Raw genomic sequence first — 325881 nt, forward strand, 5'->3', positions numbered from 1 at the left:
AAAGGATGCGTAGCAGTATAAATGTGAACTCCAGGTGCAAACATACAATTATCACCGATTCGCACTTCACAAACGTCTAAAATCACACAATTAAAATTTGCGAAAAAGCTCTTTCCAACGTGAATATTGTAGCCGTAATCACAACGAAAATCAGGATTAATGTGAGTTTTCCCGTCAGCTGAAGAACCTAAAAGCTGGTTTAGTAACGTAAAACGCAACTCATCTCCTGTCTCCATCGCCTCGTTATAAAGGCGTGTTAACCGTTTTGCCTCCACCCTATCAGCCACTAATTCTTCGTCATCCGCAATATACATTTCTCCCGCTAACATCTTTTCTTTCTCTGTTTTCATACAATCCTCTCCTTTTCTACTATATGGGATACACTTATTAAACACCTTTAATAAGTGACTTTCATTATACTTATTAAACGAGTTTAATAAGTATCCCTATATTAGCATATTTTTTCATATATGCAACTAATAAGTTTAAAAAAGAAATGCAAACGCCTTACTTCACCTAATAATATTACTTAGTGGCATTTAACTAATATAATGCATTATACATTGTTTTTCATTAAAACCGTTGAGACTCATCATCACATAAAATCCCCTCCTTTAGGCGCTATTGGGCACACCAATATGCAAATCAATCGTTAATAAAAAAGAGGTTGACCCAAAAGTAGCTAAATAGCTACTTGGGTTAACCTCTTTTATTTATTATCTTTATTTAACTCTTCTACAATGTCCTTTTTTCCTATTCTATTAGCAAAAGGGATAAAAATAATAAGAACTATTCCGAACATCCCCGCTACTACCGTTACGATAAGTTTGAAATCAAAAAATAAAGGTGTACGATCTATTATACTTACCATATAGGTTAATAATATTCCTATAAAAGCCCCTAGTACGACTCCAATAAGTACATATAAATTAACTTGCGTCAAAATAATTTGTACAATCCCTTTTTTCTTAACTGTTATTGCTCGTAAAATAGCAAACTCTTTTCTTTTAGATTGAATATTATTTATAAGTGTATTACATACCCCTAATGTCACACTAAACAAAATTACTACAATAACAACAATGAAGATGGACCACCTTTGCTGAAACATTAAATTAGATTGCTTTAACGATTGAGTGTAACTACTTATTTTTAATTGTGGATATTGGCCTTTTACTTTCTTTAATTGCTCCATCGTCTCTTTCTCATTATTTGAACTAATAAATGCACGCTCAAAAACTGTATAATCTTGTTTATATGTTACATTACTCCAATCCATAAGCACCGAAGGCGAATTCGGTAGCTCATTAACAATTAATCCGATTTCTACCTTACTAGTTGGTCTAACCTTTTGTTCCTGTTCTGAAAATAGCCCTAATTGAACGATATCACCTTCATGAAGTTTATATCGCCCCGCTAACTCTTCTGTAACAATTATACTATTCTCCAAATTTGCAGGTACTTCTGGCAGTAATCCTTGCTTTTCCATTTCCTTTAAATCACCTAAATTATAGTCAAAAGTAATATATTTTTCACCTTGCTTTAATTCTGCCAGTGAGTTCGTACTAATTGTACTTGCTCCTTTTACACTACTTATTTCTTTAAATATATTTTGTATATGAGATGAGGTAATCGTTGAATCATTAGTCAAACGATTTTCCACAACAATATGTGTTGGAAATTCTCGTTTTAAATATCTTTCATTATTTTTTTGCATCGTTTTAAATATGGTGGAGCCGAAGACAACTATCACCATCATTGTACTTATCATTAAGATAACAAATGTATTTTTCCTTACTTGTGGAATTACATTTTTAATAGCAACAAATGTATTCCTTCCAAATATTTTTTTCATCATAGGTAGACTTACTATTAATATCGAAGAAAGATAAGTGGGAAATAAAATATACACTCCTAAAACAAGAAATATAGACCCTATTACTATCAATATCGCCTGCGTATCTCCCGTATTTGCTACAAAGCCACCTAAAATAGTTAAAAAGATACTACTAATTAAAAGGAATTTCCCCATCATACTGCGTGTTTTTTTATTAGAAAAATCGGATTCTTCATTTTCGTGCATAAGCTTTACTGGCAATATTTTCGAACTTCTGTATGAAGGATATAACATAAACAGTTCAATAAAAAAGATACTACAAATCATTGTTACAATTGCTACTTCATAGTCGAAACCCATTGAATTCATTTGAAAAGCAAATAAATGCTCTAGCCAACTTTGTAAAAAACGGTTACTTATTATAGCTAGTAACAAACCGAATACTCCACCAAAAAAATTAATTACACTACATTGAATAAATATAACTTTAAACATTTGTTTCGTCGTTGCTCCCATTGATCGCATAATAGCAAATTGACTTTTATATTTATATAAAAACACTTCAAAATTAGACATCAATAATAACGCAGTAATAATAAGTATTAATATAGATAAAACGATTATAAAAATATGTAATGACGCTAAGTTACTTTTTAAAAACTCGTCTTCCTCCGCAATATCGATCCTTAATTCTTTGTCTATTTTATGAATTTGACTGGATAACGCTAGTACATCCGCATTCGTTTTCGCTTTTATCAACACATAAGTAGCCTCATTGTGTTTACCTGTTTTTTCATATACGTGCTGTTTCACTGCACCTTCCGATAAAATGAGTATATCTGGAGCTGAACCTCCAGCTTCTATATCAGGTAACACTTCTTTTACTACATATGATTTATTTTCTATTTCAATCTTTCCCCCAACTTTCACTTGTAAAGTTTCCGCTAATCCATGATTTAATGTTACTTCCTCATTTGATAAATTTTTAGAAAAGTGATATCGACTTTTAGATAACGAATCATTTTGAACACCTACTGTATAAATAGCTGCATTCAATGTATTCACTTGCAAATGATTTACGAATACTTTTGACATATATTCAATATTTTCTTGTTTCTTAATATTTTGTAATAAAAATCTATCCATCAATTTATTTTGATCAGGGTTATATCCAACAGATAAATCCATATCTCCATATAATTTTTTAACTTCATTTATAACAGACTGCTTCGCATGACTCGAAAATACAATCATCGTAACAATTAGAGAAACAGCCAACATAACGCTAACTATAGAGGAAATAGCAGTATATTTATTTGTCTTAAAAAAGCGTAAACTTAATCCTCGTACTGATTTTATCATTTTGATTTCTCCATTAATTTTTTAAATTTATCTAAAATGATATTCATATCATTTACTCCATGGGAACACGTATAATCATCAACAATTTCTCCATCATGAAAAAAGAGAACCCGATCTGCATACGTAGCAATGTGAGGATCATGAGTAACAAGAATCATACTTTGATTGAATCTTTGTTTCATATCGACTAGTACTCGTAAAATATCATTAGACGTATTGAAATCTAAATTTCCAGTAGGTTCATCTGCAAGAACAATTGGAGGAGATGTTATTAACGCCCTACCAATTGCAACACGTTGTTGTTGTCCCCCAGAAAGCTGAACTGGTCGATGATTTCTCCAATTTACTAAACCAAGAACATCTAATATTTTATTTGTTTTTTCTCGTATCTCTTCTTCTGAATCGACTGATAATATGAGAGGTAATGCAATATTTTCTTCTACAGATAAATCCTTTAATAAATGAAATGACTGAAATATAAATCCTATGTTATCCCGCCTGTACTCCGTCGCATATGGTTCAACAAACATATTTTTAGTGACTTCACCATTTACATATACGACTCCCTCATCAGGTTTGTCTAAAGCACCAAGTATGTTAAGTAATGTACTCTTCCCAGACCCACTTGTTCCCATTACGGCAAGGAGTTCTCCTTTATTTAACTCCAAAGATACATTTTGTAAGGCTCTAACATTTGTATCTACACTCTCATAAGTCTTACTTAAACCTTGAACTGCTAACACAATTTCACTCATCTTTATTCACCTCAATATGATTAAATGTTATTTCCTCCATCAGATTAACTTGAATTAAAATTTTTTCTTTTAAATTACTAGGTGGTACAATTTCTGTTCCTAATTGAACTAGCAACATTTTTAATTCGAGAATTGTGACCATTTCTATCCCTCCCTCAATCTATATTGGTAACAAATTTAAATTTCGTTCGATTTTTTATAAAAAAATAAGGGAACGCTCAGCATTCCCTCTCAAATCCAATCCGTTTCTTTATTTCTGCTAAATTTACCTTCGCGATTTCTCTTGCCCTTCCAGCACCTCTTTCTAACGCTTCATATAATAAATTTGGCTCATTCATATACATAGCGTATTTCTCGCGCGGTCCGGCTAATTCGCGGTCTACAACGCGAAACAACTCTTTTTTCACATCGCCCCATCCAATGCCAGTTTCATATTTTTCACACATCGACTGTATTTCATCTTCCGTCGCAAATTCTTTATAAATCGTAAACAACGTTTCTAGTTCTTTCTGTTCATTCGGAAGTGAGGAGTCTGTTTTGATTTTAAATATTAACTTTCGTAGTTTTTCTTGTTCTGCAAATAATGGAATCACATTTCCGTAACTTTTACTCATCTTCCTTCCATCAAGACCAGGTAAAATGGCACCTTCTTCTTGTATGACATACTCCGGAAGCGTAAATGTCGTGCCGAATGTATGATTAAAATACGCCGCAATATCACGCGCGATTTCAATATGCTGAATTTGATCTTTCCCGACTGGTACATGAGTAGCTTGAAATAATAATATGTCAGCTGCCATTAAAATCGGGTACGTATATAATCCCATATTCACTCCCGCATCTACCTCTAAACCTGCTTCTTTATTTTGCTCCACCTTCGCTTTATACGCATGAGCACGGTTCATAAGACCTTTCGGAGTTAGGCAAGCTAATATCCAAGCTAGTTCTAGAATCTCTGGTACTTCTGTTTGCCGATAAAAAATAACATCTTTACTAAGTCCGAGCGATAACCAAGTAGCGGCTACCTCTTTCGTATAACTACTAAACTGACTTGGATCATGTACAGCATTTAACGCATGATAATCAGCTATGAAATACAATGCTTTTCCTTGATTCTTCTTTGACATTTGCAATGCTGGTTTAATCGCCCCAATATAATTCCCTAAATGCGGATAACCTGTCGGCTTAATCCCTGTTAACATTATTTTTTCACTCAACCTAACCCCTCCTTTCTCAAAATAAAAAGAGCCCCTCATCCTTAAAAAAGGACGAGAGACTCCCGCGGTACCACCTTAATTAGCTATCATTAATAGCTCACTTCAACTTCTTAACGTGAAGTAACCGTCTTTGCCTACTCATTTCAGCTAGAAGCTCCAGAGCCCATTCCATATTCATCCCTTACTGATTTCCACCACACATCAGCTCTCTAAAAAGTTTTGAATATGTACTCTTCTCTTTCATTGCTTTTGATTATTTTTTACAGTTTATCACATTTCTCTATTATCTAAAACTGAATTTTCTTTTTTTGTTAGGTTTTAACAATATTGATTACCAATTTATTACGAACGATATATAATCAATATATATAGAATCGATTTGCAATACAAAAACGAGGTGATGTTATGGGTTGGTTTACTAAAAAGAATGACGGAAAGATTGATACGTTTAATAACGATGATAAAACGCAAGATGATACTTTAGGGGTCATTATACATTTCACACCTGTCGCTATATATGTATACACTTGCGATGAGTACATTGAAACATTTGACGGTGCACTCACTTTTGAAAATGAACACGGAAATCAAGTAGAAATCGGGGGTACTTTCATTTCTCTTGAAGTAGATGCTAATTTTCACATGGACGATTTAATATTTGATTATAAACTAAAAGAAAGCAATCTACCTATTGTTGAATTAAAAGCCTACGCATAAGATAAATTTATTTACTATAACAAGAGTATAAATGAAAAAGAGCTAAAACAGTTTTATCTGTTTTAGCTCTTTTTTTACGTATTCAACTTAACAAATCTATAACTATGCGTTACTAACACTTTTAATATCGCATACCCTGGAATCGCTAAAATTATCCCCATAATTCCAAATAAATTTCCGGCAGTTAAAATGATAAATATAATTGTAATTGGATGAATATCTAACTTTTTCCCCATAACTTGCGGAGAAATAAATTTACCTTCTGCTAATTGTACGACCATCATTACAATAATTACTTTTAACACCATTGCTGGCGAGTCAATAAATGCGATAATTAATGCTGGTGTAATTGCAATAATTGGTCCTACGTACGGAACGATATTTACAATCATCGCTAAAATAGCAAGTAGTACCGCATATTTAATACCAATAATCAGGTAACCGATTAATAACATAATACCAATAAACAAGCTAACGATAATTTGCCCTCTAATATACGAGCTAATCGCATAATGCATATCATCTAGTATTCTCATCGCTGCTGGTTGTCTTTGTTCTGAAATAAACTTTAAGAAATGATTCGGTAATTGCTCACCATCTTTTAAAAGATAGAACAATATAAATGGAACCATTACAAACGTTAAAACGACCTCTGTAACAGTACTTAAAAATCCAGTCACATTTCCTGTTACTGATGATAACGACTTCGTAAAATCAACTGTGTAGTCTTTTACCATACTCGCTACATCGATATTTAAATTCTCCTGGATTTTGCTTAGTACATTACTTTCCCCAAATCTACGTGCCGCTCGTTCAATTTCATGACCGAAATACGGTAAGTTATCTATTAATGCATCAATTTGATCTTTAATAATCGGAATAACTGTTACGACTAAAAATACAAATAATCCCAGTACTATTATATATATAGAAGCTATTGATACGATTCTTGAAACACCTTTCTTTTCTAAAAGTGAAACGAATGGATGCAAAATATAAAATAGTACACCCGCTAATAATACGGGGAAGAAAATTGTTTTTAAAAAGACGATAAACGGAGTAAACACAAAAGAAATTTTCGTTAACAGTAATATGTTAATAAACAATAACGCAAAACCAAGTAACACCGCTAAATAATTGTGCTCTCTAAAAAACTTTTTCAACTTATCTCTTTTTCTTATATTTACTTTCTCCAATGAAACCACCTCTTCGAATGATGAAAAGCCCTTATTCAGGGCTTCTCATCATAATCTATATCTTTATTTCCTTGCAGCTTTCACTACAAATGATACAATAAGAATTAACACGATTGCCCCTAATAATGCTGGCACGACATGAATCCCACCAAATGACGGTCCAAAAGATCCAAATAATCTACCACCTAACGAAGCACCTAATAAACCTGCGATAATATTTCCAAACATACCACCTGGAAAATTTTTACCCGTTATAGAACCTGCAATTGCACCTATAATAGCACCAACTATTAATGTGATAATCCATCCCATTTTTAGTCCTCCATTTCTATTATGGTGTATTTCTTTTTAATACTAAATTGTTATGTAACTATTATAATTATTATATCCAATAAAGAAAAATCTTGTCAAATCTATGAAAATAATGCCTACAAGGAGGTTTTACCCTATGATTCAAAAATTAATAACAACATCTCACAACACTGCTATTTCTATTTTAAATATTCAAATACCCGCTTATGAAATTGAGGCGAAATATATAAATAGTACCGCTATCCCTCGCCTTTATGATACTGTAGCCGATATTCAATCATGTGATGAAATTTTCTACGGATATTTTTATGAAGATACACTTGCCGGTTTTATTTCTTTTAAAATAGATGAAGAGGAAGTTGATATTCATCGTTTAGTAGTATCCCCCGATCATTTTCATAAAGGAATTGCAACAAAACTACTACTATATGTATTTGACATGTTCTCTTCTTCTAAAACATATGTTGTACAAACAGGGAAAGAAAATACCCCCGCTCTGTCTTTATACAAAAAACATGGATTTATTGAAGTAAAGGATATCATATTACCCGATGGAGTGATTTTAACCTCACTTAAAAAATCAGAAAACAACAAATAGTTTGACTCATCATTTTATTTATGTTATCTTTTACTTTATAAAACCTTTTGCTGAGTCCAAATTTTGGAGCGGGGGAACCATTTTTGTAGCTATGCTACTTGGGGCGAATCTTATTTAAGTAGGGAAACTCTCACTTCCCGAGTCCGACAGCTAACCTCGTAAGCGTAATGGGAGAGGAAGGTGCTTTTTGCCTATGTTACACATTTTGCCTCCTTAATTGTAAATATGGGATCGATACCAAATAGTCACCTATATTTATAGAAAAGGAGAAATGTAAAATGTTACGTTTATCTGATCACGCAATAAAAATGATGGAGCAAAGACTTCGACTCGAACAACACCGCACATATCAAGCAAATAAAGTTGTAGATAATTTACATCACAAATACTTCTTTCAACATATTTTTCAACCGAAAAGATAAGGAAATGGTTCATTTAACATCAAAAACACAAGGTGTGTCTAAAAAGACATTCCTTGTGTTTTTTTATATTCCTTATAATATTCTCACTACATTTAAACTTGCCGTAATCGCACCTGCTATAGTGGTCACATGCCCTACACCTAATGGACCATTTTGTAATACTAACGTGGAATTAGCACTCGTTACATTCACAAGGAGTGTATTTGAAATGGCAGGTTCGATTACTACAGTTGATGTCGTTACGTTTTGTATAAAACTCCCTGTTAGTTGGGCTCCATTTAATAGTAATCTGACAGATACTGTCTCATTCCCCGCACTTGCATCTCCTTGAAAATAATAACTTACTAAATATATGCCTGGCGTAGATACGGTAACCGTTGTGGAACTAGTTAAAGATACACCTGTTCCATATACTGTAGATCCACTATTAATTGGAATATTGGCATTTGCTGCAATGGCACTCGTTGATGTAGAAAAGAAATAGCCGCCACCTGTTGATATTGCAGATGATCCAGTTGCACCTGTCAAACCTGTTGGACCCGTGGCACCGGTTGCTCCCGTTATTCCCGTTCCCCCTGTTGCTCCTGTTATTCCTTGGATTCCTTGGATTCCTGTCGGTCCTGTTGCACCTGTCACTCCCGTCGCTCCTGTTGCGCCGGTTGCTCCCGTCACACCTTGTGGTCCTTGGATTCCTTGTGGACCGGTTGGACCCGTCGCTCCCGTCGGGCCGGTTGCACCAGTTGGACCTGTTATCCCTTGTGGTCCTTGGATTCCTTGTGGACCTTGTGAGCCCGTTGCTCCTGTCTCTCCAGTTGCTCCCGTCTGTCCTGTTACTCCTTGTGGTCCTTGAATTCCTTGTGGACCTTGTGGACCCGTTACTCCCGCCTGCCCTGTTGCTCCAGCCTGCCCCGTTGGTCCCGTCGAACCGGTTATCCCTTGAATTCCTTGCGGTCCAGTTGGGCCGGTTGGACCAATAGGACCTTGGATTCCTTGGATTCCTTGAATGCCCTGTGGACCGGTTGGGCCTTGTAGACCTTGTATGCCTTGAATTCCTTGTGGTCCTGTTGCCCCTGTTGGACCAGTTGGACCCTCTGGACCTTGCACTCCTTGGATTCCAGTCGAACCGGTTGGACCTATATTTCCTTGAGGTCCCTGTATGCCTTGAATTCCTTGCGGTCCTGTTGGGCCTGTTATGCCGCTCATCCCTTGTACTCCTTGGATTCCTTGGGGTCCAGTTGGTCCCTGTATGCCTTGAATCCCTTGTAACCCCTGTAAACCAGTTGGACCCGTTGCTCCCCTTACGCCTTGCTCACCTTGTATGCCTTGAATTCCTTGTGGGCCTGCCTGCCCGATTGGCCCCTGTGCCCCTTGCACACCTTGCGGGCCGGTTGGGCCGGTTGCTCCTACCGGTCCCTGCACTCCTTGTAAACCTTGTAGACCAGTTGGACCTGTTACTCCCATTACACCTTGAGGTCCTTGAATACCTTGATCACCCGTTGGACCAGTTGCCCCCATTGGTCCCTGCACTCCTTGCAAACCTGTTAAACCTGTTGCTCCAGTTGGTCCCTGTACTCCTTGCACTCCTTGAATTCCAGTCGCTCCCGTTGCTCCGGTCGCCCCGGTTGCACCAGTTGCTCCCGTCGGACCGGTTGGACCTCCTGGTGATCCTGCTGGACCTGTTGGACCGGTCGGACCTCCTGGCGGGCCGGTTGGGCCGGTTGCACCAGTTGGACCTGTTGCAGATCCTGTTGGACCAGTTACTCCCGCCTGACCTGTCGAGCCTGTTGGACCTGGATCCCCTTGCAAGCCTGTTGGGCCAGTTGGCCCTATTACACCTTGCACTCCTTGAATTCCTTGAGATCCTGTTGGACCGGTTAGCCCCATCTCACCTTGTGGACCTTGTAAACCTTGGACGCCAGTTGCCCCTGTTGGTCCCATTGGCCCTTGTTCTCCTTGAATTCCTTGAGATCCTGTTGGACCAGTCGGGCCAATTGGTCCCTGAATACCTTGTATACCTGTTACACCTTGTAAACCACTATTCCCTAAATCCCCTTGAACACCTTGTATACCCGTATTTCCTGTTGGACCGGTTGGACCGATTTCTCCTTGCACTCCTTGTATACCTTGTATTCCTGTTGGGCCTGTTGGACCGATTTCTCCTTGCACTCCTTGTACGCCCTGTATTCCTGTTGGACCGATTGGACCGGTTGAGCCAGGAATTCCTTGTATTCCTTGAATACCTGTTGGACCAGTTGGACCTCTTTCGCCTTGTATTCCTTGAACACCTTGTATTCCTTGCGGACCTTGTTCCCCCATCGGCCCTTGACTACCTTGAGCACCCTGTGGTCCTGTTAAACCAATTGGACCTGTTGGACCAATCTCTCCCTGTACCCCTTGCACTCCTTGAATTCCTGTCGGACCGGTTGGACCAATTGGTCCTTGTACGCCTTGTATTCCTTGCGGGCCAGTCGGTCCACCTAAAGAACCTGTCGGACCCGTTGGACCAGTCGGCCCCGTAATACCTGACGCCGGAAAAGGAATAGGTGCTTGAAACTTACTACACTTATCTTGATCCCTCACAAGCATCTCCCCCGTTATAACTAACGTATCAAACTATTTTTAATACATTTAAACTAGCTGTTATCACACCAGATAATGTCGTTACATGCCCAATAGCTAATGGGCCATTTTGTAAAGATAAAGTAGCATTTGAAGAAGCAACATTAATGACCATCGTATTAGAAATCGCTGGTTCTAATACAAAAGTACCTCCTGTAACATAAAAAATAAAACTCCCTGCGACTTGCGTTCCATTTAAAGTAAGCCTCACGGAAATCGTTTCATTCCCCCCATTTGGATCACCTTGAAAATAATAGCTAACCAAATATATTCCCGGCGTACTTAACGTTACAGTTGTTGCATTTGTTAAACTGACACCAGAACCAAAAGTTGTAGACCCAGAATTAATAGATATTAATGCATTCGCTGCAACTGCACTCGTTGAAGTAGAAAAGAAATAACCACCCCCGCTAGGTAAGCCAGTCGCCCCTGTTGCACCTACTATTCCTAAGGAACCTATAGCCCCTATACTACCAGTTGCTCCGGCAGGTCCCGCAGCTCCAATCGGCCCTTGACTACCTTGCGCTCCGGCTGGCCCTACACTACCGCTTCCCCCTGTCGTTCCCCTTGCTCCAGTTGGGCCTTGTATACCTTGTATACCTTGAGTACCTTGTATTCCGGTTACTCCCGTTGCACCGGTAGGTCCTGTACTTCCTGTACTTCCTTGTATCCCCATAATCCCTTGAATGCCTTGTATCCCCTGTGCTCCGGTCGCACCGGTTGCTCCGGTCGCTCCTGTTTCTCCAGTTACGCCCGTAACCCCAATATTTCCTTGTGGTCCCTCGGGTCCCTGACTACCTTGTGCACCTTGCACTCCTTGAGGACCTGTTATCCCGTTTTCTCCTAGATTCCCTTGGGGACCTCTAATTCCTTGCGCACCTGTCGGACCTGTTATTCCTTGTATGCCTTGCATTCCTTGAGAGCCTTGTGCTCCTGTTGGGCCTACTATACCTTGTATTCCTTGAGGTCCTTGCAAACCAATAGCTCCAGTCGGCCCTATTATTCCTTGCACTCCTTGAGGACCTTGTGCGCCTTGAGGACCTGTCAATCCCGTTATCCCTTGTATCCCTTGAACTCCTTGGATTCCTTGTACTCCAGCTGCCCCTGTTTCTCCTCGGATTCCTTGTGCACCTTGTATGCCTTCTGCTCCAGCTGGCCCGGTTGCACCTTGTATGCCTTGTGCACCTTGAGCTCCTGCAGCTCCTACCACTCCTGTTGGACCTTGTATACCTTGTAACCCTTGCATTCCTTGTGCTCCTGTTGGACCTGTTACTCCTTGTATTCCTTGCACTCCTTTAGGACCTTCTGCACCCGTTGGACCGATTTCTCCCTGCGGACCTTGTATTCCTTGTGGACCTTCTACACCGGTTGCTCCTGTTATTCCTTGGTTACCTTGAGAACCCTGTGCACCTTGTAATCCAACTGCTCCCACTACACCTTGAGCTCCTTGTGCGCCTCTTACACCTTGAGGACCAGTTGGACCAGTTATTCCTTGTAACCCTTGTGCTCCTATCGCACCAGTTCCCCCCGTTATACCCCGCGCACCAGTTTCGCCCGTTGGACCTGTTGGTCCCCCAGGTGGACCGGGTGGACCAGATGGACCAGTCACTCCACTAGACGGACCAATTGGACCGGTTGTTCCTGTTGGTCCACCAGGCGGACCTACTGGACCTTGTGTACCAGTAGGTCCGGTTGCTCCTGTTATCCCTCGTACTCCTTTTGCTCCTTGAAAACCTGTGGATCCGCTTCCCCCTTGTATTCCTTGAATACCTTGTGGACCTTGAGGGCCTGTTACACCTGTTATCCCCTTTATTCCGCTTATACCTTGGGGACCTTGTATGCCAGTAGAACCAGTTGGACCTACTACACCTTGTATCCCTTGATCACCTTGATGTCCTTGCTCTCCAGTAATTCCTTGTATTCCTTGTGGCCCTTCTTCTCCTTGTATACCTGTAGTTCCGTCCTCCCCTTGTATTCCTTGTGCTCCTTGAGAACCTTGAGGACCTGTTACACCTGTTATCCCCGTTATACCTATTTCTCCCTGCACTCCTTGCGCGCCCGTTTGTCCCCTCTCACCTATTTCTCCTTGTATTCCTTGGGCGCCTTGTACACCTTGACTACCAGCGGGGCCTGTAATTCCTTGTATTCCTTCCAGTCCTTGTAATCCAATATCACCAACAGGACCTTGCTCTCCAATTAATCCTTGAGGACCTTGTAAACCAACCGGACCTGTAATTCCCTGCTCTCCAGTATCACCAACGGCTCCTTGTATTCCTTGAGCCCCTATTGTCCCCCGTGGTCCTTGTATCCCCCTGATACCTTGAGGGCCTTGTGGGCCAGTTGCTCCTGTAGGCCCAGTAATTCCCAGAGGCCCAACCGGACCTTCATGCCCTCCAGTTGGACCGATTGGGCCGCTATTACCAGTGGGACCAGTCGATCCTATAAGCGGAAGAGGCAGTGCCACTCCAAATTTTTTGCACTTTCTATGATGACGCACAACAATCCCCCTTCCTAAAAATAATTACACCTTTTATATGAAATGCATTTTTATAAGAAAAGTACACCTCTGACCTTATTTTTTTAAAAATAAAGAAGCCTATCATTTCAAATAATTGAAATGATAGGCTTCTTTTTATAAAAACACTTTACTTTCTCGCCTTAATAATAAAGGTAGTTGGTACAATTCTAGCTTTATGTAAAGAATAATATTTCGTAGACGGCTCAGCTAGTTCTTCATCAAACGAGCTCGATGGTTCAGGCTCTTCTATTCTCTCAATTGTAAATCCCGCTCTATTTAACTCATTTATGTATGTACTTATTTTTCTCTTATATAATGTCGCTTGTACATTCTCCCCTTTAAATGTTTCAAACGTAATAGGCGTTTCCTCATGGTAAGAAGACTTTAAAGCAATTTCTTCTGTACCATACTGTAAATTTGAATATACTGGGTGCTCCCAGCTAAAAATAAAACTGCCTCCTGGCTTTACATATGAATAAATCAGTTCCAACGTTTTACGTAAATTCGAAGTCCAACCTAATGCGTAAATGGAATATACAATATCAAAATATCCTTTCGGAATATCTCCTTCTTCTTCCATTGCTCCACATATTAACGTTGGATTCCAACACTTTAACGTTTCATTTGCTGTTTTAATTTGTTTACTTGAAAAATCAAGACCCCATACTTCCTCGGCCCCATGTTCTGCCATATATTGTAGCGAATGGCCACTTCCACATCCAATATCAAGAACCTTTTTATTTCTAATTGAATCGAACAAATGAATCTCATCTTCAGACGCTGTATACGGTCCGTATTTCGGTAAACAATCTACTTGAAAAAAATATGGTGCAACTGTATCCCAACACTTTTTATTTAAAGCTAACATTTGTGTACCCTTCATATTCTACATTCCCCCATCCCATTTTCTTCCCCTAATATAAATTACACATTATAATCCGATCTTCCTTTTCTCTTCGCACGGTAATTTTTCACTTTGGCGATTGTCCCGCACGCTCTTCCTCCTTCTTCTCCAGCATACATACCGCACCATCTTTTACTTCCATTTCGCGAATGATCATAAAATACCCAGCGACAATCTGGACATGCTTTTAACCTTCCCCAAAAATTTTCTTGAATTGACATTAAAACAATGCTTAATAATTTGGTATATACATTCTCTTCATACACAGGCACATATGTAATACCTTTCATATCTTCCTTTACCTGTACATGAAATGGGTATTTCTCTAACCACTTTTGCAATGATTTTACACCTTCAATTGCCACCCGGATATCTTCTCGAAAACTTTTTAATTCCTCTATCGTATGAAATGGAAGATCTTCATGAAAATATTCTTTCATAAAAAGCTTTATATCCACTTCTGTTTGCAGCATATCAATTGGCTCTCTCGTATCGTTTGGTATTTTCCATGTATTTAAAAATCCCCGAATATATTCTAGTTCATTTGGTGCATTTTGATTCAATTCCATCCACCTTCTTCTTAAAATTTACTTTTTTCTGACTTTATGTATAATTATAATATAAATTAGTTAACCATCAAATAATTTTACTGGTTACATAGTTAGGAGGAGTTATATGAAAAATTTCTCAATACCAATACGTTTCATGCTTATTTCTTCATTTTTTATGTCTTTCGGGTATTTTGCGGTATACGCATTTTTAGCTATTTATCTATTAACCTTTCTTCATTTTTCAGCTGTTCAAGTAGGAACAGTATTGACGGTTATGACAATCACATCACGAGTTATCCCTTTATTCTCAGGATTAATTGCTGACAAAATAGGCTATATCATTATGATGATAGCTGGATTATTTTTAAGAGGAATCGGATTTATCGCTTTAGGAATATGCTCTGATTTCTATACAATTTCTATTTCTTCTGCACTTATTGGCTTCGGAACTGCATTCTACGAACCTGCTGCTCGCGCCATATTCGGCTCACAACCAGCTCATATGAGAAAAAATTTATTTACATATTTAAACCTTAGTTTTAATTGTGGTGCAATAATCGGACCAATTGCAGGAGGGTTCTTACTCTTACTTGATCCAATCTATGCCTTCTCTCTAACAGGATCACTTATGCTATTATTCGCTTTTATCTTTTACTTACTTAAAAATCACTTCCAAGTCACTACTGAAAACACGTCTATTACATTAGGAATACAGGCTATCTTACAAAACAAGTCTTTTCTTCTGTTTTCATTTATCATGATTTTCTTCTATATTATGTTTACTCAGCTTACTGTCGCACTTCCACTTCATATGAAAAACATTATTAATAGCAATCAGCTTGCTACACTCGTTATTACGATAAATGCAATAACAGGCGTCATATTTATGGTGTTATTTCGAAAGCTCTTTCACAAATACAACACACTTTCGATTATTAAATACGGTGTTTTATTAATGAGCATTTCCTTTTTACTCATTCCTTTATTTCAACACCCCTACTGGCTATTTATTTGTGTAATTTTATTTACAATCGGTGAAACACTCGTATTACCTAACGCTGATATCGCTATTGCAAATTACAGTAACGAATCGTATACAGCTACTTACTTCGGATTCTATCAACTATCACTTGCATTTGGTTTTATCATCGGTAATTATACGGGTACATCTTTTACATCCAACTTAAACGGAATGTATACACCATGGCTTATTTTCGGCGGAATAGGACTTATTGGTTTTATTTCACTACATATTTTAAATATAAAAAAGGATTCCCTAAGGAGGATACATACCTATGTAATGATACGAAACATCTTTAACAAAATTAAGTCGAGATGGTATCTTTAGACAAACGACCTATAATAAAAAGATTCGACCATCATATTTGACAGTCGAATTTTTTTATTCTTCATATTCAAGATGATTATGTCTTTTACAACCAAATAAATAACAACCCCCTATATAATCCGTTTCAAATTCCAATCCTGGAACATATCCAGATTTGATACGTTCTATCATTGTTTTATAACAATTATTCTCTTCTGTATATTCCTCAATTAACTCTTTCTTATCGTTTTCTGTCCAGTTTTCTTCTACTTCTTCATTCTGAACATCTTCTATTTCTGCTGTCTTCGCTTCAATAGATTCCCGTATAACTTCATTTATACGGGAGAAATTATTAGCTTTATATAAAGCATAAACAAATCTAGCAATCCAATTGGGGCTTTTCCAATCTTCTTTGTATCCCTTTTCAAAACACTCAATTGCTTCGTTATAACAATTCAATTCAACATATAAATCTGCTACATTAATTTCCCCTACAAAATCATCAGCTTTCCTGTTAAAAGCATCTAACTTCTCTTTCGCTTCTGTCGTTCGTCCTAAATCAATTAAACATTTTACATAGTTATACATGATATAGTCCGAATCCCCTGCAACTCGCAAGAAAAATTCCGAAGCTTGTTCCAGTTCTCCAAGATTATAATGAGCTACAGCTACATTGTGATATGCTTCATCCGATGGTTGAATCGAAATAGATTTTTGTAATGCTTCTTTCGCTTCTGCCCACTTTTCTTGTTTTATGTAAATGTCCCCTAAAATGTTATAAGGAAAGTATGAGGAAGGATTCAACTTAACAACTTCTTTTATTAATTCAAGAGCTTTATCATTATCCTCTTCCTCATAAAAGTACATCCAAGCAAGATTATTGAGGGATTGTACACCTCTAGATTCGTGTACCGCTCGTTGAAACAGTTCCATCGCTTCCTCATATTCATTTTGTTCAAACATTTCAATTGCCTTCTCGTTAATATTCAAATAAATACCTCCGAAGTGAATGAATTCATCTATTCCATATCTTTATTTTAATATTTTAAAATTGTAATTTCTATAAAAAACAAATTCATTATCCTACATTTGAACATCTAATTTATAATACCTTTAGCAACACCGCTTTCTAAAGAAAAAAATATACCTACTGTAAAAATACTAATTCTCAACAATAAGTAAACCTTTCATTTCTCCATAAATTGGATATATAACCTGTTTCACTTTACATATTATGGTACAATTAAAAAGAGTGCTAGCTAAACATTTACATAAAATACTACAAGCCTAGCAATACCAAAATCAAAAATCACTTGAAATTGGAGGATGTTATGAAACAGAAATTAGCTATACTTCTATTCACCACAATCATATTATCCGGATGTTCAACTATAGTAGAAAATTCTTTAGAAACCGGAAATGGCAGTATTGAATTATTAACACCGACGATTACAACAAAAGATAACGAATTAGAAATTAAGACTGAAGGTATTGATGAAAATAAAGTAACTTTTATTTATGTTGCCAATACAAAAGTATTCGAACAAAAAATAAAGAATGGGGAATCCTACAAGCTTGATATTACAGGTATCGAGGATGCTCATAGGACAGACTACAAACCACGAGTTCAGCTTTTACAGAATGAAGATGATGATAAAGATGGGGAAATGGTAACCTTTAAACAAGTTAGATATACAGTTAATAAAAACTAATTTTATAGTCATTTCATTATAAATGTAACGAACGAAAATATACTTTTAACAGAGGAGAAATGTAAGGGGTGTTAACATGAAAAAACGATGGATTTCTTGGTGGATCGGTAACATATTTTGGATTATCATTTTTGGAATATGGGCCGCTATTATTTGGTTACGCGACGTTGATGGCGCTGGTGTTATCCAAACACCCGAAATTAAATCCATATCACTTATCGTTTTATTAATCGCGTTTATCATACCGGTATTTTTTCAAGTTATATGGCTAATTATTAATTTGAGAATGAGTAGAAAAAATAATTATACGATTTAGTTTTTCAATTAACAGATAATTATTTTCATAAAAAAGAGAGGAATCTACATTAAAATAGATTCCTCTCTTTTACATATGAGCTTATACTGCACTTTTAATGCAGCACGACTCCCCTTTTTTACGATGCATGTTCATCTTTCTTCTTCATTAACGCTCTTTTCTTCATCGCCTTCGTTAAATATCCGCCTTTAAATGAACGAATTTCATAAGAAGACATAAACGCTTTCGGTGCAATTTCATTAATAATTTCTAACAGTTCTTTTTCTCTAGAACGCTTTGCAACGATATCTAAGCGATAACGGATTGAATTAATACCTTCCCCTTCAAATACTGTAACGCCAAATCCAGAGTGACGTAATTCATCTACTAACTCATTACAACGGTCTAGTAAACTAACTTGATACGTAATATAACCAATTGCTAATTTATTCTCTATATAACCGCCTAATAATAGACCAGCACTAAAGCCAATGACATAGGCAACGATGTTCATCCAATTTGATAAATCTTGAAACACAATACCTAAACTGACAATGTAAATAGCTCCTTCTAGCAATCCAACACCAGCAGCGGATCTTGTTTGATTCTTTACAAGCAAAATCGTACGGATTGTTAAAATGGGAACGTAAATAATTTGAAGCACAAAAATAAGTAACGCTTGTAACATTGGTATCCACCTCTTTCAAAAAGTCTTTTGTCATAATAACATACATAACCTTTAGAAATCGATGGGTTTTTTAAAAATTTTTTATTATTTTTTATACTATTGAAAAACGAAAAAAAGAAGCGTATTATATTTGTCGTTAATTTGATTCCTTTTATTAACTCGCTTAAACACAAAAAAGGAACCCCATTAGGCCCCTTTCATCATAGCTCTATGTTTTTCGAAGCATGTTCCCTTTGCTTCTCTTCCTCTTTCACTAATTGCATATTCGCATAAGCTAAATTTGCAATCATTAAAAAGTGACCACCTAAAATGCCTGTACCGAATGCCCACATTTCCATTTCATGCTCAATTTCATACATGATAATAGCTCCTAAAATGGCTGCAGCGAATCGGTTTAAAACTCCTAATCCCGGAGCCTTTTCTTTCATTACGATGCTTTTTCCGAGTTTCTCCACTCTGCGAGCTAATAACCAAAGACAATATGCACTTACAGCTAATCCGATACCAAATCCTGTTACTTGTTTTCCAAACGGAGTAATCGTCCACATAAGTAGTAAACCACTAAAGATCCCATACAATTGTAATCGATATACACGTAAGGCTGCTTGAATCAAAATATCCGCTCCTAATTTCTCATTTTTTATACGTTAGAAGAAAAGCAGCAACTTACACAGTTGCTGCTTTCTCTTCTTCTTGCTCTTGTTCCATCTTACGAATTTCAACACGTTTAATTTGGTAAGCGTCTTTTTCTAACACTTTAAATTCATAACCTTCCGCCTCAACGTGTTGTCCTTCTTCAATTTCATGATTTTGCATCATAATCCAGCCACCGATTGTATCCACATCGTCTTCTTCAATGTGTAATCCAAACAAATCTTTTACTTCTGAGATAAGCACTTTTCCATCAACGATTTTATGGTGCTCATTCACATGCTGAATTGGTGGTGCTTCATCTTCATCATATTCGTCACGAATTTCGCCGACGATTTCCTCCAATATGTCTTCAAGCGTTACAATCCCTGCTGTTCCTCCGTACTCATCATATAAAACAGCCATCGGAATTCGCTTCTTCTGCATTTGAAGTAATAAATCGTGAATTGGAGTCGTTTCCATCACTTCAATAATCGGACGCATATACGAGCGAATAGATGATAAATCTTTTTGATCCTCGGTCATATATCGAATAAAGAAATCTTTTACGTTGACCATACCGATAATATCATCTTTATCTTCTCCAAAAATTGGATAACGTGTGTATCGCTCATTTTGGATTACTTTCATGTGTTCTTCTACTGAATCTTCCAGGTAGAAACCAATGATTTCCGTTCGCGGCACCATAATCTCTTTTGCAATACGATTATCAAATTCAAAAATGTTATTTACATACTTGTATTCAGCTTGATTAATTTCGCCACTTTCATAGCTATCTGAAAGGATAAGGCGTAATTCTTCTTCTGTATGAGCTACTTCATGTTCTGAAGCTGGTTTTAAACCGAATAAACCAGTTATCACACGAGCTGAACCGTTCAATACCCAAATAAATGGATACATTACTTTATAGAACATCATTAATGGACCTGCCAATAATAACGTTACCCTTTCAGCCTTTTGAATTGCCATTGTTTTCGGAGCTAATTCCCCTACTACAACGTGTAAATACGTCATAATCATAAAAGCAAGACCAAATGTTAATACTGATGAAATAGAAGGATTTAAGTTCCATTTCTCAAATAGCGGGTGTAATAACTTTTCGATTGTCGGTTCACCTAACCAACCTAATCCCATAGCTGTAACTGTAATACCTAATTGACAAGCAGATAAATATTCATCTAAATTTGTTGTTACCTTTTTCGCTGCTAAAGCACCGCGTTTTCCTTCCGCAACAAGCTGATCGATACGGCTTGAACGTATCTTTACAATCGCAAACTCTGCTGCTACGAAAAATCCAGTAAATGCGATTAAAATCGCAACCATGACTAAATTAAATATTTCCAATGAATCCCCTTAGTTTAAAAAACTAAGGTGTCCACCTCCTGTATACTATAATGTTTTCTTATTTGTTTCTTAGAAAACATAGCCCGATACAAAAATTAAAGAGGTCGGATTTCACTTTTTTCTATAATAATAGAGCAAGTGTCTGTATTAAAGCTGTCGTTTGACCTGATAAAGACTTCGATATTTTTTCACGTTGTGAATCAGTCAATCCATCTAAAAGCGGCTTTAACTCTGTTAACTCTGCTTCTAATCTATGAATATGGTCTGTCACTTCATTCACATGTTTCGAAACGTGTTCATTGATACCGAGCAGCTTTTTCTTCTCCTCGATTTTCTCTTTAATCTCACAAAGCGGCATATGCATTTCTTTGCACTTCTCAATAAATTGTAATGTCTCAAATGCTGTTTCGTCGTAATAGCGATAATTAGATTGAGATCGCTCCGCTTTTAAGATACCTAGATTCGTATAATAATCAATCGTTCGTTTCGACACGTGAGCCATGAGAGCCAACTGTCCGATTCGATACACCTTCCCAACGATCTTCCCCCCTTGTTTATATTACTACCATCATACAATACATAAACTGTACAGTCAAACGTTACGGTTTATTATTCACAATTTATACAAAATTTTTCGTTTCATTTTATATAATCTAATCTATTATTTTAACTTTATAATCAAATATTTAAATAAAAAAACAAAAACGAACGAACCATAACCATGAAATTGCCCGTTCCTTTCTCATTTAAGTACATATCATAATAACATCGATATCAAATTCTGTTTATAAGTAGGAGGAAGAAATGAAAGCTGTTATTCTTGCAGGTGGATACGGAACAAGGATTGGGGAAGAAACGCATTTAAAACCAAAACCTATGATTGAAATTGGAACAAAACCTATTCTATGGCACATTATGAGCTTGTATAGCCATTACGGAATTACTGAGTTTATTATTTGCTTAGGCTATAAAGGATATGCAATTAAAGAATTCTTTCTAAATTACAACTTACACATGTCCGATTTCACGATACATTTAAGCGACAATACAATTACTAACCATTCTCATCGTATAGAACCGTGGAAAGTGACACTGATCGATACCGGTCTAAATACCGAAACAGGTGGACGAGTTAAAAAAATACAAAATTACATTGGGGACGAACCTTTCTGCCTCACTTATGGCGATGGATTAAGTAATGTAAATATAAAAGAACTCATTGCATTTCATAAAAAACACGGAAAAACGGCTACTGTTACAGCCGTACAACCTCCTGGCAGATTCGGTTCTCTCGTATTAGATAAACAGTCTGTCACATCCTTTCAAGAGAAGCCACTCGGGGATGGTGGATGGGTTAACGGTGGCTTTTTCATTTTAAATCCTGAAGTTTTCAATTACATTAGTGGAGATAAATCTGTATTTGAAACAGACACTTTAGTTCAGTTAGTAAACAAAAATGAACTAGCCGCATATCAACATACCGGCTTTTGGCATCCGATGGATACATTGCGCGATAAAAATAAATTAGTTGAGCTATGGGAAAATAATAACGCTCCGTGGAAGGTTTGGTAATATGGCTTCATCATCTGTTTGGAATAAGAAAAAAGTATTTATTACGGGACATACTGGCTTTAAAGGCTCCTGGCTCACCCTCTTTTTAACTTCCTTAGGTGCAGAAGTAATCGGCTACTCTTCTCACCCCCCATCTACCCCAAACCTTTTTGAACAAGGTAATGTAGCAAAAGAGTGCACATCAATTAATGGCGACATTACAGATTACGATGCTTTATTACATGCCCTAAAACAACATAACCCTGACATACTATTTCATTTAGCAGCCCAGCCGATTGTCACCATTTCATACAAAAATCCTATCGAAACATTTAAAACGAATGTTTTAGGTACTGTTCACGTATTAGAAGCAGCAAAACATATAGAAAGTATACGCGGCGTCATTAATGTTACAAGTGATAAATGCTATGAAAATGATGGGAGTGGTAACCGTGCATTCAAAGAAAGCGACCGGTTAGGAGGTTACGATCCTTATAGCGCTAGTAAAGCTTGTGCTGAACTAGTGGCAACATCCTATCAAAAATCATTCTTCCGCACGAACGCACTTCACCTTGCCTCAGTAAGAGCAGGGAACGTTATCGGCGGTGGTGATTGGGCAAAAGACCGATTATTCCCAGATGTCATTCGTGCATATTTAGAAGATGGTACGTTAAATATTAGAAACAAACACGCTATTCGCCCGTGGCAACACGTATTAGATCCTTTACATGGATATATCCTTTTAGCTGAAAAGCTTTGGAAAGACGCTGAATATGCAACAGCGTGGAATTTCGGTCCGATGAATGAACCTAACAGAACAGTTCATGATGTCATTCAATCTATAATGAAATTATGGAATCAACCACTAACAATCCTTTCTCCTCATACAAACACTCCTTATGAATCACCTATCTTAACACTCGACAGTACAAAAGCAATAAATAAACTCGGTTGGACTCCTAAGTTATCAACAGACCATTCTATCGCTTGGACCGTTGATTGGTACAAAAAATATGCATCTGGTGAAAATATGGAATCTTTCACACGACAACAAATCGATGCATTCAAAAATTTATAAGGGGGCTACAAAATGGACCAGAAAAAATGCCGTTTTTGCCACTCACTACTAATAAATACTTTTTTAGATTTAGGTGTTTCCCCTCTCGCTAACTCATTTGTCGCTCCAGAACACTCCTATAAAATGGAACCATTTTATCCGCTGCACACATTTGTTTGTCATTCTTGTTTACTTGTACAATTAGATGAATTTGAATCTCCGCACAATATTTTTCATGACTACTTATACTTCAGCTCATACTCATCAAGCTGGCTACTACACGCTAAGCAATACGTAGAAATGGCTATGAAACGTTTTAACTTAACAAACCATTCAAAAGTAATTGAAATCGCGAGTAACGATGGATACTTATTACAATACTTTCAAAAAGAACATATCGAGACGCTAGGAATTGAGCCGGCAAAAAATGTAGCAGAAATCGCTATCCAAAAAGGGATTCCTACTGAAGTGAATTTTTTCAGCAATGACTTAGCAAAAAGGTTACCTCAAGCAGATTTAATCGTCGCAAATAACGTATTAGCACACGTTCCGAACTTACATGATTTTGTTACCGGTTTAAAAACGTTATTAAAACAAGATGGCACAATAACAATTGAATTCCCTCACTTATTAAACCTCATATCCTTTAAACAGTTTGATACGATTTACCATGAACATTTCTCCTATTTCTCACTTATAAGTCTTCAAAAAGTTTTAGCTCACCATCATTTACAAATTGTCGATGTAGAAGAACTTGCAACGCACGGTGGTTCCTTACGTATTTTTGTAAAACATTACAGTAACAATTCCACTATCCATTCCAATGTTACAAACTTAATCCAAAAAGAAGTAGATCACGGGCTAGATACATTAGATTGCTATCTCATTTTTTCTAAACGCATCGAACAATTGAAAATAAATATTTTAAAATTTTTTATCGAAGCAAAAGCTTTAAATAAACAAATTATCGGCTACGGTGCTCCAGCTAAAGGAAACACCCTTTTAAATTATTGCGGGATAGGAAAAGAATTTCTAGCTTATACAGTAGATAAAAATCCTCACAAACAAAATCTCCTTCTACCAGGAACACGTATTCCAATACAATCTCCAGAAGAAATTAAGCGTACAAAACCTGATTACATCCTCATTCTCCCTTGGAATTTAAAAGATGAAATTATGAAAGAATGCTCTTTCATTCGCGAATGGGGCGGCAAATTTTTAGTAACGATACCAGAAGTTGAGGTAATTGAGCCATGAAAAAAGTCCTTGTAACAGGCGGTAGTGGGTGGATTGGTAAATATGTTGTAAATTCTCTTATACAAAAGGGTTATGAGGTGCACGCCACTTATCATACAAATAAGCCTTCTCACATCTCTTGCCACTGGCATAAAGTAAACTTATTTTGCGATGAAGAAGTAAAAAAACTCATTTACGATATGAAGCCTAGTCATCTCATTCATTTAGCTTGGGAAGCAGTGCCACCGGCGTGTTATGTATCTATCAATAATTACTATTGGCTTACATCCAGTATCTCGTTGATTCAACACTTCACAACTTGCGGCGGAAAGCGAGTCGTTGTTGCCGGTACTGGCGCAGAATATGAATGGTTTAATGGCGTACTATTTGAAGATTCACCGCTTCTTTCCTATAAAACACCGTATTCATTATGTAAAAACACACTGCACTCTTGGCTACAATCATATGCACAGCAAATAGGCCTCAGCATGTGTTGGGGCCGCATCTTTCATATGTATGGCCCTCACGAACAAGGGAACCGGCTCGTTTCTAACATTATTACTTCCTTATTAAAAAATGAGGAAGCACTATGTACACATGGAAAACAATCAAGAGATTTCCTCCATGTGGGCGACGTCGCTCATGCTCTTGTAACAATATTGGAACAGGGCGTTACAGGCACAATCAATATCGCTTCTGGTCAATCTGTACAAATTAAAGAATTGGCATCTATCATTGCTAAAAAGATAGGAAAAGAACATTTAATTAAACTAGGTGCAATCCCTTTCTCTACAGATGAACCTTTATTCGTCGGCGTTCATGTAGAGCGTTTAAAAACTGAAGTAAACTGGAAACCAACATACGATCTAAATACAGGAATTGAAGAAACCATTTTATGGTGGGAATCATTTATAAAAAAACATAACGATATGCATCACTAAAACGTAAATCCTTCGTCCCTCTTGCTAAATCCTTATACCATTCTTCTAATTTTTCAGGTGTAATAATATGATGCGTTCCCATCCCCCCTTGCTTACTAGCTTCTGAAAGTGTCGGTCCAATTTGTAATTTCCTCTTTCTCATCGCATCATTCCACGGACTAAATCCAAACCATAATATACAAGCAAGAGGCGGATAAATCATAGATTCATGTGCAGATAAATGTCTTCCAACCGTATAACTTCCGTGTTCATGATTATGAATAAATCTACCTCTCCTCCATAACGGCCAATCTTCTGGTAAATAACCGTGAAATCGCTGTTTCATTAAAGGTATTCCAAAGTTAAGGTCCGGATAATTATAGTTAAGATCATCGACCATAATAAGCCCTTCCAGCCAATACATCCTCTCTCCCAATTCATTCAGTGATTTCCAAAACTGATTTTTATCTTGCATACAAAGAAACTCAGTCGTATTTAAAATCATTTTCCATCCCTTTACTTCTTCTTCTACCCTCATCACTTCATGATCTGTCGCAAATGCATCAAACTCTGGATTTGCAGAATCTCGTACTTCCCAGTGTGGCGCGAATTTTTTACAAATTCCAACCGAACGATCTGTTGAACCTTTATTAATTAAAATACCATGATCAAACAGTTTCGTATGATGAGCAAGCCACCATGGTAATAAATACTCTTCATTATAAAAATGAGAAATAACGGTTGTAGTTATAACAATCTCCTCCTCGGTCTCTATTAATCTACTTTTTCATCCTACAACCAATATACTCATAAACTAAAAATATGTTTCCTATATTAATAACCAAATAGTATTACTAATATTTTGTAAGTTTTCCTTCGGTACCCAGCCATCCTCACCACCTGTTTTTTCACACCAAACCCATCCATTCAATTCTTCTAATCCAATCAATCTTTCTCCAATACTCACATTTAATTCTTTCGCAGTATATTGTTTCGTAATGATTCCTACACCAGTTGTATTTTTCATTATAATTTGCTCCGGAACCCATCCTTTCCGGTTATACTTCTCTTCGTGACAAAACATCCAGTTTTCCCAGTTTTCAGGACCAGCGTAACTCTCTATCATTTTCACTATATCCCCCTCTTCTAAGCGAATTGGATCAGGATAATTGCTAACATGTGATTTTATTACGATATATTCCATAACAACCTCCAATAATCAGAAAATTAAGTTATAATGTCATTATAACTTAAGAAGGAGGAATACACATGTACTACAACGCTTCATTCGAAAACGATCAACCTGTAGGCCGTCTATAAACTAAGACGGGCATTTATAAAACATATACACTTTGCCTCGTCTTAGGGAACTCATAAAACCCTAAAAATAGACGGAGGTACTTTACATGAAACAAACAATTTTAGGAGCTATATGTTTATCACTAGCAGCTAGTATATGGGGCGGTATGTATGTTGTTAGTAAATACGTACTCGACTTTATCCCACCACTAACACTCGTTTGGCTACGCTTTATCATTGCTTTTGTTGTTTTATATGGCTTTTTGAAAATAGCTGAGAAAAAGCAAAAGAAGAAAGTAACTATTCGCAAAAAAGATTGGCTTTTATTCGCTTGGATTGGATTTATCGGATATTTCATTTCGATTACATGTCAATTTATCGGAACAAAATTATCCGACGCTCATACAGGCTCTTTAGTAACATCAGCTACACCTGCATTTATGGTTCTATTTGCAGCGATCATTTTAAAAGAAAAACTAACCGCTCGTAGATTACTATCTACCATCATAGCGACAATCGGTGTCATTATCGTCATTGGATGGGATATTGAAATTGGCTCCTATTTTATCGGTACAATCATATTAGTTGGGGCAGCTATTACGTGGGCTTTACTATCTATTTATGTAAAAATTGCTTCAGCCAAATTTTCATCTTTAGTGATTACAACGTACGCCATATTCTTTTCACTCTTTTTTATTACACCTTTTATGATATGGGAATTTCAAACAAACCCGATTGAAGATTTGAACATGTATGTAGTATTAGGCGTACTTTATTTAGGAATCGTCTCAACAGCAGGTGCCTTTTTCCTTTGGAATAAAGGGTTAGAATTAATGGACGCTAGCATCGGCTCCTTATTTTTCTTCTTCCAACCTATCGTTGGATCATTGCTTGGTTGGCTGCTCTTAAATGAAACATTAAATAGTAACTTTTTTATTGGTGGTATTCTTATTATATGTAGTGTTTTCATTACTACTTTTGAAAAGAAATGAAAAACAGGCAGAGATTTTTAATCTCTGCCTGTTTGTATATACTCTTTACGCACTCCAATGCGATGGACGGGACAACATTTTCGGCAATTTCGTATGTTTGTCCCCTTTCGCTGCATTAATTTGAACTTGCGTCAGAAAAATACTATTTGTAAAATCAGCCCCACGAATATCTGCATCTCGTAAATCAGCTCCGATGAGATCTGCTCCTCTTAAGTCTGCACCATTTAAGTTAGCCGCAATTAAATAAGCTCCTCTTAAATTCGCCCCTTGCAAATTTTTCTTTTTCAAATTTGCTCCCATAAGGTCTGCTCCGCGGTGAATGATTCGTTTCTTACGCGCAGCATTCATTTCCTTCCATACTAGTTCGCTCGTTTCTAAAAGTAAAATATTCACTTCTGCACGATGTAATGGAATATTTACTTTCATTAACTCATCCGCATTTAAATTCGAAAGTCGCTCTGTCTCTTCAATCGCTTTACTTAACTCTTTATGAATCGATTGTGTCGCCTGTAAAAGAATAGCCTCATTCAAATACCAGAGCATTTCATGAAGCTGATGCATAACTGGAAAAGCATCATACATTTTTCTCGCATGCTTGGCATCTTTCCGCCAATCAATTCCGTTAAACGTAACTTGAGAAATTTTCTGTCCAGCGCCAAAACATTCAAATACTGTACAGCCTTTATAACCTTTTCCTCTAAGATTTTTATGTATACTGCATTTAAAATCTGATTGTAAATTGGAACATGGTTTACCACCATCTTTATTCACTGCAAAATCTACCGATGCTGCGAACGGTAATGCCACGCAACATAGACCGAAGCATTTTTCGCAGTTTGCTTTTAAATATTCGCTATGATTAGTCAAAATGTATACCCCCTGTTGTCTTTTGACTATTTCATAATATTCTAACTGCACAAAATAATCAATTTAAAAATAAAAGAGCTCCTTTCATTTCAAATCATAACTTTATCATTCGATTTCCTTTCAATTGAAAAGGACTAACTCTGCCTATTGAATTATAATTAAATTATAAATATTCAAACAAAAAGGAGATTTACTATGGCACTACAAATGAAAACAAACTGTCAAATTTGCGATCAATCGCTGGAACAAGATTCTGAGGCATACATTTGCGTATATGAATGTACATTTTGTGCACCATGTACAGAAGAAAGACACAACGTTTGCCCAAACTGCGGCGGCGAGTTAGTACGTAGACCGAAAAAGAAACAATAAAAGCAAAGCGATATCGCTTTGCTTTTTATTGTTTTCTGAGTATATGAAATTATATCGAACACAACTTAAATATTTAAAAACTTCACACAAACAGGCTCTGGCACAGCAACATCAGATTGTAAAAGTGTTAACTTACCTGTAGATTCATCTCTTGAAAATAACACAAGATTATGTGACTTTTCATTTGTAGCAACAAGGAACTTTTCAGTAGGATCTAATACAAAGTCCCTCGGCCAATTTCCTTCTGTATGTGTATGTTCAACAAATGTAAGCTGACCTGAGTTTTGATCCACGCTGAAAACAGCAATACTATTATGACCACGATTCGCTGCATACACAAACCGGCCGTCAGAAGAGATGTGTATGGCACTCCCTTGACTGTTCTCATCATCTTCTGGAACAGTAGAAATATACTGCAATTCTGTAAAGGATCCCCCTTCAGGATGATACGTTAATACAATGACTTCTGAACTAAGTTCCGTCATCACATAAGCGTACTTTCCATTTGGATGAAATGTAATATGTCTTGGACCACTCCCTGGTTTCACAGACAAGCTATTCACTTCTTTTAATGCACTATCTTTTATTTCATACGTAATTAATTTATCAATCCCTAAATCGACACCTATCACATATTTTTCATCAGGAGTATATCCCGCGTAATGTGCATGTGGTTTTTCTTGTCTTTCTTTATTCGGTCCTGTACCTTCATGTGTCATAATAGATAGAGCAGGACTTACCGTTCCATTTTCTTCATTTACTTCAAAAGACTCAATCGTTCCTTTATGATAATTCGCTGTAACTACTGTATGATTTCCACTATCAACACTAATATGACAAGGAGAAGCACCTTCTACTACTTGTCTATTTTTCGCTTTTAGTTCTCCAGTATGACTATCAATCCAATAAGCAGCTACACCACCAGATTCTCCTTCCTTAACAACAGAATAGAGATATTCATTATTTTTGTTAATTGTTACATATGTAGGGTTATCCTGCTTCGCCGCAAGTGTTACATTACTAATTTTTTTTGCTTCTACATCTAAAGTAAACCTATATATTCCTTCACTATTTTCTTTCGTGTATGTTCCAACATATCCAATAAAATCTTTGTTATCCTTCATTTTCATAACCCTCTCTCCCTATATTTTTCATTCATCTTACTTCTTAAAATATTTTATGTTGAAAGAGTATCCTAAAAAATCGGAGTACCTCTTTATACGTTACCATATTTTCCTGCTAAATAGCTTTTAAACCCACTTTTTTTGATAAGCTGCTATACTCTCATATTCTTCTTCCAATTGACGGGACAGACGAATATAGATTGGTGTTAAATCTTTATATTTTTCCACACTTTCCATGTTTGGTTCATGGTGGAAATTCGCACCTACCATTTCAGAAACTACATGCAACGTATCTACTTCACCTAAACTATATAAACCGAGGATTGCAGCTCCTAAGCAAGAGCTTTCGAAACTTTCCGGAACATATACGTCTTGATGGAAAATATCTGCCATCATCTGTCTCCAAAGTTCCGATCTTGCAAAACCGCCTGTCGCTTGAATTTTTTTCGGTTCGCCAATTAGCTCTTTTAAAGCAAGAAGAACTGTATACAAGTTATAAATGATTCCTTCTAAAACAGCACGAATAAGATGCTCTTTCTTATGATGTAGGCCAAGCCCAAAGAAAGATCCCCGTGCATTCGCATTCCATAAAGGAGCTCTTTCCCCTGCTAAATACGGATGAAATAATAAACCGTCAGATCCCGGATTCACTTTTGCTGCTATTTCCGTAAGTACTTCATAAGGATCTTTTCCTAAGCGCTTCGCATGCTCAACTTCTAACGTACATAATTGGTCGCGAACCCACCTAAAAATCATACCACCATTATTAACCGGTCCACCAATTACCCAAAGGTCCTCAGTTAAAGCGTAACAAAAAGTCCTCCCTTTCGGATCCGTTACAGACTGATTTGTTACAACTCGCACCGCGCCGCTCGTACCAATTGTAATAGCAACTACTCCAGGTTCTATTGCATTCACACCTAAATTCGATAGTACTCCATCACTCGCTCCTATTATAAAAGGAGTCGTAACAAGTACATCCATTTCTCTTGCAAGTTCTTCATTTATCCCTATTAAACTGTGCGTCGTTGGAACGAGTTTAGAAAGCTTTTCCTCTGAAATTCCTGCAACACGCAAGGCTTCTTCATCCCATTTTAAAGATTTCAAATTGAACATTCCTGTTGCTGATGCTATAGAATAATCAATTATATATTCTTTAAATAACTTATAAAAAACATACTCTTTAATTGAGATGAATTTATAGCTTTTCGCAAACAACTCAGCATGCTCATTTTTAAGCCAAACTAATTTTGAAAGTGGTGACATAGGATGAATTGGTGTTCCAGTACGAAGGTAAATTTCATGACCATTCATATCATTCTTTATTTTCTCTGCCCAGCGCGCGCTTCTATTATCTGCCCAAGTGATACATCTCGTTAACGGCTTTCCCTTCTCATCTACAGCAATGATACTATGCATGGCCGAACTAAAAGAAACACAAAGAATATCAACTGGCTGCACATTACTTGTTTGTATAGTTTCTTTAATCGTATGTATGACTGCTTGAAAAATCTCTTCTGGATCTTGTTCTGCTGTTTCTGGCGCAGGTGAATATAAAGGATATTCAATCCCATGACTTGCAATAACTGATCCATCGATCGAAAACAAAACTGCTTTTGTACTAGTTGTTCCAATATCTACACCAATCATATATTTCGCGCTCACTATGTAACCCCTTTCAAAACATTCCTATAACAAAATACCACTATTGTTTATACAAAAAAGACGCTCCCTTATGAGAGCTACGTTTTCATAAACTTCACTCTCATAAGGAGGTCCTTTTCCTAACTATAGTGCTATTTTGAAAAATAAAAGCCTCACTTCATTATAACTTAGGCGCTTTCGCCCAGTCCGCAGCAAACTTTTCAATACCTTGATCAGTTAATGGGTGCATAGCAAGTTGTTCAATTACTTTATAAGGGATTGTTGCAATGTGTGCACCTGCCATCGCTACACGAGTTACATGATCTGGATGTCTAACAGAAGCCGCAATAATTTGTGTATCTACTTGATGAACATCGAATAATTCAGCAATTTTAGCAACTAATAATACACCATCTTCAGAAATATCATCTAAACGTCCTAAAAATGGAGAAACGTACGTTGCACCTGCCCTGGCAGCTAAAAGAGCTTGGTTCACAGTGAAAATAAGTGTAACATTCGTTTTCACACCTTTTTCAGTAAGATAACGACAAGCTTCTAATCCTGCTAGTGTCATCGGAAGTTTTATTGTAACTTTTTCATCGCCACCGTTAATTTTAATCAGCTCTTCTGCTTGAGCGATCATTTCTTCAGCTGTAACAGCATCTGGCGTTACTTCTGCTGAAACAGATTCAACGTTAGGTACTGCCTGACAAATTTCCGCAATACGGTCTTCAAACTTAATGCCCTCTTTTGCTACTAAAGACGGGTTCGTTGTAACACCAGCTAAAACTCCAAGTTTATATGCTTTGTTTATGTCCTCAAGATTTGCAGTATCAATAAAAAACTTCATGATCCATTCCCTCCAATTTTTAAACGTTAATGAGTTATAATTTTAAGATGTTTATTTCTTTTCTACCGCATGTCCGCCAAATTCATTGCGCAGTGCTGCGACAACTTTTCCTGTAAACGTATCATTGTCTAATGAGCGGTAGCGCATTAATAACGACATTGCGATAACAGGAGTTGCTGTTTGAAGGTCTAATGCTGTTTCTACTGTCCATTTTCCTTCACCAGAAGAATGCATAACACCCTTAATTTCATCTAATTTTGCATCTTTAGAAAATGCATTTTCTGTTAATTCCATTAACCATGAACGGATTACTGAACCGTTGTTCCATACTCTTGATACTTTTTCATAATCGTAGTCAAATTCACTTTTCTCTAGAATCTCAAATCCTTCACCAATAGCAGCCATCATACCGTATTCAATTCCGTTGTGAACCATTTTTAAGAAGTGACCACTACCAGCTTTTCCAGCATATAAGTATCCATTTTCTACAGCAGTATCATGGAAGATAGGTTCAACGATGTCCCAAGCTTCTTGATCTCCTCCGATCATATAACAAGCACCATTACGAGCGCCTTCCATTCCGCCAGAAGTTCCTGCATCCATAAAGTGAATGCCATCTTTCTTTAGTTGTTCATATCGGCGAATGGACTCTTTATAATGTGAATTACCCGCTTCAATTAAAATATCTCCTTTTGATAAAAGTGGTGTAACTTCATCAATAACAGAATCAACAACAGCGTGTGGCACCATAACCCAAAGAATTCTTGGTGATTGTAATGACTGAACAAGATCACTTAAACTAGATACACCTGTAGCCCCGTACTCTTTCATTTCTTCCACTGCACTTGCATTTAAATCAAATGCTGCTACTTCATGTTTATGATCCATTAAATTCTTCCCTAAATTCAATCCCATTTTACCTAAACCAATTAATCCTACTCTCATAATATAATTCCTCCTTGAATTACCTTTCATCATAAATACATGTTAATAAAATGATGAATATCTTTTTGTCATATTGCTTTACTTGTAAGAATGTACTTACTTTTTCAATTCCTCATCTAACCACCATTTAAATTCACTTTCTTGTAATAGAGCATGAGCAGCATCCGGACCATACGAGCCAGACTCATATTTATGAAGAGGTAACAAATTCTCTTCGAACGCTTCAAGGATTGGCTGCACCCATTCCCATGACAATTCAACTTCTCTCCAGTGTGCAAAGAATGTAGAATCTCCGCATATAGCATCATAAATAAGCCTTTCGTAAGCTTCAGGTATTCCCACTCCTGTTTGCTCACAAGTGAAATGAATACGGATCGGTTCAAGCTCTCCATTGTTCAATGGATTTTTACTATTTAATTGGAGTGAAACATTTTCATTTGGACTAATTTCAATGATTAACAAATTAGGCGCTGCATTTGGATTACTATCTTGATACTGCTGTTTTAATGTATTTTTAAACTCAATTACAATACGAGTAGACTTTTCTTTCATTCTTTTTCCTGTTCGTATGTAAAAAGGAACATCAGTCCAAAATGGGTTATCAATCCATAAGCGAGCCGCAACAAATGTATCTGTTTGAGAAGAAGGATTAACTCCTGGCTCCTCTCTATACGCTATAACTTGTTGTCCTTTTATTTCACCTGAAGCATATTGCCCGCGAATGATATGGTTTTGAACGTCTTCTTTTTTCACTTTACGAAGAGTCTCCATCACTTTTCGTTTTTCCTCACGAATTTCACATGCATTTATCTTTTCCGGCAGATTCATTGCAGTCATCATTAATATTTGCAGCATATGATTTTGAACCATATCGCGAATGGCTCCTGCATGATCATAATATCCTGCCCTTTCTTCTACCCCAACCGTTTCACTAGCTGTTATTTGTACATTCGCAATATGTTCTTTATTCCAAATCGATTGGAGAACAGGGTTTGCAAATTCAAGCGCTTCAATGTTTTGAATCATCGGTTTACCTAAATAATGATCAATACGGTATATTTCGTCTTCTTCAAACGTTCGGCTAAGCTTATCATTCAGCTCTCGAGCAGATGGAAGATCATGACCAAACGGTTTCTCAATCATTAGGCGCTTCCATCCATCCGTTTTATCCAGTCCACTTTCTTTAATATTTAAAGCAATGGTCTCAAAGAAGTCAGGAGTAACTGAAAGGTAGAACATTCTATTCCCTTGTATATTTTGTTCTTCTTCCCTTTCAACAACTACTTGTAATAACCTTTTATAGTCTTCTGGCTTATTCACATCTAACGGACAATAACGAAAATACGCTAAAAAATCTTCTATGTTCGGAGTACCTTCTTCCTTGCGACGAGAAAAAGTTTCTATGGATTCTTTTACTCTTTTTTGAAAATCTAAATGAGATACTTCACGTCTTCCAAGCCCAATAACAGATATTTGCTTTGGAAGCTTTTGATCTCTATATAAGTTATATAGCGCGGGGTAAATTTTTCTTTTAGCTAAATCCCCTGTTGCTCCAAATAAAACAAAGGTCATTGATTCCAATTTCAGTCCCCCTCGTGATGTATAGTCATTTTCACTATAGTAAAAATGCATTGTACAGAAGCTACTATTATTGTTAATCCATTCTTACTTCTTAACTGCTAATTCTTTATATTTGTCGCTTTCTAATTGTCCCCAATATTAATAGTGGCAATTCAAAGCATTTTTACCACATACTACTTACCTGTAACTTATATAAAATAACTTAATTATTAAAAGTAATTAAGTTATTTTATGTCTATCATATTAACTACATAGATTATTATCGTCAAGAAAAGTGTCTCGAATTAAAGATTTTTCATCCTGTAACATCTTATTAGAAATATGTTCATGAACTGAATAGTAAAAAGGCAAAATCGAACATATTCTTGTTCGGTTTTGCCTTTTTACTATTCATTCAAATGATTTTTAACTGCCCTTACTACCAATTCGTGATCTTCTTCTGGTGGTAATCCTGAAACGGTTATCATCCCAATAACCCCTACATCTTTTATTTGGACCGGAAAACATCCACCAAACGCAGCATAATCCGACCTATCTAAAAGATACTTTTCATTATATGAAACGCCCGTTATTTCACTTTGTATTTGCATATAATACGAGCTATGATTATGCAAAGAAACAACTCGTTTTTTACGCTCAATCCATTGCGTATTTTCCGCAGTTGTCCCTGTCATCTTGAAATGAAATAGTTGCACGCCATTTTTCGCTATATCAACAGCAATCAATTTCCCTTCTTGCCTCGCCGTTTCAACGATAAATAAACCTATTTGCAGTGCATCTTCATTTGTAAAAGAGGAAAATTGAAGTGTTTCCTCCTCTATTAAAATTTGTTTACTGATTTCATTCAAATTTGAAGTACTCATATGTTTATCCCCCTTACTCACTTTATGCCACATTGATATTTTTGAAAGCAATATATCTAATACCTTAAAGCGTATACTCTTCTTCCTGGTGCTATTATGAATTATATTTAACGCATTAAAAATGTATGTCCTCTAATGCTAAACATTTCGCATAGAAGTTTCCTTCCTGATACTACTTGCAAGCATAAAAAAACAGTTGCTTAAGCAACTGGTTCACTAACAATTTCATATGGGATATGCATTCAACCATAGGAATGCTTGTTCATAATCATCGAAAAATTTTACAGATTCTTTTGTATTAGATTGTTGTAAATAATTCAATATCTCTCCTTCTTCAAGAAGAAAAGCAATTGCCTTACTGTGTTTCAAAATCGTTTCATTGAAAAACTTCTCTTTCCATGCTTTTTGAACAGAAAAATGATCTGGTATGTATCCTTTTCTATCGACCAACAATTTATATTTCCGCTCCTCGGAAATGAATTGCTGACAAACTTGCTCGAAACCATTAAACCATTCATACACATCATCTGTTTTAATCTTGCCAATTAGACGGGTAACAATTATATCTCCTGAAACTTTCGTGCTAATATTCAGTTTACTCAACTTGAAATCATCTCCCTTAGCTACAATTATGCGGAAATATCTCATAAAATCAACAAGATAAAACTGTAACGCATTAAAAAGGGACAGACCCTCCAAACGGAGAAGCCTGTCCCAAAATCGTTCTATTTAATATTAGAACTAACAATCGTGAATTAGAATAATGATTTAATACTTGCTAAAACAGTAAGGACACCTACAATAATAACAAATACGTTACTCATTTTCCCTTTGTATTTAGCTAGTACTGGTACTTTTTGAATCGCATACATCGGTAATAGACATAAGATAGCAGCAACTAATGGACCACTTAGAGAATCAATAAGTCCAAGAATACTTGGATTTGTATAAGCAACAAACCAGCATGATAATACAACAAAAGTAAGGACGATTGTCTTAATTGTTTTTTCTTCAATATCTTTTCCACGTGATTTACCGAACTTAATAATCATGTCACGCATTACTTCAAATGCTCCGATATAATGGCCAAGGAAAGATTTTGTAATAGCCACAAAAGCGATGATTGGAGCTGCAATCGTGATTACAGGTGAATTCAGTTCATTTGCAAGATATGAAAGAATTGATAAGTTTTGCTCTTTTGCCATTTTTAAATCCTCTGGAGTCAAGCTTAGTGCACTACTCCAAACGAAGAACATAACTACTACGAATGTCATGATATAACAAACTTTTTGTATCTGCGCACATTTAGCATCAGTAGCTTCTATTCCATACGTAGCTCTCTGTTTCACAACAAATGATGAAATCATAGGTGAATGATTAAATGAGAATACGATGATTGGTAGAATCATTAATATCGTTCCTAAATATCCTGTTCCTGTTGAAGCAGTAGAAACAGCTGAGAAGCTAAGCATTGACGTATTCCACTGTGGAATTAAAGATATTGCGATAAACAGTAGAGAAGCTATGAAAGGATACACTAGCATACTCATGATTTTCACAGTAATATCTTGACCAAAATTCAGTATAGCGATAAGACCAAGAACTAATACAAGTGATAAAATGGCTCTTGGAGGTTCTGGCATGTGCAATTGATGCACGATAAAACTACTTGCAGTGTTTGTAAGCGCAACCGAATACATTAGTACGATTGTATAAATTGAACCGAAATATACGATGTTAAAAATGATACTCGCTTTATTTCCGAAATACTCTCTAATTGTACCTGTGATCCCCTCATCAGCAGAATTAGAAGCGTATATCATTTTAGCAAGTGCCCTATGTGAGTAATACATAACTGGATATGCAAGCAATGTAATTAGTAGTAATGATAATAATCCACCTGAACCTGCATTAATCGGTAAAAAGAGCACCCCTGCTCCAATTGCAGTTCCAAATAGGCTCAATGCCCATGTAGTATCCTGCTTATGCCACTTTTTCGGATCTGCATATTGCTCATTTTTTAGTGCGGTATTTTCAGCTTGAACTTCTATTTTCTTTGCAGTATTCCCGTTCATATAATAACTCCCCCTTTTATCTATTCCTGCGTCTCCCTTTATAACTAACGAATATTCTTTCAGAAAATGAATTCCTTACAAGTTGCCCCACATTGCAAGTCCTTCATCATAATGAATCCAAATTAAAACAGTCGCTAGTTAGCGTCCTAATATAATTGTTAGCGTTCACAAAAAAGTTTACTCGTAATATCCGCTCCTTATATAAAGACCACTTAAGAGAACAATATTGAATAGATTTCATAAATACGTTGCAACATTTCTAATAACAATGTATTACTTTAATGGTTTCTCTACATTACTTGTAACAGTAATTTCAGTTAAACCAGCCTCTCTTCATTTATGAGGCATTTCTTTCTCAATTCTATACCATCACTTTAATAGCTTCGGCAGCATTTATGGTATTGATTACACAAGCCACTGAAGCACTTTACATACATTTCGCCTCTAACCACACACCCTTCTTACTAATAATCGCATTTTTTATATTTTCTCCAGAGATAATAAAATTTCTCTCGACGCACTCATTATAACGTGTATATTTATAAAATTAATATTTTTATATTTTCAGAAATATTAAATGGATATAATTTTACATGGATAATATTTTACAGTTAGCACACAACCCTTGTTTCTATCACTTACAACGGAATTAATTAGCATAAAATACAGTAAAATATTGTTTATTTTAGCTACTCATTTTAAAAATATTTATATTATTCTTTACCGAAAAATTTTATTTCAAACTAAAAAAGATATTCTAATAAATAATTAATGTGGTTAAAAAGAAATATCTTTTTAAATACATAAACCAATTTTTAGGATATATATTATAGATATTGCATTCATATACGTTTTTCAACTTGATGGCAACGAGAGAACCTCTAACATTTTGCTAAATGAAAAAATAAGCTGGCCCATATGGACAGCTTATTTACATCATTATTATTATTAGGAGTGAGCAAACAAATCACTTCAATGTCATCTTAAGTTTAGTTTTTTCAACTCTTCTTCAGGGATATTTCTATGTTTGTATTGAATTGGTTGTATTTCATTTCCTTTTATACGAAAAGTAATTGTGTCCTCTCCATATAATATAATACGTTAAACCCTCTCACTAACTAGCTCTTTTATCGAGTTTAATTTTGAAGAAAGCTCGATAAACCATTCTTCGTCCCCTGTTACTAATGCAAGGTCTATAAGATAAAGGATTTGCTCCTTATTTATTACCTTTGATTCAGGGAGTTTGTTAACATGTTTACTAAAGAGTAAAATAGCTTCGTTCATTGTGTACTTGTCGTCACGTTTCACAATACTAACTGTGACTACATCTTCCACTTCATCAAGTGATACAATGTAACCAACTATGAATTCACCCTCATTTGATATTCCACGAACCCAATCTCCTACTTTTAAAACTTGATTATTATTTGACATCATACTTTTTCACCTTCTTATAAATATTTTTTGTGGCGATAAAAAATAAAAACAAAATCAAACTGTAATATTTTCCATTACATTTAAATAGTAAGAACTTACGGCTCTATATAACAATTAAGCCGCTTAACGTTCTTGATTGATAAGATCAACAACTTCTTTCATTGTATAGTCCTTTAAATATTCACCTAGATGTTCTTCTGCACCTAAGAAAATAGTGAAAAGAACTTTTCGCATATTCGAACCCACAATACACTGACCATTTGATTCAGGACACTTAGGCTGCAATGCACCTTCAGAGGTTATTTGATAAATATGCCAAAGATTAACTTCATCTAAATCTCGGGCGAAAATAAAACCGCCACCAGTCCCCTCTTTTGATTGTATAAACTTATGTTTTTTTAACAAACTTAGCACTTTGCGAATGCGTACTGGGTGAACACCTGCACTTTCTGAAATAGCATTACTTGTTGACATCCGGTCTGGCTGTAAAGCTAAATAAGTTAAACTGTGTATGGCCAAGGTAAAGTCGCTGTTCATTGTTTTCCTCCTACGATCAAAACTATTGTTTCTCCTATATTAACATACTGTAGCCATAAATATTACAGATAGGTTAGTTGAACGTTACAATATAGAACCACACTTAGCATAAAGAAATAGATTCCATAATTTCATTTAGCTTTTAAGTTAAAAATACATTTAAAGACTCCATTGTTTCTTCACTTGTTCTTCTGCCAACTGTTTAATTTTTGTCCATATCGTATCTTTGCTTACAATAACATTTGTTTGATAATTTCTATCGTTATAATTGACTGTAACGCATACTTCTATCATTTCCTTCTTCCTCCTTTCAAACAAATTTCTTCTTATCTATATTTAAGGACTGAACAGTCTTGGGTTTAGTTATAATCTCTAACCTATAACTTCATTTTTTAAATAATCAAATTAAAAATCCCACTGTTTTTTGACTTGTTCTTCTGCCAATTGTTTAATTTTTGTCCACACCGTATCTTTGCTTACAATAACATTTGTTTGATAATTTCTATTATTATAATTGACTGTAACACATACTTCTATCACCTTCTGTTTCCTCCTTTCAAAAAATTCCCTTTCACACTATTACTTATTAATTAGCCAACTTTTGCAGTTCAATGTTCAAGAATGTTCGAACGCTACGTGGTAAAAATTTTCGAATTTCTTCCTCATTAAAACCAATTTGCAATCTTTTCTCGTCCAGCATAATCGGGCGACGCAACATTAGTGGATGCTCAATTATTAATTTATAAAATTCATTCAGCGAAAGCTCATCTATATTTATATTTAAGTCTTGAAAAGTTTTGGATCTAGTTGAAATAATTTCAGTAGCACCCTCTTCTGTTAAACGAAGAATGGATTTAAGTTCATCCACTGTCATAGAATTGGATACGATATTTTTTTCAGTATAATTAATTTGATTCTCTTCAAGCCATGCTTTTGCTTTTCGACATGAACCACAGCTTGCTGTCGTATATAAAACCACCATATTTCACTCACTCCTTTAATGTTCTTTATGAAACGTACATTTTAAATATCGATTATTGAAATGTATTAAAAAAAATTACAGTTTAGAATCAAATACACGTAATATTATTTATTCAGCAATGTTTCGTTTATTTCTACTATTCGTTTCTTTTCATGCTTCTTCTATAAAATGATTGAAACTACATTTTACCGTCGATGACAATTCACTTCTAAAAATCTTACTGTAATTCTAAACTTTACAGTTCAATTAATCAACTGTTAAGTCTTGGAGTAATTAATCATTTTTTTGTGTGAATTTCACCATAGCGTTATAACGAATCAATTTCCAATGCACTTCAAAATACATTTTATTCATTTCTTACTTACATGTGCTATTATGAAATATATTTAGCATAATAAAAAGTACGCACTTTAAAGTGTTATAGGTACTAAAAAGTAACGTATGCATTTTCAAGTGCCGTTCTACCTATTTCTCTCTTACATCGGTTATTATGACCGATATTTAGCACAATAAATAGTACGCACTTTAAAGTGTTATAGGTACTATAAAGAAATAATTTGAGTATGTACACCCAAAACTGTAATCTAAATTCATCAAAGGAGTTTTTTTATGAAGACATATAATATTCCTGTCGAAGCAACTTTAGAAGTTATTGGTGGAAAGTGGAAAGTCGTTATCCTTTGCCATTTAAAGAAAGGAACAAAAAGAACGAGCGAATTAAAACGTTTAATGCCTGGTATTACTCAAAAAATGTTAACACAACAATTACGTGAATTAGAAGAAGATGATGTAATTCAAAGAAAAGTATATGACCAAGTACCACCGAAAGTAGAGTATTCTTTAACTAATTACGGTTCGTCTTTAGGAGCCATACTCGATTCCCTCTGCACTTGGGGCGAAGTTCATCTTGAAAAAAACGGGAACACATCCATGCTTATTACAGCCGATGAATAATAACTGTTCCTATTATAACTATATTGAAGACAAAAAATAGGTCGAGGCAATACTTACCCCAACCTATTTTTTATACCTCTTTATAACTTTTTGCAGTAATAACTGTTTCAAATTCAAAGGTTTCTGGCAGATGATCGGCATAAGAGTACTCAAAAGTGCGTCCATCCGTTAAGTAGGCTACTTGTTCAACTCTCATTAGGAAATCTTGATTTGTTAAGTTCATAAACTGCTTTTCTTTATCATCCGGGCGAACACCTTTGACCCTAACAACGGATGTCCCCACTTCAAGACCTAGCTTATTTTGAATGTGCGAGTAGATCGATTCCTCTAAAACAGAAACCTCAACACCTGGGATGACCGAAATAGGCATCCATGTATGCTCCATAATCGTTGGGATACTGTGAATAATGCGGAGGCGGATGATTTTATATACAAAATCCCCGGCTGAAATGCCCAATTTTTCAGCAATTATTTCATCGGCACCGACAATCGTAAACTCGATAATTTCACTTTCTACCTCACTGCCGTAAACAGCTTTCGTACCTGTTAAAGTTTGAATCATTCGTGCCTTTTCCTGCTGCCGCCAATCTTGAACGACTGTTCCACTTCCGCGCCGGCGGATGATGTAGCCGTCTCTAACTAACAGATCCAGCGCTTTTTTTATGGTAAGGACTGAAACCCCAAATTCTTCAGCAAGGATGGGACTGCTTGGAATTTTTTCATTAATTTTATATTCACCGTCTAAAATTTGCTGTTTAATTTTTTGGTAAATGCCGAGGTATTTTACTTGTGTTGATCCGCTTGCCATTTCCATACCTCCTTTATACTGTATTCCCTCTTCTATTCATTCAAGTTTAAAGCCTCAAGTTTGTAAACGGAAGGTGATGGAGCAGCAAATCCGTTTTCTAAGATTTCAATATTCGTTACCGCTTCTTCATCTTTCACAAGTTTTGGTGCACCATTTACGATTGTTTCATACGCTGCATCATAGAAACGACCGTAATCACCAAGCGGCGTTTTAATTTGTTTTTCAATCCAATCACCGTTTGCATTTTGATATTTAGCAATTCCATAATACATCGGCGAATCTTCACCAAATCCTGCACTCTCAGGCATAATACCCGCTTTCAAATCATTTTCCTGCTGATCTTCACCATATTTAATAAACGATCCATTTGTTCCATGAACGATAAAGCGTGGATAATCTTTCGCTACAACATGGTTCGTTTTCAGTTTAATTTTTAACTTATTTCCGTAATGTAGACCAACATCAAAATAGTTATCAACCGCACCTTCCACTTCATTATTACGAATATCGTATGTCACCGTATCAGGACGGCCAAATAGTGAAATCATACGGTCCATCGTATGAATACCTAAACTATAAAATGAACCTTCTTCTTTTGGACCTTCGTGAGTAATTGAACCAGGACGGAAATAATCAATATGTGATTCAACCTCAACGATATCACCAAGGAATCCTTGTTCTATAACTTGCTTCACCGCTAAAAAATCACCATCAAAACGGCGGTTTTGATATGGCATAACTACTACACCTTTCTCTCGTCCTAAAGCTAATAATTCCTTCGCATGTTCTACTGTATCGCAAAATGGTTTTTCCACGATAACTGATTTTCCAGCAAGTATAACTTTTTTCGCTAATTCGTAATGCGTATGTGCTGGCGTACAGACCGTCACCACTTGAATGTCTTTATCATTCAACAATTCGTCCAAATTAGTAGTGAAACTAACACCTTTTTCCTTATATGGAGCCGCTAATACTTCATTAATTTGGCGAGCAAAAATCATTTTTACTTTTATATTTTTACGTGTATTTACATAAGGTAAATGATAGCGGTTAGCTGATTTTCCAAATCCAATAAAGCCCATTGTTAATGTCATATTCTTCAACTTCCTTGCTCATATATTTTTGTTTCTATACTTATTATATATTTTCATTATCAAAAGTATATAGTTTTAGTTTTAAAATTATATATCAAAAAAGTCGAGATGGAAATCATTTTCTGATTCCCATCTCGACTTTACGTTATAGACTTATGTCCTACCATCAGTTTTATTTACATTCGATGACTAGTAGATAGCTACTTGGTTACATACTCTTATTCATACATATAAGAACGTGTCATCGGAATTGTATCGTTAATACCTTTTGTAAATACAAATTGATGTAGATCAATATTACCTGTAAAGAACGAAGCTGCACATGCATTTAAATATAAGCGCCACATACGAATGAATCGCTCATCTTTCGTTTTGCGAACTTCCTCCAGTACGTTTTCAAAATTTTGAGCCCAATGTTGTAATGTTTTCCCGTAATGTCTACGTAAGCTTTCCACATCAACAATGTAAAATTGTTCGTTTGTCATGATCGTAATTAATTCGTTAACAGCAGGAACATATCCGCCAGGGAATATATATTTTTCAATCCAACCATTCGTAGCACCACCATTGGCCGGGGAAGTAATACAATGAAGTAGAGAAATCCCACCATCATTTAGTAGTGCATTCACTGTTTCAAAGTATTGCGTAATGTTGTCTTTTCCTACATGTTCAATCATACCTACACTAACAATTTTATCAAATTTATGATTCTTAATATCGCGGTAATCAAGTAAAGATACTTCAACTAAATCGGTAAGCCCCTCTTGTTTAATTCGCTCGGAAGTCTTAGCATATTGTTCCTCACTTAACGTTACTCCCATCGCCTTCACACCGTACTGCTTAGCGGCAGCTGTAATGAGTTCACCCCACCCGCAGCCAATATCTAATAACGTATCACCTTTTTTAAGGTTCAACTTTTTCAAAATATGATTCACTTTATTATGCTGAGCTGTCGTTAAAGAATCTTGCTCATTTCGGAAATACGCACAAGAATATGTCATTGTTTCATCAAGCCATAATTTATAGAAATCGTTCCCAATATCGTAATGATGAGCAATATCATCTTTATTTTTTTGTTTTGAGAAATTCCATTTACTTTTGAAATATTGCAACTTACTATCACCTAAAAAGCTATCCTGCCTTTTATAAATAGATTGAATTGCTTTTTCAAGATTCCCTTCTATTTCAAGGTCCCCATTCATATACGCTTCACCGAATGCAATAGAAGGATCCTTAGCAATCTCTTTTTTGGAAAGAGGCTTATGGAACGTTACATGAAATTGAGGTTCCCCTTCTCCATATTGTATTGTTTCTCCATTCCAAAGTGTAATTTGAACTGGATCTGAAAAAAGATTTTTAAGTATTTTTTTATAAAAAAGTTCTTCAACCATATAAACATCTCCTACTAAAGAAATTGAACAAAAAACTATACTAGTTAATAAGTCTTTTTGAGCATAGCTTAAAACCGTTATGACTTCTTGCTACGAGTGTCATTATAAAACGGTTATATTATGAAGCATAGTACGTACTTTAAAGTGATGAAGGCACTTTTAAGTACCTATGATGAATGATAAATTAAACATTCACCCTACTAAAACAGCTGCTGATATGGTATAGACCCTTACTTTTCACCATATTAACTTTCTAACGTTTTATACTGAAAAAACACCACCTCTTCATGGGGTGGTGTTTTCAATATTACATATATAGATTTCACTTAACTTTACCATTTTTTCTATCTATGCATCGTTCTCCCCATACTGTTAATTGGTTTAATACATTTTGTAAAGACCAACCATAATCAGTTAAGGAGTATTCTACCCGAGGTGGAATTTCTGTATAGATTTTACGTGTAATCACACCATCTTCTTCTAACTCACGTAATTGCTGCGTCAACATTCTAACAGAAATTTCAGGAATCAAACGTTGCAACTCACTCGTTCTCTTTGTCCCTTTCGTTAAGTGACATAAAATAACGACCTTCCACTTTCCCCCGATAATTTCTAAAGTCGCTTCTATCGGTATATTATATTGTTTCACGCGTACTCCTCTCCTTTTTTCTAAATTTCTTCTCTATTGTTGCGTAAAAACAAATAATTTTCTATACGGCACATTTTAGTTCCTACAGCACAAAAAAGTACCTATATTACTAAAAAGTAATTATGCTGCTTAAAAAATCTCCTTATATATACATGACAAAACAACAAGAAAAAAACGAACATATTGTTGTTCGTTTTTCCCTTGTTTATTCAGCTGCTGTTATGAGCATAGATGTGTTCCCATTCTTGTCGAGATGATTTTCTCCCCAGTGACAAAGAGAATCGAGTATAGAATCTAAAGAATGACCATAATCAGTTAAAGAATACTCTACTTTTGGCGGCACTTGGTTATATACTTTTCTTTCAATTACACCATCTTCTTCTAATTCACGTAATTGTTGTGTTAACATCTTTTGTGTAATACCAGACATTAATTGTTTTAATTCGCACGTTCTCTTTTTGTCTTTCTTTAAATGACAAAGGATAACGACTTTCCACTTCCCACCGATAACCTCTAAAGTCGCCTCTACAGGAATATTGTATGTTTTCATATAAAAATCTCCTTTAATAATGTTATAAGGCAAGTAAGCTAAAGATTTAAATATTACTTTTAAGTATCTATAGCACCTTAAAGTACGTACTTTTTATTGTATTAAACATGTTTCATAATAGCATACGTAAACAGTAAATGAGTAGTACGGCACCAAAAAGTACCTGTATTACTTTTTGGTATCTATATTACTTTAAAGTACGTACTTTTCATTATGTAAAATACATTTCATAATAGCATTTGTAAGAGTTGAGTGAGTCATGCAGTATTAGAAATTACATTTTAGTACCCGTACTTTAAAGTGAGTATTTTTATCATGCATTTTGTCAGACGATGAAATGCTATATATTGATTTTCAAAATCAGTAATCAATTTTCAAATACATTTTAGGAGGATATCTTTAATGAATAAATTACTAAAAGAAAAAATCGGTTTTGGTACAGCACCACTAGGAAATATGTACCGTAATATCCCAGAAGAAGAAGCAATCGCTACAGTGGATGCTGCTTGGGAGAATGGCGTTCGTTACTTTGATACAGCTCCCCTTTATGGATCTGGCTTAGCGGAGATTCGTCTTGGTGAAGCACTATCAAAAAGAAATCGTGATGATTACTTTTTAAGTACGAAAATAGGTCGAACGATTTCAGATGAACTAGAAGATCCATCTGCACGTGATTTAGGTGAAAAAGGCGGACTGTTCGAATTTGGTCGTAAAAATAAAATGATCAATGACTATAGCGCAGATGCGACACTTCGCTCTATCGAGCAAAGTTTGAAACGTTTAAAAACAAATCGTCTAGACTTTGTTTTCATTCATGATTTAGCACAAGACTTTTATGGCGATGAGTGGATTTCACAATTTGAAATTGCTCGAACAGGAGCATTCCGTGCGCTAACACGCTTACGTGAAGAAGGCGTCATTAAAGGCTGGGGACTTGGAGTAAACAAAGTAGAATCGATTGAACTTATGCTTGATTTAGAAGAAGCGAAGCCAAATATCTCCTTACTAGCTGGTCGTTATTCATTACTAGACCACGAGCGTGCATTGCAACGAGTAATGCCATCAGCTGTAAAGCATAATATGGATATTGTCGTTGGTGGCCCATATAGCTCAGGTATTCTTGCTGGAGGTGCTCACTTTGAATACCAAAAAGCATCACCAGAAATTATTGCAAAAGTTGAGAAAATCAAAGCTCTTGCAGATCGTCACGAAATCAGCATCAAAGCTGCTGCGTTACAATTTTCACTAGCAAATCCAGCAGTTGCTGCTGTTGTTCCTGGTGCAAGTAAACCGGAACGAATTGTAGAAGACCAAAACGCATTAAACACAGTAATTCCAGCAGCATTCTGGGAAGAAATGCGCGAACAAAAACTAGTAGCACCTAATGCACCACTACCAATCAACGTAAAATAAATTGAAATCTTAATCAGTGGGCCATCCCCCCACTGATTATTTGCTCGCAAATATCGAGATAAAAAGGAGCGTAATGAACATGGCACATACTACTACATCTATGGAAATTTTCGGTTCACCTGAACAAGTATGGCAATTAATCGGAGGTTTCAACTCCCTTCCAGACTGGTTACCTTATATACCTAGCAGTAAATTAACTGAAGGCGGTCGTGTACGTCACCTAGCTAATCCAGATGGTGATACGATTATAGAGCGCTTAGAAGTATTCAATGATAAGGAACGCTACTACACGTATTCAATCATGAATGCACCATTCCCAGTCACTAATTATCTATCTACAATCCGAGTTAAAGAAGGTACCGAAAGTAACACATCGTTAGTAGAATGGTCTGGTACTTTCACTCCTGTAGAGGTTAGTGATAAAGAGGCAATTAATCTGTTTCATGGCATCTATAGTGATGGGCTCAAAGCATTGCAGCATGCATTTCTAGATTAATCTACTAAAAACAATGAAAAGCAGAGCGATATCGCTTTGCTTTTCGTTGTTTTTAGGTATATGGAATTATATCGACGATTTTTCAATTATATCGATCACAACTTGAAATATATCAACGATTTTTTCAATATATCGACGTTTCGACAAAGGATATCGACTTACCGACAAATACCGACGTTTCAGCACTATAAAAACAGCAAAGCATCCAGTGCTTTGCCGCTTATCAAATTACTTTTTACGTATGAAACAACTTTCCTTCTACCGCCTTAATATATCTTTCAGCAGAACGTTCAACTGCCTCATTTGCATTTTCTTTTACTACTCGATGAAAAGCGTTGTATAAACGATTAAACTGTAACGGCTTCACTTGATTCACCATTTCTTCCACTTTTCTCGCTGGTAATGGAATTAAGTTTGGATAGCTGTACATGAAGCTTACCCATCGTTCATCCGCTACAACTTGAATAATATCACCTGTTAACAAAATTCCTTTTCCATCATTACCTTCTTCCCAATGTAAGACAGATCCTCCTTTAAAATGGCCACCTAAACGATGAATGACCAATCCATCAACTAATTGTAAAGACTCACCAGACCAATAAATAATACGACTACTCGGGCGCATTACCCATTCTTTATCATCTTCATGTATATAAATTGGTACATCGAATGTCTCAGCCCATTCTACTTGCGTTGAATAATAATGAGGATGAGACAATGCAATTGCATCTAAACCGCCAAGCTCTTTTATCTTCTCAATTGTCGTTTCATCTAAATAAGTAATACAGTCCCATAGTAAACGATATGACTCTGTTTTCACTACAAATGCCGTTTGCCCGATCGCAAACCCTGGTTTTGTCGTAATACTATAAAGCCCGTTTTCCTCTTCGATTATTTCATTTTTATATGTATCACTCGTTTGTAAGCTTTCTAGTGTCGTCCAAGACTGCCCTTTCGGATTCACATATTGCCTCTCTTCATCACAAATATGACAACTCACCGGTTCTTCTACACCCGCTGCATACTGCACACCACACGTTGTACAAACGAAATTTTTCATCATAATTCCCCCTATCCCTATATTTTTATTAAGCTGATTTTTGTTGATAATAATCTGCTTTTTTATTTTCAATTAGTAAACTTATAAAAGTGAGTAAATAGACACCTGTAACCGATAATGGAATTACAGTAAATCCTTTTTCTGCAAAAAGAATCCCGCAAACTGACGTTACAAATACAGTCCCTACTGACAATAAACCATAACTTCTACTTTCATAAATCCATACGTACGGGATAAAATGAACACCTATTAACATTGCTACTACAAAAGGTAACCATTCTGGAAATTGAAAATAGGCAAGTAATACAAGCGGAATATTCAATACATTTATCCCACCAATTAATCCTGCCAAAACCCCTAACGGATTTCCTTTCGCAAACATATCAATTTTCAATATAGCAGCTATCATTAAGCCAAAAGGAAATACACAACCCATACCGATTAAATATACCCATACCACTTGTTTTTCAGAAAGAACAAAACCCGTTATACTCATAACGACCCAAAATAAAACGCCAGCTAATATAATTGGCAAGCCTCTCTTCGTTTTTATTGCTAAATCCTTTTTCGCTTCTGAAACATTCATCTCACCATCTCCCCCAAAATATTTGTATTATAAAGTCACCTCAACCTCGCCCATCCAATAACGCCAAGCTACTAAATAATCTTCTAAATCTTTCGGGTGGTGTCTTAAACATGTATCTATACGCAAATATAAGCCAATAACTATTTCTTCATATAACTCTCTGTCTGTTTTATGAAATACACATTGTTTCATCACATAATTAATTGCTTCTTTCGTTAAATCTTCCGGAGTTGAACAGAACGCATAAATTAAATCGTATATAGGATCTCCTAACACCGGTAAAGGATCAATTACACCATGCAGCTTATTTTCTTGAAATATATAATTATGAAATCCAAGATCACCATGCAATAAAAATGGCTGATTTATTCCAGTCCCCTTACTTGGACTATTTGCTAACTTAAGAACCGTTCTATACTCTTCCTCACTTATGCACGGTCTTACATTTTCATAAGCTTCCATTACATTTGTCGTTAAAAATTCATTCCAAGATTGAACCGGACTTTCTTTCCATCCCCAACCATCTTTACCTGAAACTATTTCATACTTATTAATAACTTCTTTTACAAGGGTACTAAGCGTAATTCGTTTATGTCCCTGTTTGCACGAAGTACTACCTTCAAGGAAAGAATACACAATATATGTATGTAAAGGCTCCTTATACAAAAGCTTTGCAAACAAAGTATTTCCTTCATAAAAAGAAAGAAAATTAGCTTCTTCACATATCACTTCAGCTTTATTCAGCTTTACAACGTATTTTCCATCCAACAAATATACAGTACTTGTCGTTCCTCCGTTCAACACTTTTATGCTATTTGGATAACGTGAAATAACTTCCTCCTTAACTAGTTGTGTAGCGATTACTGAAATGTCCATTCCCTCACCCTTTAATTCCGAAGATTCCTTCAATTCAAAAGACAACTTTACTATTATTTGACAAACGAATAGGAAACCCCTTCCAAAATCATAATATAACAAAAATTCATTCACTTTTACATTTCAAAAATAAGGAAATACTAACAACAACGTTACATACATATAGGAGGACACTATGAAACCTGAATTTTTAAAAGCTGTACATGATGCCATCGGAAATGTCGAACACATTCATATAGAGGAAAGTGGTGCCGACAGCTTACTTATCCATCATGATGATGCACAGCAGTTACAACAAGTCGCTGAAACGTTAGAAAACAACAATTTCCGCTCTGCTTTAAGAACAACTGGAGATGCTTCGTATATTGAAGTATTGAACAGATAATGAAAGTCCGGATGTACTCTGGGCTTTCTTTTTATATTGAAACTTCAAACTCTTTCACATACACCGCTGTTCCCGCAATATCAATTTGTAACTTCTCATTTTCTACATCTTTCGTTACATATACCGTTACACGACCATCTTTATTCATTTCCTGTCCTTGTTCAACGATTAACTCCATTTCATGATTAAAATCTTTCTCCAAATACGTCGCATAATACGCTCCCATTACACCTGAAGCTGTTCCTGTCACTGGATCTTCAATCGTTCCAGCATAAGCTGATGAGAAATGACGCCCATGCATTTGCACCTGTTCATCATAAGTTTCTAAACAAACTGGATGAATAGAAGCATTAGGTATTTCTTTTAATACGGATGGGAATGCATCATTATGAGGTCTCATTCTCTCACATGCATCTAGATTTTTAATCGGTACAATTACAGTCCAGTTCCCCGTACTTCCATATACAATTGGTAAACTTACATCTAAATCATTTTCTTCTAAACCAATACTATGAGCTAATGCTTCTGTTGAACCTGCAAAATCTTTAAACTGAGGTGTTGCCTGCCCCATTTTAATAAAGGTTTCTTCATTTTCATTTACAACTATTTGTATCGGTAAAATCCCGGCCTTCGTTTCAATCGTAAGATTTGTTTTCTCTTCTAATAAACCTCTTTCACGCAAGGCATACATAGTCCCAACTGTCCCGTGTCCACATAAATCCATTTCATAACCAGGTGTAAAATAGCGCATTCTTATATCTGCTACTTCTGAAGAAAGAACGAAAGACGTTTCGTTAAATCCAACTTTTTCAGCAATACGTTGCATTTCCTCTTCCGTTAATCCATCCGCATCTAATACAATACCTGCTGGATTCCCCATATTCGGTTTATTCGTAAATGCGTCATAATGAAATATGTTTATAGTCTTCATTTTTTCTCCTAACCTTTTTTAAAAATTTTATAATAAAGCTCTAGCTTTCTAATATTAGCTCCGTCTTCTTTACGAAAAATGCCTAATACATACATCTCATCTCGATGTGCTGCTTCATCAAAACCTCTTATCCATTCCGTGAACCATTCTTTTGTTAATGATGCATAACTTGATAGCCATCGTCGTATTTATACTGCGATGGTAACCTCTTATTAAATCCACCTACCCAACTTTCATAATCATCATTTTGGAACGGACGGATCATAAGTCTCTCTGTCTCTACCTGTAATAGCGGCAGCTTCATTTACATCTCTTCCTTTGATAGTTAATTGAATATTCTTTATTATCTTACACAAAATAAAAAATCTAGTAAATTATTATGTCTTTAATAAACAAGTTCTATTAAAATACAAAAGGAAACCCTGTTCTGAAGGGTTCCCTTTTGTAATCATACTACCAATCTTATCTGTAATTTAAAACCTTGTATTCTGTCTTTAATATTCCATACACATCAACATCTTCATATGTATTTAATAAAAGTCTATTTTGTCTTAATGTACCTTCTTTACGTAAGCCCGACTTCTCTAACACTTTAATCGATGATCGGTTTCTAGAAATGGCAGATGCCCAAATTTTATTTAAACCTAATTCGATAAAGCCAAAATGAATCATTCTATTTACAGCCTCGGTTGCAAAACCCTTGCCCCAATAATTCTTACCAATCCAATAACCAAGCTCACCTCTATTGTTACCTTTGTCAATTCTTAGTGTAATTGTACCTACAATTTCTCTTGATTCTTTAGAAATGATTCCTAAAGGATATTCGATTCCTTGCCTTATAAGTTCTGGTTGTATATCAACCCAATCTTGCGCGAACTCCAATTTATATGGGTGTGGGAGCCCAAGAATATTGGCTAATTCCTTGTCATTAGCCAATTCTTTAATTCTACATACATCATCATTGGTAAAAGGTTCTATACATAAATGCTCAGTTTCTAATTTTATAGCCATATTTTCTCCCCCTTGTACGGAAATGAATGAACTTCCTTTATTTTCAATATTACACTAGAAATAAACAAAAAGTTTCAAATATTAACAATATCCGCTAACAGAATCATAAACAAAAAATCCAGTTATGCTTTGTACATAACTGGATTCCTCATCATCTAATCAATTTTTATTTTACAAGTACATTCTTCCCTTAATTCCCTTTTCAACACTTTCCCTAAAGCGTTTTTCGGTAACTCTTCTACGAATACCACTTCTGGTATTTTATAACTTGCTAATTTCTCCTTACAATACTGAATAATACTTTCTTCTGTTAATGTTCTTTCGCTATCCTTCACAATGTAAGCTTTTGGAACCTCTCCCCAAAAGTCATCTGGAACTCCAACTACTGCAACTTCTAAAACACCATGTATTTCATGAATAACATCTTCTACTTGGTCTGGATATACGTTGTCACCACCGCGTATGATAACGTCTTTATATCTTCCCATAATATGCAGGAATCCGTCGTCATCTATCATGCCAGCATCACCCATGTTAAACCAATTATCTTTTACTACCTTCTTTGTCGCCTTTTCATTATTCCAATATCCTTTAAACATGTATGGACTTCTTACGTGAATCTCCCCAACTTCATTAGTTGTTAGTTCATGTCCTGTTTCTGAATCAACAATTTTCACCTCTACATTTTTCAAGGTTTTTCCTACAGAAGACATCTTTTCTTTTCCCATCATTGGATGCCAAGAAGTGACCACCCAACCTTCTGTACTACCATAGCCTTGCACCATAGAGATTCCTTTTTCCATATATTTTTGGATGAGCGTTTCTGGCACTTTTGTCCCACCACTTTGTGCTAATTTAAAGGTTGAAATGTTACGTTCTTTTTTATTTAGTTCATCAAGCATGTAGCTATAAACAGCTGGAAACGCAAGCATCGTCGTAATTTTCTCTTCTTCAATTTTATCCCAAATGAAAGTAGGATTCGAATCAGCTAAGAAGACCATCGTAACGCCATGATAAATGCAATTTAAAATAGAAAGCACGCCACTCATGTGGAACAATGGATGCACGGATAAAAAGCGTTCCCCTGCTGGAATTTCTCTTTGGCCCGCAATTTCAGTAAAGTAATGATGTAAGTTTTTATGACCAATAACACACGCTTTCGCCTGTCCAGTCGTTCCTGAAGTAAATAAGTAAATCGCATCATCATCTTCATGAACTTCTACGCTCGGTTCTGTACTTGGCTGTTCTTGTAATGTTAATTCAAATAAACCAAAGCCTTCTTTTGTCGTTTTCATTACATAAGGAATTTCTTTAACAGCATCAATCTTTAATAAAACTTCACTAAATTCTTCATCAATAACTAATACTTTTAATTTTGCTTCTTTTACAATCGTTTCTAATTCATACGCAGTAAGCTGATGATTTAGCGGAATACATACCGCTCCAATTTTTAAACTCGCCATCATAATGCTTGGAAACGGATGATTATTTTTGCATAGTATTCCAATACGATCTCCTCTTTGCACACCGTTTTGTAACAAATAATGTGCAAGCTGATTTACTCGTTCATTATACTGCTGAAACGAATACCTTTTCTCTCCCCCTACAAGCGCTTCCAAATTTGGTGATTGCATTGCTCTTTTTTGTAATAATTTTTGCATCGTTCTCAAGTAAAACTCCCCTTTATATATGTTAGGTTTTTTATTTTACCATATTAACTATTAATTTACTAAAGATTACACTTAGTGAATATAAAACCAATAAAATAGCCACCTACTTAACAAGTAAATGGCTATTCCCTTTTATATATTAGAATACTGCTTATTCATCACATATCGTACATACTCAAGTGCACTTTTATCAATCTCTTCATCACTTAGTTTATATTCTGCACCATATAAATAAAACGAAGGTATAAATTTCATGTCTGTATATAAGCACGTAGCTTGAAATGGTTTCGTTAACTCATCCATTGTAATTCCGCTATTTTCATAATCTTTTTCTAATCCACCTATAGAAATAGCCACACCAAACTCTTTTCCCTTCACTTTATCCCCTTTTGATCCGTACGCAAATCCATATGTTAATACATCATCGAACCATTTTTTTAATAATGGTGGTGAACTATACCAGTATAGCGGGAATTGAAATATATATCTGTCATGTTCTACTAATAACTTTTGCTCTTCTTCAATATTAAATTCCCAATTTGGTGCCACTTTATATAATTCATGCACCGTAATTTCATCCGAATGTTTCTCAAGTTCTTCTATCCATCTTTTATTAATCTTTGATTTTTCAATATGAGGGTGTGCTACAATTACAAGTGTTCTCATCATTTTCCATCCCCTTTATAAATTAATCAATCCTTTACGTATTAGTATGAATGCGTTACATATAATTGAAAAGTACGTACTTTCAAGTGCTATAGGAACCTTGAGGTACCTTTGGAGGTGTTATATGAATCAAAATGATAACTGTCCAATTGCAACGACGCTCGATGTAATCGGCGGAAAATGGAAAGTTCATATTTTATGTGTTTTGATGGATGGAAAAATGCGAACAAATGAAATCCGGCGAGAAATCCCAAACATTACACAAAAAGTCCTTACACAACAACTTAGGCAACTTGAAGCTGATGGGATTATCCATCGTACTGTATATCAAGAAGTACCACCAAAGGTTGAGTATACAATAAGTGAATACGGAAAATCTTTAATGCAAATAATGAATGAACTATTTGAATGGGGAAAAGACCATCAAATGAAAAGATTACATGACTAACAGAACATTACCATCTTTATTAAATCTGATACATTCATATTAGTAGTTCAATATTTCTATTGAAACGTTATAGTAGCGGTACTCCAACAACTGGTAATTTAGAACCTCAAATCTTTCAGAAGTAAAAAACAATAACATTCATCTATAAATACTCTTTATAACAAAAGTATCCTATACTTTTTACCTTATATTTAACTCGGAAACTTTTTATTAATTGAACCGCATCCTAGTTGTTAGACATAGAGTCAACAATTTGAGATGTGGTTTTATTAGTCGGATAACAGCTCTCATCACCTTTAATAATCATGACTGCAGACAAAATACTTTGCAAGGAGTTCCTGTACAAAGCGTTTTTTTACATAGACTTACCAAATAGCGTTTTTATTAAAAAACTTCTCACATTTAAATTGGACAAGCATATTTTATTGTATGGGGACTCCCTACTCATAGAAAACTACCTTTCTATTCTAAGAGCACGCATATTTGTGTGCTCTTAAATTATTTACAATAAATATAAAGAGTTTATTAATTTTCTTTATTCACTATCGGAAAATTACCCATAATAATATCTTTATATTTATCTATTGTTTTTTGATTTTTATAAAACTATATTATTTTGGAGTTGGTTAATACGTTACACAAAACTGACCGTGTAATCATTATGGTCCCTCCATTTTCACAAGTGTTTGTTACATTTTACTCATCATCAGGAGAACTTCTTTCATCACAAGTCTTATCTAATACCTCTCCACATCCTGTATCAATGGATGCACTTAATGAAATGGAAAGCGAATTATTTGAAGTCGAGTTAAAACCACTACTACTTCATTAAAACTACGAATAGCGGAAAGGCCTTTACAACTCCCACATGGAACTACAGCAGTAGCATTTTTAGCAAAAATAGCACAAGCAAAAGAAGCTGCATCCTTTAATGCAAACACCATTACATATCAATGCTACCCAATGGCTACTGCTGCAGACACGCTATATAGCTTTAACTACACACTTACTATGTAGATTTCTCCATGGAACCAACACAACAACTACTGCTATATCAGTTGATGTTATTTTAGAAGATATACCAGATACTCCATTTTTATCTACTTCTAATATAAATGGGATATTAATGATGGTACCTATTGCCCCTGATGTATTTCGTTTTGCAATTGTTGATCCTAAGAATCAGACAATACCCGTTCATGTTGCTGTTACAGAAAAAGAGTTTATAGATAGTATTTATAGTATTACAGGTGAACATCTTCAAATTAAAAGCACAATATGGCTTTCTCGTTTTGGCAATGCAACCAAACTAGCAAATACCTATCAACATAAGCGTGTATTCTTAGCAGGGGATGCAGCACATATTCACTTCTCTGCTGGAGGACAAGGTTTGAATGTAGGTCTACAAGATGCTTTTAATATAGGCTGGTAATTAGGGCTCGCAATAAAACAAAAAAATATGAAAGCCTATTAGAAAGTTATCATATTGAAAGACATGTTGTAGGAAAACAATTTTTCAAGGAAGTACAAGCGCAAGAACAATTAATGATAAACTTTTCAAACGCAGGAATGGAATTAAGGGATTTATTTTCGCACCTACTTACATACCCCGAGATAAATCACGATTTATCTCGGGGTATGTAAGTGGCTTAGGGATAATGTATTCGTCGATGCACGATACAGCAAGGCATCCATTGATAGGAAAAAGATGTACAAATCTCACTATTTCTTCTCTAAATAAGAAAAGTTATAAACTCTTTGAATTAATGCAGGATGGTAAATTTATCTTATTAATACACCCTTCTTATATAGATAAGATAAATAAAATAAATCTTGATTCACACATAAAGGTGATAATAGGAGAAATACAAGATTCCAAGTTAAAAAATATAGATACCGTTTTGATTCGACCGGATGGTCACATAGCCGACATTGAATATAACAAGGTAGATAATTGCCAGTAGTCCAGAAAAATGAATATCAATTGTATTAGTGATACAAGATAAATTCACTTTTATAAAACGAAAAGAATCCTATTTATTTAGGACTCTCTTCGTTTTACCCATCTCACTATTTATAAGAACATATCTACAAGGGAAGAAACACTAAATTTACAGTTAACTATAAAATCCCTTTCCAAAGGACTACCCAAAACTCCCCACCTACATACTCCCATGATCAAAAATATTTGTCTCTATTTCATATAAATTATGATAAGCATCCATAAAGATAAAGCACAAAGGATAGCAAGCACTATACGAGTAGATAGTACCCTTACTTCAAAATCGGTTTTCTTGGATGGTTCAGGGTATGCAATTACATAAATCCCTTTTAATAGTGCAAGCCATGCAATAAGTGTAATGAGTCCCTGTCAATTAAGTGTCCAAACATTATGTAGGATTACAGTACCTAACCCGAGGAAAATTGATAGAAAGCCATACATAATTCCAAATCCTCTGTCTTCTACCACTAATTTTTTCAGTTCACGTAGTATAGATGGTCGCACAAAAAGTATTCCTGAGATGATAACCGTTATCCACCCCCAAAAAAAACCTAAAAAAAGGCTTACCTCCATTGTTACTCCACTCCTTTCAATTACATTTATATTTCAGTTATTTTCCCTTTAGTATTAGATCTATAGATAAAAAACTAAAAATGTAACTTTGGAGCAAAGTCGTACTCTTTATAAAATATTTCATGTGTACATAAATAATCCTTCACCTTACTAATTATTAATAAAATAATATTAAATTTAACAAGGTGAAGATCATACAATATTATTAAATAAATAAAATAATCTAGAAGTATAACAAATTAATAACCAGTCTACATACAACTTATGTTAATAAGAAAATCACATACACTTATACATATTACTTTTGTATAAAATCTTAAAAATTGTAGTCACAGAATTACTTTAGCATCCTCTTCTTAATGTCTAAACAATCAGCATTTAAACTAAACATGCTAATATTGATTTTGTACGCTTATCAGTTACCTCATAATAAATTTCTAACCCTTTCCGAGTACCTGTAACGACTTTCGTAGCTTTTAGTTTTGATAAATGTTGACTAATTGTGCTTTGAGGCATTTGTAACATTTCATACATTGTCGTTACGTTAATAGGACCTTTTGCAAGCATTATTTTTACTAATGATAAACGGACCGGATGTGCTAACACCTTTAATACTTCAGTGATTTCTTCATACATTTCTTTCATATTTTTCTCCCCTTTTATATAAATATTTATGTTATCCATATATATAATTCGAAGGTATATACAATTTTATGTCCGTCATTTAAAAAAAATATAAAAAAAAACTTTTTTCCGAAACTAAAGGAGTACCTTAACATACTGTCTCACTATCAGTAATCAATAAAAATCCCCTTATAGATACAGACGTATCTACTCTACACTCAACTTACTAAAACTAATGAAAAAGAGAGCAGATAACCTGCTCTCTTAAGATGCCTCCTTATGTTCTGTGGAATGCTGAACACTCCCCATTCTCTTTAATTTATTCCATCCTACCGCTACACCTCGAATAGATGAGAATATAGATTTAATGACAACATAAGTCATAAATTGACGATAAATAAAGCGTTGTAAAATTAACCACACTAACGGTTTAGGATCCTCTTTCTCTAATTTAAATGCAAAGAGAGATGCGAGAAGGTCCAATAAAAAGAATGCAAGGTAAAACCCTAACACTTTTAGCGGATTGCTACCAAACAGCCCCATAATCATTAAAATATCTGCAAAAGGAGCAATGAATTGCAGAACATATTGGAATAACCACATGTTAGGCAATGCAATAAATCCTAACGTTTTATGTTTTGTATGAAACACTGCTTTTCGATGTTTCCAAAGACATTGGAGTGTACCATATGACCAACGATATCGCTGTTTAATGAGACTTTTCACATCTTCAGGTGATTCCGTAAAAGCATAGGCCTTTTCTTCATATACAATTCTATATCCTTGACGTAAAAATGTAATAGTAAGATCCGTATCTTCTGCTAAAGTATCCTCACTTAAATATCCAGATTCAACTACATTCTTTTTACGCCATGCCCCAATTGCTCCTGGAACTACTGTAATACAATTTAACTCATCAAAAGCTCTACGTTCTAAATTAAACCCTGTAATATACTCAACATGTTGCCAAGTAGTTAACAAATTTCGTCTATTCCCCACTTTGACATTACCTGAAACTGCCGCTACATTCTGATCTTCAAGGTGTCTAATCATGAGAGAAATAGCGTCTTGCGCAATAATAGTATCCGCATCTAAAGTGACAATGATCTCTCCTCGCGATTGTTGAAACCCTAGGTTCATTGCCGATGATTTCCCGCCGTTTTCTTTCTGAATGAAACGAACTTTAGGGTGTTTATAAAATGTTTCTTGCATTACTTTTGACGTATCATCTGTCGATCCGTCATCCACAACAATAATTTCAAACTCACTATAATTACTATCCAAAATTGAGCGAATCGTCTTGGCTATCACCTTTTCTTCATTATATGCTGCTATGACAACACTAACAAAAGGTTGATAGGACGAATGAATAGAGCGAGATTGCGTTTTTCTTTTCTGCTTCCATGCAAAATAAATTAAGAATAAGAATCGGAAAATACCTAATCCAATAGCAATATAAAAAATAGTAGTTAATATATGCTTAAAATATCCCGCTCCTGAAAAGACAGCTTTATTATAAAGTAAATATTGCTTTCCCTCAGAAGAAACAGGGGGCATAATTTCATCTCGTTCTTTATTCATTAAATCTGAAATTGTTACAAAACTATATCCATTTTTTTTAAGTTCTTTAATGATAATCGGAAGCGCTTCTACCGTATGGGTACGATTCCCTCCAGCATCATGGAGAAGAACAATATTTCCCTCTCCCTTATAAATGGGAGTAAGAGCACGCTTTACTAATTCATTTGTTGATGGTGTTGCCCAGTCCTCAGGATCAACTTTTTCTGCTACCATTGTATAGTTCATATTTTGCGCACGCAAAATAGGCGATATTTCATTGGATGAATCCGGGTTAGCATCAGCTTCATATGGTGGTCTAAATAAAACCGTAGAATGTCCAGTTATTTCTTGAATTAAACGTTGTGTCGTATTAAGTTCTAATTTTGTTCGTAGTAAAGACGTATCAGCGACGTTAGGATGCTTGAAAGTATGATTGCCAATTTCATGCCCTTCATCGTATATTCTTTTCACAATACTAGGGTTGAGTTGCGCATTTTCACCAAGTACAAAAAAAGCAGCGTTTATTTTATTCTCTTTTAATATATCTAAAATTTCCGGCGTATATTTCGGATCTGGTCCATCATCAAATGTTAATACTACTTGTTTCCCCTTTGGTTTTCCATATCGTTGCACTTCGTATGCAGATGGTAAGGATCTATATACTTCATCTGTAAGATAACCATCGGTTCCTATTTTAAAATCTCTCAATCCATTTTTTCTTTCATTCTCAATCTGTAAAATTTCACCTTGTCCAGCATAATTCACTTCATCTAAACTAGTAATTGTATGTAATGCATCAAGATTTTTTTGTGCCTCAATCGGATTTTTTAAAACTTTCCATATTGTAGGATCTTCTGCTCCTAATCTCCATAACGCAAACCCCTTTGCATTGTTGTCCATTGCGATTTTCACTTGATTGTAGAGAGTAACACTGTCTAAGAACCAAGCAGTATGTTCTTTCTCTCCCGTTTTATATCTAAAATATGGATTTCCACTCATGTTATCCCATTGAATTTTCATATTGGAATCATGAGCCATTGTCATAACTTCTGAAAAAGTTAAAGACTTCGCAGGTTTTCTACTATTTACTTCCCAATCATATCCGTAGTTACCGAAAGCAACTATAAGCTTATTAGACAGAATATTCAGTTTGTTTAATGTGTGTTGGAACCACTTATTTGAAGCAATTGGTCCTGGTTCCCCCGCTCCATAGTGCTCATCGTACATCATTACTATCATACGATCTATTATTTTTGCTAATGCACCATAATCAAAAGCTTTATCATTAGCTGGAACATCTTGTGTAACGAGTAAATCATGTTTATGAAAGACCGTAGTAAGTTCTTTCATGAAATTTGTTAAGTACTCTCTATCGCTTTCAGGTACAGCCTCAAAGTCAATATTAATACCTGAAAACTGATTCTTTTCAACTTGGTTTACTAAATCATTAATAAATTTCGTCTTCACATCATTCGGCGAATTCAGTAACTTATGGATAAGCTCACTGTCAGGGCCAGAAGCTTTTTCTGTATAGTTAGTAAGTAACGGCATAATTTTCACATGATTTTTTTGCGCTAGTTTTACAATCTCAGGTTTTATCTCACTTCTAATCGTTAAATCTTCTTTTAAATGATACCATTCTGGTACTAACGTGGTTAATGAATTGATATTTTCTTTTAAAGACGCTGTACTATTTTCATCCCAATTTACATAAAAACCATACACTTCTTTACGTTGTTTACTATCGCTCGTCGGATTCACCAAATTTTTATTATCCTTCATTTCGGTATTCGGTTTGAATTCTTCCTTTTTTAACTGCTCGTCACTAAGCTTTTGATTAATTGGTACAAATTTCGTATCTTGTTTTACCGTAGGATTCATATTTGGAATTTCTGGTGTTGAAAAAATACTTTGAAAGAAAAAATAAAATACAATACTTACGCTAACTATTGAGATACATAGAAACGAGATAAAAGCTATGTTTCTCCTTCCTTTCGGATCATAAAAAACAGGTTTGGATTTATCTTTCTCTTGTTGAATGTTTTTCTCCATTATATTTTCCACATACTCCTTCTTAATAGAACTATAGAATAATAAAGTGAAACTTTAATTAGCCTCACCAATCGAACATTTATAAGCAGCCCAACTCCCATCTAACTTCTTTGCCTTAGCCACATTTTAAGATGGGAGTTTTACTGCCCACAATAGCGAGATGAATCCTTTTAGCTTTGAATTAAAGCTCTCACTTCCATATTCTATTGATTCTTCTTTTCATTGCCTTGTTGTTGGCCTCTATTTTCTTGTTGAGACCCCCTACCATTGTTCCCTTTCTCGTTCCCATTATTTTCTTTCTGGGACCCTCTTCCGTTGTTTCCTTGCTCATTTCCATTATTCTCTTGTTGAGGTCCTCTTCCGTTGTTCCCTTGCTCATTTCCATTATGCTCTTGTTGAGGTCCTCTTCCGTTGTTCCCTTGCTCGTTTCCATTATTCTCTTGTTGAGGTCCTCTTCCGTTGTTCCCTTGCTCGTTTCCATTATTCTCTTGTTGAGGTCCTCTTCCGTTGTTCCCTTGCTCGTTTCCATTATTTCCTTTTTGGGATCCTCTTCCGTTGTTCCCTTGCTCATTCCCATTATTTCCTTGTTGAGGCCCTCTTCCGTTGTTTCCTTGCTCATTTCCATTATTTCCTTTTTGGGATCCTCTATTTTCTTGCTGAGATCCTCTTCCGTTATTTCCTTGCTGTTGTCCATTATTTTCTTTTATTTGCCTAGATGGCTGTTCCTCTGTTTTCTTTTGTTCTTTATGTTCTGGCTGCTCATATTTTTTTTCTTCTACAGGAGACAAATCTGGTGATGCATCAGGAGATGACTGCGGCTGCGATTGCACCTCTTCTTCGTTTTCCACCTGATTAGACGGCGTGGCAGGAGGCGTAAGCGATTTATTCTTCTCATTCTCTTGCTTTATATAGACACCAGTGCCAATTCCAGCTTTTCTAGCATTCTCTCGTACTTGCATCGTGCTACTTTGATATTCAACTGTAATATGTTTTAGCTCATACTCTTTCTTTAATTCTTTCATTGCCTTTTCCAACTGTGGTTCTAGCGACTTATCCTTTGCAACAGCTGTTAGTATAACTTGCTTATCATTCGTTAAATACTTATCCTCTTGACTCTGCTTTATAATTGTACGTATTACGTCTTGCAATTGTTTGTTTTCCCATTGCTTCAATTCTTTTAAAATAAGCCTTCCATCATCATTACAAGCTTGCAAATCTATAACACGAAAATCTTTTGTTACACTCACCTCTAAACTTGGATTTATATCCACTGAGACGTAAGCAAATACTTTTTCTTCCGGTTGGTTGTAGAAAAATAAAAGCGCACATAGAAAACAAGCAACAAGTAATGATGCCGGCTTTAAGAAATAAGGGATTGAAAAACGCGATGCTCTTTGTTCTTGTTCTTCAAACGAGATTTCCTCTCCAATCACGCAAGAATCCCCTTTTCTATTACACGTAATAAACTCTCCATTTGGCGTTAAAACAACCACGCTATGTTTTTTTATATCCATCACAATTCCTTTATTCATCATGCTTCCCTCCCCTTATATAATCAAGAATGTATGTATAGTTATTTGCGAAGATAATGCACATTGCAATAATATATTTTCTATGTCGCTCCAACGTTTTACGACTTACTCTAACACGCGGTTCAATATGCTTAAGCGGTAATTTTTTCTTTCGGAACAGCTCTTCTATCATTTCCTCTTCTTTTATAATAATCTTCACAATTTCTATTAAGTGCTCACGCGTATCACGATGCTTAGGAGATTCTTTAGCAAGCTCTGAAAATGTGATTTTAAACTCGGCTAACACACTTTGAAAATGAAGAATTTCCTCTTTACGGTTACTATTTTCCATCTCTTTCATATACTCCGTAAGCGATACTTGCATTTCTAACATTTCCTCTTGCTCATCTTCTTTTAAAAAGACAAGGTTATGCTTAGACTCCTTGCGTATATAGTCAATTACATCTCTTTTTATAAGAAGATCAGCAAACGCTAGAAAAGATTTCCCTTTTTTATATGAGTATTGTTCAATTGCTTCATTAAACGCAAACAATCCAATACTATATTCATCATCCTGTTCTGTAATATATCTACGGCAGACAGACGAGGTTGATTTTCTAATAAATGGCTGATACTGTACGATAAAAGCTTCCTTATCTTCTCTGTTGTTTTGTATGTTATATACGATATCTTCTATTTTTGGTTTTTTTAAGATTTTCATTACTAAACTCAACACTTGTAATCTCCCAGCCTCCTTCACATAGCAAAATGGTCACTAAACAAGTGACCGTTTAACCACATTTTGTTAGTACTTTTCTTTGAGCTTATCTTTTTGCTGTTGCTCATATTTTTCGAGAACGACTTTTCCCACCGTTTTCTTAATGATTATTCTGTTTTATTTATACAAAAGCTAAATCTGCATTTTCATTTCTTATATTGTTTTGCTTGTTCTTTTTCTATTTTATCTGCAATCTTTAAATAACTCTTCTCTATATTGTTGGTAATTTCAGCCTTTTCTTTCGGCTTCCTCACTTAATCTAGCAATTTTATAAATACTTCAATGCTGTACCCGATATGTAATTTTTCTTTCATTTGTTTTCTGCACTATACATATTCGAAGGAACAACAAAATTTATGGGGGTCTAAAAAAATTTTTTATAAAATAAATATTTGTTTCAAAAATAAAAACCATCCATTTGAAAAAACTAATCAAATGGATGGTTTTCTTTTACTTTTTTTATAACTAACTTGAATCAGTTCAATAAGATCGTCAAAATGTTTAAGATAATCCTACTGTCGACGTTCAAAAGCAAGACGTACAGCAAGCCCCGTTAATACACTTGCCATAAGCCAACGCTGTACTCGTAGCCACGTTGGGCGTGTGCCAAACCATGTAGCAATTTTACTTGCTGTAAGCACAATTAGGAGGTTCACTATAAAGCTAACAGTGATTTGTGTAAGGCCCAAAACTGCACCTTGTAGGAGTAATGATCCCTTCTCAGGATCTTCAAATTGAGGTAAAAGTGACACATACAAAATAGCAATCTTTGGATTTAGAAGATTAGTCATTAGTCCCATCAAAAATAATTTCCGCGGTGGCTCATTAGAAATCGTACGAGCTTCCATAATAGAAGTAGCACCTGGTTTTATCGAATTCCAGGCGAGCCAAAGTAAGTAAGCGGCACCTGCCCACTTGACTGCTTCATAGACAGCTGGCACTGCAAGGAATAAAACTGTAAGTCCGAACATTGTTGCGATTATATAAATTACAAATCCGAGCATAATGCCCAAAAGAGAAATAAATCCTGCCATACGCCCTTGCGTAATAGAACGAGAAATGAGATAAATCATATTAGGCCCAGGTGAACAAACCATGCTAAGTGAAACAATTGCAAAGGCTAACAATGTACTAAAGCTAACCATAATCCTTCCCCCTTTATGTTACATAAAATTTCCTATTGTACATTTTATCATGATTAAGAAGAGAAAAGATTAATATAAGCCGATACAGCTAAGTAATATGATCGGATCGAATGTATGGTAATGACATACTTCTCCTTCTCTTAAAGAGAGATTTAAAAATAACCTATCCATAGAGCTACTAAAACTACTACTAACAAAGCAAAACAAAATGTGATATTTCGAATCCACTTTTGTATATCATCAAAATACTTTTCTATAAATGCAGTGTAAATAGAAAGCATAAGAAGTAGCACAATGAAAGTAAAGGATCCCAATTTATCGTTAAATTTTTCATTAGTAAATGTGCTTACATGAAGGAATAAAAAAACAAACACTACTATGAATAGCTCAAATATCCGTCTTTTATTCAACCTACCACCACCTTACATTAATTCCCTTTTATTCCATTTTATCAGAACATCATGTGTAGCAGCATATGAATATTATATTCATGTCAAAAAGGCTAACACTTCAAGATTGTTAGCCTCTACTTTCCGTATTCGTACCTTTTACCACTTTACTTCCTAACAACTGGAATCCACATTTCACCAAATACTAAACCATCTCTCTGCCCCATCGCAACCGTTGTATTCGGCCCACCAACATAGGCAAAATCTTTTGCATCTGGTAAAGCTTGACCGAATGCGATGCCAGTCAGCTTATTACTTAACTCTTCAGCCGTTTTGTCTTCTCCTTTCACTACTACGTATTCTCCCCTTGGAAACTGAATCACTCTAGACTCTTCTTCTATTTGTGCCTCTGTCATAACGCCGGCATAATACATCATCTTGTTATTCACCGCTTCGCTCACAGAAAAGATGTAATTATTTGTAGCTAAAGATTTTAAAGTGTCCAGCCTTCCATCTTCTTTAACAGCTGACCAAAAGTCTTCCTTTTCTTTATTTATTCCAGCAAAGTCTGTATAGTCGCTCTTAATTTCAGTTCCAATTCCTAACACGATAAAGCTATCTTTTTCTTCAATAGTGTAATTTTTCATTTTCAAAACCTTCCTCTTGTTTTAATTTAATCAAACGATTTATCTTTTCATCTGATGAGTTTATAATATCTTTAAATCATGTCAAAAAATGATACTGTTTAGGAGAATCAAATGAAAAAAGTTGAACGGATTAATACCATCATGCGATATATCAACAACCGCTCCCATTTTACAATTTCTGAAATCATACAAGAATTTAACATCTCACGTTCGACAGCTGTTAGAGACATTAGAGAAATTGAAGCTATGGGGATGCCACTTGTAGCTGAAGTCGGAAGAGCTGGGGGATATTCTGTTATGCATAATTCTATCTTACCCGTTGTTCGCTTTACTGATAATGAAGTGAAGGCTCTTTTTATTGCCTTTATGGCTACAAGAAATCAACAACTTCCCTATCTAAAGAGTCGTCAATCTTTAGCCGAAAAACTATTAGGACTTATTTCAGAAACCCAGCAAGATGACCTTGTTCTTTTAAATCAAATCTTGCTTTTTGAAGGAACTAACCCACATAACCCTGACCTACTTGAGCTTTCTGACCTCCCCCATCCTATGTTAGAAAAACTCATCCAAATCCTTCTTTCGGATAGACATTTATTGATTACTGTCAAAGAAGAAGAGAAAATCGAGTCTTATCCAATTTATCTATTACATCTTTATCAACAAAGAAGTCAATGGATTATTGAAGGGTTTGACCTAAATGAAGAAAAGAAGATGATGTTTCCCGTAGATGACCTCATCAATATCGAACCGTACACGACGAAAAAAAAGCTAAACAAGAAAAAAATTTTAGAAAAACTAAGTAAGAAAGACGAAATTATCAATTTGGCACTTGAACTTGGTCCGAAAGCAATTGCCCAGTTCAAAAAATACCACCCTTTCAAAGTTTCAATATCTTATACAAATCCTTACCAATCTACAGCCATTTTAAAAACATTTATCGATGTTAACAATTCCGATGAAGTGACGGAAATAACAAATTGGCTACTTTTTCTAGGGAAAGATATTACAATCAGGGAAATGCCTGAAGAAGTATTAGAAGGTTTACAAGCGCGATTATGTTTATATTCCCCATAAGCATGAATCAGTGAAACCTCAAAATATTGAGTTTAATTCATTACCAGTTGCCCATACTTTTTACCATAAGTACACAACAAATAATAAAAGCACGGAAAATCTTCCCGTGCTTTTATTATTTCAGATGACTAAATTTACTTACCCTAACTGACGTTTAAATGCTTTACTAGCGAAAAAGTAAGATATAATCATGATTCCCACGCACCAAGCAAGCGCAATCCAAATATCGTTACCAACAGTTCCTTCATATAATAGGGCGCGAATCGCATTCACGATTGAAGTTACAGGCTGGTTCTCAGCGAACGCACGAACAATTTTAGGCATCGTTTCAGTAGGTACGAAGGCCGAACTAATAAATGGAAGAAAAATTAGCGGGTACGAGTAAGCTGTCGCCCCTTCCATAGACTTCGCTTTCAGTCCTGGAATAATAGCTAGCCATGTTAGCGCTAACGTAAACATCCCCAGTATTCCCGCTATCGCAAGCCAATCTAGCATATTTGCACTAGAACGAAATCCCATTAAGAGCGCAACAAGAATAACCACCACGATAGTAAGCACATTAGCAACAAGAGAGGTTAAAACGTGAGCCCATAATATCGATGAGCGCTTAATAGGCATCGTAATGAAGCGTGCCATAAGTCCGCTCTTTACATCCGTAAATAATCGGACAGAAGTGTAAGCTACACCGGATGCGATAGCCATTAGCAAAATTCCCGGCAATAAATAATTAACGTAGTTATCCGTTCCTGTCTTTATAGCCCCGCCAAATACGTAAACAAATAATAGCATCATCATAATCGGTGTAATCGCTACTGTAATAATTGTATCTGGACTACGCATAATATTGCGCATTAAGCGCCCTAGTAATACCCCTGTTTTGCTTTTCATTTACATCTCCCCCTTTTTACCGATAATTGAAAGGAAAATTTCTTCCAATGTCGGCTGCTTCTCGATATACTCCACTTTTGCTGGCGGGAACATCTCTTTCAGTTCAGCAAGAGTACCTGTCGTAATAATTTTTCCGCCATGCAAAATAGCGATACGGTCAGCCAGTTGTTCTGCTTCCTCCAAGTATTGAGTTGTGAGCAAGATCGTTGTGCCGCTGCCGGCAAGTTCCTTGACAGTATCCCACACTTCAATCCGCGCTTCCGGATCAAGTCCAGTCGTTGGTTCGTCTAGAAAAATAACTGCTGGTGCCCCGATCAAACTCATCGCGATATCAAGCCGGCGCTTCATCCCGCCTGAATACTGATCTGCCCTTTGGTTTGCCGCATCTGTCAGGCTAAATTTTGCAAGTAGATTGTCAGCAACTTGTGCGGGACTGGAAACACCACGTAACTTGGCGATCATGATCAAGTTTTCCCTCCCAGTAAGCATGCCATCTAAAGCTGCGAACTGTCCTGTCAAACTGATGCTTTGACGAACATGATCTGGTTGACGCTGGATATCAAATCCGCAAATACTTACTTCACCATTATCTTGTTTCATTAGTGTTGAAAGGATATTGACCGTTGTCGTCTTTCCCGCTCCATTTGAGCCTAGCAGCGCGAAAATTTCACCACGCTGCACTTCAAAATCTACTCCCTTTAAGACTTCTTTATCTTTAAAAGATTTTTTTAACCCTTTTATAGAAATCGCTGCATTGGTCATACTTTTTCCCCCTTATTAAAATAGGTTACCTATACCCTCTATTTAGTATCACTGATAATCCGTATTACTTAGTAGTGGTTTAAAAATATAACTGAGTAGCGATGGCGGCAGTTCACATTTGTAACCAGCTAATCAGTCGATATTACGTATTACATTTATTTTTTTCTCAATTTCTTCATGATGCTTTCATTCAAATCTTCACGATACTTAGAGACATATGTTTTAGCGTTTGCTACTAGTTCATCAGCAAAGGATGCTACGTCCTCCCCAGTAATGTCAAGCACTTGTCTGCCTTCTGCTGCACCATTTTCAAACAAATCGATTAATTCATACTGTATGTGTAACATATCCATCCCGTTTCCAGCCGAAAAATTCCACATGTAGTTTTGGATTTTCTTAAACACAAACTGATAGTCTTCCGGTAGTGCTGCAACACGTGCCATCATCATTTTGTACTCTTTTTTATCACCAATTAATTTTTTAAATATTTCCAACATCTTATTTTCCTCCTTTTTTATAAAGCAGTACAAGAAACTCTCCAAATATGAGCCGGAACATTTTATATTATGAGGCTAGTTTGACTTCAAGACGTTAATTTTTGAAGATACAAAATCCCATTTTTTCCAAAACAGTTCAAGCTCCTGACGGCCATCCTCATTTAATGAATAAAACTTACGAGGCGGCCCCATATCTGATGGTTTCTTTTCAATATTCACAAGCTTTTTCTTTTCTAATCGTACGAGGATAGTATAAACCGTCCCTTCCACAACTTCGGTAAACCCAAGATCATTCAGGTGGCGGGTAATCTCATAGCCATACGTTTCTCGGCGGCTAATGATTTCCAGCACACACCCTTCCAGTGAACCTTTCAGCATTTCAGTTAAATTTTCCATGTTATGATCCTCCTTTACCCCCTATTCTGTCTGACTTATATTCAGTATCACAGAGTACTAAGGCGAATTTTTACTGAATAGCTTTTGATTAAAATCACACTATTCAGTATTACTTATTACAACTACATTGTATGACTAAGTAGCGGTGAATGTCAACTAATTTTCAAAATTTTTCTAAAATCCACTATTACCTATCGTTTACTGAAAATATTTTGAGAAACAACACTACTCAGTATTACCTATTACAACTACATTGTATGACTAAGTAGTTGTAAATGTCAACTCGATTTTTATATTTTTCTAAAATCCACTATTATCCACCCCGCTAAGAAAAGAAAATACCCCAAACAAAAATTCTACATTTTTGTTTTGAGGCACTATAGGCTAGCTCTTCTTCTGAATAAGACAGATCATTCTTTTGTTACGATAACATCATTTCCATATCTTCCGCTGCATTTGTAATCAGTTTTAAACCGAATGTTTCTTGTAAAACATCAAGTACGCCAGGTGAAATAAATTCAGGCGCCTTTGGACCGATACGAATATCTTGAATACCCAGACTAAATAGTCCAAGTAAAATGGCAACCGCTTTTTGTTCAAACCATGACAGGACAATACTAACTGGCAATTCGTTCACTTCACATTGAAAAGCATCTGCTAAAGCGGCTGCTATTTTCACTGTAGAAATTGAATTATTACATTGTCCTAAATCAATATAACGCGGAATCTCTGTACCAGGTACAACACCGTAATCCACATCATTAAAGCGGAATTTCCCGCAAGAAGTCGTTAAAATAACTGTTTCTGGCGGAAGTGACGTTGCTAATTCACGATAATATTCTCCGCCTTTTCCTGGTGCATCACAACCTGCGATGACAAAGAAACGCTTAATCTTTCCTTCTTTTACTGCCTCAATAATTTCTGGAGCTAATGATAATACTGTATTATGATGAAACCCTGTTACTAACTGTTCATCCGAATCCATATGTACTTCTGGAAGTTCTACCGCTTTTTCAATCAACGGCGTGAAATCATCATTTTCAATTTTTTGTACACCTTCTAAACCTGCAATATCATATGAAAAGAATCGATCAGAGTATGACCCTTTAATTGGCATAACACAGTTCGTTGTCGCTAATATGGCACCTGTAAATTTTTCGAAAAGACGTCGTTGATCATACCATGCCTTACCGATGTTTCCTTTTAAATGCTTATATTTTTTCAGCTGCGGATACCCGTGTGCTGGCAACATTTCAGAATGCGTATAAATATTAATTTCTTTTCCTTCTGTTTGTTTTAATAGTTCTTCTAACGCAAATAAATTATGACCAGTAACTACAATTGCTTTACCTTCTACATGGTTTTGTGTAATTTGAACAGGCTCTGGAACACCAAAGTGATTCGTATGCGCCTCATCTAACAACTCCATTACGCGTAAAGCCGATTTCCCTACTTTCATAGCCATATCAATATGTTCTTTTTCATTAAAGTTAGAATTGGTTAGTGTCATATACAGTGCTTCTTGCGTTGTAGCATCTACAAAAGCATCAGTGTACCCTAGCTGAGCAGCATGCGTACGATAAGCCGCAATTCCTTTTAACCCAAACACAATCGTATCTTGTAAACTTGCTATTGTTTCATTTTTACCGCAAACACCGATTACTTTACATCCGCCTGTTGGCGTTTGTTCACATTGATAACAAAACATGATTATCCCACCCTCTCCCAATCATTCCTTACAAACTAAGCATAATATCTGGTGAGATAAAAGGATGTGATATCAATCACAATAATATATATAAATTTGTGACAGTTCACATCGTTGACATAATATTTTTATTGACACTCAAAAAACATTACATAATCATATTGTTCAGGTTTTCAAATATCTGTACAATTACTGAATCACATATTTAACTTTCTAGTTTATAGTACGAAATGAAAATTTCTTACTATAAACTAGAAAGTTAACAGAAATAGACATACAAAAAAGCTATTCTTTCTTTTTATTATTCAACTGAAAGAATAGCTTTTTTTCATTTTGAAGAACTATCAATTTTTTGATTAAAGATTTTATGAAAAATCACTTTATTTACAATAAATTTACACTATCTTAACATTGTTTATATTATTTATATGATATATTTATATGGAATCTACTTAATATATTTCATGTACATTGTTATCTTTATGATCTCTTATCTGATTAATAAGAGATCATGTTATATTTTTATACCAGGGGTGAATTGGGATGACTGAAACTTTAAAAACACTTATAATGCTTGATGCTACTTACGTTGTTATAGCAATTATGACGGTACTGGTATTTGTATACTTGGAATTAAAATCTCAGTAACGTATGCTTACTTCGCATTTAAATATAGTTAGTAGAAAGCGAGGAGAAAATTGTTTCTCCTCGTTTTTTTAGTCCCATAATTTTTTATTTCAACAAATTCAATGTATGTAAAAGTAATCCTCTGTCCCCTAATCCCCCATGACCAGGCACTACTGAATTTATATTTCCATATCGCTTCAGCACATTTTCAATCGATGTGGACCATTCATTTACATAGGCATCAGCAACGTTTCCTAAATCTTTAGCTTCCGCAGATTTCACTAAACAGCCTCCAGCTAAAATGTTGTATTGAGGTAACCATACGACAATATTATCTTCTGTATGCCCTTTCCCTGGATAAAACGTTTCTACTTTCATATTTCCAAACTTCAAATTCGTAATGGTTTGTAAGTCTCCAAGCGGTTCTTCATATCCATTTTTCTTTGCTAGTTCTGCAGTCAATTCCGTACTATGCGCTTTTATGCCTCTTTCTTTCAGCGTTTTTATTCCGCCAATTCGATCAGCGTGCGCATGTGTAATAATGACATCTGTTACGTGTTTCTTAAATTTCTCTTCTACCAAATCTATTAATTCCTTCGTTAACTTATCATCCCAAGAAGAATCGACAAGTACTAACCCTTTAGAAGTAATAAGAACTAGTCCGTTCGAAGGAACTGCTTCTCCGTTAAAATAACCTAGCTCAGTATGAACCCATACATTTTTGTTTAACTTCGAAATTGAAATAGTTCCTGCCTCATTTTTTATTACTTTTTGCTCTAGCTTTTGTTCCGCTTGTACAGAAGAAATTGTACTACCAAATTGAGTTAATCCTAATAAACTTACACATACCCCTACTTTTAATAACGTACTCTTTTTCATTCTCTCAACCCTTTCTTTCAAACAAAATAGTTATTACCTATATTAGACAATTCATCTCAAATGTTTGTTCCATCTTTTCTTACATATTTTTCATAACATTATTAAAAAGCGCACAAATTTTGTACGCTTTAAAACTTAATCTTTTATCCCATAATTCTCAAACTCTTCCTCATTCCCATAAAATACATTCAAATCAATATACTTTTCTTTTCCATTATAACCATTTAATCTCCCGCGATTCGTGTATTGCCAAAACGTCCATTTTCTCTCATCAGATAAACTCGGTTTTGTAAAGACACTACGAATCCATATATCACATTGGGGATACGCATCCTTTATATACAAATCATATGCCTCTTGAGTTGCATACAATATTACTTTCTTACTGTAATGTTTTTCTAGCAATTCAACCATGACCGACAACTCTTTCACAACATCTTCACGCTTAGGCGGATTATCTTTTTTATTAGCGTAAAACTCCACATCAATTACTGGTGGTAATGCTTGTTTATATTTTGGAACAGTTCGTATATATTGCTCTGCTTGTGTTTCACCCTTACTATCAAAACTAAAAAAATGATACGCTCCGACGCGAATGCTTGTCTTATTCGCATTCGCCCAATTTTTCAAAAAGTATTTATCCACAAACGAGCTTCCTTCAGTAGCCTTTATAAACGCAAACTTCATATTTTGCTTTTCCAACTCTCTCCAATCTATATCCCCTTGATATGACGCAACATCTACACCTTTTATTTCATACTTATCCGCACTTATTTGATTCGGAATAAATATGCCGTGAAAAACTAAGTAAGCGACAACACTCATTACACTAATTAAGGTAAAGACTCCTCCTATAATAAGCTTCTTTTTCATTCGTATCCCCCATCTTTACACATTAATATTCCACTTACCATTCACGTTTTTTATTAATCATAATTTTTTCTTCAAATGCTTTCTCTAAATCAACTTCTAACTTGTTTGCTAAATCACATACATTCCAAATGACATCAAACATTTCTAAACCAATCTCTCTTTTCGAATCTTGTATTTTATCACGCTTTAGTATAACTTCCGCTAACTCACCTAATTCCGCCATCGCATACATCGTACGCTCTTCAATGGTTGTATCCTGAAATCCTTTTTCTTTACTGAAATTTGATACATATCTCTGGAATTCCACAATATTCATACTTAATCTCCCTTCATGATATATACTCCATTTTCTATTACACTTACATTTTGTTAAATTATAACATTCATACTATAATTTATTTATAACCCTTTAACGGAGGTGTTTTCAATGACTCTCTTTGCTTCCCCCTCATTATTCATACTAGCAATTATTTCATTTGCATTAGCTTATTTCATCGGAGTAAAACAATACACTTGGCTCTTATCAGGATACAATGAACGCCGTGTGCCAGATAAAGTTAGGTTATCAAAAATAGTTGGTCTTTATAATTTAACTGCTGGTATTATCGCCACAATTGGTAGTGTCTTCACTACTCCTAATGTCAAAATCTTATTTCCTATCATTATAATTGGCCACGTTATAATCGCTTCTTATGTAAATACACGCATGGTGCATTGAAAAAAGATCACCCCAATGGATGATCTTTTTTATAATTTATCAACATATTGCTTCGCTTCTAATAAGGAAAAACCAAAAGCCTCTCTTACTCTCTTAACTGCTGTAACTGTTTTTCCTTCTTCCATAAGCTGGCGCAACTCTTTATTAATTTCAGGTTCTCTATCTACAATTCCCATTTCTTTCGAAATTAGCTGTAATCTATCTTCCATCCGCTTTAAACGTGCATCCGTTTTCTTTTCGATTCTATTTAATTTTTCAACGATATAAATAAACCCAAAGATCGCTATCGGTATGATCATCCAAAATTCCATGACTATTCCTCCTCATTAGCTTTCATTTGTTTTATTTCACTAACTTATGTAAATTTTACCACGATAAACATTTAATGTATAATAGTATTATACAACATTGTAAATAAACCTTTTATTTTAGGGGCACTTTATGAAAAGATTTTTTAAGACGCTACTACAATTTGTAGTTCTTTCAATTGCACTACATTTATTATTTGATATCGTTGGTTGGCTTGTTTTCAATGCGCCAATTAAAAACAAACAAATCATTATTTCTCTAATAACAATCTCATGGGTTATGTATATGTACCGAGATAAATTTTTCAAAGCATTTATTTCGAATTAGCTAAAAAAACTTCATCAATAAAAGATGAAGTTTTTTCTTTTCTCTCATTCTCTCTATTAAATACTATATAATAGAACTAATATTCTGTCTCTTACAAGAAAGGAGTCACTATGAACTTAAAAAGTAACAATATACACGAGAAAATGAACCAATATTCCGTTACTGGTTTAAGTCTTGCTGTTATACGTGACGGCACACTAGACGAAGTCGCTACTTTCGGAACGCTTGAATCTGGAACAAATAGAACTGTCACTATGAATTCCATATTCAATTCTTGTTCTATTAGCAAATTCATCACTACAATGCTCGTACTAACGTTATCTGATCAAGAAATCGTGTATTTAGACGAAGACGTAAATGATAGGCTCACATCTTGGAATATTCCTACCAATCTATTTACTTCATAGAAAAAGGTCACGTTGCGAAATTTATTAAGTCACCAATCTGGAATTATTAATCCTCCTAATAGTTTTGAACATTATACACTTGCACAAGGGCGCCCATACATGTCTGAACTTCTTGCTGGTAAAACATCATATTGCCCCGTACCGATAGAAATAACTTATAAACCACAAAGCAAATTTCAATACTCTGATGCAAACTTTTGTATTATCGAACTACTACTTGAAGATATAACTGGAAAACCATTTAACCTTTTACTAGAAGAATATATATTTCAACCACTGCAAATGAAAAATAGTACAATCTTCTCTCCTGAAGACATAGATAAAACCGACGTTTTTGCTTGCGGGCATAATAAAGATGGCACCGTTACAAATGAGAAATATCCATTTTACCCATTCGCAGCTGCTTCAGGTATTTGGACAACACCAGCTGACTTATCAACTTTATTAATTGAAATTATTCATTCCTTACAAGGAAAGGGTAAACTAAAACTTTCTCAAAAAACAGTTCAAGATATGATTTCTCCTCAAGGTTGCTCAAAATGGACTGGACTAGGTGTTTTTCTAGATGATTCAAATGAAGACTTACAAATATATTCACTTGGATGGGGCGTTGGATTTCAATGTATGATGGTTTGTTATCCATACCGGGGTAATGGTGCTGTTATAATGACGAACACTGATTTAGGTGTTCATCAAATGGAAGGGATTATTGGTGACGTTTTAGAAACGTTATCCTTATAATGAAAAGAAAGAAGCTGCTCCTTTCAGCTTCTTTCTTATATAACATTTTTCGCAACAATTTTTATATGTTCCGGTGCGATAATCTCCGTTATACTTTCTTGGAAATCTTCCCGCAACATTTCTTCAATATGTTCCAGCTGCACTTCAACATGAGTGCATTCTAAAGTATGTATATTTAATAATGCATAATGATCTTTTTTCTTAATTACTAAATATTGATTTTCCTCTGTTACAAGTACAGAACCTAATCGTACTCCTAGTAGGCGTTGATCATCAAACTTCATAATTACTTCTCCCTCCTTCACATAGATGTAATTAACATTAATGCAATCACATTTATGGAAATACTTATCCTTTAGACTATATCATAATTTACTAAAATATAAATATCATTATTTTTTTAATAAAAATCCCTATTTTTTCATATATTTCGATACAAAAAACTTTCTCAACACAAAATTAGAATTTTCAGTTTTTTAATTCATGAAAATCTATTATAATAAAGTTAATAAATGTTTGACCTCTCCTAATTCATGTACATATGGATGATCAGTAGTCGCTGCTACTGATCTATTTTTTTGATTTCAGAAAGCAAATATGCTGCATCCTTTCCTACACCACAAATAAGTGCAGAACCCCTTTGAGATTGCCATGGCAAGCCGATATAATATAATCCTCTTACTGGACTTATTCCCTTTACATGATTAGGCAATCCATTCTCATTCACTGCCTTTTCTATTTCAATCCATTTATAGTTCTGAATAAAACCAGTTGACCATATAATGCTTCCTCCGCTATACGTACCACCATTTTGAAACATAATGCCATTTTCTGATGCACTAACTACTTTTCCATCTAGTTTAATTGCTCCATTACGAATGAGTTCCTTACCTTCAAAACCAAAAATGGGATCTTTTCTCTTCTGAAACCATTTTCCCCTCTTTGTATTTACTTCAGCGTACAATAAACCCAATTTTTTTAACCAACTAAAAATGCTTTTTCTAAAAATATGTAACGGTAAAAACGTTAAAGGATGACTAATAGACATTGTAACTTCATGAGTTTGTGCAAGTTCTACTGCAATTTGCATTCCTGAATTCCCGCCACCTACTACTAGTACTTTCCCCTTAGGAATTTGTGATGATGATTTATATTGTGATGAATGTATTTGAAAAACATGTGATGATAGATTTGCTGAAACTGAGGGAATAAATGGTTGCTGAAAACCACCTGTTGCGATAATAACTTTTTTCGTTTGTAGAATTTCTGTAGGAGTATGTAATTCAAATATATCTCTTTCTTTATTTATTTTAAAAACTTTGGTTTGCACTTGAACCGGTAATTGAAAGTGCCTTGCATATTCTTCTAAATAAGTTGCAATTTCATCTTTATATGGAAATTCATTTTTTTCACCTATTAACGCCATACCTGGCAAGCTACTGTAAGACCTTGGGGTAAAAAGCTGCAAAGAATCATATCGATTTCTCCATGAATCACCAACTCGGTTTCCTGCCTCGAGTAGTAAAAAATTATAGCCTTCTTGCTTCAAGTAGTATCCCATTGTTAATCCAGCTTGACCCGCCCCAATAATAATTAGATCTTTCACTCTAATCCCTCCTCCTCTTAAACATATGAATACTTGTTCATGTATTCATATGTTTCCATAATAATAACATTTTATTTTTATATCATTCAATATGTATTCAAAATAAAAAGAGCAGTTTACCATCAAGTAAACTCCCCTTCATTCTACCTTCCCAGTCTTTAGCGCTTGTGCCCAGTCATACCTTTCCTGTTGAACAGCTAATCCAGCAGCTTCTTCCCAATTATACGGAACTGAAATTTGTTCAATTATCCATTCTCCCAAAACCTCTTCTATCACTACATATTTTGCATGCGGAGTTCCTGATTCCATTTTATGCATAACAGGTAACTCATCTTTGTATGCTGGAAGTCCTACACTCCCTGGATTTATAATCATCTTTCCGTTAGATAAATAAACAACTCTAGGAATATGTGTATGACCGCATACTATTATTTTTTGCTCAATATTTTGGAGTTGATCCATTATATTTTTTTCATTCTTTAATATCGCACCATTCTCGTCCATCTCTTCTAGTAAATACACCTCATCTGAAGTTGGTGTACCATGACAACATAAAATATTGTCTACAATAAATTGAGAAGGATGTCGCTTTAACCAATCTATATGATTTTTTGTTAATTGGTTTTGGACAAAAGTTAGTGTAGCAGACTGCTCTTCTATAGGTTTCCAAAGCATGCGATCACAGTTTCCCTTAATATGTATCATTTCGTTCTTCATTAATATTTCAATTGTCCCTAAAGGATCTAACGGCCCATACACACTATCCCCTAAATTTATTATCATTTCGACCTTGCGACGTTCAATATCTTCTAATACCCCTTTTAATGCGTGACTGTTCCCATGAATGTCTGAAATTATAGCTATTTTCATCTAAACCCCCGCTTTACTATATTATTTATAAACATCCGCAGCCAATTCCCTCAAAACACCCACATTCACTACTTCAAAGCAACCATTGTTTTTCTTTATAATCTCTTTATCACAAAAAATATTTAATGTACGTAATAAGTGTCGATAACTCGTCCCTAACAATTCCGCTGTTTCCGTTAAATTCCCACTAAATACAATTCTATTTCCGTGCTGTACTGCTCGTTCTCCTGCTGCTAACATGTAACTCGCAAGTCTATTTTCAAGTGGATATAGTAAATTAATTGTACTATTTTTTGAAAGTCGATTTAATTTATGTGCTAACGATCCGCAAATACATCTTAAAAATTTCGCATCGTGAAATAGCTGGTTTCTCACTTTTCCTAATGGTAAAGCAACACAATATGAATCTGCCATTACTTGTACATTTGAAGTGATCCTTTGTGAATGAATTAACTCCACATCTCCAAGTAACTGCAAACTATCATAAAAACACAGTAATACAGATTTCCCGTTACTTAATGTGTTAAACGCTTTTGCTTTTCCTTCAACAAAAAAATATAAATAATCTATTTCTTCATTTTCTCTACAAATAAACTCATTCTTCTTAAAAAATATAAGTTCCATGTATGGTTTCATATCATTACTAAAAAATGAATCAATATTATTTTGTTTCATATACTCTGCTAATTTAATTGAATTACATACTTTCTTCATAGTTCCCCCGCCTTTACAACTACTCCCCATTGTAATCAAAATTTTCTCCTTCCACTATGACATATGTCATAGTAATTCACAATTTCAGCATGATACAGTCATTACAAATATGAAATACAAAGGGGATATTACATTGTATAACTTTCTTTCTGTCTTTATTGGTGTGCTCATCGCCGTTATGCTCCCATTGAATGGGATTTTATCTGAGTTAATCGGCAAGTATACAGCAAGTGTCGTCATTCACCTTGTCGGTTTAATTGCAGTTATCTTCATTTTAATCATAAACAAAAATAAAATTCGTTTCGATAAAGGTATTCCACTTTTTCTATATAGCGCTGGAGCGATTGGAGTATTCACTGTTCTTTTTAATAATATAAGTTTCTCCGTCCTCGGTGCTTCTATTACGATCGCATTAAGTTTACTCGGTCAATCTATTGCTTCCATCGTTATTGACCATTTCGGCTTATTAGGAATGAAAGTTGCAAAGTTTGAAAAGAAAAAACTAATTGGATTATGTTTCATCTCTTCCGGAATTATAATCATGACAATTTATTAATGGGGGCAAGAAAATGTTATATATTACGATCGCTATTTTAGCTGGTGTTTCTATCGTCGTTGCTAGAATTATTAATGCGAATTTAGCAAAAGAAATTGGCAATTGGGAAGGCACTTTTTTTAATTATATTACTGGATTATTTTTCTCTATATTATTTTTAATGTTCAGTTCAGATTCATTTTACATTCCAATGCATACGTTACAGTCCATTCCTATCGCTGTATATTTAGGCGGATTAGTAGGCGTTATTGTTATTTCATTATCAAACTATATCACTCCTAAAATATCAGCATTTTATTTAACGTTACTCATCTTTATCGGACAATTATTTGCAGGAACTATCATTGATTTCTTCCTAACAAATGAACTCTCAACTGGAAAGATTATCGGCGGTGTTTTCGTATTAATTGGGCTTACTTACAATTTACTCGTTGATCGCCCCCTTAAAACTGTTAAGAATAGCCACGTTCAACTATAATACTTTACGCTTACCTATCATATATTAATAGAAAAGCTCTTCATACGAAGTAATAGAGAGGAGAATATTCTATTAAGAAAATCATTTTACTGCTTTGTAGCACATTGATTATTTGTGGAATCATATGGTTTGTAAACTCTGGAAAATCTATTCAAGATCTCTATACAGCAAATAAACCAAAGAAGAAAGCTACTATCATTTCAAGCTCGCGAGATCCAAATGAGCCCCCTGTCTTTTTAGGAAAACAGGAAATAAAAGATATACATGTCGAGTCAATTAAAACAAAAAAGGATATCTTTCTCACAAAAACAGATGAATTAAAAACATTCATTAATAGTATGGATTCAGCAAAGAAAGGAAAATTAACATTAGATGAAGAAGGATCAGATTTAATAGACTGTGATATGTGGATTACTTTCCAAGATGGAACTTATAAAAAATATTTCATATGGGTAGTTGACCATCACAACAACGAAGTAATGATTGCTCAGCAAGATACTCCTGATGATGTAAACCTTACGTACTATCAATTAAATGAAGATAGTTCTAAAAAGGTTTATAACTTATTTAAAAAAATTATTTAAACGAAAAAGTCATGAGCAAATGAGCTCATGACTTTTTGCACTACATATAAGCTTTATTTACCCTTTTTCAATTTCCGAATAACAAAATATACGAAAGCAATCGAAATATAACACACAGCAATCCCTAAGAAACTAACGCTAAAACCATCTTTATGAATCGTCATAAGTTTTAAAATATCAATATTCAATACATGACCGATGAAAAGATACATAATAATAATTCCCGTTACTATAAAATAGTCGCTTCTTCTTAACTGCATTGTCATTAGCCATTCACCTCGCAATGTTTTCTACCTAAAATATACCATATATACTTAATATTTAAAATTTTCCCGAGTTCATGAAAATATTTTGAGTGTACTTTTTTACATACCAATCGTTCCCCCCTATAATAAAAGAGAAAAAGACTCTTACTTTAATGGAGGGAATAGAAATGAAAGCAATTGGTTTACATGAATACTTACCTATTGAAGAAGAAAACAGTTTAATTGATATGGAAGTTGAAAGACCTGTTGCTACAGGAAGAGATATACTCGTTAAAATTAACGCTATTTCCATTAATCCAGTTGATACAAAAGTCCGATCTCCGAAAGATAAAAAAGAAGATGTAGCGAAAATACTTGGCTGGGATGCCAGTGGAGTTGTTGTTCAAACTGGTGAAGGATGTACGTTATTTAAAGAAGGCGACGAAGTGTTTTACGCTGGAAGCATTACGAGACAAGGTACATATAGTGAATATCATTTAGTTGATGAAAGAATCGTTGGTAAGAAACCAAAAATGTTAAGTGATGCTGAATCTGCAGCACTTCCTTTAACAGCTATTACGGCTTGGGAAGGTTTATTTGAACGTTTAGGCATTGATTATAATAAAAGAGATGAGAATACATTTAAAAATATTTTAATTATCGGCGGAGCTGGTGGTGTAGGTTCAATTGCAATTCAACTGGCAAAATGGGCTGGACTGAATGTAATCACAACTGCATCTCGTAATGAAACGATACACTGGGTTGAAAAATTCGGTGCCGATTATATCGTTAACCATCACCAACCTTTACAAGATCAAATATTAGAGTTTGGGCTAAAAGATGTAGATTATATTTTCTGTTTAAACAATACAGATCAACATTGGCAAGCAATATGTGACCTCATTAAACCACAAGGAAAAATTTGCTCAATCGTAGAAAATGAACACCCTCTTGAGATGGGTATTTTAAAAAGTAAAAGTGCTACATTCGTTTGGGAGTTTATGTTTACAAAAGCGATGTATGAAACTGGCGATATGATTACGCAGCACGAACTATTAAATAAAGTAAGCGAACTATTAGATGAAGGTATTTTAAAGACTACATTAAATGAAACACTATCACCAATTAACGCTGAAAACGTAAAGAAAGCACATGCCCTGCTTGAAAGCGGAAGTACAATTGGGAAAATCGTTTTAGAAAAGTTTTAATAACAAAAAGTCCGATTTCTAAATGAGAAATCGGACTTTTTACTATCTTTATTTACTTGAAATCTCTTGATCATTTTGAATATCTAACGGAGGTCGTTTTCCTATTCCGAAAGCGTAGAAACTAATTGTTACGATAGCTAAGAAAACAATACCTACAACTAGTGAAATGCGCGTATCGTCGTTAAACCACATTCCGATTAATACCATAATTAAAAAGGCAATTGTTAAATAGTTTGTAACAGGAGCAAACGGCATTTTGAACGGATGATCTTTCATCTCTGCTCCCTTTTCTTTTCTAAAGTTAATTTGACTAATTAAAATGACGAACCATGGTACCATACCAGGAAGTACGCTCGCACTATATACATATACGAATAAGTTTTTCGGTGCAATATAGCTTAATACAACACCAACCGCTAAACCGATAATTACGCCAACTGTACCGAATAAAGGTACACCATTTCCAGAAAGTTTCGTGAAATATTTCGGCGCTTGTCCATTTACACCTAACGTATACAGCATACGACCAGCACTATAAATACCACTATTACAACCAGACATCGCTGCTGTAATAACAACGAAGTTAATCAGTCCAGCTGCTGCCGTAATACCAACCTTCGCAAAAGTTGCTACGAACGGACTACCAATTGTACTTAATTGATCCCATGGATACACAGTTACAATGACGAAAATAGCACCTATATAGAATATTAAAATACGCCAAATTGTACTTTGAATCGCTCTTGTAAGTGTCTTCTTCGGATTTTTCGCTTCACCAGCAGTAATCCCGATTAATTCCACACCTTGGTATGCGCCAACTACAAGTGATAATGCAAAGAAGAATCCTGAAAAACCACCTGTAAAGAAACCGCCATTTGACCAAAGATTAGATATGCCAATTGCTTCTCCACCGTTACCAATTCCAAAGAAAATAAGTCCAAATCCTGCAATAATCATTAATAGAATTGTAACGATCTTAATCATCGCAAACCAAAATTCAAATTCACCAAATGACTTAACAGAAATTAAGTTAGCTGCGCCAAGAATAACCATTGCGATTACGCCTGGTATCCACGCTGGTAATTCCGGGAACCAATATTTCATATATGCTCCAACCGCAATAATTTCTGACATCCCAACGATAACCCACTGGAACCAGTTACTCCACGCTGTCATATAACCAGCTAGCGGATGAATATACTTATGACCGAACGTCGCAAATGAACCTGTACTCGGCTCCATATACAACATTTCACCCATCGCACGCATAATGAAGAAGATAAAAATACCTGCAATTGCATACGCAAGCATTACTGACGGACCTGTCCATTTAATCGTGCTGGCTGACCCCATAAACAAGCCAACACCAATCGTTCCGCCTAAAGCGATCATTTGAATATGACGTGCTTCTAAACCTCTTTTCAATTCTTTGTTTGCCACTTCACTTCCCCCTCTTAGATGATTCATAGCCGCATTTTAAAACAAGATACTTTCCCCTAATTCCTTTCGGCCCTGAAAATGATGAAGCAAACGTCATTTCAGACTAACTTTAAAGCTATCCTAAAATCGTTTTTTGCCTCTTACAAAATTCTCAAAACCTTTCATCTTCCAATATTCTATAAATCTTAAAATTACTTACCTTATATTAATTCATTTATCTGAAAAATTCAATTATTTTTTCGATAAATCATTATACGTAAGTCTGATTAATTTTTAACTAAATTAACAATAAAATACATCTATTCAATATGATTCCAGAATGAATATTATTACAATATAAATAACCGAGGAAAGTATTTCTTCCTCGGCTTCACATCTCATGTACTTCAATCTTTATAGTTAATAACGTAATTTCCCACACGTCCAATTCATATACCAACCAGAAATTTAATATATTGATAAACTACTATTTTCTTTAGTCCAGTCCAATTTTGAAGCAGGAATCTTATTTCCTCAAAACAGCAGGATAAAATATAAAAGAGCCTCATTAAAAAATGAGACCCTTTTACCATTTCATATTTAAATTGTTTTTGAAGTTTGTTTACCTAAAATAAACACTCTAGTAAATACCATCATGATAAATACTAAAGCGAGAAAATAAAGCGGCATCACCAGTAACGAGCCCGTATGCAGCTGACTCATTCCCCAAATTGTCATCGTTACAATTGCATAATAGCCTAAGCTAAACAATGCTCCCGCTGTACCAATAACATCTTGAAAACCCACTAACGCTAAACTTAAACAGTTAGGCAACGCTATACCAATTCCTAATAGCAATATAAACATCGCTACTAAAAATCCAATCATATATATTACATTCGGATTTGATCCAACAAACGTAATTACAGATAAAAGGATAGCTCCCCCTGTCATTACGAGACAACCGATATATATAATTTTCTCTGGTTTATACGTAGCAAGCAATCGTTTTGAAACTTTCGCTCCAATAATAGAAGCAGAAGCAACAACGATTCCTAGAAGTCCATACATACTAGGCGATAACTGAAAGTATTCAATAAAGATAAACGGCGCTTCTGCATAATAGCTAAATAAAACACCATTCGCTCCTCCAATTAATAACCCATATGTTACTACTTTCGGATTTGTAATTAACCTCTTCAAGACTGAAAACACATTTATTTTATTCGTTACTGAGTCCGTCTTTGTTTCCGGAAGAGAAACAAACGTATACAGAAAAATCCCGATACTCATAACTACTAAACTTAAAAATACGATTTTAAATCCAAACATTTGATCAAGAAAGCCACCAATTAACGGTCCTATCGCTGGTGTAAAAGCAATGACTGCCGAGATTTGAGCAAACATAACATGCCTCTTATGCCCCTCTACACTTTCACGAAGAATCGTTTGTGTAACAACAGAGCCAGCACTTGCTCCAAACGCTTGAATAAAACGACTTAGCAATAAAACTTCAATGGAATTTGCAATAAAGCATAAGAAACTCCCTACACCATATACGACAATTCCAAGTAACATTGCTGGGCGACGGCCAATTATATCCGATAACCATCCAATAAAAAATACACCTAAAGCAAATCCAGCAAAATACACACTAAGCGTTAACTGTACCTCATTATTACTTACATGTAACGCCTTTGAAATGTCAGGTAAAGACGGTGTGTAAATCGTTTCACTAATTTGCGGAAATGCCACAAGAATAATCATTAACAAAATTGATGGTACTGAGACTTTTTTCATTTTTCATACCCTCCTATAACTTTGAAAATCTCAGAAATAAAAAGACTTTCCTAAGCTACGGAACAGGAGGGGCCATTATAGAAATGCGATCATAAAACAACAAAGAAAACACCTCAATTACGTATGTTAATACTTATAGGAGGGTAATATTAACATTGATTTTAAAATATACTTTTTCAATTATATTACATATTGCGATTCTTTTTCTAGTGTTTGGCCTTAGAGTATTAGTTAAAAAGATAACTTGATGCTACCACCTTTTTATGGAATAATTAGAAATAGTTTGAATTAATAGTTCTAATTATTAAACGATAGACTAGCATATTTCTAATTTCGCAAAGCTTACAAACAGGAGGATTTTTGTAATGATTGAAATTTTAAGGACAGTAATAAATTTCCTAATTGCTCTATTCTCAGGAGAATTACCAATTGTATATTATGTGTGGATTATTACCCTATTCCTAATTCAAATAAGCCAATCTACTCTGAATTATAAACTCTTTAACAAGAAAGATAATTTCAGCACTTATACATCGGAAGGATTACTTGCTTTTATTATTTTATTATTTGGAGGTATGTTAGTATCTAAGTTACTTGCTTACATAATAGACGATCCTACTATTAGTATGACAAATGTAACACATTATTTTATTTCTCTTATTATATTAACTATATTTGTCGTCATAAGCTGTCTTAAAGATTTTATAGAAACATCTATCAAAAATAAAAATGTGTCTCTTTTTAGCTTTTTAGTAGTTTCCTTAATAACAAGTATACTTTCATTCAAGTTTTTATCACCTTTAATCGAAGGTTCTTTTTCTCTTTCTAAATCTTTTATAACCACTTTAATCATTATTGTAACTATATCAATTCCTCTATTAATTGCCTTAGAGGAAAAGTATGCAGATGAAAAGTAATTCTTACATTCATAGTTTGAAATTGAGTGTCTATTCTTTTTTAATGGTGTTACCAAAAAATAACAGTCATTGAACCGAAAATTAAGTAGAAATGAGGAACTACAATTGAGCATTAAACAACAATTATATGATGCAGTGAAAAGTTTAATTGACCAAAGATACCCACATGGTTGGGGCGGAGCTGCAGCAATCCGTGTAGAAGATGGATCCATTTATACAAGTGTGGCCCCTGACGTAATAAACGCTTCAACAGAACTTTGTATGGAAACAGGTGCTATTTTAGAAGCACATAAATTTCATAAGAAAGTTACACATTCGATTTGTCTTGCAAGAGAAAATGAGCATTCTGAATTAAAAGTATTATCTCCTTGTGGTGTGTGCCAAGAACGTTTATTTTATTGGGGACCAGAAGTACTATGCGCTATTACAAATTCTAAACAAGATATTGTTTTCAAGCCTTTAAAAGAGTTGCAGCCATACCATTGGAGCGAAGTATATCATGATGAATTCGTAAAAGAATGGAGTACGAGATAAAGTGAATGCTACTCGCAAATAGCGGAGAATAAAAAGTATTCACTAAAAAAGCACCGTCACAAATGACGGTGCTTTTTCTATGTAAGAGCTACTAGAAGGTTCTCTTCTAGCCTACTCCCATTTATAAGTCCAAAATTGTTCAAGTTGCAACCATTTTAATGTTGCTGCATCTTTATTCTTTATTTTTGCATGCGTTTCTTCAAGCATCGCTTCTGTTTGCGAACGATGTGCACCTAGTGCAGCTAATTTATGTTCAAATACTTCACTAATATTATTTACAACATCCGGCTCACCTAGTACAGCTTCGCGATTTTTCGTAATCGCAACTGCATGAATGACTGGACGTTCTTCTTTTGATATACGTGATACAGCGCGAACGACAGCGCGGCCAAATGCATCATGATCTGGATGTACGCCGTGCTCTGGATAAAATGTAATAATTCGAGATGGATTTACTTCTTGAATGATTGCTTCAATTTTATCTGCAACGAAATCAACATCTTCAAATTCTAACGTTTTATCATGGAAACCAAGCATTCTTAAATCTTGAATCCCCATCGCTTCACATGCATCTTTTAATTCTTTTTCACGGATATTTGGAATCGTTTCACGGTTAGCGAATACGTTTTTCCCCATGTTACGTCCCATTTGTCCTAAAGTACCACACGCATACGTTACAGGTACTCCTTGATCTGTTAATAAGCGAATTGTTCCTCCCGCAGCAAATGCTTCATCATCTGGATGCGGAAATACAACAAGTACATGTCTCTCCATAAGTTTCCCTCCTTCTTACTTAAATGGTGTTAAGCTTAACTCAAGTGCAACTGCTAAGCGACCTTGATTATCATGCCCTGCAAGTAATAAACGCTCTTTATCGTCTACTTCCCAGTGCGTAATACCTTCTGCATATACCCAGCCATGATCCATCTTTAGACCAACTCGGTATGGATTCGTTCCAGTAATCTTCCCGCGCTCAAAGCGGATAATTGCATTTCGAATGAATGCTCCAACTGTCATCATCTTTTCGTTAAAGTGTGACGCATACGCTCCGTTCGTTGTTTCTAAATGAATATATACATCTTTATTTACAAAACGTTCAATTTCATTTTGAATAAGAGAACTATCTTTTACTATTTCCATCGGAATTCACCTCTTTAAACCATTTTACGCAAAAATAATGTAAATTGCTATCTCTATATTAGAGGACAGCGCCTACTTTTCCTAATAATTTGCACTGTGTTTCTTTATTTTTTTATATCATATGTAAAATCATCATCTTTTCCTTCACTTTGTTAAATAGTTTTCTTTCTTTTTTGAATTTGCTACAATATATTTTATCCCGTATTTATAAAGCGAGATACATTTTGACAATTGAATACATACTTTAAAGAAGGTGACATGATTGGAACAGTCAGCACATGAAGTAGCAAATTGGCAATATTATTTTGCAATTGCCGTATTTTTAGTCACGTACGGATTTATTATTTCTGAGAAATTGAATCGTGCTGTAATCGCACTATTCGGCGCTGCTATTATGATTATTTTTGGAGTTGTAGATTTACATACTGCTTTCACATCACATATTCAATGGGAAACGATTACCCTTTTAATTGGGATGATGATTCTCGTACATATTACGAGTCAATCAGGCGTATTTGAATTTGTCGCCATTAAAGCGGCAAAAGCAGCTGGCGGAAAACCGATTCGCATTTTATTATTGCTATCCCTATTAACCGCTGTCGGATCAGCATTTTTGGACAACGTAACAACTGTCTTATTAATCGTACCTGTTACACTGTCCATTACACGTATTTTAAAAGTAAACCCTGTTCCTTATTTGATTTCAGAAGTGCTATTTTCAAATATAGGCGGAACAGCAACATTAATCGGTGATCCACCGAACATTATGATCGGATCGGCAAATAAGCATTTAGATTTTAATGCCTTTTTACTGAACTTAGCTCCAATCGTAATTATTATTTCTATCGTAACACTTGGCATTATTTACTTTATGTATCGCAATAAACTAAAAACAACACCTGAACAAATTAAAATATTAATGGCATTGAATGAAAAAGATTATATTAAAGATCAGAGCCTCCTTTTAAAATCCATTTCAATTTTAGGACTAACTATTTTAGGCTTTGTACTTCATTCGATTATTCATGTAGACGCTGCCGTTATCGCGATGACAGGCGCTACACTTCTTATGCTAATAGGTGTGAAAGAACATGATATTGAAGATGTATTTGCCCACGTTGAATGGGTAACTATTTTCTTCTTCGCTGGACTATTCGTTCTCGTTGGCGGGTTAATTGATATCGGACTTATTTCTTCACTCGCAAAAGAAGTACTTGACGTAACAAATGGCGACATCGGTTTCGCTGCGTTACTTATCCTATGGGTATCCGGCATCGCATCTGCGACAATTGACAACATCCCATTTGTCGCGACAATGATACCACTTATTCAAGATTTAGCTACAGGACTCGGACTATCTGTCGATTCTCCGCAAATCGAAGTACTATGGTGGGCGTTATCTCTTGGAGCTTGCTTAGGAGGAAACGGTACGTTAATCGGAGCATCCGCAAACGTAGTCGTTGCAGGTATTGCAAAACGTGAAGGACATGCTTTCTCGTATATGGACTTCTTAAAAATTGGTTTACCGTTAACAATTATTGCGCTATTGCTATCACATGCTTACATATATTTACGTTATTTAATGTAAAAGCTATAGTACGTGAAATTATATTGACGATTTTTAAAATATATCGATCGTTTCTTCGAATATATCAACGATTCGACAAAGAATATCGACTTACCGACAAATAACGACAATAAAAAAGGTATGCAGCTCTAAATTGCATACCTTTTTTCGTTCACCAAAATATACCGATAATTGCTAACCCACCTAATATCATACCGCCAATTTGTCCGATGATTGTTGGTGATAATTGAACACCCTTTCGCACTTCAACAACCGGTCTTTCGTGCCTTAATTGCTGCACTTCGCTTTGAAGTTGATGTACACTTCCGTGTAATTCTTTAATTAGTTCCTTTAATTCAGCGACTTCTTCATTTACTGGTTTACTTTTTTCTAAATTCATTTTTCATAACTCCTTTTCTCTAATCGACACATTGTAAAAATTCTCCAACAAGTGTTCTTTTTCCTTTCTTCACACTCTCATTTCTAAATTATTCATATAATAGGTTTAAGAATTAAATTTAGAAAAACTTAAATTTGTAACTATACCTCTTTATAAGTCTGAATTTCCAGTTATAATTAATGATATAATTACATTTTATACCAATTCATTAAAGAGGAGGAATTCTAGTTGACTATTCTATCTATCAATAATTTATCCAAAAGTTACAAACATAAAAAAATATTAGATGGAATTAACCTCACAATTAATTCCCCAGGAATTTGGGCTTTAGTAGGTCCTAACGGTGTTGGTAAAACTACTTTTTTAAATGTAGTTACCAACCTTTTGCCCGCTACATCCGGAAATATTGAATTGATAGGAAAATCTAACAAAGATGTTTCAGTGTTTAAAGACGTTTCTTTTTTACAGGACAATTCTGTACTATATGACTATTTAAATGGCTACGACCATCTTACATTCATTTGTGATGTGCAAAAACTTTCAAAAGAACGCATGAATGAAGTTGTAAAATATGTAGGAATGGAAAGTTATGCGAAGAGGAAAGTTAAAGATTACTCCTTAGGTATGAAACAGCACCTTCTCTTAGCAATGGCAATCTTAAACAAACCAAAGCTTATGTTCCTTGATGAACCTCTGAATGGTTTGGATCCAACTAGTGCGATACTGATGAGAAATATTTTATTACGCTTAGTAGAAAAAGGTACAACAATCATTCTTTCTTCTCATAATTTATCAGAAATCGACCGTGTTACAAAGAAGGTTCTTTTTTTAAAAGACGGCAAATTAATAGAAGAGGATATGATAAAGTACAAAAAAATTTATTATCACTTCTTATTTTCAAATTTAAAACATGCACAACACATTTTATTACAAGAAAACGTACAAGCAGTATTAACTAAGAAAAGTCTTCGAATCCAATTAGAACACCACACTATCCAAGACCTTATTAATCTATTTTATTCTCATAACATTAATATTATTGATATTCAAAAAGAAGTTATCGGTTCTGAAAAAAGATATGAAGAAGTATTTCATGTATGTGGTGATACGACATGAAAATATTTCTATTTGAACTTAAAAAAATGCTCTACTCTAATATTCTCTTTACTTTAATCATTGCTACTATACTAATCATTTGCGGGTTATTTCTTCATAATGCGCTTAAACAAGAAGTAGTCCAAATGAAAAAAATTGAATTATTTTCTAAATACGAAACAGAAGTTTCTAATCAAGTTACAGGGGATCAAGAAACATTAAAAAAAGGACCTAACGCAAAAATTGAATCTCGATTAGAGATCGGACTTCCGCTATTAAAACATTTAAATCAACTTATACAAGAAGTAAAAGATAACAAGTGGAAAAATGAGTTACAGACTGAAATGAAAGTGTATGACTTAGCTATGCACTTTGAACAAGTAGAAGGGGGCTTCTCAGCTAGCGAAATAGATATGAAAAAAGCAATCCAACTGAATGAAAACTTATTACAACAAAGTTTGCCAAAAGAAGACCTTGACCTTTCCATTCAACCATCTCTATTTATGAAAAAAATAATTTCACTACTACTCAATGCCCCAGGATTTCTTATTTTACTACTCTTACTAGGTACAGTCATTACGAAAGAATTTGAAGACCATACAATTAAGCTAGCCTATACTTTACCTATTTCTCGTAGTCACTATGTCTTAATAAAATTTTTCAGTTTACTTGTTGTTAGTCTTCTATGGATTTTACTAGTATTTTCACTGTCTTATATACTACCGATAATATTCGGAAAATCTACCGGTAATATTTTTAATTACCCGCTTTTCACAAAAACAGAAACTATTATTAGTTCAGGTACATACTTAAAAACAGCCCTCACTTACAGTCTATGTTATTCCACTGTAGCTATTTCCTTATTAGTGCTCATTGGATTTTGGATAAGAAATACTCTTGTTACATATTTAATTCTCACCTTTATTTTGAGCAGTGGTTTCATTTTATCAAAAATCGGCTTTAATCCGTTTCTATCTCCCCTTTCCTATCAACAAATAGATCACGTCATTTTAGATAATAATGGATATTATCCATTAGGTGCAGTGGTGTTAATTGGAAGTACATTTTTGCTCTTACTATGTGCCATATGCATGAATCGAAAGCGGGATGTGTAATATGAAACAACTCTTCCAATTTGAATTCAAAAAATATTTCAAGAAAAAAACAACATGGATTGCAATACTAACTTCTATTCTTTTCATTAGTAGCTTATATTTCTTAAATTATTCTGTCGCGAAAGATATCCAGCGCGGGAATTTGTCATTTGCACAAAATAGTGTTAACATTTCGCAGCAGATTTTAAAAGAATTAGAATTACAAAAGATTGAAGCTGAAAAGAATGGCGATGTTGAAAAAATTACAGAAAATAAATTAGCTATTCAAGAAGCGCAGCAATCTCTTTCAAAAAAGAACAAATGGATTGCGAACTATTCTCAAGGTAATTGGCAAGAAATATATGAAGAAAATATAAGTGAATTACAATTTATATTCAAGAACTCAAAAGGCACTAACACATTCCATTACTCAATTGAGAAACAAAATATTTCCTTATTTACACCACGAGCAACGTTGGAAGAATTAGTATTACTGAAAAAAATTAAAGCTGAACCATTCATTCAAAATACGATTTATACCCCCTTCCTATTTACAATTTATGATCAATTTACAGGTAGTGCCTTAGAACAATGGGAAAAGAGTACTATGCGTTATGGCACAACTGGTTCTTTATTTTTATATCAAATAATCCAGTACTACTATATACCAGTACTCATTTTATTGGGATGCTTTATTTTTGGAAACAATATCTCTTCTGAAATGAATAATAAGAAGCGTGGTTTGCACTTTTACTATACTTTGCCTATTAAGCGAAAATCATTATTTATAACAAAGTATTTTAGTGGATTCCTTTCTACACTTGTTTTTGTTTTACTAATGCTACTTATTCCTTTGTTATGTAGCTATTTTACGAAAAAAGTCGGGAGCTTCAATTACCCAGTCCTTATATATGAAGGATCAGAGCCTAACCCATTTGGCAGTGAGTATAATAGTTTAAATCCCATTAAAGATCAATTTCACTTTATCACTTTGAAAAATTACTTTGGACAAGTATTATTACTAACTGTTTTACTAACATTTTTTCTATATTCTTTTTACTACATTTCATCACTTGTACTAAAAAGCCTAAGTATTACAACGTCTATTGTAGGTATTATAACTTTTATCGGAATGAAAAGTTTCTCTTCTCCTTACAACCCATTTACTTACGTGAATATTCACAGTGTTCTCACTTGCGAAACAGCGACTTTAGTTTTTAATCCTTCTATTAATCTTTCAAATGGGATTATGTTAACATTTGTCTTAGGCTGTACTCTTTTATTCGCAGGATACAAACTATTTATAAGAAAATATAATTAGAACTAAAAATAAAAAAGGAAAACTAATACCTACCTAGTTTTCCTTTTTAGTCCATTATTCATATCATCACTTTTATTTTTGCAACTCCATCCATTCCCCCCGCAATATCCCCATAATGATACGATCAAAACACTTCCCATCCCTTTGAACTGCTTCCCTCATACAGCCTTCCATCTGAAAACCTATCTTTTTATACAACCCAATAGCTGCTTTATTATAAGAAATAACATCCAGACTAACGCGGTTCAAATTCAATTCATAGAAAGCATATTTTAAGATAAGATGGATCGCTTCTCTTCCATATCCCTTCCCTCTATCATTTGCATCTCCTATACCAATGGCTAATAAACCCGTTCTGTTATTCCACTCTATGCCATGAATTGCAACAAAACCAATTAAGCGATCATCTTGAACTGTCCTTACCATGAAAGAAACACTATTCGATCTTCGCCCCTTTAATAGACCATCACTTGCTATTTCCTGTAAAGATTGCGGGTATGCTACATCTGTATCGACATTTCTTAAATACTCACTATCTTCTTGCCACATAGCCATTACTTCAGCGTCTGCTTCTCTCATAGCTGATAATTTAATCGTTTTATTTCGAAAAAGATTCATTGTCATTTCAAACTCCCCCCTTTATTAAATAACGGGGATAATTATTTCAGCCTATTTATCCCCTTGTTCCATAAACTGTTTTTTAAACGGGATACTTACAATAAGCGCTGACATTGGCACATCTCCTCTACATTAAGTTAACTTCATTTTACATTTTTTCACTTTTTCAAACAAACCAATTATTGTGTTCTATTATTTAGAACTATAGTATACTTAATTATTCTTCAGATTATTCGATTAAAACAAGAAATTATAGAAGGTGAAAACATGTTTTATATAAAACAACTACTCTATTTTACTTATGAACAAGCATTATCCTGTTTGTTCCCTGTCGTTATTTTTTTAACACTTGCTCTTTCAAAAATCATATCGATTCCAGGGTTGTATCGATATGATTTCATACTCATCGTATGTCTTCTTATGCAGTGGATTATGTATAAGACTGGACTTGAGACGAAAGACGAATTAAAAGTAATTACTGTTTTTCACCTTATCGGGCTTTTACTAGAAATATATAAAGTACATTTCGGTTCATGGAGTTATCCGGAAGAGGCATATTCAAAAGTTTTTGGAGTTCCGCTTTACAGTGGCTTTATGTATGCAAGTGTTGCCAGTTACATATGCCAAGCGTGGAGAAGATTACATTTACAAATGTACCATTGGCCGAGGGCTATTTTCACCATACCTCTAGGAGCAATGATTTACTTTAATTTTTTCACACATCATTTTCTATATGACTTTAGATGGGGATTAACTGTACTATTATTCATCGTTTTCTTTCGCACATTTGTGGAATTTTCATTACGAAGTGTTACATATAAAATGCCACTCGTTCTCTCCTTTTTCCTTATCGGGTTCTTTATTTGGATTGCAGAGAACATTGCAACTTTTTTCGGAGCATGGCAATATCCAAATCAACGTGAAGCGTGGAATCTCGTTCACTTAAGCAAAATTAGCTCATGGTTTTTACTCGTTGTTATTAGCATTATGATTGTTACACAACTCAAACATTTGAAGGAGTCGAAAAAATAATACTGATTATGTAATAATAGTTAGCCCATCACACATTAGAAAGTGATGGGCTTTTTTACCGTCCTTATCAAAGGAGTTATAAATTACAGGAGCATAAGCAGTTACACATTATGAACTACTACTAGCTGAAGAGGTTGCTGCAGATGAAGCGGCAATCGTTGCCATCATAGCTGCCTGTTGTGCTTGTATGAGGACTTCTATCATAGTTTGTAAACCTGTGTTGGTCGCTTTACTTTCCTCACCTTTCTGACTTACGAACAGTTGAATAGCAATAAGAACATTCGCATCTGTATGCCAACGGAATAATTTCTCCCCCTGCAATTTTTCAATCAATGCTTTAATAGCATGAATCTCTTTTTCTCCATCTTCAAGTAACGCTAGTAGCCCGATGGCTGGATAATGCATCTGTTTCACTTTTACCTTTTCTTGTTTTAACGAACTCCAAATTTTTGTACATGTTGCAACTAATATTTCTTCACGGACATCCTTCTTTAATGAAAGTATATGACTTAAAAACTGAAGATCATTCCCTTTACGCAAACCAGCTTTCGCTAGTTTCTGATAAAGACGTTCTACTCGCATAAGTGTTTCTATATTCTCTGATTGTCCTGCTAGTAAAACCGCGAGTGGATAATCATTTGTACCTGTAAGAAAAAGATGATCCTCTTTCATACGTTTATATACTTGCATCGAACGCTGAATGTGCGTGCCATGCTGTTCATTTTCTTCTGTTAAAAGCACAGCTGCTGCGAGATAAGTAAATATACTTCGGCTAAAACCACCAGCAACCAATTGTTCATATAAATCTAAAAACTCCCGAAAAGCTTTCTTATAATCTGTAAAGTGAATATGTAAAGTTGCGGCCACCACAAAGCGATGATAAGACTTCAAGTATGAAAACATCCCCACCTGATTCTTAATATAACTACTAATCTCTAAAAAACGTCCAAGATCAAACAATTTATCACTACTTGTATACATAGCAGCAATCATCATTCCTGTTCGAGAATCACTCGTTTTCCATTTTAGTTCTCCCTTTAACTGTGAATATGTATGTATATATTGCTCTAGCTTTTGTTCTAATGTAATCATAGTATTCACCCCTATTTCTAGTTCCTCTCTATTATTATACGCATATTCCATATTTAGGAATACTATAATTAATAATCCATCATAAAAATAATATTTTTTTATCCTTATATATTGTTTTTTCGCCCTTCTTCATCAGCATCACGATGATAATCCCTAATCCTTCAAGAAGTTATACAAAAAAGGTAGATAATAATTTATCTACCTTTTTTGTATATATTATTTAACATTACACCTGTATTGCTCGTTATATGCAATTAAGACTAAAGAGCTTTAATAATACGTTCCATCGCCTTCATCTGACCAATATGATCTGCTTCATGATAAAGCATCATACCGTAAAGCTCACCAACTGTTTCTAGTCCTAGGAACGGCTCTGGCAGTTTATTTTCAAATGCTTCTGCTGGAATTTCTTTAATACGTTTTGCTTGTTCTTTTAATTGAACCGTTAACACTTCTAACGATGGTCCTGCTGTTGTCCATTTAGATGGTCTTGATCCATATCCAAACATACCTGGATATTCCGTTGGTAATTGTTTGAATTCTTTTCCAAACATGAAAACTTCTGCTGCCGTTAACACATGACCGATATGCCAGCGAATTGTATTGTTAAAACCCTCTGGCTGCGTATCTGCAGTTTTATCATCTAGCGTCTCCATAAATGTAAGTAATGCACCGCGCGTTATTTCAAATTGTTTTAAGCCAACTAGTCTATTCATTTTATCGTTCCCCTTCTTCATGTACAATTTATTATGAACTAAGAATGTTCAACTTATTAAAGTTTCACCTTGTTTAATCTATCAGAAACAAATAAGAAATACATCTAATATGCTTATTAAAAATAATAAAAAGGTTCACTCCTCGTAAATATAGAATTACTTACTATGTAAATAAAAGAGGAGTGTACTTGCATGTTACATATTTTAAAACAACAATATAATCTTATTAGCTCTACAAGAGAAACTCTATTTTCGTTTTTGGAAGAAATCCCACTAAAAAAATTACATAGCACTATTCCGAATTTCGGGAGCGGTAGCATTATAAAGACACATATTCATGTAGCCGATTGCTACAGATACTGGCTTGGATCATTCGCATTCAAGCAAAAACGGGCAGATTTTTCATTTGCTAGCGATTATGAAATTGAGCATGCAGATGTCACGAAAGTCCGTGCTAGATTTAAGTTAGTAGATGAAACTGTACAACGTTTTTTAGATGAATACAATGACCGTTGGCTCGAAAATATTGCAAATGAAGTGAAATGGCAAAAAGAACCTTGGAGCACAACACCTCTATGGCTTTTAACTCATACAGAAACACATGAGTTTCATCATAAAGGACAAATTGCATCCATGGCTCGTCACCTTGGATACAATCCTCCTGATACAGATCTTATTTAATTCGATCATTAAAAAACTTGTTGATACATTTTGTCGTGTATAAAACTTTTATCATTTGTTTTAGGTATACCATATCATTATAAAATTCATGTAACATAAAAGTAAGAATCATACTTTTCAAACAATACAAAAAACAAAACTCTTCTTCCATGTAGAGCAATAATATTTATATACTCTATCACCAACCTTAAGGAGAACATTATAATGAGATTAGAAAGGGAAAGAATTTATTTAAGGCCACTTTGTCAGCTAGATGCGCCTATTATATTAGAAAGTACAATGGATGATGAAATAAGATATATGACTGGAACCAAGTCTACTTTTTCATTGGAGCAAATTAAAACACATATAGATCATATAAATAATGATTCAAGTCGCTATGATTTTGCTATTTGTTTAACAAGCACTGACGAAATGATTGGAGAATTGTCGATTTTAGATATTAATGAAGAGAATAAAAGAGCAGGGTTCAGAATATCAATGCTTTCAATAGCAGTAACAGGACAAGGCTATGGAACTGAAGCTATTAAAATAATTTTAAGATTTGTTTTTGAACAACTATCATTAAATCGTTTACAGTTAGAAGTATTTAGCCATAATTTACGCGGAATTAAAGCTTATGAAAAAGTTGGTTTTATAAAAGAAGGAACTTTACGTCAATCTTTATTTTATAACGATGCATACTCGGATGAAATTATTATGGCAATACTTAAAAATGATTATAAAAATATGCCATTTTAAATGAATGTCTTAAGCTATTAAACAACTTTAAAGAACCTTACCACAGTAAAATGCAGTAAGGCTCTTTCATTTTCATATCAAATAACAGCTCTTAACGCATTTATAATCTTATTAATACCAAATAGTCTCCGCATAATTATATGCATCACTATTCGGAATAGCATGTTTCCCTTGCGCCTGTGCCTTTCTTGGATCTAAATCATATACCATTGGCGTATAGCATGATGTTTGCCCTTTATTCACAACTCCATTTCCTCCAGCACTCCCGCAAGTATATGCCTTTCCATCTGTTTTTCTTACAATTCTTGCATCAGCTTCGTTATTATAAATTGCTGCACGAGTTACTGTAACTTTTGCCCACGCTGTCTTACACGTTGTGCTAAATTTTAATTCCACATAAGAATTGGAATCAATCCACTTCTTTTCTTTCGTTACTGCTGATTGATCACAGCTATTGTAATACGGACTTTTCCCATCATACGAATGATTTTCTGCATATACTTTATCGCTATTAGTCATGCTAAACATACTAGTTACAACGAGTAAAGATAGCAATAAACATGCACTCACCTTTTTTAATAGCTTCATATAATTTCACTCCTTTATTAATAACGTGCTGTTTTCCCGTAACCGTTATTAAACGTAACTGCTTCAGCATCTGCTGTGTATCCGAAATCAGCAGTTAAATCAAATACCATTCCTGTATACGTGCTCGTTTGACCTGTTTTTATTGTGCCGTTTCCCTGATTAGAAGTGACTGATTTTTGAAATACACCATTTTTGTATTTATTCACAACAGCGTACGCATACACTCCTCCAGAAACAGCTGGTGCTGGTTGATCTAATACAAACTTAGCCCATGCTGCATGACATTTATTGCTGTAACGTAAATACACTGTCCCAACTTTTTTACTCCCTTCGTACACGGCTGTAGACTTTGCATTAAATCCATCTGCATCACATGTTGTACTACCTCCGTATACTTTCGTTGTTGCTGGATTTTTCCCGTCATAATAACTACTTAAATCAGTAGCCGCAAATGTACTTCCTTGGAAACTAAATAATACCCCTACACTCGCTACACTTAACACACATGCTTTCATTAACTTTTTAAACATTGTAAATCTCCCCCTTCAAAATAAGTACGTATAATAAAGACAATCTATCCCCTATGTACGCCCCTCCTTTCATGCTTCCTAGAGGCATCTTACAGAAACGACTAAACGTTGTAAATTTCCTTATGATTATTGGAATATACGAAAAAATTTACGTATCCGTCTAAGAAAAAAAGTTGAGAAATACACATGTTATAGCATTCTTCATTTAAAACATAAAAGAACCGATACTTGTTACATGCAAGCATCGATTCTTTATACAAATTTGCCATTTTTGCTTTTATATAAAATAAATATTTCTCCACTTAATCTGTTGTAAAAAACTCCCTCGTCACATCAATGAATTGCTGCAGTGGCGCTGTCATCCATTTATCTTTATGCCAAGCAATTTGTGTATAAATCGGTGAGATTTCATTTTCTAAATGTAACTCTTTTATCGTCCCTTCTCTTATATCTTTTTCTACTACTATTGCTGGTAACACAGCTATTCCTAAATCTGCAATCACACATTGTTTAATTGCTTCGACACTAACGAACTCAATTTTATTTGCTGGATACACATCTTTTGTACGAAGTAGCTCTTCAAATAAAGTTCGGTACGAGCACCCTAGCTCTGTTAGCAACAGCGTCTCACTTTCTAAATCTTTTATAGAAACGGAAGCTTTCTCGAGTAAGTGATGTCCTGAAGCAGCTACTACTTTCAATTCTTCTTTCATAAGCGGCTCCACATGTAAAGCATCTTCTGTTTTACATTCATCCAAAATAAATGCAAGATCGACTTTTCCCTCCATCAATTGTTCCTTCGCATCTTTATTGGAATGCGCTGGTTTAAATATAAGCTTTATTTGAGGAAATTGTGCCTTAAACCTCTTTAATATGGAAGGAAGCCTATATGTACACTGACTTTCTTGCGCACCAATTATTAACGTACCTGCTATTTCTTCATCATCTTTCACAGCCATTTTCGCTTCGTTACTGAGTGCAATCATCTTGTCGGCATATAATTGAAACTTTCTTCCTGCTTCAGTTAAGAAAAGGCGTTTTCCTAATCTTTCAAATAACGGCGTACCTAGCTCAGCTTCTAACGTTTTAATTTGCGCTGTTACGCTCGATTGAGCAAAGTTTAATTTCTTCGCAGTTTGTGTAAAATTCAAAGTGTCCGCGGCTATTTTAAATGTAATTAATTGTTTTATCTCCATTTATCATCCCTCTTTTCAATCGTAATTTCCGATTGATTTCATCGAAATAATCCTCTTTGTCTATCGATATTTGTATTGTATGATAAAGAGCATCGACAAACAATAAAAATGGAGGTATTCCATATGAAGGCACTTTGTTTCGAACAGTTCGGAAATCCGGATGTACTACAATATAAAGAAATACATGATCCAATAATAAATTCAAATGAAATTCTTGTACGCACAAAAGCAATCGGTTTAAATTTTGCTGATATTTATAGACGCCGCGGTGATTATCATCTCGCTGGCAATCCGCCTTATATATTAGGTTATGAAGGGGCTGGTATTGTTGAAGAAGTAGGAGCTGACGTTACAAATATTAATCCTGGAGACCGTATTGCATTTGCTGATGTCCCATTTGCAAATGCAAAGCTAGTTGCTGTTCCGTCTGAGAAAGCAATTAAGCTTCCAGATTCTATCTCTTTTGAAACAGCCGCTTCTGTCTTATTACAAGGTCTAACAGCACATTATTTAACGAAAGATAGCTATGAAATAAAACGAGGTGATATAGCTTTAGTACACGCAGCAGCTGGCGGTGTTGGGCAACTTCTTATTCAAATAATTAAACTACTAGGCGGAAAAGTAATCGGCCTAACGTCATCTAAAGAAAAAGCAAAGATAGCTACATTAGCTGGTGCTGATCACGTTTTTTTATATACGGAAGCATGGCATACAAAAGTAGTTGCAATAACAAATGGTGATGGAGTAAATGTTGTATATGAATCAGTAGGTTCTACATTAGAGGAAAGTTTTAATGCTACTAAAACTGGTGGTACTGTCGTATTTTACGGAATGGCCGGCGGTAATCCTGCGCCCGTTGATCCGCGTATGCTTATGGATACTTCAAAAACTTTAACTGGCGGAGACCTTTGGAACGTGCTTACTACGTATGAAGAACGTAAAAAGCGATCTACTCAATTATTTGATTGGATTGCTACTGGCAAATTAAACATTGCGAGCCCTACTACATTCTCCTTACAAGATGGCGCTCTTGCACATAAATTATTAGAGAGCAGAAAAAGCACAGGGAAGATTTTATTAATCCCATAATCGTTCCAATTAAAAAAGGAAGCTAGATTTCTCTATCTTCCTTTTCTTATTTTTATATTTCCACACTTTCTTTCCCTTTTGCAACATAACTCATATCTCCAACCGACTCAACTGTGTATGTTCCGTCTTTATATACAATCTTCGTCACACTAGCATTTTCCACTCCGAGTTTTGTTTTACTACTGTCTAGCATTTCAATTAATGCAGTAATCAAAAGCCCATGAACAACAACTAAAACGTTGCCGCCTCCATTTGCAGCAGCTTCTTCACTAATTTTATCAATCTCTACTTTTATACGAGTAGAAAATAATTCCCAATCTTCCGCCTGTTTCGTTGGATCTGCTGCTCTAATCAGATTAATCACTTCTTGAATAGAAAACTTCATGAGTTCTTCTGGTGATGTAACGCCCGCAGCTTTTCCAACCACATCCCACATATTTTCAAGCTTTTCACCTTCAAAAATACCAAAATTTAATTCTCGTAAATTTTTCCTTTGCTCTAGTTTCAATTTTGATTGCTCACTATATTTTAATACTAAATTAGCAGTTTCAATCGCTCGGCCACTATCACTACTATACGCATTCGCAAACTGAACATCTTTTAATCCTGTTCCTAAATTCGAGGCAACTTCCACACCTTTTGCTACTAATGGAGAGTCTGCCCAACCTTGCGCGCGATGATTCGTATTTAATATCGTTTTACCATGTCTCGTAACATATAACGTAACTACATTCTCATTGCTAACAGTTTCTCGATTCTTCATCATATTCTCTCCCTTTACATTTCTATATCAATTTTACCACCTTAATTATTCATTGAGCAAAATATACGTAAGTGAATTTGCTTAATAAAAAAGCTATCTTTCTGTATACCTCTACAAAAAAATAGCATCTTTTATGATTACATTGCTTAGCTGATATTCCTACTCAGAAAACGCACTCGAATACTGAACAACTCCTTCTACACCTTCAAGAGCATTCTCTCTTAATTCCACTACCATAAATACCTCTTCAGGCACTTCAAATGGTGCTTTTATATTCCACTCACTTGCTTTCTTAAAACCAAATTTCGGATAATACTCTGGATGTCCTAACACTACAACCGATCCGTATCCTAGTTCTTTCGCTTTTTCTAACGCAGCTACAATAAGCTTCCCGCCGATTCCTTTTTTCTGATGACCCCTAGCAACTGAAACCGGTGCAAGTGCTAACGATTCTACAGAAGTTCCATCCTGTTCAATCGTAATTTTGGATAACATAATGTGACCAACGATTTCCTCATCTACTGCAACGATTGATAATTCAGGAATAAACGCGTCACATTCTCTAATACGTTTTACAAGTGCATGTTCTGTTTTATCACTAAATTCTTCATGTAAAAATGCTTGTTGTACCACTTCTTCTGTTTTTCTATAATCGTTTTGTTGCTCTTGTCTAATCGTTACCATTCTATATTATCCTCTATTCTTTCTTATTTCTTTTTGGATTTTACGAAGCGCTTTTTTCGATCCGCGCTCTATATCATGTTGCATTTTTCTTTCTTTATAATCGACAAATAGTGTATTTACATCGTATCCCTCTGGGTATAATTCTTTCGCCGCTACCTCTAACGTAATACGTTTTACGTTTACTTCAACGAATTCACCGTTATAATATACAACGACGTTATAGAAATTATCTATTTCCTTATAGATAATACCAAAATCATCATAATCTAATAAATTTACACGATCGCCGATTTTGTACTCGTAATGGTTTTCTCTTTTTTCCTGCACAAATTTTGGTTTTCTAATTTTACTTTCATTCACTTTTTCTAGAGCATATTCTTTATTTTCCATGTACTCTTTCGCTCTTTGAAGTACACGTTCTCTTACGTTCATTTTATTCGCAATCCAAAGTGCATTGCTTTCACCTGATTTACCAATCACTAATTTATAAAGCGGTTCTAGTGTCTCACTATTAAATTGCATTGCTGCGTTCATAAAATCATCGTGCATTTCTGAGAAGCGTTTAATTTCACCATAATGCGTACTCGCAACTGTAATACATCCCGCAAGATAAAACTCCTCTAAAATAGAAATTGCAAGTGCTGCCCCTTCATTCGGTTCAGTCCCGCTTCCTATTTCATCAAATAGTAGCAACGTATTATTATTTGAAATCCTCATAATTTCAGATAGATTTTTCATATGAGATGAAAATGTACTTAGTGCGTTTTCAATACTTTGATTATCTCCAATATCTACAAATACATTTTCAAAAATAGCAATTTCTGTTTCTTTATCTCCAGCAATATGCAATCCTGACATTGTCGCTAAAGTTAACAATCCGATTGTTTTTAATACAATTGTTTTCCCGCCCGCATTTGGTCCTGTAATAATTAAACTACGGTAGTTTTGACCGATTTCAAAGTGTAACGGTACTACTTTTCCACTTAAAAGCGGATGCTTACAATTTACTAAATGGATGTAGCCATGATCATTTAACTTCGGCTCTATTCCATCGATTGATTTACTAAACTTCGCTTTCGCAAATACCATATCATATTGACTAATCAATTCCATGTTAATCTTTATATGATAAATATTTTCTACTACCATGCCTGATAAAGTCGCTAAAATTTGATACTCTTCCATCGCTTCTTCTGCTTTCAAACTTGCGAGTTCCGCATTTAACTTTGTAACTGTGTGCGGTTCTATAAATACAGTAGAACCTTTAGCTGACGCTTCCACTATACTTCCCGCAACTTGATTTTTATAAGAAGATTTAATTGGAATTGTATACCTATCATCCTTCTTACTAATAAAGAATTCTTGAATATACTTCTTATTCGTACTACTATTTAAAAACTTCGTTAAACGTTCTTTTATTTTTCCATCTACCGAACCAATGTTATTTCGAATTCTTTTTAGCTCTTTACTAGCAGCTGCATCAATGCTATTTCCTTTAATGGAAAAATTAATTTCCTCTTCAATACTTTTAAATTCAGTCATTGAATTTGCATAAGAAGCTAATACTGGCGCAAAAAATTCTTTATCTAACATAAACTTTTTAATCTTTCTACAACCGCGTAAAAAGTCTGAAACACTTACTAACTCTTCAGGATCTAAAATTATCCCTTTTTCTAATTTTTGAATTGTACTAGCAATATTTGAAATGCCGAAGAAAGGAACATGCCCTTCTGCATCTACTATAGCTCGTGCTTCCGTCGTTTCATTCAAGCGATTCCTCACTACTTTTATACTCGTACTCGGTTCTAATTTATTTAATAATTCCTTACCTAATCCACTTACACAATAAGATTTCACTATATCCTTTAATTCGTTATATTGTAACTTTTCAAAAGTCATCTTATTCATTTTGTTTCTCCTCACTATGATTGATTTTTATCATAAATGAAGATACCTACCCATTAGATTCCAATGAGCCCTACATGATTCAATTACCATTTTTATACATTAAAAATATATACAAAAAAGCTGCGGGGATACCGCAGCTTTTACATTTACAAGGCATAAGTAATAACATATGAGGAAATAAGCCATTAAAAACAGCTGGCAATCCCCTTATTACACGCTTTATAAAGTATTGTAGGTATCTTCATAGGTATCGAAATAAATCCATGACAAAATTAGGGGTATGGTATACATAAAAATCCCCTGTTCTTATCCGATTTATTTCATTAAATTTTTCCTATTTAGTACCTACCGCACTCACAAAAAGCACCTCTCATTAATTTATATTATAGTCATTGAAATCTAATTTACTGAAATCATCATACTATATGTTTTGTGAGAAGTAAAGGTGTCAGACTATTACCTTTCACACCTTACTAAGGAAATTTTTTCTAATAATACGCTTTTACTTGATGGATTGCAAAATCTTTATATACTCATTTCTTTTCTCAAAGGTATTTTTCGCATCTTCAGCCGTTACTAAATGCTCTACCGCAATATGTTGTAACACATCCTCATTAATATTGGGTAACTGGATCGTTATCTCTCCCACACTACTCTTACTATTTTCAATCGTTTTATTGAATTCCCTTACACTTCTTGCAGCCTCCGCTACTGTTTCCATATGTACAGGATTGTTTACATCTAAAACAGTATTACTTCTAAAAACTACTGTATAATACTGCTTCAAATTTTTCTTCGCTATTTCTTTCTCTTCATTTTTATCGAAAACAGTATCCCCCACCTGTATTCGATTGAAAATAATCATAGTATTATTCTCTCTTTTTTCATAATATGTATTGAATCTTTCTTGTAAATTATTTGCTTCTTTTTTTATTTTATAGTTATCATTATTTACTTTTGGAGAGATTTGTCCCTCGAAAGAAATTTGAAATCGCAAATACGGTTCATCGACTTGCTGTACAGTAACTATCCGCCACTTCGGACCAAGGAAATCTTTTCCATTATCCAGTGTTTCAACACTATTTAATTTAACAGACATACCATACTCAGCTTTTGTATAACTTTGTGCTGTTTGTTCAATTTCTTCATCCGATATATCACATGATGTTAATAGTAGTAAACTAAACATTATGCTATATTTCATTATTGTTCTTTTCATATTGCCTCTCCTTTTGCTACTACTTCCTATATAGAAGTGTCCTTATCGATTTTAAATTACGGTTTATATAAAGTGCTTCTTTTAATAACCACAAGTATAAAAACACCCATTTATTATCATTTTACACTTAAAGTGTAATTTTACACTAAATTCATTTTATCGTAAAGCAAATATAATCTCTATTAAAATCCGTTAAAAACATACTAATATTTAACTCTATAGCAATCACAATACGTTTTTTTATTGTCTCCAACCTTAAAATAACCACTTTAATTTCACTGCGAAAAAATTTAATAAACGCCTCCGCTATTGCGAATGTCATTTACTTTCCCTAATACATTTAATAATTATGACAAGCAATCATAGGAGGTTACTATATGAACGAACAATATATTATTTTACATGGACCTGCTCTTGAACCAGATTTAATTGGCCCCACACTACCACCAATTCCACCATTTACATTCCCTACCGGACCTACCGGACCTACTGGAATCACAGGACCTACCGGTGCGACAGGTTTTACCGGAATTGGAATAACTGGTCCCACCGGGGGGACCGGACCTACTGGAATTGGAACAACTGGTCCCACCGGGGGGACAGGTCCTACTGGAATTGGAATAACTGGTCCCACTGGAGCAACCGGTTTAGTGACCTTGCCCATATTTGGAACAATAACTTCTGAAATAGGTATCGGTTTTTCAGCAGTAGTTAATACAAATGTTAATTTCACCATTCCAGGACCTGTTAGTGGAACTACTCTAAACCCAGTAGGCAACTCCATTACAATTAATACCACTGGTGTATATTCTGTATCCTTTTCAATCGTATTTGCGATACAAGCTATTTCGTCCGGTATATTAAATCTTACAATAAACGATTCCATTCAATTCACAATTGAAACACGAGTTGGTGGTGGTTCTGGGGTAAGAGCTACATCCGCCAGAACTGATTTATTACCTTTAACCCAAGGAGACGTTCTTCGAGTACGAATAAGAGAAGCCACGGGTGATATTATTTATTCCAACGCATCTCTCGTTGTTTTAAAAGTCGACTAATTCATTTATGAAAATAAAAATTTAGGAATGATAACAATATAAAAAGAAGAGGAAGACTTATATTTCAGTCTTCCTCTTCTTTTTTATCACCAATTCACTGCTGAACATATATGGAAACTGATCCTCCACTTACATGGAACTGCCCCCATCCGTCCTTATTAATTGTTACAGCATTTGTTTGATTACCCGTCATATCGTACCATACTTCCCCTGCGTTATTCTTTCCAACTTCCATCCACTTTGATCCTCCTGGCCCATCTGAGATTAATGTTGCTAGACCAGAATCCGCATGTACACTATCACCTTCTCTTGTCCATCCAATTACATCTGGATGGTCTAAATAATCACGCTGCGTACCATATGCAAAGTTTTTTCGTGCGGTCAAAATCGGATCAATTTTATCTTTTAACGCTGGAATTTCATAACTACTATTTCCGTTTGTCCCATAGTAATCACCATAGAAAACTGAAGGATAGCCCTCTGCACGAGTTAAAATAAATGCATATGCCAACGGTTTAAACCACGGACTTACTACAGATTCCAATGATTGTCCAGGCTGAGAATCATGATTCTCGACGAGAGTAACTGCAAGTGCAGGATGATTTTGCATTACTGTTCCATTTAAAATATTTCTCATATCATAATTCCCATTTCCTTTTGAAGCATAATGAAAATTGTAATGCAGTGGTGCATCAAATACAGATTGATTATAATTGACTTTCGCTAAATAATTATTTAAAGTCTGGATATCATTTTGCCAATATTCAGCCACCGTAAACATTTCTTTTCCTGTTTGCTGCCTGACATGATTTACCCAATCACGTAAATATTCATGATCAATATGTTTAACAGCATCTAAACGAAAGCCATCTAAATTTAATTCATTCGCATACCACGTCCCCCAATTTTTCATCTCATTCGCAACATCTGGATGATCAAAATCAAGATCTGCATACATCAAATAATCATAATTTCCATTCTCGTTAGACACTTCCCAGTCCCATGCTTTACCTATCCCCCTAAATTTATAAATTCGATTTAATTTCCTTCCTTCATCCCAATCCGTTCCGTCAAAATGATACCATTTCCATTTGAAATTAGAATAAGCATCTCCACGCCCTGGAAAGTTAAACCCTGTCCATGCATTAATTTCATAATCACCTGATACTTCAATATTTCGATTGTTACGGTCTACCTCAACAGCTGTTACAGTTTCAGTATAATCTGCTCCACCTTTATGATTCATAACTACATCACCGTATACATCAATGTTTTGCTTATGTAAAGCTTCAATTGCAGATTTCAACTGTGCTTTTGTCCCATATTTCGTCCGCACTGTTCCTTTTTGATTGAATTCTCCTAAATCATATAAATCATACGCTCCATATCCTACGTCATTTTGCGTAGTTCCTTTATATGCAGGCGGTATCCAGACAGATGTAATTCCTTTCTGTGCTAAATTTCCAGCATCCAAATGCAAACGGTTCCAATGATTCCCATCATTCGGTGCATACCACTCAAAATACTGCATTAACGTTCCATTGTTAACAGTATCTGCATACGTTTTACTCCCCCCATATATACTAGGTAAAAACAAAACAACCGACAAACCGACTACCATTATTCTTTTCAACATATTTACACCATCCCCTTTCAAGAAAACGTTTGCATAGTTTATCGAAATTATTATAATATTCGTTCTACAATTAGTAAAGTAGCAATCTCTCACTCTCCCATATTATTTTTTGTCTAACTTCACATATTCAACAAATACTTCAAAGTAGTTTTCATTTCACATCTAATTCAAGATTGTTTACAATTTATCTATAAAAGCATAACGGAGGGATTTCTATGACGGACTTTCAAAAACAATTTTTTGCGAGATTACATATAGAAGAAAAAGACAAAGTTTCATTTGAAGATTTACCTAACATTATGTACGCGATGGCACAAACCATCCCTTTTGAAAACTTAAATATTCTCCAAAACAACTTTACAGAAATATCAAAAGAAAATCTAAAAGAAAAAATTTTAGTAAACAACCGTGGCGGTCTTTGTTATGAGCTCAATCCTACTATATATTACTTCCTTAAAGACGCCGGATTTGATGTTCATCTCGTTTCAGGAACAGTGTACAATGCAGCAAATTCTACATGGGCTGTTGATTCTGGACACATCGCAACTGTTTTAACACATCATAATGAACTTTATTTAATTGAAGTAGGATTCGGATCATACTTACCTCTTGCACCTGTCCCTTTCTCAGGTGAAGTCACTCACTCCGTCACAGGCGATTATCGTATTCGTAAAGAAATAACCGAAAAGGGAAACTATATTTTAGAGATGCGTAAAAACAATGCGTTTTTGGATCAATCTTCAGCTGATGATTGGACTTTAGGTTATACATTTTATATAGAAGAAGTGAATGAAGAAAAAGCAAATGCGGCACAAAAAATTATCGTTGAACATAAGGGCTCACCATTTAACAAAGTACCTCTTATTGTAAAACTAACTGAAGATGGGCATGCATCTTTAACAAAGGATAGTCTGACAATAGCGACCAACGGTAAAAAAACGAAAGAACACGTTACAGATGTACAGTATAAAAATCTTTTACATTCTAAATTCGGAATTACGTTATAAATTTTTAAGCCTTGCCATTTTAAGCAAGGCTTTTCATTTTCCAGCAGGGATTTTTTGCAATTTGTTGTATTTCATAGTTATATAGGAATATAACTACATATTTAGAAAGGAAATGATTATGACTGAACTTAAAGATCGACTACAAGTAGATGATAAAGAAAAATGGGATTTAACGGATATCTACCATAGCATTGAAGACTGGGAAAGCGATTTTCATAAAATTAAAGTATTAACGAAAGAATTACACGAGTTTAATGGAAATATTTACGATGGCAATAGCTTATTAGCTTATTTAACAAAGAGTGAAGAAATATCTAGCATAATATCTTTAATGTTCGCTTATGCACGATTACAATCTGACCTTGATACGCGCGATACTGCCGCTCAATCTCTTGTCGATAAAGTGTCACAATTACATGTGAAAGTAAGTGCGGCTAAATCTTTCTTTTCTCCATTCTTACTTAGCATAGATGAAGACACATTACATTCTTACATAGAAGAAGCAGAAGGCTTACAATATTATAAAGAAGACTTATTTGAATTATACCGTTATAAAAAACACGTATTGAATAAGGACCAAGAAGAGATTTTATCACAAATGGGCGAAGCACTTTCCTCTCCTCAGCATACATACGGCATGTTAAATAATGCAGATATTCTATTTGGTGAAATTACGACTGATGATGGAGAGAAAGTAAATTTAACACGCGGAATGTATGCAAAGTTAATAGAAGATGAAAATCGCGAAAAACGTAAGGAAGCCTATAAAGCTTATTACAAACCATACGTTCAATTAAAAAATTCTATCGCTTCTACTTTATCTGCTGCTATTAAAAATAATGTTACTGTTTCAAAGATAAGAAACTATCCATCAGCTTTAGAAAAATCATTATTTGGCGACATGGTTCCGAAAGAAGTATATGAAAATTTAATTGATACGACGAAAAAAAACATTCAATCACTACATACTTATAATGAACTTCGAAAAGAAAAATTACATGTAGATGAACTACGCCAGTACGATTTGAGCGTTGATTTAGTAACAGGTGTAAAACAAGACATTCCATATGACAAAGCGTTTGACATCATGATTGAATCACTAGCTCCATTAGGTGAAGAATATATTGAAACATTAAAAAGCTTTAAAGATAAACGTTATATTGACGTGAGAGAAACGCCAGGAAAACGTTCCGGCGCTTATAACTTTGGTGTATACGGTGTTCATCCTTTCATTCTTTTAAATCATCACGATGATTTAAATAGCCTTTTCACTCTTACTCATGAATGTGGACACGGTATGCATACGCACTACTCACACGGATACCAACCAAGAATTTCTGCACACTATACTATTTTTGTTGCAGAAGTCGCTTCTACAGTAAATGAAGTGCTACTAATTCATCATTTATTAAAAGAAGCAAAAGATTCTAATGTACGTAACCATTTAGTAAACCATTTTATCGACAAATTTAAAGGCACTTTCTTTACACAAATTATGTTCGCTGAGTTTGAAAAAATCACACATGAAATGGCGCAGCAAGGTAAACCATTAAATGCTCAAGTCTTTAGCGAAGTTTATGAAAACTTGTTTAGAGAGTATAATGGTGAATCCCTCGTATTTGACGAAGAAGTAAAATACGGCTGGGCTAGAATACCGCATTTCTATCGTCCATTTTATGTGTACAAATATGCAACTGGATTCGCTTCTGCAATCCAAATTGCTGATAAGTTATTAAGCGGCGATCCAAATGCTCAAAAACATTATATTGAATTCCTTAAAGGTGGAAGTTCTGACTATCCATTAAATCTACTAAAAAAAGCTGGAGTTGATTTAACTACGCCAGAACCAATTGAAAGTGCATTAAACCGTTTTAGCTCACTTGTTGAAGAGTTTTCAGCATTATAAAAAGCAAGCAGAGTATATACTCTGCTTGCTTTTATCATTTGAATTACTTTATCCTCATTCTATTCTCACAACTACAAAACAAATTTGTGTCACATACTCCTCTACTAAACAATCACATTCAGGTCCCTTTACGTAAACCTCATATGGCGAATCTTCTATTACATAACCATTTCTTTCAATCCATTTTTCTAATGCTATATAAGCGTAACCTATATAGTCATAACTTCCATAATGCATAGTAGTAACGATTTGATGCGGATTTAGTTTTTTTATTTCATATTCTTGTACTACATCTTTATTGTTCCTATACATGACCGGAATTCTTAATTCAATATCACTTTTATTTGGAATATACTCTTCATCATAAAAGACTGTAGAGGGCGAACCGGCTATTTGAAAGTTACTCTTTTGTACTTTTTCATATAAGTCATAATAATAATCATCCATATCATCTATATTTATTTGCAATCTTTGAGCAATTACTGTTATTTCATTTCTCATTCCAATTAATATATCGTAATTTCTATGGCGAGCGATACTTAAACCATTATTCATACTTACCATTTCATTCATTTCTGAAATAACCTGTAAATTTTGTTTCACCTCATGAGATAACTCTATAATTTGTGCTTGCATATGTTTCACAAACGACTCTTGATCTGACGACTGCAAAATGATTTTAATTTTCGGTAGCGGGAACTTATACTCCCTTAACTTTTTTATTTTCAACGCTATATCTAACTGCCCTTGCTCATAATATCTATACCCATTTTCCGGCTTCACATATGCTGGTTTTAATATATCCTCTTTGTCATAATGCCTTAGCATCCGTGTACTCATTTTACAAATCCGCGAAAACTCAGTAATTGTATACATATACTTACCCCTTGAATACATTTTCTTATACTCTTATTTTAAAACCAATCAAAAATTTTCCTAACTGAAAATTCTTCATTCTGATTGTTCAATCTTTTCATTTTTGAAGGTAACAAATGATGAGGACAATACCACGTTAAACAATTTATTGCGCCTCCCATTGTCGATATTTCTCCTACATGAATTTGAATAGCTTGTTTCTCCGTATACTGTTGAATATGTCGTAAAACTTCCCTATCTTTAGCTAATCCAAACTTAGGAACGTAAATCGTATCACATGTTTCAAACATATTTATATACAACCCTTTTGCCGATGCTATTTCTTCATCATATTGTCCCTTTTCTGTATATGACGATGGAACAACTATAAATTTAGCTTCTGGCATTTGCTCTTGAATAATCTCTTGAACATTATATCTAAATTCATGATCCCCTAAAAAATCACTAATAAACATCGTATGTGCATCAATAAATTTAACCATTCCATCTGCATGTGCAAGTACGTCCCCTTCTTCAGCAGGAATAATAATAACTCGGCTCACATCTAAATCCCATTCTAGTTGCTCTATAATTTCTTCTTCCGTCCAATCATCATTATCATCAAATATGCGTTCCGTTAATATAACAGTATCTTTTTTATTCCAAATAAGATTTCCACCGTCTAATATCAATGGAGATTTCACATATTCAAAGTCGTTCTTTTTCAACCATTTATTAAACTGTTGGTCTAAATATCGCCCTTGATCATCTGGCAAATAATTTGGTCGATATTTAAATTTAACAAGATGATTCGTTACAACTGGCGCTACATCTCTTAGCCAAATATCATCATACTCAAAAAAGCTTGTATGAAAGTCTTGTTCTTCAACAGATAAAGAAATAAATTGATCTGTAGCTCCCTTTTTTTTATTTAAATTTTCATTAAAATAAATAAGTTCTTCATAAAACGGTTCATAATATTCATTTGATTCATCTGGTATCGCAGTAAAAATAATTCCCTTTTGTTTGTGTTCCATTTTCTTTCCCTCACTTTTTTATAATAATTAAGTAGCCAGCTCTTCCTCAATACTTTTCACTTTTCATTACAATTTTTAAAACGTGCACATTTCTTGAATGGATTATAGCACGGAGAAATATTATATATTTATATAAAAAATATAAAGCCGTCGTTAAGCCTTAAATTGGCTATTGACAAAGATTTAATATATACATATTTAATAATTGTAATGAACCCTATTTTCAAAAACCTCTTCCTTTTTAATCTATAAAATTATGAAAGTATACAGTTAAATGCTAAAATCATAAATCCAATCATTATGAAGCTAATTAAGATAATTTCTTTCAACACCTTTACTCCCTTTTATACAAATAAAAAAGAATGTCACCTAGCCAAAAGTTCGACTATGGGACATCCCTGCCGATAGTTATATTTCCACTTACTACTTCAAACTAACGGGTTGTTGTTGCGTCACACAATGAATCATACCGCCATTTTTATAAAGCTCTCTCACATCAATACCAACTACTTTACGATCTGGGTATAATTTCTGAATCGTATCGTTTGCGATTTTATCATTTGGATCATTATAATTAGGCACCAATACCACTGTATTCCCAATATAATAATTGATATATGCCCCCTTATAATCGAGAGTTTTTCCATTTTCTAATACAACTTTTTCTTTACTAAGCGGTAAGTATTCATACTTATATTTCTTTCCTGAAGCATTTTTTGCATCTAACAATGTATCCATATCTTTATTAGATAAACCCCATTCGGCTAGGTCATCTTCTTTCATCGTTACAATGGTAGATTTATTATGGAATTTAGCAAATCCATCAATATGAAAATCCGTGATATCTAAATTAGGTACTCCATCTAACCAAATAAAGTTTGACACCCCAAGATCACTTATATATTTTTCAATTTCTTTTTCCGATAAATCAGGATTTCTATTTTTATTCGTTACAGCACTCCGGGTTAATAAAGCAGTCCCGTTGCTGTCTAATTCAATTGCGCCACCTTCAAGGACAAATTTCCCCCAATCAATTCTTTCAATCCCTGCTTGTTTACTCACATTTTCACGTATACGAGCATCATTTTTGTACGGCGTTTTCTTTCCCCATCCATTAAATGCCGGGTCTAATATTTTTAAATTTTTATTCTTGTCATAAACAAAAATTGGTCCACTATCTCGTGCCCACACATCATCAGTAGGAGCGATAAAGAAATCAATTTTATCCATATTCAGTCCTTTGTCTGTTAAAAGCTTATTGATTCGCTCTTTCTCCTCCTCATCGTATGCAACAATGTGGACTTTCTCACCTTCAGTTAAGGCACTTGCCATCTTAACCCAAATCGGTTCAACCTCCCGCTTATACTCTTCACCATACGTGTATTCATGAGGCCATTGCAGCCATGTACCTTCATGTTTATCTGTTTCATCTGGCATCATATATTTCCCGGCGGTTTTCTGTACCTCTACTTTCTCCTCCTCTTTCCCTTTAGCATTTTCATTGTTCCCTTCAAAAGAACATCCACTAATAATCGCTGTAGATAATGTAGCTATTAAACAAAACTTTACTGCTTTTTTCATTTTTCTAACCTCCTGTTCGTTACTTCAATAATGTAAAGCTTCACATAGTGTGAAGCTCAAGTTTTTTATCGATGTAAAATTTCCCAATTGATTTTCCACATAAATTCAATACAAATAGATGAACTTCACGCAGCAACTTTCCTATATTTAACATCCATATCATTTAAATTCCTATACAAAATTATTCTAATATCACCCTTTCATAATTACTTCTTCAGCAAGCATAACTTTACGAAATAAAAAAATCGGTATTGATAATTACATATCAATACCGATTTTAAAATTATTATTTTCCTTCTATTAAATCATTCGCCATTTTCCTAAACTCTTGATTAAATGTATCATTCATACCATTTTGAACGTTAGAGAATAATATGACGAACGTTTTTTTATCCCAGTTAAAATTATTAAAAGTATTCCAACCTGCTAATACCCCGTGGTTATGATAATAATCTGGATACGTATAGAAACTAAATCCATATTTTCTTGCAGGTGATGCAGTAAACATATCTAATACACTTTGTTTAGAGAGCAATTTCCCATCCATAATAGCCTCATCTAACCTTTTCATATCTTCAACAGTCGTATACATCTCACCACACCCATACAACCAGTTCATTTTTAAGCGAGGTGTAGCTATTAACTCATTATCTTTTCTCGTATAACCTTCTGCTAAAAAAATATCTTCAGGGAGAGTTGCACCCATTCCAGATTCATGCATTTCAACGGGAGTAAAAATATTTTCTTTCACATATTCAGCGAGCGGTTTATTTGCTATCTTTTCTACAATATACGCAAGTACCATATAATTATAGTCTGTATATTTCCACCCTGTCCCTGCAGGAAATTGCAATTTTTGCGCTCCAATCCATGTTACTAACTTTAATCGTGACGCCGCATTCACCCTACCTTGCCCTTGATCTGGTAACCCGGACGTGTGTGTTAACAAATTTCGTAACGTAATGTTTTTATCTGCTGGAAACGATGGAATATATTTATTTACATTGTCTTCAATATTTAATTTACCTTTTTCCTTTAGCTGCATAATAGATATGGCAACGACTGTTTTCGTAATTGAACCAATGCGATATCTCGTTCTTGGCGTTGTTACTACTTTATCTTTTACATTCGCATACCCATAACCTTTTCGTAAAATTACATGGTCTTTACTAGCTACAAGAACGCTCCCATTAAATCCTTTATCTTTTAAATATTGATCTAGTTTTCCAGCTATAACTTCATAGCGCTGTTTCTCATTTGCATCAACTTCTTGCATACCGTCCTTTTGCTTACTATTTACATTAGAAAATGCCTTTATATCATATTTCTTACCTTTATTTGCATGTATTAGTGCAACGACACTCCCACAAAAAATAGCAAAAATAAAGAAAACAATTAACCATTTCTTTAGCATATTAGGAACCCTCTTTTATCTAGTTTCACTTAACGCGCATCCATTCTATTCTATATCTGTTAATTTTCAAATACTTATAATATTACCTATCTATTATTCACCTAATTAAACTAGATTCCTTTTTCTCACATTGAGTTTTTGGCTACTCTCTATTGTATTTCTTTCTTGCAAAATTTCCACCTTACAATCGGATACACTCTACTATAATTTCAACAGCTTATGTAACATTTGTTGCACATTATCAAAAAGGAGTTATAAACATGAAAAATACTGATAAACGCAATCGTTTAGATGATATGATGTTCCATTACAGAGTAACAAAAAACAACATAGTTTTAATTGAATATTATGGAAAACAAATTATGATATTAAAAGGAAATGATGCTGAAAAATTTATAAACAAAATAAATCATGCACATAACGATACAGAAATACAACTGATTATGGCTAAAGTTACAGGCAACTTCAAAAGAGGCAATGAACGGTATTGAAAACGAATCTCATTTATATTTTGATTATACAACATATAAAAAAAGAAATGTCGCTCATTCGGCATTTCTTTAGACTTTCTTCATAAAAAATTTACATTGCTAACTTTCTTTTATTTTTTATTTTTACGATATAAACTCACTGCCGAGATACTTAATAACATCACTATACACAACCACGCATACGTATATCCTTTCTCATCGACAATATAACCAAATAAAACTGGTGCAACAATAATCGCAATTTGATTGAATGTAAGTGCCAAACTAACTGTTATTCCCACAGATTCTTCACTTGCCAATTCAGTAACTTCGACGATAAAAAGACTAAACCAACCAATTGAAAAGAACCCTAACAATGCACTTACACCATACAATACTCCACTCGTTACTGTATGTATGCCCATGACTAACAATAGAATTAAACCGATAGAAGCACAGACAGCTATAAATAATGGCGTGCGCCGATTACTCTTATAAAACAAATCACTACTAGCTGCTAATACAACACGGCCAATCATTCCAGAGAAGAACATCACTGAAAATACTGTTCCAGCTACAATAGATGTAATAGATTGTTCTCTTACTAAAAATTTCATGAAGTGTCCAACTAACACCATTTGTAATGAAATCATGCAAATCCCCGTTATATATATTGGATACAACTCTTTTTTACGTATCACTACTTTTAGCTGCGTCCAAAAAGAAATTTTAATATGTTCTTTCCTTGCATCCTCATGAACATATGGCTCTTTATAAAACATAAAAAATAATAATCCTCCCATTATACAAATGCATGCCATACTATTTATTGCGTAAGTCATATTATATTGTATTGTAAAAAATGGGATTAGCACTCCCGCTAACGCGCCGCCAATCGGTATACCCACTTGCCTTATTCCCATTGCTAATCCACGATTTTCTTTTGGAAACCATTTTAAAATCACTTTACTTCCTCCTGGCTGGGAAACACTATAAAACATTCCTACGAATAAAAGTACAAATAACAGACCATTAAATCCCTTTACTATATTAGTTAGTAAAAACGAACTCCCTAGCAAAAATGAACTGATAGAAATTAACAATTTTTCATTATATTGATCAAGTAACTGGCCGACAAAAAGCATACAAAATAACGGTCCCACATTTACAACACTTACTAACAATCCACTCTCCATGTTCGTAAGTCCATACTCTTCTTTCCAAAATAAAGCGAAAGCTCCGACACCATATGTTATAAGTGTCGCTGTCGTTTGAGCAATCGTCGCAAACATTAACATAACCCACTTATGATTACTTTTCATCCTTTTTTCAATTAACACCATCATCCCTCCCCTTCCATTGTATGAAAGTTCTGATATCATATAAAATAAAGGTTCATCATATAATCCATCAAAAAAATTGATACCTTTTCGGAGGGAAGATGCATGGACATAAAAGATTTAACTGTATTTTACGAAGTTGCTAAGGAAAGTAATATTTCTCACGCTGCGAAAAATTTGAACTACGTACAATCAGGCGTAACAATGCGTATGAAACAACTAGAAAACGAATTAGGTGTACCTTTATTTTATCGTAACGGAAAAGGTGTAACTTTAACTTCTAATGGGGAGATTTTATTAACATACGCCAAACAAATTATCCACTTAATGGATCAATCTATAAAAGCGGTTCAAAGTAATGGAACTGATCCTAAAGGTACTTTAAAAATCGGGTGTACAGAATCTACAACCGCGGTAAGGCTCCCCTCTATATTAACGGCCTACTATGAGAAGTACCCAGAAGTCGAATTGATTTTAGAAACAAATACGACTGAACAACTAATTAGGCTTGTATTAGAACGAAAACTAGACGGAGCGTTTATAGCAGGATCTACTCACCATACTGAACTTCATACAAATGTATTTCGTGAAGAAGAATTAGTTCTCATTAGTAAAAAGCCTTTATCCTCTCTTAAAAATATAGAAGATATGAATTTACTCGCTTTTAGTCACGGTTGCTATTATAGAAGTTTATTAGAAGACTGGCTTCAAGAAGAAGGCATCTCGCCTAAACGTGTATTAGAATTTGGAACAATTGAAGCAATACTCGCCTGTGTAAAATCAAATATGGGCGTAGCAATTATGATGAAATCTATATTAAATGGTCATGCACATAACTTATCATTTAATCCTTTACCTAATAGATTCAAAAAAGTTCCTACTACTTTTATCTCTAGAAAGGATATATATCACTCAGCTGCATTACAAAAATTTATGGAGATGATTTAACAATGCGTGAAAAGAAAATACGTGGGATGAAGCGTAAAACAAACACAATGATAAAGCGAATTGAAGAACATACAAAAACTTTCCCTTCTACTTTCTATAACGATGAATATTGGTATATACCTTTACCAGTTTCCCAAGCTTTTATTGATTCGTGTAAAACGCCTAGAAAAGTAAAACGATTATGTATACAAACTCTATTAAATCAAGCAAACCATTTAATAAAAATTAAACCGCTTGATACACATACATATCGAGTTGTTGTTTTGATTTCTATAGAAAGTTTGTGGGATTCTCAAATCATTATATTTAAAAATGAGGGATACTTTCATAATTTCTTTAATAGAAATAGTGAATTTCAAAAATGGATTCCTCTTGCAAATGAATCTGATTTTTGGAAGGCATGGGAAATTTCAATTTGTCCTACTGCCCAAATGTTGCACTTTCAAGAAGTCATTTATGATGAGGATACAATCGTTGAAAAAAAGATTTGGTTTGTTGGAGAGTTATCTTAAAAGGGGTACCTTACTTCTATCATCTAGCATATTAGAAAAGGTATACCAATACATCGGTATACCTTTTCTAATATTTATCCCGCTTTAATGGGCAGTAAGATCCCCACCTCAAAATTCAGCGAAAGCAAAGAAGTTAGGTGGGGGTCGGGCTGCCCATTAAAGTCCGATTGGTTCAACTAATAATCAGTGGGGGATGAAGAAAACCCTCACTGATTAAAGTTTCACTTTATTTTTCTTTTAACACACTATGTAATCGATCTGGATAATTTGTAAACATTCCTGTAGCACCCCATTTAATTAGCAATCTCATATCTGGTTTCTCATTAATTGTATAAGGATGAATTAACAGTCCATTTTTCCTAGCCAATTTCATATATGACTCATCAATAATTAGTTCTCCGTTGTCATTACGTAAGTTCGGTCCAATACCAACTGCATATTTTTTAATTTCTTGAAAATCTTCATTCGTTACACTTTTCGGTTCATGTGTAATGCCAGACCATTCAACAATCTCATTGTTTTCATTTGGATAATACCAAAGCAGTTGAACTAATGGAATATTTTTATTCATACTATGAATCTTTGTTAAACTATCTTTACTAAATGATTGAATCATAACACGGCTAGAAGACATGTTTTGACCTACTAAATTATATTTATGTAACAGCGCTAACAACTTCTCTTCCATTCCTGGATACACATCTGGTGATTTTGTTTCAATGTAATACTTCATGCTTCTTCCGTACTTTTGGAAGATTTCTTCAAGAGTCGGAACCTTTTGACCAACATACTCTTGCTTAGCCTTTTCTGGATAAGCTTTATTGAACCAAGATCCTGCATCTAAACTCTTTATTTCATTTAATGTTTTATCTCGTACTTCACCTGTACCATTTGTAGTGCGGTCAACTACTGTATCATGCATTGCAATCAACTGGCCATCTTTAGTTAACTGAATATCTAACTCCAAATAATCCGCTTTCATTTTTTTCACAAGATCATAAGAAGCAAAAGTATGCTCAGGTGCATGTCCACTTGCTCCGCGATGTGCAATATTTAAAAATTTATTCGTATTCCATTCATGCTTCCCTTCTGCTTTTGCATGAACAGCTCCCCCAGCAAAGATACTTCCCGTCATAAAGAAAATAACGAACACGCTAATAATTTTTCTCATCCTTCTAACCCTTCCTACGTTGCAAATTTCAACAAGTTAATGAGATTTACACGAAATAGAAGATACACTTTCATTATTTTTATAAGCCTATATTAAAATTCCAATCTTACAAATATAATTCCCTTATGTTATTACTATACTATTTTTTCCATATCCCTCCTATTCACATGTAACTCCGTATTAATTACAGTTCATCAATAAAAAAAGCCATAATTTATTTAGAGGACACTTCTGTATCCCTAAATAAATTTATGGCTTATCTCAAATATCTCCGGCCTCGATTAACTTGTCGAAATTAATCATACCAAACCTATTAATATTTGTGAATATTTTTTAAATAGATAGTTTCTATGCTAAAGCAGCTGGCGGCATTAATTGCGGACCTTTTCCCATACGTGCCAACACCCAATTATCGTAATACCACATTTCCGTTTGACGACGACTCATCATATAATCCCAGCGTACTTCACGCTCAAATTCGATGATTTGTCCGTTGCCTCCAATTGTCACCCAGTTAAAATTCCCGTTATCATGCATCATTTTCACCCATAAAACAGTGAAAGTAACAGTTTCTCCTTCATCTTTATACTGTCTCGTTTGTTTTTCTATACGAAGTAAAGTTAAACCACTTGCATATTGTTGATCAACCTTTTCCATTACATCCATTGCTAATTTTTCAGCATCATCTTTATGAGGCAGTTTATTTAAGTACACTGGCATCATATTCGTATAACTTAATAAGCACTTACCATTTTGAGAAGTAATGGTTGTAATATGAGCACCACCATAATGTAGCGGCCCTTCTGCCTGATAGCGCTTGATGGAAACTTGTACACCATCACGTAATTCTTCATGCTCCCGTACTAACTTTACATACTTCGGAAGTGGTAATAACATTGACACTTCTTTACTACAATTTTGAATAGTATTATATTGATTCGCCATTTAACATCTCTCCTTTGTATATAATTCTTTTGGAACTTGTGTAAGAAATTCCGTTATCTCCCCGGCATAATAGACATATAATTCATGCATCGCCCTCGTACATGCTGTGTAAAACAAATTGCGTTCAGACTCTCTATAATAACTACCTTTAGAAGCATCAAATATAATAACAGCATCAAATTCTATCCCTTTCGCCAAGTAAGCAGGAATAACAACAACGCCTTTCTCATAAGTTGTATTCTCTTTTTGCATCAGATGAACATGTAATGTATCCCCTATTAGCTCCATAACTTTCATACATTCTTTATTCGTTCTACAAATAACGGCAATTGTTTTATAAACTTTTTCTTCTAACTCTTTCACCTTAAGCACCATATTCTCTACATGCTCTCGTTCATCACTTACTTTTATATAAACAGGCTTCTTACCATCCCTGTTAAAAGCTTGAATATCATTTCCATTTGGAATCATACACTTTGTAAACTCAATGATTGGTTTTGTCGATCGATAACTACGGTTAAGCTGGACTGTTTCCACTTTACGATTCGCAAATAATGTGGAGGTAAAATTCTTCTCTCTATTTTGATCATACGAAAAAATATTTTGATTATGATCACCAAGCAATGTCCATTTCGCCTTCGGAAATAATCTTTTTAGAAATGCTAATTGAAATGCTGTATAGTCTTGTACTTCATCAATGAATACAAACTTTACAAGATGATTCGTTTTAAAACCTTCAAGTAATTCTTTTAAAAATAAATACGGCGTGGCATCTTCATTTGCTAGCTGTTTATTCTTCAAACGTTTCACTGTCTGCTTACATATATTTCCCCAGCAATCTGGTACGAAAATATCTTTCTGCATACTTTCAAATAACTGCTGAAAAATCGCCGGATGATTTACAAAAGTGAACTTTTTTACCCTTCTACGTAACGAACGAAAATGTTTTTTCACTACATATTTCGTTAATAACTCATGTTCCTTCTCATAATAATCAAATTGATTATCCTTCTCTAATTTTTCATATATGCGATTGTAATCTTCTTTATTTAAATACTGAATTTCTCGTTCCACCCAGTCTTTTTTCACTTCTATCTTTTCAAATGCATGTAACTTCCGAAGAATCCATTCCATTGTAAGTTGCATTCGATTCGGTATAGCAATAGACATATCTAAACTATAAAAATACGCACATATTGATTTTGCCTCTATGAGTACTTCACCTTTACATGTAACATCATGAAATTGTAAACCTTTTTCACTTAAGCTTCGCGCGTATTTCTCAAGTAGTCCCATAAATTCAACCGAAGATTTATATTGAATGCCTTTCACTCTATTTTCATACGTACTTTCATGCTTTTTCGTTAAAACGTATTCTAACTGCGCAAATGAATCTTCTACAGTAAAGCTTCTTCCAATCATATGTTCCACATACGCTTGAAAAGTCGTTTGTTGCATATTTTCTTCCCCAAGCTCTGGCAAAACGTTCGCAATATAACTATTGAACAACTCATTCGGAGAAAACAGTAACATTTGATCCGCATGAACCGTGCCACGGTAACGATACAATAAATACGCAACACGTTGCAGTGCTGCTGAAGTTTTCCCGCTCCCAGCAGTCCCTTGCACAATTAACACATCACTTTTATCGTTTCGAATAATTTGATTTTGTTCCTTTTGTATTGTCGCTACAATACTTTTCATTTGTTCACTTGCATTTCTTCCAAGTACTTCTTGTAATAACTCATCACCTATTGTCACACCTGTATCAAACATACTTTGAATCGTTCCGTTTCGAATCATGTATTGACGTTTTAAAAGTAAATCACCTGAAATCGTACCTATGGGGGCTTTATACTGGGCCCTCCCTAAAGTGTAATCATAATAAAGGCTCGAAATAGGTGCCCGCCAATCGTATACTAAAAACTCATCATTTTCTTTATCATAAAAAGAGCCGATACCGATATACATTTCATCAGTATCCGCTTCATCATCTTCTTTAAAATCAATCCGCCCAAAATACGGCGTTTCTTTTATTTTCGTTAAAAGGTTATATTCATTTTTCGTGTGACGATGTATATGTTCTCTTTCAGCAAGAAACTCTGCCTCTTGCCTAATACTCGCCGCCGTTTCAACCGCTTCTTTAATATTATCTATATTTACTTTTACATCTTCCCAAAAGTTTTTTCTAATACTTACAATTTCAGACTTCACTGAGCCAACTCGATCATCCAGCTCTTTCAGTTCCTCGTCTACTTTTTCAATAACTACATCTACACGTTGTTGCTCTTCTTTATAATGACTCATATAATCTCCCCTTCTCTTACTATTTGAAAGCCTTATATGATACGTAACTTTTTACTTTTGAAAAATGCCACAGGCAACAATCTCCCACGACTTTTGAAACTCTTCGTTTATCCTCTCTTCTTTCCATCTCTCAGAAAAAGCAGGGTGATAGAACGATGAAAGTAACCTAAATAGCGTATGCGCTAAAAACAAACTATCTTGTTTTTCAATCTCATTGCGCTCTATTCCACGATTTATCACGTTCTCCAGTTGTCCAACTAATCTTTCTTCGTGCTTTTGAATCACCTTATTCTTTTGCTGCACTAACGAACTATTTAATGTAAATAACTCTTCGTTTTCAAGTAGCTCTCTCTTTTTAAGCTGAAATAAATGAAAGAACCACTCTTGTAAAATGATTTCCGTCTCTTCATCTTTTCCCGCAATTTGCTCAAGCTGATCTGAGTACTTAAGCAGCCACCTTTCTAAAATAGCATCGCGCAGCGTGGCCTTACTCCGAAAATAAGAATATAAAGCTGCATGACTAACATCAAGTGACTTCGCAATACTAACAAGAGTCGTTCTACTCCATCCGTACTTCATTAATTCTTTTTCAGCTGCATCTAAAACAACATTTTTCGTTAACGCCTTCTCTGTCATTTTTCTCACCGTCCAATTTATTTACATAATATTATTACAATAACAACTTACATTTTTTATTATTTGTAAGTTGAGTGCAAAAAAATACGATTTCAATTAGGTTATAAGATTAACATATCCTTTTTCAACTTACAATATTTTTATTTTGTAAGTTGAAAGCATAATAACAGTAGGCATTTCCTTATATAAAACAAATTCATTTGATTTTTAAATATAATCCAAAAGCTAATACATTTTTACAAGGCCATACTTTTTAACTTGTAATCATTCATTCGTCTCGATTTTCTTTCCCAATATTGCAGCTCATTCAACAATCATGTAGCATTATCGTATCGATGCAATGGTTCATCATCTTAAACCTTTCGACTAATTTTTTGGAGGTAAAGTGATTGAAATGAATAAACAAGAACAATTAAATATTATAAAAAAAGATTTTATTGATTCTCAAAAAGTATTATTGGCAATTGGCGATGAAACACGGCAAGCTATTTTGTTAGTTCTCATGGAAACAGAATGTCAAACCGGATTACGTGTAGGAGAAATCACGAAACAAACACACCTTTCTCGACCAGCAGTATCACATCACCTTCGGATTTTACGAGAAGCTGGTATTATTTTAATGCGAAAAGAAGGTACAAAAAACTTTTATTATATTGATATACGTACAAAATTAAGTGTATTAAAAAATCTTGTATTAGATATTGAAAAGCTATTACACAACTTTTATTGAAGTTTGGAGGTATAAGAAATGAAAGCAATGATAATTGATAAATACGGGAAAGTTTCAATGCGTATGGCAGAGGTACCTACTCCTGAAATAAATGAGCATGAAGTGCTCGCAGAAATTCATGCAGCTAGCATTAACCCAATCGACTTTAAAATACGTGATGGAAAAGTAAAGATGTTACTTAAATATGAAATGCCCCTAATCCTTGGGAATGACTTTTCCGGTGTTATCGTAAAGGTTGGATCAAAAGTGAATCGTTTTAAAGTCGGCGATGAAATATATGCACGTCCAAGAAAAAATAAGATCGGCACTTTCGCGGAATATATAGCCATTCATGAGGATGATATAGCTTTAAAACCAAAAAATTTTAGTTTTGAGGAAGCGGCGTCGATTCCACTCGTTGGCTTAACATCCTATCAAGCATTACATGACATTATGCACTTACAAAAAGGACAAAACATTTTAATTCACGCTGGCTCTGGCGGTGTTGGTACTTTCGCAATTCAGTTAGCAAAAATAATGGGCGCTACCGTTACAACGACTGCTAGTGAAGCTGGTTCCGATTTAGTAAAGTCTCTTGGCGCAGATGAAATTATTAATTACAAAATAGAAAAATTTGAAGAAATACTAACAAATTATGATGCAGTATTTGATACAATCGGCGGTACAACACTTGAAAAATCATTCAATATTATAAAAAGCGGTGGCAACATCGTTTCCGTTTCAGGAATGCCAAATGCTCGATTCGGTAAAGAATTTGGTTCCGGATTTTTTAAAACACTCTTATTTTCATTAGCAAGTAGAAAACTTACTGCACTTGAAAAGAAGCATAATGCGCAATATTCATTTTTATTTATGAAGCCAAGCGGAGATCAATTACGTACTATCGCAAATTACATTGAAACAGGTGAAATCAAACCGGTTATCGATCGAGTTTTCCCTTTTGAAGATGCGCAAAAAGCAATGGAATATTCAGAAGCTGGAAGAGCAAAAGGAAAAATAATCGTAAAAATAAAATAATAACAAAGACTCCATTCTCTTAAAATGGGGTCTTTGTATTTACTGTTAAATAGACATAGTGCAGTGAAGTCCTTACAATAGATTGCAAGGGGAAATATCATATTATACTTTTAGCTAACTTTACAAAGAATACATACGTACAAATACATAATAAAAAAATAAACAAGGAGGAGATAAAATGACTAAAAATAATGAAGCTGGTTGGAATTTAAATAATAGTTATACGACTCTGCCGCAATCATTTTATACAGAAATCCCCCCTACTCCCGTAAGTTCACCGGAGCTAGTTAAACTAAACCATTCACTCGCAATATCTCTTGGCTTTAATCCTGAAGAATTGAAAAAAGAAGTTGAAATTGCTGTTTTTGCTGGTAATGCACTCCCAGAAGGAGCTCACCCATTAGCACAAGCATATGCTGGTCATCAATTCGGACATTTTAATATGTTAGGCGACGGTCGTGCGCTTTTAATTGGCGAACAAATGACTCCTTCAGGTAAACGTTTTGACATTCAGCTAAAAGGTTCTGGCCCTACTCTGTATTCACGCCGCGGTGATGGTCGTGCTGCACTCGGTCCGATGCTACGTGAGTATATTATTAGTGAAGCAATGTATGCACTTGATATTCCGACTACTCGCAGTTTAGCAGTTGTTACAACTGGTGAACCAACCTATCGTGAAACAAAGTTACCTGGAGCAATTCTAACTAGAGTAGCAAGTAGCCATATACGCGTCGGCACATTCCAATATGCTGCAGCTCGTGGTTCTATCGAGGATCTTCAATCACTAGCTGACTATACAATAAACAGGCATTATCCAGAAATTGAGGCTCATGAAAACCGATATACTGCATTGCTACAAGAAGTCATAAAGAAACAAGCAAGTCTCATTGCTAAATGGCAACTTGTTGGATTTATTCACGGCGTAATGAACACTGACAACATAACAATTAGCGGAGAAACGATTGATTATGGCCCTTGTGCATTTATGGACAATTATGACCAAGGAACCGTATTTAGCTCCATTGATACACAAGGTCGCTACGCATATGGAAATCAGCCATATATGGCCGCATGGGACCTCGCGCGACTAGCTGAATCTTTAATACCAATCCTACACGAAGATGAAGAAGAAGCACTAAAGATTGCTCAAGATGAAATTTCAAAATTTAGCGTACAGTATGAAAACCTATGGTTCATTGGAATGAAAAAGAAATTAGGACTATTTAGCAACGAAGAACAAGATCATTCACTTATTGAGCAACTTTTAAAAATGATGGAGAAATATAAAGCTGATTACACAAATACATTCCGTTCATTAACTCTTGATACGTTAGAAAATACCCCTCTATTCGATAGCCCTGAATTTAAAGAATGGTACAAACTGTGGCAATCTCGATTAGAAAGACAAGAAGAATTGAAAGAAAATGCCTACGAAATGATGAAAAATAATAACCCATCCATCATCCCAAGAAACCATCGCGTAGAAGAAGCACTGGAAGCAGCTGTCACAAATGACGACTATAGCGTAATGGAAAAACTTCTTGAGGCTCTATCAAATCCTTATGCGTATTCTACAGATCAAGAAGAATACTGCGTTCCGCCTGCGCCGACGAATCGTCCTTATCGTACTTTTTGTGGGACTTGATTGTTTAATATGTAAAAAGGTGTGTTCATACAAATTGTGTGAGCACACCTTTTTTATACCCTCGCTTCTGCTCTTTCTTTACTCCAAAAACAAAATCCACTCTATTTCAATGAGCTTAATCACAACTCTACTATACAAATGTTGAGAAATATAAAACATCATTTCTAAATATTGTTATTTTTGATACTATATTTTATAAGAATATTCAAAAAGCGAGGGGATTTCATGAACGTTCAACTACAAGGCAATGAACAAATTACGAAATTATTTAATGATTGGTATAGAGTAATATTGAAACATCAAACTATTCAAGCAACAAAGATTAAAAATGATATTGAGGATAAAATCTCTAGTTCTGAAAAAGATACTAATCTACTATTGTATTATTCACTTTTTAATTTTAGATATGAAGTTTTAACGGATGGTTTAAATATTACTAAAGATGCTTTTAATAAAATTGATATTTATCCAGTACCCGAAAATAATTGTCTTGCTTATTATTATCACTTCTTTAAAGCCATTCATAGCACCATTCTTGCAGACTATAATGAAGCTAAAAATCACTTCGAGAAAGCTGAAAAACTTTTAAAATATGTACCTGAAGAATTAGAACTTGCTGAATTCAATTATCGTATCGCCTCTTTTTATTACCAAATATACAACCCATTATTAGCAATCAACTATATACAAAAAGCTAAAAAAGTTTTCTCTACACACTCAGGATATGAAGTTAATTTAGCTGCATGTGACAATGTTTTCGGGCTATCTTGTCTAGATTTAAGACAATATGAACAAGCTGAAGAAAGTTTTAACTCCGCTATCGATATTCTTAAAAAGAAAGGCGAAAAATCATTACTTTTACGTACAAGAAATAATATTGGTTTACTGTACGCAAATCAAAATCTTTCTTCTTTAGCAATTCGTCATCTATCCGAAGTTACTGAAAGTATGCCGAATCATTTTAAAGCTCTTTATCTGCAAGCAGATGAATATTTGAAATTAGGTGAAAAAGAATCTGCATCTCAATTTATTGAAAGAGGTTTATCCGTCTGTAACAAACTAGAAATTAAAGAATATCAATATCGATTTAAAATCTTAGACGAGCTTTGTAAAGAATCAAATACAATTGAAATAGAAAAAGTAGTTTTAGCAGGAGTTTCTTATTTCGAAACAGAAGAGTTATGGGAATGCATCGAAGAGTATACAGAAAGAATAGCAAATAAGTTTTATGCAGAAGAAAATCACTTCAAAGCAAGTAAATATTTTTATTTAAGCAATCAAGCACGTAAAAAATCATTAGCTAAAGGGGCGTTAAAATAATGAAAAAAATTGGTTTAGCACTATCGGCAGTAGCATTGACATTAATTTTGAGTTTTGGATTTAGTCATAATTCCAAAGATGTAGCCTTAAATAAAGGCGATACATGGTCTCCAGCATACGGGCTTAAACAAGCATAACAAAAATTCGTGCTAATTATTAGCACGAATTTTTAATTTATATAAATTAAACGCGCATATCCTTTATATAATCGTTAATCTTTCATCAACCCTGCAATCCCCCTACTCCCCTCACTACCAACTTTCTCAAGTTCCTCCACAACTAAATTCCGTCTCTCCACAGAATGATTTTGACTTAACTTCGCTTTTCCTTCTATTTTATTTATCTTTATTTTAAAGCCCACTATTCCCTTACTTAATCCTCCCATATAATTCGGGTCTACATCATTAAGTGAGTACGTACTCTGTGGATTTTCATATTTACGTACTAACTCTTGAAGAGAATCTCTTAATTCCTGTTCATCTTCAACAATTTCTAATTCACCGTATACATGCACTGCAACATAATTCCATGTTGGCACTGCATCCTTTGTTTCATACCATGACGGCGATATATAGCTATGTGGTCCTTGGAATACAGCTAATACTTCTTGATTCTCACTATCTTTCCACTGTTCATTCGGACGTGCGAAATGGCCATGTAAAGTTAGAGTCTCCCTATTTAATAACAACGGTAAGTGCGATGCATATGGTTCCCCGTTATGTTGAGAAAATAATGTCGCAAAGCTATTTTGTTCCATTATTTCATACTTCATTTCTTCATCTTGTATTGCGAAATATTTTGGTATATACATAAGTTCCCTCTTTTCCGATCTTTTATTTCTCATTATATTTAAGTATCGTAGCATTCAACAGGGCCAGTTTGTATTTCTTTTACAATGGCAGCTCTCAATTAAAAAAGAATAGGCCGCATATACTCAATGCGACCTTAGTTTATTTTTTCTAATATATTTGTAATAAATGCCGTCTTACCTTCACTATAACCCGCTCTATTTTTCGATTCTCTTGCTAATTCTTTCTTTAAACGTCCATATTCAACAGCAACATCTTCATGTTCACGAAGGTAATCTCGAAACGCTATATGTCTTCTTAACTCTTCGCTATTTTTGTCACACACATACAAATGATGTTCCATCCAAACTGTACTTTCCCCGTTCCATGGAACGAAAGCATCCTTTCTACCAAACGCCTCTCTCCCTTTGTAACTCCATTCTGCCTGATGATAGTATCCTATCGTTTCAATCCTTTTTACTACTTCAGGAAAAATCCCGTAATCTTATATCACTATATCAATATCTAATACTGGTTTTGCTGCAAGTCCTTTAATAGATGTACTGCCAACATGTTCAATGGATAAAATACTGTCTTCCATTACATCGTTAATGAGAGTTTGTAGTTTATTAAATTCACTTTCCCATTTGGTGTTATATTCTTCAATAGTAATTCTCTGTTTCAATATATCCCTCTTCCCAATACAATTTACAACCTTTGAATATGAGTATCCTTAAAATCAGTCTCATATTTCAATCCATATCCAAACATTCGATCCATTCCGATATGTGCCGTCCATATTAGGCCTATCATAATAACGGTATCCATCTTAAAATAAACACCTACTATAGCTATTAAAATGGATATAATATATGTGTGAAATATATTATAGATTTTAGCACCAATATGATTATTTATCCCATAAGCTAACATTGATAAATCCGGTGCTAATAGGAATATCCAAAATATAATCCAACTAAATTCATATAATGAATACATATAAATCGCGGCTAAGAATACAACTAAGCCTTCAAAATGTACAATACGTTTTTGCATTCTTTATCATTCCTATTTTTCTATATTTACCGATACATTTTCATCACTGAAAGTATTCTTTGCATTTTTTGACCAGATGGTTGCTAAAATCGGCCCTGCAATATTATGCCATACTGCTGCTAATACACTTGGAAGTGCCGCAGCTGGTCCAAAATGTGCGGTTGCTAGTGCAACACCTAAACCTGAATTTTGCATTCCTACTTCTATTGAAATAGCTCTTCTTGTCCCTTCATCTAGTCCAAGTACGAACGCTGTTATATATCCGAGTAAAAAACCGAACGCATTATGGAGCATAACCGCAATAAAGATAAGAAGGCCTGAAGAAGTAATGCTACTTACATTTGCGGAAACAACCGCTGAAACTATAATAATAATTGCTAATACTGATATTAAAGGAATAACAGTAATTCCTTTCGTAACAGTTTTAGGGAAAAACTTCTTCACCACTAATCCTAAAATAATAGGTAGGATAATGACTTGTACGATAGAAAGAAACATAGACATAGCATTCACTGGCATCCATTGTCCTGCAAGTAATAATAAAATAAGAGGTGTAGCAATGGGTGCTAGTAACGTTGATAATGACGTCATTGCAATAGACAACGCTAAGTTCCCTTTTGCTAAATAAACCATAACATTTGATGCAGTGCCACCCGGTACTGAACCGAGTAACACTAGTCCAGCTGCTAATTCAGCTGGCAGATTCATAACGTAGGCTAGTACGTATGCGACAAGTGGCATAATAATAAACTGAGCACATACACCGATAATAACTGGCAATGGTTTTGTAGCAATGATTTTGAAATCAACAGCCTTTAATGTTAATCCCATCCCAAACATGACAACCCCAAGTAAAATCGTTATGTAACTAGTTAATCCGAGAAATGGAGCAGGAATAAAATATGCAATAGCTGCAATACAAATAACCCAAAATGCAAAATACTTTCCAGCTATATTACTTATCGCTTCTAGTACTTTCACCCGATCAGCTCCTATCCTTTAATTGAAACACTTTATTCGGATTCAAAATATTTTGCGAATCAAGAGCTTTCTTTATTTTTTCCATTACGATTAATGCTGCCCCGTGTTCTTCTTCTTGATACTTCCTTTTTCCAATTCCGACGCCATGTTCTCCCGTACACGTTCCACCTCGTTTAAGAGCATATAAAACGATACTTTCATTTATTTCATCCGCCTTTTTCACTTCTTCTTTATCGTTTGGATTAACCATTAAGAGCACATGGAAATTTCCGTCTCCTACATGACCAAGAATGCCACCAACAAGACCATTCTTTTCTAATGTCTCTTTCGCATGTTGGATTGCACCAGCTAATTCTGAAATTGGTACACATACATCTGTACTCATAAGCTTTTTACCAGGATAGCTATGAACGTAAGAATATGCTAGATTATGCCGTGCATCCCATAATTTATTTCTCGCCGCAGTTTCCGTTTCAAAAGCAACTTCTTTACATTTATGATCAAAAACAATTTCCTTCGTAAATTCAATATCTTGCTTTAGCCCAGCTTCATTACCGTGAAACTCTAAAAACAGTGTAGGCTCTTCTCTGTAACTTGTTTCATTATAATGGTTTACTTGTTTCATAGATAATTCATCTACAAGTTCAATTCTCGCAATTGGAATACCCGCTTGTAGTATGTTAATAACAGCTTCTACTGCATCATTTATAGTTGGAAACGACGCTCTTGCAGCCATAACATGCTCTGGTATACCGTATACTTTTACAGTTAATTCCGTAAAACATCCAAGCGTCCCTTCTGAACCTACGAAAATACCATTTAAATGATAACCTGATGACGACTTCGCTGCTAAATTCCCGGTATGTATTACTTCTCCATCAGCAAGAACGACTTCTAAATCACGAACTTGATCACGCATTACCCCATACTTAACCGCTGTCGTTCCGCTTGCATTTGTAGCAGCCATTCCACCTAACGTTGCATCTGCTCCCGGATCCACACTAAAAAACAATCCATACTTTTTCAATTCTTTATTAAGCTGAGAGCGAGTCACTCCTGGTTGTACTCTCACTAGAAAATCTTTCTCTCTTATTTCAAGAATTTTGTTCATTAACGAAAAATCAACTGTAATCCCTTTTTCATAAGGAATTACGTGCCCCTCTAAACTGGACCCTACTCCAAACGGAACGACAGCTGTTCCGTGCTGACTCGCTACTTTCATTATCGCACTAACTTCTTCGGTCGTTTTCGGAAAAACTACTACATCAGGTAAACTACTAGCATGATAAGATTCATCTTTACTATGTAACTCTCTTACTGTCGTATTCACAACTACTCGATCGCCGGGAAGTACACCCTTTAATTCATTTACTAAACGCTCTATCGTTATTTCCATCTTATACTCTCCTACTTTCTATAAATTAGAATTACAAAATATGTTAACTATTTTATACATAATAATCCGAAAAATTAAATAATTCAAGTTTTACATGTACGAAATTCATTTACTTCTGTCAAAAAAAAACAAAAAGAACTTGCAATAAATATTGCAAGTTCTTTTCTAGAAAACTATATTTTAAATGACTTCTTTATTAACAGCATAAACCAAATTAAAGTAACTGCCATCAATGAATGAGAAAACCCAACAATATAAGTTAACCCTTTAAAGTCCGCTCCATTTAGCTGAAGAAGCCCTCTTGCAGCCAATGAACCTAACATTAAAATTAATGCGATATTATGTACAACAAACCACTTATTAAAACTTTTCGCTTCATGAAACGCGAATACTTTTGCTAATCCTAAAGCAATTAAAAAGAAGAAAAAGCCAAGTACAAGTGTATGTGTATGCAAAAGATTTAACAAAGTAGATCCTACAATCCCCTTATACTTTCCATACTCCCTAGCGAAAATTCCGGATAATAAACCGATAATCAAATACGTAAACGATGCATTATATAATTTTTTCATTATGTACCTCCTTGAGTAGAATGTGTAGTGTGTCATATTTAGTAATAATGATAGTTATATAGTAAAAACTCCTAGTTACCTAGGAGTTATTGTATAAGCATCTCACTCTTTACAATCAATCCTAATTATAAAATATCTCTTTATACAAAACAAACGAACTTTATGTGAACAAGCAGGACTCTATTAAAATATGTTGCGATTTCGTATTAGGCAATCCATACTAATTATTATAAATGTTAAAGGTGGTGCATTGGATTGATAGTTCTTGAAACTGAACGACTCGTTCTTCGCTGGTTTCATATAAAAGACGCTCCATTTATTCTTGAATTAGTAAACGATCCTGCATGGATTCAGTTTATTGGTGATAAAAGGATTAAAAACTTAGAAGATGCAAAAAAATACATCTTAAATGGACCAGTTGATATGTATAATAAAATGGGATTTGGTCTTTACTTAGTTGAACGAAAAGATGATTTCACTCCACTTGGTATGTGCGGACTTATTAAAAGAGATTCATTAGAAGATGTCGATATCGGTTTTGCCTTTTTAGAGAAATTCCGTTCAAAAGGGTATGGTTTTGAATCAGCTTCTGCTGTAATAGAATACGGTGTACAAAAGCTCGGACTGAAACGAATTGTAGCAATTACTACTATTGATAACATCAATTCAGGAAAGCTTTTAGAAAAAGTAGGATTTCAGTTCGAAGAGATCATTTCAGACTCTGGAGAAGATTTAAAGTTATTTGGGTATAACGCGTAAAAAAGGTCGCCATTCATGGCGACCTTTTTTACGCGTTATACTATAGTTTGCATCAATTCTTGTAATTACCAATATACCTTTCATATCACATTTTTGGTACTTTATAGAAATAAATCTTCCACTTGCGAATAAATTATATTAATATATTAAATAAAGGAAGTGAGAATAAATGGAACAACATGATATTAATTCTTTAGAACAACCACTATTTTTTCTAGTTCTTCAATTCATTGCATTTATATTAATCATTTGTATCGTATATGGAATCTTGTACAATACAGTATTGAAATTAAATATGCCTAAATGGACTGCACATATGGTAGCTACCGTATTTTCCATTGGTATCGCCTATCAAGCTTTTATAAATTTCATTTGAAATTTTTGTATAACGCATAAAAAAAGGTCGCCACTCACGGCGACCTTTTTACTATTTCACTTCTACCGTATAATTCCCTGTTCCCCCCCCATACTGATACACATGTAAATAATATTTTCCTGGATACGTGTAGTAACTTCCTACTAACTTATTCCCTTCTTGCTGTGCATACGTAACATAATTATTTAAATCCGCTTCAGAATAAAGAACCCAGTTTACTCCGATATTATTTTCCTTCGTTACATTAATTTGAAGGTTTTTCGCCGTTTCTATATTAATTTCAAAGAAATCACTCGTATCACCATTTCCTAAACTTGCGCGTAAAACTTGATTTAATTGTAGTTTATTTGCTGTTTGGAATGAGTTATTTGGCTCTTTTTCTACGCTGTTATCTTCTTTCTTTTGAACCGTTACATTCGTTGTAGCAGTATTCGTTAATCCTTTATCATCTGTTACTGTTAATTTCGCTGTATATGTTCCTTCTTTTGTATACACGTGAGTCGGATTTTGTTCATTACTTACAGTACCGTCACCAAACTCCCATTTATAAGCTACAATTTTTCCATCTTCATCTTTTGAACCATCGCTTTTAAATGAAATTGCTTCATTTACATTTCCACTATATGGACCATTTATAACCGCAACTGGCGCTTTATTCACAGCACCTTCTTCTGTATTAATACCATGGAATACAACGTCATATTCAAATTGTCCTGCTGCATTTACACGATAATTTACAAAATACGCTGTTACTGTTTTATAGCCTGTCCATTCTTTTGCACTTAAACGCTTTAACGTATCATTCACGTTTTGTGTAATTGTTTTCCAGTCTTCATATTCCCCTTTTGCAGTCGTACCTGTATACGTTCCTTGCAGTGTAAATGTATTAAAGAACTGTGATTTATTTTTCTTAACTGATACATTATTTAATTTTGCTTCTGCCGTAATTTCTGCCGCAATATCTGAAACTGGTTTCGGTGCGTGCGTTGCTAAATAATCATTTGATACTAACGGAACATTATACTTCTCACGGTTATCGACTAACATTTGCATATAATCTTGATACTCTTTATTTAAATTCGCATCTTTACTTAATGCAGAGCGGTATGCATCATATGCTGTTACATCATTTTTTCTAATAAGATCATGAACTTTGTCAAACATATCATATCTCTTATTGTACATGTACGATTGTAAAGCGAAGGAATAATTATAGAAATCCCATGTTCCATACTTTGCGTTTAACGTTCTCTCTGCTGTATAACGTTCTGCTGGATTTGAAGATATTCCTCCTATAATACTCTTTCTCGGAACAACATTATCTGTTCTCGTTGCACCTGCAAAAAACTCTGCATTCCCTTCTTCAAACCAAGATAATCTCTCATTCTCATACATCTTACCTTGTCCCCACAGTCCTGGCACTTCATATCTACCTTGTAAGTAATGCGTAAACTCGTGTCGGAACAATTCTTCTAAACTATAAATGCTTTCTTCTGGCGTACGTTCATAAGTAAAGAACGTACCTGTTCCTTCTATATAAAGACCGCCATTATTCGTTTCATATCCGTACAATTGACGGTTAAATTGATATTCAGCTGGACTATTGTAAATAACCATGGTTAATACATCATCAGGATTTCCTTTTTCTAAAGGTTGATCACTTTCAACCGTACGATGGAATTGTGCCTTCACTTCTTTTGCCGCCCAATATAGACGTTTTACTTTTTCTTCTGTCACTTTATCTCCAGCTTTTAAAACAATTGCCCCATCATCAAACGTATACGTTTTCGGCAAATACTTTTTCTTTCCATCTTCTCGTATTTGATCTAAATTCACAACATTTCCATTTGCATCTTTCCCGCCATAGTTCGTCGCAATTTGCTCAGCCGCTACGAAATATTGCTCTCCTAAATACGGATACATTTTCATTGCGTCTGTTACAACTTGCAATCCTTTCGTTCCTGTACTATGGAATGTACCGAGTCTACCTGTATAATAAATACCATTATTAATTAACCATCCATTCTTCGCTGTTACCGTTCCAATTAAGGCAAAACGACTTAATTCATTGACATAGCTATCAATTTTTTGGTACCACATTGTATCTTTCGGGGCTTTTCTCGTATCGTACAAATACGATTGAATATCGTAGTCAACACCTTGCATAATATCGTAAATCGCATTTCCAGCTGAAAGGTTGTCTACTAATGTAGCAAAATTTTCATTATATTGTTTAAAAATCTTTGCAGCTGCTGTTATCGTTTCCACATCACTCGAAGCATTTCCTATTAATTTTCCGTATGATGAAACAACCCTATTTTGTTCTAATGTACCGAGTTTGAAATTCGGGTTATTCGCAATTGTTTTTAATGCAGGTAAGCATTTATCATGATAGCTTCGCTCATTTAGTTTACTTAATTCTGCATTATAAAATCCTAAATAAAACCCTGATCGTAATACCTCTACTAAAGTCTCAATCCCTTTGGAATCATCTTTCGTATAAGCTTGTCCTTGCTGCTTCAATTTATCAATAATTGCCTGCATTCTACTATCATTTTGATAGAATGCAAGACTATCCTTATTAAACTGAAATAGACCAGTAATTTGCTCCCAATCTATTGTTACGAGTAAATCTACTAACTGCTGATTGCTCAATTGATTTAATTCAGCAATTGTGTAAGTTTTCACTGCAGCTAATTGCTTACTTTCTTTTTTGACTTCAGGAGGTCTTTGAGACAAATCAGCAAATTGTACCCTTTTCTCAAAAGACTTATTTTCAAGCACTTTTGATGAATGAGCTAATTCTTGCACTGGTAATTGCACACCAACTGGCTCCATTTTGAGAACGTTCCGATAAGAAACTTGCTCTCCCTTTGTACTTTCTGCCAATGTGCTCCCTTGGAAACTCCCTAACATTAAACTAGCAAAACTTACCCCTACTAACACTTTTTTTGAATAGCCTTTCATGCTCTCCCCTACCTTACATTTTTTAGTGTCCTGCACCATTATTTTACTATTCTTACTTTTTATTCTGTATTGAGAAAAAATAAGGGAACGTTCACACATGTATCCATGCCTAGCAAAATTAACACTTGACTTTATGTGCATTTTATATCAAACAAAGATAGATAATAGCGAATTTCCTGCTACATCTATCCTTGTTTTCAGCGCTATGATTTTAACTTTATAAACGTAATTTCTGGGAATGTTTGCATATGCTGAATCAACTCATTCTTTTCTTCTGATGATATATTTTTCAGCTGTATCCCTACCTTATAAACAGTTTCTGACCCTTGCTGTAAAGCTTCCACTTCATATGAAAGTATTGGAATGCCTTTCACTTGTAGCGTTTCTACTATTTGTTGTATCGCTTCATGTTTATTTATATGTATTTGCACTGTTATGCTTTGAAGAAATAAAAATTGCACCTTAAAAATACGGCTCACAATCTCTAAACCAATTAAAACGAGAATTGTCGCTCCAATTCCTACTACATACATGCCAGCCCCAATTGCTAATCCAATTCCTGCTGTAGCCCATAAACCAGCCGCTGTCGTTAATCCTTTCACCGCCTGCTTTTGAATTATAATTGTACCTGCACCTAAAAAACCTACTCCACTAACAACCTGCGCTGCAATACGGCTCGGATCAAGAGCAATATGTTCTTCATACATAATATCTGAAAAGGCATATTTCGAAACGACCATTATTAAAGCACTTCCTACCGCTACTAGGAAATGTGTTTTTAATCCCGCCTCTTTTGATCGAATTTCCCTTTCAATTCCGATTATTGCTCCTAACAAACCCGCAACACCGATTCGTATAATGAAATCAATATTTACACTCACGAGCCCTTCCCCCTTTCGTTGATTATAGATAGATAAAACAAAAATTATCACACACATCCATTTATCGATATGAAGGAATCTTACTAAAATACACTTAATACCCAGGCCGTTTTGTGTTAATATTTTAAATATTAACACAAAATAAATAACTTCTAATTTTAAAACTCCACTAATTTTCTAAAAAAATAAAGGTGGATTACATGAAATGAGGTTGAGAAATTTTAGAAAACGCTTTCATTTTGTGCTGTAATTTTTTATACATACTACATAAATAAAGGAGCTTACAAACAATGAACGTCTCTTTACTTACACCTACTACCGATTTACAAGAAGAATACTTAGATTTTTATAACGAATGGAAAGATAGCGGTGAAACAATGATTCCGTGGGTTATCTCCAAAGACCCCTCTAATTTCAAGGCAATGATTCAAGAACTTCACGATGCGCATAACGGAATAAACCTTCCCGAATCTTGGGTACCAGACTCTACATATTGGCTCGTCACAGATGAAAATAAAATTGTAGGAGCTGTTAATATACGTCATAGTTTAACCGAACATTTATTTAACGCTGGAGGTCATATTGGTTATGGCATTCGCCCTTCGGAAAGAAGAAAAGGTTTTGCTACGAAGTTATTAGAATTATCGCTAGAAAAAACGAAGGAATTAAACATCACGAAAGCACTTATCGTTTGTGATGAAGCGAATACTGCTTCTGAAAAAACAATTTTACATAACGGTGGGCTTCGTGATGATGATTTCATTGAGGAAGATGGGAATGTAGTAAGAAGATTTTGGATTGAGCTATGAAGAAGTCTTCCCATAAACATACTCTTGTTATAGAAAAATATAGTAGCAGCCATGAGCTACAAGTAAAACAACTTATTGACTTATACAATGAAGAATCGTATCTATTTCACTTACTACGAGATAATATAACAAAATGTGCGTATGTTGCCTACTGTAAAAAAGATGTAGTAGGCGTCTTTTTCACCTGGAACAGTAACTTCCACCCATACTGCACATACTTTCGAATATATACGAACCCTTTCTATTCAGAGCTACACATAGAACAATTTTTATTAAACGAGATTCAAAAACGAGAAAACTTTAAACTCCCATTACAAACCTCTATATGGGAAACGTCAGCTCATTTAAAATCCTATTATGAAGAACGTAATTTTACGGAAATCAGAAGAACATATATGCCAATATTAGACGTACAAAAAATCATTCCTATCGGGACAACGCTTCATTCAGATTATAATGTGCAAAACTTATCAAACATTTTATCCAATAATAGCTTCTTTGAAAAACTAGCTCACTTAGTAAAAACGAATTATGAAGATACTCACTTAGCAAATCCTGTTGCCTCATTCCCGCTAGAAACTTGGAAAGAAAAGATCTTAGCTGATGATGTGTTACTAGATGGGAGCTTTGTCATGATAGATGAAGAGAATAAAATTATTGCGTACTCTTTCCTCCATACATCAGAAAAGGATAATACGGTAGAACTCGGATGGTGCGGGACTCACACTACAGAAAATGTATCCTTACTGAAACTGCTCGTCTTCAAACAAGCTATGTATGCAAATAAACACAGCTACTCTTTCATTCAGGGTGAATTCGATTCAACGAGTATATATGCAATGGCATTATTAAAAGCCTTCCCTTTTAACCCTTGTGCTACTTGGATTACGTATCAAAAAGAAGCCAGAAAGTGATTATACACTTTCTGACTTTTTTATAATTCTTCTATTTCAAACCGCACTGTAATACCGCTTGGGTCTACTACAGTAAATCCCTTTGTACTTTCGTTTACTTTATGTTGTTTTTCTATTAATCTTTCTTTCACTTCAACTAACGCTTCTTTATGCGGTAATACAATTGTATATACTTTAATTCCAGTTGCATGTGCTGGTGGATGTGGATTATTTACTCCGTTCCACGTATTTGCACCGATATGGTGATGATATCCTCCTGCAGAAATGAATAAGCAGTCATCTTCGCGTTGTTGCACTTCAAATCCTACTGTCTCTACATAAAACTCGTGTGACTTCTCTACATCAGCTATTCGTAAATGTACGTGCCCAACGACAGTATTAGCAGGTAATCCATCAAATTCATAATCAACGAGTGTTGCCAGTTCTTTTAAATCTAGCGGCGTACTTCCTCCTGGTCCTTCTCCCCATTGATCACGCGGACGGTCTGCATAAATTTCAATACCATTCCCCTCTAAATCTTGTAAATAAAACGCTTCGCTATACGTATGATCACTTGCACTATTAAACCTTGAAATTGGTAAAATTTCATTTGAATATGTATAACGTCCTTCTTGCTCAGCCGGGCTATCAATTACGTTCTTATTACGAATCACACCAAATAACGCCGAAGCAAAAGCCTCACGAGTCGGAACTAAAAAGGCTATATGATATATACCAGTCGCACGCGGCTCTTGCAGTACCCCACCCTCTAACTTTTCAAGAACAAGTAATGTATTTTTACCGCCTTTTCCAGCTAAATGTGCTTTATTCGCCTCTTGTTTAATTACTTCTAAGCCTACTACATTCTCATAAAAAGCAATTTGACGCTCTAAATCTATCACTTTAAATTCCACATGCCCAATACGTGTTTTCGGATGAATTTGTATCATGAATAACTCCATCTCCTTATCCCTATATTTTCCTATTTCATATAACCGTTACTATGAAGGATACAACTAAAATTATCCTATGTAAATAAGAAAAGTCAGAATTTATACACATTTTCATTTTCATAATAAAAAAGCCACTTCTTCTAACTTTCAGAAGAGGTGACTTTTTAACTCTTATTTCATTTTATGTACTTCAGCAACTAATTTTCCACCCTGAATGCCCATATAAAGTTTCACTGGTGCATCATTCGTGTTTTCAAACACTAAGTCTAAGTATGGATAAGCAATTGTAGCATCTCTTCCTTGTGGAACGTAACCTACCGTTTTAGAATGTGTCGTTCTCTCTACCATTTTCAAACCAGCTTGATCTGCTGCATTGTATAATGTTGATGATGTTTGACAAACACCGCCGCCATATCCATCTACTAACTTACCATCTACTATTTCTTTTCCTAATTGATATCCTTTATCCGGTGTTGTATCACCAATTAATGCATTGAAAGAGAAACGGTCTCCTTTTGCTAATACAACTCCATTTATACTCGCTGCTGACAAACGAATATTCTCAATTCGGCCACCTGCTGAGCCACCTAAATTCGTTTCATATCTACCAATTACCGTGCCACTTCCTTGTGCATCACTTAATGTTGCAGTAGGCTTTTTCTCAACAATAGGTAATTGATATGAAGAATCCCACATACCAACGTTTAATAATTTATCTACTAATTCTTTTTCCATTAATTCATAAGAAGGTTTTCCTTCTTGCCAACTTCCATCAGGTGCTACACGTGATGGAACCATCTTTTTGTCTACGCTTTTCCCAACTTCGCTAGCAACCTTCGTCACTGATTTTTTAAATTTTGCTTCGTCTTCAAAATAACCTAGACTTGATAAATCTAGCTTTTTCACTTCTGTACCTGTACGACCATCTACTAAACTAATAGAATCCTGTACTTCTGCTTTAGCCTCTACCGTGTGGCCACCAATATCACTTACTAATGCAACATCACTTACTTTTGTGCCACAACCACTTACTATAGCTACACATAATACCCCAACTAATATACCCTTTACTTTACGGAACAATATACTCTCCCCTTTTTCCCAATATTACTTTTATGTATTATTTCATTTTTATGTATGTTTTGTTACAATCATTTTACAATATATTTATAAAATGTTACAAGTTATTTTTTACTCTATATAAATTACTCTTTTCTTTTCCAAATGTCTATACATATTTACATAAAAGTTTGAGTTTGATAGAATTGTAACCTTTACGTAACCTCTCCCTATTATCCAGTATATACCATAAAACAAACGGAATACAAATGTAAGAACTCTATATTCTTATTTATAAAGGAACATCCTGTGAACATAAATAGGTATTTGCCGTGCCACACTCACCTTTTACACATACATTATGGTGAATTAACCTATTTTAAAGAAATGGAGGATGTTTTTATGTACCCCTACAATCCATACGATCCATATAACCAAAATGTTTATCAACCTCAATATGATTTACAAGCACAATACCAACAATATATAGATTCAGCAGAACAAGTTAATCCATATGATCAAACTCGACAATTCCAACTTCCAATCTCTTTTCCTGGTGCTGGAAACCGTCAACTAGAAAGACGAGTAAATGAGCTTGAGCAAAGAGTACGTCAATTAGAAAACACAGTCGAGCGTCATACACGTAGATTAAACCGCTTAAACCAACGTTTACGTACAATAGAAAACAGACTAAACATTCCATTTTCAGCATTAGAAGACGGATTTTAATTTCGAAAATAAAAAATATATGAAGGAAGGGGCTCCCCCTTCCTTATATAAATTGACGAAAGTTTTTTCCATCTCTATACTGATAAGAGTTAATGAAATGAAACAAGGTGATAAATATGGATTTTGAAATAAATTATCTTTCCTTTTATGTTGTACAAGTAGAAGGAAAAGGTGAAGCTGTCGATAAACGTTACAAACATTTTCAAACATTAGACGCTGAAGAGTATGAAGATAGCTCCTTAAAAGAGTTTTTGAATGGAGAATTATTAAAAATTTCAAAGCGAAAAGTAGAACGTCATGCGAAAACAGAACAAGCTCCGACAAAGATCGGTCGCTTCATTGTAGAAGAAGGGCACGAACTTGATTCAAACCCTCATTACAACCTATTTAATCGCATTCGCTTTGCAGAAACGAAGGAAAACTTCAAAGATATGAGTGAACCACTCGTTTATACATATCTTGACACAAGTGCTGTACGCGGTGGTGTATTTTTAATTGCGCAAGCAAAACTACGTAAATACTTTGATGATCCATTCGTTTTCGTTATGAAATGTGACTTTGAACCGAAAGTTGCTTCTATTTCAGATGAATCTACACTGATTCGTAACGTTGAAATGGCCATCACAACAAAAAACATGAAATCTATCCAATATCCGTACATGCCTGAAGAAGGCATGGTCGAAGTGGGCGAACTAAAAATTCACCAAGCATCACATGCCCGTTATTTTGAGGACTTCTTAAAATTCGTCGAATACGAACGCTCTATGCCTGAAATTATGAAAACACAAGTAATGGACATGGTATACGACCAAATTGAAGATGTATTTGAAGAAGGTACGGAAGAACGCGAACAATTCGACCAAGCAATGGAAGTATGGGCTGCCAGTCCAAAACGTGAGATTATGGAACAATTTTCAACCGAAGAAGTAATGGAAGCTACTGCTCAAATCGTCGAGCACGCTCCTGAAGTGGAATTAAAGCTAAAAGCAGACCATATCTCTGTGAAGGCCCTGCTTGCTGATTTTGGGGATCAAATACATATCGCAAAGGTAAATGACCGATACGTATTAATGATTGAGGCTGATACACTTACGTTTGAGAAAGGCTTCTCTCCAATTGAGTTTCTGAAGCCAGATGAGTTGCAAGATGTGATTGAGCGGATTGAAAATAAGCAGCAGTATTCTTATAATCCGAACGGGATTGAATAACTGCTTCCATTTAACTATTTTTACTGAGCGCTATGAACAAGCGCTCTTTTATTTGGGACATAGTTGAAAGTTATATAAAAAACCGATTCTACTAAGAATCGGTTTTTTATAACAATATATGCTTATTTTTGATCCAAGAGGACATTTGTTACAGAATCAAGTAGATTACTTCCTTATTGCACAAGCGTATTTCCATTAGAAGGACTTACTTCAATATTTCTAGTTGGACAAGTCCGTCTATAAATTTTTTATGTTTTCTTTTAGTCACTATGTATGTTGTTCAAGTGAAAATTTCATTTCATTACCTCAAACTTATTGTATTCGTAAAAAGATAATTGAAAACGATATTCCGGATGCTCTCTCACCCAATCGTAGGCTTCTTCTAAAATTCCCATTTTATTTTGTAAGTCATTAAGTTCACTACATTCGTCCCTTTTCTGTTTGCACAGAGGGCAAAACCCATTCACTATTTCGGCACTTGTCGCCCTAATCGTTTTACTTTCTAAGTCAACTACTAGACGAAGAAGAAGAGAATGCTCTTCTTTTGTAGTCACCGTCATTTCAGCAATTCCATCCTCATTCCAAAAGACTCCGTTTAATTCCATCTGTACGTTGACGTCTTTAATATCTAAGTCTATCACTATCACACCTCCCTATATAAAACTCTTATCTTACTCTTCGATTTTAATCATTAATACACCTTAATTTTCAAAGTAATTATAATGACCGCATTACAACAAATCAATTGCTATTTAATATGAATATTTTATTCATCTATACATACAATGACGTTACATTTATGTAGCTAGAAATAAAGAAGAATGTCATTGAACCTCTGCATTCTTCTCCATCTCAGCCAAATACTTAATCTGCTTTTCCGCTTTTCGAACCGCAGTAGGAAAATGCTTTTTCAATAGTTTTATTGTAGATTCGCTTATATAGTATCTTTCCGTTATATTTTCCCATGTGTCACTACTTTCAAATGTACTCCAAACGAAAGGACGCTCTGTATTTTTTCTCATTTCTTTAAATACCCATTTTCGCATCTTTTTTTTCGCTTTTTCTGTTAGTTTTCCGTTCTCTACAAGTTCAAGCTCACCGTGTCTTTTGTACCGTTTATAAATATCTCTCTCACTATATACTTTAAGAAGTATCTTGGCTGTATTCTCAGCATCTGCTAAAGCTCTGTGCTGCTTTCCTTCCCATGTTAAACCGAGCTGTTCTACTGCGAATTGTAAACTTGGTGTATGCTCAAATAATTCTTCATACGCTTGGAAAACAAATTTCTGCAAATCAAATTTTCTCTCTTTTTCCATAGTTGGGCATTCTACGCCGTGCAACGTACAATCATGAGTTAGAAAGCGATAATCTTCCCTTCCCCATGAAACAAATATAGAATCTTCTCCGATAAACTGAATAAATTTCTCTATAATTTGCGGGAATTTTTCTACACCCATTAAATCTTTCTTTGTAATCCCTGTTAATTTTGTCGTATGACGAGTAAGCCTAGCACCCGGTTTTACTAACTCCGAAAATTCTCCAATTACCTTCATTGTACTGGCTTCTATTTTTACAGCTCCGATATCAACTATCTCTGACGGATCGTCTGATTTATACGGCCTGAAATTTCTCTCTATATCAAACACAATAAAATGTGTAGCGTTTTCCAATTTATTTACCTCTTTCTACATTCCTTTTCACACTCATACTTTATTTTCAGTATTCATTTATTCATACACTTTATGCATGTAATACTTCGTCAAAAAAACGAAAATTCAATCTCATTATGCTATCATAGGAGGTTATTCAATAAAAATGCAAAAAAAAAGAAGGGCAAGCCCTTCTTTTTCCGTAATTACTTCTTGTTAACGTTAGTAGCTTGAGGTCCACGGTTACCTTGTTCTACTTCGAAAGTAACTTCTTGACCTTCTTCTAAAGTTTTGAAGCCTTCGCCTTGGATAGCTGAGAAATGAACGAATACGTCTTCTCCGCCTTCAACTTCGATGAATCCGAAACCTTTTTCTGAGTTAAACCATTTTACTTTACCGTTTTGCATTTAAAAAATCCTCCTACAATGTACCTATATGTACATATTCATTTTCAACCACTTTACAAAAATAAGTCAGACATTAAAAAAACTGCAACTCTGAGGAGATTTAACATTGCTATCCTCCTCGGAAGTTACAGCTCATTTAAATCTCTATATTATTAAAAGTAAAATGGTTTAAATATAATATATCATATCAATATAATAAAAGCAAAGTTTTTTTTACTATACAACTTTTTTCTTCCACTGCATCGCTTTTGATTCACCTGATCCAGCTACAACATAGCCTTCTTTTTCGTTAACGATGCGCCAGCCATGCCCTTTAACTGAGTCACATACTGTAACAATTCCTTCTTCTAAAAGTACACGACAAACAGTACTAATCCCCGCCTTATTTTGCGTTGATGTTGTATATAGCACATGTTGATCTACACTTAAGTCTAAATAGCTACTTGCTTTCTGCTCGCTTTGACATGTGTGCCAATATGTTTTTTCATTCTCAATACTTTCATCTATTTTACAAAAAGAGATATTCCCGCTAATCCCCTTGCATGATCCACTGGCTGCTACTAAATAAGAATTGTGTAAAGTCAACGCCGAGATCATCTGATTCATCACGATTTTAATCCTCTTTAATTTACGTGTCTCCAAATTTAAGAGCCAAACACCACCATATTTAGCATGTATTTTCGTACCGATAAATAAGTAATGTTTATATAAAAACAACGATCGAATAGATGGTGCCCCGCCACCATACTCAAGAAATGGATGAATAGTTTCCCATGTCGAACCAAAATCATTAGAATGATACAACGTTTTATCTCCATGAGCAATGACAGTTCCTTGTACATTACTACACACATTCCAACTCGTTGCTTTTGTTGGAAAACGCTGAACCGTCCAGTTCTCTCCACCATTCATACTACGAATAAAAATTCCTTCGTCACCTACACCATACACTACATTATCTTCGCTATGTAAATCCCTAATTCGTTTTTGAAAACCATGTAAAATTTGTTTCCATTCTCCGTCTTGTTCAATAAATAAACCATTATATGTAGTAGCTAATATAAGCTTTCCATCTCTTAACTTTGTAATAGCGGTCGCACTTAACATCGTCTCCACGTTGACACTCCCATTCTTAGAACTTCTCAGCAAATGCAATTGCAAAATTACTGCATTTTTCAACATCCTCTTCATCTTCTGAAGCTAATTCAATTTTCAATCCTTCTTGTACAAGCTCTGCACCGCGTTCTACAAGTTTCTCTTCAAATATCGTTACCGCTTCACAAAACAGTTCATACGCCGTATCTCCTGATCCGAATACCGCTACTTTTTTCCCTGATAAATCTATATTTTCTAAGTCATCATGGAAATCTTCCGCTTCAAATGGTAGTTCACCATCACCCCACGTATAAGATCCTAAAATGATTCCATCATAAGCTAATAATTCTTCAGCATCCATGCCTTCCATCTCTTGCAATACTACTTCATGATCAAAAGCATCTAAACTAACTTTAATTAAATCAGCAATACTCTCTGTATTTCCTGACATACTTGCATAAGCTATTAAAATTTTCGCCACTTCGGCATCCCCCTCTTACAATAAATGATTCTCATTCTCATTATATTAATAATGAGAATCAATTTCAATTATATTTTTTATTATTTCTATTTACCGCACAAAAAAGCACAGATGACTATACAATCATCTGTGCTTTTTTATTACTTTTTAAAAATACCAAACGGCTTTCCAACTGGTAAAACAACTTTTCCGAAGTGTGTATTTAACACTGCTGCTGCTGAACCATAGAAAGATAATAATGAAATAAGAAGTTCAGAATATGCTGCTAAATTATGCATTGCATGCGGCATAACACCTAAAGTACTTAATGAAAGACCGATAAATAAGAAATCAATAAGGACGAAAATCATAAATAATACTTTATGTGTTTCCATTGCACCAATTGTCATAAAGATTGTGAAAATTAAATATCCGATAAAGGCTACCCCAAGCTGTTTTGAATCTGCAGCTTGTGCTAATTTTTCGCCAAATACTCCAAGTTGAATTAACCAAGTCATTCCAACACCTAACCAAAATAGGCCGTACGCACCGAATGCTGTTGTACCGAACGTATTGTTATGCTTTGCATCGTGAATGCACGCAAAGATTTGTGCAAATCCTCCTAAAAAGATTGCCCACGGTAATACAAGAGAAACGCCATCTGTTAAGCCTAACTTTTGAGATGATGCTACAAGTGTTACCATCGCTAATCCAAATAGACCAATTCCAGATGGATCCGCTGTTGTCATTTTCACATGATGTGTAGTTGTTTGATTGCTCATATAAACCTCCTGATTATAAACATACTCGAATACAATACTTAAATCAGAAGGCTATGTCAATGGTTTTTTTTGTATGTTGTCAGACCTTACTTTTTATAATGATTGAATATACTTCCGACCACTTCATACGGTTTTATATTCACTTCTTCCAACTCTTGTATCGGCAACCATAACGGAATATAACTTCCTCTATCTTTCAGTTCAAATTCTTCAGCTTTACCACTTCCGAAAACTCCACCTATAATACGGGCGTTAAAATAATACTCCGTATCCTTATACTCCAAAGGTGCTCCACTTCTATATGTACCCCTAACTCTTCATAAGCCTCTCGCTTCGTTGCCTCTTCAGGTATTTCTCCTTCCTCAATTCCTCCGCCTGGAAAAACATAATATGTTTCACCTTTTCGAATACGTTTTATAAGAGCAATTTTCCCTCCCTGCACGATGATAGCTGCGCCGCGATTTCTTATCATTTTATTACCTCAATACGAATCGCCACTGTTCCCCACTTTTGTTCTTGTTCTTTCGTATATATTTTGTATGTACTTTCTAGCATTTCCTCTAAGCTATCATTTTCACAATCCAATAATTTTTTATCAATTTGTTCGTACATTGCTTTAAAGCTTTCGTATCGGTTTATTTCCATTACTTTTACAGTCATCGTTTCCTCTGTCGTAACGTTCGTAAATACAATATGATCGCCTCGTTTTATAAGTTGACGTTTTGCATCGTATAAACGTACTTCATATACTTTTTTTCCTGATAGAATTGACTGAAAAGGTTTATTATATAATCCCATTTCGTATATCATTCATTCCACTCCTTTTTTATTCGTTGCGCCTACTACTTTATTTGTGCATTACCAATTCATACAACACAGTTCGACTTATTCCAAGTTGCATATAATGTTCCATATCCATTACTTGCTTTAGAGAGGATGCTAAATTTGTTATGTTATTTTTAAATCAAAAACCTGAATATAATAAATATGATATTGGTGATTATACTTATAGTAAAGTAGGTCCAACCATTTTTTCTTGGAATGATGAAACAAAATTAAAAATAGGTAAGTTTTGTTCATTAGGAGAAGAAGTCGTTTTCATACTTGGTGGTGAACATCGCGCGGACTGGATAACGACTTATCCATTTAACGCTCTCTTCAATGAAGGAGCACATATTACTGGTCACCCTTCTTCAAAAGGGGATATTGTAGTTGGCAATGATGTATGGATCGGTTATCAATCCTGCATTTTATCTGGTGTTACAATTGGTAACGGGGCCATCATTGGTGCAAAGAGTGTTGTTACAAAAGACGTACCGCCATATGCAATTGTAGCTGGTAATCCTGCAAAATTTGTTCGATATCGTTTCCCGCAAGAAACGATTGAAAAACTAGAGAATCTCGCATGGTGGGATTGGGATATTTCTGTTATAAAAGGAGCCATTCCATTTCTACTTTCCAACAAAATCAACGAATTTTTTACCTCGCCCGAAAATGAATCTATATGATTAAAACAAAAAGAGCATCCAATTATTTTTCAGGATGCTCTTTCTGTTTTTATTTTTTATGTCCATGCAAATGATTACACGGAGAACATTGAAATGGAATCTTATCTAAGCAATTAAAGTTTGTTTCGCAAATTTGTTCAATCGTTGGAACAAATGGAATGACAACTATGTTACTTTCTACTATTTGTGTAACAGGTGGCAATACTGTGCCTACTTGATGTTCAAAACGAATACTCGCTTGATTTATATAATTTCCTGAACCATTTGGTGCGCTCTGTACTGCTACTTGGAACGAAACTGTCCTTGCTTCACCAGGATTTAAACTTCCGATAAGAAACCCTACTGCCGGGCTTACATTCGGCACTGGCGTATTATCAACCGTTACACTTCCAGGAACAAATCGAACACTACTATCTAACATATCTTGAAAACGAATATTTTGCATTACAGTATCACCCGTATTTGTGATGACTGTCGTAAACGTAATGACATCCCCAATTGTTGCTACCTGTAAATCTGCCGTTTTTACGACTGTCGTTGAGACATTTTGAGGAATAAACGGGATAACAACTGTATTACTATCACCTTCAACTACTACTGGCGGCTCATTCGGATTTACAATTGCAAGCCCATTCGCTGTAGCAGTATTTGTAACTAAATTATTTACTTGCCCACCTATTATTACAACTTGGAAATTAATAATTGCTGCATCATTTGGCTGAAAATCACCTAACGGAATACCAGTATTCGGATTAGCAAATGGAAGAGGTACATCATTTACCGTTACCGTACCATTTATAAATAGCGTATTCGGATCAATGATATCTGTTAACACAATATTGGTCACAGGAACTGTACTATCATTTATAACAGCGATTCCGTAAGTGACAACATCCCCTATCATTGCTACTTCAAAGTTTGCTCCTTTTGCAACAAATAAGATTGCAGTATTTACCGTCACTATAACTGTATTGCTTGTATCCATCACTGTAACTGGCGGCTCCCCTGGTACTAAAATATATTCTGCTAACGCCCCAGCAACATTCACTACTGTACCACCATCCGGAAAACTTGTAATCGTAGCTTCATATGTTACAAGTGCCGTCTCACCAACTGGTATATCAGGTATCGTAAATCCAATCTGCGGATTTAACCCCGGTTGCGGAATCCCATTTATCGTTACACTATTTGGAACGAAATCAGCTTCCTGAGATAGCACATCGATAAATTGAACATTCATTGCATCAGCAGTACCAGTATTTAATATACGAACAGTATACGTTACCGTTTCTCCTACACCAACAACTGAATGGTCTACTTCTTTTAGCATATCTAAGCTGCCTCTATTTACCGGCGTAACCGTCGTATTACTTGAATTTGTAATTGTAGACGGAGGTTCTCCTGGAATCAATTCGAAATCACCCGTTACTCTTGCTGTATTCATAATGCTACTAGAAGGCGGAACTGCGATTACATTTACTTCAAATGTAATTAATACACTATCCCCTACTGCAAGATCAGGCAATGCAAAGCCTACAAATGGATCTAAACCTACTTGCGGAATCCCATTTATTTGTACACTTCCAGGAACGAATTCTAAACTAGGTGATGGAACATCGATAAACTGAACATTCGTTGCTGTTACCGTTCCCGTATTTGTAACTTGCACACTATACGTTAACGTATCTCCTAATCGTGTCGCTTCTTTATTTACAGATTTTATAACGCTGAATCGTCCTCTATTCACTCTAGTTATCGTCGTATTACTCGGCTCTGTTACTACAACTGGTGGTTCTCCTGGCACTAAAGTAAAGCTTCCTGTTATATTTGCAACGTTCGTAATTGTTCCTGATGACGGGATGTTTGTAACTGTCGCTTGAAACGTCACTATAACTGTTTCACCAACTGGGATATCTCCAACTCCAAATCCAGTAATCGGATTTAAGTTTGGTTGCGGGGCTCCATTTATCGTTACACTATTTGGTACAAATGACGCTCCTGCTGAAATGGTATCAACAAACTGAACAGCATTAGCTGTTACTGTTCCTGTATTTGTTATTTGAACCGTATACGTTAATATATCTCCAACGAGAGTAGCAACCCTATTTACTTGTTTAATAACATTAAATTGCCCTCTATTTACAGTTGTAAGTGTTGTATTGCTCGGCTCTGTTACTATAACTGGTGGTTCTCCTGGTACTAATACAAAACTTCCAGTTACATTTGCCGTATTGGCAATTGTTCCGTTTGATGGCGCACTAACAACGGTTACTTGGAAGATGACTTCTACACTTTCACCTGGATTTATATCTGGAAGCGGGAATCCGTTATTCGGATTGAATCCAGGTTGTAACACACCATCTATCGTTACACTGTTCGGCACGAATGCTATAGAGGAAGGTAATACATCACTATATTGAACATTCGTTGCTGGCACTGTTCCTGTATTTTGAACTACTGTTGTATATGTGATTGTATCGCCTACTGCAACAACCGGCTGACTCACTGATTTTAAAACATTCAAACCAGGCTCATTGATTTCTGTTAATGTCGTATTACTTGTCGTTGTTTCCGTAATAGGCGGTTCTGTTTCACTTACAGCAAATGTAGCTGTAACGTCTACAAAATTAACAATCGTTCCACCTTCTGGTATGCTTGTAACCACTTCCTGATATGTGACAAGTACAAAATCATCGACAGGTATATCTGGAACTGTAAAACCAATGAAAGGATCTAATCCTGGTGCTGGTACCCCGTTTATGCTCACACTTCCTGGTACAAATGCTACACCCGCGGAAGTAGTATCGATAAATTGAACATTCGTCGCTGGCACTGTTCCGAAATTAAAAATCAATACATCATACGTTAATATTTCTCCTACCGTCGCTACTTCTTTATCTACTAGTTTCAATGGAAAAATAAACGCTATATTAATTGTCGTAACGACTAAATTTGTTAATATCGTTTCCGTAATCGGTGGTTCCTGCGGATTTGGTTGTGAAGTAAATGTAACATCTGCATCATTTAATATGACTTCATTATCTGGAATTTCTGTAATCGTCACTTGGAATGTGACCTCAATACTTCCACCAGCGATTAATAATGGAGTAACTGTAAATCCTATTTCTGGATTTAAACCAAGTTGCTGCACTCCACCTATCGTTACACTATTGTCAACAAACGTCGTTCCTTCTGGTATGACATCTTGGAAGAACACATCTGTAACAGGGATAATTCCTACGTTTGAAATGAGCACAGTATACGTTAATACATCCCCAACGGCCCCAGTTGCAACATCAACTGTTTTTGTTGCAGTTACTTCACCAGGAGGAGGTAACGGTATTGTAACTACCGTTGTATTACTTGAATTCGTTGTTGTTACAGGTGGCTGTAAAGGATTTAATAAGAAAGTGGCTGTAGCAGATGCTGTATTTAATACTGCTCCACGTGTAGACGGTGCAACTACCGTAACTTGGAACGTTACTGTCAATGATGTTCCAGCTGCAATATTAGGAAGCGGGAAACCAACATTTGGGTCAAATCCAGGTTGTGGCGTTCCATTTATCGTTACACTATTTGCTACAAAAGTTGTTTCTAAAGCAATTGGATCAAGGAAAGAGACATTCGTTGCTGTTACTGTACCGTTATTTCGAATGACAACAGAATACGTGTAAGTTTCTCCAAGTGCTGCTTGTTGTACAGATGAAGATTTTTGTATATTTAACTGTGCTGTGTTTACTTGCGTCACTACAAAATTACTATTTGTAACAGTCGTTATTGGAGGGTTTGCTGGATTTATAAGAAAACTTGCAGTAACGTTCGATTGGTTTCTTATATTTCCACCGCTCGGAACACTCGTCACTGTAACTTGAAACGTAATCGTAGCCGTTTGCCCGACCGGAATATTTGGTACCGGGAAACCTAGCATAGGATCCGCGCCTTGCTGTACGACTCCATTTATCGTCACACTATTTGCTACAAAGGCAGTACCAGACGGAATTGGATCTTGAAAAACAATATTCGTTGCAGGAACAGTTCCTGTATTTTGAATAAGAATCGTATACGTTAACGTATCTCCTACACCGGCTTGTAGTGTATTTACACTCTTCATTACATTAAGTGATCCTACATTCACTCGCGTCACAACAACATTACTAATCGTTACAATTGTAATTGGTGGCTGGAGAGGACTTACTTGGAAATCAGCAGTGACATTCGCATTATTCGGAAGAACTCTATTTGGTGGTACACTCGTGATTGTCACTTGAAAAGTGACCGTCACCATTCCTCCTACTGGAATATTAGCAAGTGGAAATCCAGTTGTCGGGTTCAAACCTGGTTGAGGTGTCCCATTTATTGTTACACTATTCGCTACAAAAGTAGTTCCAACTGGAATCGGATCAAGGAATGATACATTTGTCGCTGCTACTGTTCCACTATTTTGTATACGAACTGTATACGTTAACGTATCTCCTACACCGGCTTCAGTAGCACTTACACTTTTCATTACATTTAACCCTGAAGAATTCACGACTGTCATAACAGTATTACTTGGTTCTGTTACAGTAATCGGTGGCTCTGTTGGATTTACAAGGAAATCTCCAGTTACATTCGCATTATTTACAACATTGTTTCCTTGAGGAATTTCATCAATTAACACTTCAAATGAAACAATTACATTCGCGCCAGTAGGCAAATCATTTAACGGGAATCCAAGTTCTGGATCTGCACCTTCTTGTAAAATACCATTAACCAATACACTGTTTTCAATAAATAATGTCCCTTGTGGAATTGAATCTTGGAAAAATACATTCGTAGCTGATACACTACCCGCGTTTATGATTTCGATTGTATATACTAAAACATCCCCTACCGTCGCAACATCTGTATTTACTGATTTCACAACTTCAAAATTCCCTGATTGTACAGTTGTATTCACAATGTTACTCGGAACATTGATTGTTACTGGTGGTTCACTCGGATTCACTTGAAAACTTGCTGTTACATTTGCTTGATTTAAAATATCTTCATTTTCTGGATCCTGTACAATTATTACGTCAAATGTGACTACAACGGTTTGAGCCGCAGGAATATTCGGAAGAGAAAATCCTGTATTCGGATCCAATCCACTTTGCGGTACTCCATTAATTGTTACAGAATTTGCAACAAATGAAACAGCGGAAGAAATAGCGTCTTGGAAAAACACATTTGTTAACGGAACATTCCCCGTATTTTGAACGGCAATTGTGTACGTTAAAGTGTCTCCTACTGCCGCTTGTGTTGTATTCACTTCTTTTATTACATTTAAACCGCCTGTATTAACTTGTGTCACAACTGTATTTGTTTGTCTATTAATCGTTATTGGTGGTTGATTTGGAATAACGACGAAATTAGCAGTTACATTTCCGCGATTCGCAATCGTGCCTCCTGATGGCGTTGATGTCACTCGTACTTGAAAAGTCACTGTCCTACTTCCGCCGGGAGATATATTTGCTACTGTAAACCCAGTTGCTGGATTTGCCCCAGGTTGAGAAACCCCATCCACAGTCACACTATTTGTAATAAAAGTCGTTCCTATTGGGATCGGATCTTGAAAAACAACATTCGTTGCAAGTACATTTCCTGTATTTTCAATTGTAACAGTGTACGTCAGAACGTCATTCACTGTCGCAAAAGCTCTATCCACTGTTTTTCTCGTTCTTATATCAGCTATATTAATTGTCGTAACTACAGTATTACTTGTCGCTTGCCCTGAAACTGGTTGTTGACCAGGCACTGGCGTAAAGGTAAATGTTGCACTTGCACGATTCGGAATTGGATTGACAAGAGGATTCGATGTTACTCGAACTTGGAAGCGCACTACGGTCGTTTGCGAAGCATTAATACTTCCTAGATTAATACTACTTGCTGGATTCGCTCCTGGACGTGCTACTCCATTTACCGTAACGCTATTTGCGACAAATGTTGTTCCAGCAGGGATACTATCAACAAAAATAACATTGTTTGCAGTAACGTTTCCATTATTTGTGACATTAACCGTGTACGTTAATACATCATTAAGCGTTGCCGTCTGTAGATCTACAGATTTTTGCATACTTATAGTTGCTTGATTTACTGTCGTTTGTACTGTATTTGAAGAAGAAGTACTTGTAATAGGTGGACTACCGACGAAAGGACGGAATTGATATGAAACCATTGCACGATTTGGAATAGGGTTTGGGTTCGGAAACGATGTTATTCGTACTTGAAATGTAACAACTCTTTGCGTGTTATTTGGGATTGTACCTAAATTAATTCCATTGGCAGGATTTGCATTCGGCTGTGTTACTCCTCCTACCGTTACACTACCTGCAACAAACGTCGTTCCGCTCGGAATACTATCACGTAATACAACGTTTTCTGCGCTTCCTGTTCCTGTATTCGGGACCGTAATCGTATAAGTGAGAGTATCCCCTACCCCTGCGACTGTTCTATTAACCGATTTAACGGGATTAATAATTGGACCTGTCGCATCAATTTGAACACCAAAACCAGCTGCAGCGTATCCATCTCCATTTGTAACGAAGCGAACAGTTGCTGACGTTTGATTGTTTACTAAAGATGAGGAGGCATCTACATTCGTAATATCCCACCCTTGTCTTCGGACAGCCAAAGCTATCCCTAACGGCTGATTCAAATCTCCAAATGTACCGCTCGTATCTAAATTTCCACTGTCATTACAAATTTGTGACTGAAAGAAATTATTCGCGGGATTTCTCGGTCCGAATAACGCAACTGTAGTATTCGCATTCGGCCCAAAGCGAAGTTGATCTCCAACAATGTTAGAATCACCTTCTTGAGCAGTTACGAGCACTCTTCCTGTTACAGCTCCTGTAGCTGGAGTAGCAAATCCTGAAATAGCAGCATCAACTGGTGGTGATGAAGCATCAATAATTTCTTGCCCCGCATATACTGACAAATTCCGAAGTGGTAAACTTGCATTTTGATACACAACCTCAAGCGTCCAGCCAGCTGAACGACTGATTGTTGGATCAGCTGAAGTTCTTGCAGCTGGCACGGCACCTGTTGTATATGTGCCTGCCCCACCTGCACTAACAAGATTCGTTACATTGGCAGAGCGAGCATAATAAAACTGATTCCCTACTGAGCCTTGCTGCGCGGTAGCAGGATCTGGCGTAACAGAAAACGTCCCTGCTGGCGTTGTAAATGTAATGTTATCATTTAAAAATGGTAAAACATCTTCCGTATCAGTCCGGAAAGTACCAGCCCAAACTAATTCTGCATACAACACACTGCTTCCCGCTGGAAGGTTTAAAATTGCACTTGAAGAATTCAATTGCCAGTCATTCGTTGTTCCTGCTGGGAATCCTGGTACTTGCAGCGTTGTATTTACTGTCGTAAAAACAGCAAGTGTACCAAAAATATTACCTGGTGCAGGTGATGTAGGACTAAGTCCCAACGTGTTCCCAGTGAACGTGACGGCACCAGGTACTGTTGTTGTAAAACGGTTTATAAAAGGCACACAATCATCTCATTTCAATTATAGTAAAAAGTGCTCTATACTATAAAATGTAGACAACCTATGGGATGTACGTTGTCCAACAAAATTCCGCACATACGAGAGGAGCTTACTGCACTATGCGTTATGTTATCGTAACAGGAACTTCACAAGGTTTAGGCGAGGCAATCGCCGCGCAATTGTTAGAAGAAAACACGAGCATCATCTCTATTTCTAGAAGAGAAAATAAAGAACTTACAAAACTTGCACAGCAATATAACAGCAATTGCGTTTTTCATTCCCTAGATCTTCAAGATGTACATAACTTAGAAACTAACTTTAAAGAGATCATTTCATCTATTAAAAAAGACAATGTATCCTCTATTCATTTAATTAATAATGCGGGCACAGTTGCTCCTATGAAGCCAATTGAAAAAGCAGAAAGTGAACAATTCATTACGAACGTTCACATTAATTTACTTGCACCGATGATCCTTACTTCTACTTTCATGAAACATACGAAAGACTGGAAAGTAGATAAACGTGTTATAAACATTTCATCTGGTGCAGGGAAAAATCCTTATTTTGGATGGGGCGCTTATTGTACAACGAAAGCTGGTGTAAATATGTTTACACAATGCGTAGCAACCGAAGAAACAGAAAAAGAATATCCAGTAAAAATCGTCGCATTTGCACCTGGTGTTGTTGATACAAGTATGCAAGCACAAATTCGTGAAACAAATAAAGAAGACTTCATAAATTTAGACCGCTTTATCGCACTAAAAGCAGAAGGAAAACTACTATCACCTGAATACGTTGCGAAAGCAATTCGTAGCTTACTAGAAACTGAGAATTTCCCGCAAGGTGAAGTCATTCGAATTGATGAATAACAAAGAGGCACGCTCTCATAGCGTGCCTTTCATTTTATTTCTCTAAAAATATAAGCACAGACTCCGCAATTTGTTCATAACCAATTTCTTGATAAATTTTATTCGATGTAGGATTCGCTAGATCAGTATATAACGTAGTCGTCTTGTATCCTTCATCTAACATACGTTGACTAAGTGCCGCTACGCAATTAGATGCGTATCCTTTTTTCCTTGCTTCTTTCGGCGTATACACGAAATTAACTGTTATATTATTTTTAGTTGGACGTGTTTTTGCAGCTACAGAAACAAGCTTCCCGTCTACTTCTAAACCAAATAGACGACGGTTCGTAATTAATGTATGAGCGGTTTGTTTCGCTTCTTCTTTCGTAGTAGGAAGCTTCACATCTTCGCAAAATTGATATATCCACTGTTCTATTAATGGTAGCTCCTCACTACGTACTTCTCGAAAGATTCCATCTCCGTTCCACTTTTTCTGTACTTGTTTTAATTCATATACACCTTGCTCCATTGCAACAATAATTTTTTTCTGTTCTAACATCGCAATCTTTTTCGCTAATTTCTGTACAACTTTCTTATTACCAATCAATCCAGGAACATTTGGATATACTTTCGTTAATTTTTTTGCAAGTTCCACGATGCCCTCTTCCGCAATTTCAGACGTAGCAACAATGATTTGTTTCTTCTCTTCTGTTTGAAGAAATACAACCGCTATTTCTTCCTCTTGTTTTGCTACCCCCATAAATATCGGTTGTTGGATCATTTGTAATACACCTAATATGAGATTATTTTCCTGCTCATTCTTTTCTAAAAATGGCGTAACCTCTTCTTTAAAAGTAAGAGTCTCTTCATATACATGTAATTGAATCATCGACAATCTCTTCTCTCTATTTATAGTTTCATTTAATATTGGCGATTAATTCATTAAATCCCTCTTTTACGATTCAATAATATTCGAGGCTAACGTATTCAAATCATTTTCAGCTTGTAAAATTCTCTGTTTTTCTTTTTCAAATACCGCTTCTTCTTTTTGAAATGACTCTTTTCGATTATTAATCATGCGCTCCATTTCTTTTTTACTCGGTCCACCGTATACATTTCTTTTTTGAATGAAAGCTTCTGGCGATACAATCTCTTCCCACTCGTTTTCTAATAGCTGTATTTTATAATTTTCTTGTAAGTATATATTTACATCTTTTACATGTAATTCATGTAGCTCCTTTTTCTGCTCCAATGACATATTTGCAATAACACTCGCTGCATGATGTGCATGCCGAAATGGAATGCCATAGTTTTTCGTTAAAACATCTGCGAAATCTGTAATCGTAATTGCATGTTTATAAGAACGGCTTTTTAACGTTTCTTCTTCTACTTTCATCGTTCGAATGACCGCATTCATAATACAAAAAACACGAATGGTCTTTTCAATTCCTTTATATAAATACGGCTGCAAATCATCTTCTGTATCGACAATATCACCAAATGGTGTATTATGAATCATTTGAAATACTGTAAATGCCTCCCCTAAAGCACTACTCGTGATCGCACGGGCATGTTCAATGGAAACTGGATTTCGCTTTTGCGGCATAATACTACTAATTTGTACATATGGCTTTGCAACAGTAATACCATCATATTCTTTCGTCGCTAATAGTAAGAAGTCATGAATCCATCTACTCGTATTCGTCATCATTACCATAAGTAACGAGCTAACTTCTAATAAATAATCCGCTCCAGCAACAGCATCATATGAATTCTCAATTACATTTGTAAATCCAAGTAAATAGGCCACTCGCTCCCGTTTGATTGAGAAACTTGTTGTAGAAAGCGCAGCGGCTCCCATTGGGGACTGATTTAAAAATTTGTACGTTTTTTTCATGCGTTCTAAATCTCTCTGCATCGTATCATAAATCGCTAACGTATAATGACCAAATGTTGTTGGCTGCGCTGGTTGTGTATGTGTATAAGCTGGCATAATCGTTTCCTTATGATCATCGGCAAGTTGCAGCATACTTTCTTGCAATAACAAATGATGCTCCATTAATCGTAATACATACCGTCTTAAACTCATGCGATACATCGTTACACCCATATCATTTCTACTTCTACCAATATGCATATTACTTACAAAATCGCTTTTTGCTTCTTGAGAAATTAAATGTTCCACTAAAAAAAAGAGATCTTCATGCTGCTCTGTATAGAGCAATTGCTCTTCTGGAATTCCCTCTACCTTTTTTAATGCTTGTAGTATAACTTTGGCTTCTTCCTTTTTCATTAAATTTTCTTCCATCAGCATCGTAATATGCGCTTTATGCACTTGAAACATATCTTTTAATAAGCAATTTCTTTGAAAATGAAATACCTGTTGTAATACACAATCCACATATGTTTTCCCAGGGAAATCAGCGCCTTCACTCTTTATAAACTCTTCCTTACTTTGTTTCATCACCTTTTCCCCTCTCACCTAAGTATTACTACCCATCATACCCAGAGATAGGAAAAAAGTGCTTGTACATAAAGTGAAACTTTAATCAGTGGGGTTTTCTTCATCCCCCACTGATTATTATTTGAACCAATCGGGCTTTTAAGGGCAGCCCGACCCCCACCTAACTTCTTTGCTTTCGCTGAATTTTGAGGTGGGGGTCTTACTGCCCGTTAAAGCGGGATAAAAATAAACTCGGTGCTCTCTGCACCGAGTTTATTTAATAAAAGTCGCATCATACTTATCACTTTGCAACACTTGGAAATGTAAGTTTGCTAAATGTTTACGTATTTCTGCACTGTCGTCCTCATTTAAATTATTTGCTAAAAACACTATTTCTGTACAGTTCCCGCGTTTATCCATTGCATAAACTGCTTTTGTAACTGTCCATGGCGTATAACCATTTTTTTGCCCTGCATGTCTAAATGTTTTACGATATTTCTTAGCGCTCATATCTGTTTCAACAATATTCGCCCACACTTTTTCTTCGGCTTCTGTTAGGCCACCTTTATGATTTGCCTTTTGAAGCAGTACCATATAATCGTTTGCAGAAGCTGCTGGTAATCGATCTGACCAAATTTTATCGTAACGTTCCTCTAAATAAAGAGGAATTTCCTTCTGCAATAATGGTCCCTTCTTTTTTAAGCGTTCATGAATAATCATCGCGTATTCACGATATTGTTCTTGAGACATTTCTTTTAACTTTTTCTCTACTTTATATTTCGGAACATGTAGTTCTTTATGCAAATATCCAGGGATGTATAAAGATGAAACAATCGGAAATAGCGGCTGATGTGCTGGAAGCGATAAACTTTGTAAATTACGATTAATATTATCTAATCCTAACACTTCCATTAAATATTCAGCATTCGCATTCGAACTAAACTTAACCATTCCTTTTGCCACTTCTTCTAAAGAAACTGCTCCTTCTGTTATCTTGTCTGTCTTTTGCAAATACCTTTGCCATCTATCTTGTGCACCGCCATCTGTATTCGGTACGTAATAACGATTCACATCATTTATGGAAACGAAACTAGATGGATCAATTTTCCCTTCTGTAACTTGTTTCGTATATTCAAGCGCCACGATTAATTTCATCGTACTCGCAACTGGCAATACAACATTTGGATTTACAGAATAAACAACTTTATCATTTCTCTTTACTAGAAGCGCGCTATTTTTTTCATCTTTATGTTCTTCAATAAAAGATGCGATATACTGCGCATCATCATTATTTGAGCTCCATACTTTTTTCACTAAAAAATTACCCGATATTAGCAAAACGAAAATACCCACAATTACTGCGCATACTATAGTTTTTTTCAAGTAAAATTCCTCTCCTATTGTGTAACTCTTCTCTATTTATCTCTTATAAACAAAATAGTGGAGATGATTATTTTAGTAATCATCTCCACTATTTTAACTTGTATCCTCTTATTATGTCTACGTCATAATTTTGACGAAGTCTTCGAGAAACTTTTTATATTGTAATGACCAACCTATTCGAACCCAATTCTTTAAAGCTTTTGCATCAGGTTGAGGCCGAAAATCAGCAATACTTTCCCCCTTTGCAATCCCTACTGTATCTACATCGACACGGCGGTATACATAGTCCAAAATAGACGGATTTGCCGCAACCATCATTGTGACAACGTCATGCACTGGACTTCCTTTTATTTTCGGATTTAGCTTTCTATAAGCTTTATAATAATACGTAAAAATAGGTTCAATTAATTTATTAAAATTCGTTTTAGAATGTTTCGTAATGTAATTCACCATCTCTGGCGTAATAATTGCTTCAGATGTAACGTTAAGTGGCACTAATGTCACATTCTTGGCGTTTTGCATCACTAATTGTGACGCAATTGGATCACCATGAAAATTCGCCTCTGCGACTGGTGTCACATTGCCAGGCATTAAAAAAGCGCCACCCATTATATAATATTCTTTCACATACTTCATCATTGGCTTTTGCAAAATAAACGCTGTCGCAAGTGTCGTTGACCTGCCGGCATCAACAATGATTAATTCTCCTTTATATTTTTCAAGAATATCAAAAAACTCACAAAAAGGCTTTATATTCGGAGAAAGATTTTTTGGAGGACGAATTGGTCCTAAACCTTCTGCCCCGTGAATTTCCGGATAATATGTTGTAATATCTCCAGATAAAGGAATCTTCGCACCATTAATAACTGGTATATCTTCCCTTCCTGCTAACTGCAATAAATATGCTGCATTACTCGTCGCCTTTTCTTGCGTTACATTTCCATATCCCGTTACTACGCCGACAATATCAATATCAGGATGCAACAATCCATACATAATTGCTAAAGAGTCATCAATTCCCGGGTCTCCTAAAAATAATACTTTTTTCATCACCCTCAACTCCATCCCCTCAATTGTTATTAATTTATGAATAGTCATTGATATACAGAATAAAAAAGAACAAATTCATACGAAAAAACGCAGTCCTATAAGGACTACGTTCTTCATATAACCTATACTGTTTTTTTCACAGCACTCATACTTCCAATGATATAAGCGATAAACGCTAAGCAAATCGGGAAGACAACTGTATGTATACCGAATGGATTTGGATAGAAAAGATGGATGCACATATATGAACCTACCCCAACTAAAATAGAGGCAAGCGCTCCTGTTGCGTTTCCTTTCCTCCAATATAACCCTAATACGATCGGCCAAATGAATGCTGCTTCTAATCCACCGAAAGAAAATAAATTTAACCATATTAAAAAATCTGGTGGTTTAATTGCTGCTGCATAAACGAGCAGTCCTACAATACCAGTAATCCACAAACTTCCTTTTCTAATTGTACTGTCTGCTGCATCTTTATTTATGTAATTTACGTATATATCTTTAATAATTGATGAACTTACAAGTAACAATAACGAATTTACTGTAGACATAATTGCTGCCATTGGTGCAGCTAAGAAAACTCCAGCTAGCCAAGGTGGCAACACTTCCATAGCGAGTAGCGGCATTACTTTATCTGGTACTGTTATACCGGGAAGTACGACTCGTGCAAACACACCTGTTAAATGCATACCAATCATAATTGTACCTACAACAATCGTTCCAATTATTAATGCTTGGTGCATAGCTTTTGAATTTTTATAAGACATAGCACGCACGCTAATTTGCGGTAAACCAACAACGCCAATTCCAATCAAAATCCAAAATGATGTCACATATGATTTCGTTAAACTACCATCCGCTCCGAATGGTGTAATTAAATTCGGATTAATTTGAACAAGTTCCTGCACAATCTTTTCAATTCCACCACCAGCAATGACAGTAGCAATTAAAATGATTGTCGTTCCAACTAACATAATGATACCTAATAACGTATCTGATAAAGCAACCGCACGGAATCCACCAATTAATACGTACACAAGTACAGAAAAAGTAAATAAAAATAGTGCCGTTGTATAGGAGAGACCCGTTAGTGACTCAATTAATCGACCACCGCCGACCCACTGAGCTACTGTTGCTGAAAATAAGAAAATAATAATACATAATGCAGAAAGTATAACAACTGCTTTATTATTATATCTTCCCTTTAAATAATCGATAAGAGTAATGGCTTCCATCTTCCTAGCGATAATTGCAAACTTTTTACCGATAACCGTTAAAACGATATACCCTGTTACAACTTGAATTGCAGATAGTAGCACCCATCCAAGCCCCATATTGTATGCAATACCAGGACCACCAATAAAACTACTTGCACTACCGTACGTAGCGATCATTGTCATTGCTAATAATAAACCGCCAAGCTCACGCCCACCAAGAAAATATTCTTGCAAAAATTTATTATTAGCAGTTGCTTGCACGCGTCTTGAAGCATATACACCAATTAAAAATACAACGATAAACGAAATTATCATTGGAATGATTACATACCAATTCATCTATTATTCCTCACTTTTTTCTTCCTCATCGAGTGAAATATCTTGAAATACAAAACGAACAACTAAACTAAGTAATATAACCATAACGATAAATCCAACGATACAGCTATAAAAAAACCATGCTGGAAAACCGAATACATATGTATATTCACTCGGATTTTTACTACCAAGCCCATAAGCAAATCCGTACCATATTATAAAATTGATAATAGCAAGTCCAAGACCGATTAACGCTTCTCTATGGGCAATCCGAAAGCGTGGATCATCATGATAATTCTTCATTTTCTCCCTCCTCTCACGATGTATTATTGTACCATTGTTCTTCTAGTTTTTCCTACTAGAAAGCAAAAACAAGCAGGATTTTTTATATTCATATAGAAGATTCTCTTACATTACATATTTTTTACAATTGTAACACAAATGAAATTTGAATTTTCAGTATTTGTTAATTATGATTTAAATTAGAGGCTTTCCATCTAGTTCCCACATCCTTGATTTCGGAATAAACGCCGTCTCGTACTGCGTTTACATTATATTTTCAAGGGGGTTATACAATGAGTCAACTAGCTGTAAATCTTCATGAAAAAGTAGAAAAGTTTCTTCAAGGTACAAAAAAGTTATATGTGAATGGATCTTTCGTTGAAAGCGCTTCCGGTAAGACGTTTAAAACACCTAACCCAGCAACTGGCGAAACGCTTGCTGTCGTTTCTGAGGCTGGTCGCGAAGATATTCATAAAGCTGTCGTTGCAGCTCGCATGGCTTTTGACGAAGGTCCTTGGTCACGTATGAGCACTGCTGAGCGCAGCCGTCTTATGTACAAATTAGCTGATTTAATGGAAGAACATAAAGAAGAGCTTGCACAGCTCGAAACGTTAGATAACGGAAAGCCAATCCGTGAAACAATGGCAGCAGACATACCACTCGCAATTGAACATATGCGCTATTATGCCGGCTGGGCTACGAAAATCGTTGGTCAAACAATTCCTGTTTCCGGTGATTACTTTAACTATACACGCCATGAAGCTGTTGGTGTCGTTGGTCAAATTATCCCTTGGAACTTCCCGCTTCTTATGGCAATGTGGAAAATGGGAGCAGCGCTTGCTACAGGATGTACAATCGTATTAAAACCTGCAGAACAAACTCCACTATCTGCTCTATACTTAGCTGAATTAATTGAAGAAGCTGGATTCCCGAAAGGCGTTATTAATATCGTTCCTGGATTCGGTGAATCAGCTGGACAAGCTCTCGTTAATCACCCACTTGTTGATAAAATTGCATTTACCGGTTCTACTCCAGTCGGTAAACAAATTATGCGACAAGCATCTGAAACATTAAAACGTGTTACTTTAGAGCTTGGTGGTAAATCACCAAACATTATTTTACCAGATGCCGACTTATCTCGTGCAATTCCTGGTGCACTTTCTGGTGTTATGTTTAACCAAGGACAAGTATGCTCTGCTGGATCACGCCTATTTGTTCCGAAGAAAATGTATGATAATGTCATGGCTGACCTTGTCCTTTACTCTAAAAAATTAAATCAAGGTGCTGGCTTAAGCCCAGAAACTACAATCGGTCCTCTCGTTTCTGAAGAACAACAAAAACGTGTAATGGGCTACATTGAAAAAGGAATTGAAGAAGGTGCTGAAGTACTTTGCGGAGGAAGTAACCCATTCGATCAAGGCTACTTCGTTTCTCCTACCGTATTCGCTGACGTAAATGATGAAATGACGATCGCAAAAGAAGAAATTTTCGGTCCAGTTATTTCTGCAATTCCGTTTAACGATATTGATGAAGTAATTGAACGTGCAAATAAATCACAATTCGGCTTAGCGGCTGGTGTGTGGACAGAAAATGTTAAAACAGCACACTATGTTGCAAGTAAAGTACGTGCTGGTACAGTATGGGTAAACTGTTATAACGTCTTTGATGCAGCATCTCCATTTGGAGGATTTAAACAGTCTGGTCTTGGTCGTGAAATGGGATCTTATGCATTAAATAACTATACAGAAGTGAAGAGCGTTTGGCTTAACTTAAATTAACGAAATAGAGAACCTGGCCTATACGGTCAGGTTCTTTTCATTATGTATGCCTTTAAACTTGCAGTCCCCCGCTCACATTCAATACTTCTCCTGTAATATAGGATGCGTATTCTGATGCTAAAAAGGCAGCTGCGTTCGCAATATCTTCTGGCGTTCCAATTCTACCAACTGGAATCGCGCCGACCATCTTTTCTTTCACTTTATCTGGTATCGTTTTTGTCATATCTGTATCCATAAATCCTGGACAAATCGCATTACATGTAATACCGAAACTTCCAACTTCTTTCGCTGCCGTTTTCGTTAAACCTACAACGCCTGCCTTCGTAGCTGCATAGTTTGCTTGACCTATGTTTCCTTCTCTACTAATTGAAGATATATTAATAATGCGTCCATATCCTTGTTGTCTCATATAAAGGAGAGCTGGTTGCATACAATAAAAAACTCCAGTTAAGTTCACTTGCAATACTTGTTCCCAAGCAGACTTCTCCATTTTATGTAACATTGCATCCCTTGTAATCCCGGCGTTATTCACCAAAATATGTAATGTTCCGAATTTTTGAACCGCATATTCAATTAACGACTTCGCTTCATTTTGATTACTCACATCACATCGATATAAGCTCACTTCATATCCTTCATCCGAGAACTCACGTGTCGTTTTTTGTAGCTTCTCTTCATTTACATCGCTAATTAATACTTTCGCCCCTAGTTTTGCATAAACCCTTGCAATCTCTTTTCCAATTCCCTGTGCAGCTCCTGTTACAACAGCTGTTTTCCCATTTAAAAACTCCATCCCTATCCCCCATTTCTATTACTTATACTGTATATTTCGGCTTTTTACTTTCCAATTCCTCTTTGTATAAAAAAGTCTGTTTGTGTCAAACTAACTTTGCAACGTCGCATAAAGTGAAACTTTAATCAGTGGGAGTTTTCTCCATCCCCGACTGATTATTAGTTGAACCAATCGGACTTTTATGGGCAGCCCGACCCCCAGCTAACTTCTTTGCTTTCGCTGAATTTTGAGGTGGGGGTCTTACTGCCCATTAAAGCGGGATAAACACAAGGAGATTGTGTCGAATGAACAAAAAAAATTTCAAGCAAAACAAAGCTGCTGATGGCATTGATGTTGAGTTCTCTCGTGAACTCGCTGACCACAATGACTTAGAAGCGAACGCACGTGCAAATGCCGCTGATGCACGTCAAAAACACCAGCCAACAGAAAAATAAGGAAAGCATAACCTTATTCTTTTCAACAGGGACCTACTACCCAACAAAATAAACCGAGAGATATCTCTCGGTTTATTTTCTATATTTTTTTATATAATGTGCCAAAGTAAGTAGCGGATATATATGAGCGTAGCTATGGTAATGAATATAAAACCCACCTGGTAAAGCCGTTCCAGTGGGATATTTTTCATTACCATTAGGGTTCGCAAGCAAATATGAAATACCTTTTCGAATAGTTGGTGTTTCTTTATTATAGTAAGAAATGAGAGCATCTAACGCCCATGCTGTTTGGGATGGTGTACTAAATGGTAAAGTAACGAACCTTTTCTCTACACTACTGTGGCAAGATTCTCCCCACCCACCATCTTCATGCTGTATATGTTCAAGCCATAAAGCTGCTCGTTTCAATGAAGGATTGCTAGATGGAATTCCGAGTGACCGTAAACCAGTCATAACAGCCCATGTACCATATATATAGCAAATCCCCCATTTCCCGTACCATGATCCATTTTCCTCTTGTACATTCATTAACCAATTTACCGCACTTTGTTTTTGTTTTTCAGACAATTCATTTTGCGCATATGTCCCGAAAAACTCTAACACTCTCCCTGTAATATCTGGTGTAGAAGGATCCGTTATCATATCGCTTGCGTTCTCGATTGGTAAATTTGCTAATATATTGCTCGTCACACCTTTTTCAAACGCTCCCCAGCCACCATCATTATTTTGTAATCCTTTAATCCAATTGACTCCTTTCTGCCAAGCGTTATCTACATTTTCGTTTCCTCCACTTCTTGCCAATGCCCTTAGCACAGCTGTTGTATCATCAATATCTGGAATAGTCGTATTCACATCCGAAAAACCCCAACCGCCTGGAGTAAGCGCCGGAGCATGTACGCTCCAATCAGCTTTTTTTGTATGCTGTTTTTTTAATAAATACGCTGATGCATGTTGAATCATCTTATTATCTTTCGGAACGTGGGCCTCTTGTAACGCATAGCTGAGTAAAGCCGTATCCCATACAGTTGAAGGAGAGTTTTGCAAATGATTTCCTCTTTCCATCTTCCATATATAAGACGTTATCCCAGTTATCGCTTTTTGAATCATTGATGATTGAAGAGAATGTCCTAACGCGAGTAAAGCATAAATCATATAAAACGAGGCAGTTGCGTAACTATATAACGTTCCATTTTCATCAATACGCTTTTTCATAAACCGTTCGACTTCCTCATATCCTTTATGATGTAACGAAAGTGGATACGATATAATTTGTTTTACATCACTTAATAACGTTTGAAATAACGGAGACCGATCCTCCCGAAACCATTCTCCGCCTCCGCCCGCAATGTGATTTAAATTTGGCAATAACTTTTTCCCTACTCGAAATCTTTTATTTAAACATAGCATCATCGGAATTAAATGGATACGTGCTGAGCTACTCAATTCAAATATACTGAAGGGGGAATCATCCTGTAGAAACATGATTGGTGTTGGTAAATGAAAGAACGAAGGATATTCATACTCTCCGTGAATTGCTAATAAAAACTTCGTCATAAAATGAGCACGCGCTACCCCGCCACGATCATTTATAAACATTTCCGCTCGCTTCATATTCGTATCTTCTGTTGTATATTTTTCCGAAGCAAGCAAGGCAGCATAAGATTGAATTGTAGCAGATAAATTACCACCCACTTCATCTTCATACAATTTCCATGTTCCTTCATTTGTTTGGAGTGATGCTAATCTTTTTACAAACGGTTCTATCTCTTTATCTCTACCTAATAATTTTAATAAAAAAATCATATGGCAATCTGTTAATGGAGCTCCTTCAAAACAAAACCGCCACGTACCATCTTGCCGTTGCATCGTTTGAAGTGCAGTTGTTCTTCTTACTATTTCTTCATGCACTTTTTCATATAATAGCAAGTTACTCACCCACCCTTTCGAAATCCGTATAACGATATTCAAAAAAGTCGCTGAATATGTATGAAAACAAAGAAAAGCAGAACATATAAAATGTTCTGCTCATAAACAATATCCTACCCCGACAATAATCCCTAATAAGGCACCGACTACTACTTCATACGGTGTATGCCCGACAAGTTCATTTAACTTCTTATATTCTGTTTGTCTACCGTGAAAAAACTCATTCAATATTTTCGCCTGTTTACTTACTGCAAGCCTTACTCCTGAAGCGTCATACATAACTATAATGGCAAAAATAGCAGCAATTGCAAATAAGGTGCTTTCCACACCTTCCACAACACCAACACCTGTAGCCAGTGCTGTAACAGTTGAAGCATGAGAACTTGGCATCCCACCTGAAGCGAAAAACTTTGCAAAATCAAATTCACCCGTTTTGACTAATTTAAAGACTACTTTCGTTAATTGTGCTAAAAACCATGAAATTACAGCGGCCATAAGCGGATCGTTATGTAAAATCGTTTCCACGTTCTCAGCTCCCTACTAGCTATAATGGAAATCCTATAGTATCAGTATAAAGAAAAATGCGTAGAAAATACTACGCATTATGATACTTTTGCTGATTTATTTTTTATAAATTTCGGTTGTTTCTGCACCAAGAACTTTGTTTTCGCTACCGAGAACACAAATAATGCAACCCATATACAGAAGAATGCAATCATATGAGTAGATGTGAAATGTTCACCAAATACGAATACACCTAAAATCAAACTAATTGTTGGTGCAATATATTGTAAAAACCCTACCATATAAAGCGGAATAAGTTGGGCTCCTTTTGCAAAATAAAAAAGTGGCAATGCTGTAACAATGCCCGCCCCTATTAATAGTAATGTCGATAACATTGAGATCGAGCCAAATGAGCCGAAACCATGTACTCCTGTCATTACTAAATAAATAATCGCAAACGGCGTCACTAACATCGTTTCCATCGTAAGTCCAATTGTCGCATCATAGTTTAACAATTTTTTCGTTAATCCATATAATCCAAATGAAAGGGCAAGTGATAAAGAAACCCATGGAATAGCCCCGAAACGTACTGTTAAAATGATAACCCCTACTCCAGCTAAACCAACTGCAACGTATTGCCAAAAGTTTAACTTTTCCTTTAAAACGACTGTACCAAGTAAAATACTAATAAGCGGATTAATATAATAGCCAAGACTTGCTTCAATGACATGATTATGATTAACGGCCCATATGTAGACAAACCAGTTTCCGCTAATCAAGACTGAAGCTATTGTTAATGACATTAATAATTTAGGTCGTTTAAAAAGATTCACGAACTCCCCAATAAACTGACGAAATCTCTTCGTAACACCTAATACGATTAACATAAACACGAACGCCCAAACGATGCGGTGTGCTAATATTTCATCTGCTGGGACTTCCTCAACCCATTTCCAATAGATTGGTAGTATTCCCCACATCGTATACGCACCAGCCGCATATATAATCCCTTTTTTTTGCTCTGCTGATTGACTCCCCATCTTCCTTTTTCTCCTCTTCTCATTTTTCTCCATTATACGGTCCCACGTGCTCACTTTACCAATAATCAATCTGCATTTCTTTCGACATTTCTCATACAGCAAAAAGTAAACATACTGTTATAACGACAAGTAACGGTATGCCGAAAACAAATTTCTTTTTATGAGTTTTATGGTGAAACATATACATACCAATCCAAGCACCAATTGCGCCCCCAGCTGCTGCTGATAAAAACAACGTACTTTCTGGCGTTCTCCACTGTTTCTTCTTCGCTTTTCGTTTATCAAGCCCCATAAGGCTAAAAGCTATAACGTTAATAATAATAAAATAAATCCATTTCATCGCTTTCTCTCCCTATGAAAAATTCGCTTAATGGTAACATGAAAAAACGATGGAAACAACTGAAGAACAGTTTTTATCAAACTATTTTAATTCGTTACCTTCATATTTACATAACCAATTAAAATCGCAGTTATAGCAATTAAATAGAAAGCTGTTATGAGCAGAATCTTATATTTCATTCCCTTCACCCACTACCATAGCATCGAAAAAACTTCCCTCAATCTCCTTCTCATCAAAATGAAGAACTATAATTAACCCTACATATAAAGAAACGAAATTTAAAAACCATTCCCCATTATCATCTTTCTTAGCTAAACATTTAAATATCTCTTGAAATTGCATACGCTCATCTGTCGCAACAACCGGTCGCACGCCAAAATATTTCAATACAAGATGTATGTTTAGCTGCACGGATAATGATAAAATATACTTTAATAGCTCCGTATAATAAGCAACATTTTTTTGACTATATAACTTCACAAGCTCTTGATGTAAAGTAGAAATCGATAATTCTTCTTTAGTCACTTTTGTTGCTTCTATCATTTCAATCATCTTTTTCATATCCATTACATTTACCCCTCCTGTTGCAAAACAAAGGCCAAAGTGTATTTATTTTATAATCAGCAATAATTGAGTATTTCTCGTCTCTCTTTCTTCCTCACTAACTAAGTCATATTTTTTTAAAAGATGAAATACATCATTTAACATTTTTTGCGAGTGATTACCTTGCAAAAAATTTTTTAACCCTTTAAAAACATCTTCAGATAAAAAACTCTTTTGACTTTCAAGTTTATTCATTACATCTTCAATAGAATGATCGATATTACACGCCATAAAAAATTCCTCCTCTATCCTTTATAAATAATATCTTCTGCTAACGATGTAAACACTTCTCCAACAAGAGAATCTTCATCATATACAGATGAACCGCTATTTTCTTCACGTTTTGCAAAAGGTACTTGCGCGATTACTTCTGTTTGCAATTGTTCTGCTAACATTTCGCCGCCGCCTTTTCCGAACAGATAATTTTTCGATCCATCTTGTTCTTCATAATAAGCCATGTTTTCCACAATACCTAAAATCTCGTGTTTCATATGTTTTGCCATTACGCCTACTCTAGATGCTACGAATGAAGCTACATTATGTGGTGTTGTAACGATAATTTCTTTCGCCTGCGGAATCATTGCTGCAACATCAATGGCAACATCTCCTGTACCAGGTGGTAAATCAAGAAGTAAATAATCTAATTCTCCCCAGTGTGTATTCGCAAGGAAGTTTTGAATCCATTTATTTAACATCGGTCCTCGCCACATAACCGGGTTATTTCCTTCTGTAAAAAATCCCATCGACATAATTTTCACACCGTGACTAACGACTGGAATTGCTGTTTGATCAATCATCGTAGGTTTTTGATTCGTTTCCATCATAGCTGGAATGCTAAAACCATATATATCTGCATCTAATATCCCCACTTTTTTGCCCATACGAGCTAAAGCAGTCGCAAGATTAATTGTCACTGTCGATTTTCCAACTCCACCTTTTCCGCTCGTTACAGTAATAAATCGCACCCCTGAATCAAGGCGAAGCATGCTCGGCATACCAGTTTCTGTTCTACTATTTTTCTTTAACTTCTCTGTTAACGCAGCTCGTTCTTCTTGTGTCATAGAGCCAAATGTCAAATCTACTTTCGATGCACCAATTGCCTGAAGAGACTCTTCCACGTCTTGTTGAATTTTTGCCTTTAATGGACAACCTTGAATTGTTAACACTACTTCAAGTTTAACCTCTGTTCCATTCATTTGTATATTTCTAACCATGTTTAACTCTACAATACTTTTGTGTAACTCCGGATCCTCCACATGTTTTAACGCGCTCATTATTTGTTCTTGAGTAATCATAAAACTCATCCCTTCTCATAATTCTAATTTATATACAACATCTTCTTGGCGAAAAAGCTTATTATCCCCCGCTAACAGGCGGAATGAATGCGACTACATCTCCAGCTTTTATCATCTCTTCATTCGTTACAAATTCTTCATTAACAGCCACCATCACTTTATCTAGCGATTGTAAACAATAGCTTGCTTTGAGCCATTCTTTTACTTGCTGCACTGTCATTTCTTGTTTTTCTAAAATTACGAATTGATCCGATCCAACTTCCTCACGCAAATTTGCGAACAATAAAATTGTAATCATCTTCTCATTCTTCCTTCTTCGGTTTTCCTTCTGGATATGCCGTATTTTCAAGTTGATCTCCAATCCACATCGTTCCATCTTCCCAAAATTCTTTTTTCCAAATGGGGACGATTCTCTTTATACGTTCAATCGCGTATTCATTCGCTTCATAAGCGACTTTCCGATGCGGTGATGAAACTGCAATGACTACCGCGATATCCATAATTTCTAACCGCCCTACACGGTGCGTAATTGCTATTTTTGCATCCGGCCACTTTTCATTTATTTCTTCACCAATTCTCGTAAGTTGTTTTACTGCCATCGGTTTATATGCTTCGTACTCTAAATGTAGCGTTCGCTTTCCTTTTGTTAGTTCTCTCACCGTACCAATAAATGTTGTAATTGCACCTGCTTCTCTTCTTGCGACTTTATTCGTTACTTCTTCAACTAATATCGGTATATCTACAATCTCAAATAGCGCTTGTGCCATTAGAAACACCTCTCACTTTATAAAATGTCCAAGGCCATTCACTACCTTCATTCTCTTCCAGCAAGAGAACATCTACGAACATATCTTTTTTATAACCTCTCGTACCACCTGGAAGTACAATAAATATATTTGTCTCTGCCAGAGAAGAAACCGAACTAGATTTATCAAACCCTGACGGATAAGCGATTAACTGTCCGTCGTTATATATCAGTTTTGCTCGCACAAATCTTGTAAATGGATTTGGTTTTAGAAAATCTTCTCCTAATAACGCTTTTTCTCTTTTTGCATGTGCTTTTCTACTAAACATATACGTCCGAATACAAGGTCTTACAAGCAATTCAAATCCTACGTAACAAGCAGATGGATTCCCTGATAAACCAAATAATAACTTGCCATTTAATTGCGCTACAGTCGTAACACTCCCTGGTCGCATTGCAACTTTATTGAAAAGAACCGATGCACCTAACTTTTCGTAAATGGCTGGTAAATAATCATAATCCCCTACTGATACACCGCCTGTTGTAATGAGCATATCTACTTGGCTTAACGCTTCTTTTACAGCTGTAAAACATGTATGAAAATCATCACTAAACTTCCCAAAATATTTTACTCTTCCGCCTGCTCTTCGAATTTGAGACAATATCATATACGTATTACTATTTCGGATTTTCCCTGGCTGTAGTGAATCGTTTACATCCAGTAATTCACTACCAGTCGCTAACAATCCAATTACAGGCTTTCTCGCCACTGGCACCTCACTATAACCGAACGTAGCCAGAAGAGCTGAAATACCTGGATGAATGTATGATCCTCTCTTTGCAAGAACCGTTCCTTTACAAACATCTTCACCTTGAAAAGAAATATTGTCGCCCGTTTTGAATGATCGCTTCACTTCCATATAACTGTTGCCAGCCTCCTCATATTGACGAGTCAGCTCTAACATAACAACCGCATCACACCCACTTGGAATTTGCGCTCCTGTCATAATTCGAACTGCTTGAAACGGACCTACTTTCTCGTGGAATAGTGATCCTGCGCCAATCTCTCCAACTACCTCAAATGCAATTGGTTTTTCATAGCTCGCTAAAGTAGTATCTTCTGCTCTAATAGCAAACCCGTCATACGGTGAACGATTGAATGAAGGTACATCATGATCAGCTACTAAATCCTCTGCTAATATACGTCCGTAAGCTAATTCAATAGGTAGTAGCTCCTTTAATCCCTCATTAGCAAATCCCATTACTTCACGAACAGCTTCTTCAACCGTAATTGGCACTCTTCTTTCCATTATTGACAACCCTTTCTATTAACCGAATACGCGATAATATAGTTGCTTCGCTTTCGAAATATCATTTGTACCATGAATGAAAACACGACCATCTTGAAAAATAACAACGCGGTAATTGTCTAGTTGGCAAGATAGTAAATACGGATTTCGATCTACTTTCCCAAGTTTTTTTAATACTGTTTCTATATCATCAAAATTGTACTGTCTATTTTCTACTGGTCTAATTTGAACTGTATTTCTTCCGCACAAAACAGCTGCCTTCGTTTGATTTTCGTATGATAAATAAGGATAAGTTCGATTCAAACCGCATGATGGACAATCGTCTGTTTTGATTTTCCCTAGTTTTATAAATTGGTTTTGATTACTCCATATATCAAACATGAAAAATGTTTTTCTACTTGCTGAGAAATCTTCTACTAAAATTTTGAGTGCTTCCGCCACTTGATATGCTGCGACGATTTGAACAGCAGGGCTAATAATTCCAGCGGTATCACATGTTACACCTGTAACTGGAACAGTCTTCAGCACACAATGTAAACATGGTGTCTTTTGCGGAATAATTGTATAGCTCATACCGTACGATCCGACGCAAGAACCATATACCCACGGGATATTATGTTTTTGTGATAAGTCATTTATTACAAATCGAATATCAAAATTATCTGTTGCATCAATTATTACATCTACATTTTTTAATAGGTCATCCATATTTTCTGCAACTGCATCCATTACGAAAGCATGTATGTGTACTTCAGAATTAATTTGTTCTAGCCGATTTTTAGCAGCGATTGCTTTCGGCATTTTCTCTCTCGCATCTTGTTCAGAGTACAATTGTTGCCTTTGTAAATTACTCCATTCAACGTAGTCACGATCAATAATCGTCAACTTGCCAATGCCTGCACGTACGAAACTTTCAGCACTTGTACTTCCTAATGCGCCTGCTCCTACAATTAACACATGTTTATTTCGAATTTTTTCTTGCCCTTTACTCCCAATTGGTTTGAACAACTGTTGTCGTGAATACCGCTCAGCCATTACATACCCTTCCTCTCACGAACTCTATTTCATATTAGAATGTTGTTTTTGATAACAAGCAAAGTAAGCAAACCCAACAAATCCAGCTCCTCCAATTACATTTCCGATAAAGACAGGAACGAAATTTCTAGCTAGGTCCATCCACGTCAGATGACCTGCAAAAATAACTGCCGAGATGACAAACATATTTGCTACTACTTGCTGAAATCCAATCACTACAAATGCCATAATCGGAATCCAAATTCCGATTATTTTTCCGACAAAATCACTCGTCCCGTAAGCGAGCCAAAGTGCCAAACAAACGAGCCAATTACAACCAATTGCTAAAATTAAAGTTCTCCCAAATGATTCATGTAACTTTCCTTCTGCTATCGCTACCGTTTTATTTAAATAATCTCCCTCTGTTAATCCCCCAAGATGACCGAAACAATACGCAACAAAAATAGCTCCAACAAAATTCATAAACGTAATCCAAACCCAATTATTGAGTACACTTATCAATGTAATTTTCTTTGCATAAAGTGCCATAGACATTGACATCATATTTCCGGTAATTAATTCCCCTCCTGCTAATACTACGAGCATGAGTCCAATAGGAAAAACAGCGCCTCCTAAAATATTCACTAAACTCCCCCAGCGATCAGGTAAATTACCTAAAACTCGAATGTTAAGTAAAAATCCTAATGAAATAAATGCTCCTCCTAAAAAACCGAGAATAAGCATTGCTGGCAAGGTCTGACTTACTTTTTGAACACCGGCCTCAATTACAAGCTCAGCAATTTGTTCCGGTTTATGAAATGCCATTACTAATTCCTCCATTTTCTCCAAATAAAAAAGCAGCTTCAAAAAACCTCCACAAAACAAAGGTTTTTGAATGCTGCTTAATTTCTCTGCACATCTTTTACAGAGATATCAATCATCACTTTTACTATAAAATAGAAAATCTACAAACGTTGCACATTTTCCATTTTGTATATAATTCATCATAGCGTCACTCTTATATATTAACCACCAATATGTGACATTTCAATTTTAGGCGCTCTTTTTTTACTTGTATGACTTAAGCGTTCATCTGAATAACGATCTTCTCGGTTGTTCCATATATCACGTACGATATATGTTATTTCCTCGTCAGTGTACCCAGATCGAAGTAGTTCTCTCAAATCATTTCCTTTAGAAGCGAACAAACAAGTATATAATTTTCCTTCTGCAGAAATACGGGCTCTCGTACATGAGGAACAGAAGGAATCTGTTACTGATGAAATAATACCTATTTCTTCATCACTTCCGATATAACGATAGCGAGTCGCCACCTCACCTGCATAATTCGCTTCAATCCGTTCTAATGGCATAACTTGATGAATGGCATCTACTATTTCTTGTTTCGAGACGACCTCTTTTAACTCCCAGCCGTTATAATTCCCAACGTCCATATACTCAATAAAACGAAGAATATGTTTATTTTCCTTAAAATATTGCGCCATCTGCAAAATGTCCTGTTCGTTTTTTCCCTTTTGAACGACCATGTTTATTTTAATTTTCATACCGACTTCAGCTGCAGCCTGTATTCCTTCTAGTACTCTTTGGATTTTGCTTCTATTACCATTCAAATAGAAAAATCGTTCTTCTTCTAAGGAATCTAAACTAACTGTCACACGCGATAAACCCACCTTATATAAATCAGGAGCAAACTTTTTAAGTAACGATCCATTGGTTGTTAAGCCGATATCCTCCACACCATCTATTTTATTAAGGCGCTCGATAAGCTGCGGAAGACCTCTTCGCAGTAACGGTTCTCCGCCCGTAATTCGTAACTTTCTTACACCTAAAGAAACAAAAATACGTGTTATCCTTTCAATCTCATCAAAAGATAAAATTTTATCATTAGACAAAAACGAATAATCAGGACCAAATATTTCTTCTGGCATACAATAACGACAGCGAAAATTACAGCGATCAGTAACAGAAATACGTAAATCCTTTAAAGGACGTTGTAGTTTGTCTAATGTGACAGATTTCATATTTATTGCCTCGCTTTTACTTATTTTATATTTAAAACACGCTCTGGATGCGTATATACATTTAAGGATTGATTCCGAATAAACCCTATCGTAGTAATACCTAATTCTTCAGCTAGCTGCAAAGCCAACTCAGTTGGAGCTGATTTTGAAAGTATAATTTCACAACCAATCTTTGCAACTTTCAATAATATTTCCGAAGAAATACGACCACTAAAAACTATGATTTTATCTTTTATAGAAATATTATTTTTTAAACAATAACCGTAAATTTTATCTAACGCATTATGCCTTCCGATATCCATTCGACTTAAAATAATACCATTCACATCACACAAAGACGCATTATGAACGCCGCCTGTATGACGAAATGTCTCCGCAGATTGCTGCATTTCTTTCATTAATCGAAAACAGTCTTCTGCAGCAACCTGTACATGGACGCCATTCATTTTCTTTGCGCTTAGTGCATCATTTGCGAAAACAAAACCTTGTCTACTCATACCACAACACGACGTAATATAACGTTTATTTTGCATTTGTTCGTAATACGGATTCACTTTTTTCGTTGTGACATGAACAAATCCTTCTTTCTCTTGTACCCATATGTCATCAATATCTTCATACTTTCGAATGATTCCTTCAGATGCTAAAAAGCCTATTACCATATCTTCTATATATTCTGGAGTACTAACCATTGTAACAAACTCCTGTCCGTTCATTTTAATTGTGACTGGAAACTCTGTTACAATGCTGTCCTCTATATGTTTAAACGCCCCTTGTTCATAACGAAAGATTTCTCTTTCTACCTGTATCGGTTTCACGATCAGTATCCTTCTCTCACGTTATATTTTTATCAAAAACAAATACCGAAACTGCAATATCTTCTTCCACTTTCATATCTGAAAATAGGTTCACTAATTTCGCTCCAACAAGTTCCTCCAAATGTTCACGGGAATTCGCAGCATATACTTCTTGAATCATTTTCGTTCTAGCCATATGAACCATTTCCGCACCGTCCATCGTACTTGAAATGAATTTTTCAGTAGGTGTTAAGTTTCCGTAAAGGGTCGCAATCGCCATATTTTCAGCAAAAACAGTATGAATTCGTTCCGGTCCTTTTCCGAAAAGTTCCTTTCGAAGTTTTCGTATCATATCATTAAATTCATGTACTTTTTTTGACATACAATTATACCTCCCAGAATCCTCATTTTACTTTATTATATATTTTACCAAAATGATCCTTTCGCCCAAACTATTTCGCACCAACATTTGAGCGAAAAGATTCACCTCATGAAGATTATTCGTCTTTTAACCCTTTACCCATACCTTTTAAGAAATGAAGCCCAAACCCGATAGCACGGTTAATATCTGGATCTTTCAATACTTTCATAAGATCGAATACCCCTACTTTTTTATTACTCTCTAGATGTTCATTACCTTCTTCCAGTCCTACTAATAAACTGGCTATAAGTTTTTTCGTAAGTTCCGGATCAAGTTCTGTTAAAGCACCTGCAGCACCCATCATATTATTAATTAAATTTGTAACAGGCTCACGAGTCACTTGGCCAAGAACAATCTTTGCGATTGGTTCTTTCGCCTTTAGCATAGAATTTGCGGCTTCTAGCATTCCGATGTCATTTAATTCCCCGACAATATTAAACATTTGATTTAAAGCTTCTTCATTATTAGCTAGAAGCTCTTTTAAATCATCTAGTTTTTGCTGTTTTATTTCTTCCTCTGTTAATTCTTGTTTTTGAATCATTTTTATAGGTGCAGCCATATTTTTCTCCTCCTACTTATCCGTTAAATGCACATACCCTGGACGTGTCCACTTACGATGTACCTCAATGCCAGCTTGAGGGTGACGTTTTTTATTGCGCGGGTTCGCTTTTGGCATCGGGTTTTCACCATCAACTTCTAGCACTTCCATACGCACTTTCGTCTGTTTATAAGCAGGTGTATTTGTACGCGTATCAACTGCAGGACCTGTTAAGAAATTAATTGCTGTTTCATTATCTGTAGAGTTCATTGGTAAATATAACTCATTCGCTTTTACACGGTCTGTTACAAGTGCACGTAATTTTAACGCCCCAAACGGAGAGACAAGACGAACTAATGAACCGGTTTTCACTCCACGTTCTTTTGCAAGTTCTGGAGAAATTTCAACAAACACACCAGGTACTTTCGTTTGAATACCTGTTGATTTATTTGTCATATTTCCTTCATGGAAATGCTCAAGCATACGACCGTTATTAATGTGAAGATCGAACTCCGCTGGGAATTCAGCTGGACGTACCCAGTCAGCAATCGCAAAACGAGCTTTTTTATCTGGGAAGTTAAATCCATCTTGGAAAAGTAATGGTGTATTCGTACCATCAAAGCTTCCCCAATGGAAACTATTCCATCCTTCCAGTACTTCATAGTTTGCTTGTGAGAATAGTGGTGATAAACTTGCCATTTCAGCAAAGATTTCACTTGGATGACTATAATTCCAGTTTGCACCTAATTTATTCGCAACTTCCTGCACAATCCACCAGTCTGGTTTCGCATCTCCAAGCGTAGGAAGCACTTGATACAGCCTTTGTACACGGCGCTCTGTATTTGTGAAAGTACCTTCTTTCTCAAGAGACGGTGCTGCTGGTAATACAACATCTGCATATTGAGCAGTTTTAGAAAGGAAAACATCTTGCACAACGAAGAAATCAAGGCTTGATAACACTTCGTGTACATGATTCGCGTTAGAGTCTACAAGAGCCATATCCTCTCCGACAAGATACATAGCTTTCATTTTCCCTTCGTCAATTGCATGCAGCATTTCAATATTATTAAGACCTGGTTCACTATTAATTTTCACTCCGTAAGCCATTTCAAATTTCGCACGTTCCATATCGTTAGTAACGTGTTGATATCCAGGAAGCCAGCCTGGTAAAGTACCCATATCACAAGCACCTTGTACGTTATTATGACCTCGAAGCGGATATGCACCAGCACCTGGACGACGATAATTACCCGTTGCAAGAAGTAAGTTTGAAATTGCAGCGGAAGTATCAGATCCACCTGTATTTTGCGTTACCCCCATACCCCAAAGGATACATGTACCATCTGCATCACGAATCATTTCAGCCATTTGAATAAGTGTTTCTTTTGAAATACCAGTCATTTCCTCTGCATATTCAAGTGTATATTCTGTAAGACTCTCTTTGAAATCTTCAAAGAAGTTTACATTCTCATCAATAAATCGTTGATCGTGCCAGCCTTGATCAATCATATATTTCGTAACGGCCATTAACCATACTTGATCTGTTCCTTGTTTTGGACTAACAAAGATGTCTGAACGCTCTGCCATTTCGGTTTTACGAAGATCAGCCACAATTAATTTTTGTCCGTGTAATTTATGTGCACGTTTAATACGTGTAGCTAACACAGGATGACCTTCTGTCGGATTACAACCTACAATCATAACAAGACCGGATTGTGCGATATCTTTAATCGTTCCAGCATCTCCGCCCATACCAATTGTTCGGAATAATCCATCTGTCGCTGGCGATTGACAATAACGTGAGCAGTTATCAATATTATTCGTTTCAAATACTTGTCGAGCTAATTTTTGAATAACATAATTGTCTTCATTCGTAATTTTTGATGAAGAAATAAAACCGATAGCATCTTTACCGTACTCTTCTTTAATAGATCCTAATTTACTTGCAACTACATTTAATGCTTCTTCCCATGTAGATTCAACAAACGCTCCATTTTTACGAATTAAAGGTTTTGTAATTCTTTCTTTAGAATTTACGAAATCCCAACCGAATTTTCCTTTTACACAAGTAGAAATTGCGTTAACTGGTGCATCAGAAGAAGGCTGTACTTTCAGGATTTTACGCCCTTTCGTCCACACTTCAAATGAACAACCTACACCACAAAATGTACAAACTGTTTTCGTTTTCTTCGTACGAGTATCACGCATGGCCGCTTCCACTTCTGATACCGCAAAAATGCCGCTATATCCAGGCTCAACTTCTTTAATTAAATCTACCATCGGTTCGAGAATATCTGGTTTTAATCCCGTCATAAATCCAGCTTCACCGAGCATCGTTTTCTCCATTAAAGCATTACAAGGACAAATGGTTACACATTGACCACAGCTCACGCATGAAGAATCATTAATATTTACTCCTTCATCCCAAATAACTCGTGGGCGTTCTGCTTCCCAGTCTATCGATAACGTTTCATTTACTTGTAAGTTTTGACATACCTCAACACATTGACCGCATGCAATACATTGATTAGGATCGTAGCGATAAAACGGATGCGTCATATCAACTTCACTTACATCTACTTTCGGTTCATAAGGATATTTTTGATGTTCAATCTCCATTAATTCTGCTGTATTATGCAGTTTACAGTTCCCATTGTTGTTGTCACATACTGTACAGTATAATAAATGATTTTCTAGTAACCGATCCATCGCCTCTGTTTGTGCTTCTTTTGCACGAGTAGAATTACGTTCAATGTTCATACCTTCTGTCACTACTGCCGAACAAGAGCGCATTAACTTTCCGTCAACTTCTACAATACAAGTGTCACATGTTTGAATAGGATCTACTTCTGGCACGTAACAAATTTGCGGATGTTCAATCCCGTTCTCATTAATAACACCCAAGATCGTTGAACCAGGATCCGCTGCATACTTTTTTCCGTCAATTGTAATATGAACCATGTTGTTATTCATGGTCTTTCCCCCTTTTTGAGAATAAAAAAAACTCCACCACGAAAATATACGCACCACATTTCGGCACGTTATTATCATGGTGGAGTAGTTTATTAGCACATCTTGCTAAAATACCAATCCATTTATTCATAAATAAAACGATAGATTCATAACAAGTCATATCACGATTCCATCTTTAACACTATAATTATAGCGTTAAAGCTAAAAATATACAATATAAAATTTAAACTACGCATATGTCCGCATAGAACTATCCATAATAACCCATATAAAGTGAAACTTTAATCAGTGGGGGGGTTCTTCCCCCCACTGATTATTAGTTGAACCAATCGGGCTTTTATGGGCAGTTGATCCCCTACCTAACTTCTTTGCTTCCGCTAAATTTTGAGGGGGGGTCTTACTGCCCATTAAAGCGGGATAATATATGACAAGGAGTAAGCAAACAAATGGGGTCTTTTAATAAATGGATACGTGGTGAAAAATCTTTTTCTGCACAAGAGCAAGCTAATCACCTATTACATAAAACTATCTCTTCTTCTCTTTCCCTTAATTTAAAACACTTGTCCAAACTGTTTAGCGGTATTCCAGAATTAATTACACGCACGTTTCCGTTACAAAACGGAAACGAAGCCGCTCTCATATATATGGAAGGACTTGTAGATAAAACTGTTATTAACATTGATATCCTTCGCCCCCTACTATTTAAAGAGTGGAATAAGGACGATTTTTGGGAATCTTCCGTTACAATCGGAAATGTAAAACAAGTTCAGCAGTGGTCAGACATTGAACAGTCCCTTTTACATGGGAAAAGCATTTTATTCATAAATGGACAAATTACAGCGTTAGAACTAGATACACAATCGGCACCAAAAAGAAGTATTGAAGAACCGACAACCGAAACTTCCATAAAAAGCTCACACGAAGGATTTAATGAGGTAGCGAGTGACAGCCTTGCACTTATTCGTCGATATATTCCAAATCGCGAATTAAAAGTGAAGGAATTCACTGTTGGTAAACGAGCTACTTCAAAGGTTTTTTTGCTGTACTTAGCAGACATTGCAAACGAAGATGTCGTACAAGAAATGGCATGCCGCATCGAATCAATCAAAGTGGATGCCATTCTTACTACCGGAGAATTAGAAGGGTTTGTTGAAGATAATTCCTATACTCTCTTTCCGCAATTATCTATCACTGAACGCCCTGACACAACGGCCCATCACATTTTAGATGGACGAATCGCTATTGTTGTCGATCGCTCACCAGGCGTATTAATTGGACCTATGACCTTTTCATCTTTTTTTCAAACAATAGATGATTACAGCTTCAGGCCTATCATTCCATCTTTCATACGATTACTTCGTTTCACTGGGTTATTTATTGCAATATTCGCCCCGGCTCTTTATATTGCTATGATTTCCTTTCATTATGAAGTAATTCCACTTAAATTATTGTTAACAATTGGAGAGTCTCGTGCAAAAATCCCTTTCCCACCTATATTAGAAGCACTTTTAATGGAATTGGTACTTGAAATGCTTCGCGAAGCTGCGGTTCGCCTTCCTGGTCCCGTCGGGCAAACAATTGGTGTCGTAGGAGGGATTGTCATTGGACAAGCTGCCGTTCAAGCAGGAATAGTAAGTAATGTTATGGTTATCGTCGTATCTATTACCGCCGTCGCTTCTTTTATCATCCCCAATTTGGAAATGTCAGCAGGAGTTCGGATTCTTCGCTTTCCAATGATGATAATGGCTTCTTTATTTGGAGTCATTGGCATTATGGTTGGGATGGCCGTTATCATCATCCATATTCTTTCTATGGAATCACTCGGTGTTCCTTACGGTAGTCCTTTTTCTCCGTCATTTGCTTCGGATTTAAAAGACATTCTTGTGCGTTTACCATGGAAACTAATGAAGAAACGACCACTCTCCCTTAACTTAAAACAAGAAAATCGTCAACCGGATATAGAAGAAAAGGAGGAAGATAAGTGACAAATCGTGCAAAGAGGGAGATTAGTTTATTTCAATATATTTTAACGATTAGTGGTGTTCAAGTGGGATTCGGTGTACTTACACTGCCACGTGAAGTGGCACAAGGGGCGAATACAGATGGATGGATGTCAATTATAATAGGGTGCGCTATTACTACTTTAGTCAGTCTATGTATCGTAAAAATCATGGAAAAACATCCTGGTTATAATTTACTTGATGTACTCACTCGTTATCTTGGAAAGTGGCTAGGAAGAGTAGGAATGATTTTTTGGATTTTATATGCTGTTCTTGCAGCTATTTCCTTAATTTTTTCCCTCTTATACGTTATTCACATTTGGATTTTGCCTAGATCTCCGATGTTTTTAATCATGATATTATTATCTATTCCAATGATTATGCTCGCATGTAAAGGTGTTCTTATTATTAGCCGCTATGCTGTTTTTACTGTCTTATTTACACTCTGGATGCCATTATTATTATTTATCCCACTTAAAGATGGGCATTGGGTTTATCTTCTTCCTCTCCTTAAAGAAGGATGGATACCAGTTTTCAACACCGTAAAATCATCTATTATTGCGTTTCTCGGATTTGAGTTTGCATTTGTCCTTTATCCTTATCTCAGTAATAAATCATCTGCCAAAAAAGGGATTGTTCTTGCGAATTTGATTACGCTATTTGTCTATCTTCAAGTCACGTTCGTCTCTTTTGTTTATTTTAGCCCGGATGGTATAACTAAGTTTTTATGGCCCACTCTTTCTCTCGTTACACCATTTCACTTTTCATTTTTGGAACGGTTTGAAATTATCTTTTTGTCATTTTATCTCTTCATTATTTTTGATTCTTGTATTCCCTATATTTTCACTGCTTCAGATGGAATCAATCAATTACTTAACAAAAAAGGGAGTTCATTACCTATTTGGTTTTTATTATTCGGGTGTGTTTTCGTTTTATTCTTTTATATCCCATCTTCGTATCAAATAAGTGCATTGCGAGAATTTTGGGGAACTGCAAGTTATTTTATCGTTTTTCTATTCCCAGTCGTATTTCTCTTATACATGACACTTTATCAGCATTGGAAAAGGAGAAAAATTTAAATGAGACGCTTTATTCATTTCACTACACTTTGCTTTCTCATAACCTTTTTAACAGGCTGTGGAGATCGGCTCGACTTAGAAAAACAATCAATTTCATTAATTTACGGTTTTGATGCAAAAGAAAAAGGAAAATTAATCGTGTACCACGTAAACCCTATTTTTAATGAAGATGTAGAAAAAAAGTTCGAAACTCATGAAGCAATAGTACATACACCTCGAGAAGCAAAAGCGACGTTTAATAGCTCAAGTAACGGATTAGTCTCTACAGAAAAATTACAGCTCATTTTATTTAGCACGAAGTTTTTAAAACAAGAAGGAGCTATGCCTTACCTTGATGTTTGGTATCGCGACCCTAAAAATACAGGAAATATGCGTATGGTTGCAGTTAACGGTCCAATTTCTTCAGTTATATATAATAATTTCAAAGATAAGCCTGCACTTCCTGAATATTTAACAGATTTAATTAATACGAACAAACTATACAATCGAACTGCGTTTACGACATTCCATGAATTCCATAGGCAAACTTTTAATAAAGGTATCACACCTGCTATCTCAGAAATAAAAAAAGGGAAAAAAGACGTGATTGTTACCGGCTCTGCACTATTAACTTCTCGCGGAATCTATAAAATGTCTTTAAATCGCTATGAAAGTGCCCTTCTTCTTATGTTGCAAAAGAAAGCGAATATACCCGTTTCACTTACACTGAAAATCCCTTCTCATTCAGTTGAAAGTAATAGTCATCGAAAAGATACAGAAGGTGACGATTTCGTAACAATAAATGTTCTTAGCATGAATCGTGACATTCACACAGGCTATAGCGGCAACCAATTCAAATTTAATATTGCAATGGATTTTAAAGTTTCCGTATCTGAACTTACATTCAACATGGATATAGATAAAGATAGAAAGAAATTAACTGCACTTATTACAAAACAACTAAAAAAAGATTTAAATGATTTAATCCACAAAATTCAAAAGCAGCAACTTGATCCATTCGGATTTGGTGATTATGCGAGAGCGTTTCAATATAAAGAATGGAAAACGGTCGAAGATGATTGGCCAAGTGCCTTTTCAAAAGCTAATGTGAAAGTAGCGCCTACTATAAAAATTTTAGAAAACGGGATTATTAAATAGCAAAAAACACGCTACTTGCTCTTATACGTTTAAAGAGTAAGTAGCGTGTTATCATTTTTATTTTGAAGCTTCTTATACAGTTACACTTCTGTTTCTGGCTCTTCGTTTTCCGCTTGTTCCAATCTTTGCTGCTCTGCAAGTTCTGCTGAAATCATTCCATAATAAATTTCTGGATACAATCCAAATATTTGATATACACTTCCTAAAAATGGCACCGGAATCCCTCTTTTCTAAAGTTGTATTGCCACTTTTAAGGATTCCCTTTTCATTCATTATACATTCGTTTTTGGCGTTTCCTCTTCATCATGAACACTTAATAAATTTTGCCATTTTTTATAAGGAGCACTATTTGGATCTACATAACCTTTCGCGTACGAACGATCCCACAATTGTTTTATAAACATTTCTTTCTCTTTCTTTGCAACCATATCAGCACCTGTACCATAATAGTTTTGGAAATATAACTCAATTTCATCAAGGAATAACCTTAATAATTCATCAGAAGTTTCTTCTAACGTTGGGTCATATTTTGCTTCACGGTCATACATTAAAATCATATCTAAAATATTATGGACATGCTCTTTACGTAGCCATCTAATATCTTGAGCACCTAATACAAATGGATGTGTATATAAATGTCCACCTTGTATCATCGCCTTTTCTTGTTCTTCTTCAAATCTGGACAAGATGTTTTCATAAATAAATGGGTTATGAAGCAATGCTCTGTGTAATTTATAACTTTCGCTTGAAATATTTTTCCCCATCGATTGAATTAAGAAGCTACGTCCAACGCCGTTATATTGATATACAAACTGACCATCCACAGCAACTAAACTAATCCAACGATACATATACGCGTATAGAAGAGCGCGATTACATTTATCGTAATCCAACTTCGTTTGCGTTGCATTTAAGTCTGGCATGAATGCTGGTAAGTGCCAATACTTATCTAAATGCGGCGTTAAACTAGATTTTTTACTATTCAACTTGTTCACACGGCGATAGTATGACTGAAAATAATCACCTTTATCATTCATAAATCCATTTGCAATATGCCCTGAGGAAAGCTTAGGGAAGTCTTGCAACGATAAACCGTAATGCGCACGATAACAAATGACTTCAAATGGCGAAAAAGCTTCATGTACTGTATCTTTTTCTTTAAACATTTCTTGAATTAATTCCTCTTGTAGTTCTTTCTTTAAAGATGGATGTATACCCCAATATTGTAATTCCCTATGGTGGGAAACTTTCGGAACGAATGGACTTGCTAAATGGAACAAGTCTTCAATTTTTTCACGGACGTACTCATCACGATCACGCTTCTTATAATCCGCCTCTTTTCGTAACGCCTCAACGATATTCAGCTCTAATTTATCACGATAGCGTATTTGTAATTCATCGTAGCAATAACTTAATATGTGCTCACGATAAAAGTCTTCTACTTTTTTCGATTGAATCTCTTCTGTTTTCGCATCTCGGCAATATTCCCCGTATAGACTCATATAAATTTCAGCAGATATATCTTTCGGTAATACACCTAAATTTAAATGTTGCTGCATATCTTGCCATATCTTTTCTTGCAGCTTCTCTTCAGCTAATACGTATACATTCGTTGGGTTTGTTTTCCCTTCAAATTCCTTGCTTCGTTTTTGAATTTCAAACAGTAAGTTTTCACGTGTTTCATGTAAATTATCAAAAAATCTTTCCCAGTATTGAATCATTTTGTTAACTGCTTGATATAGCGATTGATACACGAGTTCTAATAGCATTTCTTTACGATACTCGTTTAATTTGTGTACGTACTGCGTTACAATATCTTCAAATTCTTTTTTAAATAAACGTTGCTGATTATTAATCATTTTTCCAAACCAGCCTTGTTGCTGCGCGATTTCTACTCGACGCACAGCTGTTACCGTTCCATCAATATTACTTACATTAAATTTCTTATCGTAGTTTTGAATTAAATTACGCTTTTGTTCATTATTTTCATGTAGTCGATTCATTTTTTCTACTAACTGCTTTCGAATTTCATACAACATAAAACGAGCTGATACTGGATGAACAGGATCTGTTTTCTTTAAAAACCATGTATTTAATTGATAGGACTGCCCCTCAGAACCACTTGGCGAAAAACGGTCTGATTCAATCATGTCATACAATAGTGTCGTTACATGTTCATGTACACGGCTCGGAATCGCATACGCATATAAACGAACCGCATGATCCACTCTTGCTACTTCACCTTTCATTTGCTCCATCATTTTCAGCTTCGCAGCTGAAATTTTACACTCATGCTGCAGACGATTTAATTCCTCGTCTTTTTGCACCGTACGCTGTACATAACTTTCTACAGCTTCTAAAAACAGTTTAGATTTTGCAACACCAACCTTACCACCCTCTGCTCCTTCACGCGTTTCATTGTACATTTGTCTATAGAAAATATGAGCCTGTTCTGGACGAGTAGCAAGATGTTCTAAGTCTTCTAAATAACTTTTCCCACGCTCTGGCTTTTCACGCTGCATACCACGTTTTACATCTTGATCGTATCTTTGTTTCTTCTCTTGAAACAGTTGATCTAAATGAAGCCAAGATTCATCTAAACCTTGCACGGCCCATTTTAAAGCACAATATTTTAACACGTGCTCATACGGATAAATAATCTTTGCTGTTCCTGCCCCGCAATATCGCCCTTTCCCGCTCGATTCTGCTAATTGCTGAATTTGATTATCTTCCTGCGCAAAATGATTTGCAGACATCGGACTAAATAACTGTAAATAAATCGTATTTGCCATTTGCTCCATATAATCCGATAAATTATGCAGATGGTGTCCATGTAGGTTTTCGTAATCGTATAAGAAACAATAATTGTACGGTAAATGATGTTGTTTAATCGTATGATTTGTTCTGCCGTCTTCATCTACTTGATCAGGTCGATACTCTAATTCAATAGTAACGCCACCGCGTTTAGATAATTCCCCCGTAGAACCGAGTGTAATGGCATGTAATTCTTTTAACGATGCATAGCCGTTTGCTTGCACCGTTTCAAACTCTTTCGCACTAACCGTTCTTGTCTTCACTAACACATCCGGCATTAAAAATGCACCGCGTATTAAAATGTTGTGATGCTGCAGTTTTTTCCGGAGCATTTCACGTAAATATAATGCAATTTGCAGAAACATCCCTGAACCTGTTCCGCCCGCTAGTGATGTTACGATAATAACACGCACTCCATATTCAGTTTGATCGCTTGTAACCGGAAAAATCTTCTCAATTTCTTGCCAAAAGGATGTGAGTTTATCCTCTTTCATCGCAGCACGTAACGCTAAACGGGAAATGACGCGTAATTGTCCTGCCCCTTCTGTCAGCGGTTTATCAAGTATGGTCGGATCCATCGGAAACCACTCTGGAATCGTTGGGTCTCCCGCAATATACTCTCTTGGCGTTTTACTCGAACTTGTTTGTGTTTTAAACTTTCGAATATGATCAAATTTACTCAAAGTATTCACATCTGTATCAAATACGTGCATTGCTACTTTTTTTCGGCGCTCCTCAGGTAGCCTTTCATATATTTGATGTGTCACAGTACTACCGATTCCACCTAAACCAATTAATATCGTTGGAACTTGTAACGTCATGTGAACCACCTTCCTATTCTTGCTTGTTTGAAAAGAGGAGGGAAAATTAAAATCCCCCTCTTTGCCCTATCTACTATTCACACTCGTACCTGTAAATCTCTTTACCATATCCTCTATCAATTACTAAAAGTTCATTTGGATATAACGTCTTATGTTCCATTCCAACCTCATCCTCTGTTATAAACATCCCATCAATAATCATTCCTACTACTTGGGATTCTTTCGCTACAAATATCGATTTCGATCCTTTCTTTGCTATAAACGTAACGGATTGTACTGTCTTCCTTTCCGCTCTATACGGAATACCAAAATAATGTTTCCACCATTTATTTTTAAGTAATTCTGGCTCAGATTGATATAACCAATCTTTCGCTACTTCTTGATCCCATTCGTAATACAATAGTGCTTTCCGGTGAAATCTTGGGCGGACAATCCAACCTAAAATGATTATTCCCACTATTAACAGTAATAAAGTGATAGGAATAACAAACTTAAAGATAAGCGCATATTTTTCATAAAACGGTGCATTTTGAATATGAAGTGATATTCTTTTCTTTACTTCTTGTAGTTTTGAATCTTGCACTACGATGGTAGCTTCTACGGTGCCGGTATCTGTGAAATTAAATGTGTCGGAGTAATGAGGGCGAGGATAAATATAAATTTGATTACCATGTTGTTTTATTTCATAGTTGATTGATTGTTTAGATGTGACACCAGTAGATTTTAATAGTTTCTTTACAGCTTCTTCTGTCATCGGCTTACCATCTAACTGTGGTTGTATAATAAACGGTTTACTATTCTCTAAATTTGTTACTTTTTCTTCATAATCTTTCGTAACGGTTTGCAGTGATAATTTTGGTTTTTCCGTTACTTCGATTTTAAATTCTTTCGTCTGTCTGTAAAAACCCTTTATGTTCATATGAACTTTCCCGCGCACTAATCCCTTATCAATCTTCGTTTCGTAGTAAAATACATGTTTTTTATCGTCCCACTTCATCGGGTACTGTTTTCCGTCTATTTCTACTTCTGCCTGAAAATATGAAGACTGAATTGGTAATTCTGTAGGCTTCGCTTCAATAACAGCAGTAACACCTTCATACATTTTTTCCAAATTCTTTTGACTACTATCATCTTTGTCATAAGTAGAAACGGTATAGTTAAGTGCCGGTTCAACTAATACTTGTAGTCCTTCTTTCTCAATATCCTGGTCTACTTCTATCGTATAAGTTCCTGGTTTAATAATTTCTTGATTTTCCGTACTGATATGAACTATATTTCCGAATAATTTCGCTTCTCCTGGTGCATGTATGGAAAAGGAAGATTGTAATTGTAACGGTTTAGAAATTTGTGTGACCTGATAATCGGGCAGAGAAGGCGATTGTCGTACAAGCGTCATACGCTTTAATGGAAATGGTGTTGTAATCTCTACTTTCTTCCCTACTACTTTCGTTTTTACAATCGATTCAACAGAGGAGAACGGATCACGATTTGCAACTAATGCTGCTACTTGATTGACGCTTTTTACAATACCATCCTCTCCACTAGATGGCATCGTAACGCCATTTATCTCTTTCTTCCATATTTCTTTAAACGTATTTAGTTGTGCCTTTTCTTGCTGTCCTAAATCCTCTTCCATCGTAATTAGAATTGGATGTAGCGATATCTTTTTTGCATCCATATCTTTCTTAAACTGCGCTAGCTTCTGCAAGATTTGTTCTTTTCCGCCAACCTTATCTTTCTCTAAATCATTAAATGCCCCGTCAGTTAAGACAATAAGCCAAAATTCACGTTTCCCATCTATATCTGCTTCCTTTTTTATAGATTGCATCGCCGTTTCTACTGCGCTAAACGGAGTATTTAAATACGTCTTCCATGCTCCAATTCCTTCAATTTCTGTTTGTCTCTTATCCTTCGTTAACGAAATGTTTAATGGATCATTCGGCTTGCTCATTGGAACGTAAGAAAATGTATCTTTTTCATCTAATAGCGCAACTAAACTTTGCAAAGCGTAATTGGCATATTTCCAGCGATCGTTATTTCTCATGCTGCCTGAATCATCATATACAAGTGAAACGACCCTTTCCTTTGCCTCCTTTCCTTTTGCAAAAGTCCAAAAAGGATGTAACCATATAAATAGAAACAACATGAATGTGGCACAAATTCGAATTTTCATGATGAGGCTTCGCCACCTTTGTAGACAAATTCCTATGTTTAAATTTATGAGAGGATACAAGATATATGACTTGTATTTTAGGACAACTAACACAGCATAACTTTATTATGTAAACAGTTTTATAAACTGAATATAATTCCTTCTAGCGTTTTTTATCTGATACTATAAGTAAAAAAAAGCCTGTTTAAGCTCTACACTTAAACAGACTTTTCCTACTTTTTATATTGAAAACACATAACAAAAAGTTTGATTTATTCCTTCACATACACTTCAACAATCGGATTATCTTTATGATCCGCATGTAATCGTAAATTCTCTTCACTTGTACGATAAATGCTAGCTAATAACATAATCGTTAACACGTTAGGAGTTTTTGCATCGCTCCCGTATTTCCTTTCAAGCGCTTCTTTATATTCAAAATCCAAATCCCCTTGCACATATGTATACACTTCAAAGCCGTCTTCTAAATTACAAACTACTGTATCAATAATATCTGCCCCTACTTGCTTCTTCATTTCCTCTCGCAATGCTTCAATAAATTCTTCCCACGGTACTTCGTATGTCTGAAACTGATCTGTAGATTTCATGCCTTTTCCTCCTTATATATCCTCTTCCTATATTTCCCCTTTCCTATAACAATTATGATAGATAGGGCATTCGTACAAGCCGCACTTGTCCCCTTTACATATCGTATTACTGTAATGCGGAAGGAGGAAAGAATATGCATAGACAAAAATGTTATGATACGTGCCGGCGTTATTTCGGTAAAGTCGTTCGCATTGAAGATCGTGATGGTCGCATTCATTTAGGTAAAATAATTGATGTGACAAACAGCTCTGTATGGATTGAGCCAGTGCAACAGCGCTCATCTTTTGATACTGGATTCGGATACTATGACGCATATGCAAACGGTGGTTGTGATCTTTGTGGCGGCATTAGCAGATGTGATAGTTGCGGATTTGGTTGTGGTGGTGGATTCAGTGGCTGTGGATGTGGCGGTCGTGGTTGCGGTAGTTGCGGCGGCTGGGGAGGCGGCGGTTGTGGATGGGGCGTCGAACTCGGATTTGGTTTCATCTTCGGAATTACATTAGCTGCATTATTTTTCATTTAACATAGTAAAGAGTTGACTACCTTTAGCCAACTCTTTACCTTTATTTTTCACATATAAAAATACGATGACCTAAAATGTGCTGGTACATAAGTCGTACATTTTCATGCTGCACCCATGCCTCATATAACTCATTCGGAATAAATTGTGATACATTCCATTCCGGCTCTTCTATATAGCTAGAGATCGTTTCCGCAATTGTACCACCGCCAGCAATAGTAACCCGCTTAAAATTTGCTTTCTGAAATAATTGTACCCACTCGCTCTCAGTTAATAGTTCTTTCATCCCGTATAATTGAGAGATTTTTTCTTCCTCTCCCTTATCAATGTGCCTATCAATAATCATTTCAATGACAACAAGCTTACCGTCTTTCTGTAATACACGATAGCACTCTGAAATAACCTTTTCTTTTTCTGTAAAAGCAAGTATCGATTCTCCCAGTACGAACTCAAATGATTCATGCAAACATGGTAATTGCTCTACACTTCCTTCAATTAATTGAATATCTATTCGTTCAAATGACCATCTATCTTTCGCCTTTTGAATCATAATCTCATTCTTTTCAACCGCCGTTACTTTATAACCACATTCTTTTGTCATGTACGCCGCTGTTTTCCCTGTACCGCAGCCGATTTCAAGGACATTTGCTCCATATTTAAAAGGCAATTGTGCTAACAATTGTTTTGTTAACGTAAAACCACCAGGATGAGCACTTCCTATTCCGTAATAAGCTAGGAAATCGATGTAAGTATTTCGTTTCATAAAATTCTCCTTTAAATTTTCTATAATACATATATTCACCCATCAATAAATCGTGCACATAAAAAAGCATTTCCAAGTGCTATACTGCAACTTGAAAATGCTCTTCTCTTTTTTATTTCTCTTCAATATACGCCCATTTGAAGCTATATTCTGGGCTAATATTATGCTTCACAATGCCCTTTATATTCGGTTTCATTACATATGATTTAGCACTTTGATATAAAGGTACAAGTGCTACATCATCCTCAAGTAACAATTTCTCTGCCTTCCCTAACTCTGTCCAACGTTTTTTTGCATCAGCCATCCATTCTGTCTTACTTTTAGTAATAATGTCATCATATTTTGAATTTGAGTAGCTCATCTGGTTCTGTGAATTTGTTGTTTCAAACATATCAAGATACGTCATTGGATCCGCATAATCTGGATTCCAGCCACCATATGAAAAATCATAGTCTTGGTCTGATTCTAATTTTAGTTTTTGCTTAAATGGTTGCAGTTTAATATTTACTGTCACGCCTTTCAAATTCTTTTCAACTTGATCTTTTACATACTCCCCAACCTTTTTCGCATTACCAGTATCATAATTTAATAACTCTATTGTCACTTGATCTTTTCCAAGTTCTTTTTTCGCTTCTTCCCAAGCTGCTGCTGCCTTTTTGGAATCTTGTTTTAAACCATTCTTGAACGTTTCTGCGAAATCTTTACCGTCTGGTCCACTCGCTAAACCTTTTGGTACTAAGTAATCCACTGGTTTTGAACCATCATTTAAAATGACATTCGTTAAAGCTTTTTTATCAATTGATAATGCAATTGCTTCACGTAATTTTTTGCTCTTTAACGGTGTATCTTGCCCGCCACGTTTTTGGTTTAGACGTAAGTAAAACGTACTTGTTTCCGAATAGGCGCCAAATTCTTCTTTATTATTTCTATACTTATCAACAAATTCTCCTGATAAAAGTGCAAAATCAATTGCACCTGTATCATATAAATTCACTCTAGTAGCTGGTTCTTTTACTACGCTATAGTTAATTTCCTCTAGTTTTACAGTCTTTTTGTCCCAATACTGCTCATTTTTCTTTAACTTCCAGCCTTGCTCATGTTTCCAATCAGTAAGAACGAACGGTCCGTTATATACTGTTGTATCAGACTCTAAACCGAATTTATTCCCTTTTTCTTTTACGAACTTTTCATTTAATGGATAGTATGATGCAAATGCCATTAAGTTCAAGAAATATGGCACTGGTCTTTCTAGTTCCACTTCAAGCGTATAATCATCTGTCGCTTTTACACCTAATGTAGAAACTTCTGCTTTTCCTTGATTAATTGTTTCTGCATTTTTAATATAGTAAGCAATAAATGCATACTCAGCAGCTGTTTTTGGATCTACTAGACGTTGCCATGCAAATACGAAATCTTTCGCTGTTACTGGATCACCGTTTGACCATTTTGCATCTTTACGTAATTTAAATGTATATTTTTTACCATCCTCGCTTTTTGTGCTAGATTCTGCTACAGCTGGTATTGGCTTATTATCTTTATCGAGGCGATATAAACCTTCCATCGTATTCCCTAAAATTTGTGCGCCAAGTGTATCTGTACTTTTTGAAGTATCCATCGTCGGAATTTCATTTGTTTCTGTACGATTTAGCACCTGCTTCGCTGCATATTTAATATCAGATTTCTTCTCTTCCCCGCCATTATTAGACGTTGTAGTCGGTTTCTTCTCTCCACCAGATCCAGAAGAACATGCTGTTAACGCCATACTCATTGCTAAAACTGGCACTACAACTGCCGTTAGTTTTTTCATTTTTTTCTTCATTCTTGTACCCTCCCCAATTATATGTACGAAACTAACTTTGAGAGATTTTCTATGAATTTAGTTATTAATACCTGTTAATTACCTTCAGTTTTTAAGTTTTAATTTATAGTAACTATGTATTTTACTATTACTACTATACGAATTCTCCCCCATCTACTATATGTCAGTACTACTTTTCTTATTCTTCTCTATTTAATTGAATAGAAAAAGAGCGTGTTAAAAGTATAGTATCTACTTTTAACACGCTCTTTTTTTTTATTTTCCTTCCGTTACATAAGCCCACTTAAAGCTATATTCTGGACTGATGTTATGTTTCACAATTCCTTTTACATTCGGCTTCATTACATACGCTCTTCCTGTTTGGTATAAAGGAACTAATCCAGCATCTTCTTCTAGGAATAATTTTTCTGCTTTTCCTAACGTTTCCCAACGCTTCTTCGGATCAGACAATAATTCATTACCTGCTTTTTTCACCATTTCATCATATTTTGGATTCGAATAACTCATTTGGTTATATGGGCTCTTCGATTCAAACATATCAATAAATGTCATTGGATCTGAATAGTCTGGGCTCCAACCTGCAAATGAAACTTCATAATCTTGTGCTGACTCTAATTTTAGTTTTTGTTTGAACGGCTGAATTTTCGTGTTAACCGTTACACCTTTTAAGTTTTTCTCAATTTGATCTTTAAAGTAGTCAGCAATCTTTTTCGCAGTTCCATCATCATAGCTTAGTAATTCAATTGTCACTTGATCTTTTCCTAGTTCTTTTTTCGCTGCTTCCCAAGCTGCTGCACCTTTTTTCGGATCATATTTCAGACCATTTTTAAATGTATCTTGGTAATCTTTACCGTCAGGTCCTGTTGCAAGTCCTTTTGGTACTAATTGATCTGTTGCTTTTGAACCGTTATTTAAAATAACGTTTGCTAAGCCTTTTTTATCAATTGATAATGCGATTGCTTCACGTAGTTTTTTACTCTTTAACGGTGTATCTTGTCCGTTACGCTTTTGATTTAAACGTAAGAAGAATGTACTTGCTTCTGAATACTCACCGTACTCCTCTTTGTTTGATTTATATTTATCAACGAATTCTCCTGATAATAGTGTGAAATCAATTGACCCTGTATCATATAAGTTTACTTTCGTCGCAACTTCTTTTACTACACTATAATTAATTTCTTCTAATTTTACAGTCTTATTATCCCAATACTTATCATTTTTCTTTAGCTGCCATCCTTGTTCATGTTTCCATGAAGCCATAACGAACGGTCCATTATACAACGTTGTATCTGCTTCTAAACCGAACTTATCTCCTTTTTCTTTTACGAACTTTTCATTTAATGGATAGTAAGATGGGAATGCCATTAAATTCAAGAAATATGGTACTGGTTTTTCTAATTCTACTTCTAGCGTATAATCATCTACCGCTTTTGCTCCTAAATCTGTTAGAGGTTTTTCACCTTTATTAATTGCTTCTGCATTTTTAATATAGTAAGCAATAAACGCATATTCTGCCGCTGTATTTTTATCAAGTAAGCGCTGCCAACCGTATACGAAATCTTTCGCCGTTACAGGGTCACCATTCGACCATTTTGCATCTTTACGTAATTTAAATGTATATTTTTTGCCATCCTCGCTTTTTGTACTAGATTCTGCAGCAGCTGGGATTGGCTTATTATCTTTATCTAATCGATATAAACCTTCCATTGTGTTCCCTAAAATTTGAGAACCTAATGTATCGGTAGATTTTGAAACATCCATCGTTGGAATTTCTTGATTCTCTGTACGATTTAACACCTGTTTTGCTGCGTATTTAATTTCAGATTTTTTCTCTTCCCCACCACCACTAGACGTCGTAGTTGATTTCTTCTCCCCACCAGATCCAGAACACGCTGTCAACGCCATACTCATCGCTAACACTGGCGCTACAACCGCCGTGAACTTTTTCATCTTTTTCTTCATTTTTGTACCCTCCCCAATTATATGTACGAAACTAATTTTGATAGATTTTCTAATAACTAGTTATCAGAAAATTCTTATTAATTAATATTCTACTAATTTTTCCGGTTTTGTAAAGTTATTTTTAAAATATTCTAAAAATTATTTTTTTGTGATAGTAACAAGTATATTTTACAATACAGATCCTTCCTTATATCTATTGGTTTTTTTGCATTTAATGTCATAATAAAAGAGCATTCCAAAAGTAAATAGTCTACTTTTAGAATGCTCTATCATTTCATTTTACTATTGTGGACGATGAGATTCTCACTACAAAATAAGCTAAGAAACTTGTATACATCCACTTAAAGAAGCATCACTGTTTAAAATTATTTTCCACCTTTTTCAGTGATATATGTCCATTTGAAGCTATACTCTGGACTAATATTATGGTGAACAATACCTTCTACATTTGGCTTTTTAACATAAGCATCACCACGTTGGTATAAAGGTACAAGTGCTACATCTTGCTCAAGAAGTAATTTCTCAGCTTTTCCTAGCTCTTCCCAACGCTTCTTCGCGTCACCCATTAATTCAGTGCCAGCTTTTTTGATCATATCATCATACTTCGGATCAGCGAAGCTCATTTGGTTATGAGAATGATTAGACTGGAACATATCTAAGAATGTCATCGGATCTGCGTAGTCAGGTCCCCAACCAGCATATGATAAATCATAGTCTTGCTCTGTTTCTAATTTCAGCTTTTGTTTGAATGGCTGAAGTTTAATATTAACAGTTACACCTTTTAAATTTTTCTCAATTTGATCTTTTACATATTCCCCAACTTTTTTCGCATTACCAGTGTCATAGTTTAATAGCTCAATTGTAACTTGATCTTTTCCAAGCTCTTTTTTCGCTTCATCCCATGCAGCTGCTGCTTTTTTCGCATCTGGTTTAATACCATTTTTAAATGTTTCTTGGAAGTCTTTACCGTCTGGTCCAGTTGCTAATCCTTTCGGTACTAAGAAGTCAGCAGGTTTAGATCCATCATTTAAAATAACGTTTGCTAAATTCTTTTTATCGATTGAAAGGGCAATTGCTTCACGTAATTTTTGGCTCTTTAACGGTGTATCTTGTCCGCCACGTTTTTGGTTCATACGTAAGAAGTAAGTACTTACTTGTGAGTATGTGCCAAATTCTTCTTTATTACTTCTATATTTATCAACGAATTCACCTGTTAATAGCGCGAAATCAACTGCATTTGTATCATATAAGTTTACTCTTGTAGCTACTTCTTTTACTACACTATAGTTAATTTCATCTAGTTTTACAGTCTTTTTATCCCAATATTGATCGTTTTTCTTCAGTTTCCAGCCTTGCTCGTGCTTCCAATCAGTAAGAACGAACGGTCCGTTATATACTGTTGTATCAGACTCTAAACCGTATTTATCCCCTTTTTCTTTTACGAATTTCTCATTTAATGGATAGTACGATGGGAACGCTACTAAGTTTAAGAAGTATGGTACTGCTTGTTCTAATTCAACTTCTAAAGTAAGGTCATCTACTGCCTTTACTCCTAGTTCAGTTACAGGTTTTTCCCCTTTATTAACCGCTTCTGCATTTTTAATTGGGAATGCAATGAATGCATACTCAGCAGCTGTTTTTGGGTCTAATAGACGTTGCCATGCATATGCGAAATCTTTCGCTGTTACAGGATCACCATTTGACCATTTTGCATCTTTACGTAATTTGAATGTATATTTTTTACCATCCTCACTCTTTGTGCTTGACTCTGCCGCAGCTGGGATTGGCTTGTTATCTTTATCTAATCGATATAAACCTTCCATTGTGTTCCCTAAAATTTGAGAACCTAATGTATCAGTATTTTTAGAAGTATCCATTGTTGGAATCTCATTTGTTTCAGTACGATTTAGTACTTGTTTCGCTGCTAATTTTTCTTCTGATTTACTATCTCCGCCAGAGCTAGAATTTGTGTTTGTCTTCTTATCTCCGCCTGATGTAGAACATGCTGTTAATGCCATACTCATTGCTAAAACTGGTGCTACAACCGCTGTTAGTTTTTTCATTTTTTTCTTTTTCACTTTCTGTACCCTCCCTAATTCTTAACGCTCTCATTTAAGAATTTTCTGATAATTCTGTTTTTCTTTATATATTTATCAGAAGATTCTTATTAACTATTATTCTACTAATTTTTTGAGTTTTGTAAAGTGTTATTATTGAAAATTTTTAAAAAATTATTTTTTTACAGTAATATTCATAAAAATTCCATATTCTTTCGAAACAATATACCTTATTGAATTCTATGTATTGATTTAATAGTATTTATATCCCTTCACTATAAAAGACTTGTAAATTATTGTTAATAAATAATGTATATCGTAACAAAGCTCTTTTCTACAAAAATAAAAAAGTCAGCAAAGCTGACTTTTTTTATCCGGCAATTTTCCCTCTTTTCATTTCCTCTACTACTCTCGTATACTTCTCATCATCAAATTCATTTTCACTTTTTGCAACAACTACAGTCGCAATGCCGTTACCAATTAAATTGACGATAGCACGCGCTTCTGACATGAAACGATCTACAACAAGTAATAGTGCTAACCCTTCTAATGGAATAACATTCATTGCAGATAGAGTAGATGCTAGTACAATGAAACCTCCACCTGTTACTGCGGCTGCTCCTTTAGATGTAACTAACAAAATAGCTATTATAGTTAATTGTTGACCTAGTGAAAGATCGACATGAAAGACTTGAGCTAAAAATATTGTAGCCATCGATAAATAAATTGTCGTTCCATCTAAATTAAATGAGTATCCCGTCGGAATGACTAAACCTACTACTGGCTTCGAACATCCGAAGTCTTCCATCTTTGTCATCATTCGCGGCAGTACTGATTCTGATGACGATGTCCCGAGAACAATGAGTAATTCTTCTTTAATGTGAGCTAAATATTTCCACAAACTAAATTTGTACAGTTTACAAATAAAATTTAAAACAATAAAAACAAATAATGCCATTGTCGCATACACACAAATCATTAATTTACCAAGTGGTATGAGCGTGCTTAAACCATATTTACCAATTGTAAACGCCATCCCGCCGAATGCTCCAACCGGTGCTAACTTCATAACAATAGATAAAATATTAAAAAATACTTTCGATAACCTTTCAAAAAAGTCGATAACCGGCTGTCCATTTTTCCCGAGCATCGTTAACCCTGCACCGAATAAAATAGAGAAGAATAGAACTTGTAAAATATCACCTTTTGCAAATGCTTCAAACATGTTAGACGGCACAATATGTAAAAAGAAATCCATCCACTTCATTTCTTGTCCGCTTTGTACATATTGTGAAACATCTCCGCCCTTTAGTTTTGAAGGATCTAATCCATCTCCGGGACGTACAACATTCGCTACGATGATACCAATAAGTAAAGCCGCTGTTGTAACAATTTCAAAATATAATAGTGCCTTACCACCAACACGACCAACCTTTTTCATACTTCCCATACTTGCAATACCAAGCACAATCGTTAAAAAGATTATCGGTGCAATAACCATTTTAATCATATTGATGAACGTTTCACCGATTGGCTTCATCTCTTGTCCTACACTAGGCCAAATTGCCCCTACTGCAATACCACAAATAATTGCCACAATAACTTGAAATGTTAAATTCTTTACGATTCTCATTTTTGATACTCCCCTGTTTCTTTCATTTCTCCCATACAATTTCAATAATTGCTAATGATGTATTTTATGTAATAGCCCCCTGCTATTTAACTTAAACTACATTATTATGTTACACCATTATCCATAATTTTAAAATAGTATATAACATTCAAATTTAAATGACATACTATTTAACGAAATAAAAAAGCAGACATTACGCCTGCTTCAATTCTCCTCAATCTGCTTTTCACTTAATCCTAGATGCGTTCTAAGCGTATTACTCAAACTCTGCAAATCTTTTTTATTAGGATTATAATAATATACACGTTGCCCATTTGGACCGTTAGGTAAATATAAATCATCACCAGCTAATTGTATTTTTTCAACTGAACCGTTTAAACCGTATTTATAAAAAGATAAAATATCATCCATTACTAAATTTGTTTTAAAATCCCCGTCAACCGCCTCAACTATTTTTTCTAGCTTCGTAATCGATCCTACACTTTTTAATTTACTTAACATCGCTTCAATAACAAGTTGTTGGCGCTGACCTCTCATTGCATCACTATCAATATGACGCGTTCTTGCTAGCGCAAGCGCTTCTTCCCCTGTTAATTTTTGTAGTCCTTTTTTCAAATGAATCGCGTCAGGTTCATCTTTACTATTTTGCTCCGTAAATTCAACTGGGACATCTACTTCAACCCCATCTAATCCATCAACAATTTTAGTGAATGCATTAAAATTAAACTTCACAAAATAATCAACAGGCACTTGTAACAATTTTTCTACCGCTTCCATTGAAGCTTGCGGCCCTCCATCTTTACCATTTTTAACGAAACCACTTCCATATGCATGCGTTATTTTATCTTTTTTCTTTTCAACTGGAACATATGTGTATGTATCACGTGGTATACTCGTTAATTTCACTGTCTTATCATCTTTATTAAAAGTAGCTAACAGTAACGCATCTGTATGAAATGCACCATTATACTCCTTTTGTCGTTCTTGATTTTCATCAATGCCCATAATTAAAAGTGAAACATTATTTGTAATCGGCTTTACGGCTTTCTCACGTAAATTTGATTTTTCACCGCGTGCTAAATTCAAACTAGATTTTTGTACGAGATTAGAAGTTTTCATGTACACATACGCACCATATCCAACTCCGCCAAATAATAATGCTACTAACAATACACTTATTATCATTGTCTTCTTATATTTTCTTTTATTTTTCTTTTCTCTTGAAGAAGAGGTATTCTCCATATATTTCCCTCCGTTTTCTATTCATCTAATATGTTTTTCAATTTTTCATACTTAGCCCAATCCTTTTGAAATACATTCTCTTTCAATCCTTTGTTTATTTGTATCCATTCAGTCGTAATCGAATATTGAATCATACCTTCGTGGAAACTAAGGAACTTTAGCATAATCCCTGTATTTTTCTCTACAACCATTTCAAATTTTCCTCTTAAATCTTCAGATGTACTTACAGGCATTTCTATGTTTATTGTCCCTTCTATTTTGTAACAATCAAGTCCAAGATACTTCGTTTCTTTATAATTCCAATCTTTATATCGGATTAATAAATCAGCAAATTCTGATTGTATACTATACTTTGCGAATCCCACATATTCATCATCATACCTTTTTTTCTCGCCTGATTTTCTCAATAATCTTTCCGTAGGGTTTAATTTTAATAGTTCATAGTTTCTTTCTTTCGGGCTCCATTTCGTCTCTTTATATGTATACTTCTCATCATCAAATTCTTTTTTCTTGCCCTCGTTATATATAATTGCTCGTTTTTTCGTTAGCCTATCTTCTTTCGAAGAGATACCACTTTGTTGCTCCGTATCAATCGCATATTTGTATGTTGTAGCAATTCTTGACGAACTAGAATATTCCTCAAATTGTCCTGAAATATTTTTAAAATGATCAATGGAATCCAGCATCTTTTCATGAATCTTTTCTTTATCTGGATAGTTTACGTTCGATTTTATTTCTTCTTCATTTTCATAATCAGAAAACGCCTTTTTCTTTACATATTCAAATACCCCACCATTTTGAGCAAAAATTTGATCAGAAAACTTCGACATAGACACAATTGAAAGTGTTAGAACCGCAGCACTTATAGCCATCATATAAACTCTGTAACCTTTCTTTTTTACCGGAAGATTATGTAGTGTACGATTAATCTTTTCATTTAACTCTGGCGGTACTATAACATTCTCTTCTTTTATTCTCTTTTTTATTTTCTCATCAAATAATTTTTCATTATCCATCCTATACACCCCCTATTCCATCTTTAATCGCTTTTGCAGTTGTTCCCTCGCGCGTGACAATCTCGATTTCACTGTTCCTTTTGGCACTTCTAAAAGCTTCGCTATACTTTCTTGATTCATATCTTCATAATAAAAAAGCACCGTAACAGCTCTTAATTCTTCATGTAATGATTGAATCGCATTACACAAATCTATATCTTCATACTGATCATAAGCACTCATATTGTAATCACTTTCTTCTATTACCATTATCTTTTTGTATGACCTAATAATATTGTTACACTCATTTATCAAAATTCGAATTAACCAAGTTTGAAAAAACTCTTCTTTCTTTAATTTTTTTATATTTTCATAGGCTTTTAAAATTGTTGCCTGTATCGCATCCTCTATATTTGTCTCATCGCATAACATCGCTTTTGCAATGCGATACATCTTCACTTTTTCTGTATGTATAAGCGCCATAAACGCTTCATGATCACCTTTTTTCGCTAAAGAAACATCCGTTTCTTCTTTTACAATCATTTTATATAAAGGGATTACTTTCACAATTGCTCCTCCTGTTTCATCCTCACTTCAAATTTAACTTTACATGTATTAGACGGATGGGCCTAGAAAAAGGTTCATTTTTTTGAATATTTTCATAAAAAAAGGTAAACATTTTTCATGTTTACCTTTACTCGGATGTAATTCTAAGGAAATACCCATCTGGATCCACAATTTTAAATCCTCTCATCTCCCATGGATAAGTTTGAATTTCTTCTTGTATTGTGCACCGATTCTCTTTACAACGTTCATATACTTCTTCAAGCCGATTGACAACAATAATTAGTTCAAAGCCATTCCCCTTCATCTCTTTTCGATTGTAAAAATAGTGATTTTCATTCAATCTTGAATCACTAACTAGTAATAAAGAAAACTGGTCATGATTAAAACGAGCTCCATGCATATTTCGTTTATACAACTTTAAACCAATTACTTCTTCATAAAACAATAATGACTTTTCAATATCATTTACATATAGCTGCACCCGGAACAAATGATTCATTCGCTTCCTCCTCATCAAAAAAAGCCCACTCTATCAGTGGACTTTCTACTTTACAACGGTAAATCCCTCTTTCTAAACACTACAATCGCTACGATGAAAATACAAAGCGCTCCAGCAGTTAAACCTATACTTACTGGCCATATATTATACGTTCCCTCAGCAATTTCTTTCGGACGAAATAGCGTAAATAATGATATATTTCTCATCCACTCTAACTTATCACTTAATTTACCTACCATATCTAATGCGAAAAACAAAATCGTTAAACTTGCTGAGTAGCTAAGTGCCTTTCTCTCGTCATTACATATACAAGAAAAGAAAAATGAATAAGCACTAACGACTAAAAAGATGAGCCCTCCGACTACGTTTATCTTCAGGAATAATTCTTTATTTAAATTATTATCTTCTAAAAACCATTCTGCACCTACTATACCTGCTACATACGTAACAGCTACAATAATTAGTAGTCCCAATATAAGAATAGACGCTTGCGTGATTGCAATTTGCACTCTAGATACAGGCGTTGCGAGCAAATATGCCATCGCTCCTTTATCTACATGACGAGCAATTAAATGCGTCGCAACTGTTACACAAAAAATCGTCAATATGATAATAAACAATAGACTATAATATTCGCCAGCTAAAAAATCCATTACATTTTGAATCGGACTTTCCATACCAACGATTTTTTTCACACTATCAGGCATAGCACTTATTAATTCATTTAATCCTTTCGCTGATACCATGGAAGGGAAGATCCAAATTAATAACCATAAATAAAGGGCTGCACCCGTAGCATAACTCAAAATACTTTTTTGTGTTTCTTTCAAACTAGCTAAAAACAATTGCTTATTCATGCTTTATCCCTTCTTTCTTATCGTAATAATGCATAAATAAATGTTCTAAATCCATTGCTCTCGTTTGAAGCGCCGTTACATTATAGTTTGAAAGTGTTTGTAAAACAGTTTGATAGTTTCCTTGCACAATAATCGATGCTTCTCTGCCTTTCACCGCTTCAAATTCCAAATTACATTGCGTAAGAGATTCAATCTCTTCTTGCGATGATACAGTTACATCTATTACTTGTCGTCTCATACTTTGTAAATCATGAATATTTTCAACTGTTACAAGGCGGCCATCTTTAATTATAGCCACTCTGTCACAAGTTCTCTCAATCTCAGTAAAAATGTGTGATGACATAAGGATTGTTTTCCCTCTTTGCTTTTCCTCTAATATTAAATCTATAAATACTTGCTGCATGAGCGGATCGAGTCCTGATGTCGGTTCATCCAAAATTAACACTTCTGGATCATGCATAAAAGCAGCAACAATTCCTACTTTTTGCTTCATTCCTTTAGACATTTTTCGAATTGGTGTTTTCACATCAAATTGTAGACGCTCTATGAGTTCATCTCGTCTTTTCGTATCCTTTAAACCGCGCATTCCTTGCATTAACTTTAAAAACTCTAATCCGTTCATTCCTTCAATAAAAGAAATTTCTCCTGGTAAATAACCGACTTCCCTTTGAATCTTCGCGGCATCATTCCAACAATCTAATCCGAAAATTGAAGATTTTCCAGCAGTCGGTTTTATAAATCCCATTAAATTACGAATTGTTGTGGATTTCCCAGCACCGTTTGGTCCTAAGTATCCAAAAACTTCCCCTTCTTTCACTTCAAATGTAATATGAAACAAGCCTTTCCCATTTGAAAACTGTTTTGTAACATTTTGAACTGAAATCATAAGTCCACCTCATTTTTTGAAATATTTGATATATGATATTTCAAAGTTATTGTACTCCTCATCTTTCACATTCGCAACAACTTTTTGAAATATTTATATGTCCATATTTCAAAAATATTGTTTTTCATTATTTTTTCTTGTATATTTTAATTGAGGTGATTGCATTGAACGGCTTTGAAAAAGTGAAAGAAAAGAAAAAACGTGCCATAAAAGAGGCAGCCTTCTTATTATTTTCAGAACGCGGATTTAATGAAGTGAAAATAGAACATATTGCAAAAAAAGCAAACGTTTCTCAAGTTACCATTTATAATCATTTCGGAAGTAAAGATGCGTTATTTAGAGAACTTATACAAGAATTTATCATATCTGAATTTCAATATTATAAAGAGCTTGCTGAAGAAAAATTACCTTTTCATGATATGATGCAAAAAATGATTGTAAGAAAAATGAATACTGGCGGATTATTTCAGCCTGATATGTTGCTACAAATGATGCAAAGAGATGAAGAGCTCCGAGAGTTTATTTATAGTTATCAAAACGAAAAAATTCTGCCTTGGTATTTAGAAATATTAGAACAAGCACAACAAAAAAATGAAATAAACCCTCACCTTACTAAAGAAATGATGTTGCTATACATTCAAATGTTCACTAAATTAGGTGATGATTTCGGAGCACAGCTTCTTGAAGGAGATCGCGAAAAACATATACAAGATATCGTTACGATGTTCTTTTATGGACTTTCTGTTCCACAAAAATAAAAAAGACACGAAATTCGTGTCTTTTTTATTTTACCGAAATAACTCTACCCGTTTCACTACTTTCAATCGCTAATTGAATCAGTTTAATAACATCTAAACCTCCTTGTGCTGTCACAGGTAATTTTTCACCATTTACAATACTATCTCTTACACCTTTATAGTACATGTCATAACAGCCTACTTCTGTCGGAATACGCACTAACTCTCCTTCTGTTTCTAAAGTAGCAAAATTCTCTTCAATGTCTGCTCCATAACCATTATCGCCTGGCTTCATTCCATTTTTTAATTGTTCTTCCTGTGAATCCATACCGTATTTCACGATAGAACCTTTATCTCCATGCAGTGTAAAGTGTGGACCTGCTTGCTTTACGTAACTACTACTATGTAAAGTGACACGCTTCACACCGTAGTGAAGTATAACATGGAAGTAGTCATCAATTTCTGCACCTGGTCGCTGTTTGATCACATCTGCACTTATCGCATCCGGTTTCCCAAATAACGACAATGCTTGGTCAATTAAATGAGACCCTAAATCATATAATATCCCTGATCCTGGTAAGTTCTTTTCTCTCCAGCGATCACGTACATTCGGACGGAAACGATCGAAATGTGCTTCATATGCGTATAGATTCCCTATCCTATTTTCTTCTAACAATTTCTTTATCGTTAAGAAATCATTATCAAAACGACGATTATGATATACGCTCAATACGACATTATGTTGCTTCGCTAATGCGATAAGTTCTTCGCCTTCTTCAATTGAAACAACAAATGGTTTTTCCACAACAACATGCTTACCATGTAATATTGCTTCTTTTACATATGGAAAATGAGTTGTGTTTGGTGAAGTAATGACCACTAAGTCAATATCAGCACGATTTACTAATTCCTCAATTGTGCCAACAACTTCCGCATTTGGTAATGCTTGTTTCACTCGTTCTTCTTTTGAAGATAAAATAGCACGAATATCGTATTCTTCTATCGTTTGTAATAATGGGATATGAAATGTTGTACTAGAAAAGCCAAATCCTACAATCCCTACACCTATTTTTTTCATGTTGCCCCTCCATCTGTCCAGTTTCAACTAATAATCAGTTGGGATAAAGAAAATCTCCACTGATTAAAGTTTCACTTCATGAGAACGATTTCATCCAGTTATTATAACAAGATTATTATTATTTACATAATAATTTGCCTAGAAAAAAGCATCTTGCTATTATTCATAGCAAGATGCTTTTTTACTCCGGTCGTTTTTTCGTCCACGTTTCTACTACTTCACCAGTATCATTAACATCTAGCACTAGGCTACCGTTACTATACCGATCTTTATTTCGATACGCTTTCGGATCTATCTCTTCTACAACGTTTTTCTCTGTCTTCATGTAAACTAATTCATCGTCCCGAACAATTTCAATACCGACAATGCGGTATGGATTACGTTTTAACTCTTTGAAAATAACAAGACCTCGTTTCGCCCTCGTTGATTTTTCAATTTCTGATGCTTTTAGACGTTTTACAGCACCGCGCTGTGTTACGAGTATAAGTTGATCTTTGTCACCATTTAACGCTTTACCAGAAGCGACATAGTCATCTTCTTTTAAATTAATTGCTTTCACACCAGCAGCTCTTACACCGACTGGACTTACTTCATCTTCATGGAAAATAAGTGCATATGCACCATGTGTTGCAAGAACAATATCACTCGTTCCATCTGTCGCAAATATATCGACAACTTCATCATCTTTTTTCAAGTTTACAGCAACGAACGCCCTTGAATAGCGCTGAACTTTATATTGATTTAATTCTGTTTTCTTTATCATACCATTCTTTGTTACAAATACGATAAATCGTTTTTCTTCCTCAAAATTCGGTACGACAGTCGCCCAAATAATCGTTTCATCCCGGTCGAGTGAAACGATATTAGCAACATGTTGACCTAAATCTTTCCAACGAATATCTGGCATTTCATATACTGGCAGATATATATAGTTTCCTTTGTTCGTAAATAAGAGGACTGTCTCTGTTGTATTCGTATCGAATCGTTCAAGTAAGATGTCACCCTCTTTCATACCGAAGTCTTTGCCGTTTGATGCATTATGTGAACGCCAACCTGTTCGTTTCACATATCCTTCTTTCGTTACAGTAACGATGACATCTTCCTGCGGAATCATAACTTCCACATCGATTTTAATTTCCTCAATTTGTTCTTCAATAATAGCACGGCGATCATCACTATATGTTTTCTTTACTCTCTTCAAATCAGTTTTAATGACTTGAAGAAGTCTTTTTTCACTTTGTAAAATTGACTGTAACTCTATAATCTTCTTATTGAGCTCGTCTGCTTCTTGTTCTAGCGCTGTAATATCTGTATTCGTTAAACGATATAATTGCAAGGAAACAATTGCTTCCGCCTGCGCTTCTGTAAAGCCAAATTTTGCACTTAAATTATCTTTCGCATTACGTTTATCTTTTGAAGCTCGAATTGTCTCGATTACTTGGTCTAAAATCGATAATGCTTTCTTTAATCCTTCTACAATATGTTGACGATTTTCTGCTTTTCGTAATTCATATTGTGAACGTCTCGTAATGACTTCTTTTTGATGTCCAATATACGCATCTAAAATTTTTGGTAATGTCATAAGTGTTGGACGACGATTATTAATCGCTACCATATTAAAGTTGTATGGAATTTGTAAATCTGTATTTTTATATAAATAATTTAAAATACCTTCAGCATTTGCTTCTTTTTTTAACTCTACAACAATACGGAGACCTGTACGATCTGTCTCATCACGCACTTCAGCAATACCATCTAATTTTTTATCTAGACGTAATTCATCCATTTTCTTAACAAGGTTTGCTTTATTCACTTCGTAAGGAATCTCAGTGATTACGATTTGCTGTTTACCACCACCACGCATCATTTCAACTTCCGCTTTTCCACGAATAATAATTTTACCTTTTCCTGTTTCATACGCTTTTTTGATACCATCAATCCCTTGAATAATACCACCAGTCGGAAAATCTGGTCCTTTCATAACTGTTAATAAATCATCAACAGTACTATTCGGCTTATCAATACGCATCATCGTTGCATCAATTACTTCTCCAAGGTGATGCGGAGGAATTTCTGTTGCATAACCAGCGGAAATCCCTGTAGATCCGTTCACTAATAAGTTTGGGAACGCTGCTGGTAATACAACTGGTTCTTCACTCGTATCATCAAAGTTTGACACGAATTCCACTGTTTCTTTATCAAGATCACGTAATAACTCAGATGCGATTGGCGATAAACGCGCTTCTGTATAACGCATTGCTGCTGCTGGATCGCCATCAACACTACCATTATTACCGTGCATTTCAACTAAAACATTACGTACTTTCCAAGTTTGGCTTAAACGTACCATCGCCTCATATACAGAGGAATCACCATGCGGATGATAATTACCGATAACGTTACCTACTGTTTTAGCTGACTTACGGAACGCTTTATCATGGACGTTTCCTTCTACATACATAGAATATAAAATACGTCTTTGTACCGGCTTTAAACCATCACGCGCATCTGGAAGCGCTCGATCTTGAATTATATATTTACTATAACGTGCAAAGCGGTCACCTAACACGTCTTCAAGCGGGAGGTCATGAAACTTCTCTGCTTGCATGTTATTCCACCTCCGTCTCCATAATCATTTCATTTTCTAAAATATTTCCTTCTTCTTGCATACCAAATTGTACATTGCGTTCGATCCATTTACGACGAGGTTCTACTTTATCACCCATTAACGTTGTAACGCGGCGTTCTGCTCTTGCTGCATCATCAATTTTCACGCGAATTAACGTACGTGTTTCAGGATTCATAGTCGTTTCCCATAATTGATCTGCATTCATTTCACCAAGTCCTTTATAACGCTGTAACATATAACCTTTTCCAACTTTTTTCGTTACACCATCTAATTCATCATCCGACCATGCATATTCAATTACTTCACTTTTCCCTTTTCCTTTACTTACTTTGTATAAAGGAGGAAGTGCGATAAACACTTTACCAGCTTCAATAAGTGGCTTCATATATCTGTAGAAGAACGTTAGTAACAATACTTGAATATGAGCTCCATCTGTATCAGCATCGGTCATAATGACAACTTTATCGTAGTTAATATCTTCCACATCAAATTCATTTCCTACGCCGCCGCCAATCGCATAAATGATTGTATTAATCTCTTCATTTTTAAAGATATCAGCAAGTTTTGCTTTTTCTGTATTGATTACTTTCCCACGTAACGGTAATACTGCTTGGAAACGTCGGTCTCGCCCTTGTTTCGCGGAACCACCGGCAGAGTCACCCTCCACTAGGTACAGTTCATTTTTTTGCGGGTTACGTGATTGTGCAGGTGTTAACTTACCACTTAATGTACCTTCTGATTTCTTTTTCTTTTTACCACTACGTGCTTCTTCTCTCGCTTTGCGAGCAGCCTCACGTGCTTGCGCTGCTTTAACTGCCTTTCTTACAAGAAGTGTAGCAACATCCGGATTTTCTTCTAAAAAGTAAGCTAAATGCTCTGATACAATGGCATCAATTGAAGAACGAGCTTCACTTGTACCTAGTTTCCCCTTCGTTTGCCCTTCAAACTGAAGTACTTCTTCTGGTACACGTACAGAAACAATAGCCGCTACACCTTCACGAATATCTGTACCTTCTAAGTTTTTATCTTTTTCTTTTAATAGTGAAACTTTACGAGCATACTCATTGAACACACGCGTCATCGCTGTCTTAAATCCAGCTTCGTGTGTTCCACCATCTTTTGTACGTACGTTATTTACAAACGATAAAATGTTTTCTGAGTAGCCATCGTTAAATTGAAATGCTAACTCTGCTTCAATCCCATTTTGTTCACCAGTGAAGTATACAACTGGATGAATGGAATCTTTTTCTTCGTTTAAATATGAAACGAAAGCTTCAATTCCTGTTTCATAATGAAATACATCCTCTAAATCATTTCGTTCATCTTTTATCGAGATTTTCATTCCTTTTAATAAGAATGCAGATTCGCGTAATCTCTCACATAATGTTTCATAATTATAATTTGTTGTGCTGAAAATCGTTGTATCTGGTTTAAAATGCATTGTCGTACCAGACTCTTTCGTTTTCCCGATTTTCTCTAAAGTCGTTGCAGGAATACCACCATTTTCAAAGCGTTGTTCATAAATATTTCCGTCACGTTTAATCGTTACGACTAACCATTCTGACAAGGCATTCACAACTGATGCCCCAACACCGTGTAAACCACCACTCGTTTTATAGCCACCTTGACCAAACTTACCACCAGCATGAAGTACAGTTAAAATAACTTCAGGTGTAGGTTTCCCAAGTTTATGCATTCCCGTAGGCATTCCTCGCCCTTTATCTATAACGCTAATACTATTATCTTTATGTATTACGACTGAAATTTCGTCGCCAAATCCCGCTAACGCTTCGTCAACGGAGTTATCTACTATTTCATATACTAAATGATGCAATCCACGGCTATCCGTACTCCCGATATACATACCCGGGCGTTTTCGAACGGCTTCAAGTCCTTCTAACACTTGAATCGCATCTTCATTATATTGGAACTGATGCTTCGCCAAACTCCTTGCCCCTTTCCTAATCCAAAATCAGAACATATGTTTCTATTATAGAATAACGCCTCGACTATAGTTTTGGCAAGTTATCTTATCTCTTTTATATACCATTTTCAATAGAAAAATCCTTGTTTTCTCACAAGGATTCCTCTAGGCTACTATTTCAGAAAAATAATCGTTTGTCAACGAGAAATGGATATGTATTCCAAGATTACACATTCCAAACCTTTATTATGATCCAAATGATCAAGATCCAAAATGGGATTACAAATAACAATCCCCAAAAACAGCCTTTAAAAAATCTCATGATGAACACCTCGTTCATCGGCCCTACTCACCAATAATAAGGGCTGAATCAATCTTTCTACCTTTAAATCTATACTATTTTGTCATCGCATGTTCTACTTTAATACAACGATCCATTATTACAGTATAGTCTTTTTCTTTTAAAAGTTTATATGTATCTTCATCTTGTACTCCTAATTGTGCCCAAAAAACATCTGCATCAATCTCTACAAACTCTTTCGCAACATCCATTAAAAATTCTGAACGGCGGAATACATTTACAATATCAACATGTTCCTTAATATCCTTTAGTGAAGAAACTGCTTTTTCTCCTAGCACCTCATCTACTGTTGGGTTTACTGGAATAATGCGATACCCAGCATCTTGCATTGCTTTTGAAACCATATACGATGTACGTTCTGGTTTATCCGACAATCCAACAACTGCAATCGTTTTGCTTTTCTTTAACACTTCACCAATTTCCGTACGAGTTGGGTTTTCAATCATCATAATTAATCCCTCCTATTCCTTTAGTATAGCCGATAAAGAAAGTCTCTTTCAACATGAAAGAGACTTTCTTTTATTCCGATTATTGATTCTTTGTAGCTGAGTTATCTGCTAAAGTAGCCGATTTCGTCATTTTTTGACCGTTACGATAGAATGTAACTTCTACTTTCTCGCCTACTTTTTTCTTTTCATATAAATATTTACGGAATTGAAGTGAGTTTTCTACTTTTTGATTATCTAATGCTACTACAATATCATATTGCTCTAAACCAGCTTTTTCGGCCGGTGATATTGGGTAAATTTTACCTAATACAACGCCATTTGTTACTTCTTTCGGTACTTTCAATTGATTGACTGCATAAGCTTGCACATCTTCTAATGAAACGACACCTACTCCAAGAGCTGGACGTTTCACTACTCCGTCTTTTTCAAGTGATTCAATAACCGGCTTTGCGATATTAATTGGAATAGCAAAGCCAATTCCTTCAACTTCTTGTTGTGCAATTTTACTTGAATTAATCCCAATTATTTCACCGTTTTGGTTAAATAACGCACCACCACTATTACCTGGGTTAATCGCTGCATCTGTTTGAATAACTTGAGCGTTCCAATCTGCACGCTTATCGCCATCGATATCTACTGGAATTTCACGTTCTTTACTACTAATAATACCTTCCGTTACACTTCCATCAAACCCTAGTGGGTTACCGATTGCAATTGCTTTTTCACCCGCACGAAGTTTACTTGAATCACCTAAAGTGGCCACTTTATTTACATTAGATCCATCAATTTCAACAACAGCTAAGTCTAACCAAGGGTCTTTACCAACTAATTTCGCATCAACTTGCTTTCCATCACTCAGCTTCACAGCAAGTTTATTTGCTCCATCTACTACGTGGTTATTTGTTACAATATATGCTTTATTCCCTGCTTTTTTATAAATAACACCTGATCCTGAACCAGCTTGTTGTTCTTGGCCTGTCGGTTGCATTGCAAATGGATCAATGCTTTGTTGCATATTAATCACACCTACAACAACATCTTTCGCGCCTTCAATCATACCAGGTAAATCAGTTTCATTTTTTGCTTTATTGACAACAGGAACTACAGTACCTTCAACTTTTGAATCCGAACTAAATGATGATACAGCCGCTCCATTATTTTGAGCCCATGGCATATAAGGTGCCGCAAAACTAATTGTGACAGCTCCAACTACCGCTCCGACTAAACCTGTGAAAAAATAACCTTTTTTACTACCTGATTTTCTCACTTCTCTCGTTTCACTATGCTCTTCATTTAAATTCGGTCCGTCGTAATATCCCATGTTTTATTTCCCCTCTCTGGTGAATTCGTATTTTCAGTATAGTCACGTTTTGTGTCCTTCTTGTGAACTCATCGTGAAATCCAATTAAAAAAATACTCTTATCTAACATTGTAGACAAGAAATGTATTTTTTGTACATTCTACCTGCAATAGAGGATATAAAATCGACATTTCCCTAGGCTAAGGTACACAATTCGTTACAATTATTCTTCAAACTTATAACCAACTCGAATAACAGTACCGATATGCTTCGCTTTATCTCCTAGTTTGTTTCGTAGTTTTTTAATATGAGTATCAACCGTTCGGTCATCTCCGTAGTAATCATATCCCCATAACTGATCTAATAAATGTTGACGTGACAACACAATTCCTTTGTTCTCCATTAAATAAACAAGAAGTTCAAACTCTTTATGCGTCAATATAATTTCTTCTCCATCTACTAAAACAGTTCTAGATAGACGATTCACTTCTATTCCAGCTAAAGACATAGCATTTTCTTCCGCTACTCCTACCACGCCATCCGCACGTTTTAATAACGTCTTCGCTCGAGCTACTAACACTTTCGGGCTGAAAGGTTTCGTTACGTACTCATCTGCACCTAATTCGAACCCTAGTAATGTATCATCCTCATCTGAACGTGCTGTTAACATAATGATAGGTACTGCTGATTCTTTTCTAATTCGTCTACACACAGACCATCCATCTATTTCAGGTAACATAATATCTAACATAATTAAATCAATTTCATGCTCTGCAAATAACTCTAACGCTTTTTTTCCGTCTTCTGCTTCGATTACTTCAAAGCCTTCATTACGAAAATAATCACTAACAATTTCACGTAATCTTCTTTCATCTTCAACTAGTAATACTGTTTTATTCATATAATCTATCCCGCCTTTTTACTCTTTCAATCGAATAATACGTTGATTGGAGCTTCCGCGAAATGGAAGTGTTAAATCTTTTTTCTCGATTTCAAATCTTCCATCGACTAAAACATCCCCATAATGTAACAACTCTATCATATCATTATTTTGAGAACTCTGTATCTCTTCTAACGTATAACCTGTATACATCCATAAATTTTTTTTCATATCTTTCACTGCTTTTGCTACTTTTTTCACTTCAGCAGCTTGAAAAAATGGATCTCCACCTGAAAATGTTACATCAGTTAATGGATTACTTGCAATCTCTTTCACAATTTCTTCTACTGCCATTTCAGTTCCATTACAAATATTCCACGATTTAGGATTATGGCAACCGAAACAACGATGCGGACAGCCCGCAAAAAACACGACTGTCCGCAACCCTTCCCCGTCTACTACACTATCATGAATGATGTTCATCACTTTCATTTATGCTTCACCCGATCCATTTCTTCACTACGTTTTGCACTATTCCACTTCGACATATCGCCTACAAGATATCCTGTTATACGGCGAATTCTTTCTATATTAGCCTCGTCTTCATTTCCGCAACTTGGACATTCATTTCCAATGACTCCGTGATAACTACAGCACTTACAACGGTCTACAGGATGATTAATTGAACCGTACCCAACGCCATGATCTGCCATCGCTTGTACAATTTGTTTTAACGCCTGTTTGTTATGCATAGCTGCTCCGTCTAATTCAATATACGTAATATGTCCCCCGTTACATAAGGCATGGAAAGGTCCTTCTAAACGAATTTTTTTTATCGCTTGAATGTTATAATAAACTGGGATATGGAATGAATTCGTATAATAATTATGGTTCGTTATACCGGTAATCACGCCAAATTCTTCCCTATCTTTTTTCACAAACTTCCCTGATAACCCTTCTGCAGGAGTTGCAATGATTGAGAAATTCAGTTCATGTTCTTCTGTCGCTTTATCCATTCTATCTCTCATAAAGGAAATAATTTCGTACCCGAGTTTCCATGATTCTTCATCTTCTCCATGATGTTTTCCTGTTAAAGCTACTAAACATTCCGCAAGACCGATAAAACCAAGACTTAACGTCCCTTGCTTTAAAATGGATGCTACAGAATCTTCAGGCTGTAACTTTTCGCCACCGCGCCATACACCTTGTGAATATAAAAATCGAAAATCTCTTGCTCGCTTCGTACATTGATACTCAAATCTCTCTAATAATTGCTGGATTCCTAAATCTAAGTAGTAATTTAACGCTTCAAAAAAAGCTTCCTTTGAACCACTAATGAGCGCTAGTTTCACTAAGTTAATAGACGTAAATGATAAATTCCCTCTTCCAATCGCTGTTTCTTCTCCGTGTATGTTAGACATAACACGCGTACGACATCCCATGTAACACACTTCACTTTCCGGTCGCCCATCATAATGCACTGCATTAAATGGCGCATCTAAAAATGAAAAGTTAGGGAACAATCGTTCAGCCGTTGTCTCTAACGCTAATTCAAATAAATCGTAGTTCGGATCGCATTCTTCAAAGTTCACACCTTTTTTCATTTTAAAAATTTGAATTGGAAAAATTGGTGTTTCCCCTTTACCAAGACCAGCTTGTGTCGCTTTTAAAAGCTGTCTAACTAATAACCGTCCCTCTTTTGATGTGTCTGTTCCATAATTAATAGAAATAAACGGTACTTGTCCCCCGCCCCTACTGTGCATACTATTTGAATTATGAATGAAAGCTTCACACGCCTGATACGTATCATTTTCTGTTTCTTTCCATGCAAACTCTTCTATTTGTTCTTTCGTAAGCGGATATGACTGCAATCGTTTCTTATGTCTCGCTACTGTTTTTCTCACATACGGAGCTAAATCTATATCAAAGAGTGCAAACGATTGACCACCGTGCTGCATATTTTGATTCGCTTGAAAAATAATAGATGAAAGGGCCAATGCACTTTTAATGTCTTGCGGTTGTCTCATATGCCCATGTCCGGTATGAAAACCGTTCGCAAGCATTTGCGCTAACGGAATTTGCGAACAAGTCGTCGTTCCCGTCGCATAAAAGTCTAAGTCATGTGGATATAATATATTTTGATTTATCGCTTTTTTCACTTGATCTGACAATAAATTTTCAACAGCATAATATTTCGCACTCTCAGATGCGAACGTTCCCATTACTCCCATCGGAGAGCGGCCATCTACATTTGCATTTTCTTGCATTAAATCCTGTTCATTGCCGTGGACAATCGTCTCAAACACTCTCATTAATTCTTCTCCACGTGTATTTTTTTGTAACATTTATAACCCTCCACCAATATGTTGTTGTCTTTCGATTAAAATGTTACTACATATAGTCTGATTGTTTCTGTAAGAAATGTAACGTTCCTGTGAAATTTTTTTCACGAAATAATGAATTTTTCATTTACAAAAAAGAAATGTGCTCTTTACAAATGTATGGTACAATATACGGGAAAAACTCTTTTTACCCTTTATCAACACATTTGAATAAAGGAGACTGAACTTATGGTTACTACATATCTTTTATTTATCGTTGCCTACTTACTTGGCTCGATTCCATTTGCACTAGTCGTTGGAAAGATTGGTTATGGAATTGACATTCGTGAGCACGGAAGCGGTAATCTAGGCGGAACAAATACATTCCGCACACTAGGGAAAAAAGCAGGTTTTATCGTTACAATTGCTGACATTTTAAAAGGTACATTAGCAACAAGTCTACCGATTATTTTCGGATTAGATGTTCACCCACTATGGTTCGGATTAGCAGCTGTTCTTGGACATGTGTATCCGATTTTCGCGAAATTCCGTGGTGGTAAAGCAGTTGCAACTTCTGCTGGCGTGCTATTATGCTACTCACCAGTTGTTTTTGCAATATTAGCTGTTGTCTTTTTCAGCCTTTTATTTACAACAAGATACGTATCACTTTCTTCTATGGTAACAGCCGTCGTTGCTGTTATTGCATCAATTGTTAGCGGGGATAAAATCTTCATTATTGCGATGTGTTTATTAGCAGGTATGGTTATTTATAAACACCGTGCAAATATCGGACGAATTATAAATAAAACTGAACCGAAAGCAAACTTTTCAAAAAAGCAAAAATAAGATCGTAACCCACATAACGCAAAAAGAAAACGTGAAGCATATTAATAGCGTCTTTTTGCGTTATTTTTTATACTAAAGAAAAAGCAACATAATTTGGAGGAACTATACATGAATCTTTCCGTAACAAAAGAAGCAGCACAATGGTATAAAAACGAATTAAACTTACAATCGGGTGAAACACTACGCCTTTTCGTACAATACGGCGGTTGCAGTACAGTGCAAAAGGGACTTTCTTTAGGTATTCGTAAAGATGATCCTGCACATCCTGCTGTTCAAACTCAAGAAGAAGGTATTAACTTCTTTATTGAAGGCGATGATGAGTGGTTCTTCGATGGACATAATTTATCTGTTACATTTAACGACGGTGATGATTTCCCTCAATTTAATTATGAAAAATAAAAAAAACGTGGCATCTGCCACGCTTTTTTATTTTTTCTTAATTTCCTCATATTTCGCATACCACTCAGGATATAACTTTTTAAATGACACAGGGCGGAACCCTTCTTTTTTCGCACAAATATTCGTCGTACTTGCAGTAATACAAAGCTCACCTTCACCATTATATATTTCATAACCATATACAACGCGAAGGGGGCTCACAGTGTCCACCCATGTTTTCACAATTGCTTGTTCACCGTAACGCATCGCTTTACGATACGAAATTTGCAAATCTAACACAGGAGAAATAATTCCCTCTTTCTCCATTTCAACATATGAAAACCCTAAATCTTGTATAAGTTTCGTACGGCCTAGTTCAAGCCACACCAAATAATTTGAATGGTAAACAACACCCATTTGATCTGTTTCCGCATAACGGATTTCAACTTCATGTTCTGCTACAAACATATGTACTCGCCTTCTTTCACTTCTACTACCTTGCATACATTTAATCATAATACAGCGGAATCAAAAATAAAATAAAAACAGTGAATCTTTTCCTGAAAGGAGCAAGCATATGATTCAAATTGTAACTGTTCGTAGCGGTGATAGCGTATATAGCTTGGCCTCAAAATATGGATCAACACCTGACGAAATAGTAAAGGACAACGGACTAAATCCAGCTGAAACACTCGTTGTTGGTCAGGCGCTGATTGTGAATACGAAAGGGAATAATTATTATGTACAGCCTGGCGATAGCCTGTATCGGATCTCTCAAACATATAACGTTCCTCTCGCTAGTTTAGCTAAAGTGAATAACTTATCTTTAAAATCCATTCTCCACGTTGGACAGCAATTATATATACCGAAAGGGACGAAACGAGCAGTAGAATCCATCGCTTATTTACAACCTTCAACTATACCTATTAAAGAAAGTTTAGTTAATGCTACGCGTGCTATTAATCCATTTTTAACATACTTAGCTTATTTCAGTTTCGAGGCAAAAAGAGATGGTACGTTAAAAGAACCAACGGAAACAGCTAAAATCGCTAATATCGCAACGCAAGGCAACACCATTCCTATGCTCGTTATTACGAACATCGAAAATGGAAATTTCAGTGCCGATCTGACATCAGTTATTTTACGGGACGCAACAATTCAAAACAAATTCATTACAAATATTTTGCAAACAGCTGAGAAGTACGGTATGCGAGACATTCATTTTGATTTTGAGAGTGTGGCACCTGAAGATCGCGAAGCGTATAATCGCTTTTTACGAAATGTAAAAACACGCTTACCTAACGGGTACACATTAAGTACAACACTTGTACCGAAAACAAGTTCAAATCAAAAGGGAAAATTTTTTGAAGCTCACGATTATAAAGCACAAGGTCAAATCGTTGATTTCGTCGTCATTATGACATACGATTGGGGTTGGCAGGGCGGGCCACCAATGGCTATTTCTCCTATCGGTCCTGTAAAAGAAGTGCTTCAATACGCAAAATCTCAAATGCCTCCACAAAAAATTATGATGGGACAAAATTTATACGGATTCGATTGGAAACTTCCATTCAAAGAAGGAAATCCGCCTGCAAAAGCAATTAGCTCTGTCGCAGCTGTTGCACTAGCTCGTAAATACAATGTTCCGATCCGCTATGATTTCACAGCTCAGGCTCCTCATTTTAATTATTTCGATGAAAATGGTGTACAACACGAAGTTTGGTTTGAAGATTCACGATCTGTTCAAAGTAAGTTTAATTTAATGAAAGAACAAGGTATAGGCGGTATTAGCTATTGGAAGATAGGTTTACCATTCCCGCAAAATTGGCGTTTACTCGTCGAAAACTTTACGATTACGAAAAAGGGCTGACATAAGTCAGCCCTTTTTTACTCATCACAAAAAGTAGAATGATAACATTCTCCCTTTTTAACCGTTATCAACAATCGGTTGTTTACCCGTTTGGTCTTGCATTTGCTTTCCTTTATTGCCACCAGCTTTTTTTGATTGCGTTCCAATATGATTCGGTGCAAAGTCTTTTGAATTCTTTTTCGGATTACCCATTACTATCGCCTCCTTAACACTAGTATCGTACTAGTGTTAAGAATTATTCAGCTTGCTTAAAAAGTTTCATTTCATAACGTTTTTCAATACGCTCTTCAATACGATCGATTGCATCGCGGTCACTTAATAATTGTTGTTTATTTTCTTTCACAAGCTCGTCAAATGATTTACGGCGACTTCTTCTCACGCTGTTCACCCTCTCTCCTTCGCATTCTTACTATACATAGTATGAGCAAAGGAAAAACTCTTTAATCAGATTTGCAAGAAAATTTTATGTTTTATTACTCCTAAAAAAACTCCGTGTACAATAAAACGTACACGGAGTTTTTTATACCATAATATTCAAATACTCTTTTAACTTTTCATCTGCATTCATTTCACTTTGTTTATAATCATGCAGCGCTTGCAGTACGAAATCATACTGCTCTAAAATATAACTTTCTAATTTCAGGACGTCCTCTAAGCTATTCAGCATAATTCTCGTATTACCAACTTCACTTTTTAACGCCGGTTCACATTTTAAACTCGTACATATTTCTTTCACATCATCTTCTAATCTCTCTGTTAATATGTATTTCTTTCGCCCTTTTACTTTTACTCTCATAACTGGATAAAAAGCTTTTATATCCAAATAGCTTCCTACATTCATACAACGAACCCATTCGATATCACGTTTATTTCGTACAAGTATCCCCTTTACTGCTTCATATACTGCTGTTTCATCAAGCACTTCTGTATTTGATTTCCTTTTCGCCTCTTCTTCAATAGAGGCACATTTTTGATAAACAGCTGCACAAGTAATGCAATCATCAAATGCATTATGAGAACTTAAACGAATGCCAAGCATTCGCTTTAACGTTTCAAGTTTATGATTAGGCGCGTGCTTCATATATTTCTTTGCTAAAAACACAGTATCAATCACTTTATTTTGAGGTTCCGGTAATCCAAGCATATTCACATTACTTTTCAAAAAGCGCATATCAAAAGATGCGTTATGAGCGACAATTACATTTGTATGTAAAAATGCTAAAAATAAAGGTAACACTTCTTCAATCGTCGGTGCATCCGAAACACGATAATTCGTAATACCTGTTAAACTCGTTATTCGGTCCGGAATTGAACGCTCTGGATTCACATAGGAAACAAATTGATCTACTAGTTCATGATTACGATATTTCACTGCTGCTACTTGAATAATTTTATCATTATAAGGGTTAAATCCTGTTGTTTCAAAATCAATTACAACATAATCTAACGGTAAGGATACATTCCCCACTCCATACCACTCCTTTATCTATTAACGGATATATTTCTTACATCATATCATGAAGTTATCACCACTTAAAAAAGAAAAGGCAGAAATGGCTACTTTCCACTTCTACCTTTTCACCTTTACTTTAATTTAGCAATCCGTTTCTCCATCTCTTTTTGCGTCATCGGTCCAATAAACTTATCTTGAATAACACCTTTTGTATCTATAAAATACGAAGTTGGGATCGTAATTACTTTGTAGGCTGTTGTCACATCAATATTCTTGTCCAATAAAATAGGAAAAGTAATTCCTTTTTCCTTAGCAAAATTACTTACCTTTTCTACCCCCCCACCTTTTTCTGAAGGTGTATAATTTATCGCTAAAATTTCTACGTTTTCTTTATGTTCTTTATAGAAAGCCTCCATATCCGGCATTTCTTGTTGGCAAGGTCCACACCACGTTGCCCAAAAGTTTAAAATTACTTTCTTTCCTTTTAAATCTGATAACTTTACATTCGTTCCATCTAACTTCGTTAATTCAAAGTCCGGTGCACTCTTCCCTATTTCAATACCATTACTTGCAATCATCTCTTTCATAGCAGCTTCACTTTTTTCTTGCTCCTCTTGTACCGCCTGATCGTTTTTACCAAACTGTTCATAAGCTGCATATCCTGCTAAACAAAGTAACACTACAATAATCGTAAGCTTCCGCCACATTTTATATCACCCTAACGTATTTATCTTCTTATAACTTAATTACTCAAATACTATATACCTTATTTTAGCTTATACGGACAAGCTTGGAAATATTCACAGTCGAAATAATCAAAATATTCGTAACTAAGATGAAATATTTCCCTTTTTATCATATAATTAGTAATAAACACGAAACCTGTGAGGTGATATGTATGTTTCAATTGCTAATCCACCCTTTCACTTTCGTTTTTTTCACTTTACCATTACTATGTATTTGTTTGAGCAGTTTGCTATACAAATTTAAATGGGCTGCTATTATTATTTCTTTTACTGTCCCTTTTATATTTTTCATTATCGTCTCTGAATTTGACATACACCTAGCTTTACAAAGCTTTGATGCTTGGATCATTTTTAGTGCTGTTTATTCTGTACTTTCCTACATAATGGCAGCATTAATAAGAAGAAAACAGCACATATAGAAATGTCAAAAAGGAGGATGTTTTTATGAATTTATTTGAAAAAATACTATTATATATTCTTAGTTTTATATTTTCCCCAATCGGTATTATCACTTGGATCATCTCACTCTTCAGTAAAGATCCTGAAAAAAGGCAAGTGGGACGTATTTGCCTCTATATCGCTTTAATCTCGTTTATCCTATTAGCCGGCCTCGGTTTTCTTAGTTTCTTCACGACGACTACCACCACTACTATACAGTAGTTATAGAAAGGATGATTATTTTGGGAGAACATCCTATAAGTAAAGAACTTCGTTATATACGGATATGTTTAGTTGTTTTAGTGATTGTTCTTTTATTTTTCAATGGTAAAAAAGTCGTTGAAATTTCTACAAATCATGATTCTACAGAAAATGTTTCGACCGGTAATATGACACAGATTGCTGAAAACACATTCGCCATTCAAGAATATAATCCATCTCTAAGCAGTGAACATACGGTCAAAATTTTTAAATATAATCCAGATACAAACCAACTTACTTTAGTGAAAGAGTTTGATGCTAACGATACTGAGTCTTATACGTATCAACTTAATACGATTGAATAAAGATAAGAGCACTATGTCGCTCTTATCTTTATTCACATTTCTTAAAAAATGAATGATTATACATTAATTTTTCAGGACTTCCACATGCAACAATACTGCCTTCTTTCATTATGACAACACGATCTGCTAGTATCGCTTTCTCTACATCATGTGTTGCCACAATTCTCGTTACATCCCTTCCTAGTCCTTCAATCATATTCCAAACAGTTTCTTGATTACTCGGATCTAACCCCGCAGTCGGTTCATCTAAAATAATAAGATTCGGATTTGAACCAATTGCTCGTAATAATGCAAGACGTTTTCTTTCTCCTCCCGAAAACTCTTCACCACTTTTATGTAATACAGTTTGAATCCCTTCAGATAGCCCCCTAATTATCGGCTTCACATTAACAAGTTCAATATTTTTTTCTAACTGTTTTTCTAAATACTCTTCTCCGAAATACATATTCTCGTTTACTGTCGTCCGAAAGAAACGAGGTTCTTGCCACACTGTAGTCATTCGAGCCTTTTGACCATAATAAACAACGCTACCGTTAGATGGTTTATACAAACCTGTCATTAATTTTAAAAGCGTTGTTTTTCCTGCACCACTTTCTCCGACAATGATAACGAATTCACCAGGATTAATTTTCAAATCAATATTATTAATTCTACATTTCTCTTCTTCACTCTCCTGAAATGAAACATTTATTATCGTCATCCCCATCGCTCTTTCTACATTACTATCTGCCACTCTTTTATCTAAAAAGGAAAAAACTCTATTTGCCGAAGCAACCGCAACTTGTGTCATCATTAATAAATCGCCCACGTAACGGACTGGGAAAAAGAGCATTTCAATTGTAGCTAACACTGCAACAAGTGAACCAACTTCCATTTCCCCCTTCATTATTTTTTGTGCGCCTACAATCATAACAACGATATATGCTCCTGTTTCAATAACTGTTCCAACCACTCCAATGCAGTGTTGCATCATTGTCTTCTTTACTTCTGTTTTATAAGATTGCGCCGTTACCCCTTTAAATAAGCGAATAGCCCATTTTTCTTTTTGCAAACTACGTAAATCTTGTGCACCTTTTACAAACTGTGAAACCATCTCTACAACACTTGATTGATTTTTTTGAGCAATGCTTGCGATATTTCTTACCTTTTTTCCCATAATCATTGGAACAACTGCACTTAAAAATAAAAACGGAGTTACCCACCAGATGAACTGTGTATCTATATGTTGCAGCGCTATGATCGCACCGATAAATTGCGCAATGGCGTGTATATATTCTATTAATATAGAACCATATAATCTGACCCAGTTCGGAATATCAGATACGACTAACGTTTCTAACTCTCCTTGTTTGATTTTCTCACTCTCTTCAAACGGTAATAGAAAAAAATGGCGCAATACATCTATACGCTTCTCTCGTAATATTCGCTGACTTGCTTTGGAGCTTACATAATCGAATGAAAGATTGTTTATCCACATTAACAAGCGGCTAACTGCAAACAAAGTAATGTAAAGATACACTCCCTTTAACTCCCGTTGAATCAAGTTATCTACAATTAGTCCCATAAATAGTGGACGAGATAAATTTAAAATAGCTGCAAAGGATCCACTACATACAGCTGCTATTACTAATATTTTTTCTTTCTGTAACGGTAACAAAATTCTTTTATATTCTTTCATGACATTCCCTCCATTTTTTATAGTAAAAAGAAAGGGATGAAACCACATGGTTTCATCCCTTTCCATAAAATAAGGAAGCTAACAGTTGTTAGCTTCCTTATCGTTCATTTCAATTATTTAGTTCGACACTTTAGACTCTTCGATTTTCTCACGAAGAACCATTTGTAAGATACCACCGTGACGGTAGTAGTCAATTTCAACTTCACTATCGAAACGAGCTACTACTTCAAATTGTTTTTCATTGCCATCTAGATCAGTTGCAACTACTTTTACAAGATCTCGTGGTCTAACTGTTTTGTCAATTTGAATTTCAAATGACTCGTTACCAACAAGACCTAATGTTTCAGCGCTTTCGCCATCTTTAAATTGAAGTGGTAACACACCCATTAACACTAAGTTACTGCGGTGAATACGCTCGAAGCTTTCTGCGATTACTGCTTTAATACCTAATAAGTTTGTACCTTTTGCAGCCCAGTCACGAGAACTTCCCATACCGTAATCTTTACCAGCAACAACTAAAAGGCCTGTGCCATCTTCTTTATATTTCATAGAAGCATCATAGATAGATGTTACTTCACCAGTTGGCCAGTATGTTGTATACCCGCCTTCTGTTCCTGGTGCGATTTGGTTTTTAATACGGATGTTCGCGAATGTACCACGCATCATAACTTCATGGTTACCACGACGAGAACCGTAAGAGTTAAAGTCAACTGGTTGTACGCCGTTTTCTAATAAGTAGCGTCCAGCTGGTGTGTGCTTACCGATTGAACCTGCTGGTGAAATGTGGTCTGTCGTTACAGAGTCACCAAATTTACCAACTACGCGTAAGCCTGATAACGTTTCAACTTCACCTGGCTCTTTAGATAAACCTTCAAAGAATGGTGGGTTTTGAATGTATGTTGAATCATTATCCCAAGTATATAAAGCTTCATTTGAAGTTTGGATTTCATTCCAACGCTCGTTGCTGTTAAATACTTGTGCATATTCTTTTTTGAACAATTCAGATGTAACAACACTTTGAACTACATCTTCAATTTCTTTAGCTGATGGCCAAATATCGTTGAAGTAAACAGCATTGCCATTTGCATCTTTACCGATTTCATCATTTTTCAGGTCAATATCAACAGTACCTGCAAGTGCATATGCCACTACAAGTGGTGGTGATGCTAAGTAGTTTGCTTTTACAAGTGGGTGAATACGACCTTCAAAGTTACGGTTACCAGATAAAACAGATGTTACTAGTAAGTCGTTTGCTGCGATTGATTCTTCTAATTCTGGCGCTAATGGACCAGAGTTACCGATACAAGTCGTACAGCCGTAACCAACTGTTTGGAAACCTAATTGATCTAAATATGTTGTTAAACCTGACTTATCTAAGTATTCAGTAACAACTTTAGACCCTGGTGCTAATGATGTTTTTACGTATTCAGGTACTACAAGCCCTTTTTCAATTGCTTTTTTCGCAACTAGACCTGCCCCGATTAATACGTATGGGTTTGATGTATTTGTACAGCTTGTAATTGCAGCGATTGCAATTGCACCTGTTTTCATCGTTACTTCTTTATCTTCTAATGTAACCTTCACTTCTTTATCGAACTCTTCCTCATTAAATCCAAGTCCTTGTGTTCCAACTGGCGCTAAAACAGCTTTGTGGAACGCATCTTTCATATCTGAAAGTGGAATTAAATCTTGTGGGCGTTTCGGTCCAGAAAGGTTAGATTCAATTGTATTTAAATCAATTTCAACAAGATCAGTGTAAATTGGATCTTGGCTGTCTGCTGTATAGAATAAGCCGTTTGCTTTACAGTATTCTTCAACAACGCGAATTTGCTCTTCATCTCTACCTGTTAAACGTAAGTATTCTAATGAAATATCGTCGATTGGGAAGAAGCCACAAGTTGCGCCGTATTCTGGTGCCATGTTTGAAATTGTTGCACGGTCAGCTAAAGGCATGCTCTTTAGTCCATTACCGAAGAACTCAACGAATTTACCAACTACACCTTTTTGACGTAATACTTGTGTTACTTTTAATGCAACGTCTGTTGCTGTAGTACCACTTGGAAGTGTACCAGTTAATTTCACACCGATTACTTCAGGTACTGGGAAGTATGAAGGCTGTCCAAGCATTCCTGCTTCTGCTTCAATACCACCAACGCCCCATCCAAGAACGCCGATACCGTTAATCATTGTTGTATGTGAGTCTGTTCCAACTAATGAATCTGGGTATGCAACTAAGTCACCTTCAGCATTTTTCACAGCATGAACAACTGGTGCTAAATATTCAAGGTTTACTTGGTGTACAATACCTGTAGCTGGTGGAACTGCACGGTAGTTATCAAATGATTTTTGTGCCCAGCTTAAAAATTTATAACGTTCTTCATTACGTTTAAACTCTAAGTCCATGTTGAATGCAAGCGCGTCTGCCGTACCCGCTCTATCAACCTGTACAGAGTGATCAATTACAAGGTCTACAGTAATTTCTGGATTAATTTTATCAGGATCCCCACCCATGTCTGCCATTGCTTTACGAAGCGAAGCCAAATCTACAACAGCCGGTACACCAGTGAAATCTTGTAAAATTACACGAGATGGTTTAAATGGAACATCGATATCTTGCACATCTTTCGTTCCCCATTTCGCTAAATTTGTAACATGCTCTTCTGTAATTACACGTCCGTCTACTTGACGAAGTACTGATTCAAGTAAAACTTTCACGGAATATGGTAATTGAGATACGTTGCCAACCCCTGCGTTTTCAAGCGCTTTCAAATCATAATAATGATACGTTTTTTCATCTACTTCAAAAGTTGCACGTGATTGAAATGGATTATGTTTGACCATTATGTTTCCCCCCTGTTAAACGTGACTAAGTTGTCTGAATATAAAATGTAGACAAACTTTTCAATACCTTACGATAATATCTTATTACAACTTTCTAAATAAGTAAATAATAAGAAACTTATAGATTATCATAAGTTTTCTTTATGTTTCTAAATTTGAATAGTGTTCGTGCTCCTTATGAATACTATTACCATAAAGTAAAGTGCTCTATTAGCGCTTTGCTTACAGTTCATACATACTATGAACTGCTCATCATTCAACATACAAAAAAGTTATAGAGGTGAAATAAAATGGGTAAAAGAAAAGCAAATCATACTATTTCAGGAATGAATGCTGCATCTGCACAAGGACAAGGAACTGGTTACAATGAAGAATTTGCAAACGAGCCTTTAACTCCCGCAGAGCGACAAAATAATAAGAAACGTAAAAAGAACCAGTAACGAAAAATCCCAAAAGGGCCATTTCCTTTTGGGATTTTTTCTAATGTTTATAACGTAGTAATTCCGAAACCGTCACAAATCGATAACCTTGTTTTTTCAGCTCAGGTAAAATTTTTGCTAATGCTGCTACTGTTTGACTACGATCATTTCCTCCATCATGTAACAATACGATATCTCCACTTTTAGCATGTTTCACTACATGATTTACAATGGATTCAACCCCTGGATTCGCCCAATCACGTGGGTCTTGATGCCACGACCATAGAACAGTTTGATAACCAGCTTCTTTAGCTGTTTTAAATACAGCATCGTTAATATATCCGCCAGGAGGACGGAATAGCAACGGTTCTTTCACCCATTTTTTAAAATATTTCTTTCCATCTAAAATATCATTTTCTAATTTTTCATCTGATGAATTACTCGCATACAAATGATTCATCGTATGATTTCCAATTTCATGTCCCTCTTTTAACACTTGTTTCACCAAATATGGATTACGCTGAACTCGAAATCCAATCATAAAAAATGTCGCTTCTGCTTTATATTGACGTAATAAATGTAAAATTTGTGGTGTATAAGTCGGATCCGGTCCATCATCAAATGTAATAGCAATAATCTTTTCATTATTAGGTACTTCCCATGTTACATAGCCAGTTGGTTCTAGCTCTTTTCTGAGCAACATTTTCGCTTCCACTTTTTCAACTTGAAATATATGTACTGCGCATAATAAAGAAAAAACGAGTAGAAAAATTTTCTGTTTTCGCATAATATTCGTTAAAGTAATAAGGTTGTCGAATACACAACAACCTCATTTACTTTTCTAATTGATCTACATGTTGCATAATATTTTGGAGATTATTTTCGTATTGCTCAAGTTGTGGGCGTTGTGTTTCCGAAGCTACTTCTAACGCATTTTGAATCTGTTCATACGCCTCCTGAACCTCTTGGCGCAACTCTTTTAAATCATGACCGTAGTTTGGATCATTTTTTACAATGTTGTTAAATGCATGTTCTGCTTGTGTAACTCCTTGCTGCGCTGCTTGAAAAGCTTGTTGTTTATCTTTATGATATGGCATTATATAATCCCCTTTCCATAATAGTTAGTCCCATTTATCTTTACCTTTTTTTCTAAAAACATTCTCGTATAAATTTGCAAACTTCTCTCATTCTAAAGAGAAAGAGGAGGTGTCACATACAATGGGAAAAAACAATCGTGAAGCGAAAGAAAAAAAGGGACAACCTGAACCATTAAGCGGATCTCATAAAGTAAAAAACCGTAACCATTCACGTCAAAAAAATCATGCACATCATGATATGTAAAACAAAAGGCTCACACTGGCTACCTTTATCACATACAATGTTTATATTTTTACATTTATTCTTCACCCCTACTTCATTCATGCATAACATAGTATGAATTGAGATTTTACGGAGGGTGTCTTACATGGGCAAGAAAAAGAAGAATTGTCTTTTTCATGTTGATGGTTTCGAAGAATGGATGGATCAATTTTGTTCTGATTCTTGTAGTAACTTTAGTTTCCCAAATCAAATTCATATTGACCTTTGCGAAACGGAACAAGAGTACATTTTGGAAACAGATGTACCAAATGTACCTGAACAAAATGTAGTTATTAAAAAGATGGAGACAGGCCTAAACATTTGCATACTTTATAAAAATATTTCTTTGCAGCGGATTATTCCTTTACCCGCTACTATTATTTATAAAAAGATGCTAGCCTGCTTAGAGAATGGATATTTAGCCATTCATATCTCCAAAAATGAAGTTGCTAATAAACATGAAGAAAAAGTTCTTTTTCAAATTGAGAAGTAAAATAAATACAAAAATAAGCCCCAGTCGTCGACTGGGGCTTATTTTATTTCGCATGTATTTCTAAATTACGATTTCCATCATATCTTTTTTTCAATAAACCTTTTGTAATTAAAAGTACAGGAAATGCTACAGTTGAAAATATAGCTAGCACTGAAAATACTACAAATCCATTTTGGTACCCGTAATAATCGAGAAGTACTCCCCCAAACCATGGACCAATTACTGCTCCAATTCCTGAAAATCCCATTGCTCCAAAATATGTTCCTTTTAAATGTGAAACAGCTATATCATCAATAAATACATCCGTCATTGAAAACATTAATACTTCTCCAATTGTAAAAATAATTGTGCAAATGGCAGTACCTAGCATAGATTCTACTATTCCAAAACCAAATAATCCCCCGCTCACAAATAAAGTTCCAACCATAATAGATGCTAATGGTGTGTACTTTTTGCACATTTGAATAATAGGATATTGGATAACCACTACAACAACTGCATTTAAAGCGAGCATATATGAGAACAGCTTCACTCCATCCTGAAATATATGTGCATTTGCAAAATATTGAGACACTGTCGTCGTTAAATGTGAAAACCCACAATTACTCAAAATAATGCCAACTAACGCAACTAAAAATACGACATCCTTTCGTAATATACGCAGCGCATTTAGCATTGTAACAGGCTTTTCTTTATTAATCTCCTTTTGTTCCAGTGGATATTTCTTGAATTGGAACGCTAATATAACTGTATATAGAATATATACCCCCGCTGCTACTAAAAAAGGAATTGTTGATTTTGCGCTTCCGATTTGCAATCCAACAAGTGGACCAATCGCTACTCCAACATTTATTGCACCGTATCGTAAGTTATATACGAGTAAACGATACTCTGGTTTCGTTAAATCTGATAATAACGCTCTTGACGTCGGTTCAAAAAAGGACCTACATAATCCATTTAAAGCATTTAATAAAAAGAAACTTAAAACATGATCTGCAAGTGAAAATCCTATGAATACAAACACCCAAACGATCATGGACCATATTAGAATCATATTTCGACCGAATCGATCAGATAAATTCCCTCCGATAAAACTAGCAAACACTCCAACAAGTGCACTCGTTCCAATAATAGCACCCGTCATTCCAGCTGATACGCCTTTAACAGTCGTTAAATAAATTGCTAAAAAAGGAATACTCATTGACGTGGCGAACCTCGCAAATAAAGTCCCTATTATAATTGTCATTCCTAACGGATGAATATTTTGTAACTTCCCCTTCATCTTAAAAACCTACTCTCCCTGTTATCACACAAAAAAAGAAAGCAAAGGATCTGCTTTCTTTTCCCTTTTTATACTTGAGCTGTTGATACTCGAGCTGTTCTTGTGATATCCATATCTATGCCGTATGTAAACTGTAATTCTTTACAAACATCTTTAATTAAAATTGCGACATTATACTTTTCATTAAATTGTAAAACGATGTTTTCTACTTCTTCATATGTATACTTATATTCCCCTGTAATAACACTTTTTAGATCAAAGCATTCATTTATACAAAGTTGCACAAGTAACTGGTCATATTTCTCGATTACATCTTCTTTCTTCCACATTACCTCTTTTACATATAACCGATCAAACTTCACACTTTCACGGTTACACTCCGTTAAAATCCGGGTCATTTCGTTTAATTCTCGATACAATTCAGAAATATTTTTGCTTAAACTAAGCAGTTTATCTACGCCGTTTTCATACAACATATTCATTCCACCCCCGCATTTTCTTTTTCTTATTATAGCAAGAAAATTCTAAAAATAGTTTCTTTCTTCTGAAATATTAGGAAACTAATTTCAATTGCTTTACAATGAAACTAGCGAACACGAAAGGGGAAAGAAAATTGGAGCAAAAATTATATTACACTGACGCTTATAAGCAAGACTTTACTACTAAAATTATAAAGCAAGATTATGATAAAGATGGTAACTTATACGTTATTTTAAACGAAACGGCATTTTATCCGACAGGTGGCGGGCAGCCGTATGATACCGGCACACTAAATAATATCGATGTAATCAATGTAGAAGAGATAAATGGAGAAATTCGTCACTTCATTGTAGAACAATTACATACAGAAGAAGTTGAAGGTAAAATCAATTGGGAGCGCCGTTTTGATCATATGCAGCAACATGCAGCTCAACACATTTTATCTGCTGCTTTTTGGGATCATTTTAACGTACCTACGATTGGATTCCATCTTGGTAAAGAGACGATAACAATTGATTTAGAAACAGAAAATCTTCATGCAGAAACAGTTGAAAAAGCAGTGCAAATTGCAAACAAAATTGTTTTTGAAAACCATCCAATCCGCATCCAGTGGATGAACTTAGAAGAAGCGAAAACATTGCCCCTTCGTAAAGAACCGACTTTAACAGAAAATATACGTGTTGTTATAATTGAAAACTTCGACTACAACGGCTGTGGCGGAACACATCCGAAACATACAGGTGAAGTAGGTCCTATTCAAGTATTAGGATGGGAGCGTAATAAAGGTGGCATACGATTAACGTTTATCGCTGGCTGGCGCACACTTAAATTAATGGGGCAACAGCAACAAATTATAAAAGATGCTTCTAAACAATTAAACAGTAGCGAGAATGATATTCCAGCAAAAGTAGCACAACTGCTTATTTCTCAAAAAGAAAACGAAAAAACAATACAAACAATGAATGAAAAATTATTATATGCAGAAGCAAACGAACTACTGCAACAGCCTTCAGAAATACATGCTGGCATACTTATTTCTAAAGTATTTACAAATCGTTCTATGCAAGAAATCGCAAAGCTTTCTGCTATTATTACAGAACAACAAGAGCTTGCCATTACATATTTCGTTATCGAAAACGATGACAAACTACAATGCATCCTCGCTTGCGGAAAAACAGTCCCGCTTGATATGAACACACTTTTAAAAGATTCGCTTCCTGCAATTGAAGGAAAAGGTGGCGGAAATAAAAAAAGTGCTCGTGGCGGTGGGAAAGCGATTATGACTGGGGATGAGTTTTTAAATCAACTTGTTTCTTCTTTACAGTCAGCAGTGTAAAACATGTTATGAAGGATAGCGAACGGCTATCCTTCCACTATATTTACAGACCTATATTTTGTTTCAAACCTTGATAACTCCCTGCATTTACAAAACCTTCACTTATAAGATTGATAAAAGTTTCCGAAAAACCATAATAACTTAAATCTTTAATTGGCACCATTTGCACATCATGAATCGGATTATGATCAAACTCGTTAGAAGGTAGCATAATTTCACCTTCAATCCTTTCAAGCAAAAACGTTATATGTAATAAAGACGGGCGTGCATCTGGTTTATCACAAACATAGAGTAGCTTCTGAATGTTAACTTCTAACCCTGTCTCTTCTCTCATTTCTCGAATCATTGCTTCCTCTAACGTTTCACCATTCTCTGCTCTTCCTCCAGGTAAAGACCAATTCCGATTAGCCACTTTTTGCTTTACTAGCAATACTTTTTCATCTTCAATTAAAATTCCAGTAACACGAACTTGCATTACATTTTCTATATACAATCTCCTCTTCCTATTAAATTTACAAATAAATCCTTCCACAAAAAGAACGTATGTTTTGTAATTAAAGAAAATTATGGAAGAAAGAAGTTGTTACATTCATGCGTCCATCTTTAACAAAGTCTATATCAATTGAAGATTTCCAAAACTATTATTGGTTAAAAGAAGAACTTCAAATATTTTGTCGTGAACATGGTTTGCCAGCTAGTGGTTCTAAGATTGAAATAACCGAGCGTATCTCACATTATTTAACTACTGGTAAAATATTAAAATACAGCTCTGGTCCAAAAGCGAGTAAAACTTCTCTCTCTTATAAAGACCTTTCTCTTCAAACTGTTATTACTGAAAATCACCGCTGTAGCGAAGAGGTTCGGTCCTTTTTCAAAGAAAAAATCGGAGCAAACTTCCGCTTTACAGTAGCTCTTCAAAAGTTTTTTAAAGAGAATGTTGGAAAAACATATGAAGACGCAATAACGTTTTGGTATGAAGAAAACGAACGAAAAAAAGATCCTACTTATAAAACAACTATCAGCTCTCAGTTTGAATACAATCGTTTCACTCGCGACTTTTTCGAAGATCCAAATAACAAAGGGAAATCAAAAGCTGATGCGATCGCTGCTTGGAACGAAATAAAAGCAAAACCTGGTAGCAATGCTTATGTTCCTCAAAAAGTAGAAAACTAATAGCACTACTATCAAGACATAAATCTAAAAAACTTTAAAAGATAATTAAATATTGAATAAGAATTATTTGTTATTCAAGTATGTAATCACCGATATTAAGCATTTATCTCTTATTTTGAATTTACATTTGTATAAATAGGAAATTGAGAAATAGATCTCAATTTCCTATTCAATTATTTAACTATCTCTTTTTCTTTCGGGAATAAAACTAGACAGGAAAATGGCAACAATTAATGCCAGACTGAAGTTTTCAGTAGTATCAACCTCTAAACCATTTTTCCATTGATATATAAAGGATATCAATAATATAAGTATAGCAATCCCACCCGTATATCTTACTATTTTTCGCTTAGTTCCCGTTTCGTTTCGTTTCATATGTATCCCTCTTTCTTTTTTATTAAGTAAAGTCTGCTGCATTGTATCTTCAGTGCCATCAATTTTTTTGTTCATCTCATCTGAATTTGCTTAAATACTGTCTTTTTCATCCATTGTAAGACGTTTAAAGACATCATTATTTTCTTGAAATTAAATGATAACTTAATTTGTTCTTCTAACTCTCCATGTATATGCAATTTCTTTTGTAAGCCTAACTTACATTCTGTAGTTTGCTTCTTTTAATCTTTGGTACATAAATCCTTTTTAATGCCGGATACTTTCGTTTCGATTTATCATATATCCGATAGCTCATGGCCCTTTTGGTTCACCTATTCCTGCCTTCAAGTCTTGAATATTTATATCTTTTAAACGAACAAAATAATCATTATCAAAATCAATTGAATAAGTACCTCCTTACTGTTTGAATTTCTGTACTTAAAATATACATGTTCATTTATGTTAATAACAATTAGTAAAATTCCATTAAATTTTTAGCGAATTATCAATTGTTTTAAACTTGGTATTTTACTTATTTTGAAATATAGGAAAGTTGTACTCCCCTAACTAGATATTTGACGAAAGTAATGTACTTGAATGGAAGCGTTATAAACATATTAGTTTTACTGGCGTTAATTTCCTATTAGATCAATACATAAGAAAGCCCACTTAAGCGTAGCTTAAGTGGGGAGTTGACTGGATATTTTCAAGTACTTTGCTGACATTTTATAGGCACGATTATCATAAAAATAGTTTCCTAGTTCAGTAGCGAGTTCACGAACTAAAGGGTATTGCTTTTTTTCTAGGCCCATTTCAATAGCTTTTTGCATATTTTTCTCATATCCATGATTATCGCCCCTTAATTTGGATATTTTCCCCTTCAGTCCATATATTTCAACATATGCGTGTGGCATATCAGAAATTGATAACATTTCTAATGCATCATCCATCAGTTTATTAACAATTTTCCAGTCTTTAGATTCTATATAAATTTCTATTAAGTTTCTTACTGCGTATATTTTTTGAGCTTGATCTGGATAGAGATTGCTAGTCTGTAAACTTTTTTCATAGTATTTAATAGAATTGGTGTAATCTTTTAATCCTTGATATATTTTCCCATAATTATATGCAATCAAAGGTAAATACATGGGATTAGCACTAACCTCTGCTTTAATTTCTGCTTGTTTTAAAGATTCAAGAGCTTTCTCGGGTAGATTATCTTTTTGATATTGTAGTGCAATGATTATAAGAATGTTTATTACTTGATTTTCTACATTTAATTTTTCATACAATCTGTAGGCTTTTTTAGCATACAAACGACTAATCGTTTGATCTTTATAAAGACTTTGATTTGTTAGACTTAGATTATAATATATATCAGCGTGTAGCCTAGTTTCATCTAGACCAAGTAAACTCTCTGTCTGCATATAAATTTCATTTGCAGTCATATAGTCTTGTTTATTAGAAAAATAATAACCTCGTGCCATTAAATAATATATAAAGTCTTGAGTATACAGGGAGGCTACTTGATTTGGAAGTACTTGCGAAGCCTCATTTACAATCGTTGCTACATGTAATAAGTTATTATTTCGAGAATGGTAGTATATTAAAACACCATAGGCCTTTAATAATAAGAGAATAGAGTCTGTATCGCGAACATATAACTCTAAAGATGATAAGTCTTTAGAGTTTATAACGTTATCATTTTTATACCTATTACATATTTCAAGAATCTTAGCTTCAATATCCTCATAATCTGCACCTACAAGAAAGTTGTAATCAATATCTAGATTTTTAGCGATTTTTTTTAAAACAGAATTTGAAGGTTTAATTTGTCCATTTTCAATTCTACTTAAATAAGTTATAGAACATACCCCTGATACTACTTCCCCTTGCGTGAATTCTTTATGTATACGTATTTGTCGAATCCGTTCACCAATGTTCATATTCCCATTCCTTTCTTCAAATAAACTGGTTTGATTATTTTAGAGCAATATAATAAGAATAACGCCTATATTACCTATCATAATATATGTATAGTTTTATGTTCAGAGAGAGAAATGTTATTAATACTTATCTGGATGCATATGAAATTTTTATGCTCAATTTACTAATATCAGCTTTTCCATCTTCCACCCATATTACTACATTATACCAATTTTATGAGGCTCAGGCTTACAAATTTAACCTCAGGTAACTCAAAAATATAGAATAATAGTTGTTTGTTTTTTGGTTACTAAGAGAGGATATTCACTCATATATAGAACTAATTATCCCCTATTAATCATAGTACAGTTAATACCTCACTAGTCTTCTACTTTCTCAAATAATAGCGCAAGCCCTATTCCACCACCAATTCCTAACGTCGCAATTCCATATTTCATATGCTCTCTTTTCGCTTGATAAAACAAACGTGTCACAAGCATAGCTCCAGATGCACCGTACGGATGACCGAGCGCAATTGCTCCACCATTTACATTTAATTTTTCGAAAGGAATTTGTAACTCCTTTGCACAAGCAACAACCTTTGAAGCAAATGCTTCATTTATTTCAAAATAATCGATGTCCCCTACTTTCATATTCATTTCGTTTAATAATTTGTTCACCGCAAATATCGGACCAGTCCCCGGAAAATTTGGCTCCACTCCAACTACAGCACTGCGGACGAAACGAAGAACAGGCTTGTATCCTAGTTTTCGGGCTTGTCCCTCTTCCATTACAAGAACAGCACATGCCCCATCATTTACACCACATGAATTACCTGCCGTTACTGTACCATTTTGTAAAAATGCGGGTTTTGTTCTTTTAATGATTCGTTCATAATTCATTTTTGGATTTATAGATTCATCTAATAATCCATTAAAAGACAATATTTCATCATGTATATATCCTTTTTCTAGCGCTTGCAGTGTCCGTTTATAACTCAGACAAGCGTACTCATCTTGCATTTCTCTCGTTATGTTATAACGCTCCGCAACATATTCAGCCGCTACCCCCATATCAGGATCACCAATTGTTTCAGGTGAAAAGCGTGCTCTTTTTTGAAAAGGTGACGTACTTGTACTCTCTACTCCCCCGGCGATATAGAACTTACCTGCACCGCCTTGAATAAGATGACACGCAGTGCGAATTGCTTCTAAACCAGCACCACATTGCCGATCAATCGTTACACCAGGAATATGATAGCCAAGTCCTGCCTCTAGAGCAGATAATCTTGCAACATTCCCTCCCGGCCCAACAACATTCCCTAATATAACATCGTCTATTTCTCTCTCAATTCCTTTACCTAAAAACGAGAGCAGTGGTGCGGCTAATTGCTGAACTTCATAGTCTTTCAGCATCCCATTCTTCTTACCAATAGGTGTTCTTTTTGCTTCTACAATAACCGCCCTATTCATATATTTTCTCCCGGTTTTCAATCATACTTTTTGCTGCAATACGAGCAACTTTCCCATTATTTGTGTACGGTATTTCATCTACAAAATACCATTCTTTCGGTATTTTAAACGAGGATAATCGTTGTAAGCAAAAACCTTTTAATTGTTGCTTCGTAGCACTTCCTTTTACGATGGCGATAGGTTTTTCACCCCAGTAACTATCTTTCACACCAATTACAACTATTTCCTCAACAGCTGGGTGTTCATGTAATACACTTTCTATTTCTTCTGGATAAATATTGATTCCTCCAAATAAAATCATATTCTTCTTTCTACCGACAATATATATAAAGCCTTCTTCATCTTCATAGCCTACATCTCGCACTGTCATCCAGCCATCTGCATTCAACTCCCGTGCTAAAACTCCATCTATTATGTATCCCATAAAAAACTGATCACTTTTCACATAAACAGTTCCTATCTCGCCTTTCGGTACTTCTTTTCCTGCTTCATTACATATTTGAACTTGCACATTGTGACAAGGTTTCCCTACTGAATTTGGCTTTCTTTTACTTCCTTCATCGACTAGTGCTGTTACAAAACTTAGCTCTGATGCACCATAAAATTCATATCTTTTTGCATACGGAAATATATTCTTTATTTTTTCTTTCGCTTCAGCTTCCCATTTCGCTCCTGACGAAATAATTTTCATTTTATTTTCTATCACCCTATTTTCTTTATATAAAGATTCAAGCATTGTCGGAACTGTATACATAACTGATATATTTTCAGTTTCTAACTTATCTAACACTTGATTTGGAATGAACTTTCTCATAATGTACACCGTTTGTCCTACATATAATGCACTTATTGCGCCGTATAAAAAAAGAGAATGAACAAGCGTCCCAGCTATTAAAATAGAATCTTCTTTTTTCATATGAAAGTCATGTACATTGCAATCAAAACTATGAACCCACGATTGTTGCGCACGTAAAAATGCTTTTGCCTTCCCAGTTGATCCTGACGTAAATCCCATATAAAAAGGCGCATGTTGTACATTTTCTACAGGATGATACGTAGGGAGATAGTCTCCTATCATTCTTTTCCATTCATCAATTTCAATTACTCTTTCTTCTTCATCCAATAGATCATTTAACTTATATTGCTCTGTCACAATCATATCCGGATTACTGATTGCAATTCTTTCTTTGAGCTCATCTTGTTTCCACTTTATATCTAATGGCACACAAACCCATCCGGCCATAGCAGCACCTGCAAATAGTTGTAAAAACTCTATACTATTTTCTAATACAATTGCTATCGTGTTATTCTTCGATTCTTTTTCATTTAACCAGTTTGCTACTTTACACACTGACTCAAACCAATCTTTATATGTTAAAACTCGATTATTTTCCTTTATTGCTATTTTATTTGGTTGTAAAGTGGCATACTCTTTATATTCTTTTGTAATCCCCATTTGAAACGTCCTTCCTTTACGAAATAATAAAAAGAAACACGCAATGAACGTGTTTCTTCTCTTTCTTATCCCGCATTTGTATATTTCCCACTCTTTAGAGCAGGCGTAATAATATGTTTCAATGAACGATGTAATTTCGTTACAAGAATTGCTGCTATAATCGCTTTTATGCAATCACCTGGTAAAAATACGGCACTTACTTTCATCGTCTGCCATATAGAAATATCCATTACGAATGCTTGTACAATGATACCAAATACATAAACTACGAAAATACCACCAATTATATTAATACATAATACCTTTATTATAGAAATTTCACGTAAGCGCTCAATTAAATAACCAATGACAAACGCTCCAACGATATAACCAAGTAAATATCCTGCACTTGGCCCAACAAATACACTAAGGCCACCGCGCCCACCAGCAAGTAATGGTGCCCCAACTCCAACAATAAGTAAGAAAATAAGCTGACTTAACGCACCAAGACGTGATCCTAACAAACCACCAGCAAGCATAACACCGAGTGATTGCAATGTAATCGGAACTGGTGTAATAGCAAGAGCAATTGGAGGTATTAACCCTAACACTCCCATAATAGAACTAAATAAAGCGACGAAAACTAAGTTTTTTGTATTCATATTTGCTTCTCCTATTTGTAAACTTAAAATTCTTTTTAGATAACATATTATAGGAGTTATATTATCTTTCTATTTAGCATTTGTCAACTTATTTTCATAATAGGTTTACAAATATAAATTCAATTATTTCCCTTTATGCAAATGCTCAAGTTCTTTCCGAAGCGCCTGTTTTAAAAACTTCCCAACCGATGTTTTCGGAATTTCTTCCATAAATACAATATCGTCTGGTAACCACCACTTCGCAAACTGTGGTTTTAAAAATTCATATAGTTCTTCTTTTGTAACAGTGCTATTTGCCTTTTGTACAACGCAGGCAACTGGACGCTCTTGCCACTGCGGGTGTGGAACTGCAACAACGGCCGCTTCAAATATAGCATCATGTGCCATTAAAGCATTTTCAAGATCCACTGAAGAAATCCATTCTCCCCCGCTTTTAATAACATCTTTCGTACGATCAACAATTTTCACGCAGCCTTCCTCATCAACTGTAACAACATCACCAGTATATAACCAACCGTCTCGGAATCCTTCGACAGTACGATCATCGTTATAATAGCTTTCAGCGATCCAAGGTGCTCGTAAACATAACTCTCCCATTTCCGTACCATCCCACTTCACTTCACCGTTTGTACCGACTACTTTCATCTCTACACCAGGGACAAGATATCCTTGTTTTGAGCGGATTTCTAATTGCTCTTCATATGATAATTCTGTTTCATAACTTTTTAAACGTGCAAGTGTTACGAGTGGGCTCGTTTCGGTCATACCATATGCATGGATGAACGGAACATTGTGTTTTTGTTCAAATGCTTTAATAACACTTTTCGGTGCAGCTGCACCACCGCATAGTATTCTCGTCATACTAGATAAATCGTAACTATTATTTTCTAACTCTTGTAATACACCAAGCCAAATTGTCGGCACACCGGCAGCTAACGTCACTTTTTCAGATTGGATCATTTCTAATAAAATTTTTGGCGTAAACATCGGTCCTGGAAGAACTTGTTTTGACCCAAACCAAGTAGCAGCGAAAGGAAGTCCCCAAGCGTTCACATGGAACATCGGTACAATCGCCATTGCAGCATCACTTTCCGATAAAGCAGCTGTATCCGCTAAACCGAGTGCCATGCAATGCAGTACAGTACTACGATGCGTATATACAACACCTTTTGGATTTCCTGTAGTCGCTGACGTATAACACATACCAGCAGGTGTATTTTCATCAATATCTTTTACAAATTGGAAAGTTGGATCGCCTTCTTCTAATAGCTTTTCATAATGATATACAGGTTCTAGCGTAGTATTTGGAAGTTCATCTTTATCAGTCATAATAATGTAGGCTTGTACAGTTGATAATTGTGATTGAATATTTTCAACGAGTGGTACGAGATCTTCATCAATAAGTAAAATTCGATCTTCTGCATGCTGAATAATGTATGAAATATGTTGAGGAGATAAACGAATATTAATTGTGTGTAAAACAGAAGCAATACCAGGAATAGCAAAATACGCTTCCACATGTCGATGATGATTCCACGCTAACGTTCCTATACGCTCGCCTTCTTTAATTCCTAATTTTTTTAATGCACTGGAAAGCCTTCTCGTCCTTTCACCTAACTGCTTATACGTTAACGTCGTAATTGTATCATGTGTCCGTGAAACAATTTCTTTCTTTGAAAACAGTTTTTCTGCTCTTTCCATCATAGAACTAATTGTTAGCGGTACATTCATCATCATATTGGTTATATCCCCCTTTAAAGCGTTTTCATTTTTTGTTTATTATAACAGACTTCTACAAATGATTACGACATTTTTCTGTATTTTCTGAATTATTTCTTTGGAAATAATTCAGAAAATACTAAGAGAAAACATACTAAAATTCTTTCTTACGATATATAAATACCGAAATAACAAAAGAAAAGATGTATATAATAACACCAAATATTGTATATAGCATCGAAACGTATACAGATGAATTTAAATTTGATATTGGAAATTGTTCTATTAGATAACCAATAACACTTTGTAATCCAAAATAAGTAACAAGTCCCCCGCATGCGCCTCCAATTGTAATAGCATCAGATTTTTCTGCTCCAAAAATATAGAGGAGTGGATAGGCTATTGCTCCAGCATTAAGGATGATGAACGTCCCTAAAGAAACACTCTTAAATATATCATCATCAATTGACGTATCTGAAACGAAACCATGTACATAAAATACGCTATATGATAATAAGGTACCAATAATTACAACTAAAAAATAAAAAAGATAGTGACTTTGCACAATGTTATTTCTAGTAACCGGTAAGGTAAGTACATATTTTTCATAACCCGACTTACTCTCATATTTAATAACTTCAAGTGCAGGAATCGCAGCAAATAAGATAATGAACGTAGCAATGAAACGGTACATTGAAGCATTACCAAAATAAAAAACGAATCCCGATCCTAATATCGCTATTCCCATGAACGTAAAGAAAGTTCGATACACTAGATAATAGTTTGTCAATAATAAACCTTTCATTTATTTTTCACTCCTCGTTAATAAAACACTTATTCCATCTATCGAAATGGTTCTATGAGCAATCCCATTTGGTAGTTTATGCACATCTGATACAAGTACATTGAAATAAGAACCATTATTCCTTTTCACCACAACTATATCTTTGTTGATTAAATTTAGTTGTTCCTCATCAACATCTACAATGGCATAACTATCCAAAACCTTATCCTTTTCTTCATTTAATAAAATTTCTCCATCTTTTATCACAATAAGATGACTAGCTATTTTTTCTACATCACTCATAATATGCGAAGAAAGTAAAATACCACCATTACTTTTATTCACAAAACTTTTTAATTCCTCTAATACCTCCTCCCTAGATGAAGGATCAAGACCTCCCGTCGCTTCATCTAGGATTAATAATTTGGCATTATGCGACAATGCAACAGCTATAGATAGTTTCATCGACATTCCACGGGAAAACCTACCTACTTTTTCATTAGTAGGTAAAGAGAAAGAATGAACTAATCGGTAAAAATTTTCTCTATCCCAAGATTCAAACATCTTTTCAAAAACCTTATTTAGTTGTTTTATTGTAAGATGAGCTGGTAGATTCATAGCATCAAATACGACTCCAATTTTCCCCTTAATCTTGGCATCTATATTTATATTTTCTTCACCAAATATTTTTACTGTACCGCTATCTTTAGAAATTAATTCTAGTACTGTTTTAAATGTTGTTGATTTACCTGCCCCATTGTCACCAATAAATCCCACTATTGCCCCTGATGGCACATTGAATGTAACATCTTTTAAAACAATTTTGTTTCCAAATGATTTACTTAAATTTTTAATTTCTAGAATGTTTGACATCATTTCACTCCTATCTTAACTTTTCATAAAAGTATGTTTTCTCCTATTAAAAATTATCCACTTTTTCTCTCACTTTCTTTTTCAGTTTAAAAATAAGACGATTACTATATTCTTGATTTTCTACTAAAATTAGATACACCTCTAATACTCCTAACACCCGAACAAAAAGATAAACTCCAAGAGCAATAAGTACAACACAGTACGGATAATACTGCACTAATTCTCCTGAAGTGATATGCTTTTCCTCAAACAAAAACGGTATTGCGCCTGCGGCAATAAAACAAAATCCAACAATCATCACTGCGGCATACTTCTTCTTAATAATCGCATATCTTTTTGTCAATTCTTTTAGAAAGTTTTGATCAAATAGTAGTTCTTCTTTTTTCAATACATTGTATCGACTCTCTTCTATCGTTGCAGGCACCATCATTGCTCCAATTCCAAGAACAGCAATGATAATGACAAGGAATGTCGACATTGTTGCATTTTCTTTAAATAGTAAATACGGTATTGTAGATAAAATGAGCAAGCTAAACCCTAACGCTATATATTTTGAAACCTTTTGCCCATACACTATATACCCTTCTGCCATTTCCTGACTTACGTAATAGCCATCCACATTTTCATTACTTTGCTCTGCAGTTTCTTTTAATAAATAGTCGAGTGATACTTCAAATACATTTCCAATCATTATTAACTTTTCAGTTTCAGGAAAACCTTGACCGTTTTCCCATTTACTAACCGCTTGCCTTGTTGTGTTTAATTTTTCAGCTAATGCTTCCTGAGAAAGGCCCTTTTCCTTTCTTAATTTAAAAAGCTTTTCACCAAATCCCATATGTGTGTCCCCCTTTGTTTTCTTACCTAAATTTTATGTAAACATTGCCCTTATCTCTATCTTCCTGCGGTTGCACTTTGTCAACTTACGGTTGCGATTGTGTTATATAGCGGTTTTTCATACGATTTAGCTAGTTTTCTTCTACGATTATGACATTAATAAAACATTTCATTCCAATAACAAATTATAACAATTAAAGGTAATTATTGTTACAAAAAAAAATAAAAACTCCCTTATTCATTTAAAGGAGTTTTCGATATGAAATATTCCAAGAAGGGCTAATTTTCTTTCTCATATTAATTCACAATTTCTTCTATATATTTTTGTATGTTGTGCAACGATTAATAAGCATCCCACACAGTATATGTTGTCATCTCTTTATATAAGGCATATTCATATATATGTAAAATATTACTCCTATTAGCTTCTTTAATAAAAACACTTTTCAATAATCATAACGGCTTCTGCTTAAACTTTTCATAATGTCGTACTTTTAATAAAAGGACATTCCCGCAATCTGTACAAATATAAGCATCTACTGGTGAAGATGTGAACATCGTCTCCTTTTTCCGTATTTGTGCATAACCGACAAACTCCCCTTCTCCTATATTTTGAGAACCACAATGAGAGCATGTCTGCACGTCTTTCTGTTTCATGAGAGCACCACCTTTAATCTGTTTCTACTCCCTTCGACAGTTCACTTCCATTTCCCTTCCAAAAAACCTCTTATTCTCTTACATTTCAACAGGAATCTCAGAACAAACATCGTATATGTACTATGAAATATATTTATTGACGGGGGAATCTCATGAGTACAATTATGACAATCAATACCGCTCAAGAAATTGAAAACGCAGAAATACATATGCTTTCTTCTAGATTAGCACTACTACAAGCAATGGACGGAAATCCAATGCAAGTACAAATGAAAAAGTTCGGTAGTGCCACTGCTTTTTCATCAAAAGTAATTGCTGGTCCGTCTTTTAATACGGTAAAAGGTATTACATTTACAAATACAGATGAATTAGATGAAATTATCTCTTATTATCATGCATTACAAATCCCTTGTCGTTTTGAAATTACACCCGCTCAAGGGACAGCTGAATTATTTCAATACTTGTCTCAAAAAGGATTTTACCAATCCAGCTTCCATACCGCTTTATATAGTATACCGAGAGAAGATCCATCCCTGCTTCCTGCTAACATTTCAGTACGCCAACTGAAAGAAAATGAATTTCATATTTTTGCAGACGTATATGTACGTGGATTTAACATGCCATCCTTTACAAAAGATGGTGTCCGTCAAAATAACGAAATTCTTTACGAGAAACCAGGATGGCATTTTTTCATAGCCGAAGTTCAAAATACTCCTGCAGGCATTGGTGTCCTGTACATAAATAATGGGATTGCTTCATTAGCTGCTTCTGCTACTTTGCCAGAATTTCAGCGTAAAGGCTGTCATACTGCATTAATTCAAAAGCGAATTGAAACAGCTATTGAATCCAATTGTAATTTAATAGTTGGACAAGCAAGGTTCGGTAGCGGCAGTCAAAATAATATGGAACGTGCCCATATGAAAATTGCTTATACGAAATCCATATGGACTGCAAAAGAAATATAATTAACATTCTTCCTCCTTTCATTACAATCTTATACATTCTATGACAATTCCTTTTCTATCCTATTAATCATTTGAATATTCAAACTATCTTTGTTACGCTATTACTAGATACATCATTCAACTTGCAATATGAAAAGAGAATTCTAATCAAACTACAAGGAGGAGAAATGTATGACTAAACATGATCATGGTTTAAAAGAGAAAGTAGAAGGTGCCATTGATAAAGTAAAAGGCGAAGTAAAAGAAGTTGTCGGGAAAGTAACCGATAATAAAAAATTACAAGCCGAAGGGAAATGGGATAAAGTGAAAGGCACCGCTAAAGATGCTGTCGGTAATGTAAAAGAAAAAGTTCATGAATATAAAGAGCATAAAAAGAATAATTAAAAAAAATGAAGATGTATGGTTATGCAAGTAGTAAGTTACTAAAGTTTATATTTGCCCATAAAATCATTTTAAAACGACAAAAAGATGCCTGAAGGCATCTTTTTGTCTATAAACAACTATTTTACATCTTACTTTGTGAAATTTGGTTTTAGGTCACCTGTATACGGTTCGTGCTCAACAAAGATTTTTATATCTTTTCCATTCGCATCTTTCCCCATTCTGGTATATGTAAATTTCTCTTTATTTAATTCTGTAAGTTCAAGAACTGCACCGTATTTATTTCCTAACGAAACGTGAGCTCTTATTTTATTACCATGTACAACATCAAAGAAACCATAGTCTCCACGACTTCCCCCTGTATTCACATTGAAAAACTCATATTTATTTGTATTTTTATCGTATTTTGCTAGACTGATTAAGTTTGAGTTATATTTTGTTACATTATTACCTTGTTCGTCTAATACCACCGTTCCATTCCATAGTGTACTAGATAAAATTTCATCTCCATCAACGTCCGTAACTATTTTCCCCGTCGAGCTTTCTAAACTTTTATCAGGTCGCGTGAAAGAAAGTTCTTTTTCATGGTAAGGAACATGTTCAACAAACACTTCTACATCGTTCCCTTTTGCATCTTTCCCTATTCTTTTATATGTAAATTTCTCCTTATCTAATTGCGTTAATTCAACAACTGCCTGATAATTTTGCGTTTCAGAAATTAACACTCTTTTCTTTCCATCATTCGTTATAAAAAAGGTACCGCTATCATTACGACTCTCTCCTGTATTTGCATTAAAAAATTCATACCTTGCAGTATTAGCATCATATTTTGCAAGCCCGATGAAATTTTGATTTTCTTTCGTTACATCATTATGATCTTTGTCATAGACTTTTGTCCCTTGCCAATTTGTTTCACCAAGTATGCTAGCTAGTAGTTGCCCTTTCGTTTGTTTAGTTTGATTAGTTTCTTGTATTGCATTATATAAAAATTGTGCGTACTGTTCACGCGTCACATCCATACTTGGAGCAAATTTCCTTCCTCCTACTCCTTTTGCAATATTATTTGTTTGAACAGCACTAATTGCATTTCTTGCCCATGAGTTCGTTGAAACGTCAGTAAAACTGTGATCACTCTTTGCCTTTAAATGAAAAGCATTTGTAAGAACCTGCGCCATTTCTGCACGTGTTAAGGATGCCTTCGGTCTAAAGTTTCCATGCTCATCCCCCTTAAAAACACCCATTTCTGTTAAAGATAAAATTTCCTTTATATAGCTTGTTGAATCTTCACTTACGTCACTGTATGGGTTTTGATAATTTTTGTTTTCTTCCATATTAAAATAACGATACATTAAAGCTGCAACTTGTTCGCGTGTTACGTTATCTCCAAACCCAAATCTTCCATCATCATAGCCAAAAATGATTTTCTCACCTGTTAATTGCTGAATCGCCTCATATGCCCAGTGTCCCTTTGGAACATCTTTGAATACACCAGTATGATTCGTGTTTGCTGTAACCGCTTCTGCTTTCACCTCTCCAGTCATTTCACTTAATAGACTTCCACCTAAAACTGCTGATATGATACATGTTTTTAAAATTGTTTTATTCATCGCTTTCCAATCCCTTCCATAATTTAACAAAGAATTACACCACTTATCTTTCAAAAGAAAAGTCTATGTGAGCAATTCATGTTTTAAATTTTGATTACAGCTAATTGGTTACACCTCCAAAGTTCTTTTTCGCAGTATCCATAGCTGTTATATATAGGAATTATAAATAGCAACTATAAATTGCCCATAAATAAATTATTAAAAAAAGATAAAATTAAGATAATATATTTTTAATCTCAATCTAAAAAAACGTTATTCTTTCTCATCTAGCTTGTTAAGAAAGAATAACGTTTTTTAATTCTAGGATCCTGACCAAAAAGAGGTTTTATTTTACATGTCCAAAAACAATTTCACGGCCCTTTCCAACCAAAACATCGGAAAGAAGCCGTCGCAAATACTTATTTTATAATTGGAGAAAGTTTACTTCCCTTCACTCTTCTCTAACACATACAAATCTTCTTCAATATTAGATAGTTTCTCTGTTACAAGTTTTCTAGCATCTCCAATTGCTTGATTGTATGCAAAGGGTCCTACTAATTTAATCATTTCTTCTATTAAACGTTCTGCTTGAAAACGCCCAATTTCATCTAAATCTTCTTCAACGAAAAATTGCTGAATTTGTGCTACAAGCTCTTCTTTTTTATCATTTGGTATTTTTATATTCATCATCATATATTACTCCTCTATATGTAAGATAGTACGTTTCTTAACTCTACCATAGAAAAGCGCTTTCCAGGACAACTTTTTGTAACGCCTTCCAGCTCCCTGTGACCGAGTATATTTTCTTTCTTTATAGCAAACTGCTTCATAAACATTTTACATAAAGAATATAATGCATTCATTTGCGGGGGAGTTGGATCATATTTATCAAAATTTCCTGTCATGCATATTCCAATTGTATCCCTATTATTATCTTTCGCATGCGCTCCAATATGTAAACCTCGTCCTTCGACTATAGTTCCATTTTCTTCAATAAAATAATTGTAACCGATCCCGCTCCATCCTCTTACTTTTTGATGAAATTCATGCGTTTTATACACATCCCATCCATCTTCAGATGTATGGTGGATAATCAGTTTATTTACTTTTTCTAAAGGAACTAATTCATCTTGAAATGTTAAATTAACACATTTAATTTCCATTTGAACACCCTCCCCTTAAAAATCAATGATCATAATTGTTTTATCATCTGGTCGTATTCTCTTTTCCCCTTCTAGCTCTTCAATAATTGCTACATATTCCTTTATACTATTCTTTCTTATATATGCAACAGTTTGTTCCAGTAGCCAATCTGGGTGGAATAATCCGTCTGAACAAATAAAAATCCCGCTTACTTCATCTATATGTAATTCACCATATTGTAAATAATGTATCGCTTCTTTCATTCCATTTGCAACGGAATACCCGCCCTGTATATTTGCAAGATAACGATTGTATTTTAACTGTTCTTTCACATCTTGAAAAACATGTTCTTCTGGTACAGATAACCCTCTTTTACGATCTTCTTCTCTCTTCTTTTTTGCTCGTTTACTAATTCCTTCAACTGTGTCTTTCGTCAATACTTGCATCGTTCCATCTTGAAGGATTGCGACAATCATACAGTCCCCTAATTGTGCGTATTCAATTTTTTCACCATCTATTTGAACTACCGCAATACATGTGCACCACAAATGCTCTTTCTTTCTCATGTCTACTTCATATTCTAACATTTTGCTTTGCAATGCTTCATTTGCTTTTGCAACGGCAACTTGTAAACTATGATTTTCACGTAATGAAGCAAAATAACTTGCAAATAAATGCGAAGCGATGTATGCTCCATTATGTCCCTTTTCATCACGAAACGGCACGAGCGGTGTTGCTCCATCGCATACACCATATATCTTTTTTTCTTCATTACAAAAATAAGAATCCTCACATTCTTGCTTCAACGGGCTTTTCTGTTGATATGTTTTTATCTTCACAACTGTATCCCCTTTCAAATGATAAAACACTCGAATTCTTTTGATTAATCTAATTTTCCGGAATAAACTGTTTTTACCCAAAACTTTCAATATCATATATAATCTTGAAATAATATGAATTTTTTAGTGAAGGACGGGAAAGAAATGGTTAGATTTCTTGGTGTTATTATTGGTTCTATTATTATTGCGATTGCCTTTAATCTTTTCCTTATCCCCCACAAAATTTTAAGTAGTGGAATTGGCGGAATTGCTATTATTTTAGGGATTGTAACTCCTGTAAACACAGGTATTATTAACTTTGTATTAAACTTACCTATCCTTATTTTAGGATACATAGGTCTTGGAAAAAAAGTCATTTTTAACACGATTATCTCTGTTATTGTATTATCTGTTGCATTATACTACGTTCCAGTGAAAGTCGTAGCAACAGATCCACTTTTATCATCTATCTTTGGTGGTGTTATTGCCGGAGCTGGTATCGGTCTTGTTTTTAACTGTAATGGATCAACTGGTGGATTTGATATTATCGGTATGTTGTTATCTCGCAAACGAGACATTAAACTTGGCGGATTCCTTATTATTTTAAATGCAGTCGTTGTAATCATTGCAGGATTCTTCTTCACTTGGGATGTCGCTCTTACAAGCTTACTTTCGATTTATGTAACCGGTAAAGTTATCGATGCTATTCATACGAAGCATCGAAAGGTTACACTTATGATTGTAACAAATGAAGCAGAAAAAATGAAAAAACAACTTCTTTCAACTGTTGTACGTGGAATTACATTACTTGATGGCGAAGGTGCTTATTCCAGCGAAAAGAAACGTGTACTTATGACAGTCGTTTCTCGTGAAGAATTAGCAAGTATGAAATTAACAATTTCTGAAATTGATCCTCATGCATTCGTTAACATTACAGAAACGGTTGAAGTATTAGGATTGTTTAGAAAAGGTTAAAAAACTAGGTGGAAATCCACCTAGTTTTTATTTTCCATAAATTCAATTCGATTTCCGAATGGATCTGACACATAAAATCTAATTACATCTGAACGTGCATGATCATCTATTACTTCAATACCTTGCTGTATTAACTCTCGTTTAAATTCATCTATTTTTAAAACATAAAAAGCCGGATGTGCCTTTTTAGCTGGGGTAAAGTTTTGCTCAACTCCGATATGAATCTCTTGATTTCCACACTTAAACCAACATCCACCACGCTTCTTTAATTCCTCTGGTTTCGGTATTTCCTCCATACCAATTTTTTCACCATAAAATTCTCGTGCTTCTTCTTCACACCCTACAGGCGCAGCTACTTGCACATGATCAATCCCTTGAATATAATTTCTCATTTTCTCTCCCCCTCTTCTACCCTAATGTTATAAGGAAACCCTACTCCTGTAACTTACAAATGATTTATAAAACAATATAAGCTCCCCTTATTACCACCCTATACGCACTTTTCCAAAATAAAGAAAACAAAATTTATTATATAACTTCCATTTTTTATAGAAATACACATTACATCTATATTATAGTTATGAATAGACAAATCTTTTTAGATGCTATTTGTACGGAGGAACTATTATGAGTCGTAAAAAATATTCATCAACTCAAAGAAAACGTCATCCGAACATTTCTAGACGTTTACGGAACCATATACAAGATCGTTCATTAACAGAAATGTATGCATCTCTGTTCGAACACAACCCTGATAGTATTATTTCATTAAATTTAGAGGGAGTTATTCTGCATATAAATCCTTCTGCAGAAAGAATATTAGGTTACACTTCTTTAGAATTAGAACAGAAGCATATTACCTCTATTTTAGAAGCTCATATTTCTGAACAAGTATTACACAATATAAAGAATACGGAAACAAATAATCAACAAGAGTATATCTTATCTATTTATCATAAAAATGGATTCTTATTAGACGTCGTAACAAAACTAGTTCCTATTTTTGTCCAAAACCGTCTAACTGGCGTATATGCCATTATGAAACCTCTTGAAAAGTCAGAAAGAATTGAGAATATGCTAAAAGAAAGTGAGAAAAGATTACGTACATTAGTGGATTCTATGCCTGCGTTTGTTATATTTAAGGATCATGAAGGACGCTGGCTTGAAGCAAATGACTACGCACTTTCTTGTTTCAATTTCCACCATGTACCTTATCATGGAAAAAAAGATAGTGAACTCATTCAGTATAACGAAGCGTACCGAGAAGCTTTTTTACACTGTGAAGAAGTCGACGAGCTAGCATGGCAACAAAGACAAATTCTTCATGGTGAGGAATTTATTATTCATAGAGATAATTTCGATCTAATCTTAAGTATATCGAAAGTTCCACTTTATCATCCTGACGGCTCGCGAAAAGGTCTTATCGTAATGGGAAGAGACGTTACCGAGCTAAAAGAAACGGAAAAGTTATTACGAAAATCAGAAAAGCTTGCAGTAGTCGGACAACTGACAGCTGGAATCGCCCATGAAATTCGAAATCCACTCACTTCTCTAAAAGGTTTTCTAACATTACTACTCCCTGAAATAAATGAGGAGCAAAAATGGTATATCGATGTTATGTTAAGTGAGATTTCACAGATGGAGTCTATCACAAGTCAATTTATGGCGATGTCTAAACCACAAGTATTATCTATCCAAACTTGTAACATACAAACTTTAATTGAAGAGGTAGTTACATTTATTTTACCAACTGCTATTATGCACAGTGTTCATATCATTATGGATCATTTTGATTACGCACATGATATTCAATGTGACGGTAACCAATTAAAACAGGTTTTTATAAATATATTAAAAAATGCGATTGAAGCGATGCCAAATGGCGGAAATATTTTCATCCAAACAAAACCATTAGAGGATACCTTTATTTTAATACGGATTATTGATGAAGGTTGCGGTATCCCAGAAGATCGTATCTCCCGTCTAGGCGAACCTTTTTATAGTTTAAAAGAAAAAGGCACAGGACTAGGATTAATGATGTGTTACAAAATAATTGAAGAACATCATGGTAAATTACACATTGCAAGCGAATTAAATAAAGGTACAATTGTTGATATTCAGCTACCACTTTCTTCATCTCATCTTGCAAACCAGTCTTAAATAATAAAAGAAGCATCTGCTAATGATTAGCAGATGCTTCTTTTATTATTTGTACTTATAAAACCGTTTTCTCATACCACTCTTTTGCTTTTTCTACTTCACCCATCGTTAATTGATGTCCTCTATTTTCCCAGTGCATTGTTACGTTTGCATTTGCACTTTCTAGTAACGTCTTCAATTCCTCTGACTCAGCAGGTGAACAAATCGGATCATTTGTCCCAGCAGCAATAAACACGGATTTTTCTTCTAAATTAGGCAATTGCGTTCCTCTTCTAGGCACCATTGGGTGATGAAGCACAGCACCTTTTAACGCATTTTCGTAATGGAATAATAAGCTTGCTGCAATATTTGCTCCATTTGAATAACCGATAGCAACTATGTTGTTTCTATCAAATTCATATATTTTTGCAGCTTCATCTAAAAACTCATTTAATTCCTTCGTACGGAAAATAAGATCCTCTTCATCAAAAATACCTTCTGCTAATCGGCGGAAGAAACGTGGCATACCATTCTCTAATACATTTCCCCTAACGCTTAATACCGACGCTTCCGGATCAATTATTTCTGCAAGTGGTAATAAATCTAATTCATTACCACCTGTGCCATGAAGTAATAATAACACTGGTTTTGACGTATCTTTTCCTTTTTGAAAAACATGTTTCATCATAATCCTTTTCCCCTTTCAATCACTTTAATCTAAATTTCTCACTTCAAATGGTAAAAGCGTTTGTTCAATCTGTTTTCTATGTTGTTCATATTGTGCCGGTAACTTTAATTCCTCACCCATCGTCTCTAACGATTCATCATGAGTGAAACCAGGAGGATCTGTTGCAATTTCAAATAAAATTTCACCATGTTCTCTAAAATAAATTGCGTTAAAATAATTTCGATCTTGTACAGGAGTTACGTGGTATCCAAAACGGGATACATACTCTTTCCAGTCTAGCTGATCAGCATCATCACTCGCTCTCCAAGCAATATGATGCACTGTACCAACGCCCATTTGGCCACGACCAATTGTCGATAACCTCAAATCGATAATATTTCCAATATCAGCAGAAGAACGGAATCGAATAAATTCACCCTCTTCTCCAATTTTCTCAAGACCCATAACATGCTCTAACAATTCAGCAGTTTTTTGAGGTTGTGCCGATAAAAGAACAGCACCGCCAAATCCTTTAATTGCTACTTCTGGCGTAACTTCTCCAAAAGTCCAATTATTTAATTCACCCTCTTCTCTTTCTACTAATTCTATATGCAAACCATGTGGATCATCAAATTCTAAATACTGCTCTCCAAATCGAGTCATTTTTGTATACGAAACATCGAATTTTTCTAATCTATTTTCCCAAAACTCCATTGCCCCTTTTGGTACAACATAAGAAGTGATTCCCACTTGACCGTCACCAATAACTCCTTGACGAGCACCTGCCCATGGGAAAAACGTAATGATTGTTCCTGGTTTTCCTCCTTCATTACCGAAATAAAGATGGTACGTACCTGGATCATCAAAATTCACTGTTTGTTTTACTAAACGTAAACCTAATACACCAGCATAAAAATCTACATTTTCTTGTGGATGTCCTACGATTGCTGTAATGTGATGAATTCCCATCGTTTTCTTTTCCATTTTCTCCGCCCCTTTTTATTTCATTTTAAAAACTTTTATACATTAAATTTCATTATTCATTTTGTCCATACTGCAAAGTAAAATCCATCGTTATAATTTTATCTCGAATTCGAGATATTAATTATAAAATTATACTCTAGCATCTAAACCATTAAAATTATCTCGAATTCAAGATAATACTCAAAAAATATTTGTTCAATCTATTATCATGATAAATCTTGATTTGGAATGATATTTATCTCGAACTCAATATTTATTATAAGTTACTTACTTTTTATTGTCAATAAGTGACTTACTTCATTTCAAATAAAAAAAAGCCATACAAATGTATGACTGTTAACTTATTGACATCTCAATTTTCTCTTTCCCTGCATATACTTTACGAAATTTCATATAGCAGCCAATACGCCAAGGTACTATATAACAAACCGCAAGGGTGTAGAAAAGAATGCCGATTGACTTCGGATCTAAACCTTGTAAATGTCTTCTAAAATAAGCACGTAAAAGGACAATAATTAAAAATGTAGCAATAAAAGCAATACTTTTTTTCGCATAAATTTGACCATCTTCTCTCACTTCATATCCAGTTAAAATAATAAGTGGAATTGATAATAACAGTCCAATCCCAGCAGCTACCCCAATTTGCCAATCAGCAAGTTGTATCGGTGCCGCATATAAAGAAAAACCTGGTAATAAAAGGAATAATGGAAATAATAGTCGTCTTCCTTTATTTTTAATTGGTCGATTCATAGAACGCATACGTCCAAATATAACGAGCCCTATGACAAGTAAAAAAATTGTTATACTGTACGAACCTTGATCCAAATGAATCTCTCCCTAAAAATAGGCATTTTTAAAACCTTTCCCATTATACTCTTAATGTTTTCTAAAGAATATGATTATTCCTTCAAAAATTTTACATATAAAATATATTTTTAGGTTTTATTTATTATAGGAAACAATTCCGAAAGAGGCACCACCCGCCCTACCTCATCTTTAAACACAATATGCTCTCTCGTTAAATGACGCGGGCTCTTTACTCCCGCTGCTGCCGCAAGCGAGAACAAACTATATCTCATACTAACAACATAATTCATTACTCGCCATTTCTTCTCATACGGATCTAGCGCTTTTTGATAGTGCGGATTCGTCGTGGCAACTCCAGATGGACATTGCCCCGAATTACATTGAAGCGCCATAATACAGCCACTTGCCATCATAAATCCACGCGCTGAATTTACAGCATCTGCACCAATTGCTAAAGCAATTGCCACTTTATCTGGTGTAATTAATTTCCCCGAGGCAAAAACTTTGAATTTGTCCCGGACACCGTAATGATTCGCTGTATCAATACATGTCAGTAACGCTGGAATAAGCGGCATCCCCATACTATCTGCCATTGATTTATACGTTGCACCTGATCCACCTTCTGAACCATCAACTGTAATGAAATCTGGATAAATATTTAACTCTTTCATCGATTTGAATAAATCTTCCAACGGCTCCTGCTGTCCAATTACAATTTTCATACCGACTGGTTTGCCGCTGCTTTCTTGCAAATGTTGAATAAAATAAAGTACATCTACTGCATTCTTTAAAAATGGAAATCGATTCGGTGAATTAATCGTTTCTCCTTCTCGCACATTCCGAACAGAAGCAATTTTCTCATTTACTTTTTGTCCCTCTAGATGACCACCACGTATTTTCGCACCTTGCCCAAATTTCAATTCGAATGCTTTAATATTACTTTCTTTCGCTTTCTCCATAAATTTCTTCATTGAAAACTTACCATCCTCATCACGATATCCAAATAATCCTGGACCAATTTGCGCAACGATATTTGCACCGGTATGTAAATGTTCCGGTATTACACCACCTTCCCCCGTATTAATCCACGAACCGCCAGCCATCTTCGCGCCAAATCCACTTGCCAAAATATAATTTTCGCCAATCGCACCGTAAGAAGTTGCTGATGCGCCAAACATGCCATACAGTTTCCACGGATATTTGCGGTTTTCACCGACGATAATTGCATCGTCTTCTTCGTATAACCAAAGATTCGTTGTATCCGCTGTCAATTTTTCTCCTCGTGAAAATAACCCTTCCTTATGAATCACATACTTTTTCCCTTCACGTTCTTTCGTTACATTCACACTTAATTCATCTGTTAATTTCGGAAATAATGTATTAGCGATATAATATCCAGATGCATCAAAATCTCGTTTTGATCCAAAACCGAGTATTTCTGAACGGTATTTTGCTAGAAACATTACACTTTGAAAATCATAACGTGAAAAGGGCTTTCCATCCGTATCATGATCAAACCAATATTGCCTAAATTCCGGTCCTATCTTTTCAAGTAAATAACGCATCCTTCCTAAGTATGGATGTAACTTTAATATAGAATGATGCGTCCGTTTTTTAATAAAAAATGTAATAATAAAAAAAATGATTAATAGTAACATCAATAAGAGCAATATACTAATAATAACGAGTAGCGTTTCACTCATCCCGCTTCCTCCTATGAAAATCCATAATAAAAGGAGAACACCTGATGTGTTCTCCTTTTATCTTTATTCAAATTAATGTAGCAAGATGCTCTTTCGCATCATATTCAACTAAACTTTCAGCATTTTTAATTCGATGAACAAAATCTGGATTAGCTATTAAAGGTCTTCCGAATGCCACTACATCAATTGTTCCTTCTTGCAACGCTTCTTCAGCCTCTTTCGGATTTAAATTCCCTACTCCTACAATCGTACCCTCCCAATATTTTCTTACTAATTGATGAAAATTCTTTCCGTCAGCAATAACTGCCGTATAATTCATCGTTGAAGGGTGAATCATCGTTAATCCAACTTCGTTGAACATATTTACAAACATTTCAATTGCAAGTTCAGGGTTTTCCCACATATAAGTTGGATTATCACCTTTGAAAGCAGAGAAACGAAGAAGTGTTTTATCAGCCCCAACAGCTTCTATTACAGCCTCCGTTACTTCTTTCATAAACGTTAACCTTTTCTTTAAATCTCCGCCGTATTTATCAGTACGCTTATTTGCGAACTCATAAGTAAATTGATCGATTAAATATCCGTGTGCCCCATGAATTTCTACTCCATCAAATCCGGCTTCGATCGCGTTTTTCGCAGCTTGTGCGTATTGACCAATCACCTCTTGTATTTCTTCTAACGTCATTGCTTCTGGCGTGTCGAACGGTTTACGAAAACGCGGAACATTTCCCTCTGCAGCGATAGCAGACGGTGCTTGTGGCATTTGTCCACCAATTATTTCGTGATGACTCATACGGCCAACATGCCATATTTGAGCAATAATCGTTCCGCCTTCTTTATGTACTGCTTCTGTAACAGGCTTCCACGAATCGATTTGTTCTTGTGTATAAATCCCTGGTACTCCTGGATTTCCTTTTGCTCTTGGGCTAATGACGATTCCCTCTGTAATAATTAAGCCAACTCCATCAGCTGCACGTTTTCTATAATACTCTACCACATCAGCACCAACGACTCCTGTTTCATGATCCGCGAAACATCTCGTCATCGGTGCCATTGCTATGCGATTACGAAGAGACCAAGATCCAATTTGAATCGGATCAAACAGCTTCGTTTCTTCAATATTTTCAAAAGATTCCCAATCGTTTATATTTGTTCCCTCATAAATACTTGCCGCTTTATTATTTGAACTTGTCATTTTTCTTCCCCCTAAAAATTTCTTACTATAATCGCATCATACTTACTTTTAGATAGTAACGTCAATTGATACGCTTTTATGTAGAAATATTCGAATAATAAAACTAACTGTTTTTTAACTTTAAGGGTTATGACATTCAAGACTCTACTGTCTATTTTTATGTTCAGTAAGTGGATGAGGAAAATACTTGTTAAGTGGATGTTTTCTTTTCTTCTAGCTTTATCAATATAGAATATATTGGTAATTGTTTTTCAAACTGTTTACTAAAAAAAAAAAACGATTTCCACTGTACTATATTCAAACTTAAAGTAATGAGGTTTCAATCATTCATTTATTTTTTATTATACAAGAAAAATTTTAGGAACGAATACAAGACTCCTACATAGTTGAAAGTATTTTTTCTATTTATCCGTTCCTAATTCCCATGAAAAAAGGAGCTGTCATATAGTCGAATTATCGACTATATGACACTCCTTTTTAGTTGACCGTATATGGCTAACAATTCATTTATCTCTTTAATATAAAGAATATAAACAATTATTATCTCTTCACATATAAAAAATTCCTTAGCAGTAGAAGTGAGGGTGGTTCAGTATTCTTCTAAAAATAATAACTTATAAACCTAAAACAATGAAAGCCCTACCTCTCTTTCATCCTTACGGCTCCTCGTCCGTGCCAGTGTGAATCAGGATTGCAAAAATCAAGTAACTATTCTATCGAGGTGTGTAATTAAACTTCGAACATTCGTAAAGAATTAAAAAATAAAAATGGAGTTGATTGTAGTAATAACAAAAGAGGTTAATGCTCTAAAAGTGGTTTGAAAGAGTTGAATGTCTTTGAAATGATTAATTTTCTATAATTATGTTCCCAAAAAATTCAAAACCTTTTTTGGGATCTAATACATTATTTGTAATGAATCTTAACAAAAGCTTTTTATTTGACTTTCTGTGATACCTTCAATTAATCCCAGTTCACTAATCAAAAATTCGTGTGCGTTATCTAACATTTTCTTTTCGCTTGCATTAAGTGCTTTTTCTTTCTGCATACGTAATAAATCACGTACAACTTCAGCACCTTCTTGTATTTTACCCGTCTTTATTTTATCAGTGTTCAATTTATACCTTTGTTTCCACGTAAGTAATCTATCAGATTCTCCATGTTGAAAAATATCCAATATGTGTGCTATTGCCGTTATATCCGTGACTGGTCGTATATTTGAGCTCAATATTCTCCCTGCCGGAATCATTACTTCCATATTACTACCCGACATTTTTATAACATAATACTGTTGTTTTTCTCCTGCGATTTCCTTCTCTTCTACGGCTTTAATTATACCTGCTCCGTGCATAGGATAAACAATGTTATCGCCAATTTGAAACAAATAATCCACCTCCATATATGGTAACCTTCTCAATCTTAACACACAATCGCTTTTTTAGCAAAATTTTTATTTTATCATAAAATTATTTTTCATGTCAATCCTTTCGAACTAAGAAAATAAATTTGTGAAATATCACTGAAAACCCGCAATCTTATTAACTTTTCCACACATATATACATTCTAACTTTACCTTCTCTTTTTACATAAAAACACATTACTACTTATAAGTAGTAATGTGTTTTTTATACGGAATCGTTAAACATTCCCTATTAATTCCACGTCTATATACTAACCTGCTTACAGACTGTCTCTCTCGCTAAAAGAAAACCCATAATCACTTGCGCAGCTACTCGACTTGTCATATCTCTGAAATCAAGGGTTGGATCAATTTCTACTATATCCATCCCTTGAACAAGCGGTTCTTTACCAAGAAATTCAATCGCATCAAGTAAAGTCGTACTATCCATACCGCCAGGACCAATTGCTGGACAACCTGGTGCAAATGCTTGATCTAGTACATCCATATCAAGAGAAATGTAAATAGAAGTCACGCCTTGCTCTCTTAATACTTCAATACTTTCCGTGATAATATCTTTGATTTTTCGCTCCCGTACATCTTTCATTGTGTACACTGTCACGCCTTGCTCTTTTGCATATTCATGGTACGCACGTGCATTTGAAAAATTACGAATCCCGATTTGAACGAGTTGTTTTCCTGTAATGACACCATTTTCTAGTAAACTACGGAACGGTGTCCCATTTGATGGACCACCATCATCTAAATTACGTAAATCATGATGGGCATCAAATTGAATAATACCGACCTTCCCTTTACTATTTACAAATCCTGTTATACTCGGAAAACTAATCGAGTGATCCCCGCCAAGAACGATTGGTGTCATATTCGGATTTACTTTCGTTACGTGACCAACTGTTTTCGCAATTCGGTTATGACTTTCTTTTATATCCGTCACATGCATCGTGATATCACCGCAATCATATAAGACACTTTCTTTCATATCATGTTCTTCTGTAATTGCGTACGTGCTATATGCATCTAACATCGCACGAATTGTTTTTGGAGCAAAGCTTGCTCCTGAATGACTAATAGATGGTTTAGAAAGGGGTGCTCCAATTAAGGCAGCACCGAATATTTCCACGCCTTCCTCCCACTCTTTAATCATCTCACTCCATTTCGTCACTTCACGATCAATAAACTTTGCATTCTTCTTTAAATAGTGGCCGTGCTCCACGATTGTTCACCTCTTGTATATGCGATATTACCATTCTTCCATACTGTATTTACATGACTTACGCCGTAATGATACGGTACGTAAGCATAATTGTAAGCATCCCATAGAACTAAATCTGCCTTACGACCAACTCTAATTTTCCCAGCTACATCACCACGATTAATTGCGTAAGATGAGTTAACTGTTACTGCATTCCAAACTTCTTCTGGTGTCATTTTCAGCTTGAGCATCGCGATGCTCATAATAAGCTGAATGTTCTCAGTTGGACAGCTGCCTGGGTTAAAATCTGTAGCTAACGCAACTGCAACACCTTCATCGATCATTTTACGCCCACGAGCAAAGCTTTCTTTATTTAAATAGAAAGTTGTTCCTGGTAATAAAGTCGCTACTGTATTAGAGTTTGCAAGCATTTCAATTCCTTTATCAGAAGCGCCAACTAAATGGTCCGCTGATGCTGTACCAATTTCAGCCGCTACTTCCGCGCCACCAAGAGGGTCAATTTCATCTGCATGAATTTTCACATCAAAACCAAGCTCTTTCGCTTTTAATAAAAACTCTTTTGATTCTTCGACAGAGAACACACCTGTTTCGCAGAAAATATCAACAAATTCAGCTAGTTGCTTCTCTTTCATTTCTGGTAGTAGGTCTAACATCCATTGTAAAAATTCTTTCGATCTACCTTTATACTCTTTCGGAACTGCATGAGCACCTAAAAATGTGGAAACTAAATCGATTGGATGCTCTTTTTGTAATTGTGCAGTTGCCTCTAATTGTTTCCATTCCGTCTCATCATCTAACCCGTAACCACTCTTCGCTTCTACAGTTGTAACTCCGAAAGATAACATACGGTCTAAATGAAATTTCGCTTTTTGAACAAGTTCTTCTCTCGACGCCTGTTTCGTTGCATTTACAGTTGAAAGAATACCTCCGCCTTGTTCCAAAATTTCTAAGTACGGAACTCCTTGTAATTTCAGTGCGATTTCATTTTCACGAGATCCACCAAATACAAGGTGAGTATGCGGATCAACAAGACCAGGAGAAACCATTTTCCCGCCGCAATCAATAACTTCTTTAGCTTGTAATCCTTTCGCTTCTTCCGCTGTTCCAACGAAAGTAATTACGCCATTTTCAATTCCAACCGCACCGTTTTCGATAACAGGAAGCGTGTTCATCGCTTCACGTCTTAACAAGCCATCTTCTTGATCCATTGTTAGTAATTGACCGATATTTATTAGTAAAGTGTCCAGCATGTTTTCTCCTCCTTATTTCATCATTGGAATGTTAACGCCTTTTTCTTTCGCAGTTTCCACAGCTAAGTCATATCCTGCATCAACGTGACGAACAACACCCATACCAGGATCAGAAGTTAATACGCGCTCAATACGTTTTGCTGCCGCTTCTGTTCCATCTGCAACGATAACCATTCCAGCGTGAAGTGAATAACCCATACCAACGCCACCACCGTGATGAACAGACACCCAGCTCGCACCGTTTACACTGTTAATTAATGCATTTAAAATTGGCCAGTCTGCTACTGCATCACTGCCGTCTTTCATCGATTCTGTCTCACGGTTTGGAGATGCTACTGATCCGCAATCTAAATGGTCACGACCGATAACGATCGGTGCTGATAATTCACCATTCGCCACCATTTCATTAATGATGCGGCCAAATTTTGCGCGCTCACCGTAACCAAGCCAACAAATACGTGATGGAAGACCTTGGAACTCAACTTGCTGACGAGCCATACGAATCCAGTTACATAAATGCTCATTATCAGCAAACTCACGTAAAATTACTTCATCAGTTTTATAAATATCTTCTGGATCACCAGAAAGCGCTACCCAGCGGAATGGTCCTTTTCCTTCACAGAATAACGGACGGATAAATGCTGGAACGAATCCTGGGAAATCGAATGCATTTTTCAAACCTTCATCGAAAGCAACTTGGCGAATGTTATTTCCGTAATCAAATGTAATCGCGCCTTTTTCTTGCATAGCAAGCATTGCTTCCACATGTTTTTTCATACTTTCTTTTGATAATTGTACGTAACGTTCTGGATCTTCTTCACGAAGTTTCGCTGCTTCTTCTAACGTGTAACCTACTGGAATGTAACCGTTTAATGGATCATGAGCAGATGTTTGATCCGTAACTAAATCTGGCGTGATATTACGCTTCACTAGTTCTGGTAAAATCTCCGCTGCATTTCCTAACAATCCGATTGAAATCGGTTCTTTCTTCTCTTTATACTCGTTCGCAATAGTTAATGCTTCTTCTAAAGACTCTGTATACAGATCACAATATCTCTTTTCAATACGACGATCGATGCTGCGCTTATCAACATCAATAGCAATTACAACACCGCCGTTCATCGTTACAGCAAGAGGTTGTGCACCACCCATACCACCTAAACCAGCAGTAAGTGTTACTGTACCTTTTAATGATCCATCGAAATGTTGACGTGCTGCTTCACCAAATGTTTCATATGTTCCTTGTAAAATCCCTTGTGTTCCAATGTAAATCCAGCTACCAGCTGTCATTTGGCCGTACATCATAAGACCTTTTTTCTCTAGTTCACGGAAGTGATCCCAGTTCGCCCATTTTGGTACTAAGTTTGAGTTCGCTAACAGAACGCGAGGTGCATCTTCATGTGATTTAAAAATTGCAACTGGTTTTCCTGATTGAACAAGTAATGTTTCATCGCTTTCTAACGTTTTTAATGAATCTACAATTGCATGGTAGCTTTCCCAGTTACGAGCTGCCCGGCCAATTCCGCCATATACAACTAATTCTTCTGGTTTTTCAGCAACTTCAGGATCTAAATTGTTCATTAACATACGAAGTGCAGCTTCTTGAACCCACCCTTTCGTTTGTAGCTCTGTGCCTCTTGGCGCGCGAATTGTTTGTTTAACTTTTTCCATTTCAATCTCTCCCTTTTCTCATTTTATAGTGCTGCGTTTACATCTAATCTTTCTTTTATCGAATAATTCGTTTTTAACCAATACGCAATATTTTCAATATCCGTTGAGAATATGCGATCATTTGTAATAGAAGGTACTTGTTGACGGCCTTGATGGTAGAAGCTCTTCGTCACTGTACTCATGTTTTCAATACCGCGATATTCTGCTGCTTGCATCGCACAAATCATCTCAATTGAAAGAACACGTCTTACATTTTGAATAATTTGATGTGCATGGCGTGAAGCGATTGTTCCCATACTTACGTGATCCTCTTGATTAGCTGATGATGGAATTGAATCAACACTCGCTGGATGTGCTAACGTTTTATTTTCAGAAACAAGTGACGCTGCAGCGTATTGCATAATCATTGCACCAGACTGAAGTCCTGGTTCTGGACTTAAAAATGGAGGTAAATCATTTAATTGCGGATTTACTAAACGCTCAATACGACGCTCTGAAATATTTGCAAGTTCCGCCATTCCTACTTTTAAGAAGTCCATCGCAAACGCAATCGGTTGACCATGGAAATTACCACCCGAAATTACTTTTTCCCCACCATCAAAGATTAGTGGATTGTCCGTTGCTGCATTCATTTCAATTTCTAATTTTTCTTTCACATAATTTAAAACTTGCCAAGAAGCACCGTGTACTTGCGGGATACAGCGAAGTGAATATGCATCCTGTACTCGTAGTTCTCCTTGTTTTGTTGTTAATTTACTATCATGAAGGATGTCACGAATTCTGCTCGCTACTTCCACTTGCTCTTTATAACCACGTGCTTTATGAACATTTTCATCAAATGCATCAATAATGCCTTGTAATCCTTCAATTGTCATCGAAGCAATGAATTCAGCTTGATACGCCATTGCTTCTGCTTCTATATAAGAAAGAACTCCTTGAGCTGTCATCGCCTGCGTACCATTAATTAATGCCAGCCCTTCTTTCGCTTCAAGTTCAATCGGATCAAGACCTTCTTCTGTAAGAGCAACCATCGCATGAACGCGTTTCCCCTTATAGAACACTTCACCTTCACCTAATAATACAAGCGCAAGATGAGATAAAGGTGCTAAATCGCCACTCGCACCAAGTGAACCTTGTTGCGGAACGACTGGGTGAATTTTACGATTTACAAACTCAAGAAGCATATTTACAACAAGCGGTCTAACACCAGATACTCCTTTAAGCATCGTGTTCGCTCGTAAAATTAACATACCGCGTGATACTTCTTCAGGGAATGGATCACCTATACCGCATGCATGTGACTGAATTAAATTGTGTTGAAGTGCCTTTACATCATCTTTTTGAATAAGCACATCACTGAACTTTCCAAATCCAGTTGTAATACCGTAAACGACTTTTCCGTCCTCTACAATTTTCTCAACAACTTCGCGGCACTCTGCCACCTTTTGCATACTATTTGGACAAGCTGTTACACCTTCCCCTTCAAGTAACAACCTCTTCATTTCTTCAATTGTCAATGTGTGTCCTGTTAACGTAATCATTCTTTTTTCCTCCTTAAAAAGGCAAAAGGGGACCTTATCTTTTTAAGACAGACTTCTGTCCTAAAAAAGTAAGGCCCCCTTCTAACTAATAGACTATGGGCAAATCATATGTGATTAATTCCTAAACCAATCGCCTCATGCTCAGATCCTTTTACAGGTGCACCAATCGTTCCATATAGTGCAACAGCAACCCATTCGCCTTCTTTTTTTCCGTCGTATGGTGTACCGCGCACAATCGCAAAGCGAAGTCCTACTGTACGAAGAACGTCTGCTAACTGAATTTGACCTCTCGTCACTCCGTACAAAGCTTCCATAATTGCATGATAAAGTGCATGTGTTTCTCTGTAAACATCTGTTTCAATAACTTGGGTGCTCTTAGCCGCTGTTTCCATTGCTGCTACAACTTTTTGCGAATTCATCGAACCCACTTTCCCCGTACAATACTTCCAACCTTTTGGAATAGATAATACAGGGCTTTCATTCTCATCCGCAAGTGCCAACAACATGGCCATACGACCAATTCGATGTGTTCCTTGAAGAAGCATGTGACTCTCTCATTTCTTTTAATTATTTGAATATTTCTTAATTTAAGAATATATGAAAACGGTTAAATCGTCAATAGTTTAAACTCACATTCAAACATTTTTTTCATCTCCTCCATTTGTGTACACAAATGATTTACACAAATTTTCCAGGCATGCTATAGTCTCACTAACAGATGCAAAGGGGCGAGATTTCAATGACAAAGCGAAGAGATATTCATTTTCGAATTGAAGAAAAATTACTTGAAAGGTTTGAATCTGCACTCCATTACGAAGGTTTAAAGAAAACCGACGTATTAACACATGCAATTCAGCAATTTTGCACGAAGGTGGAATGTGAAAAAATGAATGATGTAAAACGCCAATACAACGTAAGTAACCATTTACAAACACGTATCGATACGCATAAACATTACGAAGAAAAACAAGTGAATTTAGATAAAGTCGTCATGGAACATTTACAACTTCAAGGAGACGAAAAAATATTAGAGGTTGGGTGCGCTAACGGGAATTTTCTTTCCATTTTACAAACTAGCGGTCATAAAGGACAACTAACCGGTTTTGATCAATCGAAAGCGATGCTTTCTGAAGCTGCAATAAAGAATAACTTAATTGAATGGAGACTAGGTGATGCTGCTAAACTCCCTTTCGAAGTTAATTGCTATGACTGGATCGTCGCAAGGCATATGTTATATCACATGAAAGATGTCGAAAAAACAATTCAAGGATTCCATAAAGTAATTCGTCCCGGTGGCTCACTTTTAGCTACAACAAATTCTAGCGTTACATTACCTCGTATAGTTGAAATGTGTAACCGCATGTTAGACGCATTTGATTTACCGAAAACAACATCATCAGTCACTCCATTTTGTTTAGAAAATGGTAAAGAGATATTACAGTCTGTTTTTCCAGCAGTTGAAGAAGAAGTTATTCATAATGCTCTCGTTTTTCATCATGCTACTCCGATTTTAAACTATATTTCTAGCATGTTTCCGTCGCTAAATATACCTGATAATACATATCTTCACGCCGAAATGAAGGAATGGCTAAAAGAAGAAGTAGAAAATGAATTGTCACTTCATAACGGTATATGGCGCGATCCGAAAACGTTAGCTATTTATCGATGTCAAAAAGAAAAAAGCTAGCAAATGCTAGCTTTCATACATTCTCATGTAAAAGTTTGTCCATCATCAAATTGCCCTTTCCGCCATAAAAATTTATATTATGTTCGTTCGCTACTCCAAAATAAGAAGCAACCGCTATTCCGAATGGTACGAAAGCATGTCCTTGTGCAGTAATAATATTTGAGTGTTGTACAACTTCTTTATACACAAAATTTTCTACTGGAAAACAATCTAGTTTTTTATAATCCATAGTCACTGTATACGAGATGTCTTTGAATAAGCCTGCTTTTGCTAGCGCATACGGTCCAGCACAAATAGCAGCTACTAATTTTTCTTGTTCGTGAAATTGACGAATGACTGTAAAGATTTCTTCTGCATCCCTCATATGTATTGCATCTCCGCCTGGAATAATGATTCCCTCATATTCTTCTACACACACTTCACTTAATTCTATATGTGGTTGCACTTGCAAACCTGTTTCACTTATAATCAATTCTTTTGTTAAACTCGCTGTAATGATTTCAAATTTATTTTTCAGCAATGCTGTTGCTACTGTTATTTCAAACTCCGCAAATGTTGGATATACAAATAAAAGTATCTTTTTCATAGCCCTCTCTCCTTTAACCAATCCATAAAATATACCTCTAAATCGTCCACTGTTAATCTATTCGTGTCCACATAAGTTACAGGAAATTGTTTATACCAGCCTTTTTCAGTTTCTACTAATTTAAATTGCTCCTCAAATGTACTTCGAGTTCTTGTTCTATCATTATTTTTTCTATCATATATATTCTTTTTCGTAACATCTAAGTAAAAAATTGCATCCGAACGGCATTCTCTTAATTTATATAATTCATCTTTCAATTCAGTTTCTATATCCCACTCTTCCCCTATAATCGTTGGATAAAAAAGTGTATAAAACTCAATGTCTTCTGGTCCACGATCAAAAATTACAACTGAATCTTTCACATTTCGAAACTCCTTTATTTTTGCTTCCATAAACATTTTTTGATTTAGAATAAACCCTTCTTTTGACTTCATATCCAATTTTAATTGTTTTCGCTTTTCTACAATTGGATATGGATTTTCATATATAATTGAAAGTCCACATCGCTCTAAACTTTGAGCCAATGTTGTTTTTCCGCTTGCCATCGGTCCTTGGAGTGAAATTACATATGCCATCCCTCTCATTCCCTTGCACTTTAGTACACTTATAATATACAGAATTTTGAAAACTATCAACAAAATATATATCATCTTGTTTCTTATTCTTATGTAACTTATAATAAAAATAGAGATTATGACGGACGCATCAATAATGTAAGCTTGGAAATCCAAGCTTACATTATTTTTTGCTTTCCCTTTTCTAATAAAAAGAGTATACTAGTTTAGAACGTATGTTCTTAATGATTACATACAGTAAGGAGATAGAACAATGGTATACGATACAAAAGCAATTTCTTGGAATGAGTCTTTAAAACAACTTCAACGCCGCTATACAAACAAACAAGTTGATCGAAAAGAATTTGAAAATATTGAACTGATGGAATTCTTCCGCGATAACGACTACATTTCTTTACCTACACATATAAGCGGCCTATCAACAGCACGTTTTACTTCTTACTCTATTTTCACAACTGAAGATAAAGATCGTAAAGTTGGCACATTAATCATTGAATATGTAGAAGATGATAATAATAATTTATGTGTTGAACAACTATACTTCGTTTAAATGATAACGCTTGGTCAAAATGACCAAGCGTTCTTGCTTTCTATGAATATCACTGTTTATAATATGAATAAAAGAAAACCACAATCATTAAGGGGGGATACGCGTGCTCGAAGGATGGTTCAGTTGGTTTATTGTGCTATGGACTGTTATTTTATTAGGACTTATGTCTATCGGTGGATACTTTATGTTCAGAAAATTCCTAAAACGATTACCGAAAGAAGATGGTATGTCCATTTTAGATTGGGAAGAGCACTATATTAATAAAACTAGACATTTATGGGATGAAGAACAAAAACAATTGTTAGAAGAACTCGTAAGTCCTGTTCCAGAACTATTTCGCGATGTTGCTAAATCAAAAATTGCTGGCAAAATCGGAGAACTGGCATTACAAGAAAAAGCCTCTCAAATTACACAAGATTTAATTATTAAAGGATATATTATTGCTACACCGCAGCGTGATCATAAATTTTTAGTAAAAAAATTACAAGAAAAAGAGATTGATTATTCTCATTATCAATCTTTACTAACAAAATCTCCCTCATAAAAAAGATTGCTAGCTTATAGCAATCTTTTTTAACTTACAGTTACTGATTTTACGGCTATTAATCTAGCTTCTGCCAAGTCTATTTGTAATCCAACCGCACTTGTATAAATCGTATCGCCTGTGCCTGTAATGTTTACTTGCGTAGATGTCGTATTTGGTGCAATAGAACCCGTTGCGTTTACATTTGTAATATCAAACTCCGCTCTCGCATTTGCATTTGTAGTTGTTCCAGAAAAATTACGATCCGCAAAGCTACCAACCGTATTTAAATTTCCATCAATATCATTTACTTGCCCTCTAAAAAAGTTCCCCGACGGATTATTCGGTCCCGTTAATGTCACAGAGTTCAATTGAAAATTATCACCTGTAAAATTCGGATCACCATTTACCGCCATTACAAACGCTCTTGCCGTCACCGTCCCTGTAGCCGGTGTAAAAAATCCAGAAAGAGTTTGTGGTGTACCTGATAATAAAAAACCTGGAAATAAGCTTACATTTCTCATTGGATAGGAGGAATCACGATAAACTACAATTAAAGACCATCCAGCACCATAACCAACTGGCTGACGCGTAGGTAATCTTGTTACGCTATATCTCCCTGTTGCTCGGTTAGGTAATCCTTGTAGTAAAGATGTAACGTCTGCCGCTCGGTTATACACATTAGCTATAAAAGGTAAATTCGTCCCTTCTGATGACCATGCCGGATTAATTGTTACTTGTGTACTGGTTCCATCAGGCGTAACTAAATTGGGAGGATTTGCATCAACAACAGCAGTCGTAACAGCCGCATCCAAACCACCTGACCAAACAAGTAATGCAAAATCTACAACTGCCGTTGCTGGAACAATAGTAGTTGATGGATTTAATTCAGCCCATGAGCCATCTAACGTCCAATCGTTCGTCGTACCTCCAAATGTATTTGGATCCGTCGATGAAGGAACTCCTCCAAAAGTAGAATCTGTATTCAATGTTATAAGTGCATTATAAGCAAAGTTTGTATTAGCAGTACCGCGCATTCCCATCGTATTGCCTGTGTGCATCATGAATAAGTTATCATTTTTACCGTAAGCTTGAACAAAAGCCAATAGAACTCACTCCTATTAGGATAAAAATTTTCATTACCGTTTCCAATTACTTCAGCTTACACTAACTGATTTTGTAGCAGTTAAACGCGCCTCCGCTAAATCTATTTGTAAACCGACAGCACCCGCGTAAATATAATCAAATGTATTTGGGATATTAACCGTAGTAGAAGTAGATCCAACTGTTAATACGCCATTTGCAGGAACATTAGTTACATCAAATTCCGCACGTCGATTTGTTGCAGCTGTTCCAATTGGCATATTTCGATCTGCAAAACTACCAAGTGTATTTAAATTACCTAGATAATTATTGACTTGGGAAGCGAAAAAATTAGGATTGGCATTATTAGGTCCCGAAAGTGCTGTACCGTTTAATACAAATGTATCACCCGTCGCATCGGTATCACCATTTATCGCCATTGTAAATACACGAGCATTAACTGGCGCTACAGTTGGAGTAATAAAATTTGAAATCGTTGCTGTCTCCCCCAATGTAGAAATAAGTAATCCACTATATAGGCTAACATTTCTTATCAGATATGAATTATCACGATACACAACAACTAATGCCCATCCTACTCCTGTCCCTTGCGTCGGAGGATTGGCTGTTGGAATTCTTTCTACAAAATAATCTCCAGTTGCTCGGTTTGAAAGTCCTTGCAAAATACTTGTTACATTTGCAGCACGTGTATAAATGGTACCTTGAAATGTTCCGCTTGACCTAGTCTCTCCCCATGATGGAACACTTGTAACTGTATGGATAACTCCATCTGGTGTTTGAAAAGTGGGTATGTTGTTATTTACTACAGTTTCTGTCACAGTTGCGCTCAATGTTCCTTGCCAAACTAACATAGCAAAGTCTACAGTTGCTGATAGCGGTACATCTGTTAACGAAGGATTAAGCCTTGCCCAAGAACCATTTAATGTCCAATCATTTGTCGTTCCTGCAAAAGTTAATGGGTCTACCGAAGAAGGAACTCCTGCAAAACTTAAGTTTGTATCTCTTGTTATTAATGCATTGTATTGATACGCCGTCGCTGTTGTAATGCCACGCATTCCAACTGTGTTCCCTGTGTGTACCATAAATAAAGAGTCCGTTTTCGTATATGTTTGTACAAAAGCCAACAATTCCACTTCCCTTCCATATAAAACAAATATTTATTCGCTATTTCATTTAATGCGAACAAATAAAAAAAGTTCCATTTGTATACGCACAGCACAACATAATTTGGGCAAAAAAAAAGCCTTTGCCTATTCCTATTCATATAAATTTGAATAGGATGCAATGACGAGTTCATTTTATACTAATATTTACACAATTATTGTTTCTAGACTATTAAATAATGCTGTTTGTAAATACTCCACGCCTTGACCGGATTTAAATTTATACAGAAAGGACGAATCTAATGGCAATAGCAACAATAGGAAGTCGTTTAACTTATACAATCGTTGTCCAAAATACTGGAACACTTCCTGCCCAAAACGTTACATTCACAGACCCAATACCCGCTGGCACTACTTTCGTTCCAAACAGCGTTACAGTTGATGGTGTTGCAACAGCAGGAAACCCTGCTACTGGTATTCCCATTAGTAACATTCCTGCTGGCGGCTCTGTTACAATTACCTTCCAAGTAGATGTAACAAGTACCCCTACCCCACCTGTCGCCAGTAACGTAGCAGCATTTGGATACACATTTCAGCCAGCTCCTAATGCCCCCACTATTAATCGAACAGCAACAAGCAATATAGTTAATACAGATATTTTCATAGCTAATGTTACATTAGTGAAAACCGTTGACAAAACAATTGCTACCATCGGTGATACGATTACGTATACCATTACTGCAACTAACCAAGCACCACTAGCTGCAAATAATGTTATCATTACAGACATTCCTCCTGCCAGCACTACTTTTGTACCAGGTAGTGTTACAGTGAATGGTACATCCACTACAGACAATCCCGCTACTGGTATAAACATTGGAACGATTGCAGCTAATGGAAATGCAACCATTACTTTTAAAGTTCAAGTTAATAGTTTACCTGCGCAAAATCCAATTCAAAATAGTGCTTCATCAAGCTTTCAATATACCCCACCTGGCCAACCTCCTATTAATAGAACGTCAACTAGTAATATTGTAGAAACATTAATTAATGCCGTTATCATTAATCCATCAAAAACTGCAAACCAACAAATTGTAAATATTGGTGACATTATCACTTACACGATTACAATCCCAAATAACGGAAACATTTCAGCAACAAATGTTTCAATTACTGATCCGATTCCTGCAGGTACTACTTTTATTCCTAACAGCGTTACAGTTAATGGTACAACACAAACTGGCGTAACCCCAACAAATATTCCAATTGGTACAGTGGCAGCTGGTCAAACGCCGACCGTTACTTTCCAAGTCCAGGTCACTTCACTTCCAGCTAATGGAACGATTACGAACGAAGCAAACATAACCTATACGTCACAACCAAACCCAACTGAACCTCCAACAACAACTACAACTACACCACCTCCAACTAACACTTCTGTACGAACTGCAATTGTAAATCCTACAAAAACTGCTAGCCCACAAGTTGCTGACATCGGTGATATTATTACGTATACTATTACATTGCCAAACACGGGTAATATTCCTGCTACAAACGTCATTGTGACGGATCCAATCCCTGCTGGCACTACTTTTATTCAAAATAGCGTAACAATTAATGGTGTTTCACAGCCTAATATTAACCCTTCTGGTGGGATACAAATTGGAACGATTAATGCAGGTTCGACAACAACCGTTACTTTCCAAGTCCAGGTCACTTCACTTCCACAAAATGGGGTAATTCGAAATGTAGGAAATACAACATTTACCTATCAGCCTGATCCAACTAAACCTGCGATTACAACAACAAATCCAACTCCACCTACTACTGTTCCTATTAATACCGCTATTATTAACCCTATAAAAACAGCTGATAAAATCGCTGTTGATATTGGTGATATTATTACGTATACTATTACATTTAATAATGCCGGAACCGTTCCAGCTACTAACGTAATATTCACTGATTCAATCCCTGCTGGTACTACTTTCATCCCAAATAGTATAGTTCTAAATAATAATCCTGTTCCAAATTCGAATCCTGCATTAGGGATTACTGTTGGTACATTGAATCCAGGCGAAATAAAAACACTATCCTTCCAAGTTCGTGTTACACAAATTCCTGCTGGCGGTACTATTACAAATGAGGCTTCAACAACTTATACGTACCAACCAGATCCTACCCTGCCACCTGTGACAACGACTGAACCAACACCACCTACAAGTGTAACTGTCAATACAGCAACAGTGAATCCAACTAAATCTGCCAATCGAGCTTTTGCTGATATTGGTGATATTATTACGTATACCATTAGTTTACAAAATAACGGAACTGTTCCAGCTACTAATATCGTCCTCACAGACCCTATTCCAAATGGTACTACTTTCATTCCAAATAGCGTGACTATTAACGGGATTTCACAGCCGAATACAAATCCTTCCACAGGTATAACAGTAGGCACATTGAATCCTACTGAAGCAGCAACTATAACCTTTCAAGTTCAAGTTATTAGTGTTCCACCAAATGGTTTAATTGAAAACCAAGGTACTGTTTCATTTACTTATATTGTAAATCCTAATGAGCCACCTGTTACAAAAACAAATCCTACCCCGAAAACAGAAACAGCCGTTAATACTATTATTTCAACTCCAATTAAAACTGCTGACAAACAATTTGCTGATATAGGTGATACTATTACGTACACTATCACATTTCGAAATGGAGGTACTGTTCCAGCTACTAACGTGACACTAACAGATCCTACACCTAGTGGAGCTGCCTTCATTCCGGATAGCGTGACAATTAATGGTGTTTCCTCTCCAGGATCAAATCCAGCACTTGGCATTCAATTAGGTACTGTAGCTGTTGGAGAAACAAAAACAATCACCTATCAAGTCCTCGTTACAAATTTCCCACCAAATGGAATAATTCCAAACCAAGCATCGTTCACTTATCAATATCAACCAAACCCAAGTGAACCACCTGTCACTTCAACTACATTAACACCTAATGTGAACGTATCTATTAACAATCCAAATCCAACAACTACAAAATCTGCAAATCGTCAAGTGGTTGATATAGGCGATACAATTACTTTTACTGTTACTTTCCAAAATAAAGGAACCGTCCCTGCAACGAATGTTATTGTGCAAGATACGCTTCCGCAAGGTGTTTCTTTCGTTCCAGGTAGTGTTGTAATGAATGGAATATCTCAGCTTGGCGAAAATCCTGAAATTGGCATACCAATTGGAACTGTCAATCCTGGTCAAAGTATTACAGTTACGTTCCAAGGAATCGTAAACAGCATCCCACCTGGTGGGATCATTAGAAACAAGGCAAATATTACATTCACATATGAACCAAATCCTAATGAACCCCCTGTGACAACTACTATTACAACTCCAGATACAGAAACAACTGTTAATACAGCTACATTGAATCCGCAAAAAACAGCGAATCGTTCCTTCGTTGCATTAAATGACATTATCACCTATACTCTTTCTTTCCAAAACGTTGGAACTGTTCCAGCTACGAACGTAACTATAACAGACTCGATTCCAGCTAGTACTACATTTATTCCAGATAGCGTAACTATTAACGGTGCTCCTCAAGCAGGAATAAATCCAAAATCAGGAATTCCAATCGGGACTTTAGCACCAACTGAAAGAGTTACTATCACTTTCCAAGTTCAAGTCGTTAGCATTCCACCGAGCGGAATCATAAATAACCAAGGAAGTGCTACATTTAATTATCAAACTGATCCTACCCTACCTCCTGTGACGAAAACCGAAACAACACCAGAAACGAATACTCCGATTCAAACCGTAGTAATAAGCCCAACAAAAACTGCTGATTTAACGTTTGCAGAAATAGGTAACACTGTAACTTATACTGTTACATTTACAAACCAAGGCACAATACCTGCTACAAATGTAACAATCACAGATGCTTTACCTCCCGGTACTTCTTTTGTTACGAATAGCATTACCGTAAACAACGTTACTCAACCTGGCGCCAGCCCAATCACAGGTATTCTTGTCGGAACAGTTAATCCTGGTGAAACAGTTACAGTTACATTCCAAATTCAAATAAACGCTATTCCTCCTAGTGGAAAAATAGAAAACACCGCAAGTGTTACCTATATTTCTCAACCTAATCCGAGTGAACCTCCTATCACAACAATAGAAACGACTCCTACTGTAACAATACCAGTTCGTACTGCTAACCCAAACCCACAAAAAACAGTAGATCGTGAGTTTGCAAGTATTGGTGATACACTCACTTATACGATCACTCTTGAAAATACTGGTAATATACCTGCAACTGACGTCATTATTACAGATTCTATCCCTACTGGAACTACATTTATTCCTGGAAGTGTTACGATAAACGGCATTCCTCAACCTAGTTTGACACCAGCAACAGGAATTCCAGTTGGCACATTAAACCCTAGACAAATAGTAACTGTTACTTTAGAAGTACAGGTAACTACTTTACCACCAAATGGCATTATCTCAAATGAAGCAAATGTCACTTACACATCTCAACCAGACCCTACTCTTCCGCCCATTACAATAACAACACCTACTCCAATTGCAGAAACAATTGTACAAAATGCAGAGTTAGAGTCAACAAAAACAGTAGATTTGCAAATCGCTAACATTGGAGATGCACTCACTTATACGATCACCCTTGAAAACACTGGAAATATTCCTATGACAAATGTATCTGTCATCGACCAACCACCAGTAGGCACACAATTTATTGTAGATTCTGTTACAGTAAATGGTATTTCACAACTAGGGGTTGATCCAAGTATTGGGATACCTATTGGTACAATACAACCAAATCAAATCGTAACCATCACGTTCCAAGTAACGATTACAAATATACCTCCTAACGGGGTTGTTACAAATGTTGGTTCAATTAACTTTACATCTCAGCCTAATCCAAATGAACCTCCTATTACAGAAACAGAAACAACACCACCAGTTAACACTGAGATCATTAATAGCATTATTAATCCAGCAAAAACATCCGATCGAAACAACGTTGATATAGGTGATATTATTACGTACACCGTTACCTTCCAAAACTTACAAACAGTACAACTGACAGACATCGTTTTTACAGACCCCATCCCAACAGGGACTACTTTCATTCCAAATAGCGTTACAATTAACGGCACTCCAACTAGTAATGTAGATCCAGCTCTTGGCATTCCTCTTGGCACATTAAACCCTAGCCAATCAGTTGTTGTAACTTTCCAAGTTCGCGTTGTTTCCATACCCCCTAACGGAATTATTGTAAATGAAGCTACTATCACCTACACCTTCCAACCTAATCCTGGTGAACCTCCAGTAACAGTGACTACTCCAACGCCTCCTACTACTACCAATGTCAACACTGCAACAACGAACCCTACAAAATCCGCTGATAAAGTATTTGCTTTATTAGGCGACACAATCACCTATACAATCTCCTTACAAAATACAGGAACTGTCCCTGCAACAAATGTACTTGTAACCGATCCTATTCCAGCGGGCACTACTTTCATTCCGAACAGCGTTACGATAAACGGCGTTACACAACCAGGTATCGTTCCTAGTTCCGGAATTCTTATCGGTACATTAGAACCTAACACTTCAGCCGTTGTAACTTTCCAAGTTCAAGTAACATCGATACCACCAATAGGTTTTATCGAAAATCAAGGAAGCGTTTCATTCCAGTACCAGCCAGATCCAAATTTACCACCCGTATCTGTTACTACACCAACGCCAGCGACAAAAACACAAGTAAGTGAAGTTACCACTAATCCTAACAAACAAGCAACCCCTCAAGTTATTAATCTTGGGGATACTGTCACTTATACAATTACGTTCCAAAATGTTGGGAATATAAATGCGACAGATGTTATTATTACAGACCCTACTCCAAGTGGTACTACTTTCATTCCAGATAGCGTTACGATAAATGGCATTTCTTCACCTGGAGCAAATCCAAATAGTGGTGTAAATGTCGGAACTGTAACTCCAGGGCAAATTGTTACATTAACTTATCAGGTTACTGTAACTGCACTCCCGCCAGACGGTATTATTAAAAACACTGCAACTGTCACTTACACATTCCAGCCAAACCCTAGCGAGCCCCCTATTACCATTACAGATCCTACTCCAACTGCTGAAGTATCCGTTATTACGCCTACACCTAACCCAAATAAACTAGCAGACAAACAAATTGTAGATATAAATGAAATCATAACGTATACTGTAACCTTCCAAAATCGCGGATCAGTGCCTGCAACTTCCGTTATCATTACTGATCCGTTAGCAAATGGGCTAACATTTGTTCCAGGTACCGTTATAATAAATGGTATTCCTAATCTTGGAGCAAATCCTGTAGAGGGTATACCTGTAGGTACAGTCAATCCGAACGATACAATTACTGTTCAATTCCAAGCGAAGGTAACAAGTGTACCACCTGGTGGTATCATTCGAAATCAAGCAACTGTTACTTTCACATATGAGCCAATTCCTGGTGAACCTCCTATTACCATTACAGACCCTACTCCAATTAACACAACAAATGTAAATACAGCTGTATTAAATACACAAAAAACAGCTACGCCGGAAACAGTTACACTAGGTGATATCATTACGTATACGATTTCACTTCAAAATACAGGTACCATTCCTGCTAATAATATCGTTGTAACTGATACAATTCCTGTCGGGACTTCGTTCATTCAAGATAGCGTTACTATTAACACTGTGCCGCAACCAACCGCAAATCCATCCACAGGCATCCCGATTTCAACACTTGCTCCTTCTGAATCAGCAACGATTTCTTTCCGCGTCCTAGTCACTTCGATTCCACCTAGCGGAGAGATTCAAAACCAAGGTAACGTTTCATTCCAATACCAACCAGATTCCACTAAGCCACCTATCTTCGTTACTACACCTACACCTACTACAATTACTCCTGTAAACGTTGGAACTATTAATCCGATAAAAACCACTGATAAATCCGTCGTGTCCGTGGGTGATACAATTACGTTTACTATCACATTCCAAAACGAAGGTACGATTCCTATTACTAGTATTTCTGTTACTGATTCACTTCCTGCAGGTACATCATTCATTCCAAACAGTGTTACAATTAACAACATTCCAGTCCCAAATGCAAATCCATCTACAGGAATTCCGGTTGGAACTCTTAATCCATCAGAATCAGTAACTATTTCATTCCAAGTACAGGTTATTACACTTCCACCTAATAGAATGATTACAAATATTGCATCCATTACGTATACTTCTCAGCCTGATCCTACTAGACCACCTGTCACAACAACTACTACAACACCACCAATTACAATAGAAGTAAACCCTAATGAACCAAACACATTTATTAAGACCGCGAATGTAAATAGTGTGGAACTCGGTGACTTCATCACATATACACTTACCTTTACTAACAATGGCACCATTCCAGCAAATAATGTACTCATTACCGATCCACTACCTCTCGAAGTTACTTTCTATCCAAATTCAGTAACAGTAAATGGAGTAGCACGCCCCGGAACTAACCCAACTATTGGTATTCTTATCAGCACTGTTAATCCAGGTGAATCTGTTGTTGTCCGTTTTATCGTTCAAGTAACAGCAGAGCCACGAAATGGTCTCATTCAAAATACCGCCCGCATTCGCTATACACTCAGACCAGATCCCACTAAACCACCGACTTCCGTTGATGAGACTTCAGAGCCAAACATTATTCCGTTTATCGGTCCGTTCGTCTCACCAAATTTAAATTGCTTTTTTAATGGTACACGTTTTATACGCCGCGGCTGGGATAGAAGGTGTTAACAATATAAAATAAAAAGACAGCGTCAAAAAACGCTGTCTTTTTATTTTATACATATACAGTTTTTAAGTTAACTTCATATCTTTTTCATTAAAAAAACCATCTTCTTTTTCCATTTCCTTTTGTAATTTCGTAAAGGAACGGTACATGGCAATTCTCCATGACACAATCATCGCAAATGCCAGTAAGAAGAACATACCACTAAGTTGTCCTAAATCAAGGGATTGGCTTAAGTATGTTTTAAATACAATCCGTACGACCAGTAATCCAATTAATATAAAAACAAATGCTTTTGAACGCTTCAAATAAATCTCTTGCCCTCTAATTTCAAATTTAGATGTTTTAATAAGAAAAATAGAGAAAAACAAACCGACGCCAATTGCTTCTAATATTTCTGCTGGAGTTAGTCGAAATTCTGGAAAAACAAACATCAATGCTCCCGTACTCATAAAAAATGGTGGAAGTATAATTTTTTTCAATGTTGCAGGTTTCTTAGCTGCTTTTAAACGAATAAACATCGCACCGACAGCCATACAAACAGCAACGATACTGGATAAAACAACTATGTTCATATTTTCTCATCCTTTTTTGTGGCTATATGCAAAATATACTTTCATTATATGCTTTTCCGTTAGTATTTCCAACATTTTCACAGAATAATACTAAAAACCGGTAAAACCACCAAATAAACTTGAGAAATATACGATAATTTTCGTCATCCAGTTAAAGTATAGGAAGATACCCATGACAATCATAACATATCCCCCGATTTTCATGAATTTCATACTATTTCTTTTAATCCAAGACATTTTCGTAATAAAGAATGATAGCACGAAAAATGGGATAGCAAATCCAAGTATATATGCAATCATATAAATCATTGCTGATTCTGGGTTCGTTGCTGCTAATCCAATGACAGATACTAAAATAGGTCCTGTACAAGGTGTCCACCCTGCAGCAAATGCCACTCCAATTAAAACAGATCCAAAATAGCCACTCGGACGATTTTTAAACGTAAATTTACGGTCTTGCATTAAGAATTTCGGCTTAAACACACCGACAATAACAAGACCGAACACGATGATAAATATACCACCTAACTGTCTAATTAAATCCTTATAATCTGTAAAGATGCCTCCAATAAAGCTTGTACCAAATCCAATTGCAATGAATATAATTGAAAATCCAAGTAAGAAAAACGCTGTATGTATCATACTTCTTTTGCGAAGCATTGCATTTTCTTCTTTCAACTCAGAAACCGACATACCTGTTATGTACGATAAAAATGCCGGATAAAGCGGTAAGCAACATGGGGAAATAAATGATAAAAACCCAGCACCAAACGCTAAAAAAATACTAATATCTTGCATTATTCCACTCCTCTCCTTACATATTGTAGCAAAAACATATAAAAATACTATGAACAATTCGTGAAATCACTTTTCCAACGTGATAATAAGAAAAACTACCCTTTCACACTGCTTCTAAAAAAACGTTTTCATTTCCTTCTATTATATAGAAAAATCTCAATTAGACTACAAAACCTCTCTAATGGTATTAACATAACAAAGGTAACATAGTTTCTCAAATGATTAGCACGATACGAGTACGTCTACATATATATTGCTTAAAAAATATTTTTTTCAAATGCTGTCTTTATACAATACGAAGCTGATTTTATAATACTTCTATTATTACTAATTTCAAGATTATGCATAAATATCATACTTTTATTATTATTCTATAAAATGTCACACTTTTCTTTTATTTGACCCTTCATTTTTAATTTTGTATACTTCCCTCTAGTTATATATGTCCGTTAGGAACAATTTCATATAGATGGGAGGAATTTTTCATGCTTCGTTATTCTCTTTTAGTTTTATTAGGGGCGTGTAGTTATGGGATTTTAGCTATTTTCGTTAAGCTTGCATATGCAGAAGGATTTTCACTTGGAGAGGTAATTGGCAGCCAATATTTGTTCGGTTGGATTATTTTGCTTGCTATTACACTTCTATTTTCTAGACATCGTGTTCCATTAAAACAAGCGTTAATTTTATTCGTTGCAGGTACATCTGCAAGTTTCACTGGAATTTTTTATTATGCTTCATTAAAAACTGTACCAGCATCTATTGCAATTATACTTTTATTCCAATTCGTTTGGGTCGGAATTATTATTGAAGCTGTCGCAACAAAAACATTACCTTCAAGAGAAAAGGTGATTTCCGTTATTCTCTTACTTGCAGGTACATTTTTATCAAGTGGTTTATTAGAAAAATCAGCAGGCGATTTCGATATGACTGGAATTATACTAGGTTTATTATCTGCTGTTACATTCGCAACATACATTTTCGTGAGCGGAAAAGTTGCTGTTGAAGTACCTTCATTACCGCGCGGTGTTCTCTTAATGACTGGCGCTTTAACTTTAGTAATGATTGTATTCCCGCCAACATTTATTTTTAACGGTGCAATTTCTGAAGGACTTTGGAAATACGGTTTAGGTTTAGGAACATTTAGTATTGTTATTCCTTCTATTGCCTTTACAATTGGTATTCCAAAGATCGGTTCTGGCTTAGCGACTATTCTTGGTGCAGCAGAACTACCGGTTACAACAATTATGTCTGTATTCGTTTTAAAAGAAGCTGTGCTATCTTCACAATGGTTCGGTGTATCACTTATTTTAATCGGTATTGCAATCCCGCAAATTGCCTACGCAATGCGTGGACGTTATCGTAAACATCATACACACAAAAAATTGGCAGCATAAAACGGGAGAGGATTTTCATTTGAGAATCCTCTCTTTTCTTATTATAGTATACTTAATGTAAATACTTTATTTAAGAAAGAGGGCATTATAAGTGGCAGCAAATCGAGAGCAATTAACTGAGGCGCTAATTTCTATTCGTCGAAATTTACATGAGCATCCAGAATTATCATACGAAGAATTTGAAACGACGAAAGCTATAAAAAATTGGTTAGAAGAGAAAAACATCACAATTATAAATTCTAATTTAGAAACAGGCGTTATTGCTGAAATTTCAGGGAATAATAGCGGACCACTTATAGCAATCCGCGCTGATATTGATGCCCTTCCTATTCAAGAAGAAACAAATTTGCCGTACGCTTCAAAAATTCACGGTAGGATGCATGCTTGTGGGCATGATTTTCATACAGCTGCTATTATAGGTGCCGCTTATTTATTAAAGGAAAGGGAATCTTCTCTTAGCGGAACGGTACGCTTTATATTCCAGCCAGCTGAAGAAAGTAGTAATGGTGCTTGCAAAGTCATTGAAGCCGGGCATTTACATGGCGTTCAAGCTATTTTCGGTATGCATAATAAACCTGATTTACCAGTCGGTACAATCGGTATTAAAGATGGTCCACTGATGGCTGGGGTTGATCGATTCGAAATTGAAATTCACGGAGTTGGTACACATGCAGCTGTACCAGATGCTGGGGTAGACCCTATTGTCGCGTCTTCTCAAATTGTGATGGCACTACAAACAATTGTAAGCCGAAATATAAGTTCTTCACATAATGCCGTCGTCAGTGTCACAAACATCCATTCAGGAAATACGTGGAACGTTATTCCTGAAAAAGCAACGCTAGAAGGAACTGTACGTACATTCCAAACGGAAACACGCGAAAAGATTCCAGCACTAATGAAACGCATTATCCAAGGTATTTCTGATGCATTAGATGTAAAAACAGAATTTCGTTTTTATGCAGGTCCTCCTGCTGTTCATAACGATACATCTCTAACAAACTTATCGACTCAAGTTGCCGAAAATATGAATTTAAATATCATCTCTCCTACCCCGTCAATGGCCGGAGAAGATTTTTCTTTTTATCAACAAGAAATACCTGGTTCATTCGTCTTTATGGGAACGGGTGGTACACATGAATGGCATCATCCAGGCTTTACAGTAGACGAGCGGGCATTACCTATAAGCGCAGAATACTTCGCTTTGTTAGCTGAAAAAGCACTTAAACAATTTGCATAAAAAAGAGAGCCGTTAAGAGATACTTAACGGCTCATTTTTATTAAGTTAAATCGCGTTTTAAAAATACAGTATAAGAAATACCTAAAAATACGACTAAATAAAGTAGTAGCATACATGAAGCAAACGGGAACGTTACTCCATCAATAAAACTGCCATTCTTTGAAATACTGTATAAATCTGTGTTTGCTGGCAATAAATATTTCGCCCAATCATATCTAGTTGCTGCTAGTAATGCGATGTTTCCAGATAAAGCAAGAAATAGTGAAATACCAATCGCGCCTCCACTAGATCTTGTTAACACAGAAATCATAAATGCAAAGGCTGCGTACACAATCGTCGGCAACCAAGATAAAATATAATACTTACTAGCTTCTACAAAAATATTTTGTTTTATAATATTTCCATCTTGGAAAATAAACTCGCTCCATGCAGGCTGCTGGAATTTATAAATAACTAGTCCACATAAAGTGGAGAAAATCATATTAAATATAAACAATAACGCTGCAAATATCACAATTGCTAAAAATTTGGCTGTCAAAATTTTAAAGCGACTTGCTGGTCGTATCGTTAAAAATTTATATGTTCCCCAGCTATATTCATTCGCAAAAATTGTACTTGCATACACGAGGATAAACGGGAGTAATATTGGAAATACGATAAAACCTGTATCTCTCATGAAAGAAAGCGGAGAACTACTTGCCGGTGCTGTATCTGTGTCTAAGTACTTCATCTTAAGCTGATATTCCTTTACAAGCTCGTCCCCAGATCGTTCTGCTAAAATAGCTTCTTTTTTCATGCCTAGCTTTTTCTCAATTTCTACAGTTCTTTCTGTATAATCCGCTTTCCATCCTTTTGTTTCCGGTTCCAAATACTTTACCGTAACCCATCCTAATCCGATTATTAATACTGCAATAACTGCAAATGGAATAATCGTTCGCTTTCGCTTAAATATTTTATACAGTTCGTTATACACTAAATTAAACAATATCTTTTCCCCCTGTTAATTCTAAAAATTGCTCTTCTAACGTTTTTCTTTCTTCATATACACGATACACTTGAATGTTTTTCTCAAGCAATGTACGAATAACATTTGGGATTTCTTCATCTTTTACATGAATAAGTAGGTCATTACCTTTTATTAAAACATCTTGTTCTAACATTTCTGCTGCTTTATTCGCATCATCTACACGTATACGGATTGTCTCCATCTCTTCACTTTGATTATGCTGAATATTTTGCGTCGCGACATATTCTCCGTGCTGAATAATGATAACTCTGTCACACATTAATTCAACTTCTGAAAGCAAGTGACTAGATACAAGTACCGCTTTTCCTTGTTCATGCGCAATTTTCTTTATGTACATTCTCATCTCATGTATTCCACTAGGGTCTAATCCATTCGTTGGTTCATCTAATATCAATACATCTGGATCGTGAATAAGCGCTTGAGCTATGCCTAAACGTTGTCTCATGCCGAGTGAATACGCTTTTACTTTACGATCAATTACTTGTCCCATCCCTAGTAATTTCACTACTTCATCGATACGTTCTTCTGTCACATTACCATTCATTCGTCCGAAATATGTTAAATTTTCATAGCCACTCAAGAAAGGATAAAATTCCGGTGTCTCAATTACTGCTCCAATTTTCGAAGCAGTACTTTCAAATTGCTGTTTTACAGATTGACCGTCAATCCAAACTTCGCCCTCTGTCATACGAATCATGCCGACCATCATTCTCATTAAAGTCGTTTTCCCAGCACCATTTGGTCCGAGCAAACCAACTACTTCACCTTTTTTAACTTCGAAACTAATATTTTCTACAAGTGTCTTTGAACCGATTCGCTTCGTTAATCGTTCAACCTTTACAATCGATTGTTCATTTGTCATGCTATACAACCTTTCCTTCCCATTCTTTGTCAGGTCTTTACACTGTAACATGATTATTTTTATGTGTAAAATAAGAAAAGGCATGATTTCTCATGCCTTTTCCTTGAAATGAAACGAATTTTTATCTTGTAAACTTTGAACAAATCGAAAACATTGCACCATCGATAATAGAAGGATAACGATCATAATTATACTAACTACTACTATTGCATATATTGTAATCGGTGCACTATTTATCCCTTGTATTCCGGCTATTTTCATAAAAATAATCGTAAATAATTTCAAAAATAACATCCCATTAACTAATCCAAAAACAAACGCTACGCCATAAATGAATAATTGCTCCTGACATAATACACATAGTACGTTCCTATTCTCTGCTACATAAGATTTCATTTCCTCTTTCCTCACTTGCAGAAGAGAAAACGTTATTTTATATGTAGTAAAAATACATATAACAATGAATATAAGAAACAGCGTGTAAAAACACATTTGAAATAAAAATGTAGTCCCTAATTCCCCAATAGCCTCTTCATTAAATTGGAGCGATATCATAAAAAACAAAACCATAGTACTCATAGCGATCCACATAAATTGCTTCATCCTTTTGGCAGCAAATGTTCTTATATTTTTTCTCACTAACTGACATAAAGACATATGTTCTTCCCCTACCTTACTTCATAACAAACTCATTCTATACTACTAGTGTATAAAAATATGACATTTTAAACATCGCACTACAATCTGAATTGTTTCTAAGTCTTTAGTCCTAGAAAACAAAAATGGTAAAAAAATCATATTTAGAATATAATTGTAAAAAGGAGGGTGTTGCATGCGTATAAAATTACTATCAATCTTGTTTTTATTATTTCTCACCAGTTGTAACCCACTTAAAAATAATGAAGTTGCCATTGCTGAGCCATACAAATTAACAGAAGAGCAATCCTCTATTTTAAAAATGACCCCTTTTCAAGAAGGAAACAGCATGTTTTACAACGTTACACTAAAAAATGAAAAAGATGAAATACATGCTACAATTGATTATTATCAAAATGGTAAAAAAACAAAAGAAATTGCTTACATTGCTACCTCTCATTTTTCAAAAAAGAAAGTGAAACTTTCTTTTATACCACCGCATTTCCAATTTGATAAAGATATACAAGAGAAAGGTCAATGGTATATGAGTATTGAAGGTGGTTCAACGCTCGTCCCGCAAGAGGATCCCTAGGCATAAATAGTTCTGCAACTACTACAATCCAATCTACTAAAAACTTAAAATACAATCAAAAAACAATTTTAGCAGCGGTCATCCAAACAAATAAAGAAACTGTAAGCGTCCCTACAATTGATGAAGATTCGAGTATTGATATACTCTTGAAAGAAAACGAACATGTTTATCTCTTTAGTATAGAACTAAAAAAAGAACACTAAAGCGGAAATGTAATACTATTGCATTTCCGCTTTAGTGTTTAACGAGGTGTACTTTTAAATAAATTAATTAATCTCATCCTCAACTTCTATTCTCTTCTTCTCTCTTGAAATTTTCAAAAACTCTAAAAGTTCTGGATTAGTATTCATTTTTTTGTACGCTACTGACATTTCTGCAACAAAATTCGAATCACATAACTCTTTATATACGACCTCGGTTTTATACAATTTATTTGCCGATACAGGTATTACCGTAATTCCAATTCCTGCCGCTACAAGTCCCATAACTGTTTGATATTCCGTCGCTTCTTGTACAATATGTGGACTAAACCCGACGTCACGGCAAAGTGATAAAATTGTATCGTATAACGCTGGCCATACGGGCCTTGTAATAAATACAAACGGTTCGTCTCTTAAATCTTCAATATGTATTTCATCCTTTTCAGCAAGTGGATGTGCCTTCGGTAAACATAACGTACAAGAAAGCCTTTGAATTGGTTCTAACTCTAGTAATTGTGTTGGAATTGGCGGACGTAAAAAACCAATATCAATACGGTTATCGTGAAGTGCATGCACCTGATCTGGTGTTGACAGTTCATGTAGTGCAACAGACACTCTCGGAAATTTCTTTCTATACTCCCTTACGATAGATGGTAAAATATCATATATCGCCGCACCTACAAAACCAATTGAAAGTGAGCCCACTTCTCCCCTTTGGGCACTTTGTGCAATCTCTACTGCTTTTTCAATTTGTTCAAACGCTTTTTTTACTTCTTTTAAAAACATTTCACCAGCTTCTGTTAATTCAACCTTTCTCTTCGTTCTTGAAAATAACATAACTCCCATTTCTTTTTCTAATTGCTGAATTTGTTGACTAAGCGGTGGTTGTGTCATTTGTAAACGAGCAGCTGCTCGTCCAAAGTGCAACTCCTCTGCCACTACAACAAAATATTGCAAATGCCGTAATTCCATTTTGGACACCCTTTTCACTTTCGATTAATACATCTAATATATTAATAACATATAATTTATATATTAGACAAATTTTTTGAATGAACGTATAGTAGAAATTGTTAATTCTTTTTTACAATTTTTATGTAAAAAAAGAAAGAGGTGGTTACTGTATGAAATGGTGGAAATTAAGCGGACAAATCTTATTATTATTTTGTTTCGCTTGGACAGGTGAATGGATTGCAAAACAGGCACACCTCCCAGTTCCAGGAAGTATAATCGGTATTTTTTTATTATTAATTTCATTAAAATTTAACCTAGTGAAAAAAGAGTGGATACAGGATGGAGCAGACTTTTTATTAAAAGAACTTATTTTATTTTTCATTCCTTCTGCAGTCGCTGTCATACGCTACAAAGATACACTATCACAATATGGAATCGATCTCATTTTAATTATTATGATTAGTACACTTTGTGTCACTCTAGCTACAGGACTCTTAACAGAATTGCTACTAAAGCGGAAAGGATCCGTACAATGATCGGCTTTCTTTGTTTATTATTAACACTATTCACATATTGGATATCGAAGAAAATGTATCAACGCTGGAATTGGAGCTTACTTTCTCCTCTTCTCGTTTGCCCTATTATTTTAATTGCTTTATTACTTGGACTAGATACGCCTTATGAAACATATGAAACAGGTGGTCAATGGTTAACAGAATTATTAAAGCCTGCAACAGTTGCTTTTGCATGGCCAATCTATAAATACTTTGATTTACTTAAGAAACATGGAATAGCTATTTTACTTAATGTCATTGTCGGTTCATTTTTATCAGTTATTACTTCAGCACTACTAGCAAATTATTTTCAAATTGATTCATCGTTAGAACATAGTTTAGCACCTCATATTGTAACGACACCAATTGCAATGGCCATTTCAGAAATGATCGGTGGTATGTCACAATTAACAGCCGTATTTGTTGTTTTAACTGCGTTAACAGGGGCATTGCTCGGTCCTTCTCTCATACGTATATGTCGTATTAAAACAGCGCTCGCAAAAGGTATTATGTTAGGCACGAGCGCAAATGGAACCGGTACATCAAAAGCATTCGAAATCGGCCCTGTAGAAGGAACGATTGCAAGTTTATCTATGCTTTTAACAGCAGGAGCTAGTTTAGTTATCGTTCCGCTTTTCTTATCGTGGATACATTAAAAAAGCAAGTGTTTAAACACTCGCTTTTTTATTTATATATTTATTTAAAATCTCATAATCCTCCGGGAAAGATAGCGTTAATTCCTTTATTTCATCTATCCTTTTCCATGCAATTTCATGTATTAACTCATCAGGATCTTGGATTTTCATACTACCGCCTATTTTTTTAACGACATAATAATGAACATATACAGGAAATCCGTATGTAATACCCTCTTTTTCGTATATTTTATTTACAACTTCCACATCGTAACCTGTTTCTTCCCAAACTTCTCGAATACAACATTCTTCTAGTGTTTCTCCCTTTTCAAGCCCGCCACTTGGAACAGACCACCTTTTTTCTTCATCCTTTCGCCCTTGCAACACCATTAAAACTTCATTTCTTTCATTTACGCATACTGCTGCACAACCTATCCATCTTTCCATATACATCCCTCCCCTACTACTATTCGTCCTCTTTTTTATTTTCCCCTTGAAAAAAGAGGAAAATAGTAAAACAATGACGAAAGATTACATCAACTTCAAAGGCAATCCCTTCTTAGAAATGAAAAATGGAAGGATGAAAATATGATTTCTAAATATGTTGTGGAATGTGTCTTTTGTGAAGAAAATCGAAAACCTCGCCAAGCTATCGTAACAGTTCCCGCCACTACTCAGCTACTAGCCATTGAAAAAGTGCGTGCGGAATGTAAACGTCGTTTCGGAAAAGCTTTATTATTGCACACAGAAATTAAAGAAGAAATAACTTTTGAACAAAAAGAAAGCCGACCATAAATTGGTCAGCTTTCTTATCCGATCATATTTTCACATGAAGATTAGGGGCATCCTCTTTAAGGATCGGGATTTTCCCATTATGTACGTTCCATAATGGTCATCGAACAATATATTTCTATGCAATTAATTATTGAATAGAATAGGGCAAAACTTGTTCGCATTTTTAGAAAAGGGATAGGGATATAATTCAAGTAGCACTTCGAATACTCGAACTTTACACTCATTATATTAAAGCAAATCCTTTTATATGGGAAATATGAATTACTTACATAATTCATTCGTAAAACATATTAGTTTGCTATATTATTTTTATTCCATCAATAGCATAGGTGTCCTAATTGGTGAACACTTCAAAGCCATACAAATAAAAAGCACCCTGGACAGATGCTTTTCACACTTTTCTAAATTGATACTATGTACTTAGTCTTGATTAATCAAAATTACCGCAGGACCAGCGACTACTACTCCAGCTACTTCTATCTTTTCAAATTCTTTTACTGTAATAGATATAACCCCTTCTCTTTCCATCAATTCTTTACTCAGGGCTTCAGTCGGTATAGTTTTCACCGTCTTACCTCCTTTTCATTTATACAATATGACACAGTAAAACTTTAATCAGTAGACCTTCAGTCCACTCCGCACTGATTATAATTGAGCTACCCGTTTATGCACGGTAAAAATAACCCAATGCATCTATATATATGCATCACCTCCGCTTTCATTCCTTATTCCCCCTAAAACTCTTCTCTCCCTTCTGTAACGTATTGAAAAATAAAAAAGCACTCGCAATCGCGAATGCTTTTTCATTATTTACTTTCTATTACATTTAACATTCTATTAATAAATGCTGCCGATTCTCCACGCGTTGCAGAACCTTTCGGCATAAATTCATTATTTTCATTTCCTTTTACAATACCTAATCCATAAACACGTTGTACAGCTTGTTTATCATATGCTAAATTTTGATCCGAGAATGGTAACGGAACTAAGTTACCTTTAATTTTTTTATATTGCAGTGCACGGTCAATCATGATAACAGCTTCATCTCGTTTAATCGTATCATTTGGAGCAAATGTCCCATTCCCTCTACCACTTATTATCCCGGCAGTTGCTGCACGATTAATACCGTCTATTAGCGATGGATGTGCTGTATTTAAATCATTAAAATTCGATGATCCTTCAGGTAACTGCAATGATCTTGAAATGAAATTCGCGAATTCACCACGCGTTACGAGACGATCTGGCCAATAAGAACCTTTCCCGTCTCCAACCATAATGCCACGCTTATCTAATTCACGAATGTCTGCTTCGTACCACCCGCCTGTTATATCATCTTTATGGTTCGCATCATAATAAGCTTTTGTTCCTTGTAAAAATGGTTCCCACGCATTGTTTTTAATCATAATGGCGGGACAATTTTTACCACTCCAAAATTGATGCTTCTTCACATTTTCTATAGGAATATGTAATTCTCCCATTAAATAAGCTGCTAATTTACGAGCATTTTCAACAGCTTTATTATAATCACCATCTTCGTTTACAGCAATTTCAATCGCAATGGATTCTCGATTTCCAGTTCCTTCTGCTCCATCTCCGGCATGCCAAGCATTTTCGTTTAATGGAAGGTGTTGATAAATCTCTTTATCATCTACTGTAAAGTGCCAAGACGCTGAACGATCTTCCGTTCCCGTTGCTTGATTATATAAATATATTGCATGGTTTCTAGCATTTGCCCCAACACTGTAATTATCTGTCTCGTGAATCGTAATATACTTCGGATTCATCGCATAACCAGGACGAATATTGTCATTTCCTTTCGGTACAATCATTTCTTTTAAAGTTATACCATAAATATCCGTTGTTTTCTCTTCTATTGGCGCAGCATACATAGCTGCTGCACGTTTTGTACGTGTTGACGTTGTATCTTGAATAAGCGAAGCTTTTGTTCCTTCAAATTTTGCTGAAGGTGAATGAATCCATTTCATCTCATTATTTATTTTTACTTGGAACCATTCTCCCGCCTGTCCAATTGCTTGAATAGTTTGCGGCTCCATTACATTTTCTTCTTTGTATGAAGTAAATGGTTCAGAGTAAGTAGAGCTTTCTTCATTAATAACTAACTTTTCACTTAATAACGGGTGAATTTCTTTAACCTCTACATTTCCATCACTATTTTGTATCCATCCCGTACCCGATGAAGTTTGAACATAGTAAGCGTTTCCCTTTCTCTTCTCAGCTTTTACGACTTGATTCGAAATACGAAACCCTGTCTCTTTTTGAAAATCACTAGAATCATATAAAGGTACTTCTTTCACTATATGTACAAGAAACTCACCTTGCACTTCATTTATTACTCCCTTGTCCTCTCCACGACCATCTTCATCCTTCATATGGTTTTCAATACTTTTTAAAGCTTGTTCATCAGTTGAAACTGCTACTGTTTTTTCAAGTTCATTAGCATAGGAATAATTTGGAATCGTTACCGTACCAAATACAATCGATGCAGCTAAAACATTATAAAATCTTTTTTTCATCATAATACTTAACACGCCGTAATTAAATTCGTGTTAAATTCCCCCTCCTCAACCAAAATATAGGTTATATAGTAAACTATTAAGTAACATAACCATTTACAATATAACAGACTCATCCCAATTCGTATAGATAGGAATGACTACTATTTTCCTACATTTACTATATTGGAATATAAAAAAGAAGCTATAATATATAGCTTCTCTACGGTTCTTTAATCTCTTTGCACCTTATATTCCATAACTTTACCATCTCTATCAAATTGTAAAACAAGATGTTCACTATCTATAGGAATAAAGCCTCGTTCAGTTCCCAGATAGTACGAAGTGATAACCCCGCCTTCTCCATTTCTCGTTTCAGTAGGAGCTCCTAACAATTTTGTAATTTCTTCATTTGATTTTCCTGTTAATTTATATTTTTGTATTAGATTATCTACCATATGTACCCGTTTCTCTTCGACATGTAACCATCGCTCTTGATTAAACTTTGAAGTGTATGTATTCATACTTAATTGTGCAGTACACACTATTAACGGAATGAGTGCTACTATTACCACTCCCGACATTTTCTTCTTTTCTTCATTACAATTTTTAGAAACATATAAGCTAGACTTTTGAATCATAATTAATAAAACGAATGGCATGACTACTACAAAAATACTCGTTACACTTAATGACGTATGTACCATATCAATAATAAAAATAAACGCAGTATACATTAGTACATACAAACAAAAGTAAACATACAAAATACCCCTTAATATAGCACTCAGAAAGCCCACCTCTTTTTAATTCATTATATAATTCATTCGATTAATAGTTTCTCTAAGCTTTTCTAACTCTTGCTCTGTATATATTACTTTCCCTGTTAAGATCTCATTTCTGAAGAACGTTACAATTTGCTCTCTATCTTTTAATCTCGGCGTTTTTTCTTCAGAAAGATCCAGCACTTCTTTCCCGCTCTCATTATAAAAATATACAATCGGTTTTACGTTTTCCTTTACAATATTAACTTGCAGTTCTTTCAAACAATTGTATAGAATATGCGATAGTTTCTTCGCTCTATATACTGGATTCCCTTCATTTTTCACTTGTATCGTTAATGAATCTTCACCTGTAATGTATGCAAACGTCTCTTCTTTCTCCATCTCTTGTTGATACTTGCCAATTTCATCAATCATAAATGAATATATACTAGCATTTTCTTTCGTTATGCCATGAATTAAGTGCCCTGTCCATTCTTTCGTCTCAATTACATACATACCCGTTTTACTTAAGACGAGATGATGAATTCGAAGATCATTTCCTCCATGCTGATTTCTAATAAAAACATTCGGCATAATATGAAATTCATTATGTAGTATTATGCCTTGCTCTACGAAACCACGCTTCATATATTGTAATGTTTCGTGTGTACTCACTTCAGCTCCATTTTTCGTATACTCTCGCAAATCTGCAATTAACTTTTGAAACATATGTATTTCGTTACTATGTTTTTCTTGCATTTCACTGCGTTCTTTACTATGTTGCACAGCTAATTGATTTTTCATCATACGCATATTTTCAAGTTCTCTAGCTGCACTTATTTGTAAATCACTGTATTTCTTCTGTTCCATATTTTTCAATGTATTTTGTTGTTCTTTATGTTCTGTAACCGTAGCTGCAATTTCATTTTCGTACGTTTCAATTGCTTGTTTCTTTTCAAATTCTACTTGCTGGCTCTCTGATTCTAGCTGTTTATTTTTATAAAACAGCACGAATACTGCAGCTAATAATAATAAAATTACACCCATTAGCACATAATCCATATATTTTTCTCCTTCATTTCATTCCCTACTATTTTCCATACATATTTCTACTCCATTATACTATGTTATTCTTATATTTTTTGTAAAATTTTCATGCGCAGTCAAAAGACCTTGTAATTCTACAAGGCCTTTTGTAAACTTCCTTTATTTTGTAGTAAGTACATATTATAATACAACCCTTGTTCACTCAGTAATTCTTGATGTGTTCCTCTTTCTACTATCTCTCCATCATGCATAACAAAAATTTGATCTGCATCTTGAATTGTAGATAATCTGTGCGCAATTGCTATAGTCGTTCTCCCTTTTCGCATTTGCTGTAATGCTGTTTGGATTGCATCCTCTGTTTCTGTATCAATATTAGCTGTTGCTTCATCCAATACTAATACTTTCGGATTCGTTGCTATCGTTCTAGCAAAGGCAATTAATTGTCGTTGACCACTAGAAAAAGCGGCTCCTCTTTCTACTACTTCCGTTTCATACTGCTCTGGTAATTTCTCAATAAACGTATTCGCTTGCACAAATTGCGCTGCTTCTTTTACTTCTTCATCCGTAATCTCTTCATTATACATACGTATATTTTGTTTTACATTTCCCGCAAATAAAAATGCATCTTGCAATACGAGTCCGATTTTCTTTCTAATTTCTTGTTCTGTAAATCTCTCTAAATCTACACCATCTATTACAATATTTCCGGACTTAATATTATAAAATCGCATTAACAAATTCATAATGGTACTTTTTCCGCTACCAGTGTGTCCAACAAAAGCAACCGTTTGCCCTTGTTTCACGTGAAAAGATACATTTTTTAAAACATCCCGTTTACCATCATATGAAAAAGTAACATTTTTAAATTCAATATCTCCATTAATGACTTGAGGGTTTCCATCCCCTTTTTGAACTGGCGCTAAATCTTTTTCATCCATTAAATGAAATACACGTGAGGATGAAACAAGTGCCTGTTGGAAAAATGATAATTTCATCATCATCTCATTTACAGGCTGGAAGAAACGATGTATATAGTTAACAAAGGCATATAAGACACCTACTTCAACAGGGCTCTTTAAAGCATCAATTCCAAATAAACCAAGGACTAACGCAATAGCTACAATATGCACTAAATCCGTTGCTGGACGTAAAAGTAACGCATCTAACTTTAACGTACGTCGCCCTGCACTATAATGTTTATCATTCACTTCTTCAAACTCTTTTCTCATGCGCTTTTCTTGTCTGAACACTTGAACAATATTCATTCCTTGAATCGACTCGTTTAACTTTGCATTTAACACGCTAAGTTGATTACGTACTTCTAAATAAAAAACTGCACTTTTCCGGCGATATAGCACCATAATTGCAAACATGATCGGAATTAATACGAGAGAGAATAGAGCCAATTTTACATTTAATAAAAACATCGCTACTACAATACCTATTAAAAAGACTACATTTTTGACAAATGTGGATAATACACTTACATAAAAATCTTTAATCGCTTCCGTATCATTCGTTATACGCGATACGAGCGTACCAATTGGCGTACGATCAAAGAAACTTAATGACAACTTTTGAACATGATCATATACTTCAACACGCATATCTTGAACAATTTTAAAAGCGATATTTTGAAAATATAATAAGTCTAAATACGTAAATAATACTTTTAATAAATGAGCAATAAGATACACTACAAATAGTGTAACAAGTGCTGATTGGTCAAAGTTACGTGGTACTAAATGTTCATCAAGAAATTGTTTAATTAAAAAAGGCCCCATCATTTCAGTGACAGTTGCACCAACTAAAAAGATAAACGCTAAAGATAACAATCCTTTATATGGCTTCATATAAGAAAGTAACCTACTTAGATCACTCCGCTTCTTCTCAGTCATCATACGCCTCCTTTCTCGACTAATGCTTCTAACTGCTGGCTCTCATACATTTCTTTATACCAACCGTTTTCTTCCATTAATTGCTCATGTGTACCTCGTTGCACAATTCTGCCCTCATCCACAACAAGAATAAGATTGGCATGTTGAATTGCACTTAAACGATGAGCAGTAATAATCGTTGTTTTCCCTGCTCTTTCCCTCTTTAATGCATTTAAAATCGTTTCTTCTGTTTTTGCATCTACCGCTGATAAACAATCATCCAAAATTAAAATTTCAGCATCTGTTAATAAAGCACGTGCGATAGAAATTCTTTGTTTTTGACCTCCGGATAACGAAACGCCTCTTTCTCCTACTACTGTTTCATACCCTTCTGAAAATTGGAGGATGTCATTATGAATACAAGCAATCTCTGCAGCTCGGGTAATTTCATTATATGTAGCATCCGCCTTTCCGAAGGCAATATTTTCCCCAATACTCGCGGAAAATAAAAAATGATCTTGCGGCACATATGAGATGGCAGAACGAACACCGTAAAGTGTTACATCACGAATATCCCGCTCCCCAACTTTTAATTCACCATTAAAATGATCATACTCACGAATTAAACATTTTAATAACGTCGTTTTCCCCGCACCTGTCCGTCCGACAACTCCTAGTGTTTCACCTTTCTTCAAATCAAAGTGAACATCTATTAGCTGCGACAATTCATTTTTCTTATATGAAAATGAATCAATCGTAAATGTAACATCACCGCTTGCTACTTTATGTACAGCATCTTCTCTATTTACGACATCTGATTTTTGAGAGAGAATTTTCTCTACACGGTCATACGAAGCACGCCCACGCTCCATAATATTAAACAACCATCCAAACGCTAACATTGGCCAAACGAGGGTACCTAAATACGTTGTAAATGTAACAAGATTACCTACAGTTAATTCGCCTCTCACAACTAATACTGACCCGTAACATACTGCAATTAAAAAAGAGAATCCAACGATAAGAGAGATGGTCGGATCAAACAACGAATCAATACGTGCAACCAACATATTTTTATGTACGACATCTTCTGACTTTTTTCGAAATGCTTGTAAATCTTCTTTCTCTTGTCCAAGGGACCGAATTACCTTCATCCCACTCATACTCTCTTGCACTTTATCATTGATTTCCGAAAACGATTGCTGCGCTTTATGAAACCTTTTATGTAATAACGTTCCATAATAATTTGTCGAAATCGCTACAATCGGCATTGGAATTAAGCTTAACAATGTCAACTTCCAACTAATTGTAAAGCCCATCGCTACGAGTACACATCCACCAACCGCTAATGAATCAACAAGCGTTAAAACCCCTGCTCCAGCAGTTTGTTGAATCGCCTGAATATCATTGGTCGCATGCGCCATCAAATCTCCAGTACGACGTGATTGATAAAAAGATGGACTCATCTTTGTAAAATGTTCATATAAATTCTTTCGTAATTGACGGGCTAATTTTAACGAAGACCCAAAAATCATAATACGCCATAAATAACGCAATATGTACATAGTAACCCCTACAACTACTAATAAAATAACCCACTTCAACAATTTGTCAGATGTTAATGTTCCATTATTAATTTCATCTACTACAATACCTAGTACTTTCGGGGCTACGAGTTCAAGAAGTGCGACACCAAATAACATAATAATTCCGATTATGTACGCTCGTTTTTCCTGTTTAAAAAACCACGCTAAATTAATAAATACCTTCATTCTTCTCCTCCTCCCTTAAAATGAGCGATGTTTTCAGTTTACCAAAAATACAGAATTTTTAAAAGTTTTAAACTCTATAACTAACAAAAAGAAAAGACACTCTTAGCGAGTGTCTTTTAGCGCTTATTTTGTTTGTTGCTTGCTCATTGCGCTCATCATTTGATTGATTTTCTTTTGGGAAGGTTTTTGTCCCATTTGCATCATCATCATTTTTAACATTTGTTCATTAATTGGTGGATTTTTTTCTAAGTAGTTCATCATGTATTTGCGGGCAATGAAAAATCCTAACGCCACGCCTGCTACTAGTGCTACTACGCCCACTAGAATACCTAACCAAATTGGCATATATTTTCCTCCTTCATGTTGTCTACCTTACAGTGTACTAAAACCTTTTCAATAAGACAAGATACAATTCGACATTTTTTACACATATGTTCGTACTTGTTTTAGAGGATTCAGCCATCCGTACTTTGTATTTTCATAATCCATAGCTAAAAATGTTAATTCACACTTCCTTAACACCTCAAAGAAAGTCGTTTCCATAGAGACATTTCCAGAGGTATTCATACGAATATAGTGTGGCTTCACCATTATTTCGCCGTATTCCGCTCCTGTATAAAGTGTATGTGTATGATGTGTTCGATCATATTTACCAAGAACGCGCAAAGCTTGTTCTAATTTATGATGAATTTTCATTACTTGTAATGGCATCGTTATATACATCATTTGTTTATATAACACTTTTTTCTCTGAAAGGGACCCAGATTCTGAAAATCGAGCAAATAAATCAAAAAACAAATATTCACGACCAAAGTAAGCCTTCGCAATATCCTCTTGAATTAAATACAATTCATACGTTTTCATCTTTCGCCTCCCAATCTGGACAACCTTTTCTCTTCATTATATAGAAGAAATTTTGCAATGATTGTCTGACTGCGGAGAGATAAAAAACTTTTTCTGTCGAAAAAACTCATTTACATAGAAAAACCTCTCCATGCCGGAGAGATTTTTCTAAAATCATTAAAGCATTTCTTTTACTTTACGAACAACGTTCTCTACAGTAAATCCATACTCTTCCATAATCTTCTCACCAGGAGCAGAAGCACCGAATGTATCGATACCTAACACATCTCCTTCAAGACCTACGTAACGGTGCCATCCGAATGTAGCACCCATTTCGATTGCGAAACGTTTTGTTACTGCTTTTGGTAATACAGATTCTTTGTACTCAGCAGTTTGAGCTTCAAAGCGATCCATAGATGGCATGCTGACAACAGATGCGTCAACGCCGTCTGCTGCTAGAGCTTTTTGTGCTTCAATAGCTAGACTTACTTCAGATCCAGTTGCAAGTAAGATTACATCTGCTGTTTCTTTTTTGCTTGTAGAAACTACATATGCACCTTTTGCTACTTTTTCATACGTATCTTCTTTTGCACCTTCTAATGTTGGAAGGTCTTGACGAGTTAATACTAAAGCAGTTGGTTTGTTTGTAGATTCTAAAGCTAGTCTCCAAGCTGCAACAGATTCGTTGCCATCAGCTGGACGAATAACAGATACATTTGGCATTGCACGTAGCGCTGCTAATTGCTCGATTGGTTCATGTGTTGGACCATCTTCACCAACAGCGATACTGTCGTGTGTGAATACATACGTTACTGGCAATTGCATTAATGCTGCAAGACGAATTGCTGGACGTAAGTAGTCAGAGAATACGAAGAACGTACCACCGTAAGTTTTTAAACCGCCATGTAGTGCAATACCGTTCATTGCTGCACCCATTGCGAACTCACGTACACCGTACCAAATATTTTTTCCGCTGTAATCATCTCTTGTAAAGTCTTTTTCGTTATTCATGTATGTTTTGTTAGAACCGGCAAGGTCAGCAGATCCACCGAAGAATGATGGTACAGACTCTGCAATTGCATTAATTACAGCACCTGAAGAATTACGAGTTGCTGCTTTTGATCCTAATTCATAAGTTGGTAAGTTTTGCTCCCAACCTTCTGGAAGAAGACCATTCATTGCTGATTGCAGTTCGTTTGCTAATTCTGGATATGCTTGTGCATATTCACCTAGCATCGTGTTCCACTCTGCTTGCGCAGTTTCACCAACATCTTGTACTGTTTTACGGAAGTTGTCATATACTTCTTCTGCTACATGGAAATCTTGCTCAGCAGTCCAAGCATATGCTGCTTTCGTTAATTTTGTCTCATCTACACCAAGTGGAGAACCATGTGAAGCTGATTTTCCTGATTTGTTTGGAGAACCGAAACCAATTGTCGTTCTTACTTCAATTAGCGTTGGGCGTTTTTCGTCAGCTTTCGCTTCTTCGATTGCTTTCGCGATAGCTTCAATATCGTTTCCATCCTCAACACGGATTACTTGCCATCCGTATGCTTTGTAACGATCTTCTACACTTTCAGAGAATGAACGATTTAAATCGCCATCTAATGAAATATCATTTGAATCGTAAAGCACAACTAGACGACCTAATTGTAAGTGAGCAGCCAATGAAGATGCTTCAGCAGAAACGCCTTCCATTAAATCTCCATCACCACAAATAGCGTATGTATAATGATCTACTACATTATACGCATCACGGTTATATTTAGCAGCTAAATGTCTTTCAGCCATTGCCATACCTACAGCAGTTGAAATACCTTGTCCAAGTGGACCAGTAGTTGCGTCTACACCAGCTGTATGACCGTACTCAGGATGTCCTGGAGTTTTGCTTCCCCATTGACGGAAATTCTTTAAGTCATCCATTGTTACATCATAACCAGATAGGTGAAGTAGGCTGTATAATAACATTGAACCATGACCTGCAGATAATACGAAACGATCACGGTTAAACCACGTTGGGTTATTTGGATTGTGTTTCATAAATTGAGTCCATAATGTATAAGCCATTGGTGCTGCACCCATTGGCATTCCTGGGTGACCAGAGTTTGCTTTTTCAATCGCATCGATGGATAATGTGCGAATCGTGTTGATAGAAAGTTGTTCGATTGAATGTGACATGCTATTCTTCCCTTCGCTTATATTAGTAAACGTTTTATACATTTATATGATAGCTTCCCACGCAAGATTATACAACATGTATCGACAAATATGTTGATATTTTTTTGGTTTTCCATAAAAAAACCAATGATTTCAGGAATGTATGGGCATTCAATATGACATACTTTTTCATTGTTTTTATTTTAAAAAGAAAGGGAATTATCTGTATATTTATTCATCGATTTTAAATTCCATAATGCAAAATATATCCTTCCCCATTTTTCACTCTGCGAAGCAAACGAATAAACGACTGTAAATCTTGACATAATTTATCTCGATTAAATACGTATCTTTCATATTCTCCATCCGCATTATTATCATTTTCCCATTGAAACTGTCCTGTCAATTCGATTATTTCTGGCGCTAAAGAAAACATGCTAACTAGCGAACAAAATAACTGTTCTGCTATCACTGCCCCTTGCTGTTCTACTTTCGTAATACCATAATAGTGAATTCCGAATCCTTCTGCTCTTTTCGCTGGATAATAGGTCGGAATCCAATGGATGAAATCTAATAGATATACGATTAGCTCATCACTTAATACAACACACTCATCTATCGTTGCCTCTTCTTTATATAGAAAACAAAGTTCAATCCAATCTACACCTTTAAAATCCAATCCTTTTTTTTCATTTGAAACAAATACAAAATCATGTTGTAAAGCCAAAATATCCCTCCTGTTTTTCCATAATGTCTGCATTCATTATTCTTAATTATATAAAAAAAGCACCTTTTGTAGGTGCTTCTAAAATAACTTATACGATTTTCTTCCGTATCGAACTTGAAATATAATCAATGATAATTACCATTAAAATGATACCCAATAAAATAATTCCCACACGAGACCAATTGCGTGAACTTAGTGCAAAAATTAGAGGCGTACCAATCCCACCTGCTCCAATAACACCTAAAATAGCAGCGGATCGCACATTAATTTCGAATCTGTATAACGTATACGATAGAAAATCCGGTAATACTTGTGGTAATACTGCATACCAAAGTATTTGAAATCGATTCGCGCCTGTTGCTATTAACGCTTCCGTCGGTCCCTTATCTATATTTTCAATTCCTTCTGAATATAGTTTTCCTAACATCCCAATAGAGTGTAACCCTAAAGCTAGAACTCCGGCAAAAGAGCCTGGTCCAACAGCTTTTATAAATAAAAGAGCCATAACTAGTTCAGGGAATGTACGAACAAAACTAAGTACAAATTTTCCAGTTCCTGAAGTTAATTTCCCACTACTCATATTCGTTGCTGCCCAAAAAGCGAATGGAACAGATAAAAAGGCAGAAATAAATGTACCTAATATCGCAATTGCCAACGTATCAATTAAACCATGTAATAAATCTTCACCATCTGGCAAAGATACATACGACCAATCTGGATTCAATACACCTGTCATAATTGCTTTTGTAATTTCTCCCGCCGTATCTTTGATTCCCTCTAACGGTACTCCTGAAAAAGCCCATACATAAACAAATGTAAGTGCTATAAAAATAATCCAGCGATACATACTCGGTTTTGGTACGATTAACGTCGTTTTACTCATTATAATTTCTCCCGCAACAATGTACTTACATAATCAATTAACAATACAACAACAAGAGTATAGATAATAATAGAGGCAGTTTGTTCATATTGTAAAAATCCAAGTGTACGATCATAATATAATCCAATACCGCCAGCCCCTACTAAACCTAAAACAGCTGCTGCACGTACGTTCACCTCAAATGTATAAAGAACATAGGAAACAAAATGTGCTTTCACTTGTGGAATTACCCCATACACAATCCATTGTACTTTATTTGCTCCTACTGCTGTCATCGCTTCTAATGGACCTGGATCAATCGATTCAATTGACTCATACAATAATTTTGCCACAAGCCCAATTGAGAAAAAAGTAAGAGCCAAAATACCTGGAAGTGGTCCTATTCCAAAAATAGCTACGAAAATTGCCGCTAATAATAAATCTGGTATCGTTCGGATAAAATTTAAAATCAATCGAGCTGGACCGTACAAGAATGTACTAGTAAACACATTACTTGCCGCAAATAATGCCAGTGGAATAGCTAAAATTGCTCCTAAAGTCGTCCCAATAATCGCCATACGTATTGTATCTAACATCGCTGTTGTAATAACTTGAAAATAACTCCAATCTGGCGGCACCATCTCTTTTAATAAATCCATCATATTAGGAAAACCAATTACTAGTTTTGAAAATGATGCGTCGACCTGTACACTACTTCCCCACAACAGTAAAATGACTAGAAGAAACGTTAACATATGTTTCAACTTACTCGGCGGCTTCGGTATCGCTTTCGAATATATCGTTACATCACTCATTTAACTGCCACCTCTAACAATTCACTTTTCTGTGCTACGTCTCCATAAATTTCAGCAAATTTTTCATCCGTTGCCTCTTCTACTGAACCGTCAAAAACAATTTCTCCTGCATGTAATCCAATAATGCGTGTCGCATATTGCCTAGCTAAATCAATAGAATGTAAGTTTACAATTGTTGTAATTCCAAAATCTTCATTGATTTTTTTCAAATCATCTAATACTTGCTTTGTTGTTAGCGGATCTAACGATGCAACAGGTTCATCTGCCAATATGATTTTTGCTTCTTGCGCTAATGCTCTAGCAATCGATACCCGTTGCTGTTGTCCTCCTGATAATTCATCAGCTCTCGCATATGCTTTTTCTAAAATATTCACCCTTTTTAACGATTGAAAAGCAAGCTCCAAATCTTCTTTTGGAAATAGGCCTAACGTTGTACGCAGTGTTGAATGATACCCAACACGGCCAGCTAATACATTTTTCAATACCGTTGATCGCTTTACAAGGTTAAAACTTTGAAAAATCATACCAATATCTCGGCGCATTCGTCGTAAGCCTTTTCCTTTCGCAGAGGTAATAGACTCTCCTTCAATCATAATTTCGCCTTCTGTAATCTCATGAAGTCGATTTACCGATCTGAGAAGTGTAGACTTTCCAGCCCCAGACAGCCCTACCATTACAACAAATTCACCTTTTTGAATGTTCAAGTTTATATTATTTAATCCTTTTGTACCATTCGGATACACTTTGGAGACATTTCGAAACTCTATCACACATCTTACCTACCTTCTCTGTATTCAAAACGGCAAACTAACTGAAAACATATCATTCCAGTTAGCTGCCATTTCCATATGTATTATTGCGTTTTTACTTTCTTTCCATATTCACGAACGATATCAAATTTACTATCATCAGATTTAACATAGCCTTCATGTGAATATACTTCTTTTATGATTTTGTGACCTTCCTCATTCTTTCCTATTTCAATGAAAGCGTCCTGTAATTTCTTACTCCACTCTGCATCTAAATCAGAACGTACCGAAATCGTATCGTTCGGAATCTTCTCTGTAAATTTTACTATTTTCGTTTGATCGAATATATTCGGATAATCTTTTTTTACAATATTACGAGCATCTTGGAATACAACAGCTGCATCTACATCACCATTTAAAAGAGCAATAAGCGACTGATCGTGACCTTTTAATGTAACAGGTTTCACATCTTTTAGCGGATCAACCCCCTCTTTTAACAATACTGCCGCAGGCCATACATATCCCGCTGATGACGTTACATCTTGATAACCTATTTTTTTACCTTTTAAATCTTTTACACTATTAATATTTGAATCTTTCTTAACTACAAATTCTGATTTATAAAAGTCTACTAAATCCTTTGTAGGAGCTCCCGTTTCATCATCTACTCCAAAACGTTGTGCTTGTAAAATTACGTTTGCAGCCTTTTTCTCATGCGCTAACACATACGCTGTTGGAGGTAAAAATCCTACATCTACTTGCTTAGATGCCATCGCTTCTACAATTGTATTGTAGTTCGTTGAAATACTAACTTTTACCGGAATATTTAATTTATCACTTAATAGCTTCTCAAGTGGTTTTGCCTTCGCCTCTAATGTATCTGCATTTTGAGAAGGAACAAATTGAACATTTAAAGTCTTTGGTACATAACCTTTTTTCGCATCTTCAGTTTTACTTGCACTAGATTCTTTCGTTCCACAGCCACTTAATAATCCCGCCGCCAGTACAACTGTCGTGCTCATTGCAAAAACTTTTTTCAACATATTAAAGCCTCCATTTTTATTGTTATAAATTACCTTCCGTAAACATGAAGAAATATATCACACATTTTTATTAATAATTGTTTATTTACAGAATCTTTACACATTCTATACATTCTCATTAAAATTCTCTTCATATATTTGATATGCTTAATTAGTAGATAACGATAGAAAAGGTGAATGATATTGAATCAAAATCAAAATGTAACTTTAAACATCTTATTAACAAGTGATATACACGGTACTGTTTATCCAATTCACTACCAAGATAACTCCAAAGCTGAAATTGGTTTAGCTAAAATTTCTACTCTTATAAAAAAAGAACGTTCCCAAAATAGAAACGTCCTTTTAATTGATAACGGTGACTTCATACAAGGAACACCCTTCACTTATTATTACGCTACATATGAAAAAGATAAGAAAAATCCAATGTCCTTATTAGCGAACTATTTACGTTATGATGCCGCAGTGATTGGGAATCATGAATTTAATTATGGAATGGGCATATTAAACAATGCTATTTCTACTGTGAACTTCCCGTATCTATCAGCAAACATTTTAGATAAAAACAGCAAAGAACCTTATTTTGGGAAACCATATATAATAAAACAGATTGAATCAAATATAAAAATTGCTATTTTAGGGGTAACAACACATTACATTCCTAATTGGGAACAACCCCATCACATTCATGATTTACAATTTGAAGATGCATTAGAAACAACAAAAAAGTGGGTTTCTTACATTCACGAACACGAGAAACCAGATTTATTAGTCGTAGCGTATCATGGAGGATTTGAACGCGATCTACAAACCGGGGTACCGACTGAAGTTTTAACAGGTGAAAACCAAGGATATGCAATGTGCCATGAAATTGAAGGAATCGATATTTTACTAACAGGACACCAACACCGGGAAATCGCTGAAACCGTAATAAATGGTGTAACAATTTTACAGACCGGATGCAATGGACACTCCATTGGAAAAATAACAGTAACATTCAAAAAAACAGATAAAAAATGGATAAAAAAAGAGAGTTATTCACAATTATTGCCTGTGCAAGGAATTGCGGCGGACCAACATATTCTTTCCTTAGTTGCCGATTATGAAGAGAAAACACAAAATTGGCTCGATCAACCTATTGGACTAATCTATGGAGACATGCAAGTTTCAGACGCTATGCAAACTCGTTTGCAAGACCATCCTTTTATTGAATTCATAAATAAGATACAGATGGATATAGCTAATGTTTCTATTTCTTGTACAAGCTTATTCCATAATACATCTCCAGGATTCCCTAATCATGTAACAATGCGTGACATCGTTTCTAATTATATTTATCCAAATACATTACAAGTAATTAGAATAACTGGAGCGGATATAAAAGATGCCCTTGAACTCTCTGCTTCTTATTTCACATTACATGCAGATGGAGATATTATCGTAAACCCTACCTTCATAGAACCAAAGCCGCAACACTATAATTACGATATGTGGGAAGGGATTTCGTACGTATTAAACATTTCCAAACCTATTGGCGAGAGAGTAGAATCTTTACAATGCAAAGGCATTCCTCTTAATATGGATGAAGAATATGACGTCGTTATGAATAATTATCGCGCTAGCGGCGGAGGAAACTTCTTTATGTTCCAAAATAAGCCCGTAATAAAAGACATACCAACAGATATGTCTGAACTGATTGCTAATTATATTTTGAAACATAAAAAGATAGAGGCAACAGTTAATAACAATTGGAAAGTTATTAACTAACGAATGTAATAAATAAAAAAGATGGGCTTTGCCCATCTTTTAGTTTAATTTTGCATTATCTTGCTTTTTTAAAGCTTTTAATTTCGCCGGCGTAACGTCTGTACCTTGTTCGTTAACGACTTTAATTCCTTTAAGTTCGTTTAACATATTTTGACGAAATCCTTTTAAATATTGTTCACGTAGCGATTGACGCTCACGTTGTTCTTCTTCAGTTAAACCTTCAGCTTTTGCTTTTTTCGCTAAGAAGTTAATGCGTTCAACGAGTTCGTGACTAAGCATCTCGAATCCCCCTTCTAATCAAAACTGATTATTATCATACAATAGTTACTCCTCTTTATCAAGCAATTGCTTTGTATATTCTACATATCTACGATGTACCGTTGCTTTTGAAACGTTATGCCCGAAGCCGCGAAGCGTCGCTGCAATTTCTTCGAAAGTAAGTTCACTCTTGCGCAAACGTACAATTTCCTCAATTGGCACTTCTTTCTTCTCTCGTCCTACACTTAAATGACGATTCTTTAAATTATTTTCTGGACGATAGCCTTTTTCTACGGCTCGTTGCATACCACGTTTAATTTTCAAGTTATGAATCTTTCTTTGATACTCTTCAACAATACCGATAATATCTAATACCATCGAATCAGAATCCGACAATTGTAATTCTCCATTATGCGTATGCGTGTATACTTTTATTCCCTCTTTATGTAAACAATGCATTAATGCAATTTTTGCATTTCCTCTACCAAGACGTGTTTCATCTTGTATGAGTATCACATCGATTTGTTCATCTCGAATTGTATCTAGCACTTCTAATATGCCATTACGTTCAATTGTATAGCCACTCGCCTGCTCTTCAATCACCTTAGTAACATTCATTTGATAGCGCTCAGCTAAATGCAATAATTCATCTTTTTGACGTAATAATGACGTTTCTTGCGCTTCTTTCGTTGTACTCACACGCGCATAAATAATTGCATTCATTATGAACCCCTCTTTCTCACTATTATTTTCCTCCAGTGTAACATAAATTCGCCGTTTGTTCGAACTTATGTTTGTAGAATGTTTTTTCGCATGTTATACTTATTAATAAGAAAAATGAAAGAAAACGAGGTGTTAGAAAACATGGAAAAGTTAACGAAACGCCAGCAAGACATTCTCGACTTTATTAAGCTAAAAGTACAAGAAAAAGGATATCCACCTTCCGTACGTGAAATCGGTCAAGCAGTCGGCCTCGCTTCTAGTTCTACAGTGCACGGACATTTATCACGACTAGAAGAAAAAGGATATATTCGACGCGATCCAACCAAACCACGAGCAATTGAAATTTTAGGTGACGATCGAATGGATGCAGAAACACAATCTGTTATTCAAGTTCCAATTGTCGGAAAAGTTACTGCTGGATTACCGATTACAGCAGTTGAAAGTGTAGAAGACCACTTCCCACTTCCAGCTAGCATTGTCGCTGGAGCAGACCAAGTGTTTATGTTACGTATTTCTGGAGATAGCATGATTGAAGCTGGTATTTTAGATGGAGATTTAGTTGTTGTTCGCCAACAACAGTCTGCATATAATGGTGAAATCGTAGTCGCTTTAACAGAAGATAACGAAGCAACTGTTAAACGTTTCTATAAGGAAAAAGACCATTTCCGTCTACAACCGGAAAACTCTTCATTAGAGCCTATCATTTTAAAACAAGTGTCAGTTATCGGCAAAGTAATTGGCGTATATCGTGATTTACATTAATAATAATAAAAGAAGATAATTACCTTATTTATATACGGTAATTATCTTCTTTTTTGTATTTTGATAGATTTTCATACTTTCTATTACTTACGAGCGAGTTTCAATCGTCACATCGCCAGCAGCTGTTTTACCACTAATCTTTTTACTACCATTGCCAATAGTTATATTATTATTTTCTTCATTAAAAATCATTACTTCACCAGCAGAGCTTTTCCCAGTTATAACTGCATCTTGTGGTTTTTCTAATAAAGTAATATCTACATCCCCGGCGGTTGAACTTGCCTCTACATCATATTTAGGATCATGATCCATAATATGCACTTCTCCACTAGCCGTTTTCGCTGTTACTTTCCCTATTACTTTTTTAAAGTTTACCTCACCAGCTTTTGAAGATCCTTCCACACTTTTCGCTGTGACATGTTTCAAATCTACTTCTCCGGCGAGTGTCCCAACACTTACATGATCACTTTTCACATCACTTATTTCTATTTGTCCAGCGGATGAATTTACTTTTATCTCTTCGTAAGAACGTTCAGGCACAAGTATAGTCATTGTAGGTGTTTGAAACTTAAAATTGTAAAAAGAAAAATCAAATGAATCACCTTTTTCTCTTTCCCTAATAATTTTTAATGTGTCACCATCTTCGGCAATACGAACCTCTTGTTTACGTACATCTCCTGTTTGCTTAATATAAAAAGAAGAATCCGGAGATTTTTGAACAACAATATCCTCAGCATCTAACTTCACTTCTATATTTTTTATTGTTTCGTTTTTAATTACATCTTCTCTGTTTCCTTCTTCTGCACTTTGTACTACTTTTTCATATGTTTGCGAAATCCCGATTACTCCAACAATGATACAAGTGATTGCTACTAACAATATTTTTTTCATCATCTACTCCCCTTTTATCATTTTGAAGTTCCATATTACATAACGTACACATAACCTTTTAAACCACTTCGTACTATAATAAGCAACAATACATAACAACAAACCTATCCCAACAAACGTTATACTAACGAATAAATCCAACCATATAAAAGTACCCATAAATATTTTTACAATAACGAAAAATGGTGTCACTACACTAGCAATCCCACCGACCCAAAAAGAGAATATAAAAGCGATAATTGCAACTAACGGGCCTAATACAATAATGAAATTAAACAAACTAAGTCCAATCGCTGCCATAACAGCCCGTGTTATATTCGAAGTAGATGGGTCCTTTTTCATTTCATCAAAGCGATACAAAGCAAGTAAATCTTTCGCAATTACTTTCGGCGAGCCAAGACCCTTTATTATTTCCGATTCAGTTTTCCCCTCTTCTTTCCCAAACTGAAAATGCTCTTCATAATCAAATAAAATATCTTTCCTCTCTTCTTCCGGTAACTTTCTAAGATGATTTGATAATTCTTTAAGAAACTGCTCTTTACTCATCCCATTCCACCCCTTCAATAATTTCTTGTACGCCTTTTGCAAAATCACGCCACTCTGTTACTAACAAATTCAGTTGCGTTTCCCCTTGCTCCGTTAGTTGATAATATTTACGAGGCGGCCCCTCCGTAGATTCTTTCAAATATGTTTGAAAATATCCTTCTTTCGTTAAACGACGTAATAAAGGATACACTGACCCTTCCGATATTAAAAATTTATTTGAGATTTGCTGAACAAGTTCATAACCGTAACAATCCTTACGTTTCACAAGTGCCAACACACACAGCTCTAACACGCCTTTTTTAAACTGAACGTTCAAGGTCAATCCCCCTTTCTCACTTCAGTACTGTTCAATACACGGTACCTGTTATATCCATAATATACCACTTAGTATTATTTATTGCAAGGTACTATATTTTTCAATACTTAATTTTCGAATTAAATACATCCACACCCATACTTCAACTTTCACATTCTCATTCATAGCTAACACGCATTTTAAATAGTCCACATGACTTTTTTCGGGTTGTTTTGCGGGCACCCATCTAGTTCATTTCACAAACCATTTGCCCACAAATAAAAAAAGCCCTGATACCGTAGTATCAAGGCTTCTCTCTCTTAGTATAGAGACATATATTGATCGCGTTCCCATTGGTGAACTTGCGTTCTAAAGATATCCCACTCAATCTCTTTCGCTTCGATGAAGTGCTCAAGTAAATGCTCACCTAGTGCACCGCATACTACTTCATTCGATTGTAATGTTACTAAAGCTTGCGCTAATGTTGCTGGTAAATCAACGATACCTGCTTCTTCACGCTCTTCTTTTGTCATTACATAGATGTTACGATCTACTGCAGCTGGCGGAGTTAATTTGTTTTTAATTCCATCAAGACCTGCTGCTAATAATGTAGCCATTACTAAATATGGGTTTGCAGCTGGGTCAACACTACGTACTTCTACGCGTGTACTAATACCACGAGATGCAGGGATACGTACTAATGGACTACGGTTTTGTGCAGACCATGCTACGTAACAAGGAGCTTCGTATCCAGGTACTAAACGCTTGTAAGAGTTTACAGTTGGGTTTGCTACCGCTGTAAATGCTGGCGCGTGTTTTAAGATACCTGCGATGAAATGACGAGCATCATCACTTAATTGTAAGTCACCGTTTTGATCGAAGAATACGTTCTCACCATTTTTGAATAATGATAAGTTACAGTGCATACCTGAACCGTTCACACCGTATAATGGTTTCGGCATAAATGTTGCGTGTAAACCGTGTTTACGAGCAATTGTTTTTACAACAAGTTTAAATGTTTGAATGTCATCACATGAACGAATTGCATTTGCATATTTAAAGTCAATTTCGTGTTGCCCTGGAGCAACCTCATGGTGAGATGCTTCAATTTCAAATCCCATCTCTTCAAGTTCAAGAACGATATCACGACGACAGTTTTCCCCTAGATCCATCGGCGCAAGGTCGAAGTATCCACCGTTATCGTTTAATTCTAATGTTGGATTTCCTTTTTCATCTACTTTAAATAGGAAGAATTCTGGCTCTGGTCCAAGATTGAAATCTGAGAATCCTAATGCTTCCATTTCTTTTAACACACGCTTTAAGTTGTTACGTGGATCACCATCAAATGGAGTACCATCTGCATTGTAAATATCACAGATTAATCGAGCTACTTTCCCTTTTTCAGCTGTCCAAGGGAAAATTACCCAAGTATCTAAATCTGGATATAAGTACATATCAGATTCTTCAATACGTACGAAACCTTCAATAGAAGATCCATCAAACATCATTTTGTTATCAAGAGCTTTTGTTAATTGGCTCACTGGAATTTCTACGTTTTTAATTACTCCTAAAAGGTCCGTAAATTGTAAGCGGATATACTTTACATTCTCTTCTTTCGCCAAACGGAAAATATCTTCTCTTGTGTACCTAGCCATTATAAATTCCTCCTTAGTCCCTCTAAACACCTTCAGAATCAGTTATCTTTAGTGAAAAAATCTTGAAATGTCACCTTGTCGCAATGAAGTTCGATTAAATCTACCTGTATGTTGTAGTTCGTCTCGAAGTATTTTGCGAAGCTCAGTTTTTGAAATTTCCTTCGTTTCTTCTTTTACTTTCACTGCTTCTGTTTGATTTTCTTTCATTAGTAACACTTGTTTAATACCAGCCATATTCAAGCCTTGATCTAATAAATCTTTAATCTCTAACAACTTATCTACATCGTTAAACGAAAATAACCTGCGATTCCCCTTTGTACGGGTTGGAGAAACAAGATTATGCTCTTCATAGTAGCGAATTTGACGTGCAGACAATTGTGTTAAATCCATAACAATACCAATAGGAAACAGCGGGGCAGAACGTCTATCTTCTTTCATTGTTTCAGTTCCTCCTTCGCCTTAACTGCTTCTCATTTTATACCATGTTATGTTTAATGTCAACATATGTTAGCTTTTCTTACATGATTTTTTTATAAATTTTTTCATTCTTTTTTCTAATGAAATAAATCATTACTTTCATGCGAAAAAAGCTGTCGAAATCGACAGCTTCCCGTTAAGAAATTGTTAATAATTCTTTTTCAATTAATGCGTCAATTGCAGAACAAATCGCAATTTTCACATGTGAATAAGTTAATCCACCTTGCACGTAAGCAACATACGGCGGACGAATCGGACCATCGGCTGACAATTCAATACTTGCCCCTTGAATAAACGTTCCCGCAGCCATAATTACATCATCTTCATATCCCGGCATATAGTTGGCATATGGAGTGAAGTGAGAATTAATCGGAGATGCATATTGAATCGCTTGGCAGAATGCAATCATACGATCTTTATCATCAAATTGAACAGATTGAATTAAATCTGTTCTCGGCGCATTCCATGCTGGTGAAGTATTCATTCCTAACTTCTCTAAAAATGCAGCTGTAAAAATCGCCCCTTTTAGCGCTTGTCCCGCTACATGCGGCGCTAAGAAGAAACCTTGATACATTTCTTGCAGACTGTATAAAGATGCTCCCGCTTCCGCTCCAATTCCTGGAGATGTTAAACGATATGCACACGCTTCAACATACTGTTCTTTACCAACAATATAACCACCAGTTTTAACAATTCCACCACCTGGGTTTTTAATAAGCGAACCCGCCATTAAATCTGCACCAACATGACATGGCTCTTGTTCCTCAATAAACTCGCCATAGCAGTTATCTACAAATACAACAACATCAGGTTTAATTTCTTTAACAAACGCTATCATCTCTTTAATTTGAGAAATAGTAAATGACGGACGAGTAGCATAACCTTTAGAGCGCTGAATACCAATCATCTTCGTCTTACTATGGATAGCAGCCGCAACAGCTCCAAAATCAACAAGCCCCTCTTCAGTAAGCGGAACTGCATTATAACCAATATTATATTCTTTAAATGAACCTACACCTTTTCCGCGCACACCAACGATTTCTTCTAACGTATCATACGGCTTGCCAGTGATGTACAACAACTCATCTCCTGGACGTAAAATACCGAATAACGCCGTAGAAATAGCGTGCGTACCTGAAATAATTTGCGGACGAACAAGACCCGCTTCCGCTCCAAATACATCTGCATACACTTTTTCTAACGTATCACGGCCAATATCATCATAACCGTAACCTGTCGTCGGAATAAAATGCGAATCGCTAATTTTATGTTTACGAAAACTTTCTAATACACGAAACTGATTACTTTCAATTACTTCATCCGCACGTTTATGTACTTCTGTAATTTGGCTCTCTACTTCTTTTACGATCGGAGCAATTTTTTCTCCATTTTTCAAACGATCAAACATTTTTATTTTCTCCTTCTTCCACTAAAAATCTCTTTAATTGTACATTAAGCGATGAATGAGCAAAAATATACCCTGCGCAATCATATACAAATTTATCTTCTAAAAACTCCATCTTTGTTAATAGGGTCTCCGTCTTTAATAGAGTTAACAACTTACCTTCACTCGGAGGAATTTCTACTTGATAACGATTCATTTCTTCCTTCATTTTCGTTTCTATCGCTTCTTTTATATGTAATAGATCCTTTTCTTCAAAAGCACTAGTCATTAAGAAGTCATTTTTCGGAAACGGAATGAAATTTTGATGTAATTCATCTTTTTTATTATATAACGTAATAATAGGAATATGATTAATTTCGAGTTCTGACAATAATTGTTTTACTGTTTTCTCATGCCCTACATAATTAGGATCTGCAGAATCAACAACATGTAAAATAACATCCGCTTCACCAGCTTCTTCTAATGTCGAACGAAAAGCAGCGATTAATGACGTAGGTAAATCTTGTATAAAACCAACCGTATCAGTTAGTAATACTGTATAACCAGAAGGTAACGGCATCTTCCTTGTTGTCGGGTCTAGCGTTGCAAACAACAAGTTTTCTTCAAATGTATCAGCTTCCGTTAATCTATTAAACAGCGTAGATTTTCCCGCATTTGTATATCCTATTAATGAAACTTGAAATACTTTATTATCTTTTCTTCTTTCGCGATATCTTTTTCGATGTTCCACAACAACCGCAAGTTGTTTCTTTATTTCATCAATGCGTGATCGAATATGACGACGATCCGTCTCAAGCTTCGTCTCACCCGGTCCTCTCGTTCCAATACCACCACCAAGACGTGACAAAGACAACCCTTGTCCCATAAGACGCGGCATTGTATATTGCAATTGAGCTAATTCTACTTGAAGCTTACCTTCTCTCGACTTCGCACGTTGCGCAAAAATATCTAATATGAGTTGCGTTCGATCAATTATCCTCGCATCTAATACTGAGGATAAATTCCGAATTTGACTCGGCGTTAATTCGTTATTAAATACGATAACATCTGGTTCTAATTCTTCAGTTAGCATTGCAAGCTCTTCTAATTTACCTTTACCTATATAAGTCGCCGGATGAAACTTCGGTCGTTTTTGCGTTGTAGACACTAACAATTCTGCACGTGCAGTTTTCGCTAGCGATGCAAGCTCTTTCATGGAATGCATAAATTTTTCATCATCTTCTTGCGGCAATTGACAGCCCACTAATATGACTTTTTCTTTTTCTTCCATCAAATATGTTCACTCATCCTTTTCGAAATTTAAACCTTCTAATATAATAGCAGAGGAAGCACATTTCATCTAGTTAGCGGGGGAGAAAATTCATGGCATGGGAGATTTTTAGCATCATAGGCACAATTGCTTTCGCATTAAGCGGAGCCATTGTTGCAATGGAAGAGGATTACGATATTTTCGGGGTGTATATTTTAGGAATGGCAACCGCATTTGGGGGAGGTGCCCTTCGTAATTTATTAATCGGTTATCCGATTGTCGCGTTTTGGCAACAAGACATGTTATTCCAAATCGCACTTTTATCAATGACGATTATTTTTCTTTTTCCGAATAAACTAATTAGACACTGGAAAAAGTGGGAAAACATCACTGATGCTATCGGCTTATCAGCATTTGCCGTACAAGGAGCATTATACGCTCAAAAACTAAATTTACCAATTAGCGCTACAATCGTAGCAGCTGTTTTAACTGGCATTGGCGGCGGTATTATCCGCGACCTTTTAGCCCGTAGAAAACCTCTCGTTCTTCGAGCTGATGTATATGCTTTTTGGACGATTCTAGCAGGTTTCTTAATCGGCGCTCAAATTATTGTTAGCGATTGGGCTCTATACACCTTATTCATTTTAATTGTTTGCTTCCGCATGGTTTCTATTCATTACAAATGGCATTTACCGCATAGACGCATCGACACAAACGAACGTTCAATGCACAAATAGCAATCCAACCTCTTTACAGATTTGTAGAGAGGTTTTTCTTTTCTAACGAGTTTTTCTTTACATAATGTTTATACTAATCCTCAAAGCGAGGTGAATACAAATGACAAACCATGTTAATAAAGGAGCTCAAAAAAGCTCAGTAGGTCAAATTGGACACGATCCTAATTCTGCACACGAAAAAAGCGCTAAAATGGAACGCTTCCATAAATCTTATCAAGAAAAAGCAAAAAAATAATAAAAGCACTTATACAGAAAAAACAGACGCACAGTTTATGTACTGTGCGTCTCCTCTTCAAGCATCAAATCACTACTTGATATTCCAAGCAAATCATATTTATCATACGAATCCTCTTGCAACAATCGCATCGCTTGTGTACGAATCGATTTTTCAACAATATTCCGGACATATCGTCCATTACTAAACGATGTAATTTGCGACGAATACTTTACGGCATGTAAATGATCTCTAAATTTCCATTCAGCCTCTTTCGATAACTGATATTCACGCTCTTCATACATCCTCTTCCCTATTTCTAACAGCTGATTTACTGAGTAATCCGCAAACTCAATTATGAATGGAAAACGGGATTGCAGTCCTGGATTCAACGAAAGAAAATGATTCATCTCCCTTGAATATCCAGCCAAAATCAATACAAAACCGTGTTGTTTATCTTCCATATGTTTTACGAGCGTATCAATTGCTTCTTTTCCAAAATCTTTTTCTCCCCCTCGGGCTAATGAATACGCCTCATCAATAAACAAAATTCCCCCCATTGCTTTTTTTATTAAATCTCTTGTCTTTTGAGCTGTATGACCGATGTACTCTCCTACAAGATCCGCACGTTCAGCTTCAACTAAGTGCCCCTTTGATAGAATATTCATCTCAAATAACAACTTCCCTATCATTCTAGCAACAGTTGTCTTACCGGTACCTGGATTCCCTTTAAATAACATATGGAGTACTTGCTTCTCCGACTTCAATCCTATTTCTTGCCTTTTTTTATTTACATAAATCCAAGCATATATTTCTTTTATTATCTTTTTTATATCATCCATTCCAACGAGCTTTCCCATCTCTTCTTCAATTCTTTGTAGCATCTCATGTTTCGTAGTAGTTTCACTTGAAATTGCTGTTTTATTTTCTGTGGCCGGTAAAGAAATTTTCTTTCGATGATTTAACACAATGTTAATTTGATTATTATTTTTCTTTCGCATCGATTGTTCCATACAATCACCTCATTTTATCCACTCACCAAATATTATTATTCTTGTCTCCCTTGCAAATGACTATTTTCAGAAAAGTTTGCTATAATATAAGAAATAATGAAGGTGGTGGGACTATGGAGACAACGGAATTCCATGATACAATACAAGCCTTTTCTATTTTTTTATTAAATAAAGGCCGAAAACCTTCAACTATTAAACGTTATGTTTATGACATTGAAGATTTCGGACATTGGTTAGAAAAAAACAAAAAGCTCCCTTCCAGTAATATATGGGCTACACTTTGTACAAAAGACTACGAAGATTACTTTTCCGACTTAAAAAAGAATCGACATTACTCAGAGAAAACGATGCACCGTGTATTTATTGTATTAAATAGAATGCATCACTTTCTAAACATACCTAACCCATTAAAGAACATGGAAATTTCTATTCAACCAGACCGCACACTCCGCAATGAAGATTTCATTTCATCTGATGAAGAAAAAAGATTAAAACATATAGTTACTTCATTAGAAGGACTTTCAGAAAAACAACGTCCTGTACGCCCTTTATTGATGGATCGTAATATCGCTATTTTAAACTTATTAATTGACTATGGATTATCCTTACAGGAACTGACAGCATTAACTATGCATCATGTCCACTTTGAAACGAACACATTATCTATACCAGCAACTGCAGGGGTAGAAAGAACAATTTTATTAACTAGCGAAGACAAAAAACAACTATATACTTATTACAAAAGCATCCCTGAACCCGTTCGCCCAAAATACCATAGTAATGATCCATTATTTATTGCGTTTGATTTTAATCGCGGAACATACAGATGGGTATACGAAAATGATGCACCAAAAGGATTAACAGAAATCGCTATCCAAAAAATGATTCGCCTTGAAGTATCTAGAGCTAATTTACGTAAAGGAATCTCAGGACAACACTTTCGTAACACCTATATTTTGAACTTAATAAAAAAAGAAACTCCAGAGTCAGAAATTATAAAACTAGCTGGATTCAAATCAAAAATTTCACTAAAACGATATTATCAATACGCAGAAAATAGAAAAAACGCCTTATCATAAGGCGTTTTTTCTATTTTTTCTTTAAACAAACAATTTTACTATGACCATTTAACTAATTTTTGCATCTACTATGATGAGTTTCATTCACATTCTCATTAGAAAGGAGAGATTTAATGTCTCGTTATGACGACAGTCAAAACAAATTCTCCAAACCATGCTTTCCAAGTAGCGCTGGACGAATCCCAAATACCCCATCGATTCCAATTACTAAAGCACAACTTAGAACATTTCGCGCAATCATTATCGATTTAACAAAAATAATCCCAAAACTTTTTGCAAATCCATCTCCTCAAAATATTGAAGATCTAATTGATACATTGAACCTACTAAGTAAATTTATTTGTTCACTAGAAGCTACTTCCTCCCTGAAAGCGCAAGGATTAGCTATTATTAAAAACTTAATAACTATATTAAAAAATCCAACTTTCGTAGCAAGTGCTGTATTTGTTGAACTCCAAATTTTAATTAATTATTTACTTTACATCACAAAGTTATTCCGAATCGATCATTGTACACTCCAAGAACTCCTTAAATTAATAGCAGAGTTACAAACTACTCTAGTTAATTCAGCTTCGTTCGGCAGAGGTCCTACCGGGCCTACTGGGCCTACCGGACCTCGAGGTAACACAGGCGCTACTGGACCTCAGGGTAACACAGGTGCTACTGGGCCTCAAGGTAACACGGGTGCTACTGGCGCTACCGGTGCCACTGGTCCTCAAGGTAACACAGGCGCTACTGGTGCCACTGGTCCTCAAGGTAACACGGGTGCTACTGGCGCTACCGGTGCCACTGGCCCTCAAGGTAACACAGGTGCTACTGGCGCTACCGGTGCCACTGGTCCTCAAGGTAACACAGGCGCTACTGGTGCCACTGGTCCTCAAGGTAACACAGGCGCTACTGGTGCCACTGGTCCTCAAGGTAACACTGGTGCTACTGGCGCTACCGGTGCCACTGGCCCTCAAGGTAACACTGGTGCTACTGGCGCTACCGGTGCCACTGGTCCTCAAGGTAACACTGGTGCTACTGGCGCTACCGGTGCCACTGGGCCTCAAGGTAACACGGGTGCTACTGGCGCTACCGGTGCCACTGGTCCTCAAGGTGTTCAAGGCAACACAGGTGCTACTGGTGCCACTGGTGCCACTGGGCCTCAAGGTAACACGGGTGCTACTGGTGCCACTGGTGCCACTGGGCCTCAAGGTAACACGGGTGCTACTGGTGCTACTGGTGCCACTGGTGCCACTGGTGCCACTGGGCCTCAAGGTAACACGGGTGCTACTGGTGCCACTGGGCCTCAAGGTGTTCAAGGTAACACTGGTGCTACCGGTGCCACTGGGCCTCAAGGTGCTCAAGGTAACACAGGTGCTACTGGTGCCACTGGTGCCACTGGGCCTCAAGGTGTTCAAGGTAACACTGGTGCTACTGGTGCCACTGGTCCTCAAGGTGTTCAAGGTAACACTGGTGCTACTGGTGCCACTGGGCCTCAAGGTGCTCAAGGTAACACGGGTGCTACTGGGCCTCAAGGTGTTCAAGGTAACACGGGCGCTACCGGACCTCAGGGCGTTCAAGGTAACACGGGTGCTACTGGGCCTCAAGGTGCTCAAGGACCTGCGGGCGCTACCGGCGCTACTGGGCCTCAAGGTGCTCAAGGTAACACAGGTGCTACTGGGCCTCAAGGTATTCAAGGGCCTGCAGGTGCTACTGGTGCCACTGGGCCTCAAGGTAACACGGGTGCTACTGGACCTCAGGGTGTTCAAGGTAACACAGGCGCTACTGGTGCTACTGGGCCTCAAGGTGTTCAAGGTAACACAGGCGCTACTGGCGCTACCGGGCCTCAGGGTGTTCAAGGTAACACGGGTGCTACTGGCGCTACCGGGCCTCAAGGCGCTCAAGGTAACACAGGTGCTACTGGCGCTACTGGGCCTCAAGGTGTTCAAGGTAACACGGGCGCTACCGGACCTCAGGGCGTTCAAGGTAACACGGGTGCTACTGGTGCTACCGGCGCTACTGGGCCTCAAGGTGTTCAAGGTAACACAGGTGCT

317 protein-coding genes, 11 pseudogenes, 1 riboswitch and 1 other annotated feature (1 of these 330 only partly in view) are annotated in these 325881 nt (G+C 35.5%); of the genes and pseudogenes, 92 read left to right on the forward strand and 236 right to left on the reverse strand.

Translation table 11 applies throughout. The features are described 5' to 3' along the window. The 5 genes from VF726_RS18270 to VF726_RS18290 form a co-directional block, all read right to left on the reverse strand. Positions 1-350, reverse strand: partial view of a maltose O-acetyltransferase gene (locus tag VF726_RS18270; RefSeq protein WP_440170870.1) — the 5' portion only. Its footprint begins 214 nt before the window's first position; only the first 350 of its 564 coding nucleotides appear in the window; its start codon is at positions 348-350; the stop codon falls past the left edge of the window. A gap of 359 nt (positions 351-709) precedes the next feature. Further along, entirely contained in the window at positions 710-3199 is a 2490-nt protein-coding gene (locus VF726_RS18275; RefSeq protein WP_440170873.1) for an ABC transporter permease, read from the reverse strand. Continuing rightward, the gene (locus VF726_RS18280) at positions 3196-3954 is read right to left on the reverse strand and encodes an ABC transporter ATP-binding protein (protein ID WP_440170876.1); all 759 of its coding nucleotides are present in this window, start codon (positions 3952-3954) and stop codon (positions 3196-3198) included. Before VF726_RS18280 ends, VF726_RS18275 begins: the two co-directional genes overlap by 4 nt. Then, positions 3947-4096, reverse strand: a complete 150-nt coding sequence (locus tag VF726_RS18285) for a hypothetical protein (RefSeq protein ID WP_440170878.1) — start codon at positions 4094-4096, stop codon at positions 3947-3949. The genes VF726_RS18280 and VF726_RS18285 overlap by 8 nt, the downstream gene beginning before the upstream one ends. 76 nt (positions 4097-4172) lie before the next feature. Continuing rightward, the gene (locus VF726_RS18290) at positions 4173-5210 is read right to left on the reverse strand and encodes a tryptophan--tRNA ligase (protein WP_440170880.1); all 1038 of its coding nucleotides are present in this window, start codon (positions 5208-5210) and stop codon (positions 4173-4175) included. A 5-nt stretch (positions 5211-5215) separates the two neighbouring features. Further along, positions 5216-5424 (reverse strand) — a binding site (T-box leader). 152 nt (positions 5425-5576) lie between these two features. Between VF726_RS18290 and VF726_RS18295 the strand changes: the two genes are divergently transcribed. Further along, on the forward strand, positions 5577-5888 hold the full coding sequence (locus VF726_RS18295; RefSeq protein WP_440170882.1) for a hypothetical protein: 312 nt from the start codon (positions 5577-5579) through the stop codon (positions 5886-5888). A gap of 74 nt (positions 5889-5962) precedes the next feature. Here the strand turns inward: VF726_RS18295 and VF726_RS18300 are convergent, their stop codons facing one another. Both VF726_RS18300 and VF726_RS18305 read right to left on the reverse strand, forming a co-directional pair. Further along, complete coding sequence (locus VF726_RS18300; protein WP_440170885.1) at positions 5963-7084, reverse strand: AI-2E family transporter; 1122 nt, start codon at positions 7082-7084, stop codon at positions 5963-5965. 63 nt (positions 7085-7147) lie between these two features. After that, positions 7148-7396, reverse strand: a complete 249-nt coding sequence (locus VF726_RS18305; protein WP_000539721.1) for a GlsB/YeaQ/YmgE family stress response membrane protein — start codon at positions 7394-7396, stop codon at positions 7148-7150. A gap of 136 nt (positions 7397-7532) precedes the next feature. Between VF726_RS18305 and VF726_RS18310 the strand changes: the two genes are divergently transcribed. Both VF726_RS18310 and VF726_RS18315 read left to right on the forward strand, forming a co-directional pair. Continuing rightward, complete coding sequence (locus tag VF726_RS18310; RefSeq protein WP_440170888.1) at positions 7533-7994, forward strand: GNAT family N-acetyltransferase; 462 nt, start codon at positions 7533-7535, stop codon at positions 7992-7994. A 38-nt stretch (positions 7995-8032) separates the two neighbouring features. Next, positions 8033-8175: riboswitch (cyclic di-AMP (ydaO/yuaA leader) on the forward strand. A gap of 97 nt (positions 8176-8272) precedes the next feature. Then, on the forward strand, positions 8273-8416 hold the full coding sequence (locus VF726_RS18315; RefSeq protein WP_000945246.1) for a hypothetical protein: 144 nt from the start codon (positions 8273-8275) through the stop codon (positions 8414-8416). 72 nt (positions 8417-8488) lie between these two features. Here VF726_RS18315 and VF726_RS18320 read toward each other — a convergent pair whose 3' ends face one another. From VF726_RS18320 to VF726_RS18335, 4 genes are all read right to left on the reverse strand, one after another. Continuing rightward, a complete protein-coding gene (locus VF726_RS18320; RefSeq protein WP_440170892.1) occupies positions 8489-11002 on the reverse strand; it encodes a BC_3345 family exosporium-associated protein in 2514 nt (837 codons plus the stop codon). Between the two features lie 22 nt (positions 11003-11024). Beyond that, on the reverse strand, positions 11025-13532 hold the full coding sequence (locus VF726_RS18325) for a collagen-like protein (RefSeq protein ID WP_440170894.1): 2508 nt from the start codon (positions 13530-13532) through the stop codon (positions 11025-11027). Positions 13533-13680: 148 nt separating this feature from the next. Continuing rightward, positions 13681-14436: a class I SAM-dependent methyltransferase gene (locus tag VF726_RS18330; protein WP_440170897.1), complete on the reverse strand. Its 756-nt coding sequence runs from the start codon at positions 14434-14436 to the stop codon at positions 13681-13683. Positions 14437-14477: 41 nt separating this feature from the next. Continuing rightward, complete coding sequence (locus VF726_RS18335) at positions 14478-15020, reverse strand: CGNR zinc finger domain-containing protein (RefSeq protein WP_440170900.1); 543 nt, start codon at positions 15018-15020, stop codon at positions 14478-14480. Between the two features lie 112 nt (positions 15021-15132). Here VF726_RS18335 and VF726_RS18340 point away from each other — a divergent pair, with 112 nt between their 5' ends. Beyond that, positions 15133-16356 carry an MDR family MFS transporter gene (locus VF726_RS18340; RefSeq protein WP_440170903.1) on the forward strand — a complete coding sequence of 408 codons (1224 nt, stop codon included), beginning with the start codon at positions 15133-15135 and terminating at the stop codon, positions 16354-16356. Positions 16357-16410: 54 nt separating this feature from the next. Here VF726_RS18340 and VF726_RS18345 read toward each other — a convergent pair whose 3' ends face one another. Next, the gene (locus VF726_RS18345; RefSeq protein ID WP_212956929.1) at positions 16411-17325 is read right to left on the reverse strand and encodes a tetratricopeptide repeat protein; all 915 of its coding nucleotides are present in this window, start codon (positions 17323-17325) and stop codon (positions 16411-16413) included. Between the two features lie 341 nt (positions 17326-17666). Here VF726_RS18345 and VF726_RS18350 point away from each other — a divergent pair, with 341 nt between their 5' ends. Beyond that, on the forward strand, positions 17667-18047 hold the full coding sequence (locus tag VF726_RS18350; protein ID WP_212956928.1) for a hypothetical protein: 381 nt from the start codon (positions 17667-17669) through the stop codon (positions 18045-18047). 76 nt (positions 18048-18123) lie between these two features. Further along, positions 18124-18363, forward strand: a complete 240-nt coding sequence (locus VF726_RS18355; RefSeq protein ID WP_087958920.1) for a DUF3923 family protein — start codon at positions 18124-18126, stop codon at positions 18361-18363. 118 nt (positions 18364-18481) lie between these two features. Here VF726_RS18355 and VF726_RS18360 read toward each other — a convergent pair whose 3' ends face one another. The 4 genes from VF726_RS18360 to VF726_RS18375 form a co-directional block, all read right to left on the reverse strand. Then, a complete protein-coding gene (locus VF726_RS18360; protein ID WP_000938438.1) occupies positions 18482-19030 on the reverse strand; it encodes a DUF2179 domain-containing protein in 549 nt (182 codons plus the stop codon). Between the two features lie 200 nt (positions 19031-19230). After that, a complete protein-coding gene (locus VF726_RS18365; RefSeq protein WP_440170909.1) occupies positions 19231-19644 on the reverse strand; it encodes an ATP synthase subunit I in 414 nt (137 codons plus the stop codon). A 52-nt stretch (positions 19645-19696) separates the two neighbouring features. Then, complete coding sequence (locus VF726_RS18370; protein WP_440170912.1) at positions 19697-21025, reverse strand: hemolysin family protein; 1329 nt, start codon at positions 21023-21025, stop codon at positions 19697-19699. 121 nt (positions 21026-21146) lie between these two features. Next, positions 21147-21554, reverse strand: coding sequence for a MerR family transcriptional regulator (locus VF726_RS18375; protein ID WP_087958918.1), 408 nt, complete (start codon positions 21552-21554; stop codon positions 21147-21149). A 275-nt stretch (positions 21555-21829) separates the two neighbouring features. Here VF726_RS18375 and rfbF point away from each other — a divergent pair, with 275 nt between their 5' ends. From rfbF to VF726_RS18395, 4 genes are read left to right on the forward strand one after another with little or no spacing between them, the layout of a single operon-like run. After that, entirely contained in the window at positions 21830-22597 is a 768-nt protein-coding gene (gene rfbF / locus VF726_RS18380; protein WP_440170916.1) for a glucose-1-phosphate cytidylyltransferase, read from the forward strand. Position 22598: 1 nt separating this feature from the next. Then, positions 22599-23654, forward strand: a complete 1056-nt coding sequence (gene rfbG, locus VF726_RS18385; RefSeq protein ID WP_440170918.1) for a CDP-glucose 4,6-dehydratase — start codon at positions 22599-22601, stop codon at positions 23652-23654. 12 nt (positions 23655-23666) lie between these two features. Then, positions 23667-24890, forward strand: a complete 1224-nt coding sequence (locus VF726_RS18390) for a methyltransferase domain-containing protein (RefSeq protein ID WP_440170920.1) — start codon at positions 23667-23669, stop codon at positions 24888-24890. Beyond that, the gene (locus VF726_RS18395; protein WP_440170922.1) at positions 24887-25810 is read left to right on the forward strand and encodes an NAD-dependent epimerase/dehydratase family protein; all 924 of its coding nucleotides are present in this window, start codon (positions 24887-24889) and stop codon (positions 25808-25810) included. Before VF726_RS18390 ends, VF726_RS18395 begins: the two co-directional genes overlap by 4 nt. Here VF726_RS18395 and VF726_RS18400 read toward each other — a convergent pair. Both VF726_RS18400 and VF726_RS18405 read right to left on the reverse strand, forming a co-directional pair. Further along, positions 25779-26564, reverse strand: coding sequence for a glycosyltransferase family 2 protein (locus VF726_RS18400; protein ID WP_440171417.1), 786 nt, complete (start codon positions 26562-26564; stop codon positions 25779-25781). The two genes, VF726_RS18395 and VF726_RS18400, sit on opposite strands and share 32 nt — an antisense overlap. 54 nt (positions 26565-26618) lie before the next feature. Next, entirely contained in the window at positions 26619-26993 is a 375-nt protein-coding gene (locus tag VF726_RS18405; protein WP_440170924.1) for an SH3 domain-containing protein, read from the reverse strand. A gap of 202 nt (positions 26994-27195) precedes the next feature. On the opposite strand from VF726_RS18405, the gene VF726_RS18410 reads away from it, so the two are divergent. Continuing rightward, entirely contained in the window at positions 27196-28080 is an 885-nt protein-coding gene (locus tag VF726_RS18410; protein ID WP_440170926.1) for a DMT family transporter, read from the forward strand. A gap of 45 nt (positions 28081-28125) precedes the next feature. Here VF726_RS18410 and VF726_RS18415 read toward each other — a convergent pair whose 3' ends face one another. After that, positions 28126-28947: a pentapeptide repeat-containing protein gene (locus tag VF726_RS18415; RefSeq protein ID WP_440170928.1), complete on the reverse strand. Its 822-nt coding sequence runs from the start codon at positions 28945-28947 to the stop codon at positions 28126-28128. A gap of 195 nt (positions 28948-29142) precedes the next feature. Here VF726_RS18415 and VF726_RS18420 point away from each other — a divergent pair, with 195 nt between their 5' ends. Beyond that, on the forward strand, positions 29143-29319 hold the full coding sequence (locus tag VF726_RS18420) for a DUF1272 domain-containing protein (protein WP_001207874.1): 177 nt from the start codon (positions 29143-29145) through the stop codon (positions 29317-29319). Positions 29320-29384: 65 nt separating this feature from the next. Here the strand turns inward: VF726_RS18420 and VF726_RS18425 are convergent, their stop codons facing one another. The 14 genes and pseudogenes from VF726_RS18425 to spxA all read right to left on the reverse strand — a co-directional run bounded on the left by VF726_RS18425 (position 29385) and on the right by spxA (position 41357). Beyond that, positions 29385-30449 carry a lactonase family protein gene (locus tag VF726_RS18425; protein ID WP_440170931.1) on the reverse strand — a complete coding sequence of 355 codons (1065 nt, stop codon included), beginning with the start codon at positions 30447-30449 and terminating at the stop codon, positions 29385-29387. Positions 30450-30569: 120 nt separating this feature from the next. After that, the gene (gntK, locus tag VF726_RS18430) at positions 30570-32111 is read right to left on the reverse strand and encodes a gluconokinase (protein ID WP_440171419.1); all 1542 of its coding nucleotides are present in this window, start codon (positions 32109-32111) and stop codon (positions 30570-30572) included. A gap of 157 nt (positions 32112-32268) precedes the next feature. Then, a complete protein-coding gene (gene fsa / locus VF726_RS18435) occupies positions 32269-32937 on the reverse strand; it encodes a fructose-6-phosphate aldolase (protein WP_440170933.1) in 669 nt (222 codons plus the stop codon). Positions 32938-32988: 51 nt separating this feature from the next. Next, a complete protein-coding gene (gene gnd, locus VF726_RS18440; protein WP_440170936.1) occupies positions 32989-33882 on the reverse strand; it encodes a phosphogluconate dehydrogenase (NAD(+)-dependent, decarboxylating) in 894 nt (297 codons plus the stop codon). 96 nt (positions 33883-33978) lie between these two features. Further along, positions 33979-35463, reverse strand: a complete 1485-nt coding sequence (gene zwf / locus VF726_RS18445; protein WP_440170938.1) for a glucose-6-phosphate dehydrogenase — start codon at positions 35461-35463, stop codon at positions 33979-33981. 386 nt (positions 35464-35849) lie between these two features. Next, the gene (locus VF726_RS18450; RefSeq protein ID WP_440170941.1) at positions 35850-36326 is read right to left on the reverse strand and encodes a heme-degrading domain-containing protein; all 477 of its coding nucleotides are present in this window, start codon (positions 36324-36326) and stop codon (positions 35850-35852) included. A gap of 225 nt (positions 36327-36551) precedes the next feature. After that, positions 36552-36974: an STAS/SEC14 domain-containing protein gene (locus VF726_RS18455; RefSeq protein WP_440171421.1), complete on the reverse strand. Its 423-nt coding sequence runs from the start codon at positions 36972-36974 to the stop codon at positions 36552-36554. Positions 36975-37081: 107 nt separating this feature from the next. Then, entirely contained in the window at positions 37082-38401 is a 1320-nt protein-coding gene (locus VF726_RS18460) for an aromatic amino acid transport family protein (RefSeq protein ID WP_440170943.1), read from the reverse strand. Positions 38402-39379: 978 nt separating this feature from the next. Then, a pseudogene (locus tag VF726_RS18465) lies at positions 39380-39490 on the reverse strand (DUF3888 domain-containing protein); the annotation flags it as partial. A gap of 12 nt (positions 39491-39502) precedes the next feature. Next, complete coding sequence (locus tag VF726_RS18470) at positions 39503-39838, reverse strand: IDEAL domain-containing protein (protein ID WP_440170945.1); 336 nt, start codon at positions 39836-39838, stop codon at positions 39503-39505. A 123-nt stretch (positions 39839-39961) separates the two neighbouring features. Continuing rightward, on the reverse strand, positions 39962-40375 hold the full coding sequence (saiR, locus tag VF726_RS18475) for an Rrf2-family transcriptional regulator SaiR (protein ID WP_440170947.1): 414 nt from the start codon (positions 40373-40375) through the stop codon (positions 39962-39964). 159 nt (positions 40376-40534) lie between these two features. Then, entirely contained in the window at positions 40535-40669 is a 135-nt protein-coding gene (locus tag VF726_RS18480; protein ID WP_000573531.1) for a BA3454 family stress response protein, read from the reverse strand. A gap of 111 nt (positions 40670-40780) precedes the next feature. Further along, the gene (locus VF726_RS18485) at positions 40781-40915 is read right to left on the reverse strand and encodes a BA3454 family stress response protein (protein ID WP_440170950.1); all 135 of its coding nucleotides are present in this window, start codon (positions 40913-40915) and stop codon (positions 40781-40783) included. 46 nt (positions 40916-40961) lie between these two features. Beyond that, a complete protein-coding gene (spxA, locus tag VF726_RS18490) occupies positions 40962-41357 on the reverse strand; it encodes a transcriptional regulator SpxA (RefSeq protein ID WP_440170953.1) in 396 nt (131 codons plus the stop codon). 609 nt (positions 41358-41966) lie between these two features. Here spxA and VF726_RS18495 point away from each other — a divergent pair. Further along, positions 41967-42311, forward strand: coding sequence for a winged helix-turn-helix transcriptional regulator (locus VF726_RS18495; protein WP_071711655.1), 345 nt, complete (start codon positions 41967-41969; stop codon positions 42309-42311). 70 nt (positions 42312-42381) lie between these two features. On the opposite strand, the gene VF726_RS18500 is transcribed toward VF726_RS18495, so the two are convergent. The 5 genes from VF726_RS18500 to VF726_RS18520 form a co-directional block, all read right to left on the reverse strand. Beyond that, positions 42382-43119 carry a GntR family transcriptional regulator gene (locus VF726_RS18500; protein WP_440170956.1) on the reverse strand — a complete coding sequence of 246 codons (738 nt, stop codon included), beginning with the start codon at positions 43117-43119 and terminating at the stop codon, positions 42382-42384. Positions 43120-43151: 32 nt separating this feature from the next. Continuing rightward, entirely contained in the window at positions 43152-44213 is a 1062-nt protein-coding gene (locus VF726_RS18505; protein WP_440170958.1) for an oxidoreductase, read from the reverse strand. A gap of 218 nt (positions 44214-44431) precedes the next feature. Continuing rightward, entirely contained in the window at positions 44432-45604 is a 1173-nt protein-coding gene (locus tag VF726_RS18510; protein WP_440170960.1) for a cyclopropane-fatty-acyl-phospholipid synthase, read from the reverse strand. A gap of 322 nt (positions 45605-45926) precedes the next feature. Further along, entirely contained in the window at positions 45927-46253 is a 327-nt protein-coding gene (locus VF726_RS18515; RefSeq protein ID WP_283881903.1) for a winged helix-turn-helix transcriptional regulator, read from the reverse strand. 205 nt (positions 46254-46458) lie between these two features. Next, positions 46459-46803: a winged helix-turn-helix transcriptional regulator gene (locus VF726_RS18520; protein WP_000860818.1), complete on the reverse strand. Its 345-nt coding sequence runs from the start codon at positions 46801-46803 to the stop codon at positions 46459-46461. 402 nt (positions 46804-47205) lie between these two features. Here VF726_RS18520 and VF726_RS18525 point away from each other — a divergent pair, with 402 nt between their 5' ends. Continuing rightward, on the forward strand, positions 47206-48216 hold the full coding sequence (locus tag VF726_RS18525; protein ID WP_440170964.1) for an aldo/keto reductase: 1011 nt from the start codon (positions 47206-47208) through the stop codon (positions 48214-48216). Positions 48217-48295: 79 nt separating this feature from the next. Continuing rightward, the gene (locus VF726_RS18530) at positions 48296-48712 is read left to right on the forward strand and encodes an SRPBCC family protein (RefSeq protein WP_283881907.1); all 417 of its coding nucleotides are present in this window, start codon (positions 48296-48298) and stop codon (positions 48710-48712) included. Between the two features lie 235 nt (positions 48713-48947). Here VF726_RS18530 and VF726_RS18535 read toward each other — a convergent pair whose 3' ends face one another. The 3 genes from VF726_RS18535 to VF726_RS18545 are packed head-to-tail and all read right to left on the reverse strand — an operon-like array spanning position 48948 to position 51234. Then, a complete protein-coding gene (locus VF726_RS18535; RefSeq protein WP_283881909.1) occupies positions 48948-49775 on the reverse strand; it encodes a hypothetical protein in 828 nt (275 codons plus the stop codon). 25 nt (positions 49776-49800) lie between these two features. Beyond that, entirely contained in the window at positions 49801-50358 is a 558-nt protein-coding gene (locus tag VF726_RS18540) for a DUF7010 family protein (RefSeq protein ID WP_440170966.1), read from the reverse strand. A 27-nt stretch (positions 50359-50385) separates the two neighbouring features. Continuing rightward, the gene (locus tag VF726_RS18545) at positions 50386-51234 is read right to left on the reverse strand and encodes an aminoglycoside phosphotransferase family protein (protein ID WP_440170968.1); all 849 of its coding nucleotides are present in this window, start codon (positions 51232-51234) and stop codon (positions 50386-50388) included. Between the two features lie 175 nt (positions 51235-51409). Between VF726_RS18545 and VF726_RS18550 the strand changes: the two genes are divergently transcribed. Further along, complete coding sequence (locus VF726_RS18550; protein ID WP_140971184.1) at positions 51410-51619, forward strand: hypothetical protein; 210 nt, start codon at positions 51410-51412, stop codon at positions 51617-51619. Positions 51620-51650: 31 nt separating this feature from the next. On the opposite strand, the gene VF726_RS18555 is transcribed toward VF726_RS18550, so the two are convergent. From VF726_RS18555 to VF726_RS18575, 5 genes and pseudogenes are all read right to left on the reverse strand, one after another. Continuing rightward, positions 51651-52550 carry a PhzF family phenazine biosynthesis protein gene (locus tag VF726_RS18555; RefSeq protein WP_440170971.1) on the reverse strand — a complete coding sequence of 300 codons (900 nt, stop codon included), beginning with the start codon at positions 52548-52550 and terminating at the stop codon, positions 51651-51653. Between the two features lie 35 nt (positions 52551-52585). After that, positions 52586-52854 (reverse strand): annotated as a pseudogene (locus VF726_RS18560) (GNAT family N-acetyltransferase); the annotation flags it as partial. A 158-nt stretch (positions 52855-53012) separates the two neighbouring features. Beyond that, the gene (locus tag VF726_RS18565) at positions 53013-53561 is read right to left on the reverse strand and encodes a GNAT family N-acetyltransferase (RefSeq protein WP_212956364.1); all 549 of its coding nucleotides are present in this window, start codon (positions 53559-53561) and stop codon (positions 53013-53015) included. A gap of 155 nt (positions 53562-53716) precedes the next feature. Continuing rightward, a complete protein-coding gene (locus tag VF726_RS18570) occupies positions 53717-55231 on the reverse strand; it encodes a class I adenylate-forming enzyme family protein (RefSeq protein WP_440170973.1) in 1515 nt (504 codons plus the stop codon). A 132-nt stretch (positions 55232-55363) separates the two neighbouring features. Then, complete coding sequence (locus VF726_RS18575; RefSeq protein WP_440171423.1) at positions 55364-55897, reverse strand: NAD(P)H-dependent oxidoreductase; 534 nt, start codon at positions 55895-55897, stop codon at positions 55364-55366. Between the two features lie 124 nt (positions 55898-56021). Between VF726_RS18575 and VF726_RS18580 the strand changes: the two genes are divergently transcribed. Then, positions 56022-56345: a winged helix-turn-helix transcriptional regulator gene (locus VF726_RS18580; RefSeq protein ID WP_208755410.1), complete on the forward strand. Its 324-nt coding sequence runs from the start codon at positions 56022-56024 to the stop codon at positions 56343-56345. A gap of 1024 nt (positions 56346-57369) precedes the next feature. Continuing rightward, positions 57370-58309 (forward strand): annotated as a pseudogene (locus tag VF726_RS18585) (FAD-dependent monooxygenase); the annotation flags it as partial. 230 nt (positions 58310-58539) lie between these two features. Here VF726_RS18585 and VF726_RS18590 read toward each other — a convergent pair. The 8 genes and pseudogenes from VF726_RS18590 to VF726_RS18625 all read right to left on the reverse strand — a co-directional run bounded on the left by VF726_RS18590 (position 58540) and on the right by VF726_RS18625 (position 67626). Next, positions 58540-58920 (reverse strand): annotated as a pseudogene (locus tag VF726_RS18590) (hypothetical protein). A 378-nt stretch (positions 58921-59298) separates the two neighbouring features. Next, complete coding sequence (locus tag VF726_RS18595; RefSeq protein WP_075309502.1) at positions 59299-59565, reverse strand: ArsR/SmtB family transcription factor; 267 nt, start codon at positions 59563-59565, stop codon at positions 59299-59301. Positions 59566-59808: 243 nt separating this feature from the next. Next, complete coding sequence (locus VF726_RS18600; protein ID WP_440170977.1) at positions 59809-63156, reverse strand: glycosyltransferase; 3348 nt, start codon at positions 63154-63156, stop codon at positions 59809-59811. A 203-nt stretch (positions 63157-63359) separates the two neighbouring features. Further along, a complete protein-coding gene (locus VF726_RS18605; RefSeq protein ID WP_440170979.1) occupies positions 63360-64691 on the reverse strand; it encodes an anti-sigma factor domain-containing protein in 1332 nt (443 codons plus the stop codon). Continuing rightward, positions 64681-65403, reverse strand: a complete 723-nt coding sequence (gene sigI, locus VF726_RS18610; protein ID WP_440170981.1) for an RNA polymerase sigma factor SigI — start codon at positions 65401-65403, stop codon at positions 64681-64683. The genes VF726_RS18605 and sigI overlap by 11 nt, the downstream gene beginning before the upstream one ends. A gap of 554 nt (positions 65404-65957) precedes the next feature. Then, positions 65958-66590 (reverse strand): LysE family translocator, encoded by a 633-nt coding sequence (locus tag VF726_RS18615; protein ID WP_440170983.1) that lies wholly within the window; start codon positions 66588-66590, stop codon positions 65958-65960. Positions 66591-66742: 152 nt separating this feature from the next. Next, entirely contained in the window at positions 66743-67000 is a 258-nt protein-coding gene (locus tag VF726_RS18620) for a DUF3963 domain-containing protein (RefSeq protein WP_440170985.1), read from the reverse strand. 146 nt (positions 67001-67146) lie between these two features. Beyond that, positions 67147-67626: a GyrI-like domain-containing protein gene (locus tag VF726_RS18625; protein WP_440170987.1), complete on the reverse strand. Its 480-nt coding sequence runs from the start codon at positions 67624-67626 to the stop codon at positions 67147-67149. Between the two features lie 111 nt (positions 67627-67737). Here VF726_RS18625 and VF726_RS18630 point away from each other — a divergent pair, with 111 nt between their 5' ends. After that, positions 67738-68700, forward strand: a complete 963-nt coding sequence (locus tag VF726_RS18630) for a helix-turn-helix transcriptional regulator (RefSeq protein WP_440170990.1) — start codon at positions 67738-67740, stop codon at positions 68698-68700. Positions 68701-68838: 138 nt separating this feature from the next. Here the strand turns inward: VF726_RS18630 and VF726_RS18635 are convergent, their stop codons facing one another. From VF726_RS18635 to VF726_RS18670, 8 genes are all read right to left on the reverse strand, one after another. After that, entirely contained in the window at positions 68839-69588 is a 750-nt protein-coding gene (locus tag VF726_RS18635; protein ID WP_440170993.1) for an ABC transporter permease, read from the reverse strand. Then, complete coding sequence (locus tag VF726_RS18640; RefSeq protein WP_440170995.1) at positions 69589-70350, reverse strand: ABC transporter ATP-binding protein; 762 nt, start codon at positions 70348-70350, stop codon at positions 69589-69591. Positions 70351-70505: 155 nt separating this feature from the next. Further along, positions 70506-70847: a DUF1048 domain-containing protein gene (locus tag VF726_RS18645; protein WP_212959009.1), complete on the reverse strand. Its 342-nt coding sequence runs from the start codon at positions 70845-70847 to the stop codon at positions 70506-70508. 75 nt (positions 70848-70922) lie between these two features. Next, the gene (locus VF726_RS18650) at positions 70923-71243 is read right to left on the reverse strand and encodes a PadR family transcriptional regulator (protein WP_000429486.1); all 321 of its coding nucleotides are present in this window, start codon (positions 71241-71243) and stop codon (positions 70923-70925) included. Between the two features lie 421 nt (positions 71244-71664). Further along, positions 71665-72951, reverse strand: coding sequence for a hydroxylamine reductase (hcp, locus tag VF726_RS18655; protein ID WP_440171000.1), 1287 nt, complete (start codon positions 72949-72951; stop codon positions 71665-71667). Between the two features lie 732 nt (positions 72952-73683). Further along, the gene (gene bla2, locus VF726_RS18660; protein ID WP_440171002.1) at positions 73684-74457 is read right to left on the reverse strand and encodes a BcII family subclass B1 metallo-beta-lactamase; all 774 of its coding nucleotides are present in this window, start codon (positions 74455-74457) and stop codon (positions 73684-73686) included. 135 nt (positions 74458-74592) lie between these two features. Further along, positions 74593-75330, reverse strand: a complete 738-nt coding sequence (locus VF726_RS18665; protein ID WP_440171004.1) for a glycoside hydrolase family 25 protein — start codon at positions 75328-75330, stop codon at positions 74593-74595. A 34-nt stretch (positions 75331-75364) separates the two neighbouring features. Continuing rightward, the gene (locus VF726_RS18670) at positions 75365-75646 is read right to left on the reverse strand and encodes a MazG nucleotide pyrophosphohydrolase domain-containing protein (protein ID WP_440171006.1); all 282 of its coding nucleotides are present in this window, start codon (positions 75644-75646) and stop codon (positions 75365-75367) included. Positions 75647-75757: 111 nt separating this feature from the next. On the opposite strand from VF726_RS18670, the gene VF726_RS18675 reads away from it, so the two are divergent. After that, positions 75758-76048 carry a DUF3784 domain-containing protein gene (locus VF726_RS18675; RefSeq protein ID WP_440171008.1) on the forward strand — a complete coding sequence of 97 codons (291 nt, stop codon included), beginning with the start codon at positions 75758-75760 and terminating at the stop codon, positions 76046-76048. A 29-nt stretch (positions 76049-76077) separates the two neighbouring features. Here VF726_RS18675 and VF726_RS18680 read toward each other — a convergent pair whose 3' ends face one another. Beyond that, entirely contained in the window at positions 76078-76359 is a 282-nt protein-coding gene (locus VF726_RS18680) for a hypothetical protein (RefSeq protein ID WP_440171011.1), read from the reverse strand. Between the two features lie 130 nt (positions 76360-76489). On the opposite strand from VF726_RS18680, the gene VF726_RS18685 reads away from it, so the two are divergent. Together VF726_RS18685 and VF726_RS18690 are read left to right on the forward strand one after the other, a co-directional pair. Next, a complete protein-coding gene (locus tag VF726_RS18685) occupies positions 76490-76684 on the forward strand; it encodes a hypothetical protein (protein ID WP_097951704.1) in 195 nt (64 codons plus the stop codon). Positions 76685-76794: 110 nt separating this feature from the next. After that, a pseudogene (locus VF726_RS18690) lies at positions 76795-77832 on the forward strand (serine hydrolase domain-containing protein). A 35-nt stretch (positions 77833-77867) separates the two neighbouring features. Here VF726_RS18690 and VF726_RS18695 read toward each other — a convergent pair. The 4 genes from VF726_RS18695 to yeiL form a co-directional block, all read right to left on the reverse strand. Beyond that, positions 77868-78116 (reverse strand): hypothetical protein, encoded by a 249-nt coding sequence (locus tag VF726_RS18695; RefSeq protein ID WP_001969234.1) that lies wholly within the window; start codon positions 78114-78116, stop codon positions 77868-77870. A gap of 278 nt (positions 78117-78394) precedes the next feature. After that, positions 78395-79438 carry a flavin-containing monooxygenase gene (locus VF726_RS18700; protein WP_097951702.1) on the reverse strand — a complete coding sequence of 348 codons (1044 nt, stop codon included), beginning with the start codon at positions 79436-79438 and terminating at the stop codon, positions 78395-78397. Positions 79439-79576: 138 nt separating this feature from the next. Then, positions 79577-80308 (reverse strand): metallophosphoesterase family protein, encoded by a 732-nt coding sequence (locus VF726_RS18705; protein WP_097951701.1) that lies wholly within the window; start codon positions 80306-80308, stop codon positions 79577-79579. Positions 80309-80329: 21 nt separating this feature from the next. Continuing rightward, a complete protein-coding gene (gene yeiL / locus VF726_RS18710) occupies positions 80330-81022 on the reverse strand; it encodes a transcriptional regulator YeiL (protein WP_097951957.1) in 693 nt (230 codons plus the stop codon). A 109-nt stretch (positions 81023-81131) separates the two neighbouring features. Here yeiL and VF726_RS18715 point away from each other — a divergent pair, with 109 nt between their 5' ends. From VF726_RS18715 to VF726_RS18725, 3 genes are all read left to right on the forward strand, one after another. Continuing rightward, positions 81132-81578 (forward strand): DMT family transporter, encoded by a 447-nt coding sequence (locus tag VF726_RS18715; RefSeq protein WP_440171017.1) that lies wholly within the window; start codon positions 81132-81134, stop codon positions 81576-81578. A gap of 13 nt (positions 81579-81591) precedes the next feature. Beyond that, positions 81592-82056 carry a DMT family transporter gene (locus tag VF726_RS18720; RefSeq protein ID WP_097951699.1) on the forward strand — a complete coding sequence of 155 codons (465 nt, stop codon included), beginning with the start codon at positions 81592-81594 and terminating at the stop codon, positions 82054-82056. Positions 82057-82145: 89 nt separating this feature from the next. Next, the gene (locus VF726_RS18725; protein ID WP_440171425.1) at positions 82146-82640 is read left to right on the forward strand and encodes a hypothetical protein; all 495 of its coding nucleotides are present in this window, start codon (positions 82146-82148) and stop codon (positions 82638-82640) included. Between the two features lie 53 nt (positions 82641-82693). On the opposite strand, the gene VF726_RS18730 is transcribed toward VF726_RS18725, so the two are convergent. After that, entirely contained in the window at positions 82694-82906 is a 213-nt protein-coding gene (locus VF726_RS18730; protein WP_440171019.1) for a hypothetical protein, read from the reverse strand. Positions 82907-83073: 167 nt separating this feature from the next. Here VF726_RS18730 and VF726_RS18735 point away from each other — a divergent pair, with 167 nt between their 5' ends. Next, positions 83074-84093 carry a zinc-binding alcohol dehydrogenase family protein gene (locus tag VF726_RS18735; RefSeq protein WP_440171021.1) on the forward strand — a complete coding sequence of 340 codons (1020 nt, stop codon included), beginning with the start codon at positions 83074-83076 and terminating at the stop codon, positions 84091-84093. A gap of 48 nt (positions 84094-84141) precedes the next feature. Here the strand turns inward: VF726_RS18735 and VF726_RS18740 are convergent, their stop codons facing one another. Together VF726_RS18740 and VF726_RS18745 are read right to left on the reverse strand one after the other, a co-directional pair. Continuing rightward, entirely contained in the window at positions 84142-85533 is a 1392-nt protein-coding gene (locus VF726_RS18740) for an amino acid permease (RefSeq protein ID WP_440171024.1), read from the reverse strand. A 579-nt stretch (positions 85534-86112) separates the two neighbouring features. After that, positions 86113-87312 carry a multidrug effflux MFS transporter gene (locus tag VF726_RS18745; protein ID WP_440171027.1) on the reverse strand — a complete coding sequence of 400 codons (1200 nt, stop codon included), beginning with the start codon at positions 87310-87312 and terminating at the stop codon, positions 86113-86115. A gap of 365 nt (positions 87313-87677) precedes the next feature. Between VF726_RS18745 and VF726_RS18750 the strand changes: the two genes are divergently transcribed. Next, positions 87678-88229: a DUF5823 family protein gene (locus tag VF726_RS18750; protein ID WP_440171030.1), complete on the forward strand. Its 552-nt coding sequence runs from the start codon at positions 87678-87680 to the stop codon at positions 88227-88229. A gap of 105 nt (positions 88230-88334) precedes the next feature. Continuing rightward, a complete protein-coding gene (locus VF726_RS18755) occupies positions 88335-88763 on the forward strand; it encodes a cytidine deaminase (RefSeq protein WP_440171032.1) in 429 nt (142 codons plus the stop codon). Positions 88764-88874: 111 nt separating this feature from the next. On the opposite strand, the gene bshB2 is transcribed toward VF726_RS18755, so the two are convergent. Both bshB2 and VF726_RS18765 read right to left on the reverse strand, forming a co-directional pair. Beyond that, a complete protein-coding gene (gene bshB2, locus VF726_RS18760; protein WP_440171034.1) occupies positions 88875-89537 on the reverse strand; it encodes a bacillithiol biosynthesis deacetylase BshB2 in 663 nt (220 codons plus the stop codon). A gap of 15 nt (positions 89538-89552) precedes the next feature. After that, on the reverse strand, positions 89553-89903 hold the full coding sequence (locus VF726_RS18765) for a YojF family protein (protein WP_000407039.1): 351 nt from the start codon (positions 89901-89903) through the stop codon (positions 89553-89555). Positions 89904-90165: 262 nt separating this feature from the next. Between VF726_RS18765 and VF726_RS18770 the strand changes: the two genes are divergently transcribed. Next, positions 90166-91491: an ArsB/NhaD family transporter gene (locus VF726_RS18770; RefSeq protein ID WP_440171037.1), complete on the forward strand. Its 1326-nt coding sequence runs from the start codon at positions 90166-90168 to the stop codon at positions 91489-91491. Between the two features lie 151 nt (positions 91492-91642). Here VF726_RS18770 and VF726_RS18775 read toward each other — a convergent pair whose 3' ends face one another. Continuing rightward, the gene (locus VF726_RS18775) at positions 91643-91870 is read right to left on the reverse strand and encodes a hypothetical protein (protein WP_002033458.1); all 228 of its coding nucleotides are present in this window, start codon (positions 91868-91870) and stop codon (positions 91643-91645) included. Between the two features lie 228 nt (positions 91871-92098). Here VF726_RS18775 and VF726_RS18780 point away from each other — a divergent pair, with 228 nt between their 5' ends. From VF726_RS18780 to VF726_RS18790, 3 genes are all read left to right on the forward strand, one after another. Continuing rightward, positions 92099-92986, forward strand: coding sequence for an ABC transporter ATP-binding protein (locus VF726_RS18780; protein ID WP_440171040.1), 888 nt, complete (start codon positions 92099-92101; stop codon positions 92984-92986). A gap of 125 nt (positions 92987-93111) precedes the next feature. Continuing rightward, on the forward strand, positions 93112-94080 hold the full coding sequence (locus VF726_RS18785) for an ABC transporter permease (protein WP_440171043.1): 969 nt from the start codon (positions 93112-93114) through the stop codon (positions 94078-94080). 1 nt (position 94081) lies between these two features. Continuing rightward, positions 94082-95380 carry an ABC transporter permease subunit gene (locus tag VF726_RS18790; RefSeq protein ID WP_440171046.1) on the forward strand — a complete coding sequence of 433 codons (1299 nt, stop codon included), beginning with the start codon at positions 94082-94084 and terminating at the stop codon, positions 95378-95380. A 72-nt stretch (positions 95381-95452) separates the two neighbouring features. On the opposite strand, the gene VF726_RS18795 is transcribed toward VF726_RS18790, so the two are convergent. Further along, positions 95453-96004, reverse strand: coding sequence for a GNAT family N-acetyltransferase (locus VF726_RS18795; RefSeq protein WP_440171048.1), 552 nt, complete (start codon positions 96002-96004; stop codon positions 95453-95455). Between the two features lie 261 nt (positions 96005-96265). On the opposite strand from VF726_RS18795, the gene VF726_RS18800 reads away from it, so the two are divergent. Continuing rightward, positions 96266-97030: a DUF817 domain-containing protein gene (locus VF726_RS18800; RefSeq protein ID WP_440171051.1), complete on the forward strand. Its 765-nt coding sequence runs from the start codon at positions 96266-96268 to the stop codon at positions 97028-97030. A gap of 108 nt (positions 97031-97138) precedes the next feature. On the opposite strand, the gene VF726_RS18805 is transcribed toward VF726_RS18800, so the two are convergent. Beyond that, the gene (locus VF726_RS18805; protein WP_440171053.1) at positions 97139-98173 is read right to left on the reverse strand and encodes a DUF4003 domain-containing protein; all 1035 of its coding nucleotides are present in this window, start codon (positions 98171-98173) and stop codon (positions 97139-97141) included. A gap of 209 nt (positions 98174-98382) precedes the next feature. Then, the gene (locus VF726_RS18810) at positions 98383-98859 is read right to left on the reverse strand and encodes a DinB family protein (RefSeq protein ID WP_003267195.1); all 477 of its coding nucleotides are present in this window, start codon (positions 98857-98859) and stop codon (positions 98383-98385) included. A 171-nt stretch (positions 98860-99030) separates the two neighbouring features. On the opposite strand from VF726_RS18810, the gene VF726_RS18815 reads away from it, so the two are divergent. After that, a complete protein-coding gene (locus tag VF726_RS18815) occupies positions 99031-99519 on the forward strand; it encodes a DinB family protein (protein WP_440171055.1) in 489 nt (162 codons plus the stop codon). A 204-nt stretch (positions 99520-99723) separates the two neighbouring features. After that, positions 99724-100260: a GNAT family N-acetyltransferase gene (locus tag VF726_RS18820; RefSeq protein WP_440171058.1), complete on the forward strand. Its 537-nt coding sequence runs from the start codon at positions 99724-99726 to the stop codon at positions 100258-100260. A gap of 111 nt (positions 100261-100371) precedes the next feature. On the opposite strand, the gene VF726_RS18825 is transcribed toward VF726_RS18820, so the two are convergent. The 3 genes from VF726_RS18825 to VF726_RS18835 form a co-directional block, all read right to left on the reverse strand. After that, positions 100372-100848, reverse strand: a complete 477-nt coding sequence (locus VF726_RS18825) for a DUF2690 domain-containing protein (RefSeq protein ID WP_440171061.1) — start codon at positions 100846-100848, stop codon at positions 100372-100374. 17 nt (positions 100849-100865) lie between these two features. Beyond that, positions 100866-101378: a YjfA family protein gene (locus tag VF726_RS18830; RefSeq protein ID WP_440171064.1), complete on the reverse strand. Its 513-nt coding sequence runs from the start codon at positions 101376-101378 to the stop codon at positions 100866-100868. A gap of 302 nt (positions 101379-101680) precedes the next feature. Continuing rightward, positions 101681-102574 carry a LysR family transcriptional regulator gene (locus tag VF726_RS18835; RefSeq protein WP_440171066.1) on the reverse strand — a complete coding sequence of 298 codons (894 nt, stop codon included), beginning with the start codon at positions 102572-102574 and terminating at the stop codon, positions 101681-101683. A 123-nt stretch (positions 102575-102697) separates the two neighbouring features. Between VF726_RS18835 and VF726_RS18840 the strand changes: the two genes are divergently transcribed. Continuing rightward, positions 102698-103663, forward strand: coding sequence for a quinone oxidoreductase family protein (locus VF726_RS18840; protein WP_440171068.1), 966 nt, complete (start codon positions 102698-102700; stop codon positions 103661-103663). Positions 103664-103715: 52 nt separating this feature from the next. Here the strand turns inward: VF726_RS18840 and VF726_RS18845 are convergent, their stop codons facing one another. The 4 genes from VF726_RS18845 to VF726_RS18860 all read right to left on the reverse strand — a co-directional run bounded on the left by VF726_RS18845 (position 103716) and on the right by VF726_RS18860 (position 108237). Continuing rightward, complete coding sequence (locus tag VF726_RS18845) at positions 103716-104426, reverse strand: histidine phosphatase family protein (protein ID WP_440171074.1); 711 nt, start codon at positions 104424-104426, stop codon at positions 103716-103718. Between the two features lie 159 nt (positions 104427-104585). After that, positions 104586-105110, reverse strand: coding sequence for a GNAT family N-acetyltransferase (locus VF726_RS18850; protein WP_440171077.1), 525 nt, complete (start codon positions 105108-105110; stop codon positions 104586-104588). Between the two features lie 6 nt (positions 105111-105116). Continuing rightward, the gene (locus VF726_RS18855) at positions 105117-107018 is read right to left on the reverse strand and encodes an endonuclease MutS2 (RefSeq protein WP_440171080.1); all 1902 of its coding nucleotides are present in this window, start codon (positions 107016-107018) and stop codon (positions 105117-105119) included. A gap of 502 nt (positions 107019-107520) precedes the next feature. Further along, the gene (locus VF726_RS18860) at positions 107521-108237 is read right to left on the reverse strand and encodes a hypothetical protein (RefSeq protein ID WP_440171082.1); all 717 of its coding nucleotides are present in this window, start codon (positions 108235-108237) and stop codon (positions 107521-107523) included. A 377-nt stretch (positions 108238-108614) separates the two neighbouring features. On the opposite strand from VF726_RS18860, the gene betA reads away from it, so the two are divergent. Next, a complete protein-coding gene (gene betA / locus VF726_RS18865; RefSeq protein ID WP_440171085.1) occupies positions 108615-109295 on the forward strand; it encodes a collagen-like exosporium glycoprotein BetA in 681 nt (226 codons plus the stop codon). A gap of 94 nt (positions 109296-109389) precedes the next feature. Here the strand turns inward: betA and amyS are convergent, their stop codons facing one another. Then, the gene (gene amyS, locus VF726_RS18870; RefSeq protein WP_440171087.1) at positions 109390-110931 is read right to left on the reverse strand and encodes an alpha-amylase; all 1542 of its coding nucleotides are present in this window, start codon (positions 110929-110931) and stop codon (positions 109390-109392) included. Between the two features lie 215 nt (positions 110932-111146). On the opposite strand from amyS, the gene VF726_RS18875 reads away from it, so the two are divergent. Together VF726_RS18875 and pepF are read left to right on the forward strand one after the other, a co-directional pair. Beyond that, entirely contained in the window at positions 111147-111938 is a 792-nt protein-coding gene (locus VF726_RS18875; RefSeq protein WP_440171089.1) for an arylamine N-acetyltransferase family protein, read from the forward strand. Between the two features lie 118 nt (positions 111939-112056). Beyond that, entirely contained in the window at positions 112057-113844 is a 1788-nt protein-coding gene (pepF, locus tag VF726_RS18880) for an oligoendopeptidase F (protein WP_440171091.1), read from the forward strand. Between the two features lie 54 nt (positions 113845-113898). Here pepF and VF726_RS18885 read toward each other — a convergent pair whose 3' ends face one another. The 4 genes from VF726_RS18885 to VF726_RS18900 form a co-directional block, all read right to left on the reverse strand. Then, on the reverse strand, positions 113899-114720 hold the full coding sequence (locus VF726_RS18885; RefSeq protein WP_440171093.1) for a MerR family transcriptional regulator: 822 nt from the start codon (positions 114718-114720) through the stop codon (positions 113899-113901). A 38-nt stretch (positions 114721-114758) separates the two neighbouring features. After that, positions 114759-115736, reverse strand: a complete 978-nt coding sequence (locus tag VF726_RS18890; RefSeq protein WP_440171096.1) for an agmatine deiminase family protein — start codon at positions 115734-115736, stop codon at positions 114759-114761. Positions 115737-116159: 423 nt separating this feature from the next. Next, positions 116160-117317, reverse strand: coding sequence for an agmatine deiminase family protein (locus VF726_RS18895; RefSeq protein WP_440171098.1), 1158 nt, complete (start codon positions 117315-117317; stop codon positions 116160-116162). Positions 117318-117603: 286 nt separating this feature from the next. Then, entirely contained in the window at positions 117604-118731 is a 1128-nt protein-coding gene (locus tag VF726_RS18900) for a serine hydrolase domain-containing protein (protein WP_440171100.1), read from the reverse strand. A gap of 260 nt (positions 118732-118991) precedes the next feature. Here VF726_RS18900 and VF726_RS18905 point away from each other — a divergent pair, with 260 nt between their 5' ends. Continuing rightward, entirely contained in the window at positions 118992-119222 is a 231-nt protein-coding gene (locus VF726_RS18905) for a hypothetical protein (RefSeq protein WP_440171102.1), read from the forward strand. Between the two features lie 110 nt (positions 119223-119332). Here VF726_RS18905 and VF726_RS18910 read toward each other — a convergent pair whose 3' ends face one another. Continuing rightward, the gene (locus VF726_RS18910; protein ID WP_440171104.1) at positions 119333-120547 is read right to left on the reverse strand and encodes an MFS transporter; all 1215 of its coding nucleotides are present in this window, start codon (positions 120545-120547) and stop codon (positions 119333-119335) included. 99 nt (positions 120548-120646) lie between these two features. On the opposite strand from VF726_RS18910, the gene VF726_RS18915 reads away from it, so the two are divergent. Continuing rightward, on the forward strand, positions 120647-121489 hold the full coding sequence (locus VF726_RS18915) for a LysR family transcriptional regulator (RefSeq protein ID WP_440171107.1): 843 nt from the start codon (positions 120647-120649) through the stop codon (positions 121487-121489). Positions 121490-121491: 2 nt separating this feature from the next. Continuing rightward, positions 121492-122001 (forward strand): DUF3916 domain-containing protein, encoded by a 510-nt coding sequence (locus VF726_RS18920; RefSeq protein WP_440171109.1) that lies wholly within the window; start codon positions 121492-121494, stop codon positions 121999-122001. Between the two features lie 226 nt (positions 122002-122227). Here the strand turns inward: VF726_RS18920 and VF726_RS18925 are convergent, their stop codons facing one another. From VF726_RS18925 to VF726_RS18940, 4 genes are all read right to left on the reverse strand, one after another. Continuing rightward, the gene (locus tag VF726_RS18925; RefSeq protein ID WP_440171111.1) at positions 122228-123172 is read right to left on the reverse strand and encodes a glycerophosphodiester phosphodiesterase; all 945 of its coding nucleotides are present in this window, start codon (positions 123170-123172) and stop codon (positions 122228-122230) included. Positions 123173-123520: 348 nt separating this feature from the next. Continuing rightward, positions 123521-124117 (reverse strand): hypothetical protein, encoded by a 597-nt coding sequence (locus VF726_RS18930; RefSeq protein ID WP_440171114.1) that lies wholly within the window; start codon positions 124115-124117, stop codon positions 123521-123523. Further along, positions 124118-126424 carry an RNA polymerase recycling motor HelD gene (gene helD, locus VF726_RS18935; protein ID WP_440171117.1) on the reverse strand — a complete coding sequence of 769 codons (2307 nt, stop codon included), beginning with the start codon at positions 126422-126424 and terminating at the stop codon, positions 124118-124120. It lies immediately after the preceding gene. Between the two features lie 51 nt (positions 126425-126475). Further along, a complete protein-coding gene (locus tag VF726_RS18940; RefSeq protein WP_440171119.1) occupies positions 126476-127060 on the reverse strand; it encodes a TetR family transcriptional regulator in 585 nt (194 codons plus the stop codon). A 385-nt stretch (positions 127061-127445) separates the two neighbouring features. On the opposite strand from VF726_RS18940, the gene VF726_RS18945 reads away from it, so the two are divergent. From VF726_RS18945 to VF726_RS18965, 5 genes are all read left to right on the forward strand, one after another. Further along, on the forward strand, positions 127446-127790 hold the full coding sequence (locus VF726_RS18945) for an ArsR/SmtB family transcription factor (RefSeq protein ID WP_440171121.1): 345 nt from the start codon (positions 127446-127448) through the stop codon (positions 127788-127790). 18 nt (positions 127791-127808) lie between these two features. Further along, positions 127809-128807 (forward strand): NADP-dependent oxidoreductase, encoded by a 999-nt coding sequence (locus tag VF726_RS18950; RefSeq protein ID WP_440171124.1) that lies wholly within the window; start codon positions 127809-127811, stop codon positions 128805-128807. 178 nt (positions 128808-128985) lie between these two features. Further along, positions 128986-130452 carry a protein adenylyltransferase SelO gene (locus tag VF726_RS18955; RefSeq protein ID WP_440171126.1) on the forward strand — a complete coding sequence of 489 codons (1467 nt, stop codon included), beginning with the start codon at positions 128986-128988 and terminating at the stop codon, positions 130450-130452. Positions 130453-130677: 225 nt separating this feature from the next. Beyond that, complete coding sequence (locus VF726_RS18960; RefSeq protein WP_061131706.1) at positions 130678-131772, forward strand: hypothetical protein; 1095 nt, start codon at positions 130678-130680, stop codon at positions 131770-131772. Then, on the forward strand, positions 131772-131909 hold the full coding sequence (locus VF726_RS18965) for a Phr family secreted Rap phosphatase inhibitor (RefSeq protein ID WP_071741755.1): 138 nt from the start codon (positions 131772-131774) through the stop codon (positions 131907-131909). Before VF726_RS18960 ends, VF726_RS18965 begins: the two co-directional genes overlap by 1 nt. A 74-nt stretch (positions 131910-131983) precedes the next feature. Here VF726_RS18965 and VF726_RS18970 read toward each other — a convergent pair whose 3' ends face one another. From VF726_RS18970 to VF726_RS18995, 6 genes and pseudogenes are all read right to left on the reverse strand, one after another. Next, positions 131984-132583 carry an FMN-binding negative transcriptional regulator gene (locus tag VF726_RS18970; protein ID WP_440171130.1) on the reverse strand — a complete coding sequence of 200 codons (600 nt, stop codon included), beginning with the start codon at positions 132581-132583 and terminating at the stop codon, positions 131984-131986. A 134-nt stretch (positions 132584-132717) separates the two neighbouring features. Further along, positions 132718-133245: pseudogene (locus VF726_RS18975) on the reverse strand (GrpB family protein). 23 nt (positions 133246-133268) lie between these two features. Then, positions 133269-133616: a DUF4260 domain-containing protein gene (locus VF726_RS18980; protein WP_001172040.1), complete on the reverse strand. Its 348-nt coding sequence runs from the start codon at positions 133614-133616 to the stop codon at positions 133269-133271. Between the two features lie 12 nt (positions 133617-133628). After that, the gene (locus VF726_RS18985; RefSeq protein ID WP_440171133.1) at positions 133629-134597 is read right to left on the reverse strand and encodes a bile acid:sodium symporter family protein; all 969 of its coding nucleotides are present in this window, start codon (positions 134595-134597) and stop codon (positions 133629-133631) included. Positions 134598-134601: 4 nt separating this feature from the next. After that, positions 134602-135993 (reverse strand): FAD-binding oxidoreductase, encoded by a 1392-nt coding sequence (locus tag VF726_RS18990; RefSeq protein ID WP_440171135.1) that lies wholly within the window; start codon positions 135991-135993, stop codon positions 134602-134604. 173 nt (positions 135994-136166) lie between these two features. Continuing rightward, positions 136167-136565 carry a DUF2871 family protein gene (locus VF726_RS18995; RefSeq protein ID WP_000737904.1) on the reverse strand — a complete coding sequence of 133 codons (399 nt, stop codon included), beginning with the start codon at positions 136563-136565 and terminating at the stop codon, positions 136167-136169. Positions 136566-136820: 255 nt separating this feature from the next. Here VF726_RS18995 and VF726_RS19000 point away from each other — a divergent pair, with 255 nt between their 5' ends. Next, the gene (locus VF726_RS19000; protein WP_440171138.1) at positions 136821-137324 is read left to right on the forward strand and encodes a GNAT family N-acetyltransferase; all 504 of its coding nucleotides are present in this window, start codon (positions 136821-136823) and stop codon (positions 137322-137324) included. 169 nt (positions 137325-137493) lie between these two features. Next, positions 137494-137700, forward strand: coding sequence for a hypothetical protein (locus VF726_RS19005; protein WP_270607512.1), 207 nt, complete (start codon positions 137494-137496; stop codon positions 137698-137700). Between the two features lie 51 nt (positions 137701-137751). Here VF726_RS19005 and colA read toward each other — a convergent pair whose 3' ends face one another. Both colA and VF726_RS19015 read right to left on the reverse strand, forming a co-directional pair. Then, positions 137752-140667, reverse strand: coding sequence for a collagenase ColA (gene colA, locus VF726_RS19010; RefSeq protein WP_440171141.1), 2916 nt, complete (start codon positions 140665-140667; stop codon positions 137752-137754). A gap of 203 nt (positions 140668-140870) precedes the next feature. Next, positions 140871-141548 carry an MgtC/SapB family protein gene (locus VF726_RS19015; protein ID WP_440171144.1) on the reverse strand — a complete coding sequence of 226 codons (678 nt, stop codon included), beginning with the start codon at positions 141546-141548 and terminating at the stop codon, positions 140871-140873. Between the two features lie 290 nt (positions 141549-141838). Here VF726_RS19015 and VF726_RS19020 point away from each other — a divergent pair, with 290 nt between their 5' ends. Both VF726_RS19020 and VF726_RS19025 read left to right on the forward strand, forming a co-directional pair. Continuing rightward, entirely contained in the window at positions 141839-142357 is a 519-nt protein-coding gene (locus VF726_RS19020; protein WP_440171147.1) for a GNAT family N-acetyltransferase, read from the forward strand. Beyond that, a complete protein-coding gene (locus VF726_RS19025; protein ID WP_440171150.1) occupies positions 142354-143271 on the forward strand; it encodes a GNAT family acetyltransferase in 918 nt (305 codons plus the stop codon). Before VF726_RS19020 ends, VF726_RS19025 begins: the two co-directional genes overlap by 4 nt. Positions 143272-143291: 20 nt before the next feature. On the opposite strand, the gene VF726_RS19030 is transcribed toward VF726_RS19025, so the two are convergent. After that, a complete protein-coding gene (locus VF726_RS19030; protein ID WP_440171153.1) occupies positions 143292-144200 on the reverse strand; it encodes a VOC family protein in 909 nt (302 codons plus the stop codon). 174 nt (positions 144201-144374) lie between these two features. Then, on the reverse strand, positions 144375-145286 hold the full coding sequence (locus VF726_RS19035; RefSeq protein ID WP_440171156.1) for a VanW family protein: 912 nt from the start codon (positions 145284-145286) through the stop codon (positions 144375-144377). Positions 145287-145649: 363 nt separating this feature from the next. Here VF726_RS19035 and VF726_RS19040 point away from each other — a divergent pair, with 363 nt between their 5' ends. Further along, complete coding sequence (locus VF726_RS19040; protein WP_440171427.1) at positions 145650-145991, forward strand: hypothetical protein; 342 nt, start codon at positions 145650-145652, stop codon at positions 145989-145991. A gap of 116 nt (positions 145992-146107) precedes the next feature. Beyond that, positions 146108-147199 (forward strand): DUF3900 domain-containing protein, encoded by a 1092-nt coding sequence (locus VF726_RS19045; RefSeq protein WP_440171159.1) that lies wholly within the window; start codon positions 146108-146110, stop codon positions 147197-147199. A gap of 293 nt (positions 147200-147492) precedes the next feature. On the opposite strand, the gene VF726_RS19050 is transcribed toward VF726_RS19045, so the two are convergent. The 8 genes and pseudogenes from VF726_RS19050 to VF726_RS19085 form a co-directional block, all read right to left on the reverse strand. Beyond that, positions 147493-147840 carry a hypothetical protein gene (locus tag VF726_RS19050; RefSeq protein ID WP_440171161.1) on the reverse strand — a complete coding sequence of 116 codons (348 nt, stop codon included), beginning with the start codon at positions 147838-147840 and terminating at the stop codon, positions 147493-147495. Positions 147841-148023: 183 nt separating this feature from the next. Continuing rightward, positions 148024-148869 carry an exonuclease gene (locus tag VF726_RS19055; RefSeq protein WP_440171163.1) on the reverse strand — a complete coding sequence of 282 codons (846 nt, stop codon included), beginning with the start codon at positions 148867-148869 and terminating at the stop codon, positions 148024-148026. Positions 148870-149054: 185 nt separating this feature from the next. Further along, positions 149055-149255 carry a cold shock-like protein CspB gene (gene cspB, locus VF726_RS19060; RefSeq protein ID WP_001179150.1) on the reverse strand — a complete coding sequence of 67 codons (201 nt, stop codon included), beginning with the start codon at positions 149253-149255 and terminating at the stop codon, positions 149055-149057. A gap of 216 nt (positions 149256-149471) precedes the next feature. After that, the gene (locus tag VF726_RS19065; protein ID WP_440171167.1) at positions 149472-150371 is read right to left on the reverse strand and encodes a WD40/YVTN/BNR-like repeat-containing protein; all 900 of its coding nucleotides are present in this window, start codon (positions 150369-150371) and stop codon (positions 149472-149474) included. Positions 150372-150387: 16 nt separating this feature from the next. Then, entirely contained in the window at positions 150388-150831 is a 444-nt protein-coding gene (locus VF726_RS19070; protein ID WP_440171169.1) for a flavodoxin, read from the reverse strand. A gap of 140 nt (positions 150832-150971) precedes the next feature. Then, positions 150972-151592 carry an acetate uptake transporter gene (locus VF726_RS19075; protein WP_000070938.1) on the reverse strand — a complete coding sequence of 207 codons (621 nt, stop codon included), beginning with the start codon at positions 151590-151592 and terminating at the stop codon, positions 150972-150974. An 86-nt stretch (positions 151593-151678) separates the two neighbouring features. Beyond that, a pseudogene (locus tag VF726_RS19080) lies at positions 151679-152064 on the reverse strand (NUDIX hydrolase). Then, a complete protein-coding gene (locus VF726_RS19085; protein WP_286119837.1) occupies positions 152061-152402 on the reverse strand; it encodes an ASCH domain-containing protein in 342 nt (113 codons plus the stop codon). The pseudogene VF726_RS19080 and the gene VF726_RS19085 overlap by 4 nt, the downstream one beginning before the upstream one ends. A gap of 140 nt (positions 152403-152542) precedes the next feature. Between VF726_RS19085 and VF726_RS19090 the strand changes: the two genes are divergently transcribed. Continuing rightward, positions 152543-153100: a CatB-related O-acetyltransferase gene (locus tag VF726_RS19090; protein ID WP_440171172.1), complete on the forward strand. Its 558-nt coding sequence runs from the start codon at positions 152543-152545 to the stop codon at positions 153098-153100. Positions 153101-153149: 49 nt separating this feature from the next. On the opposite strand, the gene VF726_RS19095 is transcribed toward VF726_RS19090, so the two are convergent. Continuing rightward, positions 153150-160622: a DUF7507 domain-containing protein gene (locus VF726_RS19095; RefSeq protein ID WP_440171174.1), complete on the reverse strand. Its 7473-nt coding sequence runs from the start codon at positions 160620-160622 to the stop codon at positions 153150-153152. 116 nt (positions 160623-160738) lie between these two features. Here VF726_RS19095 and VF726_RS19100 point away from each other — a divergent pair, with 116 nt between their 5' ends. Then, positions 160739-161488 (forward strand): (S)-benzoin forming benzil reductase, encoded by a 750-nt coding sequence (locus VF726_RS19100; protein ID WP_440171176.1) that lies wholly within the window; start codon positions 160739-160741, stop codon positions 161486-161488. 34 nt (positions 161489-161522) lie between these two features. Here the strand turns inward: VF726_RS19100 and VF726_RS19105 are convergent, their stop codons facing one another. From VF726_RS19105 to VF726_RS19130, 6 genes are all read right to left on the reverse strand, one after another. Then, a complete protein-coding gene (locus VF726_RS19105; RefSeq protein ID WP_440171178.1) occupies positions 161523-162356 on the reverse strand; it encodes a GNAT family N-acetyltransferase in 834 nt (277 codons plus the stop codon). A 66-nt stretch (positions 162357-162422) separates the two neighbouring features. Next, a complete protein-coding gene (gene argH, locus VF726_RS19110; RefSeq protein WP_440171180.1) occupies positions 162423-163949 on the reverse strand; it encodes an argininosuccinate lyase in 1527 nt (508 codons plus the stop codon). 234 nt (positions 163950-164183) lie between these two features. Continuing rightward, positions 164184-165293 (reverse strand): serine hydrolase, encoded by a 1110-nt coding sequence (locus VF726_RS19115; protein WP_098346112.1) that lies wholly within the window; start codon positions 165291-165293, stop codon positions 164184-164186. A 117-nt stretch (positions 165294-165410) separates the two neighbouring features. Further along, positions 165411-166391, reverse strand: a complete 981-nt coding sequence (locus tag VF726_RS19120) for a nucleoside hydrolase (RefSeq protein ID WP_142321018.1) — start codon at positions 166389-166391, stop codon at positions 165411-165413. Positions 166392-166465: 74 nt separating this feature from the next. Beyond that, complete coding sequence (gene panF, locus VF726_RS19125; protein ID WP_440171183.1) at positions 166466-167899, reverse strand: sodium/pantothenate symporter; 1434 nt, start codon at positions 167897-167899, stop codon at positions 166466-166468. A gap of 3 nt (positions 167900-167902) precedes the next feature. Next, positions 167903-168181, reverse strand: a complete 279-nt coding sequence (locus VF726_RS19130; protein ID WP_000800722.1) for a YhdT family protein — start codon at positions 168179-168181, stop codon at positions 167903-167905. A 272-nt stretch (positions 168182-168453) separates the two neighbouring features. Here VF726_RS19130 and dhaS point away from each other — a divergent pair, with 272 nt between their 5' ends. Beyond that, positions 168454-169938, forward strand: coding sequence for an aldehyde dehydrogenase DhaS (dhaS, locus tag VF726_RS19135; protein ID WP_440171185.1), 1485 nt, complete (start codon positions 168454-168456; stop codon positions 169936-169938). A gap of 52 nt (positions 169939-169990) precedes the next feature. On the opposite strand, the gene fabG is transcribed toward dhaS, so the two are convergent. After that, positions 169991-170731 (reverse strand): 3-oxoacyl-ACP reductase FabG, encoded by a 741-nt coding sequence (fabG, locus tag VF726_RS19140; protein ID WP_048527645.1) that lies wholly within the window; start codon positions 170729-170731, stop codon positions 169991-169993. Between the two features lie 284 nt (positions 170732-171015). Here fabG and VF726_RS19145 point away from each other — a divergent pair, with 284 nt between their 5' ends. Continuing rightward, complete coding sequence (locus tag VF726_RS19145) at positions 171016-171165, forward strand: YfhD family protein (RefSeq protein ID WP_440171187.1); 150 nt, start codon at positions 171016-171018, stop codon at positions 171163-171165. A gap of 72 nt (positions 171166-171237) precedes the next feature. Here the strand turns inward: VF726_RS19145 and VF726_RS19150 are convergent, their stop codons facing one another. The 18 genes from VF726_RS19150 to VF726_RS19235 form a co-directional block, all read right to left on the reverse strand. Further along, positions 171238-173091, reverse strand: a complete 1854-nt coding sequence (locus VF726_RS19150; protein WP_440171189.1) for a terpene cyclase/mutase family protein — start codon at positions 173089-173091, stop codon at positions 171238-171240. Between the two features lie 99 nt (positions 173092-173190). Next, entirely contained in the window at positions 173191-173616 is a 426-nt protein-coding gene (locus VF726_RS19155; protein ID WP_000447823.1) for a divergent PAP2 family protein, read from the reverse strand. 77 nt (positions 173617-173693) lie between these two features. Then, positions 173694-174635, reverse strand: coding sequence for an EamA family transporter RarD (gene rarD, locus VF726_RS19160; protein ID WP_000535531.1), 942 nt, complete (start codon positions 174633-174635; stop codon positions 173694-173696). 91 nt (positions 174636-174726) lie between these two features. Then, positions 174727-174975: a DUF1294 domain-containing protein gene (locus VF726_RS19165; protein WP_440171192.1), complete on the reverse strand. Its 249-nt coding sequence runs from the start codon at positions 174973-174975 to the stop codon at positions 174727-174729. Positions 174976-175143: 168 nt separating this feature from the next. Then, positions 175144-175542: a hypothetical protein gene (locus VF726_RS19170; protein WP_440171194.1), complete on the reverse strand. Its 399-nt coding sequence runs from the start codon at positions 175540-175542 to the stop codon at positions 175144-175146. 42 nt (positions 175543-175584) lie between these two features. Then, positions 175585-175809 carry a hypothetical protein gene (locus tag VF726_RS19175; protein WP_440171196.1) on the reverse strand — a complete coding sequence of 75 codons (225 nt, stop codon included), beginning with the start codon at positions 175807-175809 and terminating at the stop codon, positions 175585-175587. Positions 175810-175823: 14 nt separating this feature from the next. Next, entirely contained in the window at positions 175824-176873 is a 1050-nt protein-coding gene (locus tag VF726_RS19180) for a P-loop NTPase (RefSeq protein WP_440171198.1), read from the reverse strand. A gap of 61 nt (positions 176874-176934) precedes the next feature. After that, positions 176935-177171 (reverse strand): molybdopterin converting factor subunit 1, encoded by a 237-nt coding sequence (moaD, locus tag VF726_RS19185; protein ID WP_440171200.1) that lies wholly within the window; start codon positions 177169-177171, stop codon positions 176935-176937. A gap of 4 nt (positions 177172-177175) precedes the next feature. Continuing rightward, positions 177176-177640 (reverse strand): molybdopterin synthase catalytic subunit MoaE, encoded by a 465-nt coding sequence (moaE, locus tag VF726_RS19190; RefSeq protein ID WP_440171202.1) that lies wholly within the window; start codon positions 177638-177640, stop codon positions 177176-177178. After that, on the reverse strand, positions 177621-178928 hold the full coding sequence (locus VF726_RS19195; RefSeq protein ID WP_440171204.1) for a molybdopterin molybdotransferase MoeA: 1308 nt from the start codon (positions 178926-178928) through the stop codon (positions 177621-177623). Before VF726_RS19195 ends, moaE begins: the two co-directional genes overlap by 20 nt. A gap of 18 nt (positions 178929-178946) precedes the next feature. Next, positions 178947-179963 (reverse strand): molybdopterin-synthase adenylyltransferase MoeB, encoded by a 1017-nt coding sequence (locus VF726_RS19200; RefSeq protein ID WP_440171206.1) that lies wholly within the window; start codon positions 179961-179963, stop codon positions 178947-178949. 24 nt (positions 179964-179987) lie between these two features. Beyond that, positions 179988-180767: a formate/nitrite transporter family protein gene (locus tag VF726_RS19205; protein ID WP_440171208.1), complete on the reverse strand. Its 780-nt coding sequence runs from the start codon at positions 180765-180767 to the stop codon at positions 179988-179990. Positions 180768-180967: 200 nt separating this feature from the next. Further along, a complete protein-coding gene (gene moaA, locus VF726_RS19210) occupies positions 180968-181984 on the reverse strand; it encodes a GTP 3',8-cyclase MoaA (protein ID WP_440171210.1) in 1017 nt (338 codons plus the stop codon). A gap of 20 nt (positions 181985-182004) precedes the next feature. Then, on the reverse strand, positions 182005-182802 hold the full coding sequence (fdhD, locus tag VF726_RS19215) for a formate dehydrogenase accessory sulfurtransferase FdhD (protein WP_073515879.1): 798 nt from the start codon (positions 182800-182802) through the stop codon (positions 182005-182007). Positions 182803-182818: 16 nt separating this feature from the next. Continuing rightward, entirely contained in the window at positions 182819-183163 is a 345-nt protein-coding gene (locus tag VF726_RS19220) for a DUF2294 domain-containing protein (protein WP_000039582.1), read from the reverse strand. A 115-nt stretch (positions 183164-183278) separates the two neighbouring features. Continuing rightward, on the reverse strand, positions 183279-183761 hold the full coding sequence (locus VF726_RS19225) for a DUF1641 domain-containing protein (protein ID WP_440171213.1): 483 nt from the start codon (positions 183759-183761) through the stop codon (positions 183279-183281). A 12-nt stretch (positions 183762-183773) separates the two neighbouring features. Beyond that, positions 183774-186713, reverse strand: a complete 2940-nt coding sequence (fdhF, locus tag VF726_RS19230; protein WP_440171215.1) for a formate dehydrogenase subunit alpha — start codon at positions 186711-186713, stop codon at positions 183774-183776. Further along, positions 186706-186873 (reverse strand): hypothetical protein, encoded by a 168-nt coding sequence (locus tag VF726_RS19235; RefSeq protein WP_033665216.1) that lies wholly within the window; start codon positions 186871-186873, stop codon positions 186706-186708. The genes fdhF and VF726_RS19235 overlap by 8 nt, the downstream gene beginning before the upstream one ends. A 286-nt stretch (positions 186874-187159) precedes the next feature. Here VF726_RS19235 and VF726_RS19240 point away from each other — a divergent pair, with 286 nt between their 5' ends. Genes VF726_RS19240 through VF726_RS19250 form a run of 3 tightly spaced genes read left to right on the forward strand, consistent with a single transcriptional unit; the run spans position 187160 to position 190929 of the window. Further along, positions 187160-188698: a spore germination protein gene (locus tag VF726_RS19240; protein WP_440171217.1), complete on the forward strand. Its 1539-nt coding sequence runs from the start codon at positions 187160-187162 to the stop codon at positions 188696-188698. Next, positions 188695-189792, forward strand: a complete 1098-nt coding sequence (locus VF726_RS19245) for an endospore germination permease (protein ID WP_440171219.1) — start codon at positions 188695-188697, stop codon at positions 189790-189792. The genes VF726_RS19240 and VF726_RS19245 overlap by 4 nt, the downstream gene beginning before the upstream one ends. Further along, the gene (locus tag VF726_RS19250; RefSeq protein WP_440171221.1) at positions 189793-190929 is read left to right on the forward strand and encodes a Ger(x)C family spore germination protein; all 1137 of its coding nucleotides are present in this window, start codon (positions 189793-189795) and stop codon (positions 190927-190929) included. 80 nt (positions 190930-191009) lie between these two features. On the opposite strand, the gene VF726_RS19255 is transcribed toward VF726_RS19250, so the two are convergent. The 4 genes from VF726_RS19255 to VF726_RS19270 all read right to left on the reverse strand — a co-directional run bounded on the left by VF726_RS19255 (position 191010) and on the right by VF726_RS19270 (position 197324). Next, positions 191010-191144: a hypothetical protein gene (locus VF726_RS19255; protein WP_001116179.1), complete on the reverse strand. Its 135-nt coding sequence runs from the start codon at positions 191142-191144 to the stop codon at positions 191010-191012. Between the two features lie 57 nt (positions 191145-191201). Continuing rightward, the gene (locus tag VF726_RS19260; protein ID WP_275719092.1) at positions 191202-194564 is read right to left on the reverse strand and encodes a tubulin-like doman-containing protein; all 3363 of its coding nucleotides are present in this window, start codon (positions 194562-194564) and stop codon (positions 191202-191204) included. Between the two features lie 73 nt (positions 194565-194637). Continuing rightward, positions 194638-196737: a vWA domain-containing protein gene (locus tag VF726_RS19265; RefSeq protein ID WP_440171224.1), complete on the reverse strand. Its 2100-nt coding sequence runs from the start codon at positions 196735-196737 to the stop codon at positions 194638-194640. A 251-nt stretch (positions 196738-196988) separates the two neighbouring features. Then, entirely contained in the window at positions 196989-197324 is a 336-nt protein-coding gene (locus VF726_RS19270) for a hypothetical protein (protein ID WP_440171226.1), read from the reverse strand. 134 nt (positions 197325-197458) lie between these two features. On the opposite strand from VF726_RS19270, the gene VF726_RS19275 reads away from it, so the two are divergent. After that, positions 197459-197848 (forward strand): hypothetical protein, encoded by a 390-nt coding sequence (locus VF726_RS19275; RefSeq protein WP_151634227.1) that lies wholly within the window; start codon positions 197459-197461, stop codon positions 197846-197848. A 40-nt stretch (positions 197849-197888) separates the two neighbouring features. On the opposite strand, the gene VF726_RS19280 is transcribed toward VF726_RS19275, so the two are convergent. The 11 genes from VF726_RS19280 to VF726_RS19330 form a co-directional block, all read right to left on the reverse strand. Continuing rightward, on the reverse strand, positions 197889-198608 hold the full coding sequence (locus tag VF726_RS19280; RefSeq protein ID WP_087958775.1) for a class I SAM-dependent methyltransferase: 720 nt from the start codon (positions 198606-198608) through the stop codon (positions 197889-197891). Positions 198609-198720: 112 nt separating this feature from the next. Further along, positions 198721-200427 (reverse strand): peptide ABC transporter substrate-binding protein, encoded by a 1707-nt coding sequence (locus VF726_RS19285; RefSeq protein WP_440171228.1) that lies wholly within the window; start codon positions 200425-200427, stop codon positions 198721-198723. 255 nt (positions 200428-200682) lie between these two features. Further along, positions 200683-202389 carry an ABC transporter substrate-binding protein gene (locus tag VF726_RS19290; protein ID WP_440171230.1) on the reverse strand — a complete coding sequence of 569 codons (1707 nt, stop codon included), beginning with the start codon at positions 202387-202389 and terminating at the stop codon, positions 200683-200685. 365 nt (positions 202390-202754) lie between these two features. Then, on the reverse strand, positions 202755-204467 hold the full coding sequence (locus tag VF726_RS19295; protein WP_426832380.1) for a peptide ABC transporter substrate-binding protein: 1713 nt from the start codon (positions 204465-204467) through the stop codon (positions 202755-202757). 349 nt (positions 204468-204816) lie between these two features. Further along, positions 204817-206079 carry a dicarboxylate/amino acid:cation symporter gene (locus tag VF726_RS19300; RefSeq protein ID WP_440171232.1) on the reverse strand — a complete coding sequence of 421 codons (1263 nt, stop codon included), beginning with the start codon at positions 206077-206079 and terminating at the stop codon, positions 204817-204819. A 204-nt stretch (positions 206080-206283) separates the two neighbouring features. Next, a complete protein-coding gene (locus tag VF726_RS19305) occupies positions 206284-207321 on the reverse strand; it encodes an LCP family protein (RefSeq protein WP_144488139.1) in 1038 nt (345 codons plus the stop codon). Positions 207322-207338: 17 nt separating this feature from the next. Next, the gene (locus VF726_RS19310) at positions 207339-208337 is read right to left on the reverse strand and encodes an anti-sigma factor (RefSeq protein ID WP_440171234.1); all 999 of its coding nucleotides are present in this window, start codon (positions 208335-208337) and stop codon (positions 207339-207341) included. Between the two features lie 12 nt (positions 208338-208349). Beyond that, complete coding sequence (locus VF726_RS19315; protein ID WP_440171236.1) at positions 208350-208883, reverse strand: RNA polymerase sigma factor; 534 nt, start codon at positions 208881-208883, stop codon at positions 208350-208352. Positions 208884-209010: 127 nt separating this feature from the next. Next, a complete protein-coding gene (locus VF726_RS19320) occupies positions 209011-209382 on the reverse strand; it encodes a VOC family protein (RefSeq protein ID WP_440171238.1) in 372 nt (123 codons plus the stop codon). A gap of 50 nt (positions 209383-209432) precedes the next feature. Next, positions 209433-210239, reverse strand: coding sequence for an ABC transporter permease subunit (locus tag VF726_RS19325; RefSeq protein ID WP_440171240.1), 807 nt, complete (start codon positions 210237-210239; stop codon positions 209433-209435). Continuing rightward, positions 210232-211125, reverse strand: coding sequence for an ABC transporter ATP-binding protein (locus VF726_RS19330; RefSeq protein WP_440171242.1), 894 nt, complete (start codon positions 211123-211125; stop codon positions 210232-210234). The genes VF726_RS19325 and VF726_RS19330 overlap by 8 nt, the downstream gene beginning before the upstream one ends. A gap of 164 nt (positions 211126-211289) precedes the next feature. Between VF726_RS19330 and VF726_RS19335 the strand changes: the two genes are divergently transcribed. Beyond that, positions 211290-211883, forward strand: coding sequence for a TetR/AcrR family transcriptional regulator (locus VF726_RS19335; RefSeq protein WP_440171244.1), 594 nt, complete (start codon positions 211290-211292; stop codon positions 211881-211883). 25 nt (positions 211884-211908) lie between these two features. Here the strand turns inward: VF726_RS19335 and VF726_RS19340 are convergent, their stop codons facing one another. The 8 genes from VF726_RS19340 to VF726_RS19375 form a co-directional block, all read right to left on the reverse strand. Then, positions 211909-212940 carry an oxidoreductase gene (locus VF726_RS19340; RefSeq protein WP_440171246.1) on the reverse strand — a complete coding sequence of 344 codons (1032 nt, stop codon included), beginning with the start codon at positions 212938-212940 and terminating at the stop codon, positions 211909-211911. 181 nt (positions 212941-213121) lie between these two features. After that, the gene (gene parC / locus VF726_RS19345; RefSeq protein ID WP_440171248.1) at positions 213122-215548 is read right to left on the reverse strand and encodes a DNA topoisomerase IV subunit A; all 2427 of its coding nucleotides are present in this window, start codon (positions 215546-215548) and stop codon (positions 213122-213124) included. A 1-nt stretch (position 215549) separates the two neighbouring features. Further along, entirely contained in the window at positions 215550-217514 is a 1965-nt protein-coding gene (gene parE / locus VF726_RS19350) for a DNA topoisomerase IV subunit B (RefSeq protein WP_440171250.1), read from the reverse strand. Between the two features lie 375 nt (positions 217515-217889). Next, positions 217890-218303: a CoA-binding protein gene (locus VF726_RS19355; RefSeq protein ID WP_042512305.1), complete on the reverse strand. Its 414-nt coding sequence runs from the start codon at positions 218301-218303 to the stop codon at positions 217890-217892. 79 nt (positions 218304-218382) lie between these two features. Then, positions 218383-219624 (reverse strand): S1C family serine protease, encoded by a 1242-nt coding sequence (locus VF726_RS19360; protein ID WP_440171253.1) that lies wholly within the window; start codon positions 219622-219624, stop codon positions 218383-218385. Between the two features lie 202 nt (positions 219625-219826). Then, entirely contained in the window at positions 219827-220504 is a 678-nt protein-coding gene (locus VF726_RS19365) for a response regulator transcription factor (RefSeq protein WP_001044683.1), read from the reverse strand. Between the two features lie 18 nt (positions 220505-220522). Then, the gene (gene nrdG, locus VF726_RS19370; RefSeq protein WP_001994666.1) at positions 220523-220975 is read right to left on the reverse strand and encodes an anaerobic ribonucleoside-triphosphate reductase activating protein; all 453 of its coding nucleotides are present in this window, start codon (positions 220973-220975) and stop codon (positions 220523-220525) included. Further along, on the reverse strand, positions 220972-222828 hold the full coding sequence (locus VF726_RS19375) for an anaerobic ribonucleoside triphosphate reductase (protein WP_440171256.1): 1857 nt from the start codon (positions 222826-222828) through the stop codon (positions 220972-220974). Before VF726_RS19375 ends, nrdG begins: the two co-directional genes overlap by 4 nt. A gap of 225 nt (positions 222829-223053) precedes the next feature. Between VF726_RS19375 and plsY the strand changes: the two genes are divergently transcribed. Both plsY and VF726_RS19385 read left to right on the forward strand, forming a co-directional pair. After that, on the forward strand, positions 223054-223650 hold the full coding sequence (gene plsY, locus VF726_RS19380; RefSeq protein ID WP_000258967.1) for a glycerol-3-phosphate 1-O-acyltransferase PlsY: 597 nt from the start codon (positions 223054-223056) through the stop codon (positions 223648-223650). Between the two features lie 108 nt (positions 223651-223758). Then, positions 223759-224049: a HesB/YadR/YfhF family protein gene (locus VF726_RS19385; RefSeq protein WP_001054449.1), complete on the forward strand. Its 291-nt coding sequence runs from the start codon at positions 223759-223761 to the stop codon at positions 224047-224049. Between the two features lie 27 nt (positions 224050-224076). Here VF726_RS19385 and VF726_RS19390 read toward each other — a convergent pair whose 3' ends face one another. Next, positions 224077-224496 carry an acyl-CoA thioesterase gene (locus tag VF726_RS19390; RefSeq protein WP_440171259.1) on the reverse strand — a complete coding sequence of 140 codons (420 nt, stop codon included), beginning with the start codon at positions 224494-224496 and terminating at the stop codon, positions 224077-224079. Between the two features lie 109 nt (positions 224497-224605). Here VF726_RS19390 and VF726_RS19395 point away from each other — a divergent pair, with 109 nt between their 5' ends. Then, positions 224606-225898 (forward strand): glycosyl hydrolase family 18 protein, encoded by a 1293-nt coding sequence (locus VF726_RS19395; RefSeq protein ID WP_029439702.1) that lies wholly within the window; start codon positions 224606-224608, stop codon positions 225896-225898. 57 nt (positions 225899-225955) lie between these two features. Here the strand turns inward: VF726_RS19395 and sspN are convergent, their stop codons facing one another. The 4 genes from sspN to VF726_RS19415 all read right to left on the reverse strand — a co-directional run bounded on the left by sspN (position 225956) and on the right by VF726_RS19415 (position 228058). Next, positions 225956-226090 (reverse strand): acid-soluble spore protein SspN, encoded by a 135-nt coding sequence (gene sspN, locus VF726_RS19400; protein WP_000527987.1) that lies wholly within the window; start codon positions 226088-226090, stop codon positions 225956-225958. 43 nt (positions 226091-226133) lie between these two features. Then, positions 226134-226277 carry an FbpB family small basic protein gene (locus tag VF726_RS19405; RefSeq protein ID WP_001254697.1) on the reverse strand — a complete coding sequence of 48 codons (144 nt, stop codon included), beginning with the start codon at positions 226275-226277 and terminating at the stop codon, positions 226134-226136. Positions 226278-226418: 141 nt separating this feature from the next. Then, positions 226419-227366, reverse strand: a complete 948-nt coding sequence (locus VF726_RS19410; protein ID WP_440171263.1) for a 3'-5' exonuclease — start codon at positions 227364-227366, stop codon at positions 226419-226421. 116 nt (positions 227367-227482) lie between these two features. Continuing rightward, positions 227483-228058: a TlpA family protein disulfide reductase gene (locus VF726_RS19415; RefSeq protein WP_440171265.1), complete on the reverse strand. Its 576-nt coding sequence runs from the start codon at positions 228056-228058 to the stop codon at positions 227483-227485. 483 nt (positions 228059-228541) lie between these two features. Here VF726_RS19415 and VF726_RS19420 point away from each other — a divergent pair, with 483 nt between their 5' ends. Continuing rightward, complete coding sequence (locus tag VF726_RS19420; protein WP_440171267.1) at positions 228542-228757, forward strand: hypothetical protein; 216 nt, start codon at positions 228542-228544, stop codon at positions 228755-228757. An 11-nt stretch (positions 228758-228768) separates the two neighbouring features. After that, positions 228769-229101: a YmzC family protein gene (locus VF726_RS19425; RefSeq protein ID WP_440171269.1), complete on the forward strand. Its 333-nt coding sequence runs from the start codon at positions 228769-228771 to the stop codon at positions 229099-229101. Positions 229102-229129: 28 nt separating this feature from the next. Here the strand turns inward: VF726_RS19425 and VF726_RS19430 are convergent, their stop codons facing one another. Next, entirely contained in the window at positions 229130-230845 is a 1716-nt protein-coding gene (locus tag VF726_RS19430) for an ABC transporter ATP-binding protein (RefSeq protein WP_440171271.1), read from the reverse strand. Positions 230846-230896: 51 nt separating this feature from the next. After that, positions 230897-233620 (reverse strand): aconitate hydratase AcnA, encoded by a 2724-nt coding sequence (gene acnA / locus VF726_RS19435; RefSeq protein ID WP_440171273.1) that lies wholly within the window; start codon positions 233618-233620, stop codon positions 230897-230899. A 290-nt stretch (positions 233621-233910) separates the two neighbouring features. On the opposite strand from acnA, the gene sspO reads away from it, so the two are divergent. Further along, positions 233911-234060, forward strand: a complete 150-nt coding sequence (sspO, locus tag VF726_RS19440) for an acid-soluble spore protein SspO (RefSeq protein ID WP_000518057.1) — start codon at positions 233911-233913, stop codon at positions 234058-234060. 40 nt (positions 234061-234100) lie between these two features. On the opposite strand, the gene pdaB is transcribed toward sspO, so the two are convergent. Next, the gene (gene pdaB, locus VF726_RS19445; protein WP_440171276.1) at positions 234101-234826 is read right to left on the reverse strand and encodes a polysaccharide deacetylase family sporulation protein PdaB; all 726 of its coding nucleotides are present in this window, start codon (positions 234824-234826) and stop codon (positions 234101-234103) included. A gap of 46 nt (positions 234827-234872) precedes the next feature. Further along, entirely contained in the window at positions 234873-235136 is a 264-nt protein-coding gene (locus VF726_RS19450) for a hypothetical protein (protein ID WP_001146291.1), read from the reverse strand. Between the two features lie 121 nt (positions 235137-235257). Here VF726_RS19450 and VF726_RS19455 point away from each other — a divergent pair, with 121 nt between their 5' ends. Continuing rightward, positions 235258-235380: a small acid-soluble spore protein P gene (locus VF726_RS19455; protein ID WP_000517650.1), complete on the forward strand. Its 123-nt coding sequence runs from the start codon at positions 235258-235260 to the stop codon at positions 235378-235380. Between the two features lie 124 nt (positions 235381-235504). Beyond that, positions 235505-235891, forward strand: a complete 387-nt coding sequence (locus VF726_RS19460) for an Hsp20/alpha crystallin family protein (RefSeq protein ID WP_440171278.1) — start codon at positions 235505-235507, stop codon at positions 235889-235891. A gap of 43 nt (positions 235892-235934) precedes the next feature. On the opposite strand, the gene VF726_RS19465 is transcribed toward VF726_RS19460, so the two are convergent. Next, on the reverse strand, positions 235935-237173 hold the full coding sequence (locus VF726_RS19465) for an MDR family MFS transporter (RefSeq protein ID WP_440171280.1): 1239 nt from the start codon (positions 237171-237173) through the stop codon (positions 235935-235937). A gap of 68 nt (positions 237174-237241) precedes the next feature. Continuing rightward, entirely contained in the window at positions 237242-237649 is a 408-nt protein-coding gene (locus VF726_RS19470) for a hypothetical protein (protein ID WP_042875382.1), read from the reverse strand. Between the two features lie 137 nt (positions 237650-237786). Between VF726_RS19470 and VF726_RS19475 the strand changes: the two genes are divergently transcribed. After that, positions 237787-238989, forward strand: a complete 1203-nt coding sequence (locus tag VF726_RS19475; protein WP_440171283.1) for an alanyl-tRNA editing protein — start codon at positions 237787-237789, stop codon at positions 238987-238989. Positions 238990-239032: 43 nt separating this feature from the next. Here the strand turns inward: VF726_RS19475 and VF726_RS19480 are convergent, their stop codons facing one another. Then, on the reverse strand, positions 239033-239476 hold the full coding sequence (locus VF726_RS19480) for an NUDIX hydrolase (protein WP_048550149.1): 444 nt from the start codon (positions 239474-239476) through the stop codon (positions 239033-239035). A 104-nt stretch (positions 239477-239580) separates the two neighbouring features. On the opposite strand from VF726_RS19480, the gene VF726_RS19485 reads away from it, so the two are divergent. Next, a complete protein-coding gene (locus VF726_RS19485) occupies positions 239581-240162 on the forward strand; it encodes a DUF6434 domain-containing protein (protein WP_440171285.1) in 582 nt (193 codons plus the stop codon). A gap of 177 nt (positions 240163-240339) precedes the next feature. On the opposite strand, the gene VF726_RS19490 is transcribed toward VF726_RS19485, so the two are convergent. The 12 genes and pseudogenes from VF726_RS19490 to VF726_RS19545 all read right to left on the reverse strand — a co-directional run bounded on the left by VF726_RS19490 (position 240340) and on the right by VF726_RS19545 (position 250896). After that, positions 240340-240537, reverse strand: coding sequence for a hypothetical protein (locus VF726_RS19490; protein WP_078401409.1), 198 nt, complete (start codon positions 240535-240537; stop codon positions 240340-240342). A gap of 71 nt (positions 240538-240608) precedes the next feature. After that, positions 240609-240948, reverse strand: a pseudogene (locus VF726_RS19495) (hypothetical protein); the annotation flags it as partial. Positions 240949-241214: 266 nt separating this feature from the next. Next, a complete protein-coding gene (locus tag VF726_RS19500) occupies positions 241215-242480 on the reverse strand; it encodes a helix-turn-helix domain-containing protein (RefSeq protein WP_088023433.1) in 1266 nt (421 codons plus the stop codon). A gap of 360 nt (positions 242481-242840) precedes the next feature. Continuing rightward, positions 242841-243932, reverse strand: a complete 1092-nt coding sequence (locus tag VF726_RS19505) for an acetyl-CoA C-acyltransferase (protein WP_440171288.1) — start codon at positions 243930-243932, stop codon at positions 242841-242843. Then, positions 243925-245388 carry an acyl-CoA synthetase gene (locus tag VF726_RS19510; RefSeq protein ID WP_440171290.1) on the reverse strand — a complete coding sequence of 488 codons (1464 nt, stop codon included), beginning with the start codon at positions 245386-245388 and terminating at the stop codon, positions 243925-243927. Before VF726_RS19510 ends, VF726_RS19505 begins: the two co-directional genes overlap by 8 nt. A 65-nt stretch (positions 245389-245453) precedes the next feature. After that, positions 245454-246029 (reverse strand): biotin transporter BioY, encoded by a 576-nt coding sequence (locus VF726_RS19515; protein WP_440171291.1) that lies wholly within the window; start codon positions 246027-246029, stop codon positions 245454-245456. 123 nt (positions 246030-246152) lie between these two features. Next, positions 246153-247766, reverse strand: a complete 1614-nt coding sequence (locus VF726_RS19520) for a long-chain fatty acid--CoA ligase (RefSeq protein ID WP_440171293.1) — start codon at positions 247764-247766, stop codon at positions 246153-246155. 136 nt (positions 247767-247902) lie between these two features. After that, positions 247903-248553 carry an ABC-2 transporter permease gene (locus VF726_RS19525; protein WP_440171295.1) on the reverse strand — a complete coding sequence of 217 codons (651 nt, stop codon included), beginning with the start codon at positions 248551-248553 and terminating at the stop codon, positions 247903-247905. Further along, on the reverse strand, positions 248554-249405 hold the full coding sequence (locus VF726_RS19530) for an ABC transporter ATP-binding protein (RefSeq protein ID WP_440171297.1): 852 nt from the start codon (positions 249403-249405) through the stop codon (positions 248554-248556). Positions 249406-249451: 46 nt separating this feature from the next. Next, positions 249452-250240 (reverse strand): helix-turn-helix domain-containing protein, encoded by a 789-nt coding sequence (locus tag VF726_RS19535; protein ID WP_440171299.1) that lies wholly within the window; start codon positions 250238-250240, stop codon positions 249452-249454. A 344-nt stretch (positions 250241-250584) separates the two neighbouring features. Beyond that, positions 250585-250689: pseudogene (locus VF726_RS19540) on the reverse strand (GNAT family N-acetyltransferase); the annotation flags it as partial. A gap of 3 nt (positions 250690-250692) precedes the next feature. Next, positions 250693-250896 carry a hypothetical protein gene (locus VF726_RS19545; protein ID WP_046198969.1) on the reverse strand — a complete coding sequence of 68 codons (204 nt, stop codon included), beginning with the start codon at positions 250894-250896 and terminating at the stop codon, positions 250693-250695. Positions 250897-251048: 152 nt separating this feature from the next. Between VF726_RS19545 and VF726_RS19550 the strand changes: the two genes are divergently transcribed. Continuing rightward, positions 251049-251861 carry a GNAT family N-acetyltransferase gene (locus tag VF726_RS19550; RefSeq protein WP_440171301.1) on the forward strand — a complete coding sequence of 271 codons (813 nt, stop codon included), beginning with the start codon at positions 251049-251051 and terminating at the stop codon, positions 251859-251861. A 171-nt stretch (positions 251862-252032) separates the two neighbouring features. Next, positions 252033-252245: a CsbD family protein gene (locus tag VF726_RS19555; protein ID WP_440171303.1), complete on the forward strand. Its 213-nt coding sequence runs from the start codon at positions 252033-252035 to the stop codon at positions 252243-252245. 128 nt (positions 252246-252373) lie between these two features. On the opposite strand, the gene VF726_RS19560 is transcribed toward VF726_RS19555, so the two are convergent. The 4 genes from VF726_RS19560 to VF726_RS19575 all read right to left on the reverse strand — a co-directional run bounded on the left by VF726_RS19560 (position 252374) and on the right by VF726_RS19575 (position 255828). Then, positions 252374-253849 (reverse strand): DUF4822 domain-containing protein, encoded by a 1476-nt coding sequence (locus VF726_RS19560; protein WP_440171305.1) that lies wholly within the window; start codon positions 253847-253849, stop codon positions 252374-252376. A gap of 420 nt (positions 253850-254269) precedes the next feature. Then, the gene (locus VF726_RS19565) at positions 254270-254521 is read right to left on the reverse strand and encodes a DUF2164 domain-containing protein (RefSeq protein ID WP_001983516.1); all 252 of its coding nucleotides are present in this window, start codon (positions 254519-254521) and stop codon (positions 254270-254272) included. Between the two features lie 11 nt (positions 254522-254532). After that, positions 254533-254991, reverse strand: coding sequence for a peptidoglycan recognition protein family protein (locus VF726_RS19570; protein ID WP_440171307.1), 459 nt, complete (start codon positions 254989-254991; stop codon positions 254533-254535). 15 nt (positions 254992-255006) lie between these two features. Beyond that, positions 255007-255828 (reverse strand): protein phosphatase 2C domain-containing protein, encoded by an 822-nt coding sequence (locus VF726_RS19575; protein WP_440171309.1) that lies wholly within the window; start codon positions 255826-255828, stop codon positions 255007-255009. Between the two features lie 126 nt (positions 255829-255954). On the opposite strand from VF726_RS19575, the gene VF726_RS19580 reads away from it, so the two are divergent. Further along, on the forward strand, positions 255955-256764 hold the full coding sequence (locus VF726_RS19580; protein WP_087967243.1) for a YitT family protein: 810 nt from the start codon (positions 255955-255957) through the stop codon (positions 256762-256764). A 20-nt stretch (positions 256765-256784) separates the two neighbouring features. On the opposite strand, the gene VF726_RS19585 is transcribed toward VF726_RS19580, so the two are convergent. Then, positions 256785-257156 (reverse strand): VOC family protein, encoded by a 372-nt coding sequence (locus tag VF726_RS19585; RefSeq protein ID WP_440171311.1) that lies wholly within the window; start codon positions 257154-257156, stop codon positions 256785-256787. A gap of 235 nt (positions 257157-257391) precedes the next feature. Here VF726_RS19585 and VF726_RS19590 point away from each other — a divergent pair, with 235 nt between their 5' ends. After that, positions 257392-258924, forward strand: coding sequence for a BA3702 family sensor histidine kinase (locus VF726_RS19590; protein ID WP_440171313.1), 1533 nt, complete (start codon positions 257392-257394; stop codon positions 258922-258924). A 55-nt stretch (positions 258925-258979) separates the two neighbouring features. On the opposite strand, the gene VF726_RS19595 is transcribed toward VF726_RS19590, so the two are convergent. From VF726_RS19595 to hutP, 11 genes are all read right to left on the reverse strand, one after another. Continuing rightward, positions 258980-259591 carry an alpha/beta hydrolase gene (locus VF726_RS19595; protein ID WP_440171315.1) on the reverse strand — a complete coding sequence of 204 codons (612 nt, stop codon included), beginning with the start codon at positions 259589-259591 and terminating at the stop codon, positions 258980-258982. 24 nt (positions 259592-259615) lie between these two features. Then, positions 259616-260554, reverse strand: coding sequence for a ring-cleaving dioxygenase (locus tag VF726_RS19600; RefSeq protein ID WP_440171317.1), 939 nt, complete (start codon positions 260552-260554; stop codon positions 259616-259618). Between the two features lie 336 nt (positions 260555-260890). Continuing rightward, positions 260891-261379, reverse strand: a complete 489-nt coding sequence (locus VF726_RS19605; RefSeq protein ID WP_087981521.1) for a cytochrome c biogenesis protein CcdC — start codon at positions 261377-261379, stop codon at positions 260891-260893. Positions 261380-261489: 110 nt separating this feature from the next. After that, positions 261490-263064 (reverse strand): glutamate synthase-related protein, encoded by a 1575-nt coding sequence (locus VF726_RS19610; RefSeq protein ID WP_440171319.1) that lies wholly within the window; start codon positions 263062-263064, stop codon positions 261490-261492. Positions 263065-263131: 67 nt separating this feature from the next. Next, positions 263132-264259 (reverse strand): alkene reductase, encoded by a 1128-nt coding sequence (locus VF726_RS19615; RefSeq protein ID WP_440171321.1) that lies wholly within the window; start codon positions 264257-264259, stop codon positions 263132-263134. A 919-nt stretch (positions 264260-265178) separates the two neighbouring features. Then, on the reverse strand, positions 265179-265640 hold the full coding sequence (locus tag VF726_RS19620; RefSeq protein ID WP_176225740.1) for a CarD family transcriptional regulator: 462 nt from the start codon (positions 265638-265640) through the stop codon (positions 265179-265181). Between the two features lie 281 nt (positions 265641-265921). Beyond that, positions 265922-266893, reverse strand: coding sequence for a formimidoylglutamase (gene hutG, locus VF726_RS19625; RefSeq protein WP_087981524.1), 972 nt, complete (start codon positions 266891-266893; stop codon positions 265922-265924). Beyond that, positions 266872-268143: an imidazolonepropionase gene (gene hutI, locus VF726_RS19630; RefSeq protein WP_440171323.1), complete on the reverse strand. Its 1272-nt coding sequence runs from the start codon at positions 268141-268143 to the stop codon at positions 266872-266874. The genes hutG and hutI overlap by 22 nt, the downstream gene beginning before the upstream one ends. A gap of 12 nt (positions 268144-268155) precedes the next feature. Beyond that, a complete protein-coding gene (gene hutU / locus VF726_RS19635) occupies positions 268156-269814 on the reverse strand; it encodes a urocanate hydratase (protein WP_087981525.1) in 1659 nt (552 codons plus the stop codon). Between the two features lie 23 nt (positions 269815-269837). Further along, positions 269838-271355 carry a histidine ammonia-lyase gene (gene hutH, locus VF726_RS19640; protein WP_283790319.1) on the reverse strand — a complete coding sequence of 506 codons (1518 nt, stop codon included), beginning with the start codon at positions 271353-271355 and terminating at the stop codon, positions 269838-269840. A 104-nt stretch (positions 271356-271459) separates the two neighbouring features. Next, the gene (gene hutP, locus VF726_RS19645) at positions 271460-271900 is read right to left on the reverse strand and encodes a hut operon transcriptional regulator HutP (RefSeq protein ID WP_000926521.1); all 441 of its coding nucleotides are present in this window, start codon (positions 271898-271900) and stop codon (positions 271460-271462) included. 194 nt (positions 271901-272094) lie between these two features. On the opposite strand from hutP, the gene VF726_RS19650 reads away from it, so the two are divergent. Further along, complete coding sequence (locus VF726_RS19650) at positions 272095-273042, forward strand: class I SAM-dependent methyltransferase (RefSeq protein ID WP_440171326.1); 948 nt, start codon at positions 272095-272097, stop codon at positions 273040-273042. Between the two features lie 13 nt (positions 273043-273055). Here VF726_RS19650 and VF726_RS19655 read toward each other — a convergent pair whose 3' ends face one another. Both VF726_RS19655 and VF726_RS19660 read right to left on the reverse strand, forming a co-directional pair. Continuing rightward, on the reverse strand, positions 273056-273628 hold the full coding sequence (locus VF726_RS19655; protein ID WP_440171328.1) for a DJ-1/PfpI family protein: 573 nt from the start codon (positions 273626-273628) through the stop codon (positions 273056-273058). Continuing rightward, complete coding sequence (locus VF726_RS19660) at positions 273625-274212, reverse strand: AAA family ATPase (protein ID WP_440171330.1); 588 nt, start codon at positions 274210-274212, stop codon at positions 273625-273627. Before VF726_RS19660 ends, VF726_RS19655 begins: the two co-directional genes overlap by 4 nt. Before the next feature lie 244 nt (positions 274213-274456). Between VF726_RS19660 and VF726_RS19665 the strand changes: the two genes are divergently transcribed. After that, positions 274457-274753: a hypothetical protein gene (locus VF726_RS19665; protein WP_283790315.1), complete on the forward strand. Its 297-nt coding sequence runs from the start codon at positions 274457-274459 to the stop codon at positions 274751-274753. 103 nt (positions 274754-274856) lie between these two features. Then, positions 274857-275297, forward strand: a complete 441-nt coding sequence (locus tag VF726_RS19670; RefSeq protein WP_440171332.1) for a DUF2621 domain-containing protein — start codon at positions 274857-274859, stop codon at positions 275295-275297. A 29-nt stretch (positions 275298-275326) separates the two neighbouring features. On the opposite strand, the gene VF726_RS19675 is transcribed toward VF726_RS19670, so the two are convergent. Both VF726_RS19675 and VF726_RS19680 read right to left on the reverse strand, forming a co-directional pair. Next, on the reverse strand, positions 275327-276382 hold the full coding sequence (locus VF726_RS19675; protein ID WP_440171334.1) for a hypothetical protein: 1056 nt from the start codon (positions 276380-276382) through the stop codon (positions 275327-275329). Positions 276383-276433: 51 nt separating this feature from the next. Further along, on the reverse strand, positions 276434-277504 hold the full coding sequence (locus VF726_RS19680; protein ID WP_440171336.1) for a hypothetical protein: 1071 nt from the start codon (positions 277502-277504) through the stop codon (positions 276434-276436). 281 nt (positions 277505-277785) lie between these two features. Here VF726_RS19680 and VF726_RS19685 point away from each other — a divergent pair, with 281 nt between their 5' ends. Then, entirely contained in the window at positions 277786-285348 is a 7563-nt protein-coding gene (locus VF726_RS19685) for a DUF7507 domain-containing protein (protein WP_440171338.1), read from the forward strand. Positions 285349-285411: 63 nt separating this feature from the next. Here the strand turns inward: VF726_RS19685 and VF726_RS19690 are convergent, their stop codons facing one another. The 3 genes and pseudogenes from VF726_RS19690 to VF726_RS19700 all read right to left on the reverse strand — a co-directional run bounded on the left by VF726_RS19690 (position 285412) and on the right by VF726_RS19700 (position 286876). After that, on the reverse strand, positions 285412-285918 hold the full coding sequence (locus VF726_RS19690) for a CcdC family protein (RefSeq protein ID WP_440171340.1): 507 nt from the start codon (positions 285916-285918) through the stop codon (positions 285412-285414). 90 nt (positions 285919-286008) lie between these two features. Further along, positions 286009-286716, reverse strand: a complete 708-nt coding sequence (gene ccdA, locus VF726_RS19695; protein ID WP_440171342.1) for a cytochrome c-type biogenesis protein CcdA — start codon at positions 286714-286716, stop codon at positions 286009-286011. Positions 286717-286732: 16 nt separating this feature from the next. Continuing rightward, a pseudogene (locus VF726_RS19700) lies at positions 286733-286876 on the reverse strand (peptidase T). Between the two features lie 325 nt (positions 286877-287201). Between VF726_RS19700 and VF726_RS19705 the strand changes: the two are divergent. Both VF726_RS19705 and VF726_RS19710 read left to right on the forward strand, forming a co-directional pair. After that, complete coding sequence (locus tag VF726_RS19705; RefSeq protein WP_440171344.1) at positions 287202-288110, forward strand: EamA family transporter; 909 nt, start codon at positions 287202-287204, stop codon at positions 288108-288110. 91 nt (positions 288111-288201) lie between these two features. Then, positions 288202-289347 carry a M20 peptidase aminoacylase family protein gene (locus tag VF726_RS19710; RefSeq protein WP_440171346.1) on the forward strand — a complete coding sequence of 382 codons (1146 nt, stop codon included), beginning with the start codon at positions 288202-288204 and terminating at the stop codon, positions 289345-289347. Between the two features lie 40 nt (positions 289348-289387). Here the strand turns inward: VF726_RS19710 and VF726_RS19715 are convergent, their stop codons facing one another. The 3 genes from VF726_RS19715 to VF726_RS19725 all read right to left on the reverse strand — a co-directional run bounded on the left by VF726_RS19715 (position 289388) and on the right by VF726_RS19725 (position 291893). Beyond that, positions 289388-290332 (reverse strand): ABC transporter permease, encoded by a 945-nt coding sequence (locus VF726_RS19715; RefSeq protein ID WP_440171348.1) that lies wholly within the window; start codon positions 290330-290332, stop codon positions 289388-289390. After that, positions 290325-291236: an ABC transporter ATP-binding protein gene (locus VF726_RS19720; protein WP_140420296.1), complete on the reverse strand. Its 912-nt coding sequence runs from the start codon at positions 291234-291236 to the stop codon at positions 290325-290327. Before VF726_RS19720 ends, VF726_RS19715 begins: the two co-directional genes overlap by 8 nt. Before the next feature lie 90 nt (positions 291237-291326). After that, positions 291327-291893 carry an ABC transporter permease gene (locus tag VF726_RS19725; RefSeq protein WP_440171350.1) on the reverse strand — a complete coding sequence of 189 codons (567 nt, stop codon included), beginning with the start codon at positions 291891-291893 and terminating at the stop codon, positions 291327-291329. A 175-nt stretch (positions 291894-292068) separates the two neighbouring features. Here VF726_RS19725 and VF726_RS19730 point away from each other — a divergent pair. Continuing rightward, a pseudogene (locus VF726_RS19730) lies at positions 292069-292667 on the forward strand (histidine kinase). A 63-nt stretch (positions 292668-292730) separates the two neighbouring features. Here the strand turns inward: VF726_RS19730 and alsR are convergent. Then, positions 292731-293636, reverse strand: a complete 906-nt coding sequence (alsR, locus tag VF726_RS19735; RefSeq protein ID WP_440171352.1) for an acetoin biosynthesis transcriptional regulator AlsR — start codon at positions 293634-293636, stop codon at positions 292731-292733. 152 nt (positions 293637-293788) lie between these two features. Here alsR and VF726_RS19740 point away from each other — a divergent pair, with 152 nt between their 5' ends. Both VF726_RS19740 and VF726_RS19745 read left to right on the forward strand, forming a co-directional pair. Then, positions 293789-294154, forward strand: coding sequence for a CidA/LrgA family holin-like protein (locus tag VF726_RS19740; protein WP_166704072.1), 366 nt, complete (start codon positions 293789-293791; stop codon positions 294152-294154). Next, positions 294151-294828, forward strand: a complete 678-nt coding sequence (locus tag VF726_RS19745) for an LrgB family protein (protein ID WP_000578956.1) — start codon at positions 294151-294153, stop codon at positions 294826-294828. The genes VF726_RS19740 and VF726_RS19745 overlap by 4 nt, the downstream gene beginning before the upstream one ends. Before the next feature lie 12 nt (positions 294829-294840). Here VF726_RS19745 and VF726_RS19750 read toward each other — a convergent pair whose 3' ends face one another. Beyond that, the gene (locus tag VF726_RS19750) at positions 294841-295254 is read right to left on the reverse strand and encodes an NUDIX hydrolase (protein ID WP_440171355.1); all 414 of its coding nucleotides are present in this window, start codon (positions 295252-295254) and stop codon (positions 294841-294843) included. A 141-nt stretch (positions 295255-295395) separates the two neighbouring features. Between VF726_RS19750 and VF726_RS19755 the strand changes: the two genes are divergently transcribed. Beyond that, positions 295396-295602: a DUF3903 domain-containing protein gene (locus tag VF726_RS19755; protein ID WP_440171357.1), complete on the forward strand. Its 207-nt coding sequence runs from the start codon at positions 295396-295398 to the stop codon at positions 295600-295602. 420 nt (positions 295603-296022) lie between these two features. Here the strand turns inward: VF726_RS19755 and VF726_RS19760 are convergent, their stop codons facing one another. The 14 genes from VF726_RS19760 to VF726_RS19825 all read right to left on the reverse strand — a co-directional run bounded on the left by VF726_RS19760 (position 296023) and on the right by VF726_RS19825 (position 310771). Next, positions 296023-296169 carry a BC1881 family protein gene (locus tag VF726_RS19760; RefSeq protein ID WP_440171359.1) on the reverse strand — a complete coding sequence of 49 codons (147 nt, stop codon included), beginning with the start codon at positions 296167-296169 and terminating at the stop codon, positions 296023-296025. 239 nt (positions 296170-296408) lie between these two features. After that, complete coding sequence (locus VF726_RS19765; protein ID WP_440171430.1) at positions 296409-298136, reverse strand: S-layer homology domain-containing protein; 1728 nt, start codon at positions 298134-298136, stop codon at positions 296409-296411. Positions 298137-298348: 212 nt separating this feature from the next. After that, positions 298349-298915, reverse strand: coding sequence for a hypothetical protein (locus VF726_RS19770; protein ID WP_440171361.1), 567 nt, complete (start codon positions 298913-298915; stop codon positions 298349-298351). Between the two features lie 6 nt (positions 298916-298921). Further along, entirely contained in the window at positions 298922-299941 is a 1020-nt protein-coding gene (locus VF726_RS19775; RefSeq protein WP_440171363.1) for a nuclease-related domain-containing protein, read from the reverse strand. 119 nt (positions 299942-300060) lie between these two features. Next, positions 300061-301824 (reverse strand): ABC transporter ATP-binding protein, encoded by a 1764-nt coding sequence (locus tag VF726_RS19780; protein WP_440171365.1) that lies wholly within the window; start codon positions 301822-301824, stop codon positions 300061-300063. After that, positions 301824-303575, reverse strand: coding sequence for an ABC transporter ATP-binding protein (locus VF726_RS19785; protein ID WP_440171367.1), 1752 nt, complete (start codon positions 303573-303575; stop codon positions 301824-301826). The genes VF726_RS19780 and VF726_RS19785 overlap by 1 nt, the downstream gene beginning before the upstream one ends. Positions 303576-303698: 123 nt before the next feature. Then, the gene (locus VF726_RS19790) at positions 303699-303920 is read right to left on the reverse strand and encodes a YneF family protein (RefSeq protein ID WP_001123316.1); all 222 of its coding nucleotides are present in this window, start codon (positions 303918-303920) and stop codon (positions 303699-303701) included. Positions 303921-303998: 78 nt separating this feature from the next. After that, entirely contained in the window at positions 303999-304439 is a 441-nt protein-coding gene (gene sirA / locus VF726_RS19795) for a sporulation inhibitor of replication protein SirA (protein ID WP_000860645.1), read from the reverse strand. 156 nt (positions 304440-304595) lie between these two features. Next, on the reverse strand, positions 304596-306596 hold the full coding sequence (gene tkt, locus VF726_RS19800; protein ID WP_440171370.1) for a transketolase: 2001 nt from the start codon (positions 306594-306596) through the stop codon (positions 304596-304598). 223 nt (positions 306597-306819) lie between these two features. Continuing rightward, entirely contained in the window at positions 306820-307302 is a 483-nt protein-coding gene (locus VF726_RS19805; RefSeq protein WP_440171372.1) for a coproporphyrinogen III oxidase, read from the reverse strand. 88 nt (positions 307303-307390) lie between these two features. Then, complete coding sequence (gene phnE, locus VF726_RS19810) at positions 307391-308185, reverse strand: phosphonate ABC transporter, permease protein PhnE (RefSeq protein ID WP_440171374.1); 795 nt, start codon at positions 308183-308185, stop codon at positions 307391-307393. Continuing rightward, on the reverse strand, positions 308185-308979 hold the full coding sequence (gene phnE / locus VF726_RS19815) for a phosphonate ABC transporter, permease protein PhnE (RefSeq protein ID WP_440171376.1): 795 nt from the start codon (positions 308977-308979) through the stop codon (positions 308185-308187). The genes phnE (VF726_RS19810) and phnE (VF726_RS19815) overlap by 1 nt, the downstream gene beginning before the upstream one ends. Then, complete coding sequence (phnC, locus tag VF726_RS19820) at positions 308976-309749, reverse strand: phosphonate ABC transporter ATP-binding protein (protein ID WP_440171378.1); 774 nt, start codon at positions 309747-309749, stop codon at positions 308976-308978. Before phnC ends, phnE (VF726_RS19815) begins: the two co-directional genes overlap by 4 nt. Positions 309750-309832: 83 nt before the next feature. Further along, positions 309833-310771, reverse strand: a complete 939-nt coding sequence (locus VF726_RS19825; protein ID WP_440171380.1) for a phosphate/phosphite/phosphonate ABC transporter substrate-binding protein — start codon at positions 310769-310771, stop codon at positions 309833-309835. Positions 310772-310954: 183 nt separating this feature from the next. Between VF726_RS19825 and VF726_RS19830 the strand changes: the two genes are divergently transcribed. Beyond that, positions 310955-312538 carry a bifunctional metallophosphatase/5'-nucleotidase gene (locus tag VF726_RS19830; RefSeq protein ID WP_440171382.1) on the forward strand — a complete coding sequence of 528 codons (1584 nt, stop codon included), beginning with the start codon at positions 310955-310957 and terminating at the stop codon, positions 312536-312538. 39 nt (positions 312539-312577) lie between these two features. On the opposite strand, the gene VF726_RS19835 is transcribed toward VF726_RS19830, so the two are convergent. Next, complete coding sequence (locus VF726_RS19835; RefSeq protein ID WP_000948565.1) at positions 312578-312817, reverse strand: DUF896 domain-containing protein; 240 nt, start codon at positions 312815-312817, stop codon at positions 312578-312580. A 45-nt stretch (positions 312818-312862) separates the two neighbouring features. Then, entirely contained in the window at positions 312863-313519 is a 657-nt protein-coding gene (locus VF726_RS19840; RefSeq protein ID WP_440171384.1) for a YneB family resolvase-like protein, read from the reverse strand. Positions 313520-313660: 141 nt separating this feature from the next. On the opposite strand from VF726_RS19840, the gene lexA reads away from it, so the two are divergent. Next, positions 313661-314281 (forward strand): transcriptional repressor LexA, encoded by a 621-nt coding sequence (gene lexA, locus VF726_RS19845; RefSeq protein ID WP_440171386.1) that lies wholly within the window; start codon positions 313661-313663, stop codon positions 314279-314281. A gap of 87 nt (positions 314282-314368) precedes the next feature. On the opposite strand, the gene VF726_RS19850 is transcribed toward lexA, so the two are convergent. The 7 genes from VF726_RS19850 to hflX all read right to left on the reverse strand — a co-directional run bounded on the left by VF726_RS19850 (position 314369) and on the right by hflX (position 320820). Beyond that, complete coding sequence (locus tag VF726_RS19850; protein ID WP_440171388.1) at positions 314369-315175, reverse strand: DUF4097 family beta strand repeat-containing protein; 807 nt, start codon at positions 315173-315175, stop codon at positions 314369-314371. Next, a complete protein-coding gene (locus tag VF726_RS19855) occupies positions 315176-315718 on the reverse strand; it encodes a DUF1700 domain-containing protein (RefSeq protein ID WP_440171390.1) in 543 nt (180 codons plus the stop codon). Then, positions 315711-316034, reverse strand: coding sequence for a PadR family transcriptional regulator (locus VF726_RS19860; RefSeq protein ID WP_001102620.1), 324 nt, complete (start codon positions 316032-316034; stop codon positions 315711-315713). Before VF726_RS19860 ends, VF726_RS19855 begins: the two co-directional genes overlap by 8 nt. A 299-nt stretch (positions 316035-316333) precedes the next feature. After that, entirely contained in the window at positions 316334-317668 is a 1335-nt protein-coding gene (gene glnA, locus VF726_RS19865) for a type I glutamate--ammonia ligase (RefSeq protein ID WP_000135338.1), read from the reverse strand. 48 nt (positions 317669-317716) lie between these two features. After that, on the reverse strand, positions 317717-318106 hold the full coding sequence (gene glnR / locus VF726_RS19870; RefSeq protein WP_000656783.1) for a transcriptional repressor GlnR: 390 nt from the start codon (positions 318104-318106) through the stop codon (positions 317717-317719). Positions 318107-318281: 175 nt separating this feature from the next. Next, the gene (locus tag VF726_RS19875; RefSeq protein ID WP_440171394.1) at positions 318282-319553 is read right to left on the reverse strand and encodes an aminotransferase class I/II-fold pyridoxal phosphate-dependent enzyme; all 1272 of its coding nucleotides are present in this window, start codon (positions 319551-319553) and stop codon (positions 318282-318284) included. Continuing rightward, positions 319546-320820 carry a GTPase HflX gene (hflX, locus tag VF726_RS19880; protein ID WP_440171432.1) on the reverse strand — a complete coding sequence of 425 codons (1275 nt, stop codon included), beginning with the start codon at positions 320818-320820 and terminating at the stop codon, positions 319546-319548. The genes VF726_RS19875 and hflX overlap by 8 nt, the downstream gene beginning before the upstream one ends. Positions 320821-320912: 92 nt before the next feature. On the opposite strand from hflX, the gene VF726_RS19885 reads away from it, so the two are divergent. Then, positions 320913-321536, forward strand: coding sequence for a trimeric intracellular cation channel family protein (locus VF726_RS19885; protein ID WP_000312265.1), 624 nt, complete (start codon positions 320913-320915; stop codon positions 321534-321536). Positions 321537-321636: 100 nt separating this feature from the next. Continuing rightward, positions 321637-321771 (forward strand): hypothetical protein, encoded by a 135-nt coding sequence (locus VF726_RS19890; RefSeq protein WP_000181496.1) that lies wholly within the window; start codon positions 321637-321639, stop codon positions 321769-321771. Between the two features lie 35 nt (positions 321772-321806). Here the strand turns inward: VF726_RS19890 and spoVK are convergent, their stop codons facing one another. Beyond that, a complete protein-coding gene (spoVK, locus tag VF726_RS19895; protein ID WP_440171397.1) occupies positions 321807-322763 on the reverse strand; it encodes a stage V sporulation protein K in 957 nt (318 codons plus the stop codon). A 113-nt stretch (positions 322764-322876) separates the two neighbouring features. Between spoVK and VF726_RS19900 the strand changes: the two genes are divergently transcribed. Both VF726_RS19900 and VF726_RS19905 read left to right on the forward strand, forming a co-directional pair. Continuing rightward, a complete protein-coding gene (locus tag VF726_RS19900; protein ID WP_440171399.1) occupies positions 322877-323842 on the forward strand; it encodes a tyrosine-type recombinase/integrase in 966 nt (321 codons plus the stop codon). Between the two features lie 113 nt (positions 323843-323955). Then, a partial coding sequence (locus VF726_RS19905) for a collagen-like repeat preface domain-containing protein (protein ID WP_440171401.1) occupies positions 323956-325881 on the forward strand: 1926 nt, incomplete at its 3' end.

The organism is Bacillus sp. Brlt_9 (genome assembly GCF_051948935.1).
Lineage (GTDB): Bacteria > Bacillota > Bacilli > Bacillales > Bacillaceae_G > Bacillus_A.

Excerpts from the sequence above, each read along its gene's own strand:
- VF726_RS18275 (WP_440170873.1), bottom strand. The coding sequence starts at position 3,199 with ATGATAAAATCAGTACGAGGATTAAGTTTACGCTTTTTTAAGACAAAT.
- VF726_RS18280 (WP_440170876.1), bottom strand. The coding sequence starts at position 3,954 with ATGAGTGAAATTGTGTTAGCAGTTCAAGGTTTAAGTAAGACTTATGAG.
- VF726_RS18285 (WP_440170878.1), bottom strand. The coding sequence starts at position 4,096 with ATGGTCACAATTCTCGAATTAAAAATGTTGCTAGTTCAATTAGGAACA.
- VF726_RS18290 (WP_440170880.1), bottom strand. The coding sequence starts at position 5,210 with ATGAGGGGCTCTTTTTATTTTGAGAAAGGAGGGGTTAGGTTGAGTGAA.
- VF726_RS18295 (WP_440170882.1), top strand. The coding sequence starts at position 5,577 with ATGGGTTGGTTTACTAAAAAGAATGACGGAAAGATTGATACGTTTAAT.
- VF726_RS18305 (WP_000539721.1), bottom strand. The coding sequence starts at position 7,396 with ATGGGATGGATTATCACATTAATAGTTGGTGCTATTATAGGTGCAATT.
- VF726_RS18310 (WP_440170888.1), top strand. The coding sequence starts at position 7,533 with ATGATTCAAAAATTAATAACAACATCTCACAACACTGCTATTTCTATT.
- VF726_RS18315 (WP_000945246.1), top strand. The coding sequence starts at position 8,273 with ATGTTACGTTTATCTGATCACGCAATAAAAATGATGGAGCAAAGACTT.
- VF726_RS18320 (WP_440170892.1), bottom strand. The coding sequence starts at position 11,002 with ATGCTTGTGAGGGATCAAGATAAGTGTAGTAAGTTTCAAGCACCTATT.
- VF726_RS18330 (WP_440170897.1), bottom strand. The coding sequence starts at position 14,436 with ATGAAGGGTACACAAATGTTAGCTTTAAATAAAAAGTGTTGGGATACA.
- VF726_RS18340 (WP_440170903.1), top strand. The coding sequence starts at position 15,133 with ATGAAAAATTTCTCAATACCAATACGTTTCATGCTTATTTCTTCATTT.
- VF726_RS18350 (WP_212956928.1), top strand. The coding sequence starts at position 17,667 with ATGAAACAGAAATTAGCTATACTTCTATTCACCACAATCATATTATCC.
- VF726_RS18355 (WP_087958920.1), top strand. The coding sequence starts at position 18,124 with ATGAAAAAACGATGGATTTCTTGGTGGATCGGTAACATATTTTGGATT.
- VF726_RS18360 (WP_000938438.1), bottom strand. The coding sequence starts at position 19,030 with ATGTTACAAGCGTTACTTATTTTTGTGCTTCAAATTATTTACGTTCCC.
- rfbF (WP_440170916.1), top strand. The coding sequence starts at position 21,830 with ATGAAAGCTGTTATTCTTGCAGGTGGATACGGAACAAGGATTGGGGAA.
- rfbG (WP_440170918.1), top strand. The coding sequence starts at position 22,599 with ATGGCTTCATCATCTGTTTGGAATAAGAAAAAAGTATTTATTACGGGA.
- VF726_RS18390 (WP_440170920.1), top strand. The coding sequence starts at position 23,667 with ATGGACCAGAAAAAATGCCGTTTTTGCCACTCACTACTAATAAATACT.
- VF726_RS18395 (WP_440170922.1), top strand. The coding sequence starts at position 24,887 with ATGAAAAAAGTCCTTGTAACAGGCGGTAGTGGGTGGATTGGTAAATAT.
- VF726_RS18405 (WP_440170924.1), bottom strand. The coding sequence starts at position 26,993 with ATGGAATATATCGTAATAAAATCACATGTTAGCAATTATCCTGATCCA.
- VF726_RS18410 (WP_440170926.1), top strand. The coding sequence starts at position 27,196 with ATGAAACAAACAATTTTAGGAGCTATATGTTTATCACTAGCAGCTAGT.
- VF726_RS18420 (WP_001207874.1), top strand. The coding sequence starts at position 29,143 with ATGGCACTACAAATGAAAACAAACTGTCAAATTTGCGATCAATCGCTG.
- VF726_RS18425 (WP_440170931.1), bottom strand. The coding sequence starts at position 30,449 with ATGAAAATGAAGGATAACAAAGATTTTATTGGATATGTTGGAACATAC.
- fsa (WP_440170933.1), bottom strand. The coding sequence starts at position 32,937 with ATGAAGTTTTTTATTGATACTGCAAATCTTGAGGACATAAACAAAGCA.
- gnd (WP_440170936.1), bottom strand. The coding sequence starts at position 33,882 with ATGAGAGTAGGATTAATTGGTTTAGGTAAAATGGGATTGAATTTAGGG.
- VF726_RS18450 (WP_440170941.1), bottom strand. The coding sequence starts at position 36,326 with ATGAGTACTTCAAATTTGAATGAAATCAGTAAACAAATTTTAATAGAG.
- VF726_RS18455 (WP_440171421.1), bottom strand. The coding sequence starts at position 36,974 with ATGAGATATTTCCGCATAATTGTAGCTAAGGGAGATGATTTCAAGTTG.
- VF726_RS18460 (WP_440170943.1), bottom strand. The coding sequence starts at position 38,401 with ATGAACGGGAATACTGCAAAGAAAATAGAAGTTCAAGCTGAAAATACC.
- VF726_RS18470 (WP_440170945.1), bottom strand. The coding sequence starts at position 39,838 with ATGATGTCAAATAATAATCAAGTTTTAAAAGTAGGAGATTGGGTTCGT.
- saiR (WP_440170947.1), bottom strand. The coding sequence starts at position 40,375 with ATGAACAGCGACTTTACCTTGGCCATACACAGTTTAACTTATTTAGCT.
- VF726_RS18480 (WP_000573531.1), bottom strand. The coding sequence starts at position 40,669 with ATGATAGAAGTATGCGTTACAGTCAATTATAACGATAGAAATTATCAA.
- spxA (WP_440170953.1), bottom strand. The coding sequence starts at position 41,357 with ATGGTGGTTTTATATACGACAGCAAGCTGTGGTTCATGTCGAAAAGCA.
- VF726_RS18495 (WP_071711655.1), top strand. The coding sequence starts at position 41,967 with ATGAAGACATATAATATTCCTGTCGAAGCAACTTTAGAAGTTATTGGT.
- VF726_RS18500 (WP_440170956.1), bottom strand. The coding sequence starts at position 43,119 with ATGGCAAGCGGATCAACACAAGTAAAATACCTCGGCATTTACCAAAAA.
- VF726_RS18505 (WP_440170958.1), bottom strand. The coding sequence starts at position 44,213 with ATGACATTAACAATGGGCTTTATTGGATTTGGAAAATCAGCTAACCGC.
- VF726_RS18510 (WP_440170960.1), bottom strand. The coding sequence starts at position 45,604 with ATGGTTGAAGAACTTTTTTATAAAAAAATACTTAAAAATCTTTTTTCA.
- VF726_RS18520 (WP_000860818.1), bottom strand. The coding sequence starts at position 46,803 with ATGAAAACATACAATATTCCTGTAGAGGCGACTTTAGAGGTTATCGGT.
- VF726_RS18525 (WP_440170964.1), top strand. The coding sequence starts at position 47,206 with ATGAATAAATTACTAAAAGAAAAAATCGGTTTTGGTACAGCACCACTA.
- VF726_RS18530 (WP_283881907.1), top strand. The coding sequence starts at position 48,296 with ATGGCACATACTACTACATCTATGGAAATTTTCGGTTCACCTGAACAA.
- VF726_RS18535 (WP_283881909.1), bottom strand. The coding sequence starts at position 49,775 with ATGATGAAAAATTTCGTTTGTACAACGTGTGGTGTGCAGTATGCAGCG.
- VF726_RS18540 (WP_440170966.1), bottom strand. The coding sequence starts at position 50,358 with ATGAATGTTTCAGAAGCGAAAAAGGATTTAGCAATAAAAACGAAGAGA.
- VF726_RS18545 (WP_440170968.1), bottom strand. The coding sequence starts at position 51,234 with ATGGACATTTCAGTAATCGCTACACAACTAGTTAAGGAGGAAGTTATT.
- VF726_RS18550 (WP_140971184.1), top strand. The coding sequence starts at position 51,410 with ATGAAACCTGAATTTTTAAAAGCTGTACATGATGCCATCGGAAATGTC.
- VF726_RS18555 (WP_440170971.1), bottom strand. The coding sequence starts at position 52,550 with ATGAAGACTATAAACATATTTCATTATGACGCATTTACGAATAAACCG.
- VF726_RS18565 (WP_212956364.1), bottom strand. The coding sequence starts at position 53,561 with ATGGCTATAAAATTAGAAACTGAGCATTTATGTATAGAACCTTTTACC.
- VF726_RS18575 (WP_440171423.1), bottom strand. The coding sequence starts at position 55,897 with ATGAGAACACTTGTAATTGTAGCACACCCTCATATTGAAAAATCAAAG.
- VF726_RS18580 (WP_208755410.1), top strand. The coding sequence starts at position 56,022 with ATGAATCAAAATGATAACTGTCCAATTGCAACGACGCTCGATGTAATC.
- VF726_RS18595 (WP_075309502.1), bottom strand. The coding sequence starts at position 59,565 with ATGAAAGAAATGTATGAAGAAATCACTGAAGTATTAAAGGTGTTAGCA.
- VF726_RS18600 (WP_440170977.1), bottom strand. The coding sequence starts at position 63,156 with ATGGAGAAAAACATTCAACAAGAGAAAGATAAATCCAAACCTGTTTTT.
- VF726_RS18605 (WP_440170979.1), bottom strand. The coding sequence starts at position 64,691 with ATGATGAATAAAGGAATTGTGATGGATATAAAAAAACATAGCGTGGTT.
- VF726_RS18615 (WP_440170983.1), bottom strand. The coding sequence starts at position 66,590 with ATGGTTAGCTTTAGTACATTGTTAGCCTTTGCAATTGTTTCACTTAGC.
- VF726_RS18625 (WP_440170987.1), bottom strand. The coding sequence starts at position 67,626 with ATGAAAAATTACACTATTGAAGAAAAAGATAGCTTTATCGTGTTAGGA.
- VF726_RS18630 (WP_440170990.1), top strand. The coding sequence starts at position 67,738 with ATGAAAAAAGTTGAACGGATTAATACCATCATGCGATATATCAACAAC.
- VF726_RS18635 (WP_440170993.1), bottom strand. The coding sequence starts at position 69,588 with ATGAAAAGCAAAACAGGGGTATTACTAGGGCGCTTAATGCGCAATATT.
- VF726_RS18640 (WP_440170995.1), bottom strand. The coding sequence starts at position 70,350 with ATGACCAATGCAGCGATTTCTATAAAAGGGTTAAAAAAATCTTTTAAA.
- VF726_RS18645 (WP_212959009.1), bottom strand. The coding sequence starts at position 70,847 with ATGTTGGAAATATTTAAAAAATTAATTGGTGATAAAAAAGAGTACAAA.
- VF726_RS18650 (WP_000429486.1), bottom strand. The coding sequence starts at position 71,243 with ATGGAAAATTTAACTGAAATGCTGAAAGGTTCACTGGAAGGGTGTGTG.
- hcp (WP_440171000.1), bottom strand. The coding sequence starts at position 72,951 with ATGTTTTGTTATCAATGTGAACAAACGCCAACAGGCGGATGTAAAGTA.
- bla2 (WP_440171002.1), bottom strand. The coding sequence starts at position 74,457 with ATGAAAAAGAGTACGTTATTAAAAGTAGGGGTATGTGTAAGTTTATTA.
- VF726_RS18665 (WP_440171004.1), bottom strand. The coding sequence starts at position 75,330 with ATGAAAAAGAAGCTTATTATAGGAGGAGTCTTTACCTTAATTAGTGTA.
- VF726_RS18670 (WP_440171006.1), bottom strand. The coding sequence starts at position 75,646 with ATGAATATTGTGGAATTCCAGAGATATGTATCAAATTTCAGTAAAGAA.
- VF726_RS18675 (WP_440171008.1), top strand. The coding sequence starts at position 75,758 with ATGACTCTCTTTGCTTCCCCCTCATTATTCATACTAGCAATTATTTCA.
- VF726_RS18680 (WP_440171011.1), bottom strand. The coding sequence starts at position 76,359 with ATGGAATTTTGGATGATCATACCGATAGCGATCTTTGGGTTTATTTAT.
- VF726_RS18685 (WP_097951704.1), top strand. The coding sequence starts at position 76,490 with ATGAAAAGATTTTTTAAGACGCTACTACAATTTGTAGTTCTTTCAATT.
- VF726_RS18695 (WP_001969234.1), bottom strand. The coding sequence starts at position 78,116 with ATGAAGTTTGATGATCAACGCCTACTAGGAGTACGATTAGGTTCTGTA.
- VF726_RS18705 (WP_097951701.1), bottom strand. The coding sequence starts at position 80,308 with ATGAAAATAGCTATAATTTCAGACATTCATGGGAACAGTCACGCATTA.
- yeiL (WP_097951957.1), bottom strand. The coding sequence starts at position 81,022 with ATGAAGAAAGTATGTAATTCAATTAAATTAGCAGAGTATATGAAACAA.
- VF726_RS18715 (WP_440171017.1), top strand. The coding sequence starts at position 81,132 with ATGAAATACAAAGGGGATATTACATTGTATAACTTTCTTTCTGTCTTT.
- VF726_RS18720 (WP_097951699.1), top strand. The coding sequence starts at position 81,592 with ATGTTATATATTACGATCGCTATTTTAGCTGGTGTTTCTATCGTCGTT.
- VF726_RS18730 (WP_440171019.1), bottom strand. The coding sequence starts at position 82,906 with ATGACAATGCAGTTAAGAAGAAGCGACTATTTTATAGTAACGGGAATT.
- VF726_RS18735 (WP_440171021.1), top strand. The coding sequence starts at position 83,074 with ATGAAAGCAATTGGTTTACATGAATACTTACCTATTGAAGAAGAAAAC.
- VF726_RS18745 (WP_440171027.1), bottom strand. The coding sequence starts at position 87,312 with ATGAAAAAAGTCTCAGTACCATCAATTTTGTTAATGATTATTCTTGTG.
- VF726_RS18750 (WP_440171030.1), top strand. The coding sequence starts at position 87,678 with ATGATTGAAATTTTAAGGACAGTAATAAATTTCCTAATTGCTCTATTC.
- bshB2 (WP_440171034.1), bottom strand. The coding sequence starts at position 89,537 with ATGGAGAGACATGTACTTGTTGTATTTCCGCATCCAGATGATGAAGCA.
- VF726_RS18765 (WP_000407039.1), bottom strand. The coding sequence starts at position 89,903 with ATGGAAATAGTAAAAGATAGTTCTCTTATTCAAAATGAAATTGAACGT.
- VF726_RS18775 (WP_002033458.1), bottom strand. The coding sequence starts at position 91,870 with ATGAATTTAGAAAAAAGTAAACCAGTAAATGAAGAAGTCGCTGAATTA.
- VF726_RS18785 (WP_440171043.1), top strand. The coding sequence starts at position 93,112 with ATGAAAAAAATTGAATTATTTTCTAAATACGAAACAGAAGTTTCTAAT.
- VF726_RS18790 (WP_440171046.1), top strand. The coding sequence starts at position 94,082 with ATGAAACAACTCTTCCAATTTGAATTCAAAAAATATTTCAAGAAAAAA.
- VF726_RS18795 (WP_440171048.1), bottom strand. The coding sequence starts at position 96,004 with ATGACAATGAATCTTTTTCGAAATAAAACGATTAAATTATCAGCTATG.
- VF726_RS18800 (WP_440171051.1), top strand. The coding sequence starts at position 96,266 with ATGTTTTATATAAAACAACTACTCTATTTTACTTATGAACAAGCATTA.
- VF726_RS18805 (WP_440171053.1), bottom strand. The coding sequence starts at position 98,173 with ATGGAATATGCGTATAATAATAGAGAGGAACTAGAAATAGGGGTGAAT.
- VF726_RS18810 (WP_003267195.1), bottom strand. The coding sequence starts at position 98,859 with ATGAAGAAGGGGAACGATAAAATGAATAGACTAGTTGGCTTAAAACAA.
- VF726_RS18815 (WP_440171055.1), top strand. The coding sequence starts at position 99,031 with ATGTTACATATTTTAAAACAACAATATAATCTTATTAGCTCTACAAGA.
- VF726_RS18820 (WP_440171058.1), top strand. The coding sequence starts at position 99,724 with ATGAGATTAGAAAGGGAAAGAATTTATTTAAGGCCACTTTGTCAGCTA.
- VF726_RS18825 (WP_440171061.1), bottom strand. The coding sequence starts at position 100,848 with ATGAAGCTATTAAAAAAGGTGAGTGCATGTTTATTGCTATCTTTACTC.
- VF726_RS18830 (WP_440171064.1), bottom strand. The coding sequence starts at position 101,378 with ATGTTTAAAAAGTTAATGAAAGCATGTGTGTTAAGTGTAGCGAGTGTA.
- VF726_RS18835 (WP_440171066.1), bottom strand. The coding sequence starts at position 102,574 with ATGGAGATAAAACAATTAATTACATTTAAAATAGCCGCGGACACTTTG.
- VF726_RS18840 (WP_440171068.1), top strand. The coding sequence starts at position 102,698 with ATGAAGGCACTTTGTTTCGAACAGTTCGGAAATCCGGATGTACTACAA.
- VF726_RS18845 (WP_440171074.1), bottom strand. The coding sequence starts at position 104,426 with ATGAAGAATCGAGAAACTGTTAGCAATGAGAATGTAGTTACGTTATAT.
- VF726_RS18850 (WP_440171077.1), bottom strand. The coding sequence starts at position 105,110 with ATGGTAACGATTAGACAAGAGCAACAAAACGATTATAGAAAAACAGAA.
- VF726_RS18855 (WP_440171080.1), bottom strand. The coding sequence starts at position 107,018 with ATGAATAAGATGACTTTTGAAAAGTTACAATATAACGAATTAAAGGAT.
- VF726_RS18860 (WP_440171082.1), bottom strand. The coding sequence starts at position 108,237 with ATGAAAAGAACAATAATGAAATATAGCATAATGTTTAGTTTACTACTA.
- betA (WP_440171085.1), top strand. The coding sequence starts at position 108,615 with ATGAACGAACAATATATTATTTTACATGGACCTGCTCTTGAACCAGAT.
- amyS (WP_440171087.1), bottom strand. The coding sequence starts at position 110,931 with ATGTTGAAAAGAATAATGGTAGTCGGTTTGTCGGTTGTTTTGTTTTTA.
- VF726_RS18875 (WP_440171089.1), top strand. The coding sequence starts at position 111,147 with ATGACGGACTTTCAAAAACAATTTTTTGCGAGATTACATATAGAAGAA.
- pepF (WP_440171091.1), top strand. The coding sequence starts at position 112,057 with ATGACTGAACTTAAAGATCGACTACAAGTAGATGATAAAGAAAAATGG.
- VF726_RS18885 (WP_440171093.1), bottom strand. The coding sequence starts at position 114,720 with ATGTATACAATTACTGAGTTTTCGCGGATTTGTAAAATGAGTACACGG.
- VF726_RS18890 (WP_440171096.1), bottom strand. The coding sequence starts at position 115,736 with ATGGAACACAAACAAAAGGGAATTATTTTTACTGCGATACCAGATGAA.
- VF726_RS18895 (WP_440171098.1), bottom strand. The coding sequence starts at position 117,317 with ATGAAAAAAGCAGTAAAGTTTTGTTTAATAGCTACATTATCTACAGCG.
- VF726_RS18900 (WP_440171100.1), bottom strand. The coding sequence starts at position 118,731 with ATGCTAAAGAAATGGTTAATTGTTTTCTTTATTTTTGCTATTTTTTGT.
- VF726_RS18905 (WP_440171102.1), top strand. The coding sequence starts at position 118,992 with ATGAAAAATACTGATAAACGCAATCGTTTAGATGATATGATGTTCCAT.
- VF726_RS18910 (WP_440171104.1), bottom strand. The coding sequence starts at position 120,547 with ATGATGGTGTTAATTGAAAAAAGGATGAAAAGTAATCATAAGTGGGTT.
- VF726_RS18915 (WP_440171107.1), top strand. The coding sequence starts at position 120,647 with ATGGACATAAAAGATTTAACTGTATTTTACGAAGTTGCTAAGGAAAGT.
- VF726_RS18920 (WP_440171109.1), top strand. The coding sequence starts at position 121,492 with ATGCGTGAAAAGAAAATACGTGGGATGAAGCGTAAAACAAACACAATG.
- VF726_RS18925 (WP_440171111.1), bottom strand. The coding sequence starts at position 123,172 with ATGAGAAAAATTATTAGCGTGTTCGTTATTTTCTTTATGACGGGAAGT.
- VF726_RS18930 (WP_440171114.1), bottom strand. The coding sequence starts at position 124,117 with ATGGCGAATCAATATAATACTATTCAAAATTGTAGTAAAGAAGTGTCA.
- helD (WP_440171117.1), bottom strand. The coding sequence starts at position 126,424 with ATGAGTCATTATAAAGAAGAGCAACAACGTGTAGATGTAGTTATTGAA.
- VF726_RS18940 (WP_440171119.1), bottom strand. The coding sequence starts at position 127,060 with ATGACAGAGAAGGCGTTAACGAAAAATGTTGTTTTAGATGCAGCTGAA.
- VF726_RS18950 (WP_440171124.1), top strand. The coding sequence starts at position 127,809 with ATGAAAGCAATGATAATTGATAAATACGGGAAAGTTTCAATGCGTATG.
- VF726_RS18955 (WP_440171126.1), top strand. The coding sequence starts at position 128,986 with ATGACTAAAAATAATGAAGCTGGTTGGAATTTAAATAATAGTTATACG.
- VF726_RS18960 (WP_061131706.1), top strand. The coding sequence starts at position 130,678 with ATGAACGTTCAACTACAAGGCAATGAACAAATTACGAAATTATTTAAT.
- VF726_RS18965 (WP_071741755.1), top strand. The coding sequence starts at position 131,772 with ATGAAAAAAATTGGTTTAGCACTATCGGCAGTAGCATTGACATTAATT.
- VF726_RS18970 (WP_440171130.1), bottom strand. The coding sequence starts at position 132,583 with ATGTATATACCAAAATATTTCGCAATACAAGATGAAGAAATGAAGTAT.
- VF726_RS18980 (WP_001172040.1), bottom strand. The coding sequence starts at position 133,616 with ATGCAAAAACGTATTGTACATTTTGAAGGCTTAGTTGTATTCTTAGCC.
- VF726_RS18990 (WP_440171135.1), bottom strand. The coding sequence starts at position 135,993 with ATGGAAATAACGATAGAGCGTTTAGTAAATGAATTAAAGGGTGTACTT.
- VF726_RS18995 (WP_000737904.1), bottom strand. The coding sequence starts at position 136,565 with ATGAAAAAATTATATAATGCATCGTTTACGTATTTGATTATCGGTTTA.
- VF726_RS19005 (WP_270607512.1), top strand. The coding sequence starts at position 137,494 with ATGGAACAACATGATATTAATTCTTTAGAACAACCACTATTTTTTCTA.
- colA (WP_440171141.1), bottom strand. The coding sequence starts at position 140,667 with ATGAAAGGCTATTCAAAAAAAGTGTTAGTAGGGGTAAGTTTTGCTAGT.
- VF726_RS19020 (WP_440171147.1), top strand. The coding sequence starts at position 141,839 with ATGAACGTCTCTTTACTTACACCTACTACCGATTTACAAGAAGAATAC.
- VF726_RS19025 (WP_440171150.1), top strand. The coding sequence starts at position 142,354 with ATGAAGAAGTCTTCCCATAAACATACTCTTGTTATAGAAAAATATAGT.
- VF726_RS19030 (WP_440171153.1), bottom strand. The coding sequence starts at position 144,200 with ATGATACAAATTCATCCGAAAACACGTATTGGGCATGTGGAATTTAAA.
- VF726_RS19040 (WP_440171427.1), top strand. The coding sequence starts at position 145,650 with ATGGAGGATGTTTTTATGTACCCCTACAATCCATACGATCCATATAAC.
- VF726_RS19045 (WP_440171159.1), top strand. The coding sequence starts at position 146,108 with ATGGATTTTGAAATAAATTATCTTTCCTTTTATGTTGTACAAGTAGAA.
- cspB (WP_001179150.1), bottom strand. The coding sequence starts at position 149,255 with ATGCAAAACGGTAAAGTAAAATGGTTTAACTCAGAAAAAGGTTTCGGA.
- VF726_RS19075 (WP_000070938.1), bottom strand. The coding sequence starts at position 151,592 with ATGAGCAATCAAACAACTACACATCATGTGAAAATGACAACAGCGGAT.
- VF726_RS19085 (WP_286119837.1), bottom strand. The coding sequence starts at position 152,402 with ATGATATACGAAATGGGATTATATAATAAACCTTTTCAGTCAATTCTA.
- VF726_RS19090 (WP_440171172.1), top strand. The coding sequence starts at position 152,543 with ATGTTATTTTTAAATCAAAAACCTGAATATAATAAATATGATATTGGT.
- VF726_RS19100 (WP_440171176.1), top strand. The coding sequence starts at position 160,739 with ATGCGTTATGTTATCGTAACAGGAACTTCACAAGGTTTAGGCGAGGCA.
- VF726_RS19105 (WP_440171178.1), bottom strand. The coding sequence starts at position 162,356 with ATGATTCAATTACATGTATATGAAGAGACTCTTACTTTTAAAGAAGAG.
- VF726_RS19120 (WP_142321018.1), bottom strand. The coding sequence starts at position 166,391 with ATGACTATTCATAAATTAATAACAATTGAGGGGATGGAGTTGAGGGTG.
- panF (WP_440171183.1), bottom strand. The coding sequence starts at position 167,899 with ATGAATTGGTATGTAATCATTCCAATGATAATTTCGTTTATCGTTGTA.
- VF726_RS19130 (WP_000800722.1), bottom strand. The coding sequence starts at position 168,181 with ATGAAGAATTATCATGATGATCCACGCTTTCGGATTGCCCATAGAGAA.
- dhaS (WP_440171185.1), top strand. The coding sequence starts at position 168,454 with ATGAGTCAACTAGCTGTAAATCTTCATGAAAAAGTAGAAAAGTTTCTT.
- fabG (WP_048527645.1), bottom strand. The coding sequence starts at position 170,731 with ATGGAGTTTTTAAATGGGAAAACAGCTGTTGTAACAGGAGCTGCACAG.
- VF726_RS19145 (WP_440171187.1), top strand. The coding sequence starts at position 171,016 with ATGAACAAAAAAAATTTCAAGCAAAACAAAGCTGCTGATGGCATTGAT.
- rarD (WP_000535531.1), bottom strand. The coding sequence starts at position 174,635 with ATGGGGAGTCAATCAGCAGAGCAAAAAAAAGGGATTATATATGCGGCT.
- VF726_RS19165 (WP_440171192.1), bottom strand. The coding sequence starts at position 174,975 with ATGAAATGGATTTATTTTATTATTATTAACGTTATAGCTTTTAGCCTT.
- VF726_RS19170 (WP_440171194.1), bottom strand. The coding sequence starts at position 175,542 with ATGGATATGAAAAAGATGATTGAAATGATAGAAGCAACAAAAGTGACT.
- VF726_RS19175 (WP_440171196.1), bottom strand. The coding sequence starts at position 175,809 with ATGGCGTGTAATATCGATCATTCTATTGAAGATGTAATGAATAAACTT.
- VF726_RS19180 (WP_440171198.1), bottom strand. The coding sequence starts at position 176,873 with ATGATTACTCAAGAACAAATAATGAGCGCGTTAAAACATGTGGAGGAT.
- moaD (WP_440171200.1), bottom strand. The coding sequence starts at position 177,171 with ATGATTACAATTTTATTGTTCGCAAATTTGCGTGAGGAAGTTGGATCG.
- moaE (WP_440171202.1), bottom strand. The coding sequence starts at position 177,640 with ATGGCACAAGCGCTATTTGAGATTGTAGATATACCGATATTAGTTGAA.
- VF726_RS19195 (WP_440171204.1), bottom strand. The coding sequence starts at position 178,928 with ATGGAAAGAAGAGTGCCAATTACGGTTGAAGAAGCTGTTCGTGAAGTA.
- VF726_RS19200 (WP_440171206.1), bottom strand. The coding sequence starts at position 179,963 with ATGGCTGAGCGGTATTCACGACAACAGTTGTTCAAACCAATTGGGAGT.
- VF726_RS19205 (WP_440171208.1), bottom strand. The coding sequence starts at position 180,767 with ATGGCATTTCATAAACCGGAACAAATTGCTGAGCTTGTAATTGAGGCC.
- moaA (WP_440171210.1), bottom strand. The coding sequence starts at position 181,984 with ATGAAATCTGTCACATTAGACAAACTACAACGTCCTTTAAAGGATTTA.
- VF726_RS19220 (WP_000039582.1), bottom strand. The coding sequence starts at position 183,163 with ATGTCAAAAAAAGTACATGAATTTAATGATATGATACGAAAACTTCGA.
- VF726_RS19225 (WP_440171213.1), bottom strand. The coding sequence starts at position 183,761 with ATGGCTGCACCTATAAAAATGATTCAAAAACAAGAATTAACAGAGGAA.
- fdhF (WP_440171215.1), bottom strand. The coding sequence starts at position 186,713 with ATGAATAACAACATGGTTCATATTACAATTGACGGAAAAAAGTATGCA.
- VF726_RS19235 (WP_033665216.1), bottom strand. The coding sequence starts at position 186,873 with ATGACTTGTTATGAATCTATCGTTTTATTTATGAATAAATGGATTGGT.
- VF726_RS19240 (WP_440171217.1), top strand. The coding sequence starts at position 187,160 with ATGGGGTCTTTTAATAAATGGATACGTGGTGAAAAATCTTTTTCTGCA.
- VF726_RS19250 (WP_440171221.1), top strand. The coding sequence starts at position 189,793 with ATGAGACGCTTTATTCATTTCACTACACTTTGCTTTCTCATAACCTTT.
- VF726_RS19260 (WP_275719092.1), bottom strand. The coding sequence starts at position 194,564 with ATGACGTTACAAGTTCCAACGATATTAATTGGTTTAGGTGGAATCGGT.
- VF726_RS19265 (WP_440171224.1), bottom strand. The coding sequence starts at position 196,737 with ATGAAAATTCGAATTTGTGCCACATTCATGTTGTTTCTATTTATATGG.
- VF726_RS19270 (WP_440171226.1), bottom strand. The coding sequence starts at position 197,324 with ATGAAATCTACAGATCAGTTTCAGACATACGAAGTACCGTGGGAAGAA.
- VF726_RS19275 (WP_151634227.1), top strand. The coding sequence starts at position 197,459 with ATGCATAGACAAAAATGTTATGATACGTGCCGGCGTTATTTCGGTAAA.
- VF726_RS19280 (WP_087958775.1), bottom strand. The coding sequence starts at position 198,608 with ATGAAACGAAATACTTACATCGATTTCCTAGCTTATTACGGAATAGGA.
- VF726_RS19285 (WP_440171228.1), bottom strand. The coding sequence starts at position 200,427 with ATGAAGAAAAAAATGAAAAAACTAACGGCAGTTGTAGTGCCAGTTTTA.
- VF726_RS19290 (WP_440171230.1), bottom strand. The coding sequence starts at position 202,389 with ATGAAGAAAAAGATGAAAAAGTTCACGGCGGTTGTAGCGCCAGTGTTA.
- VF726_RS19300 (WP_440171232.1), bottom strand. The coding sequence starts at position 206,079 with ATGAGAATCGTAAAGAATTTAACATTTCAAGTTATTGTGGCAATTATT.
- VF726_RS19305 (WP_144488139.1), bottom strand. The coding sequence starts at position 207,321 with ATGGAGAATACCTCTTCTTCAAGAGAAAAGAAAAATAAAAGAAAATAT.
- VF726_RS19310 (WP_440171234.1), bottom strand. The coding sequence starts at position 208,337 with ATGGATAATGAAAAATTATTTGATGAGAAAATAAAAAAGAGAATAAAA.
- VF726_RS19320 (WP_440171238.1), bottom strand. The coding sequence starts at position 209,382 with ATGAATCATTTGTTCCGGGTGCAGCTATATGTAAATGATATTGAAAAG.
- VF726_RS19325 (WP_440171240.1), bottom strand. The coding sequence starts at position 210,239 with ATGAATAAGCAATTGTTTTTAGCTAGTTTGAAAGAAACACAAAAAAGT.
- VF726_RS19330 (WP_440171242.1), bottom strand. The coding sequence starts at position 211,125 with ATGATTTCAGTTCAAAATGTTACAAAACAGTTTTCAAATGGGAAAGGC.
- VF726_RS19340 (WP_440171246.1), bottom strand. The coding sequence starts at position 212,940 with ATGAAAAAAATAGGTGTAGGGATTGTAGGATTTGGCTTTTCTAGTACA.
- parC (WP_440171248.1), bottom strand. The coding sequence starts at position 215,548 with ATGCAAGCAGAGAAGTTTCATGACCTCCCGCTTGAAGACGTGTTAGGT.
- VF726_RS19355 (WP_042512305.1), bottom strand. The coding sequence starts at position 218,303 with ATGATGATTGAAAACCCAACTCGTACGGAAATTGGTGAAGTGTTAAAG.
- VF726_RS19360 (WP_440171253.1), bottom strand. The coding sequence starts at position 219,624 with ATGGGATATTACGACGGACCGAATTTAAATGAAGAGCATAGTGAAACG.
- VF726_RS19365 (WP_001044683.1), bottom strand. The coding sequence starts at position 220,504 with ATGAATAAAACAGTATTACTAGTTGAAGATGAAAGAAGATTACGTGAA.
- nrdG (WP_001994666.1), bottom strand. The coding sequence starts at position 220,975 with ATGAAAGTGATGAACATCATTCATGATAGTGTAGTAGACGGGGAAGGG.
- VF726_RS19375 (WP_440171256.1), bottom strand. The coding sequence starts at position 222,828 with ATGTTACAAAAAAATACACGTGGAGAAGAATTAATGAGAGTGTTTGAG.
- plsY (WP_000258967.1), top strand. The coding sequence starts at position 223,054 with ATGGTTACTACATATCTTTTATTTATCGTTGCCTACTTACTTGGCTCG.
- VF726_RS19385 (WP_001054449.1), top strand. The coding sequence starts at position 223,759 with ATGAATCTTTCCGTAACAAAAGAAGCAGCACAATGGTATAAAAACGAA.
- VF726_RS19390 (WP_440171259.1), bottom strand. The coding sequence starts at position 224,496 with ATGTTTGTAGCAGAACATGAAGTTGAAATCCGTTATGCGGAAACAGAT.
- VF726_RS19395 (WP_029439702.1), top strand. The coding sequence starts at position 224,606 with ATGATTCAAATTGTAACTGTTCGTAGCGGTGATAGCGTATATAGCTTG.
- sspN (WP_000527987.1), bottom strand. The coding sequence starts at position 226,090 with ATGGGTAATCCGAAAAAGAATTCAAAAGACTTTGCACCGAATCATATT.
- VF726_RS19415 (WP_440171265.1), bottom strand. The coding sequence starts at position 228,058 with ATGTGGCGGAAGCTTACGATTATTGTAGTGTTACTTTGTTTAGCAGGA.
- VF726_RS19420 (WP_440171267.1), top strand. The coding sequence starts at position 228,542 with ATGAATTTATTTGAAAAAATACTATTATATATTCTTAGTTTTATATTT.
- VF726_RS19425 (WP_440171269.1), top strand. The coding sequence starts at position 228,769 with ATGATTATTTTGGGAGAACATCCTATAAGTAAAGAACTTCGTTATATA.
- VF726_RS19430 (WP_440171271.1), bottom strand. The coding sequence starts at position 230,845 with ATGGAAAGGGATGAAACCATGTGGTTTCATCCCTTTCTTTTTACTATA.
- acnA (WP_440171273.1), bottom strand. The coding sequence starts at position 233,620 with ATGGTCAAACATAATCCATTTCAATCACGTGCAACTTTTGAAGTAGAT.
- sspO (WP_000518057.1), top strand. The coding sequence starts at position 233,911 with ATGGGTAAAAGAAAAGCAAATCATACTATTTCAGGAATGAATGCTGCA.
- pdaB (WP_440171276.1), bottom strand. The coding sequence starts at position 234,826 with ATGCGAAAACAGAAAATTTTTCTACTCGTTTTTTCTTTATTATGCGCA.
- VF726_RS19450 (WP_001146291.1), bottom strand. The coding sequence starts at position 235,136 with ATGCCATATCATAAAGATAAACAACAAGCTTTTCAAGCAGCGCAGCAA.
- VF726_RS19455 (WP_000517650.1), top strand. The coding sequence starts at position 235,258 with ATGGGAAAAAACAATCGTGAAGCGAAAGAAAAAAAGGGACAACCTGAA.
- VF726_RS19460 (WP_440171278.1), top strand. The coding sequence starts at position 235,505 with ATGGGCAAGAAAAAGAAGAATTGTCTTTTTCATGTTGATGGTTTCGAA.
- VF726_RS19465 (WP_440171280.1), bottom strand. The coding sequence starts at position 237,173 with ATGAAGGGGAAGTTACAAAATATTCATCCGTTAGGAATGACAATTATA.
- VF726_RS19470 (WP_042875382.1), bottom strand. The coding sequence starts at position 237,649 with ATGTTGTATGAAAACGGCGTAGATAAACTGCTTAGTTTAAGCAAAAAT.
- VF726_RS19485 (WP_440171285.1), top strand. The coding sequence starts at position 239,581 with ATGCGTCCATCTTTAACAAAGTCTATATCAATTGAAGATTTCCAAAAC.
- VF726_RS19490 (WP_078401409.1), bottom strand. The coding sequence starts at position 240,537 with ATGAAACGAAACGAAACGGGAACTAAGCGAAAAATAGTAAGATATACG.
- VF726_RS19500 (WP_088023433.1), bottom strand. The coding sequence starts at position 242,480 with ATGAACATTGGTGAACGGATTCGACAAATACGTATACATAAAGAATTC.
- VF726_RS19505 (WP_440171288.1), bottom strand. The coding sequence starts at position 243,932 with ATGAATAGGGCGGTTATTGTAGAAGCAAAAAGAACACCTATTGGTAAG.
- VF726_RS19510 (WP_440171290.1), bottom strand. The coding sequence starts at position 245,388 with ATGGGGATTACAAAAGAATATAAAGAGTATGCCACTTTACAACCAAAT.
- VF726_RS19515 (WP_440171291.1), bottom strand. The coding sequence starts at position 246,029 with ATGAATACAAAAAACTTAGTTTTCGTCGCTTTATTTAGTTCTATTATG.
- VF726_RS19520 (WP_440171293.1), bottom strand. The coding sequence starts at position 247,766 with ATGATGATGAATGTACCGCTAACAATTAGTTCTATGATGGAAAGAGCA.
- VF726_RS19525 (WP_440171295.1), bottom strand. The coding sequence starts at position 248,553 with ATGAAAGGTTTATTATTGACAAACTATTATCTAGTGTATCGAACTTTC.
- VF726_RS19530 (WP_440171297.1), bottom strand. The coding sequence starts at position 249,405 with ATGTCAAACATTCTAGAAATTAAAAATTTAAGTAAATCATTTGGAAAC.
- VF726_RS19535 (WP_440171299.1), bottom strand. The coding sequence starts at position 250,240 with ATGGGATTTGGTGAAAAGCTTTTTAAATTAAGAAAGGAAAAGGGCCTT.
- VF726_RS19545 (WP_046198969.1), bottom strand. The coding sequence starts at position 250,896 with ATGAAACAGAAAGACGTGCAGACATGCTCTCATTGTGGTTCTCAAAAT.
- VF726_RS19550 (WP_440171301.1), top strand. The coding sequence starts at position 251,049 with ATGAGTACAATTATGACAATCAATACCGCTCAAGAAATTGAAAACGCA.
- VF726_RS19555 (WP_440171303.1), top strand. The coding sequence starts at position 252,033 with ATGACTAAACATGATCATGGTTTAAAAGAGAAAGTAGAAGGTGCCATT.
- VF726_RS19560 (WP_440171305.1), bottom strand. The coding sequence starts at position 253,849 with ATGAATAAAACAATTTTAAAAACATGTATCATATCAGCAGTTTTAGGT.
- VF726_RS19565 (WP_001983516.1), bottom strand. The coding sequence starts at position 254,521 with ATGATGATGAATATAAAAATACCAAATGATAAAAAAGAAGAGCTTGTA.
- VF726_RS19570 (WP_440171307.1), bottom strand. The coding sequence starts at position 254,991 with ATGGAAATTAAATGTGTTAATTTAACATTTCAAGATGAATTAGTTCCT.
- VF726_RS19580 (WP_087967243.1), top strand. The coding sequence starts at position 255,955 with ATGGTTAGATTTCTTGGTGTTATTATTGGTTCTATTATTATTGCGATT.
- VF726_RS19585 (WP_440171311.1), bottom strand. The coding sequence starts at position 257,156 with ATGAGAAATTATATTCAAGGGATTGATCATGTGCAAGTAGCTGCGCCT.
- VF726_RS19590 (WP_440171313.1), top strand. The coding sequence starts at position 257,392 with ATGAGTCGTAAAAAATATTCATCAACTCAAAGAAAACGTCATCCGAAC.
- VF726_RS19595 (WP_440171315.1), bottom strand. The coding sequence starts at position 259,591 with ATGATGAAACATGTTTTTCAAAAAGGAAAAGATACGTCAAAACCAGTG.
- VF726_RS19600 (WP_440171317.1), bottom strand. The coding sequence starts at position 260,554 with ATGGAAAAGAAAACGATGGGAATTCATCACATTACAGCAATCGTAGGA.
- VF726_RS19610 (WP_440171319.1), bottom strand. The coding sequence starts at position 263,064 with ATGAGTGAAACGCTACTCGTTATTATTAGTATATTGCTCTTATTGATG.
- VF726_RS19615 (WP_440171321.1), bottom strand. The coding sequence starts at position 264,259 with ATGACAAGTTCAAATAATAAAGCGGCAAGTATTTATGAGGGAACAAAT.
- hutI (WP_440171323.1), bottom strand. The coding sequence starts at position 268,143 with ATGCTGGACACTTTACTAATAAATATCGGTCAATTACTAACAATGGAT.
- hutU (WP_087981525.1), bottom strand. The coding sequence starts at position 269,814 with ATGGAAAAAGTTAAACAAACAATTCGCGCGCCAAGAGGCACAGAGCTA.
- hutH (WP_283790319.1), bottom strand. The coding sequence starts at position 271,355 with ATGATTACGTTAACAGGACACACATTGACAATTGAAGAAATGAAGAGG.
- hutP (WP_000926521.1), bottom strand. The coding sequence starts at position 271,900 with ATGCTTCTTCAAGGAACACATCGAATTGGTCGTATGGCCATGTTGTTG.
- VF726_RS19650 (WP_440171326.1), top strand. The coding sequence starts at position 272,095 with ATGACAAAGCGAAGAGATATTCATTTTCGAATTGAAGAAAAATTACTT.
- VF726_RS19655 (WP_440171328.1), bottom strand. The coding sequence starts at position 273,628 with ATGAAAAAGATACTTTTATTTGTATATCCAACATTTGCGGAGTTTGAA.
- VF726_RS19660 (WP_440171330.1), bottom strand. The coding sequence starts at position 274,212 with ATGAGAGGGATGGCATATGTAATTTCACTCCAAGGACCGATGGCAAGC.
- VF726_RS19665 (WP_283790315.1), top strand. The coding sequence starts at position 274,457 with ATGGTATACGATACAAAAGCAATTTCTTGGAATGAGTCTTTAAAACAA.
- VF726_RS19685 (WP_440171338.1), top strand. The coding sequence starts at position 277,786 with ATGGCAATAGCAACAATAGGAAGTCGTTTAACTTATACAATCGTTGTC.
- VF726_RS19690 (WP_440171340.1), bottom strand. The coding sequence starts at position 285,918 with ATGAACATAGTTGTTTTATCCAGTATCGTTGCTGTTTGTATGGCTGTC.
- ccdA (WP_440171342.1), bottom strand. The coding sequence starts at position 286,716 with ATGCAAGATATTAGTATTTTTTTAGCGTTTGGTGCTGGGTTTTTATCA.
- VF726_RS19705 (WP_440171344.1), top strand. The coding sequence starts at position 287,202 with ATGCTTCGTTATTCTCTTTTAGTTTTATTAGGGGCGTGTAGTTATGGG.
- VF726_RS19720 (WP_140420296.1), bottom strand. The coding sequence starts at position 291,236 with ATGACAAATGAACAATCGATTGTAAAGGTTGAACGATTAACGAAGCGA.
- VF726_RS19725 (WP_440171350.1), bottom strand. The coding sequence starts at position 291,893 with ATGTCTTTATGTCAGTTAGTGAGAAAAAATATAAGAACATTTGCTGCC.
- alsR (WP_440171352.1), bottom strand. The coding sequence starts at position 293,636 with ATGGAATTACGGCATTTGCAATATTTTGTTGTAGTGGCAGAGGAGTTG.
- VF726_RS19740 (WP_166704072.1), top strand. The coding sequence starts at position 293,789 with ATGAAATGGTGGAAATTAAGCGGACAAATCTTATTATTATTTTGTTTC.
- VF726_RS19745 (WP_000578956.1), top strand. The coding sequence starts at position 294,151 with ATGATCGGCTTTCTTTGTTTATTATTAACACTATTCACATATTGGATA.
- VF726_RS19750 (WP_440171355.1), bottom strand. The coding sequence starts at position 295,254 with ATGGAAAGATGGATAGGTTGTGCAGCAGTATGCGTAAATGAAAGAAAT.
- VF726_RS19755 (WP_440171357.1), top strand. The coding sequence starts at position 295,396 with ATGATTTCTAAATATGTTGTGGAATGTGTCTTTTGTGAAGAAAATCGA.
- VF726_RS19765 (WP_440171430.1), bottom strand. The coding sequence starts at position 298,136 with ATGAAAAAAAGATTTTATAATGTTTTAGCTGCATCGATTGTATTTGGT.
- VF726_RS19775 (WP_440171363.1), bottom strand. The coding sequence starts at position 299,941 with ATGGATTATGTGCTAATGGGTGTAATTTTATTATTATTAGCTGCAGTA.
- VF726_RS19780 (WP_440171365.1), bottom strand. The coding sequence starts at position 301,824 with ATGACTGAGAAGAAGCGGAGTGATCTAAGTAGGTTACTTTCTTATATG.
- VF726_RS19785 (WP_440171367.1), bottom strand. The coding sequence starts at position 303,575 with ATGAAGGTATTTATTAATTTAGCGTGGTTTTTTAAACAGGAAAAACGA.
- VF726_RS19790 (WP_001123316.1), bottom strand. The coding sequence starts at position 303,920 with ATGCCAATTTGGTTAGGTATTCTAGTGGGCGTAGTAGCACTAGTAGCA.
- sirA (WP_000860645.1), bottom strand. The coding sequence starts at position 304,439 with ATGAAAACGTATGAATTGTATTTAATTCAAGAGGATATTGCGAAGGCT.
- tkt (WP_440171370.1), bottom strand. The coding sequence starts at position 306,596 with ATGTCACATTCAATCGAACAACTTTCTATCAACACGATTCGCACATTA.
- phnE (WP_440171374.1), bottom strand. The coding sequence starts at position 308,185 with ATGAGTAAAACGACGTTAATCGTACCAAAACCGAGTATGTATCGCTGG.
- phnE (WP_440171376.1), bottom strand. The coding sequence starts at position 308,979 with ATGAGTGATGTAACGATATATTCGAAAGCGATACCGAAGCCGCCGAGT.
- VF726_RS19825 (WP_440171380.1), bottom strand. The coding sequence starts at position 310,771 with ATGTTGAAAAAAGTTTTTGCAATGAGCACGACAGTTGTACTGGCGGCG.
- VF726_RS19835 (WP_000948565.1), bottom strand. The coding sequence starts at position 312,817 with ATGCTTAGTCACGAACTCGTTGAACGCATTAACTTCTTAGCGAAAAAA.
- VF726_RS19840 (WP_440171384.1), bottom strand. The coding sequence starts at position 313,519 with ATGAATGCAATTATTTATGCGCGTGTGAGTACAACGAAAGAAGCGCAA.
- lexA (WP_440171386.1), top strand. The coding sequence starts at position 313,661 with ATGGAAAAGTTAACGAAACGCCAGCAAGACATTCTCGACTTTATTAAG.
- VF726_RS19850 (WP_440171388.1), bottom strand. The coding sequence starts at position 315,175 with ATGATGAAAAAAATATTGTTAGTAGCAATCACTTGTATCATTGTTGGA.
- VF726_RS19855 (WP_440171390.1), bottom strand. The coding sequence starts at position 315,718 with ATGAGTAAAGAGCAGTTTCTTAAAGAATTATCAAATCATCTTAGAAAG.
- glnA (WP_000135338.1), bottom strand. The coding sequence starts at position 317,668 with ATGGCTAGGTACACAAGAGAAGATATTTTCCGTTTGGCGAAAGAAGAG.
- glnR (WP_000656783.1), bottom strand. The coding sequence starts at position 318,106 with ATGAAAGAAGATAGACGTTCTGCCCCGCTGTTTCCTATTGGTATTGTT.
- VF726_RS19875 (WP_440171394.1), bottom strand. The coding sequence starts at position 319,553 with ATGTTTGATCGTTTGAAAAATGGAGAAAAAATTGCTCCGATCGTAAAA.
- hflX (WP_440171432.1), bottom strand. The coding sequence starts at position 320,820 with ATGGAAGAAAAAGAAAAAGTCATATTAGTGGGCTGTCAATTGCCGCAA.
- VF726_RS19885 (WP_000312265.1), top strand. The coding sequence starts at position 320,913 with ATGGCATGGGAGATTTTTAGCATCATAGGCACAATTGCTTTCGCATTA.
- VF726_RS19890 (WP_000181496.1), top strand. The coding sequence starts at position 321,637 with ATGACAAACCATGTTAATAAAGGAGCTCAAAAAAGCTCAGTAGGTCAA.
- spoVK (WP_440171397.1), bottom strand. The coding sequence starts at position 322,763 with ATGGAACAATCGATGCGAAAGAAAAATAATAATCAAATTAACATTGTG.
- VF726_RS19900 (WP_440171399.1), top strand. The coding sequence starts at position 322,877 with ATGGAGACAACGGAATTCCATGATACAATACAAGCCTTTTCTATTTTT.